Here is a 366,965-nt window from a genome sequence, read left to right as displayed (position 1 = left end):
CTTCACCGTTCGACTTGCATGTGTTAAGCACGCCGCCAGCGTTCGTCCTGAGCCAGGATCAAACTCTCCGTGAATGCATCCGGGATATCCCGGTCCACCACGCAAGAGCGGCACCCGAAGAGGAATAATCCCCAGGCGCACAGCATCCTCGCTATGTGTGTTTTTCTTCAAAGGAACCTCATCACGCACCCACAAAAGGCACGCGACGGGGTATCAACATATCTGGCGTTGACTTTTGGCACGCTGTTGAGTTCTCAAGGAACGAAAGCTTCCTTCGAGACCGTTTCACCGGCCCCTCCGGGCTTTCCCTTCGTTGTGTCTCCGACTTTAGCAGAAGCTATTCGGTCGGAATTACCAACCCCGTTCCGAGCACGCACGTTTCCGCGGGTCTCGTCGAGGCGGTCGTGCCAACCTACTGGACTCCCCCGCACGGGGCAAATCGGGGGAGGGATCCGGACGGCTGTGCGGTGGGTACGCCTCGGGCGGAATCCCCACTTGGCATGACTTAGGCTGCTGTCGCGGCTCGCCGTCCCGTGACAGGCTGTGACGGCGTTGTGATCTCCGCATCTAGGAGGCTTCCCCCATGACGACCGTTTCGTCTCCCCTTGCCGGCCGGGTCATCGGGCTCGCGGCGGTGCCCGACCCCGTGTTCTCCGGAGCGATGGTGGGTCCCGGCACGGCGATCGACCCGGTGCGCGAGCCCGGTGAGGCGGTGTCTCCGGTCGACGGAGTGATCGTCTCCCTGCACCCGCACGCCTTTGTCGTCGTGGACGACGCCGGCCACGGTGTGCTGACCCATCTTGGCATCGACACTGTCCAGCTCAATGGCGAGGGCTTCGAACTGCTCGTATCGAAGGGCGACACCGTCGCCCGCGGTGACGCGGTCGTGCGCTGGGACCCCGCGGCTGTGGAGGCGGCGGGCAAGTCCCCGATCTGCCCGGTGGTCGCGCTGGAGGCCACCGCCGAGGCACTGTCCGGGCTGGTCGAGTCCGCCGACGTGGCAGCCGGCGACACCCTTTTCAGCTGGAAGTAGGGCGGGGACCGATGGAGACAACGCTGCAGGGTGTCGGTGTCAGCCACGGTGTGGCGATCGGCGAGGTACGCCACATGGGCACCGCGGTCCTCGAACCGCCGGCCAAGCAGATCGCGTCCGGGGACACCGCTCGCGAGCAGGGTCGGGCCCGGCAGGCGGTGGAGGCGGTGGCGGCCGACCTCAACGCCCGCGGGCATCTGGCCGGCGGTGAGGCGCAGGCCGTACTCGAAGCCCAGTCGCTGATGGCGCTCGATCCGGAGCTGATGGCCGACGTCGAGCGGCGGGTCGCGGTCGGGAGCACGGCGGAGCGTGCCGTCTACGACGCTTTCGCCTCCTACCGGGCGCTGCTCGCCGGCGCCGGGGACTACCTGGCCGGGCGGGTCGCGGACCTCGACGACGTACGGAACCGCATCGTGGCGCGGCTGCTGGGTGTGCCGATGCCGGGAGTGCCGGACAGCGACGAGCCGTACGTACTGATCGCGCGGGACCTGGCTCCGGCGGACACGGCGCTGCTCGACCCGGCGCTGGTGCTGGGCTTCGTCACCGAGGAGGGCGGGCCGACCAGCCACAGCGCGATCCTGGCGCGGGCGCTGGGTGTGCCCGCTGTGGTGGCGCTGCCGGGCGCGGGTGAGCTGTCCGAGGGCACGGTCATCGCGGTGGACGGCAGTACGGGCGAGGTCTTCGTCGAGCCGAACGCGGAGAAGCGGGCCGCGCTGACCGAGGCGGCCGCCGAGCGCAAGGCGGCGCTGGCGGCGTCGTCCGGTCCCGGTGCCACGTCGGACGGGCACAAGGTGCCGCTGCTGGCGAACGTCGGCGGTCCCGCGGACGTGCCGGCCGCGGTGGCGGCGGGCGCGGAGGGCGTGGGCCTCTTCCGCACCGAGTTCCTCTTTCTTGACGACTCCGCGAACGCTCCGTCGGAGGAGAAGCAGGTCGAGGCCTACCGGCAGGTGCTCGAGGCGTTTCCCGGCAGCCGGGTCGTGGTGCGGGTACTGGACGCGGGCGCGGACAAGCCGCTGGACTTCCTGACGCCGGCGGACGAGCCGAACCCGGCGCTGGGGGTGCGGGGGCTGCGCTCGCTGCTCGACCACCCGGAGGTGCTGAACACCCAGCTGCGGGCGCTGGCCACGGCCTCGGCCGGCCTGCCCGTCTACCTGGAGGTCATGGCGCCGATGGTGGCGGACCGCCAGGACGCGAAGGCCTTCGCCGACGCGTGCCGCGCGGCGGGTCTCGCGGCCAAGTTCGGCGCGATGGTGGAGATCCCGTCCGCTGCCCTGCGGGCCCGGTCGATCCTGCAGGAGGTGGAGTTCCTTTCGCTGGGCACCAACGACCTGGCGCAGTACACCTTCGCTGCCGACCGGCAGGTGGGCGCGGTGGCGCGGTTGCAGGACCCGTGGCAGCCCGCGCTGCTGGACCTGGTGGCGCAGGCCGCCGAGGCGGCCAGGGCCGAGGGGAAGAGCTGCGGTGTGTGCGGTGAGGCGGCGGCGGATCCGCTGCTCGCGTGCGTGCTGACGGGTCTGGGCGTCACCAGCCTTTCGATGGGTGCGGCGTCGATTCCTTATGTACGGGCGACGCTGGCGAAGTACACGCTGGCGCAGTGCGAGCGTGCGGCGGCGGCCGCACGGGCGACCGACAGCGCGGACGAGGCGCGGCGGGCCGTGCAGGGCGTGCTGTCCGGCGAGTAGCCGCCGCCCGGGTCGGGCCGCCTGCGGGTCAGGCCGCGCAGGTCATCGGGAAGGGCGCTTCACCTCGGGGTGGGGCGCCCTTCCGGGCTTTCCGGCCGCCCCGGCCGTCGGCGCCCGGACGTCCCCCGGTCCCGACGTCTGGGCGCCCGGCACCCCAGCACCCCCGGCACCCCGAACCCCGGCGCGTCATCCTCTGCCCGGCTCGTCGCCCGGCAGGGGCGGTGGCAGCGGGAGGCCCGCCCGGTAGCGCACTCCGCCTTCGGGTGGCACGGGGTCGCCGGTCTCGGGGTCGGTGCAGTAGGCGTTGAAGACCTCGGCCTCGGTGAGCGGGCGCGGGCCGTCCGGGTGCAGGGACCAGCCGTAGACCGTGTCACTCCCCGTGCTGTCGGTGGTGCGCAGGACCAGGCCGCCGGGGCGGGTGGCGACGCGGGCCGCGGCCATGACGGTGCACAGGACGAGGGCCTCGGTGTCGGAGACGTGCAGCTCCCCGTCGGGGTCGGCGGTGATGTGGGCGGCGGCGAGCAGCGGGTCCCCGTCGTCGCCGGGGAGGCTGCACACGAAGTGGTGTGCGCCGGGGCCCGCGGCCTCGACGATGCGCAGCAGGGTGTGCGAGGCCAGGTCGAAGGCGCAGTGGGCGAAGGGCTCCTCGCAGTCGGGGCACTGGCCGACGGCGGTGAGGATGTCGCCGGCGCGGTCCCAGACGGCGCGGCGGTCGGCCTCGCGGGCGAGTTGGACGCGTAGCAGTGCGAGGGGCTGGCGGGTGTAGGGGACGGCGGGTCCTGTGGTGCTGACCGCGGCCGTGTACTGGACGCGGGAGGCCGGGGTGTCCGGTGGCCGGCGGGTGTCGGCGCAGTGGTCGGCGTACCGGTCGGGGTCGAAGAGGGTGACGGCGACGCTGGTGCCCTGGGCGTACAGGGAGCGCAGCAGCCCGTCCAGGTGGTGCAGATACAGACCGTAGTCACGGAACGGGAAGCTCGGATAGTCGGTCATGGCGGCGAAGTCGTGGTCGTCGAGCAGCAGTCCGACGACGGTGGGTGCTTCACGGCGCAGGGCGCGGCGGTAAGCGGTGCGCCCGGGGGGACGGCGGTCGCTCTGACGTGCCGCTTTACCGCGTCCGGGGCGCTTGCGGGCGTGGTCGGCCCTGCGGGCGCCGGTGGGCTTCCCGGTGCTGCCGCGACGGCCGCTGCTGCTGTCGGTGCTGCTGGTGCGTGACATCTTTCCCCCTGAGCGCGAATCCGAGTGATCCCTACTGCTCACCGACTGTAATCGGAGCCACTGACAACGGGGCCTCCGCGACGGCCGGGGGGTGCCGGTCGAGGCGGCGCAGGACCAGGTGGCGCTGGAGCAGCGCGGCGCCGGCCAGCAGGATGCCGAGGCCGATCCAGCCGGCCGGTCCGGCCGCGATCACCACCGAAGTGAGCAGCAGCGGGCCGACGCATCGGGAGGTGGACTGCGCCAGGCCGTGCACACCGACGTAGTTGCCCTGGGCCTGTGCGGGGGCGAGGCAGACGGAGAGCTCCCAGGAGACGGCGGACTGGATCATCTCGACAACGGTGAAGGCGACGGCGGCGGCCACCACGGCCACCGTCGCGGCCCACCGGGCGTGCAGGACGGCCACGGCGGTGGCGGCGCAGGAGAGCACGAACCAGACGGCAACCTGGCGCAGCGAGTCGGCGGCGAGGCGCGCCGAACTGCCGTAGCGGGCGAGCCGGACCTGGAGGAGGACGACCAGCACGGTGTTGATGACGAAGATCGCGGCGGCCAGGCCGTGCGGCGCCGTGGTGCGGGTGACGATCCACAGCGGGAGGCCGACGGTGAGCGCGCAGCCGTAGAGGAACATCACCGAGTCGAGCGCGGCATAGCCGAGGTAGCCGGCGTCACGCCAGGGGTTGGCGGCGCTCGGCGGCTCGACGGGGCGGGTGCCTGCCGGGGACGCCGTGTGGGCGACGACTGTCCTGGTGGCGGAGGGCGGTTCGGCGCAGCGGGCGACCATCAGGGCGACGAGGACGAAGGACAGGCCGTCGCCGAGGAGCAGGACGCGGTAGACGGCGGTGGTGCCGACCGCCAGGGCGGCGGAGGCGGCGAGGCCGCCGATGGTGTAGCCGAGGTTGACGACGGTGCGCTGGACGGCCTGGTAGCGGGGGCGGTCCTTGCCCGCGACGCGGGCGGCGAAGAGCTTGGTGAGGACGGAGGCGGAGCGTTCGCCGAGGCTGCCGAGCGCGACCAGCGGCAGGAGTTGCCAGAAGCCGTGGGCGACCAGGAGCAGCAGGCCGGAGGCGGCGCGTATGACCTGGACGGCGAACAGCACGCGGGTGAGCGGCAGTCGGTCGGCGAGGCGCCCGGCGAGGGGGGCGCCCGCGATGCCCGCGACGCCGCCGAGGCCGAGCAGGAGTCCGGTCCTGCCGGTGTCCAGGCCCGCGACGACGACGAAGTAGAGCGCGGTGACCGAGAGCCACAGGCCGGAGCCGATCTTGTCGACCAGGTTGATCCAGAGCATCCGCCGCCCGTCGGGGCCGCCGGGTATCTCCGGAATCCTGAGTATCCGCTGTGCCCGTTCCCTCATCGGCGCCGCCTGCACGGCATCACGTCCTCGGATCGGCGGTGGCGTGCCGTCGGTCGCGCACTTGCCAACGCGTTTGTATTGATACATAATCATCTCTGTGCCGACACAATATGCGATCCACGGTGCGACGGCCAGGGAGATTTCCGCCTCGGCCGAACGCGCGGTCAGCGAGGGCAGGTTGCGGCCGGGCGAGGCACTGCCGCCGGTGCGCGGCCTGGCCGACGCTCTGGGGGTGAGCCCGGGGACGGTGGCGACGGCCTACAAGGAGCTGCGCCGCCGCGGCATCGTGGTGACCAGGGGGCGGGGCGGCACGGTGGTGGCGCCGGCGCCGGTGGTGACCTCGCGGCGGCCGCCGCGGGTGCCGGAGGGGCTGCGCGACCTGGCGGGTGGTCACCCGGACCCGGCCTTCCTGCCCGATCTGGTGCCGCCCGGCCGGCTGTCGCCCGGCGCGCGCTCGCACCGGGCGTCGCCGCGGCTGGCGGAGTTGGAGGAGCTGTCCCGCGCCTGGTTCGCGCGGGACGGGGTACCGCAGGAGCGGGTGACCTTCGCGCACGGGGCGCTCGACTGCATCTCGCGGCTGCTGTCGGTGGAGCTGCGGCCGGGGGACGCGGTGGCGGTGGAGGACCCCGGCTTCCACCATCTGCTGGACCTCATACCGGCGTTGGGGCTGCGTACGGTCGCGGTGCCGGTGGACGACGAGGGGCTGCGGCCCGAGGGGCTGAGGTCGGCGCTGCGGGCCGGGGCACGGGCGGTGGTGCTGTGTCCGCGGGCGCAGAACGCGTACGGCTCACGGATGTCGGCGCGGCGCAGGGACGATCTGCTCGCGGTGCTGGCCGAGGCGCCCGAGGTGCTGGTGGTGGAGGACGACCACAGCGCGGACACCGCGGGCGGGCCGCTGCACTCGCTGGTGACGGCCGGTGCGGACGGCCCGGCGCGCTGGGCGCATGTCCGCACCGTCTCCAAGCACCTGGGCACCGACCTGCGCTGGGCGGCCATGGCCTGCGACGCGACCACGCTGGCCCGCCACGACGGCCGGCTGCTGCTGACCTCGGGCTGGATCAGCCATGTGCTGCAGGAGACGGTGGTGCGGCTGATGACCGATCCGGCCACCGACGCGCTGGTGGCCGCCGCGGCGACCGCGTACCGCGAGCGGCGTGAGGCGCTGATCGGGGCGCTCGACGGCTACGGAATCGGGGCGCACGGAGCGAGCGGGCTGAATGTGTGGGTGCCGGTGCGGGACGAGTCCGCGGTGGTCAACGGGCTGCGCTCGCACGGCTGGTGGGTGGCGGGCGGTGCCCGTTTCCGGATCGCCGCGGGGCCCGGGGTGCGGATCACCACGGCGGATCTGGCGGCGCCGGACACCGCTCGGCTGGCCGGTGACTTCGCCGCCGTGCTGGCCGAGTCCCTGGACACGTACGGCGGTTGACGAGGCGTCGGGCCCGGCCAGGTACGCCCGCGGGTCCGGCGCCCGCACTCGCCGTACGCCGTCGCGAAGCTCCTCGCCGGCCGCTACGCGCGGCCCGCGGCGCGTTCCGCGCCCAGCCGCTCGTAGTGGCGCAGCACGTCGAGGTCGTCCACCGAGCCGGGGTTGACGGCCTTGTCCAGCTCGGTGCCCTGGAGCAGCCGCTTGACCGGGACCTCGATCCGCTTGCCGGTGAGGGTGTGCGGGACGCCGGGCACCGCGATGATCTCGTCGGGCACGTGGCGCGGCGACAGCTGGGCGCGGATCGCGTCGTTGATCCGGGCGCGCAGCGCGTCGGTCAGCTTCGCGCCCTCCGCGAGCTGGACGAACAGCGGCATCCAGTAGCCGCCGTCCGGCTCCTCGATGCCGATGACCAGTGACTCGCGGACCTCCGGGAGGCGCTCGACGACCTCGTAGATGTCGGCGGAACCCATCCGTACGCCCTGCCGGTTGAGCGTCGAGTCGGAGCGGCCGTGGATGACCACGGTGCCGCGCGCGGTGAGGGTGATCCAGTCGCCGTGCCGCCACACGCCGGGGAACGTCTCGAAGTAGCTCTCGCGGTAGCGGGCGTCGTCGGGATCGTTCCAGAAGCGCACCGGCATCGACGGCATCGGGTTGGTGACGACCAGCTCGCCGACCTCGTCCACCACCGGCCTGCCCTGGGCGTCCCACGCCTGCAGGTCGGTGCCCAGGCACGCCGCCTGCAGCTCGCCGACGTAGACCGGCAGCGTCGGCACCCCGCCGGCGAAGCAGCTGCACACGTCGGTGCCGCCGCTGACCGAGGCGATCCATAGGTCCTCGGCGATCTCGTCGTGCAGCCAGCGGAAGCCGTCGGGCGGCAGCGGTGAGCCGGTGGTGGCGACACAGCCGACCCGCGACAGGTCGAAGTCCCGCCCCGGGTGCACCCCGGCCTTGCGGCAGGCGATGACGTACGCGGCCGAGGTGCCGAAGACGGTGGTGCCGGTCTGCTCGGCGACCCGCCACTGCGCCTCGATCGCGGGGTAGCCGGGGCTGCCGTCGTAGAGGACCACGGTCGCGCCGACCAGCAGTCCGGACACCAGGAAATTCCACATCATCCAGCCGGTGGAGGTGTACCAGAAGAAGCGGTCGTCGGGGCCGAGGTCGAGGTGCAGTCCGGTCTGCTTGAGGTGTTCGAGCAGGATGCCGCCCTGGGACTGGACGATCGCCTTGGGCAGTCCGGTGGTGCCCGACGAGTACAGCACCCACAGCGGGTGGTCGAACGGCACCTGCTCGTAGACCGGTTGCGGGGCGTCGGCGACCAGGTCCCGCCATTCCAGGGCGCCTTCGGGCGCCGGGGTGCCCAGCAGCGGGATGTGCACGGTCGCGAGCAGGGACGGCAGGCCGGCCCGGGTCTCGGCGACGACGCGGGTCCTGTCGTGCTCCTTGCCGCCGTAGCGGTATCCGTCAACGGTGAACAGGACGACGGGTTCGACCTGCTGGAAGCGGTCCAGGACGCTGCGGGCGCCGAAGTCGGGGGCGCAGGAGGTCCACACGCCGCCCACCGCGGCGGTGGCGAGCAGCGCGACGACGGCCTGCGGGATGTTCGGCAGGTAGCCGCTGACCCGGTCGCCGGGGGTCACGCCGAGCCGGCGCAGCGCCGCGGCGAGCGAGGCGACCTGCCGGGACAGCTCCGCCCAGCTCAGGACGCCGGTCTCCATGCGCTCGTCGACGTACAGCACCGCGGGCAGGTCGGCGCGGCCGGCGTCCAGGGCGGGCCGCAGCGCGTGCTCGGCGTAGTTGACGGTCGCGCCGGGGAACCAGCGGGCGCCGGGCATCGAGGCGTCGGCGAGGACGGTCTCGGCGGGGGCGCCGAAGCGCACGTCGTACCACTCGGTGAGCGCCCGCCAGAAGGTGCCCGGCTCGCGCACCGACCAGGCGTGCAGCGCCGCGTAGCCGCCCTGCGGGTCGTCCGGCAGCACGGCGGGGGCGCCGTGCCGCTCGTTCGCCCACCGCTGGAAGCGGGTCACCGACGCCCGGGCGACGCGTTCGGGGCCCGGGGTCCACAGGGCTTCCGGCGCTCGGTCGGCTTCGGTCTTACGGGTCATGGGGCGGCTCCAGGACGGTCCACGGCACGGCTGGTCAGGACGATGCCATGTGATCGACCACCGCGCCAGGGCGGCCCCCCACAGGTGCGCGGCGCCGGATATGTGGACCGCGCGGCCGCACCCGAAGGTGAACACCGGCTGAACGGTCGGCGTGGCGTGCGTGGGCGGTGAGAAGCTGGGGGCCATGGATGCTCGGGACCTGCTGCGGTCGATACGGATGGCGGGTTCCGCCCAGGGACGGCGTTCTGCCAGGTCGGCGTGGCGCCGGCAGCGCACCGACGCCCGCGACCTGCCGCGGCGCGGAGCGGAGCGGGCGCGGGTGCCGGGGGCGGCGCTGGAGGCCGAGCCGATGCCGGGCGGCGGCTCCGTCCGCTTCGCCCGGTCGGAGCTGCGTGTGCGGGTCGGGGTCGGCGGCGCCGTCTTCTGCGGCTGGGACGGCGCGGAGCCCGAGCCGTCGTACGCGGTGGCGGGCACCCCGAGGCGGGGCTCGTCGCGGGAGCGGCCGGGCGGCGGCCTCCCGGAGGCCGACGAGCGGGCGGTGCTCGAACCCGACGTGGACGGCTGGCGGGTGGTCTCCGAGCGCGTGACGGTGCGGATCTCGCGGCACGGGGCGGTGGAGATCCGCACCCCCGGCGGCCGGCTGCTGCGCCGCGAGCTGCCGCCGCGCTGGTGGGACCCGGTCGGTGCACAGCAGGAGCGGGGCGTCGCCCGCTGGGTGCAGCGCTCGGAGACGCCGGCCGACGCCCGGGTCTACGGTCTGGGCGGCCGGGCTGCGGGACCGCGGCTCCCTGCGGGCACCTACCGGCTGTGGAACACCGACCCCGGCGGATCCTTCGAGCCCGGCGACGACCCGCTGTACATCACCATGCCGGTGCAGATGGTGGTCGCCGACGCGGGCTGCCACCTGGTCTTCCACGACAACACCTGGGACGGCCGGATCACCCTGCGCGACGGCGAGGAGGGCGCGGGCTCCGGCCATGACCGGCGGGGCGGCTGCGAGGTGCGGATGGACGGCGGCCCGCTGCGCTACTGGGTCGTCACCGGTACGCCGTCCCGGGTCCTGGCCGGCTGGACCGCGCTGACCGGGCGGCCCGCGGTGCCGCCGCGCTGGGCACTGGGCCCGCACCACTCGCGGTGGGGCTTCGGCAGCGCGCAGGAGGTCCGCCGGGTCGTCGCCGGCTACCGCGAGCACGGGCTGCCGCTGTCGGCGCTGCATCTGGACATCGACCACTTCGACGGCCACCGGATCTTCACCGCCGACCCGAGGCGCTTCCCCGACCTGCCGGGCCTGGCGCGGGAGTTGGCCGGGCAGGGGGTACGGCTGGTGTCGATCGTGGACCCCGCGGTGAAGGCCGAGCCGGGATACGGGGTCTACGAAGGGGGCCGGGCGGCGGGCGCGTTCGTGCGTGACGCGCGCGGCGGTGAGGTGCGGGGCGTGGTGTGGCCGGGCGATGCGGTCTTCCCCGACTTCACCGACCCCCGGGTGCGCCGGTGGTGGGGCGAGCTGTACGCCGAGCGGCTCGCGCAGGGCTTCGCCGGGGTGTGGCACGACATGAACGAGCCGGTGTCCTTCGCCGCGTTCGGCGACGCCAGCCTGCCGCGCTCGGCCCGGCACGCGCTGGACGGCCGCGGCGGCGACCACCGCGAGGCGCACAACGTCTACGGCCTGACGATGGCCCGCGCCGGATACGAGGGGCTGCGCGAACTGCGCCCCGAGCAGCGCCCGTTCCTCTTCTCCCGGTCGGGCTGGGCGGGCATGCAGCGATACGGCGGCACGTGGTCCGGCGATGTGGCGACCGGCTGGGCGGGCCTGCGGGCGTCGCTGGCGCTGGTGCTGGGACTCGGCCTGTGCGGGGTGCCGTACTCGGGTCCCGACGTGGGCGGTTTCACCGGGTCGCCGTCGCCCGAGCTGTATCTGCGCTGGTTCCAACTGGGCGCCTACCTGCCGTTCTTCCGCACGCACTCGGCGATCGACGCGGGGCGCCGGGAGCCGTGGGAGTTCGGCCCCCAGGTGCTCGGCCACGCCAGGGCTGCGCTGGCCGGGCGGGCCAGGCTGCTGCCGTATCTGGACACCCTCGCGCATGTCGCGCACCGCACCGGGGCGCCGTACGTACGTCCCCTGTGGTGGAATTCGCCCGGCGACCGGGCGCTGCGCGAGTGCGGTGACGCCTTCCTGCTGGGGGATTCGCTGCTGGTGGCACCGGTGATGGAGCCGGGGGCCACGACCAGGGCGGTACGGCTGCCGCGCGGGCTGTGGTACGACACCGCGACCGGCGAGCCGCACCGCGGGCGCGCCCAGGTGCTGCTCGACGCACCGCTCGGCCGGATACCAGTGCTGGCCAGGGCGGGCGCCGTGCTGCCCGTCGCGGGCGCGGACGGCGGCACGGAGCTGGAGGTGTGGGCGCCGCGGCAGGGGCGTACGGGCGGCGGTGTGGTCTTCAGCGGCGACCCCGAGGGATGGGGCAGGCCGCGGATGGAGCGCTTCGTGTCGCGGTGGGAGGACGGCGCGGTGGTCGTCGAGCGGGACGGCGGTGCGGTGCCCGCCTACACCGTACGGGTGCGCGGCGCCGGGTCGTAGCCGCCGGCGAACCAGCGGCCGGCCGCCTGGGTGTGCAGGGGGAAGCCCAACTCCTCGGGCGCGTAGACCACCTGGTGGCCCTCGGTCTCGTCGGTGGGGACCGAGGGCGGCAGGTCGCCCGCGTCGCGCCGCGGCAGCAGCCCGAACAGCAGCAGGTAGCCGGCCTCGTCGGTGAGGGCGTCGGCGAGCACGACGTCGGAGGCGTCCGCGATGATGCCGGTCTCCTCGGACAGCTCGCGGGTGACGGCGTGCTCCCAGCTCTCCCCGTGGTCGATGAAGCCGCCGGGCAGCGCGAGTTGCCCGCGGCTGGGCTGGATCGCGCGGCGGATGACGACCAGGCCGTCGCCCCGCGGGCCGCGGACCGGCAGCAGGGCGACGGCGACCGGCAGCGGGTTGCGGTAGGCGACGGTGCCGCAGGCCGGGCAGCGGCGCGGCCAGCCGGCGTCGGCCGGGTAGCGCGCACCGCACGCGGAGCAGTGCGAATTGCGTGCGAAAGGCGTCGTCTGGGGCACTGGAGCGGCAGCGGACACGCCCGGACTGTATCCGATCATCTGTCGCGGCACGCCCGGGACCTGATAGTCCATGGGCATGCCGAAACTCAGCTCTCTACTGCGAGCACTCGTCCCCGCTGTCGCCACACTGGTCGCCGTCGCCACGGGCGGCCCGGTGCAGGCGCGCGCCGGGCATCCCGCGCACCCGGAGCCCAAGGCGCCCGCGCAGTTCGTCGCGCTGCGGGACGTGGACCCGACGATCGTCCAGGAGATCCGCTACTACACCCCGCACAACTTCACCGGCGCGCCCATCGACGGCTACCGCAAGCCGATGTGCATCCTGACCAGGGCCGCAGCCGAGGGGCTGCACCGCGCGCAGGTGCGGTTGCTGCGCAGCGGCTACACCCTCAAGGTCTACGACTGCTACCGGCCGCAGCGGGCCGTCGACAGCTTCGTCACCTGGGCGGAGGACCTGAACGACACGAAGATGAAGGCGGAGTTCTATCCGCAGGTCGACAAGACCCGGTTGTTCGAGGACGGTTACATCGCCGCGAAATCCGGCCACAGCCGCGGCAGCACCATGGACCTGACGATCGTCCCGCTGCCGGCCAGGCCCACCCGCCCCTACCGGCCCGGTGAACCGCTGACGCCGTGCTACGGGCCGAAGGACCAGCGCTTCCCCGACAACTCGCTGGACATGGGCACCGGTTACGACTGCTTCGACACCCTCGCCCACACCCTGGACCCGCGGATCCAGGGCGTGCAGCACGCCAACCGGATGCTGCTGGTGAACGCCATGCAGGCGCAGGGCTTCACCAACCTGCCCGAGGAGTGGTGGCACTACACGCTCGCCTCCGAGACCTTCCCCGACACGTATTTCGACTTCCCCATAGACCGCAGCTCCCTGACCCGCTGACGGGCGGCCCCCGAGGACTCCAGCATCACCGGCGCCCCGAGCAGTGACCCGATCGCCTCGCTCCACAGGCGCGGGTCGCTGCTCGGGGTGTCCCACAGGGCGGGCGCCGCGCGCAGCATCCGCCCGGTCAGCTCCGCCTGCCGCGCCAGGTCGCCGGGCGGCCCGGGCGGCAGCCGCTCGACCAGGGCGCCGTCGATGCCGTAGCCGCGGCAGATCCGCAGGCCCCGGCAGCGGCGGGGCGCGTCCAGGTGGGTGACGGCCAGCGCGTCCACTCCCCCGCAGGTCTCGACGGCGTAGGTGTGCGCGACCGCGTCGAAGTGGCCGACGCGGAAGGCGCCCTGCCAGCGGCCGTGGCCGTTGTGCGGTTCGGGCAGCAGCGCGGCCAGCTCGGGGTCCTCGGTCACCAGCGGCCCCGGACCGTGCCGGGTGGTGTACGTCCGCACCACGCCGAGCCGCAGCCCTTCGCCCGCCGCTCCCGCCTCGGCCAGCAGCGTCTCGGCGTGCGCGAAAGTGGTGGTCGACCAGGTGGTGAACGGGTGGAAGCCGTGCCATTCGTCGAGCAGGACCCCCTGGGCGCCCTCGAAGACCAGCGGCCCGCGCGCGGCCAGTTCGGCCAGGCGGGTCCCGCCGGTGAGCCGTACGGCCCGGGCGAAGGCCACGTACGCCTCGGCGCACGCCTCCAGCGGCGGGGCGGCCAGCGGGCCCAGCTCGTCGGTGAGCCGGTCCCGCAGCAGCCGCAGCCGGCGCAGCAGGCGGGGGCGTGAGACGCAGTCCCCGGCGGTCGGCGCCTCACCGGGGTGGGCCAGCGCGTAGCGGGCGGTCTCCCCCACCCCCATCCCGCACGAGCCGTGCCGGGCCTCGCCCCTGGCCTGCTCGCGCAGCCGGTTGGCCGCCGCGTGGTAGGGCGTGGTCAGCGGCGCCTCCCGGTCGACGGCGATCAGGGCGTACGGGTCCGGTACGCCCAGGGCGCGCAGGTGGTCGGCCTCGGCGGCGAGCGCGAGAGGGTCCACCGCGGTGAAGCGGGACAGCAGGGTCGGCACCCCGCGCAGGGTGCCGGAGCCGAACTGGGCGAAGGTGTGGTGGCGGCCGTCGGACGTGACGACGTTGTGGGCGGCCTGCGCGCCGCCGTTGAAGCGGACGACGGCGGCGACACCGCCGGACCGGCAGAGCCGGTCGACGGTGGCGCCCTTGCCCGCGTCGCCGAAACCGAGGTCGACGACGACGGTGTGCCGACGCCCGCCCCGGGCCGCGGTGCCGCCCATCACCGGCCCGACAGCGCCCGGGCCACGGTGTCCACCGCCGTGGAGCCGACGTCGGCCAGGTCGGCGAGGCCGGCGGCCAGGTCGATGGCCTCCTCGCCGAGGCCCACCGTCAGGGCGATGGTCTCGCAGACCGCGTCGAGGTCGTCCAGCTCGATCACGTTCTGGCCCAGCAGCCGGCGCCACAGGGTGAGCACTTCGGAGTTGCCGGCGTAGGAGGCGCCGGCCGGGAGGATGTAGTGGACGTGGTATCTGCGCTTGAGCTCGGCGAGGATGTCCTGGACGGGGATGTCGTGCCGGATCGTCTCACCGAGGACGTCGCGCACCTCGCGGGCCTTGACCTTGCCGTAGGGCATCTCGTCGCCGATGAGGAAGAGGTAGCCGCGCCGGCCGCGCTTCTCGTGGCAGTCCAGTGCCGTGTGCCGGGCCATGGCGTAGAGCGCGAGTTCGTACGACTCGGTCATCTGGCCGCCGCCCCCGCCCTCCAGCAGGATGTTGCCGAGGTCGTCGTCCATCCGGTTGTCGGACTCGAACTGGCCGAGCTGGAGCGGGACCCGGTCGCAGGTCGCGTCGCCGACCGCGCCGAAGAGGATCTGCGGATCGCGCACGTAGCCCTTGCGCAGCAGCAGGCCGAACAGCTCGGGCAGTTTGGTCTGCAGGGTGCGCGGGACGCCGCCCATGGAGCCGGTGACGTCGAAGAGGACCGCGATGGCCAGGGATTCGGGGTGCTCGTCGGAGTCGCGGCTCTCCCGCAGGGCCAGGCCGTGCGGGTCGAGCGTCTGGTGGGCGCGCCAGGTGTGCCGGGGCGCGGAGTGCCTGACGTGGTCGTTGTAGGCGAAGGCGTCGGTGCCCGAGGCGGCGCGGTAGCGCGCGGCGGCGTCGTAGACATTGGTGGACCAGCTTCCGCTGCCCATGGTCGTCCCCCTCGTGATGGTGTGGTGTGCGGCGGTTCTTCGGCGGTCAGGCCGGTGGCGCGGGGACCCGCGCGGGCCGGTGTGCGGCGGTCCTCCGGCGGTCAGGCCGGTGGCGCGGGGACCCGCGCGGGCCGCGGTCGGGCAGGGTCCGGGTGCGTCATCGCACTCCGGCCTCGCGGTCGGGGCGCAGCAGCGCCGGGTGCAGCAGCCGGGCGTCGCCGGCCCGGTAGAGGCGGGCGCGCGGCCCGCCGCGGCTGCCGGGCCGGGATTCCGTCTCCCCGGTGGACTCCACGAAGCCGGGCACGGACAGCACCTTGCGGTGGAAATTGCCGGCGTGCAGCTCCGCGCCCCACACGGTCTCGTAGACCTCGCGCAGCTCGGTGATGGTGAAGGTCTCGCCGAGGAAGGCGGTGGCCAGCGGGGTGTACTCGATCTTCGCCCTGGCCCGCTCCAGGCCGTCGGCGAGGATGAGGCCGTGGTCGAAGGCGAGCCTGCCCGCGCTGTCGGTTCCGGGCCGGCGGCCGGTACCACCCCCGTAGGTTCCGGTCCGCCGACCCTGCTCGAAGGGACGCGGACGTACATGGTCCGGTTGCCCCGGTGGCGATATTGCTTCGACCGGCAGCCAGCCGGCGCCCGCCGCGTCGCCGCCCGCCTGCGCGTCGGGCAGCCCGGGGGCGAAGGCCAGATAGGCCACCGAGACGACGTGCATCCGCGGGTCGCGCCGCGGGCCGCCGTAGGAGCCGAGCTGTTCGAGGTGCACCCGGTCCAGCGCGGCGGCGTCCAGGCCGGTCTCCTCGGCCAGTTCGCGGGCCGCCGCCTCGTCGAGCGATTCGCGGCCGGCCCGCACGAAGCCGCCGGGCAGCGCCCAGCGGCCGGCGAAGGGCGGCCCGCCGCGCTCCACGGCGAGCACGTGCAGCCGGCCCGCGCGCAGCGTCAGCGCCACCACGTCCACGGTGACCGCGATCGGGTCGAAGGCGCGCGGGTCGTATCCGGCCAGGAAGTCCCGCTCCGCCTGCCCGCCGTCCGGCTCCGCCATGGCCACCACTCCTCCCGCCGCCGCGTCATTCTCATATTGAGTATTTCTCGGTACGAGAAGAACCTACCACGGGGGTCCGGCAGCGTCCACGGCACGACAGGAACATCCGGCGGCGTACGACGACTTGACGCTCAGTCACCGCCAGGCAACACTTCCGGCAGCGCGACGCCGGTCGGCGGGAGGGGATTGCGCACTCCGGTCGTCCGCGCGCGCCCATTCCCCTACGGTCGTCACCGACCGGGCAAGGGAGCGTGAACATGAGCCAGACCGTCCCGACCCATGTGGCCGCGATCGACCAGGGCACCACCTCCACCCGCTGCCTGATCTTCGACGCCGCGGGCCAGGTCGTCGCCTCCGACCGGCGAGAGCACCGGCAGATCCTGCCCAGGCCCGGCTGGATCGAGCACGACGCCACCGAGATCTGGGCGAAGGTCCAGGCCGTGGCGTCGGGCGCGCTGGCCAGGGCCGGGCTGCGCCCCGACCAGTTGACGGCACTCGGCATCGCCAACCAGCGCGAGACGGTGGTGCTCTGGGACCGCTCCACCGGCCGCCCGGTGCACAACGCCGTGGTCTGGCAGGACACCCGGACCGCCGCGCTGTGCACGGAACTGGGCGGCACCTACGGGCAGGACCGCTTCCGCGACACCACCGGGCTGCCGCTGGCCCCCTACTTCTCCGGGCCGAAGATCGCCTGGCTGCTCGACCATGTGCCGGGGCTGCGGCACCGGGCCGAACACGGCGAGATCGCCTTCGGCACCATCGACTCCTGGCTGATCTGGAACCTCACCGGCGGCACCGCGGGCGGCGTCCACGTCACCGACGTCAGCAACGCCTCACGCACCCTGCTGATGGACCTGCACACCCTGGACTGGGACCCGGCGATCCTGGCCGCGATGGACATCCCCGAGGCCGTCCTGCCGCGCATCCGCCCCTCCGCCGAGGTCTACGGCCTCGCCACCGGGCGGCTCGCGGGCGTGCCGGTGGCCGCCGCCCTCGGCGACCAGCAGGCCGCGCTGTTCGGGCAGACCTGCTTCGACCTCGGCGAGGCCAAGAACACCTACGGCCCCGGCAGCTTCCTGCTGCTCAACACCGGCGGCCGGCCGGTGCCCTCCGCCAGCGGCCTGCTCACCACGGTCGCCCACCAACTGGGCGGCGAGCGGCCGGTGTACTGCCTGGAGGGCTCCATCGCGATCACCGGGGCCCTGGTGGAGTGGCTGCGCGACCGGCTCGGCGTGATCCGCACCATCGAGGAGATCGAGCCGCTGGCCGCCAGCGTCCCCGACAACGGCGGCGCCTACTTCGTCCCCGCCTTCTCCGGCCTCTTCGCCCCCTACTGGCGGTCCGACGCCCGCGGCGTGGTCACCGGCCTGACCGCGTACGTCACCAAGGCGCACCTGGCCAGGGCGGTCCTCGAAGCGACCAGTTGGCAGACCCGCGAGGTCGTCGACGCCATGCAGCGCGACTCGGGGGTGCGGATCGGGGCGCTGCGGGTGGACGGCGGCATGACCGTCAACAGTCTGCTGATGCAGCACCAGGCCGACGTGCTGGGTGTGCCGGTGATCCGGCCGGTGGTCGCCGAGACCACCAGCCTCGGCGCCGCCTACGCGGCCGGGCTGGCCACCGGGGTGTGGGACGGTCCCGACGCGCTGCGGGCGCACTGGCGGGAGGACACCCGCTGGAAGCCGGGCATGCCCGAGGCGGTACGCACCCGCGAATACCGGCGCTGGAAGAAGGCCGTGGAGCGCAGTCTCGACTGGCTGGACGACGAGCCGCCGGTGCCCACCGGCCGCCGCGGTTGAAAGCGCCGGTGAGCCGCGCGGCGCGGCGGGCGGGACGTCAGGACGCCTCAGGTGGCGGCCGGCGCGCGGCGGCCCGCCGCCACCGCCGCCGCGTGCTCGACCACCGCGATCAGCACCTGCTTGGCCGACTCGCGCTCCCGCGCGTCGCACAGCACCACCGGCACCCCCGGGTCGAGGTCGAGCGCCTCGGTGACCACGTCCGGGGCGTGCAGCTGGGCGCCGTCGAAGCAGTTCACCGCGACCGCGAAGGGGATGCCGCGCCGCTCGAAGTAGTCCACCGCGGCGAAGCAGTCCTCCAGCCGCCGGGTGTCGGCCAGCACGACCGCACCCAGCGCGCCCTGCGCCAGCTCGTCCCACAGGAACCAGAACCGGTCCTGCCCGGGTGTCCCGAACAGGTAGAGTACCAGGTCCTCGCGCAGCGTGATCCGGCCGAAGTCCATCGCGACGGTGGTGGTGCGCTTGCCTTCCACGCCCGCGAGGTCGTCGACCGGCCGGCCCGCCTCGCTCAGCGCCTCCTCGGTCCGCAGCGGCCTGATCTCGCTGACCGTGCCGACCAGGGTCGTCTTGCCGACCCCGAAGCCGCCGGCGACCAGCAGCTTGAGCGCGACCGGCTCCGCGGCGGACGGCTGACGACGGCGGTCGGCGTGGGCGATGGCCATGGTGTCTTCTACTTCCCTGCAGAGGTGCGGACTTGGGGTGGTCGCACGGGGTACCGGCAGCCTAGTGGTCGCTACAGCGCCCGCAGACCGTTGATGACCTCGCGCAGAATGCTCTCGTCAGGCAGTTCGGCCGGCGGCACCGGCTGGTGGACCAGGACGTGCCCGGCCTCCAGCAGGTCGCCGATGAGCACCCGGACGACGCCGACGGGCAGATCGAGGTCGGCGGCGAGTTCCGCCACCGACACCGACTGCACCCGGCAGTGCTCGACGATGTCGAGATGCTCAGGTGACAGGGTGCGGTCCTCGTCGACGCCCGCGTCGGCGTCCTCGTCCCGTGCCATCACCAGGGCGATCAAGTCGAGCTTCGCCTCGGCCGCGTGGCTCGTACGCCCACGTGTCATCGCGTAGGGCCGTACCACCGGCCCTGCCGCGTCGTCGTACCAGCGGTCCGATTCAGACGTCATAACACCCTGTCACCCCATGTCCGCTTGGCGGCCCTCAGCCGCTCAGTGCCGTGCCACCGCTGTGCCGAGGGGCGGCGGCCAGATGGACCCCCACCCGCTTGACCAGCAGGGCCATCTCGTATGCCACCTGGCCGACGTCGGAGTCCGCGTCGGCCAGCACCGCGAGGCAGCTGCCGTCGCCGGCCGCCGTGACGAACAGGAAGGCCTCGTCCAACTCCACGATGGTCTGCCGGACCTGGCCGGCGTCGAAGTGCCTGCCGACGCCCTTCGCCAGGCTGTGGAAGCCGGAGGCGACCGCCGCCAGATGCTCCGAGTCCTCTCGCGTCAGGCCGTCCGATGCGCCGGTGGCCAGGCCGTCCCCGGACAGCACCAGAGCCTTGCGAATACTGGCGACCCGGGTGACCAGGTCGTCCAGGAGCCAGCTCAGCTCACGTGTCGGGCTCGATGCTGCAGTCATCGACCGTTCCCCTCAGGTGTCGTTCTCGGTGCTGTCGTCGATGGGTCGTCGCCAGGTGCCGCCGCGCCGTCCGGCTCGGCCTCCGCCGCCTGGCGGCCGCGCTGCCAGCCGCGCTGGATCGCGGACATCCGGTCGCGTACCTCGTCGGCGGACCGCTCCCGGCCGCCGTCACGCTCCTTGTCTGCGGAGCCGGACCGTGCCGCCGCCGCGTCGGCCCGCAACTGCGGCGCCAGGCTGGCCTGCCTGACCCGCCGCGGCAGCACGACGCCGCCGCTGTCCGCGCCGTCCGCGGCCGGCTCCGGGGCCGTGCCCGGCGTCTCCTGCCGCTCCTGCCGCGGGCGGGGCAACGACGGTACGGCCGTCACCGCCCGCGGCACCTGCTGCGTCGCCGTGCGGGGCCTGCGGCGGGGCAGCGGCAGCGGTTCCGCGGGCGCCTGCTCGTCTGCCCCGGGGGGGCCGGCCGGCTCCTGCGGGCCGTCGAGCCCCCGGGCGAAGGCCGCGGTCAGCGGCTCCTCCTGGTGCGGGGCGTGCTCCTTGTGCCGCTCACCGCCGATGTCGTCCACGCCTTCGAGACCCCACTGGCGGAACGTGTGCTCGGTGTCGCCCGCCGCGTCGAGGCCGAGCGGCTGCGCGGCCCCGGGCAGCCGGGTGCCGGCGGTGTCGTCGCCGGTGTCGCTGAGCAGCGTCTCGGGGATCATGACGACCGCGGTGGTGCCGCCGTACGCCGACTGCCGCAGCGAGACCCGTACGTTGTGCCGCCGGGCGAGCCGGCTGACCACGAACAGGCCGAGCCGGTCGGTGTCCGACAGCTCGAACTCGGGTGTCTCGGCGAGCCGCAGGTTCGCTTCCAGCAGCGCGTCGGGCGTCAGGCCGAGGCCGCGGTCGTCGATCTCCAGCACGAACCCGTTGGCGACCGGCTCGCCGTGCAGCTTCACGGTGGTGTGCGGCGGCGAGAAGACCGCGGCGTTCTCGATGAGTTCGGCGAGCAGGTGGGTGAGGTCGGCGACCGCGGCGCCGGCGACCGCCAGCCGCGGCAGCCGGCGTACCTCGATCCGCTCGTAGTCCTCGACCTCGGCGATCGCGGCCCGGACCACGTCCATCAGCTGCACGGGCTTGCGCCACTGCCGGGAGGGGGCCGCGCCGGAGAGGATGACCAGGCCCTCGGCGTGCCGGCGCATACGGGTGGTCATGTGGTCGAGCCGGAAGAGGTCGGCCAGCTCCTCGCTGTCCTCGGCGCGGCGCTCCATCGCGTCCAGCAGGGTCAGCTGGCGGTGCAGCAGCACCTGGCTGCGTCGGGCGAGGTTGACGAAGACCTCGGAGACGCCCTTGCGCAGGTCGTTCTGCCGGACGGTGGCCTCCACGACGGCCCGCTGGAGGGTGTTGAGCGCCTTGCCGACGTGGCCGATCTCGTCATCGGCGTACTCCAGCCGCGGCACCTCGGTCTCGACGTCGATCTGCTCGCCGGCCGCCAGCCGCCGCATGACCCGCGGCAGCCGGGTGCCGGAGACCTCCTGGGCCTCCCGGCGCAGGCCGGTCAGGTCCCTGATCAGGCCGCGGCCGACGCGTACCGAGACGAACAGCGAGGAGACCACCGCGATCAGGCCGATGCCGATGACCAGGGCCGCCTTGACGATGTCGGCCGTCCCGACCGGCTGCTTGTCCACCAGCCGGTTGTCGGTGGCGGCGTCGAGCCGGCCCAGGTCGTCCATCGCGGTCGCGGCGAGCCCTGGCCAGGACAGGTGGGCCGCCACGATCGGCGCGTCGGAGACGCCGCCGGCGATCACCGCGTCCTCGGCGGAGCGCAGCGACTTGCCGTTGCCGTCCTTCCAGTACGTGTCGTAGGGCGCGCGCTCCTCGTCGGACAGCTGCCACAGGCTGTTGTCGTAGTAGTTGCGCTGCTCGGCCACCGCGAAGGTGAAGGACCGCAGTTCGCCGTCGCTGATGTGCCCGGTGCTGATCGCGGCGGCCATCAGCGCGTCCTCGCGGCTGACCTCGTCGCGGGCGCGGTCGAGCTGGACGGCCGAGTGGTGCTCGTCGTCCAGCGCGAGGTCGTTGTGCGGGTTGAGCGAGTCGAAGAGCTGGAAGGCCGGCTCCGTCATCGCGTTGTACGCCTCGTAGACGTCGTTGCGGCCGATCCGGCCGTCGTCGGCGCGCTGGCGGAGCGTGGTGAGTCCCTCGACGGTGGTCAGGAACGTGTCGAGCCGGGTGCGTGCCTGGGCCGCCAGGGTGCCGCGTATGCCCGAGGTGGCGATACGGGTGCGCATCTTGGCGATCGAGGCGTCGGTGACCTGCTGCTGCTTGGTGTAGCCGATCCTGGCCTGCGAGTCCCGGGTGTTGGCCACGTAGATCATGGCTGCCCTGCGCTCCTGCTGGAGGCTCTGGACCGCGTCCTCGCCCGGGTAGCCGACATTGTCGAGCACCCGCTGGACGTTGGGCCGGTGCAGCAGCGGACGGCTGGTCACGATGGCGCCGAAGGCCCAGATGAAGGTCAGTGACACCAGAGGGATCAGCAGCAGCGCCACGATCTTCCGGCGGATCGTCGTACCGCGAAAGCTCATGGCCTCCCCAACGTCTCCCCCGCGAGGGGGCGTCTGTCTCGTTTAAACGGCGTGAGCCTACTACCGCCTCAGCGGTAACTCGAAAGTATGTCGGGGGGTTGGGCAGGTCTGCGGCGAAACGTACCCCGGAATGCACCTGGAGGATTCGGGGCAGCCACTCTTCATGGACTTAGAACAGCGGACCGTGTGGGTGGAAGAAACCGGCACACCGCGGCTGGCCGATCCGGTTCGGGCCGCCGCGGTGCGGGCGGGCCTGATAGCCGCGGGCGCGCTGCTGCAGGGCGTCACCGACGCCGTGCTCGCCCTCGGGCACTCGTGGCTGTCCGCGCCGCTGCTGCTGACCACGGTGCTCACCTCGGTCATCGCCACCTGGGCGGTGCTCGACGTGTGGGTGACCCGCCAGGTGTGGAATCAGCGCAACGGGGTGGTGTCCAGCCCGAGCAGCGCCGCCAGGGCCCTGCGCCGGGAGCGGCGCAGGGCGCGGCGGGCGGCCCACGGGGCCCGGTCGCAGCCGGCGAGGCGGCACCAACCGCGGCACATGGGGGTGTGAGGGGTCAGCGGGCGGCGGGTCGGGGCTGCGGTAGGGGCTCCGACCCGGGTCCCGGCCCCGGTGAGGCGTCCGGTCCGGTGTCCGGCGCGGCTTCCGGTCCGGCTTCCTGGGGCACTTCTGGCAGCGCTTCCGGGGCCGCTTCCGGCGGGCGGCGGAACATCCTGGTGGCGGTGATCTCGCCGTGCACCTGCTCGCCCTGCGGGTCCGGCACCGGGAGGCCGGGCCTGAGGTGCTCCTCAACGCTGATGTATTTCAGGCCGGCCCGCAGGTCCGCGTCATTGCGCAGCCTGACCACGAGCGGGAATTCGGCCAGCGCGGTCGTGTCGAAAAGCCCCGTGGTGTAGATGAGCTGCACCCCGAGCGCGTCCGCCACCGCCCGTTGCAGCTCCAGCAGATACGTGGCATTCGCACGCCCGATCGGATTGTCGAGGAAGAGCGTGCCCGCGTGCCGCTGGCGGTCCCTGCCGCGGTCGTTGCTCCGCAGCGCGGCCATCGTGCAGTAGAGCGCGATGGCGGCGGTGAGCAGCTGGCCGCCGGAGAAGACGTCGCCCATCTGCCCGACGGGGACGCGCTCGGCACGCAGCACGGCGTCGGGCTTGAGGATCTCCACCGCGATCCCGCGCGGCTGGAGAGCCGCGCCGACCCCGCGCAGCAGCAGCGACATCCCGTCGCGCCGCAGGTCGGAATTCTTTCGCAGCGCCGACCTGGTGGCCTCGTCGATGACCTCGCCGAGGCGCTCGGTCAGCACCGCCTGGTCGGGGTCCTCGAAGCGGATCCGGAGGAATTCCTGCCCTGACCACTCGCCGAGGCCCTCGGGCAGCCGGGACAGCCGCTGGGCCGAGCGCAGGGTGGCGAGCGCGGACTCCACCAGGCCGCGCAGCCGGTCCACGATGATGTCCCGGTTGCGCTCCAGCTGGCCCAGCTCGTCGGTCAGCACCCGGAGCCGGGGCGCGAAGGCGCTGGCCCAGGCCGCCGCGTGCTCGGGCAGCGCGGCGCCGGGCAGCTCCCTGATCTGCTGCCTGGCCGGGGTCCTGACCTGCTCGAAGCGGACCGCGTTGGCATGCCTGACCAGCACGTCTGCGGACTCGCGCAGCTGCGTCTCGGCGGCCGACAGGTCGGCGGCGCAGCCGCGCAGGCCGCGCCGGGCCTCGGCTGCGGCCTGCCGGGCCGCCTCCTGGCTGCCCGGATACGGCTGCGGCTCCTCCTCGTCGGGGTGCTGCGGCGGCCCGCCGTCCCGCAGCAGGTCGCGCAGCAGCGCGGCGGTCTCGTCGAAACCGCCCGCCGCGTCCTCGGCGGCCCGGTGTGCGGCGACCAGGTCGGCGTGGGCGGCGGTGGCCTGCTCCAGTGCCTCGCTGCGGGCGGCGACCTCGGTGGTGGCCGCGCGAAGCAGCTCCTGCGCGTGGTCGGCGTCGCGCGGCTGCAAGGCCTCGGGCAGCTCGGTGTGGTGCGGTGCGCCGCCGGGCGGCGCGAGGCGCTCCGCTTCGCCGCGCAGCCGGCCCAGCTGCTCGCTGGCGGCGGACGCGCGGGACTCCAGGGTCTGTACGAGTGCTTCCGCGCGGCCCGCCGCGGCCTGCCGGGACGGGCCGTCGGCGCCGTCGGGCCCTTCGAGCAGCTGGGCGGCGCGAGCGCGCACCTTGTTGGTGAGCCGGTCCAGCTCGACCAGCGCGGCATTCTCGGTGCTTTCCGCCCGCGCCTGCTCGGCCCGCAGGTCGGCGCCGACGCCGACCTTCTCGTAGACCTCGGAGGCCGCCCGGTAGGCCTCGCGCAGCGCGGGCAGCGAGGTGGCGGTGTCGCCTTCCGCGGCGGCCGCCGCCGTGCCGTCGTCGGGGGCGCCGGCGATCTCGGCCCGCTCCGCGCGCAGCACCCGGGCGGTGCGGCGGGCGTCGTCCGAGGCGCGCTGGGCGGCCCTGCGGTCCTCGTCGGCGGCGCGGGCCTGCGCCAGGCAGGCCTCCGCGCGGGCCTCCGCCTCCGCGGCGTCCGTGGTCAGCTCGCGGGCCCTGCGCTGCCAGTTGGCCCGCTCCCGCAGCCGGTGGGCGAGCCCGGCCAGCGCGTCGGCGCTGCGGCGTGCCTGCTCGGCGGCGGCCCTGCGGGTGTCGCTGTCCTGCGCGGCCTCCGCGGCGACGGCCTCGGCCTCGGCGCGGGCGGCGCGCGCGGCGGCCAGCTCCGCGCGGGTGCGCTCGACGGTGTCCCGGGCGGCGGCGGCCTCCGCGGCCAGTTCCGCGAGACGCCCCTGCGGGCAGGCGGCACGCCAGGAGGCGAGCCGGGCCGCGAGCGTACGATCGTGGGCGAGGCGCGCCGCGAGCGCCCTGATCTCCTCCTCGCGCGCGGTCGCCCTGGCCCGCAGCGCCCGGCGCTCACCGTCCGCCGCGAATTCGTCGTGCATCGCCGGGTTCGGCGGTACGAGGAAGACGTCCGGCTCGGTGCCGGCCGCCGGGGGCGGGGCCAGCAGCGCGGCGGCGGTGCCGACCGCCACCGTGGAGCGCGGCAGCAGGGCCGCCTGCGCCAGCACCTCCCTGGCCCGCTGATACGTCCCCGGCTCGGTCACCACGACCCCGTCGACCAGCTCGGGCCTGGCAGCGAGCACCACGGCGTGGTCGGCCGGGTCCACGGCCTGCGCCAGATAACGCCACCCGGGCAGCGCCGGAATGCCGTGCTCGCCCAGATACTCGACGGTGGCCAGCACGTCGGGGCCGGGCGGCAGCAGGCCCCCGTCTCCGAGCGCCCCGAGAATCCGCGCGTCGTCCGCGGCGGCGGTCCGCAGGTCGAACAGCTGCCGCTCCGCGGCGGCCACCGCGCTGTCGAGCAACTCCCGCAGCGGCTCGGCGAATTCCTCCAGCCTGCCGGGACTGATCCCACCGTCCCGACCGGCACCGGAGCCGGTGCGTTCGCCGGACGGACCGGCCGTCCCACCCGCGCCGGCGGCCCGCGAGCCGGTAGCGCCGGACCCGGGCTGCTCGCCCGATGGGACGCCATGTGCGGCGTCCCCGCCGGACGGAACGGCCGTCCCGCCCGCGCCGCCGGCCCGCGAGCCCGCAGTGCGGGACCCGGGCGGAGCGTCGGTGGGGGCGCCCGTCTGGGCCGCCTGGGAGTCGCCGGCTTCGTGCGCGCCTCGGTCACCGGTGGCCGGGCGGGGGGTGGGGAGGCTGAGGAGGGCGGTGAGACGGGGATCGGTGGTCAGGGAGGTGGCGGACAGGGTCGCCGCGGACAGGGCGGATTCCGCGGTGGACAGGGCGTCGGCGGCGCGGGCCGCGGCCAGTTCGGCGCGGGATTCGGCCGCCGCGGCGTCCCGGGCGCGGGCGGCCGCGGCGCGGGCGGTGTCGGCGGCGGCGCGGGACAGCTCGGCGGCCGAAGCCTCCGCGTCGGCGGCGGCGAGGGCCGCGCGTGCGGGGTCGGCGTCGGGCGCGGAGTCGTCGAGCCAGCCGGACCGTACGGCCTCGGCGGTCTCCTGCTCGACCTCGGCGAGGCGCTGCGCGAGGTGCCCGGTCTCGCTGCGGGCGCGCTGCGCCTCGGTCGCGGCGGCGGTCGCGTCCCGGTGCGCGGTCTCCGAGCGCGCCTGGAGCTCCGCCGAGCGCTCCTCCTCCTCGTCGGCCTGCCGCTCGGCGCGGGCGGCGGCGCCGTGCAGCGCGCGTACCAGCTCGGCGGCGGCCGTGGTGCGGGCGGCGAGCGCGGGGGCGGCGTCCCGCTCGGCCTCGCGGATGGCCGCGCTGACCCGCCGCAGCCTGTCCCCCGCGGCCCGCTGCCGCAGGACGGTCTCGGCGGCCTGCCAGGCGGCGTGCAGGGTGCGTGCGTCGCCCAGCTCGCGGCGGACTGCCGCCGCGCCCTTGTCCGCCGCGGCCAGCGCCAGCGACGCGTGGCGGTACGCGATTTCCGCCGCGGTCAGCGCGCTGCCCGCGCGGGCCTGCTCGGCGTCGGTGACCGCGTGCGCGGCCCGCGCCATGTCCTGGGCGATCTCGCCGGTCCTGGCACGCTCCTGCTGGGCGCGGGCCGACAGCCGACGGGCCAGCGCGCGGGTGCGGCGCTCGGACTGGGCGTGCACGGCACGGGCCCGGTCGCGGGCCTCGGCGCCGTCGACGATGCGTTCCAGCAGGTCGAGCGAGCCCGCGGTGAAGTCGCGCTCCGCGGTCAGCTCCGCCCGGCGGCCGAGCTTTCCCGCGAAGCCGTGGACGAGGTCGGCGAGACCGTCGGTGTCACGGGTGTCGGTGACGGCGCGCAGCAGCAGGTCGGTGAAGTCGGAGTCCTTCTTGACCGCGAACAGGCCCGCGGCCTCGCCCTCGTCGGCGTTCATCTCCCGCTGGTAGCGGAACAGTTCGGGGTCGAGGCCCAGGCCGCCGAGGTGTTCGTTCCACCGGTCGTGGATCTCCTCCCACACCACGTCCAGGTGCGGATAGGCCTTGCCCGCCTCGGTGAGCGCGTCCCTGAAGCCCTTCATGGTGCGGCGCCTGCCGCGGGCCCCTGAGGCGCCCTCGACCGGCGGGCGTACCGCCGTGGACTCGGCGACCGGCAGCGAGTCCAGGCTCAGCCCGGGCCCCGGCCGGAAGGAATACCAGGCCTCGGCGAATCTGCGCGGGTCGGCCGACACCTGCCGGCCGCGCCACTCGCTGACCTTGCCGACCACGACCAGCTCGCCGGTGACAGTGTGCTGCCACTCCAGCGCCACATGCCCGCAGTCCTCGGCCAGCAGGAATTTGCGCAGCACACCGGAGCTGGCGCCGCCCAGCGTGTTGCGGTGCCCGGGCAGCATCACCGAGAAGATCAGCTTGAGCAGGACGGACTTCCCGCCGCCGTTCTCCAGGAAGAGCACTCCGGCGGGGGCCGGGCGGCGCGGCGGCCCGGCCGGCTCGTCCGCGAAGAAGTCGCCCTGTGCCGGGGCGGGTTGCGGCACCGGCTCGCCGACGCCCCGCAGGTCGAGCACCGTGTCGGCGTAACGCGCGCCGGCGGGCCCGATGGAGTAGAGGCGGAGTCGGGAAAGCTCGTACATGCGGCGGACTCTCGTGGCTGGGTGGGGCGGGTGGGCTCGGGCGGGGGCGGTTCAGGCGGAGGTGTGGAAGGGCAGGCCCGCGTCGGCGACCAGGTCCGCGCCGTCGTCGGAGGCGGCCGCGGGCAGCAGGCTCGCGGTGCCGTCGGTGACCGGCACGACGCCGAGGTCGAGCAGTTCGGCCATCGCCGCGCTGCCCGCCATGTCGCGCACCTGGAGCTGGTAGCGGGCGGTGGTGCGGTACGTGCCGCCGGACTCGTCGCCGGTGCGCTGGAGGAAGCCGGAGTCGACCAGGAAGGCGAGGGCCTTGCCGATGATCCCGGTGGTCGAGCCGGCCAGCCGGCGGGCGTCCTTGGTCGCGCCGGTGGCGGTGCGCCGGGTGTAGACCCGCCAGGCCGCCTCCAGTCCGGGCGCGTCGCTGGCCGGGTCGGTGTTCTCGCCCGTCTCGTCGGCTCGCTCCTCCAGCCGGCGGCACGCCTGGCGGACGAAGGCGTCGACCCCGTTGACGGTGATCCGGCCGATGTAGCCGTCGTCGGCGAGGTCCTCCGGGCGCGGGAAGGCCAGCGCGGCGGCTGCCAGATGCGCCAGCCCGTGCAGGAACCTGTCCCCGGCGTCGGAGGCGGCCCTGCGGGCGTAGTCACCCATGCGGACGGCGAAGACCGAGTCCTCGCCGGCGGCGACGGCCATGCCGGCCCGCGGCGAGACTTCCAGCACGACCAGGCCGAGCCCGGCGGCGACCGCGTCGGCGATCCGGGCGAAGCCGGGGTCCTCGCGGTGGCGTCTGACCAGCTCGGCATATTCCACGTCCCTGGCGGGCAGCAGCTTCGGCTGCAGGCCGAAGCCGACCAGGCGGGCGGCGTCGGCGACGTCGCCCGGGGTCAGGGCCGCGGCGCCGTCCCTGGGCGATTGCTGGGCGGCTTCCCCGGTCTCCGCGTCGTCGTCGCGGTGGTCGCTCACGTCGTTCTCTCTTTCGGGTCCGCGGGGCGGGCGGCGAGGCGGGCGGTGCCCAGGATCAGGTCGGCGCCGCCGAAGTCGGGGTCGTCCAGCTCGGTGCCGTCGTCCACGGCGAAGAGCACCTGCGGCTCGCCCTGGCGCACCGCGGTCCCGACCGGCGGCGAAGCGGCGTGCAGCGCCAAGAGGGCGACCAGATACGGCAGGTCGGGGTCCCTGCGGCGGGCCTCCGCGAGCAGCCCGGACAGCCGGCGGGGCGCGTCGTGCGGCAGGTCGAGCAGGTCGAGGGCGGACTCCAACTGCTCGTCGGAGAAGCGGCTGTCGTCGGGGGTGGCGACGAGGTCGGGCTCGGGCATCTCCGCGCCCAGGTGGTCCCTTTCGACCGGCGGGGTCAGCAGCAGGTCGATCAGGTCGGTGACGCGGACCGCGGCCGGGGTGCGCAGGCCGGTGCCGCGGGCGAAGAAGGCGTCGGTCACCCGCGAGGCCCGCTCCACCGGCAGCGGCAGCAACGGTGCGACGAGCTGGCCGTACAGGTCGAGGCCCGCGCGCGCGGGCGGCGCGGCGAAGGCCTGCCGGTCCTGCTCGGCGCGGAACAGCGGCCCGGCCTCCAGCAGCCGTGACTGCAGCTGGGTGTGCCGCCGGATGCAGTCCTTGACGATGTCGACCAGCTCGGCGGCCCGCCGCTTGTGCTCGGGCTCCTCGGCCTCGTCGCGCGCCTTGCGGATGTTGGTGAGGATCGCGTTCTCATGGCGGTAGCGGTCGGCGACGTGGTCGAGGGCTTCGGCGATCATGTCGGGGACCTGCCGCAGCCAGTCCACGGCCCGGACATTGCGCCGGGTCGCCTCCAGGGTGCGGCGCAGCGTCTCGGCGTACTGGACCGTGCGGTAGCGGGCCTGCTCGGCGGCCAGTTGGGCGTCGGCGAGCCTGCCGCGGCTGATCAGCACCTCCAGCTTGACCTCGGCGGCGATCTGGGCGCTGGTGACGTCGGTGTCGAGCGCGCCCACCAGCACGTTGACCGCCTCGTCGGTGGTGCGCAGGTAGACGCTGCCGCCGGGGCCCGGCACCTCCTCGATGAGCTTGAAGTCGTAGTCCCGCCGCACATAGGCGCCGTCCGCGCCGAACGTGCCGTAGACGGCGCGGAATCCGCGGTCGGCGCTGCCGACGTTGATCAGGTTCTCCAGCACCCAGCGGGCGACCCGCTCGTGCTCCGGATGGCCGCGGGCCGGGGCCTGGGCGGCGACCCGGGGCAGCAGCCTGGCCACTATCTGGTCGTGGTCGGCACCGGTGTCGAAGTCCATGTTGAGCGTGACCAGGTCGATCGCGGCGAGCGCGACCTCCGCCATCGCGTACACCGAATACTCGCCCGCGAGGTTGGCCTTGCGGGTGTCGAGGTCGTGCAGCGGCGCGGTGCAGGCGAGTGCCTTGAGCCGGCGGGCCAGGCCCTCGTCGGCGGCGGGGCCCGGGGCCGGCCGGGCGGCACCCGGCAGGGGATACGGGACTGTGGTGGTCACGCCCCACACATTAGGCGGTGCCACCGACAACGAACGAAACGGCACGGATCGGCACGGGGCGGGCACGCGTTGTCGGTGCGGGATGCCATGATCGGGGCACGGGAATCCTACGGCACCGGTGGACACGACGGGGGAACCATCATGGCGGACACGGGCGGAGGGGCGGCCGGGGCCGAAGTCGTCGAGGCCATCGAGACCATCGACCTCAACGCCGATCTCGGCGAGGGTTTCGGGCGCTGGCACCTCACCGACGACGACGCGCTGCTCTCCGTGGTCACCAGCGCCAATGTCGCCTGCGGCTTCCACGCCGGCGATCCCGCGACGATGCGGCGGGTGTGCGACCGGGCCGCCGCCCGCGGGGTGCGGATCGGGGCGCAGGTCTCCTACCGCGACCTGGCGGGCTTCGGGCGGCGGTCGATGGACGTGCCGCCGGTGGAGCTGGCCGCGGAAGTCGCTTATCAGATCGGTGCGTTGGAGGTCTTCGCGCGCGCGGCCGGCGCGTCGGTGGCCTATGTGAAGCCGCACGGCGCGCTGTACAACCGGGCGGTGCACGACGCGGAGCAGGCCGCCGCCGTCGTGGAGGGCGTCGTGCTGGCCGGCCGGCTGCCCGTACTGGGCCTGCCCGGCTCGCAGTTGCTGGCCGCCGCCACCAGTGCCGGGCTCCCCGCGGTGACCGAGGCCTTCGCCGACCGCGCCTACACCGCCCAGGGCACTCTGGTGCCGCGCCGCGAGCCCGGCGCCGTGGTGGAGGAGCCGGACGCGGTGGTGGAGCGGGCGGTGCGGATCGCCTCCGGCGGCGGGGTGACGTCGGCGGACGGGACGCCGGTGGGGATCGCGGCGCGCTCGCTGTGCGTCCACGGCGACACCCCGGGCGCCGCGCGACTCGCCGCCCGAGTGCGGCAGGCGCTGGAGGCGGCCGGGCTGCGGTTGGCGGCGTTCGCATGAAGTGCCGGGTGCTGGCGATGGGCCGCGGTGCCGTACTGGTCGAGACCGAGGACGGCGAGCGCGCGCAGGCGCTGCACGCCGAACTGCTGCGGCGGCGCGAGGCCGGGGAGTTTTCCGAGGTACGGGAGATCGTGCCGGCCGCGCGAAGCGTCCTGGTCGCCGGCCTCACCGACCCCCGCGCCTTCGCCGCCGCGGTGTCCGGCTGGGACGTGCCTCCGGTCGAGGCCGGCCGGGCCGAACTGCGCGAGGTGGCCGTACGGTTCGACGGCCCGGACGTCGCGGAGGTCGCCGCACTGTGGTCGGTACGCCCCGACGAGCTGCCCGGCATCGTCACGGCGACGCCCTTCCGCGTCGCCTTCTGCGGCTTCGCCCCGGGCTTCGCGTACCTGACCGGACTCCCCGCCGCCCGGCACGTCCCCCGCCGCCCGACCCCGCGCACGGTGGTCCCCGCCGGCTCCCTCGGCCTCGCAGGCCCCTACGCGGGCCTCTACCCGAGGTCGTCGCCCGGCGGCTGGCAGCTGATCGGCACGACGGACGCTCCGCTGTGGGAACCCGGCCGCGAGCCGGCCGCACTGCTCTCCCCCGGCACCGAGGTGCGCTTCGTCCTGGCGGACCGGTGAAGGGGGGTGCGGGCCCGGGGGGCCCGCAGGGCTCGGGGGGCTCCGAGGGCGAGTGGGCGTACGCGCCCGGGCGTGTGCTCGCTATGGAGGTGGCCGCCGCGTTGCCGGCGCCGGGCTTTCCGCCCGGGATCGCCGATCCGGCGGGGCGCGGACACGTGACGGGGGGTCAGGGGTGAGCGCGGCGGTGTTGCAGGTGGTGCGGGCCGGGGCGTTGACGACCGTGCAGGACATCGGCCGGGCCGGGTTCGCGCATCTCGGGGTGCCGCGGTCCGGGGCGTTGGACCTGCCGGCCCAGAGGTTGGCGAATCGGCTGGTCGGCAATGGCGAGCGGGCCGCAGGGCTGGAGACCACCGTGACGGGATGCGCGCTACGGGCGTCGCGGACGGTGCTGATCGCGGTCACCGGGGCGGGCTGCCCGGTACGGGTCGACGGCCGGCCCGCGGCCTGGGGTGCGCCCGTGGTCGTGCCGGCCGGCGCGGTGCTCGACGTCGGGGCGGCCACGGTCGGGTTGCGCAGTTACATCGCGGTGGCCGGCGGGCTCGCTGTCGACTCGGTGCTGGGCAGCCGGGCCACGGACCTGCTGTCCGGGCTCGGCCCGGCGCCGCTCGCCGACGGCGACGAGTTGCCCGTCGGGCGGGACCGGAACCGCGGCGCCGCGGCCGATGTCGTGCCGTACGGCTCGGCCGGTGCGGAGCTGGTGCTGCCGTTCCTGCCCGGTCCGCGGGACGACTGGTTCGCGCCGGGCTCCCTGCGCGCCCTGGTCACCGGGCACTACACCGTCTCCCCCGCCTCCAACCGCATCGGCCTGCGCGTCCAGGGCCCCGCGCTGAGCCGAGCCCCCGGGCGGGACGGCGAGCTGCCCAGCGAGGGCATGGTGCCGGGGGCCGTCCAAGTGCCGCCGGACGGCCGCCCTGTCGTCTTCCTCGCCGACCACCCCACCACCGGGGGGTATCCGGTGATCGGCGTCGTTCCCGAGGAGTCGCTGCCCTCCGCGGCCCAGTCCGCGCCCGGCACGAGGGTCCGCTTCGTGGCCCTGCGGGCCGGGCGGCCGGTGCTGTGAAGTAGCCCCGGCCGCGCGATTCTCCCGACGGTTCGTCGTGGCTGGGCGCGCAGTTCCCCGCGCCCCTGACGGGCTGCCCCCCGTTCCGCACACGACGGTTCGTCGTGGCTTGTCGCGCAGTTCCCCGCGCCCCTGACGGGCTGCCCCCCGTCCGCACGCGACGGACCGTTCTAGCCGGGGGCGGACGGCCGCGCGGGCGGCGGCGCCGTAGCGGGCCCGCAGCCGCGCGTCGGCGTGCAGCAGGCGGACGGCGGTCCGTACGGCGAGGTCGTCCCCGGGCGGGACGAGCAGGCCGGTCCTGCCGTGGCCGACCAGGTCGAGGGGGCCGCCGGCGGCCGGGGCGATCACCGGGACGCCGCTGGCCATGGCCTCCTGGACGGTCTGGCAGAAGGTCTCGAACGGGCCGGTGTGGCAGAAGACGTCGAGCGAGGCGTAGAAGCGGGCGAGGTCGTCCCCGGTCCTGCGGCCGAGGAAGACCGCGCGCGGCAGGGCCTGGCGCAGCCCGGCGGCGCTGGGGCCGTCGCCGACCACGACGACGCGCACACCGGGCAGTTCGCAGGTGCCGGCCAGCAGTTCGACGTGCTTCTCGGCGGCGAGCCGGCCGACGTAGCCGACGATCAGCTCGCCGCGCGGGGCGAGTTCGCGGCGCAGCGCCTCGTCGCGGTGAGCGGGGTGGAAGCGAACCGAGTCGACGCCGCGCGGCCACAGGTGGACCCGGGGCACGCCCTGGCCGGCGAGCGCGGCGGCCGCGGCGGTGGAGGGGGCCAGGGTGCGCGCGGCGGCGGTGTGGACGGCGCGGATCCGGCGCCAGGCGGCGGCCTCGCCGGCGTTCAGGTACGTCCTGGCGTAGCCGGCCAGGTCGGTCTGGTAGACGGCGACCGCCGGTATGCCCAGCCGGGTCGCGGCGGCGAGGCCGCGTACCCCGAGGACGAACGGACTGGCCAGGTGGACGAGGTCGGCGCGGTGCGCGGCGATGGCGGCGGCGGTGCGCCGGCCGGGCAGCGCGACGCGCACCTGCGGGTAGCCGGGCAGCGGCAGGGAGGGGACGCGGACGACCTGGCAGGGGTCGTCGGCGTCCTGGTCGTACGGGCCGGCGGGCGCGACGACCATCGGCTCGTGGCCGCGGCGGGCGAGGTGTTCGGCCGTGCGCAGGGCGCAGTGGGCCACTCCGTTGACGTCGGGTGGGAAGGACTCCGTGACGATGGCGACTCTCATACGGACGTTGTCGCCGCGCCGGACGTTGTCAGGGCCACGAGGATCTTTCCCGAAGGGGAACGCCCCATGAGCGTTGGGCCGCGCTCAGGCCACGGGCCTGGACGTCCGCGACGGCACGGGCTCTCCCGCCCCGGCGACCCCCGGCGCCGCGCCACCGGGGGGAGCCCGACGACGGGCTCCGGGATCAGCGGGAGGTGCCGCCGGAGCTGAGGCGGCCGCGGACGGCCGTCTGGACCTCCGCCTCCTCCGCGGGGTCGGCGGCCAGCCGGCGCAGTTGGGTCAGCACCCGGACGTCGCCGGAGGCGGCCCGGTGCGCGGCCAGTTCGCGGGTGGCCTCCTCGCAGTCCCACAGGCACTCGACGGCGAAGCCGGCCGCGAAGCCGGGGTCGGCGAGCGCAAGGGCGCGGGCGGCGGTGCCACGCAGCTGGGAGGAGGACGTCTCGCGGTAGAGGTGCCGCAGCAGGGGTGCGGCGCGGCAGGCGGCGAGCCGGCCGACGCCTTCGACGAGGGGGTCGAGCCCTTCGGCGTCTGCGCCGCCCGACTGGACGGTGCGGCGCAGTGCGGCGAGGACGAGGTCGGCGTCGGCGGGGCCGCCGTGGCGGGCGAGCATCCGGGCCGCGGCCGCGCCGAGCGGGTCGGTGCGCACCGCCCAGCAGCGGGCGCGGGCCATCGCGGCGTCGTCGTACATGCGCGCGAAGGACTCGACGGCGGCGCGCACCACGCGCTCGTCGACGGCCTCGGCGGCGGCCTCGATCAGGTCGAGGCACTTCGGGTCTCGGCGGTCGGCGAGGTGCCGCAGGGCGGCGGCGCGGGCGGCGGAGGGGCCGTGCAGGGCGGCGTCCAGCAGGGCCGGACGGTCCTCGGGGCCGGCGACGGCGGCCAGGCAGCGGGCGGCGGGCTGGTCCCTCTCTGCGCAGGGGTGGGCGTCGAGGCCCTGCTGCGCCCATTCCAGGACGGCGCCGACGCTCCAGCCGGGGGTGGGCCCCGCCGAGCGCATCTGGCGCTGCCAGCGGTCGAAGCTGACCTGTTCCGTGGCCTGCCTGACCCTCTCCGCGGTGGCGGGGTGCGAGGCGTCCTCGGCCCAGAGCTGCCAGGGGCGGGGTTCGTAGGCCTCGCGGACCGCCCGGGCGAGGGCGGCGTCGCCCTCGGGGGTGCGGGGGAAGCGGGCGACCACGGCGGGGCCCAGGGCGCGCAGCCCGGCCTCGCCGTCGCGTACGGCCAGTTCGTCCAGCGCCCATTCCCAGCAGCCGCCGGTGGCGGCGTAGCGGCGCAGCAGGTTGAGGGCGTCCCTGCGGCCGTATCCCGCCAGGTGGCCCAGTACGGACAGGGCCAGGCCGCAGCGGTGCTCGTCGGGGACGATCAGGTCGTCGGGGCGGAAAAGGTGCTGTTCGATCCCGTCGAGCGGGCCCTCCAGGTCGGAGTAGAGCCGCGCGTAGTAGAGGGAGCGCGACTCGACGCGCCAGTCGAGCCGCGGGTCGCGCAGCACGCAATGCTCCAGGGCGGCGAGCGCGTCGGCCCGCGGTGCCGCGAGGGCGTGCAGGGGACCGTCTCCGCGCCCCCGCTGGAGGAGGCCGAGAAGGGTGCCGCTGGGCGCTATGTCTGGGTCAAACATGAGGTCAGCATCCGGTGCGGGGGGTTGCATGGCAACGGGATTTCCGCTGCTGATGCCCGGCATCCTTACCGATCACCGGGCATTTCACACCTGGTGGCCGGGGCGGACCCCGTGGGGACGGGCGGCGGCAGCCTACCGACTCGGCGGCGCGCTGTCGCTTCGGGAGCGCCTCGCGGGCGGGGGCAGGGTGGCCCCCGGGTGACGTACGGGCGGCCGGGGGGCGGCGGTTGCGCGGCCGAAAACCCGCTGGGCTGTTGGCATATGCCGCAAGCACCACCAGTTCGGGTATCGCGGAAACCCTTACGACCCATCGCTCCCTGTGCAACAGTCGTTACCGGTCCCTTCCGTCCGCCACGGCCGTTGAGAGCCTGCCAGCAGACACGTTCGGAGTGCGTCATGCCGTCCCCTACGCACGCGGATCACGCCGCCGCGCAACCGCCGGACCCCGGTACGGTGGACGCGCTGATCTCCCAGGCACGCCAGCTCAGGACCCGGGTCGACGCGGTCCTGCGGGACAGCGACACCGCCGGAGACCCGCAGCTGCGCTGGCAGCGTGCGCTGTGCGACCTGGCCGTGCACCAGCTGGACGACCTGGGCACCCACCTCGGGCAGCTCAGGGACGGCCTGGACCCCGCCGACCTGCCGCCCGACGGGCTGCTGCTGCTCGATGTGCCGCTGCAGCCGTCCCGGCCGGACGCGGCCGCGGTGGGGGCACTGGGCCGGGCCGGCAGCGCGCAGTGGGACCTGCTCACCGACGGGGCGCTGTGGTCGGACGAGCTGTACCGCATCTTCGGCCGCTCCCCCGAGGACGGCCCGCTCACCCTGGACGAGCTGCCGTCCTGGCTGTTCGCCGAGGACCAGGCGGTGCTCACCGAGATGGTGACCGGCTGCCTGGTGGACGGCCGGCCGATCGACGGCGAGTTCCGTATCGTGCGCGCGGACGGCTCGGTGCGCACCGTGCACATGGTCGGCGAGCCGGTGCTCGGCGCCGACGGCGGCACCGAGTCGATGTGGGCGGTGCTGCGGGACGTCAGCGATCTGCGGCGCAGCCAGCGGACGTTGCGGGAGACCAGGGAGTCGCTGCAGCGGCAGCGGCAGATCGCGCAGACCGAGCGGCGTATGGCGGTCGAGCTGCAGGAGGCCGTGCTGCCGCCGTGGCGCGGCGCCCAGCGCTTCCCGCTGGACGGGGGGCCGACCACGATGGACCTGGCGGCGCACTATCTGCCGTCCGCGACCAGCGCCCTGATCGGCGGCGACTGGTACGACGCGATGCAGTTGCCGGACGGGGCCTCCTTACTCACCGTCGGCGATCTCACCGGACACGGTGTGGCCGCCACGTCCGGCATGGCGATGCTGCTGGGCGCCCTGCGCGGAATGGCCGTCGCCGGCCTCCAGCCGGGCCCGCTGATGGGCTGGCTCAACGAACTGCTCGACACCTCGCCGCAGCCCGCCCTCGGCAGCGCCCTGTGCTGCCGGTACGAACCGGCCACCCGCGTGCTGCACTGGTCGCAGGCGGGCCACCCCGCCCCGCTGCTGTTCCGCAACGGGACAGGGCGGTCCCTCGATCCGCCGGACGGCGTCCTGCTCGGCGCCACCTCGGGCGCGCAGTACACCCAGGCACGCGAGCAGCTGGCACCCGGTGACCTGCTGGTGCTGCACACCGACGGCCTGGCGCCGCGCCGCGTGCTCGTCGACACCTCGACGGGCACGGCGGAGGCCGCGGCGGGCGGGAACCGGCTGCTGGCCATGGCCCCGCTCTTCGCCGCCGCCAGGACCGCGCAGGACTGCGTACGGCTGGTGGCGGAGGAGTTCGGCACGCCGGACCGCGAGGACGACGCCTGCGTGCTGATCGCCAGGATCCTCTGACCACTGCTGTCCGGCCCGTTCGGCGGCGGGACGGCGGCATGTCGTACGGCGGCGGCCGGATACCGGGGTGCGGGCCTGCCGGGGTCTGCCTCAGACGTCGCGGTAGCGCGGGGCGCCTCCGCTCTTCTTCCGTCCGGGCAGGGTCGACTCGATCTCCTCGCGCAGGTCCTGGATCCGCGTGTAGTCCGAGTAGCGCCCGGTGAGGCGGTACATCTCGCGCAGCCGGTCCCAGGTGCGGTGCGAGGAGGTCTGGCCGATGGTCAGCAGCGCCATACGGGCGTAGCGGTCGGCCTGTTCCGGATCGTCGGCGATGAAGCAGGCCGAGGCCAGCGAGAGGTAGTCGAAGATCATCGACCGCTCGTGGCCCGAGGTGCGCAGCGAGATCGCCTGCTTGGCGTGCACCTGGGCCTGCGCGGCGGCCGACGGTTCGTGCTCGGCCAGCGTGCGGTAGGCGAGCGCCTGCATGCCGTGCAGGTCGGCCTCGTCGAAATTCTGCATCCAGCTCGGCGGGGGCACGTCGCCCTTGTCCGACACGAACAGTTCCTCGGCCTCGCCGAGGGTGCGCCGCATCGCCTGGCCGCGCCCCAGGGACGCCTGCGCCCACGCCTCGATGGTGTGCAGCATCGCACGGGTGCGGGGCAGGGTGCGGTCGCCGGAACCGGACGAGGCGAGCTGCATCAGGTCCAGCGCCTGCTCGGGCTTGCCGAGGTGCACCATCTGCCGGGCGGCCCGGGACAGCGCCTCGCCGGCGCGCGGGCGGTCGTCGCCCTCGCGGGCGGCGTGCGCGGCGATCAGGAAGTATTTCTGGGCGGTGGGTTCGAGCCCGATGTCGTGCGACATCCAGCCGGCCAGGACCGCCAGGTTGGCCGCCACCCCCCACAGCCGGCGCTGCAGGTGCACCGGGTGCCGGTAGGAGAGCATGCCGCCCACCTCGTTGAGCTGGCCGACGACGGCCTTGCGCTGGAGCCCGCCGCCGCGGGCGGCGTCCCAGGCGCGGAAGACCTCGACCGAGCGCTCCAGCGACTCGATCTCCTGGGAGCCGACCGGGACCGCCTCATAGCGGTCGTAGTCGGCCTGGTCGGCGTGCAGCGGATGGTCCAGCCTCGGTGCGTCGGCCGCCAGGGCCGGGTCGGTGTGCAGCCAGTCGTACATGGCGTTGCTGATGACGGTTCCTGAGGCGAGCGCGGCGCCCGCGCCCACCAGACCGCGTCGGTTGAGCATGAGGTCCATTCCCGTGAATTCGGTGAGGACCGCGGCTGTTCTTTCCGGCGGCCACGGGAGGCCGTCTCCGGTCTGTCTCTTTCCCGTCTGCCGGCGCCGGTCGAACCCGAGATCCTCGATGGTCACGACACGGCCGAGACGCTCGGTGAACAGCGCGGCCAACACTTTCGGCACGGGTTCGCGCGGCGACTCACCGGTGTCGATCCAGCGGCGCACGCGCGACGTGTCGGTCGCCAGCTGCGGGTGGCCCATGGCCGCCGCCTGCCGGTTGACCAGCCGCGCGAGTTCGCCCTTGGACCAGCCGGTGAGACCGAACAGGTCCGCGAGTCGGGTGTTGGCCTCATTGCCCACGTCAAGCCCCCAGGTTCCTCGGCGCTGTTGACACTATTCCCCCCGACAATCGCCCCGCGACTATTCGCCAGGGTTCGCCAGGGTCCGCCAGATGGTCTGCCAGGGGCCGCCGGGTGTCAGGTAGGAACGCGCCACCCCGCCCCGGAGCCGCATTCCCCAGGGTGCGGTACCGGGCCGGGGTCGGCGCTCCCGAACTCGTAGGCACGTGAAGGGATCTGCTTCTTCCCATGTATTCGGCATCGTCCTCCGTGTCCGCCCCGCCCCGCCCCGCCTACCCCGCCGTGGCGGAGCCGGCCGTCAGAACGCGCCCCGCAGCAGGACTGCGGCGCGGGACGCTCGGCGGCCCCCATCCGCTCAGCGGGAGAATCGACTTGACCGGCCCGCAGGGAGCCCAGCTGCGCACCGCGGTCGCAGCGGTACAGCGCATCTGCCCCGAGTTCACTCCCGTGCAGCTGCTGCGCCGCGGTGGCCGTACGGCCCTGCTGATCGGCACCTCGGGTCGCTCGCCGGCGGTGGCGAAGTGCCTGCTGGACCACTCGCCCGCCTGGGCGGATCGTTTCCGCCACGAGATAGCGGCCTACCGGACCTTCGTCCGGCACCGGCCGCCGGTGCGGGTGCCGCGGCTGATCGCCGCCGACCCGGACAGCTGCGTCCTGGTGATGGAGCGGATGCCCGGACGGGTCGTCTCGCCGCAGCGCCACCCTTCCCGGCCGCCGAGCCGGGGCGACGTGCGCGCCGCCCTGACGGCGTACGCGCGGATCAACATGTGGCGCCCGCCGCCCGGTTCCTTCGACGCGCCGATCGACTACCCGGCCAGGATCAGCCGTTACCACGAGCTGGGCCTGCTCACCGACCGGGACATGGGCGACCTGCAGAAGCTGCTGCACGGACTGGCCCACGCGCAGGGGCAGTTCTGCCACGGCGACGCGCTGCTGTCCAACGTGCTGCTCTCGCCGGCCGGCCCCTCGCTGGTCGACTGGGAGCACGCGGGCTGGTATCTGCCCGGCTACGACCTGGCGGTGCTGTGGTCGGTGCTGGGCGACGACGAGGCGGCACGCCGCCAGATCAGCCAGCAGGCGCAGGCGCCCGGTCCGGCGGCGCGGGACGCCTTCCTGGTCAACCTGATGCTGGTGCTGACCCGGGAGATCCGTACGTACGAGACGGCTGTGCAGCGCACCATGCGGTCCACCGCACCGGCGGCGCCCGGGGCCGCGGAGACCGGCGAGGAGCAGCGGCTGCTGCTGCGCAGGCTGCACGACGACTGCGGCCTGGCGCGCAGGGCCGTACGCGCCGCGGTCGGCACGCGGTGAAGGACGGCGGGCTGAGCGCGGGGGCTCAGCCGGGCCGGACCACCGCGGCGTCCCCGATCCGCGCGGCGTACCCCGACGCCGGCCTCAGCCGGCCTGGAACATCTCCGCGGGCAGCGGCTTGAGCAGCTGGTAGAGGTCGTCGGTGATCGGCCGGTCCCAGGTGGCGATGGTCACCTGCACACCGTCGCTGCGGTCGAACTGCGCGCAGGCGACCCGCGACTCCGAGATCTTGATCCGCCGGACGATCAGCAGTCCGTCGCCCTGCCACACCGGGGTGTCCTCGATCTCGGTGACCTCGGCGGGCTCGTCGTTGCCGAGCGCGGCGAGGAGCTGCGCCACCTCGAAGGGCACCTGGCCCTCACCCAGCTCCCGGGCGGGCGAGCCCTCCGGCAGGTTGCCGATGAGCATCGCGGGGCCCCGGCCGCCGAAGAGGTCGTAGCGCAGGTAGATCCCCTCGCACCGCCCGTCGGGCCCTGGCAACAGCCCGGCCCCGAGGTCGCCGGGCCAGTCCCCCGGGTCCATCGCGAGTACGTCGAAGTCCGGCCCGGTGGGCGTGGCTGCGCTGCGGCGGCGGAGGAAGGACATGCGGCCATGGTAAGGGGTGGCCTGCGTGGCGGGGACCCGCCGACCGGCGGGTGGACGCGGTTTTCAGGGGGCCGCGGCGTCCGGGGCGGCGGTCCGCGCCAGTTCGGTGCCGGCCTGTGCCGCGGTGCCGTCGGCGGCGCACCGCAGGGCGGTGTCCAGGCCGCGGCGGAGCTGGCCGGCGGCCTCCACGGGACGGCCGGACTCGCGCAGGGCGACGCCGTGGGCGACCAGCGCCCGGGCGAGCAGGTGGGCCGGCGGGGAGGCCGCGAGGTGGTCGACGGCCTCGGTGAGCAGCTTCAGCCGTTCGGGTCCCCCGCTGACCTCGGCCGCGACCAGCAGCGCGTGGCCGATCGCGGACCTGGCGCCGTACTGCCGCGCCCGGGTGAGGGCGTCGAGCGCGGTGTACCGGGCACGCTGCGGTGCGTCGTGCGACTCGGCGAGCGCGAGGTGCAACTGCCAGGGGCACCAGGCGGGGTTGCGCATGCCGCGGGCGTCGAGCCGGCGGCCGACCGCGGACAGCTCCGCGCAGGCCTCTTCGTGCAGGCCGCGGGCCAGCAGCAGCTCGCCGTGCACGGCCTGGGCGTCGGGGAAGGTGACGGCGGCCGGGAAGGGCTCGCGGAACGCGTGCTCGGCGGCCAGCTCGGTCGCTTCGGCGGTACGGCCGCGGGCCAGCAGCACCGCGATGAGGACGGCGACGGAATACCACTGCACGGGGGTGCCGCGCCCGACGCGCTCGGCGAGCCGCAGGCCGTCGCGGGCCAGCTCCTCGGCGTCGGCGAGCCGGCCCTGCCGGTAGCGGACGTAGCCGAGCAGCAGCAGCCCGAAGGACAGGTGGGCGCCGCGCCACCCCTGCCGTTCGAAGTCGGCGATCCCGGTGGCGAACAGCTCCTCGGCCCGCTCGGGCCGGTCGGCGTAGAGGTACGTCATCGCGACCAGCACCGGCACCTCGAAGCCCCAGGCCTCGTCGGCCCACGGCAGGCCGCCGTCCAGGGCGCGGCCGGCGTGCCGCAGCACGGTGGAGACGTGCTCGCCGCGCAGGGTGGCGTCCCAGGCGCGCAGCCCGATGATGTACCGCTCGGTGAGGTCGCGGCCGGTGAGCCGGTCGGCGAGCCGGGTCAGCCGCCGGGAGCGGCCCGGCGAGTCGGGTTCGTCGGCGCGGAAGGCGTCCCACATGAACTGCTCGGCCTGCATCCGCAGCCGGGTGCGGGCGCTGGTGGCGGTGCGGGCGGCCTCCGCGACGACCTCGGCGGCCTCGCCGAGCCGGTCGCTGTGCGCCAGAGACTGCGACAGCCGGAAGACGATGCCGTCGCGCAGCGCGGGGTCGCTGATCGGCTGCCGCAGCGCGGCCCGCAGGTGGTCCACGGTGACGGACGGTTCGAGGAGCTGGGAGGCGCAGCCCAGTTCGTAGAGCACCTCGGCGCGCTCCTCCTGCGGCGGGGGTTCGCGCAGCGCCCTGGCGAGGTGGCCGCGGGCCGCCTCAGGGGCGCCGGCCCGCAGCGTCTCGCGGGCGGCGGCGCGCAACTGGTGGACCACCCACGGGTCGCCCTCGGGGCGGGTCTCCAGCAGGTGCCGGGCGGCGGCGGACGGGCCGAGCCCGGCGTCCACGACGGACCAGGCGGCCTGGCCGTGCAGGGCGACCCGTACGGCGTCGGGTATCGCGTGGTAGACGGTGGTGGCGATCAGCGGGTGGGCGAACTCCAGGGTGCGGCTGCGGGTGAGGATCCGGGCCTCGCGGAGCCGGTCGGCGCAGTCGGCGGTCTCCTCGCTGCCGAGCCCGGCGACGGCCGCGGCCAGTTCCGGCGGGACCTCGGTGCCCAGGACCGCGGCGGCCCAGGCGAGCCTGACGGTGGAGGGCCCGAGCCGCTCCAGCCGGTTGACCAGGCCGCTGCCCTTGGTGGCGGCGGCGAGGTCGCGCAGCAGGTGGGTGCTCGAACCGTCGGGGGTGACGCCGCGGTCGCGCAGTTTCGCGGTCAGCTCGACGGCCTCGAAGGGATTGCCCGCGGTGACCGCCCAGCACTCGCGGCAGAAGGCGTCGTCGGCGTGCTCGCCGACCGCTTCGCGCACGAGGCGGCCGACGGCGGCCGGGGTGAGCGGTTCCAGGCCGATCGGGCGGTGGCCCGCCCTGCCGGGCAGGCCGCGGAAGGACTCGGCGCCGGCGGGGAGTTCGTCGGGCCGGTAGGCGACGACGATGAGCAGGGCCAGGTCCTCGGCGCGCGGGGCGAAGGCCGCCAGCCAGTTGAGCGACTGCGGGTCGGCCCAGTGGGCGTCGTCCAGGACCAGGACGGCCGGTGCGCGCTGCACGGCGAGGTGGGTGAGCACCCAGTCGAGCCCGTCGCGGATGCCCTGCGGGTCGGGGGCGGCGCCCTCGGCGGTGCACAGGCCGAGCGCCGGGCCGACGATGCCGTACCAACTGCCCAGCGTGGCCCTGATCTCGGTCTCGGCGGCGCCCGCGAGCTGGGGTTGCAGCAGTTGCCGCGCCACGTGGAAGGCGACCTGCTGCTCCTGGTCGCCGCCGCGTGCGGACAGGACCGTACAGCCGCGGCGGGCGGCGCGTGCGCGGACCTCGGTGAGCAGCGTGGTCTTGCCGAGCCCCGCGGCTCCGGCGAAGGCGAGCAGACCGCCGCGGCGGCGCGCACCGGGCTGTCCCGCGCCGTCCGGGAGCAGGCCGTCGAGCTCGCTCAGCGCCTCGTCGACGGCGACGAGTTCGGCCTCGCGTTCGAGCAGCGCGCGCAGGCTGCGCGTCTGGTGCTGCGACATGCGCACCCCCCTGGCGACCGGGCCGCGCGCCCGGCGCACACCGCGCCGCGCGGACATCTGCCCGATGGCCCCACAGCGTACGCCGTCGGCTGCGGTGTGTAAGCATGAACGGCCGTGCCGGTCGGCCACTGGCAGGGGACTCGGCCGGCACGGCGCTGTGGGCGGCGGCCCGTTGGGAGGCACCCTCGCGGCCGACCTCCGGGGAGCCTGCCACGCCGCCCGCCCGACCGGCCAGGTCCCGCGGGCCACGCGCCACACCTGTTCTCCCGTGCGCCCCGGATGCGCCCCCGTTACCACCCGTAGCACCCCCCGGCGGGACCGTGCTCGGGCCGTCCCGCACCTGCCGGTGACCGGGCGTCAGCCCCTTCCACCGCGGCCGGGGCCGGTGCGGTGCCTGGCGTCTGAGCGGGACCGTGCTCGGGCCGTCCCGCACCTGCCGGTGGCCCGGCGTCAGCCCGCCCCGCCGCTGCCGGGGCCGGTGCGGTGCCTTGCGTGGTGGCGGGCGACGCGGGCGCGGTTGCCGCAGGCGGGCTTGCACCACTCCTGGCGGGCGTGCTCCTTGACGAAGTAGCGAACGCAGCGCGGCGCCGGGCAGGCGCGGAGCAGGTCCAGGTCGGGGCTGGTGAGGAAGCCGATGGCGTGCCGGGCGAGCGCGGCGGCGAGCAGGTCGGCGGCGGCGGGCGTGCCGGCGACGGTACGGCTCGCGGTGGCGGGGCCGTCCTGCGGCCAGTCCAGGCGCGGGGTGACGGGGACCAGGGCCGCGGCGGCGTTGAGCCGGTCCAGGGCCTGCCGGGCGGATGGCAGCCGGCCGGCGTCGGCGGAACTGGGCGGCCCGGGCAGCACCGCGCGGGCGAAGAGGGAGCGGACCGCGGTGCGCACGTCGAGGGCCGCGGCGAGCGCCGCTGCGTCGGCGGTGAAGGTCGCGGCGGTGTACGGCCCTGCGGTCAGGTCGGCGCGCAGGCCGTCGGCGTGGGCGCGCACCCAGCCGGTCAGCGCCGCCGGGTCGGCGAGGTCGTCGGCGACCCCGCCGTGGCCGTCGTGCCGGATCGTGACGGCGAGATCCAGCGCGAGATGATCAGCGTGCATGAGCTAATGCTACGCTCGCCGAACACCATTAAGACGGAGGGGGTGCCTGTGTCCGATCTCCGCGAACTGCTGCGCGGACTCGACGTTTTCTCGGGCGATCTGCCGGACTTCGACACCGACACGCTGCCCGCGGACCCGCGGGAGCTGTTCACCGACTGGCTGCTCGCCGCCGTGCGCGCCGGCGTGCGCGAACCGCACGCCATGACCCTGTCCACGATCGGCACCGACGGCGATCCGTCGGCCCGGGTGCTGATCGTCAAGGACGTCTCACCCGACGGCTGGCACTTCGCCGCCGACGCCACCGGCCGCAAGGGGCGCGAGCTGGCCGGCCACCCGGCGGCGGCGCTCACCTTCTACTGGTCGCCGCAGGCCCGCCAGGTGCGGGTACGGGGCCGCGTCACCGCGGGCAGCGGCGACGCGAGCGCGGCGGACTTCCTGGCCCGCTCCCCCGGCGCCCGCGCCGAGACGCTGCTCGGCCTGCAGAGCACCCCGCTGCCCGACCTGGCCGGCAGGGACGCCGCCGTACGCGAGGCCGCCGCCCGTGTCGACCGCGAAGGCGGGCTGGTCGCACCCGGCTGGACGCTCTACACGCTGCGCCCGGACAGCGTCGAGTTCTGGCAGGGCGACCGCGACCGCCGGCACACCCGGGTCGCCTACACACGCACCGAGGACGGATGGAAGCGGGGACTGCTGTGGCCGTGACGGACCGGGCACCATCGGAGGAGGACCTCGACCTGCGCGCCGCGCTGGCGGAGGGTCATATCAGGCTGCGCGGGCTGCTCGCCGGGCTGACCGAGGACGCGGCCCGCGCGCCGAGCGCGCTGCCGGGCTGGACCCGCGGCCATCTGCTCAGCCATGTCGAGGGGGTCGCGCGAGCGCTCGCCCGGCAGGCGCGCTACGCGCTGCGCGGCCGGACGGTGGAGGTCTACGACGGCGGCAGGGCGGCCCGTGACGCGGCGATCGAGGCCGGACACGGCCGCGGCGCGGCGGAGTTGGCCGCGGCGGTCGGGGACGCGCTGGACGAGGCGGAGGCGTCCTGGGACGCCGTCGGACCCGGCGACTGGCGGCGGCCGGTGGCCTATCGCGACGGCACCGTGCGGACCGCGGGGCTGGCCTGGTGGCGGGAGCTGCAGATCCACACCGCGGACGCGCTGCTGGGCACGGGCCCCGACAGCTGGCCGCCGCACCTGTGTCTCCACCTGGTCGACTTCCTGGCCGTACGGGTGCCGGCCGGGACCGAGCTGCGGCTGGCCGCGGTGGACGCGGACCGCTCCTGGACGCTCGGCGAGGGCGAACCGGTCGCGGTCGAGGGCAGGCTCACCGACCTGGCGGCATGGCTGGCGGGACGTGCGCCGCAGCGGCCGTTGACCGGCGGTCCGCTGCCGGAGCTGGGCAACTGGCCGTAAGGCCGCGACCCGGGCCACCGCGAGCCGCCGGGCGTACGGCCGTGCCGTGTCGTACGCCCGACGGGCGGGCCGTCAGGCGACGGGCCGTCAGGTGAGGTCGAACTCGCCGTCGCGCGCGCCGAGAACGAAGGCACGCCATTCGGCCGGGGTGAAGATCAGCGCGGGGCCGTCGGGGTGCCGCCCGTCCCGCATCGCGATATAGCCCTCGACGAAGGCGATCTGCACATCCCCGCTGCCCTGGCTGCTGGACAGCCACTCCGCATCCGTCAGATCCAGTTGCGGCTTCTTCCCGCTGGCCAACGGCTGTCCTGTGGTGCTTTCCGCCACGTCCGCTCTCCTCCCGTGTCGTCCTTCCCGTCCAGCCTATCGGCCGTGGCGCACGCCGACACAAGATGACGGAAGCCGCCCGCCGCGGGGCGGGACGTGATCGCCGGGCGGTCGGCTCCGCGACTGCTTGCGAGCGGACCTGCACCCTTGTGAACACCCGGCGGCCGACCGGACCCTGCGGGTAGGGTCCGGTCATGACCGCACATGATCACGAACAGGGAGCCGGGTCCGACACGGGTCCGTACGCCGGGCGAGCGGCGGACGCGAGACCGGCCCGCGAGTCCCCGCTCGCCCCCGGCCTCGATCCGGCCCGCACCGCACTGGTGATGATCGACCTCATGGACCGCATCGTGGCCTTACCGCTGGCCCCCTTGCCAGGCCCCGACGTGCTCGCCGCCGCGCTGGGCCTGGCGGCGGCCTTCCGCGAGGCGGGCGCCCCGGTGGTGGCCGTCAGGGCGCAACGCCCCGGCGTGGCCGAGCAGCCGGCCGGCAGCGGCCTGGCGGAGGGGGTCGCGCAGGACGGCGACATCCTCGTCGTCAAGCAGACGGTCGGCGCCTTCCACGGCACCGACCTGGACGAGCGGCTGCGGGCGCGCGGCGTCGACACCCTGGTGATGGCCGGCGTCGCCACCAACCTGGGCGTGGAGTCCACCGCCCGGGCCGCCGCCGACCTCGGCTACCGGCTGGTCTTCGCCGAGGACGCCATGTCGGGTCTGACGGCGGCCGAGCACCGGGCCGCGGTGTCCCTGGACTTCCCGCGCTTCGGGACCGTGGTGACGGCGGCGGAAGTGGAATTCGCCGCCGCGTGAGGCCCTTGCCGACCACGACCCGCTGCTGATCGCGCGAAATACCGCGGTCAGCAGCGGGTCGTGGTCCGCAGCGGGAAGACCGCGCGCAGCCGGGCGCCCGGCGGCGGGCAGGGGACGACCTGGAGGGTGGCCCGGTGCGCGAGCGCGATGTCGCGGGCGATGGACAGGCCGAGCCCCGAGCCGCCGGTGTCGCGGGTGCGGGCGTGGTCGAGCCGGGTGAAGCGGTCGAAGACGGTGGCCCGGTCCTCGGGACGTATGCCCGGCCCGTCGTCGGTGACGTCCAGGCGGGCCTGCCCGGACCCCGCCTCGTGGGTGAGCGCCACGGTCACCGAGCCGGCCGCGTGGCGCACGGCGTTGTCGACCAGGTTCGCCACCAGCCGGCGCAGGTGGTCGGGCGAACCGTCGACCAGCAGGTCGGGGGTGAGCCGCAGGGCGACCCGGACGTCGGTGCGCGGGCGGGCGCGGGCCGCCTCCTCGGCGACGATCTGCGCCAGGTCGGTCTCCCGGGTGCGGATCGGCTCCCGGGCGTCCAGTCTGGCGAGCAGCAGCAGGTCGGCGGTGAGGGTCTGCAGCCGCTGCACGTCGTCCAGCGCACCCGCCGCGAGCCGCCGCTCGCCGGGGCGGGCGAGTTCGAGCCGGGTCCGCAGCACCGCCATCGGGCTGCGCAGCTCGTGCGCGGCGTCGGCGACGAACTGCCGGTGCGCGCCGACCGCGGTCTGCAACCGGTCGAGGGTGGCGTTGACGGTACGCGCCAGGGCGCCGATCTCGTCCCGGGACGCCGGTACGGGCACCCGTTCGTGCAGGTCGCGCGCGGTGATGTCGGCGACCTTCGCACGGATCGCGGAGACCGGGCGCAGCGCCCGGCCGACGGCGAGCCAGGTGAGCCAGGCGACCAGCGCGAGCAGCGCGGGGATGCCCGGGACCAGCACGGCGCTCAGGGTGCGCATGGCGGCGCGGGCCGGGGCCAGGGAGGCGGTGCCCACGACGGTGACGGTGCCCTTCCCCGTCTCGACGCGCCGGCTGATGACCACGATGCCGCCGGCCTCCTTGGGCGGACTCCCCGGCGGCGGGGGCGTCCCGTCGGGGGCCGACCCCGGCGGGAGGCCTTCCGCCGCGCCGCCGAGGTGCTTCGTACCGGGTGCCAGGCCGGTCGCCTGGATCACCGCGGCCTTGTACTCGGCGTCCCGCTCGGCCAGCGCGTTGGCCGAGTCCGTCAGGCTGGCGTGCAGCGCGGTGAAGAGCGCGACGGCGGCCACCGCGAGGGCGGCGGCCACGACGGCGGTCGCGGCGAGCGTGGTCCGCAGGCGTACACCCATCTCAGGCCTCCAGCCGGTATCCGGCGCCGCGCACGGTGCGCAGCGTCGTACGCCCGAAGGGCCTGTCGATCTTGCGGCGCAGGGCGCTGATGTAGACCTCGACCACGTTGGAGTCACCGTCGTAGGCGAAGTCCCAGGCCCTGGCGAGCAGTTCGGACTTGGGCACCACCTCGCCCGCGCGCCGGGCCAGGCAGTGCAGGATCGCGAACTCCTTGGGCGTCAGGGCGATCAGCACATCGCCCCTGCTGCACCGCAGCCCCGCCGGGTCGACCCGCAGGTCGCCCACCGACAGCACCGCGGGCCGCTCCCGCACCCCGCGCCTGACCAGCGCCCGCAGCCGGGCGAGCAGCACGACGTAGGAGAACGGCTTGGTCAGGTAGTCGTCGGCGCCGGTGTCCAGCGCCTCGGCCTCGTCGTACTCGCCGTCCATGGCGGTGAGCATCAGGATCGGCGTCCAGACGCCGGCCTCGCGCAGCCGGGCGCAGACCTGGTAGCCGTTCAGCTCCGGCAGCATCACGTCGAGCACCATCACGTCGTACGGCTGCTCGGTGGCCATCCACAGCCCCTCGCGCCCGTCATGGGCGAGGTCGACCGCGAAGCCCTCCCTGCACAGGCCGTCGCTGAGCAGTTCCGCGAGCCTGAGTTCGTCTTCCACCACGAGTATGCGCACGCAGTCAGGGTGCAGGGCCGTACCTAAGGCGAACATGAAGATCATCCGCCGGCTCCTCAGGTCCGCTTCAGGCGCCCGCGGCGAGGCTGCTCGGAGCCGGATCGACCGATCACGGCGAACCTCCCACAGGAGTGGCCAGACCATGAACAAGAAGAGGATCCTCGCGGGGATCGCGCTCACCGCCGGACTCGGCCTGACCGGTGTGGCGACCGCGCCGGTCAGCGGTGCCGCCACCGCGCCGTCGGCGTCCGGCCGTACGGCCCAGGCGCAGCCCGCCAAGGCGGCGCCCGGCCACAAGGCAGGAAAGCAGATCGTCTGCATCGTGCGGATCGAGGGGAAGGGCGGCACGAAGGGCGGCCTGCCGAAGCTGCCGCCGCTGCCCGGGAAGCCTGGCAAGCCCGGAGCACCGGGGAAGCCGGGCGCGGCCGGGAAGACCACGGTGAAGGTCGTGAACGGCAAGGTCTACGTCAACGGCAAGCTCGTCCCCAAGGGCACGGTGGGCACCCCGCCCAAGGGCGGCGAGTGCCCGCCGCTGCCTCCGCTGCCCCCCAAGGGCGGCAAGGGCGGCAAGCAGGTCGTCATCATCCGGCGTGACGGCGGCGGCACGACCACGAAGGGCGCCCCGGGTGCGGGCGCCGGCGAGGCGGGCCTGACGACGTCGGGCGCCTCGGCGTCCGCCGTGCTCGGCTGACGCCGAGCGGCCTGACGGAGCGGCCCGCGTGTGCACGGCACGGGGACGCGGGCCGCTCCGGGTGGATTTCTGTACCTACTAGTATGTACACTGCGGGCATGGAGACGTCGGAACGGTTGATCGAGAGTGCCCAGGCACTGCTCTGGGAGCGCGGCTACGTCGGCACCAGCCCCAAGGCCATCCAGGAGCGGGCGGGCGCGGGCCAGGGCAGCATGTACCACCACTTCCGCGGCAAGCCGGACCTCGCCGTCGCGGCGATGCGCCGCAGCGCCGGGCAACTGCGGGCGCAGGCCGAGGAGCAGATGGCGCGCGGCGGCACGGCGTTGGAGAAGGCCACCGCCTACCTGGTGCGCGAGCGCGACGCGCTGCGCGGCTGCCGGGTCGGCCGGATGGCGATGGACCCCGACGTCGTCGCCAGCGCGCAACTGCGCGAACCGGTACGGGAGACCTTCGACTGGCTGACCGGCCACCTCGCGGCGGTCCTCGCCGAGGGCGTGGCGAGCGGTGAGCTGCGCCCCGGCCTCGACCCGGACGACACCGCCACGATGATCGTCGCCGTCGTCCAGGGCGGCTACGTCCTGGCCCGCGCCGCCGGTTCGCAGGAGCCGTTCGACAGTGCCGTGCGCGGGGCGGTCGCGCTGCTCGCCGCCCAGGCCGCCTGACCGTCCTCCCGACGCCCCGGGCGTACGCCCGCACCTCACCGCAGGAGCAAGCACCCGTGCACGCGATGAACTACCGGATCACCCTGCCCGCCGACTACGACATGGAGATCATCCGCGAGCGGGTGGCTACGAAGGGCCACCTGCTCGACGACTTCCGCGGGCTCGGCCTCAAGGCCTACCTGACACGGGAGCGGGGCGTCGACGGCTCCCCGGTCAACCAATACGCGCCCTTCTACCTGTGGAACACCGCGGAAGGCATGAACAGCTTCCTGTGGGGACCCGGATTCCGCGCCCTGGCCGACGACTTCGGCCGGCCGGCCGTGGAGCACTGGACGGGCCTCGGCTTCGTCCGCGGCCCGTCCTTCACGGCCGCACCGCGGGCCGCGGGCCGCCGCTCGCAGCGGATCGCCCCGGGCGAGGACCTGGCCGAGGTGATCGCCCGCGCCCTGGAGGACCTGGCGGAGACCGCCACCCGGCCGGGACTGCACTGCGCCGCGCTGCTGGTCGACCCGCGGCACTGGGAGCTGCTGCGCTTCAGCCTGTGGCAGGACGCGGCGCCCGAGGAACCGGGCGAGGACCGGCACCAGGTGCTGCACCTGTCCGCGCCCGGCATCGACGACATCAGGACAGGACGGCAATGGTGATGCGGAAGGCCACGATCGACCGCGAGGCGGGCTACCGGCTGATGGGTGAACTCGCCGGCCCCGAGACCGTCGAAGGCACCCTCGCCGGGCTCGACGCCCTCGCCCCCGGCTTCCCCGACTGGATCGTGACCAGCCTCTTCGGCGGCACCTACCAGCGCGAGGGGCTGGCGCTGCGGGACCGGCAGATCGCCACCCTGGCCGCGCTCACCGCCCTCGGCGGCGTCGAGCCGCAGCTGGACGACCACGTGCGCAACAGCCTGCGCATCGGCGTCGACGCCAAGGAGATCATCGAGGTGATGGTGCATCTCGCGCCGTACGTCGGCGTGCCCAGGGCGCTCGCCGGGCTGCGGGTCGCGGCCGCGGTGCTCCGCGAACAGGAGCAGCCGGAGTGAACGCGATCCGTACGGTCCTCGGCGACATCGAGCCTGCCGCCCTCGGGGTGTGCGACGCCCACGACCACCTCTTCCTGCGCAGCCCCGCGCTGACCGGGCCGCAACTGGACGACCCGGCCGAGGCGCTGACCCGGCTCACCGCCTTCCGCGGGCTCGGCGGCCAGGCGCTGGCGCAGTGGACCCCGTTCGGGATGGGGCGGGGGGTGGCGGACCTCGTCGCGGCGTCACGTGCCACGGGGGTGCACGTGATCGCCGCGACGGGGCTCCACCAGGAGGTGCACTACGACCCCGGCACGCTGCGGCGGCTGCGCCGCGGCGACGCTCTGGCGGCCCTGTTCGTCACCGAGCTGACCGAGGGGACGATCGCGGGCACCGACCCGGGCGGTACGCCCGGGGCGGTGAGAGCCGGGATGATCAAGGTCGCCGGAATGTTCCACGCCCTGGACGACCACACCCGGTGGGTGATGACCGCGGCGGCACACGCGCATCACGCCACCGGGGCGCCCATCGGCATCCATCACGAGATGGGTACGGCGGCGGTCGACGTGCTCGCCCTGCTCCACGGCGAGCTGGGGGTGCCCGCGCGCAGCCTGCTGCTCGGCCACCTCAACCGGTTCCCCGATGCCGGGGTGCACCGGGAACTGGCCGCCGCCGGGGCCTACCTCGCCTTCGACGGCCCGAGCCGCGCCCACCACGCCACGGACCCGTGGCTGGTCGACAGCCTCGTCGCCCTCGCTGCCGCGGGCCACACCTCCCAGCTGCTGCTCGGCGCCGACACGACCTCCCCGGGCGCCGGCCCGGGCGCGCCCTACCTCCTCCACACTTTGCGCCCGCGGCTCACCCGGGAACTCGGTGATGCGGCGGTCGATGCGATCTTTCGCCGCAATCCCTCCTCGGCGCTGGGCGCGCCCTGGCCCGGGTGAGGGGGCGGCCCCTCGCGCCGGGCCCTGCGGGGTGCGCTCCCCCGCGGTGCGGGCGCGGTCCCTCGCGGCCCTGGGGGTGCCCCTTCCGGGTGCGTCGCCCCCTTCCCGGCGCCGTGGCTGGTCGCGCAGTTCCCCGCGCCCCTCGGGTGGCTGCCCCGTGCGGTGCGTTGCTTTCCTTCCCGCCTCTTCGGCGGGGCGCGCAGTTCCCCGCGCCCCTGGGGGGGTGCCCCTTGCCGAGACGTCGCTTCTCTCCCGACATCGTGCTGGTCGCGCAGTTCCCCGCGCCCCTACGGGCCTGCGTCCTCCTACGCCCAGAGGTGGCCCCTGGCTTGGGCCTTGCCCTTCTGCCCGCGGTAGGCACGCTTTTCTCGGGTGCGGGGAACTGCGCGCGCAACCACCACCGCGCCGCGGGCGAGCAACGCACCGGATGGGGCAGTCACCCCCGGGGGCGCGGGGAGGGGGCGTCGTCGTGGAGGAAGGCGCGGACTTCGGAGAGGTAGTCCGCAGGGCGCGTGTCGTGGATCATGTGGCCGGCGTCGATGGTGACGAGGCGGGCGGCCGGGATGCGGGCGGCGACTCGGGCCAGGTCGGATTGGCGGAGGTGGCTGGTGGGGCCGCCGGCGATGATCAGGGTCGGCGCGGTGATCTCCGCGAGGCCGTCCCAGTGCCGCGCGGCAGGCGCGTTGCGCTGGCGGGCCGCCTCGGCGACGGCCCGCCAGTCGTAGCGGACGGGGTCGGGTCCGGGGCCGGTGACGAGGGGGCGGGGCGGGTCGGCGGGGAAGGGCAGCGGGCCCTCTTCCAGGACGAGCCGGTCGACGGCGGCGGGCCGGTCCATCGCGACCAGCGAGGCGACGATGGTGCCGAGGGAGTGGGCGACGACCGTGACCCGGTCGGCCCCCAGCGCGTCGAGCAGTGCGAAGACGTCGTCCCGCATCGCCTCGAAGGCGTAGTCGCCGGGGTGGTCGCTGTCGCCGTGGCCGCGCAGGTCGGGGGCGATGGTGCGCCAGCCGTCCGCGGCGAGGGCGGCGGCGACCGCCGACCAGGAGCCGCGGTCCTCGCCGAGGGCGTGCAGGAGCAGCAGCAGCGGGCCGTCGGCCGGCCCTGCCAGCTCGCAGACCAGCCGCACCCCGTTGACCTTGTATTCCCGTACGTCGCTCATGCAGGTGACGGTAGTACGCAGGGGTCGGCGCGGTCCCGGCTGTTCGCGGTGGGCCCAATGGGCGGCGCGCTCACAGGCGCTGCGGGCCGTTCCGCTGCGCCGCCACCCGGTCGTAGAGGATCTGCGCCTCGGCGGTGCGGCCCAGTTGCTCCAGGCACTGGGCCTCGTCGTTGCGGCTGGTGAGGGTGTCGGGGTGGGCGGGGCCCAGGACCTGCTCGCGGGCGTCGGCGACCTCGTGGTAGACGGTGAGCGCTCCGGGCCAGCGGCCGAGCCAGCCGAGGCCGACGGCGATCTCGCGTTTGCTGACCAGCGTGTCGGGGTGGACGGGGCCGAGGACCCGTTCCCGTACGGCGGCCACGTCGCGGGCTTCGGCGAGCGCCCGCTCCCAGTGGCCGAGCCGCCCGAGGTTGACGCCGAGGGCGTGCCTGGCGCGCAGCGTCTCGGCGTCGGTGGAGCCCGCGGTCCTGGTCCTGGCCTCGACCAGGGTCTCGTAGAGCGTCAGCGCTTCCGCGCTGCGGCCCAGACGGCCCAGGCAGATGCCGATCTCGTAGTCGACCGCGAGCGTGTCCGGGTGGTCGGCGCCCAGGACGCGGGTCCTGACCGCGGCCACGTCGCGGTAGACGTCGAGCGCCTCGGCCCAGCGGCGGGAGGTGCCGAGCATGTGGCCGACCTCGAAGCGGGTGACGAGGGTCTGCGGGTGGTCGGCGCCCAGGACGCGGGTGCGCGCGTCGGCGACCTCCACGGCCATGGCGAGCGCCTCCGGTGTGCGGCCGAGGCGGCCGAGGTTGAAGGCCAGGTTGTGCTTGCACTGGAGGGTGTCGGGGTGGTCGGGCCCGGTGGTGCGGACCCGGGCGGCCAGCACTTCGGCGTACTCCTGGTGGGCCTCCAGGAACCGGCCGAGCAGGCCGAGCGCGTAGGCGGCCTCGTGCCGGGCGGCCAGCGTGTCGGGGTGATCGGGGCCGAGCACCCGGGCGCGGGTCCCGCCGACGTAGGCGTACAGCTGCAGCGCCTCTTCGGTGCGGCCGAGGCCGGTGAGGCAGTATGCGGCCTCGTAGCGGCTGGCGAGGGTGTCGGGGTGCTCGGCGCCCTGGGCGTGGTCGCGGGCGGCGGCGACGGCGGTGTGCAGGTCGTAGGCCTGGCGCCAGTTGCCGACCCGGGCGAGGTCGATGCCCTCCGCGTGCCGGTCGGCCAGCTCGGTGAGCACGCCGGGGCGCGGCCTGGCCGGCAGGCCGCGGGTGGACCAGGCGCCGGTCAGCTCGTGGTGCGGCACGCTCGCGGTGTGCCGGGGGCGGGTGGAGACCGCGGCTGTGCCGGTGGTCAGCTCCCGCGCCCAGCCGGGCAGTTCGGCGGCCGGGGCGGTCGTACGGGGGTGCGGCTCGGCGCCGCTGCTCGTGCCGGCCCGCAGCGCTTTGAGCCGGCCGCCGACGTCGGCGGCGTCCTGCGGGCGGTCGTCGGGGGACTTGGCGAGCAGGTCGAGGATGAGCCGCTCCAGGTCGACCGGCAGTTCGGGGCGGCGGGTGCGCGGCGGCTCCGGCACGTTGTCGCGGTGGCCGACCAGGATCGCCCACGTGTCGCCGAGGTCGAACGGCGGCGCCCCGGTGGCCAGTTCGTAGAGCACGCAGCCCAGCGAGTACAGGTCGCTGCGGTGGTCGACCTCGCCGGAGGCGCCGATCTGCTCGGGCGACATGTAGTGCGGGGTGCCCATGGCCACGCCGGTGCCGGTCAGCCGGGAGGTGAAGCCGATGTCGTGGCCGAGCCTGGCGATGCCGAAGTCGCAGATCTTCACCCCGCCGTCGCTGAGCCTGATGATGTTGGCCGGTTTCAGGTCCCTGTGCACGACGCCCTGCGTGTGGGTGTAGGCGAGGGCGGAGGCGACCTGCTCGGCGATGTCGATGATGTCGGGGACGGGCAGCGGGTGCCGGCGGGCGTCGTCCAGGACCTGGAGCAGATTGCGGCCGTCGAGCAGCTCCATCACCAGGTAGAGCACGCCGTCGTGCTCGCCGAAGTCGTGGACGACGGTGATGCCGCGGTGCTGGAGCGCGGCGGCGACCCTGGCCTCGCGCCGGAAGCGCTCCTGCAGGATGCGGGTGAATCCGGCGTCCCTGGCCTGTCCGGCGGGCTTGAGGCACTTCACCGCGACCCTGCGGCCCAGCGACTCGTCCAGGGCGCGCCACACCTCGCCCATGCCGCCGCGCCCGATCAGCTCGTGCAGCCGGTAGCGGCCCTGGATGAGGGTGCTGTGCTCCTCCGCCCCGCCCTGCCCGTGGTGGTTCCCGTGATGTCCCGCCGCCATCGCGCGCCGCCCCCGTGGTCCTCGGTGCTTCCCCGCTCCCAGTATGGCCGCGCGAGGCGGCGCACGGCACCTCGCATCAGGGCATAACGCCTCAGGGCGCGCCTGCGGCCTCCTCGCGCAGCCGCCGCGCCGAGGGGCGGCTGCCGGGGCCGAGCCGGCCGACGGCTCCGAGGATGTGCCCGGGCGGCAGCTGCCGGCGCAACCGGGCGGGCACGGCGCGCAGCAGCCGTCCCGCCGCCCGCAGCCGCCGGTCGGCCGCGGCCTGCGAGGGCGCGGGCCATCCGTACAGCTCGTGCGCCCACGGTTCCAGTGCGGCCCTGGCGGTGCCTGCCACCGCCCGCCACACCGCGAGGCGGGCCGGCAGCAGGGGCCAGGGCACCGGCGGCGCCTTGAGGAAGCTCGCGACCTCGGCGGACTCCGGGGTGGCGGCCAGCTGCGGCCGTACGGCCTCGAAGTAGCGGGCCAGCCCCGCGGTGTCGGCGGGGACGCCGGCGGGGTCGAGGCCGACCAGCCGGGCCGCCTCGCGCTGCTCGTCCACGTAGGCGTCGGCCTGCGCGTCGGTCAGCGGGTGGCCGGATCTGCGGGCGACCTGGAGGTAGGAGTCGATCTCGGCGCAGTGCACCCATAGCAGCAGGCCGGGTTCGTCGACGCCGTAGCGCTCCCCGGTGTCGGGGTCGGTGGCGTCCAGCCTGCGGTGGATGCCCCGGATGCGGGCGCCGGCCCTCTCGGCAGCGGGGGTGGTGCCGTAGGTGATCCCGCCGACGAACGAGGCGGTCCGCAGCAGGCGTCCCCAGGCGTCCTGCCGGACGTCGGAATTCTGCGCGACCCCGCGCACCGCGCGCGGGTGCAGCGCCTGCAGATACAGCGCCCTGATGCCCGCCACCGACATGACCGGGTCCGCGTGCAGCTGCCAGGTCACCGAGTCGGGCCCGAACAGCCCCGGGTCGGTTTCGCCCATCGCGGCCTCCTTCACCGCCCACGGTAACGGCGCCGGCGCACGCGCGGGACGGGTCCGCGCTACTGCGCCCGGCCGCCACGTGGTGCCCGCCGGGCGCCGGAAACGTAGGCTGGAGACCACCATGGTCGTGCGGACGGAGTAGCCGATGAAGATGCTGATCAACGTCGCCGAGAACGTGGTCGCCGATGCGCTGCGCGGATTCGCCGCCGCGCATCCCGAGCTGACCGTCGACGTCGAGCGCCGGGTGATCGTGCGGCGCGGCGCCCCCTACGAGGGCAAGGTCGGACTGGTCTCCGGCGGCGGGTCGGGGCATGAGCCCCTGCACGGCGGATTCGTCGGCAAGGGCATGCTGGACGCGGCCTGTCCCGGTGAGGTCTTCACCTCGCCGGTGCCGGACCAGATGGTACGGGCGGCGGCCGCGGTGGACAGCGGCGCCGGGGTCCTGTTCATCGTGAAGAACTACACCGGTGACGTGCTGAACTTCCAGATGGCTGCCGAGCTGGCCGAGGACGAGGGCGTGCAGGTCGTCAGCGTCCTGGTGGACGACGACGTGGCCGTCACCGACAGCCTCTACACTGCGGGCCGGCGGGGCACGGGCGCGACGCTCTTCATCGAGAAGATCGCCGGCGCCGCCGCCGAGGAGGGTGCCCCGCTCGACCGGGTGGCGGCACTGGCCCGGCAGGTCAACGCGGCGTCCCGCACCTTCGGCGTGGCGCTCAGCGCGTGCAGCACCCCGGCCAAGGGCGGACCGACCTTCGACCTGCCGGAGGGCGAACTGGAGTTGGGCGTCGGCATCCACGGCGAGCCCGGCCGGGAGCGGCGGGCCATGATGACCTCGGGCGAGATCGCCGACGTCACCGTCGAGGCGGTCGTCTCCGACCTCAACCCGGACGGCCCGGTCCTCGTGCTGGTCAACGGGATGGGCGCGACCCCGCTGCTGGAGCTGTACGGCTTCAACGCCGAGGTGCAGCGCGCGCTCGCCGAGCGGCGTGTCCCGGTGGCCCGCACCCTGGTCGGCAACTATGTGACCTCGCTGGACATGGCGGGAGCGTCGGTGACGATCTGCCAGGTCGACGAGGAGCTGCTGCGGCTGTGGGACGCACCGGTCTCGACCCCCGGCCTGCGCTGGGGCTGCTGATCCCGGTCCCCCGCCGGCCGCCCACCGGGCCGGCGGACCACCGGCACGTAATCCGTACCACCGGCGTATCCCGTACCACCGGCGAAAGGACCGCGCGACCGCGATGAACGCAACCCCCGATCCCGAGGCTCCGGTCGACGCGGCCTTTGTGCGCCGCTGGCTCGACGCGGCCGCTGCCGCGATGGACCGCGAGTCGGCCCGGCTGACCGAGCTGGACTCCCCCATCGGCGACGCCGACCACGGTACGAACATGCGGCGCGGCTTCCTGGCCGCGCGCACGGCGGTCGAGCAGGACCCGCCGGAGACTCCCGGCGGCGTGCTGGTGCTGGTCGGACGCACGCTGATCAGTACGGTCGGCGGCGCGTCGGGGCCCCTGTACGGCACGCTGCTGCGGCGGGCGGGCAAGGAGCTCGGCGAGGAGCAGGCGGTCTCGGCGGCCCGGCTGCGGGACGCGCTGCGCGCCGGCGTCGACGGTGTGGCGGCGCTGGGCGGCGCCGGGCCGGAGGACAAGACCATGCTGGACGCGCTGCTGCCGGCACTGGACGCGCTGACCGGCGCCCTGGACGCGGGCGGCGGGGCGGCGGACGCCCTCGCCGCGGCGTCCGCCGCGGCCGACGAGGGCGCGAAGGCGACCACCCCGCTGCGGGCCCGCAAGGGCCGGGCCAGCTACCTGGGTGAGCGCAGTGTCGGCCACCAGGACCCGGGGGCCACCTCGTCGGCGCTGCTGATCACCGCGCTGGCCGAGACCGCGCGGGGGGACGTATGAGCGCCCCGCTGGTGGGTGTGGTGCTGGTCTCGCACAGTGCCCAGGTGGCCAGCGCCGTCGCGGACCTCGCCGTGGGCCTGACCGGGGGCGGCGGCGACGTGCCGGTCGCCCCGGCGGGGGGTGGTCCGGACGGCGGGCTCGGCACCAGCTCCGACCTGATCGCCGCCGCGGCCCGCTCGGTGGACCGCGGGGCGGGCGTGGCGGTGCTCGCCGACCTGGGCAGTGCCGTCCTGACCGTCAAGGCGCTGCTCGCCGACGACGAACTGCCCTCGGGTGCGCGGCTGGTGGACGCGCCGTTCCTTGAGGGGGCCGTCGCCGCGGTGGTCACCGCCTCGACCGGCGCCGACCTGGACGCGGTCGCCGCGGCGGCGGCGGAGGCGTACACCTACCGCAAGACCTGACCGCCGGCCCCCTCCGCGCGAGGTCGCGCGGAGGGGGCCGGCGGGCGTGGCCGGTCAGCGCCCGTAGACCAGCAGGGCGCGGACCATGCGGCAGGTGGTGTCGGACGGCTCGTGGACGCCGATCCGCTCCGCGGTGTCGCGGATCCGGCGGTTGCCGGCCTGACCCGGCTCGTAGATTCCGGCGTCGAGCAGGGCTATCACCAGGCGCATGGTCTTCAGGCGGCGGTTGTGCGCGACATACCAGCCGCGCGGGCGGCCGGCGGGCAGTGGCTTCCTGGGGAGTGGGGACTTCGGGGCGGACAGTACGGCAACAGCCATCGGCATCCTCCTGCGACGTCGGGCCGACCCTGACGAACACTGTCCATTTTACTGCCAGGCACTGACAAAGTCCGCTGGCCAGACGGTATTTGGCGAATTCGTGTGCGAGCCGGCCCGCGGTCGGCCTGGCGGCCTACACGGCGGTGCCGGCTGCCGTGATCTCCTCGTCGCTCAGCGGCAGTCCGTGCGGGTTCGCCGGCGCGCCCTTGAACTTCACGACGAACAGGCAGCTCACCACGCCCAGCGCGAGCACCCCGACGGAGACCAGCAGCGTCGGCCCCATGGCGTCGATGAAGCCGTGGCCGAACACGGCGCCTGCCGCGTCCTGGACGCGGTGCGCGACATCGGGCGGCGTGTTCCTCGGCACCCGCGGCCCCGCGTCCGGCGCCGCGACGTCGAGGTGCTTGCGCGCCCCGTCGAAGCTCTGCACGAACGACCGGCGGTACGCGGCCGGTACGTCGCCGGCCCGCTGCGCCGCCTGGTCCTTCAGCGCGGAGGCGAAGCGCCCCTGGAGGACCGCGCCCACCACGGCGCCGGCCAGGACGGAACCGACCTGCCGCAGCGCGTTGTTGACGCCGGAGGCGGCACCGGTGAGCTTGGGCGGCACATTGCGCATGACCTCGGTGGCCATCGGCGAGAAGGTGCAGCCTGTGCCGAGGCCCATGATGAACAGCGGGGCGACGACACCCGTCCAGCTCCTGCCGACGTCCGCGACCGCCATGATCCAGGCCAGGCCGCCGCCGAAGAGCGTCAGACCGGTCATCAGGATGTACTTGGCGCCCACCTTGTCGGCGAGCACCGCCGCCGGTCCTGCCGTCACGAACGTGCCGACGGACAGCGGGAGCAGCACCAGGCCCGCCTTGAGCGCGCTGTAGCCCAGCACCGACTGGAGGTAGACGGTGATCGGCAGGAAGAGCCCGACGATGCCGAACGAGATGGCGATGCCGACGAAGTTCATGAGGGTGAAGTTGCGGTCCCTGAACAGCGAGAAGGGCACCAGCGGCTCGTTGTCCTGCTGGCCGCGCTGGTAGAGCAGGAAGATCCCGCCCACCACCGCCGAAGCCGCGACGGCGCCCCAGATCCAGCCGTTCCAGTCGTATTTCTCGCCCTCGATCAGGCCGAACGACAGCAGGAACAACGCGACCGAGGACAGGACCACCCCCGGCACGTCGAAACGGTGCCTGACGGTCCGTACGGGCGCGGGGAAGAGGATGACCGCGCCGATGACGCAGATCACGCCGAGCGGGATGTTGACGAAGAAGATCCACCGCCAGTCCAGCTTGGTGACCAGCAGCCCGCCGACCGTGGGCCCGGCGGCGCCTGACACACCGGCGACGATGCCCCACACGCCGAGCGCGACACCGCGCTTCTCGGTCGGGAAGACGTCCACCACGAGCGACAGGGTCTGCGGCAGCAGCATCGCGGCGCCCACGCCCTGGACCGCCCGGAAGGTGATCAGCTCGCTCGGGTTCTGCGAGAGGCCGCACGCCAGGCTGGCCAGGGTGAACAGAGCGACACCGTAGATGAACAGGTTCTTCTTGCCGTTCAGGTCGCCGAGCCGCCCCGAGGTGATCAGCAGGACGGCGAGCGCCAGCGTGTAGGCGTTGGTGATCCACAGGATCTGGTCGAGTGAGGCGTCCAGGTGGCCGACCATGTCGGGGATGGCGATGTTGACGATGGTCAGGTCGAGCAGTGTCATGAAGAACCCGATGGACAGCACCGTCAGGATCGCCCACGGGTTGCCCCGCAACTTGTTCACAGTCTCCTCCTCGCCGTGCGCGGCACAGTCGCTCACGGCCTCGTGGTCGTACGAGGCAGAGGTGTGCGGCGCGGCGCGATGTGACATCGCGCTCGTACGGTGAGGTGTGGATCACACGGGCCGGCGGGGCCGGCGGACCGGCCCCGCCGCGGCTCAGGGTGCCTGGTAGCCGCGGGCGGCGATCCCGGGGACCTGGGCGGGGGCGAACCAGGTCGGATCGCCACGCAGTGCCAGCTCGATCCGGCCGCGGGCGATCGGGCCGAGGGGCGGCAGCTCGTCCAGGGCGAACCAGCCCACCTCGAGCGACTCGTCGTCGTTGACCCGCGCCTCGCCGCCGACCGCGCGGCAGCGCAGCACGATGTCCATGTACTGCGCCCGGTCGCCGTTGGGGTAGACCACGGGCTCGGTGGTGAAGACGCTCAGCACCCGCTCCACGACCGCCGCGACGCCGGTCTCCTCCTCGATCTCCCGCACGGCCGCCTCGGCGGGCTGCTCGCCGGGGTCGGGGATACCGCTGATCAGTGCCCACTTCCCGGTGTCGGCCCGGCGGTTGAGCAGGACCCGGCCGCGCTCGTCGAACACCACCATCACCACGCCCGGCAGGAACAGCAGCGTCTCGCCCGCCTTGGCGCGGATGTCCAGGATGAATTGCGGAATCGCCATGGCCCGAGCCTACGAGACGCCCGGTGAACGCCTCATTCGCACCAGGTTTCCCAACGAAGACATCGGTGCCACACAAGTGTCCACAGCGGATCCGTCAGCCGTTACGGTGGCCCGACAGGCAGCGCCCACGCGGGGAACGCGGGCGTGACGGCACGCCGTCGCGTCCGTGCGGCGTCAGGGGGTACGGGGGCATGGACACGACGGCCGGCGGGACGCCGGGCGCCACTCGGGCGGGCCGCGGCGACGGCTCGCCCCAGGGCCGGACGGCCGGGGAGCGGGGCGGCGGGTTCCTGGACGCGGCCGGCATCGTGGTGCTCGTCTGCTGCGCCGTCTGGACGCTGATAGCGGCCGCCGGCCGGCCCGCCCGCCCCGAGGGCACGCTGCTCGCGCTGCTCGCCGTCACCGCGGGTTACGCGCTCGGCCGCATCCTGGGGGCCCTGCTGCCGGTCCTGGCGCCGGCCGCCGCCGCGGGCGCCGTCCTGGCCCTGGTGCTCGTACCGCCGACCCGGCTGTCCGCGCATCCGGACGCGCCGCCGCTGGGCTACCCGAACGCCGACGCGGCCCTCCTCGTCCTGGCCGTCGGCGCCGCCTGCTGCGCCGCCTGGGCCGCCCGGGGCGCCGCCCGGCGGATCGCGCTGCGCTCCGTGGGCGCGGGCGCCGCCGCGGCCGCCCTCGCGCTCGGTTCCGCTGCCGGCTTCGCGGCGGGCGTCGCGATCGTCCTGTGCTCCCTGGCCGCGGCCCGCGTGCGGCGCCGCCTGCCGGGCCTGGCCGCCCTCGCCCTGGCAGCGGCACTCGCGGTCGGCGGCAGCGCCGCGGTGGCCACCGACGCGCTGCCGTCCGGCCTGTCGGAATCCCTCACCGGCCAGCTCACCCAGCCCCGTGTCGAGCTGTGGCACCAGGCGGTCGACCTCGCGGAGAAGCATCCGCTGCGCGGTGTCGGCCCCGAACGCTTCGCCGACGAGGCCCCGCCCGCGGCCCCGTCCGGCCTCGCCCCGGCAGCGGAGTCCCCCCAGTCCGCGCCGCTCCAGCTCGCCGCGGAGCAGGGCATCCCCGGTGTCGCCCTGCTGGCCCTCGCGTTCGGCTGGCTCCTCACCGCCCTGTGGCGCTCCCCGCGCCCCACACCGGTGGTGCTCACCGCCGCCGCCACCCTCACCGGCCTGGCGATTCTCGCCACCGTCGACCACATCCTGAGCTACGCCGTCGTCACCGCCGGCGCCGGCTTCCTGTCCGGCGTGGCGACAGCGCACCCTTTCCCACCCGACCCCTTCCCCCCGGCCGACTGAGCCGGAAGGGGGAGGGGCGCCGCCGTACGTTCGAGCGAACTTTTTCGGGGCGGAACCGCGCTCCCGGCCAGCGCGAGGGGGGCCAGCTCCCTCAGGGGCCGGCCAGCGTCCTGGCCCGCAGCCGCAACCACGCGCGGATGGCCAGCACGGCCCCCTCGGGATCGTCCACCGTCACGGTGAAGCGATGCCCGGCGCCGAGGTCGATGATGATGCCGGGGCCGCGCCGTACGACGACGGCGGTGCCCTTCTCCGGGCGCCAGCGGTAGCCCCAGCCGCCCCAGCTGCGCGGGCTGATCAGCGGCACCAGGCTGGCGCCGATGACGTCCGCGAGCGGGATCCGCCGGCGCGGCAGCCCGATGTGGCCGCAGCGCACCTCGACGCACTCCCGGTCGATCTGGACCTTGACGTGGGTGAAGGCGACCGTGCCGAAGAGGATCAGCAGCCCCACCGCGAGGCAGCCCACCACCGACATCACCAGCGGCGCGAGATCGGTGGTCGCGGGCTGGTCGACTGCCAGCTCGATGCCCAGCGCGAGGCATGCGGCGCCCGCCGTGGCGAGAACCCACTGCATGCGGTTGCTGGCGCGGCCCGTCCACACCTGGGGCGTGACGGACTCCGGTCGGGGAGCGTACGTCATGGTCGAAGCGTACTCATACGGCACGCAATGGGCAGCCCTGCGGCGTCACGCCGTGGCGGGTGTCACGGCCAGCGCCGCACCCTCGGCGTACGCCGTCGCGACGTCGGGCAGGCCGGCGCCGCGCCCGTTGAGCAGCACCTCGAGACCGCCGAAGACACCGCCGGCCGGCGTCCGCGCCGCCTGGCCGATCCTGCGCAGCGCCTGCGCGGCGACGGCGTCGGCGGAACCGAACATCTCCGCACCCGGCACGGCCGCCGCGATGCGGTCAGTGACGAGCTCGTAGTGCGTGCAGCCGAGCACGACCGCGCGTACGCCCACCGGGGTCAACGCCGCCGCCGCCTCGATCGCGGCGGCGACCGCCGCGGTGTCGCCGGCCTGCACGGCGTCGGCGAGCCCGGGGCACGGCACCTCGGTGACCTCGGCGGCGCCGCCGAACTCGGCGATCAGCGCGCGCTGGTAGGCGCTGCCCGTGGTGGCGGGCGTCGCCCAGATGGCGACGCCGCCGCCGCCCGCCGCGGCGGGCTTGATCGCGGGCACCGTGCCGACGACCGGCAGGGCCGGCTCCAGCGCGGCCCGCACCGCCGTCAGCGCATGCACGGACGCGGTGTTGCAGGCGACGATCAAGGCGTCAGGGCCGCGTTCGGCGGCGGCCAGCGCGCACCGCAGCGCGCGGTCGCTGACGTCCTGCGCGGTCCGCGGCCCCCAGGGCATGCCCTCCGGGTCGCACGACAGCACCAGATCGGCGTCCGGCCGCATCCGGCGTACGGCCGCGGCGGCGGCCAGCAGTCCGATTCCGGAGTCCACGAGTGCGATCTTCACCCCCTCACCCTAAGCGGCGCGCCGACCGCGCCGCCGCCCGGCACCCGGCGTGCGGCAGACTGCCGCGGGTGACGGTGACGACAGTGATCGCAGGGCTGTCCCTGCTGGTGTGGGTGTGGCTGCTGCTGGGACAGGGCTTCTTCTGGCGTACGGACGTGCGGCTGCCGCCGCGGGTCGCCGAGCCCTCCGCATGGCCGGCGGTCGCCGTCGTGGTACCCGCGCGGGACGAGGCCGCGGTGCTGGACCTGAGCCTGGCCTCGCTGCTGGCGCAGGACTATCCCGGCCGGGCCGAGGTCTTCCTGGTCGACGACGGCAGCACCGACGGCACCGGGGACGTCGCCCGCGAACTGGCGCGGGCGCACGGGGGGCTGCCGCTGACCGTCTCCTCCCCCGGCGAGCCGCCGACCGGCTGGACGGGCAAGCTGTGGGCGGTACGCCACGGTGTCGCGCTCGCGCGCGAGCGCACCGGGGCGGAATACCTGCTGCTCACCGACGCCGACATCGCGCACCGGCCGGACAGCCTGCGCGCCCTGGTCACCGCGGCGGTCGGCGCGGACCTCGACATGGTGTCGCAGATGGCCAGGCTGCGGGTCGAGACCGGGTGGGAGCGGCTGATCGTCCCGGCCTTCGTCTACTTCTTCGCGCAGCTCTACCCCTTCCGCTGGATCAACCGCCCGCGCTCCCGCACGGCGGCGGCGGCCGGCGGCTGCGTCCTGATCCGCGCCGGCGCCGTCGACGCGGCCGGGGTGCCGGACAGCATCCGCCAGTCCGTCATCGACGACGTCGCCCTCGCGGGGGCGGTACGGCGCTCGGGTGGCCGGATCTGGCTCGGGCTCGCCGACCGCGTCGACAGCATCCGCCCCTACCCGCACCTCGGCGAGCTGTGGCGGATGGTCTCGCGCAGCGCCTACGCCCAACTCCGCCACAGCCCGGCGCTGCTGGCCGGCACAGTGGTCGGCCTCGTCCTGATCTACCTCGTCCCGCCGGCCGCCGCCATCGGCGGCGCCGCAGCCGGGGCGTGGTCCGTGTGCGCCCTCGGCGCCGCCGCTTGGGCCGTCATGACGGCGACGTATCTCCCCATGCTGCGCTACTACGGCCAGCGGTGGTGGCTCGCGCCGACCCTCCCCTACACCGCCGCGCTGTACCTCCTGATGACCGTCGACTCCGCCGTCCAGCACTACCGCGGCCGCGGCGCCGCCTGGAAGGGCCGCACCTACTCCCGCCCCGACCCGACCTGAACACGACCCGGCCTGAACACGACCCCGGCCTGACCGCGCCCCTCGTGAGCCGATAAGCGCGGGTCACAGCGCGGCCGGGGTCCACACCAGACCCCAGCCGTAGGCGTAGTCGACCGTGCGCTGGGGGCTGACACCGCGCCGGACGGCGAGGTGGCGGGCCTCGCGGCGGACGCGCAGGGCGTCCCCCTCCGGGGTGAGGAGGAGCAGGGCGCAGACGGTGGAGGCCGGGTCGCCGGGGTCGAGGGGGAAGTCCTGCGGGGGCCCGTGGTCGGGCCGTACCGTGACCGTGCCGCGGACGTCGGCGAAGCTGCGCCCTGCGCCGCGCAGGGCGAGGAAGACCAGGACGCGCCGGAAGCGCGCGGCCTGGTCGAGGTTGACGGTGAGGCGGTCGCCGTCGAGCCGTACGTACGGCGGCAGCCGCAGCGCGCCGGCGGCGCCGCCGAGCGGCTGGACGACGCCCTTGCGCCCGTCGGCCAGTTCGAAGAGCGCGCACAGGTCGATGCGGGCCCCGCCGCCCCCTTCCGCGCAGAAGGCGATCCGCAGCAGTCCCGGGCCGGCGCACGTACCGGCGGGCGGCAGCACCACGGGCGTGGGCCGGGCCGGGCGCGGGGTGGCGGGCATGAGGGGTGCGGTGAGGGCGGCCGCGCGCAGCCGCCACCTCTCGCCCGCCGCGTCGCGGTAGCACTCGCCGACCACCAGCATCCGGCCGCCGGTGACACCGCCGCAGTCGAGCCGTACCGGCTGCGCGCCCTCGACCAGTGCGCGCAGCCGCAGTCCGGGGATGCGGCCGAGCGGTCCGCCCTCGGCGCGTATCACCACCAGCACGGTGGTGACGGCTGATTCGAGTGACGCCAGGTCCAGGACGAGGGTGTCCAGGACGTCGCCGTCGGCGGCCGTCGCGCGGGTGTGGGTGACCGCGCCCGACTCGTGCCCGGGCACGTCCGCGTCGACCAGGTCGCCGGCGCCGCGCGGTGCGCCGCCGACGAGCAGAAGCGCGCACAGATCGGCCCGCGGTATGCCCGGACCGGTGCCCCGTCCGAACTCCAATCGGACTTCGGCGATCGGCAACCGGACACTTTCCCCCCTGCGCAGCAGCATCCCGCCCCCTCCGCCGGTGCGTCACGGCTCCCCGGTAATCCCTCAGACGCACGTCTTTTACCTGATCACACCATGCCGAGCTGACCGGTTTCCGGGGATTCGCTCATATTGGGGACTTGGTGTCACTCGTCGCCCGTCAAACAACCCTCTAATCGGTCTCCCCAACGACCACATCGTGGGCTTAACTTATGGCCCATGACCACCCCCCGCGGTTCGTACGGTGGCGGCTACGGCGGCTACTACCCCTCGTCATCGTCGTCCTTCCCGGACACCCCGATCTACGACAGCCTCGTGGCGGAGCGCGGCACCCCGCAGATCGCACCGATCCGTGTACCGTCGCCCTACTCCGGCTACGACACGGGTCTGGCCAACGGCTACGGCGGCGGCAGCAACCTGCCGGCCCTGCCCGCGCTTCCCGCGCTGCCGTCGGGACCGTCCTCTCCGTCGTACCAGCAGCCGCAGCCCGCGGCGCCCGGCGGCTACCAGAGCGGCGGCTACCAGCAGCCGCCCGCGCAGTACATCCCGCAGCAGGCCCCGCCGCGCGGCGGCTACGGCAACGGCGGCTACCAGAACACCAACGGGAACGGCTACCCGGCGATGCCGCCGCAGCCCTCCCCCAGCGGTTACGAGGCGGCCCGCCCGGTGCCTCCGCGTCCCGTACCGCCGCGGCAGGTGCCCGGCGGGCACCCCGAGGAGCAGTACCAGCGGCGCAACCTCGGCCAGGGCGGCGGAGGCTACTACCAGGGCTGATCCCGCTCACGGCGGCTGGCAGGATGGTGGGGTGACCACGCCACGGCTCAGCGCGCTGAACATCTACCCGGTCAAGTCGCTGCGCGCTGTCGGCACGCAGGAGGCGGTCGTGGAGCCGTGGGGGCTCGCGGAGGACCGCCGCTGGATGCTGGTCGACGCCGGCACCGACTCCGCTGTGACGCAACGGGAGCAACCACGTCTGACGCTGCTCGCCGCACTGCCCGTGGGGGGTGGCGGCCTGCGGCTGACCGCGCCCGGGCAGCCGCCGCTCACCGTCGTGCCGCCCGCCTCCGGGCCGCTGCGCACGGTGCGGCTCTTCGCCGGGAAGGTGGACGTGCTGCCGGCGGGCGACGAGGCCGACGCGTGGTTCTCCGGCTACCTCGGCACGCCGGTTCGGCTGGTGCATCTTGACGACCCGGGAGTACGGCGGCCGATCGACCCGCGGTACGCGCTGCCCGGCGAGACGGTCAGCCTTGCCGACGGCTATCCGCTGCTCGTCACCACGACCGCCTCGCTCGACGCCCTCAACGCGCTGATCGCCGCGGGCGACCGGGCGCAGGAGGGGCCGCTGCCGATGAGCCGCTTCCGGCCCAACGTGGTGGTCGACGGCACCGACCCGTGGGCCGAGGACGGCTGGCGGCGGGTGCGGATCGGCCAGGTCACCTTCCGGGTGCCCAAGCCCTGCGGGCGCTGCGTGGTCACCACCACCGACCAGGACAGCGGCGCCCGCGGCAAGGAGCCGCTGCGCACCCTGGCCCGGCACCGCAGGATCGGCTCGGCGCTGGTCTTCGGCCAGAATCTGGTACCCGAGCAATCCGGAACCCTGCGCGTCGGCGATCCGTTGACCACACTGGAGTGATGCGTCGACGCGTTCTGCCCGCGACCCGAGACGGGACGCGATCGCACGCATGAGTCGCGCCGTTTGCGGTAGTTGAACGGGTAAAGGGGGTGGTCCGCCCATGGCTCGTCGCAAGAGGCTCACCAAGCGCGGGTGGCGGTGGCGGCGCAATCCGCTGCGCCGGCGCTCCGATGTCGTCGAGGCGTGGCTGGGAGTCGTCACCATGCTGCTGCTCTGCGCCGTGCCGCTGCTGGGCTGGTGGGCGGGGCAGTCTGTCGACCGCACCCTCCTGCGGGTGGCGCGCACGCAGCGGGCCGAGCGGACCCTGGTGCCCGCCGCGGTGGTCGAGTCCCCCGCGGCGCCCGGCGCCACCGCCGCCCCGGGTGCGGAGAGGGCGGCCGCCGCCGTGGCCGCGGCAGGCAGCGACACCGACCCGCGGCACGGGGACATGCTGCGCTGGATCGCCCCCGACCGCTCGGTGCACACCGCCAAGGTGCCGGTAGGCCTCGAGGTCTGGCACGACAACAGGCTGCTGCTGTGGACCGACAGGACGGGCGTGCTCGTACCGCCGCCGCTGGACGACGCGACCGCCTCCACGCACGCGGTGCTCGCGGGTCTGGCCACCGGCTCGGCGGCCGCCGGGACCCTGGTGATGGTCAGGCAGCTCCTGGTGTGGCGGCTGATGCGGCGCAGGATGGACTCCTGGGAGCGCGAATGGGCCAGGGTCGGCCAGGACTGGGGCCGGGCAGGCGCGGGCGGCTGAGCCGTGGCGCGGGGCGCCCGGGCAGGTGGCGGCGTCCACCTGACGGGCTGTCGTCAACGACGGGCCTCCGCGCGCGCTACGGTTGATCCCCCGGTCGGCTGACGTAAGAGGTGGGGGCAGACAGCCCGATGGCACACGGCGTGGTGCAGGTCACCAACCCGAGCAGTTCGCGGTGGCGCCGCCGCACAGGCGAGTACGCCACCGTGGGGGCCGCCCTGGAGGCGGCCGCCGACGGCGACGTGCTGTCGGTGTCCCCGGGCACCTACCGGGAGAATCTGGTGATCGAGCACGCGGTCACCCTGCGCTGCGCGGAAGGCCCCGGCACGGTCCGCATCGCCCCGGCGTCGGGCGTGGCGGTGACGGTACGGGCGGCGGCCGGCGTGCACGACCTGCTGGTCGAGGGCCAGGACAGCACGGCCGCCGCACTGCTGGTGGAGGCCTGCGCCCCCGAGCTGACGGGCCTGCGGATCAGCACCCGTTCCGCGGTCGGCCTGGAAGTGCGCGACGGCGCCCGCCCCACGGTGCGGCGCTGCACGGTCGACAACCCGGCGGGGCTCGGCATCAGCGTGCTGGACGAGGCGGCTGGGCTGTTCGAGGACTGCGAGGTGGTGTCGGCGGGCCAGAGCGGCGTCGCGGTACGCGGCGGCGGCAGCCCCCGGCTGGAGCGCTGCCGGATCCACCACGCCACGGGCTCGGGCCTGTCGGTCACCGGCGAGCACAGCTCGATCGAGGCCCTGGGCTGCGAGGTCTACGAGATCCAGGGCACCGGGCTGCACCTGTCGCAGCGGGCGTCCGGGCATCTGACCGACTGCCAGCTGCACCGCACCACCGGCGACGGCGTCTCGCTGGACACCGACGCGGTGCTGGCGATGTCCGACTGCGACATCCACGACATCCCGGAGAATGCCGTCGACCTGCGGGCCCGCTCGGTGCTGACGCTGACCCGCTGCGCGGTCCGCCGCTTCGGCCGCAACGGCCTGTCGGTGTGGGACCCGGGGACCAGGGCCGACGCCAACCAGTGCGAGATCCACGACAGCACCGGCGACTATCCGGCGGTGTGGGTCAGCGACGGCGCGGTGGCCATACTGGACGCCTGCCGGGTGCACGACGTGCCGGACGCGCTGTTCGTGCTGGACCGCGGCTCCCGCGCGGACGTCGTGGACAGCGACTTCACGCAGATCCGCAACACCGCGGTCTCGGTGAGCGACGGCGCCAACGTCCAGCTGGACGACTGCCGGATCAAGGAGGCCGCGACCGGCGCCTGGTTCCGCGACCACGGCAGCGGCGGCACCTTCGCGCAGGTCACCATCGACGACACCGCGACCGGGGTGATCGTCACCAAGGGCGCCGACCCCGCACTCGACCGCTGCACGGTCACCAACGCGACCGAGTCCGGCATCTACGTGTCGGCCGAGGGCCGCGGCACCTTCACCGGGTGCCGGGTGACCGGCAGCAAGGGCTACGGCTTCCACATCATCGACGGCTGCCGGTCCACGCTGACCCGGTGCCGTACCGAGCGCTGCGCGCGCGGAGGTTACGAGTTCGCCGAGCCGGGCCCGCTCACCGAGGACTGCACCAGCGACCGCAGCGCCGCTCCCGAGCCGGTCCCGGTCCCGGCGCCCGCGACGCCCGACCGGCAGCCCGCCGCCCAGTCGTACGGCCTGCTCGGCGGGGTGCCGCAGCAGCGGCCCGCGCAGGCCGAGGCGGAAGCGGCCGTGCCGGCGGCCCGGGAGAGCGACGAGGTGCTGGGCGAGCTGGACGCGCTGGTCGGCCTGGAGAGCGTCAAGCGGGAGGTGCGCACCCTGATCGACATGATCGCGGTGGGCCGCCGCCGCCAGCAGGCCGGGCTCAAGGCGCCCTCCCCGCGCCGCCACCTGGTCTTCACCGGCTCCCCGGGCACCGGCAAGACGACCGTGGCCCGCCTCTACGGCGAGATCCTGGCCTCGCTCGACGTGCTGGAGCGCGGCCACCTGGTGGAGGTGGCCAGGGTCGACCTCGTCGGCGAGTACATCGGCTCGACGGCGATCCGTACCCAGGAGGCCTTCGAACGGGCTCGCGGCGGGGTGCTCTTCATCGACGAGGCCTACGCGCTGGCACCGGAGGACGCCGGGCGGGACTTCGGCAGGGAGGCCATCGACACCCTGGTGAAGCTGATGGAGGACCACCGGGACGCGGTCGTGGTGATCGTGGCCGGCTACACGGCGGAGATGGAGCACTTCCTGGCCTCCAACCCCGGAGTGGCGTCCCGCTTCTCGCGGACCATCACCTTCGGCGACTACACCTCGGAGGAGCTGCTGAGCATCGTGGAGTCGCAGGCCACCGAGCACGAGTACCGCCTCGGCGAGGACACGGGGGACGCGCTGCTGAAGTATTTCGCGGCGCTCCCCAAAGGTCCGGCCTTCGGCAACGGCAGGGCGGCGCGGCAGACCTTCGAGGCGATGGTGGAGCGGCACGCCATGCGGCTGGCCCATGTCGCGGAGCCGACCCACGACGAGCTGCAGCTGCTCTACCCGGAGGACCTGCCCGAACTGCCCTGAGCCGGCGGCGCCTCGCGCCGCCCGCCCGGTCCCCCGGTGTGCCGCAGGTCGCGGCGGGGCGCTGCTCGCGGCGGCGAGGGCGCTCCGACCTGTGGACCGGCATACACCGGAGGGCGCGGTGCGTGGAAGGATGACCGCAGCGCGCCGGCAGACGGCATCGCACACAACGAGACGGACGATACGAGGTCACGGGTGAGCGACAACCAGAACCTCCTCGCGGAGCAGCGCCGGGCACTGATCCTGGACGAGGTACGCCGACGCGGCGGAGTACGCGTCAACGAACTGACCCGCAGGCTCAACGTGTCCGACATGACGGTGCGCCGCGACCTCGACGCACTCGCCCGGCAGGGCGTGGTCGAGAAGGTGCACGGCGGCGCCGTGCCGGTGGTCGAGGCGAGCAGCCACGAGCCGGGCTTCGAGGCGAAGTCGGGGCTCGAACTGGGCGCGAAGGAGGCCATCGCGACGGCGGCGGCCACGCTGGTCCCGCCGGGCAGCGCGATCGCCCTGGCGGGCGGCACGACCGCCTACGCGCTGGCGCACCACCTGCTGGACGTACCCGATTTGACGGTGGTCACCAACTCGGTGCGCGTCGCGGACGTCTTCCAGTCGGGCCAGCGGCGGCCCGGCGCGAACCACGCGGAGGCGACGGCCACCGTGGTGATCACCGGCGGCGTGCGTACGCCCTCCGAGACGCTGGTCGGCCCGGTGGCCGACCGGGCCATCCAGTCACTGCACTTCGACCTGCTCTTCCTCGGCGTGCACGGCATCTCGGTGGAGGCCGGCCTGTCCACGCCGAACCTGGCGGAGGCGGAGACCAACCGGCACTTCGTGCGCTCAGCGCGCCGGGTGGTCGTGATCGCGGACCACACCAAGTGGGGCACGGTGGGCCTGAGTTCCTTCGCCGCCCTGGAGGACGTGGACACCCTGGTGACCGACGCGGGCATCCCCGAGGTGCTCCGCGCGGAGATCTCGGAGCACCTGTCGGACCTGATCGTGGCAGGCGAGCCCACAGAGGGGTGACGCGCGAGTTCCCGTAGTGGTCGGCCGAGGCACGAGGCCGCCCGCGCAGGGAACGAGAAGGAAGACCGACCCACCAGCGCCGAGGGGTGACGCGCGAGTTCCCGGAGTGGTCGGCCGAGGCACGGCGGGGGCTGACGCGCCCGCCGCAGGCGGTCAGCCGCCGATCCAGGACCAGGCGCGGCCCGGGGCCAGGACGAGCAGCACCACCGCGACCACCAGCACGATGCCGGCCAGCGCCCGCAGTCTGCGGATCGAGGGGGACACCGGCGGCCTGGGCGGCCGGTTGTCCGGCCGCCAGGCGGCGGCGGCCTGGGAGGGGGTGTGCGGCGGCTGCGGGCGGCGGCGCGGCCAGCGGCGCGGCTCCGCCTCGGCGGCCCGCTCGTCCTCCTCGCGCAGCCGGCGGGCGACGATGCGGGCCCGGGCGGAGGGCTCCTTGGGGGCGCTGGACCGTATCGCGCGCTCCGAGTCGTTGGCGAACTGCTCCCATACGTCGTCGGGCAGCGACGGCTCCTCGGCCGCGGGTGGTTGCTCGGTGGTCACTGTCTACGCTCTCGTCTCGTCCAGGCAAGGCCGGGGCGGGCGAGCTGCTCGCGGTCCCCCAACCGGCGAATCGATACTCCCGCCACTTTTACCCGCACGGCACCGGAAGTGACAAGTACGGTCCGGGGTGGTGGCCGAGCCGTGACGGTGAGTGGCCGACATCAGCGGTATTCCGCGAGCCGCGGCCGCACCCCGAGCAGCACCAGCACGGCCGCCAGGCCGAGCGCCCCCGCGGGCGCCCCGGGCCAGCCGCCGAGCGCGTCGTCCGCGTCGTCGGCCTGCGCCGAGAAGTCGGCCAGCTGCTGCCCCGCGAGGCGGTCCAGGGTGGTGGAGAAGTCCCAGAAGTCGAAGGCCACGTCGCCGCGGCCGACCTCGGTGAGCACCGCGGCCCCCTGCTCGATGTCGCCCGACCGCTTCAGCGACCGCAGCCGGACGTCGTCGGCGCGGAAGTGGCCGTAGCGGGCCAGCACGTCCAGGTAGGCGGGGCGCTCGGCGTCGGTGGCGTAGCCGTCGGGCGACAGCAGGCCGTCGAGCGCCTTGGCGAGGTCGTCGAACTGCTGCTGGTCGGCGGCGCCGAAAGCCGATGCGTGGACGAACCAGCGGCTCTCGCTCGCCGCGGCCTGTGCGGCGACCGCGTGGGCCTCGGCGAGCCTGGTCCAGGGCCTGAGCCCCTGCTCGCCCGCGGCGGTCACCGCGTCGGCGGTGGCGGTGAGCGCGAGGCCGCCGGCGAGGGTGACGGCCAGGGCGGCGGCGCTCGCGGCCACCAGGGCGGGGTTGAACCGCCGGCGGTAGTCGCGCGCCATCTCCCACTGCCACCACAGCAGCACCGCGACCGCGGCCAGGCCCAGCGCGGCGATCACCAGGCTCCAGCGGACGGCCGCGTCGTGGGCGGCGGCCCGCTGCTCGTCGGCCTGCTTCTGGTAGGCCTCGGACAGGCGGCCGGCGGCGGGCAGCAGCTGGTCGTGCATGACGTTGCCGGCCTGCACGTTCAGGGACACCGCGCGAATGGGCGGATGTCCGGCGGCCGGGTCGGGGTCCTGCTCGGCGACGTAGGCCGCGCGGCCGCTGAGGTCGTCGTAGCGGCCGAGGCCGTCGAGCAGGCCGGTGACCGCCCCGTGCCGGGACCGGTCCGCGCCGAGCTGCTGGAGCAGTCCGCTGACCTGGGCGCGGCGCTCCTGGGCGGTGAGCAGGGCGTTGAGCTGGTTGCCGACGAGGGTGTCGTGGTCGGCGGCCGCGTGGCCGGGCGCGAGGGTGTCGGCGCGCTCCGCGTCGAGGTCGGCGAGTGCGAAGCGCAGCTGGGCGGAGACCGCGGCGCGGTGGGTGACGGTGGTGCGCAGCCGCGCGGTGTCGTGGCGCACGGCGACCGCGCCGATCACGGCGACCGCGCACAGCGCGCCGAGCATCACCAGGGCGGCGACGGTACGGACGCCGAGCCGGCGCGGTCCGCCGCTCAGCAGCCGCGGCCCGCGGCGCGGCCGGTAGGCCTCCGGCACCGGGGCGGTGGCGGGCTCCGCCGTCGCCGCGACCTCCCGCTGCGGTGGTGCCGTCTGAGACGTCGTCATATGCCGAAGCTAGGCGCGGGTCCCGAAAGCCCGGTGTCCTCAGGACGGCTGCCGGGTGTCCTGGCCGTCACAGGACTGCTGCGAAAGCCCGGCACCGGGGCGGGACCTCGGGCCGGACGTGGTCCGACGCCGTAGGTCAGGGTCCTTCCTGCGGCGGCTCCGGCGGGGGCTCGGTCCGCCACAGGGGGTGCTCCTCGCGCGCCCACCAGCGCGACACGTATCCGGTGCGCAGCCCGCGCCGCGCCTCGGGGTCCTGGGTGGCGAACCACACGTGCCCGGCGATGGCCGCGGCGAAGGCGAGCGCGAGCCAGTCGTGCACGAAGGTCGATCCGGTGCGCCACATCAGCGGCGACAGGCGCGGGAACCACATCAGGATGCCGGTGCCCGCCATGATCAGCAGCGCACCGGCGGCGAAGGCGGCGTAGAGCTTCTGGCCCGCGTTGAACTTCCCCGCCAGGCTCGGCTCCCGCCGGCGGCGGCGCAGGGCGACCCGCAGCCAGCGCCAGTCGTGCGGGAAGAAGCGGCCGAGCCGGCCGAGGTCGCGGCGCACGGCGCGGGAGGCCAGGCCCAGCAGCACCGGCACGGGGACGGCGATGCCGGAGTATTCGTGCAGGGTGACCACCGTCCTGCGGCGGCCGACGAGCTCGGCGAGCGGCGGGAAGTAGAGGCACGCGCCGGTGAGGACGCAGATGCCCATCAGCCAGTTCACCGAGCGGTGCACCCAGGTCTCGGCACGGGTGAAGCGGCGCAGTCCGGTTCGCAGCCGGGAGTCAGGTGGTGGGGTCATCGCTCCGGCCGTTCGATTTGCCGACCCAGCCGTCGACGTCGTAGCCGTAGTGCTCCCAGTAGCCGGGCTGCACGTCCTTGGTCACGGTGATGCCCGACAGCCATTTCGCGGACTTGTAGAAGTACATGGGCGCCACGTAGAGCCGGACGGGTCCGCCGTGGGCGGCGGTGACCGGCTTGTCGTTCATGGTGAGCGCGACCAGGATGTCGGCGCCGCGGGCCTGGTCGAGGGTCAGGCTCTCGGTGTAGACGCCGTCGAAGCAGTTGAAGCGGATCGCGGTGCCGCCGGGGCGCACCCCGGCCGCGTCCAGCAGGGTGGACAGCCGCACCCCGGAGAAGGCGGTCTTGGGCACCCGCCAGCCGGTGACGCACTGCACGTCGTGCACCACCCGGGTCTGCGGCAGGGCGCGCAGGTCGGCGAGCCGGTAGCCGGCCGGCCGGTCGACCAGGCCGCCGACGGTCAGCCGGTAGTCGCTCTCGCCGCGGTGCGGGATGGAGTTGGACACCGAGTAGAAGCGGAATCCGCCGCCGCCCGGCAGAAGCCCGACCACCCCGGTGGGATCCTTGGCGCTGACCGAGGCCAGGACGGAGTCCAGCTTGTCCTGGACGGCGCCGCCCACTCCCACGCCGACCGCGCCGAGCCCGAGCATGCCCAGCACGACCCGCCGCCCGACCGGTGTGCCGCGGCCCTCCTCGGAGGGCCCCGGTTCCGGGGTCGGGGCTTCTTCCGGTGCCCTCACCGGCGGCATGCGCTCGTCCATGACTCGATTCGAGCACGCCGGCCGCCATCTGACCAGGGCCGGTCCGACGCCGTCAGGATTCCGTCATATCTGCGCCGTCCCGCGCGCTCTCCCTTACGGTCGCGAGCAGGCCGGCGAGCGCGTCGTTGAAGGCGGCGGGGCGCTCCAGGTTGGGCAGGTGCCCGGCGCCCTCGATGACGGCCAGCCGCGAGCCGGGGATGCGGTCGTGGAGGAAGACGGCGTCCGCGACGGGGGTGAAGACGTCGTCGCTGCCGACGACGACCAGGGTGGGCACCGCGACGGTCGGCAGCGTCGCGGTGTAGTCGGGGCGTTCGGCCCGGCCGCGCAGGGCGGCCGCGGCGCCCTCGGGCGGTGCGGCGAGCATCATGCCCAGCACGTGCGCGGCGACCTCCGGCCGGTCCGCGACGGTCGCGGGCGAGACCATGGAGTCGAGCACCTCGTGGGCGTAGCCGGACATGCCGTCCCGCAGCAACCGGTCGGCCCGGTCGTTGCGTTCCTTCCTGCCCTGCTCGGTCTCGCCCTGCGCGAAGGTGTCGGCGAGCACCAGCCCGGCGACCCGGTCGGGGAAGAGCCGGTGGAATTCCAGCACGATCTGACCGCCCATCGACAGGCCGCACAGCACAGCCCGCCGCACCCCGAGGTGGTCGAGCAGTCCCGCCAGATCGGCGGCGAAGGTGCTCAGCGGGGTCAGTCCCGGGACGACCTGGGTGCCGCCGTAGCCGCGCAGGTCGGGGGTGACCACCCGGTGGCCGGGCGCCGCGCCCTGCTGCGGGCGCCACATGGTGCGGTCGAAGGGGTGCCCGTGCACGAGCAGCAGTACGCTCCCGGCGCTGTCGGAGCCACCGCCGGTGTCGTCGTAGGTCATGGTGATGCCGTTGATCAGAACGCTGTTCACCTGCGGATTTCCCCTCGTCAGCCCGTTGCTCCGATGCTAGGCGCGGGGCATTTGCGAGGGCAATGATGTGATTTGATCTCGGTGCAATGACGTGGTCCGCGGGGACCTGGCGGCGGGGGTGCGGAGATGGCGCGGGACTTCCGGCGGGCGGCCGACGCGGTGGCGGCCCAGATCGCCGCGGGGCGGCTGCGGCCCGGGGACCGGCTGCCGACGCAGCGGGCTTTCGCGCGGCGGCACGGGATCGCCGACTCGACGGCGAGCCGGGTCTACGCCGAACTGGCCCGCCGCGGCCTGGTCACCGGCGAGGTGGGCCGCGGCACGTTCGTGCGGGCGGCCGCGCCCGCGGCGGACCCGGCACTCGCGGAGCCGACGGCGGCGCGGGTGGACCTGGAGCTGAACTACCCGGTCGCCGCGGGGCAGTCGGAGCTGCTGGGCGCCGGACTGGCCCGGCTGGCCAGGCCCGACGTGCTGGCCGCCGCGCTGCGCCCGTCCGGAGCGGCGGGCACCGCGGCCGCGCGGGAGGCGGTCGCCGGGCTGCTCACCTCCGCCGGATGGGCGCCGGACCCGGACGGCGTGCTCTTCGCGGGCAACGGCAGGCAGGCCATCGCGTCAGCCCTGGCCGCGCTGGTCAGACCCGGTGGGCGGCTGGGCGTGGAAGCGCTGACCTATCCCGTGGTGAAGGCGGTCGCGGCCCGGCTCGGCATCACGCCGGTGCCGCTGGAGTGCGACGGGGAGGGGCTGCTGCCCGGCGCGCTGCTCGCCGCGCACCGGGCGGCGCCGCTGGGCGGGGTCTACGTCCAGCCGACGCTGCACAATCCGCTGGGCGTCACGATGCCGGACCCGCGCCGGGCCGAACTGGCCGCGGCCCTGCGGGAGACGGGGCTGACGGCGGTGGAGGACGCGGTGTGGTCCTTCCTGCGCGAGGACGCGCCGCCGCCGCTCGCCGCGTACGCCCCGGAGCGGGTGATCCTGGTCGACAGCACCTCCAAGCGGCTCGCGCCGGGCCTGACGGTGGGCTTCGCCGTCACCCCGCCCGCGCTGACCGCGGCGGTGACGGCCGCGCTGCGCTCCGGCGGCTGGGCGGGCGCCGGCTACGCCCTTGCGGCGGTGACCGGTTGGCTGACCGACGGCACCGCCACGGCGATCGCCGCGGCCAAACGGGCCGACGCGCGCCACCGGCAGCGGATCGCGGCGGAAGCCCTGGCCGGCCTCACGACGACGTCCGGACCGGGTTCGTACTTCCGCTGGTGGGAGCTGCCCGCCCCGTGGCGCGCCGACACCTTCGTGGCAGCCGCCGCCCGGCTCGGCATCGCGGTCACCCCGGCGGCGTCCTTCGTGGTGGGGCCGCACCGCACGCCGTCCGCCGTGCGCCTGGGGCTCGCCTCTCCCCCTCCGGCGGTGCTGGGCCGGACGCTGACCACGCTGGCGGACCTCGCGCGGACCGGCCCCGACGGTGTCGCTCCGGAGTGAGGACGCCGCCGGTCGGCGGTGCGGCCAGCTGGCGGTGGCATTTCCGGTTCGGCCCGTCCCGCACACGGAATCGGCTGGTCAGGGCCGCCGTGCACGACGAGTTGCGGGATTCCTCACATCGGGTGACGCTGATATCGCATCACGGAGTGCTGTAGCAGTCACTCTACGCAGTTTCGCTCAGGTGTTCCCATCGGAGCGGCGAAAGGGCGGTTCCCCGCATGTGCGGGGCCCGTCCCAGCCGCGGAGGGAGTCGCAGCCGTGATCATGCAAGCCGACGAAACAGACAGGACCGACCCGACCCACCGAACCGAACACGAGTGCACGCTCGAACTCGAAGCGCACCCGTACCGGATCCAGCAGATCCGCCGCATCGTTTCCGCGCAGCTGCGCTACTGGCGGCTCGATCCGCTGGTCGAACCCGCGTCGAGCGCCACCAGCGAGCTGCTGGCGAACGTGCACCGACATGCCAAGCCCGACAAGAAGTGCGGTGTACGGCTGACCCTCGCCGACGACCGTCTCACCGTGGCCGTCACCGACCACGACCCGCGGCTGCCGCAGCTGCGGCCGGTGGAGCCGATGGCCACCACCGGGCGCGGTCTGACGATGGTCGAGGCGATGAGCGACAGCTGGGGCACCGACCTGCTGCCGGAAGACGCGGGCAAGGTCGTGTGGTTCGTCCTGCGCACCCCGCTCTCGGTGCCGACGCTGGTACCGCTGCGGACCACGGTGCCGTTCGAACGCGCGCTGCCCGAGCCCGAGCCGCTCCCCGAGCCGGTCGCCATGGCCGCCGCGGCCTGACCGCAGCACTCGGCGACAGTACGCGGGCCGGCCGCCGTCTCCCCCGCGGGAGGCGGCGCCCGGCCGTACGGACGCGGTGGAGGCGCCCTCCGCCGCGTCAACTCGCCTTCGGTACGGCGCTCCTGCGGCCCGTCAGCTCGCCCAGGGCGCGGCGCCCTTGCCGCCGCCGGGGCCGCGCGGGTCACGGGCGAAGTGCTCCTCGAGCACCGACATGCGCCGCCAGTATTCCTCCTCGTCGATCTCCCCCGCGGCGAACCGCCGTCCGAGCACCGCCATCGGGCTGTGCTCGCCGGACGCCGCCGGCCTGGTCCGCTGCCACGGTCCGCCGCGGCCGCGCCACACCGTGCGGCGCAGCACGGTGACCAGGGCGGCCACCGCGAAGAACCAGACCAGCGGGAGGAAGAGGATCCACGGGCCGGGCCCGCCGTCGTGCCAAGCCAGGGTGTTCATCGTCCGTCATCTCCTCGGTCGCGCCGGGTTCTCCCGACACCACCGAGCCTGCCTCCCGTGCCCGCCGAAATCGTCGTACGGCCGGCGGCAGCGGCGCTGCTCCCCGGGAAGTACGCCGAGAGCCGTCGCGCGGGGGGCGGCGTACCGCGCAAGATGACCTGCCGCGAGGGGCGCCGTCAGCCCCCCAGCGCCGCCAGCGGGTCGTCGAGCACCGGCTGCCAGGCCAACTCGGCGGCGCCGACCAGGCTGTTGTGGTCCAGTGCGCAGGCCACCACCGGCACGCTGCCGCTGCGTCCCCACAGACTGTGGTCGGCCACCACCGCGCGCAGCGCCTCGGGGGCGGCGTCCAGCAGGTGCCGGTGCAGGCCGCCGAGCAGGATGCGGTCGGGGTTGAGGACGTTGACCATGCCGGCCAGGCCGCGGCCCAGCCGGTCGATCAGGATGTGCGCCGCGGCCTTGACGGCCGGGTCGGCATACTCCGTACGGAGCAGGTCGCGGCTCTGTTCGAGCAGCGAGACCTCGGGGCCCGGGAGGCGGCCCGCCGCTTCGAGGAAGGCCAGCGGGTCCGCCTCGACGTCGAGGCAGCCCCGGCTCCCGCAGTGGCAGGGGCGCCCGTCGGGCTGCACGGTGAGGTGGCCCACTTCCAGGGCGAGCCCGGAACTGCCGGTGTGCAGACGGCCGTCGAGCACCAGCGCGCCGCCGACGCCGCGGTGGCCCGAGGCGACGACCAGCAGGTGCTGCGCTCCGCGGCCCGCGCCGTGCCGGTGCTCGGCGAGCGCGGCCACGTTGACGTCGTTGCCGACGAAGGACGCGACGGGCTCGCCGTCGGGGCCGAGGATGCCCACCCGGGCGATCTGGCTGGTGAAGACGTCGCGCACCGGGGCGCCCGCGGGCCAGGCCAGGTGCAGCGGGTTGAGCGCGGTGCCCTCGGGCTCTGCGACCGCGGACGGCACCGCGAGGCCCGCCCCGACGCACACCCGCCCCGACCCGCGCAGCAGGTCGGCGCCGGCCTCGACGACCGCCGCCAGCACGTGCGCGGGGTCGGCCGGCACCGTCATGCTGCCGGGCGCGGTGGCCACGATCTCCCCGCCGAGCCCGACGAGCGCGGCCCGGAAGCCGTCCGCGTGCACCTGCGCGGCCAGGACGACCGGGCCCTCGGGCGCGACGTCCAGCCGGTGCGAGGGCCGGCCCTGCGCACCGGAGGGGCCGCTCGGCCGGGTGTCCACCCGGATCAGGCCCAGCGCCTCCAGCTCCGCGGCGACCGCACCCGCGGTCGCGCGCGTCACGCCCAGTTCGGCGGTGAGAAGCGCGCGGGTCGCCGCGCGGCCGGTGTGCACCAGGGAGAGCGCGGGCCCGAGTGCACCGCGGCCCCGCTCAAGCCTTGTCCGAATCTGTGTCACCCCCCTATTCTGACTTTGTGCCGACGCTAAACAAAATAGGGACGGCCCTGAGCCGATCCCATCACACTCCCGCCATCGACCCCGTCCTGCGCCGCCTGCGCATCGCCCTGACCGTCTTCTTCGCCGTCGACGGCTTCCTCTTCGCCGGCTGGGTGGTGCGCATCCCGGCCATCAAGGCCCAGGTCGGCGCCTCCGCCGGCCAGCTGGGCCTGGCGCTGCTCGGCGTGTCCGCAGGCGCGGTGCTGACGATGGTGCTCACCGGGCGGCTCTGCCGCCGCTTCGGCAGCGACCGGGTCACCCTGGCCACTGCCGTCGTGCTGTCGCTCAGCATCGCCCTGCCGCCCCGAACCCACTCGGCACTCGGACTCGGCCTGGTCCTGCTGGTGTTCGGCGTATCGTACGGCGGTCTGAACGTCGCCATGAACAGCGTCGCCGTCGAACTGGTCGCGGCCATGCGCCGCCCGGTCATGTCCAGCTTCCACGCCGCGTACAGCCTCGGCGGGCTGATCGGCGCAGGCCTGGGCGGACTGCTCGCGCCGCACCTCCCGCCCGCCACCCATCTGCTGCTGCTCACCCCGGTCGGCCTGCTCACCGTCGCCCTGGCCGGACGCGTACTGCTGGCCCACCCGATCGAGCTACCGCGGGAGGACGTGGTGCGGGCGAAGCCCGCCGCGGAGCCTGCTCCCGGCGGGACCTTGCCCGTTGCGTCCTCCGCCGGCCGGTCCACTCCCGGTGGGCTCTCCGCCGGCCGGTCCACTCCCGATGGGGCCTTGTCCGGCGGGTCCTCCGCCGCGGACGGGGTGCGGCGCACCGGCGTGCTGGTCCTGCTCTTCGGGCTGATCGCGGCCTGCTCGGCCTACGGAGAGGGAGCGCTCGCCGAATGGGGGCCGCTGCACATCCAGCAGGACCTGCACGGCGGCCCGGGCATCGCGGCGGCCGGATACGCGGCGGTGGCGGCGGCCATGACGCTGGGCCGCCTGTCGGGCACCGCGCTGCTCGAACGGCTCGGCCAGACCCGGGTGCTGGTGCTCGGCGGCCTCACCGCGGCCTGCGGCATGCTGCTCGGCGCCCTGGCCCCGGTGGTCCCGCTGGTGGTGCTCGGCTTCGCGCTCACCGGTCTCGGCCTGGCCAACCTCTTCCCGACCGCGATCGCCAGGGCCGGGGCCCTCACCGGTCCCAGCGGCGTGGCCGCCGCGTCCACCTTCGGCTACGGCGGGATGCTGCTCGGGCCGCCCTCGATCGGCTTCCTGACCGACGCGGTGGGCCTGCCGACCGCGCTGACCACGGTGTCGGCGCTGGGCGCGGCGGCCGCCGCCATCGCGTACGCCGTACGCAACACCGGCCGCAGGGCCTGAGGCACCGCGGACACAGCGGGCACCGGGGGCACCGCCACGGGACTTGACGCACATCACAGGCGCCGGAATCGCCGGACAGAGGGATGCTGGTGACGGCCGCGGCGGACCGCCCCCGCTTCCGGCCCGAGGAGGAGCGATGCGCGTACCGGCCCGGCTGATCGATGCCACCCGCCCGGCGCACAGGGAGCGGGCGTCCCGCATCTACCTGGTCGTGGTCGGCGTCGCCCTGGTGCTGCTGCTCCTGGACACCGCCCTGGTCTCGCACCGGCACGCCTCGCCCACCGGTTTCCTGCTGCTGGCGGTCACGCTGCCGTGGACGCCGCTGCTGTGGTCGCTCGCCGCGTCGGCCGGCGGGCTCGACGTCGAGACGACGTCCTTCGGCTGGTCCGGCTGGGCTCTCGCGGTGCTCGCCGCACTGGTCGGCGCTGCGGTCAACGCCGTCCTGCTCGGTTACGCGGCCAGGCTGGCCCGCCGCCGCAGGGCGGCGTCGGGCGACGCGACGCGGCACACCTGAGGCGTACGCGTCACCGTCGTGGGTGGTTCATGAGGGAGTGCCGGCGGTTCGCGAGGGAGCGGGTCACACCTGGGCGGGCTTGGCGAGCATCCGCTCCAGGACGGCGCGGTGGCCGGGGCGGGCCCGCTCGTAGCGCTGCCGGCCGTCGTCGGTGATCGCCACGTAGACACCGCGGCGGTCCTCGCTGCAGATGCCGCGGTCGACGAGGCCTTCCTTCTCCAGCCTGGCGACCAGCCGGGACAGCGCGCTCTGGCTCAGGTGCACCCGGTCGGCCAGTTCCTGCACGCGGAAGGTGCAGCTGCCGTCCTCGGGGTCGCCCGCGAGGACGTCGAGCACCTCGAAGTCGCTCGCGCCGAGCCCGTACTGATGCAGCTCACGGTCGAGTTCGCACGCGGTCCGCGCGTGGATGGCGAGGATCTCCCGCCACTCGCGCTCCAGCGCCCGCTCACCCTTGTCCACGGTCATGTTCGCAGGGTAGCAGAAAACGGACCCCGATGCACGGACATTAAATGCGTTTGCATCTGATGCGCATGCATGTAATCTACCGACCATGACCTCTCCGTCAATCACCGTCCCCCGGTCCGAAGAGCGCTGGAGTGCCCTGCAATGGGGCACACTCTTCGTCCTGTGCGGCGCGCTCTTCCTCGACGCACTCGACGTCTCGATGGTCGGCGTGGCGCTCCCCTCGATCGGTGACGACCTCCACCTGTCCACCAACTCCCTGCAGTGGGTCGTCAGCGGCTACATCCTCGGCTACGGCGGCCTGCTGCTGCTCGGCGGCCGCGCGGCGGACCTGCTCGGCAGGCGCCGCGTCTTCCTCGTCGCACTCGGCATCTTCGCCGTCGCCTCGCTGCTCGGCGGCCTGGTCGACTCCGGCTCGCTGCTGATCGCCACCCGCTTCATCAAGGGCCTGAGTGCCGCCTTCACCGCACCGGCCGGCCTGTCGATCATCACCACCACCTTCGCCGAGGGCCCGGTGCGCAACCGCGCCCTGACCATCTACTCCAGCTGCGGCGCCACCGGCTTCTCGATGGGCCTGGTGCTCTCCGGCTTCCTGACCGAGGCGGGCTGGCGCTGGACGATGCTGCTGCCCGCGCCCGTCGCGCTGATCGCGCTGATCGCCGGCCTGAAACTGATCCCCAGGACCCCGCGCGAGAGCACCGAGGGCAGAGGCTACGACCTGCCCGGCGCCGTCACCGGCACCGCGTCCATGCTGCTGCTGGTGTTCACGGTCGTCTCGGCCTCCAGCGCCGGCTGGGCCTCGGCCCGTACGCTCGGCTCCTTCGCCGGAGTCGCGGCGCTGCTCGCGGCCTTCGTCGTCATCGAGAGCCGCTCGTCCCACCCGCTGATCCGGCTGGCCGTGCTCCGCTCCTCCAGCCAGGTCCGCGCCAACATCGGCGGCGCCACCTTCTTCGGCTCGTACATCGGCTTCCAGTTCCTGGTCACGCAGTATCTGCAGAACGTGCTCGGCTACAGCGCCATGCAGACCGCGCTCGCCTTCCTGCCCGCGGGGTCGCTGGTCGCCATCCTGTCCACCCGGATGGGGCCCATCGTCGACCGGTTCGGCACCCCGCGGGTGATCGCGGCCGGCTTCGTGTCGCTGGTCACCGGCTACGCGCTCTTCCTGCGCATCGACCTGCACCCGAGCTACGCCGCCGTCATCCTGCCGTCGATGCTGCTGCTCGGCGCGGCCTTCGCGCTGGCCTTCCCCTCGCTCAACATCCAGGCCACGAACGGCGTCAAGAACGAGGAGCAGGGCATGGTCTCCGGCCTGCTCAACACCTCCTTCCAGGTCGGCGGTGCGATCTTCCTCGCGGTCGTCACGGCGGTCGTCACCGCCAACACCGGCGGGCACGGCGGCGGCAAGCAGGCCGTGCTCGACAGCTACCGACCCGCGCTGTGGGCCGTCACCGGCATCGGCGTGGCGGGCCTGCTGCTCACCCTGTCGGGGCTGCGCAGGCAGCGGCCCTCGTACGGCATCCTCGTCGCGTCCTCGGCCGTGGACGAGGCGCGACGGGTCGACGGCGGGGCGGTGGCTGCGCCGGTCGCGACGTCCGCGTCCGCGTCGTCGTCCTCGTCCGTCTCGGAGGCCGCCCCTGCCGGGAGGGCCGCCTCCGGGTCCGGTCCCGCGTCCGGAGGTACGGGGACGGGGCGCGAGTGATCCGCGGGTGTGCCCGTGCATCCCGCCCGGGTACACCTTCCACTTCCGGCCCGGCTCCGCACGTTCCTGGTGCGGAGCCGGGCCGGCCCGCGTCGCGGTCGGGCCGCCGTGACCCGGGGTCAGCCGAGCCAGCCGGGGCGTACGAGACCGGACTCGTAGGCCAATACGACCAGTTGGGCCCGGTCGCGGGCCCCGAGCTTGACCATCGCCCGGCTGACGTGCGTCTTCGCGGTGAGCGGGCTGACCACCAGGCGGCGGGCGATCTCCTCGTTGGACAGGCCGAGGCCGACCAGCGCCATCACCTCGCGTTCGCGGTCGGTGAGCTGGTCGAGGAGGGTCACCGCGGCCGGCTCCTTGGAGCGGGCCGCGAATTCCGCGATCAGCCGGCGGGTGACGCCGGGCGAGAGCAGCGCGTCGCCGCCCACGACCGCACGGACCGCTCGCAGCAGCTCGGCCGGCTCCGTGTCCTTGACCAGGAAGCCGGAGGCGCCGGCGCGGATCGCCTCGAAGACGTACTCGTCCAGCTCGAAGGTGGTCAGCACGACCACCTTCACCGCTTCGAGCGCGGCGTCCCCGGTGATGTGCCGGGTGGCGGCGAGCCCGTCCATCACCGGCATGCGGATGTCCATCAGCACCGCGTCCGGCCGCACCTCCCGGACGGTCCGCAGCGCCTGCTGCCCGTCGGCCGCCTCCCCGACGACCTCGATGTCGCTCTGCGCGTCGAGCAACGCCCGGAAACCGGCCCGCACCAGCGCCTGGTCGTCGGCCAGCACGACCCGAATCATGGACGACGCTCCTCGCCGGCGGCCCGTCCTGCCGCACGGCCGGTGGTGCCGGGAGCCGGGCGGCTGCCCGGGACGGGGTCGCGGTGCGGGCGGTCGCGGCGGGCGGGGTCGCGGTGTGCGGGGTCGGCGGCTCGGGCGTGGGCGGCCGGGTCGGCCGGGCCCGCGGGTCGGGCCGGGGCGGGCGGTCCGAGGGGTCCGGCCGGGGCGGCCGCCGCGGCGGCGTCTGACCGGTGGGGCCGCTCGGAGGCGGCCTGCGGTCGGTCCGTGCCGGCCGGCGAGTCAGCTCCCGATGCCGGTACGGCCGGTGTCGAGCCCGCCCGCGGGTCAGTGCCGTGCGCGGGTCCGGCAGGTGCGGAGTCACCGCCAGAGGCCGGCCCAGCGGGTGCGGAGCCCGTCCGCGAGTCAGTACCCGGCACGGGTCCGGCAGGTGCCGAGCCGGGGGACGGCGACGCCGGCGTCGTCGGGGGCTCGGGGGCGGTGAGGGGCAGTCGGGCCAGGACGCGGAAGCCTCCGTCGGGGCGGATCCCGGTCTCGACCGTGCCGCCCAGCGCGGCAGCGCGTTCGCGCATGCCGACCAGGCCGTTGCCGCCGCCCTCGCCGCCGGCCGCCGCCGGCCCCTGGTCGTCCACCCGCACCTGCACGGAGCCGGGTTCGTAGCCGAGACGGATCCGTGCGGTGCGGGATCCGGAGTGGCGCACGATATTGGTCAGCGCCTCCTGGATGATGCGGAAGGCCGCCAGGTCGGCGCCCGCGGGAAGCGGCACCGCATCGCCCTCGACGGTCACCTCGGCGTGCAGCCCCGCGGCCGTGGCCTGCTCCAGCAGTTCGGGGAGCCGGTCGAGGCCGGGCGCGGGGGCGCGCGGCGCCTCGCCGGGCGCCCGCAGCGTACTGAGCACCTGCCGCACCTCCCCCAGCGCCTCCTTGCTCGCCGCCTTGATCGTGGTGAGCGCGGTGCGGGCCTGCTCAGGGCGCTCGTCCATCAGCGCGAGGGCGACGCCGGCCTGCACGTTGATCAACGAGATGCTGTGCGCCAGCACATCGTGCAGCTCCCGGGCGATCCGCATCCGCTCCTCGTCGACCTGGCGCTGCTCCGCCGCGGCCCGCTCCCGCCGCTCCTTGGCGATCTGGTCGCGCCGCACCCGGAAGAGCTCCGCCCCGGCCAGCACCGCGAGCAGCCAGGCCGCCGCCCCGGACAGCTCCTGCCAGGACGTGCGGCCGTCGCCGGACGGCGGCAGCCGGCGGTAGAGCCACTCGCCGACCAGCGCGTGGCCGGCGAAGGCGGCGCCGGCCACGATGAGCACGGCCCTGCGGTGCCCGGCGGCGACCGCGCCGAAGAAGGCCACCACCAGGCTGGCGAAGACCGGCCCGTAGGGATATCCGAGGACGGTGTAGAGCAGCGTCACCACGGCGGTGCCCGCGGCCACCGCGACGGGCATGCGGCGACGCAGCAGCAGAAGCGCGGGGCCCGCGAGCAGCAGCAGGTAGCCGACCCAGTCCAGGTCGACGCGTACGGTCTGGTGCCGCCCCGCCACGCTGGAGCCGACCACCTGGACGAAGGCCAGCACCACCGCGGGCACCCACAGCGAGAACCCGCCGCGATGGCCCCGGCCTGCGGAAAGGCGCCCGCGCCGCGGCGGCCCCGGCTGCGCCTCGTAGCTCATGCGTCCTCGTACGTCATGCGTCCACGCTAGACCGCGCCCCGCGGCCCCCGCGTCCGCCGCCGGGGGGCACCGCGGCTACTTCTCCCGGAGTATGCCGTCGGCGCCGGATGCGCCCTCCGAGTCGCCCGCGGCTGTCGCACCGTCCTGGGCGGCGCCGTCGGTCCGCAGCCCCACCTGCGCGGCCAGCGCGACCGCGGCCTGCTCGAAGAACTCGCCCCGGGCCTCCACGACCTGGTTGAACTGGCCGAAGAGCTCGAAGCTCACGATCCCGAAGACCTGGGCCCAGGCGGCGACGAGCGCGGCGATCACCCGGATCGGCAGCTCGGGCGCCAGCTCGGCGGCCAGCCGGCCGGCGTCCGCGCGCACCGGACCGGCCAGCGGGCGGCCGGCCGGCTCGCCGAGCAGGCCGGCGGTGTGGGCGTCGCGGACCACCGACACCAGCGCGAGAGGGACCCGGGACGCGGGCACGACGGTGTCCTGGGGCGCCGCGTAACCCGGCACGGGCGAGCCGTAGATCAGGGCGTATTCGTAAGGATGGGCGATCGCCCAGTCGCGGACCGCTCGGCACACCGCGACCCACCGGTCGACCGGTTCCGCGGCCGGCCGGCTGCCGTCGACCGCGGCCAGCGCCTCCTCGACGGCGGCGCCGACCGCGTCGTACGCATCGATGATGAGGGCGGTGAGCAGGTCGTCGCGACTGGGGTAGTAGCGGTAGAGAGCGGAGGACGCCATGCCCAGCTCGCGGGCGACCGCCCGCAGCGACAGCCCGGCGGAGCCCTGCGCCGCCAGCTGCCGCGCCGCTTCCTCCTTGATGGCTGCGGTGATCTCCACCCTGGCCCGTTCTCTTGCTCCTCTGATCGCACTCATGGAATCCAGTGTGCCATCCCCGAGAGCGATGACCAAGAACGAGAGCCCTGAAAAAATTGGAGAGCGGTGCTCTTGCTTTCGAGCGACCGGCTCAGGCACACTGTTCTCAAGCGAGAGCACCGCTCACAAAACAGGGAGACGCCATCATGTCCGAGCAGACCCAGCAGCAGCCCCAGCAGGCTCAGCACGTCAAGAAGCCCGGCTGGCTCACCGTCAACGTCATGAACCGGGCAGTCGCCTTCCTGACCCGCCGCGGCTTCAGCGTCTGGGGTTCGCGGGTGCTCGCGGTCCGCGGCCGCAAGAGCGGGGAGTGGCGGACCACTCCGGTCAACGTGCTCACGCTGGACGGCGAGCGCTATCTGGTGGCCCCGCGCGGCCATGTCCAGTGGACGTACAACATGCGGGCGGCCGGCGGCGGCGAGCTGCACCTCGGCAAGAAGGTCGAGGAGTTCACCGCGGTCGAGATCGCGGACGACGACAAGAGCCCGATATTGCGCGGGTACCTCAAGCGCTGGAAGGCCGAGGTGGGCGTCTTCTTCGCCGGCGTGGGCCCGGATTCCAGCGACGAGGAGCTGCGGGCGATAGCGCCCAAGCACCCGGTCTTCCGGATACGGCGGGCCGACGAGGCCGAGGGCGCGACCGGGAGCGCGGGCAGGTGACGTCGCCCGAGGCGCCGGACCGTGCGCGCGGCCCCCGGCTGCCGCCGCGGTCCGGCGATCAGGCCCGGTTGTTCACGCTGTCCAGCGCCCGGCGGGCCATCGGGTGGGTGCGGACGAGTTCGGCGAGCGAGCGCTTGCCGCGGGTGATGCCGGCGAAGGCCCGCCAGGCCGGCGGGAAAGTGGTGAGCGCCGCGTGCAGCAGCCCGGGGCGCCGCTCGAAGAGGGTGAGCATCCGGCGGCCGACGCCCATCTCGACGCCGAGGCCGGCCTTGACGGCGAAGGCGTAGTTGAGCGCCTGCCGGCGGGCGTCCACTGCGTCGTGCGACTCGGCGATGCGCACCGCCCACTCCCCCGCGAGCCGGCCGGAGCGCAGCGCGTAGGAGATGCCCTCCCGGGTCCAGGGTTCGAGCAGGCCCGCCGCGTCACCGCACACCAGCACCCGGCCGCGGGACAGCGGCGAGTCGTCGGCGCGGCAGCGGGTGAGGTGCCCGCTGGACACGCTGGGCTCGAAGCCGGCCAGGCCGAGGCGGGCGATGAAGTCGTCCAGGTAGCGCTTGGTGGCACCACCATCGCCGCGGGCGGAGATGACGCCCACGGTGAGGGAGTCGCCCTTGGGGAAGACCCAGCCGTAACTGCCGGGCAGCGGGCCCCAGTCGATGAGCACCCGGCCGCTCCAGTCCTCGGCCACGGCGGTCGGCACCGGGATCTCCGCTTCCAGGCCGAGGTCCACCTGGTCGAGCTTGACCCCGACATGGGCTCCTATCCGGCTGGCGCTGCCGTCGGCGCCGACCACGGCGCGGGCGTAGACGATCTCCTCGTCGCGCTTTCCGGCTGCCGCGCCGCTGGCGTTCAGTATCACCGCGACCGTGCGCCGGTCGGGCACACCGGGGCCGTGCTGCTCGACCCGGGAGACGGTCACACCGGTGCGCACCTCGGCACCGGCCTCGCGGGCCGCGTCGACCAGGGCCGCGTCGAACTCGGGGCGGTTGATCAGCCCGAAGAGCATCTGCCGGGAGCGCTTGGTCCTGGACAGCCGGCCGTTGAGGCTGAAGGTGACCGCGTGCACCCGGTCGCGCAACGGCAGTTCGAAACCGGGCGGCAGCGCGTCCCGCGACGGGCCGATGATGCCGCCGCCGCAGGTCTTGTACCTGGGAAGTTCGGCCTTTTCCAGGAGCAGGACCCGGCGGCCGGTGACAGCTGCCGCATGGGCCGCCGACGCTCCCGCGGGACCCGCGCCGATCACCACGACGTCCCAGACCGTGGGAGTCTCGCCGTCTCCCGCACCGCTGTCCTGCGCCGCCTGCTCACCGCTCACGTCTGATTCCGCTCCGCTCGGCCCGTCCGGCTGTCGTCGCCCCTGCTCAGGGCATCCTATTGCGCCCGTCGGGGTCGGCTCGCTGTGGCACCATCGGCAGCGACCCGTTGTGCGCACCAACGACCACAGCAGTCCCCCGATTCCTGCGAGGAGCAGCCCATGCCGTCCGTCCCGCTGTCCGAGACCGTGGCCTCACTCATGCCCCGTGCACGCACCGAGCTGGCAGAGCTGGTCTCGTACGCGTCGGTCGCCGACGAGCGGCAGTTCCCGCGCAGCGAGAGCGAGAAGGCGGCGGGCTGGGTGGCGGACGCCCTGCGCGGCGAGGGCTTCCAGGACGTGGCCCTGCTCGACACACCGGACGGCACCCAATCGGTCTACGGTCTGCTGCCGGGGCCGGTGGGCGCGCCGACGGTGCTGCTGTACGCGCACTACGACGTGCAGCCGCCGTTGGACGAGTCGGCGTGGCTGTCGCCGCCGTTCGAGCTGACCGAGCGCGACGGGCGGTGGTACGGCCGGGGCGCCGCGGACTGCAAGGGCGGGGTCCTGATGCACCTGACGGCGCTGCGGGCGCTGAAGGAGCACGGCGGGGTGCCGGTGACCGTCAAGGTGATCGTGGAGGGTTCCGAGGAACAGGGCACCGGCGGGCTCGAGCGCTATGCCGAGGCGCACCCGGATCTGCTCACCGCCGACGCGATCGTGATCGGCGACGCGGGGAATTTCCGGGTGGGCCTGCCGACCGTGACCTCGACGCTGCGCGGGATGGTGCAACTGGTGGTGCGGGTCGCCACGCTTGAGGGCAATCTGCACTCGGGCCAGTTCGGCGGGGCCGCGCCCGACGCGCTGGCGGCGCTGATCAGGATGCTCGACTCGTTGCGGGACGCCTCGGGGGCGACCACCGTCGACGGCCTCGACGGCTCGGGCACCTGGACGGGACTGGACTATCCGGAGGAGGACTTCCGCCGGGACGCCAAGGTGCTCGACGGGGTGGAGCTGATCGGCACCGGCAGCGTCGCCGACCGTATCTGGGCCCGCCCCTCGGTGACGGTGCTGGGCATCGACGCTCCGCCGGTCATCGGCGCCACGCCGTCGGTGCACGCCACGGCCGGGGCCCTGGTGAGCGTCAGGGTGCCGCCCGGTGTGACGGCGGAGCAGGCCGCGGAGGCCCTGACGGCCCATCTGCGGTCGGCGGCGCCCTGGGGTGCCCGGGTCGAGGTGACCCAGCGCGGCAGCGGCCAGCCCTTCCACGCCGACACCTCGAGCCCCGCCTACTCCGCGATGGCCGAGGCGATGCGGGAGGCGTACGGGCAGGAGTTGGCGATCGCCGGCCAGGGCGGGTCGATCCCGCTGTGCAACACGCTGGGGACGCTGTATCCCGAGGCGGAGATCCTGCTGATCGGGCTGAGCGAGCCGGAGGCGCAGATCCATGCGGTCAACGAGAGCGTGTCGCCGGAGGAGTTGGAGCGGCTCTCGCTGGCTGAGGCGGTCTTCCTGCAGCGGTACGCGGCGTCCAAGGCGCCCGTGTCGGCCGGCTGAGCCGCCGCCGGGCCGCGGGTGCCGCGATCCCGCCCCGCGGCCTGCGGGGCGGGTCCGGCGGCGGGTCATTCGGCGGGGTGGCCGGCTTCCAGGTTGAGGGGACGGCCCTGTTCGCGGGCGCGCAGTGCCCAGCGCAGCCGGTCGAGCCGGACCGATGGCAGCAGGTCGGCGGCCTCTTCCTCGGTGACGAAGCGCCAGCCGCGCAGTTCGGTGGGCGGCAGGAGCAGCCGGTCGATGTCGGCGGTCGGCACCCGGCCGCCGTCGAAGAGCAGCCGCAGTCCGCCGTGGCCCGGCGGGTGCGGCGGTTCCCAGTCGACCACCAGCAGTTCGAGGCCGCCGGTCAGTTCGATACCCAGTTCCTCGGCGACCTCGCGGTGCCCGGCCTGTGCCGGTGACTCGCCGCGCTCGACGACGCCGCCGGGGAATTCCCAGCCGGGTTTGTAGGTGGGGTCGACCAGCAGGACGCGGTCGGCGTCGTCGAAGAGCAGCACCCCGGCGGCCACCGTCTCGGCGCGCGGCTCCGGTGTCTGTACGATGCCGCAGGCCCCGGCGCCCTGGCTGACGGCTTCGGTGAGCCGCAGCGCCGTCTCCCGCGGTGTCAGCCCGGCCGTAGGCAGCACGTGGGCGTCCAGCGTCAGCCAGGGCAGCGCGTCGAGGTAGTCGGGGACGCGCTCCAGCGCCCAGCGGCGGGCGGCGTCACCGACCGGTGAGTGGTCGGGGTGTTCGGTCCAGTCGGCGATACGGGCTCGCAGGATCGTTTCTCCCGGGTCGAGCAGCAGATGCCGGACCTCGATCCCACGGGAGGCGAACCCGCCGAATATCTCGTCGCGGTGCTCCTGCCGCAGCAGCGTCATCGGGACCACGAGGACCCCGCCGACCTCGGCCAGCAGCGCGGCGGCGCTCTCGATCACCAGCCGCCGCCAGATGGGGAGTTCCTGGTAGTCGGTGACCTCCTGGAGCCGCTTCTCCGGCAGCAGTTGCCGCAGGCAGCTCCCCAGCACGCCGGGGTCGTACAGGGTGCTTTCCGGTACGAGGTCGAGCAGCTCCCGTGCGGCAGTGCTCTTGCCCGCGCCGAACGCCCCGTTCACCCAGATGATCACGGTGCCCCCTTCTCCGTAGACCCCTACGAATTGCCCGGATCCTCGCCCCCGGCAAACGCGCCGGCCCCGGCGGCGCCGCGCACCGGCCGCAGCAGGCGGGACGGGGTGACGAGCGCGGCGGCGACCGGGTCGGCGCGGCGCAGGGGGTCCGGGCCGGCCACGGAGCGCGTCTCGACGTCGGCGGGAGCCACCTGCGGCACCCCGCAGGCCGGGCAGCCGCCGGTCATGTCGAGCCGGCTCCCGCAGTCGGCGTGGTGGAAGGTCCTGGTCGGCTCGCCCTCCGAGGCGTACCGGCCGCCCCAGCGCATCAGCGCGTGCAGCGGCGGCCACAGGTCGAGTCCGGCGTCGGTGAGGACGTAGTCGTAGCGCGGCGGCGACTGCTGGTAGGCCTCCTTGCGCAGCACCCCCGCCGCGGTGAGAGAGGCCAGTCGCGCGGTGAGCACGGCCCGCGGGATGTCCAGGTGGACGAGGAAGTCATTGAACCTGCGCACGCCGTAGAAGGCGTCCCGCACGATCAGCAGGCTCCACCGCTCCCCAACCACCTCCAAGGCGCGGGCGAGCGTGCAGTCCTGCTGCGCGTAATCCGTGCCGAGTGCCATAGGGCTCAGCCTATCGGCAGGTTTATTGAACAGACTTAGCTCGGCTTCGGCCAACGAGGTGAGCCCGACGAACCGGACTCACCGCCCCCGGCTACGTCCCGGCCGTACGCAGCGGGACGGGTTCGGGCGCCGGCTGCACCGCCCGTTCCGCCGGTTCCGCCCGCTCCGCCGGTTCCGCCGGTTCCGCCCGTTCCGCCCCCGGGCGTCGCACTGACCGCCTCCGTCGTGGCCGCCACCCACGGCCGCTTCCCTGCCGCCGCGCCCGCACGCCGGCCGCGGCGGCGCGGCAATAGGTCCACGCGGTGCATTTGAGGACGCGCGGCTGAGCGGACCGGCAGGAACGGCGCAGATGCCGCAGCAGGACGCAGGCCTCGGCCGATCCGCCGCACCACATGGTCCTCCGCCCGTACGACCGACGGGCCGTTCCCCGTCCCCGCGCTCGCCGGCGGCCTCGCACCCCTGAGAGGCAGCCGTCCCGCCGACGACGGTGGCCGCGCGCACGCGGCCGGAGCGATGGGCGGCGCAGTTCCCCGCGCCGTACACGGTCAGCCGGCCACGAAACCCGAGAGCCCGAGGCCCTGCGCCGCCGCGGCGGCCGCGCCCACCAGGCCCGCGTCCGTGCCGAGTTTGGCCGGGACGACCTCCACGCCCGCCGCGAAGGAGAGGGTCGCGTAGCGGGACAGGTGGTCGCGCAGCGGGTCGAAGAGCACCGGGCCCGCGCCCGCGACGCCGCCGCCGATCACGGCGACGTTGATCTCGACAAGCGTGGCGGTCGCGGCGATGCCGGCGGCGAGTGCCTGGGCGGCGCGGTCGAAGGACGCCACCGCGAGCGGGTCGCCGCCCCGCGCGGACTCGGCGACGGCTGCCGCGGTGGGTTCGGTGCCGGCCGGCGGCAGCCAGCCGGACTCCAGCGCGCGGCGGGCGATGTTGGGGCCGCTGGCGATGCGTTCGACGCAGCCGCGCGAGCCGCACGGGCACAGGTCGCCGTCGAGGTCGACGCTGATGTGGCCGATGTGCCCGGCATTGCCGGTGGGGCCGGGCAGCAGGGCGCCGCCGAGCACCAGCCCGCCGCCGACCCCGGTCGAGACCACCATGCACAGCGCGTTGTCGTAGCCGCGGGCGGCGCCCTGCCAGTGCTCGGCCGCGGTCATCGCGACACCGTCGCCGGTGAGCACCACCGGCAGGCCGCCGGCCGCCTCGCCGACCCGCGGGACCAGCGGGAAGTCGCGCCAGCCGGGCACGTTGACCGGGCTGACGGTGCCGTGCAGGGCGTCCACGGGGCCGGCGCTGCCGATGCCCACGGCGACCACCGCGGACCACTGCGGGGCGGCGCGCAGCTCCGCGACGGCCTCGGCGACGGCCCGCATCACCGTCTCGCCGTCCCCGCCGGGGGGTGTCGGCCGCAGGGACCGCACCACGGGGCGGCCCTCGGTGTCGATGAGCGCCCCGGCGATCTTCGTTCCGCCGATGTCCAGTGCGGCCACGAGTGGACCGGTCGCGCCGTGGGGGTGCATCGTTCGGGGGTCTCCTTCGTCGTTGTGTCGCGCGGGTTCCGCGACGGCGGCCCCAGAGGTAGTCTCGCCTGATCGTGACAACGTTGTCCATCTCTTGCCGCAGGGAATACTACGACCGTGACCCATACTCCTGGACGTGTCCCCCGGCCCACCATGAAGGATGTCGCCGCCAGGGCGGGCGTCGGCCTCAAGACGGTGTCCCGGGTGGTGAACGAGGAACCGGGCGTGACGCCCGACACCGTGGCGCGCGTCCAGTCGGCCATCGACGCGCTCGGATTCCGGCGCAACGACAGCGCGCGGCTGCTGCGCACCCGCAGGACCGCGAGCGTCGGGCTGGTGCTCGAGGACCTCGCCGACCCGTTCTACGGCGCCCTCAGCCGCGCCGTGGAGGACGTGGCCCGCGCGCACGGCGCGCTGCTCTTCACCGGTTCGAGCGCCGAGAACCCGCGCCGCGAGCAGGAGCTGGTACTGGCATTCTGCGCCCGCCGGGTCGACGGGCTGGTCGTGGTGCCCGCCGGCGACGACCACCGCTACCTCACCCCGGAGATCGACGCGGGTGTCGCGACGGTGTTCGTGGACCGGCCCGCCGGCCGGATCGACGCGGACGTCGTGCTCACCGACAACGCGGGCGGCACCCGCACCGGTGTGGCGCACCTGATCGCGCACGGCCACCGCAGGATCGGCTTCATCGGCGACCAGCCCGGCATCCACACCGCCACGGAGCGGCTGCGCGGCTACCGCGAGGCGATGGCCGACGCGGGGCTGCCGGTGCGCCCTGAGTGGTACGCGATGGGCCCCACCACGCCGGAGCGGGTCAGGGCGGCGCTGGCCACCATGCTCGCCGGGCCCGAACCGGTCACCGCCCTCTTCGCGGGGAACAACCGGGTCACGGTCACGGCCGTACGCGTCCTGTCCGGCCGCCCGCGGCCGGTCGCGCTCGTCGGCTTCGACGACTTCGAACTGGCCGACCTGCTCGACCCGCCGGTCACCGTCGTGGCACAGGACGCCCCGGGGCTCGGCCGCAGCGCCGCGCAGCTGCTCTTCCGCCGGCTGGACGGCGCCACCTCGGAGGAGGCCAGCCGCATCGAGCTGCCGGCGCGGCTGATCCCGCGCGGCTCGGGCGAGATCCCGCCGGCCTCCTGACGACGGAGGGCGACCTCTCAGCGGCCGGCCAGCGCGTCCAGTTCGGCGCGGGTCAGTCCGGTGCGTTCCGCTACCTCCGCCGGGTCCACGGCTCCGCAGTCCAGGCCCCTGAGCAGATATCCGCTCAGGGCACGGGCCGTGGCCGGCTCGTCGAGCACCGCGCCCGCCGTCCTGGCCACGTAGCCGGCCAGCCGGGCGGACGCGGTGTCCAGGCCCTCCCGGCAGAAGGCGTAGACGGCCGCGTAACGGGTCGGGAGCTGCGCCGGGTGCATGTCCCAGCCCTGGTAGTAGGCACGCGCCAGCGAGCGGCGTACGAGTCCGTAGTGCAGGCGCCAGGCGTCGTGCACGGCCTGCGCCGGGCCGACCGGCAGCACATTGGTGGAGCCGTCGCAGAGCCGTACCCCGGTGCCCGCGGCGGCGACCTGCATCACGGCCTTGGCGTGGTCGGCGGCCGGGTGGTCGGGGGCCTGGTGGGCCGCGCTGACCCCGCAGGCGGCGCTGTAGTCGAAGGTGCCGTAGTGCAGGGAGGTGGCGCGGCCCGCCGCCGCGTCGATGAGCCGGGGCACGGTGGCGGCGCCGTCGGGGCCGAGGATCGCCTGGGTGGTCTCGATCTGGATCTCGAACCCGATGCGGCCGTCGGGCAGTCCCGCGGCCTGTTCGAACTGCCCGCACAGCGCGGCCATGGCGGCCACCTGGGCGGGGAAGGTCACCTTCGGCAGGGTGAGCGCCAGCCCGTCCGGCAGCCCGCCGCCGTCGAGCAGCGCGGTCAGGAAGAGGTCGAGGGTGCGGATGCCGCGGTCGCGGACGGCCGCCTCCATGCACTTCATGCGGATGCCGATCCAGGGCGGCGCGCCGCCCTCCGCGGTCAGCGCGGTGACGGTGTGCGCGGCGGCCACCGCGGCGGCGTCCTCCTCGGCGTCGGGCCTGGCGCCATAGCCGTCCTCGAAGTCGATCCGCAGGTCCTCCACCGGTTCGCGCCGCAACTTGTCCCGCACCCGGTCGTGGACCTCGGCGGCGAGCGCGCCGGGCAGGCCGAGTACGGAGGCGAGCGCCGCGGCGTCCGGGGCGTGCTCGTCGAGCGCGGCGAGTGCCCGGTCGCCCCACTCCCGTGCCGTCCCGGCGGTGAAGGCGTCGGCGGGCACGTAGACGGTGTGCACCGGCTGCCGGGTGCCGGGGTCGCCGGGGTAGCGGCGGGCCAGTTCGGCGTCCGTGGCGGCCAGTGACGCGCCGATTCCGGCGACGTAGGCGTCCGCAAGTGTCGTTCCGGCCGGCTGCGGCATGGGCCACCCTCCCGAATTTCAACAAATCGTTGAAGGGACGCTAGCCCGGGGCCTTCCGCCGGGTCAACACCCTCAAGGGGCGCACGGCGCGGCCCCCGTACGCGGTGCGTACGGGGGCCGGCCGATGGTGGTGCGGGGCGCAGATCAGCCCTTGCGGGCCTTGATCTCCTCGGTGAGCTGGGGGACGACCTGGAAGAGGTCGCCGACCACGCCGTAGTCGACCAGGTCGAAGATCGGCGCTTCGGCGTCCTTGTTGACCGCCACGATGGTCTTGGAGGTCTGCATGCCGGCCCGGTGCTGGATGGCCCCGGAGATGCCGTTGGCGATGTAGAGCTGCGGCGAGACCGACTTGCCGGTCTGGCCGACCTGGTTCGTGTGCGGGTACCAGCCGGCGTCCACCGCGGCGCGGGAGGCGCCGACAGCCGCGCCGAGGGAGTCGGCGAGCTCCTCGATGACCGAGAAGTTCTCGGCGCCGTTGACGCCGCGGCCGCCGGAGACCACGATCGCGGCCTCGGTCAGCTCGGGGCGGCCGGTCGACTGGCGCGGGGTGCGCGAGACGACCTTGGTGCCGGTGGCCAGCTCGCCGAAGGTGACCGCGAGCGGCTCGACCGTGCCGGCCGCCGCGGCCGGCTCCACCGGCGCCGAGTTCGGCTTGACGGTGATCACCGGCACGCCGTGGCTGACCCGGGACTTGGTGGTGAAGGCGGCCGCGAAGACGGACTGGGTCGCGACGGGGCCGTCGTCGCCGGCCACCAGGTCGGTGGCGTCGGTGATGATGCCGGAGCCGAGCCGCAGCGCGAGGCGGGCCGCGACCTCCTTGCCCTCGGCGGAGGACGCCACCAGGACGGCGACGGGCGAGGTGGCGGCGGCCGCGGCCTGCAGCGCGTCCACCTTGGGCACCACCAGGTAGTCGGTGAATTCGGGCGCGTCGGCGGTGAGCACCCTGACAGCGCCGTGCTCGGCCAGGACCGGGGCGGCCGTCTCGGCGCCCGGGCCGAGGTGGACGGCGACCGGGTCGCCGATCCGGCGGGCCAGGGTGAGCAGTTCGAGGGTCGGCTTGCGGACGGCACCGTCCACGTGGTCGACGAGGACGAGGACTTCAGCCATGGGAATCGTTCTCCTGCGGAAAGTGAGGGGCGGGGGCGGGCCTGCGGCGGCTGCCCGGCCCGGGCGCGCGGCGCCGGTCCGGGCCGTTCATCAGATGAACTTCTGCTCCGCGAGGTAGGCGGCGAGCTGCTTGCCGCCCTCGCCCTCGTCCTTGACGATCGTGCCCGCGGTACGCGGCGGGCGGGCGGTGGCGTCCTGCACGGCGGTCCACGCGCCGCCGAGGCCCACCTCGGCGGCGTCGATGCCGAGGTCGGACAGGTCGAGGGACTCCACCGGCTTCTTCTTGGCGGCCATGATGCCCTTGAAGGACGGGTAGCGCGCCTCGCCCGACTGGTCGGTGACCGACACCAGCGCGGGCAGCGACGCCTCGAGCTGCTCGCTGGCCGCGTCGCCGTCGCGGCGTCCGGTCACCTTGCCGTCGGCCACCGCGACCTCGGACAGCAGGGTGACCTGCGGGATGCCGAGCCGCTCCGCGAGCAGCGCGGGCACCACGCCGGCCGTGCCGTCAGTCGAGGCCATGCCGGTGACGACCAGGTCGTAGCCGGCGTGCTCCACGGCCTTGGCGAGCACCAGCGACGTACCGATGACGTCGGTGCCGTGCAGCGCGTCGTCCTCGACATGGATCGCCTTGTGCGCGCCCATGGACAGCGCCTTGCGCAGCGCGTCCTTGGCGTCCTCGGGACCGACCGTCAGCACGGTGATCTCCGCGTCGCCGGAGGCCTCGGCGATCTGCAGCGCCTGCTCGACGGCGTATTCGTCCAGCTCCGACAGCAGGCCGTCGACCGCGTCGCGGTCGGTGGTCAGGTCATCGGCGAAGTGACGGTCGCCGGTGGCGTCGGGCACGTACTTCACAGCGACTACGATCCTCAAGCTCACGCCTGCTCTCCTACTGCTTCGTCCTGCACGTCTTCGTCAACTGCCCCGGCAGCGCCCTGGCAAGTGCCCCGGAATTGGCAGCATAGGCGCCTGCGGTCGCGGCTCCCCGCCGGAACGCAGCACGCGTCGCGACGAGTACCCCGGTGGATATATTACTCGTCAGTACATCGATCGCGGCGCCGCTTGGCAAGCTTCCTCCACTGTGACCTGCCCTACGCCGCCGGGCCTGCGCACGCCCGTGCCGTCAGAGCGCGGCGCCCAGCGCGGCGATCACGTCGGCGCGGCGGGGCGCGCCCGAGGCTCGGCGAACCACCGAGCCGTCCGCGTCGAGCACCAGCACGGTGGGCGTTTTGGCTATACGCAGCCGCCGGACGAGGCCGAGCCGCGCCTCGGCGTCGATCTCCACATGGCGCACCCCCTCGACCATGCCGGTGACCTCGGCGAGCACCCGGCGGGTGGCGCGGCAGGGTGCGCAGAAGGCGCTGGAGAACTGCACCAGGGTGGCCCGCTCCCCCAGCGGCCCGCCGAGGTCGGCCGCGGTCAGCCGCTCGCCGTCGTCGGCGCTCATCCGGACCTCCCGATTCCGACTCCGGTGAAACACGTCAGCTTATCCGACGGGGCGGCCCCCGGGGCGTACGCTCGACTGGGCCGGGCGGCCGGCCCACGACGCGGAGCAGGAGCGCGGGTGACATCGCCGTGACGTGAGAAGAATCTCCCCGTGGCGGGACCGCCCGGGGTGACAGCGGACCCGCTGCCAGGGCACCATCGCTCAGCGGCCGGACAACCTACGGGCGCGTAACTTCCGCCGGGAGCGCCGCCCCGGAGAGAGCAGGTGCCCTGACATGGCCGAACTCGTCTACCCGCCGGTGATCGGTTTCGCCCGCACCATGTTCAAGATGCAGGGCCTGCGGTTCGACATCCGGGGCACCGAGAACGTCCCGCGCGAGGGCGGCGCCCTCCTGGTGAGCAATCACATCGGCTACCTCGACTTCGTCTTCTGCGGCCTGACGACCCTGCCGCACAAGCGGCTGGTGCGCTTCATGGCCAAGGAGTCGGTTTTCCGGCACAAGGTGTCGGGACCGCTGATGCGCGCGATGAAGCACATCCCGGTGGACCGCTCCGAGGGCATGCACGCCTACGCGCACGCGCTGGAGGCACTGCGCAGGGGCGAGATCATCGGCGTCTTCCCCGAGGCGACCATCTCGCAGTCCTTCACCCTCAAGTCGTTCAAGTCCGGCGCCGCCCGGCTGGCGATGGAGGCGGGGGTGCCGCTGCTGCCGATGGCGCTGTGGGGCACCCAGCGGCTGTGGACCAAGGGCCGGCCGCGCAGCCTGGGCAGGACCCGCTTCCCGATCTCGCTGCGGATCGGCGAGCCGATGCTGCCGCACGCCGACGAGAAGGCCGGCGCCCTGACCCGGCGGCTGCGGCTGCGCGTGCAGGAACTGCTCGACGACGCGCAGCGTACGTACCCGGGCCGCCCGTCCGGTCCCGACGACCGGTGGTGGCTGCCCTCGCACCTGGGCGGCACCGCCCCGACGCCCGAGGCGGCGGCGGAGCGGGACCGCGAGCAGCAGAAGGCCGGCTAGCGCGCTTCCGGCAGTGCGGTGGGCAGGACGATCCCGGTAGTGCTCCGCGCGGCCCGCAGGCAGGCCACCACGGGCGGTGGCGGGGCCGCGTACACCAGCGGGTAGTCGCGCTCGCCCAGTTCGGGGCGCACCGGGAAGGCCAGCCGCTCGGTCGTCAGGCCGAACCGGGCATCCACGCCCGGCTTGTTTCCCCTGGCGTCCAGCCGGCTCCAGCGCGAGGCCCCCGGCAGCAGCAGGGCTGTCAGGCCGTGCAGCACGGGGTCGGAGCCGTCGTCCTGCGTCAGCCGCTGGTAGCAGAGCCCGGCGGGGATGCCGCGTGCCCGCAGCAGCGCGGCCAGGGCGTGGGACTTGGCGTAGCAGATGCCGTTGCGCTGCTCCAGCACGTCGGACGCCCGCCAGCTGATCCGCGGATCCCCCGAGTCGAAGGAGTGCGGGATCGCGTCCCGGACGTATTCGAAGGCCATCTCCGCATATTCATGCGGATTTGCGGTACCTTCCGCCAGCAGCGCCGCGGTCTCGCGCACCAGCGGGTCATGGTGGTCGATGACGTCGTCGGCTGCGAGGTATGCGGAGAGGTCGGGGTTCTCCGGGATCGGTTCCATGGAACGACCCTAGAGAGCCACCGACCTGTTGATCAATCGAATTACCATACTCCGCATATATATTCAGAAAGCCCTGTACGCGGCGCCCACCCGGGCGTCAGGAGCCGGACGCCATCTCCTCGGCGATCGCCGCGGCGAAGCCGTCCACGTCGTCCTCGGTCGTGTCGAAGGCGCACATCCAGCGGACCTCGCCGGTCGACTCGTCCCAGAAGTAGAAGCGGTAGCGCTTCTGCAGCCGCTCGCTGACCTCGCGCGGCAGCAACGCGAAGACCGCGTTGGACTGCACGGGCCGCAGCACCCGCACACCCTCGATGCCGCGCACCGCCGCGTCGAGCCTGCGGGCCATCGCGTTGGCGTGCTCCGCGCTGCGCAGCCACAGGTCGCCGGCCAGCAGCGCCTCGAACTGCACGGAGACGAAGCGCATCTTCGACGCCAGCTGCATCGACAGCTTGCGCAGATACGGCAGCGCGCGGACCCGCTCCGGGCTGAGCACGACCACGCACTCGCCGAGCAACAGGCCGTTCTTGGTGCCGCCGAAGGACAGGATGTCGACGCCGGCGTCGGTGGTGAAGCGGGCCAGGGGCACCCCGAGACTCGCCGCCGCGTTGGCCAGCCGGGCGCCGTCCAGGTGCACGGCCATGCCCAGCTGGTGGGCGTGGTCGCAGACGGCCCTGATCTCCTCGGGCGTGTAGCAGGTGCCCAGCTCGGTGGTCTGGGTGATCGAGACGACCTGCGGCTGCGCCCGGTGCTCGTCGGTGAAGCCGTACGCCTGCCGGTCGATCAGCTCGGGGGTGAGCTTGCCGTCGGCGGTCGGCACGGTGAGCAGCTTCAGGCCGCCGACCCGCTCGGGCGCCCCGCACTCGTCCACGTTGATGTGCGCGGACTCCGCGCAGATCACCGCGCCCCAGCGCTCGGTCACGGCCTGCAGCGCCGTCACGTTGGCACCGGTGCCGTTGAAGACCGGGAAGACCTCGGCTGTGGGGCCGAAGTGCCGCCGGAAGACCTCCTGCAGATGGGCGGTGTAGGCGTCGTCGCCGTAAGCGACCTGGTGGCCGCCGTTGGCCAGCGCCAGGGCGGCCAGCACCTCGGGGTGGACCCCGGCGTAGTTGTCGCTGGCGAAGCCGCGCGAGGCGGGGTCGTGGCGCCTCACGGCGTCGGTCGGGGAGACGGCCGCGTCCGCGGGGCCGGCGGCGCCCGCCCGGTCGGTCGGCTCGGTCATGGTTGGGGCGTCAGCCACTGGCGGGTCCCGTTCACATCGTCGGCGGTGCGGTCCCACACGCCGGCGATCGCGTCGGCGAGATCGCGCACATCGGTGAAACCGGTGAATTTGGACTGCGGGCGCTGGGCCCGCAGTCCATCGTGCACCAGCGCCTTGATCACCAGGACGGTGGCCGCCGCGGTGGGTCCCGCGGCGCCGCTGAGCTTGTCGAAGGAGTCGCCGAGCGCGAGCGTCCAGGCCTCGGCGGCGGCCTTCGCCGCGGCATAGGCCGCGTTCCCCGCGGTGGGGCGGCTCGCGGCGGACGCGCTGACCAGCACGAAGCGGCCGCCGGCGCTGCGCATCAGGCCGTCGTGGAAGGCGAGCGAGGTGTGCTGCACCGTCTGGATCAGCAGCTTGTGCAGCACGTCCCAGTCGGCGAGCTCGGTCTCGGGGAAGGAGGCGGAGCCGCGCCAGCCGCCGACCAGGTGCACCAGGCCGTCGACCCGGCCGTGGTCCTTCTCGATCCGGCCCGCCCAGTCCTGGGTGGCCTCCAGATCGAGCAGGTCGACGATCTCGCCGGTGATGTCCGCGCCGCCGGCGTCGTAGCGCGCCGCGTCGACCGCCTCGGCCAGGCGCTCGGGGTCGGCGTCCGCGGCGATCACATGGCCGCCCTCACGGGCCAGCCGCTGCAGTACCGCCCGGCCGGCCGGTCCGCCGGCTCCCGCCACCGCGATCACCGCTCCGTCCAGACCGCCGGAATACGTGTCGGTCGTCATGTCCGCCTCCTCGGCCGCACCGGTCACGCGGCGCTCCGTACCGGGCGTTCGCCCGTGATCCCCTTGGTGGAGGCGATCACCTCACGGAGCTTCTTGGCAAGGGCCTCGTAGAACATGCTGAGCGGAAACTCGTCCGGCAGCACGTCGTCGACGAGCTTGCGCGGGGGCAGCGTCAGGTCGAGGGCGTCCGGCCCCTTGGCCCAGACCGAGCCGGGATGCGGCGACAGATAGCTTGCCACCAGGTCGTAGGCGGCGAACCAGTGCACAAGCTTGGGGCGGTCGATACCGTCCCGGTAGAGCGTCTCGATCTCGGCGCAGAGCTGGTTGGTGACCTGCGGTGCGCGCTCCCAGTCGATGTGCAGGGTGTTGTCCGTCCAGCGTACGGCGTCGTGCTTGTGCAGGTACGAGAACAGCAGCTGGCCGCCCAGTCCGTCGTAGTTGCGGACCCGCTCGCCGGTGACCGGGAAGCGGAAGAGCCGGTCGAAGAGGATCGCGTACTGCACGCCGAGCCCCATGGGGTGGCCCTCGGCCTGGAGCTTGACGGCCTCGCGGAAGGTGGTGAGGTCGCAGCGCAGCTCCTCCAGGCCGTACATCCAGAACGGGGCCCGCTGCTTGATCATGAACGGGTCGAACGGCAGGTCGCCGTGGCTGTGGGTGCGGTCGTGGATCATGTCCCAGAGCACGTACGTCTGCTGGGCCAGGTCCTGGTCGGCGACCAGCCGCGCGGCCTCCGGCGGCAGTTCCAGGCCGAGGGTGTCCACGGCGGCGGCGGTCACCGCGCGGAAGCGGGCGGCCTCGCGGTCGCAGAAGATCGCGCCCCAGCTCCAGCGCTCCGGGGGTTTGCGCACGGCGACGGTCTCCGGGAAGAGCACCGCGGAGTTGGTGTCGTAGCCCGGCGTGAAGTCCTCGAAGGTGATCGGTACGAACTGCGGGTTGTCGTACCTGGTGCGCTCCAGCTCGGCGAGCCAGTCCGGCCACGTCACGCGCAGGGCGACGGCTTCCAGATTCCGGTCCGGATTGCCGTTCTGCGTGTACATCGGGAAGACGACGACATGGCGGCGGCCGTCACGTCGGTCGGCGGACGGCTGGAAGGCCAGCAGCGAGTCGAGGAAGTCGGGCACGCCGAAGCCGTCGTCGGCCCAGCGGCGCAGGTCGGCGGCCAGGGCCTGGTGATAGGCGGCGTCGTGCGGCAGCAGCTCGGTCAGCTGCCCGACCGCGTCCGCCACCCGGGCCACCACGCGCTCGGCGTCCTCACGGGAGGGCGCGCCCTCGGCGTCGAAGTCGATCGAGCCGTCCTTGAGCTGCCAGGGCCTGACGGCCTCGACGGCCTGCTTGAGCGCCGCCCACGCGGGGTGACCGACCACATCCTCACCGGATATCCGGTCGGCGCGGGCCGCCGCTGCCGAAAGAACTTCACCCATGACCGCTCCTCTACTGAAAAATCTTCCGTAGCCACACCGTATCTATGAGGTTGTTCCCGCTTCAAGACCGGCCGAAGCGGATCGTCCCGTCGAATAGCCCTTCCGCTGCCGTTCTTGCGGCCGTCGCCCGATATGAGGCATGGGAATCAGCGGCGCGTGCGGCGCGCCGACTCGTCACGGCGCGTTCGGCCCCGTGTCGCCCGGGCCGCTTAGGGTGCCGGTATGAGCTTCCTCACCGTCGGCCACCGCGGCGTCATGGGCGTCGAGCCGGAGAACACCCTGCGGTCCTTCCGCCGTGCCGAGCAGGCCGGCCTCGATCAGATCGAGCTGGACCTGCACCTGAGCAAGGACGGCGCGCTGGTGGTGATGCACGACGCCGCGGTGGACCGCACCACGGACGGCAGCGGGCTGATCCGCGATCTCACACTGGCCGAGATCCGCACCCTGGACGCCGGTCTGGGCGAGCGGGTGCCGGTCTTCGGGGAGGTGCTCGACGCGGTGGACCGGCCGATCCAGGCCGAGATCAAGGACGCCGCGGCGGCCCGCGTGCTGGCCGGGGCGCTGCGCGAGCACGGCGTGACCGACCGGGTCAGCGTGCTGTCCTTCCACGACGACGCGCTGGCCGAGATCCACGCGCTGCTGCCCGACGTCCGCACGGTGTTGGTGGCCAGTGACCTCGGCCCGGAGATCGTGCCCCGCGCCCAGGCGGTCGGCGCGCGGCTGGTCAGCCTGGACCTCACCCGGCTCAGCCTGGACGTGGTCCGCCGCTGCCAGGCCGCGGGGATCGCGGTCATGGCCTGGACGGTGAACACCGCGCAGGACTGGGCGCTGGCCCGGGCACTGCGGCTGGACGGCGCCGCGACCGACCTGCCCGCGGAGCCCGCGGCATAGCGGCGTCCCGCCCGTGGCGTCCTGGACGAGCGGAGGGCGTCAGCCGAGCTTCTTGGTCAGCAGCTCGAACTCCAGGTCGTCGCGGGTCGGCTGCCCGAAGCGCTCGTCGCCGTAGGGGAAGGCACTGGTCTGCCCGGTCCTGGTGTAGCCGCGCCGCTCGTACCAGGCGATGAGGTCCTGCCGCACCGAGATCACCGTCATGTGCATCTCGGCGACGCCCCACTCGTCGCGCGCGAAGCGCTCCGCCTCCGCCATGACGGCCTTGCCGAGCCCGGCGCCCTGGAGCGTGGGGCGTACCGCGAACATCCCGAAGTACGCGTGGTCGCCGCGGTGCTCCAGCTGGCAGCAGCCCACCAGCCGGCCGCCGCTCTCGACCACGACCAGCCGGCTGTCGGCCCGCTCGATGACGGCGAGGACGCCCTCGGGGTCGGTGCGCTGCCCCTGAAGGATGTCCGCCTCCGTCGTCCACCCGGCGCGGCTCGCCTCGCCGCGGTAGGCGGACTCGATCAGCTCGACGAGCGCGGGGACGTCGTGTGCGGTGGCGGGTCGGAAGCCTGGGCCGGCGGCGGTGTCCATGGCCGACAGGCTAACCGAGCCGGTTCGGCCGCCGCGGGGGGTGTCCGGCCGCGCCCGCGGCGCCGCAGCGGGCGCCGGTACGCGCCCGGGGCCGTCCGGCGCGCGCGGCGGACGCACGCTCCCCCTTCCACCTCAGTGCGCTCGCGTGTGCGCCGCCGCGATTGGGCAGATTGTCCGCGGACCGCCGGTCGCACCGGGGCGGTCCGCCAGCCCGAGGGGGGAGGGGCGATGCACGGACCGCCGCTGGTGGCCTGGCTGCTCGTGGCGCTCAGCGCCGCCGCGGCGGTCTCGTGCGTGCTGCGCAAGGAGGCGCGCAGCGAGGCGCTGCTCGGCGTGGGGATGGCGGTGATGGCCGTACCGCTGTCCGTCTTCGAACCGCCTCGCTGGAGTACGGCGACGCTCGCGCTCGTCTTCGCCGCCGTCGCCGTGCACGCCCTGCGCCCGTCCGGGCACCGGGCGTCCCACCGGATGCACCACTCGCTGTGCGCCGGTGCGATGGTCTACATGTCGGCCGCGATGGCGGGAGCCGGCCCCGCCCACGCCGGCCATGCCGCGCACGCCACCGCGGGCACCCCGCTGCTGACCGGCCTGCTGCTGGCGTATTTCGCCGGGTACGTGCTCCGCGCCGGCAGCCGGCTGGCCATGCCCGACGGCCCGCACGGGCCGCATCTGGCCGTTCCGGTGGCGCCCGGCGGTGCGATACGGCTGCGGCACGCCCCCGAGGTGGCGGCGGCGTGCCGGGTGGCGATGGCCCTGGCGATGTTCGCGATGCTGCTGGCCCTGTGACGAGAGCGCTTTCACCGCCCCGCAGCCCTTGCGGCGCCTGCGGTCGGGTGGTTTCTGTGAGTGATGCGTCACATCAGGTGCCGGCTGCCCCCGCCGCCCACCGCGCGCTCCTAGGGTGATCGGCATGACGGTCCCGTTCGTGCTGCTGATCCTGGGCGCACTGGCGGCGGCGACGGCGCCGCGTCTGCTCTCCCGTGCCGACTGGCCGGACCGCGAACCGGTGCTGGCCCTGTGGGTCTGGCAGTGCGTGGTCGCCGCCGTGCTGCTGTGCTGCCTCTCGGCGCTGGCCCTTACCGCCTCGGCCGCCTGGGCGGCGGTGCGCTGGCACGTCTTCGCCTTCGCACCGCACGGCGTGGTCGACGCGTACGGCCTGTCCGGATACGGCCGCGGCGCGGGCACGTTGGCGGCGATGCTCGCGCTGGGCGGGCTGTGGACGGCGGCGATGCTCACCCGCGAGGTCCGCATCGCGCGCGGCAGGCGCCGGCAGCGCCGTGCCGAGCTGCGGCTGCGCTCACCGCGGCTGCCCGGTGAGGAGGTGCCCGCGGGCGAGCGCCTGGTCGTACTGGAGGACCCGAGGTCCGACGCCTGGTGGCTGTCGGGGGCGGAGCCGCAGCTGGTGATCACCACCGCGGCGCTCGGCCGGCTCAAGGGACGCCAGCTCGACGCGGTGCTCGCGCACGAGCAGGGGCACATGCGGGCCAGGCACGATGTGCTGCTGCACTGCGCGGGGGCGCTCGCCGGCGGTTTCCCGCAGGTGCCGATCTTCGCCGCCTTTCGCGACCAGGTGCACCACCTGGTCGAGTTGGCCGCCGACGACACCGCCTCGCGCCGCTTCGGTCGGCTCACCACGGCCCTGGCGCTGGTGGAGCTGAACGAGGAGCGCGGCGTCTTCGGCCCGGCTCCCGTACCGCTCGCCGCGCTGCCCGGCCGGGTGCACCGGCTGCTCGACCCGGCGCCCCGGCTGCCGCTGGGCCGCCGGGTGCGGATGAGCGCCTGCGCGCTGCTGGTGCCCGCGGTGCCGCTGCTGATCGCGTTCGGCCCGGGGCTCGGCGCCCTGAGCCGGTGACCGATCGGGCCGGCAGGGGTCGGGCGCCGGGCGCGCCGGCACCCGGCTCGCACATCGCCGGCGGCGGGCCGGCGACCCGACCTGGACAGGCGAGGCGATGAAGGCCAAAGGCTGCATGTTCGACTTCTCCGGCACCGTCTTCCGCATCGAGCCCTGCGCGGACTGGCTGCTCGGGGCACTGGACGCGGTGGGCGTCAAGGCGCCCGAGGACGAGATCGCGCACTGGGCCGCGCGCCTGGAGCGGTCGGGCGCCCAGCCCGGCGGGGCGCCGCCCGCCGATTGGCGACCGGACTCGGCCGAGGACTGGGCGCGGCGCGACCTCAACGCCGCGCTGCACCGGCGGGCGTACACAGCGCAGTCCAGGTCCAGCGGACTGCCGTGGGACATCCACGACGTGCTCTACGACCGGCACATGACCCCGGCGGCCTGGCGGCCGTACCCGGACGCCGCCGAGGTGCTGGCCGCGCTGCGGGAGCGGGGCGTGCCGGTGGCGGTGGTCAGCAACATCGGCTGGGACCCCCGGCCGGTCTTCGCCGCGCACGGCCTCGCGGACCTGGTCGACGCCTTCGTGCTGAGTTACGAGGTCGGCCGGCAGAAACCCGATCCGGCGATCTTCCACACGGCCTGCGCGCAATTGGGGCTGACGCCGCGGGAGACCCTGATGGTGGGGGACGACCGGAGAGCCGACGGCGGCGCGGCGGCGCTGGGCTGCCCGGTCTTCTTCGTGGACCACCTCCCGGCGGACCGCAGACCCGACGCGCTGCGCGGGGTGCTCGACCTGCTGGGCTGACCGGCCCTGGATGCGGCGGACGCCGGTCCCGGCGATCCCCCGCGTCGCCGGGACCGGCGCCCGTCCCCGTACCCCGCACGGACGCTGGCCCGGCGGGATGCGCTGAGTATATTGGCCCGGAGCCAGTCAACGCAGGAGTAAAGCATGTCCCCTCGGAGCGCTTCGGTCAATGAAGCGATGCGCAGGCGTTCCCGGGAACGGCTGCTGCAGGCCACCGTCGAACTCATCGAGGAGCGCGGTTACGAGGCCACCACGCTGGCCGACATCACGCAGCGCGCCGGTTCGGCCAGGGGCCTGGTGTCGTACTACTTCTCCGGCAAGCGGGCGCTGCTGCAGTCCGCCGTGCACCGCCTGATGGCGGCCGAGCTGGCCGCGGCACTGGAGCGCGAGCCCCGCACCGACGACGGGGAGGAACTGCTGGCCCGGGCCATCGACGCGATGCTCGGCGTCAGCGCGGGGCACACCACGCTGATGCGCACGCACATGGCCTCGATCCTCCAGGAGGAGGGCTTCATCCAGTGCCCCGAGCAGCAGCGGCTCGCGCAGCTGCTGCGCCACACGATGACCTGCTGGGGCGCGGCCGACCCGGAAGAGGAATACCGGCTGCTGCGGGCGCTGCTGATGGGCGCGTCGGTGGCCATGCTGCTGCCGGGGGCGCCGATGCCGATCCACCCGCTGCGGGCCGAACTGTTCCAGCGCTACGGGCTCCCCTGGGAGTCGGGGGCGCCGCCGGCGGGCGCCGAGGACTACGACCCGGTGGCCGTGCCCCGTCGCTCCCCGGTGGGCGGCATGCCGCCGGCGACGCGGGCCTGACCCGGGCGACGCCTCCGCCGGCGAGAGGTCACAGCCGCGGCAGCGACCCGAGGTCGACTCCCCCGCGCCTGGCCGCCCCGGGCCCGGCTACGGCAGGCGCCAGTCGACCGGCTGGGCGCCCTGGCGGATCAGCAGGTCGTTGGTGCGGCTGAAGGGGCGGGAGCCGAAGAAGCCGCGGTCCGCGGACATCGGTGAGGGGTGCGCCGACTCGATCGCCGGAAAGCCGTCGAGGAAAGGCCGCAGATTGCGGGCGTCGCGCCCCCACAGCACCGACACCAGCGGCTTGCCCCGGCCGGCGAGCGCGCGGATCGCCTGCTCGGTGACCTCCTCCCAGCCCTTGCCGCGGTGCGCGGCGGGCTTGCGCGGGGCGGTGGTCAGCGCCCGGTTCAGCAGCAGCACGCCCTGCCGGGTCCACGGGGTGAGGTCGCCGTTGGACGGCCGCGGCAGGTCCAGGTCGGTGGCCAGCTCGCGGAAGATGTTCTCCAGGCTGCCGGGCAGCTGGCGCACCTCGGCTGCCACCGAGAAGCTGAGCCCGACGGCCATGCCGGGCGTCGGATACGGGTCCTGCCCGACGATCAGCACCCGTACCTCGTCGAAGGGCTGCTGGAACGCGCGCAGCACGTTCGGGCCCGCCGGCAGATAGGTGCGGCCGGCCGCGATCTCCGCGCGCAGGAAGTCGCCCATCGCCGCGATCCGCCCGGCCACCGGGCGCAGCGCCTGCGCCCATCCCGGCTCGACAAGTTCGCTCAACTCTCGTGCTGCCACGGCCGATCACTCTACTGGCCCACCGCGTGCGCCCACGACCGCGAGCGGCCGCCCGCGGACCGGTCGCGCGGCCGGTGGAAGGGAGCCTCCCCCGGCTGGTGCTTGACGGTACCCTGCCCGGGTGACAACGCATTCGAATACCCCGGCGGGCTGGTACGCGGACCCGCAAGGCACTCCGAACCTGCTCCGCTACTGGGACGGCTCCCAGTGGACCGAGCACACCAACCCCGGTCAGGTGCCCCAGCAGCAGAGCGGGGGCAGCGCCTGGGAGCTGAACGTCAGCCGCACCCCCGACCCGGCGAAGGTGCAGCAGCAGGTGCAGCAGCAGGCGGGCGTGGCACCGAACGCGTACGGCGGCGGCACGCTGTTCACCGAGCCGGTGCTGGTGGTCAACCAGAAGGCCAAGCTCATCGAGCTGGTCAACGAGTACACCGTCTTCGACCAGCAGGGACGGACCCTCGGGTCGGTCGTCGAGGTCGGGCAGAGCACCGCGAAGAAGGTGCTGCGCTTCGTCTCCAGCGTCGACCAGTTCCTGACCCACAAGCTGGAGGTCAGGGACGCCCAGGGGCAGCCGCACCTGGTGCTGACCCGGCCGGCGAAGTTCATCAAGTCCAAGGTGCTCGTGCACCGGGCGAACGGTGAGCCGCTGGGCGAGATCGTCCAGCAGAACGCCTTCGGCAAGATCAAGTTCGGCTTCATGTACAACGGCCAGCAGATCGGCGCGATCAAGGCGGAGAACTGGCGGGCCTGGAATTTCGCCATCGTCGACCACACCGACACCGAGATCGCCCGGATCACCAAGACCTGGGAGGGCCTGGCCAAGACGATGTTCACCACCGCGGACAACTACGTGCTGCAGATCCACCGGCAGCTCGCGGACCCGCTGCTGAGCATGGTCGTCGCCTCCGCCCTGACCGTGGACACCGCCCTCAAGCAGGACTCCCGCGGGCTCGGCTGATCCGTGCCGGGCACAACGCACTGGGTGCTGGGCGTCGACTCCGGCGGTTCGGGGGTGCGGGTGGCGATCGCCCGGGCCGACGGGTCGGGCGGTCCTGGCGCGGTCGCCGACGACCGTCCGGTGGCGACCGGTGAGCGCGGCATCGACGCGGCGAGCCTGCTGGAGCGGGTGCTGCCGCGGGTGGCGGGACTGCTGCGCGAGGTGCCGGCCGGCTCGCTGACCGCGGCCTGCGTCGGCGCGGCCGGCATGGCGACGCTCGGCGACGACCTGCGCGCGGTGCTGCCCGCGGCGCTGGAGGAGGCCTTCGGCGTACGGGCGCTGGCGCTGGCCGGCGACGCCGTCACCGCCTACGCGGGCGCGCTCGGGATGCGTCCCGGCGTCGTGGTCGCGGCCGGCACCGGCCTGATCGCGCTGGGCACCTCGGGTGACGCCTGGCGGCGTGCCGACGGCTGGGGCCATCTGCTGGGCGACGCCGGCGGTGGCGCGTGGATCGGCCGGGCCGGCCTTGACGCGGCCATGCGCGCGTACGACGGCAGGGCGGGCGGCTCTGCCGCGCTGCTGGCCTGCGCGCAGGAACGCTTCGGCCCGGCGGGCTCGATGCCCGGCGCGGTCTACCCGCGCACCGACCGGCCCGCGGTGCTGGCGTCCTTCGCCCCCGACGTGGCGCGGTGCGCCGCGCAGGATCCGGTGGCTTCCGAGATCCTGCGGCAGGCGGCCCAGCACATCCTGGAGTCGGCCGCGGCCGCCCGGCCGGCACGCTCCGGCGAGACCGAGGTGGGCCTGGCCGGCGGCCTCTTCCGGATGGGCGAGCCGCTGCTCGGGCCGCTGCGCGACCAGGCGGAGTGGCTGCTGCCCGACGCGGTCCTGGTGCCCGCGGCCGGCAACCCGCTGGACGGCGCCCTGCTGATCGCGCGGGCGCTGCACCGCGACGGGCTGACGCTGCCCCAGGACGGCGCCCTGCTCCACGTCGCACGGCGATAGCCGCTGCTCAGAGCGTACGATGATGGGCGGGTGACCGAACGTCACCGGGGAAACGGACACTTCTGGACAGGTCTGGCCTGTCTCGTACCCGGCTGAGCGTGACGGCGCCGCAAGGCGTTAGCATGCGTCGCCATGAGCACTACCACAGGCGGCCCCGCCTCCGGCCTTCCCGTTCGCATGCCGCGCCCGCGCCAGACCGGACGCCACCGCCGACCGGAGGCGCTGTCCGCCCCCGAGGGCGCCCCGGTGCTGGTCCTCGCCGTCCCCGGCAATCCTTCCGCCGCCGTGTTGAGCCTGGCGGAGGAGGTTGTCAGCATCGCCCGCTCCGAGCTGTCCGGGCTCGACCCGCGGATCGGATTCGTGGACGGCGACGGTGACCAGGACAGCGAATTCCCGTCGCTGCGCAGCGTGCTCGACCAGGTCGCGGGCGAGCGTGCCGGCGAGGACACCGCGGCGGTCGTGGTGCCGCTGCTGGCAGGGCCGGAGGCGTCGGTGCTCCGCCGGATCCGGCAGGCCGTCGCCGACAGCAAGGCGCAGGTGGAGCTGACCGAGGTGCTCGGCCCGCACCCGCTGCTCGCCGAGGCGCTGCACGTCAGGCTCTCCGAGGCAGGCCTGGCCCGCGCCGACCGGGCGCGGCTGTTCACGGTGGCGACCGCCGCCGACGGCATCATCCTGGCCACGGTCGGCGGCGAAGAGGCCGCGCAGGCGGCGGGCGTGACCGGGCTGCTGCTGGCCGCCAGGCTCGCGGTGCCGGTGCTGGCCGCGGCGCTGGACGAGGACGGCGCCATCGCGCAGGCCGCCGAGCAGCTGCGGTCCTCCGGGTCCGGCACGCTGGCGCTCGCGCCGTGCCTGATCGGCCCGGAGATCGCCCCCCAGCTGCTGCACACCGCCGCCGCAGAGGCGGGCTGCTCGGGCGCCGACGCCCTGGGCCCCTACCCGGCGGTCGGCAAGCTGGTGGTCACGCAGTACGCGGCCGCGCTGGGCCTTGCGATGCAGCAGCACGGCGCGCCGATCCACTGACGGGCGAGCGGGCGTACGGTACGACGACGCGGCGGCGGGCCGCCCCTCCTTCGAGGGGCGGCCCGCCGCCGCGTTGCCGTAGGGGTGCGGCCCCCGGCTGTCAGACGAAGAGCACGCAGGACGCTGCGGGCACGTCGAGCGAGCCGGCCTGCTTGGGGATGCCCGTGGCCGGGTCGACGTCGAACCAGGTGACGTTGCCGGAGCGCTCGTTGGCGGCGTAGAGCCGGGTGCCGGACGGGTCGAGGGTCAGGTGCCGCGGCCAGTCGCCGCCGCAGCTGACCGTGTCCAGCAGTTCCAGGCTCTCGCCGATGTCGTCCAGGGCGAGCACCGCGATGCTGTTGTGCCCGCGGTTGGCCGCCCACGCGAACCGGCCGTCGTGCGAGACGACCAGCTCGGAGGGGTAGTTCTCGCCTTCGGCGCCCGCGGGCAGCACGCGGGTCTCGGCGACCGGGCGCAGGCTGCCGCGCTCGGCGTCCCAGGTGCAGACGGTGGCCACGGAGTCCAGTTCGTTGATCACGTAGGCGTGGCCGCCCGCGGGGTGGAAGGTCAGATGGCGCGGGCCGATGCCGGAGCGCAGGCCGAGTTCCCGTTCGATCTCCAGCTCGCCGGTGGCGTCGTCGAGTTCGCAGACCCGCACCGAGTCGGTGCCCAGGTCCACGCTGACCGCCCAGCGGCCGGTGGGGTCGGTCAGCACGGCGTGGGCGTGCGGGCCCCGCTGGCGCTCCGGGTTCGGCCCGTCGCCCTCGTGCTCCAGCAGCGAGCGCATCCCGCCGAGGCTGCCGTCGGCCTGGATCGCCAGCACGCTGACGCTGCCGGGCTCGGCGTAGTTGGCGGTCAGCAGGTGGCCGCGGTGGACGGTGAGGTGGGTGGGCGACCCGCCGTGCACGGAGACGGGGGCGCCGAGCAGTTCGGGGGCCGCGGGGTCGGCGAGCGAGAAGGCCGCCGCCGCGCCCTCGGGTTCGGTCTCGCTGACGGTGTAGAGCGTCCTGCCGTCGGGGGACGCCGCGAGGAACGACGGGTTGGGCACGACGGCGGTGTCCCCGAGAGCCGTCAGCGCACCCGTGTCCGGGTCGACGGTGGCCGTGGTGAGGCCGCGCCCACCCGCCGAAGTGAACGACCCGATGTAAACGTGCCCGGCCACTGCCGTACCTCTTCCGCCTGATGTCTGTACGGCGGCTGAGAGTAGTACCTGGCGCCGGGCGCGTCGCCCCCGGGGCCTCCCGCGGGCCGCCAGTGGCCCGCCGATGCGGCGGTCCGCCGGGGCCGTTGGGCGCTGCGGGCGGGCGCTTGCTGCGGTGATGGCTCAAAGTAGCCGGTCCCGCCCAGGCCATCAGTACGGTGATCATGACATCGCGACGATGGTGAGGAGACCGCGGGCCCATGCCCTTCGACGCCCTGGACGCCCGCATACTGCGGCTGCTCCTCGACCGGCCGCGTACCAGCGTCCGCGAGTACGCCCGCATCCTCGGCGTCGCCCGCGGGACCCTGCAGGCCCGTCTCGAACGGCTGGAACGCGACGGGGTGATCGTGATGGCGGGCCCCAGGGTCTCCCCCGCCGCACTGGGGCATCCGGTGCTGGCCTTCGTACGCATCGAGGTCGCCAGGGGTCACCTGGACGACGTGGCCGACGCGCTCGCCGGGGTACCCGAGATCGTCGAGGCCTTCTCCATCACCGGCAGCGGCGGTGACCTGCTGACCCGGGTCGTCGCCCGGGACAACGCGCATCTGGAGGGGGTCATCCAGCGGCTGGGCCGGCTTCCCGGTGTGGTGCGCACCCGCACCGAGATAGCGCTGAGCGAGCGCGTACCGCACCGGGTCCTGCCGCTGGTCGAGTCGCTGACCCCGGATCAGGGGCCCGAGCCGGACTCCGCCCCCGAGCCCGATCCCGATCCTCCGGAGGGTGCTCAGCGCGACGCCAGATAGTCCTTCGCGGCCTGCGGCGCCTTGGCGTACGACCCGGCGTCGAAGGGCGGCTGCGGGTCGTACTCGATGGCCAGTTGCAGGGCCTGGGCCGCGACGGGTCCGGCGATCAGCTCGGCCAGCCGCAGCGCCATGTCGATCCCGGACGACACCCCGGCGGCGGTGATGATCCTGCGCTGCTCCACGACGCGCTGCTCGGTGTACGTGGCGCCGTAGGACTCCAGGAGGTCGGTGGCGCTCCAGTGACTGGTCGCCCTGAGGCCTTCCAGCAGCCCCGCCGCGCCCAGCAGCAGCGAGCCGGTGCAGACCGACGTGGTCCAGGCGGTGGTGGCGTCGATCCGCCGGATCCAGTCGAGAAGCGCCTCGTTGCCGAGGTTCGCGCGGGCACCGGGGCCGCCGGGGACGACCAGGACGTCGGCCTCGGTGACGTCGGCGAAGGCCGCGGTCGCGGTCAGCGTCAGCAGGCCGGCCCCGTCGGTGACGGGTCCCGGCTCGGCGGCGGCGAAGACGACATCGGCGGCCGGCAGCATCCGCAGGACCTCGTAGGGGCCGACGGCGTCGAGCGCGGTGAGGCCCTCGAAGATCGGGAAGACGATGCGCATGGGTGGCCTTTCTGGCCGGGGACTCCCGGCCGGGAAATCAGGATGCTCGGCTCAGCGCACGGCGGAGTGCGGGGCGAAACGCCTGCGGTATTCCCCGGGCGTGACCTGCACGGTGCGTTTGAAGCTGCGCTGGAGGGTCTCGGGGTTGCGGTAGCCGCAGGCGCGGGCCACGGCGTCCACGGTGGTGCCGGTCGACTCCAGCAGCCGGCGGGCGGCCTCCACCCGGGCGCTGTCGACGTACGCCGCCGGGGTACGGCCGGTCTCGGCGCGGAAGACCCGGGTGAAGTGGCGCTCGCTCATACCGGCCCTGGCCGCGAGCGCCGGCACCCCGAGGTCGTCGGCCAGGTGGTCGGCGACCCAGTCGATGACGTCGCGCAGCGACTGCCGCTCGGGGCGCTGGGCGGCCAGCTGGGCGCTGAACTGCGCCTGGCCGCCGGGGCGCTGGACGAACATCACCAGTTGCCTGGCGACGGCCCTGGACACCTCGGGGCCGTGGTCCGCCTCGACCATTGCCAGGGCGAGGTCCATTCCCGCGGTGACGCCCGCCGACGTCCACAGGTCGCCGTCGCGGACGAAGATCGGGTCGGACTCGACCGTGACGCCGGGATGGCGCGCGGCGAGCCGCTCGCACATCGACCAGTGGGTGACCGCCCGCCGCCCGTCGAGCAGCCCGGCCGCGCCGAGCAGGAAGGCGCCACTGCACACCGAAGCGGTGCGGCGGGCCAGCCGGGAGGTGCGGGCGAACCAGTCCACGAAGGCCGCGTCCTGGCACGCCTGGTGGACGCCTCCGCCGCCGACGGCGACCAGGGTGTCCACCGGTCCGGTGGCCTCCCCTGTCGTCAGTGTCGGCGAGACCGCGAGGCCACCGCTGCTGACGACGGGACCGGGGGCCGCGGCCACCGTGTCCACGACCACCCGCGTCCCCTCCCCCGGACCCGCCGTCAGCCGCCCGGCCTGCACGAAGACCTCGTTCGGACCGGCGAGATCGAGCAGCTGGAAGCCGGGGAAGACGGCGAAGACGACACGGCGGGTGGTCATGCCCTCATCGTCGGCCGCGGGTCGCGATGGCGGCAAGGACGTCCTTGTGACGATTTCGGCCATCGCCGCCGATCACCTCGGGCCCGGCGAGCGGCTCAGGACGCGCGGACGGCCGCGGTGCTCGACCGTACGACCAGGGTCGGCTCGACCGAGACCGGTGCGGGCGGCGCCGCCGGCCGCGCCACCTGGCGCAGCAGGTGCGCGACCGCGAGGGCGCCCATCTCGGCGAAGGGCTGCGCCACGGTGGTCAGCGGCGGCGAGCAGTACGCGGCGAGCGCGATGTCGTCCACGCCTACCACGGAGACGTCCTCGGGCACCCGGCGGCCCAGGTCGTGCAGCGCGCGGATCACCCCGAAGGCCATCTCGTCGCTGGCCACGAAGACCGCGGTCACCTCCGGGATCCGGCCCAGGATCAGCCCGGCCCGGTGCCCGGAGGCGGGCGACCAGTCGCCGGCCAGTGCGGGCGGCACGTCGGCGCCCGCGGCCTCCAGGACGTCCCGCCACCCCTGGGCACGGCTTGCGGCGTCCAGCCACTCGCCGGGGCCCGCTACATGCCACACCGTCCGGTGGCCCAGCTCCAGCAGATGGGTGGTGGCCAGCCTCGCCGCGGCCGACTGGTCGACGGCGACGACCTCGGTGTCCGGGGTGCGGGAGCCGTCCACCGCGACGGTGGGCACGGCGGCGGTCAGCTGCTCGATCCGCCGGCTGACCCGGATCAGCGGCACGGCCAGCACGACGCCCTCGACTCGCTGGTCGGCGAGCCGCAGCAAAGCGTCCTCGACCGCGGCGGGGTCGAGCGAGGCGGTGGCGGCGGTGCTGACCGCGTAACCGGCGGCGCGGGCGGCGCGTTCGACCCCGACGGTCAGCGCGGTGCGGGAGAAGAAGCCGGTCTGCAGGGTGACCACGCCGAGGGTGCGGCTGCGGCCCGACGAGAGCATCCCGGCCGCGGTGTTCTTGCGGTACCCCAACTGCTCGACGGCGGCGAGCACTTTCGCCCGGGTCGTCTCCTGCACGTTCGGGTGGCCGCCCAGCGCCCTGGAGACGGTCTGCGCGGACACCCCCGCGACCCGTGCCACATCGGCCATTGCCGGCGCTCTGCCGCCGTCCCCCGTGCCCTGCCGCATCCCGCGCTCCTTCCGGCCGACTGCGGCCCCGCTCGATGATAGCGATCCCACGCGCATCCAGTGTCCAGGGCTTCTACCTGGATCTCTGCACGAAGCCCGCTCTTGGCATCGATAACGTCCTGTGCCAGAGTGCCGCCGACGCCATGTGCGCGGGCGCGGGCGAGCGGAGGTCATCGACGTGGAGCCGTCAACGGACGGGAAGGTCGCGGTGTCCTTCCACGGCGTCGCCAAGGACATGGAACCGCCCGCGCACGAGCCCGACCCGCGGCACATTGCCGCGCCTTCCGCGCCGGCCCTGCTGTCGTACCCCCACGGCCGGCTGCTGCGTGACGGCACCCCGCACCGCGTTCTCGCCGGGTCCCTGCACTACTTCCGGGTCCACCCGGCGCAATGGGCCGACCGGCTGGAGCGCCTGGCCGCCATGGGCCTGAACACCGTGGACGCGTACATCGCGTGGAATGTCCACGAGCAGCGCCGCGGCAGGCTCCGCTTCGACGGTGGCCGGGACCTCGGGCGCTTCTTCGACCTCGCCCAGGACACCGGCCTCGACGTGATCGTCCGGCCGGGCCCGTACATCTGCGCCGAATGGGACAACGGCGGGCTGCCCGCCTGGCTGACCGGGATGCCGGGGATGCGGCCGCGGTCCTCGTACCCGCCGTATCTCGACGAGGTGGCGCGCTGGTTCGACACGCTGGTGCCGCAGATCGCGGCGGCGCAGGCGGCGTACGGCGGGCCGGTGGTCGCGGTGCAGGTGGAGAACGAGTACGGCAGCTACGGCGACGACCGCGCCCACCTGGAGTGGCTGCGCGACGCGCTGACCGGGCGGGGCGTCGGCGAGCTGCTCTTCACCGCCGACGGGCCCACCGCGCTGATGCAGGACGGCGGCAGCCTGCCCGGCACGCTAGCGGCGGCGACCTTCGGCTCCGACCCGGCCGCCGCCGCGGCGCTGCTGCGGTCGCGGCGGGCCGGTGAACCCTTCCTGTGCGCGGAGTTCTGGAACGGCTGGTTCGACCACTGGGGCGAACGGCACCACGTCCGGTCGGTGGACAGCGCGGCGGGCACCCTCGCCGGCATCCTGGACGCCGGCGGCTCGGTGAGCCTCTACATGGCGCACGGCGGCACCAACGCCGGTCTCGGCTCCGGCGCCAACCACGACGGGGCGCGGCTCCAGCCGACCGTGACCAGCTACGACTCCGACGCCCCGATCGCGGAGAACGGCGCCCTGCGACCGAAATTCCACCGCTTCCGAGACCTGCTGCTCGCCGCGACCGGCGCGGTTCCCCGCCCGCTGCCGCCCGATCCGCCGCTGCTGGCGCCCCGGACGCTGCGGCCGGTCCCTGGCGCGGGCCTGCTCGCGGGGCTGGCCGCGCTCGCCCCTGCCGTCGTCTCACCGCACCCGCCGAGCTTCGAGGAGCTGGGCCAGCCGTCGGGCCTGCTGCTCTACCGGGCCCGGCCGCTGGTGCCCGAGGGCAGCCACGAGTTGACGGTGCACGGGCTGCACGACCGTGCCCAGGTCTTCGCCGACGGTACGCCGCTGGGCGTGCTCGACCAGGAGACCGGCACCCTGCCGCTGACCGGGACCGGGCGGCGGGTAGCGCTCGACCTGCTGGTGGAGAACCAGGGCAGGATCAACTACGGCCCGCTGCTCGGCCAGGGCAAGGGCATCCTGGGCGGAGTGCGTATCGGTCCGCGCCTGGTGCACAGCTGGTCGGTGCACGGGCTGCCGCTCGACGAGTGGACGCGGGAGGACGTGCACCGCGCCCCGACCGTCGCGCTGCCCGCGGGCGGCAGCGGGTTCGCGACCGCCGACCTGGACCTCGACACGCCCGCCGACACCTTCCTGGCCCTACCGGGCTTCGGCAAGGGCTTCGTATGGGTCAACGGGAAGCTGCTGGGCCGCCACTGGGAGATCGGCCCGCAGATCACCCTCTACGTGCCGGCGCCGCTGCTGACCGCGGGCCGCAACACGATCACCGTGCTGGAGCTCGAACGCTTCGGCGACCGCATCGAGCTGCGCGACCGCCCCGAGCTGGGACCGCCGGAGGAATACGTCGAGACCTTCGGCTGAGCCGCGCCGCGCTCAGCCCTCGTCGGTCTTCCTGGCCCTGCTCGGCTGGACCCGCTTCGGTTCGCCCGCCGCCTTCGGGTGCTCCGGCGGGTACGGCAGGTCGCCGAGGCCGTGCTCGCGCTCGTCGCGGTCGGCCAGTTCGAGAGCCGCGTCGAGCCGGAAGGCGTGGTCGTCCATGTCGGCGTGCAGGTCGCCGAACTCGGCGAACCGGCCGGGCATGGTGACCAGGTCGAAGTCGGCAGGCGCCACCTCGGTCACCTCCTCCCAGCGCAGCGGGGCCGAGACCGGCGCGTGCGGGAAGGGGCGTACGGAGTAGGCGCTGGCGATCGTACGGTCGCGCGCCGTCTGGTTGTAGTCCACGAAGATCTTCTCGCCGCGCTCCTCCTTCCACCAGGCCGTGGTGATCCGCTCGGGTGCCCGGCGCTCCAGCTCGCGGGCCACCGCGATGGCCGAGCGGCGCACCTGGGGGAAGGTCCACTCGGGCGCGATCGGCACGAATACGTGCAGGCCCCGGCCGCCGGAGGTCTTCGGCCAGCCGGTCAGGCCCAGCCCGTCCAGGACGTCGCGCAACTCCAGCGCGGCGCGCACCGCGTCGGAGAAGTCGGTGCCGGGCTGCGGGTCGAGGTCGATCCGCAACTCGTCGGGGTGCTCGGTGTCGCCGCGCCGGACCGGCCAGGGGTGGAAGGTGAAGGTGCCGAGATTCGCCGCCCACAGCACGGCCGCGGTCTCCGTCGGGCAGATCTCGTCGGCGTGGCGGCCGCTGGGGAAGGCGATGCGGCCGGTCGGGATCCAGTCGGGCAGGTTCTTCGGCGCGCGCTTCTGGAAGAACGAGTCGCCCTCCACCCCGCTGATGTAGCGCTCCAGCGTGGTGGGCCGGTCCCTGAGCGCCCGCAGGATCCCGTCGCCGACGCTCAGGTAGTAGCGCACCAGGTCGGCCTTGGTCAGTCCGCGTTGCGGGAAGTAGACCTTGTCGGGATGCGAGACCCGCACGGTCCGTTCGCCGACGGTCAGCTCCAGCGTCTCTGCCATGCCCCCACGCTAGAGCGGACGGTCGGCCCGCGCGCCTTGTACGGCACGGACGCGCACAATCGGAGCATGGACCTGCCGGTGATGCCCCCCTTGCAGCCGATGCTGGCCAAGGCCGCCAAGGCCATCCCGGCGGGCATGCAGTACGAGGCCAAGTGGGACGGCTTCCGCGCGATCGTCTTCCGCGACGGCGACGAGATCGAGCTGGGCAGCCGCTCCACCAAGCCCCTCACCCGCTACTTCCCCGAGGTGGTCGAGGCGCTCCGGACCCGTATCCCGCCGCGCTGCGTGCTCGACGGTGAGATCGTCATCGCGCGCGAGGGGCGGCTGGACTTCGACGCGCTGCTGGAGCGGATCCACCCGGCGGACTCGCGGGTACGCCATCTGGCGGAGGTGACGCCCGCGAGTTTCGTCGGCTTCGACCTGCTCGCGCTCGGCGACAGGTCGCTGATGGCGGAGCCGCAGCAGGACCGCAGGGCGGCGCTGGTGTCGGCGCTGGGCGACGCCGCGGCGCCGGTCCACCTCGCGCCCGCCACGCACGACATCGCACTCGCCGCGGACTGGTTCGACCGCTTCGAAGGCGCGGGCCTCGACGGGGTCGTCGCCAAGCCCCCGGGCCTGGCGTACCGGCCGGGCGAACGCGTCCTGGTCAAGGTCAAGCACGAGCGCACCGCCGACTGCGTCGTCGCGGGCCTGCGCCCGCACAAGAGCGGGCCGGTGGTCGGCTCCCTGCTGCTCGGCCTGTACGACGGCGACGGCCGCCTCCAGCACGTCGGCGTCTGCGCCTCCTTCCCGATGCGGCGGCGCGCCGAGCTGATGGAGGAACTGGCCCCGCTGCGGATGGAGTCGGTGGCCGGCCACCCCTGGCAGGAGTGGGCCAGCGAGGATGCCCAGGCCGCCGACCGGCTGCCGGGCGGCCCCAGCCGGTGGACCGGCAAGAAGGACCTGTCCTGGGTACCGCTGCGCCCCGAACGGGTCGTCGAGGTCGCCTACGACCACATGCAGGGCGACCGCTTCCGGCACACAGCGCAATTCCGCCGCTGGCGGCCGGACCGCGAGCCCGAGCAGTGCACATACGCGCAACTGGAGGAGCCGGTCGGATACGACCTGGCGGACTTCCTTTCCGCGGAGGCGGAGCGCTGAGGGCCGGCCCGTCGGCCCCGGCGGGCGTGCGACGGCAACGGCGGCGCCCCGCGGCGCTGTCGGGCCCGTCCGACCGGCGGGTGGACGGCCCTGCGCCCCGGCGACGCGCCGCTCCCGACGCCGTACGCCGATCCACCGCGGACGGCGGGACGGCCCTCAGCCGAGGAAGGTGAGCCGCACCTGGCGGCGCGGGTTGTCCCGGTTGGTGTCCACCAGCACCACCGACTGCCAGGTGCCCAGTTCCAGCCGGCCGCCGACCACGGGCAGCGTGGCGTGCGGCGGCACGAGCGCCGGCAGCACATGGTCGCGGCCGTGCCCGGGGCTCCCGTGCCGGTGCTGCCACCGGTCGTCGGCGGGCAGCAACTCCCGCAGCGCGCTCAGCAGATCGTCGTCGCTGCCCGCGCCCGTCTCGATGACGGCGATTCCAGCAGTGGCATGCGGCACGAACACGTTCAGCAGCCCGTCGCCGCCGCTCGCCTCCTCCCGGAGGAAGTCGGCGCAAGCGGCGGTGAGGTCGTGGACACGCTCCACCGAGCCGGTGGAGACGTCGATCACGCGCGAGCGGTAGCGGTCGGCCATGCCGCCATTCTCCTCCCGGGCGCACCAGGAGGGTGCCACGTCCCGCGGCGTGGCGCTGCCGCGCCACCGTCGCCTGTCGCCTGTCGCCTGGCGGCCTGGGTCCCCCTCGACCGCGGTCGGCCCCTGGCAGGGGGCATGCGCTTCTGCCGCGGAGGGCGGGGCCTTTCGGGAGCGCGGAACCGCGCGACCCCGCCACCCGTCCAGCGCAGTGGGCCCTTGGGGGAATCGACCGCGGACGAGGGCGCCGCCCGGAAGTGTGATCGGCCGACGGGCGGTCGGAGTCATTGCCGCGAGCGGCAATTGGTCTGTACCATTCAGCGGGCCTGGACGCCGTCCCGTCCTTGCCGCAAGCCCGGAGGGGGTGAAGGTGTTGCGCCGGCTCACCGCGCTCGTCGACTCCTGCCTGCTGCCCACGGTGCGCGGCCGGCACGGCCGGCTCCCCGAGTGGATTCTGCGGGGGCTGGACAACGGCACCCCGGGCGTCGCCGTGGACACGCAGGGTCCGGCGGCGCGGGCGACGGCCGACGCGCTGCGGGCGGCACTTCCCGACGCGCTCACCGGGCATCCGGGCCCGGCCCGGCAGGGTGCCGGCGGCGACGCCGCGGCCGCCGGACTCGTCGCGGCGGGCGCGAACCTCCACCTGGCCGTCCGCCCGGGACTTCGCGCCGACGAGACCCGGGTCTTCGTCACCGACCTCCAGACGCACGGCGTGGCCGCCGCGCTCGGCCCCTTCACCGCCGCGGGCAGCCTGCGGCCGTTCGCCGAGGGCGCCGCCGCGGGCGTACGGGCGATCACCGCGGGGCGGACCCCGGTGCCGGACGACGGGCAGCTGCCCGCGATGCTCAGCGCCCGGGCGGTGACCGGGGTGTTGCGCGGCGAGCTGGGATACGGCGGGGTGGTGCTGAGCGACACGCTCGACGCACCGACGATCGTCGACGGCTGGGGTGTACCCGGCGCCGCGGTGCTGGCGTGGATCGCCGGCGTCGACCTGGTACGGCTCGGCCCGTCAAGCGGCGCGGGGGTGCGGGACGCGATCCACGCCGCCGCGGCCAGGGCGGTGGCCGACGGCGACCTGCCCCAGTCGCGGCTGGAGGAGGCCGCGGAGCGCGTCGCGCGGCTGCGACGCTGGGCCTCGGAGCCGCGGATGCCGCGGATGCCGGCCGCGGAGCCCGCGCCGGCCGCGGGCACGGGCGCGGGCTGACGGCACCTGCCAAGGGCGGGTGCTGCGACGCCGGCGCGGGCTGACGGCACCTGCCGAGGGCCGGGCGGGAAGCATTCCCCTGGTCCCGCAGTTGGCACAGTCATGAACGACGCGGTGCGCGAGGTCGGGGTGGCGGTCGTCGGCGCAGGCCAGGCCGGCCTGTCCGCGGGGTATTTCCTGCGCCGCTCGGGCTTCGCCCCGGACACCGGCTTCGTCGTGTTCGACCACTCCCCGGGGCCCGGCGGCGCCTGGCAGTACCGCTGGCCGTCGCTGACGTACGGCAAGGCGCACCGGGTGCACGAACTGCCCGGCATGCCGTTGGGCGACGCGGACCCCGACCGGCCGTCGGCGGAGGTGGTGGGCGACTACTTCGCCCGCTACGAGCGGGAGTTCGACCTCCGGGTGCGGCGCCCGGTCGACGTCGCGGCGGTACGCGAGGGGGATGGCGGGCGACTGCGGATCGAGACCGGCGCCGGGACCTGGTCGGCTCGGGCGCTGATCAACGCGACGGGCACCTGGGACCGGCCCTTTATGCCCTACTACCCGGGCCAGGAGACCTTCCTCGGCCGCCAGTTGCACACCGCGGGCTACCGGGGCGCGGCGGACTTCGCCGGCCTGCACGTGATCGTGGTCGGCGGCGGCACCTCGGCGGTGCAGTTGCTGATGGAGCTGGCCGAGGTGGCGCGCACCACCTGGGTGACCCGGCGCCCGCCGGTCTTCCGCAGCGAGCCCTTCACCGAGGACTGGGGGCGCGAGGCGGTCGCGATGGTCGAGCGGCGGGTACGCCAGGGGCTCCCGCCGCAGAGCGTGGTGAGCGTGACCGGCCTTGCGGCGACCGGCGCTGTCCGGCAGGCCGTGGACCGCGGCATATTGCGGCGGCAGGAGATGTTCGACCGGATCACCCCGCACGGCGTCGCCTGGAGCGACGGCCGCTCCTTGGACGCCGACGTCATCTTGTGGGCGACGGGATTCCGCGCCGCGCTCGACCACCTCGCCCCGCTGCGGCTGCGCGAGCCCGGCGGCGGCATCGCGGTGGAGGGCACCCGGGTGGTCAAGGACCCGCGGGTCCACCTGGTCGGCTACGGGCCGTCAGCGAGCACCATCGGCGCCAACCGCGCCGGCCGTACCGCCGTGCGGGACATACGCACCCTGCTGGCGGAGCAGGACCAGGCCACCGAAGCCGCACCGGCTCGCCCGCTCGAAGGCGTGCGCTGAGCCCACCGCGTGGCCTCTGCCGCGCTCATGCGAATAAACATCGGATGTCTTCTTCCTTGCGGAAGGGGATTGCGGCACTATGGGCGCATGCGTGATCGAGATCAGCCCGGCCTGCACCGGGGCGGCGCGGAGGACCCATGCGTGTAGCGCTTTTCGTGACCTGTGTGAATGATGTGTTGTATCCCGATACCGGGCGGGCGGTGGTCACGCTGCTGGAACGGCTCGGCGTGGACGTCGACTTCCCCACCGGCCAGTCCTGCTGCGGCCAGCCGCAGTACAACACCGGCTACCGGCACCAGACCGAGCCACTGGTCCACCGCTACGCCACCGTCTTCACCGACTACGACTACATCGTGACCCCGTCAGGGTCGTGTGCGGCCATGGTCCGCGACAACTACCCCAAAATCGCCCAGCGGGCCACCGCCGAAGGCCGCGAGAGCGGGCTGAGCCGGGCCGCAGCGGCTGCGGTGCCGAAGACCTACGAACTCACCGAGTTCCTGGTCGACGTTCTGGGAGTGACCGATGTCGGCGCGTACTTCCCCCACACCGTGACCTACCACCCCTCCTGCCACGGCCTGCGCACGCTCGGCCTGGGAGACCGCCCCCACCGGCTCCTCCAAGCCGTCCGCGGCATCACCCTGCGCGAACTCCCCGCCGCCGACGAATGCTGCGGCTTCGGCGGCACCTTCGCCATCAAAAACCCCGACGTGTCCACCGCCATGGGCCACGACAAAATCACCCACGCCCTCACCACCGGCGCCGACATCCTCTGCGGCGCCGACAACTCCTGCCTCATGCACCTGCACGGCCTCATCACCCGCCAACACACCCCCCTGCACACCGTGCACCTCGCCGAAATCCTCGCCTCCACCAAAGAACACCCCTACACCCCGGCAACCAAAGCAGGAAACCTCCGATGAGCCGCACACACCTCGGCCTGCCGACCTTCCCCCAAGCAGCACGCCTGTCGACCCGCGACGAGCAACTCCGCGCGAACCTGCGCCACGCCACCAGCACCATCCGCACCAAACGCGCCACCGCCACCAGCGAACTGTCCGACTGGCCCCAGCTGCGGGCCGCGGGCGCGGCCATCAAAGACCACACCCTGCACCACCTCGACCACTACCTCGAACAACTCGAAACCGCCGTCACCACCGCAGGCGGCACCGTCCACTGGGCCATCGACGCCGACGACGCCAACCGCATCATCACCGACCTCATCCACGCCACCGGCGAAAGTGAAGTCGTCAAAGTCAAATCCATGGCCACCCAGGAGACCGGCCTCAACGAAGCCCTCACACAGGCCGGTATCACCGCCTACGAGACCGACCTGGCCGAACTCATCGTCCAACTCGACAACGACCGGCCCTCCCACATCCTCGTCCCCGCCATCCACAAAAACCGCACCCAGATCCGCGACATCTTCCACACCCGCATGGGGGCGTGGGGCCGCCCGGCACCCGATGACCTCACCGACACCCCCGCCGACCTCGCCGAAGCCGCCCGCCTGCACCTACGCGAGAAATTCCTCCGCACCAAAGTCGCCATCTCCGGCGCGAACTTCATGATCGCCGAAACCGGCACCATGGTCGTCCTGGAATCCGAAGGCAACGGACGCATGTGCCTGACCCTCCCCGACACCCTCATCACCCTGGTCGGCATCGAGAAGACCATCCCCACCTGGCGCGACCTGGAAGTCTTCCTCCAAACCCTCCCCCGCTCCTCCACCGCAGAACGCATGAACCCCTACACCACCACCTGGACCGGCACCACCCTCGGCGACGGACCCCAAACCTTCCACCTCGTCCTACTCGACAACGGCCGCACCGACACCCTCGCCGACACCACCGGACGCCAAGCCCTCCGCTGCATCCGCTGCTCCGCCTGCCTCAACGTCTGCCCCGTCTACGAACGCGCCGGCGGCCACGCCTACGGCACCCCCTACCCCGGCCCCATCGGCGCCATCCTCACCCCCCAACTCCACGGCACCACCACACCACTGAACGCCTCACTCCCCTACGCGTCCACCCTCTGCGGCGCCTGCTACGACGTCTGCCCCGTCGCCATCAACATCCCCGAGGTCCTCGTCCACCTCCGCGAACGCATCACCCAAGGCGGACCCACCACCACCAACGGCACCAAAACCACCATCAAACCCGCCAAGCGACACACCACAGAACGCACCACCATGCGCACCGCCGCCTGGACGCTGAACCACCCCGCCGCATGGACCGCAACCCAGCGCCTCACCACCCGCACCAGGGCACTCCACCCGCGGCGCCTACCCGGCAAGACCGCCCGCGCCTGGACCGCCACCCGGGACCTGCCCCCCGTCCCCGCCCGCACCTTCCGCGACTGGTGGCAACACCGCGACGCCGATGCGAAGGACACCCCGCAGTGACCACCACCAGCCGGGACGAGATCCTGCGCCGCGTCCGCCAGGCCCTCGGCGACCAGCCCGGCACCACACCCGACCCCACCACCATCCCCCGCACCTACCAGACCACCCACGCCACCCGCACCCCCGAGCAACGCACCCACCTACTCGCGGACAACCTCACCGACTACCGCGCCCACGTCCACCACACCGACACAACCGCCCTACCCACCACCATCGCCCGCCTGCTGACCGACCACGGCACCCGCAGCGCCGTCATCCCACCGGGCGTCCCAACCGACTGGCTCAGCGCCACAACCGGTATCCACATCCACCACGACCACGGTGAGCTGACCGCCCACCAACTCGACACCATCGACACCGTCATCACCGGCTGCGCCCTGGCCATCGCAGAAACCGGCACGATCGTCCTGGACACCTCACCCGACCAAGGACGCCGCATCCTCACCCTCGTCCCCGACCACCACATCTGCATCATCAACACCCCCACACAGGTGGTCGACTCACTCCCCCAAGCACTCCCCCACCTCGACCCCACACACCCCCTCACCTGGATCTCCGGCCCCTCCGCCACCAGCGACATCGAACTCGACCGCGTCGAAGGCGTCCACGGCCCCCGCACCCTCGACGTCATCCTCATCCACGACAACCGCGACTGACCCGACCCGCACCGGTCAGGGCGCGCTGACGGCCATCTGCGTGTCGCGCCGGACCAGCGCGGCATAGCGGCCGCCCGCCGCGAGGAGTTCGTCGTGGGTGCCGCTTTCGACGATCCGCCCGGCGTCGAGGACCACGATCCGGTCGGCGTCGCGGATGGTGGACAGCCGGTGGGCGATGGTGATGGTGGTGCGGCCGGCCGACAGGGTGTCGATGGCGTCCTGGACGGCCTGCTCCGTCCTGGTGTCCAGGGCGCTGGTGGCCTCGTCGAGGATCAGCACCGGCGGATTGCGCAGGATCGTGCGGGCGATGGCCAGACGCTGCTTCTCGCCGCCGGAGAAGCGGTAGCCGCGCTCACCGACGAGGGTGTCGTAGCCGTCGGGCAGGCCGGTGATGTGGTCATGGATCTGCGCGGCGCGGGCGGCGGCGTGGATCTCCTCGTCGGTCGCGTCCGGCTTGGCGAAGCGCAGGTTCTCCGCGACCGAGGCGTGGAAGAGGTAGGTCTCCTGGGAGACCACGCCGACCGCGGCGGCCAGCGTGTCGAAGGTCAGGTCGCGGACGTCGATGCCGTCGATCGTGACGCGGCCCGCGGTGACGTCGTAGAGCCGCGGCACCAGATAGCTCAGGGTGCTCTTGCCGGAACCGGTCGCGCCGACGACGGCCAGGCTGCCACCCGCGGGCACGGCCACGTCGATGGCGGTCAGCGTCGGAGAGCCGGACTCGGGGTCGTAGGCGAAGTCCACGCCCTCGAAGGCGACGTCGCCGCGCACGGTCCCCAGGTTCCGCGCGCCGGGGCGCTCAGTGATGTCGAGCGGCAGGTCGAGGTATTCGAAGATGCGCTGGAAGAGTGCCAGGGACGTCTGCACCTGCACGCCGGTGGCCAGCAGCGAGACGGTGGGCCGGAAGAGGCCCTGCTGGAGCGAGACGAAGGCGACCAGGGTGCCGATGGAGATCGCGGAGCCGCCGTGCCCGGTGGTCAGTCCGGCCGCCCAGTACAGCAGCGCGGGCATCGCGGACATCACGATGCCGATGATGGCCATCCGCCAGCGGCCCTGCATGTTGGAGCGCACTTCCAGGTCCACCAGGCGCTCGGACTCGGCGGAGAAGTCACGGGTGAGCGAGTCGGCGCGGCCCATGGTGCGGCCGAGCAGGATGCCGCTGACCGACAGCGACTCGGTGACGATCGCGGACATCGAGGCCATCTGCTTCTGCCGCTCGGTGGCGATCTTCTTGCGTTCGCGCCCGACCCGGCGGGCGATCCAGACGAACAGCGGGAGCAGCAGGAGGGAGACGACGGTCAGCCGCCAGTCCAGTGCGGCCATAGCCACGACCGAGGCGATCACAGCGGTGGCGTTGGAGACCAGCGAGGTCGCGGTGGAGGTGACGGTGGCCTGCATGCCGCCGATGTCGTTGGCGATCCTGGACTGCACCTCGCCGGTGCGGGTGCGGGTGAAGAAGGCCAGCGACATGCGCTGCAGCCGCTCGTAGACGGCGGTCCGCAGGTCGTGCATGACGCGCTGGCCGACGGTGGTGGAGATCAGGGTCTGCAGGACGCCGAAGACGCCGGTGGCGACCGCGGTGCCGATCATGCCGAGCACCAGCAGGCTCAGCAGGCCGGTGCGGCCCTGCGGGATCGCGGTGTCCAGGATCGCCCGCAGCAGGAACGGCGAGGCGACGGAGACCAGCGAGGACAGGGCGACCAGGCCACCCACGACGGCCAGCCGGCCGCGGTAGGGGCGGAAGAGCCGCGTGATGCGGCGGACGTCGGTGGGCGCGGCGGGTTTCCTGCTCGGCGGCGTCCACCGGGACGCGAGATCGTTTTCGGGGCGCAAAGGACTCCTCGGGACGTGACAGCGGTGTGGGGCGATGGAACTGGCGGGGTAGTGCCTGCGGGACTCTCGACAGAGAGTGTAGGTCATTGTTACCTACGCTCACAATGAACTAAGTCCTGCTACGCTGTATTCCATGGACACCCGCACCACCGAGGCCGCGCCCCCGGTCACCGTGCCAGCTCCCGCGCAGGCACCCGCGGACGAGGTCACCGGGCGACTCGCCGACCAGCTGCTGCGGCTGAGCCGCCGGCTGCACCGGGCCCAGCGCCGGTTGCTCGAACCGCTGGGCATCACGCCCGCGCAGGCCCGGCTGCTGCGGACGCTCGCGCACTGCGAGGAACCGCCGCGGATGGCCGATCTCGCCCAGCGCCTCGACGTGGTGCCGCGGGCGGTGACGACGCTGGTGGACGCGCTGGAGGAGCAGCACCTGCTGCGCCGGGTGCCCGATCCGCACAACCGCCGGGTGATCAGGATCGAGCTGCTCGACGGCGGCCGCCGCGCGCTGGCCGACCTGCGGCACGCCAGGCGTACGGCGGCCGCCGAGATCCTCGCGCCGCTGGACGACGCGAGCCGTGCGGCACTGACCGGGCTGCTCGCCGCGCTCGATCGGGACGAGACGGCGGAGCCGCGGCACTGCTGAGGCAGGGCCGCGGCTCCTCGTGGGCGAGCCCTTACTTGCCGAGGTCGACAGGGCCGCCCTGGACACCCACGCCCGGCCCTATCGGCGCGGTGCAGGCGCTGCACCGCTTGGCCGCCGCCGGGATCGCGGTCAGGCACTCCGGGCACTCGCGCATCGGAGCGCTCGCGGCCTTCGGGAAGAACTTCTCCTGCATCCGGTTCATCGGCAGCACGACCAGGAAGTAGATCACCGCCGCGACGATCACGAAGCTGATCGTCGCGTCGATGAAGGTGCCGTACGGGAAGGTGACGCCCGAGGCGTGGAAGGTCCTGGCGCTGAAGTCACCGGTGGCACCGCTGACCAGGCCGACGACCGGGGTCAGGAACGCCTTGACGAAGCCGTTGACCAGGGCGGTGAAGGCGGCGCCGATGACGATGCCGACCGCCAGGTCTACGACGTTGCCGCGGAGCAGGAAGGTGCGGAAGCCCTTCATGGATGGGGGTCCCCTCTGTGGTCAAGATCGGTGGAAGACCACAGTGTGCCGGGTCCTGCCGCAGAGGGGTGAATCGGCTGTGCGCGGGCCGCGGTCGCGGTCAGTTGCGCCAGGTGTCGTTCAGCACGACCTTCCCGCCGGCCGGCACGGTGGCCGTCCGGTTGGCGCCGGATTCCCACGTCACGTTCCCACTGCCGTCCTTCCGGATGTACTTGTACTGGAAGGCCGTGCCCGCGGCCATCGTGACGTCCAGCTTCCACACCGGGTAGCTCGCCGAGGACAGCAGCAGGGCGCTGCCGGTGTTCCAGTTGCCCAGGGTGGAGTTGTCGCCGACGACGTAGATGTTCTGGCCCGGGACGGTGGTGGCGTTCACCGCGAAGGACGCTCCGGCCGCGGGGTTGGGCGTGCCGCCGCCGGTCGTGCCACCGGTGGTGCCGCCGGTCGTACCGCACGGCCCCCCGGTGTAGAGGGCGACGGCGTCGTTGGCGCCGATGGTGGCGGCGAACCTGCCGTCTGAGCCCACGGAATAGGTGGTGCCGGCGTGCTGGACGTCGCAGTAGGTGCCGGCGGGCAGCGAGGTGGTGAAGGTCTGGGTGAGCGCGCCGCCCTCGTGGTTGATCGCGACGAAGCCCTTGCTGCCGCGGCCGAAGGCGATGGCGTTGTTGCCGTTGTCCCACCAGTTGGTCACCGCGGTGCCGGCGACGGCGTTGCGGAAGCCGACCATGCCGGAGATCTGCGGCCACGCGTGCTGGCACTTCCAGCCGTCGCTGTAGCAGGCGTTGACGGAGCCGCCGTTCGGCGGGCCCGCGTCGTTGTTGGAGAACTCGTAGCCGGAGAAGACGTTCGGTGAGCCGTAGGGCCAGGCCAGCACGTAGACGTTGGCCAGGGTGTAGGTGGCGTTGTTCTTGTAGCTGAGCGTCGAGCCGTTGCGCTCGGTGTCCCAGTTGTCGACGAAGGTGCGGGCCTTGTCGCTCGCGAGGTAGCCGGCGCCCCAGGACGCGCCCCAGGTCTTCAGCGACGCCAGCTGCTGCCCGGTGAAGATCCGCTTGAGGTCGAAGGCGCCCTGGAAGGCGTCCACGTCGCCGGTGTTGACGTACTCGCCGGGCTGCACGGCCTCGCCGGCGCCGTAGATCGCCTCCTGGGCCCAGTAGATGTTCGGGTTGCTGAGCTTGGACTTGATCGCCGCGAGGTCGGTCTCGGCCATGTGCTTGGCGGCGTCGACGCGGAAGCCGTCCACGCCGAGCGAGATCAGGTGGTTCAGGTAGCCGGCGATGGTGCTGCGCACGTAGTCGCTGCCGGTGTCGAGGTCGGCGAGCCCGACCAGCTCGCAGTTCTGGACGTTGGAGCGGTCCTGGTAGTTGGAGATGCTCGTCCGGCAGGTGTGGAAGTCCTGGTCCTGGTAGTAGCCGGGGTAGTTGTACTTGCTGTAGTTCGTCCCCGCGGTGCCGGTGCCGGAGCCCGCCGACATGTGGTTGATCACCGCGTCGGCGACGACCTTCACGCCGGCGGCGTGGCAGGTGTTCACCATGCTCGCGAAAGACGACTCGTTGCCGAGGCGGTTGTTCAGCTTGTAACTGACGGGCTGGTAGGAGGTCCACCACTGGTCGCCCTGGATGTTCTCGGTGGCGGGCGAGACCTCGACATAGCCGTAGCCGGCCGGGCCGAGCTGGTCGGTGCAGGCCTTGGCGACCGAGTCGTAGCGCCACTGGAAGAGCGTCGCGGTGACGTCCTTGGCTCCCGGTGGCGTCGCGTGTGCCTGCTGGACGGAGACGGCGAACAGTCCGGCCGCCGCGACGACGGCGGCCAGCGAACCGTTCAGGGCGCGGGATCTCATGGGCGGCTCCTTCGATGAGCGGGCACAGCGGTGCCCTGCGAAGGCAGCCACGCGCCTGGCCGCCGGGTGGGGGGAGTTACCGGAACACCGGTCCCTCGGGTTCCGCCCAGGAGCTTCCCGCCGTCAGTGCGTACACGTCAAGGATGTTGACGGAAGAACTTTCGTCGCCTTACTGCAAGTTGTTGCCGTCCTGTCAGCCGGCAGGAAAACCTGTTGACCCCGCGCGGGCGACTTCGCGAAAGTTGCACGGTTCAGGACGGCACTTCGCGCGCTTTCTCCCGATCCGCCCCGCCGGTCCGTCCGCCCTCCCGGTCCACCGCTCCGAGCCCAGGACACCATGACGTCCCTACGCGACCTTCCGCTGTCCGACCCCGGCGTGCCCGACGCCCGATCCGGCTTCCGCCTGCTGCTGTGGCTGGAGGTACGACAGTGGCGCGGACAGGTGCTCGCCACCGCCTGGGGCACCCTGCACATGGCCGCCGTCGCGTCCTTCCCCGCCGCCGTGGGCCTCGCCGTCCAGGCGGTGGTGGACCGGTCGGGCGTGCGGCTGGGCCTGGCCGGCGGGCTGATGCTGCTCCTCGGGCTGCTCACCGCGCTCGGCGACACGATGCTGCACCGCACCGCCGTGACCAACTGGATCAGTGCCGCTGCCCGCGTCCAGCAACTGCTGGCGGGCAAGACCGTCGAGCTGGGCGCGGTGCTGACCCGGCGGGTGGCGGCCGGCGAGGTGGTGGCGGTCAGCACCGGCGACGTCGAGAAGATCGGCTGGTTCGTCGAGGCACTGGCCCGCTTCGCCTCCGCCCTGCTCGCCACGGTCGGGGTGGCCGTCGCCCTGGTGGTCTACCAGCCCGCGCTCGGCGTGATCGTGGCCGCGTCCGTGCCGGTGCTGGCGCTCGCGGTGCTGCCGCTGCTGCCCGCGGCGACCCGGCGGGCCGACCTCCAGCGGGAGAAGGCGGGCAAGGCCACCGAACTGGCCTCCGACACGGTCGCCGGGCTGCGGGTGCTGCGCGGCATCGGCGGCGAGGAACTCTTCCTCGAGCGCTACCGCCGCGCCTCCCAGCAGGTGCGGACCGCCGCGGTGCACAGCGCCCGCATGTGGGCGCTGATCAGCGCGGTGCAGGTGCTGCTGCCAGGACTGCTGCTGGTGGCCGTCGCCTGGTACGGCGCCCGGCTCGCGCTGGACGGACGGATCTCGGTGGGCGAACTGGTCACGGTCTACGGCTCGGTGGCCTTCCTGATGATGCCGCTGCGCAATTTCGAGGAGATCGCCATGGCGTGGTCCTTCTCCCGCCCGTCGGCGAAGCGCGCGGCCCGGGTGCTGGCGCTGCGGCGCGGACACGACGGCGTGGCCTCCTCCGCGACGCCAGGCGCCGCCGCGCCGCCCGAGCTGACCGGGGAGCTGCACGACCCGCTGACCGGGCTGCGCGCCGCGCCCGGGGAGCTGACCGCGGTGGTGTGCGGAGACCCGGACGCCGCGGGGCGACTGGCCGACCGGCTGGGCGGCCACAGCCCGTCGGGGGTCGGCGCTGACCCCTCGGCGACGCTCGGCGGCCACCGGCTCGACGCGCTGCCGCTGGCCGCGGTCAGGGCCGCGGTGCTGGTCCAGGACAAGGACCCGGTGCTGCTGTCCGGCACGCTGGCCGAACTGCTCGCGGTGCCCTCCTCGGGCCGCGTCACCCCCGAGGCGGCGCTGACCGCGGCCCAGTGCGGCGACGTGCTGGACGCGCTGGCCCAGTCGCTGGTCGAACCGGGCGACGGTGCGGGAGCGGCGGATCCGATGCGCGCCAGGATCACCGAGCGCGGGCGCTCGCTGTCCGGCGGGCAGCGGCAGCGCCTCGCTCTGGCCCGCTCCCTGGTCGCCGACCCCGAGGTGCTGGTGCTGGACGAGCCGACGTCGGCGGTCGACGCCCACACCGAGGCCAGGATCGCCCGCGCGCTCGGCACGCTCAGGACCGGCCGCACCACCGTCGTCCTCACGTCGAGCCCGCTGGTGCTCGACCGCGCCGACCGGGTGGTCTTCGTCGACGACGGCACCGCCGTTGCCGCCGGCGGCCACCACGACCTGCTGCGCACCGACCCGCGCTACCGCGCCGTCGTCACCCGGGAGGCCGACCCCGGCACCGACCCGCTCCCCGCGCCCGCCGGCGCCCCGCGCACCACCGCCACGATGGAGGAGTCCGCATGATCGGCGTGAGACCCCCGGACCACGATCCTGCCGCGCCGCAGCAGAGCACCACCCTGCCGGTGGGCTCGCCGGGGACCGTACGCGGCTACGTCCGCGAGCTGGCCCGAAGGCACCGCGGTGCCTTCGCCCTGCTGGTGGGCGTGAACACGGTCGCCGTGCTGGCGTCGATGGTGGGCCCGTATCTGCTCGGCGGGCTGGTGCAGGACCTGTCGGAGGGCAGGCGGGACGTCCACCTGGGCCGGGCGGTGGCCTTCTTCCTGGTGGCGCTCGCGGTGCAGGCGTATTTCGTCCGGCTGGTCCGGCTGCGCGGGGCGGTGCTCGGCGAGCTGATGCTGGCCGACCTGCGGGAGGACTTCCTGGTACGGGCGGTCTCGCTGCCGCCCGGTGTCCTGGAGCGGGCCGGAACGGGCGATCTGCTCTCCCGGATCACCACCGACATCGACCGGCTGGCCAACGCGATGCGCGAGGCCGTACCGGAACTGGCCATCGCCGTGGTCTGGGCCGGGCTGCTGCTGGGCGCGCTCGCCGTGACCTCGCCGCCGCTCGCGCTGTCGGTGCTGATCGCCCTGCCGCTGCTGCTGGTGGGCGTCCGCTGGTATTTCCACCGGGCCCCGCAGGCCTACCGCTCCGAGGCCGCCGGATACGCCGCCGTCGCCGCCGTGCTCGCCGAATCCGTCGACGCGGGACGCACCATCGAGGCGCACGGCCTGGGCGAGCGCCGGGAGGAACTGTCGCGGCAGCGGATCGGCCAGTGGGTGGCGTGGGAGCGCTACACGATGTGGCTGCGCACCGTCCTCTTCCCGGTGATCAACGCCACCCACACGCTGATCCTGACCTCGGTACTGATGATCGGCGGCGCCTTCGCCCTGAACGGATGGGTGACGGCCGGCGAGCTGACCACCGGTGCGCTCTACGCGCAGATGCTGGTGGACCCGGTCAACCTCATCCTGCGCTGGTACGACGAACTGCAGGTCGCCCAGGTCTCGCTGGCCCGGCTGGTCGGTGTGCGCGAGGTCGAGGAGTCGGCCGGGGACGACCGGATCTCCCCGCAGGGCCGCGAGGTCGCCGCCGACCAGGTGCGCTTCGGCTACCGCAGGGGCGGCGACGTCCTGCACGGCATCACCCTCCAGGTGCCGCCCGGCACCCGGCTGGCGCTGGTCGGTCCCTCCGGCGCGGGCAAGTCCACCCTCGGCCGGCTGCTCGCGGGGATCTACGCTCCGCGGACCGGCGAGGTCACCCTGGGCGGCGCGGAGCTGGCCAGGATGCCCGCCGAGCGGGTGCGCGAGCATGTCGCCCTGGTCAACCAGGAGCACCACGTCTTCGTCGGCACGCTCCGCGACAACCTGCAGCTCGCCCGGGCGTCCGCGGTGGACGCCGAGCTGTGGGAGGCGCTGGGTGCGGTGGACGCCGACGGCTGGGCGCGGGCGCTGTCCGACGGCCTGGACACCGAGGTCGGCTCGGGAGGCGCCGTCCTCACCCCCGCCCAGGCTCAGCAGCTCGCGCTGGCCCGACTGGTGCTCGCCGACCCGCACACGCTGGTCCTCGACGAGGCCACCTCGCTGCTGGACCCGCGGGCGGCCCGCCACCTGGAGCGGTCGCTGTCCCGGGTCCTCGACGGCCGCACGGTCGTCGCCATCGCGCACCGGCTGCACACCGCGCACGACGCGGACGTGATCGCCGTGGTCGAGGACGGCCGGATCAGTGAACTGGGCAGCCACCACCAGCTGGTCGCCGCGGACGGCGCCTACGCGGCTCTGTGGCGGTCCTGGCACGGCTGACCGCGCCCCCCGCCTCCCGCCCGGCGCGCGGGTCCGGCGGGCGGGAGGTCAGCCGATGACGCCCAGCGCGCCCAGGGCGCAGCCGCCGCCGACGAGGAAGAAGACCGGGGTGAGGACCTTGATCTCCACCCAGCTGCCGGCCCGGAAGCGCATGAAGCGCGGCGGGCCGACCGGATACCAGCGGCGCCGGCCGATCGGGATCGGCCACAGCACCGGGCAGCCGGACACGGTCAGCGCGTCGCCGATGCAGTGCACTAGGGAGCCCAGCACGATTGGCAGGCCGATCCACAGGTAGTGCTGCCCGGGCTGGGTGAACAGCCAGTCCTTGCCGTTGCCCGGGTCGTCCAGTACGTCGGCGAGCATCCAGGCGCTGGTCGCCCCGAGCAGCCAGACCAGCACGTCGCTCGACATCCTGGCCTGCCGCCACAGCAGGCCCTCCACGGCGAGCACCATGTGGATGAAGAGGATGACCAGCACCGCCCAGCGGCCGCCGTAGACCGCGGCCGCCGAGAAGCCGGCGCCCACCAGCACCGCCCACAGCCAGGTGTGGGTGAGGGTGCGGTGCCCGCCGGCCCTGCGCGGGTCGCCCGGCTTGCGGGTCGCCTTGTACGTGGCGTGCGCCAGCCTGTCCACGACCCTGCACAGCGCCCGGGACAGCGGGCCGAAGGCACGGGAGATCGTCGCCGCCTGGTGGTCCAGGTCGGGGGCCAGCGCCGCACCCGCGCAGATCAGCGCGCCCACCAGGACCGTCGGCCAGGGCATCGGGTGGCCGAGGCCCGCCGCGACGGCCCCGACGCCCAGCCAGGCCGCCGCTCCGGACAGTGAGTGCGCAGGTCCCATCATGGTGCTGCTCCGTCCCCCTGAAGTGCCGCCCGCGGGCGGAGTTGACGCGTGGTCGACGGCACACCCTATCGCCGATGATCACGACCGCGGCCTCCGGTTCCGCCTGTGACGCTTGGGACAGGCAAGATGGTGGGGTGACCCTTATCGATCAGCTGCCGTCCGATGCCGACCCCGATGCCCTCTTCGAAGCGTTCTCGACGTGGGCCGAGGGGCAGGGCATCTCGCTCTACCCGGCCCAGGAGGAGGCGCTGATCGAGGTGGTCTCGGGTGCGAACGTGATCCTTTCCACCCCGACCGGATCCGGAAAGAGCCTGGTCGCGGCGGGTGCTCACTTCGCGGCGCTGGCCCGCGACGAGGTCACCTTCTACACCGCGCCGATCAAGGCGCTGGTCTCGGAGAAGTTCTTCGACCTGTGCAAGCTCTTCGGCACCGAGAACGTCGGCATGCTGACCGGTGATGCCTCGGTGAATCCCGACGCGCCGGTCATCTGCTGCACCGCCGAGGTGCTGGCCTCGATCGCACTGCGGGACGGCAGGTCGGCGGACGTCGGCCAGGTGGTCATGGACGAATTCCACTTCTACGCCGAGCCGGACCGCGGATGGGCCTGGCAGATCCCCCTGCTGGAGCTGCCGCAGGCGCAGTTCCTGCTGATGTCGGCGACGCTCGGTGACGTGTCCCGCTTCGAGGAGGACATGACCCGCCGCACCGGGCGGCCCACCACCGTGGTGCGGTCGGCGAACCGTCCGGTGCCGCTGAGCTACGAATACCGCGGCACCCCGCTGACCGAGACGCTGACCGAACTGCTGGAGACCCGTCAGTCGCCGGTCTACATCGTGCACTTCACCCAGGCCGCGGCCGTCGAGCGGGCGCAGGCGCTGATGAGCATCAACATGTGCACCCGGGCCGAGAAGGACGCGATCGCCGACCTGATCGGCAACTTCCGCTTCACCACCGCCTTCGGCCGCAATCTGTCCCGCTACGTCCGGCACGGCATCGGGGTGCACCACGCGGGGATGCTGCCGAAATACCGCCGGCTGGTGGAGAAGCTGGCGCAGGCGGGGCTGCTCAAGGTGATCTGCGGTACGGACACGCTCGGCGTCGGCGTCAACGTGCCGATCCGCACGGTGCTCTTCACCGCGCTCACCAAATACGACGGGCAGCGGGTGCGGGTGCTGCGCGCCCGGGAATTCCACCAGATCGCCGGCCGCGCCGGACGGGCCGGCTTCGACACCGCGGGCTTCGTCGAGGCGCAGGCGCCCGAATACGTCATCGAGAACGAGAAGGCGCTCGCGAAGGCCGGCGACGACCCGAAGAAGCGCCGCAAGGTGGTGCGCAAGAAGGCGCCCGAGGGCTTCGTCGGCTGGTCGCAGGCGACCTTCGAGAAGCTGATCGCCTCCGACCCCGAACCGCTGACGTCCCGCTTCCGGGTCACCCACGCGATGCTGCTGTCGGTGATCGCCCGCCCGGGCAACGCCTTCGACGCGATGCGCAGGCTGCTGGAGGACAACCACGAGGACCGCCGCGCACAGCTGCGGCACATCCGCCGGGCCATCGCCATCTACCGCTCGCTGCTGGCCGGCGGTGTGGTGGAGCGGCTCGACGAGCCGGACGCGGAGGGCAGGATCGTCCGGCTGACCGTCGACCTGCAGCAGGACTTCGCGCTGAACCAGCCGCTGTCGACCTTCGCGCTGGCCTCCTTCGAACTGCTCGACCCCGACTCCCCCTCCTACGCGCTGGACATGGTGTCGGTCGTGGAGTCGACGCTGGACGACCCGCGGCAGATCCTGGCCGCCCAGCAGAACAAGGCCAGGGGCGACGCGGTGGCCGCGATGAAGGCCGACGGCGTCGAGTACGAGGAGCGCATGGAGCGCCTGCAGGACGTGTCCTACCCCAAGCCGATGGAAGAGATCCTGCTGCATGCCTACGGCGTGTACCGCAAGAGCCACCCGTGGGTCGGTGATCATCCGCTCTCCCCCAAATCCGTGGTGCGCGACATGTACGAGCGCGCGATGACGTTCTCCGAATTCACCTCGTACTACGAGCTGGCCAGGACCGAGGGCATCGTGCTGCGCTATCTCGCCGGCGCCTACAAGGCGCTGGAGCACACCGTGCCCGACGACCTCAAGTCCGAGGACTTCCAGGATCTGACCGCCTGGCTCGGGGAGCTGGTCCGGCAGGTCGACTCCAGCCTGCTGGACGAGTGGGAGCAGCTGGCCAACCCCGAGGTGGAAACCGCGGAAGAGGCCGCCGAGCGCGCCGACCAGGTCAAGCCGGTCACCGCGAATGCCCGCGCCTTCCGGGTGCTGGTCCGCAACGCGCTCTTCCGCCGGGTGGAGCTGGCGGCGCTGGAGAAATACCACCAGCTCGGCGAACTGGACGCGGAGTCCGGCTGGGACGCCGACACGTGGGCGGAGTCGATGGACGCCTACTGGGACGAATACGACGACCTGGGCACCGGCCCCGACGCCCGCGGCCCGAAGCTGCTGCAGATCGAGGAACAACCGGAGCACGGGTTGTGGCGCGTGCGCCAGACCTTCGCCGACCCGGCCGGCGACCACGGCTGGGGCATCTCAGCCGAGGTGGACCTGGCGGCCTCCGACGAAGAGGGCCGCGCGGTGATCAGGCTCACCGGTGTCGGCGAGCTGTGACGGCTCGGACGGCGCCGTAGGGCAGCACCAGGGCGGCCCGGCCGGGCGCACGGCCACCTGGGGCGCTCACCCGTCGGTGACCTGCCTGCGGCCCCGCAGCAACCGGCGCAGACTGCGCCGCGGCCGATCCTCGACCGGCCAGGGCGCCGGTGCCGGCAGTGGCGCTCGCACCGGCACCACCGCACCGGCCACCGGTGCCGGTGGCGCGTCGGGCACGGCGGGCGCCTCGGACACGGCGGGCAGCTCGGCGCGGACCGCGCCGGGCGGCCGTAGCTCGGGCTGGGACAGGGACTGGTGCCGCGGCACCGGGTCGCGGTCGCGGGCCCGGCCCAGGGCGTCGGCGAGCGCGACCAGGCCGAGGGCGATCTCGTCCGGGTGGTCCGCGGTGGTGAGCCGCCCGATCAGCGCTGCGTCCGCCAGCGGCCCGGGGCGGCCCGGCGGCAGCGCCGGATGGATCCTCTGCAGCCGTGCGCGCTCGTACGGATCGGGGACCGCGGACAAGGTCATCTCGGGCCCGAGGAGTGCCGCCCACACCGCGGCTTCCTCCCAGGGGCCCGGCGCGTCCCTGACCAGCTGGGCGACCCGGCGTGACCGCCAGCCGCGCGGCCGCTGGTCCTCGCCGTCGTCGGCCGACTCGCGCACCGCCGCGGGGAGCCGGCCGGACAGCAGCGCGGGGCTGGCCGCCGCGAAGTCCCGCAGCTCGCTGGCGAGATAGAGCCAGACCAGCGCGCGGTAGCGGTTGACATACCAGCGCACCGGGCGGACGCAGCCGGCTCTGGTCAGCCGGAGCAGCCGGTCGCGGCTGATCCCCAGCAGCTCGGCGCCGTCCGTGGTGTTGACCAGCTGGATCCTCGCGAGCAGGGCCCGCGCCCCGCCCTCGGCCTCCCGGACCCTGGCGATCTCCTGCGCGGGCACCCGCAGCCGGCCCGTGCCGCCGCCGACCGTGGCGATCTCACCGAGCACCAGCGCCAGCTCGAAGTCCGGGTAGCCCAGGCTCAGTTCCTCGCATGCCCGGTCGAGGGTGAGGGTCGGCGGCCCGCCCGGGTCCTGACCGCGCGCCACCACCCTGCCCGCCCGGCCGGTATCGCCCGCCGCACCCGCCCTGCGCGTACCGCTGGCCCTGCCCGTACCGCCCGCGGCCGTCGCCTTGCCGGTCGTGCGCACCTTCGTCGTCATCACTGTCGTCACTCCCCGTCTTGCTCAACTACTGACAGTGACGACTCTAGCGCGCGCGGCGAACACCCGTTCCCAGCCCTGTGGATAACTCGCTTCCCCGCAGCTCAGCCCGCCTGCCCGGCCGGCGGCCGCAGCCGTCATCGGGTCAGTACGGCGAGCCCGGTCCGCGGGCGGCGACGCCCAGATGCTCGCCCACCCGGTGCACCAGCAGCGTCATCTCGTAGGCGACCCGGCCGACATCGGCCTCCATGCCGCTGAGGACCGACAGGCAACTGCCGTCGCCCGCCGCGGTCACGAAAAGATAGCCCTCGTCGAACTCGACCATCGTCTGCCGGACCCCGCCCGTTCCGAACTGCCGGCCCGCGCCTTTGGCGAGGCTGTGGAAGCCCGACGAGACGGCGGCCAGATGCTCGGCGGCCGGCCGGTCGAGGCCGCCGCTGGCGCCGGTGACCAGACCGTCGTTGGACAGGACGAGTGCGTGCTGGACGTGCGGCACGCGCTGTGTCAGATCGTCGAGCAGCCACGCGAGCCTGTTGCTCACCGTCATCGCCCTGCCTCCCGTCTCCCCCTGCCCTAGAGCCTGTCGCGCCGGGCCCGCTTCGGCAACCCCGCCTCGGCGCGCCGCACCCGCCGAAGTGCCGGGCGCCGCCCGGGAACGGCGGAATTCAGCCGCCGCGCGGCGCGTACATGATGACACCCACCCCGACCAGGCAGATCACCGCTCCCGCGATGTCGAAGCGGTCCGGACGGTAACCGTCGGCTACCACGCCCCAGATGAGGGAGCCCGCCACGAAGACACCGCCGTACGCGGCCAGGATGCGGCCGAAGTCGGCGTCCGGCTGGAGGGTCGCGACGAATCCGTAGAGGCCCAGGGCCACGATGCCCGCGCCCATCCACCCGATGCCGCGGTGCTCGCGCACCCCTTGCCAGATCAGCCACGCGCCGCCGATCTCCAGCAGGGCGGCGAGAACGAAGAGGGCCGCGGAACGCAGGGTGATCATGCCACCATGATGCATGGCCAGTATCGGAAGCGAACGGCAGCGGCTGCGCCTCTTCTTCGGCGAGCGCGCCGAGGGCTGGGAGACCCGCTATCCCGGCGACACGCCCGCCTACACGGCGGCGGTCGCGGCGCTGGAGACGCCGCCCGGCGGTAGGGCCCTGGACGCGGGCTGCGGCAGCGCGCGGGCACTGCCGCTGCTGCGAGCGGCGGTCGGCCCGGCGGGCGAGGTCGTGGGCGTCGACCTGACGCCGGAGATGCTGCGCGAGGCCGTCCGGCTCGGGAGGCAGGCGGACGGCGCGCTGATCGAGGCGGACAGCGCACAACTGCCGCTCCAGGACCGGGCCTTCGACGTCGTCTTCGCAGCGGGCCTGCTCCACCATCTGCCCGATCCGGCAGCCGGGCTGCGCGAACTGGCCAGGGTGACGCGACCGGGCGGCCGGCTCGCGCTCTTCCATCCGCTGGGGCGGGCCGCGCTCGCCGCCCGCCGCGGCCACCGGTTGCGTACCGACGATGTCAGGGCGCGGCCGCAGCTCGACCCGCTGCTGTCCGCGACGGGCTGGGAGCTGTCGCTGCTCGACGACTCCGAGGAGCGCTATCTCGCGGTCGCGGTCAGGCAGCGGCACTGATCGCCGCCGCATAGGCCCGCGGGTTGTCGAACATGATGCAGTGCCCCGAGTCCGGCACCCCGACCACCCGGACGCCCGACGCGGTCAGGTCCGCCAGGTCGGCGATCTCGTCGCCGGCGTCGCCCACCAGGTAGGTGCGGGGGATGTCGAGGCCGGTCAGCATGGCGCGCATGGTCGGCTCCGTGCCGCGGAGCAGGCCGCACGCGCTGCGGTGCAGGGCCAGCGGGTCGGCGAGGCGCATGGTGGAGCGCCACAGCCAGCCGACCCGCTCCAAAGTGGCGGCGAAGCCGCCGCCGTGCACGAACTCCTCCTCGGACCAGCGGGCGATGCCGCTGCTGCCGGCACCTGGGACGGGCCCGGGGTCGAGGTTGGCCTCCGCCAGCACGAGCCTGGAGACCAGGTCGGGCCTGCGGTAGGCCAGCACGATCGCCACCGAGCCGCCCATGCTGTGCCCGACCACCTCGGCGCCCCGCACCCCGGCGGCGTCCAGGACCGCCGCGAGCGCGGCCGCGTGGTCCTCCAGGGAGTAGCCGAAGCCGGCGGGGCGGTCGCTGATGCCGAAGCCGGGCAGGTCGACGTAGAGCGTCCGCCGCCCGCCGAGTTCCGGATACGCGGACAGGTGGGCCGTATAGGGGCCCGTCGCCGCGCCCAGGCCGTGCACATGGACGCGGGCGGGGCCCGCCCCCTCCGCCTCGGTCCACCGGATGTACGCGCCGTCGGGGCCGAATTCCGTCTGCCGCATCACTGCCGCCTCTCTCGCCGGGTGCCGTTCCATGACGACAGCCGAACTATACATCGGTGTCGAGGTACTACGTCAACGGTGTACAGCGGAGGCGTGGCAGAATGGCGCCATGCTGGAACTCTCGATCCTGGGCTTCCTCCACGAGACGCCGCTGCACGGCTACGAGCTGCGCAAACGCGTCGCCGCGCTGACCGGGCACATCAAGCCGATCGCGGAGAGCACGCTCTACCCGGCGATCAAACGACTGGAGAAGTCGGGCTGGCTGCGGCGCGACCAGCAGCCCGGCGCGGTCGCCGCGCCGCGGCACGTACTGAGCCTGACGGACGGGGGCAGGGCGGAGCTGATGCGCCGGCTCGCCGAGCCCGAGCCCCTGGACATCAGCAACGAGAACCGCTGGTTCACCGTGCTCGCCTTCCTGCGGCACCTCGCCGATCCCGCCGCGCAGGCCGTGGTGCTGCGTCGCAGGCTCGCCTTCCTGGAGGAGCCGTCGAGCTTCTTCTACGCCGACGACCGCCCGGTGAGCGCGGAAGAGGTGGACGACCCCTTCCGGCAGGGCGTACTGGTCATCGCCCGCGCCACCAGCAGGGCCGAACTCGACTGGCTGCGGACCACCTTGGCGGCGCTCGACGCGGCCGCGTGAGCCGGGGCGAAAGGCCGGCGCCATAGCCGACGCGAAAGCGACGGCCAAGCCGGCGCCGCGGTTCCCCGGGCGCGGGCGCCCACCCCCTCGACGCGGACGTTACCCGCTGGTTAAGGTGCGCGGACCGGAATCGAGAGGGAGGGCGCCCCATGGCCGCGGCGGATCACACGGACGAAGACGACGAGCTGTTCGTGCTGACGGCCGCGATGCTCACGCCGGAGCGCTTCCCCGGGGTGCTCGGCGACGACTACCCCGCCGCGTGCGCGCACCTGGGCCTGACCCCGCTGACCGACGGCTACGGCCTGATGTTCGGTCAGGACGGCAGCGGCGCGCGCTGGACGGTCGCGACCACCGACGCCGCCATGGTCGCGTGCGCGCTCGCCGCCTGGGACTGCGGCCTCGAATACGAACTCGCCCCCGACGAGGACACGCTGGCCGCCTCGCTGCCGGGTTGGCCGCTGCCGGTCGCCGTCTCCGTGCCGGGCATCCCGGCGCCGCACGATCCCGTGGACGAGACGGCGGGACCCGCGCTCACGCCGCCCGACGTCTCGGTGTGGGGACCGCCGCAGCGGCGGCTGGGGGCCGACGAGATCGCCGCCCGGTGGTACGAGTGGCGCGACCAGCTGATGCCGACGGCCACGCAGGAAACGGACGCTGAAACGGAGTCCACGCCGGAAACGGAACCGGAAGCGGACTCCGCGGCGGCGCCGGTGGAGCAGGAGCAGCGGGAGGCGCCGGCACCCGGGCAGGACGCGGAGGAGGCCGAGGAGGCGGAGGCAGCGCCCCCGGACCCCGCGGAGGACGAAACGCCCGCGACCCCGGCGGCCGCGCCCGTAACACCCGCCGAAGCACCCGCGGCCTCCCACGAGGCGGCACCCCGCCCCTCGATCTCCCACGGCGGCATACGCCGCGCGCTGCAAGGCGCGGAGGAATACCTCCGCACTCCCCCGCCGCCCGGACGGGTGCGCACCACCGGCGGCTCGCTGCGGGCCGACGGGCCGGGCTGGAGCCTGGTCGCCAGGGCCGACGACGTCGCCTTCGTCCTGCTCGACGAGGCGCCCGGCGAAGTGCTGCCCGTCGGCCGCGGCCCCGCGCTCCCTCCGCTGCTCGAAGCCCTCGGCAAGCTGGCGTCCGCGCCGTCCTGACCGGGCGGCCCGGCCCGGGGCGTACGCGCCCGGGTCGTAAGCGCCCAGGTCGTAAGCGCCAAGGTCAGTCCGCCGCGATGTCCGCCGCCACCGCGTCGGCCGCCTTGCGCGCCGCGACCAGCACCGGGTCCCACACCGGTGAGAAGGGCGGGGCGTAGCCGAGGTCCAGGCCCACCACCTGTTCCACGGTCATGCCCGCGGTCAGTGCGACCGCTCCGACGTCGACGCGCTTGGCCGCGCCCTCGCCGCCGACCATCTGCAGGCCGAGCAGCCGCCCTGTGCGGCGTTCCGCGAGCATCTTGACCGTCATCGGGGCGGCGTCGGGGTAGTAGCCCGCGCGGCTGGTGGACTCGATGACCGCGGTCACGTACCGCAGCCCGGCGGCACGGGCCTGGGACTCCTTGAGGCCGGTGCGGGCGATCTCGACGTCGCAGACCTTGCTGACGGCGGTGCCGACCACGCCGGGGAAGGTGGCGTAGCCGCCGCCGATGTTGGTGCCGATGGTCTTGCCGTGCTTGTTGGCGTGGGTGCCGAGCGCGATGTGCTGGAGGGCGCCGGAGACCAGGTTGAGCACTTCGACGCAGTCGCCTCCCGCCCAGATCCGCTCGGTGCCGCGCACTCGCATGGACAGGTCGGTGAGCAGGCCGCCGTGTGCGCCGAGCGGCAGTCCCGCCTCGGCTGCGAGGTCGGTCTGCGGACGTACGCCGAGGCCGAGGACCACCAGGTCGGCGGGATGTTCCGCGGCGTCGGTGGCGACGGCGCGGACCCGGCCGTCCTCGCCGGTGAGCACCGCGCGGGCCGGGGCGCCGGAGACCACGCGCACCCCGAGACCTTCGAGCGCGTCGCGCACCAGTCGCCCCATATCCGGGTCGAGGGTCGTCATCGGCTGCTCGTTGCGGTCGATCAGCGTCACGTCCAGACCGTGCCGCAGCATCGCCTCGGCCATCTCCACGCCGATGTAGCCGCCGCCCATCACCACGGCGCGGCGAACTTCCGCGCGGTCCAGGCCGCGGAGCACCGCCTCGCCGTCGTCCAGGGTCTGCACACCGTGGACGCCCGGCGCGTCGATGCCGGGCAGCGGCGGGCGTACGGGAACCGCGCCGGTCGCGATGACCAGGTGGTCGTAGCCGGTCCACTGCTCGCCGCCGTCGGCGTCCCTGCTGCGGACCCGGCCGCGCTCCGGGTCGATCCCGACGACCTCGGTGCCGAGCCGCAGGTCGATGTCGCGGGCGCGGTGCTCCGCCGCGGTCCTGGCGACCAGCGCGTCGGGGCCCGGCACGGCGCCGCCGATCCAGTACGGGATGCCGCAGGCGGAGTAGGAGGTGTGGTGCCCGCGTTCGAAGGCGACGATCTCCAGGTCGTCGGCCGCCCGGCGGCGCCGCGCCTGGGAGGCGGCCGACATGCCCGCCGCGTCGCCGCCGATGACCACCAGGCGCTCCGTCATATGCCGTGCCACTCCTCTGCGACCGGTGCGGATCGGATGCAGCAGCCGCACCCGCACAGCACCCTACGTGCGACGGAACACCGGACCCGTACACGCCTCTTTACGTCACTCACATGTCCCAGTAACCTCACGAAGGTTCTTGCAGTAACTTGCGCAAGATATTCGGCCGTTCGTTCCGTGGCGCGCGGAAGTGACGGCCTCCCCGACACCGGCCGCCCGCGCGGCCCCGTCCGAGGAGTCCGACGTGAGATACCTTTCGCGCCATCACCGCACCATCAGGCCAGGCCCGCTCGCGGCCGTCCTCGCCGTCGTCACCGGGCTGCTTGCCGCCCTGCTCCCCGCGCTGTCCACCGGCGCGGCCCCCGCGGCGGCCGCCACGAGCGGGAACACCGCCACCGTCTACTACTCCACCACGGCGTCCAACTGGTCGGCGTACAAGCTGCACTGGGCGCCGGACGGCGGCAGCTGGACCACCGTGCCGGGCGTCGCCATGGACGCCGCCTGCACCGGCTGGGTGAAGAAGACCGTCGACCTGGGCACGGCCACCGGGTGGCAGGCCACCTTCAACAACGGCCAGGGCACCTGGGACAACAACGGCGGCAAGAACTACTCCCTTGGAACCGGCACCATCACCGTCAAGGACGGCGCCATAGCGCACAGCGACCCGTGTGCGGGCGGCACCACCGACCCGCCCATCACCTCCGCGACGGTCTTCTACTCCACCGCCACGGTGGGCTGGACCAGCGTCAACCTGCATTACGCGCCCACCGGGAAGGCCTGGACGACCGTGCCGGGCGTCGGCATGGACGCGGCCTGCACCGGCTGGGTGAAGAAGACCGTGGACCTCCAGGGGGCGACCGGTCTCGCGGCCACCTTCAACAACGGGAACGGCACCTGGGACAACGACAACGGCGCCAACTACGCGCTGTCCTCGGGTGTCAGCACCGTCAAGGACACCAAGGTCACCTCCCATGCCGCCGACCCCTGCGCGGCGGTCGTCCCCGACACCACGCCGCCCACCGTGCCAAGCGCGGTGAAGGCCACCGCCACCGACACGGCCGTGGTGCTGACCTGGAACCCGTCGACCGACGACACGGCCGTGGCGGGCTACCAGGTGACCCGCAGCGGCGGAACCAAGGGCACCGTGGTGACCAGCGTGGGCTCCACGGTCTTCTCGGAGTCCGGCCTGGAGGCGGAGACCGCCTACACCTACACCGTCGTGGCCCTGGACGCGGCGGGCAACGCCTCCGCCGCCTCGGCCGCGGCGACCGCCACCACCGGGCACGCCCCGCCGCCGGCCACCCCCGGCCAGATGATCGGCACCGACCCGCGCAAGGACCCGATCTACTTCGTGCTGACCGCCCGCTTCTACGACGGCGACACCGGCAACGACCGCGGCGGCAACCAGAACGTGGCCTCCGGCAACGCGGCGAACAACGACCCGATGTTCCGCGGCGACTTCAAGGGGCTGGTGCAGAAGCTCGACTACGTCAAGGCGCTCGGCTTCTCCGCGATCTGGATCACCCCGGTCGTGCTGAACCGCAGCGACTACGACTACCACGGCTACCACGGCTGGGACTTCTACCGGGTCGACCCGCGCCTGGAGTCGGCGGGGGCGTCGTATCAGGACCTGATCAACGCGGCCCATGCCAAGGGGATCAAGATCTACCAGGACGTGGTCTACAACCACAGCTCGCGGTGGGGCGCCAAGGGCCTGTTCGTGCCCACGGTCTACGGTGTCAGGGACTCGCAGTGGTCCTGGTACTACGACGAGAAGGAGCCGGGCTTCGCCTACGACGGTCTGACGATCGACCCCAAGACCGGCAAGTCGTACTACAACGGCGACCTGTGGTCCACTGCGGAGCCGACGGGCAACACCTGCCTGAACTGGGGCAGGCCCACCGGTCAGAAGAGCCCGGAGGGCTACACGCTCTACAACTGCCAGTGGCCGAACCCGACCTCGGGGATGTTCCCCGCCTCGCTCTACCACCAGTGCTGGATCGGCAACTGGGAGGGCGAGGACTCGCGTTCGTGCTGGCTCGCCGACGACCTCGCCGACTTCAACACCGAGAGCCCGGTGGTGCAGAACTACCTGATCGGCGCGTACAACAAGTACATCGACATGGGAGTCGACGGTTTCCGCATCGACACCGCGGTACACATCCCCCGGGTCACCTGGAACCGCCGCTTCCTGCCGGCGATCCAGCAGCGGGTGCTGCAGGACTGGGGTCCGGACAAGGCGCAGAATTTCTTCGTCTTCGGCGAGGTCGGCGCCTTCGTCAACGACAAGTGGAACCGCGGGTCGGTCAACCACTCGGCGCAGTTCTACACGTGGAAGGAGCGCAAGGACTACAGCCCGGACGACGCGACCGCGGCGATCGAGCAGTACAACTACGAGGAGCAGCTGGGCACCGGCAACCAGCCGACGTCGGCCAACGCCTTTCTCGAAGGCAACGTCTACCACACCCCGGACCACAGCAAATTCTCCGGGATGAACGTCATCGACATGCGCATGCACATGAATTTCGGTGACGCGCACAATGCCTTCAACAACGGCAAGGACTCCGACGACTCGACCAACGACGCCACCTACAACGTCGTCTACGTCGACAGCCACGACTACGGCCCCAACAAGTCGTCGGTGCGCTACACCGGCGGGCAGGACGCCTGGGCCGAGAACATGGCGCTGATGTGGACCTTCCGCGGGATCCCGACGCTCTACTACGGCTCGGAGATCCAGTTCCAGGCCGGCAAGACCATCGACTGCGGGCCGAGCTGCCCGCTGGCGACCACCGGCCGCGCCTACTACGGCGACCATGTGGAGGGGACGGTCACCGCCTCGGACTTCGGAACCGTCGCCAGTGCGTCGGGTCCGGTGGCCACCACTCTTGCGCAGCCGCTGGTCAAACATCTCCAGCGGCTGAACCAGATCCGGCGGGCGATCCCCGCGCTGCAGATGGGGCAGTACAGCACCGACGGTGTCAGCGGCGGCGGGATGTCCTTCAAGCGCCGCTACACCGACACCGCGTCGGGCGTGGACAGCTTCGCCCTGGTGACGGTGACCGACGCCGCGAGCTTCAGCGGCATCCCCGACGGCCGCTACGTGGACGCCGTCAGCGGCGACGTCAGGACCGTCACCGGCGGCACCCTGTCCATCGCCGCGCCCGGCAAGGGCGACATGCGCGTCTACGTGCTCGACCTCGGCGGCCGCAACGCAGCACCGGGCAAGGTCGGCGCGGACGGCCCCTACCTCAAGTAGGCCGGCCCCCTCCAGCCGTGCCCGCCCGGTCCTCCCGTGCCGCGGAGGACCGGGCGGGCACGGCACGCCCGGAGGCGCCCGCGGTCACGCGCCGGCGTCGTCCTCGGCGGCGAGCCGGTCCCTGGCGTCCATCAGCGCGAAGCCGAGCAGGTTGAGCCCCTTCCAACGCGCCGGGTCGTCGGCGCGCTCGTCGTCGGCCGCCAGCCCGATGCCCCACACCCGGTCCAGCGGGCTGGCCTCGACCAGCACCCGGCCGCCGGTCGCCAGCAGGAAGCGCCGCAGGTCACGGTGCTGCTCGAATTTGTGCCTGCTGCCCTCCGCGACCAGGGCGAACCGCTCCCGGCACCAGACCGCGTCGTCGAAGCCGCGCACGGAACGGCCGACGTCCTTGGCCGCCTTGGGATGGGTGGCGGCCACAGCGCGCCGCTCGGCGTCCGCGTCACCGAACAGCCGTGCCTTGCCGGCCATCATCCAGTGCTCGGCGGTGGCATAGGTGACGCCGTCGACGGTGAAGGGCGCGGGCCACCACTGGCTGAGGCAGCCGGGTCCTATGCTGCCGTCACGCTGCGGCTGGTGGCCCCAGAAGTGGAGGTACTTCACCCGGGGGCCGGCGGCGGCGTACGCGATCAGCGCGTCGACCGAGCGCAGCGGGGTCGGGGGGCAGGGCATGGCGGGTCAGACCCTTTCCAGGGGGCGGTGCGGGGGCGGGGGGAATTCGGCGGTGACCGTGTCGCCGGGGTGGAGGGTGCCGGGGGCCAGCACGACGGCCATGACGCCGGCCTTGCGGACGACGGCGCCGGACTCGTCGTGGCCGACGACCTGCTTGAGCAGGCCGGTGCGGAAGCGGTCGATCTGGCGGCAGGGATTGCGCAGGCCGGTGACCTCCACGACCGCGTCGGGGCCGAGACGCAGCCGGGTGCCGGCGGGCAGGGCGAGCAGGTCGATGCCGCGGGTCGTGACGTTCTCCCCCAGGTCGCCGGGGGCCACCGCATAGCCCGCCTCGCGCAGCTCGTCGAACAGCTCGGCATGGATCAGGTGGACCTGGCGGAGGTTGGGCTGCGTGGGGTCCTGGGCGATGCGGGACAGGTGCTGGACGGTGGCCCCGAGATGGGCGTCGCCCTCCACGCCGAGGCCGGCGAGCAGCCGGATGGCGGGACGGTTGGCCTTGCTGAACCGGTGGTCCGTGTCGCTGCTGACCGCGGTGACGGTGGCGTGACTCATCGGATGGTCTTCCCCTCGATCGGATGCCCTGACCCGATGACTCACCCTATTGGGGGAATGACCAGGTCAGCGACCGATTTGCCGCCGGCTCACCCGGCGCAGCCTGCGGCGCTGCGAGGAGTCGAGGGCGAGATACCCGGCGACCGGGATACCGACGATGATCAGGAAGAACAGCCACAGCGGGATCCAGTGCAGCAGGATCAGCCCGAGCACCACACCGCCGATGGCGACCTTTGCACGACCCGACATTGTCCCCGCCTCCGTTCACGGCGCCCCGTGGCCGAACGCCACGCCCTCATCGCCTTACGCCTACCCACAACAACGCGGCCCAGGCCGTTCTGGTTCCCTGCCTCACCTGCCGCGGGTCAGGCCCGCCCGCCGCAGGGCGTCGGCCATCGCGCCGCCGGCCTGCTGCGGCGCGGAGCCGCCGCCGCGCCGGTCGCCCTGCGCCGGCCTGCCGCCCTGCCGCGGTGCCTTGCCGCGGCGCTCGCCGCCGCCTGCGCCGTTGCCACCGCCCTCTGCGCCGCCGGCGGCCGCCTTGGGTTCGTCGTCGAGCCGCAGCGTCAGCGAGATCCGCTTGCGCGGCAGGTCCACGTCGAGCACCTTGACCCGCACGATGTCGCCGGACTTCACCACGTCGCGCGGGTCCGACACGTAGCTGCGGGACAGCGCCGACACGTGCACCAGTCCGTCCTGGTGGACGCCGACGTCCACGAACGCGCCGAAGGCCGCCACATTGGTCACGACGCCTTCGAGCAGCATCCCCGGCCGCAGGTCCTTCATCTCCTCCACGCCCTCCTTGAAGGCCGCGGTCTTGAAGGCCGGACGCGGGTCGCGGCCCGGCTTCTCCAGCTCGGCGAGGATGTCGGTGACGGTCGGCAGGCCGAAGGAGTCGTCGACGAAGTCCTGCGGGCGCAGGCCGCGCAGCACGGTCCCGTTGCCGATCAGCTCGGCGATGCCGGTGCCCGCGGTCTTACCGATCCTGCGGACCACCGGATACGCCTCAGGGTGCACCGCGGAGGCGTCGAGCGGGTCGTCGCCTCCGAGGATGCGCAGGAAGCCCGCGCACTGCTCGTACGCCTTCGGGCCGAGCCTGGCGACGTCCTTGAGGTCCTTGCGGGTGCGGAAGGGGCCGTTGGCGTCGCGGTGGGTGACGATGTTGGCGGCGAGGCCCTCGGTGATGCCGGAGACCCGGCGCAGCAGCGGTACGGACGCGGTGTTCACGTCGACCCCGACGCCGTTGACGCAGTCCTCGACGACCGCGTCGAGGGAGCGGGACAGCTTCACCTCGGACAGGTCGTGCTGGTACTGCCCGACTCCGATGGACCGCGGGTCGATCTTGACCAGCTCGGCCAGCGGGTCCTGGAGGCGGCGGGCGATGGACACCGCGCCGCGCAGTGACACGTCGAGCTCGGGCAGTTCCGCGGAGGCGTAGGCGGAGGCGGAGTAGACCGAGGCGCCCGCCTCGGAGACCACGGCCTTGGTCAGGTCCAGCTCGGGGTGCGCCTTGATCAGCTCCGCGGCGAGCTTGTCGGTCTCGCGCGACGCGGTGCCGTTGCCGATCGCGATCAGGTCGACCCGGTGGGCCGCGGCGAGGCGGGCCAGGGTCGCCAGCGACTCGTCCCAGCGGTTGCGCGGCACATGGGGATAGATCGTGTCGGTGGCGACCACCTTGCCGGTCGCGTCGACCACGGCGACCTTGACGCCGGTGCGCAGGCCCGGGTCGAGGCCCATGGTGGCCCGGGTGCCGGCGGGGGCGGCCAGCAGCAGGTCCCGCAGGTTGGTGGCGAAGACCCGGACGGCCTCGTCCTCGGCCTCCTGGCGCAGCCGGACCCGCAGGTCGATGCCGAGCCTGACCAGGAAGCGGGTGCGCCAGGCCCAGCGGACGGTGTCGGCGAGCCACTTGTCGCCGGGGCGGCCGCGGTCGGCGACGCCGAAGCGCTGGGCGATGCGCCGCTCGAAGCTCGTCGGGCCCTCGCCGGGCTCCTCGGGCTCCAGGGTCAGGTCGAGGACCTCCTCCTTCTCGCCGCGCAGCATCGCCAGCACCCGGTGTGAGGGCAGCTTGGTGAAGGGCTCGGCGAAGTCGAAGTAGTCGGCGAACTTCGCGCCGGCCTCCTCCTTGCCCTCGCGCACCTTCGCCACCAGCCGGCCGCGGTTCCACATCCGGGTGCGCAGCTCGCCGACCAGGTCGGCGTCCTCGGAGAAGCGCTCGGTGAGGATGGACCGCGCGCCGTCCAGGGCGGCCGCCGCGTCCTCCACGCCGTTGTCCGCGGAGACGTACGCGGCCGCCGCGGTCTGCGGGTCGAGCCCGGGGTCGGCGAGCAGGGAGTCCGCGAGGGGTTCCAGGCCGGCCTCGCGGGCGATCTGCGCCTTGGTGCGCCGCTTGGGCTTGTACGGCAGGTAGATGTCCTCAAGGCGGGCCTTGGAATCCGCGGCCATGATCTGCGCCTTGAGCGCGTCGTCGAGCTTGCCCTGCGCCTCGATCGACTCCAGGACGGCGGCTCGCCGCTCGTCCAGCTCCCGTAGATAGCGCAGCCGCTCCTCCAGGTTGCGCAGCTGCTCGTCGTCCAGGGTGCCGGTGGCCTCCTTGCGGTAGCGCGCGATGAACGGCACGGTGGCCCCGCCGTCGAGCAGGTCGACGGCCGCCCGCACCTGACCTTCGCGTACGCCCAACTCCTCGGCGATCCTGCGTTCGACCGAAACGTTGCCGCTGATGATGCCGCTCCTCAGACCCGGGCCGAGACGCGTGACGCTCGGCGTTGCCAGCATCGTAGACGCCGCCGGGCGCCCGTATGCGGCAAGGCGGCCGCGGGTCGGCCGGCGGTCAGGCAAGCGCCTTCTCGAACCAGTGGTCGGCGTACGGGCTGTCGTTGTACCGCTCGATCTCGCGGTAGCCGTGCCGGGCGTAGAGCGCACGGGCCTCCACCAGGTCCGCACGGGTGTCCAGGCGCAGCCGCTCGGCGCCGAAGGTGTCGCGGGCGAAGCCCTCGGCGGCGGCGATCAGGCCGCCCGCCACGCCGCGCCTGCGGGCCTCGGGGCCGACGTACATCCGGGTCAGCTCCGCCATGTCGGCGGTCAGCACCCGCACGCCCAGGCAGCCCACCGCGGCGCCGCCGATCCTGGCGACGACGAAGATGCCGGTGGGCGGCACCAGGTCGTCGCTCGGCTCCCGCGTGATCACCTCGGAGACTTCCGCGTCATCGGCCGGCCGGCCGTGGTAACGGGTGATCAACTCGGCGTAATACCGGCGGATCAGCGTGACCGAGTCGGGGTGCGACACTGGTAGGGGCGCGGCCGTCCAGTCGGCCGTGCAGAGATCGTCCGTGGTCATGCGGTCCATCCTGGCAGCAGTCGGGTGGGGATATCCCCCGGTTTTCGGGGGGTCTGGCACCCCGGTGAGCCGGGTGATGGCGCCATGGTCCGCGACGGGCGGTGGTTCGTAGCGTCGCAGTACGGCCCGGCCGGGTCGTCATGCCGGACACCGCCCGTCAACCGAGGAGCGTCCATGCCGACCGTTCTGACCACCGTCGAACCTCCCGAGCGGGTCCCCGACGCCGGGTCCAGCGAATTCACCCCGCTGCTGCGCGCGGTGCGGGAGGCCGGGTTGCTGCGGCGCCGGCGGGGGCACTACGTGACGTCGATCGCGGTGAACCTGCTGGCGATGGCCGCGGTGTGGACCGCCGTGGCGCTGGTCGGCGGCACCGGGTCGTGGTGGGTGCTGGCGCTCGCGCTGCCGGCCGCGGTGCTGTCGGCGCGCAGCGGCTTCGTCGGGCATGACGCCGGGCACCAGCAGATAGCCGCGGGCCGCCGTACGAACCGGACCCTCGCGCTTTTCCACGGCAATCTGCTGCTGGGTATGGGCGCGGCCTGGTGGGCCGACAAGCACAACAGGCACCACGCGAATCCCAACCACGTGGGCAAGGACCCGGACGTGGAGGTGGGCGCGCTGGTGTGGACGCGGGCGCAGGCCGTCGAAAGGCAGGGCTTCGCCCGCTTCCTGACCCGGCATCAGGCGCGGCTGTTCTTCCCGATGCTGCTGCTCGAAGGGCTGGCGCTGAAGGTGGCCAGCTTCCAGGACCTGCGCCGGCTCGACCGCAGGGGGCGGCTGATCGAGGGCTCGCTGCTGGTGGCGCATCTGGCGGGTTACGCGGCGCTGCTGCTGACCGCGCTCCCGCTGCCGCAGGCCATCGCCTTCGCCGCCCTGCACCACGCGCTGTTCGGGCTGCACCTGGGCTGCGCCTTCGCCCCGAACCACAAGGGCATGGAGATGCCGGAGGAAGGTGCGCGCTGGGGGCATCTGCGGCGCCAGGTGCTGACCTCGCGCAATGTACGCGGCAACCCGGTGGTGGACTTTCTCCTCGGCGGGCTCAACTACCAGATAGAGCACCACCTCTTCCCGAGCCTGCCCCGCCCGCACCTGCGGCTCGCGCGCCCGCTGGTGCGCGCCCATTGCGCCCGCGTCGGCGTCCCGTACACCGAGACGGGGCTGTACGACTCCTATGCGCAGGCGCTCGGCCACATGCACGCGGTCGGCGCTCCGCTGCGCTGACCGCGAGGCCGGCCGCGACGGCGGGCGCGCAGCCGACCGGAAGGCGCACCGGGCTCACAGCCGGGCGGGTTCGGCGGTCCCGTACAGCCAGGTCGCGAAGAGCGGCTTCAGGTCGCGGGTGGTCAGCCCGGCGCAATAGGCGGTGAAGTCGGCGGTGGAGGCGTTGCCGTGGAAATGGGCGGCGGGCCAGCCGCGCAGCAGTTTCGCGAACGCAGCGTCCCCGAGGGCCTGGTGGAGCTGGTAGAGGACCAGGGCGCCTCGGTCGTAGACGGGCCGCGCGGAGACGTCGGCGGCCGTGGGCGGCGCGGCGGGCGGGAAGGCCCACGCCGCCGGGTCGGCGAAGGCGGCGGCCGCACTGCGGGAGACGGGAACGCCGTCCTCGCGCTCCTCCCAGAGCCATGTCGCGTAGGTCGCGAAGCCCTCGTTGAGCCACATGTCCTGCCAGCTGCTCGGGGTGACGGAGTCGCCGAACCACTGGTGCGACAGCTCGTGCACGAGCGTCGGCACGGCCACCGCGGGGCCGTCGCCGTCGCCGGGGAAGACCGGGCGGTTCTGGGTCTCCAGCGCGTAGCCGACCTGCCCGGACGGCAGGTGGTCCACGACGGCGCCGGCGGAGCCGAAGGGGTAGCTGCCGAAGAGGCCGCTCTCCCAGTCCACGATCTGCGGCAATCGGCGCAGCGCGGCCGCGGTCCGCGGGTCGTCGGAGCGCGGGTCCACCGCGGTGTACAGCGCCACCCCGCCCGGGGTGCGGGAGCGGGTGACGGTGTAGTGCCCGATGCCGACGGTGGCCAGATACGTGGCCATGGGCGCGGCACTGTGCCAGTGGAAGGCGGTGCGTCCCCCGGCGGTACGTGTGCCGGCGAGCTCGCCGTTGGACACCGCGGTCAGCCCGTCGGGTACCGACATGGTCAGGTCGAAGGCGGCCTTGTCCGACGGGTGGTCGTCGCCGGGGAACCAGGCCATCGACCCGACGGGTTCGCCGAGCGCCAGGGCGCCGTCGTCGGTACGGAACCAGCCCTCGTGCGAGCCGTCGGGGTCGGTGACAAGCCGGGGTACTCCCGCGTAGGCCACGGTGGTCTCGAAGCGGGCTCCCCGCCGCAATGTACGGGCGGGCCGGACGGTCAGCTCGGTGCCGGAGCGGGTGGCGCGGGCCGTGCGCCCGTCGACGCCGACGCGGCTGACGGTCAGGCCGGCGAGGTCGAGGTCGAAGCTGCTGAGGTCCCGGGTCGCGGTGGCGGTGATCAGCGCGGTGCCGGACAGCCGCCCGGAGCCGGGGTCGTAGGACAGGTCGAGCCCGTAGTGCGTGACGTCGTAGCCGCCGTTGCCCGCCGCGGGGAAGAGCCGGTCGCCCAGGCCGGGGGCGCCGGCGGACGGTGTGCCGCCGCCGGAGCAGGACAGCAGGCAGGCCAGCGCGGCGCCGGCGAGGCAGGCCGAGAGCGGCCGCCGGGCGGCGTGCGGGAGGGCGCGCGGGGCGGTTCTGCGCAGGGGCACGGGCGCCAGCGTACGAGGTGGGGAGGGACGCCCGCGGGTGGCGGGGGACTGTGGCGTCTTCCGTGGCCGGCCGGTGGCAGCGATGCGGCGGCGTCTTTCACAGCGCCGGTGGCACAGCGATACTGTTGCGGTGCCGCAGACCGCCCTGACCATCGACGAGCTGGCCGCCCGCGCCGGGGTGACCGTACGCACCGTCCGCTTCTACAGCGCCCGCGGCCTGCTGCCGCCGCCCGAGATCGGGCCGCGCCGGGTAGGGCGGTACGGCGGCCGGCATCTGGCCCGGCTGGCGCTGATCGAGGAGCTGCAGCAGCAGGGCCTGACGCTGGCGGCGATCGAGCGCTACCTGGCGCAGCTGCCCGAGTCGATCAGCGAGCACGACCTGGCGATCCACCGGGCGCTGGTGGCGTCCTGGCTGCCCGGGGGCAGCGCGCGGGTCGGCCGGGAGCAGCTGGAGCAGCGGGCGGGCCGCCCGCTCGGCGACGCCGACGTGGAGCGGCTCGCGGCGATGAACGTCCTTCAGCCGACCGCGGACCCTGATGTCTTCGTGGTCGACCCGGGCACCCTGCACCTGGGGATGCGGCTGCTCGACATGCCGATACCGCTGGAGGCGATCGTCGCGGCCAGGGAGGCGATGCAGCGGCACGCGCGGGCGGCCGCGTCGGCGATCAGCCGGATCTTCCGCGAGTCGGTGTGGGAGCCGGTGCGGGAGTCCGAACCGGACGCCGCGATGCGGTCGCTGTCGGCGCAGATGCAGCCGCTGGTGGTGCAGGCGCTGGTGACGACCTTCCAGCGGTCGCTGAACGAGCAGCTGTGGGCCTGGCCGGCGCCCGCCGCGGAGCAAGCCCTGACCCGACCGCGGGAGGCGGGCAGCGGCCCGTGTGGGCCCCTTCCCGGCGGGGCGCCGGGAAGGGGCCCAGGTGTCAGCCGGCGGCCCTGCGGTCGGTGAAGGTCTCGCCGCGTTCGGCCATGGCCACCAGCAGCGCCGGCGGGTTGAAGCGCTCGCCGTATGCCGCGGCCAGTTCCCGCGCCCTGGCGGTGAAGCCGGCGACGCCGCCCGGGTAGCCGTTGACGTACTGCAGGACGCCGCCGGTCCAGGCGGGGAAGCCGATGCCGAGCACCGAGCCGACGTTGGCGTCGGCGACCGAGGTGAGCACGCCCTCCTCCAGCAGCCGCACGCTGTCGAGCGACTCGGAGAAGAGCATCCGCTCCTTCAGGTCGGCGAAGGGGATCTCGACGTCCTTCTTGCCGAAGTGCTCGGCCAGCCCCGGCCACAGGCCGGTCCTGCGGCCGTCGGCGTAGTCGTAGAAGCCGGCGCCGCCGCTGCGGCCGGTGCGGCCGAACTCCTCGACCATCCGGTCGATGACCGCCTCGGCCGGGTGCGCGCTCCAGTCGCCGCCGGCCGCCTCGACCGCGGCGCGGGTCTCCCGGCTGATCCGGACGAACAGCGTCAGGGTCAGCTCGTCGAGCAGCGACAGCACCTTGGCCGGGTAGCCGGCCTGTGCGGCCGCCTGCTCGACGGAGGCGGCCGGGACGCCCTCGGCGATCATCGCGACGCCCTCGTTGATGAAGTTGCTGATCACCCGGGAGGTGAAGAAGCCGCGCGAGTCGTTCACCACGATCGGTGTCTTGCGGATCTGCCGCACCAGGTCGAAGGCACGGGCCAGCGCCTCCTCGCCGGTCCGCTCGCCCTTGATGATCTCCACCAGCGGCATCCGGTCGACCGGTGAGAAGAAGTGCAGGCCGATGAAGTCCGCGGCGCGGCCGACGCCTTCCGCGAGCTCCGAGATGGGCAGCGTGGAGGTGTTGGAGCACAGCAGCGCGTCAGGCGCCACGATGTCCTCGATCTCCTGGAAGACCTTGTGCTTGAGCGCGGCGTCCTCGAAGACCGCCTCGATGACCGCGTCGCAGCCGGCCAGGTCCGCGGGCTCGGCGGTGGGGGTGATCCTGGCCAGCAGCGCCTCCCGCTTCTCGGCGGTCGTACGCCCCTTGGCGAGCGCCTTGTCCAGCAGCCTCGCGGAGTAGGCCTTGCCGCGCTCCGCGGCCTCCAGGGTGACGTCCTTGAGTACGACGTCGATGCCGGCCCTGGCGCAGGAGTAGGCGATGCCCGCGCCCATCATGCCGGCGCCGAGCACCGCCACCCGGGTGACCTGGCGGGCCGGTACGCCCGCTGGGCGGCCGGCGCCGGAGTTGACGGCCTGCATGTCGAAGAAGAAGGCCTGGATCATGTTCTTCGAGATCGGGCCGCAGGCAAGCTCGGTGAAGTAGCGCGCCTCGATCACCGAGGCGTTCTCGAAGTCCACCTGGGAACCCTCGACGGCGGCCGCCAGGATGTTGCGCGGCGCCGGGTAGGGGGCTCCCGCCAGCTGCTTGCTCAGGTTGGCGGGGAAGGCCGGAAGGTTGGCGGCGAAGGCGGGTGTCTTCGGGGTGCCGCCGGGGATCTTGTAGCCGGGGACGTCCCAGGGCTGCCGGGACTCGGGGTTGGCGTCGATGAAGGCGCGGGCGGCGGCGAGCATGGCGTCGCGGTCGGCGGCGACCTCGTGGATCAGGCCCGCGGCCAGGGCGCGCGGCGCCGAGTACTGGGTGCCCTGGAGCAGCACCTTGAGCAGGGCGTCGGCGATGCCGAGCAGCCGTACGGTCCTGACGACACCGCCGCCGCCGGGCAGCAGGCCGAGGGTGACCTCGGGCAGGCCGATCTTGGTGCCCGGCGTGTCGAGGGCGATCCGGTGGTGGCAGGCCAGCGCGATCTCGTAGCCGCCGCCCAGTGCCGCGCCGTTGATGGCGGCGACGACGGGCTTGCCGAGGGTCTCCAGGCGGCGCAGCAGGCGCTTGATGCGCAGGGTGCCGGCGAAGACCTGCTCGGCGTCCTCGGGGGTGGCGCGGATCAGGTCGCGGAGGTCGCCGCCGGCGAAGAAGGTCTTCTTCGCGGAGGTGACGACGACACCGCGGATGTCGTCGATGCCGGCTTCCAGCCGGTCGACCACGGCGTCGAGGGATTCGGTGAAGGCGGCGTTCATGGTGTTGGCCGACTGCGCGGGGTCGTCGAGGACGAGGGTGACGACGCCGTCCGCGTCCTGCTCCCAGCGGATGGTGGTGGGCTCGCTCATGTCGGGTTGGCTCCGTTTGCGGCGGGTCGGGGCGGGGGCAGGGCGGGTCAGACGCGTTCGACGACGGTGGCGACGCCCATGCCGCCGCCGACGCAGAGGGTGACGAGCCCGCGGCGCAGGTCGCGGCGCTCCAGCTCGTCGACGAGGGTGCCGAGCAGCATCGCGCCGGTGGCGCCGAGCGGGTGGCCCATGGCGATGGCGCCGCCGTTGACGTTGACCTTGTCCAGGCCGACGCCCATGTCCGCGGCGAAGCGCAGCACGACGGCGGCGAAGGCCTCGTTCATCTCGATGAGGTCGATGTCGTCGATGGTCAGTCCGGCCTTGGCGAGCGCCTTGCGGCTGGCGGGGGCCGGGCCGGTGAGCATGATGGTCGGCTCGGAGCCGGAGACGGCCGCGGAGACGATACGGGCGCGCGGGACCAGGCCGTAGCGCTCGCCGATCTCCCGGCTGCCGATCGCCACCAGGGCGGCGCCGTCCACGATGCCGGAGGAATTCCCCGCGTGGTGGACATGGTCGATCTTCTCGACCCAGTGGTATTTCTGCAGCGCGACCGCGTCGAAACCTCCGAGGTCGCCGATGTCGGCGAAGGACGGCTTGAGCGAGGCCAGCGACTCGGGGGTGGTGCCGGGGCGCAGGTGCTCGTCGTGGTCGAGCACCACGAGGCCGTTGCGGTCCCGTACCGGCACCACCGAGCGGGCGAAGCGGCCGTCCTTCCAGGCCTCGGCGGCGCGCTCCTGCGACAGGGCCGCGTAGCTGTCCACGTCGTGCCGGGAGTAGCCGCCGATGGTGGCGATGAGGTCGGCGCCGATGCCCTGCGGGGCGAACCCGGTCGCGAAGCTGGTCATCGGGTCCATGGCCCAGGCGCCGCCGTCGGTGCCCATCGCCACGCGGGACATCGACTCGACCCCGCCGGCCAGCACCAGGTCCTCCCAGCCGGAGCGCACCTTGGCCGCCGCCATGTTGACCGCTTCGAGGCCCGAGGCGCAGAAGCGGTTCGCCTGGACGCCGGCCACCGTGTCGGGCAGGCCGGCGGCGACCGCCGCGATACGGGCGATGTCGGAGCCCTGGTCGCCGATCGGGCTGACCACGCCGAGCACGATGTCGTCGATCGCGGCCGGGTCGAGGTTCGGGTAGCGGTCGCGCAGCTCGTGGATGAGGCCGACGACCAGGTCGATCGGCTTGGTGCCGTGCAGGGATCCGTTGGCCTTTCCGCGCCCTCGCGGGGTGCGGACGGCGTCGTAGACGTAGGCGTCGGTGCTCAACGTCATACCTTTCTGTGCGGGCTGGCGGCGGGGTCGGTCAGGGCGGGCGTGTCCCAGTCGCGGGCCACCTCCGCAGTGTGCGCGCCCGGCAGCGCGGGCGGGCGGCGCAGCGCGGCGGGTGTCGCGGAGAAGCGGGGCGCGGGGGCCGGCTGGGTGGTGCCGTACGCCTCGGTGAAGGTGCCGCGGGCGGCCAGGTGCGGGTGCAGCGGCGCCTCGGTCAGCGACAGTACGGGCGCCGCGCAGGCGTCGGTGCCGGTGAAGACCGCGGTCCACTCCTCCCGGGTACGGGTCAGGAAGCGGGCGGCGACGGCGGCGCGCAACTCCGGCCAGCGGGCCGGGTCGTCGCGCAGCGCGGCCTGGTCCGCGGTCAGGCCGAGCAGCTCGGCGAAGGTGTCGTAGAAGCGCTGCTCCAGGGCGCCGACGGCCATGTGGCCGCCGCCGGCGGTCGGGTAGACGCCGTAGAACGGGGCGCCGCCGTCGAGGAGGTTGCCGGCGCGGCGGTCCTGCCAGGTGCCGGCGGCGAGCATGCCGTGCAGCATCGTGCCCAGGTGGGCGGTGCCGTCCACGATGGCGGCGTCCACGACCTGGCCTCTGCCGTGCTCGCGGGCGTGGTGAAGTGCCGCGAGCAGGCCGGTGACCAGGTAGAGCGAGCCGCCCGCGTAGTCGCCGAGCAGGTTGGCGGGGGCTGCCGGGTCGCCGTCCGCCGGTCCCGCCAGGCCCAGCGCGCCGGTGATCGCGATGTAGCCGATGTCGTGCCCGGCCGTCGCGGCCAGCGGCCCTTCCTGGCCCCAGCCGGTCATCCGGCCGTAGACCAGCCGCGGGTTGCGGTCCAGGCACTCGCGCGGGCCGACGCCGAGGCGTTCCGCGACGCCGGGGCGGTAGCCCTCGATGAGCAGGTCGGCGCGCTCCACCAGGTCGAGCACGGTGGCGGGGCCGTGCGGCGACTTGAGGTCGACCAGCACGGACCGCTTGTTGCGGTTGGTGAGGTCGGTGGCCGGGTCGATGCCGAGCGCCGGGGCGCCCGGCCGGTCGACGCGTACGACGTCGGCGCCGAGGTCCGCGAGCAGCATCGCCGCGAAGGGTCCCGGACCGATCCCGGCCAGTTCGACCACCCGCACACCGGCCAGCGGGCCGGGTGCGGCCGGGGCCTGCGGCGGCCGGTTTGACACTGGTGATGTCACACCTGTGATGGTAGGAACGTGTTCCAGTTTCCGCAAGGCCCCGGCTGAGCAACCGCTTAGGTGTCGCCGCCCGCCGCCGTACATCGCCGCGCCCCGCGCCTGGTGCGGCGGTCCTGGCGTGGCGGTGTGCGCTCAGACGTGGCAGTGTCCGCCGGATCCGTCGCCGGTCTCCTTCGGCAGGTCCAGCGCCGGGTTGCGGTCGAAGAAGCCGGTCGGCCGCAGGCTGAAGCCGCAGACGTCCACCGGCATCACCGGCCAGTCCTCCAGGCGCGGCAGATGGGTCGGCCCGAAGGAGTGCCACACCGTCAGGTCGGTGTCCTCCAGCGCCTCGCCGGGCCGCGACCACGCGGTCACGCCCTCGCCGCCCGCGTGCTGGTTGGGGTAGTCGCCGTCCGGGTAGTGCCGCTCGGGCCGGTAGCGGGTCACCCACAGGTGCCTGGTGGCGTACGCGACCCGCTCGGCGACCGGCGAGCCCGGCTGCGCGAGCAGCAGCGGTCCGGTGTCCGGTACGAGGGTGTAGGCGACCGGGGCGCCCATCCGGTTGCGCACGCCCGGGTTGACGATCCGCCAGCGCCGGCTGACCGACGGGTCGGCCACCCGCCCGGCCTCGCCGCTGTCGGCGACCGGCGTGGCCTTGGCGGTGAAGGCGTTGCCGTTGGGGTTGCCGGGGCCGGTTGGCAGCCGGACCACGTCGACCTCCTCGACCGTGTTCCCCGGGCCGTCCACGGTCACGTCGAGGCGGGCGCAGAAGAGGTGCTGGTGGAAGGGCGCGAGCAGGCCGGGGGCGATCTCGGTGGCGTACGGCGACCCGGCGCCGGGCTGCCCGGCGGAGGTCTGCAGCAGGCCGGTGGCCTTGGCCTCGAAGGCGATCGTGCCGTCCTGGTGGAGATACCAGTAGAAGCCGTAGTCGTAGTTGCCGAGGGTGGCGATGTAGGAGATCACCAGGCGGCGCGCACGGCGGGAGTCCACCGCGAAGTCGTCGAAGATGTCGGTGTGCTTCCAGAGCAGGCCGATGTCCTCCTCGTGGATGCAGATCGCGTTGTGCAGCGTCTCGGGGCGGCCGAGGTCGTCGGCGAGGACCGCGTCGACGTAGGCGATCTCGCCGAGGCAGTCGCAGCCCAGCCGCAGGGCGTTGGCGTTCCTGCCGAGCAGGTACTCGCCGGCGTCCAGGTAGCAGACCCAGTTGCGCGCCGGGTCGGGCTCTGCGTACGGCACGGCCATCTCGGCGATCGAGGCGCGGTGCAGCACCGGCCGGTCGCGGTCGCCGTCGCGGTGGGTGATCTCGTGCAGCACCAGGCCTTCGCGGGCGTTGAAGTCCAGTCGCAGCCGCCAGTTCTGCCAGCGCAGCACCGGCCCATCCAGGGCGAAGGACGGCCCGTCCGGCTGGGTGATCTCCAGCGGGCGCAGGTCGGTGCGGGCGGCCCCTGTCGTCTCGGCGTCGTAGCGCCCGCATTCGGCGGGTACGGGTACGGCGCCGGTGTCGATCAGCCGCACCACCCGGCGGGCGGTCAGGTCGACCTCGGCGACGAGGCCGCCGACCGGGTGGGCGAACGGGTTGTCACTGGCGTTGCAGCGCAGGAAGGTCAGCGACCGCAGCATCCGCCGGCCGGTCTCCGAGGCGATGCCGAAGTTGCCCGCCGCCAGCGGGGCCGCGATGGCCAGCGAGAGGTCGGTGACGCCGCGTTCCGCCATCGCCTTGCGCCAGCCGGTGTCGGCCTTGACGATCTCGTCGCAGGTCTCGTACTCCTCGAACAGCAGCGGCGGCTGGCCGTCCGCCGCCGGGTCGAGGTCGCGGTAGGACAGCAGCACGCCCGCGGTGGTGTCGGTGACGTCCACCAGCGCCTCGGCCGCCCGGCCGGTGCCGGAGTCCAGCAGGGTGATCCGGATCCGGCGGGTCACGGCGTCGCCGGGGCGGTGCGCGAGCACCGCGTGCCGGTCGGGCTCGTCGGGCAGCACCAGCGGGAAGCGGGTGGCCTCGGTGACCTTGCCCTCGGCTTCGAGGGCCGCGCGGGCGGCGTCGATCTCGGCGGCGGTCAGCGGGTCCAGCGGGTGCGGGGCGGCGGCGGGTGCGGTCTCGGCGTCCGTTGAGCAGCAGGTCATGGCGTGTCCTGACGGCGAAATGGGCGGGTGGGGCTGGGGAAAGGCAGCGGCCCGCCGCGCCCGGGGCGGGCGGGGCGGGCCACTGCCTGCGAGCCGTGACCTGACGGTCAGGCGGACTCGGCCGCGGAGGCCGCCTTCTCCAGCTGGAAGGCCTCGTTGCCCTGGCCGATCCTGGCGTGCACCTCGGGCTTCCTGACGCGCAGCACCTGACCGCAGACCAGCCCGATGACGGCGGCCAGCGCGATGATGCCGGGCAGCGTCCAGCGCAGCCCGTAGCCGGGGTTGGCGCCCAGCAGTACCGAGAAGTCCTTCACCGAGTAGACGAAGATCGTCCCGAGCGCGAGCGCCGCGAGCCCGGAGGTGACCAGCCGCCACCCCTGGACGCGGGCGGCGCCGCGCTTGACGAAGAAGGCGATCACCGCCACCGCCGCGGTGCACATCAGCAGCACCACGCCGAGCGCGCCGACGTTGCCCGCCCAGGTGAACAGCCGCAGCACCGGCGCCGTCGGGTCGCCCACCGGCTTGTCGTCGGTGACGGCGAAGACGATGACGACCACCAGCGCGACGGCGGACTGCAGGAACGAGCCGATGGCCGGGGCGCCGCTGGTCTTCGAGGTGCGGCCGACCGCCGCGGGCAGCAGCCCGTCGCGGCCCATGGCGAAGGCGTAGCGGGCCACCACGTTGTGGAAGCTGAGCATGCAGGCGAAGATCCCGGTGATGAAGAAGACGTTGAGGACGTCGGTGAAGGCGGTGCCGAGCCGGTCCTGGCTGAGCGCGAAGATCAGGTTCGGGCCCTCCTTCTGCGCCCCGGCGATGACGCCCGAGGGGCCGGTGGCGACCGTGATCGCCCACGCGCTCAAGGCGAAGAAGACGGTGGCGAAGCCGACGGCCAGGAACATCACCTTGGACACCACCCGCTGCGGGTCGCTGGTCTCCTCGGCGTAGACCGGGGCCTGCTCGAAGCCGAGGAAGCCGGCGATGGTGAAGCACAGCGCGGTGCCCAGGCCCGCGCCGCTGAGGGTGCTGGGGTTGAAGGCGTGTACCGAGACGCCCTGCGTGCCCGGGTCGCCGAGGAAGCCGATGTCCAGGACGACGATCATCGTGGTCTCGATGAGCAGCAGCACACCGAGGGTCTTGGCGTTGAGGTCGATCTTCAGGGCGCCGAAGACCGCGGTGATCGCGACACCGCCGAGCGCCGGGATCCACCAGGCGACGTTGTGCTGCCAGTGCTGGGCGATCTGGCTGGAGATCTCGAAGCCGAAGAGGCCGTAGCTGCCGCACTGCATGAGGCTGTAGGCGAACAGCGCCACATAGGACGCGCCGGCGCCGACCGTGCCGCCGAGGCCGCGGGATATGTAGGCGTACAGGGCACCGGCATTGTGCACGTGCCGGCTCATCTCGGCGTAACCGAAGCTGAAGAGGATCAGCACGGCGCCCACGATGACGAACAACAACGGCACCCCGACGATGCCCATGGTGGCGAAGGTGGTCGGGATGACGCCCGCCACCACCAGCAGCGGGGCGGTGGCCGCGAGAACCGAGAGCAGCAGGGCCGGCGCGCCGATCCGATCCGCGCGCAGCGCGCGCTGCTCTCCCTTGAACGTGCTGATGCCGGTCGTACTGCCCGTCAGCATGGCTGTGTGGGTCCTTCCGTGGGGTGGTGCCTGAGGGAGCGGGGCCTACGAGGTACCGAAACCGAGCGCGGCGTTGCGCGCGGCACGGAACGACTTCTTGGGGTCGCGGTCGAAGTACGACCAGGGGACGCGGGTCGCGTCACGACCGATGCGGTTGAACAGTGCGGCGGCGGCCACCATGTCGCCCGCGTGGACGTGCACGAAGGCCAGGTGGTTGAGGTCCAGCAGCAGCCGCGGGTGGCTGCGGCCGTCCCAGTCCAGCCACCAGTCGAAGGCGCTGCGCAGGTTCGCCCTGGCCCGCGGGCTGGTCCAGTACGCCAGCCGTCCCGGGTCGGCGGGCAGCGCGCCCGCGGCGGCCAGCGCGTGGTAGCGCTCGACGAGGGCGACCAGCGGTAGCGCGCCCAGCGGTGAGCCCGGGCCGGCCTCGTCCGCGGCCCACTCGGCGAATTCGTACACCTCGTGGAAGGGGTCGTCGCCGTCGGTCTTCTGACGCTCGGCCAGGCAGCGGGTCATCAGGTAGTGCCCGTGGTGGTGGCCGCGGTGCCGGCCGCGGACCTGGTCGAAGGCGCGGACCTGCTCGTCGTCGCTGCCGGTGTGCCGGGCCAGGATGAGCAGGCCGAGCCACGGCGAGGGGTCGGCGGGCGTCATCCGGGCCGCGCGCAGGCAGGCGTCGCGGGCCGACTCGGGGCTCTGCCGGCCGGCCGCGGCACGGAAGACCGCGGCGGTGGCGTACAGAGCGGCGGCGTCGGCGCTCTCGGGCTCCGCGAGCCGCCACTCGTCGGCCCAGGTGGCGGCCGAGCGGCCCTCACCCAGGACGACCAGCCGGTGGCCGCGCAGGTCCCAGTCGTCTCCGGTACGCGCCAGCAGCGCGCGGACCTCCGTCCAACGGCCCTGTACCAGGGCAGCGCGAACGGCGACCAGCTCCTCGTCGCCGAGGGCGGTATCGAATGCCACGTCGTCCTTGCCACGCGAGAAGCGGAAGGGTGGCGGCGGTGGGGTCATCCGCGGGCAGCCCTCCACGGCGCGCGTTACGTCATGTGATCGCCAACAGCCAATCGGTTGGCGGCCGTCGGGGACAAGTCCGGACCTGTTGTCTCGCTGTAGTCCCGTAGGGTGGCGTCGGTTTGGAACGTGCAGACCGCGGATTTGCGTGATCCGCTGCGGGGACGATCGCCGGACTGGTATTCGAATAGGCGATTCCGCTACGAAGTGGCGCCGGCGTGGGCGGCGCGGCAGGGACCGGTGAATGGACGGCACAAACGTGGCACGCGAGGATTCCGCCGCGTCGACACATCCGCTGGCCTACGTACGGCGCAGACACGGCTGGAGCTACCAGGACGTGGCCCGGGTGATCGCCGAGCACGCGCGGGCGCTCGGCGTGCCGATGGCCGCCCGCCGGGAGAAGGTGTGGCGCTGGGAGCACTGGGGCGTCGTCCCCGAGGCCGACAGCCAGCGCGCGCTGGCCCGCGCGCTGGGCATACCGGCGCGCGAGGTCGACGCGCGCCCGTGGCCGCGCTGGCTGCCCGCGCACGGCGGCATGCCCGACGGGCTGCCGTGGACCACCCAGGGCAGCCTGACCGCGCTGGCGTCGGTCCTGGACGACGCGGCGGCCGACCCCCGCGGCTTCCCGATCGCCGACGGGCAGGGGCTGCTCGACGCGATCGCCGACTGGGACGCGGCCGGCGCGGAGGACGCCAGGCACCGCGGTGCGGCGGGCCGCGAGCGGGTCCCGGCGCAGGCCACCGCGGGGTCGTACAGCGTCGACGAGCCGGTGCTGGACTGGCTGGAGTCCGGTGTGACCGGTCTGCGGCAGCTGGACGACCGGCTCGGCGGCGCGGCCGTACGGCACCGGGTGGACGCCGACCTGCGGCTGGTCGGCGGCCTGCTGCGGCGCGAGGTGCCCGGGCCCGGCGGGCGGGGCGCGGAGCGGCGGCTGCTACGGGTCGCCGCGGATCTCGCGCAGCTCGGCGGCTGGGCCGCCACCGACTCCGGGCGCCACGGGGCCGCCCAGCGGCACTACCTGACGGCTCTGCGGCTCGCGCACAGCGCGGGCGACCGGCCGCTGGCGGTCGCGGTCTGGGGCGGCCTCGCGCTCCAGTCGGTGATCGCGGAGCGGCCGGGGGACGCGGTGGCCGCCGCGGAGGCGGCGGTACGGGCGGCGGGCGGCGCTCCGCCCCCGGTCCGCGCGCTCGCCGCCTCCCGGCTGGCCAGGGCGCACGCGGCGGCCGGCGCGGAGGGCGCCTGCCTGCGGGCCGCGGCGGAGGCGGAGCGGCAACTGGCGGCGGCGGGCGCGGACCCGGGACCGCCGTGGCTGTACTGGCTGGACGGCGCGGAACTGACGGCGCAGCACGGGCTCTGCCTGCTGGCGCTCGGCCGCGCGGCCGAGGCGGCACCGCTGCTCGACCGGGCGCTCGACGACCTGGAGCCGTCCTTCGTCCGCGACCGCAGCCTCTATTGCGCCCGCGCCGCCGAGGCCCATGCCCGCGCCGGGGACCGGGACCGCGCGCTGGCGCTGGGCCGGGAGGCCGCCCGGCTGTCCAGGCAGTGCGGTTCACCGCGGCTGGCGGCCGCGCTCGACGCGCTCAAGGCGTGTCTGGACCGGGACGGCTCGCGGGACAGGCCGGCCCTTACCTAACGATGACCGATTCCCCCGCTCGACCGGCTCCGTAACTTCGTGACCTGCAAGGAGACGGCGCAACCCGGCGCCGGCGACAGCAGGGAGACGACAGTCATGAGCGACATCCAGCAGCTGGTCGAGCAGTACATCGCGGTGTGGAACGAGACCGACCCGGCCGCCAGGCGGCGCGGGATCGACGCGGTCTTCGCGGCCGACGCCCGCTACACCGACCCGCTGGCCGACGTCACGGGACCTGACGCGCTCGACGCGGTCATCGCCGCGGTGCAGGCGCAGTTCACCGGCCTGGTCTTCACCCTCGGCCCGGTCGACGCGCACCACGGCATCGCCCGCTTCACCTGGGAGCTGGGGCCGGCCGGCGGCGAGTCGCTGGTCGTCGGCTTCGACGTGGTCACCACCGGCGACGACGGGCTCGTGCGGCGCGTCCTCGGATTCCTCGACAAGGTGCCGGCCGCCGCCTGACCGGCGGGCCGCCCCCAGCCCCCTCCGACCCTCGCGACAGGAGTTCCGCCATGGCCTCGGCCTCTTCCACGCTCTCCCCGTCCGCGCCACGGAGCGCAGCTCCGGACGCCGGGCGGTCCGCTCTCGGCCTGCTGGTCCTGCTGGCCGCCACCTTCATGACCTCGCTGGACCTCTTCATCGTCAACGTGGCGATACCCGCGGTGCAGAGCGATCTGCGGGCCGGTTCCGCGGCGATCCAGTGGGTGGTGGCCGGCTTCGGTCTGGCCGTGGCCACCGGCCTGGTCACCGCGGGCCGGCTGGGTGACGTCTTCGGCCGCCGCCGGGTGTTCGCGGTGGGGCTCGCGCTGTTCACGGCGACTTCGGCGGCCTGCGGTCTCGCGCCGTCCGCCGGGACACTGGTGGCGGCACGGGTGTTGCAGGGGCTGTCCGCGGCCCTGATGGGCCCCCAGGTGCTGGCGATCCTGCAGACCGGGTGGACGGGCCGGGCGCAGGCCCGCGCGTTCAGCATGTACGGGCTGACGATGGGTGTCGGAGCGGTCTTCGGGCAGCTGATCGGCGGCCTGTTGATCAAGGCGGACCTGCTGGGTCTGGGCTGGCGGGCATGCTTCCTGATCAACCTGCCGGTCGGGCTGGCCGCGCTGGCCGCGACCCCGCGGGCCCTGCGCGAGTCGCGGGCGCCGCGGCGGCCGCGGCTGGACAGCACGGGCGTGGCACTTTCCACCGCGGCGGTCGTCGCCCTGGTGCTGCCGCTGATCCAGGGCAGGTCGCTGGGCTGGCCGGTGTGGACGTGGCTGTGCCTGGCGGGCTCCGCGGTGCTCTTCGCGGTCTTCGTGGCGCACCAGCGGCGGCTGGGCGCGGCGGGCGGCGACCCGGTGCTCGACCTCGCGCTCTTCCGGCAGCGCGGTTTCCGCGCGGGGGCGCTGGCGCAGCTGGTCTTCTGGACCGGGCAGGGGTCCTTCTTCCTGATTCTCGCGCTGTATTTGCAGGCGGGACGCGGGCTGGACGCGCTGGCCTCGGGCGTGGTCTTCCTGGCGATCGGCGGCGGCTACCTGCTCACCTCGACCGCGGCGCACCGGATCGCCGAACGCCTGGGACGCCGTACGGTCCCGGCCGGCGCGCTGATCATGGCCGTGGGTCTGGGGGCGCTGTGGGCGGCCGTTCACGCGTCGGGCACCACCGGCGGCCTGGGGGAACTGGTGCCCGGGCTCTTCCTCGACGGCGTGGGAATGGGCATGGTGATCGCCCCGCTCACCCATGACGCGCTCGACACGGTCCCCGCTCCACTGGTGGGCGCGGCCTCCGGGGTGGTGGCGACGATCCAGCAGGTCAGCGGCGCGCTGGGGATCGCGCTGATCGGCATCGTCTTCTACGGCTCCGTGGGGGACGGGGCGACGGACCGCTACCCGCACGCCTTCGGGCTCGGCCTGGCCTTCCTGCTGGCCCTCGAACTGGTGCTGGCGGCGCTGACCGTCCGCCGGCCGAAGGCCGGGAGGTGACTGACACGCAAGCGTAAGGGGCGCCCATTACTGGATGGGCGCCCCTTACGTGTGCACAGTGCCGCGGCCCGGTCCGGGATTCCCCCCGGTCCCCCGGGACCTACGCGCCGAGGGGAGGCGCGCTGTCAGACGCGGGTGAGGCGGACAACGGGGATCTCGCGGTCGGTGCTCTTCTGGTAGTCGGCGTAGGGCGGCCAGATCTCGACCAGGTCCGCCCAGACCTCGCTCTTCTCCTCGGGTGTCAGCGGCTCGGCCCTGGCGGTGAACCGCTCACCGAGCACCCGCACGTGGACCTCGGGGTACGCGAGCAGGCCGCGGAACCACTGCGGGTGCTCGGGGGCGCCGCCCTTGGACGCCACGACCAGGAAGTCCTCGCCGTCCCGGCCGTAGATCAGCACCGTGCGGCGCCACTCCCCGGTCCGGTAGCCCTGGTAGTCGAGCAGCAGGCAGGGCGCGCCCTTCATGTCGGTGCCCTCGGTGCCGTTGGACTCCTCGTACCGCCTGGCCTGATCCGCCACCCACGACTCGCTGCTGCTCTTCACGTCGGCGGGGTCGTAGACAGTCATCCGTATGCCTCCTGGGGGGTGTTGTCGGCTACGCTCCCCCACTGTAGATCGCGCCCGGTCCCTGCTCAGCGACGGCGCCGCCGTCTGGTGGGGTACGACCAGCCGGAGCCGACTCCGGCGAAGTGCAGGGCCACGAAGAACAACCCGGCGATCATCAGGCTTATCGGCGTGAAGGCCGCGTCGGTGTCGGTGCTCGTGACGTTGATCAGATAAGCGATCGCGAAAATTACGGCGCCCACGGCTGCCAGCATGCGCATTCTCCTCGGCGAAGGCCGCCCGTGCGGGCGGCGGTCGGGCCGCGGACGCCGGTGGCGTCCGTCACCGACCTCCTGCCCGGCAACCGCCTTTCGACGCACGCCGGTTCGATTCCGCCGCCGCTACCGCGCCCCCCTCACCCGGCCATGCCGGGCGCGCCCCAGACCGGGAACCAGCGCGAGAGGTCGGCCTCCAGCCGCAGGTCGTCGGCGACCAGGGCCCTGACCTGGAGCTCCAGCGCGTGGTCGCGCTTCTCCCCGGGCAGCGGGGCGAAGGGGTAGAACGACCCGCGCTTGTAGAGGTAGACCAGGGCGACGCGGTGCCCCTGCGGGTCCTCGAAGCCGACCAGCGAGCACAGCAGCTGCGGTCCGAAACCGCCGGACTCCAACGCGGAATTGACGGCGTGCAGGTCGGTGACGAGGTCGGTGACCTCGCTGGGGTCGTGCCGTGACCGGAGCCAGGTGTAGCCGTAGCTGTCGCGGCTCGCCTCGACCGACAGCAGGCTGCGCAGGTCCTGCTGGATCTCGGCGAACGCGCCGCCCTCGACGGCGGCGAAGCACACCGAGCCCGACCCTGTCGGGCGCAGCTCGCTCGCGGCCTGGAGGGTGATGGCGGCCGAGGACAGGCCGAAGAGCTGGTCGAGGTCGGGCCGGACCGGTTTGCTGCGGCCGAGCAGCACATCGAGCAGGCCCATCAGCGGTGGTCCAGCTCGACGGTGATCGCGGCCAGCTGGGCCAGCCGCTGCTCGAGGCTGGGGTGGGTGGCGAGCAGCTTGGAGACGGTCGGGCTGGTGGTGAGTGCCGGGGCGAAGTAGAACGCGTTGAAGGGCTCGGCCGCGCGCAGGTCCTTGGTGGGGATCGCGGCCAGCTCGCCGCTGACCTTGGTGAGGGCGGAGGCCAGCGCGGAGGGGCGGCCGGTCAGCAGGGCGGCGCTGCGGTCGGCGGACAGCTCGCGGTAGCGCGACAGCATCCGGGTGAGCAGGAAGCTGATCGCGTAGACCACCGCGCTGACCAGCGGCACCAGGATGAACAGCGCGGCGGTGCCGGGGTCGCGGCTGCGCCGGAAGCCGCCCCACAGGCCGATCCTGGTGATGACGCCGGCCAGGATGCCGAGGAAGGAGGCGATCGTCATCACGGCGACGTCCTTGTGGGCGACGTGGGACAGCTCATGGGCGACGACGCCCTCCAGCTCCTCGGGCTCCAGCCGGCGCAGCAGCCCGGTGGTCACGCACACCACCGTGTTCTTGTGGTTGCGGCCGGTCGCGAACGCGTTGGGCACGTCGGACTGGGCGACGGCGACCTTCGGTTTGGGCAGGTCGGCGAGCGCGCAGATCCGGTCGACGACGCCGTGCAGCTCCGGCTGCTGCTCGGGGGTGACCTCGCGGGCGCCCATGCTGAAGGCGGCGATGCGGTCGCTGAACCAGAACTGGACGACGAAGAGCAGTCCCGCGATGATCAGGATCATCGGCCAGGCGCCGCGCAGCAGGGCGAGCAGCGCTCCGACGAAGACGACGTAGAGCAGTCCGATCAGGAACATCGTGACGACCATGCGGGTCGTCAGTCCCCGGTCCTGTGCGAAGCGGTTGCGTGGCATGGCCCCTCCCGAGCTGTGCGGGGGCGCGGGTCGCGGGCGGCGGCCCTGCGTGCTCCACTGGTCATGATGGTGTGTGCAACTCCAACTGTTGCACCGATCCAACGACCGGGACGACCCGTCCGGTTCCGCTCATCGGGTCACATCGAGCACCAGCTTGCCGGTTGTGCGCCTGGCGCGCAGGTCCTCGTGCGCCCGGGCCGCCTCCGACAGGCCGTAGACGCCGCCGACGCGCGGCCGCAGCCGGCCGTCCGCGGTCATCGCCAGCAGTTCCGCCATCGGCTCGCGGTACATCCCCGGGCGGCCCAGGCAGTGCATCAGCCAGAAGCCGACGACCGCCCGCGAGCGGCCCATCAGCTGCGCGGGCTGGACGGGGGTGGGGGCGGTCCTGGAGGCCATGCCGTACGCGACCAGCCGGCCGAAGGGGGCCAGGGCCGCGAGCGAGGCGTCGAAGACCGGGCCACCGGTCATCTCCAGCACGATGTCGACCTTGCGCCCGCCGTTTGCCGCGGTCAGCCGCTCGGTGAGCCCCTCGGGGTCGGAGTCGACCGCGACGTCGGCGCCCATCTCCAGCGCCAGGTCGCGCTTGTCCTGGGAGGACGCGGTCGCGATCACCCGGCCCGCGCCGAACTGCCGGGCGAGCTGGACGGCGAGCGAGCCGGTGCCGCCGGCGGCCGCGTGCACCACGACGCTCTCACCGGGCGCCAGCCGCGCCGACGTCCGCAGCAGATGCCAGGCGGTGAGGCCCTGGACGACCAGCGCGAGCGCCTGCCCGTCGGTGACCGTGTCGGGCAGCTCGTGGGCCAGGTACGTCTGGACGGCGGCCTTCTGGGCGTATCCCCCGTTGTCGGTGAGGGCGACGACCCGGCGGCCGTCGGCGGTGCGGCCGACCACCTCGGCGCCCGGCACCATGGGCAGCGCCGAGCGGGAGAGGTAGGAATTCTCCACGGTGTGCGTGTCGGCGTAGTTCACCCCCGCGGAGTCGACGTCCAGCAGCAGCTGTCCCTCGCCGGCGACCGGGTCGGGCAGTTCCGTCTCCCGCAGGACCTCGGGTCCGCCGAATTCGGTGATCTGGATCGCGCGCACGCCGGCTCCTCCGGGGGTGGGTCCGTGCCGGGTCCCCGGCAACGGTCTCACACTACCGACTGGTCGGTATGCAGACCAGCCGTGGCAATGTGCCGCGCCTTTCCGGCGCCGCGCTCGCCTTTCCACCCGACCTCTTCCACCCGGCGCCTGTTCCACCCGGCCCCTTCCACCCGTGCCGCCGGGCGCCGCGGTCAGACCGCGGGGACCGGGCGGGGCGGCGGCGGCCCCACATAGCGGGCGGACGGGCGGATGATCTTGCTGTCGGCGGCCTGCTCCAGGATGTTGGCGCTCCAGCCGACCACCCGGGCCGCCGCGAAGGTCGGCGTGAACATCTCCCGCGGCAATCCGCACAGCTCCATCACCACGCCGGCGTAGAACTCCACATTGATGTGCAGGTCCCGCCCCGGCTTCAGCTCGGCCAGCAGCGCCTCCGCGCGCGCCTCGACCTGCACGGCGAAGTCGACGAGGTCACCGCCGATACCCCGGGCTATCCCCTTGAGCAGCCGGGAGCGCGGGTCCTCGGTGCGGTAGACGGGGTGGCCGAAGCCCATGATCCGCTCGCCGGCCGCGATGTGCTCGCGCAGCCAGGGGTCGACGCGGTCCGGGGTGCCGATCTCGTCCAGCGTGTCCAGCGCGCGGCTCGGCGCCCCGCCGTGCAGCGGCCCGGACAGCGCGCCGATCGCCCCGACCAGGCAGGCCGCCAGGTCCGCGCCGGTCGAGGCGATGACCCGGGAGGTGAAGGTCGAGGCGTTGAAGCCGTGGTCGACGGTCGAGATCAGATACTGCTCGACGGCCCGCGCCCGGTCCGGGACCGGCTCCTCGCCGGTCAGCATGTACAGGTAGTTCGCCGCATACGGCAGGTCGTCGCGCGGCTCGATCGGCGCCAGGCCGCGGCCGAGCCGGTGCAGCGCTGTCAGCAGCGTCGGCACCACCGCGCAGGCGGCCAGCGCGTCGGCCTGCCGCTGTTCGGGATCAAGGTCGTACAGCGGCCGGAATCCGGCGGCGGCGCCGGTCAGCGACAGGGCCGTACGCAGCCCGGCCAGCGGCCCCGACCCGCCGGTGGCGCGGGCGACGGCGGGCAACGCGTCCCGTACGGCGGCGGGCAGACGGCGCAGTCCCGCGGTCTGCCGGGTGAAGCGGGAACGCTCCTCGGCCGTCGGCAGCGTGCCGTGGAACATCAGATGCCACACGTCCTCGAAGCCGCGGCTCGCCGCCAGCTCGACCGCCGAATACTCGCGGTAGTGGTAGAAGCCCTCGGCTCCACGGACATCGCCGAGCACGGTGTCGGTGACGACCACGCCCTTGAGGCCGCGCGGGACTTCGGGCGGCGCCGGCTGCGGCGGGGCGGACTGCGAGGGGGCGGGGGGTGCGGTGGTGGGCATCGGTTCTCCTCCTTGACTCCTTACTTGACTGTCCATGCTTGATCGGTAGCCTGTCAATGTTGATTAATCAACGTGAGCAAGAGTTGACCTGAGGTGGATACGGTGGCGCCCATGACGGACGGGGCAGCGGGCGGCGACGACGCCCGCATCAGCACGCGGGAGGCGGCGGCGCGGCTCGGCGTCAAGCCGGAGACGCTGTACGCCTACGTCAGCCGGGGGCTGCTCGACAGCCGGCGGGCCGCCGGCGGGCGGGGCAGCACCTTCGACCCGGCCGAGGTCGCGGCCCTGGCCGCCAGGGGACGGGCCGGAGCGGGCACCGCCGCCTCGGGCTCCCCCTCCGACGGCGAGGCCGAGGGATGGGGCCGCATCCGCACCGGCATCACCCTCATCGACGCGGCGACCGACAGCTACGCCTTCCGCGGCGTGGACGCGGTCGCCCTTGCGGAGGCCTACGCATACGAGGACGTCGCGCAGTGGCTGTGGACCGGGGAGCTGGAGGTCGGCGTCCGCTTCATCGCTCCTCCGCAGCCGCTGGCCGCCGCCCGGGCCGCGGCTGGCTCACTGCCCGCGGGCAGCGGGCCGATGGACCGGATGCGGGTCGCGGTGATCGCCGCCGGCGCGGCCGATCCGCTGCGCTTCGACCTCACCCGGGAGGCGGTGCTCGGCTGCGCCCGCGGGCTGATCCCGACGTTGGTCGACGCGCTGCCGCCGGCCGGCGGGGAGGATGCCCCCGGCGACGCGCCGATCGCCCGGCGGCTGTGGACACGGCTCACCGCACAGGAGCCGGACGCGGCGTCGCTGCGGGTCCTCGACGCCGCGCTCGTCCTGCTCATCGACCACGACCTGGCCACGTCGACCCTCGCCGTCCGTGTCGCGGCCTCCGGCCGCGCGCACCCCTACGCCGCGGTCTCGGCCGGGCTCGGGGCGCTCGACGGGCCGCTGCACGGGCAGGCCAGCGCGCTCGCCCACCGGATGCTCGCCGACGTCCTGGCCGGCGGCGCCGGTCCCGTCGTCGCGGCGCACCTGCGCGCCGGGCAGCGCGTGCCGGGGCTCGGGCACCGGCTCTACCACGGCGAGGACCCGCGGGCGCGGCTGCTCCTCACCCTCCTCGCCGACGTGCCCGCGGCGGCGGACGCGCTCGCCGCGGCACGCGACACGATCGCCACGGCGGCGCGGCACACACCGCTGCACGCCAACGTCGACCTCGCGCTCGCCGTCCTGTCGGTCGCCTCCGGGATGCCGGCGGAAGCCGGCGAGGCCGTCTTCGCCGTGGGCAGGACCGCGGGGTGGGTCGCGCACGCGCTGGAGGAGTACGGGGAGCGGGCGCTGCGGCTGCGGCCCAGGGGGGTCTATGCCGGGGTGGGGGCGCCCCAGCCGGTGCCGCTACCGCGGGGGTGAGGGGGCGCGGCTGCCGGCCGGGGGGTTGTGCGCGCAGTTCCCCGCGCCCCCGGGTGAGTGCCCCTTGCCGGGGCGTCGTCATCTTTCCCGCCGTCGGGGTTGCTCGCGCAGTTCCCCGCGCCCCTGGGGGGTGCCCCTTGCCGGGGCGATGCTTGCTTCCCGTCCGATGTGGTTGCTCGCGCACTTCCCCGCGCCCCTGGGGGTCCGGGGTCAGGGCAAGGTCACGCGGGGGATGCGGGTGGTCAGGGTGGACCATTCGGGGTCGGCCTGGCCGGGGACCATGCGGCCGGCGGAGCGCCATTGGTCGGCCAGGGCGGCGAAGACCGGCGCGTCGGCGCGGGTGTGGTGCAGAACCGTTCCAGCTGGAGCCGGGTTCCCGGCGGCTCGCGCGTTCCTCTGCATCGGTGCCATACGCGGACAACGAGTGCGCGGGGCCCCACGCCATGGAGGCGCGGGCGGCTCCACCCGGACGAGTGAAGGACGGAATTTCCCGGCACCGCCACCCGTTGGGGAGGGCATGAGCACTGTGGAGCTGACCAAGGAGAATTTCGACGAGGTCGTGTCCGCCAACGACTTCGTCCTCATCGACTTCTGGGCCGCCTGGTGCGGGCCGTGCCGGTCGTTCGCGCCGGTCTACGACAAGTCGTCAGAGAAGCACCAGGACCTGGTCTTCGCGAAGGTCGACACGGAGGCCCAGCCCGAGCTTGCGGCGGCCTTCCAGATCCAGTCGATCCCGACGCTGATGATCGTCAGGGACAAGGTGGCGATCTTCGCGCAGCCGGGCGCGCTGCCCGAGCCCGCGCTGGAGGACGTCATCGCGCAGGCCCGCGCGCTGGACATGGCGGAGGTACACAAGTCCGTCGAGGAAGCCCAGGCGAAGCAGGACTGACCCCTCGCCCCCGAGCCCGGCAGGCGCCACACGCCGCCGGGCTCTTCGGCGTTCCCAAGACGGCCGCCGGCGGCATTGTCAGTGGTCGGACCTACTCTCGGGGAGTGGACGCAGCCGTTGACGCAGGAGCCGGGCGGGTGGCCGTGGTGGCCGATCCGGTCGGGAGCGGCGGGCGGCTGTGCGGGCTCGGGGAGGACGGCGGGACGGTCGGCGGGACCGCGGTGGTGGCCGATCTCGCCCGGGCGGTGCGGGAGGTCGAGGCTGCGGCCGGCCCGCGCTGGGTGTGGGGCGGGACGGAGGAGGTCTATCAGGGGCTGCTGGACCGGGGCGGGGTCCGGGTCGGGCGGTGCCATGACGTGAAGCTGGTCGAGTCGCTGCTGCTCGGCCAGGAGGGCAGGCACGGCAGGCCGCGCTCGCTGGGGGCGGCCTGGGCGCGGCTGCACGGACTGCCCGAGCCGCCGGACGCGCCGGAGGCGGGCGGCGACGACCAGCCGGTGCTGTTCGCCGCCGACCGGCACCATCTGCCGCCGGACGCGGACCCGCTGGCGGCGCTGGTCGAGGTGCATGCCGCCCAGCAGCGGCGGATCGGGGCGGGCGACCGGCCGGACCGGATGCGGTTGCTGTGCGCGGCGGAGTCCGCCGGCGCACTGGCGGCGGTCGAGATGGGCAGGGACGGTCTGCCGTGGAGCGCGCGGGCGCACGACGAGCTGCTGACCGGGCTGCTCGGGCCGCGCCCGGCGGGCGGTGCCAGGCCGGCCAGGCTCGGCGAGCTGGCGCAGCGCATCCAGGACGCGCTGGGCCGCCCGGTCAATCCCGACTCCCCCGCTCAGTTGCTGCCGGCCTTCGCGCGGGTGGGGGTGCCGCTGGCATCGACCCGTTCGCACGAGCTGCGCAAGGTGGAGCACCCGGCAGCCGGGCTGCTGCTGCGGTACAAGGAGCTGTCGCGTATCCATGCCGCGCACGGCTGGGCATGGCGCGAGGCCTGGGTGCGTGACGGGCGCTTCCGGCCCGAGTACGTGGTCGGCGGTGTGGTGTCGGGGCGCTGGGCGACGCGGGGCGGCGGGGCGCTGCAGATTCCCCGCCCGCTGCGGGCGGCCGTGGTCGCCGACCCCGGCCATCTGCTGGTGGTCGCGGACGCCGGCCAGTTGGAGCCGCGGGTGCTTGCCGCGATGTCCGGCGACCAGGGTCTGGCGGGGGCGGCGGCCGGCGGCGACCTGTACGCGGCGGTCGCGCAGGACGCCTTCGGCGGGGACCGGCCGCGGGCCAAGATCGCCCTGCTCGCCGCGATGTACGGGCAGACCAGTGGTGAGGCGGGCCAGTTGCTCGCGGTGATGCGGCGGCGCTTCCCGGTGGCGCTCGCGCTGGTGGAGGCCGCGGCCCGTACCGGCGAGGCGGGCGGGATTGTACGCTCGCAGCTCGGCCGGACGTCCCCCGCGCCGTCCGCCGACCGTTTCGTGGACGAGGCGGCGGACCCGGCGGACGGGGCGTCGCCGGATCGCAGGGCGGCCCGGTCCTGGGGGCGCTTCACCCGGAATTTCGTGATCCAGGCGAGCGCGGCGGACTGGGCGCTGGCGATGCTGGCGGCGCTGCGCAGGGAGCTGGCGGCGATCGGGTCCGCCCCGCGGCTGGTGTTCTTCCAGCACGACGAGGTGGTCGTGCACACCCCGGCGGACCTCGCGCCCGCCGTGGAGTCCGCGGTCGCGGCGGCGGCCGACGAGGCCCGCCGCCTGGTCTTCGGCGCGACCCCGGTGCCCTTCCCCCTGGAGACCCACGCGGTGGAGCGCTACGCGGACGCGAAGTAGCCCGCCGGACGTCGGGCCGCGGTCAGCCGTCGGCCGCGGTCACTTGTCTGCCATGGTCACTTGTCTGCTGCGGTCATCTGTCCGCCGCCGCGTCGGAGTCGGCCACCGCCGCGGCCGAGTCCGCGTCGTCCACCAGCTTCTGCATGTGGGCGAGTTCGGAGGCGGCCGGCGTCGGCGAGGTGCTGCCCGGGCCGGCGGGACCGGCGGCGCCGCTGTGGCTGCCGCAGCCGGTGAGCAGCAGCGCGGCCAGCGCCGCGGCCGGCAGCAGGGCGAGGGCCTTCCCGCGCGCCCCGCTCATTTGCCGCTGCCCTTCTTGACCTTGGCCGGGAAGTGCTGGGTGCCGCACCAGGTGCGGACGGCGTCCAGGTCGGTGGAGCGCTTGCCGAGGCTGGCGACCAGCGACTGTCGGAAGGTCAGCCGGTCCTTGAGGAAGGTCGACACGGCCGTGTCGCCCTTGGCGTCGGCATTGGTGATGCGCTGCTGGAGCCGGGCGACGGAGCCGCGTTCGGTCACCGGGCCGTTCAGCCTGGCCAGGGCGCGGTCGATGCGCGCGTCGACGGCCGGCAGGCGCTTGCACAGCGCGCGGGCGCCGTCGCCGGTCGGCGCCTTGCCCGCCTCGGTGACGGCACCGGCTGCTGCGCGGTGCCGGTTCGCCGGAGGCTAGGAGCGGTCTTTGTGGAAATCTTGTGGGGTCGCGTCCGGGCCGGCGTCCGAGCCTGCGGGAGCCGCGGTGAGCCAGTCGCGCTGCCGTGGCAGGGCAGGGCCCTGCGCCATGTGCGGGATGTCGAGGACGAACCAGGCGCCGGGCGTGCCGTCGGGGCGGTCGGTGACGGTGACGGTGCCGCTGTGCAGGGCGGCCTGCTGGCCGACCAGAGCCAGGCCGAGGCCCGAACCCGGGCTGTCCTGGCGGCGTTGGAAGCGGGTGAAGACCGACGCCCGCGCCCCGGGCGGGACTCCGGGGCCGTGGTCGCCGACGGTGAGCCGCACGGCGGCGCCGTCCGCGGTGGGCGCCAGCGCCGCCTCGACCGGGCCGGAGCCGTGCACCACGGCGTTGCTGAGCAGGTTGTCGACGGCGGAGCGCAGGCCCTGCGGCCAGGCGCGTACGGCACAGGGTCCCGCGGTCCGCACGGTGATCCTGGCCGCGGGGTGGTCGCGGCGCAGGTCGCGTACCGCGGAGTCGAGCAGGTCGGCGAGGTCGACGGGCACGAAGGCGTCGGCCTCGACCAGGTCGCCCTGGGCGAGGGTGCGCAGCATCACCAGCAGGCCCAGCAGCCGTTCGTGGGCGGCCCGCAGGTCGGCGACGACCTCGGCGCGCTCGGCGCCCTCGGGCGCCGGGTCGCCGTCCAGCACGTCGAGGTCGATCCGCATGCTCATCAGCGGGGTGCGCAGCTCGTGCGAGGCGGCGGCGGAGAAGGAGCGCGCGGTGACCAGTGCTTCGGCGGTGCGGGCGGCCTGCTCGTCGTAGCGGGCCAGGACGGTCTGCAGGGTGCCCGCCAGGTCGTCGACCTCGGACACCCCGGTGCGGGCGTGGTCGAGCCGGGCCGCGCTGGTCCGCGGGTCGATGCCGGCGGCGCGGCGCTGGAGGGCGAGCAGCGGGCGGGCCAGGCGTACGGCGGCCAGCCAGGCGAGCAGGCCGGCGACCGGGGCGGTCAGCAGGGCCACGGTGACGACCCGGCGGCGTACCTGCGCGATCTGCCGCCGGCCCGCGCCGTCGGGGGAGAACAGCCACAGGGTGCCGCTCGCGGCGGGCCGGACCGCGGTGAGCGGCACGGCGAGCACGCGCCAGCCCTGAGCCCCGGCCGCCACGGTGACCGGGCGGGTGGCGTCCGGCGGCGAGGGCAGGGTGACCGGGGCGGCGGGCTGCGGGCCGCCGGTGACGGTGCCGTCCGCCCCGGTCACCCGGATGCCGACGTCGAGCGCGGCGGTGAACAGCCGGCGCTGCCTGGCCTGCTCGACGCTCGCCGGGCGGTCGTTGGCCATCGCCCGCAGCAGTCCGAGGGCTTCCGGGCGTACGGCGGTGGCGCGTTCGCGCAGGTGGGCGTCGCCGGCGGCGTGCACGTCCCGGCTGACGAGCCTGACCATGATCCAGCCGGAGCCGAGGACCAGCAGCGGGACCACGACCGCGACGGCCACGGCGATGCGGGTGGAGAGTCTCATGTGCCGCTCCCGCCGCCGTCGCCCTGGCGCAGGACGAAGCCGACGCCGCGGACGGTGTGCAGGATGCGGGGGCGACCGCCGGCCTCCAGCTTGCGCCGCAGATAGCTGACGAACGTGTCGACGGCGTCGGTGCGGACCTCGAAGTCGTAGCCCCAGACCCGGTCGAGCAGCTGGTCGCGGGTCAGCACGATGCCGGTGTTGCGGGCCAGCGTCTCCAGCAGCTCGAACTCCCGCCGGGTCAGGTCGAGCGGGTCGCCGTCCCTGGTGGCGGTCCTGGCCGCGGGGTCGAGGACCAGGCCGCAGGCGCGCACCTGGTCCTCGGGCCCGGGCGGGCGGCGGCGCAGCAGGGCGTTCAGCCGAAGCACCAGCTCTTCCAGTGCGAAGGGTTTGACGAGGTAGTCGTCGGCGCCGGCCTGGAGTCCGGCGACCCGGTCGGCCACCTCGTCGAGTGCGGAGAGCACCAGGACCGGCAGGTCGTCGCCGGCGGCGCGCAGGGTGCGGCAGACCTCGATGCCGTCGATGCCGGGCATGGAGATGTCGAGCACCAGCACGTCGGGGGCGCCGGGGCCGCGGAGCTGTTCCAGGGCGGCGGCGCCGCCGTCCGCCTCGCCGACGGTGAAGCCGCACAGCCGCAGGGCGCGGCCGAGCGAGCGGCGGATGGCGGCGTCGTCGTCCACCACCAGGACCCGCCCGCGCAGGTCACCGCCGCCGGTTTCCGGGGTTCCCGTGCTGACCCTCATGTCCGCCCTGCCTCCGCTCCCCGGCCGCCGTCGCATGGTGCATCGCGGGAACCATGCCTACACGGCCGGGGAGCGGAGTGCTGTCACCGGGGTCTCATCCGCCGTACTGCGCGAAGGTGCGGGTGAAGTCCCAGGCCTGCTGCGAGACACCCGAGCAGGTGTCGTCGTTGGGGTAGCCGCCGGGGCAGGGCCGGTCCCGGTTGGCGGACCAGAAGGTCAGCCGGGCCAGGTGGTGGCTCTGCGCGTAGGCCAGGATGGTGCGGAAGTCGGCCACGGTGACGGTCTCGTTGTTGTCGGTGATGCCGTTCATCGAGGAGATGCCGCTGTGCCGGTAGGCCTGGTCGTCGGTGTAGCCGTAGGCGCTCTTGAGGGCGTTCTTCAGGCCGTCGGCGGCCCTGGTGGTCAGGGTGCCCATGTTCTGGCCCGCGCCGCCGAAGTCGAACGGCATGATCGTCCAGCTGTCGACGGTCAGCCCGGAGGCGGCCGCCTTGTTGATCAGCCCGGTGTCCGGGCCGCTCTGCCCGGTGCCGATGGTGACGTAGACCGCGATGCCGGGGTTGTTGGCCTTGACGGTCTTGAGCGCGTCGACGGTGCGCTGCTGGACGGTGCCGTTGCTGTAGGCGTCGGCCTCGATGTCGATGTCGATGGCCTTGAGCCCGTAGGCGCTGATGACCTTCTGGTAGGCCCCGGCCAGCGCGCTCGCGCTGGTGCAGGACTGCTCCAGCTTGTTGCCGCTGTAGCCGCCGAAGGACGGGACCACGTCGCCGCCCGCCGCCCTGATCTTGGTGATGGTGGCCTGGTCGACGCCGCCGGTCAGCGCGCGGCCGCCGTCCCACTGCGGGTTGCAGGTGCCGTTGCTGAGCACGAAGGCCAGGGTGAACCACTTCACCCCTGTGGCGTTCATGATCGTGGTCGGGTCGGGCGGGTTGCCCCAGCCGTTGTAGAGGTACGGCGCCACGGCCTGCACGCCGTTGGCGGGCGGCGGGCTGGTCGGTGGGGTACCGGTACCGGTGGGCAACGTCCAGGTCTGGTTGGCGGAGCCGGCGCAGTCCCAGATCTGCAGCCGGGTGCCGTTGGCGGAGCTGGGGCCGGTGGCGTCCAGGCAGCGGCCGGAGCCGGAGTTGACCAGTGTGCCGCCGCCGGCGGTCCACTTCTGGGCGCTGGTGCCGTTGCAGTCGTAGAGCTGGATCTTCGTGCCGTTGGCGGTGCCGGCGGCGGTGACGTCCATGCATTTGCCGAGCGCCCTGAGCGTGCCGTCGGAGGCGACCGTCCAGGACTGCGCGGTGCTGCCGTTGCAGTCGTAGAGCTGGACGGCCGCGCCGTTGGCGCTGCTGGCGCCCGCGACGTCGACGCACTTGCCGCCGTAGCCGGTGACGGCGCCCGCGGGGTCGGCGCCGGCGGCCTGCGTGACACCGAAGGTGCCCAGGGTGCCGGCGGCCAGCGCGGTGGCGAGGATGACGGCGTGCTGCCTTCTCATCAGCCGGTCACCGTCCACTTCTGGTTGGCGGTTCCTGCGCAGGTCCAGATCTGCAGCCGGGTGCCGTTGGCCGAGCTGCTGCCCGTCGCGTCGAGGCACTTGTTCGCCGCGGGGTTGACGATGTCGTGGGCGGCCGAGACCGTCCACTTCTGGGCGTTGCTGCCGTTGCAGTCGTAGAGCTGGACCTTGGTGCCGTCGGCGGTGCCTGCCGCGGTCACGTCCAGGCACTTGCCGAGCGCCCTGATCGTCCCGTCGGAGCCGACCGTCCAGGACTGCGCCGAGGTGCCGTTGCAGTCGTAGAGCTGGACCGCGGCGCCGTTGGCGGTGCTGGCGCCCGCGACGTCGACGCACTTGCCGCCGATGCCGGTGATGGGGTGTCCGCCGGTGCCGCCGCCCGAGGTGTCGGAGGTCGTGACGTGGACGTAGTCGACCACGAGCTGCTGCGGGAAGGTGGTGCTGCCGTCCGGGTCACCGGGCCAGTAGCCGCCGACCGCCAGGTTCATGATCAGGTAGAAGGGGTGGTCGTACACCCAGCGGTTGCCGTTGAGGTCGGCGGGGGTGCGGGTCTCGTAGACGTTGCCGTCGACGGACCACTTGATCGAGTTCGGCGCCCAGTCGACGGCGAAGGTGTGGAAGGCGTCGGAGAAGCTCTGCCCGTTCGGCAGGGTGTAGCCGGCGCCGATGCCGTTGGCACCGGAGTAGCCGGGGCCGTGGATGGTGCCGTGCACGCTGCCGGGCTCGAAGCCGACGTTCTCCATGATGTCGATCTCGCCGTCGGTCGGCCAGTTGCCGCCGCCGAGCATCCAGAAGGCCGGCCACATGCCCTGCCCGCGGGGGAGCTTCATGCGGGTCTCGAAGTGGCCGTAGGCCTGGCTGAATTTCTGCGGGGTGGACAGCCGGGCCGAGGTGTACTGGCAGGTGCCGTACCAGCACTGGTAGTTGGCCGGGTTCTCCTTGCGGGCGGTGATGACCAGGTCGCCCTGCCCGTCGAGCGCGGCGTTGTGGGTGCCGCTGGTGTAGTACTCGCGCTCGTGGTTGTTGACGTTGTCACCGGTTTCGTAGCCCCATTTGGAGCTGTCGACCGCGCTGCCCGCGGCGCCGTTGAAGTCGTCGGTGAAGGTGGCGGTGGCGGCCGCGGGGGCCACGTCGGGCGCGGCGGCGGCCCGGTGCGGGGACGCGGTCTGCTGCAGCAGCCCGCCGAGCAGCAGGGCGGCGGCGGCCAGCAGCGGGAGGGGGCGTATCCGTCTGATCCGTCGGGTGGGGGGTGATGCCGACATGCCGGGCTCCTCGGTAGGGGCGGCGGAAACACGGGACCGGAGCACACAGGGAGGTCATGCTCCTGACAGGCGGCGAGCCGAATCGCACCCCCGGCGAGTCGTGTGCACCGGGGGGCTACTTCGCTCACGTCTTAGTTCAGGACGTGATTTAAATGGCGGGGAGAAGTGCCGTCAATACTTCCGGCAAAGGTCTGTACCAAGAACTTTCCTCGGGCCGCTCAGAGTTCGCGGCGTCGCACCAGCATCGCCAGCACCAGGACGCCGGGCATCAGCGGCAGCCAGGTCGTGACCAGCCGGTAGCCGAGGACCGCCGAGGTGGCCGCGACCGCGGAGGCGCCCGCGGTGATCAGGGCCAGGCCCAGTGCCGCGTCGAGCGAGCCGAGCCCGGCCGGCGTCGGCAGCCAGCCGGCCGCGGTGCTGGCGAACAGGTACGCCACCACCACGCCACTCACCGGCACCGGGGCGTGCACCGCGCGGGCCACCGAGACCAGCACGGCCGCGTGCATGGCCGGGAAGGCGAGCGAGCCGCCCCACAGCGCCGCCACCCGGGCGCGGTTGCCGTGCAGCACCCGGACGTCGTGCGCGACCGAGCCGAGGAAGTCCCGCAGCCGGTCGCGCAGCCGGCGGGCGCACCGGATCAGCACGACGCCGCCCGCCACGATCGCCGCCGCCACACCGGCGATCACCAGGGGATGCCTGGGGAGCCCGGGTCCGCCGCCGATGACCCGGTGCAGGTGCAGGGCGCCGGGAAAGAGCCCGAGCACCGCGAGCAGCAGCGCGATCCGGCCGATCGCCGCGGCGCCGGCGCGTACCGCGAGCGCCGCCACGGAACGCGTCGGGGTCAGTCCCCTGCGCACCAGGAACCGCAGGTTGACGGCATTGCCGCCGACGCCCGCGGGCAGGATGTGGTTGGCCGCGGAGGCGGCGAACTGCGCGGCGAGCAGCAGCCCGGAGGGCAGCCGTTCGATCACCGCGCCCTGCAGGGCGGTGGCCGAGAAGACCCAGGTCATGAAGGCGGCCAGGCAGGCCACGGCGATCCACTCGCCGTCCGCGGACCCCAGCTGGCCGGCACTGGTGTTGATCATCGCCCACTTGCTGGTCACCAGGGCCGCCACGGCGACCACCGGCAGTACCACCGCCATCGACCGCGCAGAAGTGCGCTGCCAGCCGGCACCCTCGTTGCGGGCGATGGACACGGGGACTCCTCGTCGCGTGGGGCACGGCGGGCGGACGCTCCAGCCCAGGTTAGGCGGCCGCGGCCACCTCGTCCCCATCGCACACGGCCACCTGGGTCAACGTCTGACAAACAGCTGTCGACGACTCGGTAGGCGGCCGATCCGGACATTCCGCCTCCTGGCACGCCGGACCGCCGGCCCGCGCTGGCTGCGCGGGACCGGCGGCCGTCTTCCTCTTCCTTTCGGCGAGGCCGGGCGCGGTGAGAGGTCCGCGGACCGGCCGTTCAGGGGGTCAGCGGATCACGCGGCCGGCGCGGTCCACTGCTGGTTGGCGGCGCCGCTGCAGTCCCATATCTGCAGCCGGGTGCCGTTGGCGGAACTGGGCCCCGTCGCGTCCAGGCATCTGCCGGACTGCGGGTTGACCAGCGTGTTGTTGGCGCCTCTGGTCCAGACCTGCGAGGCGGTGCCGTTGCAGTCGTACAGCTGCACCTTGGTGCCGTTGGCGGTGCCGGCGGACGCGACGTCCATGCACTTGCCGAGCGCCTGGAAGGTGGTGCCCGAGGCGGTCCAGGACTGGGCGGTGGTGCCGTTGCAGTCGTACAGCTGCACGGCGGAGCCGTTGGTGGACGAGGCGCCGGCGACGTCGACGCACTTGCCGCCGTAGCCGGTGATGGTGCCGGTGTGGCCGCCGGTGCTCCCGCCGGACCCCGGGGTGCCGGCCCAGGTGAAGGTGGCGGAGGCGCCGCCGGGCAGCGAGTAGGAGAAGTTCTCGTTGCCCCAGTTGACCCGCAGGGTCTGCGCGGACGACGACTCGTTGTAGGCGATGAGCGCCTTGGAGCCGTCGGGGTTGCGCCAGGCGACGTTGCGGACGGTGGCGTTGTCGGAGGAGGCGATCCGGGTGGCACCGGGCTTCACGAACTTGGTGAGCTGGCCCATCGTGTAGTACTCGATCGTGTAGTCCACCTGCCCGCTGCGGCTGTCGCCGTTGTGCACGGTGATCAGTCCGGTGCAGGTGCCGCAGCCGCCGTTGTGCGGCCCCATGTTCTGGTCGACCGCCAGGCTCCATTTGACCCAGCTCTGGCCCCAGTTGCGGGTGTAGTCGATCAGGTTCTCCATGTCCTCCTTCTGCTGGTTGGCGATCCAGGTGCCACCGGAGTGCTCGGTGTCGAAGGCGGGCAGGTTCGGGTACTGGTTGTGGATCGTGGTCTGCTCACCGACGCTGCCGCCGTAGCCGTGCCAGGCGATCCCGCCGAAGTTGGGGTCGTTGCGCACGGCGGCGTCGGTGACGGTGGGGGCCGCGTAGCTGTCGTACGTGTCCCAGTTCCAGTCCAGCGCCAGGACCTTGGTGGACAGCCCGGCCGCGTGCAGGGCGGGCAGCAGGTTGGTCTTGGTGAAATACGCCAGGCCCGAGCCGTCCCACTGCGCCGACGGGTAGCCGCTGCAGCAGGTGGGCTCGTTCTGCACGGTGACGTAGTCCACCGGGACGCCCTGCGCCTGGTAGGCCTGCAGGTACTTGACGAAGTACTGCGCGTAGGCGGCGTAGTACTGCGACTGCAGCCAGCCCTGGCTGTAGGCGCCGTTGTCCTTCATCCACGGCGGCGGGGTCCAGGGCGTGCCCATGACCTTGACGTTCGGGTTGAGCTGCCGGGCCTGCTTGGTGAGCGGGACGACGTCGGCCAGGTCGTGGGCGATGGAGAAGTGCGCCAGCGACGGGTCCGTCTGGCCCGCGGGCATGTCGTCGTACGTGTAGTTGCCGCGCGCCAGGTCGGAGGCGCCCATGGGGTTGCGCAGGAAGCCCAGGCCGATCCCGTTGACCGGGTCGAACAGCTTCTGCATGACCGTGTTGCGGGTCGACGCCGACAGGGCGCCGCTGCTGTTCATCAGCCAGGCCGCGGTGTCGGTGAACGACGCGCCGCCGCCGGTGAACTGCTGGTAGGTGGTGCCTTCGTCCACCGTCACGTTCTGCCCCGACCCGCCGGTGCCGGACGCGAAGGACAGCGGGGCCTGCTGTTCCAGGCCCTTGACGACGTTGCGGCCGCCGGAGTCGTTGGTGGTGGTGAGGTAGACCTGCACGCCCTCGCCCGCGGCGTGCGCGGTCGCGGGTACGGCGAGCATGGGGGTGATCGCCGCGGCTGCGGCGGTGAGCGTCCCGACGATGACGCGTCGCAGTCGGGATCCGGAGGATCTGCCCGTGTGGGGCCGGGTTGCTGCGCTCATGGGTCGTTGCCTTTCTCGGCACGGCGCGATGGCATGGGCCTGACATGGTCAGGCATGCGGTGAGGGGGTCCGCACGCTTGTTTCACACCTTGTTTCACGACTTATATCGCGACGTGATTTAACTAGGGCGCATCACGGCCGTCAAGGGATCGAACGGCGTGCGCTGCGGTGAAACACCATGTAACGCAAGGCGGTTGACCGCTTCAGCGGATGCCGCGGCCCGGCGTACGGGCATACCTGAGGGCCCGCGCACGACAGGTGCGGGGACGCTGGTGGAGCGGGTCGGTCAGGCCAGGCAGGGCGCGGTGCTGCCGCGGGGCACGAGGGCCGGCGGCGGGAGCAGGATGTCGGGGACGGGGGTTCCGTCGATCAGCGAGAGCAGCGCGGTGGCGGCCCGCTCCCCGTACTCCATGACCCGCCGGCTCACCGCGGTCAGCGCGGGGTGCACCAGCCGGCACAGCTCGCTGTCGTCCCAGGCGACGAGCGACAGTTCGGCGGGGACCGCCACGCCCATCTCCTGGGTGACGCTCAGCGCGGCCACCGCCATCACGTCGTTGTCGTAGACGATCGCGGTGGGCCGCAGCGACCCGGACAGCAGCCGCCGGGTGGCCCGCGCGCCGTCCTCGCCCGAGTAGTCGGTGTAGACGCACGGCACGCCGTCGATGCCCAGTTCCGCCGTGGCCGCGTCGAAGGCCTCGCCGCGCTCCCTGGTGTGCACGAAGTGCGCGGGGCCCGCGACCCGGGCGATCCTGCGGTGCCCCATCGCGGCCAGGTACGCCAGCGTCTCGCGCACCGCGGCGCCGTCGTTGATCCACACCGACGGCACGCCGGAGGTGACGGCCGCGTGGCCGATCACGACCGCGGGCAGGCCCAGTTCGGCGACCAGGCCGAGCCGGTGGTCCTGCTCGCGCAGGTCGACCAGCAGCACGCCGTCGACCCGGCGCTCGCCCCACCACCGCCGGTAGGCGAGCTCCTCGGCCCTGGCGTCGTCGGTGACCTGGAGCAGCAGCGCGGTACCGGTCGGGGCGAGGCCCGCCTCGACGCCGGAGATCAGCTGCATGAAGAACGGCTCGATGCCCAGCACCCACGCCGGCCGGTCCACCACCAGCCCGATGGCGCCGCTGCGCCCGTCGGACAGCGCGCGGGCCGCGCTGCTGGGGTGCCAGCCCATCCGCGCGGCGATCTCCAGGATCCTGGCCCTGGTCTGCTCGGAGACGCCCGCCTTGCCGTTCAGCGCGTAGGACACGGCACCCTTGGACACGCCGGCGGCCTCGGCGATGTCGGCGATGGTGGGACGCTTCTTGGGGCTCATGTCGGCCTCGATACGGCAGGGCGGCCCGCGGGCCGTGAACGGCGGGTGGGGCGTGGGGGGATGGGCTGGCTTGTGTCGGTGCCGGGCGGGTCCGCCCCCGGTGGCGCGGGTGATCGGCCCGCACACCTTAACAACGCGGAACGCGCCCCGGCACGGCCCGCCGGCCGCCGGTCCGACCGCTCGCCCTCAACCGGTTGAGCGGGAGGGCCGGTCCCAGGAAGCTCCGTGGAGGGACCGGCCCTGACCGCTCACGCCCGGGTGGCCGAGATCTCCAGCCGCACGTAGTCCGCGACCGGCTCGGCGAGGCGGCCGGCCACCGCCTTGACGAACGGCTCGCGGTCGGCGTCCGCCATCGCGTCCAGGTGGGCGCCCAGGATCACGGTGGCCAGATACGCCTCGAACTGCTCGCCCGGCTCGAACCTGGCCGGGTCGGGCCGCAGCGCCACCTCGACGTCGGTGAAGCCGGCCGCTGCCAGGCGCCGCCGGGTGTCCTCCTCGCCGGCGAAGTCCCACATGTCCGGGGCGCCGCCGCGGACGTCGGCGACGGCCGCGTTGACCGCGGCGATGTTGCCGCGGCCGCCGCACTCGGTGACCAGGCGGGCACCGGGGCGCATCCGGGCGGCCAGCGCGCGGAAGAGCGCGGCGTGGTCCTCGATCCAGTGGAAGGCGGCGACGCTGAAGACCGCGTCGACCTCGCCCTCGAAGGGCAGCGGTTCGGTCAGGTCGGCGTGCACGACCTCGACCCGGTCCAGCCGGCCGGCCAGCCGCTCCCGTAGTTGGTCCAGCATGCGGACCGAACCGTCCACCGCGACCACCCTGCCGTCCGGCAGCAGGTCGAGCAGGCCCTCGGTGTCGCGGCCGGTGCCGCAACCCGCGTCGAGCACCCGCTCGTCGCCCTTGAGCGGCAGTCTGGCCAGCGTGCGCCGTCCCCAGCCGAGGTGCGGCAGCGGCAGGGCGTCGTAGGTCTTCGCGTCCCATTCCCGAGGCATGGCGTGGTGTTCCCGTCGTCGTTGGGGGTTCGGGGATCACGCTACGCCTCGGCGTCCGCATGATGACACCGCCGTCTCACGATGTGGGCTACACGGTGGTCGACCAGGCGGGTTTGCGGTCCTTGTCGACCAGCGCGGCGCGCACGCCCTCGTGGAAGTCGGCGGTGCGTGCGGTGCGGCACGCCGACTCCAGCTCCCGCGCCAGGCACTGCTCCAGCGTCGAGTCCGCGCCGGCCCGCAGCAGGTCGAAGGTCATCGCCAGGCTCGCCGGCGAGGCCGCGTCCAGCAGGGCCAGCGTGTCGCCTGCCCAGTCCCGCGCCCGCGTCTCGGCCGCCAGCCTGGCCCGCACCTGCGCGAGGTCGGGGGCGGAGAAGCAGCGGGCGATCTCTTCCACGTGGGCAGGGGGCGGCGGGCTCTGCGTCCTCGCGGCGAAGTGCCGCAGCACGGCGTCGGGCCCGTCGCCGGCCGCCGCCAGCGCGGCCTCCAGAGCCGGCAGGTCGGCCGCCGTGACGTAGTGGGTGGCGAGCCCGCAGGCCACGGCGTCCTGCCCGCCGACCCGCGCCCCGGTCAGCCCCAGATACCAGCCGAAGGCGCCCGGCAGGCGGGGAAGGAACCAGCTCGCGCCGATGTCGGGGAAGAAGCCGATGCCCGTCTCCGGCATGGCGAGCACGGCGCGCTCGGTCACCACCCGCGCGGAGCCGTGCACGGAGATGCCCAGGCCGCCGCCCATCGCGTAGCCGTCGATCACGGCGGTGTACGGCTTGGGATAGCGGGCGATCAGCGCGTTGAGCCCGTATTCGGCGGAGAAGTACGTACGGACCGCGGTGTCGTCGCCGGCCAGGCCGGCGGCCCGTACGGCCAGGATGTCGCCGCCCGCGCAGAACGCCTTGGGCGAGGTGCTGCGGACGACCACGGACCGTACGGCGGGGTCGTCCCGCCACGCCGTGAGGGCAGCGGTCATGCGGCGGACCATCGTGAGGTCCAGGGCGTTCAGCGCGGCGGGGCGCGCCAGCGCCAGGACCGCGGTGCCGCTGTCGTCGACCCGGGTCTGCACGGAGTCCGCGGGTTCGGCCCGGTCCGGCTTGCGCATGCTGGCTCCCCTGCGTCGAACGGCCTGCCCTTCGCAGGCTGCCGCTCCATGAAAACACCCGGCCCTTGCAGGCCTTTCCTGAGGCCGCCGGATCTGCCGGCCGCACCCCGGCGCGCGGGGCGGGGCGGGGGCGCACCCGGGAATTGATAAGGTGCGGGCGGGTCGTGACTGGCGCGCTGGGATGGGGTCAACCATCGGGGAGCGGCTCGGCGGGAGATGAGAGCCGTGCGCCTGGGCCGTCCGTTGACGACAACCGGAGGACCGCCATGGCAGCAGACGCGTACAGCACGGAGTCGATCGCCTTCCGCAGTGCCCTTGAGGTGATCCGCGGGGTCGAGCCGCGGGTGGCCGACGCCATCGGCGCGGAGCTGGCCGACCAGCGCGAGATGCTCAAGCTGATCGCCAGCGAGAACTACGCCTCCCCCGCCGTGCTGCTGGCGATGGGCAACTGGTTCAGCGACAAGTACGCCGAGGGCACGGTCGGCCGCCGCTTCTACGCCGGCTGCCGCAATGTCGACACCGTCGAGGCCCTGGCCGCCGAGCACGCCCGCAACGTCTTCGGCGCGGCGCACGCGTATGTGCAGCCGCACTCCGGGATCGACGCGAACCTGGTGGCTTTCTGGGCGGTGCTCTCGCAGCGGGTGGAGACACCGGGGCTCGCCAGGGCCGGGGTGCGGCAGGTCAACGACCTGTCGGAGCAGGACTGGGCGCAACTGCGGGCGGAGTTCGGCAACCAGCGGATGCTGGGCATGTCGCTGGACGCCGGCGGCCACCTCACACACGGCTTCCGGCCGAACATCTCGGGGAAGATGTTCGACCAGCGCAGCTACGGCACCGACCCGGTGACCGGTCTGCTGGACTACGAGGCGCTGCGGGCGACGGCCCGCGAGTTCCGCCCGCTGATCATCGTGGCGGGCTACTCCGCCTACCCCCGGCTGGTGAACTTCCGCATCATGCGGGAGATCGCCGACGAGGTGGGCGCGACCTTGATGGTCGACATGGCCCACTTCGCGGGCCTGGTCGCCGGCAAGGTGCTGACCGGCGACTTCGACCCGGTGCCGCACGCGAACGTCGTCACCACCACCACCCACAAGTCGCTGCGCGGGCCGCGCGGCGGCATGGTGCTGTGCGACGACTCGCTGGCCGAGCACGTCGACCGCGGCTGCCCGATGGTGCTCGGCGGCCCCCTGCCGCATGTGATGGCGGCGAAGGCGGTGGCGCTGGCCGAGGCGTCCAGGCCGGAGTTCGGGGCGTACGCGCAGCGGATCGTGGACAACGCGCGGGCGCTGGCCAAGGGGCTGCTCACCCGGGGCGCGAAGCTGGTCACCGGCGGCACGGACAACCATCTGGTGCTGATCGACGTGTCCGGCTACGGCCTGACGGGCCGGCAGGCCGAGGCGGCGCTGCTGGACGCGGGCATCGTCACCAACCGCAACTCGGTGCCGCAGGACCCGAACGGCGCCTGGTACACCTCGGGCATCAGGATCGGCACTCCCGCGCTGACCACCCGCGGCCTCGGCGTCCAGGAGATGGACGAGATCGCCGGGCTCATCGACACGGTGCTGTCGGGCACGACGGCCGCGGCGGCGCCCAAGGGCGGGCTGTCCAAGGCGCACCACGTGCTGGACGCGGCGGTCGCCGACCAGGTCGCCAAGCGGGCCTGCGACCTGCTGGCCGGCTTCCCGCTCTACCCGGGCATCGACCTGAGCTGACCCGCGTACCGCACATGGCGAAGGCCCGGCCGGTTCGGCCGGGCCTTCGCCATGTGCCCTACGCGTCAGGTGAAAGACGCGTAGGTGAAGGCCGCGTCAGGTGAAGGACCAGAGCACGCCGTGGCCCGCGATCACCACCCCGACCTGGATCGCGAGGGCCGCGACACCGAGGGCGAGGCCGAGGAAGGCGCGGGCGCGGCGGCGGGTGCCGCGGGCCAGGGCGGTGAGGGCCAGCACGATCGCGGCCGGGCCGAGCACCAGGTTGAGGACCAGCAGGCCGGGCAGGCCGAGCAGGAAGGAGGCGACGGCCATGCCGTCGGCGTCACGGGTGGGAGCGGCCGGCGTGCCGGTCGCGGCCGGGTGGGCTGCGGTGTTCACGGTGTCCTCTCCAGGAAGCCGGGGGAAGTGCGCGGTTCGGGGTTCCGCCGCGTTCGCGGCGCGGCGTCGGGTCAGCCGCGGTGCCGGCCGACGGCCTCGCGTATCGCGAAGGCGAGCAGCCAGACCGCGATGGCGGCGGACGCGACGGTGAACGCGGTAAGCGAGATGTGGGCGCTGGTGCCCATGATCACGCCGAAGCAGAGCAGGAGGACGACGAGGCTCATGCCGACTGCACCTCCGAGGTGTGGGAATTTGGGATAACACTTGTTCACTGAGTCCGATTCTACAGTGGCGGATTCGGGAGAACGGTTGTTTACTGAATGACATGAGTCACACACCGGGCATCCGGCAGGCCCAGAAGGAGCAGACCCGGCAGGCACTGCTGGACGCCGGGCTGCGGCTTCTCGACCGGCAGAGCCTGAGCAGCCTGGGTCTGCGCGAGGTGACCCGGGCGGTCGGAGTGACGCCGGCCGCCTTCTACCGGCACTTCCCCGACATGGCGGCGCTGGGCGTGGCCCTGGTCAGCGAGGCGCTGGGCAGCCTGCACGCGGTGATCAGGAACGCGATGACCGCCGGCGGCCAGGACTCCGACGAGCTGATCGACCGCACGGTGGCCATAACCGCGGGCTACGTGGACGAGCACCGCGCGCACGTCCGCTTCATCGCGCGCGAGCGTTACGGCGGGGTGCGGCCGGTACGCCAGGCGATCGCCGCCGAACTGGGGCGCTTCACCGACGAGGTGGCGGCCGGGCTCGCGTCACAACCGGTGTCGGCGGGGTGGAACGCGGCGGACCTGCGGGTGCTGGCCGGGCTGTACGTCGACCACATGGTGCTGACGGCCGCGGCCATCATGGAGGCGCCGCAGGACGATCGGGCGGCGCGGGAGGAGATCACCCGCGCGGCCCGGCTGCAGATGCAGATCATCAGCGTGGGGCGGAGGCACTGGGACGAGAGGCCGGCGTGATCACGCCCAGCGCTGCCGGCGGCGGGGCGCGCGCTCTCGCCGGCGCGAACGGTGAACCGCTCGCGCCGGCGCCCTCCCCCTGATGTCGCCGCGCTCCCCCGCGCGAGCGAACCCGGCGCCCTTGGGCACCATTGCCCCGATGGTGGACCAGGCAGTTCGTCCACGGGAGGACAGAACGCGCCAGACAGCGGACGGAACGCGCCAGCCCGGGCGTAGGCTTCGGGAGCGCTCCCGACGCGGCGCGCACCGGGCTGTCCCCTGGTCGCCCCCACCCGCACAGACCGCCGCAGACAGCAGACTTGCCGAGGTGACTGGCATGCCGCACTCCGAGCCTCCGCCGCCGGCCGCCGCCGAGCCGGCCGCGACCGCCGCGCTGACCGACTGCGTCGTGGTGCCCAGATTCATCGCCAGAGCCGCCGCGCGTGACGGCGCGGAGGCCGACGCGCTGGTGAGGGCCGCGGGCCTGCCGACCGCGCTGCGCGCCCCGGACACCGCGCGGATGCCGTCGGCCGGCACCTTCCGGCTGTGGCGCGAGGTGCTGACCCGCACCGGGCGGGCCGACGCGGGCCTGCTGACCGCCATGCGCTACCGGCACGGGCACTTCGACCTGGTCGACTATCTGATCAGCACCGCGCCGACCCTGGGGGAGGGCCTCGCGCTCGGCGCCAGGCACGTGCACCTGGTGAGCAGCAGTTCCCGGCTCACCACCGACGTGTCGGGCGACGAGGTCACGGTCACCTACGACATCCTGCGCCCGGACCACGAGATGCGCGGCGTGGTGGCCGAGTTCGTCCTCGCGGTACTCACCGGGCAGCTGCGGCACGGCACCGGGAAAGCGCTCTCGCCGATCCGGGTGTCCTTCGCCCACCGGGCACCGCGGCGGACCACCGCGCACGCCGACTGCTTCGGCAGCGCCAGGGTCGACTTCGGCGCCCCCGCCGATACGCTCACCCTGCACCGCAGGGACCTGGCGCTGCCGATGGTCACCGCGGACCCGGCGCTCGCCGCGATCATCAAGCGGTCCGCCGCGGCCTTCCCGCCCCCACCGCTGGGGCCGGCCGACCCGCTGCCGGGCCTGCGGACCGCGATCCTCGCGCAACTGGCCGACGGCCGACCGTCGTTGAGCAGCACCGCCCGCAGTCTCGCGGTCAGCCCGCGCACCTTGCAGCGGCGGCTCGCCGAGTCCGGCACCACCTGGCGGGCCGAACTCGACTCCGTACGCAGGGAACGCTCGGCCGGCCTGCGCCGCTCCGGCACCGACTCCGCCCAACGCGCCGCCGCACGGCTCGGCTTCGCCGAGACCCGGTCGCTGCGGCGGGCGATGAACCGGTGGGACGCCCGCGACACCGGCCGGGCGGCGGCGCCGGCCCCCCGACCGGAACAGGAGCCGTGAGCGCATGACCGGCGGCCACGACGACCGGCGGGAGCCCGGGGAGCACGCCGAGGGCGGCGACCCGGTGTGCTGGCTCGACCGGGTCTGCGTCACGTGCGGTGCGATGCGCGAGGACATGAGGGCCGACCGCTGCGCCCGCTGCGACGCCCCCTTCCCCGGCGCCGAACACCCGGGCGGTACGCGGCAGCCGCCCGCCGGCTGATCCCGCTCGACCCCCGAGTCCCCTTCTCCCGTACCGCAGGAGCGACCAGCACATGTCCGAGCACGTCGCCGTCTTCAGCGCGACCGCCGGCTACCGGCACGACTCGATCGGCGCCGGCGCCGCCGCGCTCGCCGAACTCGCCGCACCCGAGGGCCTGTCGGTACGGCACACCGAGGATCCCCGGGAGCTGACCCGCCTGCTGGCGTCGGACTGCGCCGCGGTGGTCTTCCTCTCCCCCACCGGCGAGGTGCTCGACGACGGCGCCCGGCACGCGCTGCGGGCGTACGTCACCGGGGGCGGCGGCTTCCTCGGGGTGCACGCCGCGACCTGCGCCGAATACGACTGGGATTGGTACGGCGAGCTGACCGGGGCGCGGTTCACCGGGCATCCCGCCGTGCAGACCGCCGCGGTGACGGTGGAGGACCCGGGCCATCCCGCGACCTCGCACCTGCCGCGCGCCTGGGAATGGACCGACGAGTGGTACGACTTCGCCGCCAGTCCGCGCGGCGCCGGTGTGCGGGTACTGGCGTCGGTGGACGAACGGCGGTATGAAGGCGGCACGATGGGCGCCGACCATCCGCTGGCCTGGTGCCGGCAGGTCGGTGCGGGCCGGTCGTTCTCCACCGCGCTCGGCCACACGGAAGAGGCCTACGCCGACCCGCGCTTCCTCGCGCATCTGCGGGGGGCGCTGCTGTGGTCGGCCGGGCGCGCGCAGGGCTGATCCGGTCGCCGGGGGGCGCGAAAACCGGCCGCACGCCCGGAAATGTCGGCGTTCGCGGGCGCAATCGGCGACGACGCTACTACCCTGAGTCGCCGGGCGGGGTTGGGTACGGCGAAGGCCGGGAGGACCGTATGGACGTGAGCGGCGCGGACACGGCAGAACCCGAGCGGTCGGGCGGTGCGCCGGCCGACCAGTTGGCCCGGCTGCTCGAAAGGGCGGACAACGGGGCCGCGGCGGCACGTCGACTGGACGCCGTCCGCTTCGCTTTGATGCACTACTGCGGCCTCCAGTCGTGCCGCCACACCAAGGGCCCGCCGCGGCGGATGAACCGGCGGACCTTCCGGCACAGCTTCCTGCTGCCGGACGGCAGCGTGCGGGTGCTGTGGGAGCTGGAGCACGACACCGGCCCTGACGCGCTGACCCACCGCTCGGTCTTCACCGAGCAGGAGGGGCTGACGCTCGCCGAGTGGGAGGTCGACACGGCCTTCGGCGGGTCCACGGGCCCGCAGGAGATGCCCTACGACGCGCGGACCGGCGCCCCGCGGCTGGACCGCGCCACCGAGGACGTGGACGCCCTGCTCGCACCGGGCCCGGAGAACGCTCTCCGGCGGGCCTACACCGAGGGCGACTCGGCCGAGCACGCCAGGCGGCTGCTGCGCAGGGCGGCCAACACCGGCGCCGGCGCGCCGGGCAGCGACGTCGGTATCCGGCTGCGCGCGGCCATCGCGCACGACATCAGCATCGTCACCCGTGGAACGGCGCTGGTCGCCGGCCGCCACGTGTCCTGGTCACTGTACGAGCACGCGTTCCTGCTGCTGGACGGCAGCGAGGTGAGCCTGTGGGAGATCGACCACACCCGCACGCCGAGCGGCGACCCGGTGTGCGAGGTCTACGCCTCGCAGGACGCCGCGATGGACACCGCGATCCGGCGGATCGAGGCGGGCTGAGCGCTGCGCGGCGGCCGCTGGCCGGGGCCGGACGGCAGCGGGTCGGCTCACCGGCGGGTCAGTTCACCGGCACGCCGGCGCCGGGGCGCCCCGCCCTCTCGACGGCCGCGGCGAGCGCCGCGGCGCTGATCAGCTCCTCGTGGGTGCCGGGGCTGCCGCAGGCATAGGCGCCCGAGACCGATCCGGCCAGCACGCACGCCTCCAACGTGGCACCGGAGAAGCGGCTGTGCAGGAAGGCGGTGAGGAAGGCGTCCCCGGCGCCGTTGCTGTCCACCACCGGGCGTTCCGGCGCGACGGCGGGGAAGTGCCGCGGCCCGCTGTCGCCGCGCTCCATGACGTGGCAGCCCGCGGCGCCGTCCGTCGCCACCACCAGGACCGCCCTGCCGTGCTCCAGGATCTGCCGCATGACCGCGGGAATGCGCTCCCCGACGGTGGCGGCGCTGAGAAAGACCAGGTCGGCGCCGTAGGCCCAGGGGTGTGCCGAGGCGTCCTCGCCGTCCCAGGCGTGCAGGTCGGTGGAGACGGTACGGCCGAGCCGCACCGCGTCGGCGAAGACGGCTTCCGCGTGCGGCGAGCGGGAGACGTGCACATGCCGGGCGGCTCCGAGATACGGCAGGTAGAAGTCGCGGGGCAGTGCGAGGTCGTGCGGGTGGCGGCCGTCGAAGAAGGAGAAGCGCCGCCCCTCGCGGTCCACCAGGTTGACGCTGCGCGGGGTGCCGGCCGGCGCCGGCAGATGGCTGAAGTCGAGGCCGGCGGCCGCGTAGCGGTCCAGGATCATCCGGCCCTGCGGGTCGTCGCCGAGGAAGTCGACGAACTTCGTGGACAGGCCCAGCGCGTGGAAGCCCAGGGCCACGCCGTTGCCGGTGTGCGCCACGTAGTCCCTGATCGGCGGGACGGCGAGGAAGTCGCCACCGGGGACGGCCAGTTCGTCCACCAGGACGATGGTGTCCACGCCGGTGCCGCCGACCACCAGCACGTCGTAGTCAGGGCCGGCCGGTGCGGTGCTGGTCATCCGTGCTCCCCGCCGCCGTCCAACGCGCCTCGTCGCGCTGCAACTTGCTGCAAGATATTGCCGAACCGCCCGGGTCCGCAAGAGATCATGGCCGGCGGCGGTTGTTCCGGTCGCCGTCCCGCCGCTCGCCGTGGACGCGCTGCCAGTCGCTCTCCCGCTCCCACTCCCGGGCGCGCTCGTGCTCCTCGTGGTCGGTGAGCACGATCAGCGAGAGCCGCGACAGCGGCGGTACGGGTCCACTGCGGCCCGCCCGGCGCCAGGCGATGGTCACGGTCAGCCGGATCATCTTCCTGGCCGCGTACAGCAGCAGTGCGGCCAGCGGCAGTTCGGCGACCACGGCGGTCACGACGGCGCCGGTCAGATCGTCGCTGTTCCAGTCGAGCACGATGTCGAACCACGCGTCGCAGCACAGCAGCGTGGCCGTGGCCACCGCCCACGGGATGAAGATCTGCAACCGGCGCCAGGCGCACAGCGCGGTGATGCCGAGCGCGACGATCAGCGCGCCGTCGAAGCCGACCCAGGCGTAGCGCCAGTTCGCGACCGTGCGGTGGGTCGGCAGGCTGACCGACAGGTAGGCGATCCACGGGATCAGGAACAGGAAGCTTCCGGTGATGACGGCGAGGAACATCGCCCGCATGTGGCGCACGTGCGGGTCGTTCGGCGACGGGACCTCTGGCTGCATGCGGCCCACTCTGCCCGATGGGCCCCGGGAACCAAGGTCATTTCGCCGCCGCGCCGGACGTGGCCGCCAGCAGGGCGTTGCAGTAGGCGGCGACCCGGCGGCTCCCGCCGGCCTCCCGCTGCAACCGGGCCGTCAACTTGGCCGCGGGCGGGCGGCCGTCGCGTACGGCCGCCGCGTACACCCGGCACAGCGCCTTGACCGCGTGCGGCGGCACGGCGACCCGGGTGTGCGGGGGCGGCGGCGCTCCGGTGGCGGGCGTCCGGGACACGGGCGCCTGGGGTGCCGTGCCGCCCGGCACGGTCAGGGGGCTGCCGGAAGGGGCGCCCGTGGCAGGCGCCGGGGCGGCCGTACGGGCCGCGGGCGCGCGCGGCGGGCCGCCGTGGGCGACGTGCCCGCGGGCCGGCAGGACGCCGGCGCCCGCCGCGACCGCGACGCCGCACAGCGCGAAGACCGCGACCAGCCCGCCGGCCAGCGCCCGCGCGGACCGCAGGGACCGGCGGCGCCGCCGGCCGCCCTGGGCCGGCCTGGCCGCACCTGCCGACCGGACGGTCGCGGCGGCCCGGAAGGCGGAGACCGCGGCCTGCTCCCGCGCGGGATCGACGGCACTTCCGCGTGCCGCGGCGGTCAGCACCACCAGGAGAGCGCTCCACCGCGGATCCCCCGCCTCCCCGCCGGCCACCCGGTCCACCAGTCGCTCGACCTCCGCCGCCCCCGGCTCGCTCCCGCCCCGCACCTCACGCCTCCCCGTCGCCACCGCAGCCCGACCCCCCGCCGCCCGGCGGGTCGCTCGCGCCCGCCGGCTCCTGCTCGCCGGGCCCGCCCACCGCTTCCCGCCCGTCTCCCCCACCGCCCGCGTCCACCGCGCCCGGCACGCCGAGCACACCTGGCCCGTCCATCGCGTCACCCGCGCCCGGCGCGCCCTCCGCGGCAGAGCCGCGCGGCGGGGCGAGTTGCTCCGCGAGGCGGCGCAGGCCGCGGTGGGCGGCGGTGCGGACGGCGCCGGGGCGTTTGCCGAGGACCTCGGCCGCGGCCGGGCTGCTCAGGCCGACGACCACGCGGAGCAGGACGGCTTCCGCCTGGTCGGGGGGCAGGGCGGCGATCATCGCCAGGGCGCGGGCGGTGGACAGGTTCTCCAGGGCGACCCCCGCGGTGTCGGGTGCGGCCGCGGGTTCGCCCGCGACCGTGTCGAGGGCGGTGGTACGCGGGCGGGAGCCGAGACGGCGCAGGTGGTCCAGCGCGCGGTGCCTGGCGATGGTCGCCGTCCAGGCGCGGAAGGCGGCGCCGTCGCCGTGGAAGGCGGCCAGGTCGCGGACGATGTCGTGCCAGGCGTCGGCGGCCACGTCGTCCGCGTCGTCGCCGACCAGACCGCGTACGTATCCCAGCAGCATCGGCTGGACCGCGCGGTAGACGACACCGAAGGCGGCCTCGTCGCCGTCGCGGGCTCGCGTCACGGCGCGGCCGAGCGCCCCGTCGTCCGCCCGGGCACGCCGCCGCCCACCGGCACCGACCACCGTTCCCTCTTCGTACGTCGCGGCACCGCGCATCGTGCCCATGTCCCCGGGGCGGTGGTCCCCGCGGGGTGGCCGTCCCGACAGGTACAGCGCCGGGGCCGCGACAGGTGTCACACCGCGCCCCGGCAGGGCGCGGTGCCGGGAGCCGGGCGGTACGCGCGTGGCGCCATGCCGCCGGCCCCCCTCGCTCGATGGCGGACCGCGCGCCGCCCTCGGGCGCACGGTCCTGCTTCTCACAGCGCTCAGGACGCCGAAAACGTCACACCGGCCCCATCCGCACCCCGCGTGCAAGGGCTGCGGCGCGGGTGCGGACGGGGCCGGGGACAGGACCGGGGCCGGGAAGGGCACGGTGCTCAGTGCGGGAACAGCGAGGGACTGGCGTTGTGGACGAGTTCGAGGGCCTGCTGCGGGAACCACTTGCCCGCCGCCGGGTCCTGGTAGCCGCGCTCGGGGTCGGCGGGGCCCGCCGTGCCGCGGGTGCACTGGCCGTCGGACTCGCCGGGGATCTTCACCCAGAGCCTGGCGTCCTGGAGCGGGTCGCCGGTGTTCAGGGTCGGGCGGGCGCCGAGGCCGCGTCCGGGCGGGTTGCACCAGTCCTGGGCGTCGCTGTAGACGCCGGCAGGCGGGGTCCAGGGGCCCTGGCCGTTGCGGCTGGTGTCGGCGATGAAGTGCTTCATCGCCGAGGGCGCGGTGCGGACGTTGGCGTCCAGCCATGTCTGGGCGTCGTTGACCGGCCAGTACTGGTTGGGGCAGGCGGTCGCGGCGCCGCCGTCCGAGACGTAGGCGAGGCAGGACGACAGCAGCTTGCCGTACCAGGCGATCTCGCTGTCGGAGCGGTAGTTGGAGATGTTGAGGTAGAAGCCGGTGGCGTCGGCGACACCGCCGGCGATCAGCCGCGGCACGATGTCGTTGATGCTGTGCCAGCCGCTGTGGCCCGCGTCGAGGTAGACCTTGGTGCCGGCGAGCGGCTCCAGGGCGTCGACGGCGTAGTGGATCTGGGCGTAGCGCTGGGCGGTCATGGTGCCCTGGGCGTCGTCCATGCCGCAGTCGGAGGGCACCAGGGCCAGCGAGTCGGGCTCCAGGACGACGTCGGCGGGCCGGTTGCCGATGCCGGCCTTCACCGCGTCGATCCAGGCCTGGTACTCGGCGCTGTCGGCGGCGCCGCCGGCGGAGTACTGGGCGCAGTCGCGGCCGGGGATGTTGTAGAGCGCGAGCACCGGCAGGGCGTGCCGGCGGGCGGCGTCGGAGACGGTCTTGTCGACGGCCTTGCGGGTGTCGGCGGGGCTGGTGCCGCCGTCGAACCAGACGGCCTGCGGGGTCAGGGTCATGGCCAGCAGGCCGGCGGCGTCCTTGAGCTGCCGGTGCTTGAGGAGGTCCAGGATCTGCGCGTTCGCGTCCGGGTTGGCCGGCGGGGTGAACAGCGCCGTGGGGGCGGCTGCTTGGTGGCCGGGCGCCGTGGCGTGCGCCGGCACGGCGGCCGTGACGGCGGCAAGTGCGGCGGTGGCCGCGGCGACGGTGAGCGTACGGGTACGTGCGCGGACGCGTGCGGTCATGCGGGTGGGCTCCTTGGGAAGCGGACACGAGTGCCGTTCTGGGAGCACTCCCCGAGTGGGGGGTGGGAGCGCTCCCACGTTCACAAGGAATTAACTCCTCAGCACTGACTGCAGTCAATCCCCTGTGCGGGCTTCAAGAAATGAAGACTCTTCAAGCCCGCACAGGGTCGGGGCCGGACACAGGCGCGAGTCGCGGTCCCCTACTTGAGGGCCCCCGTCACCAGGTCGATCCGCCAGAAGCGCTGGAGCGACAGGAACAGCGCGATCACCGGGAGGACGGAGAGCAGGGTCCCGGTGATCACCAGCGAGTAGAGCGAGGCCTCGGCGGCGCCGTGCCGCAGCATGCTGTAAAGCCCCACCGTGAGCGGGAACTTGTCGTCGGAGGTGAGCATCACGTACGGCAGCAGGAAGTTGTTCCAGATCGCGATGAACTGGAGCAGGAACACGGTCACGAGTCCAGGCCCCATCAGTCGCAGGCCCACCGAGACGAACAGCCGCCCCTCCCCCGCCCCGTCGATCCGCCCGGCTTCGAGCAGCGAGTCGGGGACGGCGGACTGGGCGTAGATCTTGCACAGGTAGATGCCGTAGGGGTTGAACAGCTGCGGCAGCAGCACCCCGACCAGGCTGTCCGTCAGACCGGCCTTGGACAGCAGCAGGTACTGCGGCACGGCGAGCACGATCTGCGGCAGCAGCACCCCGGCGAGGATGGTGTTGAACAGCGCGCTCCTGCCGCGGAACTCGTACTTCGCCAGCGCGTAGCCGGTCGCGGCCGACACGAACGACGCGAGCAGCCCGCCTGCGGCGGCGTAGAAGAAGCTGTTGAGCATCCAGTGCCAGAAGATGCCGCCCTGGTAGGCGGACAGGTCGCGGATGTTGTGCACGATGCCGAGGTCGAGGGACGGCGTGTAGGTGTCGGTGGAGAAGAGCTTGGTGCGGGACTTGGTCGCCGCGACGAGGATCCACAGCGTGGGCACGACGCAGTAGAGCGCGCCGAGCACCAGGGCGGTGGTGGGGAGGACCGCGATCCGCCGCGGGCGGCGGGCCGCCGGCACCGGGGCGCTGCGGTCGCGGGGCGGGGCCGAGGTCCCGGCCATGGCGGTCATGCGGCCTCCTGCTGGACCCGGGACTGGATGATGCGGGCGGTGGCGAAGGACACCGCGAGGGCAGCCGCGGTCAGCACCACGGAGGTGGCGGCGGCCGAGTAGATGTCGGAGTTGCCGAAGGCGTCGTCGTAGATCTTCATCAGCGGCACCCAGGTGGACGACACCGCGTTGGACAGCGGTTTGAGGGTGTTGGGCTCGTTGAAGACCTGGAGTGCGGCGAGCACCGTGAACAGCGTGCACATCACGACGGCGGGCATCACCATCGGCACCTTGACGCGCAGCACGATCTGCCGCTCCGAGGCGCCGTCGAGGCGGGCGGACTCGGAGAGTTCGGCGGGCAGGGCGCGCAGCGCGGTGTAGATGACGATCATGTTGAAGCCGACCGCTCCCCACACCGCGACGTTGCCGACCGAGAAGTAGACGGCGACCTGGCCGAAGAAGTCCACCCGGTCGCCGCCGATGGGGCTGGTGGCGGGCAGGTAGAGGAACCCCCACATCAGCGAGGCGATCACGCCGGGGACCGCGTACGGCAGGAAGATCGTCAGCCGGGTGATCCGCTTGAGCCGGGTGCGCTCCAGATCGAGCAGCACCGCGAAGAGCAGGGCGAAGAAGACCGTGGCGGGCACGGTGACGGCGCCCAGCGCCAGCATCCGCAGCACTCCCGACCAGAGGTCGGAATCGCCCAGCACGTCACGGTAGTTGGCAAGGCCGGCGAAGACGGTGTGGGTGCCGCCGCCGAGCAGGCCGCCGTTGACCTTGCGGCGCTGGAAGCTGAGCAGCAGCGCGTAGCCGCCGGGGGCCACCACGAAGGCGGCGAAGAGCAGTACGGCGGGCAGGACCAGCAGGTACGGGAATCCGCCGGTCCTGCGCGCGGGCGTCGTGGTGCGTGCCATCAGCCGACCGTGAATCCGAGCTTCTTCATGTCCGCGACGGTCGCGTTCTGCATGCTGTCCAGCGCGCCGCTGAAGGAGCCGCCGGACTGCAGGGCCTTGCTGAAACCGTCGGTGTAGCCGGTGAAGGTGACGGTCACGTCGGGGCCCCACATCGGGAAGCTGCGGGCGGCGGGGGCGACCTTCTTCACCTCTGCGTAGAAGTCGGGCTGGTTGGGGAAGAAGGCGGGCGCGGCCTGGAGCACCGGCAGTGAACGGCCCGAGGTGGCGGCCGGGTAGACGTTGATCTGCTTGACCTGCTCGGTCACCGCGGCGTCGTCGGTGTTCAGCCAGGACGCGAACTCGGCTGCCTCCGCCGGGTGCTCGGAGTCAGTGGTGACGGTGGTCGCCGAGCCGCCCCAGATGCCGGTGGCCGGGTCGCCCGCGGTCCAGGCCGGCAGTGGCGCCACCGCCCACTTGCCCTTCGTGCCGGGCGCGATGCCGCCGAGCTGGGCGGGCGCCCAGGCGCCGGAGATCCAGCTGAGGAGCGTGCCGTCGTTCATCTGCTTGTTCCACTGCGGGGAGAAGGACGGGTTCTTGGCGATGCTGCCGCCGTCGACCAGGCCCTGCCAGTATCCGGCCACCTTCTTGGTGGGCGCGTCGGCGATGTCGACCTTCCAGGAGTCGCCGGTGGTGGACCACCAGTCGGCGCCCGCCTGCTGGGCCAGACCGGTGAACCAGCCGGGGTCGGCCGCGTCGAAGTTGGTCAGGTACGACCTCGGGGCCCTGCTGCGCACGGACTTGGCCTCGGCGGCGAATTCGTCCCAGGTCTTCGGCACGCTCAGGCCGTACTTGGCGAACAGGTCGGTGCGGTAGAAGAGCATCAGCGGGGCGACGTCCTGCGGGACGCCGTAGACCTTGCCCTGGAAGACGGTGCTCTTCAAGGTGGCGTCGTCGTACCTGGTGACGGTGTCCTTGGTGTAGTCGGTGATGTCGGCGACGACGCCCTTGGACACCAGCGCGGGCAGCGACTGGTATTCGACCTTGGCGATGTCGGGGCCGTTCTTCGCTTCGTGGGCGGTGATCATCTTCGCCACCAGCTGGTCGCCGCCGGCCGGGTTGGAGAGCTTGACCTGGATGTCGGGGTGGCTGCTGTTCCAGGTGGCCACCACCTTGTCGATGTTCGGGTCCCAGTCCCAGAAGGTCAGCGTGACCTTGCCCTTGCTCTTCGCGGTGCCGGACGCGTCGGACTTCTTGCCGGAACTCCCGCCCCCGCAGGCCGCGGTCGCGACCAGCAGCCCGGCTGCCAGCAGCGCGACTGCGGCGGCGCCGCGCCGTCTTCTCGGTATCACGCTCATGGGGTCGTCCTCAGCTCTCGTGTGTGGCGGTCGTGGCGGGCGCGGTGGCCCAGTCGGGGAAGTCCAGCGGGGTGCGCTGCAGGCCGATCCACTGGCGCCGGGTGAAGCCCGGCATCTGGTTCTCGGCACCGTGCCTGGCGTGCGCGTCGTTGACGTGCACCTCGCCGGCCCGCAGCTGCTCCGCGACGGACAGGCCGCGGATCAGGTCCCGGGTGAAGACCGAACTCATCAGCATGGGCAGGCCGTTGGTCAGGGCGACGGCCTCGGCCTCGGTGTCCACGACGGTGACGGGGATGACGGGCCCGAATATCTCCTCGCGGAAGGCGGGCATCGCCTCGGTCACGTCGGCGAGCACCGTGGGCCGGTAGAAGAGCCCGTCGTAGGTGCCGCCGGTCACCAGCCGGGCGCCCATCGCCAGCGAGGGTTCCACGATGGCGCGGTGCACCCGGTCGAGCTGGGCCGCGCTGATCAGCGGTCCGAGCGCCGTTCCCGGGTCGAAGGGGTCGCCGACGGCGAGGGCCGCCGCCCGGCGGGTCAGGGCGTCGAGGTAGTCGTCGGCGACCGCGCGCTGCACGATGTGCCGGCTGGCGCTGATGCAGGTCTGGCCCTGGAATTCCAGCGAGGCGATCATGGCGCAGTTCGCGGCCGCTTCGATGTCGGCGTCGTCGAGCACCACGAAGGCGTTGCTGCCGCCGAGTTCGAGGCGGATGTCCCGCAACTCCCCCGCCGCGGCGCGGTCGATGGCCAGGCCGACCTCGCGCGACCCGGTGAAGTCCAGCATGTCCAGGCCCTGGTGGCGGGCCAGCGGCCAGCCGGCGTCGGGGCCGTCGCCGGTGACGACGTTGAACACGCCGGGCGGCAGGCCCGCGTGGTCGGCGGCGGCGGCGAGCACCTGGCCGCCGATCACCGGGGTCAGCTCGGCGGGTTTGAGGACCACGGTGTTGCCGAAGGCCAGGCCCGGCGCGAGGGCCCGCATCGCCAGGTTCATCGGGTAGTTCCACGGGGTGATCAGGCCCAGCACCCCCAGCGGCACCGCCCGGGACAGCGAGAGCTTGCCCGCCTTGTACGGCGGCAGGATGTCGCCCCCGCTCTCGCCGACCTGGACCGCGGACAGCGCGAGCTGCCGGATGCTGGTGCCGACCTCGTCCTCCGCCTTGGCCCGCACGCCGCCGGTCTCGCGCATGCTCTGCTCGACCAACTCGCCGTAGTGCGCCTCCAGATAGCCGCAGAAGGCGCGCAGATACCCGGCCCGCTCGGGCGCGGAGAGCGCTGCCCAGCCGGGCTGCGCGGCCCGGGCCGCGGCCACCGCCCGGTCGATGTCGACGGCCGAGCCGAGCGCGTAACTGCCGATCGGCCTGCCGGTCGCCTTCTCCTCGACGACCCCGGTACGTCCGGAGGCGGCGGGCACGAAGGCTCCGTCGATGTACAGCCGGCCGTCGCCGGGTTGGGAGGGCATACGGGCTCCAGGGTGCGGGAGGGTGGCGAACGGTCGCCGCTTTTTCCAGGACTTAAACTAAGTAGCAGCCAATGGGGGGTCAACGGTCGTGACGAACAAATTTCACCGAGATTGCCGAACGCCGGGACGGCGAGGGCGATAGGAGGGGCCGGGGCGAGGGCGGGCGCTGGGGCTGGCCCGAGGGCCGGCGCCGGGGCGGGCGCGGGCACGGGCACGGGCACAGGCACGGGTACTCAGCACCGGGACGGGTGCGCGGACCGGCGCCGGGGCGGGCGCGGGCACTCAGCCGCCGGGGCGGGCGCGTACGCCGCCGCGGCCGGTCAGCTCAGCGGGCCACCGGCGGTGAGCAGTTCGTGCACCGGGAGGGTGGCCGCTCCCAGCGCGACCTGCTCGGGGCCGAGCCGGCCCAGTTCGAGCACGGTGTGCCGCCGCAGGTAGTCCAGGGTGTGCCGGCGGGTGGCGTCGCGAACCGCGGGCAGCATCGCCGGGCCCATGGCGGCACTGACCCAGCCGGACAGGATCACCCGGTCGGGGCCGAGCAGATTGATCAGGTTCGCGATCCCGATGCCGAGGTATTCGGCGGTGGCGCGAACGGTGTCGGCCGCCGGGCCCGGCCGGCCCGCGTCGGCGACCAGCGCGGCCAGCCGCGCCTCGGTGTCGGCGCCGCCGCCCGCCCCGCGCCCGGCCGAGGGCACTTCCGGCAGGCCGGCCAGCCGCCCGTAGCGCTCCAGGATCGCATCCGCGCCGACGTAGGCCTCCAGGCAGCCGTGCGAGCCGCAGCGGCACAGTGCTCCGCCGGCCTCCACGACGGTGTGGCCCCACTCGCTGGTGGTGCTGGTCACCCCGCCCGGCGAGCCGGTGGCGACCGCGGCGCCGACGCCGACCGCGAGCAGGCCGACGATGGCCCGCTGGGCGCCGCGCCCCGCGCCGCGCCACATCTCAGCCTGGCCGAGGGTGCGGGCGCAGTTGTCCAGGTGCAGGGGCGCCGGCACGTGCGGGCGCAGCAGCATGTCGAAGGGGACGTCGGACCAGCCCAGGGTCGGCGCGTGCACCACCCCGTCGGGCAGGACGGCGCCGGGCACCCCGACGCCGACACCGAGCAGCGCGGCCGGGTCGGCGCCGGCCTTCGCGGTGACCTCCTCGATACCGGCCCGCACCAGCTCGGCGAGCACCGCCGGTTCCGGCCGGCCCTCGTCCATCGGGTAGGTCGCGGTGGCGACGGTGTCCAGGGTCCAGTCGAAGAGGCCGACCTGGACATGGGTCTCGCCGATGTCGACCCCGACCACCTGGGCGTATCCGGGGCGCACCTCCAGCAGCGTACGGGGCCGGCCGCCGTCGGAGTCCAGGAGTCCCGCCTCGGCGACCAGGCCGTCGGCCACCAGGCCGGTGACGACGTTGCTCACCGTGGCGGAGCTGAGCCCGGTGGCCTTCATCAGGTCGAACCGGCTGGCGGCGCCGTGCAGGTAGAGCCTGGTCAGCACGGAGGTGCGGTTGTGCCGACGAAGGTCCCTCGTCGTCCGGCCCACCTCGCGCGTCACCGGGCTCCCCCTCATCGTCTCGGTCCCCGCGGTCCGCGTGGCCCGCCGGCCCGGGCGCGGGACCCGGCCGGGCGGAGCCGGGCTGCCGTTCGACTGCACGGCCCCCCCTGGAATCGCGACGCCATGGCACATAGTGCCAGATCGCGGCCTCCCCGCCGCCCTTCGGGGAGCGCTCTCCCGGAATTGCGCCGCCCGGCCGGATCGCGGGCCCCTGCCTGCCGACGCCGCTGGCCGGCCCTTCGGGGGCGCCGACAGGTCCCCACCGTCCCGCCCGCCACCCGGTCACCAGCTCCTGCGGCGGCTTGGGGCTTGCGCGGTCCCGTCGCGGCCTCGTCGCGCGCGACCGGTGACCGGCTCGGAGGGTGACCGCGCGCTGGACGGGCGCCCCCCGTGTCAGGGTCGGGGGGCGCCCGGATCTGGGGTTACAGGGGGTGGGAAAGGGGGTGGTAGGCGCAGGAGGGCCCGGCGTGAAGGGTATAGGGGGCGGGGCGGGGGATCCAGGCGGCGTGCCGGGGCGACCAGCGCTGGAAGGCGCGCGGGTCGATCCTGACCTCGGCGACCGCCGTGGCGCCGGGGGCGGCCTGGACGGCGGCGTAGCCGGCCAGGCGCGGGCTGCCGTCGTCGTGGTCGTCGGGGCCGGTGGTCAGATACACCTGCACGACCTCGCGGCCCGCCCGCGCGCCGGTGTTGCGTACCGTCACCAGGGCCAGGGTGCCGTCGTCGTCGGCCCGCAGCGACTCGTACGCCCACGTCGTGTAGCCCAGGCCGTGTCCGAACCAGTACGCGGGCGCCGCGCCCGCCCGGCGCCAGGCGCGGTGGCCGAGGTAGGGGCCTTCCGCGTAGTGCAGCACCCCGGCGTCGGGGGCGGTGGCGGGCAGCGGGGCGCCGGCGGCGCCGGCGGCCCAGGTGGTGGGGAGCCGGCCGCCCGGCTCCGCGCGGCCGAACAGCACGTCGGCCAGGCCGTGTCCGGCCTCCTGGCCGGGGAACCAGCACAGCAGCACCGCGGGAGCGCTCTCCCGCCAGGGCAGCTCGACCGGGCCGCCGGAGTTGACGATCACGACGGTGCGCGGGTTCACCGCGGCCACCGCGGCGACCAGTTCGTCCTGGCGGCCTGGCAGCGCCAGCGAGGGCCGGTCGAAACCCTCGCTCTCGATCTCGTCGGTGGTGCCGACCACCACGACCGCGGCGTCGGCGCCGCGCGCGCATGCCACGGCCTCGGCGAGCGCCTGGTCCTCGTCGGGACGTGGCGGGTCGGCGGCCAGCGCCACGGCGAGGCCCTGGTCCGGCGCCAGTTGCCGGGTGGCGACCAGGTGCAGCGGCTCGCCGGGGACGACCTTGCGGGTCGCGGTACGGAAGGAGGGGGCGACGTGCACATAGGTCGGGTCGTCCGATTCGGCGGCCACATGGGTGTCGATGAGCGGCTCGCCGTCCGCGTGCAGAGTGACCGCGCCGAGGCCCACCACCGCGAAGCGCCACTCGCCCGGGGTCGCGGGGGTGACCAGGGCGCTGACCTCGACGGTGGCGGCGGTACGGGCAAGTTCCGGTGCGTCGCCGGGCTCAAGAATGCGTCCGCTGAGCCGGTGCTCGGCGCAGACTTCCGTGCCGTCGGCGGCGAGGTAGCGGACCAGCACGCCGGGCTCGCCGGTGCGCGGGTCGCGGGAGTTGCCGGGGTGCAGGGGGGTCGGGCGGGTGGCGAGGCTGACACCTTCGGCGTAGACGACCTCGGTTCCGGTACCGGAGAGCGCTTCCCCGATGCCTTCGAGCGGCGACACGACCGCCTCGGGGAAGACCCCGGCGCTGCCGCCGCCCTGCACCCGCGCGGCGGCCGCGTTCGGCCCGATCACCGCGAGCCGCCTGACCGGCGGGTTCGCCCCGCCCGGGCCCCCGCCGGCCACCGCACCGCCGGCGCCCGGCGCCGCCCCGCCCATGTCCGCGCCGGGCAGCCCCCCGGTCGTACCGCCCGGCGCGGGGTTCGTCGACGCGCCGGTGGGGGCCGGCGCGGGGGTCAGCGGGAGCAGGCCGCCCTCGTTGCGCAGCAGGACGCAGCCGGCCGCCACCGCGCGCCGCAGCAGCCGGCGGGCGGCTTCCGGCGTGGGGGCGGGGGCCGACCGGGGCGGCAGGACGCCGTCCAGCGCGCCGACCCGGGCGGCCAGCCGCAGGATGCGCCGCACCTTGTCGTCGATCGCCTCCTGCGGCACCCGGCCCTCGCGCACCGCCGCCAGCAGCGGCTCGCCCCACAGCGGGTGGGGCCCCGGCATCGCGAGGTCCTGCGGCGCCAGCGCGGCGCCCTCGGTGCTGCGGACCGCGCCCCAGTCGGAGACCACGACGCCGTCGAAGCCCCAGGAGCCCTTCAACGGCTCGGCCAGCAGCGGGCTTTCCGACATGGTGATGCCGTTGACCCGGTTGTAGGCGGACATCACCACCCACACCCCGGCCCGCACCGCGGCCTCGAAGGGCGCCAGGTAGACCTCGTGCAGGGTGCGTTCGTCGACCCGGGCGTCGAGCGTGAGGCGGTCGGTCTCGGAGTCGTTGGCGACGTAGTGCTTGGCGGTGGCGGCGACCCCGCCGGCCTGGACGCCGCGGATGTAGGCGGCCGCGGTGCGCCCGACGAGCAGCGGGTCCTCCGCGTAGCACTCGAAGTGCCGTCCCGCGGCGGGGGTGCGGTGCAGATTGAGCGTCGGGGCCAGCAGGATGTGGATCTGCTTGCGGCGGGCCTCCGCGGCGAGCAGCACGCCGAGCCCGGTGACGAGGTCGTCGTCCCAGGCGGCGGCCAGCGCGGTCGCGGAGGGCAGCACGAGGGCGGTGTCGCGCTCGTCCCACTTCTCGCCGCGTACGCCGGCCGGGCCGTCCGACACGCCCATCGCCCGCAGCCCGACCGCGGGTTCGGGCCGGGTACGGAAGGTGCTCCCGCCCGACAGCAGCCGTATCCTGGCCGGCAGGTCGAGCCGGGCGACGAGGGCGTCGAGCTCCGCCTCGGTGACCGAGGGCGCGGCGGCGGGCTGCGGGGCGGACACGGACCCGGGGGTGATCATGGTCATCCCTTCATGGCCTCCTGCGTGGCGCCGCCCGCGGCGTGACGGCCCATCGGCAGGGGGGCCGCGGTGAGCGGCAGGCTGGAGACGAGCGTCGCGGAAGGACGGGGACAACAACTGGGAGAGCGCTCTCCCGACACCGCGTAGACTCGCCTGCCGCCGGTCCCCGTGTCAAGGCCCGCCCGCGCCGGACCGCCGGGAGAGCGGCCGTACGGACGGGGCATTCCGGCACATCACGGCCAACTGGCCCGGCAGGCGAAGACCGTTCGCGTCCGATCCCTTGACACCCCGGAAACCCAGCGGCAACCATCGGGGCCACTGAGAGAGCGCTCTCCCGGAGTCACGCACCCTCCTCCCACCTGCTCACACCGCACCCCGGGGCCGCTCTCCGCTCTCCCCATCCCACCCCCCACCGCTGGAGTCCGCCATGAGAGCGTCACCCCCGGCACGCCTGCGACCAGGAGCCCTTCCTCCCCCGCTGCGTGTCGCCTTCCTGCTGCTGCTGGCGGTCGGCCTCGCGCTGTACGCGCTGGCCGTCCCCACCACCCCCGCGCACGCCGCAGACACCCTGCTCTCCCAGGGCAAGCCCGCGACCGCCTCCTCCACCGAGGGCGCCGGTTACCCGGCCGCCGGCGCCGTCGACGGCGACGCCACCACCCGCTGGGCCAGCGCCTGGGCCGACCCGCAGTGGCTGCAGGTCGACCTCGGCGCCGCCTCCACCGTCAGCAAAGTGGTGCTGAACTGGGAGAACCACGCGTCGGCGTACCAGATCCAGGTCTCCGACGACGCCTCGCACTGGACGCCGGTCTACTCGACCACGACCGGCGCCACGGGCACCGAGACGCTGACCGTCAGCGGCTCCGGCCGCTACGTGCGGATGTACGGCACCGCCCGCAGCAACGGCTACGGCTACTCGCTGTGGGAATTCCAGGTCTACGGCACCACGGGCACCGGCGGCACCACGGGCGGCACCACCGGTGGGGACACCGGCGGCGCCAACGGCGGCAGCACCGGCACCCCGCCGCCCGGCGACTGGACCACGGTGTGGAGCGACGACTTCAACGGCGCCGCCGGCACCTCGCCCAACGCGGGCAACTGGATCACCGACACCGGCACCGCCTACCCCGGCGGCCCCGCCAACTGGGGCACCGGCGAGGTCGAGACGGCCACCAACTCCCCCGCCAACGTCGGCCTGGACGGCAGCGGCCACCTCAACCTGACGGCGCTGAAGTCGGGTACGGCGTGGACGTCGGGCCGGATCGAGACCAAGCGCGCCGACTTCACCGCGCCGGCCGGCGGCCGGCTGCAGATCTCCGCGACCCTCAAGCAGCCCTCGGTTGCCAAGGCGCTGGGCTACTGGCCGTCCTTCCGGGCGATGGGCGCCGACTACCGCGGCAACCTCGCCTCCTGGCCGGCCGTCGGCGAGAGCGACATCATGGAGGACGTCAACGGGCGCAACCAGCTGTCGGCGACCCTGCACTGCGGGACCGCACCGGGCGGCAACTGCTCCGAGTACAACGGCCTGACCAGCGGTCTGGCGAGCTGCACCAGCTGCCAGAGCGGCTACCACACCTACTCGGAGATCATCGACCGCACCACCTCCGACGAGCAGATCCGCTGGTATCTCGACGGCAACCAGGTGTGGCAGGTCAACGAGTCGCAGGTCGGGGTGTCCACCTGGAACGCGGCGGTGCACCACGGGGTCTACGTCGACTTCAGCCTGCGCATCGGCGGTTCGTACCCGAACGCGGTCTGCGGCTGCACCTCGCCGGCCGCCGACACGACCTCCGGCGGTGTGCTGAGCCTCGACAACGTGACGGTCTCGCAGACCACCGGCAGCGCCCCCGCCCCGCTGACCGACCCGCCGGTGCCGACCGCGCCGAGCAACGTGCACGTCACCGGCGGCCAGGGCAACTGGCAGCTGACGGTGGACGGGAAGCCCTACCAGGTCAAGGGCGTGACGTGGGGCCCGGCCAACACCACGGCCGACTCGCACATGCGGGACCTGAAGTCGATGGGCGTCAACACGCTGCGCACCTGGGGCACCGACGCGGGCAGCAAGCCGCTGCTGGACGCGGCGGCCGCCTACGGGCTCAAGGTCGTCAACGGCTTCTGGCTCAACCAGGGGGCCGACTACGTCAACGACACGACCTACAAGACCAACACCCTCAACGACATCAAGAACTGGGTGACCACCTACAAGAACCATCCCGGCGTGCTGATGTGGGACGTCGGCAACGAGGTCATCCTGACCACGCAGGACCACTACACCGGTGCGGCGGTCGAGCAGCAGCGCATCGCGTACGCGAAGTACGTGGAGCAGGTGGTGCAGGCGATCCACGCGATCGACCCGAACCACCCGGTGACCTCGACCGACGCGTGGACCGGCGCGTGGGCGTACTACAAGCAGTACACGCCGTCGCTGGACCTCTACGCGGTCAACTCCTACGGCGCGGTCTGCAATGTGAAGCAGGACTGGATCAACGGCGGTTACAGCAAGCCGTACATCGTGACCGAGACCGGTGAGGCCGGCGAGTGGGAGGTGCCGAACGACGCCAACGGGGTGCCGACGGAGCCGACCGACGTGCAGAAGCGGGACGCGTACGTCTCCGCGTGGAATTGCATCGTCGGGCACACCGGCGTCGGGCTCGGGGCGACGATCTTCCACTACGGCGACGAGAACGACTTCGGCGGTGTGTGGTTCAACGTCCGCCCCAGCGGCTGGAAGCGGCTGGCGTACTACTCGGTGGCCAAGGACTACGGCGGCACGCCGCAGGCCAACACCCCGCCGGTGATCAGCTCGCTGACGGTCGCCAACAGTGGGTCGGTGCCGGCCGGCGGGCAGTTCGCGGTGTCGGCGACGGCGAGCGACCCGAACGGGGACGCGCTGCGGTATCAGCTGATGTACTCGTCGAAGTACGTGGACAACGGCACCGGGCTGCACCAGGTGGACTTCACGCAGACCGGGAACGGGCAGTTCACGGTGACCGCGCCGAAGACGCTCGGGGTGTGGAAGGTCTACGTCTACGTCTACGACGGGCACGGCAACGTCGGGATCGAGACCAAGTCCTTCCGGGTGGTCCCGCCGCCGGTGAGCGGCACCAACGTGGCGCTCGGCAAGCCGACCACGGCCTCGACCTACCAGACCGACCCGACCGGCGGCTGCCCGTGCACACCGGGCATGGCGACGGACGGCAACATGAGCACCCGGTGGGCGAGCGACTGGAGCGACCCGCAGTGGATCCAGGTCGACCTGGGCGCGACCACCGCGGTCAAGCACGTCCAGTTGGCGTGGGAGTCGGCCTACGGCAAGGCGTACCAGGTGCAGTTGTCGAACGACGGCAGCAACTGGACGAGCGCCTACTCCACGACGACCGGGACCGGCGGGGTCGACACGCTCGACGTCAGCGGCTCCGGGCGCTACGTGCGCGTGACGATCGGGACGCGCGGGACGACGTACGGCGATTCGCTGTACGAGTTCGGGGTCTACGCGTGAGCGGCCGAGCGTGTGACCGGCCAGGCGTGTGACCGGCCGGCCGTGAGCGGGCGACCGTGAGCGGCAGGACCGGATGAGACCGGGGCGGGGCGCGGCAGGCCTGTGGGGGGCTGCCGTACCCCGCCCCATTCGGGCTGTGGCCTGCGCCGGAACCCGGAGAGCGCTCTCCGCACCATGGTATAACTGCACGCATGACGAGCAGCCGTCCGGCGGGGCCACGCCAGCCCACTCTGGAAGACGTCGCCCGGTCCGCCGGGGTGTCGCGGGCGACGGTCTCGCGGGTGGTCAACGGGACGCGGAATGTGGACCCGGAGATCCAGCGGATCGTCCAGGAGGCGGTGGCGGCCACCGGTTACGTGCCCAACCGGGCGGCCAGGACCCTGGTGACCCGGCGCACCGACTCGGTGGCCCTGGTCTTCTCGGTGCCGGCCCACCGCACAGCCGAGGACCCCTTCCTCGGGCAGGTCTTCAGCGACCCGTTCTTCGGGCGGGTGGTCGGTGGTCTGCTGACGGTGCTGCGGCCGCGCGGGGTGCACCCGGTGCTGATGCTCGCCGACTCCGAGGACGCGCGGCACACCCTCGTCGCCAATCTGCGCCAGGAGCACATCGACGGGGTCGCTCTGGTGTCGATAGCGCCGGGCGACTCGCTGCCGTTCCTGCTGACCGAGGCGGGGCTGCCGACTGTGCTGTTCGCGCGGCCGTCGATGCCGATCCCCATCAGCTACGTGGACGTGGCGCAGCAGGCGGGCGCCAAGCTGGCCGCCGAGCGGCTGCTGGCCCGCGGGTGCCGGCGGATCACCACGATCGCCGGCCCCTTCGACTCGCCGGCCGGGCAGGACCGCCTCGCGGGTTTCCGGGAGGCGATGGCCGAGCACGGGCACGCGTACGTGCCCAGCGTGGAGGGCAGTTTCACGCAGGTCGGCGGTGAGCGGGCGATGCGGGAGCTGCTCCAGCGCTTTCCCGACACCGACGGGGTCTTCGTCGCCAACGACCTGATGGCGCAGGGCGCGCTGCTGGTGCTGCGGGACGCGGGGCGCCGGGTGCCCGACGACGTGGCGGTGATCGGTTTCGACGACAGCAGCGCGGCGCTGGCCTCGCGGCCGCTGCTGACCACCATCAGGCAGCCGGTGGAGGACATGGCGGCGGAGATGGCGAAGCTGCTGATGGCGCTGATCGACGATCCGTCGCAGGAGACCCGGTCGGTGATCTTCAAGACGACGCTGGTTCTGCGCGATTCCGCCTGAGCCGGGGTCGCGGCGGGCCGCGACGGAGGCGGTTGCGCGGACGGCGGGTGCGAAAGCGACGCGTATGCGGCCGGGCACGGGCGAAAAGCAGCGCGTACGCGGCCGGGCAGCAGCGAAAAGCAGCGCGTACGCGGCCAGGCGGGTGCGAAAAGCGGCGGGAGCGATGACTTCCGCCGCCCGGACCGGTCTGTGCTTGCGACGGCCGGCGGTCGGCCGGGGCAGGGAGTTCCGCCATGGAGATGGGCACGCCGCGCGTCCTGCTGGAGGGCATCGCCTTCGGCGAGTCGCCGCGCTGGTACGGCGACCGGTTGTGGTTCGCCGACTGGGGCGCCGGCGAGGTGGTCGCGGTCGGTGCGGACGGCGCGCACGAGGTGGTGCTGCGCCCGGACTTCCCGACCTTTCCGATGTGCGTCACGTGGCTGCCGGACGGCGGCGGCCTGCTGGTGGTGTCGTCGAGCCAGGACCGGGTGCTGCGCCGGGCGGCGGACGGTTCGCTGGTGCCGTACGCGGATCTGAGCGCGGTGGCGCACGGCTGGAACGAGATCGTGGCGGACGGCCGCGGCCATGTCTACGTCAACGGCGGCGGCTTCGACCTGATGGCCGGCGAGGAGTTCAGGCCCGGGGTGATCGCGCTGGCCACCCCGGACGGCGCGGCGCGGCAGGTCGCGGACGGCATCGCCTTCCCCAACGGCATGCTGGTCACGTCCGACGACTCGACGCTCATCGTCGCCGAGTCGTACGCGAACCGGCTCACCGCCTTCGACATCGGCCCGGACGGCGCCCTGTCGCACCGCAGGGTGTGGGCGGACCTGGGCGACGGCTGCCCGGACGGCATCTGCCTCGACGCGCAGGGCGCGGTCTGGTACGCCGATGTGCCCAACCAGCGGTGCGTACGGGTGCGGGAGGGCGGCGAGGTCCTCGCGGCCGTCGAGCTGGACCGCGGCTGCTTCGCGTGCGCGCTGGGCGGCCCGGACGGCAGGACGCTCTTCCTGGTCGCGACGAAGTGGGCCGGCGTGGAGAACGCGCGGGGCGGCCCGCGTACGGGACAGCTGCTCACGGTGACGGCACCGGCGCCCGGCGTGGGGCGGCCCTGAGCCCTGCCCCCCTGGGGTACGCCCGCACTCGCGGGGCCAGCCCGGGGCCGGTCAGGCCGCCGGGCCGCCGTTGCCGTGCGCCGGGACGACGATGGCGGTCACCAGCAGGCCGTCGCGGACGATCCAGCGGCCGGTGAAGACCTCGGGCCCGATGCCCTCGGCGAGCAGCGGCCCCGGCACCAGCACCCGCGCGGTGTAGCCGCCGCGGTCGGGCGTGTCGCGCTCGCCTCCCGCTACGGCGTCCGGCGTGTCCGGGTCGGCGGTGAAGAGCAGCTCCGCCTCATGGAAGCCGAGCATGCGGTGGTGGTAGGGATACCAGGCCTTGTAGACGGTCTCCTTGGCGCTGAAGAACAGCCGGTCCCAGTGGATCCGGGGATCGCTCTCCGCGAGGGCGGCGAGCGCGGCCCGCTCGGCGTCGGTGGCGACGATGGAGTCCAGGACGCCCGCGGGGAGCCGGTCGTGGGGTTCGGCGTCGATGCCGAGGGCGAGGATGTCCGTGCTGCGGGCGACGGCTGCCGCGCGGTAGCCGTCGCAGTGGGTGATGCTGCCGACGACGCCGTCCGGCCAGTGCGGTGCGCCGCGGTGCGCGTCGCGCAGGATCGGCCCCGCCGGGACGCCGAGCCGGGCGAGGGCCTCGCGGGCGCAGGCGCGGCCGGCCGCGTATTCGCGCCGCCGTTTGGCGACGGCGCGGGCGACGACAGGCTCCTCCTCGGGATACAGCGGCGCCTCGTCGAGTTCGCCGCCGTAGGCGGCGCGGGAGAAGGCGCCCGGCGGCAGCAGGTGCTCGATCACCGGCGCGCCGCCTGCTGCCGGCCGGCCAGGATGCGCCGGGGTCCGGCGGGGCCGGTGGGGCGGCGGCCCCATTCGCGGGGGTAGCCGAGCGAGACCTCGGTGAAGCGGACGCCGTCGCGCCAGATGACGCGGGGGATGTGCAGGTGGCCGTAGACGACCTCGGTGGCGCGGAAGCGGGTGTGCCACTGCTCGGTCAGCTCGGTGCCGCACCACAGGGCGAAGGACGGGTAGTGCAGAACGGCGGTGGGCTCGCGGTGCAGCGGCCAGTGGTTGGCGAGCACCGTGGGCAGGGCGGGGTCGAGCGCTTCGAGGCGGCGCGCGGTCTCGGCGACCCTGGCGCGGCACCAGTCGTCGCGGCCCGGCAGCGGGTCGGGGTGCAGGAACATCTCGTCGGTGCACACGACGCCCGCCTCGCGTGCCTGGGCGAGCGCCTCCTCCTTGGTGCGGGCGCCGGGGGTGCCGTCGCGCCAGGTGTAGTCGTACAGCAGGAACATCGGGACGACGGCGACCGGCCCGTCGGGGCCCTCCCACAGCGGGTACGGGTCCTCGGGGGTGATCACGCCGAGCCGGCGGGCCTCCTGGACCAGGTAGCGGTAGCGGTGCTCGCCGCGGAGCTGGACCGGGTCGTCGGGCGGTGTCCACAGCTCGTGGTTGCCCGGCAGCCAGATGACGGTGGAGAAGTGCTTCTTGAGGGTGCTCAGCGCCCAGGTGATGTCGGTGGAGCGCTCGGCGACGTCCCCGGCGACCAGCAGCCAGTCGTCGTCGTGCTCGGGCCTGAGTCCTTCGACGATCAGCCGGTTGGCCTGGTATCCGACGTGCAGGTCGCTGATCGCTAGCAGATGCGCCCCGTCAGCGCCGGTCATGGCGACTCCGCCCTCGTCGTGTCGGCAACAGCACGCCGTCGATTCTCCCAGACGGCCGCCCGGCGGCCAACCCCCTACCGATCTTCAGGGGTTGGGCGGCCGGGCCGGTTCAACCGCCCGCGCCGGGGCGGGCCGAGCCGTGCAGCCGGAGCCTTTCCAGCTCGCGCCGGTCCCGCTTGGTGGGGCGCCCCGCACCCCGGTCGCGCAGGCCGAGCGCGAGGACGTCCTCGCGGGGCGGCGGGGGCGGGCTGTTGTCCACGAAGCAGTCGGCGGCGACGGCGGCGCCGACCCTCTTGTTCAGCACCTTGGACACCACGACGATCCGCTCGCGCCCGGCGTGGTGCAGCCGCACCTCGTCGCCGGGCCTGACCGCCTGGGCGGGCTTGACCCGCTCCCCGTTGACCCGGACGTGGCCCGCGCGGCACGCGGCGGCGGCCAGCGACCGGGTCTTGGTGAGCCGTACGCACCAGATCCAGCTGTCGACCCGTACGCTCCCGCCGGGCCCGTCCTGTGCAGCAGCTGCCATACCTGCGAGCCTAACGCGGCGGGCGCCGCCGGGGCACGGTGGTTTCGCCCCCTGCCCCGCGGAGGGGTCAGCAGTGCCTTCTCCAGCAGATGAACCCCGGTCACGTACGTACACGCCAGCGCAGCGGGCCGGGGCATGCCGACCACGGATGTCGGACACCTCGCCGGGGGCCTCAGCGGGCGTAGACCGCGACGAAGTCCCGGGTGGCCTGGGCGTAGTAGCGGTCCGGGGGGTCCTCGAAGTCGAGGATGTTGGTGGGGGTCGGATCGGCGGGGGTGCGGGTGCCGTCGTAGGACATGAAGGAGGGCCAGGCCCTGTTCATGTCCAGCGGCATGGCGCGCACCGCCCCGGCCCGCTGCATCAGCTCCGCCAGCGTCCGCGCGGACAGCGCCTGGCCGACGACCATCACGACGTCGCCCTGCGCGGTGACGCCGACGCCGGAGCGCGGCACGAACATCCGGCTCTGGTCGCTGACGCCCCACTTGGAGTCGTTCCCGATGTCGGGCACGACCTGGCCGCCGTCGACCATCAGCTCCAGGCACTGGCGGACGCCCGTGACGTCGGGGGTCATCCGGACGTCGCGGCCCCAGACGCCGATACGGAAGGAGCCGTCACGGGAGAAGACCTCCGAGGCGGCGCCGTCGCGCAGTTCGCCGGCGGTGCGGCCGTCGAGGTAGAACCCGCCGCGGGAGCCGCCGTCGGTGATGCGGAAACCGCCGTTCCAGGTGGCGACCAGGCCGGTGCGCCGCCCCTTGGGGATGGTCGGCGGCACGTCGAAGGTGCCGCCGGGCTCGCGGAAGCCCGGGTGGAGCTGGAAGCGGGCGTATTTGCCGCTGATCCAGGCGACCGCGGCCTCGTAGGAGGTGTGGGCGCCGTCGGGGCGTACGTAGGTCCCCTGGACGATCGGCTGGTCGTGGGCGGCGGCCAGCGTGCGGTAGACGCCCTCGCCGGGGAGTGCGGGGGTGACCAGCGGCCGCATCGGGGCGTGCAGCGGGACCAGGGGCTGGGCGGGGACGTGCGCGGGGGTGGGGACGGCGCCCTGGGTGGCCCTCATCCGGGCCAGCGCGTCGGCAGGCAGGGTGCCGCCGACCTTCGGCGGGTCCATCGAATACTGCAGGTCCTCCAGCTTGTCGACGGCGAAGCCCAGTTCGTGGTCGCGGGCCCATTCGGCCAGGCGGGCCGTGGTGCTGTCCTTGCCCGGGTAGGTGAGCGCCCGGCCGACGGACCAGCCGAGGGTGCCGACGCAGACGACGCAGACCCCGGTGACCGAGCGGGTGACCAGCTTGCGGCGGCGGAGCTGCCCGGGGGTGAGGTCGCGCCGGTGCTTCCACGGCAGCAGCCGGCGGAGGCGGGTCCTGCCGGGCGGGGCGCCGTCGGGGCCCGCGGCGCGGTCGTCCGGCCGCGGGTCGGTGGTCTGCTGGCTCATCCCGGTCCTTCCGCCGCCCGGATATTTCCGGTGCTCTGCCTGTCCGGCCGGCGGGCGTGCCAATCGCCCGGGGCCCGGGAAGCACCCGCACGCCGCAGCGACGCCACCCCGGCGGGGGTACGTACTGCGCCGGGAGCAGGCGTACGGCCTCCCGCGCGACGACGCGGCCGCGGGCCGGCCCGCCCTAGCGTGGGCGCGTCCGACCCGGGTGCGGGCCCGGGTGACGAGGAGTCGGGAGCCGGCCATGTCCGCCACCACCACCACCGCTGCGGCGGCCGTCGCAGGAGCCGTCCGCGGGGCGCGGCCCGTCGAGCGGCTCGCCTGCGCTGTCGGGGCCGCGCTGGTCGGGTCGGGGCTTTTCCACCTGGGCGTCTTCTTCGTGGACGGCGGTCCGTGGGACGGCCCGGTGTCCTGGCGCAAGCCCTTCACCTTCGGGGTGTCGTTCGGCCTGACGCTGGTCGCGGTCGCCTGGGTGACGTCGTACGTGCGGATACCCGCGCGGACCCGGGAGGTGCTGCTGGCGCTGTTCAGCGCGGACTGCGTGCTGGAGGTCGGCGGGATCACCGTGCAGGCGTGGCGTGGGGTGCCCTCGCACTTCGACATGGAGACGCCCGCGGACACGGCGGTGGCGATGGCGCTCGCGGTGGGGGGCGCCCTGCTGGTGGGGGTGCTCGGCACCTTCGCGGTGGCCGCCTTCCGCGAGGCGCCGGCCGGGCCGGCGGGGATGCCGCTCGCGCTGCGGGCCGGGTTCGCGCTGCTGGTGGTCGGGCTGCTGTCGGGGGCGGCGATGATCGCCCGCGGGGTCGCGGACACCAGGACCGGCCACCAGCAGGCGGCGTATCACTCGACGGGGATGCTCAAACCGCTGCACGGGGTGACGCTGCACGCGGTGCTGGTGCTGCCCGCGCTGGCCTGGGCGGTCTCGCACACGGGGTGGCCGGCGGCCCGGCAGCGGCGGGCGGTGCTCGCGGGGGTGTGGCTGTACGCGGCCGCCGCGGTGGGCGCGCTCTGCTGGAGTGCGGTGACGGCGTAAGGTGCCCCCCGGACGACAGGGGGAGGGCCGGTGGCGGTGCACACGGTGGGCGCGGAGGCGGTGGACGGCCTGCTCGCGCGGGCCGGGACGGCGGCGGAGCGGGTCGCCTCGCGGACGGCGATGACCGGCGGCTCGTACAACGCGCTGTACGAGGTCGGCCTCACCGACGGCACCCGGCTGGTCCTGAAGGTCCCGCCGCCCGCGGGCAGCCCGCGGTTGCGGTACGAGGCGGAACTGCTGTGCGGGGAGGCGCTGTTCTACGAGTCCGCCGCCACGGTGGGGGTGCCGGCGCCGCGGGTGGTGCACGCCGAGTGGTCCGAGGACGCGGGAGCGGCGCCCTTCCTGCTGATGTCGCACACGCCCGGGGTGTCGTGGCAGGAGGCCGGCGGGTCGATGGCGGGCGGTGAACGCGACCGGCTGCGGGAGGAGCTGGGCGGCCTGGTGGCCCGGCTGCACACGGTGCGCGGGCCGGGCTTCGGCTATCCGGCGCAGCGCGTGGCGCCGCTCGCCGAGCGCTGGGCGCCGGCCTTCGAGGCGATGACCGACGCCGTGCTGGCGGACGCCGCGGCCTTCGGGTCCTGGCTGCCGCTGCCGGCAGGCGCGATACGGTCCGCGCTGGCGGGCGGGGCGGCGGCGCTCGCGGAGGTGGCCGAGCCGGCGCTCGTGCACTTCGACCTGTGGCCCGGCAACATCCTGCTGGACGGTGCGCCGGGGGCGCGGGCGGTCAGCGGGCTGATCGACGGCGAGCGGATGTTCTGGGGCGACCCGCTGGCGGACTTCGCGTCGCTGTCGCTGCTGAGCGCTCCGCTGGAGGACGATCCGGCCTTCCTGGCCGGCTACGGGGCGGCGGGCGGGCGTACGGCCTTCGATGACGCGGCGCGGGTGCGCCTGGCGCTCTACCGCTGCTACCTGTATCTGATCATGCTGGTCGAGGTCGTGCCGCGCGGCACGCGGGGCGAGCACCTGGCCTGGGTGCGGGACTTCACCGCCCCGCGGCTGACCGCGGCGCTCGACACGGTGGCCGGGGGCGGCTGACCGCCCCTCCCGCCCGTGACGGACGCCCGGACCGCCGCCGGCGGCGGTCCGGGCGTCCGTTACGGCAGGGTCGCGACGAGTGCCGCGTAGGACAGCCCGGAACCGTAGCCGAGCAGCAGGGCGGTGCCGCCGGTGGCGGCCCGGCCGGAGGCGAGCAGCGACTCCATCGCCAGCGGGATGGAGGCGCCCGAGGTGTTGCCGGTGGTGACGATGTCCTTGGCGACCGCGACCCGGGCCGGCAGGCCCATGGAGCGGGTCATGGAGTCGATGATCCGCTCGTTCGCCTGGTGCGGGATGAAGGCGTCGAGGTCGTCGGCGGCGATGCCGGCCGCGTCGAGCGCCTGGACGGCGACCTTGGACATCTCGTAGACCGCCCAGCGGAAGACCCGCTGCCCGTCCTGCCGCAAGGCGGGGAAGGGCTGGTCCGGGGCGTCCCGCAGCGCGTCCCACGGCGCGCTCTGCTCGATGGCGTCGGCCTGGGAGCCGTCGGCGCCCCAGACGACCGGGCCGATGCCCGGGGTGTCCGACGGTCCGACGACGACCGCGCCGGCGCCGTCGCCGAAGATGAACGCGGTGGAGCGGTCGGTCAGGTCGAGGATGTCGGACATCCGCTCGACGCCGACGACCAGCACATGGCCGCCGCGGGCCCTGACCGCGTCGGAGGCCAGCGCGACGCCGTGCACGAAGCCGGCGCAGCCGGCCGAGATGTCGAAGCCGGCCGCCCCGGTGGCGCCGACGCGGTAGCCGATCTCGGTGGCGACGGCGGGAGTCTGCTTGAGATGCGTGAAGGTCGCGGCGATCACGCAGGTGATGGCGTCGGGGGTGATCCCGGCCGCCGCGATCGCCTTGCTCGCGGCCTGTTCCGCCATGACGCCCAGGGTCTCGTCGGGCCCGGCCCAGCGGCGGGTGACGATGCCGGTTCTCGACCGGATCCACTCGTCGGTGGAGTCGATGTGCCGGCACACCTCCGCGTTGTCGACGACCCGGCGGGGGCGGTACGCGCCGACCCCGAGGATCCGGGTGTGCCGCGCGCCTGCGGACACGGCGATCTCAGCTTTCATGGGAGCCTTTCAGGCCATCGGCCGGGACGGGACCGGACCACGGTACCTGGGCGTGATCTCCATGGTCCGCAGCGGCCGCCGCCGGTGCGGGGACCGGCGTCCGACCCGGCTGTCATTGTATGGCGCGGGTTTGTTCCGCCGGTGAACGAGCCGTCACCGGGCCGGTCGCGCCGCGGGCGCCCGCCGGGACGGCCGGTTCGGGTCTGTGCCCGCGTCCCGGGCGTCCCGGCCGTTGCCAACACCCTCCTCGGGGCCCCACTTTGGTGCCGTCATGTTCGGGCCCCGGGCGGCCCCCCACGCCCGGCGTACGGAAAGGACCCGATGTGCTCCGCAGACTCTCCGTCCTCCTGACGGCCGCCGCCGCGCTCGCCACCGCCGCCGCGGTGACGGCCGGCGGCCCCGCCGCGGCGGCTCCCCCCACGTCCGGCACGCCCTGCGCCGCCGCCTCCTCCGTCATCAGGGTGGACGGCTTCGCCTTCAGTCCGCCGTCGGTGCCCGCCGGCGGCTCCTCGGCGGCCACCCTCACCGCCACCAACTGCACCGTTAGGTCCCAGACGGTCAACGAGACGTGGTCGGGCCGCTTCCTGTCCGACACCTCGACCGGCTACCCGACCGGCTGCCCGGTCTACGACCCGCTGCCGCGGACGGTCACCTTCGCCCCGCGCGCGCAGGTGGTGACGACGACGACCTACCTGACCTTCGCCGGCTGCACGGCCGACCGGCTGCGGGTGTCGGTCTCCGTGAGCCAGGGCGGGGTCGTGCTGGCGAGCAGGACGGCCGACCTGCTCATCCAGCGACCGGCTACCGTCGGGTGACCGCGCGGCGAGTCCGGCGGGCCGCGGCACGGGCGTGTCCGCGGCCCTGAGGCGCCCGCCGAACCGAGCGGCCGCCGTACGCCCTTCACGGGGCGTACGGCGGCCGCTGTGCGTGGTGTTACCCGATGCCAACCGAAGCGAACATGTTTCAACATCCACTGGACATCACGGTCCGGCAACGCATCAGGATCAGGGCGTTGACGGCCCCCTGCATGTGGCGTAGAACTACCCTGCAGTTGCGATGGCGTTTCATCTTGGTGACTTCTGTTGGAAACGGCTCGGCGCTAGACACCCGCCTGAGTCTCCGCTCCGTCAGCATCTCGCCTTCAGCTCTCCCACAAGTCCCCTATAAGCGCCCACACACACATGGAGGCACCATGTCGGACGTCGAGACGTCGGGAATCGGCACGGGCAGCGGCCCGTCCCCGTCGCGGAGGAATCTGCTCAGGGGCGTGGCCGGTGCCGCGGGGCTCGCGGCAGTCTCCGGCGGCCTGCTGACGGCGTGCAGCAGCTCCGACTCGTCGGACAAGAAGTCCGGCGGCTCGGGCGGCACCGCTTCGGTGGCCGGCAGCACCGTCACCTTCGGGTCGAACTACTCCGACCCGGCCGCCAAGACCGCGTTCGCCGCGCTCACCACCGCGGCCACCACGTCGTCCAAGGTGAAGGTCACCGTCAACACGGTCGACCACAACACTTTCCAGGACAACATCACCAGCTACCTGCAGGGCACCCCGGACGACCTGTTCACCTGGTTCGCCGGCTACCGCATGCAGTACTTCGCCGCGCAGGGACTGGCCCAGCCGCTCGACGACGTCTGGGAGAAGATCGGCGGCAACTTCGGGCCCGCGGCCAAGCAGCTGTCCACCGGTCTGGACGGCCACCAGTACCTGGTGCCCCTCTACAACTACCCGTGGGTGGTCTTCTACAACAAGAGCGAGTTCGCCAAGCGCCACTACACCGTGCCCACCACGTGGGACGAGTACGTGACGCTGGCCAAGAAGATGAAGACCGACGGCCTGATCCCGATCGCCTTCGCGGACAAGGACGGCTGGCCCGCGCTGGGGACCTTCGACATCCTCAACATGCGGATCAACGGCTACGACTACCACATGAAGCTGATGAGCCACAAGATCCCGTGGACGGACGCGGGCGTCGCCACGGTCTTCCAGCACTGGGCCGAGCTGCTGCCGTACACGCAGTCCGGCGCCAACGGCCGGATCTGGCAGGACGCCGCCAAGACGCTGGAGGCCAAGCAGGCCGGCATGATGTTCCAGGGCACCAACCAGGTGGCCGCGCAGTACGTCACCGACAAGGCGAACCTGGACGACCTGGACTTCTTCACCTTCCCGACGGTGAACCCCAAGTGGGGCCAGGACTACATGGACGCGCCCACCGACGGGTTCATGCTGAGCAAGAAGGCCAAGAACACCGACGCGGCCAAGGCGATCCTGGAGTACATCGGCACCGGCCCGGCCGAGGCGGAGTACCTCAAGACCGACCAGTGGGACGTCGGCCTGGCCAACGGCCTGCAGGTGCCGACGTACAACGCGATCCAGAAGAAGTCGGTCGCCGAGATCGGCAAGTGCAAGGCCGTCGCGCAGTTCATGGACCGCGACGCCGACCCGGCCATGGCCAAGGCCATGATCTCGATCATCCAGAAGTTCATCGACGACCCCAGCACCGGCAACATCGCCTCCCTGCAGAAGAGCGCGGAGCAGCAGGCGAAGGCGATCTATACCTCATGAGTTCGACGTCCCACGCGGACACCGCGGCAGCGGCGCAGGACGGGGCTCCGGCCCCGGCCTCGCGCCGCCGCCGCGGCGTGCGCAGGCTCAGCCTCCGCGACCGCATCGTGGTCGGCGTGCTGCTGGGCATACCGCTGCTGCTGGATCTGGCCTTCGTGTGGTTCCCGGCGATCGGGACCGCGCTGCTGTCGTTCACCAAGTGGAACGGCGTCGGCAGCCTGCACACCCAGACCTGCAAGCCCAACGTCCCCTCGATCCTGAACAACGGCTGCTGGTACGGGGTCCAGAACTACCACCAGGCCGCCACGATCTACCCCGAGTTCTGGCCGGCGGTCCGCCACAACCTCATCTGGCTGGCCGTCTTCGTGGTGATCGCCACCCCGCTGGGCATGCTCTTCGCGGTGCTGATCGACCGCGGCATCCGGGGCAGCCGGATGTACCAGAGCATCCTCTTCCTGCCGGTCATGCTGTCGCTGGCGCTGGTCGGCATCATCTGGGAGTTCATGTACTCGCAGAACTACGGGCTGATCAACACCGTCATCGGGCACACCAGTGACAGCAACGCCATCGACTGGCTCGGCAATCCGCACCTGAACCTGTGGTCGGTGCTGGTCGAGGCGACCTGGCGGCAGTCCGGCTACGTGATGGTGCTGTACCTGGCCGGCCTGAAGGCCGTCGACCCGACGCTGCGCGAGGCGGCGACGGTGGACGGCGCCAACGCCTGGCAGACCTTCTGGCGGGTGATCTTCCCGGTGATGAAGCCGATCAACATCGTCGTCATGGTGGTCACCGTCATCGAGTCGCTGCGCGCCTTCGACCTGGTCTACATCACCAACAAGGGCATCAACGGCCTGGAACTGCTGTCGGTGCTGGTCACCTCGAACATCGTCGGGGAGACCCAGCGGGTCGGCTTCGGCTCCGCGCTGGGCGTGGTACTGCTGGTCATCTCGCTGGTGCCGATCTCGGTGTTCCTCTACCAGACGTTCCGCCGGGAGGAAGCGTCATGACGACCGAAGCCCTCACCAGGCCGGGGACGGCAGTGCCGTCCGCGCCCGGCCGCAGGAGGACCCGGCCGTGGGGTCAGGTGGCCTCCCAGGCCTTCCTCATCGTCGCGTCCGTGCTGTGGCTGCTGCCGATCGCGTTCGCGCTGTACGTGGCGGTCCGGCCGTACAGCGACACCCGCAAGTACGGCTACGTCTCGCTGCCGCACCATCTGACGCTGAAGAACTTCAGCGACGCCTGGACGCAGTCCGACATGCTGCACTTCTTCTGGAACTCGGTGCTCATCACCGTACCCGCGGTGATCATCGTGCTGGCGCTCGCCTCGGGTGTGGCCTTCGTGCTGACCCGGGTGAACGTCAAGTTCAACGTCGCGCTGCTGATCCTGTTCACGGCCGGGAACCTGCTGCCCCAGCAGGTCATCATCACCCCGCTCTACCGGCTGTACCTGAAGATCACGCTGCCGCACTTCCTCAGCGACAGCGGCCTGATGTACAACTCGATCTTCGGCCTGATCGCCATCAACGTGGCCTTCCAGCTGGGCTTCTGCGTCTTCGTGCTGAGCAACTACATGAAGTCGGTGCCCGAGGAGATGTACGAGGCCGCGCTCGTCGACGGGGCGTCGCTGTGGACCCGCTTCTGGCGGCTGACCATCCCGCTGTGCCGCCCGGCACTGGCGGCCCTGGCCACGCTGCTGACCACCTGGATCTACAACGACTTCTTCTGGGCGATCACCCTGATGTCGTCGGGCGACAAGCGGCCGGTGACCTCGGCGCTGGCCAACCTCCAGGGGCAGTTCGTCAGCAACCAGAACCTCATCGCGGCGGCCGCGATGATCGCGGCGGTGCCGACCCTGGTGGTCTACATCCTGCTGCAGAAGCAGTTCATCGCCGGCCTGTCGCTGGGCGCCAGCAAGGGCTGACGGCGCGGGCGGAGGCACGGGACGGGGCCGGCGGCGCGAAGGCGCCCCCGGCCCCGCCGCGCGCGCTCCGGCGGGGCCGGTGCCTTCCGGCCGGGGGCGCGCGAGGGGCATTGACAGCCGTGGGGCGCGCTTCCATAGTGTGGGAGCGCTCCCACCCCCTGTTCGGGAGCAGAAATCCCCCCACATGCCCTGGAGGTCCCCGTGCGCGCATCCTCGCGGCGGTTAGTCGTCAGACCATGGCTGTGGCCGGTGGCGGCGGTGGCACTGCTGCTGCCGGCCCTGGTCGCCCTGCCCGCCGCCCACGGCGCCGCCACCGGCTGCTCGATGACGTACACCGTCAACCAGTGGACCGGCGGCTTCACCGCACAGATCAAGATCACCAACCTCGGCCCGGCGATCACCGGGTGGAAGGCGACCTGGAGCTACCAGGGCGACCAGCACATCACCTCGGGCTGGAACGCCACCGTCACCCAGAGCGGTACCGCCGTCACGGCGACCGACGCCGGCTACAACGCCTCGATCCCGACCAACGGCTCCGCCGACTTCGGGGTGCAGGGCACCTGGAGCTCGGCCGACCCGTCGCCGACCGTGATCACCCTCAACGGCCTCGGCTGCACCGCGAACGGGTCGCCCCCGACCGACCCGCCGACCACTCCCCCGACGACGCCCCCCACCACCCCGCCGACCACGCCACCGACCACTCCCCCGACGACACCGCCCACCACCCCGCCGACCTCGGCTCCGCCGGCCGGCTGCTCCGGCGCCGTGATCTGCGCGGACTTCGAGGACCAGAGCGGCACCGCCCCGTCGGGACAGTGGACGACGGCGGCACCTGACTGCTCCGGCACCGGCACGGCCACCGTCGACACCTCCGTCGCGCACAGCGGCACCCGGTCGATCCGGGTGAACGGCCACGCCGGCTACTGCAACCACGTCTTCGTCGCCGACACCCAGGACCTGTCCGCGGTCGGCCCGGTGATGTACGTACGCATGTGGGTGCGGCACACCACCGCGCTGCCGGCCGCCCATGTCGCCTTCGTGTCGATGCCGGACTCCTCGCAGGCCGGCCGGGCGCTGCGGATCGGCGGCCAGAACGGCGCCCTGCAGTGGAACCGCGAGAGCGACGACGCGACGCTGCCCGCCCAGAGCCCGGCGGGCGTCGCGCTGAGCGCCCCGCTGCCGACCGGCAGCTGGCAGTGCCTGCGGTTCGCCATCGGCACCACCTCGCCGAACCTGCAGACCTGGCTGAACGGCCAGGACGTGCCGGGCCTGCGGGTGGACGGCGTGCCGACGGCCGACATCGACCAGCAGTGGCTGTCCCGCACCACCCCGCCGCGGCCGACCGCGCTGCGGCTGGGCTGGGAGAGCTACGGCACCGGTGACGACACGCTGTGGTTCGACGACGTGGCGGTCGGCACCGCGCCGATCGGCTGCTGAGGCCGTACCGCTCGCGCGTCGCACGTGTGGGCGGCCGGTCCGCCGTCGGTGGCGGACCGGCCGCCCGCTTCACCCTCCGGGGCGTGGTGGCGGTGGTGCGGCGGGGCCTCAGGACCCTTCCGGCAGCCGTTCGCGGATCGCGTCCATCACCGTGGAGTCGGTGAGCGTGGTGACGTCGCCGAGTTCGCGGTTCTCCGCGATGTCCCGCAGCAGCCTGCGCATGATCTTGCCCGAGCGGGTCTTGGGCAGTTCGGCGACGACCAGGATCTGCCGCGGCCGGGCGATCGGCCCGATCTCCTTGGCCACATGGGCCCGCAGCTCCTGCGCCGGGTCCTCGTCGGCGCCCTTGCCGGCCGCGTCGCCGCGCAGGATCACGAAGGCGACGATGCCCTGGCCGGTGGTCGCGTCGGCCGCGCCGACGACCGCGGCCTCGGCGACCAGCGGGTGGGACACCAGCGCGGACTCCACCTCGGTGGTGGAGATCCGGTGCCCGGACACGTTCATCACGTCGTCGACCCGGCCCAGCAGCCATATGTCGCCGTCGTCGTCCTTCTTGGCGCCGTCACCGGCGAAGTAGCGCCCGGGGAAGCGCGACCAGTACGTGTCCAGGTAGCGCTGCTCGTCGCCCCAGATGGTGCGCAGCATCGCCGGCCAGGGCCGGGTCAGCACGAGGTACCCGCCAGAGCCGTTGGGCACCGGCTCGCCCGCGTCGTCCACCACCTCGGCCTGGATGCCGGGCAGCGGGCGCAGCGCGGAGCCCGGCTTGCAGGTGCTCACCCCGGGCAGCGGGCTGATCATCTGGGCGCCGGTCTCGGTCTGCCACCAGGTGTCGACGATCGGGGTGCGGTCGCCGCCGATGACCCTGCGGTACCACATCCACGCCTCGGGGTTGATGGGCTCCCCCACCGAGCCGAGCAGCCGCAGCGACGTGAGGTCGTAGCGGCCGGGGACCGCGTCGCCCCACTTCATGAAGGTGCGGATCGCGGTGGGGGCGCAGTAGAGGATCGTGACGCCGTACTTGCGCACGATCTCCCACCAGCGGCCCTGGTGCGGGGTGTCGGGAGTGCCCTCGTAGAGGACGGAGGTCACGCCGTTGGCGAGCGGGCCGTAGACGATGTAGGAGTGGCCGGTGACCCAGCCGATGTCGGCGGCCGTCCAGTAGACGTCGGTCTCCGGCTTGACGTCGAAGACGGCGTAGTGCGACCAGGCGACCTGGGTGAGGTAGCCGCCGGTGGTGTGCAGGATGCCCTTGGGGCGGGCGGTGGTTCCCGAGGTGTACATGATGTAGAGCGGGTGCTCGCTGTCGAAGGCCTCGGGGGTGTGCTCGGCCGACTGGGCGGCGACCAGGTCGTGCCACCACGCGTCGCGCCCCTCGGTCCAGCCGACGTCCTGCCCGGTGCGGCGGACCACCAGCACGCTGCGGACGTCGGGGCACTGCTCCAGGGCCTCGTCCACGGCGGGCTTGAGCGCGGAGGCCGCGCCCTTGCGGTAGCCGCCGTCGGCGGTGATGACGACCCGGGCGTCGCAGTCCAGGATCCGGCCGCGCAGCGCCTCGGCGGAGAAGCCGCCGAAGACCACGGTGTGCGGGGCGCCGATACGGGCGCAGGCCAGCATCGCCACCACGGTCTCGGGGATCATCGGCAGGTAGATCGCGACCCGGTCGCCGGCCTGGACACCCAGGGCCAGCAGCGCGTTGGCGGCCCTGGAGACCTCGTCCTTGAGCTCGGTGTACGTCAGCGTGCGGGTGTCGCCCGGCTCGCCCTCCCAGTGGAAGGCGACCCGGTCGCCGCGGCCCGCTCGCACGTGGCGGTCGACGCAGTTGTCGGCCACGTTGAGCCGGCCGCCGACGAACCAGCGGGCGAAGGGCGGCCGGCTCCAGTCCAGCACCTGCGTCCACGGCTCGGCCCAGTCCAGCCGGGCGGCCTGGGCCGCCCAGAAGGCCTCGCTGTCCGCGGCGGCCTCGTCGTAGGCCGCCGCGGTGACGTTCGCCTGCTCGGCCAGGTCGGCCGGCGGGGGGAAGCGCCGTTCCTCCCTGAGCAGGTTGGACAGGGTCGCGTCCGTCATGAGTGGGCGCTCTCGACCGGGCCGGACGCGGCCACGCCGCCCGAGCGCGGTCCGGCGAAGACCGGTACGACAGCGCGCTTCCAGGTGCTGTTGGTGACCACCGCGAAGGAGGCGTACCAGGCGAGGAGCGCGGTGAGCAGGCCGAGCCAGCCGCCGACCTTGGTGGCGCCGGTCGACTGGGCGAACTCGGCGACGGTCAGCACGATGAAGGTCGCCGCCAGGGCGACGAAGACCGCGAGCAGGGCGCCGTTGGTGCGCAGCGCGGCGATCGCCATGTAGACCGTGAAGATGGCCCAGATCAGCAGGAACAGCCCGGTCGCCTGGTGGGCGGTGGCGGCGGGCAGGTCGGCGGCCACGAACTTCACGTACGCGGCGTACGACAGCCAGAAGGCGCCGTAGGACCCGAAGGCGGTCGCCCCGAAGGTGTTGCCCTTCCTGAACTCCCACATGCCGGCGAGCAGTTGGACCAGGCCGCCGTAGAACAGCGCGAGCGGCAGCACCACCGGCAGCAGGTCGGCGTCGATGAGGTGGGCGTTGAAGGAGCTCAGGACGAAGGTGGTGGCGGCGAAGCCGGCCAGGCCGAGCGGGCCGGGGTCGGCGATGGCGGGCTCGGGCGCGGAAGTGGTCATCTGCGGTTTCCCTCCTCGTTGAGGAACGGCAGGGCGGTGGGGGGACCGTCCCGGTCGCGCCTCACGCTAGGACCGGCCGCCACCCGCGACGAGGCGCCCGTCACCGTCCGTCGCCGAGCGGTGCGGTCGGCACGGCGGACGGTACGTCAGCTGCGCCCAGCGGTCGGCGGCCGGACCGGCGGCAGCGCGGAGCCGCCGGAGCCGACCTCCTCGGGCAGGTGCATCCGCAGCATCACCCGGTCCACCGCGGCCGGCGACAGCCGGTGCCTGGTCAGTAGCGACACGGTGATCATCACGGTGAAGGCGACCGGCACCGTCCAGGCCGCGGGCTGCGCCAGCAGGGCCGCGCTCCAGCCGTGCCCCGCCCCCCGGACGCTGGTCAGCACCACCGCGACCGCGGCCAGGCCGCCGCCGGCCACCAGGCCGAGCAGCGCGCCCAGGTCGGTCAGGCCGCGCCACCAGATGCCGAGCACCAGCAGCGGGCAGAACGAGGAGGCGGCGACCGCGAAGGCCAGGCCGATGGCGTCGGCCACCGGCAGCCCGTGGGTCGCGGTGGCCATCACCAGTGGCGGTATGCCGGCGGCCAGCGACGCCCAGCGGAAGCCGCGGGTCGAGCCGCGCAGCAGGTCCTGCGAGACCACACCGGCCACGGACACCGTCAGGCCCGACGCGGTGGACACGAACGCGGCGAAGGCACCGGCGGTGGCGAGCGCGGCGAGCAGCCGGCCGCCCTCGCCGGCCTGGGTGAGCTGCGGCAGGACCAGGACGGCGGTGTCCGTCTGCCCGGTGAGCAGCAGCTGCGGCGCCAGCACCCGGCCCAGCGCCCCGTAGACGGTGGGCAGCAGGTAGAAGCCGCTGAGCAGCACGAGCACCAGCAAGGTCGTACGGCGGGCGGCCCGCCCGTCGGGGTTGGTGTAGAAGCGCACCAGGACGTGCGGCAGCCCCATGGTGCCGAGCAGCGTGGCGAGCAGGATCGAGTAGAGGGCGTAGAGCGGGTGGGACCTGCCGCCCGCCCCGGACAGCGGGTCCGCCCAGCGGGCGCCGGACGCGGGCGCCAGGCCGTGCCGGTGCGGGACGGCGGCCCCGGGCGGGAAGGTCAGGGCGGTGCCGGCCGTCGCGGTGTGCCCGCCGTCGCCGAGGCGGACCGCGCCCGCCGTGTACGGCGTCCCGTCGAGCCGGCCGGTGACCCTCACGGTGACGGGCTGCGTCACGTCGAAGCGGACCGGGTCCTGGAGGGTGACGACCGTGGTGCGGTCGAAGCGGGGGATATCGGGGCCGGTCAGCGCTGGCGCCCCGGCCGAGCGCCAGGCCATCACCAGGAAGAGCGCGGGCACCGCGATGGCGGTGAGTTTCAGCCAGAACTGGAAGCCCTGCACGAGGGTGACGCTGCGCATGCCGCCGGCCGCGGCGACGCCGACCACGACGGCCGCGACCACCACCGCGCCGGCCCAGCGCGGGGCGCCGGTCACCGTCTGGAGGGTCAGGCCGGCGCCCTGGAGCTGCGGGACCAGGTAGAGCCAGGCGATCACGGCGACCAGGACGCCGGCCACCCGGCGGACCGCGAGCGACCCGAGGCGCTCCTCGGCGAAGTCCGGCAGCGTGTAGGCGCCGGAGCGCCGGAGCGGGGCGGCGACCAGCAGGAGCAGGACCAGGTAGCCGGCGGTGTAGCCGACCGGGTAGGCCAGCATGTCCACGCCGTAGGCCATCACCAGGCCCGCGACGCCGAGGAAGGAGGCTGCCGACAGGTACTCGCCGCCGATCGCGGAGGCGTTGAGCAGCGGCGAGATCTCGCGGGAGGCGACGTAGAAGTCGGAGGTGCCGCGGGACAGCCGCAGCCCGTAGACACCGAAGGCGAGGGTGGCGACCAGCACCACGGCCAGCGCCGCCAGGCCGTGGCCGGGGTTCACCGGGCGGCGCGCGGGGGCGCGGCGGGTGGCGCGTCGGGGCCGCCGAGCAGGTCGGTGAAGTCGCGCTCGACGCGTTCGGCGTGCCGGACGTGGAAATAGGCGGCGCCCACCAGCAGCGGGTAGGCGACCACGCCGAGCAGCAGCCAGGGCAGCCGTATCCCGGCGACCTCGGCGGTGCGCAGGCCGGGCAGCGCGGCGAGGGCGACGGGCAGCCCGCCGAGCACCGCGGCGAGTACGGCCAGCACGCCGAGCGAGAGCCGCAGCTGGTTGCGGACCAGGGACCGTACGTAGAGCTGGCCGAGCTGCGGCTGCGCGTGCAGGTCGGCGGCGCCGGCGCGGGCGGAGTAGCCGCCGGTGCGGTGGCGGCGCGGCGCGGAGACGGCGACCCGGCGGGGCGCCGGCGATTCCGGCGCGGCCGGCGGCTGCGCGGGCGGCCGGGGGGCGGGTCCCGGCGGCGGCTTCTGCCCGGGCAGGGGCTTGTGCCGGGGCGGCTCACCCGGCTCCGGCCCCGGTTCCGGTTCCGGCCCCGGTTCCGGCCGGCCTCTGCGGGGACGGCGCGGCCCGCTCAGGCCGGTCATGACGGTTCGGGGCCCTGCGCGGGCGCCCAGCGGACCAGGACGTCGCGCAGCTGCCTGGTGTGGCGGCGGCTCACCGGCAGCTCACTGCCCGCGACCCTGACCGTCCAGTGCCCGGCGTCCGAGCGCAGCTCCTCCACGTGCCGCAGCGCGACCAGGAAGCTGCGGTGGATGCGCAGGAAGCCGTACGGCTCCCAGCGTTCCGCCAGCACCGCGAGCGGCACCCGCACCAGCGGCGCGTGGCCCGCGGTGTGCAGGCGGACGTAGTCGCCCTGGGCCTCGACGTAGGCCACGTCGTCGCGGGACACGAAGCGGGTGATGCCGCCGAGGTCGACGGGGATCCGCTCGGGGACGGGGTCGGCGGCCGCCGCCTGTCCCGGTCCCGCCCCGCCGTCGAGCAGCGCGGCGACCCGGCGCACGGCCTCGGCCAGGCGTTCGCCGCCGACCGGTTTGAGCAGGTAGTCGCAGGCTTTCAGGGCGAAGGCGTCGACGGCGAAGTCCTCGTAGGCGGTGACGAAGACGACGGCCGGCGGGTGGGCGAAGCGGCTGAGCACCCGGACCAGGTCGAGCCCGTCGAGCCCGGGCATCCTGATGTCGAGGAAGACCGCGTCGATCGGCTCGGCCTCCAGCAGCCGCAGCGCCGCGTCGCTGCTGTCGGCGGCCAGCACCCGGCCGACGCGGTGGTCGCCGCGGAGCAGGTAGCTGAGGTCGTCCAGTGCGGGCGGCTCGTCGTCCACGGCCAGGATCCGCAGCGGTCTCATGAAGCGCGCACTCCGTTCCGGTACTTCGGCACCCGGACGCTGATCTTCGTCCCGGCGCCCGGCGCGGTCTCCACGACCAGGCCGTACTCGTCGCCGAAGACCGCCCGCAGCCGCTCGTCGACATTGCCCAGGCCCAGCGAGTCGCCTTCCGCTTCCCCGGCGAGCTGCAACCGGACCTGCTCCGGGTCCATGCCCACCCCGTCGTCCTCCACACTGATCCGGCACTCGGCGCCGGCGTCCTCGGCCCTGATGGTGATCAGGCCGGGAGCGGCCTTGGGGCCCAGGCCATGGCGTACCGCGTTCTCCACGATCGGCTGGAGGCACAGGAAGGGCACCGCGACCGGCAGGACCTCCGGCGCGATCAGCAGGTCGACCCGCAACCGGGCGCCGAAGCGGGCGCGTTCCAGCCGCAAGTATCGGTCCACCGATCGCAACTCTTCGGCGAGGGTACTGAACTCGCCGTGCTTGCGCAGGCTGTAGCGGGTCAGCTCGGCGAATTCCAGCAGGAGCTCGCGGGCCTGGGCCGGGTCGGTGCGGACGAAGGAGGCGATGGCGGTGAGCGAGTTGTAGACGAAATGCGGGGATATCTGGGCGCGCAGGGCGCGCAGTTCGGCCTCCATCATCCGGGTGCGGGACCGGTCCAGCTCCGCGAGTTCCAGCTGCGCTATCACCCAGTGCGCGACCTCGCCCGCGGCCCGCACCAGGCCGGCGGACATCTGCCGGGCGTAGACGGTCAGGGCGCCGACGACCAGCCCGTCGACGACCAGCGGCACCACGACCGCCGCGCGGACCGGGCACTCCAGGTCGCCGCAGTCGATGGTGTCGGCGGGCACCAGCCAGGGGCGCCCGGCGTCGATGGCGTCCCCGGTGTGGGCGACGGCCTGCGCGGTGTGGTGCCGGCCGACGCCGTCCCAGGCCAGCAGCTCGCCGTCGCCGACGACGGCCAGTGCGGGGGCGGCCAGCAGGGCCCGCAGGTGGCGGGCGGCCTTGCGGGCCGAGTCGGGGCCCAGCCCGTCGCGCAGCAGCGGGGCGGCGAGCGACGCCTCGTGCAGCGCCGCGAAGGCCGCCCGCTCCACGGGGGTGCCGAAGCCGCGTCGCCCGCGGACCAGCCAGAAGAGGGCGGCCGCGGCGCCGGCGATCACCAGCGTCACGGACACCACGGTGATCACCGACCTCATGGTCGGATTATGGCCCGGCTGCCGGGAAGTGGCACGGTTCGTGCACGGGTTGTCCGCCCGGCCTCCCGGCCGGGCGGACGACCCCTCGTGCGATCAGGCCCTGAGTCAGGGGTAGTTGACGACGTTGCTGGGAGTGGTGTTGGACGCGGTGACGGCTCCGGTGTCGTTGATGACGTGGGTGATGGTGCCCACGCCGCCGAGCGAGACGGTCAGCGCGTCATGGAACTTCACGCCCGAGGTGTTGGGCACCTCGAACGCGTGGTAGCTGTTCACCGCCGGATTGACGTTGAAGTAGCAGTAGCTGCCCAGCCCCCACGCCTCGTGCGTGGTGACGTTCGCGCCGACCTTGTAGGCGGCGTAGCCGTTCACCGACGACGAGCTCTTCCAGGACGCCTGATCCGGCGGGTCGTACGGCATCTCGTTCTGGAAGAAGATGGTCTTGCCGCCCTGGCCGTTCCAGACCACCTCGTACTTCTGGTAGTGCTCGACGAACAGGCCGGTGGCCAGCACGTTGTTGCCGTTGACGGTCAGGCCGTTGTCGGCGGTGTTGGAGGTCCAGCCCACGCCGCTGCCGTGGTCGGCGCGCCAGGCCCAGATGTGGTCGATGATCGTGTTGCTGCTGTTCACGATCAGGCTGTTGGTGGCCTTGCCCGCGACCTGGCCGCCGATCCGGAAGAACACGTCCTGGATGGTGGTCGGGTTGCTCGCGTGGCTCGCGGAGGAACCGGAAGGCCCGACGGTGAGCAGGGCAGCTGAGTTGGTGGTGCCCGCGTCGAACAGCAGGCCCTTGAGGCGTACGCCGTCCACGTCGGCGACCTGCATGGCGTTGACCCCGTTGTCCGGGACCAGCGTCGGGTAGCCGATGCCGAGGATCGTGGTGTTGGCCCGGGTCACGTTGAGCGTCTGGTTCAGGTGGTAGACACCCGGGGTGACGAAGAGGTTGCAGCCGGAGGCCAGCGCGCTGTTGATGGTCGCGGCGGTGTCTCCGGCCTTGACCACGTAGAACTGGCTCATCGGCAGCGAGGTGCCGGGAGTGCTGCCGCTCGCCCAGCTCGGGCCGGAGGCGTTGGTCCGCAACGACGGCAGGAACACCCGGTACTTGCCCGCGCTGTCGACGTACAGATACGGCACGTCACGGGAGACCGGGGTGGTGGCCAGGGTGGTCTCGGGCGGGTTCGGGAAGGTGTTGGCCGGGGCGCCGTTGACGCCGGAGAAGACCATGTTCCACACGCCGCCGGCCCAGCTGCCGAGGTTGCTGTCACGGGTGTACCACTGCTGCTGGGAGACCGACGCGGCCTGACCGCTGACCTTGGTGTCGGCGATGTAGCCGCCACTGGCGTAGCCGTAGCTGGCCGGGTAGAGCTGGAGGCTGCCGTGGACATCGATCCGCCGGAAGGGCGCGGCCTGCGCCACGGCCCAACGGTCACTGCCGCCGCCGGGGTTGATGGCCAGGTTCTCCGCGGAACGCCAGAAGTTCTGCGTCGCGTTGCCCGCGTCGGAGGCGTTGAAGGCGTCCACGGTGATGTTGCCGTTGAAGGTGACGTCGTCCGGGTTCTGGCCCAGGCCGGCCACCGAGGTGTAGAAGCCGACGTTGTCGTTCACGTTGTACGTGCCGGGCTTGAAGAGCTGCGCCACCCGGTTGTTGCTGAACTGGGCGGTGTTGGTGTCCTTCTGCTGGTTGAACTGCGCGTCGAGCTGCCCCTGGATGGTGGCGGCCGACATCGACGGGTCGTAGATGTGGACGTTCGGCCCGAAGTCGGGGGTGTCCGACTGCGTCGGGCAGTTCCCCGGCGGCGGGGTGGTGGAACCGCCGGTGCTGCCGGTGCTCGTGCCCGTACTGGTCCCGGTGCTGGTGCCGGTACTCGTTCCGGTGGAGGTGCCGGTGGAGGTGCCCGTGCTCGTCCCGGTGCTGGTGCTGCCGCCGCTGCCCTGGGTGTACGTGAACTGCGGGGTGTCGTACTGCGGGCCGTTCTTGGTGTAGGTGAACGAGTACGTCAGCACCGTTCCGGCCGAGATCGGCGAGACGGTGTACGTCCAGCTGCTGCCGGACGCCGCCATCTGGACGTTCAACTGCCCGCCGCTGCCCACCTGGTAGTGGACGATCACGTAACTCGCGGGCGTGGTCGGGGTGAAGGTCAGCTTCGCCTGGGTGCTGCTCGGTTCGCTGACGCTCTGGGTGTAGTCGGCGGCGGCCGACGCGCTGCCGATGCCGCCGATCAGGCCCAGCATGCCGGCGAGGGCCAGGATGAAGGCGGCGAGCAGGGCGACGGGCCGCCGGCGGATGTGCGACCGGTGCCCGGACCGGCCTGGGGGGAAGGGCTTGCGCATGAGTGGAGTCCTTTCCCTGGGTTCACTCCGTGAACTCCAGGACAGCGCGGATGTGGGGGTGGAATCGCGCTCAGCACTGCACATACCAGGCCACGGCGGGGCCATGACCCTTGATTCAGCCGATTGAAAACGCTCTCAATCTGCGGATGGGGGATACCCCGGATCCGTAAGGCAGTGTCAAGGGGCCATGGCGAGCCGTCAAGAAGATGAGCGGGATTCACGCGCTGAACGCGTGAATCCCGCTCTGGGTCCCCGGTGCGAAACCGGGCCGGCCGCTGTCGGGCCGGCCCGGTCCCGGCTTACTTGATGCCGTTCTCCTTGCAGGCGGTGGCGTAGTCCGCGGTGCAGATCTGGCCCGCGGTGTACGTCCCGTCGGCGAGGACGGTGTCCTTGACGTTGGCCTTGGTCACCGAGACCGCGGCGAGCAGCTTGGAGGGCACGATGTTGAGCGAACCGCTCTTCTTGGTGGTGTCGGCGACGGACTTGAAGTCCTTGCCCTGCAGCAGATCCACCGCGATCTCCGCGGTGGCCTCGGCCTCGGGCTTGGCCGCCTTGTAGACCGTGGAGCTCTGGACGCCGGCCAGGATCCGCTGGATCGCGGTGAGGTCGGCGTCCTGACCGGTCAGCGGCACGCTGATGTTGTTCGCCTTGAGGGCGGTCGCGATACCGCCGGCCATCGTGTCGTTGGCCGAGTAGACGCCCTTGATGTTGGCCTTGCCGACCGAGGTGATCGCCGCCTGCACCTTCTGGTTGGCGACTGTGTCCTTCCACAGGCCGGACTGCTCGTAGGCGACGGTGACCTTGCCGTCCAGGATCTTGTGCGCACCGGCCTTGAACTCGGCCGCGTTGGGGTCGGCGTCGTCGCCGTTGATCATGACGATCTTGCTCTGCGGGGTGGCGGCCGATCCCATGGCGTCGAGCAGGGCCTGGCCCTGCAGCTCGCCGACCTTCTCGTTGTCGTAGGAGACGTACGCGGAGACCGGGCCCTGGGCCAGGCGGTCGTAGGCGACGACCTTGATGCCCTTGTCGACGGCGGCCTGGACGGAGGACTTGATGCCGACCGCGTCCTGCGCGTCCAGGATCAGCACCTTGACGCCCTTGGCGATCATGCTGCTGACCTGCTGGGCCTGCTTGGCGGCGTCACCGGCGGCGTTGTCGTACTGCACCTTGCAGTCCGAGCACAGCTCCTGGACCTTCTTGGTGATCAGCGGCCTGTCGAACCTCTCGTACCGAGCCGTCACGGTGTCGGGCAGCAGGAGACCGATGGTCTTGCCCTTGTCGTCCGAACTACCCGACTTGTCGCCGGCCTTGCCACACGCGGCCATGGTCAGCGCAAGAGTGATCACTGCGCTTCCCACGACAAGACGGCGCGATATCGCGTTCATTGCGGCGGTGCCTCCCCTGAGAGGGCCGCCACGACGCGACCCAAGTGCGGGTGAGTCAACTCGTCTGCCTGCCCGCGCGTCAAGAAGTAAATCATCGGAGCGATCACTCCGTGAGACGCCGCCACCCCGGCGCGGTGACGAACCGGCCGGGGTGACGAGGGCGTTGCGGCGGTATTGCCGCGTGCGTTCGATCAGGCGAGCGAGGCGATGGCCTGGTTGAACGTCGCCGAGGGGCGCATCACGGCGGCCGCCTTGGCGGGGTCCGGCTGGTAGTAACCGCCGATGTCGACCGGCTCGCCCTGGACAGCGATCAATTCGGTAACGATGGCGTCCTGCTGCTCGGTGAGGGTCTTGGCGAGCCCGTCGAAGGCCGCCGCGAGCGCCGCGTCCTCGGTCTGCGACGCCAGCTCCTGCGCCCAGTACAGCGCGAGGTAGAAGTGGCTGCCGCGGTTGTCGATGCCGCCGAGGCGGCGGCTGGGCGAGCGGTCCTCGTTGAGGAAGGTCCCGGTGGCGCGGTCCAGGGTGTCGGCGAGGATCTGCGCACGCGCGTTGCCGGTGGAGGTGGCCAGGTGCTCGAAGCTGGCCGCCAGCGCGAAGAACTCGCCGAGGCTGTCCCAGCGCAGGTAGTTCTCCTTGACCAGCTGCTGCACGTGCTTGGGCGCCGAGCCGCCCGCGCCGGTCTCGAACAGGCCGCCGCCGTTGATCAGCGGGACCACCGAGAGCATCTTGGCGCTGGTGCCCAGCTCCAGGATCGGGAAGAGGTCGGTCAGGTAGTCGCGCAGCACGTTGCCGGTGACCGAGATGGTGTCCTCGCTGCGGCGGATCCGCTCCAGCGAGAAGGCGGTCGCGGCCTGCGGCGTCATGATCTCGATCTGCAGCCCGTCGGTGTCGTGCTCGGGCAGGTACTGGGCGACCTTGGCGATCAGGTTGGCGTCGTGCGCGCGGCTCTCGTCGAGCCAGAAGACCGCCGGGCTGCCGGTGGCGCGGGCGCGGGTGACGGCGAGCTTGACCCAGTCGCGGATCGGGACGTCCTTGGTCTGGCACATCCGGAAGACGTCGCCGGCGCTGACGACCTGCTCGAGCACCGCCTCGCCGTCGGCGCCGACCACCCGGACGGTGCCGGTGACCGGGATCTCGAAGGTCTTGTCGTGGCTGCCGTACTCCTCGGCGGCCTGCGCCATCAGGCCGACGTTGGGCACCGAGCCCATGGTGGCCGGGTCGAAGGCGCCGTTCGCGCGGCAGTCGTCGATGACGACCTGGTAGACGCCGGAGTAGCTGCTGTCCGGGATCACCGCGAGGGTGTCGGCCTCCTGGCCGTCGGGGCCCCACATGTGGCCCGAGGTGCGGATCATCGCCGGCATCGAGGCGTCCACGATGACGTCGCTGGGCACGTGCAGGTTGGTGATGCCGCGGTCGGAGTCGACCATGGCCAGCGCCGGGCCCTCGGCCAGCTCAGCCTCGAAGGACGCGGCGATCGCGGCGCCGTCGGGCAGCGACTCGAGGCCCTTGAGGATGCCGCCGAGGCCGTCGTTCGGGGTGAGGCCGGCGGCGGCGAGCGCGGCGCCGTGCTCGGCGAAGGTCCTGGGGAAGAAGGCGCGGACGACGTGGCCGAAGATGATCGGGTCGGAGACCTTCATCATGGTGGCCTTGAGGTGCACCGAGAACAGCACGCCCTCCGCCTTGGCCCTGGCGACCTGGGCGGTGAGGAACTCGCGCAGCGCGGCGACCCGCATCACCGACGCGTCGACGACCTCGCCGGCCAGCACCGGCACCGACTCGCGCAGCACGGTGGTGGAGCCGTCGTCGCCCGCCAGCTCGATACGCAGGGTGCCGTCGGCGGCGATGACCGCGGACTTCTCGGTGCTCCTGAAGTCGTCGGCGTCCATGGTCGCCACGTTGGTCTTCGACTCAGGCGTCCAGGCGCCCATCCGGTGCGGGTGGGCCTTGGCGTAGTTCTTCACCGAGGCGGGGGCGCGGCGGTCGGAGTTGCCCTCGCGGAGCACCGGGTTGACGGCGCTGCCCTTGATGCTGTCGTAGCGGGCGCGGACGTCGCGGTCCTGGTCGGTCTTCGGGTCGTCCGGGTAGTCGGGCAGCGCGTAGCCCTGCTGCTGCAGTTCGGCCACGGCGGCCTTGAGCTGCGGGATCGACGCCGACACGTTCGGCAGCTTGATGATGTTCGCGCCCGGCGTGCCGGCCAGCCGGCCCAGCTCGGCCAGCGCGTCGTCGATCCGCTGCCCTTCCTCCAGGTACTCGGGGAAGTGGGCGATGATCCGGCCCGCCAGCGAGATGTCACGGCTCTCGACCGTGACGCCGGCGGTCGAGGCGTAGGCCTCGATCACCGGCAGGAACGAATACGTCGCCAGGGCCGGCGCCTCGTCGGTGTGCGTATAGATGATGGTCGAGTCAGCCACCGGTTACTCCGCTCCAGTTTCCAGCATTGCCAAACATTGCTTGATATCAAGATATCCCGTGCCCGCCGCGGGCTCGACTACCGGGGCACGCACTCCGGGGTCCGGCGGACGGCCTAACCCCGCGCGCCGTGGCAGGGGGGCCGTGTTTCGGTGGAGCAATCACGTACCTGAACGGTGCAGAAACACCGACAAGCCACAGCCGGCTCTGAGGGCCGGCGGGAAGCGGTAGCCATGGCGACACGTGTACGCGGCTCGGGGCTGATCGGGGAGATGGCGGCGGAATTCGCCGGCACCATGATCCTGATCCTGATCGGTGTCGGCGTGGTGGCCCAGGTGGTCGCCGGCGGCGCCCTGACGGATCCCAAAGGCGGTCTGGGCGGGCACGACTCCATCGCCTGGGCCTGGGGCCTGGGTGTGACGCTGGGTGTCTACGTGGCGGCCCGGCTCTCCGGCGCCCACCTCAATCCGGCGGTGACCCTGACCCTGGCGGCCTTCAGGGGCTTCCCCATGAAAAAGATCCTGCCCTACTGGGTCGCGCAGTTCCTCGGCGCCTTCGTCGCCGCGCTGATCGTGCGGTGGAACTACACCGAGATCCTGGGCCACGCCGACCCGGGGCACACCATCAAGACGCAGACCGTCTTCTCCACGCTGCCGGGCAACGGCTCGCTGACCGCGGGCATCCACGAGTGGGGCGCCTTCCGCGACCAGGTGATCGGCACCGCGATCCTGCTGATGCTGGTCCTGGCGGTCACCGACGTGCTCAACACCCCTCCGGGCGCCAACCTCGGCGCCTTCATCGTCGGCCTGATCGTGGTGGCGATCGGCATGGCCTACGGTGCCGACGCCGGCTACGCCATCAACCCGGCCCGTGACCTCGGGCCGCGCCTGGCCAGCTACATCACCGGGTACGGCACGGCCTGGCGGGACCAATGGGGGAATCTCTACTGGTGGGTGCCGATCGTGGGACCGCTGATCGGCGGTCTGGTCGGCGGCACGGTCTACAAGGTCTTCGTCGGGCGCTTCCTGCCCACCGCGGAGCCGGAGCCGGCCGGCCGGGTGCCGAGGTCCAAGCCGGAACCGGAGGTCTGACGCGGCGCGGCCGAGCTCTCCCGTACCACCAGGCTGGTGGACAGCTCGACCCGCAGCACGTCGGGGGTCCTGCCCTGGACGAGTTGGAGCAGCATGTCGGCAGCCGCGGCGCCCATCTCGGCGAGCGGCTGCCGCACTGTGGTCAGCGGCGGCGGCGACCAGCGGGCCTGCGGCAGGTCGTCGAAGCCGACGACGCTCAGGTCGTCGGGGACCCGCAGGCCGTACTGCCTGGCGGCCTCGTAGACACCCAGCGCCATCTGGTCACTGGAGGCGAAGACCGCGGTCGGCGGGTGCGGGCCGCCGAGCAGCCCGGAGCCCAGGGTGAAGCCGGACTCGTGCGAGAAGTCGCCGACCCGGACCAGGTCGTCGTCCACCTCGACGCCGGCCGACTCCAGGGCCGAGCGGTAGCCGTCCAGGCGGGCCCGGCTGCACAGCAGCGCGGGCGGCCCCGTGATCATGCCGATCCTGCGGTGTCCGAGCGAGAGCAGGTGCAGCACCGCGCTGCGGCCGCCGGCCCAGTTGGTGGCGCCGATGGTCGGGATGTCGAAGGTGGGCACCCCGGCCGGGTCGATGACCACCAGCGGCATGCCGAGCCGGCGCAGTTCCGCGTTCAGCTGCGGGGCGGGCTCGGAGGTGACCAGGATCGCGCCGTCGGAGTTGCGGGAGCGCACCCCGATCAGCCACTGCCGGGCGGAGGCCGCCTGGTGGTGCACGGCGGAGACCACCGCGCCGACGCCCGCGGCGTGCGCGACCTTCTCCACGCCGCGCAGGATCTCCACCGCCCACGGGCTGTCGAGGTCGTTGAACACCAGGTCGATGAGGTTGGCGCGGCTGGCGGTGCCGGCCGCCCTGCGCCGGTAGCCGTGTTCGGCCAGCAGGTCCTCGACCCGGCGGCGGGTCGCCGCCGCCACGTCGCTGCGCCCGTTGAGCACCCGGGAGACCGTGGGCAGCGACACCCCGGCCTCGCGGGCGATGTCGGCGATCGTGACCCGGCCCGCGCTGTCTGACGCCACCGGTGCCTCCTGTCGCAGTGGGCTCCCAGCATAGGCAGCGCCCCCGCGCCGTGGAGAAGGCGGCGCCCCTTTCCCGCCGCCCGGCGCCCGGCGGGTTGACGGGACCCGCCGGCGCTTCTAGTGTTCTCGAAAATTCCGAGCGCATTACGCAACTTTCGAATGCGATCATCCGCACCGGAGCCCGGACGCCCAGGGCTCCCGGCACCGGTGCGGTATCACCGGCGAGAGGGACGGCAGTGAGCGACGGCGAGGACAGGCAGCACGCACGGCGGGAACCCGCCGGCCGCGACGCCGGGCCGAAACGCAGGTCGGTCCCCGGCGCGGGCCGCGGCCTGGCGGCGCTGCCCACCGCCTTGGGCGGCGTCCTCGGGACGGCGGCGGCCCGGACCCGGGGCACCACCGGCGGGCCGCGGCCCGCCGACCCGGGCGCGTACACCGCCACCGACCCCCGCTCCCCCGCCGCGGCGGCGGTCTGCCGGTCTCAGGACAGCCGGTTGACGGCGGCCGCGAAGAGCGCGGGGCATCGGGCCGCCGCCGGCACGATGCGGCGGGCGGACCACGGGCGGCCGCGCAGCCACAGCAGCGAGGCGGTCAGCAGCCGGTAGTCCCGGGAGGCCTGCCGCCAGGCCCGGTCGTAGTCCTGCGGCCGGTCGGCCAGCACGCAGCGCACCAGTTGCTCGGCCGAGGCCAGCGCCACCGCGATGCCCTCGCCGGTCAGCGCGTCGACGTAGCCGGCCGCGTCGCCGACCAGCAGCACCCGGCCCGCCGCCCGGGTGCGGACCCGCTGCCGCAGCGGGCCCGCGCCGCGGGCGGGCGTCACCGCCTCGGCGGGCAGCCGCTCCAGCAGCCGGGGGAAGGCGGCCAGTTGGCGGGAGAAGGGCGCACGGTCGCAGGTCAGCACCGCCACGCCGACCAGCCGCGGTCCCAGCGGGGTGACGTACGCCTCGGCCCGGGCCGACCAGTGGACCTCGACGCAGTCCGACCAGGGAGGCATGGCGAAATGCCGGCGCAGCCCGTAGCGGGCCGGCCGCGGGTCGGGTCCGGCGCCGAGCCGCAGCCCGCGCCTGATCGGCGAGTGCAGGCCGTCGGCGGCGGCCAGATAGCGGGCGGTGATCCCCGCCGCGGTCACGCGGTCACCGTCCTGCCGGACCCCGTCGACCCGCAACGGCAGCACCGGGACGCCCAGTTCGGCGGCGGTCGCGGCGAGCGCCGCCTGCAGCTCGGTACGCCGCACGCCCCGCCCCGGTCCCGCCCGGAAGCGGGCCTCGGCCCGGTGCCGCTCGTCGACGTAGGCGATGCCGTGCAGCGGCCGGCCCGCGACGCTCACGCCGAGCGCGGCCAGCGACCGGACCGCGGAGGGCATCAGGCCCTCGCCGCACGCCTTGTCGACGGGCCCGGGGCGCGGCTCGGCGACCACCACGTCGAGCCCGGCCCGCGCGGCGTGGATCGCGGTGGCGAGCCCCGCGGGACCGCCGCCCGCGACCAGCAGGTCGATCACGCCGGCGCCAGGCCGAGCGCGGCGTTCTCGCAGCGCAGCCGCACCGCCAGCAGCGGCGCGTTGGCCAGGGTGAAGCACAGCGCGGTGATCCACGCCCCGTGCACCAGCGGCAGCGCGGCGCCCTCCACCGCCACCGCCAGGTAGTTGGGGTGCCGCATGAACCGGTAGGGCCCGCGGTCCACCAGCGGCAGGCCGGGCACCACGATCACCCGGGTGTTCCAGCGCGGCCCCAGCACGGCGACACACCACCAGCGCAGCACCTGTGCGGCCACCACGAGCGCCAGCATCGGCCAGGCCAGCGCGGCGACGAACGGCCGCCCGCCGTAGTGGACCTCGGCCAGGCAGCCGGCCAGCAGCCCGGTGTGCAGCAGCACCATCACCGGGTAGTGGCCGCCGCCGTGCTCGGTGCCGCCGCGGTCGTAGCTCCACTCGGCATTGCGGCGGGCGGTGTTCAGCTCGATCAGCCGCTCGAAGGCGACCAGCAGGACGAGCAGGGTGTAAGGGGGCATCGGGGGGCACCTACCAGCGCAGAAGGACGAGTTCGGAACAGAAGCCGGGGCCCATCGCCATCAGCAGCCCCGGGCTGCCCGGCAGCGGGCGGTCGCCGGCCAGCACGTCCCGCAGGATGTGCAGCACCGACGCGGACGAGAGGTTGCCGACCTCGGCGAGCGAGCGCCACGCCGGCTCCATCGCCCTGGCCGGCAGCGCGAGGGCCTCCCTGACCGCTTCGAGCACCTTCGGGCCGCCCGGGTGCACCACCCAGCCGGTCACGTCCTGCGGCTTGAGGTCGTGGTCGGCCAGGAAGTCCCGCACCTCGGGCCCGAGATGGCTCCTGACCAGGTCGGGCAGGTCGCTGCCGAGCACGATGCGGAAGCCGCTGTCGCCGACGGCCCAGCCCAGCAGGTGCTCGGTGTCCGGATACAGCCGGCTGCGGGTCGCCACCACCTCCGGCCCCGCGGCGGCCCGGTCGCGGCCGACCGCCACGACCGCGGCGGCTCCGTCTCCGAACAGCGAGCAGGCCACGACGTTGGCCGTCGAGGTGTCGTCGCGCTGCAGCGTCAGCGAGCACAGCTCCACCGACAGCAGGACGGCCACGGCCCGCGGGCGGGCCTCCAGGTAGTCGTGCAGCCGCGCCAGGCCCGCGGCCCCGGCCACGCATCCCAGGCCGAACACCGGGAGGCGCTTCACGTCGGGCCGCAGCCCGAGCCGTCCCGCGATCCTCGCCTCGATGGAAGGCGCGGCGATGCCGGTCACCGAGGTGGAGATCACGAGGTCCACCTCGTCGGGCCGGACCCCCGCGTCCCGCAGGGCGCCGCTGATCGCCTGCTCCCCCAGGTCCTGGGCGGCCTCGATGAAGCAGTCGTTGGCCTCGCCGAAGCCGCGCAGTGTCGCGTACCGCTCCAGGGGCAGCGCGAGCCGCCGCGAGCGCACGGCGGAAGCGGCGTGCACCCGCTCCAGCACCCCGCGCGCCGCCGGGGGCGCCGCTCCCAGCCCCGCGAGCGCTTCCGTGATCTCGTACTGGTCGTAGCGATACGGCGGGAGCACCGCATGCACGGCGCCGATTCGCGTCATTTGCGCATCATAGGTACGACCTGCCCCGATCCCCCCGGCTCGGCCCGGTGTGTCGTGCCGTCCCCCGCGCCCTGCCGGCGCCGTGGCGAACTCCGCACTCCCGCCGTGCCGGTGGCGGGAACCGCGCGGGCGACCACCCACACGGCGCAACCGCCGGAACGGCGGCCCGGGAGGAGCCCGGGTGGCACCTAGGGCCTGTCGTTTGGATCTCCGCGGCGTCGCGGCGCCCGGCACGCACATCTGCCGCGTTGTCGTCAGTCGACGACGGCTCCGCGTCGCCTCCTTCCTCCGCCTTGCAGCTGCACGCACCGAGCACCGCTCCTTCCTCCACGGAGATCCAAACGACAGGCCCTAGGGTGGGCGGGGTGGGCAGCGGCAGCGGGGTCTTGAGGGCGTGTCATCCCGAGCCGACGGTCGCGGTGACCGTGCTGGTGACGGCGCTGGCGGCGGCGTCAGGCCGCAGCGTCCAGGCGTGTGTCCTGATCGGCGCGGCCGTCCTGTGCGGCCAGTTGTCGGTGGGCTGGTGCAACGACGTCGTGGACGCCGCCCGCGACACCGCGGCGGGCCGCGCGGACAAACCGCTGGCGGCGGGCACGGCGGCGGAGCGCACGGTGGCCGCGGCAGCGGCCGCCGCACTGGCCTCGTGCGTCGTCCTCTCGCTGGCCGCGGGCCGCTGGGCCGGGGCGGCGCATCTGACCGGCGTGGCGGCTGCGTGGGCGTACAACCTCGGGCTGAAGCGCACGGCGGCCTCCTGGGTGCCGTACGCGCTGGCGTTCGGGCTGCTGCCGGCGTTCGTGACGCTGGGGCTGCCGGGACGGCCGTGGCCGCCCGCCTGGGCGATGGCCGCGGGCGGCCTGCTCGGCGTTGGCGCCCACTTCACCAATGTGCTGCCCGACATCGACGCGGATCTGGCCGCGGGCGTACGCGGCCTGCCGCAGCGGCTCGGCCGGCGGCGGAGCCGCGTGCTGGCACCGCTGCCGCTGCTCGCCGCGTCGGCGGTGCTGGTGCTGGGCCCGCCGGGGCCGGTCGGACGGGCCGGCTGGGCGGCGCTTGCGGTGACCTCGGGGCTGGCGGCCGCGACGACCGCCGCGACCTCGCGGGGCGCCCGCACGGCCGGCCGGCTGCCGTTCCTGGCGACGCTCGCCATGGCGGTGACGGCCGTGGGCCTGCTGGTCCTGCACGGCGGCTCGCTGGTGTCAGCCTAGGCGGCGCCTGCGGTGCCGGTCGGTCAGGTCGACCGCCATCAGGACGGTCGCGGCCGCGACCGTCACCAGCTGCGCCACGGCGACGACCTTCTTCTCGGTGTACCAGACCGGTTCGTACATGTTGGGCAGCGGTCCCAGCTTGCCCACGTCGATATAGCGGTAGATGACGAGCAGCGCGAAGCCGCCCGCGGCGACCAGCCAGGCGAAGGCGTCGCCGAGGAAGCGGCGCCACAGCAGGACGACCACCGCGGCCAGTGCGGCGAGCGCCGCCTCCGCGCGGAAGAGGTCGCCCTGGCTGAAGGTGGCCTTCACCGCGTCGTACTGCTGGGCGAGGTCGGCGTGCACGTAGGCGTCGACCGCGAGCCCCGCCGCGGCCAGCACCCGGGCGGCCCAGACCGCGATACGGATCTGCATCAGGCCTCCTCAGCCGACGGTCAGGGTGCCCTTCATGAACGTGTGGATCGAGCAGATGTACGGGTAGGCACCCGCCTTCGAGGGCGCGGTGAAGGTCATCGTCCCGCCCGGCGCGATGTCGCCGGTGTCGAACGCCTTGGCACCGGTCGCGGTCACCGTGTGGGTGGTGGAGTCGCTGTTGGTGACGGTCACCACGGCACCCGGCGCGACGGTGGAGGACGCGGGGTTGAAGGCGAAGTTCTTGATGTCGATCCGGTCGGCGCCGCCGCCCGCGGACGAGGAGGCGGGCGCCGACGCGCTCGCGGTCGAGCCCGACACGCCGGAGTCCGAACTGGAGCAACCGGTGAGCGCGAGCAGCACGCCCACCGCGCTCAGCACCCCGACACGCCGCCGCACAGCACCACCCGCCATGGCCACCTCACCAGTCGTGGCGCCCCGGCCGGCCGCCTCAGGGCCACCTTCCGCCGCGCGCACGCGCGCCGCCCGTCGCAGCGGCCGCACGGGGGACGTTTTCACGCCAACGGCTGCGCTTCGACGGGCGGCGCGGGGCAGGGTAGGGGGTGGCAGGCCTCAGAAGCTGTACGACTCCAGGACGTACGCGCATTCCGTGTAGATGTACCCGCTCCTGAACTGGTGCGTGTCGGCGATGGGCGTCGCCGAGTCGGTGTCGTCGATCGGCTTCTGCATGATGTACGACGTCCCGGTCGGCAGGTGCAGCGTCTTCTTCGCGTAGTGCTTGCCCGTGGCCTTGCACGCCAGGCTGTGCGCCAGCGACTCGCTGGAGTAGCGCGAGCAGGAGCTGCAGCCCTTGAGGGTGAAGCTGCCGGTGACCGGTCCGGTGTAGAGGATCTCGACGGCGTCGGGGCTGTCGTTGGTGAAGGTGATGCTGATGGAGCCGCCGGAGCCCATCGACGGGACCTTCTTGCCGGCCGCGGGCACCTTCGTGGCGATCTCCGCGGCGATCGCTATCTTGAGCGCGAGCGGGCGGTGCTTGTCGTGCGGGTACTTGCCGGTGAAGGACTTCATCGTGGTGAGCGCGTCGTCGAAGCTGCCGCTCCGGTACTGCGAGAGGCCGCAGTTGTACATACCGGTCTGCACGTAGCCGTCGACCCGCTGGGAGTCCGCTTTCAGGGCGTCGGTGACGCCCGCCTTGTCACCGGGCAGGGACGCGGCGTTGGAGCCGAGGGTGCGCAGCTTGTCGGTGGTGCCGCACGGGTCGCTGCCGCCCAGGCCCTTCGCGGTGGCGTCGATGTTCGCCTTGACCGCCGGCTCGACCTTGGCTGCCTGCGGCGACTGGGGGAAGGTGGTGAGCAGCTCGCCGAACTTGCCGCTGCCGGAGGCGGAGCCCGCCGCGGGCTGGGTCAGTTCGGTCACGCCGCACTCGTACAGCGAGGTCGCGAGGCGGTCGTCGGGCCAGCCGGTCAGCGTGCCGAGCGCCTTGCGGTCGACGTGGTCGGGGACCGTGCGCAGGTACTTCAGCGGCTCTATCGCGTCGCAGTACTTCTTCTGGTCGTAGGGCGCGCCGACGGCCGTGTAGAAGGCCTGCAGCCGGCCGGGCACCTGCTTGGCGGCCTTGGAGCCCGGGTGCCCGCTGCTGAGGTCCTGGTAGGAGCCTAGCGCCGAGCTGTAGTCGGGCTTCGCGCTCTCGAAGGGCTTCGCCTTCGCCGCCTGCACCAGCTGGTCGGCCTTGTCGAGCCGGTCGAGCAGCATCTGCTGGGTGGCGTCGTCCTTGGCACCGTCGTAGTAGACGACCGCGCCCGCGGGCACCGCGAGCATCACCAGGCCGAGCAGCAGCGCGAGCGGCGCCTGCGGCGGGAAGGACAGCCGGGTGCGCAGGCCGCGCACCGCGCCGTGCACGGCGGCCAGGCCCAGGAAGACCAGGTAGGCGACCAGCACCCCGCCGGACACGCCGTCGGCGTCGGCGGGCAGCGCGCTCGCCAGGAAGACGCCGGTGGCTATCAGGGCCACCGCGAAGCCGATCCAGCGGCGGGTCAGCAGATAGCCGATGCCCAGTCCGCTGAGGTTGAGCACGCCCACGGCGACCGCGCGCAGCGGGTCGGCCGGCTCGCGCGGGACCGGCGGCGCGGCGGGCATCGGCGGTGGACCGAACGGCGGAGGAGGCGGGTAACCGCCCGGCGGAGGCGGATAGCCGCCGCCCGAGGGAGGCGGCGGCGGACCGAAGCCGCCTCCCTCATGACCGCCGCTTCCGCCCTGCTGGCTCCAGCTCATGGAATCCCCCCGCGATGTCGTTCCCCACCCATGGACAAGCACGCGAAGCGGCCGTGCCGTCCGCGCGAAGGCCCATTTATATCTGATGCGCGCGGGAGCCCGCCGGTTGCGTCCGAACCCGCGCGGATACGGCCCCGCGGGGCCGTATCCGCGCGGGTTCGGACACGCTCCACGAGCGGCGCGCGGCCGCACCCTTACGCACCCGCAGGCACAGGGCGCACCCCGAGGCGCAGGGGCGCCCGCCTAAGAAGGCGCCGCCAGCATGTGGAGGCGGAGCGCCAGTTGGAGTTCGAGCGCGCGCTCGGGGGCGTTCCAGTCGGGGCCGAGGAGCGCCTGGATGCGGTCCAGCCGCTGGACCACCGTGTTGACGTGCAGGTGCAGCTCGTCCTTCGTGCGGGTCAGCGTGCCCCCGCACGCGAAGTACGCCCCGAGCGTGCGGACCAGTTCCGTACCGCGCTTGGCGTCGTACGCCAGCAGCGGCCCGAGCGTGGCGGTGACGAAGGACGCGACGTCGCGCTCGTTGCCGAGCAGCACCCCGAGGAAACCGAGTTCCGCGGCCCCGGCCCCGTCCCCGACGCGGCCGAGCGCGCACAGCGCGCGAAGGCAGCGCAGCGCCTCGGCGTGGGCGTCGGCGAGCGGCTGCGGTCCGGACGCGGGGCCGGCGGCGGCGACGGTGACGGGGGCGCCGACGAGCGCGGTGAGCTGCCCGGCCGCGGTGCGGGCGACGGCGCCGGGTGCGGCGCCGTCGTGCGGGAGGAGCAGCACCACCGTGCCGGAGCGCTCCGCGCTGATGCCGTCGCTGCCGAAGAGGTAGCGGCCCGCGGCGGCCGGCAGCCGGTCGTGGGAGCCGTCCGCGGCCTGGGCGACCAGCACCAGGCACGGCCGGCTGAGGTCGACGCCGAGCCGCCGGCCGCGGACGACCAGGCCGACCGGGTCGCGCTCGGGGGCGGTCAGCAGGTCGGTGATCAGCTCGCCGCGCACCCGGTTCTCGGTCTCGGCGACGGAGCGGCTGAGCAGCAGCAGGAGTGCGGTGACGACGCCGGCCCGCTCGAACAGCCGCCGGTCGGAGTCGTCGAGCCGGTCGCGGCCGTGCAGGACCATGCCGCCCAGCACTTCCTGGCCGGCGAGCACCGCACAGGTCCAGCGACCGGCGCGGTGCTCGGCGCGGGCGGTGGGCGCGGTGGCGGGTGCGGGCGGCGGGCCCGCGTCGAAGGGGGCGCCGCCGGGGCCGACCGCGGCCAGGGTGCGGCCTTCCGGGTCGTGGATGGTGATGGCGCCGTCGAGCAGTCCGGCGACGGCCGCGGCCACCTCTGGCAGGTCGCCGCCGCGCAGGACCAGGTCGGTGAGCCGGTCGTGGGCCTCCTCGGCGCGCTGCATCGCGGCCGCGTGCTCCTTGATGACCGCGCCGGCCTGCGCGAGGTCGGTGATGGCCTTGGCGGTGTCGATGGCGATGGCGGCGTGCGCGGCCAGCGAGCAGAGCAGCGCGACCTCGTCGGGCGAGAAGGGCCGAGGGGTGCGGTCGGCGGCGAAGAGCACGCCGATGACGTCGCCGCCCGCGGCGCCGCCGCGGGCGCCGAGCAGCAGCGGCACCCCGAGGATGCCGACCAGGCCCTCGTCCAGGACGCCCTCGTCGATGGAGCCGGTGTGCCGGAAGCGCTCGTCGGTGCGGTAGTCGGGGGTGGCGTAGGGGCGGGCGGTCTGGGCGACGAGTCCGCCGAGGCCGTCGCCGTAGCTGAGCCGCAGGTTCTGGAAGAGCGGGGAGACGGACCCGTCGGTGACCCGCATGTAGGTGTCGCCGGCCTCCTCGTCCCGCAGCGTCAGATACGCGGTGTCGGTGCCGAGCAGCATCCGTACCCGGCGGACGATCGACTGGAGCACCGCGTCGAGGTCGCGCAGCGCCGCGAGGTCGCCCGCGGTGTCGAAGAGCGCGGCCAGTTCGGTCTCGCGGCGGCGGTGCTGGCGCAGGGTGCCGCGGACCCGCAGGGCCGTCGCGGTGGCCTGCTCCATCTCCGCGAGGTCGGCGGTGCTCGCCCCGTGCGCCCGGGCCTGCGCGGCGAGCGCCCCGTAGGCCTCGGCCGGCGCGTCCTCGGCGATGAGTTCGAGCAGCCGGCGCAGCGGGCGGGCGATGGGGGCGGGGCTGTCTGCCATGGGGCGTCATCCAATCACCTGGCCGTGCGGCCTCCCAGACCTCGTACCGCACGAAGTACGGGCCGGTCGTCACGGATCACCGCACGTCCGGGCCCCGTCGGGGGTCAGTGCGCCGTCCAGCCGCCGTCCAGCGGCAGCGATGTGCCGGTGATGTAGCCGGTGTGCGGGGAGCACAGCCACAGCGCGGCGGCGGCGACCTCGACCGGTTCGATGAGCCGCTTGATCGCGGTGCGGTCCAGCATCACCTGGGCGATGACGTCGGCCTCGGGGATGCCGTGGGCGAGCGCCTGCGTGGCGATCTGGCCCTCGACCAGCCGGGTGCGGACGTAGCCGGGGCTGATGCAGTTGCTGGTGACGCCGAATTCGGCGCCTTCCAGGGCGACGGTCTTGCTGAGGCCTTCCAGGCCGTGCTTGGCGACGACGTAGGCGGACTTGTACGGGCTGGCGCGCAGGCCGTGCACGGAGGAGATGTTGACCACCCGGCCCCAGCCGCGGGCGTACATGTGCGGCAGGTTCCTGCGCAGGATGCGGAAGGGCGCCTCGACCATCACCCGCTGGATCAGCGTGAAGCGCTCCGGGGGGAATTCGTGGACGGGGGCGACGTGCTGGAGGCCGGCGTTGTTGACGACGATGTCGGCGTCGGCGGGCAGCGCGTCGACCGCGTCGGCCCGCGACAGGTCGGCGACCACGCAGATCCCACCGGTCTGCGCCGCCGTCTCCTTCGCGCCCGCCGCGTCCCGGTCCACGACGTAGACCGTCGCGCCGGCCGCGGCGAAGGCCACCGCGCAGGCCCGGCCGATCCCGGCGGCGGCCCCGGTGACCAGGGCGGTCCGGCCGGCGAGGAAGGGCCCGCCGACCGGTAGCGCGGCGGTGGCGTCGGCCGGTGGCGCGGCGGGGACCTGGTCCCGGCCGGGGCGCTGAGTGCTCTGCATGGCGGCCACGCTAGGAAGGTTGCGGCACAGCGCACACGTGTCCCGCGCCCATACTTCCCCCGCCGGGGGTGGCGGCCGCACCCATGTCGCGGCGGCCGGCCGGGCTGCACGGCGGCACCCCGGCGGCCGGCGGCGCACCGCCGGTCACGCGGCCGCGCCCCCGCAATGGCCGTGTCCGCCACTTCGGGCGCGCGGGCATGGCGGTCCGTCACGTGTCTGCCGCCGTGGCGCGGTCCTACCGTCCAACGCCAAACGGATCCCCCCTTTGGAGTGCGCCATGAACAGCTCTCCGCTCCCCCGCCCCCCGACGACCGCCCGCCCCCCGCGCCCCGTCCGCCGCCGGATCGCCACCGCCGTGACCGGTGTGCTCGCCCTGCTCGCCGCGTGCCTCGGCGCCGTCGCGGGCGCCGGACCCGCCGCCGCGGCGGGCCTGGCCCAGGTCACCTCGTTCGGCTCGAACCCGGGCAACCTGACGATGTACGAGTACGCGCCCGCCGGGCTGCCGGCCGGCGCGCCGGTGGTGGTCGCGCTGCACGGCTGCACCCAGTCCGCGAGCGACTACTTCGCCCACTCCGGCTGGCAGAAGTACGCCGATCTGTGGGGCTTCGCCCTGGTCCTGCCGCAGACCAGCTCGGCCAACAACTCGCAGTCCTGCTTCAGCTGGTTCGACCCGGCCAAGGACACCCGCGGCAAGGGAGAGGCGGCCTCGGTGGTCTCGATGGTCACGCACGCGGTGACGCAGTACGGCTCGGACGGCCGACGGGTCTACGTCACCGGGCTGTCCGCGGGTGGCGGCATGACCGCGGACCTGCTCGCCGACTACCCGGACGTCTTCGCCGGCGGCGCGGTCGACTCGGGCCTGCCCGCGCAGTGCGCGACCTCGCTGAGCGCGGCCTCCACCTGCCAGTACGGCAGCGTCAACCTGACGCCGGCCCAGCTCGGCGACAAGGTACGCGCCTCCGACCCCGGCTACCAGGGCCCCTGGCCGCGGGTGGCGATCTGGCAGGGCGCCTCGGACTACACCGTCTACCCGGTCAACGGCACCGAGCTGCGCGACCAGTGGACGAACGTGTGGGGCGTCGGGCAGACCGCGTCGTCCACCCAGGCGCTGCCGGGCGGCACGACGCTGAGCGTCTACAACGACCCCTCGGGCAAGCCCGCGGTGCAGCTCTACCAGATCGCCGGCATGGCCCACGGCCTCGCGGTGGACCCCGGCTCCGGCACCGAGCAGTGCGGCACGGCGGGTTCCTACTACCTGGACACCATCTGCTCCAGCTACTACACCGCCCGCTTCTGGGGCCTCGACGGCTCGACGCCGCCCGGCGGCGGTGGCGGTACGCTGCCGGCGCCCGGCGGGCTCAGCGTGTCCGGCACCACCGGCAGCACGGTCTCGCTGAGCTGGAGCGCGGTCTCCGGCGCGGCGTCCTACCGGGTCTACCGGGGCGGCACGCAGGTCGGCTCGCCCACCGCGACCTCCTACACCGACACCGGGCTGGCCGCGGGCACGGCGTACAGCTACACGGTGGCCGCCGTCGACTCCTCGGGCGCCGCGGGGACCGTGTCGGCCCCGGTCACGGTGACCACCACCGGGTCCGGCGGCGGCTCAGGACAGTGCTTCACCGACAGCAACTACAACCAGGTCGCGGCGGGCCGCGCCCACCAGAGCGGCGGCTACGCGTACGCGGACGGGTCCAACCAGAACATGGGGCTGTGGAACGTGTTCACCACCCACACCCTGAAGCAGACCGGCGCGGACTACTACGTGATCGCGGACGGCGGCTGCTGACCGCGGCCGCCCGGTCTCACGCCCTGCGGGCCAGCACGAGCCCGGCCCGCGGGCTGCCGTCCTCGCGGCGGCCGAATTCGCCGAGCGGGCGCAGGCCCACCTCGAAGCCGGCCGCCGCGAGGTCGTCCCGCACCGCCGAGTAGGGGAAGGTGCGGTAATACATCACGAAGGCCGGGCGCCACACCGCGTTGCGCAGCCGCATGGCGCCGTCGAAGCCGGCCATCGCCCAGTACCAGGGCGAGGTCACCGGCGGCGGCGCCCCGATCGGGAAGGCGAACAGGCCGCCCGGGCGCAGCGCCCGGTGGACCTGGGCGAACAGCCCGGGGCGTTCCGCGGGCAGGAAGTGCCCGAAGGCGCCGAAGCTCACCACCAGGTCGAAGGCCGCCGTGAAGGGCAGCGCGCGGGCGTCGGCCCGAACCCACTGCCGCCGCGGACCGCCGGCGGGGCCCGCCGCGGCGGCCGCCCCGGCCAGCATGCCCGCGCTGAAGTCGACGCCGGTCACCCGCTCGCGGCACAGCGGGGCCAGCGCCCGCAGGCCCGCGCCCGTACCGCAGCACAGGTCGAGTCCGGCGTCGAAGGGGCCGAGCGGTGCGAGGGCGGCGGCGGTCGCGTCGAGGAAGCGGTCGGGGGTGCGGAAGGGCGTGTGGTCGAAGGCCGGGGCGAGCAGGTCGTAGCCGTGGTCGACGGACGACAGCGCCTGGACGGCCAGTTCGCGCAGGGTGGGCCCCTCGGGTGAGAACACCCGGTCAGGATAGGCGGGTGTCGCCCGCGGGCCGTCAGGCCTCGTGCCTACGCCGCCGGGCGGCGTAGCTGCGCAGCGCCCGCAGGAAGTCGACCTCGCGGAAGGCCGGCCAGTGGGCGTCGCAGAAGTACAGCTCGCTGGCGGCGCTCTGCCAGAGCAGGAAGTTGGACATCCGCCGCTCGCCGCTGGTCCTGATCACCAGGTCGGGGTCGGGGCGGCCGGCCGTCCACAGGTGCCCGGCGATGTCCTCGGGGCCGACCACCTCGGCGAGTTCGGCCAGCGACTGGCCCGACTCGGCGCGTTGGGTGAGCAGTTCGCGCAGCGCCTCGACCACTTCCTGCCGGCCCCCGTAGCCGATGGCGAGGGTGACGTGGGCGCCGGTGGCGCGGTCCTCGGTGGCGGCCACGGCCTCCTTGAGGGCGCGCGCGGTGCGGTCGGGCAGGGAGTCGAGGCTGCCGGCGACGTGCAGCCGCCAGCGGGCCCCCGGCCGGGCGATCCCGGGGACGACGACCTGCTCGACCAGGCCCATCAGGAAGGCGACTTCGGCCTCGCCGCGGCGCGCGAGGTTCTCGGCGGAGCAGACGAAGACGGTGACATGGCGGATACCGAGCGCCTCGCACCAGCGCAGCAGGTCGTCCACGTGCTCGGCGCCCGCTCGGTGCCCCAGGCTCGGACCGGCCAGGCCGGCCTGCCGGGCCCAGCGCCGGTTGCCGTCCATGATCAGACCGACGTGCCGGGGCAGCGCACCGCCGCGCAGCCGGCGGCGCAGCCGGCGCGTGTAGAGGGCGTAGGCCGGAGAGGCGATCCGCATGGTGGTGTCCTTTCCCGTTCGCCGAGCGTAGGACACCACGGGCCGTCCGCCGGGCGGGACATGGGCGGGAAACGCGGGGAGTGCGGCGGCGGGTAAGCGCTCCCACAGCTTCCGGTTCCCGCACCCGCGGGCCGGGTGGAAAAGGCTCAGGTCACGGCCGGTGTGCGCGGAGCGCCCGGAAAATTCCCGGACCGGGTGTGCGCTTTCCCTCATCGTCAGGAAACGGAACCGTCATTCCTGATCCCTTATCCTGGCTTCCGGAATGATCGTTCCGTTTCATCCTTGCGAAGGAGTTCCATGGCGTCCGAGACCCGGCGCACGCACCACCAGGTCACGTTCGCGGTCCTCGCGGCGGGCGTGAGCGCTTACGCGCTGCTCCAGTCCCTGGTCACCCCGGTGCTGCCGACGATCCAGGCCGACCTGCACACCAACCAGAACACCGTCACCTGGGTGCTGACCGCGTACCTGCTGTCGGCCTCGATATTCACGCCGATCATGGGCCGGGTAGGCGACATGATCGGCAAGGAGCGCGTCTTCGTCGCGACGCTCGGCGCCCTGGCCGCCGGATCGCTGCTCGCGGCGCTGGCCACCAACGTGCAGACGATGATCGTCGCCCGTGCCATCCAGGGCATCGGCGGCGGTGTGCTGCCACTGGCCTTCGGCATCATCCGCGACGAATTCCCCCGCGAGAAGCTGAACGGCGCGGTCGGCCTGATCGCCTCGATCCTCGCGGTCGGCGGCGGTCTTGGCATCGTGCTCGCCGGCCCGATCGTCAACGCGCTGGACTACCACTGGCTGTTCTGGCTGCCGATGATCCTCACCCTGATCTCGGCCGTCGCCGCCCACTTCTTCGTCCCCGAGTCGCCGGTGCGCACGGCGGGCCGGATCAGCTGGGCACCGGCGGTGCTGCTGTCCGCGTGGCTGGTGGCACTGCTCGTGGCGCTCAGCCAGGCCCCGGTGTGGGGCTGGGGCTCCGGCAAGGTGCTCGGCCTGATAGCGGCGGCCGTCGTGCTCGCCGTGGTCTGGGTGCTGGTCGAACTGCGCGCGGCGACACCGCTGATCGACATGAAGATGATGGCCCGCCCCGCTGTGTGGACCAACAACCTGGTGGCGCTGCTGGTCGGCGTCGGGATGTACGCGGTCTTCGCCTTCCTGCCGGAATTCGTGCAGACCCCGAAGTCCACCGGCTACGGCTTCGGCGCCGGCATCACCCAGTCGGGGCTGATCCTGCTGCCGATGTCGGTGATGATGTTCCTGGTCGGGCTCGGTGCGAACAACCTGGCCAACCGCATCGGCGGCAAGAAGGTCGTGCTGATGGGCTCGCTGATCGGCGCCCTGTCGATGGCGCTGCTGGCCTTCGCGCACACCAGCACCTGGGAGCTGTACGTGGCCACCGCCGTCATGGGCGCCGGCTTCGGACTGACCTTCGCCGCGATGTCCAGCCTGATCGTCAGCGCGGTCCCGGCCGCGCAGACCGGTGTGGCCAGCGGCATGAACGCCAACATCCGCACCATCGGCGGCTCCATCGGCGCCGCCCTGATGGCCAGCGTCGTCACCGCCAGCCCGGCGGCCGACGGCCTGCCGCGGGAGGCCGGCTACACGGCGGGCTTCGCGATGCTGGGCGCCGCCATGGTGATCGCCGCCCTCGCGGCGACGCTCATCCCGGTCGGCCGGCGCACCAGCCGGGTCGACTTCGCCGACGAGCCGCAGCACCCGGAGATGGCGCTGGTGCCGGGAGGTACCGTCGTGGGTGACAAGCCGGAATGAGCTGCGGGGCGGCGGGGACCCGGCGGGAGTGAGCGAGCGACATGACTGGACACGCGCACCCGAAGACACCGGGCCCCGGCCGCGCACCGGACCAGGCCCCGCCCGCGGTCAAGCCGCTGCGGCGCGACGCCGTACGCAACCACCAGCTGGTGGTCGAGGCGGCCCGGGAGGTGCTCTCCGAGTTCGGCACCGACGCCAGCATGGAGCTGATCGCCTCCCGGGCCGGCGTCGGCGTCGGCACGGTCTACCGGCGCTTCCCCAACAAGGAGGCGCTGGTCGACGAGATCGCCGGCCTGATGCTGCGCGAACTCACCGAGGTGGCACGCCGGTCCCTCGCCCTGCCGGACGGCACCGGCCTGGAGCGGTTCCTCCGGGTCCTCGGCAATTCCCTTGCCGAGCACCGTGGTTACGCCGACAAGCTGGTCGGCCACTCCAAGGCCTCCTGCGTCGAGGTCCTGCGCGACCGCATCGCCGAACTCCTGCTCCAGGCCCAGGAGTCGGCCCGTATCGCGCCCGGCGTCGAACTGGGCGACATCATGGCCCTGATCTGGGGCCTGCGCGGCATCGTGGAGACCAGCGGAGCAGTCGTCCCCGACGCCTGGCGCCGCCAGCTCGACATCCAGCTGGCCGGCCTGCGCGCCGCGACCGTCCCCGCGGACAGCCCGCCGGCGGTGACCCGCGCCCAGCTCCGGCAGATCGGCACGGGCGCGGCGGGCACGGCCGGCACGGCCGCGGAGTCGTGACACCGGCTTCCGGTACGGCAGGCGGCGCAGGTGGTGACCCGCGGCGATGCACACGAATCCCGATATTCACTACAAGTGGTCTAGACCCCAGGCGACTCGGCACGGCATAGTAGAGGTCAAGATCAACGGCTGGCCGACAGCCGGACGTTCCGCGGTGCCCGGGGCGCCGCGGTGATCCCTACGACCCCCGTCTGCGGTGTCGCGCGCCGAACACCCGGCGCGCGGCCGCGGCGGTCAGGGGGCCTTCCGGCATCGCACCGGCGCCACATGCCGGTGCGATGCCGCGGCATCTCGGCCCGCGGCGCGGCATTGCCCGCCGCCCCGCAACCGGGGAGCGCGGCCCGCGGTCCGTGGCCCGTGGCAAGCGCATCGGGGCGGACGAGGCCGGCGGCGGACGTGCCGCGGCCCCGACGCCGGCGTGGGGGCCGAGCGTCAGGGCCGGATGGGCTGGGTGCGCCGGTCACCGTTCCCGGTTTCCGGGCCCCTCGTGCGCCGGGTCAGCCCTGGCGGGCCTTGGAGCGCGGGTCCTTGCGGTTGATCACGTAGACCTTGCCGCGACGGCGCACGATCTGGGCGCCCGGGCGATTCTTCAACGACCGCAGGGAATTGCGTACTTTCATGGGGGCGCCTTTCTCTTCGCGTGCTCGTCATACTCGTCGTGCAGGGACCACAACGGCGGCGCCCCCCTTTTCATTCCGCACGGCGCCGCCCGTACGGAGGTGACGTATGAGCGACGAATCCCAGCTCCCGCCGAGCGACGAATCCCGGCCCCCGCCGAGCGAGGAGCCGGACTTCTCCCCCGGTTTCTCCAGCCCCGACTTCTCAGGGCCCGACTTCTCCAGCCCGGATTTCTCCGGCCCCGACTCCGCGATCCCCGACTACACCCCGCCCGACTACGTCGTCCCGCCCTTCGAGGGCCCCGACTACGAGGCCGAGGACGCCGATGACCCCGTCCCTGACAAGGCCGGCTTCTCCGCCCCGGGCTACTCGAGCCCGGACTTCACGTCGCCGGGGGCGATGGGTGAATGAGCCCCGTCCAGCCACCGGGGGCGAAGGGGGAATGAGGCCCCGCGTGACCGCGAGGGCGGAATGAGCCCCCGCCCGGCCGGCGCCGCGCGCCACCAGGCCGCCCCGGACCGCCCCGGACCGCCCCGGACCGCCCCGGACCGCCCCGGACCGCCCCGGACCGCCCCGGACAGAAAACGGTTCGCGTCCGGGCGGGGTGCGGTGTTGACTGCCGCAGATGAACTGGCAGCCTCACCCCCGCGGAGCGAACGGCTCGACGCCGGTAGCCGGCGATGTGACCGTGCGCCCGATCAGCGGGGCTGAAGAGGTGGGGCTGTTCTCGCGGCTGCCCTACACGCTCAACGGCGAGCTCGCGGACGACCTCGCGGAGGGCCGGCGGCGGCCCGGGTGGATGTGGGTCGCGCTGCGCGGCGGGCGGGTGCTCGCCAGGGTCGGGTGGTGGAGCCGCGGCGACGACACGCCGAGCCACCTCGACGTCTTCGATCTGGACGGCGACGTTCCCGACCGGCTGGAGGTCGCCGAGCACCTGATGCGTACCGCGATGGCGGCGGTCGTGCCGGCCGGGGCCGTACCGCCGGAGTACATCCGCTTCGTACCGCCCGGGTGGCGGGAGGACGCGCAGGTCAGGCAGGGCGTCGAGGAGCGGATGGCGGTGCTCGGGCGGACCGGGGCGCGGCTCTTCGTGGAGCGACTGCGGCTGGAGTGGCGGCCGGGAACGCCGATACCCGCCGCCTCCGGGCGGGTCGCCTTCCGGCCGGTGCGGGACGCCGAGGAGATCGTCGCCCTGATGACCACGGTGCTGGAGGGCACGCTCGACGCCCACAGCCTCGCCGACCTCACGACGATGAGCCCGCGCGAGACCGCGGCCGCGCACTACGGCGACGAGCTGGACCGCTACCGCAGCCCGCGCCACTGGTGGCGGGTCGCCACCCTCCCGGACGGCGAGGCCGTCGGCTTCGTCGTCCCGGCCCGCAACGACTACCACCCGATCATCGCCTACATCGGCGTCCTGCCCGCCCACCGCGGCCGCGGCCACATCGACGACCTGCTGGCCGAGGGCACCCGGGTGCTCGCCGCCCACGACGCCCCGCGGGTCCGCGCGTCCACCGACCTGGGCAACACCCCGATGGCCCGCGCCTTCGCCCGCGCCGGCTACGTCGACTTCGAGCGCACCCTCACGATGACCTGGTCCTGACCGGCGCCTGGTCCAGTGCGCCGGCGGCGGCGCGGACCACGGCGGCGGCGAGGACGGCCAGCGGGGGCGAGTCGAGCTTCCACTGCTGCCAGTAGAGCGGTACGTCCATGGGCCGGTCCGCGGCGAGGTCGGCCAGGGCGCCGGCGGCGCGGTAGGGGGCGGCCTGCGCGTCGGGGACCATGCCCCAGCCGAGGCCGGCGGCGACAGCGGCCGCGAAGGACTCCGACGCGGGGACGTAGTGCCGGGGCTGTCCCGAGGTGGGGCGGCCGGGAGCGAGACGGCGCAGGAAGCCGTCCTGGATGTCGTCCTTGCGGTCGAAGACGACCATCGGCGCGGCGGGCAGTACGTCGGCGAGCGCGCCGTGCGCGAGGTGGCGGGCGGCGAAGGCGGGGGTCGCGTAGGCGCGGTAGGTCATCCGGCCGAGCGGGCGCACCGAGCAGCCCTGCACGGGCTCGGGCGACGAGGTGACCGCGGCCATCACCCGGCCCTGGCGCAGCAGCAGGGCGGTGTGGTCCTGGTCGTCGCGGTGCAGGTCGAAGCAGACGTCGAGGACGCCGGCGGCCTCGGCGAGGGCGGGCAGGAGCCAGGTGGCGAGCGAGTCCGCGTTGACCGCGATCGACAGCGTCGTGGGCCCGGCACCGGTCATGCCGATCTCGGCCGCCGCGTCCTGTTCGAGCCGGGCCAGCTGCCGCCCGAAGCGCACGACGACCTCGCCGGAGGCGGTCGGCCGCACCGGCTTGGACCGCAGCAGCAGGACCCGCCCGGTGCGCTGCTCCAGCGCCTTGATCCGCTGGCTGACCGCGGACGGCGTCACATGGAGGCGGGCGGCGGCGGCCTCGAAGGTGCCCTCGTCCACCGCGGCGAGCAGCGTACGCACCTGGTCGAGCGGCAAGCCGGCTGTTGTCATCACAATCGCTCATCTTAGGTAAGAAACATGAGCTGGACTGAAGGCCCGGGCACTTCATAGCCTCGGCCCGTGAACACCGCCCTCCTCGCGGCCCTCGCCGGCCTCGGCACCGGCCTGTCGCTGATCGTGGCGATCGGCGCCCAGAACGCCTTCGTCCTGCGCCAGGGCATCCGCCGCGAGCACGTCGCCGCGGTGGTCGCGATCTGCGCCCTGTCGGACGCCGTGCTGATCTCGGTGGGCGTCAGCGGCGTCGGCTCGGTGCTCAGGGCGTGGCCGTCGGCGGTCACCGTGACCGGCTGGATCGGCGGCGCCTTCCTGGTGTCGTACGGCCTGCTGGCCGCCCGCCGGGCACTGCGTCCGCAGCGGCTTGAGGCGGCGGGCGCCGCGGGCGGCTCGCTGCGGGCCGCGGTGCTCACCTGCCTCGCGATGACCTGGCTCAACCCCCACGTCTACCTCGACACCGTCCTGCTGCTGGGCTCGGTCGCCAACGGCTACGGCGGCTCGCGCTGGCCCTTCGGCGCCGGGGCGGCGGCCGGCAGCGTGCTGTGGTTCAGCGGCCTGGGCTTCGGCGCCAGGCTGCTGGAGCGGCCCTTCTCCCGGCCGGGCTCGTGGCGGGCGCTGGACGTGGTGATCGCCGGCACGATGATCACCCTGGGAGTGCTGATGGCGGCGCGCACCTGAGCGGCGGCCCCGCGCGGGAGGCGGTCCCGTCCGACCGCGCCCTGACCGCCCCGCCGCCGTAGCCCAAGCGCGTCAGGGCAGCCGGGCGCTCCACACCCGGCCCTGGGCGATCGGCCGGAAACCGATGACAGCCGCGTCGTCGCGGCGCTCCGCGGCGGCCGCCAGCAGCCTCTCGCACAGCGCGGCCAGCGGCAGCCCGCGGACGCGGGCCTGCTCGGCGTGCGCGGCCAGCGCCGACATGCCCTCGGTCAGGTCGGTGCCCGGCACCTCGATCAGGCCGTCGGTGTAGAGCAGCAGCGTGTCGCCGGGGCGCAGCTCGTGGTGCCAGGTGGTGCGGGGCATCCAGGGGGCCACGCACAGCGGCAGGTCGGGGCCGTCACCCTCCAGGAAGCGCGGCGTCCCCGACGCCGGGAGCAGCAGCGGCGGCGGGTGGCCCGCGTTGGACCAGGCCGCGTGCCAGTCGCCGTCCGGGCGCCGCTCCAACCGGACGTGCACGGCGGTGACCAGCGGCGCGATGGCGAGTCCTTCGGCCACCGTGTCCAGCCGGGCCAGGCTCTCGGCCGGGGTGTTCCCGTGCGACCGGTCGTAGGCGATGACCCGCAGCATGCTGCGCAGCTGGCTCATCGAGGTGGCCGCCTCCAGGTCGTGGCCGGCGATGTCGCCGATGGTGAGGGTGACCGAGCCGTCGGGCAGCAGCAGCGAGTCGTACCAGTCGCCGCCGACCTCCGCGGTCCTGCTGGCCGGCTGGTAGTTCGCCGCCAGCTCGGCGCCCGGCACGTCGGGGGTGGGGGTGAGCAGGGCGCGTTGCAGGGTCAGCGCGGTGTGCCGGGTGCGCTGCAACTCCATCGCCTGCCGCAGCGGGTCGCGCACCTCGTGCAGCACCTCGCCGAGCATCTGCAGGTCGGCGGGGCCGGGCGGCGGGCTGTCCGCGCAGCCGGCGGCCACCGCGAAGGCGAGGACCGCCGAGTCGATCACGATCGGCACCATGGTGATGCTGGTGGCGCGGGCGTCGCGGAGCCAGCCCATGGACAGCTCGGGCACGATTCCGTCGGGCGCCTCGCCCGGCGGGAAGGTGAACAGCCGCGGCCGACGGCTGTCGACGACCTCCCGGACGATCGGGCCGAACTGCCGCGGCTGGTTGCTCAGCGGCGGCAGCGCGGGCAGTCCCTCACGGGCGGTGGAGGCGATGCGGACGGCGGTCAGGGTGCCGTCGGAGCCGGACAGGGCGGCCGGGGGGAGCAGGAAGACCGCGCACGCGTCGGTCAGGTCGGGCACCACCGCCTCCGTCACGGCGGCGAAGGCCTGCGGTACGTCGTTCGCCGAGATCACGGTGGCGACCTTGGCCATCAGCCGCTCGCGCAGCCGGTTGCGCCACTGGTCCTCGACGTCGGCGGTGGTGCCGATCCACTCGACGGCGGCGCCGCCGCGCACGATGGGCACCGCGCGGGACTGCACGCGGCGGTAGACGCCGGACGCGGTCCGCATCCGGAAGGTGCACACGAACATCGACGGGCTGCCCTCGGCCGCCTCCCGCCAGGACCTCACCAGCGGGCCGCGGTCGTGCGGGTGGACCGCGGCCAGCCAGTCCTGGTCGATCATCGGACGCCAGGGGATGCCGGTGAACTTCTCGAAGCCGCCGACCAGTTCCTCGATCTCGCCGCTGGGCTGCATCAGCCAGACGATCTGGTTCACCGCGGACATCAGCGCCTCGTAGCGCTGGAGCGCCTGGTGCCGCTCCTCGGACAGCTGCCCGGCGTGCTCGGCCGCCTCCACCTGGGCGGTGGTGTCGATGGCCACCGTGAGGACACCGGCGCCGTACCGGGAGACCACCGGCGAGCAGCTGTAGACGAAGTGCCGGACGCCGGAGACGCCGGGGGTGCTGCCGTCGGTGCTGCGCGGGGAGGTGACCTGGCGGGCGGTGCGGTCGCCGTAGACCTCGTCGAGCATGCTGACGAAGGGGGCGGCCAGGGGCTCACCGAAGGCCGCGCGCGCCGGGACGCCGAGCGGGCGGGGGCCGAACAGGGCGCGGAAGGCTTCGTTGTAGTAGACCAGCACATGGTCGCCGCCCGCGGTGATCACGATCGGCACGATGGCGCTGTCGAACACTTCGGGTTCGAGCTCGGGCGCACCCGTCTCGTGGCCGCTACGCCTCATCCTCCGATCATCGCGCGCGGCGGGGCGCGGGGCACGGCGAACCGGCACCGGAGCGGGACCTACCGACGACCCGCGGGGCACGGGCGGCGCTCCGGAAGCACCGGGAGAGCCCTCTCCAGCAGGCCTGGACCGGGTCGCGCCCGCCGCGAGGCGGGTCTTACGCGGAAGCGCGGACGACCAGCCGGGTGGGGGTGATGATCGAGGACACGGCGGGCACCCCGTCCGGGTCGGACGCCGGCTCCAAGGCGTGCAGCAGCAGCTGGGCCATCAGCCGGCCCATCTCCTCGATGTCCTGCCTGATGGTGGTCAGCGGCGGATCGGTCCACTCCGCGACCGACACCATGTCGTCGAAGCCGACCACGGCCACGTCGTCGGGCACCCGCCGGCCGCGGGCCCGCAGCACCCGCAGCGCCCCCGAGGCCATCACGTCGGAGGCGGCGAAGACCCCGTCGAGGTCAGGAGAGCGCTCCAGCAGCCTCTCCATCGCCCGCGCTCCGCCCTCGGGGGTGAAGTCGCCCTCGGCGATCAGCCCCGGGGCGATGTCGGGCAGCACGTCGCGGAAGCCGTCGAGCCGGTCGATCGAGGCGGGCTGGTCCAGCGGCCCCGCGATGTGCGCGATCCGCCGGCGGCCGAGCGCCAGCAGCCGGCGTACGGCGTCGCGCGCGCCGCCGCGGTTGTCGCAGTCGACGTAGAGGGTGCGGCGGCGGGTGTCGGGGTCCGGCCAGGTGGGGCGGCCGCCGATGACGGTGGGCACGCCCGCGTTGCGGGCGATCACCGGCAGCGAGTCGTCGGCGTGCAGCGAGAAGATCAGCGCGCCGTCCACGTGCCCGCCGGTCAGGTAGCGGCCGACCCGCTCGTGGTCGGCGGCGCCCCCGGTGAGCAGCAGCACCAGCTGGTTGTCGTGCGCGGCGAGCTCCCGGCTGATGCCGCGCACCTGCTGCGCGAAGAAGGGGTCGGTGAAGAACCGGGACTCGGGTTCCGCGACGACCACGGCGATGGCGCCGTTGCGCCGGGTGACCAGGGTGCGGGCGGCCTGGTTGGGGATGTAGCCCAGCTCGTCGACGGCCGCGCGCACCCGCTCGGCGAGCGGGCCGCGCACCCCCGCTCCGCCGTTGACCACCCGCGACACGGTGGCTCGCGACACCCCGGCCCTGGCTGCGACGGCTTCGAGAGTGGGTCGGTGGGCGGCGGGCCGTGCGGGCAACGGGATGTCTCCTTCGCGCGGCGGACGCGGGACGTTGACGCGGGACAGGACGTGACGCGGGACGTGACGCGGGACGGGCACGGGCACATACGGAGGCGCGGACCGGCGCGGACGGTGGGCCGACGGCCGGGCAGGGCCACAGCGTATCGGGTCGGCGCCGAGCATGAGAGCGCTCTCTGAAAGGATCCGGCAGGACTGCCGCGCATGCCGCCGCTACCGTGGGTGAGGGGAAGAGCAGCAGGGACAGCAGCCAAGGAGAGCAAGGGAAGACATCCATGACCCACATCCCCAGTCTCACGCTCAACAACGGCACCTCGATCCCGCAACTGGGCTTCGGGGTGTACCAGATCGAGCCGCAGGACACCCGGGAGGCGGTGCGCACCGCACTGGAGACCGGATACCGCCATATCGACACCGCGGAGATGTACGGCAACGAGAAGGAGGTCGGCCAGGCCGTCAGGGACTCGGGGCTGCCGCGCGGCGAGGTCTTCGTCACCAGCAAGCTCAACAACGGCCACCACGCCTACGGTGACGCGCTCGCCGCGTTCGACCGCAGCATGGAGGACCTGGACCTGGAGTATCTGGACCTCTTCCTGATCCACTGGCCGCTGCCCGCGGTCGGGGACTACGTCGAGACCTGGCAGGCGCTGGAGGAGATCTACCGCTCGGGCCGGGCCAAGGCGATCGGGGTGTCCAACTTCCAGCCGTCGCATCTGGAGCGGCTGCTGCGGGAGACCGGCACGGTCCCGGCGGTCAACCAGATCGAGATCCACCCGTACCTGACGCAGGACGACGTCCGCGCGTTCGGCACCGACCACGGCATCGCGACCGAGGCGTGGTCGCCCATCGCGCAGGGCAAGGTGCTCGACGACCCGGTGATCACGGAGATCGCCGGGCGGCTGGAGCGCACGCCCGCCCAGGTCACGCTGCGCTGGCATATCCAGCGCGGGGACATCGTCTTCCCCAAGTCGGTGACGCCGGCCCGGGTCGAGGAGAATTTCCGGCTCTTCGACTTCGAGCTGACCCCGGCCGACATGGCGGCGATCACCGCACTGGACCGCGGCGAGCGCCTCGGCCCCGACCCGGACACCTTCAACTGGATTCCCAGCTGAGCCGGCCGGCCGTCCGCGCGCCCGTGCGCCGGTGCGTGCGCCTCGCGCACGCCGGCGCGCAGTGCGCCCCCTGATGCGCCCCCGCGTCCCGGTGCGGTGCCGCACCGGGACCCCGGCCTCAGCCGCCCGCGGTGCGCATCGCACCCGAGCCGCGGACCACGAAGCGGGTGAGCAGCACCACCGACCGGGGCGCCGAGCGGTCGCCGGCGATCCGGGAGAAGAGCAGGTTGGCCGCGGTGCCGCCGAGCGCGACCGGGTCCTGGCTGACCACGGTCAGCGGCGGGGTCAGCCGCTCGCCGAGCGGCAGGTCGTCGAAGCCGACCAGGGCGAGCGGCGCCGGGTGGTCGAGGCCGTCGAGCACACCCAGGGTGATCAGGTCGTTGCTGGTGAACAGCGCGGTCGGCGGGTCGGGCAGCGTACGCAGCACGGCCAGCGCGTCGCGGGCCTGCGGGTGGGAGCGCAACTCGTGCCGTACGAGCGCGGGGTCCTCGGGGATGCCGTGGGCGGCGAGCGCGTCGAGGTAGCCGGCGTAGCGCTCGGCCTGGGTCCAGATGTCGAAGCGGTCGCCGAGGTAGGCGATGCGGGTGTGGCCGTGGCCGAGCAGGTGGGTGACGGCCCGTCCGGCGGCGGCCCGGTTGTCGACGGTGACGGTGTCGACGGCCAGGCCCCTGGCCGGACGGTCGACGCAGACCACCTGGGTGCCGCCGGCCATGGGGCGTTTGAGGAAGCCGTGGCCGCCGATGGTGGGGACGATGATCAGGCCGTCCACCTGGCGGGCGGTGAAGGCGGCGATGACCTCGCGTTCGCGCTGCGGTTCGTCGTTGGTGCTGCCGACCAGCACCACATGGCCGCGGCGGTGGGCCTCGTCCTCCACCGAACGGGCCATCAGGGCGTAGAAGGGGTTGGCCAGGTCGTCGACGACCAGGCCGATGGTGGAGGTGCCGAGGTTCTTCTGGCGCAGGCTGCGGGCGTTGTCGTTGCGCTGGTAGCCGAGTTTGCGCACCGCCTGGCCGACCCGGGCGGCGGTCTCGGGGGCGACGCCCGCTTCGCCCGACACGACCCGGGAGACCGTCATCGGACTGACCCCGGCTGCGCGGGCCACGTCCTTCATCGTCGGGCGTTTCACGAGCCTCCTCGTCGCTGTGCCGGCCGGCCGGGCCGGTGACCGGCGGACCACCGGTCACCGGCGGCCGGCCGGCTCGTGCGTCGATGATGGCAGGCGGGCCCCTGGCAGGTGAATTCCGGGCTCCCCCTGATCAGCAGGCGGCTTGGTAGAAGAACTTCTTGACCTCGGGCCGGTCCATGTTGGCCTTGGTGATGGCCACCATGTCGGTGCCGATGTGCGCGGTGACCTTCTTCTTGTCGATCGCGGCGAGCGCCTGGTCGACACCCTGCCGGCCGATGGCGCCGGGGTCCTGGGCGACCAGGACGTCGAGGGTGCCGTTGGTGAGCGCGGTGATCTCGTCGGGTTCGGCGTCGAAGGCGGCGACCTTGACCTTGCCCTGCTTGCCCGCGGCCTGCAGCCCGGTGGAGATGCCCTGCGCGGTGTTGGTGTTGCCGGCGAAGACCCCGCCGAGGTCGGGGTGTGCGGCCAGGGTGGACTGGATCTGCGAGGCGGCGGTGGCGGGCAGGTCGTTGTCGTAGAGCACCGGGAGCAGGGTGATGCCCGGGTGGTTGTCCCGCATCTCCTCGGTGAAGCCCTTGATACGGGCGTCGGTGGTGGACACGCCCGGCTTGACGCTGATGACGATCGCCGATCCCTTGTCGCCCATCAGCTGCGCGAGGGACTTCGCGGCGGTCCTGCCGCCGGCCTCGTTGTCCGACGATATCCGGGACACGCCGATGGAGGTGTCGGTGACCTCGGTGTCGACCAGTACGACCTTGGTGCCGGCGCTTTGGATCTGCTGGAGCGAGGGGGTCAGGGCCGCGGTGTCGACCGGGGAGATCAGCAGCCCGCCGGGGTGGGTGGCGGCGACCGAGTCGATGATCGGGCGCTGCACGGCGACGTCCCACTGGGCGGAGCCGTTGACGGTCAGGTGGACGCCGCGCTTCTTGGCCTCCTGCTGGGCCGCGCAGGTCATGGTGATGTAGAAGGGGTCGCTCTTGACGCCGGTGATCAGGTCGAGGGACGTCGATCCCGAGCCGCCGGAGCCGCCGCCGCAGCCGGCGGTGGTCGCGGCGGTCAGGGCGAGGACGGCGCAGAGTCCGGCGAAGGCCATCGGTCTGCGGGTGGTACGCGTGCTGGTCGGGCGCATGGCGGAGCCTTTCCGTGGAGGGCGTGGTGCGGGCGCGGGCGACGGGCCGGCGGGTCAGCCGTGGTCCCTGCCGCGCCTGCGGAGCTGGTCGAGGTAGACGGCGGCGACCAGGACGACGCCGATGGCGACGTCCTGCCAGTACTGCTGGACGCCCATGATGATCAGGCCGGTGCTCAGCACGGCGGGGATGAAGACGCCGATGACCGTGCCGAGTACGGATCCGCGGCCGCCGAAGAGGCTGGCGCCGCCCAGCACGACGGCGGTGATGACCTTGAGGTTGTCGGTGGAGTGGCCGGCGATGGAGGTGGTGCCGAAGTAGGCCAGCCACATGACGCTGCCCAGTCCGGACAGCAGGCCCACCAGGGCGTAGACCTTGATCAGGTGGGCGTCGACGTCGACGCCGACCCGGCGGGCGGCCTCGGGGTTGGAGCCGATGGCGTAGGTGTGGCGGCCGAAGCGGGTGAAGGCCAAAATCAGGCCGAAGACGAGGGTGGCGCCGAAGGCGATGACGACCAGCCAGGGGATCTGGCCGAAGAGCTTGCCGAAGCCGATGGTGCGCTGGAGCCTGCCGGACACGGCGCCGGCCGGGTCCTGGCCGCCGGTGATGATCTGGGCGGCGCCGAGTGCGGCGCCGAAGCCGCCGAGGGTGACGATCAGCGGGGGGACCTTGGCCTTGGCGACCAGCCAGCCCTGGAGGGCGCCCCACACCAGGCCGGTGGCCAGGGCGATGAGGGTGCTGACCGCGATGGTGCCCCAGCCGGACTTCGCTCCGCCGTGGTGGATGGTGTACTCGGCGGACAGGACGGCGGACAGCACCAGTACGGAGCCGACGGACAGGTCGATGCCGGCGACGATGATCACGTAGGTCATGCCGACGCCGAGCACCAGGTAGATGGCCGCGTTGGTGGCGATCTGCGTGATGTCGTAGCGGGTCAGGAAGGTGCTGGGCCGGGCGGCGGTGAAGAAGGCGACGAGCAGGGCCAGGACGCCGAAGGTCCAGGCCTCGTTGGCCGCGGCCAGCCGCCGCAGCCAGGACGGTACGGGGGGCCGGCGGGCGGGCTGCCGCCGTTCCTCGACGGGGGCGGGGGCCTGGGCGGTCATGCGGCGCCGTCCTTTCGTGGGGCGTCGGCGTCCGGTGCTCCTGCGGTCCCGTCGCCCTCGATCGCGCCGCCGGCCTCCTCGGCGTCCAGGGCGCCGGTCATCGCGCCGACCAGTTCCTCGACGGTGGTGTCCGCGGCGGTGAAGCGGGCCACCCGGCGGCCGAGCCGCAGCACCTCCACCCGGTCGGCGACGGACAGCACTTCCGGCATGTTGTGGCTGATCAGGACGACGCAGATGCCGCGGTCCCGTACGCGTCTGACGGTGTCGAGCACCCGGCCGCGCTGGAGCACCCCGAGGGCGGCGGTGGGCTCGTCCATGAAGATGATCCGGTTGGCGAAGGCCACCGCCCGGGCCACCGCGACGGACTGGCGCTGACCGCCGGACAGGGTGGCGACGGGGGCGCCGACGTCCTGGAGGTCGACGCCCAGTTCGGCGAAGGCGGTGACGGCGGAGCGGCGCATGGCGGCGTGGTCCAGGACGCCGAGGCGGCCGAGCAGGCCGCCGCGGTAGAGCTCGCGGCCCAGGTGCAGGTTGGCGGCGGCGTCGAGGTCGGGGGCCAGCGCGAGGTCCTGGTAGACGGTCTCGATGCCGTGGCGCCTGGCGTCGAGCGGTCCTGACAGCTCGACCGGGCTGCCGTCGACGAGGATCTGGCCGGCGTCGGGCCGGATGGTGCCTGAGAGGGTTTTGACGAGACTGCTCTTGCCGGCGCCGTTGTCGCCGATCAGGGCGACGACCTCGCCCGGGTAGGCGGTGAAGTCGGCGTCCTGGAGCGCCCTGACGTGACCGAACCGCTTGGTCAGGCGTCGGGCTTCCAGGAGTGGTTGTGCCATCGGCTGTCTCCCAGCGTCGTGGTAACGCGGTTCCTTGGTAACGTTCGCAAGCGTTCCGGGATTGTGCTGGGCTCCTGACGGCATGTCAATACGCCGCGTGGCGGGTCACCGCATCCACCACGGGACACCGCACGGATGGGAAACCTGACTGCCGCACGCACCCTTGACATCAGATCAGGTACACATCAAGATGCTGATTTGCTTGGTAACGTTCACATCCGTACGAGCATCCCCCCCGTGCCCCGAGGCCGCTCGCCGTGCGTCATCCCACGGCCTGCCGCCTCCGCGAGAAGGTGGTCCTCCGTGCTCCCTCCCGTGCTCCGCAGCAGAACCGCGGGCGCCGTCAGCGCCCTCTTACTGGCCGCCCTCGGCATCGGCGGCCTCACCTCGGCCCCCGCCCACGCCGCCAACGCCAACCTCACGCAGTACGTCGACACCTTCGTCGGGTCCGACGACAGCAACGCCCCCAACCCGGTCGGCGGCGGCGCCGGCGGCAGCACCTACCCGGGGGCCGTGGCGCCCTTCGGCGGCGTGCAGTTCAGCCCCGACACGCCGACCGCCTCGCCGTCCGGCTACCGCTACTCCGACACCTCGATCGAGGACTTCAGCCTCACCCACTTCGACGGTGCCGGCTGCCCCAACAACGAGGACCTGCCGCTGATGCCGATCACCGGCGCGGTCGGCACCTCCCCCGGCAGCAACTGGACCGGCTACGCGTCGGGCTACACCAAGTCCAACGAGTCGGCCGCGCCCGGCTACTACAAGAACCGCCTGGACAAGTACGGCACCGGCGTGGAGCTGACGGCCACCACCCGCACCGGCATGGCCCGGCTGACCTACCCCTCGACCACCAGCGCCGGCCTGCTGATCAACACCGGCCGCAGCGCGACCGGCAACCGCAGCGGGTCGGTGAAGGTCAGCGGGTCCGAGGTGACCGGCAGCGTCACCGCCGGCGGCTTCTGCGGCTCGTCGAAGACCTACCAGATCTACTTCGACATCCGCTTCGACCGCGCCCCGTCCGGCTTCGGCACCTGGAACGGCGGTACGGTCTCGGCCGGCTCCAGCAGCACCTCGGGCACCAACACCGGTGCCTACGTCACCTTCGACACCACCGGCAACCAGACCGTGCAGACCAAGGTCGGCCTGAGCTACGTCAGCGTGGCGGGCGCGCAGGCCAACCTGACCGCGGAGAACAACGGCTGGGACTTCAGCGCGACCCGCACCGCGGCCGACACGTCGTGGAACGCGATGCTGAACCGCGCCCAGGTCACCGGAGGTGCCACGGCGGACCTGAAGAAGTTCTACACGGCGCTCTACCACGTCTTCCAGAGCCCCAACATCTCCAGCGACGTCAACGGCGACTACCGCGGCTTCGACGGAGCGGTGCACAACTCGGCCCGGCCGGTCTACCAGAACTACTCGGGCTGGGACATCTACCGCTCGTGGGCGGCGCTGGTCGCGCTCATCGCGCCGACCGAGGCCGCCGACATCGCCAAGTCCATGGTCCTCGACGGCCAGCAGGGCGGCCTGCTGCCCAAGTGGTCGCAGCAGACCAACGAGGACTTCGTGATGACCGGCGACCCGGGACCGATCATCGTCAGCAGCATGTACGCCTTCGGGGTGCGGGACTTCGACACCGCCGCGGCGCTGTCGCTGATGGAGAAGGCCTCCAACGGCGGCACGGCGCAGGGCTCGCCGATCCGCGGCAACCAGAGCACATACACCAGCCAGCACTACCTGTCCGCGCCCTCGGACTCACTCGAATACAGCGCGTCGGACTTCGCGGTGGCGCAGTTCGCCAAGGCGCTCGGCAACACCGCGAGCTACTCCACGCACATGACGCGCGCCCAGTGGTGGCGCAACACCTTCAGCACCGAGTCCGGCTACGTGCAGCCGCGCAACTCCGACGGCAGCTGGTCGTGGCCGCTGGACCCGGCGAGCCCGAGCAACTTCACCGAGGGCAACGCGGCGCAGTACACCTGGATGGTGCCCTACGACTTCGCCGACCTGATCAACGACATGGGCGGCCCCGCGACCGCGGCCCAGCGGCTCGACCACCACTTCACGCAGGTCAACGCCGGGCAGAGCCTGCCCTATTACTACATCGGCAACGAACCGGAGCACGGCGTGCCGTGGGCGTACAACTTCGCCCGCGACCCCGCGGGCACGGCGGACGCGGTGCGCAAGGTGATGACCGAGTCGTTCACCACCGGCGCGGGCGGCCTGCCCGGCAACGACGACCTCGGGGCGACCTCGGCGTGGTATGTGTGGGCGGCGCTGGGGATGTACCCGGCGACCCCCGGCGCGGACACGCTGGCCGTCAACGGCCCGCAGTTCCCCTCGGTGCTGCTGCAGCGCCCCGGCGGCAACATCACCGTCAACTCCTCCGGCAGCGGCGGCTACGTCCAGGGCCTGAAGGTCGACGGCACCGCCACCAGCCACAACTACCTGCGCTACCCGGACATCGCCGGCGGCGGCACGCTCGACTACACCATGGGCGGCACCCCCAGCAGCAGCTGGGGCACCGGCGCCGGGGACGTACCGCCGTCCTTCCAGGACGGGGCCACCCCGGTGCCGACCGCGCCGAGCCTGGGCACCAACCTGGCCCGGGGCAAGGCGGTCACCACCTCCACGCCGTGCGCGGCGGCGGAGTCCGGGGACAAGGCGGTCGACAACTCGCTGCAGAACAACAGCAAGTGGTGCTCGAAGGCGGCAAGTCCGACGCTGACGGTCGACCTCGGCTCGACGCAGACCGTGGGGTCCTTCGTGGTCAAGCACGCGGGCCTCGGCGGCGAGAACACCAGCTGGAACACCTCGGCCTTCCAGATCCTGACCAGCACCGACAACAGCACCTGGTCACTGGCGGCCAACGTCACCGGCTCGCGCTCCAGCCGCACCTACCACTCCATCGCGACACGGCAGGCGCGCTACGTCCGGCTGGCGATCTCGGCGCCCAGCAACACCGGCGGCGACACCGCGGCCCGCATCTACGAACTGGAGGTCTACGGGCAGTCGGGCGGCGCGGCCCCGCACGCCATCACCGGTCTGGCCGGCAAGTGCGTGGACATCGCCAACTCCGGCACCGCCAACGGCACCCACGTGCAGCTCTACGACTGCAACGGCAGCGACGCGCAGTCCTGGACCGTGGGAGCCGACGGCACCGTGCAGGCACTCGGCAAGTGCCTGGACGACGCCGGCTCCGGCACCGCCGACGGGACGCTGGTGCAGCTGTGGGACTGCAACAGCAGCAGCGCCCAGAAGTGGACCGTCAGCGGCAAGCAGCTGATCAACGCCGCGGCGAACAAATGCCTCGACGTGCCGGGGTCGAACACCGCCAACGGCACCCAGCTGGACGTGTGGACCTGCAGCGGCGGCACCAACCAGCAGTGGTCGGTGAGCTGACGGCCCGAGCCGTCACCCCACCAACTGGGCCTTGCCCAGGGCGATGACCCCGGCCGCGGACACCGTGTACAGCTCGCGGTCGCGGTCGGGGTTCACGCCTATGGTGGCGCCCGGCGGCACATCCACGTTCTTGTCCAGCACCGCGCCGCGGACGATCGCGCCGCGCCCGACCCGTACGTTGTCGTGCAGCACCGAGCCCTGGACGACCGCGCCCGCGTCGATCACCACGCCGGGCGACAGCACCGAGCGGGTGACCTGGCCGCGGATCACGCAGCCGGGGCTGACCACCGACTCCCCCACGATGCCGCCCGCCGCGATCTTGGCGGGCGGCAGCTGGCCGGGGTGGGTGTAGATCGGCCAGCGCCTGTTGTAGAGGCTGAAGGCGGGCTGGTCGGAGATCAGGTCCATGTGCGCGTCGTAGTAGGCGTCCAGGGTGCCCACGTCCCGCCAGTAGCCGTGGTCGCGGGCCGTCTCGCCCGGCACGTGGTTGGTGTCGAAGTCGTAGACCTGCGCGACGCCGGCGGCGGTGAGCCGGGGCAGGATGCTGCCGCCCATGTCGTGCACGGACTGCTGGTCCTCGGCGTCCTCGTGCAGGGCGTCGATCAGCGTCTTGGTGGTGAACAGGTAGTTCCCCATCGAGGCGAAGACGTGCCCGGGGTCGCCGGGCAGCGCGGGCGGGTCCGCGGGCTTCTCCAGGAAGCGCTCCACCGAGATGCCGTCGGCGGCCGGCGAGATCACCCCGAAGCCCGAGGCGTCGGCCCGCGGCACCTTGATGCCCGCGACGGTCACCCCGGCACCGTGCTCGACGTGCTGGGCGAGCATCTGGCGCGGGTCCATCCGGTAGACGTGGTCGGCGCCGAAGACCGCGACGTAGTCGGGCTGCTCGTCGTGCACCAGGTTCAGCGACTGGAGGATCGCGTCGGCGCTGCCCAGATACCAGCGCGGGCCGAGCCGCTGCTGCGCCGGGACCGGCGTGACGTAGTTGCCCAGCAGGCTGGACATCCGCCAGGTGGTGGTCACATGGCGGTCGAGTGAGTGCGATTTGTACTGCGTGAGCACGCAGATCCGCATCATGCCGCCGTTGACCAGGTTGGACAGCACGAAGTCCACCAGGCGGTACGTGCCGCCGAAGGTCACCGCCGGTTTCGCCCGGTCGGCGGTCAGCGGCATCAGCCGCTTTCCCGCGCCGCCGGCCAGCACTATGCCTAGCACCGAAGGTGCACCGCGCATCGACGTCCCCCTTGGGTTCGTGTACCGCCCTGCCGTCTGCCGCCCTGCTGTGCCGCACCGCGCCGGGCTGTGCCGTGCGGTGCTTGCCACCGGTTCCGCGATGTGCCGCGAACCGGTCTGTGTGTGTCGGTCCTGCGTGTCGGTCGTGCGAGTCGGTCTCCTCCACCGGTACTCCTACCCGGCGGCGAGCACCTTCTCGTAAAGGGCGACCGTACGGCGGGCGACGGTGTCCCAGCCGAATTCCCTCTCCGCGCGCTCCCGGCCCGCGGCGCCGAGGGCGGCGGCCTGGTCGGGGTCGCGGACGAGCCGGTTGAGCGCGGCGGCCAGTCCCGCCTCGAAGTCCGCGGGGCGCTGCTCGTCGTAGGGCACCAGCAGTCCGGTGGTGCCGTCGTCGACGACCTCGGGGATGCCGCCGACCGCGGAGGCGACCACGGCGGTGCCGCAGGCCATCGCCTCCAGGTTGACGATGCCCAGCGGCTCGTAGACCGAGGGGCAGGCGAAGGCGGTGGCGTGGGTGAGGAGTTGGACGACCGCGGGGCGCGGCAGCATCGCGGGGATCCAGTGGACGCCGTCGCGCACCGCGTTCAGCTCGTCGAACAGCGCGCGGAACTCCCGGTCCAGCGCGGGGGTGTCGGGCGCGCCCGCGCACAGCACCAGCTGCGCGGCGGGGTCGAGGTCCCTGGCCGCCCGCAGCAGGTGCGGTACGCCCTTCTGCCGGGTGATACGGCCGACGAAGACCACATAGGGGCGGTCAGGGTCGACGCCTATCCTGCGCAGCACGTCGGTGCGCTCGTCGGGGCGGTAGGTGGCGGTGTCGATGCCGTTGCGGATGACGTGGACACGCTCGGGAGTGAGCTCCGGGTAGCAGGACAGGATGTCGCGGCGCATCCCGTCGGAGACCGCGACGACCGCGTCCGCCGACTCCATCGCGGTCCGCTCGGCCCAGCTGGACAGCGCGTAGCCGCCGCCGAGCTGCTCGGCCTTCCAGGGCCGCAGCGGTTCGAGGGAGTGCGCGGTCAGCACGTGCGGGACGCCGTGCAGCAGCTTGCCGATGTGCCCGGCCAGGTTGGCGTACCAGGTGTGGGAGTGCACCAGGTCGCGGCCCTGGACGGCGGCGGCCATGGCCAGGTCGACGGAGAAGGTGCGCAGCGCGTCGTTGGCGCCGTCGAGCGAGGCCGGCGCCCGGTGCCTGACGACGCCGCCCTCCGCGGCGGCGTCACCCCAGCAGTGCACCTCCACGTCGACCAGCGCGCGCAATTCCCGCGCCAGGAACTCCACATGGACCCCGGCTCCGCCGTAGACATCCGGCGGATACTCCCGGGTCAGCAGCCCGACCTTCACCAGCACCCTCTCCCGCCCTCGACCGTCCGTGCCTGTTGCCTTCCCCGATCGGCGGCCGCCTACCGCGCGGGACCGGTCGGAACCAGCGCGACCACCGGGATGACCCGGTCGGTCTTCTCCTGGTAGTCGGCGAACCCAGGGTAGAGGGCGGCCTGTTCCGCGTACTTGCGGTCCCGCTCCTCACCGGTGAGAACCTCGGCGCGGACCGGGACCGTCCGGTCGCCGACCTCGATCTCGGCGTCGGGGTTGGCGACCAGGTTGTGGAACCAGGCGGGGTTGTCGGGGGCGCCGCCCTTGGAGGCGAAGACCAGATAGCGCTCGCCGTCGCGCAGGTACATCATCGGCTTGACGAACTTCCGCCCGGTGCGGGCTCCCGTGTTGTGCAGCAGAAGCAGCGGGGCGCCCTCGAAATTTCCGCCGACCTTCCCGTGGCTGGCGCGGAATTCGGCCACGATCTGGGCGTTGTAGTCCCCGGGCTCGCTCATTGAACTCTCCTTTACGTCCCCGACGGCTGATGTGGTGTCAGCCTATCGAAGCGACTGCTGGGACCGGCAGGGCTCACCTGCGGCGACCGCCGGTCGCTCACGGCGACCGGCGGACGAAGCACAGGACGGCCCGGGCGGCGGCAATACCGCGGATCCGGCCCTTTTCGCCCCCCGGCGGATTGACGCTTTATGGACGGCTGCGAGGGCCGGAGCCCGGGCACACGTAGGAGAGACAGAACGTGATGACCAACACCCCACCGACCGCACCCGTCCCGCTGCGCGCCGGGACGCGGTTGTCGTTGGCACTGGCGCGGGAAGAGATGATGCAGGAGTACCACCGGTGGGAGACCGACCCGGCGACCGTCGTCGGCTTCGGCGCCCGCTGGCCGGTGTCCTGGGAGGTCTTCCGCGCGCGCTTCCGCACCGGCCACACGTCGGCTCACTCCCAGCTCTTCGAGGTGATCACCGCACCGGGCGGGACCCCGGTGGGAAGCACCGCCCTCAGCGTCGACCAGTCCGTCAACAGTGCCGAGTTCACCCTCGTGATCGCCCCGGAGCAGCGCGGCCGGGGCTACGCGGCAGAAGCCACCGCACTGACCCTCGAGTGGGCGTTCACGATCGCCTCGCTCAGTTCGGTGTGGCTGGAGGTACCCGCGCCCCACACTCCCGCGATCAACGCCTATCTCAAGGCCGGCTTCCGGGCCGCCGGACGGTTGCGCAGCGCCGCCCTGTGGCACGGCAGGCGGGTCGACAAGCTGCTGTTCGACTGCGTGCCCGACGACCTCGGCGGAAACAGCGGTGATTCGCGTTGTCTCGGACATAAGAAGTGGCTCGCAGAGAAGAAGTGAAGCACGGGCAAGAAGTGACTCGCAGAGAAGAGGTGACCACCATGTCCTGCCCCGACGTGAACTGCCGCAAGGGCGGCTGCACGACCGATCCGGGCCGAGGCCGGCCGACCGGCAGCGGCGACTCCAAGCACTGACCGGCGGCTATCCCCCCATTCTTCGCGAATCCGCATTATCCGGACGGCCGGGCTGCTCCCCGTACCGCATCGCACGGGACCCGCCCGGCCGCCTCCGTGCCCTCCCTCGCCACTCAACCGGTTAAGCGGGGGCTTCTGTGCAGGCTCGACAGGACGTACGGTGTCACCGATCGACCACGACCCTGCCGCGAAGGACTCCGTATGGCCCTCTTCGACCTGCCGCTCGACCAGCTTCGCGACCGTCGCAGCAGCTCGGCGGAGCCCGCGGACTTCGACCAGTTCTGGACCGACACCCTCGGCCAGGCGCGGCAGTACGCCCTCGACGCGCGCTTCGAGCGGGTGCCGACCGGGCTGACCACGCTGGACACCTACGACGTGACCTTCGCGGGCTTCGGCGGCCACCCGGTCAAGGGCTGGTTCACGGTGCCCGCCGGCACCGCGGAGCCGTTGCCGGTCGTCGTGGAGTTCGTCGGCTACGGCGGCGGCCGCGGTCTGCCGCACACCCATCTGCTGTGGGCGTCGGCGGGCTACGCGCACTTCCTGATGGACACCCGCGGCCAGGGCGCCGGCTGGTCGGCCGGCCACACCGAGGACCCGGTCGGCAGTAGCCCGGCCTCCCCCGGCTTCCTGACCCGCGGCATAGAGGACCCCTACGACTTCTACTACCGCCGGGTCTTCACCGACGCCGTCCGAGCGGTCGAGGCGGCCCGCTCGCACCCGCTGGCCGACGCCTCGCGCACGGTGGCGGCGGGGATAAGCCAGGGCGGCGGCATCACGCTGGCGGTCGGCGGACTGGTGCCCGACCTGGCGGCGATCGCCCCCGACGTCCCCTTCCTGTGCGACTTCCCCCGGGCCGTCACCCTCACCGACACGCTCCCCTACCGCGAGGTCGGCACGTACCTGTCGGTGCACCGCGACCGCAGGGCACGGGTGCTGGACACCCTGGCGTACTTCGACGGCGTGCACTTCGCCGCCCGCGGCCGGGCGCCCGCGCTCTTCTCCACCGCGCTGGAGGACGAGACCTGCCCGCCTTCCACCGTCTTCGCGGCCTTCAACGCCTACGCCGGCGAGGACAAGCAGATCGAGGTCTACGACTTCAACGGCCACGAGGGCGGCGGTCCCTACCAGCAGGCGGCCCAGCTGCGGTGGCTGCCGGGCGCGTTGGCCGGAAACAAAAAAGAGGAATAGCCCGGTGGAACCGGGGAAGGCGGGACGTCACCAGTCGTACGAGTGCGAGGCGATGACGTGAGCGCAATGGTTGAGCAGTCGATAGGCACGGACAGGTCGGCTACCGCGACCCTTGAGCCGTCACAGGCCGCCCGGTGGCCGAGCGGGCCGGAGGCCGCCACCGGCGGGCTGCCGTTGATCGACGACGCGACGACCGTGGCGCCGCAGGACGCGCGGATGCTCTCGAAGCTGTTCTTCGACCGCCTCCAGGAGCTGGAGGAGGGCACCGCGGCCTACAGTTACGCGCGCAACACGCTGATCGAGATGAACCTGTCGCTGGTGCACTTCGCCGCCGGCCGCTACCGCAACCGGCCCGCCACCGACCACGAGGAGATCGTGCAGGTCGGCACCATCGGCCTGATCAAGGCGATCGACCGCTTCGACCTCTCCCGTGAGACGGAGTTCACCACCTTCGCGGTGCCGTACATCGTCGGGGAGATGAAGCGCTTCTTCCGCGACACCACCTGGGCGGTGCATGTGCCGCGGCGGCTCCAGGAGCTGCGGGTGGAGCTGAGCAAGGCCAAGGAGGCGCTGTCGCTCGACCTGGACCGCGACCCGACGGTGGCCGAACTGGCCGCGCACCTGGGCCTGACGGAGCAGGAGGTCATCGAGGGTCTGGTGGCCGCCAACGGCTACACGGCGGGGTCCATCGACACCCCCTACAGCGACTCCGACAGCGCGACCGACGGCGAGGGCCGCACGCTGGGTGAGACGTTCGGCGAGTGCGACCCGGCGATGGACCTCTTCGAGGACTTCCACACCCTGGCCCCGCTGATCGAGAAGCTGCCGGAGCGCGACCGGCTGCTGCTGCGCCTGCGGTTCGGCGACGAGCTGACCCAGGCGCAGATCGGTGAGCAGCTGGGCTGCTCGCAGATGCACGTCTCCCGGCTGCTGAGCCGGATCGTCGCCCGGCTCCGCAAGGGCCTCCTGGTGCAGGACTGACGCCGCCGGCACCGCCCCGCGACCCCCCGGCCCGAGCGGGCCGGGGGGTCGCGGGCGTCCGGGGTCAGGACGGTGTGACGTCCGCCCGGTCCAGGGCGATGTTGGTGCCGCCGCTGGCGCCGTTGCGCTGCCCGGTGTTGGTGATGGTCACGGTGTGCGTGCCGACCGCCAGCCGCGGGCTGGTCCACACCACGCCCGAGGCGTTGCGGCTCGGGGCGTAGTTGTCGACGGTGACCGGTGAACCGCCGTCGACGGACAGCGACATGATGCCCTGGTCGGCGTCGCGCACCGCGTGCAGGGCGACCTGGGTGCCGCGGAAGGTGAAGGTCGCGACCGCGCCGCCGGTGTACGACCAGTTGGCGGTCTGCTGGTACATGTCGCTGACGCCGTTGGTGACGCCCCAGTTCGCCCCGTAGCCGAAGTGGTCGAGGTCCGAGGTGCTGGTGTCGGTGCCGTCCACCACCACGGTCGGGTCGACGGGGCCGGTGCTGCCGTTGCCCGGGGTGAGGGTGACTGTGTAGGCGTCGGAGCCGCTGGTACGGGTCACCGGCAGGTGCAGGGTGGCGCCGTCGGTCGCCACATCCGCGTCGAAGACGGTGACGGGCGCGGACAGCGGGCTCTGGTCGGGGATGCGCTGGACGGTGGCGTGCACGGCCCCGCTGTGGAGCAGCCAGGACGCCGCGGACAGGTTCCGTACGGTCACGGTGGTGGTGCCGCCCTGCCCGGAGTTGTTGCCGAGCAGCGCCAGCACCTGGTGGGCGGAGGAGTCGGCGGCCGCGGCGACGGCCACCCCGCCGCCGCCGGTGGTGGCCAGCAGCCGGCCGCTGAGCCGGGCGTACGCCTGGTAGACCCACCACTGCCCGGTGGGCTGCCCGCCGGCCAGCAGCGAGTCCAGGGTGCCGGCGCCGCAGCAGTCGGACCAGATCGCGTGCGCGGCCGCGGTGACGCCGGACGCGGACAGCCGGTCGAGGAACCAGGCGGTGTAGGCGGAGTTCTGCTGCTGCGAGAAGAGGTACTCGTTGATGGTCAGCGGCAGCGGGGCGATGCCGTGCGCGGACTCCAGGGCCCTGGCGTCGGCCGCGTCGGTGGCCGGGTCGTCGCCGAAGTGCCAGTTGAGCACGTTCGGCAGGGTGTTGTCCGCCTTGGTCTGCCCGAGCCAGGAGTCCAGCCAGCCGTGGTTGTAGCCGCTGTAGGAGGGGCCGACGATCTGCGCGGCCGGGACCAGGCGGCGGATCTCGCGTACCGCGGTGTCCCACATCCGGTAGTACTGCGGGCTGTTGACGCCGCGCTGCCAGAATCCGGTGCCGTCCGGCTCATTCCAGATGTCGTACGCCACCGGTATGCCGGAGGCCTGCACGTCCGCCACCACGCGGTCGACGAAGGCGGCCCAGTTGGAGCAGTCGCCGTTGTCGCAGGGGTAGACGGTGCTGGCCGGCTGGGTGGTGTCGGCGCCCCACACGTCGGAGACCAGCAGGTGGTAGGTGGCGCGGTAGGGAGCCGCGGTGACCCGGCGGGCCTGGGAGAGAGCCGAGTTGATCCGTACCCGGTAGCCCGCTCCCGCGGTGTAGCCGTCGCCGAGCCAGCCGCCGCCGGCGATCCTGGCCCCGCCGCCGCGGAAGAGGGCGGGCTTGAGCGGCTGGAGCAGGTTGTCGGCCGGCGCGGAGCCGTCCTGGCTGAGGCCGTACAGGAAGCCGGAGCCGACGGCGGTGGGGGCCGCGCCCTGGGCTGCCAGGTCGACGGTCACCTCGGAGTCGGCGGCTGCCGCCGGCGCCGGGTCGAGGGTGGCCGCCGCCAGTACGGCGGCGCCGAGCGCCGCCAGGACCGGCAGCGTCCAGGGGCGCCACCCGGGGCGGGCGGCGGACTTCCGTGCGGGGTTGCGTTTCATCGTTTCTCCCTGAGGGGGGTGAAGGGATCGGCGTGGTCGCGGAGGAAGAGCGGGACGGTGTCCAGCGGGGCGGCGGCGGTCACCCACTGGCCGCCCGGGTGGAAGGTGCCGGTGGCCGGGTCGCGCCACCGCGCGCCGGCCGGCAGGTAGACCCGGCGCTCGGTGGCGCCGGGCCGCAGCACCGGGGCCACCAGCAGGTCGCGGCCGCACAGGAACTGGTCGTCGATGTCCCAGCCCGCCCGGTCGGCGGGGAATTCCAGCAGCAGCGGGCGGATCAGCGGCAGCCCGTCGGTGCGGCCGGCCGCCAGCTGCTCGTGCAGATACGGCCGCAGGCGGGTGCGCAGGTCCAGGGCGGCGGTCATGGCGGCCTGCGCCCGCTCGCCGTAGGACCAGATCTCGTTGGGGCCGCCGCCGACCCCGATCGGGCCGTGGAAGACCCGCGGTTCGCGGTGGCCGTGCAGCCGCAGCAGCGGGCAGAAGGCGGCGAACTGGAACCAGCGGACCATCAGTTCGCGGTAGTGCTCGTCGTCCGGGTCGCCGCCGTGGAACCCGCCGATGTCGGTGGTCCACCACGGGATGCCGCTCATCGCGACGTTGAGGCCGGCGCGTACGGAGTCGGCGAGCGCCTCGAAGGTCGCGGGGATGTCGCCCGACCACAGCGCGGCGCCGTAGCGCTGCGATCCGGCCCACGCGGACCTCACCAGGGACAGCACCTCGGTCTCGCCCTGCGCGGTGAGGTGCTCGTGGATGCCGCGGGCGTGCTCGCGCGGGTAGAGGTTGGCGACCTCGGAGCCGCTGCCCGCCGCGTAGTCCAGGTTGTGCGGGTGCCCGGGGCGCATCTCGGGCTCGCAGGCGTCCAGCCAGAAGGCACGGATGCCGAGCTTGTAGTAGTTCTCCTGCAGCCGGTCCCACAGCGCGGCCCTGGCCGCCGGGTCGGTCGCGTCGTAGAAGGCGACGCCGATGCCCTCGGGTGCCTCCTCGGTGTCGGGCCAGTCGGCGTGCACGGTCGCCCCGCTGTAGGTGGCCACCAGCTGCCCGGCGTCCCGCAGCCCCGCGTAGCCCTCGGACAGCGGGCTCACTGACGGCCACACCGAGACCGCCGGCTCCACGCCGAGCGAGCGCAGTTCGTCGACCATGCCGCGCGGGTCCGGCCAGTCACGGCGGTCGAAGTCCCAGTCGCCCAGGTTGCGCCAGTGCAGGTAGTCGATGACGATCACCGACAGCGGCAGCCCGCGGCGGGCGTACTCGCGTGCCACGTCCAGGACTTCGGCCTGGTTGCGGTAGCGCAGCTTGCTCTGCCACAGGCCCGAAGCCCACTGCGGGAAGGCCGGGGCGTGGCCGGTGGCGTCGGCGTAGTGTCCGAGGATGTCGGCGGGGGTGCGGCCCGCGGTGAGCCAGTAGTCCAGCTGCCTGGCCCGGTCGGCGACCCAGCGGGTGCCGTTCGCGGCGAATTCCACCCGGCCGACGGCGGGGCTGTTCCACAGGAAGCCGTAGCCGCGGCTGGAGACCGCGAAGGGGATGGACACCTCGCCGTTGCGCTGCTGGAGTTCGAGCACCGTGCCCTTCTGGTCGAACCGGCCGTGGCCGTGCTGCCCCAGGCCGTGGATGCGCTCGCCGTCGTAGGCGGCGAAGCGCTGCTCGATACGGTGCAGGCCGCCGCCGGCCGATTCGAAGTGCCGGGCGCCGGGCCACCAGAAGTGCGGCGGCTCCTCGCGCAGCAGCTCCTCGCCGGTGTCGGCGCGGGTCGCGGTGAGCAGCCCGCCGGCGGCGCCGACGGTGATCCGCAGCAGCCCGTTGGTCACCACCGCGTGCGTGTCGTGGACCTCGACGGCGGCGTCCGCGGCAGTCGCGGGCTCGGGGTCGAGGGCGCCGGGCAGCCCGTCGGCGACCCGGTGGACGCCGGCCCGCACCCGGGCGCTGTCGGGACCCCACGGCTGGACCTCCAGCACGTGGTGGCCGTGTCGCCACCGCAGGAGGTTCGGGAGCTGGGTGAACGCGGACGGCAAGGTCTTTCTCCTCGGTTCGTGGTACGGACGGGGCGGCGCAGGGACTCGGGCGGCCGGGGGCGGTCAGTCCTTGACCGCGCCGCTGGTGACGCCGGCGGCGACGTAGCGCTGCGCGACGACGAGCAGGACGGCCGCGGGCAGCGACGCGATGATCCCGGTGGCCATCACGCTGTTCCAGTCGCTCAGGTGCGCCCCGATGAAGCGGTAGATGCCGACGGTCACCGGCGCCCGGTCGTCCCGGGTGGTCAGGGTGACCGCGAAGAGGAAGTCGGCCCAGGCGAAGAGGAAGGAGAACAGGCTCGCGGTGACCACGGCGTTCCTGCTGACCGGCAGGATCACCGACAGCAGGGTGCGCAGTTTCGACGCCCCGTCCAACAGCGCGGCCTCGCTCAGCTCGGCCGGCACGCCGCGCATCGAGGCCTGCAGGATCAGCACCGCGAAGGGCACGCACAGAGTCGAGTCGGCGAGGACCAGTGCCAGGGGCGAGTCGAGCAGCCCCAGCCGGTTGGCCGCGGTGTAGAAGGAGTTGGCCATCACCACGCCGGGGATCATCTGCGCGACGAGGAAGGCGAAGGTCAGCAGCCGGCCGCCGGGCGCCCGCAGTTGGGCCAGCCCGTAGGCGGCGGGCACCGCGATCAGCAGCACCAGCACGACGGTGCCGGCCGACACGCCGAGGCTGATCAGCAGGTGGCTGCCCTGGGTGGACAGCGCCCGGCGGTAGCCCTGCAGGGTGCCGTGCACCGGGAACCAGGTCGGCGCATGCCTGACCAGCTCGGTGGACGGCAGCAGCGAGGCGTTCAGCATCCAGTAGAGCGGGAAGAGCATCACCGCGAGGATCAGCAGCGCGACAGCCGTGTACGCGCCGCCGGTTGCCCGTCCCGTCCCGGCGGCCCGGCCCGCGGCCCGCCGGTGCGTCGTGGCGCTCACCGGCCGGCCTGCCGCTGCTCGCGGGTGGCCCGCAGATAGACCACGGCGAAGACCACCGCGACACCGATGAGCAGGTTGCCCACCGCCGCACCGCGGCCGAACTCCAGTTGCTGGAAGGACAGGTTGTACGCGAAGGTGGTCAGCGTCTGGGAGGAGCCCGCGGGACCGCCCTGGGTGAGGATCATGATCACGTCGAAGACCTTGACGGTGTAGATCAGGCCGAGGGTGAGCACCACGGCGGTGACCGGCCGCAGCAGCGGCAGGGTGATGTGCCGGAAGCGCTGCCAGCCGCCCGCGCCGTCCAGCGACGCGGCCTCGTACAGCTCCCCCGGGATGGACTGCAGGCCCCCGTAGAGGATCACCATGTTGAACGGGATGCCGACCCAGATGTTCACCAGCGTCACCGCGGTCAGCGAGTCGTGGGTGCTGGCCAGCCAGGGCACCGGATGGGCGATGAGGTGCACGTTCAGCAGGACGTGGTTGAGCACGCCGGAGTCGGTGTCGAGGATCCACCGCCAGGCGGTGCCCGACACCACCAGCGGCAGCAGCCAGGGCACCAGCAGCAGCGAGCGCAGCGGGCCGCCCAGCGGGAACCTGCGGCTGAAGAACACCGCGAGCGCCAGGCCGATCGCGAACTGGAAGGCCAGCGAACCGGCGGTGAACAGCACGGTGTTGAGCACCGTCTCGCCGAAGTGGCCGTCGTGGAGGACCTTGCTGTAGTTGTCCCAGCCGACGTAGGGCGCCACACCGGTGTAGAAGGACGAGACGGTGTAGTCCTGGAAGCCCATCCTGATGCTGCTGGCCAGGGGGTAGAGGTAGAAGCCGGCGACGTAGAGCCACGCGGGGGCGACGAAGGCGACGGCCGCCCAGCGGACTCGCGCCGGTCCGCGGCTGCGCCCGCCGGGCGGGGCGGGGGCCGCGGTTGTCGCGGCCTGCCTGCCCTGAACGGTGATGGACATGGTGCGCTTCCCGTCTGGTACGTGATCGGGGTCGGGTCCGCGGTCAGTTCTTCGCCGCGCTCTGGGCCTGGGACAGCGCCGACCCGGGGCTGGTGCCACCGGCCAGCACCGCCTGGATCGCGTCCGCGAGGGCCTGGCTGACCTTGGGGTAGGCGGTGCCCAGCTCGGTGGTCCTGGCCTTCGCGGTGCCGACCTCCTGCACGAAGGCGGCCAGCTGCGGGTCAGCCGAGGCGAGTTGGGCGGCGGCCCGCTGGTTGCTGGGGATGTAGCCGGCGTCCTTGGACCACTTGGCGCTCTCGTCCTGGCTGAGCAGGCACTTCACCACCGCGACGGCCTTGGCCTCGCGGGCCGGCTTGCTGTGGCCGACCGTCCAGACCTCGCCGCCCAGCGGAGTGACCGGCTTGGCGTCGGGGCTGGGAACCGGGATCGGGACGACGCCGAAGTGCAGCTTCTTGTCCGCGTTCAGGGTGGGCAGCTGCCAGGGGCCGTTGACCATCATCGCGGCGTTGCCCGCCATGAACTGGTCGTTGACGTCGGCCTGCGTCCAGGTCACCACGGACTTCGACGCGGAACCCGAGCCGACCAGGTCCTTCCACAAGGTGAGCGCCTTCACCGCCTGCGGGGAGTCCAGCTCCTTCAGATTGCCGCGCGCGGTCCAGAAGAACGGCTCGAACTGGAAGGTGCCCTCCTCGGTGCCGACCGCACTGAAGGCCACGCCGTAGCGCGGTCCCTGGGTGAGCTTCTTGGCGTCGGCGGCCAACTCCGCCCAGGTGGTGGGCGGTTCGAGGCCGGCCCGGGTGAAGAAGTCGGTGTTGTAGTAGAGCGCCAGGCCGTTGACGCCGGGGGCTATGCCGTACGTCTGCCCCTGGTACTGCCCGGCCTGCGCGATGGAGGGGTAGAGCCCCTCGGTGCTCAGTCCGGCCTTCGACAGCGACACCAGGCCACCGGTCGCGGCGACCTGCTGCAGGTCGGGGTTGTCGATCAGGGCCAGGTCGGGCAGGGAGCGGGCGGAGGCCTGCTGGAGCAGCTTGGGCATGAACTGGGCGCGCGGCACCTGCTGGTGCTTGATCTTCACCCCGTTCCTGACCCCGCACTCGTCGAGGATCTGCGGCAGCTGGGTGTTCTGCGGCGCCGCGTCGTAGTAGTCGATCTCGGTGAGGGTGTCCGGCGCGCCACCGGAACCACCTGATCCCGAGCCGGTACCGCAGGCGGCCAGCGTGAGCGCGCCCGCTGCGGCGAGTGCGGCCAGCGCGCCGGGTCTTGCGGCCGGGCGGAACAGACGGGACGTACGAAGCAAGCGGCTCATGGTGACGTGCCTTTCACTGTGTGCGGTACTGAGCTGTGGTCAAGGGGCGCGGCACCAGCGGGTGCCGGGAGGCAGCGGGAAGCTGATGCCCTGCGGTGCAGGCGGCTTGACGTGGCATTCGAATTGATTCGACAGTGGCGACGGGTCGGTCCGGCTCGCGCCGTGGGCCGGACTTGTCCTCGCCCGTTCAGGTACGCCGCGGCCGGGGGCCGTCGGCGGCGGAGCCGCGCCGCGGTCCGGTGCTCGCCCGGATCTTCAGGGCGGGCGCCAGCAGCGTCTCGGCCGGCAGCTCCTCCCCCTCGATCCGCCGGGCGAGGCTGCGGACCGCGACCCTGGCCAGTTCCTCGGCGGGCAGCGACACCGAGGTCAGCGGCGGATCGCACCGCTCGGCCTCGTCGTCGGGACAGATCGCGATGAGCGAGATGTCGTCGGGCACCCGGTGGCCGAGCCCGGCGAGCCGGTCGCGCACCAGCGGCAGCACCCGTTCGTTGTAGACGATCAGCGCCGTCAGGTCGGGCTGCCTGGCCAGCAGGTCGTCCAGCGCCGCGACCACCCCGGCCGGTGTCGGGTCGCAGGCCGCCCACACGGTGCGCTGGCCACGCGACTCCAGCGCGGTCAGCACGGACTCCCTGGCGTGCACGGCGTAGGCGACGTCCCGGCCGAACGCCTCGGGCGGCTGGCCGAGATACCCGACCGAGGTGTGCCCCGACTCGTGCAGGTGCTCGGCGCACGCCCGGGCGGCCAGCGCGAAGTCGAAGTCCACCCGGGGCAACCCGTGCGGCCGGTCAGGGGTACCGACCAGCACCGCGGGGCATTTCAACTCGGTGAGCAGCGGGATACGCGGATCCCGCCGCTGCACCTCCATCAGCATCACCCCGTCGACCAGGGCGCTGGCGACGGCGTCCCTGATCGCGGCCTCACCGTCGTCGTCGGTGAGCATCAGCACCTTCAGGCCGCTGTCCTGGGCGGCGGTCAGGGCCGCCCAGACGTACGGCATCTGCACCTGGTTGTGCGGGCCGTGCACCATCGGCAGCGCCATGGCGATCACCCCGGTGCGGCGGGTACGGATCGACCGCGCGCCGGCGTGCGGCCGGAAGCCCAGGGCCGCGATGCTGCCCTCGACCCGCTTGATGGTCTCCGGCGAGATGGTGCGGTTGCCGCTGAGCACGTACGACACCGTGCTGCGCGACACGCCCGCGTGCCGCGCGACGTCCGCAATCGTCACCGTCATGACCGACCCCATCGTCGCCGTGGTGCTGCTGGAGCATCGAGCCGGCCGCCGTACCGGCCGAAGTGTCGAACTGATTCGACAAGCTCGAATGGCCGTGAAACTAACACGCGCGCAGGGCGCCCACAAGAGATCGCGCAGGGCGAACTCCGCGGGCGCCCACCGTGGTTCGTCAGACCTGGGCGCCTGCGGCAGCGGAGCCGGGCGTGGAGGCCTGGGACAGCGGGGTGGCGATGTCCTCCAGCGACCTGCCCTCGGCCTTGATCGCCAGGAAGGCCGCGACCAGACCGGCCGCGACCATCAGCGACGCGCCGATCACGAAGGCTGTCACGGTGTCGCCGACCACGCCCGACTTGGTCAGGTCGGCGAAGACCAGCGGGCCGCTGATGCCGCCGGCGGCGGTGCCGATCGCGTAGAAGAAGGCGATGGCCATCGCCCTGGTCTCCATCGGGAAGATCTCCGAGACGGTCAGATACGCGCTGCTCGCGCCGGCCGACGCGAAGAACAGCACCGCGCACCAGCACGCCGTCATCGTCGTGGCGTTCAGCGAACCGCGGTCGAACAGCCACGCGGTACCGAAGAGCAGCAGGCCGGACAGCACGTAGGTGGAGGAGATCATGATCCGCCGGCCGACGGTGTCGAAGAGCCTGCCGAGCAGCAGCGGGCCCACGAAGTTGCCGGCCGCGATCACCGCGAAGTAGTAGCCGGTCTTGCCGGTCGACACGCCGAAGAAGGTGGTCAGGATGTTGCCGAAGCCGAAGGTGATGGCGTTGTAGAGGAAGGCCTGGCCGATGAAGAGCGACAGGCTGAGCACCGCCCGCCTGGGGTAGCGGGTGAAGACGGTCCTGGCGATCAACCCGAAGCCGACACTGGCCCGCTGGTGGATGGTGATCTTCGTCTTGGGCTCGGGCAGCCGCTCGTGCTTCTCCTCCTCGATCTCCTTCTCGACCGTGCCGACCAGCTCTTTCGCCTCGTTGCCGTGGCCGTGGATGAACTGCCAGCGCGGGCTCTCCGGCACGTGGCGGCGGACCAGCATGATCACCAGGCCGAGCACCACGCCGAGGGCGAAGGTGAGGCGCCAGCCGACGTTGATGGGGAAGATGTTCGTGTTGAGCATCACGATCGACAGCAGCGAGCCGCCGATCGCGCCCAGCCAGTAGCTGCCGTTGATGATCAGGTCGACGCGGCCGCGGAAGCGGGACGGGATCAGCTCGTCGATGGCGGAGTTGATGGCCGCGTACTCACCGCCGATGCCGAAGCCGGTCAGGAAGCGGAAGGTGAAGAACCACCAGGGCTGGAAGGACAGCGCGGTCATCGCGGTGGCGCTCAGATACACCGCGAGGGTGATCATGAAGAGCTTCTTGCGGCCGTACCGGTCGGTCAGCCAGCCGAAGAACAGCGCACCCGAGCAGGCGCCCGCCACGTAGAGCGCGGCGGCCAGGCCGGTGATCTGGGCGGCCGACACCGACAGGCCGCTGCCGTCCTCCGCGATCCGGCCGGCGATGTTGCCGACGGTCGTCACTTCCAGGCCGTCGAGGATCCACACCGTCCCGAGTCCGATGACGATCATCCAGTGCCAGCGCGACCAGGGCAGTCGGTCGAGCCGTGCGGGCACATCCGTGGTGATGGTGTCACCGGCCGCCCCGTCGGGTCGGGCCGCGGATCCGTCCATCGAAGATCACCTCCGCGTCGAAGTCTCACATCGGCCGCCGTTGTTCGCGCGGCTGCCACGCCCGGTACGTCCGGCCGTGCACGATGGCGTCGGGCTCCCCCGGAGCCAGGTCCGGGAGGGGTCCCACCCCGGTGGGTACATCTGTCCCGCCCGCCCGTGGATACGCCCTGAAGGAGGTCGTCAGCCGTGCACCCCGTACTCCGCGAAGCCCGCGACACGCTCGTCCCGGACCCGGCGGGCCCGCACGGCCCGCTGCCGCCGCTGCTGCTGGCGCTGACCCTGGTCACCGGTCTGGTGGACGCCTTCAGCTACCTGGCCCTGGGCCGGGTCTTCGTGGCGAACATGACCGGCAATGTCGTCTTCCTCGGCTTCTCGCTGGCCGGGGCGAGCGGCTTCTCGGTGACCGCCTCCGTGGTGTCGCTGGCCGCCTTCGCCGTCGGCGCGCTGCTCGGCGGGCGGCTGGCCCACGCCATGCCCGGCCACCGCGGGCGGCTGCTGCTGGCGGTCACCGCGGCGCAGACCGCGCTGGTGGTGGCGGCCTGGGTGCTGGCGTCGGTCGCCGACCTGCCCGCGCGGGGCGGCTGGCGGGCGGCGCTGATCGTGCTGCTGGGGCTGGCGATGGGCGGGCAGAACGCGGTGGTGCGGCGGCTGGCCGTGCCCGAGCTGACCACCACCGTACTGACCATGACGATCACCGGGATGGCCTCCGACGGCCGCCTCGCGGGCGGGACCGGCGCCAAGGTGGGCAGCAGACTGCTGTCGGCGTCCGCGATGTTCGTCGGCGCGCTGGCCGGGGCCGCGCTGATCGGGCACGCCGGCCGCGAACTGCCGCTGCCGGTGGCCGCGGCGGTGCTGGCCTCGGTGTCGGCCGCGCTCCTCACGCAGCGCCACTCCACCCGCCGGTGGACGGCCTGAGGGCCGTCCCCTCGTCGCCGCACGCCGGTCCACCGCGGGCGGCGGGGAGCGCCCCTGGAAAAATTTCCGGCGGATCCCGCGCGAGGTGTACATCGCGGCGGTTCCCGATCGTCGTAGGGGTGACCGGGGGATCCCCCGGCGAGGAGACGGACGAGGAGATGTGCCATGAAGTACCTGCTGCTGATCTGCAGTGAGACCGCCGACGGCTTCCCGGGCGCCACGCCCGAGGAGATGGACGCCACGCCGTGGGTCGAGGAGATGACCCGCAGGGGCGTCCGGCTGGACGGCAACAGGACCCGGGCCGCCGAGGACGCCACGACCGTACGGGTCAGGAACGGCGCCCAACTGCTCACCGACGGGCCCTACGCCGAGACCAAGGAGCAGATGGCCGGCTTCGACATCATCGACTGCGCCGACCTGGACGAGGCCATCGAGATCGCGGCCAAGCACCCGGTGGCGAAATTCGGCATGGTCGAGGTGCGGCCGTTCTGGACGGAGTGACGCCGGCGTGCGCGACGACGCGGTGAAGGAGGCCGTCGCCACGGCCTGGTCCCAGGAGTGGGGCCGGGTCGTGGCGGCGGTGATCCGGCAGACCGGGAACTGGGACCTGGCCGAGGAGTGCGCGCAGGACGCGTTCGAGCGGGCGCTCGAACGCTGGCCGCGCGACGGTGTGCCGCGCCGCCCCGGCGCCTGGCTGACCACCACCGCCCGCAACCGGGCGCTCGACCGGCTGCGCCGGGCCGCCAACGAGAGCGTCAAACTGCGCGAGGCGGCCCGGCTCGCCCCCGAGCCGCCGCGCCCCGCGGCGCCGGACGAGCTGCCGCGGGACGAGGCGCTGCCCGACGACCGGCTGCGGCTGATCTTCACCTGCTGCCACCCGGCGCTCCCGCTGCCCGCGCAGGTCGCCCTGACGCTGCGCACCCTGACCGGGCTGAGCACCGCGGAGATCGCCCGCGCCTTCCTGGTGCCCGAGGGCACGATGGCGCAGCGGCTGACCCGCGCCAAGAACAAGATCAGATACGCCGGCATCCCCTTCCGGGTGCCGCCGCCCGACCTGCTGCCCGAGCGCACCGCGGCCGTGCTCGCCGTGCTCTACCTGCTCTTCAACGCCGGTTACGCGCCAGGGGCCGCGGGCCTCGACCAGCGCCGGGTCACCGCGGAGGCGATCCGCCTCGCCCGGCTGCTCGCGGCCCTGCTGCCGGACGAGCCGGAGGCGGCCGGGCTGCTGGCACTCATGCTGCTGCACGACGCGCGGTCCGCGGCCAGGACCGACGCGGCCGGCGACCTGGTGCCGCTGGACGCGCAGGACCGCTCCCGCTGGGACCGCCACCGCATCGCCGAGGGCACCGCCGTGCTGGAGGCCGCGCTCGCCGCCCGGCGGCCCGGGCCCTACCAGGTGCAGGCCGCGATCGCCGCCTGCCACGCGGAGGCGGCCGACGCGGCGGCCACGGACTGGCCGCAGATCGCGCTGCTCTACGGGGAGCTGGCCCGCATGTCCCCCGGCCCCGTCGTCGAGCTGAACCGGGCGGTGGCGGTGGCGATGTCGCAGGGCCCGCGCGCCGGCCTGGCCCTGGTCGACGCCATCGCCTCGGCCGGCGAGCTCGCCGCCTACCACCTCCTCCCTGCGACCCGTGCCGACCTGCTGCGCCGCCTCGACCGCCCGCAGGAGGCCGCCTCCGCCTACCGCGAGGCCCTCGCCCTGGCCCCCACGGAGGCCGAACGCCGCTACCTGGCGTCCCGCCTGGCCGAACTCGCCGCGCAGGGGTGACCGGTCGTCCCCGCCACGTCGCCCAGGACCCGACGGCACGTCAGGCGGCGGGATGCGCGGGCGTTCCGCCCGCCTGGCCGAACTCCCCCCGGGGGTGATCCGCCAGCCAGGTCGCGTCAGCCGGACCCGACGGCACATCAAGCCGCGGGCGGCGCAGGCGTTCCACCCGCCTGGCCGAACTCGCCCTCCCGAGGTGACCCGCCGACCCCGTCGCGTCGCCCAGGACCCGGACGGCACGTCAGGCCGCGGGCGGCAGCAGCGCTCCCCGGGCGGAGTCAGCGCAGGGTGGAGGCCAGGTGGTGCCAGGCCTCCGCGGAGGCGGAGGGGCGGAAGGTGGGGCGGTCGTCGGCGAGGAAGCCGTGCGGAGTCTCGGGGTAGACCACGATCTCGTGGGGGACGCCCGCGGCGGCGAGCCGGCGGGCGGTCAGCCGGGTCTGGTCGGGGGTCACGACGTGGTCGTCGGCACCGGCCAGGTACAGGACGCGGCAGCCCTGCTCGGCGATGCCGGGCGTGAGGTCGAGCAGCGGGTCGGGGCGGCTCAGCGCGGTGCCGGGGGTGTCGAGCCAGCCGGGGTAGACCACCGCGACGGCGTCCAGCGGCACCTGGCTCGCCGCGTAGAAGGCGATGTGGCCGCCGAGGCTGAAGCCGGCCATCCGCGGCCGCCCCGCGGTGTCCTCGCGCCGCTCCAGATGGGCGAGTGTGGCCCGCAGGTCGGCCGTGACCTCCTCCCGGGTGAGCCGGTCGAGCAGGGTGTAGGCCTCGGCGCGGCCCTGGTCGTCGGCGGTGCCGGAGAAGCCCGGCGCGGTGCGGTGGTAGAAGTCCGGTACGACGGCGAGCAGGCCGAGCCCGGCGAGCCGGTCGGCGGTCCTGCGGATGTACGGCGTCAGGCCGAACATCTCGAAGCCCACGATCACCGCGGGCCACGGCCCGTCGCCCGCCGGCCTGCTGACGTACGCGGTCATCGGTTCCGCCGCCCCGGCCACCGGGATGCCGACCGTACCGGTTGTCGCTTCCATGACGAGGACTCTCCTTGCGTGGGTCAGGTGACGCGACCGAGTCTGCGGCGGCCGCCGACACCGCGTCCAAGACCCGTTCTGTCCGCGGCGATACCCTCGGCGCATCGCCGCCGCACCCGCGGCGGCACCCGGGGGGCGGCCGTGGATCTGGACCTGCGCAAGCTGCGCTACTTCGTCGCCGTCGCCGAGCGCCTGCACTTCGGCCGGGCCGCCGAGGACCTGCTCATAGCCCAGCCGGCGCTGAGCCGGCAGATCCGCGCCCTGGAGAGGGAGCTGCGGGCCGAGCTGTTCGTGCGGGACAGCCACCGCGTGGCGCTGACCGCGGCCGGGCGCCAACTGCTGGACGACGCGGGCCCACTGCTGGCCGCCGCCGACGCGGCCCGCCGGCGGGCCGGGCGGGCCGCCGAGGAGCCCGGCCGGCTGGTGGTGGGCTTCCCTACGGGCGTCCGGGTCACCGAAGCGGTCCGCGCCTTCGGTGCCGAGCACCCCGGGGTGAGCGTCGAGGTGCGCCGGCTGGAGTGGGACGACCAGGCCGAGGCCGTACTCGACGGGCGGGTCGACGTGGCCTACGTACGGCTGCCGGTGATCGAGGCCGGGCTCGCGCTGACCCCGCTGTACGGCGAGCCGCGGATGGCCGCGCTGCCCGCCGGGCATCCGCTGGCCGCCCGCGAGCGCCTGACCGCGGCGGAACTGGCGGCGCAGACCGAGATCCTGCACCTGTGCGTCAATCCCGACGCGGCGGACCCGCGGGCTCCCTCCGCGGTCCGCACGGTCGAGGAGAAGCTGGAGTACGTGGCGGCGGGCCGCGGGGTGACCTGCCTGCCGCGGTCCGCCGCCCTGCTGCACAGCCGCCCCGACGTGGTCTACCGGCCGGTGGCCGACCTGCCGCAGGACCAGGTCGCGCTGGCCCGCCCGGCGCGGCGGCCCGCGCCGTCGGCCGCCGCCTTCATCGCGGCGGCGCTGCGCGCCGGGCCGCCCGCCGGGAGCTGAGCCGCCTGGCTCAGCAGGTCAGCAGCCCGGCGTTCTGCTTGGCCGTCAGGACCCGCCGCAGGCTGTCGGACACCGCGCCGCGCAGCGCGGCGTCCTGCGGCATCCGGCTGATCACCGCCGCGGTCATCGGCACGATGTCGCTCGGCTTGACGGTGAGCAGCACGTTGCCGCCCGCCTTGAAGAAGTCCACCGCCCGCTGGGCGGGCGTGTGGTCACTGACCGCCGCGGCCGCGCCGAGGTCGTCGGAGATGATCGCGCCCTTGAAGCCGAGCGAGCCGCGCAGCAGGTCGCGCATCACCTTGGAGGAGAAGGCCGCCTGGGTGTTGGGGTCGATCCGCGAGTAGATCGCGGAGGACACCATCACGAAGGGCGTGCCGGCCTTGACCGCGCTGCGGAACGGTTCGAGGAAGGGGTCGGTGCGCGTGGTGGTGGAGTCGGTGACGCCGGCGGTGAAGTCGGTGTTGCCGGTGACCCGGCCGAGACCGGGGAAGTGCTTGGCGCTGGTGATGACGCCGGCCTGGAGCATGCCGCGCACGAAGGCGGTGCTGTGGGTGGCCACCGTGGTGGGATTGGTGCCGTACTCGCGCTGCAGCTTGCCGATCGGCGCGTTGACGCCGACCAGGTTCGGCGGCACGGTGTCGGCGACCGGTGCGAGGTTCATCGTCACCCCGGCGGCCTTGAGCTGCTGTCCCCAGGTCTTCGCGTCCTTCTGCAGGGTGCTCGCCGACAGCTTGCCCTGCTGCACCGCCGTCGGGATGGCGCTGAAGCCGGGGCCGTTGAGCACCTGGACCTGGCCGCCCTCCTGGTCGGTGGAGACCAGCATCCTCACCGTGGCGCCCTTCACCGACGGCGCCAGCTTCCTGACCTGGTCGGTGACCTGCCTGACGGTCGCCACGCCCGCGGAGGTGTGGCCCATCAGGAAGACCGAGCCGACCCGGCCGCCGGTGATGGCGGCGGACTGGGCGCCGGTCATGTGCGAGGAGCCCACGGCGCTCATGAACAGCTGGCCGACCTGCTGCGCCCGGCTCATCCCGGCGGCCGCCTTGCTCACGCAGCTGGCGGGCTCGGTGGTGCCGGTCTTCGCGGGCGGCGGTACGGCCGTGGTGCGCGAGGCGGAGGGCGAGGCCGATGTGGTGGTGGCACTGGGCGTGCCCGAGGTGGTCATGGCGGAGGACTCGGGGGCGGACGCCGAGCTGGTGCCGGGGGAGGAGTTCGAGCTGTTGTCGCCGCACGCGGTGAGGCCGGCGGTGGCGGTGGCCAGCAGGCCCAGTACGAGTCCGGCGCCGCGGACCCCGCCGGCCGCGCCGGTGAGGAGGCGGCCGCGGGATCCGGCGCGTTGCGGCGCGCGATGCGGTCGCGGGTCGGCAAGGGAACGGGTCGGCTGGCGCACGGTGGACCTCACACCTCGTCGGTCGTCGGGAAGGGCCGGAAACGGCGGTTGCGTCTCACTTTCTTCCTGCCACCCGAGACACCAGTCATCTCATGTGAAGAAAAGAAACCCTCATGAGTGGATCAGGATGCCCCCTGACGGCCCTGTCGCGCATCTTCTGAGCGCCGCCCTTCTCGGATGCGACCAGGCCGTACGCACTGGCGTACGCACGGTGCTTGACGGTGCGGGAGAACCGGGGCGAGCATGTGGGAGCGCTCCCATGGGTGACCGGGCGGTCAGTGGCTCCCCGTCGGCCGACCGCGGCCCGCGGGCGCGCTCCCCCCACCACGACCATCGCCCTCCCAGGAGGACGCGTGCCCATCTTCGGAAAACCGCCCCTGCGCGCCATCCGCCGCGCCCGTGCCGCCGCGGTCACCGCCGTCGCCGCCCTGCTGCCGCTCGCGATGGCGGCCGCCGCGGGCGCTCCCGCGGCCCGCGCCGCCACCCCGGCGGCCGCCCCCGCCGCGGCCGGCGGCTACAACTACGCCGAGGCCCTCCAGGGCTCGATGCTCTTCTACGAGTCCCAGCGCTCCGGCAAGCTGCCCCCGGACAACCGCGTCGCCTGGCGCGGCGACTCCGACCTCACCGACGGCGCCGGCACCGGCGTCGATCTGACCGGCGGCTACCACGACGCCGGCGACGAGGTGAAGTTCGGCTTCCCGATGGCCTTCTCGATGACCATGCTCGGCTGGGGCGGCGTCGACGAGGCCGCCGGCTACACCAAGAGCGGGCAGAACACCTACCTGCTGCGCAACCTCCGGTGGGGCGACGACTGGCTGCTCAAGGCCCACCCGTCGGCCAACGTCCTGTACGGCCAGGTGGGTGACGGCAGCAGCGACCACTCCTTCTGGGGCCCGCCCGAGGTCAACCCGTCGCCGCGGCCCGCCTTCAAGATCGACGCCTCCTGCCCCGGCTCCGACCTCGCGGGCGAGTCCGCCGCGGCGCTCGCCTCCTCGTCCATGGTCTTCAAGGCGAGCGACCCGGCCTACGCCGCCATCCTGCTGACCAACGCCAAGCAGCTCTACACCTTCGCCGACACCTACCGCGGCACCTACGACAAGTGCATCACCGCCGCCCAGGGCTACTACAACTCCTGGAGCGGCTACTGGGACGAGCTGGTGTGGGGCGCCCTGTGGCTCTACCGCGCCACCGGCGACAGCACGTACCTGGCGAAGGCGGAGACGTACTACGCCCAGCTGCCCAAGATGAACCAGACGACCACGCCCGAGTACAACTGGACGCTGGCCTGGGACGACAAGTCCTACGGCGACTACGTGCTGCTCGCCGAACTCACCGGCAAGCAGGTCTACGTCGACGACGCCGAGCGCTGGCTCGACTGGTGGACCACCGGCGTGAACGGCCAGAAGGTGACCTACTCCCCCGGCGGCGAGGCCTTCCTCGACACCTGGGGCTCGCTGCGCTACTCCTCCAACACCGCGTACGCCGCCCTGCAGTTCTCCGACTGGCTGACCGCGCACGGCAAGGACGCGGCCAAGGCGCAGACCTACCGCGACTTCGGAGTACGGCAGATCGACTACGTCCTCGGCGACAACCCGGCCAAGGAGAGCTACGAGATCGGCTTCACCAACTCCGGGAAGAACACCAAGTGGCCGCAGAACCCGCACAGCAGGGCCGCGCACGGCTCCTGGTCGCAGTCGATGACCGAACCGGCCGCGACCCGGCACCTCGACTACGGCCTGCTGGTCGGCGGCCCCGGCTCCGCGGACGACGGCTTCTCCGACGAGCGGTCCAACTACGGTGAGACCGAAGGGGCGCTGGACTACAACGCCGGCTTCTCCGGCGCGCTCGCCGCGCTGACCGACGACTACGGCGGCACGCCGCTGGCCAACTTCCCGCCGAAGGAGACCCCCGACGGCCCCGAGGAATTCCTGCAGGCCTCGGTCAACGCGGCGGGCACGAACTTCTACGAGATCAAGGCGCAGGTGGTCAACAAGTCCGGCTGGCCGGCCCGCCACCTCACGCACGGCAGCTTCCGCTACTACTTCACCCTCGACGCCGGCACCAGCCCGTCGCAGGTCACGGTGACCTCGGCCTACAACCAGTGCCTGGCGCCGAGCGGTCCCACGCAGTTCTCCGGCAACGTCTACTACGTGACGATCAGTTGCGAGGGCCAGGACATCGCCCCCGCCGGGCAGTCCGCCTTCCACCGCGAGGTGCAGTTCCGGCTCGCCTTCCCCGGGCCGCACAACCCGGCCGGCGACTGGTCCTACCAGGGGGTCTCCACCGTGCCCGGCTCGACGCCGGTCACCGTCAACGACATGGTCCTCTACGACGGTTCGACCCCCGTGTGGGGCACCGCGCCCAGCGGCTCGGGCACCACCGACCCGCCCGCGACCCCGCCCGGCGCCCCCGGCACCCCCACGGCGTCCGCCGTCACCAGCACCTCGCTCACCCTGACCTGGCCCGCGGCCACCCCGGGCACCCTCCCGCTGGCCGGCTACCAGGTCTACGCCAACCGCGGCGCCGGGCCGGTACTGGTCGGCTCCCCGACGGGTACGAGCCTGGCCGTCACCGGGCTGACGGCGGCCACGGCCTACTCCTTCACCGTGAAGGCGGTCGACACCGCGGGCACCGCGTCGGCGGCGTCCCCCGCGCTGTCGGTGACCACCGCCTCGACCGGTACGCCGCCCCCCGGCGGCGGGGCCGCCTGCACCGCCGTCTACCGGGTGACGAACGCCTGGTCGGGCGGCTTCCAGGCGGACGTCCTGGTCACCAACACCGGTTCCGCCGCGCTCAGCGGCTGGACGCTGGCCTTCACCTTCGGAGGCGACCAGAAGATCGGCAGCGGCTGGAACGGCACCTTCGCCCAGTCCGGGCAGAAGGTCACGGTGACCAACCCGTCGTACGCCCCGTCCCTCCCGGCCGGCGGCACGGTGGACCCCGGCTTCACGGCCACGTATTCCGCCAGTAACGCGGCGCCGTCCGGCTTCTCGCTGAACGGGGTGGCCTGCACGTAGCGCTGCCCGCGCAGGGGGGTGCCCGTTCCGGCGGGCACCCCCTGTCCGACCGTGGAGGTCGCGCGCACGCAGCGGCACCGGGGCGCGGGAAAGCCCGCCTGAGGGTGCCCTCAGGTGGCCGGCGGGTGAACTGGCGCGGAATTGTGGTTTCCCGCCGATCGCCAAGCGCACGGTGCGGTCAGGTGGTGCTTAGCATGAGCGGCACCCCGATCCACTGCACCGAAACTGGAGGTCCGGTGTGTCCGCCGAACCTGACGGCATAGTGCCGCCGTTCCCGCCCCCGCCCTCCGGGACGCGCATGACCCGCAGGTGGCAGGCCACCGCCGCGGTGGTCGCCGTCGCCGCGGCGGTCACCGCCACGGTGCTGGTCGCCGGGTCGGGCGGCGGCGGAGAGCACGCAGCAGCGAAGGCGCAGGCACCCGCCGACGGGCTGCGGCACACCGCGATCGACGTCTCGACCGGTACGTGCGGGCAGGGCTGGAGCCGGCCGCGGAGCGGAACGCAGGTCTTCGATCTGCACAACACGTCGGGCGCGGCCGCCGAGGTCGACCTGACCGACCCGCGCACCGGCAAGGTCTACGGCGAGGTGGAGGGCCTGGCGCCCGGCACCACCCGGCCGATGACCGTGCGACTGGGCAGCGGCAGCTACGCGTTCAAGTGCCTGCAGAACGACGCGGACGCGGTGACCGGGCCGACCGTCGTGGTGGCCGGGAAGCAGCCGCAGGGGCCGGCCGCCGCGCCGGTCGACCAGCACGACCTGATCCCGCCGACGCTGGCCTACCAGAAGTGGGTGGGGCAGCGGATCGCCGAACTCGCCGCGGACACCGGCAGGCTGAAGGCCGACATCGACCGCGGCGACCTGGCCGCCGCCCGCCGGGACTGGCTGCCCGCGCACCTGGTCTACGAGCGGATGGGCGCGGCCTACGACACCTTCGGTGACGCCGACGCGGCCATCAACGGGATCGCGGCCCGTACGCCCGGCGCGGTCGACGACCCGCACTTCACCGGTTTCCACCGGATCGAGTACGGGCTGTGGCACGGCCGGTCGGCGGCCTCGCTGCGCGGCCCGGCCACCGCGCTGGACGGCGCGGTGCACGACCTGCTCGGCGGCTGGCCGGATCAGCGGATGGACCCGGCGGCGATGGGCCTGCGCGCCCACGAGATCGTCGAGGACACCGAGCAGTTCGAGCTGACCGCCCGCACCGACTACGGCAGCGGGACGAGTCTGGCCACCGCCCGCGCGAACCTGGACGGCACCCGGGCGATCCTCGACGAGTTGCGCCCCCTGCTGGAGCCCCGCGACGCCGGTATCGCGAAGCTCGACGCGGCGCTCGTCCGTACGCAGGCGACGCTGGACGCCCTGCGGCACGGCGGGGTGTGGACGTCGGTCGACAAGCTCACCCACGCCCAGCGCCAGCAGGTCAACGCCGACTTCGGCGATCTGCTCGAACAACTCGCCCCGGTGGCGGCGATCTTCGAAGTACGGAGGACGGCATGACCGACACCCGCGGCAGCGGCGACCTGCGCAGGCGCGGTTTCCTGCGCGGCGCGGCACTGGGCGTGGGGGCGGTGGGCGCGGTCGCCGGCGGTGCCACCGCCCTGGCCGGCTCCACCGCGTCGGCGGCCACGCCGTCGGCCGCTCCCGCCGGGCGCGGCGCGGGCTTCCACGGGTCGCACCAGGCCGGCATCGTGGAGAACGTCCAGCTGTCCACCGCCTTCCTGTCGTTCGACGTCACGGCGGCGGACCGGCGGGAGCTGACCGAACTGCTGCACACCGTCACCGACCGGGCGCGCTTCCTGACCGCGGGCGGCACGCCCGCCCCGCTGGGCATCACCGACTCGCCGTCGGACAGCGGCACGCTGGGCCCGCGACTGCCGGGCGACGGGCTGACGGTGACGGCGGGGGTGGGCGCGTCGCTCTTCGACCGGCGGTTCGGCCTCACCGACCGCAGGCCGCTGCGGCTCTCGCGGATGCCGGCCTTCGCCGACGACGACCTGGACGAGGCCTGGTGCCACGGCGATCTGAGCCTGCAGCTGAGCGCGCCGCACCCGGACACCGTGCTGCACGCGCTGCGCGACATCGCCCGCAACACGCGCGGCGGGATGCAGGCGCGCTGGCGGATGGACGGCTTCAGCAGCCCGCCGCGGCCCAGCGGCACCCCGCGCAACCACCTGGGCTTCAAGGACGGCACGGCCAATCCTGACGTCACCGACCCGGCGGTCGCCGACGAGGTGGTGTGGGTCGGCGCCGGGGCCGAACCGGCCTGGACGGCGGGCGGTTCGTACCAGGTGGTGCGGCTGATCCGGATGCTGGTGGAGTTCTGGGACCGCGTCTCCCTGACCGAGCAGGAGCGGATGTTCGGCCGCAGCAGGGACACCGGCGCGCCGCTCGACGGCTCGCGCGAGTTCGACGTGCCGAAGTTCGCCGAGGACCCGACCGGCGACATCATCCCGCTGGACAGCCACATCCGGCTGGCCAACCCGCGGACCGCGAAGACCGACGACTCCCGCCTGCTGCGCCGGGCCTACAACTACGACCGCGGCATGGACGGCAACGGCAACCTCGACATGGGGCTGATCTTCGTCTGCTACCAGCAGGACCTGGAGCGGCAGTTCGCCGCGGTGCAGCGGCGACTCGCGGGTGAACCCCTGGTGGACTACGTCTCACCTTTCGGTGGCGGGTACTTCTACGCTCTGCCTGGGGTGCGCGACCGCGCCGACTGGCTGGGGCGGACCCTGCTCGCCTGAGGCGGCGCCCGACGGGGGCAAAGAGGGGGTCAAGACTTGCCCTGGATTTACTGACCCGCTGTTCACCCCCGCGCCACCACCGGGCCTTTGTCATGTCGCAGACCGCCCGGACGATCGCGTTCGACAACGCGCACGAATCCACAGCGGCACGCGTAAAACGCCACTTAGCGGAGGCTGAGAAAGCATGAGCACCACAGGCGGTACGAGCAGGGCAGGAAGGGCGGGCTCGCGCAGGCGCGCGGCGCGCTTGGGTGCGTTCGCCGGAGCAGCGGCACTCGTACTGGCGGGCGGCACGGCCCCTGCCTACGCCGACTCGAACAACCACGGCGGCGGCAAGACCGCCACGCCGATCAAGCACCTGGTGGTCATCTTCGACGAGAACATCTCGTTCGACCACTACTTCGGCAGCTACCCGGTCGCGGCCAACACCGACGGCACGAAGTTCACCGCGGCCAAGAACACGCCGAAGAACATCGACACCCTCAGCCACGCGGGCCTGCTCAAGAAGAACCCGAACCAGTACGCACCCAAGCGGCTCGGCCCGAGCCAGGCCGTGACCTGCGACCAGAACCACAACTACGGCGCCGAGCAGTACGCCGCCAACGGCGGCAAGGCCGACCAGTACGTGCAGAACACCGAGACCAGCACCTGCTCCGGCGGCCTGTTCGGCGAGCCCGGCCTGGTGATGGACTACTACGACGGCAACACCGTCACGGGGCTGTGGAACTACGCCCAGCACTACTCGCTCGGCGACAACTCGTACAGCACCACGTACGGCCCCTCCACCCCCGGCGCGCTCAACCTGGTCTCCGGCCAGACGCACGGGGTGATCTCGGTCGACCCCAAGTCCGGCACCGAGAACCCCACGCAGACCGCGACGCCGGACAAGTACACGGTGCTCTCGCCGGACGCCAAGGGTGTCGGCACGGTCATCAACGACCCCGACCCGGCCTTCGACGACTGCTCGGACGCCAGCCACACCGGCAGCAACGCGCTGGCCGTGATGCAGGGCAAGAACGTCGGCGACCTGCTCAACAAGCAGGGCGTGACATGGGGCTGGTTCCAGGGCGGCTTCCGTCCCTCCACCGCGTGGGACGGCAAGGCGGGTGACTATGCCAACTGCCAGGCGAGCACCCACACCAACGTCGGCGGCGCCGCCTCGGTGGACTACAGCCCGCACCACTCGCCGTTCCAGTACTACAAGTCGACGTCGAACCCGCACCACCTGGCGCCGGAGAACACCGCCGAGATCGGCCACGACGGCCAGGCGAACCACAACTACGACCTGACGGACTTCGACTCGGCGCTCAAGGCGGGCAACCTGCCGGCCGTCAGCTTCCTGAAGGCGGCGGAGTTCCAGGACGGCCACGGCGCGTACTCGGACCCGATCGACGAGCAGAACTTCCTGATCAAGGAGATCAACCAGCTCCAGCAGTCGCCGGAGTGGAAGGACACGGCGGTCGTCATCTCCTACGACGACTCCGACGGCTGGTACGACCACGCGTACGCCACGCCGCAGAACGGCTCGAAGGACGCCACGGTCGGCTCCAACGGCAAGGCCGTCGACAGCCCGGCCTGCCAGGCGGGTCCGGCGTCGGCCGGCGGCTACGCCGACCGCTGCGGCCCGGGTACGCGGCAGCCGCTGCTGGTCGTCTCGCCCTACAGCAAGGTCAACTCCGTCGACCACACCCGCACCGAGCAGACCTCGATCACCAAGTTCATCGAGGACAACTGGAGCACCGGCCGCATCGGTGACGCGGCCTTCGACAGCCGCGCCAACTCGCTGAACGGCGCCTTCGACTTCAAGCACCCGAACAACAAGCAGGTGCTGCTGAACACCGACGGCTCCGTGAAGTCGGTCAAGCCGATCGACACCCACGGCAACGGCGGCTCCACCGGCGGCCACGGCGGTGGCAACGGGAACGGCGGTTCCACCGGCGGCCACGGCTCCACGTCCGGCGGCGCCGGCAACGACGCCTCCACCCAGACCCTGGCCGAGACCGGCGGCTCCTCGCCGGTCCTGCCGCTGGGCATCACGGCCGGCGTCCTGCTGGTCGGCGGCGGCGCGCTCGCCTACGCGCGCAGGAACCGCCGCCAGGCCGGCGCCACCGCCGCCTGACACCCCGTAGCACCAGCACGCCCGCGACTCGCGCACGGCTGAACCGGCACCCTGACGCCGGTTCCCCGAGGCCGCCCCGGCACCCGCCGGGGCGGCCTTCGCGCGACCGTACCGGGAAACCGGGCGTGTCGCGCGGGCCGCGTCGCAGCAGGCCGGTGGGAATCGCCGGGTTTAGGGTCGATGCATGGAAACCGCCGGATATCTCCCCGCACTGCGCCGCGAGACCGACGCCTTCCGCGGCGCGCTGCTCGGCGACCTGGCCGCGCGGGTCGAGCACTGCGGCAGCTGGACACTCTACGACCTCGCGTCGCATCTGGGCGCCGGCCACCGGCGGGCCGCCACGGCGATCACGGGCCGCCATCCGGGGCACCGCTCCCCCGCTGCGCCGCGGGACCGCGCGGCGCTGCTGCGCTGGTTCGACCGGCGGACGGCGGACCTGCTCGCCGCGCTCGACGCCGATCCGGCCGCGCCCGCCTGGACCTTCCACCCGCCGCACACGGTGGGCTTCTGGCAGCGGCGGCGCTGCCTGGAGACCCTGGTGCACCGCTGGGACGCCCAGCACGCGCTGGGAGCCGTCCCCGACCCCATGGACCCGGAGCTGGCCGCCGACGGGATCGCCGAGGTCCTCGACACCTTCGCGCCCCGGCAGATCGCGGTCGGCAGGGCGGCCGCGCCGGCCTGCGCGGTGCTGTTCGAGGCGACCGACACCGGCAGTTCCTGGACGTACGGTCCCGGTACGCCGGCCGCCGGGGTCACCGGGACGGCCGCGGAACTGCTGCTGACGCTCTGGGGCCGGCGGTCGGCCGACGGCGCCGGCCTGGTGTGGAAGGGCGACCGCGAGGCTGCCTCCTCGGTGCTGGCAGGACCGCTGGTCGCCTGACGCCCCCCAGCAGAAGAGGACCCGTCCCTTCCGCGTTCACGAACTGAAGGCGCGTCACGGCCCCTTCGGCCACCGCCCCTTGCCCGACCGAGGTGCGGCAAGGGTGACGGTCGGGCCGGATTCCGAACACCCAGAGCGATACGCGCTGGTCACCGCCCCAAGTTCAAGCCCTGTCGCAAGTTACGGGCTATATGCCGGACTTGAGGAGGCTTCACCTTTTCGCCGCCCCGGCTTTGTGCACAACTCTTGACATGGATGAAACACAGGGAGAAACATCACCGTGTGTGCCGGGAGAGCGCTCTCATTTCTACCGGGTTTCCGCCGGGAGAGCGCTCCCCTGGATGTGAACGGCACCTGTTTTCCACGTCCGGCCGCGGGACGGCCGGACGCGCACCCCACTGCTCCCCCACCCGTGGAACCAGGAGAGTTGCCCATGCTCGCTCCCCCCACCGGTACGACCGCACTGAGAACCTCGGTGTTGTCGAACCGGCGCAAGACGGCCGCGGCGGTCATCACTGCGCTGATCGCCTCGCTGCTGCTCTTCGTGCCCATGCGCTCCGCGCATGCCGCCGACACCCTGCTGTCGCAGGGCAAGACTGCCACCGCCTCATCGACCGAGAACGCCGGCACCCCGGCGTCCGCGGCGGTGGACGGCAACACCGGCACCCGCTGGTCCAGCGCGGCGACCGACCCGCAGTGGCTGCAGGTCGACCTCGGCGCCACGGACACGATCTCGTCCGTCACCCTCAACTGGGAGTCCGCGTACGGCAAGGCCTTCAAGATCCAGACGTCCGCGGACGGCACCAACTGGACCGACGTCTACTCCACCACGACCGGCACCGGCGGCGTGCAGACGCTCGCCGTAAACGGTTCCGGGCGTTATGTCCGGATGTACGGGACGGCCCGCGCGACCGGCTACGGCTACTCGCTGTGGGAGTTCCAGGTCTTCGGCTCCACGGGCAGCACCACCCCGCCGGCCGGGGGCACCCTGCTCTCGCAGGGCAAGACCGCCACCGCCTCATCGACCGAGAACGCCGGCACCCCGGCGTCCGCGGCCGTCGACGGCAACACCGGCACCCGCTGGTCCAGCGCGGCGGCCGACCCGCAGTGGCTGCAGGTCGACCTCGGCGCCACGGACACCATCAGCTCGGTGACGCTGAACTGGGAGTCCGCGTACGGCAAGGCCTTCAAGATCCAGACGTCGGCTGACGGCACCAACTGGACCGACGTCTACTCCACCACCACCGGCACCGGCGGCGTGCAGACGCTCGCCGTCACCGGCTCCGGCCGCTACGTCCGGCTGTACGGGACCACCCGCGCGACCGGCTACGGCTACTCGCTGTGGGAGTTCCAGGTCTTCGGCACCGCCGGTGGCGGCGGCGGCACGACCACCCCGCCGCCCACCGACCCCGGTGGCCCGATCCAGGGCGGCGGCGACCTCGGCCCCAACGTCAAGGTCTTCGACCCCTCGACGCCGAACATCCAGGGCCAGCTGGACACGATCTTCCAGCAGCAGGAGAGCAACCAGTTCGGCGACGCCCGCTACCAGGTGTTCTTCAAGCCGGGCACCTACAACGGGCTCAACGACCAGGTCGGCTTCTACACCTCGGTCTCGGGCCTGGGCAAGAACCCCGACGACGTCCAGATCAACGGTGACATCACCGTGGACGCGGGCTGGTTCAACGGCAACGCCACCCAGAACTTCTGGCGTTCGGCCGAGAACCTGGCCATCAAGCCGGTCAGCGGCACCGACCGCTGGGCCGTCGCGCAGGCGGCGCCCTTCCGCCGTATCCACGTCGAGGGCGGCCTGAACCTGGCACCCGCCAGCTACGGCTGGGCCTCCGGCGGCTACATCGCCGACAGCAAGATCGACGGCACGGTGGGCCCGTACTCGCAGCAGCAGTGGTACACCCGCGACAGCTCCATCCAGGGCTGGACCAACGGCGTGTGGAACATGGTGTTCTCGGGTGTCCAGGGCGCTCCGGCGCAGGGCTTCCCGAACCCGGTCTACACGACGCTGAACACCACCCCGGAGTCGCGCGAGAAGCCGTACATGTACCTGGACGGCAGCGGCAACTACGCGGTGTTCGTGCCGAACCTGCGCACCAACGCCAGTGGCGTGTCGTGGCCGAACACCCCGGGGACGTCCATCCCGCTGAGCCAGTTCTACGTGGCGAAGCCGGGCGTGTCCGCGGCGACCATCAACGCGGCGCTGGCCCAGGGCCTCAACCTGGTCTTCACGCCGGGCATCTACCACGTGGACCAGCCGATCAACGTGACCCGCGCCAACACCGTGGTGCTCGGGCTCGGTTACGCCACGATCGTCCCGGACAACGGGGTCGACGCGGTGAAGGTCTCGGACGTCGACGGCGTCCGGCTGGCCGGCTTCCTGATCGACGCGGGTGCGGGCAACTCGCCGCAGCTGCTCCAGGTGGGCGCGCAGGGTTCGACCGCGAGCCACGCGGCCAACCCGACCACCGTCCAGGACGTCTTCGTCCGGGTCGGCGGCGCCCGTCCGGCGCAGGCGCAGACCGCGTTCGAGATCAACAGCAACGACGTGATCATCGACCACACCTGGATCTGGCGGGCCGACCACGGCAGCGCCCCGACGGGCTGGACGGTCAACCCGGCCGACATCGGCCTGAAGGTCAACGGCAACAACGTGCTGGCCACCGGTCTGTTCGTGGAGCACTTCAAGAAGTACGACGTGGAGTGGCACGGCCAGAACGGCAGGACGATCTTCTTCCAGAACGAGAAGGCGTACGACGCCCCCAACCAGGCTGCGGTTCAGAACGGCAGCGTCCGGGGCTTCGCCGCGTACAAGGTGGACGACAACGTCACCACGCACGAGGGCTGGGGCCTTGGCAGCTACTGCAACTACACCGCGGACCCGACGATCATCCAGGACCACGGGTTCGAGGCGCCGACCACGGCGGGGGTCAAATTCCACGACCTCCTGGTGGTCTCGCTCGGCGGGATGGGCCAATACGCCCATGTCATCAACAACACCGGCCCGGGAACGTCCGGCACCGGCACGACGCCCTCGACGGTGACGTCGTACCCGTAAACGGCTGGCCGGGAGACTGACGGCCGATCCGACACGGTGATCCGGAGGGCCGCCGCCCTGTCCCAGGGCGGCGGCCCTCCTCCGTCGCGCGTCCCCGTCACACCGCCGGTTTGCGGGCCTCGACCAGCATCCGGGTGGAGCGGGTGACGAACGGGCCCTCGGCCGTGATGCGCTCGTGCAGCTCGCGCAGCCGGTCCCGGTAGCGGTCGACGGTGAAGTCGGGCACCATCCAGATCACCTTGCGCAGGAAGTAGACGACCGCGCCGATGTCGTGGAATTCCATCCGCAGCGTCTCGGGGTGCAGCTGGACCAGTTCCAGCCCGGCCGACCGCACGCCGTCCCTGGCCCGGTCCGGGTGGCGCGGGCCGCCGCGCGCGCCGGGCTGCGGGCCGAGGAAGAACTCGACCAGCTCGACACCGCTGGCCGGGCCGACCTGCTGGGAGAAGTACGTGCCGCCGGGCCGCAGCACCCGGGCGATCTCGTGCCACCACACGGTGACCGGGTGCCGGCTGACGACCAGGTCGAAGGCCGCGTCGGCGAAGGGCAGCGGCGGCTCGTCGGTGTCGGCGACCACGACGGCCCCGAGCGGGTGCAGCAGCGCGGTGGCCTTGGCCAGATTCGGCGGCCAGGACTCGGTCGCGGCCATCAGCGGCGGCAGCCGCGGCACCCCGGCGAGCACCTCGCCGCCACCGGTCTGGATGTCCAGCGCGGCCGTGGCACGCGCCAGCCGCTCCCCCATCAGCCGCTGATACCCCCAGGAGGGGCGCTGCTCGGTGGCCCGCCCGTCGAGCCAGGAGAAGTCCCAGCCCTCCACGGGCGCCGAGTCCGCCTCGGCCACCAGGTCGTCGAATGCATGCGTCATGATCACATCATCGCCGCGAGCCCGCGCCCGGAGCCAGTTCATTTCACCGCCGGCGCCGCGGGGCCGACCCGGCCGGGCTCAGCTCGCGGTGCACACCGGCGTGGGGCTGCCCCCGACCGGTCATTCCCGGGCGGGAATTGTCCGGTTCGGCCGGGCGCGGCACAGTCGGGGTCGCGACGACACACGACGGCTTCTCAGCGAGGTGGTTCCGATGGCCGACATCGATCTCGACACGTTCGCCGGCCGCTATATCGCGGTGTGGAATTCCGCGTCCGCGGCAACGTCCAGCGGCTGCACGACCTGGTCAGGTTCAGTTGGAGTGTGGGCCCCGCTCTCCGGCGCCGAGCCCCAGGGCGGCGGCCTCCAGGTCCTGCTCCTCGGCCCGGACGGGCGGATCGCGACGGATTACCAGTTCATCGGACTGTGAGGTGCCGCTGCGGCAGGCCGCCTGGTGAGCCCGCCAGGGCCGTGCGCTCTGAGGCAGGCCTCGCGGCGCCGACCCAACAGGGATGGGCGGCGCCGCGAGGGCGGGGCTCAGGCCGGGAAGGACCGTGCCAGGCGGGCGTTTTCGATAGGGGACAGCTCGCGGTCGATCGCCGGGACCAGGTCGCGCCGCTCGTGGCCGACGTACTGGTCGATGGCGGCCAACGTGCCGCTCACCGTCAGGCCGTAGGTGGTTTCCGGCAGCTCGCCGGCTATCAGGTAGGACAGCATCTGGAGCAGTCGTTCGCCCTCGGCGCGGTCCTCCTGCACGGCCTCGACCGCCCCGGGGTGGCGCTCCAGCGCCCGCCGGGCGGTGACCTCGGTGGCCTCGTTGTGCTTGGCGAACGCGTCGGCCAGCAGCCGCAGCTCGGCGCGGTTCGGGATCGTACGGCGCCGCAGCCGCTCCAGCAGCTCGTGCACGCTCTCGCCCGACGCCACCACCCGGGCCGCCAGGCCCTCGTGGTGGACGCGGGCCTCCTCGACGGCCTCCTCGTCCGCGCGGGCGCGGGCGTCGAAGAACTCCGCCTCGTTGCGGACGTTCGCCGGCCCGCTGATGCGTTCGTGACCGGCGGGAACACCGGCCGTGTCCTGGGGCCTCATCAGTTCGCTCATGCCACCGACTCCTCGCCTTCGCTGCGTCGCCTCCGCACGCACGGCCCGGGGGCTCACCACCGGGCCGCCGATCCCGCGGTCACTCCTCGTCGTCCTCCACCGGCCACTCCGCGTCCTCCACGACATGGACGGCCGCCTCCTCCGCCGACGCCGCGCCGCCGTCGATGCCGACGTCCTCGCCGACCATGCCGTCCCGGCGCTCGTGCACCCCCTCGTCGGGGGCGACCAGCCGGCCGGAGCGCATCTCGCCCGCCTCCGGGTCGACCAGCTCGCCGTCGGTGTCGCTCGCATCGCCCAGGCCGTCGTCCAGATCGGGCTGGACGTCGGGGCGCTCGCGCGGCAACCGCTCGTCAAGGCTCTCGCCCGACCGCTGCTCGGCCGCCGTCGTACCGATCTCGTCCACCGCGAGGGGCCGGTCGGGAGGGGAATACCCCTCGTCGAACACCTGCGGGAACCCACGGTCCTCCAGGGTGTCCTCAACCTCCAGCGGCCCGGCGTCCTCCAGGATCTCGCTGTCCTTGTCCGGCTGGTACACGTCGTCACCCATGGTGCCGTCGATCCGCTCGGTCATAGTGCCGCACCTGCTTCACCCGGCGGCCGGAGGGGCGCCCCGGCCACCGCCCGCGGGACGATGACTGGGCGCGCTGAGAGGGATGCGGTTCGCACGGATCACCACGTCCTTCCTGCTCGGGGTGCTACGCCTGCGCCGCCGCGCCGGCTCGTCCACCCGCCTGCCCGCCCGTCAGCGGCGGAAACCGGCCGGGAACACCGCCCGGCGGATACCCGGGAGGGCCCCCCTCCATCATGCGCGCCCACCCGCGTCCCGCGCCTGCGGACACCTCCCGTGCGCCCGACACGGGCGGAACCGGCCCGCCACCCGGTGGCCCGCGGCGGGGCTCAGGCCACGCCGCGGGGGCGGAACTGCACGCTGATCCGGCCGCCGACCGCCGACCGGGTCTTGGGTATCGCGTGGTCCCAGGTGCGCTGGCAACTACCGCCCATCACGATCAGGTCGCCGTGGCCCAGCGGCACCCTGGTGGCCGGGGCGCCGCCGCCGCGCGGGCGCAGCAGCAGCGGCCGGGGCTCGCCGAGCGAGAGGATCGCGACCATCGTGTCGTGCGTGGCACCGCGTCCGAATCGGTCGCCGTGCCAGGCGACGCTGTCCCGGCCGTCGCGGTAGAAGCACAGGCCCGCGCTGACGAAGGGCTCGCCCAGCTCGGCCGCATAGTGCCCGCTCAGCCGGTCGCGGGCCTCGGTGAGCACCGGGTCGGGCAACTCCTCGCCCGCGCCGTAGTGCGCGAGCAGGCGCGGCACCGCCACCACGTTGTCATACATGGCGCGGCGCTCCTCGCGCCACGGCACCCGGTCGGCCAGCTCGGCGAAGAGGTCGTCGGCACCGCTCAGCCAGCCGGGCAGCACGTCGATCCACGCGCCGTGCCCGAGCGCGGTGCGCCGCGCCCGGTCCAGGCTGCCGAGAGCCGGTGCGCCGGTGGCGAAGAGTGACGTCTGCTGGTGGGTCATGCCTCCACCATAACCAGATTCGCACACCATTTCGATTACCTATTCGAGTGAACCCGCGCACTTCGCCCCGGGCCGTCGCACGATGGAGACATGCTCTTCGCCGAGGTCGCCCGGGTCTCGCGGGAGGTCGCCGGCACAGCGTCCCGGTCCCGCAAGACCGAACTGCTCGCCGACTTCTTCCGTGACGTCGGGCCGCAGGACGCCCCCATCGCCATCGCCTACCTCGCCGGCCGGCTCCCGCAGGGCCGGCTCGGCGTCGGCTGGGCCGCGCTCCGGGACCGCGCGGCGCCCGCGCCCGTCGAGTCGCTGACCGTCGCCGAGGTGGACGCGGCGCTCACCGCGGTCGCCGCCGTATCCGGCCAGGGCGCGCAGGCCGGGCGGCGCGGCCTGCTCCAGGACCTGCTCGGCGCGGCCACCGCCACCGAGCAGGAGTATCTGATCGGCCTGATCACCGGCGAGGTCAGGCAGGGCGCGCTCGACGCCGCCGCGGCGGAGGGCCTGGCGGCGGCCACCGGGGCGTCGCCCGCCGACGTGCGGCGGGCGGTCATGCTGGCCGGCGCGCTCGAACCGGTCGCGCAGGCGCTGCTCGCCCGCGGGCCCGTCGCGCTCGCCGGCTTCCGGCTCGCCGTGGGCCGGCCGCTGCTGCCGATGCTCGCGGCCTCCGCCAAGTCCCTGCCGGAAGCCGTCTCCAAGGCCGGCGGGCTCTGCGCGGTCGAGGAGAAGCTCGACGGTATCCGCGTCCAGGCCCACCGCGACGGCGACGACGTACGGCTGTTCACCCGCACGCTCGACGACGTCACCGACCGCCTGCCGGAGATCGTCGCGACCGTACGCGGCCTGCTCGGCCGGCGGTTCGTCCTCGACGGGGAGGTGCTGGCCTTCGGCGCCGACGGGCGGCCGCGGCCCTTCCAGGAGACCGCCGGCCGCGTCGGCTCCCGGGTCGACGTCGCGGCGGCCGCCCGCGCCATGCCGGTGCGCGCGGTCTTCTTCGACGTGCTCTACGCGGACGACCGCGACCTGCTCGACCTGCCGTACGCCGAGCGCCACGCGGCGCTCGACGCGCTCGTCCCCGAGCAGGCCCGGGTACGGCGGGCCGTCGTCGCCGACCCCGCGGACCCCGCGGCGCTGCGTGCCGCCGAGGACTTCATGGCGGCCACGCTGGAGCGCGGGCACGAGGGGGTCGTCGTCAAGGCCGACGACGGTCCTTACGCGGCCGGGCGCCGCGGGGCCTCCTGGGTCAAGGTCAAGCCCGTCCACACGCTGGACCTCGTGGTCCTCGCCGCGGAGTGGGGGCACGGGCGGCGCACCGGCAAGCTGTCCAACCTGCACCTGGGGGCGCGGGGCGAGGACGGGTCCCTGGTCATGCTCGGCAAGACCTTCAAGGGCCTCACCGACGCGGTGCTCTCCTGGCAGACGGAACGCCTCCTCGACCTCGCGGTGCACGACGACGGCCACGTCGTGACCGTCCGCCCCGAACTCGTCGTCGAGATCGCCTACGACGGGATCCAGACCTCGCCCCGCTACCCGGCCGGGCTCACCCTCCGCTTCGCCCGCGTCGTCCGCTACCGCCCGGACAAGGGGCCGGCCGAGGCCGACACGGTCGCCGCGGTGCGTGCGGCGCACGCGCCACCGTCCTGAATATCGGCTCCGCCGGAGCGGGGGGGCCGGCTGCTGCTTGCGGTGACGCCGCCTTCTTCCCACCGTCGTAGCTGGTCGCGCAGTTCCCCGCGCCCCTGGGTGAGTGCCCCTTCCGGTGCGTTGCCTGCCTGCCGCCGCGTCGCGGCTGGGCGCGCAGTTCCCCGCGCCCCCGGGGGTGTCCCTCGGGGGCGTGAGGGGCTGGGTGCGGAGGGGTCAGCGGTTGGTCAGGCGGAAGGTCACTTCCTGTTCCTGGTCGCCGGAGGCGGTGCCGAGGACGGTGACGTCGAAGGATTTGGCGAGGGTTTCGCGGAGGCGGTCGACCGCGTGGTAGCCGCCCTGGGCGGTGAGGGTGACGGGGTCGTCCAGCCGGGCGGGGGTGCCCGGCTCGGCGAGGGTGCGGGACACGTCGAAGGTGGCGGTCCAGACGGCGGGGCCGCCGCCGGACGCCTCGCCCGGCGCGTCCTCGGCGGCGCGGTCGCCCGCGAAGCTGCTGTGGAGCGCGTCGAGCACGGTCCTGGCGTCCTCCTTGGCGCAGCTGTCGAGGGTGACGGTGACCTGGGCCGAGGGTTCTGCGGGCTGCTGGGGTGCCGTACTCAAGGGGGGTTCCTTCCGTCGCGCGGGTTGCCGCTGTCCCGCTCAGCGGATTTCCGTTCACGCGCGGACGAAACACCCGCTGCTGCGAATGGCGCAGCGATCGTCCGCGACAATCGGAGCATGTCCGCCGCACGCAAGCCCGCCCCCTGCCCCTGCGGCCTGGCCACCGCGTACGCCGACTGCTGCGGTGCGCTGCACGCGGGTCGTACCGCCGCCGCGACGGCCGAGCAGCTGATGCGGTCGCGCTACAGCGCCTTCGCCGTCGGCGACGCCGGCTATCTGCTGCGCAGCTGGCACTCCTCGACCAGGCCGCCGGAGCTGGCCCTGGACCGGGAGGTGCGCTGGACCGGCCTGGAGATCCTCGGCGGTACGGGCGGCAGCGCCTTCCACTCGGAGGGGACGGTGGAATTCCGGGCGCACTACCGCAGCGGCCGTGCGGCGGGCGAGCAGCACGAGGACAGCCGCTTCGTGCGGGAGGGCGGCGCGTGGGTCTACGTCGGCGAGGCCGGGCGCCCGGGGCGGTGACCGCGGGGGGGAGACGGACCTGGACCCGGCGGTAAGGGCCGCGGCGGCTCAGGCGACCGGGCGCCGGGAGTCGTAGGAGAGGAAGCCGCGCTGGAACAGCGCGATCAGCGTGACCGCGGCGATGCACGCGAGGCCGCCGCCGACGACGGCGGTGGCCGGGGTGAAGAGGTCGGCGGTGCTGCCGGCGAGGAAGTCGCCGAGCCGCGGGCCGCCGACGACCACGACGAGGAAGACGCCCTGGAGGCGGCCGCGCATGTCGTCGGGGGCGGCGGACTGGAGCATGGTGTTGCGGAAGACCATGCTGACGGTGTCGGCGCACCCGGCGAGGGCGAGGAAGCACAGGCCGAGCCAGAGGTTGCGGGTCACGCCGAAGACGGCGACCGCGGCGCCCCAGGAGGCCACCGCGGCCAGCACGGCGAAGCCCTGGCGGCGGACCCGGCCGTACCAGCCGGAGAAGACGCTGCCGAGCAGGGCGCCCACCGCGGGCGCGGCGGCCAGCAGGCCCACCGTCCGGGTGTCGCCGCCGAACCACAGGCCGGCGACCGCCGGGAAGAGGACGCGTGGCTGGGCCAGCACCATGGCCGCGAGGTCGGAGACGAAGGTGGTGCGCAGGTTGGGCCGGGCGGCGAGGTAGCGCAGGCCCTCGACGACCGAGGGGCGGCGGCGGACGGCTCCGTCACCGTCGCCGGGCAGCATCGCGGGCAGCCGCCACATCGCGTAGAGGGAGGCGGTGAAGGCGGCGGCGTCGATCAGGTAGGCGGCCTGGTAGCCCCACAGGCCGACGAAGACACCGCCGAGCATGGGTCCGGCCATCTGGCCGACGCCGCCGGCCAGCGAGGCGAGCGCGTTGGCCGCGGGCAGCTGCTCGGGGGGCAGCAGCCTGGGGATCATGGAGGAGCGGGCCGGGGAGTTCATGGCGAAGCAGACCGCCTGGAGGGCGACGATCGCGTAGAACACCGCGACCGACCGCACGTGGAGTACGGCCACGGCGGCGAGCACCGCGGACAGGACCGTCAGGCCGGTGGAGGTCACCAGGCCGAGCCTGCGGCGGTCCACGGCGTCGGCGACGGCGCCGCCGTAGAGCCCGAAGACGACCAGCGGCACCAGCGAGCACAGGCCGACAAGGCCGACGTAGAAGCTGGAGCCGGTGATCGCGTAGACCTGGAGCGCGACGGCCATCGCCGTCATCTGCTGGCCGATGTAGGACACGGTGTTGCCGAACCACAGCCGGCGGAAGTCGGCGTGGTCGCGCAGCGGGCCGATGTCCGCGAGCAGCCGGTTCTTGCGCCCGGAAGGCACCGGGACGGGTATCGCAGACCCGGATGGCCCAGTCCGGTTTTTACGGTACTTCTCGCTCTTGAGCACGGGAGACGGTAGCAACCGTGCCCAGTGCTGCGGCGGCCGGGTCGGCCCCCGGCCGGCTGTACGGGCGGCGCCCCGGAGCTGAACAGAAGGCAAAACCGGCTGGTGGCGGCGGGGTGGACAGGAATAAGCTGTGCGGGACGAGCAGGTCCCGGGGGATGTACCGGCCCCCTGGACCCGTCCCGGAGCGAGTCGCCACCTCGGCCACGATTCCGGCTACCGCAAGGCGCCACCGCGTCCGCACCGCCCGAATTCTGGAATCCAGCCGGGCGTCCGACGCAGGGCCAAGGCCGCGTAGGGCGCATCCGGTCGACGCGACGCTAAGGAGTGCGCGGTGTCACGAGATCAGCTCAAGCGCAAAGAGACAGCGGCGGAGCACAGCGGCGAGTCCGCGGCGCTCATGGACGACGAGGGTCCCCTGGACACCTGGTCCCGGTGCGCCCCGATCCGGCTCGCGGGGTATGAGGACGATCTGAGCGAGACGCACATCCTGCGCAGTATCGACTAGGCGGTAGTGGTCACAGCCGCTGTCGACTTGTCGGCTCATCGCTCCATCGGCGAAAAGCGCCAGGCTTTCGCGGGCCGGGCGGGGGACATCCATCCGGGTGCCCCCGCCCGGCCCGCTGCCGTGCGGCGGCAGTTGGGCGCCGCGGCGGGCGGGCGGGCCGAATGAGACCTGCGCGACATCGCGGGTCCATCGCGCATGCGCGCCTCGGGGAGCGGGCATACGGGGGGCGACTTCACCGATCACCGAGGAGTACGACGATGCTGATGGCCCACCCGACGGTCCTGCGGAACCTGGTGGAGCGCTACGAGGCGCTTTCCGGCACCGAGAGCACGGACCCGCGCGTCGCGCAGCAACTGCGGGACACCGCCTACACGTTGTGCGTGACGACCGGCACCAGGGAGATCACCGCGGCGCTGGCGGCGGCCCGGTCCCGTCTCGACGGCGAGGATGCGGCGGCCGCCTGACGGATCGCCATGTCTTCCCCGCACTGCCCGATATGAATATCGGGCTGTAAGAATCGGGTGGCGAAAATAAACCCGTTGGGATGAAATCATCCGCCGGCATGACCTGATTTCCCCTCTGCGACGTTGTCACGGTGCGGGCATACGGCCCGTGTTGATGTCCGGAAGGCAGGAATCGTATGAACAGGCTCACCCGAAAGGGACTTGTCTCCGCGATGGTCGCCGGCGGGGTACTGGCCTCCGCGGGATATGCACAGGCCGATGCGGCCGCCGAAGGGGATGCCGCGGGTTCGCCGGGAGTCCTGTCGGGCAATTCGGTGCAGGTCCCCGTGCATGTGCCGGTGAATGTGTGTGGAAATACGATCAGTGTGGTCGGCCTGCTGAACGCGGTGTCGGGCAATGTGTGTGCGAACGCGTCGTCGGGGTCGTCGGCGGCCTCGCACGCGGCGCCCGGCAGGAATGGTTCGGCCCGCCCCGCCCGCCGCGCGGGCTCCGCGGCCGACGAGCCGGCGGCCTCGGGTACGGCGGGCAGCCGCTCGGGCGGCGGTGCGCTCGCCGCGGGCGACACGCGTGACTCGGGTGGTGTGCTGGCGGGCAACGGGCTGCGGCTGCCGCTCGACCTGCCGCTGAACGTGTCGGGCAACGGGGTGAGCGTGATCGGTGTCGGCAATCCGTCCAGCGGCAACACGGCGGTGAACGGCGAGACCCCGCCGCCCCCGCCGGCGCACACCCCGATCCCCGCGCCGCCCGGGCCCGAGCAGGTCTCGCCCGCCGAGGCGACGCCCGAAGCCCCGGCGCTGGCCCACACCGGGGCCGACGGCGTGGGCACGGCGGCCGCGGGCAGCCTGGCGATGCTGCTCGGCGGCACGGTGCTCTACCGCCGGGCCAGGGCGGCGGGCCGCCGCTGACCGGGGGCCCGGCCGCGGGCGGGTAGCCGGGCGGCGCTTGGGCGCCGGCCGCGCCACCCCCCGGTCGGACTCCGCCGCATACTGCCGCGGGCCCGCTCCCGCCCCCTATGGTCGGCGGTGGACGTCGGCGAAGGAGGGCTCAGCCATGGCACAGGAAGTCCGCGGGGTGGTCGCACCCGGCAAGGGCGAGCGGGTGCGGATCGAGACGGTGACGGTGCCTGATCCCGGCCCCGGCGAGGCGGTGGTGCGGGTCCAGGCGTGCGGGGTCTGCCACACCGATCTGCACTACCGGCAGGGCGGTATCGGCGACGACTTCCCGTATCTGCTCGGGCACGAGGCCGCGGGCCTGGTCGAGGAGGTCGGGGAGGGCGTCACCGACGTGGCGCCCGGCGACTTCGTGATCCTCAACTGGCGTGCGGTGTGCGGCCGGTGCCGGGCATGTCGGCGCGGGCGGCCCTGGTACTGCTTCGACACCCACAATGCCCGGCAGAAGATGACCACGGCCGCGGGCACCGCCCTGTCCCCCGCCCTGGGCATCGGCGCCTTCGCCGAGAAGACCCTGGTGGCGGCCGGGCAGTGCACCAAGGTCGACCCTTCGGTGTCGCCGTCGGTGGCCGGGCTGCTCGGCTGCGGGGTGATGGCCGGTATCGGGGCCGCGGTCAACACCGGCGCGGTCGGCCGCGGCGACTCGGTCGCGGTGATCGGCTGCGGAGGGGTGGGCAATGCGGCGGTCGCCGGGGCGCGGCTGGCCGGTGCCGCCCGGATCATCGCGGTGGACCTGGACGACCGCAAGCTCGCCGCCGCCTCGGCGCTGGGCGCCACCCACACCGTCAACTCCCGGGTCCAGGACCCCGTCGAGGCGATCCGCGAGCTGACCGGCGGGCACGGCGCCGACGTGGTGATCGAGGCGGTCGGCCGCCCGGAGACGTACGAGCAGGCCTTCTACGCCCGGGATCTGGCCGGCACCGTCGTCCTGGTCGGGGTGCCCACCCCGGAGATGCGGCTGGAGCTCCCGCTGCTCGACGTCTTCGGCCGCGGCGGCGCGCTCAAGTCGTCCTGGTACGGCGACTGCCTGCCGTCGCGCGACTTCCCGATGCTGATCGACCTGCACCTGCAGGGGCGCCTGGACCTGGGGGCGTTCGTCAGCGAGACCATCGCGCTGGACGAGATCGAGGACGCCTTCACGCGGATGCAGGCCGGTGACGTCCTGCGGTCCGTCGTGGTGATGTAGGGCCCGCGGCGGCGGGGAAGGGCCCGGGCGCGGCAGGCCGCCCGGGCCCTAGGGTGGATGCGCGCGCATCGAACGGGCGGCGCCTCAGCGTCGAGGTGCCGATCGGGTGCGCCCGCAAGGCATCGTGAAGACGTGATTCGAGGAGCCTGCAATGGCGTTGCCGCAAGGCACGCTCAGCCACCGCTACCGTGGCGAGCACCCCGTACGAACCCTCCTCTACCTCTTCCACCCCGACCGGCGGCGGGTCGCCGTGGCCGTCGCCGCCTTCTTCGGCAAGCACACGCCGGTGTGGCTGCTGCCGCTGATCACCGCCAACGTCGTCGACGTGGTCGTCCAGCACCGCCCGATATCCGTCCTGTGGTGGAATTCCGCGGTGCTGCTGGTGATCCTGGTGCTCAACCTGCCGCTGCACCTGACGTACGTCCGCTGCATGCAGGGCTCCATCCGCCGTACGGGCACCCGGTTGCGGACCGCGCTGTGCCACCGGATGCAGCAGCTGTCCATCGGCTACCACTCCCGGGTCAGCGCCGGTGTGCTGCAGGCCAAGGTGATCAGGGACGTCGAGGCGATCGAGACCGCCGCCCAGCAGACCGCGGACAACGGACTCGCCGCGATCGCCACGCTGACCGGCGGCCTGGTCGTGATCGGCGTCCAGGCGCCCGCCTTCCTGCCGGTCTACCTGGTCGTGGTGCCCGCGTCCGCCGTCCTGGTGGTCAGGCTGCGGCGGCGCCTGCGGGACCGCAACGAGTCCTTCCGCCAGCAGGTCGAGCAGCTGTCGTCGCGGGTCAACGAGATGACCGCGCTGATCCCCATCACCCGCGCCCACGGCCTGGAGAACACCGCGCTGCACCGGGTGGACCGCACGCTGGGCGAGGTGCTGCACGCCGGTCTGCGACTGGACCGGCTCAACGGCTGGTTCGGCTCGATCGCCTGGATCCTGCTCAACGCGATCGGCGTGGCGTGCCTGGCGGGCTCGGCGCTGGTGGCGTACTACGGCTGGCTGAGCGTCACGCCCGGCACCGTGGTGATGCTCAGCGCGTACTTCTCCAGCCTCACCGGCTCGGTCACCACGCTGCTGACCCTGACGCCGCAGATCGGCAAGGGGCTGGAGTCGGTCCGCTCGATCGGCGAGGTGCTGCAGGCGCCGGACCTGGAGCAGAACGACGGCAAGGCGCCGGTGTCCGGGGTGGTCGGGCGGTTCGAGTTCCGCGGTGTCGGCCACACCTATCCCGAAGCGGACCGGCCCTCGGTCGCCGGCTTCGACCTGGACGTGCGGCCCGGCGAGACGATCGCGCTGGTCGGCGGCTCGGGCGCCGGCAAGTCCACCGTGCTCAACCTGGTGATCGGCTTCCTGCGGCCGACCGAGGGCAGCATCCTGCTCGACGGTGTCGACATGGAGACACTGGACCTGCGCGACTACCGCAGCTGGCTGTCGGTGGTGCCGCAGGAGTCGATCCTGTTCGAGGGCAGCATCGGTGAGAACGTCACCTACGGCATGGACGACGTCCCCGAGGAGCGGGTGCGGGCGGCGCTGCGGGACGCCAACGCGCTGGAGTTCATCGACCGGCTGCCGCACGGCCTTGACACGGTCGTCGGCGAGCGCGGCGCCCGGCTGTCCGGCGGGCAGAAGCAGCGCCTCGCCATCGCCAGGGCGCTGATCCGCGACCCCCGGGTGCTGATCCTGGACGAGGCCACCTCGGCGCTGGACTCGCGCTCCGAGGCCCTGGTGCAGCAGGCGCTCACCCGGCTGGTGCGCGGCCGCACGGTCTTCGTGGTGGCGCACCGGCTGTCGACCATCAGGAACGCCGACCGGATCGTGGTGCTGGACGAGGGCCGGATCGCGGAGATCGGCTCCCACGAGGAACTGCTGCGCGGCGGCGGTGCCTACGCCGGCCTGCAGGCCGCCCAGCTGGCCTGAGCCGGGCCGCGCCGGGGGCCCCGGCCCCGCGGGGCCCCCGGTCGCGGCGCGCGGGCTCAGCCGCCGAGTGCGGCGCCGACGATCCGCTGCGCCTCCTGCTGCACCTCGGCGAGGTGGTCGGCGCCGTGGAAGGACTCGGCGTAGATCTTGTAGACGTCCTCGGTGCCCGAAGGGCGGGCGGCGAACCAGGCGTTCTCGGTGCACACCTTGATTCCCCCCAGCGCCGCGCCGTTGCCGGGCGCCTCGGTGAGCACCGCGGTGACCGGCTCGCCCGCCAGCTCCCTGGCCGGGACCTGGTCGGCCGACAGCTTCGCCAGTACGGCCTTCTGCCGGCGGTCGGCGGGCGCGTCGATCCTGGCGTAGGCGGGCGAGCCGAACCGCCCCGTCAGGTCGGCGTAGTGCTCGGACGGCGTGCGCCCGGTGACCGCGGTGATCTCGGCGGCGAGCAGCGCCAGCAGGATGCCGTCCTTGTCGGTGGTCCAGGCACTGCCGTCGCGCCGCAGGAAGGACGCGCCGGCCGACTCCTCGCCGCCGAAGGCCAGGGTGCCGCCGCGCAGCCCGTCGACGAACCACTTGAAGCCGACCGGCACTTCGGTGAGCGGCCGGCCGAGGTCGGCGACGACCTTGTCGATCATCGAGGACGACACCAGGGTCTTGCCGATGGCCAGCTCGGGGCCCCACTGCTCGCGGTGCCCGGAGAGGTAGGAGATGGCCACCGCGAGGTAGTGGTTGGGGTTCATCAGCCCGCCGTCCGGGGTGACGATGCCGTGCCGGTCGGCGTCGGCGTCGTTGCCGGTGGCGATGGCGTACTCGTCCTTGCGGGCGATCAGCGAGGCCATCGCGTACGGCGACGAGCAGTCCATCCGGATCTTGCCGTCCCAGTCCAGCGTCATGAACCGCCAGGTGGGGTCGGCCTGCGGGTTGACCACCGTCAGGTCCAGGCCGTGCCTTTCGGCGATCCGGCCCCAGTAGTCGACGGAGGCGCCGCCCAGCGGGTCGGCGCCGATCGTGACGCCGGCCCGCCGCACCGCCACCAGGTCGAGCACGGACGGCAGGTCGTCCACGTAGCGGCCGAGGAAGTCGTAGCGTGAGGTGGTGGGTGCGGCCAGCGCCCGCGCATAGGCGATGCGGTGGACGCCCTTGAGGCCGTCGGTGATCAGCTGGTTGGCCCGGTCCTGGATCCAGGTGGTCGCGTCGGAGGCGGCGGGGCCGCCGCTCGGCGGGTTGTACTTGAAGCCGCCGTCGCCCGGCGGGTTGTGCGACGGGGTGACGACGACGCCGTCCGCCAGGTTGGCGGTGCGGCCGTTGTTGAAGGTCAAGATGGCGTGCGAGACCGCGGGGGTCGGCGTCCAGCCGTCCTGCTCGTCGAGCAGCACCGTCACATCGTTGGCGGCGAAGACCTCCAGCGCGGTGACCCTGGCGGGTTCCGACAGCGCGTGGGTGTCGGCGCCGAGGAAGAGCGGGCCGGTGGTGCCCTGCTCGCTGCGGTAGTCGCAGATCGCCTGGCTGGTCGCGGCGATGTGGTCCTCGTTGAAGGCGGTGTCGAGCGACGAACCGCGGTGCCCCGACGTCCCGAACGCCACCCGCTGCCCGGGATCCGCCGGGTCGGGGTGCAGCGCGTAGTACGCCGTGATCAGGCGGGGTACGTCCACCAGGTCCTCCGGCCGGGCCGGTGTCCCGGCACGCTGGTGCGGCATCCACGTCTCCTTAGCTACGGCTTGCGTCGGGCCTGACCATTGTTATCCGCCGCCCGCCCGCACCGCAGCACCGCCCCTCCCGCGCGAGCCGCGACGGCGCCGCGGCCTGCCGGCGGCCGGGAGACCATAGGGTGGCCGTATGACACCGGAGCAGCCCGCCGCGGGCGTACCGCTGGCATCCGCGACCGGCCGCTGGGTGCTGGCGTGCTCGGTGCTCGGGTCCGGGATGGCGCTGCTCGACGGCACCATCGTCAACATCGCGCTCCCGCGCATCGGCGAGGATCTGGGCGCCACCCTCGCCGACCTCCAGTGGACCGTGAACGGCTACCTGCTGACGCTGGCGGGGCTGATCCTGCTCGGCGGCGGCCTCGGCGACCGCTACGGGCGCCGCAAGGTCTTCGTCATCGGCGTGGTGTGGTTCGCGCTGGCCTCCGCGGCGTGCGGGGCCGCGCCGGACAGCGGGGTACTGATCGCCGCCCGCGCCCTGCAGGGGGTGGGCGGCGCGCTGCTGACGCCGGGTTCGCTGGCGCTGGTGCAGTCGTCCTTCCGGCCCGAGGACCGGGCCAAGGCGGTCGGCGCCTGGTCGGGGCTCGGCGGGGTGGCCGGCGCGGTCGGGCCCTTCCTGGGCGGCTACCTGGTGGACGGCCCGGGCTGGCGGTGGATCTTCCTGGTCAACCTGCCGCTGGCCGCGGTGGTGGTGGCGATCGCGGTCCGCCACGTGCCCGAGAGCCGCGACCGTACGGCGTCCGGCAGTTTCGACGTGCGGGGCGCCGCGCTGGCCGCGCTGTGCCTGGCCGGCGTCACCTACGCGCTGATCACCGCGGGCGGCCACCCGTCGTGGCCGTCGATCGTGGTGCCCGCGGCGGCGGGTGTGGCGTGCGGGGTCGCCTTCGTGCGGACCGAGCGCGGCCGCGAGCACCCGATGCTGCCGCTGTCGGTCTTCTCCTCCCGCCTGTTCACCTCGATGAACGTGGTGACGCTGTGTCTGTACGCGGCGATCGGCGGGGTGTTCTTCGTGCTGCCCGTGCAGCTGCAGATCGCCGCCGGCTACAGCGCGCTGCGGGCCGGGCTGGCGACGCTGCCGGTGACCGTGCTGATGCTGCTGCTGTCGGCGCCGGCCGGCGCGCTGGCCCAGCGGATCGGACCGCGGCTGCCGCTGACGGTGGGTCCGCTGGTGACCGCGGCCGGCCTGCTGCTGCTCACCCGGCTCGGCCCCGGCTCGTCGTCGTACGTGGCCGACGTGCTGCCCGCGGTGGTGGTGCAGGGCCTGGGGATGAGCATGTTCGTGGCGCCGCTGACGGCCACCGTGCTGGCGTCGGTGCAGGTCGACCACGCCGGCGTCGCCAGCGGTGTGAACAACGCGGCGGCCCGGGTGGCGCAACTGCTGATCGTGGCCGCGCTGCCGCTGCTGGTGGGCCTGTCGGACCAGGCGTACCGCTCGCCGCACAGGGTGGACTCGGCCTTCGGCTCGTCGATGTACCTCTGCGCGGGCCTGTGCGGGCTGGCGGCGCTGCTGGCCTTCGCGCTGGTGCCGACCGGGGCGTTGCAGGAGGTGGGGGCGCCTGCCGCGCCCCAGCCGGAGTGCCGGGCGCACTGCGGCCTGTCCGCCCCGCCGCTGGAGCCGGGCCCGGGCGGCGCGACCCGGCGGTGACGGCCGGTCAGCTCCCGTCTTCCTCGGGTGGGGGCGCGGGCTGCGGCTCGGTCAGCAGCTCCTCCAGTACGGGCAGCGCCGCCAGCAGCGTGTCGAGCCGGCCGGGGTCGAGCCGGGCCATCCTGCGGGCGAGCAGCTCGGAGCGCTCGCGGCGGATGCGGCCGAGCAGGTCGGCGCCCTCGGCGGTGGTGCTGACCAGCCAGGAGCGGCCGTCGGAGGGGTCGGGCTGCTTGGCGACCAGGCCTGCGGCGATCAGCGGCGCCATCGTACGGGTCAGCGAGGGGGCGGCGACCTGCTCCTGGGCGGCCAGCTCACCGATCCGCAAGGGGCCGTGCTCCAGGGTCCTGGCCAGCGCGGACAGCTGGGCGTAGGTGAGGTTGAGGTCGTCGCCCGAGGCCTGCGCGAGCTGCCGGTAGAGCCGGGCGATGACCAGCCGCAGCCGGGAGACGGCAGCGGAGGAGGGCGCCCCGCGCCCGTCGGTGTCGGTCATGGCGGGGGCGCCTCCTGGGTCGTACCGCGGTCAGCTGTCCGTGCTGGTGCGGCGACTGCGGATCAGCGACGCGCCTGCTGCGACCAAGGACATCACGATCGCCAGTGCGAACACCACGACCAGGCCGTCGTGGAAGGGACCCGAGATCAGGTGTGGGAAGAACTCCCGGCCGGTCAGGGTGTGCGCGTTGGCCGCGGGGAGCTTGCCGAGCAGGTCGGGGCCGAGCAGTTGCTGGATGGGGTTGTAGCCGAGGAAGGCCGCGAAGAGGGTGCCGACCGGGGGCAGGTTCGCCACCGCGTGGGCGTTGGCCGCGGGGACGCCCTGGCCCGTCAGGCCGGTGCTGAGGGTGTTCGGCAGCGAGCGGGCGAGGCCGGCGACCATCAGCGAGAAGAACACGCCGATGGACAGCACCATGCCGGCGTTCTGGAACGTGGCGCGCATGCCGGAGGCGGCGCCGCGGGACTCCGCGGGCACGCTGGCCATGATGATCGAGGTGTTGGGAGCGGCGAACAGGCCGCCGCCCAGGCCGTTGAGGAATACCACCAGCGCGAAGACCCAGTAGCTGAAGTCGGTGGGGATCAGCAGCAGCCCGGCGAAGGAGCCGGCCATCACCACGAAGCCGGAGGCGGCGAACAGCCGGGCGCCGTAGCGGTCGGACAGCGCGCCCGCGACGGGCCCGGCGGCCAGGAAGCCGACGGTGAGCGGCAGCAGGTAGATGCCGGCCCACAGCGGGGTGTCGGCGTAGTTGTAGCCGTGCAGCGGCAGCCAGATGCCCTGCAGCCAGATGATCAGCATGAACTGCAGGCCGCCGCGGGCGATGGAGCCCAGCAGGGTGGCCGCGTTGCCGCCGGCGAAGGCCGCGTTGCGGAACAGCTTGAGCGGGAACATCGGCTCCGCGACCGCGTTCTCGATCAGGCAGAAGGCCACCAGCATCGCGACGCCGCCGATGAGCCCGGCGAGCACCCAGGGGTTGGTCCAGCCCATGGTGTGGCCGCCGTAGGGCTGGATGCCGTAGGTGATGCCGGCCAGCAGCGCGGTCAGGCCGACCGCGAAGGAGATGTTGCCCCACCAGTCCATCTTCGCCGGGCGGCGCATCCCGGTCTCGTGCAGCGAGCGGTAGGCCCACACGGTGCCGATCAGGCCGATCGGCACGTTGACCCAGAAGATGGAGCGCCAGTTCCACTCGGCGAGCAGGCCGCCGAGGACCAGGCCGATGAAGGAGCCGGCGATACCGGCCACCATGTTCACGCCGAGGGCCATGCCGCGCTGGCGGGCCGGGAAGGCGTCGGTGATGATCGCCGCCGAGTTGGCCATCAGCATGGATCCGCCGACCGCCTGGGCGACCCGCCAGCCGATCAGCCAGAGCGCTCCGCCGCCGCCGTGCATCGGGTCGACGGAGAGGATCACCGAGGTGACGGTGAAGATCAGGAAGCCGGCGTTGTAGATCTTGACCCGGCCCAGGATGTCGCCGAGCCGGCCGAGGGTGACCACCAGGACCGCGGTGACCAGCATGTAGCCCATCAGCATCCACAGCAGATAGCTGACGTTCCCGGGCTGGAGCGGATCGAGCCTGATGCCGTTGAAGATCGCGGGCAGCGAGATCAGCACGATCGAGGAGTTGATCGTGGCGATGAGCATGCCGAGGGTGGTGTTGGACAGTGCCACCCACTTGTAGTGCGGATGGTCGGCCGCGATACGCGGTGGCCGCCGCTGTATTCGCTTGGTCGCGTCTTCGGTCGCCATCAGGCCCTTCACACCCCGCCCGGGTCAGTTACTTAACTTAGGTTAAGTAATTCTAGCATCGGGCTGCTCCGGCTGCTGCTGCGCCCGCTCGGCTCAGTCGCGGCGGCGCAGCAGGATGCCGCGCAGGAAGGCGGCCTGGCCGGCGTGCTGGAGGTCGTCGGAGATCACGCTGACCAGCCGCACCCCGAGGGTGACCGGCGGGTTCCACCGGCGGTCCACCACCGTGTCGAGGTCGGCGTCGGTGAGCGTGCGCAGGTAGCGGAGCGTCTGCTCGTGCACCGCGTCGTAGTAGCCGGTGAGCAGTTCCGCGGAGCCGACCCTGACCTCGGCGACCTGGTCGGGGCTGTGGCCGTAGCCGATGTCGGCGGCGTCGAAGGGCAGGCCGAAGCGCTGCTCCCAGCCGTCCTCGGTCCAGGTCTGCGGGCGGCCGGCGACGGCGGCGACATGGTCGTCGTGGACCCGGGTGAGGTGCCAGACCAGCCAGCCGACGGAGTTCGCCGCCGGGTCGAGGCGGTCGGCCAACTCGTCGGCGGTCAGACCCTCGACGGCGTCGTGGACGACCTCCTTGATCCTGCCGAAGGCGTCGGCCAGCAGTTCAGCGGTGTTCATCGGGGCTCCTCGCGAGGACGGGCGGCGCCGCCGCGGCGGTCCCGCGGCGGCCTGATGATCCGATACTCGCCGATCACCGCCGCGGGAGCGCGCGATTTGCACCGGCCCCGGGCGGGTCGCGTGACCCGCCCGGGGCCGGACACCCGCGGGGTGGCGTTCCGTCAGGCCGTCGGGCGCCGGTCCGGTCCGGCCCCGCGGCGCCGCCGTCCGGTCAGGACGGCAGCGTCCACTGCTGGTTGGTTCCGCCCGCGCAGGTCCAGATCTGCAGCCGGGTGCCGTTGGCCGAGCTGGGGCCGGTGGCGTCCAGGCACTTGCCCGACTGCGGGTTCATCAGCGTGTTGCCGGTGCCCTTCTGCCAGACCTGGGAGCCGGTGCCGTTGCAGTCGTAGATCTGCACGACGGTGCCGTTGGCGGTGCCGGCCGCCGCGACGTCCATGCACTTGCCGAGCGCCTGCAGGGTGCCGCCGGCGCCGACGGTCCAGTTCTGCGCGGTGGTGCCGTTGCAGTCGTAGAGCTGGACGGCGGTGCCGTTCGCGGTGCCGGCCGACGCGATGTCCACGCACTTGTTGGCGTAGCCGGAGTGGATCGGCCCGCCGCCGCCGGTCGGCGGCGGGATGGTGGCGCCGCCGGTGATGGCGTTGAAGATGCTGGAGAACTGCCAGGCGGACTGCGAGGTGCCGCTGCAGCCGCTCTGGGCGGAGCCGCCGTTGGTGGCGCAGGCCTTGTCGCGGCCGAGCGCCCAGAAGGACAGCTCCTGGATGCCGTTGGACTTGGCGAAGTTCTCCACGTCCTGGGCGTCGGAGGTGGAGAAGACCTCGCTGGAGGTGTCGTTGACGCCGATCATCGGGGTGTTGCCCTCCATCGCCCACAGCTGGGCGGAGGACTTGGTGGTCCAGATCTGGCCGAGCTGGGTGTGCAGGGCCTGCGCCGCGCTGATGGCGGCGTTGCCCATGTCCATCGCGGACCCGTAGTCCATCGTCATGATGTTGACGAGGTTGACGGTCAGGTTGTGGCTCTTGGCGTTGTTCAGCAGGCTCAGGGAGTTGGACTCCAGGCCGGTGGGGTTGACCGGCAGGGTGTACTGCACGTCCAGGCGCTTGCCCTGGGCGGCGTACTGCTGCTGGAGGTCGGCGAGCGCGGTGTTGCGGCGGTCGTTGGCGGCGGTGTTGCTGAGCGCGCTGCCCTCGATGTCGAAGTCGACCCTGGTCAGGTTGAGCCCGTCGATGACCCGCTTGTACTGCGCCTCCAGCGTGGAGACCGACGTACAGGCCAGGGCCTCCTCGGTGCCCGAGGCGCCGCCGAAGGACGCGATGACGTCGCCGCCGCCGGACCGCAGGCTGTTGATGGCCGAGGTCCAGCTCGCATCGGTGATGGAGGTGTCGCCGTTGAAGGTGGCGTTGCAGCCGCCGCCGTCGATGACGAAGGCGAGGGTGAAGTACTTGATGCCGGTGGCGTTCTTGGCGTTGGTCAGCGCCGACGGCGAATTCCACACCTCGGCGTAGGGCGCGGCGTATTGCGCGGGGAAGCCGGGGCCCGGGTTCGCCGCGGCGTGTGCGGGGGCGCCGGTGGCGAGCAGGAGGCCGGCGGCCAGGGTGGGCACTGCGGTGAGGGCGCCGAGCGTCTTCAGCGCGATGCGCGGTCTTTGCATGGGGGGAGGCCTTCCGATAGCGGACAGCCCGGTCCGTTGATTCAGATGAATGAACGGTGGACGCCGACCTGAATGTCGGCGCATCGGTGACCGTAGGACTAGACCAATGCGCCGTCAAGCCCCCACGTACATCACCTGAATACAATCCCGGCGGCCTCACGGCCCGTCACCGGCGCAGCGCGGTGCCCGCGTTCAGGTGTCGAACGCGGGCACCGCCTCTGGCCTGCGGCCCTAGCTGGCGTTGATGGTGAAGGTGGTCGTGGTGTTCTGGATGTCCACCGCGTTGTCACTCTCGTGCAGCCCGTTGATCGTCACGGAGCCGACCGCCGGGCCCTGCCCGGGCTCCGGCTGCGGGTTGGCCCACAGTCCGAATCCCGACTTGGCGTCGAAGGCGTCGCCGCTCTTGTGGGCGCCGGTCACCGACAGGTTGGTGAAGACCGTGTCGCTGATCGGGTTGAGCGAGGTGCTGCCGTTCCACTTGGTCTGGAACATCACACCGGAGTACGTCGGGTCGGTGATGTCGATGTTGTTCAGCCGCAGCCCCTGCAGCTTGAACTCCGCCGAGAAGATCCACAGCGCGGGGAAGGCCTGCTGTCCCCAGAAGTGACCGCCGTCCCTGGCCAGCGAGATGTTGGAGAAGGTGGTCTGCGGTGTGGACTCGAAGCCGAGCGCCGGGATGCCGCCGAACTGCAGCGACCCGATGGTGATGCCCGGGTAGGTGAGGCTGTCGGCGATGTAGAGGTTGCTGAAGGTGTTGCCGCCGCCGCCGTAGACCGCGAGGCCCGCCGCCCGCCAGACGTTCTTCACCGTCAGGTTCTGGAAGGTGTTGTTGACCTCCTGCTCGTTGGTGTGGTCGGTCGCCGGGAAGAGCGCGAAGCTGTCGTCGCCGGTGGACCTGGCCTCGATGTTGCTGACCGTGTTGCCGCTCGACCCGTTGGTCAGGTTGACGCCGTCGGCGAAGGTGTCCCTGATCCGCAGGTTGCTGATGGTCGAGTTGTCGACGTTGGTGCCCCAGACACCGACGATGGTGTGCTCGATCCACACGTTGTCGATGGTCATACCGGTCACGCCGGTCAGATCCCAGGGCTTGCCGGGGCCGTCGATGCGGCTGGTGTAGTTGCCGAAGAAGCCGAAGCCGCTGAACTTCGTGCCGCTGGCGGAGGCCAGGAAGCCGGCGTCGGTGTTCTCCTGCCCGGTGGGCGTGAAGAAGCGGGTGAACCAGGGGCCGGCGCCGAGCACGTTGATGGCGCGGCCGTACACGTTGAACTTGCTGGAGGTCTGGTAGTCGCCGGCGGGCAGGTAGACGCCGAGCTTGGTGGTGTCCTGCCGTGCGGTGTCCAGCGCGTTCTGCACGTCCTGCTGGGTGAAGCCGGCCGGCACGACGTACTTCGTCGGGTCCGGGTTGGCGATCGCGGTCGCCTGCTCCAGGTCGATCGAGTCGATGTTGTAGTAGGCCGCGGAGTTCGCCGCGTCCTTCTGCAGCCGGATCTTGTGGCCGGCCGGGACGGTGGTCCCGAGCAGCACGTTGGCCTCGTCGTAGATGTGCCGCGGGGCGCCGGAGCCGGGCGAATTGCCGGGGCTGGCCTCGTCGCCGTACAGCCACTCGTACTTCGAGGTCAGGCTGATGGTCTTCAGGAAGGTGCCGTCGACGTAGATGTCCAGCGTCGTCGAGTCGGTGCCGTCCGGGATGTTGAAGCGGGTTACCAGCGTGTTGGTGCTGTTCAGCGTGGTGATCTCGACCGAGGCGCCGTTGCTCGCCAGGTGCACGGCCTTGCGGCCGGACGCCTCGCCCGCGGGGTCGCCGATGGTGCGGTTCGGCCCGAGCACCGTCGCGCCGCCGGCCAGCACACCGGACTCGGCCTCGTAGCTGTCGTAGGGCATGTTGGCACCGCGGCCCACGAACAGCGACTGCGTGCTGGTGTTGTTGGCCTGCTTGACCGACAGCTCGTTGGCGTCGGCGGCGATCACGGTCTTGACCGTGTACTTGCCGTTGACGGCCGTCCAGCTGCCCAGGCTGACCGGGCTGGTGGTGGCCCCGGCCGCGATCGCGCCGCTGTAGGAGCCGGTGAGCGTCTTGACGACGCTGCCGGTGGTCGCGTCAGCGACGGTCAGGGTGACGTTGTGCGCGCCGGAGGCGGCCGCGACGGTGCCCTGGTTCTTGATGGCGACCGAGAAGGCGACGTTGTTGCCCGCCGACGGGTTGCCCGGCGACCAGGCCACCGGGGAGGCGACCAGGTCGGAGGTGTCGACCGGCTTGACCACCAGGGCGGTCGGGTTGGTGTAGGAGTTGTTGGTCTCGTTCTGCTCGACGACCGTGTTGGCCTCGTCCACCTTGGCGGTCAGCTGGTAGCTGGCCGCGTCCTTGGCCCCGATGTTGGCCGTCACGACGCTGCTCGCGCCGGCCGCCAGGGCGCCGACGTTCGCGGTGCCGACCTTGACGGTGCCGAGGTAGAAGTTGACGTTGCTGGCCGGCGAGGCGTTGGTGCCGGCGTTCTTCACCGTCGCGCTGAGCGTGATCGGGTCGGTCTCCACCGGGGCGGCGGGCGACGCGGTCAGCCCGGTCACGGTGAGGTCCGGGTTCGGGCCGGGGACGCCGATGACCTGGAATTCTGCGGCCTGGCCGCCGCCGGCGCCGGAGTTGCTGCTGAAGACCAGCCGGGCGTCGGCGATCCGCGAGGTGACCGGGATGGTCACCGAGTTGCCGGAGGCCGGGTCGAAGGAGTAGCTCTTGGGCGCGACCAGCTGGGTGAAGCCCGTGGCGCTCTGCTCGCGTCCCTGGACCTCGATGGTCTGGGTGCGCGGGCCCCACGCGCTGCTGGGGTTGAGCTTGACCACGACCGAGCTGGTGTCGACGTTGGAGCCCAGCGAGACGGTCAGCGAGCTGGTGCCGGCGCCCTCCCAGTAGGTGGTCAGGTCGTCGTCGTCGGCGTTGGCCGCGACGAAGTTCTGCACGGTGGAGGTGGCGGTGATCGGCTTGCCGACCGCCTGGTTGGTGCCGCCGGGGGGCGGGGTGGTGCCGTTGCGGGTCACCGTGTTGCTGTTGCCCGACTCGTTGCCGGCCGCGTCGATCGCGCGCACGAAGTAGGCGACCGTGGCGGAGTCCGGCTGGCTGTCGGTGTAGGTCAGCGTGCTGCCGCCGGTGGTGGCGACCTTGCTGCCGTTCGCGAAGACCTCGTAGCCGGTGACGGCCGTGTTGTCGCTTGAGGCGCTCCAGGTCAGTTTGACCTGGCCGGAGGCGGGCTGGGTGTAGGCGAGGCTGCCGGGCGCGGTGGGCGCCTGGGTGTCGCCGGAGGTGCCGGTACGGGTGACGGTGTTGCTGTTCGCGGACTGGTTGCCCGCCGCGTCCTTGGCCCGTACGTAGTACGACACCGTCGCGGTGTCGGGCTGGCTGTCGGTGTAGGTCAGCACGTTGCCGGCGACCGAGGTGCGCAGCTGGCCGTTGGCGTAGACGTCGTAGCCCGTGACGCCGGTGTTGTCGGTCGCGGCGCTCCAGGTCAGCTTGATCTGGCCGGAGGCGGGCTGGGTGTACGCCAGGTTCGCCGGCGCCGAGGGGGCGGTGACGTCACCGGTGGCCGGGCCGTACACCTCGAACTCGGATATCTGGCCGGCCGGCCAGCCGGTGTTGCCGGTGATGTTCAGCCGGACGTACCGGGTGGTGGCGCTGTTGAAGGTGATCGTCACCGTGTTGCCGGTGGCCGGGTTGAAGGCGTAACCCGTGGACGCGACCAGGTCGTTGAAGGTCGTGCCGTCGGTGCTGCCCTGGACGGCGAGCGTCTGGGTACGGGTCGCCCACGCGGTGGCGGGCGGCAGCTTCAGCACCACCTGGTTGACCGGCACCGCGGAGCCCAGGTCGACCCTGAGCCACTGCGGGAAGGCGTTGTTGGCGCTCTCCCAGTAGGAGTTGGCGTTGCCGTCGACCGCGTTGCCCGAGCCGTAGACGTCGGCGTGGCTGGACTCGGCGGTGGGCTTGCCCGCGGCGAGGTTGACGGTGGCGGCCGCGGCGGCCTGTGCGGTCATCTCGGAGAGCTGCGCGGTCTTGCCCGCGGTGTTCCCCGTCACGTCGGCACGCAGGTAGCGGGCCTTGGTGGCCGGGAAGCTGATCGTGACCGTGTTGTCCTTGGCCGGCGTGAAGGTATACGCCTTCGAGCCGACCACCGTGGAGAACAGCGTGCCGTCGTCGCTCGCCTGGAGCGACAGGGTCTCGGTGCGCGCGCTCCAGGAAGCCGGCACCTTGAGCTGCACCTTGTCGATCAGGGTGCTGCTGCCCAGGTTGACCTGCGCCCACTGGGGCAGGGCTTTGCCCGAACTCTCCCAGTAGGAGTTTCGGTCGCCGTCGTTGAGCCGGTCGGCGGTGTTCCCGCCGCTGGTGCTGCTGGCCGAGGCCGCCTTGCCCGCGGCAAGGTCCGGCACTCCCGCGGCCATGGCGGGCAGGGCGGAACCGCCCAGCAGCAGCAGGCTGGTGGCGACCACCCCCGCCATCAGCCGTGGGATCGAGCGCTTCGTTCTCATAACGTCCCTCTGTGTCGTGTGGGGAAGATCAGGGGAAGGGCGAGACGGGCTATTCGAAACGTGCGAGATCAGCATGTGAAGTTGCGCTCATCCCATGCAGATCCATCGTGGTTCTGCTCATTATTTGCGTGCGTGTTGGCAGAGTGTTACAGACGCGCTACGGCGGCGTCTACGCCTCGGAAGGCAACGATTCATGTGCGGGCAAAGGAAGTCGGCGCACCGGCCTACTTGAAGACGTCGCGGACCGCGGCGGACGAACGCCGGTAGAGCCCGATGTCGCCGAGCCGGCGCTTGACCAGGGCGAGCCGCGGGTAACGCTCCGTCGCCTCCCGGCCGGCCCTGTCCAGTTCCTCCACCAGCCGCTCGGAGCGCTTCTCCAGCCCCAGCTCGTCCAGGATGCGGTCCACCTCCGCCAGCAGGGCGCCGTGCAACTGCCACTGCCTGGGGTGCTCCTGGACGTTCCGCAGCAGCATGTCGGCGATGCGGTCCCGGCTCTCGGCGCTGTCGGCAAGCGCTTTCGTGAGCCGTTCCTCCGCGGTCTCCGCATTGGCCGAAACCTGACTGGTGATCAGCACCGCGAAGCTCTCGATGGCGTAGGCGATGTGGTCGAACAACTGCTCAAGCTGATCCGACACCTCGTCGGGGAAGAGAGGTTCGTCGGTGCGGTGCTTGGCGAGGTCGGTGAGCGTGCGGGACAGCACCCGCATCACCACCGCGCAGATCTCCAGGGTGTCGAGACCGGTCCGCAGCACGATCCGGGAGAGCGCTCCCTCGCGCACCCGGGGGTTCCACCGCAGGCTGTCCTCCGCCTGCCGCAGCGAGGCGTCCACCTCGGCGATGGCGTGGTCGACCCGGCGCGCCTCGTGCAGCCGGGCGGCGGCGCGCGAGACCGGGAGGTGCCCGGCGACCTCGCCGCCGATCTCCCGGAAGAGCCGGCCCATCCGGCGGGCCATCGACTCGATCGAGTCGCCCGCCGGCTGCACCCACACCGGCGGCGCGAGCAGGTTGAACAGCAGCCCGACACCGGCCCCGATGAGGGTCTCCCAGATCCGGTCCCAGGCGGTGTTGGCCACCCGGGTCACCCCGAGGACCAGCATCGCACTGATCGCCACCTCGATCTCGAACTCTCCAGCCCGCACGAACCGGCCAATGAGCAGCGAGGTCAGGATGATCAGGCCCAGGCTCCACCAGCTCAGGCCCACCAGCGCGCTGAAGCCGATGGCGATCAGCACGCCGGCGACCACCGCGTTGACCCGGCTGATGCCGGTGGTGAGCGTCGAGTACAGCGTCACCTGGACCACCAGCAGCGCGGTGAGCGGCGCCGTCAGGGGGGCCGGGTTCGGCAGCAGCCACACGGCGACGACATAGGAGATAACGGACGCGGCGGTGGACCTCAGCACCTGGGCGGAAGCGGGCTCCGCCGACCACCGCACGAGCTTGACCATGGGTTCTGGAACGTCGGGCATCCCATGACCTTTCCCGCTCCGGGCGATCTCACTGGCCCGGCACAGCCTAGGCACGAGGGAGGGGATCAGGGCCGTACGGCGCGTCGCGGCGCGGCGGGTTCACACCCCCGGCGCCACGGGCCCGGGCGGGGCGGACGGCGTGTCAAGTCCTTGCACTCAGCGAATTGCCGCATAACTCGCCTATTCGGGCAAGGGGTTCACTGATCGTTCGGAGGTCGACGGCAAGCCGGGACACCGCGAAACAGTAGAACCAATCTCGTTCACTTTCTTGACGTCTCAGCAACAGCGCCGTAATCATCGCAGCAACCAGAGAGCGCTCTCACCCGCACCCAGGAGACGCCGTGACCGGCAACCCCCCACAGCTGTCCAGACGCATACCCCGCTCGTTGATCTTCGCTTTCGTCGCGGCCGTGCTCGCGGCGTTCGCGCTCGCGGTCACCCAGAGCCAGGCCAAGGCCGCGGGCACCCTGCTCTCGCAGGGCAAGACCGCCACCGCCTCCTCCACGGAGAACGCCGGCACTCCCGCCTCGGCCGCCGTCGACGGCAACACCGGCACCCGCTGGTCGTCGGCGGCCGCCGACCCGCAGTGGCTGCAGGTCGACCTCGGCGCCACCGACACCGTCAGCTCGGTGACGCTGAACTGGGAGACCGCCTACGCCAAGGCCTACCAGATCCAGACCTCGGCCAACGGCACGACATGGACCACCGTCTACTCCACCACCACCTCGGCCGGTGGCAACGAGACACTTTCCGTAAACGGTTCCGGGCGCTATGTCCGGATCAACACGACCCAGCGCGCCACCCAGTACGGCGTCTCCCTCTGGGAGTTCCAGGTCTACGGCACCGCCGGCACCGGCAACTCGGCCTGCGGCACCACCAACGCGGCGCTGAACAAGACCGCCACCGCCTCCTCCACCGAGAACGCCGGCACCCCGGCCTCCTCCGCCGTGGACGGCAACAACGGCACCCGCTGGTCCTCGGCGGCCGCCGACCCGCAGTGGCTCCAGGTCGACCTCGGCTCGTCGCAGAACATCTGCGGCGTCCAGCTCGCCTGGGAGAACGCCTACGCCAAGGCCTACCAGATCCAGGTCTCGGCCGACGGCACCAACTGGACCACCGCGTACTCCACCACCACCGGACCCGGCGCCACCGAGCTGATCACGCTCACCGGCACCGGCCGCTACGTGCGGATGTACGGCACCCAGCGCGCCACCCAGTACGGCTACTCGCTGTGGGAGATCCAGGTCTTCACCGGCGGCAGCGGCACCAACGGCGGCGGCACCAACGGCGGTACGACGGGCGGCACCACCACGCCGCCCGGCAACGCGACCCTGCTGTCGTACAACAAGCCGGCCACCGCCTCGACGTACCAGGACGCCAACAGCTGCACCGGCTGCACCCCGGCCAAGGCCTTCGACGAGGACCCGGCGACCCGCTGGGCGACCAGTGACAGCAACGGCTGGGTGGACCCGGGCTGGATCGCGGTGGACCTCGGCGCGACCGCGCACGTCACCAAGGTCGTCCTGCAGTGGGACCCGGCCTACGCGACCGCCTACCAGATCCAGACCTCGGCCGACGGCACCAACTGGACGAGCATCTACTCCACCACCACGGGCAAGGGCTTCAAGGAGACCCTGACCGTGGACGGCAACGGCCGCTACGTGCGGATGTACGGCACCCAGCGCGCCACCCAGTACGGCTACTCGCTGTGGACCTTCGACGTCTACGGCACCGGCGGCAACCCCACCCCGCCGCCCGCCCTGCCGCCGAACCCGGGCAACCCCGAACACCTGGTGTGGAGCGACGAGTTCAACGGCGCCTCCGGCACCAAGCCGGACACCTCCAAGTGGACCCAGGACGTCGGCGGCGGCCAGAACGGCGAGCTGGAGTACTACACCAACGGCGACAACACCACCATGGACGGCAACGGCAACCTGGTCATCGAGGCCAGGAAGGAGAACGTCCAGGGCCACCAGTACACCTCGGGCCGGATCAACACCTCGGACCACTTCAACTTCACCTACGGCCACGCCGAGGCGCGGATCAAGGTGTCCGGCACGCAGGGCCTGTGGCCGGCGTTCTGGATGCTGGGGTCGAACTTCAAGACCGGCACGCCGTGGCCGAACTCCGGTGAGATCGACATCATGGAGCATGTCGGCAAGGTCGCGGACTCGGTCTACTCCACGCTGCACGCCCCTGCGTACAACGGTGGCAACGGCTACGGCTCCCCCTACACCGTGGCGGGCTCGGACTTCGCGAACGACTTCCACACCTACGCCGTGGACTGGGACTCCAGCCACATGACCTTCTCGGTCGACGGCCACGCCTTCTTCACCGCCGACAAGGCGACGGTGGAGTCCACCCGGGGCCCGTGGGTGTACGACCACCCGTTCTACATCATCCTCAACAACGCGGTGGGCGGCGACTGGCCCGGCGCACCGGACGCCACCTCGGTCTTCCCGCAGCGCATGCTGGTCGACTACGTGCGCGTCTCGCAGTAGCCCCACTCCCGGATGCCCGGGTCCCACGCAGCACGGGACCCGGGCATCCGGCCTTCCCCCCACACCAGCCCGGCGGCCCTGGGCCGCCGGTGAGAGAGGCGACCCCCCATGCTGCAAGCCTCGTTCGGCGCTCCCCCACCCCTTCGGCGACGGCGGCCGACCGCCGCCCAGACCCGGCTCGCCGCCCTCGTCGGCTTCGTCCTCGTCGTCGCGCTGGCCCTGGTGGCCACCCCCAGGGCCGCCCGCGCGGCCGGCCCGGTGCTGCTCTCCCAGGGCAAGCCGGCCATCGCGTCCTCCACCGAGAACGCCGGCACGCCCGCCTCCGCCGCGGTCGACGGCAACGACGCCACCCGCTGGTCCTCGGCGGCCGCCGACCCGCAGTGGCTCCAGGTCGACCTCGGCTCCTCGCAGCCCGTCACCCAGGTCGTCCTGCACTGGGAGGCTGCCTACGCCAAGTCCTTCCAGATCCAGGTCTCCGACAACGCCACCACCTGGACGGGCGTCTACTCCACCACCACGGCGACCGGCGGAAACCAGACGCTGAACGTCTCGGGCACCGGCCGCTACGTGCGCGTCTACGGGACCGCCCGCGCCACCCAGTACGGCTACTCGCTGTGGGAATTCCAGGTCTTCGGCGGCTCGGGCGGCACCACCACCGGCGGCACCACCGGCGGCACCACCGGCGGTGGCGGCACGCCGGGCACCTGCGGCAACTCCGGTGCGGCGACCGGCCGTCCGGCCACCGCGTCGTCCACCCAGGACGCGGGCACCTTCCCGGCGTCCGCGGCCTTCGACGGCAACAACGGCACCCGCTGGTCGTCGGCGGCCGCCGACCCGCAGTGGGTGCAGGTGGACCTCGGCTCCTCGCAGGACATCTGCGGGGTGACGCTGAACTGGGAGGCCGCCTACGGCACCGCCTACCAGATCCAGACCAGCGACAACGGCAGCACCTGGGCGACCGCGTACTCGACCGCGGCGGGCACCGGCGGCACCGAGACCCGCAACTTCACCGCGCACGCCCGCTATCTGCGGGTGTACGGCACCCAGCGCGCGACCCAGTGGGGCTACTCGCTGTGGGAGGTGCAGGTGCTCTCCCCCGGTGGCGGCCAGACCGAGCCGCCGGGCGGCGGTACCGGCGGTGACGGCGGCAACGGCGTCTGCCCGTGGGTGGGTTCGACCGCTCCGGTCGCCGACCGGGTGGCGCAGGTGCTGTCGCACATGACGCAGGCGCAGAAGCTCACCATGCTGCACGGCAACGGCGCCGCCCAGCCGTACATCGGCAACACCGACGCGATCCCGCCGCTGTGCATTCCGGCCATGGGCTTCCACGACGGTCCCAGCGGCGTCGGCGACGGCTTCGGCGGCGTCACGCAGCTGCCCGCCGCGGTGTCGTCCGCGGCGACCTGGGACACCGGCCTGCAGAAGCAGTACGGCACGGTCGCCGGCGCCGAGTTCGCCGGCAAGGGCGCGGATGTGGCGCTCGGCCCGACGATGAACATCGTGCGCGACCCGCGCTGGGGACGGGCGTTCGAGACGTACAGCGAGGACCCGTACCTGAGCGCCCAGATGGCCACCGCGAACATCCAGGGCATCCAGAGCCAGGGCGTGATGGCGCAGGCCAAGCACGTGGCGGTCTACAACCAGGAGACCAACCGCAACGGTCCCGCCGACAACGCGATCGTCGACCAGCGCACCCTGCACGAGATCTACCTGCCGGCCTTCCAGGCGGCGGTCAGCAAGGGCGCCTCGGCGTCGGTGATGTGCGCCTACTCCACCGTCAACGGGGTCTACGCGTGCCAGAATGCGGACCTGCTCAAGAAGGGCCTGTACCAGGAGGCCGGCTTCAACGGGTTCGTCACCAGCGACTGGGGCGGCGCGCACTCCACGGTGGACGCCGCCAACAACGGCATGACCGTCGAGATGCCGGGCGGCTACTTCTACGCCGACTTCCTGTCCCAGGCGCTCGCAAGCGGCCAGGTCAGCCAGGCGACGCTGGACACCATGGTCACCCGGGTGCTGACCCAGATGTTCAGCTTCGGCATCTTCGAGAAGCACAAGACCGGCAACCGCGACTCGGTGGTGACCAGCGCCGCCCACCAGGCCACCGCGCGGCAGGTCGCGGAGCAGGGCTCGGTGCTGCTGAAGAACAGCGGGGTGCTGCCGCTGTCGGGCGCGGCCGCCACCTCGATCGCGGTGATCGGCCCGGACGGCGGCGCCGGGGTCCGCAGCGTCGGCGGCGGCAGCGCCACCGCGACCAGTTCGGGTACGAAGGCGCCGATCGACGCCATCAAGGCCCGGGCGGGCGCGGGCGCCACGGTGACGTACAACGACGGCACCGACGTCAACGCGGCGGTGAACGCGGCCCGTTCGGCGAGCGTGGCCGTCGTCTGCGTCGGCTACGGCGAGAACGAGGGCACCGACCTGGGTGGCATCGACCTGTCCAGCGCGCAGAACCAGCTGGTCCAGCAGGTGGCGGCGGCCAACCCGAACACCGTCGTGGTGCTCAACACCGGCTCCGCGGTGACCATGCCGTGGCTCGGGCAGGTCAAGGGCGTCATCGAGGAGTGGTACGCGGGCCAGGAGGTCGGCACCTCCCTTGCCGCGCTGCTGTTCGGCGACGTCAACCCGTCGGGCAAGCTGCCGGTGACCTTCCCCGCCTCGCTGAACGACGTGCCCGCGCACACCGCGGCGCAGTGGCCGGGCAGCGGCAACGTGCAGTACAGCGAGGGCCTCAAGGTCGGCTACCGCTGGTACGACGCGCAGAACATCGCGCCGCTCTTCCCGTTCGGGTTCGGCCTGTCGTACACCACCTTCTCCTTCTCCGGTCTGCAGGTGGGCGCCCTGGACGGCAGCGGCAACGCGACGGTGAGCGCGACCGTCACCAACACCGGCACCCGGGCCGGCGCCGAGATCGCCCAGCTCTACGTCGGCGACCCGGCGTCCACGGGCGAACCCGCCAAGCAGCTCAAGGGCTTCCAGCGGGTGGACCTGCAGCCGGGCGCGAGTGCGAAGGTGACCTTCACGGTCAGCGCGCACGACCTGGCGTACTGGAACACCACGACGTCGGCCTGGACGACGCCGGCGGGCGCCTACCAGATCATGGTCGGCGACTCGTCGCGGAACCTTCCGCTGACCGGCACGCTCACCGTGGCCACCGCGATGAAAGCCGCGACGGTCGGCGCGTCGGCCACCGGCGCGTCGAGGGTCACCGTGGTCAACCCGCAGGGCATGAGCAGCCCGGCGGACACCTCGGTGCGGCTCGTGGTCGCGGTGAAGGCGACCGGCGGCGCCACCCCGGTCTTCAGCGCGACCGGGCTGCCGGCCGGGCTGGCCATCAGCCGGGACGGGGTGATCTCCGGTACGCCCGGCAGGGCAGGCACCAGCACGGTGAGCGTGACCGCCACGGACGGGAAGGGCGCGGCCGACACCGCGACCTTCGTCTGGACGGTCACCTGACGGTGCCGGGCTGAGGCCCGACGGGTCCCGGCCCCATCAATTCTGCCTCCCCACGGGTGAAGACGACTCCCCGTGGGGAGGCAGATGTACATGACAATGCGAGCGGGTTCAGCGGCCGTACCAGACGGTGGTGATGTTGCAGAACTCGCGGATGCCGTGCTGGGACAGCTCGCGGCCGTAGCCCGAGCGCTTGACGCCGCCGAAGGGCAGCGCCGGGTGCGAGGCGGTCATGCCGTTGAAGAACACCCCGCCCGCCTCCAGATCCCGCACGAACCGCCGCTGCTCGTCCTCGTCCGTGGTCCACACGTTGGAACTCAGCCCGAACGTCGAGTCGTTGGCCAGGGCGACCGCCGCGTCCAGGTCCGGTACGCGGTAGAGGGTGGCGACCGGGCCGAAGGCCTCCTCGCGGTGGATGCGCATCGCCGGGGTGACCCCGGTGAGCACGGTCGGCTCGTAGTACCAGCCCGGCGGCAGCGCCTTGGGCCGGCGGGCGCCGCACAACGCCTCAGCCCCCTGGGACAGCGCGTCCTCGACCAGCTCCTCCAGATCGGCCCTGCCCTGCTCGGTGGCCAGCGGGCCGACGTCGGTGGACGGTGTCGTCGGGTCGCCGACCCGCAGGGCGCTCATCGCGCGGGTGAAGCGCTCGGCGAAGGCGTCGTGGATGTCGGCGTGCACGATGAAGCGCTTGGCGGCGATACAGGACTGGCCGTTGTTCTGCACCCGGGCGGTCACCGCGACCTGCACCGCGCGGTCCAGGTCCGCGGCGGCCGAGGGCATCACCACGAAGGGGTCGCTGCCGCCCAGTTCGAGCACCGTCTTCTTCACCTCGTCGCCCGCCACCGAGGCCACCGCCCGGCCGGCGCCCTCGCTGCCGGTGAGGGTCGCCGCGGCCACCCGCGGGTCGCGCAGGATCTGCTCGATCGCGCCCGAGCCGACCAGCAGGGTCTGGAAGCAGCCCTCGGGGAAGCCGGCGCGATGGAACAGCTCGCCGAGGTAGAGCGCGGTCTGCGGGACGTTGGAGGCGTGCTTGAGCAGCCCGACGTTGCCCGCCATCAGCGCGGGCGCGGCGAACCTGACCACCTGCCAGAGCGGGAAGTTCCACGGCATCACCGCGAGCACCACGCCCACCGGCCGGTAGCGGACGTACGCCCGCACCGCGCCGCTGTCCTCGACGTCGGCGGGATCCGGGTGCTCGTCGGCGAGCAGGCCCTCGGCGCGGTCGGCGTACCAGCGCATCGACTTGGCGCACTTGGCGGCCTCCGCGCGGGCCGCGGCCAGCGTCTTGCCCATCTCCAGGGTCATGATGTGGGCGATGTCGTCCCGCTCCTTGTCGAGCAGGTCGGCGGCGGCCTTCATCAGCCGCGCCCGGGTCCCGAAGTCGGACTCCCGCCAACTGCGCGACGCGCTGTACGCAGCGGCGATCCGCTGCTCGACACCGTCCGCGTCGAGCGCGTCGAAGGTACGGACCGTCTCCCCGGTGGCGGGGTTCACGGTGGCGATCGGCATGCTGCTCCTCCTCGTGCCGCGGGCCGGCCGGGCGGGCGCGCGGGCCGGGCGCCCACGAGGCGCGGGTACCCGCGCCGGCCGTGTCCATGCGGCTGCGCCGCCATCCTGCCCTGCGCCGCCGCGCCGGGCGGCGGCGCGGCGCCCGCGCACCGGCGCACGGCACCCGCCCGGCTCAACCCGGCATCCGGACACGCCGCCGTCCGGGTGAATCCGCGCCCGGCGGCGCGCTGCCGGGAACCAGCTGACCTGCAGCGTTCATCCATTGGTAACGCCAGCCACATCAGCCACGGGTTCTACGCGCGCAGAATCGTTTACCGCACCCCACCCACCGCCCCCACATGGAGGTTGACGGATGCATGGTCCCCGTACGTCCCGTAGCAGGATCGCGCTCGGCGCGACCGCGGCACTAGGCGTGATCGCCCTGGCCGCGGCCGGCGTCGCCACCGGCAGCGCACAGGCCGCGCCGTCCGGTTCCGCCGCACCCGCCGCGACCGGCACGCACCGCGTGCTGTTCGACAACACCAAGGCGGAGACGGCCGGCAACGCCGACTGGATCATCAGCACCAGCCAGCCCGACCCGCTCGGCCAGGACTCCACGCCCAACGCGGAGACCGACTGGACCGGCGCGCTGTCCTCGTGGGGCGTCGCCCTGCAGAAGGCCGGCGGCTACAGCCTCAACACCCTTCCGTCCGGGCGGACCATCACCTACGGCAACAGCTCCAACGCCCAGGACCTGAGCAATTTCGACGCCTTCGTGCTGACCGAGCCCAACGTCAAGCTCAGCGCCGCGGAGAAGACCGCGGTGATGACCTTCGTGAAGAACGGCGGCGGGCTGTTCCTGATCTCCGACCACAACAACAGCGACCGCAACAACGACGGTTGCGACTCGCCGTGCGTGATCAACGACCTGCTGACCAGCAACGGCGTGGACAACACCGACCCGTTCGGCTTCTCCGTCGACCTGCTCGACATCAGCACCGACAACCCGCGGGCGATCAGCAGCGCCTCCGACCCGGTGCTGCACGGCCCGTTCGGTACGGTCACCGGCAGCATCCTGCGTGACGGCACCACCTTCACCCTCAAACCGGCCGACAACCCCAACGTCAAGGGCCTGCTGTACCACACCGGTTCGTCCGGCAACAGCGGCGCCTTCTTCGCCACCAGCACCTTCGGCAGCGGCCGGGTGGCCATCTGGGGCGACAGTTCGCCGGCGGACGACGGCACCGGCCAGTCGGGCAACACGCTCTTCGACGGCTGGAACGACCCGGCCGGCACCGACGCGGCACTCGCGCTCAACGCCACCGCCTGGCTCGCCGGTTCCGGCAGCACCACACCGCCCACCACCCCGCCGACCACATCCACCGGGGGCACCACCGGCGGTGGCGGCGGCTGCACCGCCCGCCAGCTGCTCGCCAACCCCGGCTTCGAGTCGGGCGCTTCCTCCTGGTCGGAGAGCAGCGGCGTGATCAGCAACGACAGCGGCGAGGCCGCGCACAGCGGCTCGTACAAGGCCTGGCTCGACGGCTACGGCACCGCGACCACCGACACGCTCTCCCAGCCGGTCGCCATCCCCTCCGGCTGCGCGGCCCAGTTGAGCTTCTGGCTGCACGTCGACACCGCGGAGACCGGCAGCACGGTGTACGACACCCTCAAGGCCCAGGTGCTGAACTCCTCGGGCACGGTGCTGAGCACGCTGGCGACGTACAGCAACGCCAACGCGGCGTCCGGCTTCACGCAGCGCTCGTTCGACCTGAGCGCCTATGCCGGGCAGACCGTCACGGTGAAATTCACCGGGACCGAGGGCTCCAAGCTGCAGACGTCCTTCGTCATCGACGACACGGCGGTCAACGTCAGCTGACCGGGGGCCTCCCGCCGGCCGGCCGACCGGCCGCCGGCGGGAGGCCGCAGGCCGGGGCCCGTCAGCCCAGCAGGCTGCGCTGGGCCGCGGGGCCGAACTCGCACCAGACGGCCTTGCCGTCGCCCCGCGGCTCGACGCCCCAATGGGTGGACAGCGCGTCGATCATCAGCAGCCCGCGCCCCGAGGTGGCGGCCTCGCCCGGGGAGCGGCGGCTCGGCCAGACGCTGGAGCGGTCCTGCACCGTCAGCCGGACCCGGCGGACCGGCTCGGGCAGCACCTCCAGGGTCATCACCGCACCGCCCTCGGTGTGCAGCAGCACGTTGACCAGCAGCTCGCCCGCGGCGACCTCCACGTCGTCGGCCAGCCCGGGCAGCTCCCACGCCTCCAGCGCCTGGCGCAGCGCGAGGCGGGCGTCGGCCAGGCCCTCAGGGTCGGCCTGGTGGACGTAGGAGTGCATGCGGGGTGCCCGCGGGGTGCCGGGATCGGGGTCGCGGCGCAGGATCAGCAGGGCCACGTCGTCCTGCGAGCCCCAGCGCTCCCAGAGGTTGTCCGCGAGGTGGTCGGCCAGCGCCTCGTGGTCGTCGGGGCCGTCGCGTACCGCCTCGGCCAGCGCCTCCATGCCGATGGTGATGTCCAGGCCGCGCTCCTCGACCAGCCCGTCGGTACAGAACACCAGGGTCTCGCCGGGCACCAGGTCGAGCCGGGTCTCGGGGAATTCCTGCAGGTTCAAGCTGGTGGCCAGGCCCAGCGGCAGACCGCCGCGCACGTTGGGCCAGCCGGTGCGGCCGTCGGTGTGCCGCACCAGCGGACCGAGGTGGCCGGCCCGGGCCGTGCGCACCGAGCCGCCGACGAGGTCAAGCTCCGCGTAGGCGCAGGTCGCGAAGCGCTCGGTGTCCAGCTCGGCGAGGAAGCGGGACGCCCTGGCCAGTACGGTCGACGGCGGGTGGCCCTCGGCGGCGTAGGCACGAAGCGCGATCCGCAGCTGGCCCATGACGGCCGCGGCGTGCGTGTCGTGCCCCTGGACGTCCCCGACGACCAGGCCCACCCGGTTCTGCGGAAGCGTCACCACGTCGTACCAGTCGCCGCCGACCTCCCGGCCGCTGGACGCCGCGTGGTAGCGGACCGCGACACCGGCGCCGGCGACCCGCGGTATGTCCCTGGGCAGCATCGCGGCCTGCAGGCCGGTGGCGACCTCCCGCTCCCGGTCGAAGAGGATCGCCCTCTGCAGTGACTGCGCCACGATGGCGGCGAGCGCCGCGCACAGCTCGCGGTGCGCGGGGGTCAGGACGTCCCCGGAGCGGTAGAAGAGCGCGAGGCCGCCGATGGAGCGCGCCTGGGCGACCAGCGGCAGGAAGGCGGCGGCGTGCACGTCCGGCATGGCCGCGACGTAGGTGCGCAGCGCCGGGAACCGCTCCACCAGCCCCGCGAGGGAGGTGGCGAAACTCGGCTGCTGGGTCACCACGGCCTCACCCAGCGGCAGCGATCCGTCCAGGCGGCGCGGCGGCAGCTCGCCCACGCCCCTGATCACGCTGCCGCTGGCCCCGACGAACCGCAGGTTGCCGCCCTCGATCAGCCCGAGCACCAGAGCGTCGGCGCCGAAGCGGTCCAGGCCGCCCGCGCCGGTCAGCACGGCGGCCACGTCCTCGACGGTCACCGCGCGGGACAGTGCCTCGATGGTCTGCCGGACGACCAGGGCGATGGCCTGCGGCTCGCGCGGCGGCGGCCCCGGCTGCATGTCGGGCGCCTGGGTCAGCTCGTCGGTGGCGTCCCTGACAATGCCGACGATGCGGTACGCGTTGCCCCGGGGGTCGCGCAGGATGGTGCCCTGCGTGTGGGTCCACTGCTTGGTGCCGTCCCTGCGGGTGATCCGGAAGTAGCCGCCGTAGCCGCGGTCGCCCGCTTGCAGCGCCCTCCTGAGCGCGTAGTCCAGCCGGGCGCCCTCCTCCGGCGAGATCCGCAGCACCAGCGACTCGGGGCGCGAGTCGTACTCCTCGGGGTCGAGGTCGAACACCTGGAGCCCGGCCGCGTCCAGCTCGAAGGTCTGGTCGTCGAGATGCCAGTCGAAGCTGCCCATGCCGTTCAGGGACAGCCGCTCCCCGGGGCCGATCTCCGCCTCGGGAGGCCGTCCCCGCTCCGGGACCGGGCCGACCCTGGGGTCGTAACCACGGCGGGCCGGCCGCTTGGGCACTGTCATGCACTCGCTCCGGGGGGTCGGACCTGCGGTCAACGGGCCGCTTCCGCGAGGCGGACCATCGGGACACCTTCGGCATGATGCACAGGCATGAGGACCATTATGCTCCGCTTTGCCCGATTATCCGCGTCCTCCGCGTCACCACGTCGTCCCTACCGCCCGCATCCGCATCACCCGCACGGGTCGGTGCGCGGCCGGTTCAGTGCGCGGCGGGTCGGCGACGGCGTACGGCGACCAGGCCGGTCGCGGCGACCAGGGCGCCGACGGCGACCACCTTGACCGAGCCCGGGCCGGTCACACCCCCGCCGAGCCCGGTGTGCACGGCGCCGGGCACGAGCCCGCCGCGCTCCTCGACGGCCAGCCGTACGGTGCCCTGCCCGGCGTCGCAGCCGAAGGTGACGTCGTAGCGCGCGCCGGGCCGGGCGTAGCGCCCGACGATGACGGCGGCACTCTGCCCGGTCCCGCCCGCCGGACCGAGGGCCACGGTGCCGAACAGGCCGGGGGCGGAGGCGGTGGCGGGGCCCGGGCAGCCGGTCGCCCGCAGGGTGACGGTGTCGCCGGGGGCGGCGGTGGCCGGGGCGGCGGTGAAGCCGGGGCCGCCGGACGCGGCCGCGGTGGCCGGGGCCGCCGGGGCCGCCGTGAGGGCGGCCAGGGCGAGGACGGCTGCGGATATGAGCCGAGCGCGCATACGGCACTCCCGTGCCGGGGGCGGTCCCGTGACCGCTCCAACGGCGCGGCCGGCACTTGCGGACATCCAACGGCGCCGCCGCCCGGCCCGCCCGCCGAAATCGCCCCGGGCGGGGCCGGCGGCAGGGTCGACTGCCTTACGGGCGGGCCGTGTTGGCCACGGCGGTACGCCCCCGGCCGGTGGGCCCGTTCGGGTGGCCCGCTCAGCCGGCTTCCGGCGCGCGGGTCGGCGCCAGCACGGCGAAGGCCACCGGACCCGTGACCGCGGCGGGCGGGAGCGCAGTTGCGGTGCCGGGCCGGGTTCACCCCCACGGGAGCGCGCGCGGGGCGCATGAGGGGGCGTGCGCCGCATGGGCACGCGAGGGTGGGGTACGCGAGGGGGCGAAAGACAAGCGATCTCTACGGAGTGTGCGATGACCAGTCCGTATCCTGACCCATTCCCGCCGGTGCCGCCGCCGGACGAGCCGGTGCCGGGGCCCCCGGTCCCGTCGCCCGAGCCCCATCCGGTCCCCGGCCCGGCGCCGGATCCCGTGCCGACCCCGCCTTCGCCGGTACCTCCCTCCCCCGAACCCACACCGGCACCCGCCCCGCCCCCGATCGACTCCGTGCGGCCCTGACCCAGGGGTGCCCCCCCGCGGGGTGGCTGGGCGGGCCGTTCTCCCCGGAGAACGGCCCGCCCAGCCACCCCGTTTTCGTATGCGCTTCCGATTCTTCCCCGATCGGAGTACAAATCGAAAATATGCCCGGACGTTCATCATTAAGGTTGATAATCAGCGCGCACCGCGGGCTTGACACCTGCCATCACCGCAGGTCGGAGCCCCACCTCTTCGGACGCCCCCAGGTGTAGGGGGCACCCTTCCTGATCACCTCCGCAAAATGGTCACAAGTCCTCCGCGAAGTGCTCCACCATGGTCCCCGGAAATACGGCCGGAAAAGGGCCGTTGTGCGTGGGAGTACGCCGATCTGGAATCGGGCTCCCGGGGGAGGAAATTCATGGGCAGAGCATTGCGCGCCGCATCCGTCGCTTCGGCGGCGGCACTGGTGGCACTGGCGGTCGCGCCGACAGCGGGGCACGCCGCGGTGCCGCCGCGGATCGATCTCAGGGTGCTGGTGGTGGACGACGGGGGTCCGGCGACCGCCGCCCTCACCTCCGAGCTGGACGGCGCGGGCACTCCGTACACCACGGTGGACCTCACCGCCGCGGGCCGGCCGGTGATCACCGCGGGCTTCCTGAGCGACACCGTGTCCGGGCGGCCGCGTGCGAAATTCCAGGCGGTGGTGCTGCCGAACGACAACCCCTTCGGTGCGGGCTCCGCGGAGATGACGGCGCTGGCGGCGTACGAGACGGCGTTCGGCATCAGGCAGGTGGACGCGTACACCTACGCGCAGCCCGCTGTCGGACTGGACTACGCGCAGAACGGCGGCTACATCGGCCGGCTGGACGGTATGCAGGGGCAGGTGACCGACCAGGGCGCGGCGGGTGACTTCGGATACCTCGGGGGGGCGGTGCCCTTCGAGGACAACGATCCCTACCAGTCGGAGAGTTACGGCTACCTGGCCACACCGCTGGCCACCCAGGCGGCCGGGGCGACCTTCACACCGCTGGTCGACGCCCCGATCCCGGGCAGCGCGCAGCGCGGTGTGCTGGTCGGGCAGTACGCACACGACGGGCGCACCGAGCTGGTGATCCCCTTCGTCTACAACCAGTACCAGCAGCAGTTCCGGCTGCTGGCCCGCGGCATCGTGGAGTGGATGACCCAGGGCATCCACCTGGGCGCCGACCGGAACTACTTCGAGGTGCAGGTCGACGATGTCTTCCTGGCCGACGACCGGTGGAACGCCGCCCTCAACTGCACACCGGGCGACGTGGACTGCCCGATCGGCACCGGCGAGGACTCCGACCCGATCCGGATGACGCCGGCGGACGCCGCCTATGCCGCACAGTGGTCGGCCGCGCACGGCTTCACCTTCGACTTCGTCTTCAACGGCGGCGGCAGCGAGGACTGGAAGTCCGACCACGCGACGACGTCCGACCCGTTGGTGACCCAGCTGATGGCGGACAAGAACAGCTACCGCTGGGTCAACCACACCTACCTGCACCCCTTCCTGGGCTGCGTGCAGGACGTCAGCGTCGTGCCGTGGCGCTGCCAGACCACTGCGAGCGGCGCCCCGCAGTGGGTGAGCAGGGCCGACATCACCGCCGCGGTCAAGGACAACCGCAGCTGGGCCTCGTCCCACGGGCTGACCCTGGACAACCAGGAGTTGGTGACCGGCGAGCACTCCGGCCTCAAGGTGCTGCCGCAGCAGCCCGCCGACAACCCCAACCTCGCGACCGCGCTGAGCGGGCTCGGCGTGACGGCCCTGGCGAGCGACAACTCCCGCGAGCCCGACCAGCGCCAGGTAGGCCCGGCGCTGACCGTGCCGCGCTTCCCGATGAACGTCTTCTACAACGCCGGCACGGCCCAGGAGGAGACCGACGAGTACAACTGGATCTACACCAACCTGGCGCAGGGCGGCAGCGGCGCCTGCGCGACCTCGGGCAACTCCACCTGCCTGATCGCCCCGTTGGACCCGGCGACCGGCTACGCGTCGTACATCGTGCCGCTGGAGGCGAGGATCGACCTCGGCCACGTCCTCGGCAACAACCCGCGCCCGCACTTCATGCACCAGTCGAACCTGGCCGAGGACAGGATCGCCTACCCGGTGCTGGAACGGGTGCTCGCCGGCTACGCGGGCCTCTTCGCGGCGAACACGCCCGCGGTGAGCCTGCGGACCGCGGACATCGCCACGGAGCTGCAGCGCAGAGCCGCCTGGAGCGCGGCCTGGAAGGGCGGCAAGGTCACCGCCTACCGCATCGGGGACACGGTCACCGTCAGCGCGCCGAGCGGTGTCCAGGTCGACGCCACCGCACCGGCCGGCACCCGGCAGGCGCAACTGCTCGGCACGACGGCCTTCGGCGGCGCGTACGCCGGCCGGCTGTCCGGCTGGGCCCAACCAGGCCTGCTCCAGGGGTCGGTCACGTTGACGCTGCCGGCCGCCGCGGTCCCCGCGGCGCCCGCGGCCGCCGCGCACACCCTGGCCGAACCCGCCGCCCCGGTCGGCCGGCTGCCGGTGCCCAAGGGCGTCGCCGACGCCGTGCCCGCGGGGCCCGCCGACAGCGCGCGGCAGTAACCCGCGGTACCGGCGCACGCGTGCGGGCGGGGCGGGTTCCGGTCCCGCCCGCGCCTCCGGACGTACGAGCCCTCGCCCGTCACCACCTTCGCCGTACCGGCCTGTCCAGGGGGGACACCACTTCATGCACGCAGTCTTCGGCGATCCGCCGTCGCGCATCGCGCAGGTGACGCTGCTGACCGAGGGGACGTATCCGCACGCCCCGGGCGGGGTCAGCGTGTGGTGCGACCAGCTCGTCCGCGCCCTGCCCGACGTCGACTTCCGGGTGACGGCCCTCACCGCGACCGGACTCGAACAGCCGGTATGGGAACTGCCGCCGCAGGTGCGGGCGTTGGAAGCCGTTCCGATGTGGGGCGGCACGCCGGACGGCCGGAAGCCGCGCGGCCGGGACCGGCGGGCCTTCCTCGGCGCCTGGGAGCGGCTGCTGACCGCGCTGCTGGCCGAAGGGAGCGGCGCCGACGAGCTGTTCGGCCCCGCGCTGTACGAACTCGCCGGCTGGGCGGACGCCGGGGTGCTGCCGGCCGGGCTGCGGTCGGAAGCGGCGGTACGCACCCTGGTCGGGCTGTGGCGGCGGCCGGGTACGGACGTGGCGGCGGCACGTCCCACCCAGCACGACGCGCTGACCGGCACGGACCTGCTGGAGCACGCCCTGCGCCCGCTCGCCGCCACGGCGCCGACCGGGGTGGCGCACGCGGTCAGCGGCGGCCTCGCCACCCTGCCCGGGCTGCTCGCGCACCACCGCGAGGAAGTGCCGCTGCTGCTCACCGAGCACGGCGTCTACCAGCGCGAGCGCTACCTCGGCAGCCGCACCGGCCCCCACCGCTGGCCGGTCAAGTCCCTGATACTGCACTTCTTCCGACTGCTGGCCCGCGAGGGCTACCGGCACAGCGCGCTGATCACCCCGGGCAACCGCTACAACCGCCGCTGGGAGGAGCACGGCGGCGCCGACGCCGACCGTATCCGTACCGTCTACAACGGGGTCGACCCCGGCGCCTTCCCGCCCGCGGGCCCTGAGCCCGAGGTGCCGACTCTGTCCTGGGCCGGGCGGATCGACCCGATCAAGGACCTGGAGACCCTCATCCGCGCGTTCGCACTGGTCCGCGAGGAGATACCGGCGGCGCGGCTGCGCATCTTCGGCGGCACGCCGCGCGGCGGCGAGGAATACCGGGCGCGGTGCGAGGCGCTGGCCGCGACCGTGGGCGCGGCCGACGCCGTCCGCTTCGAGGGCCGCGTCGACGACATCCGCACCGCCTACGCGGCCGGCCAGGTGGTGATGCTCTCCAGCATCAGCGAAGGCTTCCCCTTCACCCTGATCGAGGCGATGTCCTGCGGCCGCTGCACCGTCTCGACGGACGTCGGCGGCGTCCGCGAGGCCGTCGGCGACACGGGTCTCGTCGTCCCCCCGCGCGACCCGGCCGCCATGGCCGCGGCCACTGTCGCGCTCCTGCGCGACCCGGCCCGCCGCGCCTCCCTCGGCGAGGCGGCCCGGCTCCGGGTGATCGACCAGTTCACCCTGCGCCAGACCATCGACGCCTTCCGCACCATCTACACCGACCTGTCCCCGTCCGAACCCCGCACCGCCCAGCAGTACGGCGGCGTGACATGGACGTCCCGCGTCTGGCGCCCCACACCGACGGAGGGCACGGCATGACCATCCCCGCGATACCGACTCGGTCGGACGCCACCACCGGGCCGCGGACGGCCTCCTCCCGAGGCGACGGCTTCAACGGGCCTTGCCCGCAGGCCGAAGCGGGATTCGGGGGCGGGGCGGCTGCCTGCGCCGGGCCAGGGCGCGCCGCCAGGCCGGGGACGGCCGGCCACCGAGCTGGCGGCACCAAGGGGTTACGCCCGCACGCCGGTTCGCGCTTCGAGGGCGGGACGGCGTCACGCGCCCGGTCGGGCGACATCGGCGGGCCCCAGGCGATCTCCCTTCGAGGGAGCGCCCCCAACGGGGCACGCCCGCAGGCCGATGCGCGCCCGCGTGGTCCGCGCAATGCGACCGGGGCGGCGGCGCGCGCCCCGCGGGCAGGTGCCGAGGGGGCCTGGTCAGCGGCTGCTTCCCAGGCGGGGGAAGGGCGACCGCTCAGGCGTGGTCGGCGAAGTAAGGGCAGTGTGCAAGGTCCGGTTGGTGCCGGGGGTGGGGCATGAGTGGGCCGCTGCCTTTGGTCGAGGCGCCGTACGGGGTGGGGGATGGGGCGGCGGGGTCCGTCGTGCGGCTGCCGCAGGCGCGGGGGGTGGCGGCGTCAGGGGCCGTCGACCCGGTCGTGGAGCTGGCGGAGCGGCTGGCCGGGCCGTGCGCCGGTGCCGCGCACGCGGACGAGATCGCGGCGCTGCTGGAGTCGGAGGGCCTGACCGACGAGCAGATCACCGAACGCTACGGTCACCGCGACCTGTTCACGCTCGCCGAGGCGCTCTTCGCGCTGGTGCCGCGCGCCTATCCCGAGCCGGAGCCGGGCACCGACCCGTGGCAGACGGACGCCGGGCGCTGCGTCCTGCGCGGCCTGACCTTCGCCTTGCCGGGCGTCGCCTACGTCGTCGGCGGGCGCTGGGCGGACGGGCCCGGCGGGCCGTTCGGGCTGACCGCGGCGGTCGCGGGTTGGGCGGCGGCGGCCCTGTGCAGCTGGAGCTGGAACCAGGGGCTCGCGCACCGGGCCGGCCTGCTGCTGCTCGCGCAGCGCCCGCGGGCCGCCGCGCGCTGCCTGCTCACCGGCGGCGCCGCGGGCACCGTGCTGGCGACGGCCGCGGCCGTCGCCGTCACGGGCCTCGCCCGCCCGTCGGCCCCCGCCTTCGCCTTCGGCCAGGCCCTCTACATGGCGGCGGCCACCGTCCTGCTGGTCCTCAGCCGCGAGCGCTCCCTGCTCTACGTCCTGGTCCCGCTGACCGTCTCGGCCGCCTGCGGCGCGGGCGGCCTCCCCTCCCCCGCGGTCGCCGCGCTGCTCACGGCGACGGTCGCCGCCGCCACGGCGGCGGCGGTCATCACGGCCCTGCGCCCGGCCGGCACTGGCCGCACCCCGATCCGCCGCGCCTTGGCCGACCGGCTGCGCACCCGCCGCGCACCGACCGATGCCAGCCCGCCCGGCGCGCGCTCGCTCGCGACCCGACGGCGAAGGCGCGGCGACGCGCCCCGTACAGCCCGGCGCACCCCGCGGGAGGGCGCTACCCCCGCCGCAAGCGAGACTGCCGCGGTCACCACGCCCCTCCACCCGGCCGGCACCAACCGCACCTTGGCCGACCGGCTACTACGCGGCCGCCGCGCGCCGGCCGGTGACGGCCCGCCCCGCAAGGCGACCCGGCTGCGAAGGCGCGGCGGCCCGCCCAGCGCCGCCCCGCACGGCGCGCCCACGCGAGTACCCCTGCGGCGGTCCGTGCCGTTGGCCGTCGGGGGGCTCGCCGCCGGGGGGATGGTGCTCGCCGCCGCGTTGGCCGGGGAGTTCGTCGCGGCGCTCACCGTGAGCATGGGGGTGGCCGAGTGGCTGCTCTTCCGGCTGCGGAGCCGGAGTCTGGTGGCCTTGCGGCGGACCGGGGTCGCCGACCGGCTGCTGCGGCGGTCGTGGCCGGTGCTGGCGCGGTGCCTGGGGGCCTACGCGGCCGCGCTGGCGGCGCTGGCAGGCGTCGAGTCGGCGGCCTTGCCGGGGGCGGCGGCGTGGGACGCCCCGCATCTGGGGGTGCTGCTCGCGCTGGGCTGCATGTTGTGGCTCGCGCTGCTGCTCCAGTCGTGCGGGCGGCCCTGGACGGCGGCCGCCGTGCTCTGCGCGGCGACGGGCACCGCCGTGCCGCTGCTGGCGGCGCACACCGGCTCGCCCGGCACCGTCATCGGTCTCGCCGGCGCGGGCGCGGCCGCCGTCCTGCTCGCCGCGGCGACCACCGTCACGGCCCGGGTGACCACCCACCGCTGAACCGCACCCACGTCAACCCACCTTTCCCCACGAGGAGATCATCCGTGTCCACCGCAACTGCCGTCGCCGTCACCGGCGCCGAGGGCTTCATCGGCTCGCACCTGGTCGAGGCGCTGGTCGCCTCGGGCCGCCGGGTGCGCGCGATGGTGCAGTACAACTCCTTCTCGTCGCACGGCTGGCTGGAGCTGCTGCCGTCGGAGGTGATGGACTGCGTGGACGTCGTCCTGGGCGACGTCCGCGACTCCGGTTCCGTGCGCGACCTGGTCGCGGACTGCGACACCGTCTACCACCTGGCCGCGCTGATCGCGATCCCGTACTCGTACCGCGCACCGCGCAGCTACGTCGACACCAATGTCAGCGGCACCCTCAACGTCCTCGAGGCGGTGCGTGAGTCGGGCATCCCGCGCATGGTGCACACCTCGACCAGCGAGACGTACGGCACCGCGCGGACCGTACCGATCACCGAGGACCACCCGATCGTGACGCAGTCGCCGTACGCGGCGTCCAAGGCCGGCGGGGACCGGCTCGCGGACAGCTACCACGCCAGTTTCGGCACCCCCGTGGTGACGCTGCGGCCGTTCAACACCTTCGGGCCGCGGCAGTCGATGCGGGCGGTGATCCCGACGGTGATCGGGCAGGTCGCCGCGGGCGAGCGGAAGGTCACGCTGGGCGACCTGCGACCCACCAGGGACTTCACCTACGTCAAGGACACCGCGGCCGCCTTCCTCGCGGTGGGGACCGCACCGGCCGAGCGGGTGGTGGGTCGGACCTTCAACGCGGGCACGGGCGGCGAGATCTCGGTCGGCGACCTGGTGCGGCTGATCGGCACCCTGATGGACGCCGATCTCGCGGTCCTGGAGGACCCGCAGCGGCTGCGCCCGGCCGGCTCCGAGGTGATGCGGCTGGTGTGCGACGCGGCCCGGCTGCGCGAGGCGACCGGCTGGGCGCCGGCGCACGGGCTGGAGGACGGCCTCGCCCGCACCATCGACTTCTTCCGCGACCCCGCGCACCTGGCCCGCTACAAGACCGCCTCGTACAACGTCTGATGCCCTGTCACTGCGATCTCAGGACCTGATATCACCATGAACGCACCGCTTCTGGGGGAACCCGCCATGCACGCTGTCATCCTCGCGGGCGGCAAGGGCGTACGGCTGCGGCCGTACACCACCGCACTGCCCAAACCGCTGGTGCCGATCGGCGACAGCCACGCGATCCTGGAGATCGTGCTCAGACAGCTGGCCTCGGCCGGTTTCCGCCGCTGCACGATCGCCATCGGGCACCTGGGGAACATCATCCGCGCCTATGTGGGCGACGGTTCGCAGTGGGGGCTCGACGTCGACTACGCGACCGAGGACAACCCGCTGGGCACGATGGGCCCGTTGCTGACCATGCGTGATCAACTGCCCGAGCACTTCCTCGTGATGAACGGTGACGTGCTCACCGACCTGGACTTCGGCGAACTGCTGCGCGGGCACCGCGGATCCGGCTCGCCGCTGACGATCGCCACCTACCGGCGCACCGTCAGCATCGACTTCGGAGTGCTCACCACGGACGAGGGGCAGGTGGTGGGCTTCACCGAGAAGCCGAGCATGGACTACCGGGTCTCCATGGGCGTCTACGGGGTCTCCCGCAGCACGCTGTCCGACTACACCCCGGGCCTGCCGCTGGGCTTCGACGAGGTGGTGCTCGACCTGCTGGCCGCCAACCGCCCGCCCCGCGCGCACGACTTCGGCGGCTACTGGCTGGACATCGGCCGGCCCGACGACTACGACCGGGCCAACGCCGAGTTCAGCAGCCTGCGCGGGTCGCTGCTCAAGGGGGCGTGAGCGGCGCATGAGCAGGATTCTGGTGCTGGGCGGCCCGGGCTTCCTCGGCGGCCCGGTGACCGCGCGGCTCGGCGAGACGCCGGGGGCGACCGTGCTGCACGGCGGGCGGCCGGCCTCCGGCCGGCGGCGGGCGCCCGACCTGCCCGTCGACCTCGGCACGGTGCCGGTGGACGTGCTGGCGGGCGGACTCGCGGGGCTCGGACCCGACGTGGTCGTCAACTGCGCCGGGCTCACGGCCGGTCCGGCGAGCGCGCTGGCGGCGGTCAACGCGCGGGGGGCCGCGGCGCTGTGCGAGGCGATGGCGGCGGCGGTGCCCGCGGCCCGGCTGGTGCACTTGGGTTCGGCGGCCGAGTACGGCCCGGGGGTGCCCGGGACGGCGCTCAGCGAGTCGGCCGCGGCCCGGCCCACCGGCGTCTACGGCGCCACGAAGCTGGCGGGCACCTTCGCGGTGGCCTCTTCCGGGCTCGACGCGGTGGTGCTGCGGGTCTTCAACCCGGTCGGTGCAGGCGCCCCCGGGTCCGGTCTTCCGGGGCGGCTGGCCGCGGCCTTCCGCGGCGCGGCGCCGGACGGGGCGGTCACCACCGGCGACCTGGGCGCGTACCGTGACTTCGTGGACGTGAAAGACGTGGCGGAAGCGGTGGCCCGGGCCGCGACCGCCGCCGGGCCGCTCCCGCCGGTGCTCAACGTCGGCTCGGGACAGGCCACCGCGGTACGCGACCTGGCCGCGGAACTGGCCGGGCTGTGCGGCTTCACCGGCCGGATCGAGGAGTCGGGCGCGGGGTCGGAGCGCTCGGCGGCGGTCTCCTGGGTCCGGGCGGACATCTCCCTGGCCGCGGCCGCGCTGGGCTGGCGGCCGATCCGCACCCTGCACGACGCGCTGGCGGCGCTGTGCCGTGCCCCCGCATCGCCCGCCGGCGCCCCGGCGTGACGGCCGCACCGGCGGGCGTGCCGCCGCGCCCCCGGGGGCCGTACGCGACCGATCCCCTACCGCGGCCGGTGGCGGCGACGGGCGCGCCCGCCCGGTCGCTGCTGGTGCCGCTGTACGTGCATCCCGCCGTCGACCCGGGGGCGTGGCGGGCGCTGGAGCGGGCGGCGGAGCGGCTCTACGGAGTGGTCGTCAACGTCGCCGACGGGCCGGGGCGCGGCGGTCCCGACGCCATGATCGCCGGGGCGGCGGGACGGCTGCGGGCCGCAGGGGTACGGCTGTTCGGCTACGTGGACACCGACTACGCGACCCGGCCCGCCCAGGAGGTCGAGCGCGATGTGCGGTGGCACCGGGAGTGGTACGGGGTGTGCGGGGTGTTCCTCGACCGGGCCGCGGCGGGACGCGACCGGCTGCCGTACTACCGGCGGGTGGTGTCGGCCGCCCGGCGCGGCGGCGCGCGGACCGCGGTGCTGAACCCGGGGGTTCATCCGGACCCGGGTTACGCGGCGGTGGGCGACCTGCTGGTGACGTACGAGGGCAACTGGACGGACTACGCCGCGGCGACCGTCCCCGGCTGGACGGCCGCCCATCCCCCGGACCGCTTCTGCCACCTGGTCTACGGCGTGCCCGGCACCGCGGCCGCGCGGGCGGTGGCGCGTACGGCCGCGGGTCGGGGCGCGGCGGTCCACTGCGCGGTGCCTGGCGGCCCGCCGAACCCCTGGCAGCACGTCCCGGCGGGCGCCGCGTGACCGGCCGCGCGGTCCGGGCCACCGGTGGCGCCATCGGCACCGGCACCGCCACCGGCACTGGCCTGGCGATTCGCGCCGCCCGCCGGCTCGGGTCCGTCGTCGCGGGCATGCTGCTGCTCGCGGCGGCCGGCTGTTCCGCCTCCGGCGGCCACGACGACGGCCGGCCGGCGGCGGGCCGCCCCGCGGCACCGTCCGCACCGGCGTCCGCGCCCCCGACGCGGCCCGCGGCGCCGCCTGCGTCCGCGCCCGGGTCGAAACGGGTGACGCGGCGCTGGCAGCCGCGGCCGGGGGTCGCCTGGCAGTGGCAGCTCAGCGGCACCGTCGACACGTCCGTCGACGTACCCGTCTACGACATCGACGGGTTCGAGAACGACGCCTCCGTCGTCGCGCGGCTGCACGGCGACGGACGGCGGGTGATCTGCTACGTCAACGCGGGTGCGTGGGAGTCCTTCCGGGCGGACGCGAAGGCCTTCCCGGCCGCCCTGCTGGGCCGCGGAGACGGCTGGGACGGCGAGCGCTGGCTGGACATCCGCGCGCTGGACCGGCTGCGGCCGCTGATGGCGGCCCGGTTCGACATGTGCCGCGCCAAGGGCTTCGACGCGGTCGAACCCGATCTGCTGGAGGGCTACGCCAACACCACCGGCTTCCCGCTGACGGCCGCCGACCAGGTGGCGTACAACCGCATGATCGCCGGGCTCGCCCACGCGCGCGGGCTCGCCGTCGGGCTCAAGAACGACCTCGGCCAGGTGCGCGAGCTGCTGCCGGACTTCGACTTCTCGGTCGACGAGCAGTGCGCGCAGTACGACGAGTGCGGGAAGCTGTCGCCCTTCGTGGCGGCGGGCAAGCCGGTCTTCCACGTCGAGTACGAGCTGAAGCCCGCCCAGTTCTGCCCCGAGGTGCGGAGGTTGGGCTTCAGCTCGATGCGCAAGCACCTGGTGCTCGACGCCTGGCGCGAGGCCTGCTGACCGCTCCTCAGATCAGCCGCCACAGGTGGTCGGCCGTGCCGTTGTCGGTCCACTGGGTGACCTGGGCGCCGTCGGCCTGCGACATGCCGGAGACGGCGAGCACCTTGCCCGAGCGGACGTTGACGATCTTCGACCAGCCGTCACCGTTGTCGGTGATGCGCCACAGGTGGTCGGGGGTGCCGTTGTCCTGGTACTGCTGGACGTGGGCGCCGTCGTCGGTGCTCTGGTCGTGGACGGCGAGCACCTTGCCGCTGTTGCGGTTGGCGATGCGCACGGTGCCGTCGCCGTTGTCGAGCAGGGTCCACACGTGGTCGGCGGTGCCGTTGTCGGCGTACTGCGTGACCTCGGCGGTGTCGGCCAGCGACATGCCGGAGACGGCGAGCACCTTGCCGCTGTTGCGGTTCTGGATGCGGTGCCAGCTCACCGTGGACGCGGCGGGCCGCAGCAGCAGGGCGAACATCCCGCCGACCACGGGCCGGTCCTGGAAGCCGCGTTGGGCGCCGCTGGCGACGACGTACCAGTCGCTGAACGGGACGCGCTGCGGCGAGGTGTTCGCGAAGTCATAGACGCCGTTGACGAGCCGGTCGCGGATCGGGCCGTGGTCGGCGAGCCAGGCGGCGGTCCACAGCTCCCAGTCGCCCTTGGTGTAGTCGTTGCGCGGGTCGAGCACGACGCCGTAGGCGCCGGCCTGCGCGGAGTACCAGCCGGCCTCGCGGGCGGCGGTGCCGGTGGGGACCAGGTCGAGGCCGAGCAGGCGGTCGGGGAAGCCGTTGTACTTCAGGCTCCAGGTGCCGTCCTGGTCGTAGGCGAGCTTGAGGTGGGCGCCGGAGGAGTCCTCGGCCAGTGACGTCCAGCGGCTGACGTAGCTGCGGGCCAGGGTGCGGTAGTGGGCGGCGTCGGCGGTGTTGCCGTTCGCGGCGGCGACGACGCTCATGGCGCCGATGCCGACGATGCCCTTGAGCGCGAGGTTGGCGCTGTGCGCGATGAAGCCGGTGAAGTCGTCGGTCTGGTTCTGGAAGCCGGGGTCGAGGGCGTTGGCGGCGAGGTATTCGGCCCACCGGCGCAGCGTCGGGTAGTGCGCGGCGGCGAAGGCGGCGGCCTCGGTCGCGGGCAGCCGCTGGAGGAGGGCGGCGGCCATGATGAGCATGTTCGCGGACTCCTCGACCGGCATGTCCTCCTCGTTGCCGTCGTTGTGGCCGGTCGCGTTCGGGTAGCCGGAGCCGAGGTCGTGCTCGGCGAACTCCTTGGGCCAGCCGCCGTGTTCGGGGTAGTCCAGCAGCGGTTCGAGCAGCAGCCGCAGATAGCCGGGCGAGAGGTAGAGGTAGGCGGGGAAGGCCGGGTAGGTGACGTCGACGGTCGACATGTTGCCGTCGGAGGAGATCTCCTTCAGGAAGGCCCAGGGCGAGCCGCCCCGGTCGACCAGTTCGGTGCCCGCCACGGCCTGGCGCAGCGCGAGGGCGCAGACGGCGGCGTAGTGGTCGCCGGTGGCGCCGCCGCCCGCCGCGGCGGCCGCGTCGCCGCGGATGCGCTGGTCGAGCGCGGTGGCCGCGGCCAGCGCGGCGGCGTGGTCGGCGTCGAACCAGCCGACCATGTCGGTCCAGGACTCCCAGTAGTGCGTCCACCAGGGCTGGAGCTGGGCGCCGAGGTAAGTGACCGCGGGGGTGCGGACGTGCCCGAGGGTGACGGTGAACTCGGGGGAGGCGGTGCCCGGGTTGACGGTGCCGAAGTCGCGGTTGAGGCCGAGTACCGGCCAGCGGTCGCTGATGGCGCGGGGTTTGGCGCTGTCGACCGAGCCGTCGAGCCGCCCGCCGCCCGCGGAGGCGGCCCGGACGACGGTGTCCTGGCCGATCTGCGCGGTGAGCCCGGCGCCGCTGGGCGCGGCCAGCACCAGCCGGCCCCAGGACGCCTGGTCGCCGTGCTCCTGGAGCACGCCGGGGGTGGCGGGCTGCGCGCTGAGCACGGTCATCCGGCCTGCCTGCTGGAGGTCCCAGGTGATGGGCGTGGCATTGTCGCCGTGCACCCACTCCCCCGACACGTCGATGTGGACGTCGACGGCGTGGGCGCGGCCGTCGGCGCTCGCGGCCTGCACGGTGACGTAGCTGAGCGGCACCGACTGGCGTTGCAGATTGCCGAGGTCGACCGGGGAGAAGAAGGTGACGGTCAGGGTGACGCCGCCGCCGGTGAGGGTGTAGACGGAGCGGGTCGCGGTCAGTTGCAGTGACACCTGCTGCATGGCGGTCAGCGCGGGTCCCGCGGGCAGGGCGGGGGCGCCGGCGAAGACGTAGGCGGCGCCGTCGATCCTGGCCAGGCCGCACAGCGCGGTGACATGGCCGTTCCAGAAGGTGGGCCAGGTGCCGGCCAGGTTGTCGGCGGGCAGCCAGGTCGACAGGTACATCGAGCGGACGGCGAGCGGCACGGCGGGCGGACGCAGCGGGCCGAAGGTGCTCGCGGCCGGGGCGAGGCCGGGGGCGGCGGCCTGTGCGCGGGCCGGGGCGGCGGTGAGGGTGAAGAAGCCGCCGGTGGCGGCGGCCGCGGTCAGCGCGCCGCTCCACTTGAGCAGGTCGCGGCGCCCGGTTTGGGGCGTGCGGGAGTCGTCGGAAGTCACGGGGATCCGTCCTCGGGAAGGGGTGGGGGGCGCGAGGGGCGGGGCGGGATCGCCAGGGGCGGGCGCGGGGAGCCGCGGAGCCCGGCCGGTCAGAGGAACTGCCACAGGTGGTCGGCGGTGCCGTTGTCGTCGTACTGCACGACATGCGCGCTGTTCGC

The 366,965-nt window shown here is 73.4% G+C and carries 305 protein-coding genes, 1 rRNA gene, 3 pseudogenes and 1 riboswitch; of the genes and pseudogenes, 131 read left to right on the top strand and 178 right to left on the bottom strand.

Annotated features, from left to right (window positions below; genetic code table 11):
* Positions 1-74: ribosomal RNA gene (locus tag BUE44_RS09730) — 16S ribosomal RNA — on the bottom strand; the annotation flags it as partial.
* 509 nt (positions 75-583) lie between these two features.
* Between BUE44_RS09730 and BUE44_RS09720 the strand changes: the two genes are divergently transcribed.
* Together BUE44_RS09720 and ptsP are read left to right on the top strand one after the other, a co-directional pair.
* On the top strand, positions 584-1,033 hold the full coding sequence (locus tag BUE44_RS09720) for a PTS sugar transporter subunit IIA (RefSeq protein WP_073496149.1): 450 nt from the start codon (positions 584-586) through the stop codon (positions 1,031-1,033).
* An 11-nt stretch (positions 1,034-1,044) separates the two neighbouring features.
* Positions 1,045-2,715, top strand: coding sequence for a phosphoenolpyruvate--protein phosphotransferase (gene ptsP / locus BUE44_RS09715; RefSeq protein WP_073496147.1), 1,671 nt, complete (start codon positions 1,045-1,047; stop codon positions 2,713-2,715).
* Positions 2,716-2,901: 186 nt separating this feature from the next.
* On the opposite strand, the gene BUE44_RS09710 is transcribed toward ptsP, so the two are convergent.
* Positions 2,902-3,930: a hypothetical protein gene (locus tag BUE44_RS09710; protein WP_073496145.1), complete on the bottom strand. Its 1,029-nt coding sequence runs from the start codon at positions 3,928-3,930 to the stop codon at positions 2,902-2,904.
* Positions 3,931-3,961: 31 nt separating this feature from the next.
* The gene (locus tag BUE44_RS09705) at positions 3,962-5,278 is read right to left on the bottom strand and encodes an MFS transporter (RefSeq protein ID WP_235001987.1); all 1,317 of its coding nucleotides are present in this window, start codon (positions 5,276-5,278) and stop codon (positions 3,962-3,964) included.
* A gap of 97 nt (positions 5,279-5,375) precedes the next feature.
* On the opposite strand from BUE44_RS09705, the gene BUE44_RS09700 reads away from it, so the two are divergent.
* Positions 5,376-6,704, top strand: a complete 1,329-nt coding sequence (locus tag BUE44_RS09700; protein WP_073496141.1) for an aminotransferase class I/II-fold pyridoxal phosphate-dependent enzyme — start codon at positions 5,376-5,378, stop codon at positions 6,702-6,704.
* A gap of 83 nt (positions 6,705-6,787) precedes the next feature.
* On the opposite strand, the gene BUE44_RS09695 is transcribed toward BUE44_RS09700, so the two are convergent.
* Entirely contained in the window at positions 6,788-8,806 is a 2,019-nt protein-coding gene (locus tag BUE44_RS09695; protein ID WP_073496139.1) for an acetoacetate--CoA ligase, read from the bottom strand.
* Between the two features lie 184 nt (positions 8,807-8,990).
* Here BUE44_RS09695 and BUE44_RS09690 point away from each other — a divergent pair, with 184 nt between their 5' ends.
* The gene (locus tag BUE44_RS09690; protein WP_073496248.1) at positions 8,991-11,384 is read left to right on the top strand and encodes a glycoside hydrolase family 31 protein; all 2,394 of its coding nucleotides are present in this window, start codon (positions 8,991-8,993) and stop codon (positions 11,382-11,384) included.
* Here BUE44_RS09690 and BUE44_RS09685 read toward each other — a convergent pair.
* Positions 11,351-11,935: an NUDIX domain-containing protein gene (locus BUE44_RS09685; RefSeq protein ID WP_073496246.1), complete on the bottom strand. Its 585-nt coding sequence runs from the start codon at positions 11,933-11,935 to the stop codon at positions 11,351-11,353. The genes BUE44_RS09690 and BUE44_RS09685 overlap by 34 nt on opposite strands.
* Positions 11,936-11,972: 37 nt before the next feature.
* Here BUE44_RS09685 and BUE44_RS09680 point away from each other — a divergent pair, with 37 nt between their 5' ends.
* Positions 11,973-12,791 (top strand): M15 family metallopeptidase, encoded by an 819-nt coding sequence (locus tag BUE44_RS09680; protein ID WP_073496244.1) that lies wholly within the window; start codon positions 11,973-11,975, stop codon positions 12,789-12,791.
* Here the strand turns inward: BUE44_RS09680 and BUE44_RS09675 are convergent.
* From BUE44_RS09675 to BUE44_RS09665, 3 genes are all read right to left on the bottom strand, one after another.
* Positions 12,716-14,053 carry an adenylosuccinate synthetase gene (locus BUE44_RS09675; RefSeq protein ID WP_073496137.1) on the bottom strand — a complete coding sequence of 446 codons (1,338 nt, stop codon included), beginning with the start codon at positions 14,051-14,053 and terminating at the stop codon, positions 12,716-12,718. The genes BUE44_RS09680 and BUE44_RS09675 overlap by 76 nt on opposite strands.
* Positions 14,053-14,964 carry a hypothetical protein gene (locus BUE44_RS09670; protein ID WP_073496135.1) on the bottom strand — a complete coding sequence of 304 codons (912 nt, stop codon included), beginning with the start codon at positions 14,962-14,964 and terminating at the stop codon, positions 14,053-14,055. The genes BUE44_RS09675 and BUE44_RS09670 overlap by 1 nt, the downstream gene beginning before the upstream one ends.
* A 157-nt stretch (positions 14,965-15,121) precedes the next feature.
* The gene (locus BUE44_RS09665) at positions 15,122-16,000 is read right to left on the bottom strand and encodes an NUDIX hydrolase (RefSeq protein ID WP_073496133.1); all 879 of its coding nucleotides are present in this window, start codon (positions 15,998-16,000) and stop codon (positions 15,122-15,124) included.
* 257 nt (positions 16,001-16,257) lie between these two features.
* On the opposite strand from BUE44_RS09665, the gene glpK reads away from it, so the two are divergent.
* Positions 16,258-17,799: a glycerol kinase GlpK gene (gene glpK, locus BUE44_RS09660; RefSeq protein WP_073496131.1), complete on the top strand. Its 1,542-nt coding sequence runs from the start codon at positions 16,258-16,260 to the stop codon at positions 17,797-17,799.
* Positions 17,800-17,846: 47 nt separating this feature from the next.
* Here the strand turns inward: glpK and BUE44_RS09655 are convergent, their stop codons facing one another.
* From BUE44_RS09655 to BUE44_RS09640, 4 genes are all read right to left on the bottom strand, one after another.
* Entirely contained in the window at positions 17,847-18,458 is a 612-nt protein-coding gene (locus BUE44_RS09655; protein ID WP_073496129.1) for a GTP-binding protein, read from the bottom strand.
* A 71-nt stretch (positions 18,459-18,529) separates the two neighbouring features.
* Positions 18,530-18,922 carry a DUF742 domain-containing protein gene (locus BUE44_RS09650; protein WP_073496127.1) on the bottom strand — a complete coding sequence of 131 codons (393 nt, stop codon included), beginning with the start codon at positions 18,920-18,922 and terminating at the stop codon, positions 18,530-18,532.
* A 34-nt stretch (positions 18,923-18,956) separates the two neighbouring features.
* A complete protein-coding gene (locus BUE44_RS09645) occupies positions 18,957-19,379 on the bottom strand; it encodes a roadblock/LC7 domain-containing protein (RefSeq protein ID WP_073496124.1) in 423 nt (140 codons plus the stop codon).
* The gene (locus BUE44_RS09640) at positions 19,376-21,937 is read right to left on the bottom strand and encodes a nitrate- and nitrite sensing domain-containing protein (RefSeq protein ID WP_073496122.1); all 2,562 of its coding nucleotides are present in this window, start codon (positions 21,935-21,937) and stop codon (positions 19,376-19,378) included. Before BUE44_RS09640 ends, BUE44_RS09645 begins: the two co-directional genes overlap by 4 nt.
* Before the next feature lie 163 nt (positions 21,938-22,100).
* On the opposite strand from BUE44_RS09640, the gene BUE44_RS09635 reads away from it, so the two are divergent.
* Entirely contained in the window at positions 22,101-22,487 is a 387-nt protein-coding gene (locus BUE44_RS09635) for a hypothetical protein (RefSeq protein ID WP_235001985.1), read from the top strand.
* 4 nt (positions 22,488-22,491) lie between these two features.
* On the opposite strand, the gene BUE44_RS09630 is transcribed toward BUE44_RS09635, so the two are convergent.
* The 3 genes from BUE44_RS09630 to BUE44_RS09620 all read right to left on the bottom strand — a co-directional run bounded on the left by BUE44_RS09630 (position 22,492) and on the right by BUE44_RS09620 (position 29,924).
* A complete protein-coding gene (locus tag BUE44_RS09630) occupies positions 22,492-27,465 on the bottom strand; it encodes a hypothetical protein (protein ID WP_079189617.1) in 4,974 nt (1,657 codons plus the stop codon).
* Between the two features lie 51 nt (positions 27,466-27,516).
* Positions 27,517-28,344 (bottom strand): hypothetical protein, encoded by an 828-nt coding sequence (locus tag BUE44_RS09625; RefSeq protein ID WP_073496241.1) that lies wholly within the window; start codon positions 28,342-28,344, stop codon positions 27,517-27,519.
* 71 nt (positions 28,345-28,415) lie between these two features.
* On the bottom strand, positions 28,416-29,924 hold the full coding sequence (locus BUE44_RS09620; RefSeq protein ID WP_200804377.1) for a hypothetical protein: 1,509 nt from the start codon (positions 29,922-29,924) through the stop codon (positions 28,416-28,418).
* Between the two features lie 141 nt (positions 29,925-30,065).
* Between BUE44_RS09620 and BUE44_RS09615 the strand changes: the two genes are divergently transcribed.
* From BUE44_RS09615 to BUE44_RS09600, 3 genes are all read left to right on the top strand, one after another.
* Complete coding sequence (locus BUE44_RS09615; protein WP_073496116.1) at positions 30,066-30,869, top strand: LamB/YcsF family protein; 804 nt, start codon at positions 30,066-30,068, stop codon at positions 30,867-30,869.
* The gene (locus BUE44_RS09610; RefSeq protein WP_073496114.1) at positions 30,866-31,489 is read left to right on the top strand and encodes a 5-oxoprolinase subunit B family protein; all 624 of its coding nucleotides are present in this window, start codon (positions 30,866-30,868) and stop codon (positions 31,487-31,489) included. The genes BUE44_RS09615 and BUE44_RS09610 overlap by 4 nt, the downstream gene beginning before the upstream one ends.
* 172 nt (positions 31,490-31,661) lie before the next feature.
* On the top strand, positions 31,662-32,549 hold the full coding sequence (locus tag BUE44_RS09600; protein ID WP_073496111.1) for a 5-oxoprolinase subunit C family protein: 888 nt from the start codon (positions 31,662-31,664) through the stop codon (positions 32,547-32,549).
* Between the two features lie 174 nt (positions 32,550-32,723).
* On the opposite strand, the pseudogene BUE44_RS09595 reads toward BUE44_RS09600, so the two are convergent.
* Together BUE44_RS09595 and BUE44_RS09590 are read right to left on the bottom strand one after the other, a co-directional pair.
* A pseudogene (locus BUE44_RS09595) lies at positions 32,724-33,764 on the bottom strand (glycosyltransferase family 4 protein); the annotation flags it as partial.
* 184 nt (positions 33,765-33,948) lie between these two features.
* Positions 33,949-35,376 carry a hypothetical protein gene (locus tag BUE44_RS09590; RefSeq protein WP_073496109.1) on the bottom strand — a complete coding sequence of 476 codons (1,428 nt, stop codon included), beginning with the start codon at positions 35,374-35,376 and terminating at the stop codon, positions 33,949-33,951.
* Between the two features lie 396 nt (positions 35,377-35,772).
* Between BUE44_RS09590 and BUE44_RS09585 the strand changes: the two genes are divergently transcribed.
* Positions 35,773-37,242, top strand: coding sequence for a PP2C family protein-serine/threonine phosphatase (locus BUE44_RS09585; protein WP_073496108.1), 1,470 nt, complete (start codon positions 35,773-35,775; stop codon positions 37,240-37,242).
* Between the two features lie 90 nt (positions 37,243-37,332).
* Here BUE44_RS09585 and BUE44_RS09580 read toward each other — a convergent pair whose 3' ends face one another.
* Positions 37,333-38,814, bottom strand: coding sequence for a DNA-binding protein NsdB (locus BUE44_RS09580; RefSeq protein ID WP_073496106.1), 1,482 nt, complete (start codon positions 38,812-38,814; stop codon positions 37,333-37,335).
* Between the two features lie 227 nt (positions 38,815-39,041).
* On the opposite strand from BUE44_RS09580, the gene BUE44_RS09575 reads away from it, so the two are divergent.
* On the top strand, positions 39,042-40,124 hold the full coding sequence (locus BUE44_RS09575; protein WP_073496104.1) for an aminoglycoside phosphotransferase family protein: 1,083 nt from the start codon (positions 39,042-39,044) through the stop codon (positions 40,122-40,124).
* An 84-nt stretch (positions 40,125-40,208) separates the two neighbouring features.
* Here the strand turns inward: BUE44_RS09575 and BUE44_RS09570 are convergent, their stop codons facing one another.
* The 3 genes from BUE44_RS09570 to BUE44_RS09560 all read right to left on the bottom strand — a co-directional run bounded on the left by BUE44_RS09570 (position 40,209) and on the right by BUE44_RS09560 (position 44,552).
* Complete coding sequence (locus tag BUE44_RS09570) at positions 40,209-40,709, bottom strand: hypothetical protein (RefSeq protein ID WP_073496102.1); 501 nt, start codon at positions 40,707-40,709, stop codon at positions 40,209-40,211.
* Between the two features lie 63 nt (positions 40,710-40,772).
* Positions 40,773-43,466, bottom strand: a complete 2,694-nt coding sequence (locus BUE44_RS09565; protein WP_079189616.1) for an ATP-binding protein — start codon at positions 43,464-43,466, stop codon at positions 40,773-40,775.
* A 450-nt stretch (positions 43,467-43,916) separates the two neighbouring features.
* Positions 43,917-44,552 (bottom strand): CGNR zinc finger domain-containing protein, encoded by a 636-nt coding sequence (locus BUE44_RS09560; protein WP_073496100.1) that lies wholly within the window; start codon positions 44,550-44,552, stop codon positions 43,917-43,919.
* A 48-nt stretch (positions 44,553-44,600) separates the two neighbouring features.
* On the opposite strand from BUE44_RS09560, the gene BUE44_RS09555 reads away from it, so the two are divergent.
* Positions 44,601-45,254 (top strand): pyridoxine/pyridoxamine 5'-phosphate oxidase, encoded by a 654-nt coding sequence (locus BUE44_RS09555; protein ID WP_235001984.1) that lies wholly within the window; start codon positions 44,601-44,603, stop codon positions 45,252-45,254.
* The gene (locus BUE44_RS09550) at positions 45,245-45,958 is read left to right on the top strand and encodes a maleylpyruvate isomerase family mycothiol-dependent enzyme (RefSeq protein ID WP_235001983.1); all 714 of its coding nucleotides are present in this window, start codon (positions 45,245-45,247) and stop codon (positions 45,956-45,958) included. The genes BUE44_RS09555 and BUE44_RS09550 overlap by 10 nt, the downstream gene beginning before the upstream one ends.
* 87 nt (positions 45,959-46,045) lie before the next feature.
* On the opposite strand, the gene BUE44_RS09545 is transcribed toward BUE44_RS09550, so the two are convergent.
* Entirely contained in the window at positions 46,046-46,285 is a 240-nt protein-coding gene (locus tag BUE44_RS09545; protein ID WP_073496095.1) for a DUF397 domain-containing protein, read from the bottom strand.
* A gap of 326 nt (positions 46,286-46,611) precedes the next feature.
* On the opposite strand from BUE44_RS09545, the gene BUE44_RS09540 reads away from it, so the two are divergent.
* Positions 46,612-47,094 carry an isochorismatase family protein gene (locus BUE44_RS09540; protein ID WP_073496239.1) on the top strand — a complete coding sequence of 161 codons (483 nt, stop codon included), beginning with the start codon at positions 46,612-46,614 and terminating at the stop codon, positions 47,092-47,094.
* Between the two features lie 47 nt (positions 47,095-47,141).
* Here the strand turns inward: BUE44_RS09540 and BUE44_RS09535 are convergent, their stop codons facing one another.
* Together BUE44_RS09535 and BUE44_RS09530 are read right to left on the bottom strand one after the other, a co-directional pair.
* Positions 47,142-48,410, bottom strand: a complete 1,269-nt coding sequence (locus BUE44_RS09535; RefSeq protein WP_073496093.1) for a sensor histidine kinase — start codon at positions 48,408-48,410, stop codon at positions 47,142-47,144.
* Position 48,411: 1 nt separating this feature from the next.
* Entirely contained in the window at positions 48,412-49,080 is a 669-nt protein-coding gene (locus tag BUE44_RS09530; RefSeq protein WP_073496237.1) for a response regulator transcription factor, read from the bottom strand.
* A gap of 142 nt (positions 49,081-49,222) precedes the next feature.
* Between BUE44_RS09530 and BUE44_RS09525 the strand changes: the two genes are divergently transcribed.
* The 5 genes from BUE44_RS09525 (at position 49,223) to BUE44_RS09505 (ending at position 52,392) form a co-directional block, all read left to right on the top strand.
* Positions 49,223-49,771, top strand: coding sequence for a hypothetical protein (locus BUE44_RS09525; protein WP_073496091.1), 549 nt, complete (start codon positions 49,223-49,225; stop codon positions 49,769-49,771).
* A gap of 98 nt (positions 49,772-49,869) precedes the next feature.
* Positions 49,870-50,433, top strand: coding sequence for a TetR/AcrR family transcriptional regulator (locus BUE44_RS09520; RefSeq protein WP_073496090.1), 564 nt, complete (start codon positions 49,870-49,872; stop codon positions 50,431-50,433).
* 56 nt (positions 50,434-50,489) lie between these two features.
* Positions 50,490-51,077: a DUF4865 family protein gene (locus BUE44_RS09515; protein ID WP_073496088.1), complete on the top strand. Its 588-nt coding sequence runs from the start codon at positions 50,490-50,492 to the stop codon at positions 51,075-51,077.
* Positions 51,071-51,469 (top strand): carboxymuconolactone decarboxylase family protein, encoded by a 399-nt coding sequence (locus tag BUE44_RS09510; protein WP_073496086.1) that lies wholly within the window; start codon positions 51,071-51,073, stop codon positions 51,467-51,469. The genes BUE44_RS09515 and BUE44_RS09510 overlap by 7 nt, the downstream gene beginning before the upstream one ends.
* On the top strand, positions 51,466-52,392 hold the full coding sequence (locus BUE44_RS09505) for a phosphotriesterase family protein (protein ID WP_073496083.1): 927 nt from the start codon (positions 51,466-51,468) through the stop codon (positions 52,390-52,392). The genes BUE44_RS09510 and BUE44_RS09505 overlap by 4 nt, the downstream gene beginning before the upstream one ends.
* Positions 52,393-52,828: 436 nt before the next feature.
* Here the strand turns inward: BUE44_RS09505 and BUE44_RS09500 are convergent, their stop codons facing one another.
* The 3 genes from BUE44_RS09500 to BUE44_RS09490 form a co-directional block, all read right to left on the bottom strand.
* A complete protein-coding gene (locus BUE44_RS09500) occupies positions 52,829-53,551 on the bottom strand; it encodes an alpha/beta fold hydrolase (RefSeq protein ID WP_073496081.1) in 723 nt (240 codons plus the stop codon).
* A 70-nt stretch (positions 53,552-53,621) separates the two neighbouring features.
* Positions 53,622-55,844: a serine/threonine-protein kinase gene (locus tag BUE44_RS09495; protein ID WP_073496079.1), complete on the bottom strand. Its 2,223-nt coding sequence runs from the start codon at positions 55,842-55,844 to the stop codon at positions 53,622-53,624.
* Between the two features lie 91 nt (positions 55,845-55,935).
* Entirely contained in the window at positions 55,936-56,802 is an 867-nt protein-coding gene (locus BUE44_RS09490) for an oxygenase MpaB family protein (RefSeq protein ID WP_073496077.1), read from the bottom strand.
* A 145-nt stretch (positions 56,803-56,947) separates the two neighbouring features.
* Here BUE44_RS09490 and dhaK point away from each other — a divergent pair, with 145 nt between their 5' ends.
* The 3 genes from dhaK to BUE44_RS09475 all read left to right on the top strand — a co-directional run bounded on the left by dhaK (position 56,948) and on the right by BUE44_RS09475 (position 59,107).
* Positions 56,948-57,940, top strand: coding sequence for a dihydroxyacetone kinase subunit DhaK (dhaK, locus tag BUE44_RS09485; RefSeq protein ID WP_073496074.1), 993 nt, complete (start codon positions 56,948-56,950; stop codon positions 57,938-57,940).
* A 103-nt stretch (positions 57,941-58,043) separates the two neighbouring features.
* Positions 58,044-58,706 carry a dihydroxyacetone kinase subunit DhaL gene (gene dhaL, locus BUE44_RS09480; protein ID WP_073496072.1) on the top strand — a complete coding sequence of 221 codons (663 nt, stop codon included), beginning with the start codon at positions 58,044-58,046 and terminating at the stop codon, positions 58,704-58,706.
* Positions 58,703-59,107 (top strand): PTS-dependent dihydroxyacetone kinase phosphotransferase subunit DhaM, encoded by a 405-nt coding sequence (locus BUE44_RS09475; protein ID WP_073496070.1) that lies wholly within the window; start codon positions 58,703-58,705, stop codon positions 59,105-59,107. The genes dhaL and BUE44_RS09475 overlap by 4 nt, the downstream gene beginning before the upstream one ends.
* Positions 59,108-59,161: 54 nt before the next feature.
* Here BUE44_RS09475 and BUE44_RS09470 read toward each other — a convergent pair whose 3' ends face one another.
* The 3 genes from BUE44_RS09470 to BUE44_RS09460 all read right to left on the bottom strand — a co-directional run bounded on the left by BUE44_RS09470 (position 59,162) and on the right by BUE44_RS09460 (position 61,847).
* Entirely contained in the window at positions 59,162-59,425 is a 264-nt protein-coding gene (locus BUE44_RS09470) for a hypothetical protein (RefSeq protein ID WP_073496068.1), read from the bottom strand.
* Positions 59,426-59,558: 133 nt separating this feature from the next.
* Positions 59,559-61,184 (bottom strand): MFS transporter, encoded by a 1,626-nt coding sequence (locus BUE44_RS09465; protein WP_073496065.1) that lies wholly within the window; start codon positions 61,182-61,184, stop codon positions 59,559-59,561.
* A gap of 153 nt (positions 61,185-61,337) precedes the next feature.
* Entirely contained in the window at positions 61,338-61,847 is a 510-nt protein-coding gene (locus tag BUE44_RS09460) for an NUDIX hydrolase (RefSeq protein WP_073496063.1), read from the bottom strand.
* Positions 61,848-62,038: 191 nt separating this feature from the next.
* Here BUE44_RS09460 and BUE44_RS09455 point away from each other — a divergent pair, with 191 nt between their 5' ends.
* A complete protein-coding gene (locus tag BUE44_RS09455) occupies positions 62,039-63,130 on the top strand; it encodes an O-antigen ligase family protein (protein WP_107415660.1) in 1,092 nt (363 codons plus the stop codon).
* Positions 63,131-63,221: 91 nt separating this feature from the next.
* On the opposite strand, the gene BUE44_RS09450 is transcribed toward BUE44_RS09455, so the two are convergent.
* Positions 63,222-63,767, bottom strand: a complete 546-nt coding sequence (locus BUE44_RS09450; RefSeq protein WP_073496060.1) for a hypothetical protein — start codon at positions 63,765-63,767, stop codon at positions 63,222-63,224.
* Between the two features lie 45 nt (positions 63,768-63,812).
* Positions 63,813-64,586 (bottom strand): glutamate racemase, encoded by a 774-nt coding sequence (locus BUE44_RS09445; protein ID WP_073496058.1) that lies wholly within the window; start codon positions 64,584-64,586, stop codon positions 63,813-63,815.
* A 68-nt stretch (positions 64,587-64,654) separates the two neighbouring features.
* Between BUE44_RS09445 and BUE44_RS09440 the strand changes: the two genes are divergently transcribed.
* A complete protein-coding gene (locus tag BUE44_RS09440; RefSeq protein ID WP_073496056.1) occupies positions 64,655-65,824 on the top strand; it encodes a glycosyltransferase in 1,170 nt (389 codons plus the stop codon).
* Positions 65,825-65,887: 63 nt separating this feature from the next.
* On the opposite strand, the gene BUE44_RS09435 is transcribed toward BUE44_RS09440, so the two are convergent.
* Positions 65,888-66,892 carry a Tellurium resistance gene (locus tag BUE44_RS09435; protein ID WP_107415659.1) on the bottom strand — a complete coding sequence of 335 codons (1,005 nt, stop codon included), beginning with the start codon at positions 66,890-66,892 and terminating at the stop codon, positions 65,888-65,890.
* A 225-nt stretch (positions 66,893-67,117) separates the two neighbouring features.
* Here BUE44_RS09435 and BUE44_RS09430 point away from each other — a divergent pair, with 225 nt between their 5' ends.
* The 5 genes from BUE44_RS09430 to BUE44_RS09410 all read left to right on the top strand — a co-directional run bounded on the left by BUE44_RS09430 (position 67,118) and on the right by BUE44_RS09410 (position 72,830).
* On the top strand, positions 67,118-67,672 hold the full coding sequence (locus BUE44_RS09430; RefSeq protein WP_073496050.1) for a DUF6643 family protein: 555 nt from the start codon (positions 67,118-67,120) through the stop codon (positions 67,670-67,672).
* A gap of 31 nt (positions 67,673-67,703) precedes the next feature.
* Complete coding sequence (locus BUE44_RS09425) at positions 67,704-68,531, top strand: MOSC domain-containing protein (RefSeq protein WP_073496048.1); 828 nt, start codon at positions 67,704-67,706, stop codon at positions 68,529-68,531.
* A 100-nt stretch (positions 68,532-68,631) separates the two neighbouring features.
* Positions 68,632-69,273, top strand: coding sequence for an Rv1733c family protein (locus tag BUE44_RS09420; protein WP_073496045.1), 642 nt, complete (start codon positions 68,632-68,634; stop codon positions 69,271-69,273).
* A 128-nt stretch (positions 69,274-69,401) separates the two neighbouring features.
* Complete coding sequence (locus BUE44_RS09415) at positions 69,402-71,810, top strand: right-handed parallel beta-helix repeat-containing protein (protein ID WP_073496043.1); 2,409 nt, start codon at positions 69,402-69,404, stop codon at positions 71,808-71,810.
* A 192-nt stretch (positions 71,811-72,002) separates the two neighbouring features.
* Complete coding sequence (locus BUE44_RS09410) at positions 72,003-72,830, top strand: DeoR/GlpR family DNA-binding transcription regulator (RefSeq protein WP_073496041.1); 828 nt, start codon at positions 72,003-72,005, stop codon at positions 72,828-72,830.
* 153 nt (positions 72,831-72,983) lie between these two features.
* On the opposite strand, the gene BUE44_RS09405 is transcribed toward BUE44_RS09410, so the two are convergent.
* From BUE44_RS09405 to BUE44_RS09385, 5 genes are all read right to left on the bottom strand, one after another.
* A complete protein-coding gene (locus tag BUE44_RS09405) occupies positions 72,984-73,370 on the bottom strand; it encodes a hypothetical protein (RefSeq protein WP_073496038.1) in 387 nt (128 codons plus the stop codon).
* Between the two features lie 161 nt (positions 73,371-73,531).
* Positions 73,532-74,932: a hypothetical protein gene (locus tag BUE44_RS09400; protein WP_073496036.1), complete on the bottom strand. Its 1,401-nt coding sequence runs from the start codon at positions 74,930-74,932 to the stop codon at positions 73,532-73,534.
* 136 nt (positions 74,933-75,068) lie between these two features.
* Positions 75,069-75,719, bottom strand: a complete 651-nt coding sequence (locus tag BUE44_RS09395) for a cytochrome b/b6 domain-containing protein (protein ID WP_073496034.1) — start codon at positions 75,717-75,719, stop codon at positions 75,069-75,071.
* On the bottom strand, positions 75,703-76,479 hold the full coding sequence (locus BUE44_RS09390; RefSeq protein ID WP_073496032.1) for a molybdopterin-dependent oxidoreductase: 777 nt from the start codon (positions 76,477-76,479) through the stop codon (positions 75,703-75,705). Before BUE44_RS09390 ends, BUE44_RS09395 begins: the two co-directional genes overlap by 17 nt.
* Before the next feature lie 52 nt (positions 76,480-76,531).
* Complete coding sequence (locus BUE44_RS09385; RefSeq protein WP_073496234.1) at positions 76,532-77,344, bottom strand: alpha/beta fold hydrolase; 813 nt, start codon at positions 77,342-77,344, stop codon at positions 76,532-76,534.
* 156 nt (positions 77,345-77,500) lie between these two features.
* On the opposite strand from BUE44_RS09385, the gene BUE44_RS09380 reads away from it, so the two are divergent.
* Positions 77,501-78,844, top strand: coding sequence for an aminotransferase-like domain-containing protein (locus tag BUE44_RS09380; RefSeq protein ID WP_073496030.1), 1,344 nt, complete (start codon positions 77,501-77,503; stop codon positions 78,842-78,844).
* 264 nt (positions 78,845-79,108) lie between these two features.
* Complete coding sequence (locus tag BUE44_RS09375; protein WP_079189626.1) at positions 79,109-79,642, top strand: ATP-binding protein; 534 nt, start codon at positions 79,109-79,111, stop codon at positions 79,640-79,642.
* 132 nt (positions 79,643-79,774) lie between these two features.
* On the opposite strand, the gene BUE44_RS09370 is transcribed toward BUE44_RS09375, so the two are convergent.
* Together BUE44_RS09370 and BUE44_RS09365 are read right to left on the bottom strand one after the other, a co-directional pair.
* Complete coding sequence (locus tag BUE44_RS09370; protein WP_073496026.1) at positions 79,775-80,092, bottom strand: SHOCT domain-containing protein; 318 nt, start codon at positions 80,090-80,092, stop codon at positions 79,775-79,777.
* 176 nt (positions 80,093-80,268) lie between these two features.
* Positions 80,269-81,492: an ROK family protein gene (locus tag BUE44_RS09365; RefSeq protein WP_073496024.1), complete on the bottom strand. Its 1,224-nt coding sequence runs from the start codon at positions 81,490-81,492 to the stop codon at positions 80,269-80,271.
* Positions 81,493-81,509: 17 nt separating this feature from the next.
* On the opposite strand from BUE44_RS09365, the gene BUE44_RS09360 reads away from it, so the two are divergent.
* Positions 81,510-82,847 (top strand): MFS transporter, encoded by a 1,338-nt coding sequence (locus tag BUE44_RS09360; RefSeq protein ID WP_200804376.1) that lies wholly within the window; start codon positions 81,510-81,512, stop codon positions 82,845-82,847.
* Between the two features lie 136 nt (positions 82,848-82,983).
* Positions 82,984-83,361, top strand: a complete 378-nt coding sequence (locus tag BUE44_RS09355; protein WP_073496021.1) for an SCO4225 family membrane protein — start codon at positions 82,984-82,986, stop codon at positions 83,359-83,361.
* 63 nt (positions 83,362-83,424) lie between these two features.
* Here BUE44_RS09355 and BUE44_RS09350 read toward each other — a convergent pair whose 3' ends face one another.
* The gene (locus BUE44_RS09350) at positions 83,425-83,826 is read right to left on the bottom strand and encodes a MarR family winged helix-turn-helix transcriptional regulator (RefSeq protein WP_073496019.1); all 402 of its coding nucleotides are present in this window, start codon (positions 83,824-83,826) and stop codon (positions 83,425-83,427) included.
* A gap of 85 nt (positions 83,827-83,911) precedes the next feature.
* On the opposite strand from BUE44_RS09350, the gene BUE44_RS09345 reads away from it, so the two are divergent.
* A complete protein-coding gene (locus tag BUE44_RS09345) occupies positions 83,912-85,522 on the top strand; it encodes an MFS transporter (RefSeq protein ID WP_079189613.1) in 1,611 nt (536 codons plus the stop codon).
* Positions 85,523-85,641: 119 nt separating this feature from the next.
* Here BUE44_RS09345 and BUE44_RS09340 read toward each other — a convergent pair whose 3' ends face one another.
* From BUE44_RS09340 to BUE44_RS09330, 3 genes and pseudogenes are all read right to left on the bottom strand, one after another.
* Positions 85,642-86,307: a response regulator transcription factor gene (locus BUE44_RS09340; RefSeq protein WP_073496017.1), complete on the bottom strand. Its 666-nt coding sequence runs from the start codon at positions 86,305-86,307 to the stop codon at positions 85,642-85,644.
* Between the two features lie 467 nt (positions 86,308-86,774).
* Positions 86,775-87,968 (bottom strand): annotated as a pseudogene (locus BUE44_RS09335) (sensor histidine kinase); the annotation flags it as partial.
* Between the two features lie 75 nt (positions 87,969-88,043).
* Positions 88,044-88,835, bottom strand: a complete 792-nt coding sequence (locus BUE44_RS09330) for a TetR/AcrR family transcriptional regulator (RefSeq protein ID WP_079189612.1) — start codon at positions 88,833-88,835, stop codon at positions 88,044-88,046.
* 146 nt (positions 88,836-88,981) lie between these two features.
* On the opposite strand from BUE44_RS09330, the gene BUE44_RS09325 reads away from it, so the two are divergent.
* A complete protein-coding gene (locus BUE44_RS09325) occupies positions 88,982-89,494 on the top strand; it encodes a nitroreductase family deazaflavin-dependent oxidoreductase (protein WP_073496015.1) in 513 nt (170 codons plus the stop codon).
* A gap of 58 nt (positions 89,495-89,552) precedes the next feature.
* On the opposite strand, the gene BUE44_RS09320 is transcribed toward BUE44_RS09325, so the two are convergent.
* The gene (locus tag BUE44_RS09320) at positions 89,553-90,809 is read right to left on the bottom strand and encodes a geranylgeranyl reductase family protein (RefSeq protein ID WP_073496013.1); all 1,257 of its coding nucleotides are present in this window, start codon (positions 90,807-90,809) and stop codon (positions 89,553-89,555) included.
* 159 nt (positions 90,810-90,968) lie between these two features.
* Between BUE44_RS09320 and BUE44_RS09315 the strand changes: the two genes are divergently transcribed.
* On the top strand, positions 90,969-92,342 hold the full coding sequence (locus BUE44_RS09315; protein WP_073496011.1) for a dipeptidase: 1,374 nt from the start codon (positions 90,969-90,971) through the stop codon (positions 92,340-92,342).
* Positions 92,343-92,407: 65 nt separating this feature from the next.
* Here the strand turns inward: BUE44_RS09315 and BUE44_RS09310 are convergent, their stop codons facing one another.
* From BUE44_RS09310 to BUE44_RS09300, 3 genes are all read right to left on the bottom strand, one after another.
* The gene (locus tag BUE44_RS09310) at positions 92,408-93,442 is read right to left on the bottom strand and encodes an NUDIX hydrolase (RefSeq protein WP_073496008.1); all 1,035 of its coding nucleotides are present in this window, start codon (positions 93,440-93,442) and stop codon (positions 92,408-92,410) included.
* A gap of 23 nt (positions 93,443-93,465) precedes the next feature.
* Positions 93,466-94,041, bottom strand: coding sequence for a winged helix-turn-helix transcriptional regulator (locus BUE44_RS09305; protein WP_073496006.1), 576 nt, complete (start codon positions 94,039-94,041; stop codon positions 93,466-93,468).
* Between the two features lie 545 nt (positions 94,042-94,586).
* The gene (locus BUE44_RS09300) at positions 94,587-95,555 is read right to left on the bottom strand and encodes an ROK family protein (RefSeq protein ID WP_073496003.1); all 969 of its coding nucleotides are present in this window, start codon (positions 95,553-95,555) and stop codon (positions 94,587-94,589) included.
* A gap of 153 nt (positions 95,556-95,708) precedes the next feature.
* Here BUE44_RS09300 and BUE44_RS09295 point away from each other — a divergent pair, with 153 nt between their 5' ends.
* Positions 95,709-96,698 carry a LacI family DNA-binding transcriptional regulator gene (locus BUE44_RS09295; protein WP_073496001.1) on the top strand — a complete coding sequence of 330 codons (990 nt, stop codon included), beginning with the start codon at positions 95,709-95,711 and terminating at the stop codon, positions 96,696-96,698.
* A 17-nt stretch (positions 96,699-96,715) separates the two neighbouring features.
* Here the strand turns inward: BUE44_RS09295 and BUE44_RS09290 are convergent, their stop codons facing one another.
* The 4 genes from BUE44_RS09290 to BUE44_RS09275 form a co-directional block, all read right to left on the bottom strand.
* A complete protein-coding gene (locus tag BUE44_RS09290) occupies positions 96,716-97,978 on the bottom strand; it encodes a DUF6986 family protein (RefSeq protein ID WP_073495998.1) in 1,263 nt (420 codons plus the stop codon).
* 144 nt (positions 97,979-98,122) lie between these two features.
* On the bottom strand, positions 98,123-99,085 hold the full coding sequence (locus tag BUE44_RS09285; protein ID WP_073495996.1) for an electron transfer flavoprotein subunit alpha/FixB family protein: 963 nt from the start codon (positions 99,083-99,085) through the stop codon (positions 98,123-98,125).
* A 90-nt stretch (positions 99,086-99,175) separates the two neighbouring features.
* Positions 99,176-99,961, bottom strand: coding sequence for an electron transfer flavoprotein subunit beta/FixA family protein (locus BUE44_RS09280; RefSeq protein WP_073495994.1), 786 nt, complete (start codon positions 99,959-99,961; stop codon positions 99,176-99,178).
* Positions 99,962-100,205: 244 nt separating this feature from the next.
* Entirely contained in the window at positions 100,206-100,529 is a 324-nt protein-coding gene (locus BUE44_RS09275) for a TlpA family protein disulfide reductase (RefSeq protein WP_079189611.1), read from the bottom strand.
* Between the two features lie 274 nt (positions 100,530-100,803).
* Between BUE44_RS09275 and BUE44_RS09270 the strand changes: the two genes are divergently transcribed.
* Positions 100,804-101,547 carry a lysophospholipid acyltransferase family protein gene (locus tag BUE44_RS09270; RefSeq protein WP_073495990.1) on the top strand — a complete coding sequence of 248 codons (744 nt, stop codon included), beginning with the start codon at positions 100,804-100,806 and terminating at the stop codon, positions 101,545-101,547.
* Here the strand turns inward: BUE44_RS09270 and BUE44_RS09265 are convergent.
* The 4 genes from BUE44_RS09265 to BUE44_RS09250 all read right to left on the bottom strand — a co-directional run bounded on the left by BUE44_RS09265 (position 101,544) and on the right by BUE44_RS09250 (position 105,544).
* On the bottom strand, positions 101,544-102,149 hold the full coding sequence (locus BUE44_RS09265; protein WP_073495988.1) for a transglutaminase-like domain-containing protein: 606 nt from the start codon (positions 102,147-102,149) through the stop codon (positions 101,544-101,546). The two genes, BUE44_RS09270 and BUE44_RS09265, sit on opposite strands and share 4 nt — an antisense overlap.
* A gap of 97 nt (positions 102,150-102,246) precedes the next feature.
* Positions 102,247-103,368, bottom strand: coding sequence for a threonine aldolase family protein (locus BUE44_RS09260; RefSeq protein WP_073495986.1), 1,122 nt, complete (start codon positions 103,366-103,368; stop codon positions 102,247-102,249).
* Positions 103,365-104,123, bottom strand: coding sequence for an SDR family oxidoreductase (locus tag BUE44_RS09255; protein ID WP_073496229.1), 759 nt, complete (start codon positions 104,121-104,123; stop codon positions 103,365-103,367). Before BUE44_RS09255 ends, BUE44_RS09260 begins: the two co-directional genes overlap by 4 nt.
* Positions 104,124-104,146: 23 nt before the next feature.
* Positions 104,147-105,544 (bottom strand): DUF6421 family protein, encoded by a 1,398-nt coding sequence (locus BUE44_RS09250; RefSeq protein WP_073495984.1) that lies wholly within the window; start codon positions 105,542-105,544, stop codon positions 104,147-104,149.
* A 222-nt stretch (positions 105,545-105,766) separates the two neighbouring features.
* Here BUE44_RS09250 and BUE44_RS09245 point away from each other — a divergent pair, with 222 nt between their 5' ends.
* On the top strand, positions 105,767-106,435 hold the full coding sequence (locus BUE44_RS09245) for a glycerophosphodiester phosphodiesterase (protein ID WP_073495982.1): 669 nt from the start codon (positions 105,767-105,769) through the stop codon (positions 106,433-106,435).
* Between the two features lie 39 nt (positions 106,436-106,474).
* Here BUE44_RS09245 and BUE44_RS09240 read toward each other — a convergent pair whose 3' ends face one another.
* Complete coding sequence (locus tag BUE44_RS09240) at positions 106,475-107,011, bottom strand: GNAT family N-acetyltransferase (RefSeq protein WP_073495980.1); 537 nt, start codon at positions 107,009-107,011, stop codon at positions 106,475-106,477.
* A gap of 228 nt (positions 107,012-107,239) precedes the next feature.
* Here BUE44_RS09240 and BUE44_RS09235 point away from each other — a divergent pair, with 228 nt between their 5' ends.
* The 4 genes from BUE44_RS09235 to BUE44_RS09220 all read left to right on the top strand — a co-directional run bounded on the left by BUE44_RS09235 (position 107,240) and on the right by BUE44_RS09220 (position 110,466).
* Positions 107,240-107,797, top strand: coding sequence for a DUF5134 domain-containing protein (locus BUE44_RS09235; protein ID WP_073495975.1), 558 nt, complete (start codon positions 107,240-107,242; stop codon positions 107,795-107,797).
* Positions 107,798-107,921: 124 nt separating this feature from the next.
* On the top strand, positions 107,922-108,863 hold the full coding sequence (locus tag BUE44_RS09230) for a M56 family metallopeptidase (RefSeq protein WP_073495973.1): 942 nt from the start codon (positions 107,922-107,924) through the stop codon (positions 108,861-108,863).
* 97 nt (positions 108,864-108,960) lie between these two features.
* Entirely contained in the window at positions 108,961-109,653 is a 693-nt protein-coding gene (locus tag BUE44_RS09225; protein WP_073495971.1) for an HAD family hydrolase, read from the top strand.
* Positions 109,654-109,797: 144 nt separating this feature from the next.
* A complete protein-coding gene (locus BUE44_RS09220) occupies positions 109,798-110,466 on the top strand; it encodes a TetR/AcrR family transcriptional regulator (RefSeq protein ID WP_073495968.1) in 669 nt (222 codons plus the stop codon).
* An 87-nt stretch (positions 110,467-110,553) separates the two neighbouring features.
* On the opposite strand, the gene BUE44_RS09215 is transcribed toward BUE44_RS09220, so the two are convergent.
* The gene (locus tag BUE44_RS09215; RefSeq protein WP_073495966.1) at positions 110,554-111,231 is read right to left on the bottom strand and encodes a uracil-DNA glycosylase; all 678 of its coding nucleotides are present in this window, start codon (positions 111,229-111,231) and stop codon (positions 110,554-110,556) included.
* A gap of 121 nt (positions 111,232-111,352) precedes the next feature.
* On the opposite strand from BUE44_RS09215, the gene BUE44_RS09210 reads away from it, so the two are divergent.
* The 3 genes from BUE44_RS09210 (at position 111,353) to BUE44_RS09200 (ending at position 114,190) form a co-directional block, all read left to right on the top strand.
* Entirely contained in the window at positions 111,353-112,189 is an 837-nt protein-coding gene (locus BUE44_RS09210) for a phospholipid scramblase-related protein (RefSeq protein WP_073495964.1), read from the top strand.
* Between the two features lie 24 nt (positions 112,190-112,213).
* The gene (locus BUE44_RS09205) at positions 112,214-113,170 is read left to right on the top strand and encodes an N-acetylglucosamine kinase (RefSeq protein WP_322939796.1); all 957 of its coding nucleotides are present in this window, start codon (positions 112,214-112,216) and stop codon (positions 113,168-113,170) included.
* 132 nt (positions 113,171-113,302) lie between these two features.
* Complete coding sequence (locus tag BUE44_RS09200) at positions 113,303-114,190, top strand: sirohydrochlorin chelatase (RefSeq protein ID WP_073495960.1); 888 nt, start codon at positions 113,303-113,305, stop codon at positions 114,188-114,190.
* Between the two features lie 100 nt (positions 114,191-114,290).
* On the opposite strand, the gene BUE44_RS09195 is transcribed toward BUE44_RS09200, so the two are convergent.
* Positions 114,291-115,331: a lactonase family protein gene (locus BUE44_RS09195; protein WP_073495958.1), complete on the bottom strand. Its 1,041-nt coding sequence runs from the start codon at positions 115,329-115,331 to the stop codon at positions 114,291-114,293.
* Positions 115,332-115,570: 239 nt separating this feature from the next.
* On the opposite strand from BUE44_RS09195, the gene BUE44_RS09190 reads away from it, so the two are divergent.
* Positions 115,571-116,113, top strand: a complete 543-nt coding sequence (locus BUE44_RS09190; protein ID WP_079189610.1) for an Lrp/AsnC family transcriptional regulator — start codon at positions 115,571-115,573, stop codon at positions 116,111-116,113.
* Here BUE44_RS09190 and BUE44_RS09185 read toward each other — a convergent pair.
* The 3 genes from BUE44_RS09185 to BUE44_RS09175 all read right to left on the bottom strand — a co-directional run bounded on the left by BUE44_RS09185 (position 116,095) and on the right by BUE44_RS09175 (position 118,874).
* Positions 116,095-116,712, bottom strand: a complete 618-nt coding sequence (locus BUE44_RS09185) for a DJ-1/PfpI family protein (RefSeq protein WP_073495956.1) — start codon at positions 116,710-116,712, stop codon at positions 116,095-116,097. The two genes, BUE44_RS09190 and BUE44_RS09185, sit on opposite strands and share 19 nt — an antisense overlap.
* Before the next feature lie 51 nt (positions 116,713-116,763).
* On the bottom strand, positions 116,764-117,750 hold the full coding sequence (locus BUE44_RS09180; protein ID WP_073495954.1) for a GlxA family transcriptional regulator: 987 nt from the start codon (positions 117,748-117,750) through the stop codon (positions 116,764-116,766).
* Between the two features lie 95 nt (positions 117,751-117,845).
* Positions 117,846-118,874, bottom strand: a complete 1,029-nt coding sequence (locus BUE44_RS09175) for a LacI family DNA-binding transcriptional regulator (protein WP_073495952.1) — start codon at positions 118,872-118,874, stop codon at positions 117,846-117,848.
* A gap of 235 nt (positions 118,875-119,109) precedes the next feature.
* Between BUE44_RS09175 and BUE44_RS09170 the strand changes: the two genes are divergently transcribed.
* On the top strand, positions 119,110-120,942 hold the full coding sequence (locus BUE44_RS09170; RefSeq protein WP_073496226.1) for a glycoside hydrolase family 35 protein: 1,833 nt from the start codon (positions 119,110-119,112) through the stop codon (positions 120,940-120,942).
* A 12-nt stretch (positions 120,943-120,954) separates the two neighbouring features.
* Here the strand turns inward: BUE44_RS09170 and ligD are convergent, their stop codons facing one another.
* Positions 120,955-121,971: a non-homologous end-joining DNA ligase gene (gene ligD / locus BUE44_RS09165; RefSeq protein WP_073495948.1), complete on the bottom strand. Its 1,017-nt coding sequence runs from the start codon at positions 121,969-121,971 to the stop codon at positions 120,955-120,957.
* Positions 121,972-122,037: 66 nt separating this feature from the next.
* On the opposite strand from ligD, the gene BUE44_RS09160 reads away from it, so the two are divergent.
* Positions 122,038-123,111 carry an ATP-dependent DNA ligase gene (locus tag BUE44_RS09160; RefSeq protein ID WP_073495946.1) on the top strand — a complete coding sequence of 358 codons (1,074 nt, stop codon included), beginning with the start codon at positions 122,038-122,040 and terminating at the stop codon, positions 123,109-123,111.
* Positions 123,112-123,267: 156 nt separating this feature from the next.
* Here the strand turns inward: BUE44_RS09160 and BUE44_RS09155 are convergent, their stop codons facing one another.
* A complete protein-coding gene (locus BUE44_RS09155; RefSeq protein ID WP_073495944.1) occupies positions 123,268-123,690 on the bottom strand; it encodes a YjbQ family protein in 423 nt (140 codons plus the stop codon).
* Positions 123,691-124,057: 367 nt separating this feature from the next.
* Here BUE44_RS09155 and BUE44_RS09150 point away from each other — a divergent pair, with 367 nt between their 5' ends.
* From BUE44_RS09150 to BUE44_RS09130, 5 genes are all read left to right on the top strand, one after another.
* Positions 124,058-124,891 (top strand): glycoside hydrolase family 3 N-terminal domain-containing protein, encoded by an 834-nt coding sequence (locus BUE44_RS09150; protein ID WP_159450238.1) that lies wholly within the window; start codon positions 124,058-124,060, stop codon positions 124,889-124,891.
* A 102-nt stretch (positions 124,892-124,993) separates the two neighbouring features.
* Complete coding sequence (locus BUE44_RS09145) at positions 124,994-126,106, top strand: NAD(P)-binding domain-containing protein (protein WP_073495939.1); 1,113 nt, start codon at positions 124,994-124,996, stop codon at positions 126,104-126,106.
* 137 nt (positions 126,107-126,243) lie between these two features.
* Complete coding sequence (locus tag BUE44_RS09140) at positions 126,244-127,026, top strand: (Fe-S)-binding protein (protein WP_073495936.1); 783 nt, start codon at positions 126,244-126,246, stop codon at positions 127,024-127,026.
* Positions 127,023-128,507 carry a lactate utilization protein B gene (locus BUE44_RS09135; RefSeq protein ID WP_073495934.1) on the top strand — a complete coding sequence of 495 codons (1,485 nt, stop codon included), beginning with the start codon at positions 127,023-127,025 and terminating at the stop codon, positions 128,505-128,507. The genes BUE44_RS09140 and BUE44_RS09135 overlap by 4 nt, the downstream gene beginning before the upstream one ends.
* Positions 128,504-129,163 (top strand): LutC/YkgG family protein, encoded by a 660-nt coding sequence (locus BUE44_RS09130; RefSeq protein WP_073495932.1) that lies wholly within the window; start codon positions 128,504-128,506, stop codon positions 129,161-129,163. Before BUE44_RS09135 ends, BUE44_RS09130 begins: the two co-directional genes overlap by 4 nt.
* Positions 129,164-129,178: 15 nt before the next feature.
* On the opposite strand, the gene BUE44_RS09125 is transcribed toward BUE44_RS09130, so the two are convergent.
* The gene (locus BUE44_RS09125; protein ID WP_073495930.1) at positions 129,179-130,993 is read right to left on the bottom strand and encodes an ABC transporter ATP-binding protein; all 1,815 of its coding nucleotides are present in this window, start codon (positions 130,991-130,993) and stop codon (positions 129,179-129,181) included.
* A gap of 133 nt (positions 130,994-131,126) precedes the next feature.
* On the opposite strand from BUE44_RS09125, the gene BUE44_RS09120 reads away from it, so the two are divergent.
* Positions 131,127-131,633: a MarR family transcriptional regulator gene (locus BUE44_RS09120; protein ID WP_079189607.1), complete on the top strand. Its 507-nt coding sequence runs from the start codon at positions 131,127-131,129 to the stop codon at positions 131,631-131,633.
* 31 nt (positions 131,634-131,664) lie between these two features.
* Here BUE44_RS09120 and mscL read toward each other — a convergent pair whose 3' ends face one another.
* Together mscL and BUE44_RS09110 are read right to left on the bottom strand one after the other, a co-directional pair.
* Positions 131,665-132,105: a large conductance mechanosensitive channel protein MscL gene (gene mscL / locus BUE44_RS09115; protein WP_073495928.1), complete on the bottom strand. Its 441-nt coding sequence runs from the start codon at positions 132,103-132,105 to the stop codon at positions 131,665-131,667.
* Between the two features lie 100 nt (positions 132,106-132,205).
* Entirely contained in the window at positions 132,206-133,939 is a 1,734-nt protein-coding gene (locus BUE44_RS09110; protein ID WP_073495925.1) for a carbohydrate-binding module family 20 domain-containing protein, read from the bottom strand.
* A gap of 337 nt (positions 133,940-134,276) precedes the next feature.
* On the opposite strand from BUE44_RS09110, the gene BUE44_RS09105 reads away from it, so the two are divergent.
* Complete coding sequence (locus BUE44_RS09105; RefSeq protein WP_073495923.1) at positions 134,277-136,124, top strand: ABC transporter transmembrane domain-containing protein; 1,848 nt, start codon at positions 134,277-134,279, stop codon at positions 136,122-136,124.
* A complete protein-coding gene (locus tag BUE44_RS09100) occupies positions 136,121-137,902 on the top strand; it encodes an ABC transporter ATP-binding protein (protein ID WP_073495920.1) in 1,782 nt (593 codons plus the stop codon). The genes BUE44_RS09105 and BUE44_RS09100 overlap by 4 nt, the downstream gene beginning before the upstream one ends.
* 48 nt (positions 137,903-137,950) lie before the next feature.
* Here the strand turns inward: BUE44_RS09100 and BUE44_RS09095 are convergent, their stop codons facing one another.
* Complete coding sequence (locus BUE44_RS09095; RefSeq protein WP_073495918.1) at positions 137,951-138,745, bottom strand: metal-dependent hydrolase; 795 nt, start codon at positions 138,743-138,745, stop codon at positions 137,951-137,953.
* Between the two features lie 134 nt (positions 138,746-138,879).
* On the opposite strand from BUE44_RS09095, the gene BUE44_RS09090 reads away from it, so the two are divergent.
* Positions 138,880-141,393 carry a DEAD/DEAH box helicase gene (locus tag BUE44_RS09090; RefSeq protein WP_073495916.1) on the top strand — a complete coding sequence of 838 codons (2,514 nt, stop codon included), beginning with the start codon at positions 138,880-138,882 and terminating at the stop codon, positions 141,391-141,393.
* Positions 141,394-141,459: 66 nt separating this feature from the next.
* Here the strand turns inward: BUE44_RS09090 and BUE44_RS09085 are convergent, their stop codons facing one another.
* From BUE44_RS09085 to BUE44_RS09075, 3 genes are all read right to left on the bottom strand, one after another.
* The gene (locus BUE44_RS09085; RefSeq protein WP_079189606.1) at positions 141,460-142,569 is read right to left on the bottom strand and encodes a DUF6397 family protein; all 1,110 of its coding nucleotides are present in this window, start codon (positions 142,567-142,569) and stop codon (positions 141,460-141,462) included.
* A 145-nt stretch (positions 142,570-142,714) separates the two neighbouring features.
* On the bottom strand, positions 142,715-143,116 hold the full coding sequence (locus tag BUE44_RS09080; protein WP_073495912.1) for a roadblock/LC7 domain-containing protein: 402 nt from the start codon (positions 143,114-143,116) through the stop codon (positions 142,715-142,717).
* Between the two features lie 118 nt (positions 143,117-143,234).
* Positions 143,235-143,570: a YnfA family protein gene (locus BUE44_RS09075; RefSeq protein WP_073495910.1), complete on the bottom strand. Its 336-nt coding sequence runs from the start codon at positions 143,568-143,570 to the stop codon at positions 143,235-143,237.
* Positions 143,571-143,583: 13 nt separating this feature from the next.
* Between BUE44_RS09075 and BUE44_RS09070 the strand changes: the two genes are divergently transcribed.
* Positions 143,584-144,195: a class I SAM-dependent methyltransferase gene (locus tag BUE44_RS09070; RefSeq protein ID WP_073495908.1), complete on the top strand. Its 612-nt coding sequence runs from the start codon at positions 143,584-143,586 to the stop codon at positions 144,193-144,195.
* Here BUE44_RS09070 and BUE44_RS09065 read toward each other — a convergent pair.
* A complete protein-coding gene (locus BUE44_RS09065; protein WP_073495906.1) occupies positions 144,179-144,937 on the bottom strand; it encodes an alpha/beta fold hydrolase in 759 nt (252 codons plus the stop codon). The two genes, BUE44_RS09070 and BUE44_RS09065, sit on opposite strands and share 17 nt — an antisense overlap.
* A 109-nt stretch (positions 144,938-145,046) precedes the next feature.
* On the opposite strand from BUE44_RS09065, the gene BUE44_RS09060 reads away from it, so the two are divergent.
* A complete protein-coding gene (locus BUE44_RS09060; RefSeq protein ID WP_073495903.1) occupies positions 145,047-145,577 on the top strand; it encodes a PadR family transcriptional regulator in 531 nt (176 codons plus the stop codon).
* A gap of 149 nt (positions 145,578-145,726) precedes the next feature.
* On the top strand, positions 145,727-146,722 hold the full coding sequence (locus BUE44_RS09055) for a hypothetical protein (protein ID WP_073495901.1): 996 nt from the start codon (positions 145,727-145,729) through the stop codon (positions 146,720-146,722).
* A 64-nt stretch (positions 146,723-146,786) separates the two neighbouring features.
* On the opposite strand, the gene BUE44_RS09050 is transcribed toward BUE44_RS09055, so the two are convergent.
* On the bottom strand, positions 146,787-148,166 hold the full coding sequence (locus tag BUE44_RS09050; RefSeq protein WP_073495899.1) for an FAD-dependent oxidoreductase: 1,380 nt from the start codon (positions 148,164-148,166) through the stop codon (positions 146,787-146,789).
* A gap of 244 nt (positions 148,167-148,410) precedes the next feature.
* Between BUE44_RS09050 and BUE44_RS09045 the strand changes: the two genes are divergently transcribed.
* The gene (locus tag BUE44_RS09045; RefSeq protein WP_073496219.1) at positions 148,411-151,425 is read left to right on the top strand and encodes a carbohydrate binding domain-containing protein; all 3,015 of its coding nucleotides are present in this window, start codon (positions 148,411-148,413) and stop codon (positions 151,423-151,425) included.
* A gap of 84 nt (positions 151,426-151,509) precedes the next feature.
* Here the strand turns inward: BUE44_RS09045 and BUE44_RS09040 are convergent, their stop codons facing one another.
* From BUE44_RS09040 to BUE44_RS09020, 5 genes are all read right to left on the bottom strand, one after another.
* Entirely contained in the window at positions 151,510-152,094 is a 585-nt protein-coding gene (locus BUE44_RS09040) for an NADAR family protein (RefSeq protein WP_073495898.1), read from the bottom strand.
* A gap of 6 nt (positions 152,095-152,100) precedes the next feature.
* Positions 152,101-152,646 (bottom strand): MOSC domain-containing protein, encoded by a 546-nt coding sequence (locus tag BUE44_RS09035; RefSeq protein ID WP_073495896.1) that lies wholly within the window; start codon positions 152,644-152,646, stop codon positions 152,101-152,103.
* A gap of 66 nt (positions 152,647-152,712) precedes the next feature.
* Positions 152,713-152,895, bottom strand: coding sequence for a hypothetical protein (locus BUE44_RS09030; RefSeq protein ID WP_073495893.1), 183 nt, complete (start codon positions 152,893-152,895; stop codon positions 152,713-152,715).
* Between the two features lie 102 nt (positions 152,896-152,997).
* A complete protein-coding gene (locus tag BUE44_RS09025) occupies positions 152,998-155,415 on the bottom strand; it encodes a Tex family protein (protein ID WP_079189605.1) in 2,418 nt (805 codons plus the stop codon).
* 55 nt (positions 155,416-155,470) lie between these two features.
* A complete protein-coding gene (locus tag BUE44_RS09020) occupies positions 155,471-155,977 on the bottom strand; it encodes a GNAT family N-acetyltransferase (RefSeq protein WP_073495891.1) in 507 nt (168 codons plus the stop codon).
* A gap of 174 nt (positions 155,978-156,151) precedes the next feature.
* Here BUE44_RS09020 and BUE44_RS09015 point away from each other — a divergent pair, with 174 nt between their 5' ends.
* Entirely contained in the window at positions 156,152-157,195 is a 1,044-nt protein-coding gene (locus BUE44_RS09015; RefSeq protein ID WP_073495888.1) for a fatty acid desaturase family protein, read from the top strand.
* Between the two features lie 54 nt (positions 157,196-157,249).
* On the opposite strand, the gene BUE44_RS09010 is transcribed toward BUE44_RS09015, so the two are convergent.
* Positions 157,250-158,686, bottom strand: a complete 1,437-nt coding sequence (locus BUE44_RS09010) for a M1 family metallopeptidase (RefSeq protein WP_235001982.1) — start codon at positions 158,684-158,686, stop codon at positions 157,250-157,252.
* Between the two features lie 82 nt (positions 158,687-158,768).
* Here BUE44_RS09010 and BUE44_RS09005 point away from each other — a divergent pair, with 82 nt between their 5' ends.
* Positions 158,769-159,632 (top strand): MerR family transcriptional regulator, encoded by an 864-nt coding sequence (locus BUE44_RS09005; RefSeq protein WP_079189625.1) that lies wholly within the window; start codon positions 158,769-158,771, stop codon positions 159,630-159,632.
* Here the strand turns inward: BUE44_RS09005 and BUE44_RS09000 are convergent.
* The 6 genes from BUE44_RS09000 to BUE44_RS08975 form a co-directional block, all read right to left on the bottom strand.
* On the bottom strand, positions 159,607-161,790 hold the full coding sequence (locus BUE44_RS09000) for a 3-hydroxyacyl-CoA dehydrogenase NAD-binding domain-containing protein (RefSeq protein ID WP_073495884.1): 2,184 nt from the start codon (positions 161,788-161,790) through the stop codon (positions 159,607-159,609). The genes BUE44_RS09005 and BUE44_RS09000 overlap by 26 nt on opposite strands.
* A gap of 47 nt (positions 161,791-161,837) precedes the next feature.
* A complete protein-coding gene (locus tag BUE44_RS08995) occupies positions 161,838-163,052 on the bottom strand; it encodes an acetyl-CoA C-acetyltransferase (protein ID WP_073495882.1) in 1,215 nt (404 codons plus the stop codon).
* A 2-nt stretch (positions 163,053-163,054) separates the two neighbouring features.
* Complete coding sequence (locus BUE44_RS08990; RefSeq protein WP_235001989.1) at positions 163,055-164,170, bottom strand: CaiB/BaiF CoA transferase family protein; 1,116 nt, start codon at positions 164,168-164,170, stop codon at positions 163,055-163,057.
* A 195-nt stretch (positions 164,171-164,365) separates the two neighbouring features.
* Positions 164,366-166,333 carry a primary-amine oxidase gene (locus tag BUE44_RS08985; RefSeq protein ID WP_073495877.1) on the bottom strand — a complete coding sequence of 656 codons (1,968 nt, stop codon included), beginning with the start codon at positions 166,331-166,333 and terminating at the stop codon, positions 164,366-164,368.
* Between the two features lie 107 nt (positions 166,334-166,440).
* Positions 166,441-167,967, bottom strand: coding sequence for an APC family permease (locus BUE44_RS08980; protein WP_073495875.1), 1,527 nt, complete (start codon positions 167,965-167,967; stop codon positions 166,441-166,443).
* A 45-nt stretch (positions 167,968-168,012) separates the two neighbouring features.
* Complete coding sequence (locus BUE44_RS08975) at positions 168,013-168,969, bottom strand: hypothetical protein (protein ID WP_073495873.1); 957 nt, start codon at positions 168,967-168,969, stop codon at positions 168,013-168,015.
* A 244-nt stretch (positions 168,970-169,213) separates the two neighbouring features.
* Here BUE44_RS08975 and BUE44_RS08970 point away from each other — a divergent pair, with 244 nt between their 5' ends.
* The 3 genes from BUE44_RS08970 to BUE44_RS08960 all read left to right on the top strand — a co-directional run bounded on the left by BUE44_RS08970 (position 169,214) and on the right by BUE44_RS08960 (position 172,560).
* Entirely contained in the window at positions 169,214-170,602 is a 1,389-nt protein-coding gene (locus BUE44_RS08970; RefSeq protein ID WP_235001981.1) for a hypothetical protein, read from the top strand.
* Positions 170,603-170,698: 96 nt separating this feature from the next.
* Entirely contained in the window at positions 170,699-171,064 is a 366-nt protein-coding gene (locus BUE44_RS08965; protein WP_073496210.1) for a nuclear transport factor 2 family protein, read from the top strand.
* Positions 171,065-171,114: 50 nt separating this feature from the next.
* Positions 171,115-172,560: an MFS transporter gene (locus tag BUE44_RS08960; protein ID WP_073495871.1), complete on the top strand. Its 1,446-nt coding sequence runs from the start codon at positions 171,115-171,117 to the stop codon at positions 172,558-172,560.
* A gap of 125 nt (positions 172,561-172,685) precedes the next feature.
* On the opposite strand, the gene BUE44_RS08955 is transcribed toward BUE44_RS08960, so the two are convergent.
* The 6 genes from BUE44_RS08955 to BUE44_RS08930 form a co-directional block, all read right to left on the bottom strand.
* On the bottom strand, positions 172,686-173,126 hold the full coding sequence (locus tag BUE44_RS08955; RefSeq protein ID WP_073495868.1) for a nitroreductase family deazaflavin-dependent oxidoreductase: 441 nt from the start codon (positions 173,124-173,126) through the stop codon (positions 172,686-172,688).
* 65 nt (positions 173,127-173,191) lie between these two features.
* The gene (locus BUE44_RS08950; protein ID WP_073495866.1) at positions 173,192-173,377 is read right to left on the bottom strand and encodes a hypothetical protein; all 186 of its coding nucleotides are present in this window, start codon (positions 173,375-173,377) and stop codon (positions 173,192-173,194) included.
* A 140-nt stretch (positions 173,378-173,517) separates the two neighbouring features.
* Positions 173,518-174,075, bottom strand: a complete 558-nt coding sequence (gene pspAB, locus BUE44_RS08945; protein ID WP_073495864.1) for a PspA-associated protein PspAB — start codon at positions 174,073-174,075, stop codon at positions 173,518-173,520.
* Complete coding sequence (htpX, locus tag BUE44_RS08940; RefSeq protein ID WP_073495861.1) at positions 174,075-174,974, bottom strand: zinc metalloprotease HtpX; 900 nt, start codon at positions 174,972-174,974, stop codon at positions 174,075-174,077. Before htpX ends, pspAB begins: the two co-directional genes overlap by 1 nt.
* A 129-nt stretch (positions 174,975-175,103) precedes the next feature.
* Positions 175,104-176,057 (bottom strand): quinone oxidoreductase family protein, encoded by a 954-nt coding sequence (locus BUE44_RS08935; protein WP_073495858.1) that lies wholly within the window; start codon positions 176,055-176,057, stop codon positions 175,104-175,106.
* Between the two features lie 191 nt (positions 176,058-176,248).
* Positions 176,249-177,439: a citrate synthase/methylcitrate synthase gene (locus tag BUE44_RS08930; protein ID WP_073495856.1), complete on the bottom strand. Its 1,191-nt coding sequence runs from the start codon at positions 177,437-177,439 to the stop codon at positions 176,249-176,251.
* Positions 177,440-177,550: 111 nt separating this feature from the next.
* Between BUE44_RS08930 and BUE44_RS08925 the strand changes: the two genes are divergently transcribed.
* Positions 177,551-178,837 (top strand): citrate/2-methylcitrate synthase, encoded by a 1,287-nt coding sequence (locus BUE44_RS08925; protein WP_073495854.1) that lies wholly within the window; start codon positions 177,551-177,553, stop codon positions 178,835-178,837.
* A 210-nt stretch (positions 178,838-179,047) separates the two neighbouring features.
* Here BUE44_RS08925 and BUE44_RS37400 read toward each other — a convergent pair whose 3' ends face one another.
* Positions 179,048-179,248 carry a hypothetical protein gene (locus BUE44_RS37400; protein WP_079189602.1) on the bottom strand — a complete coding sequence of 67 codons (201 nt, stop codon included), beginning with the start codon at positions 179,246-179,248 and terminating at the stop codon, positions 179,048-179,050.
* 106 nt (positions 179,249-179,354) lie between these two features.
* Between BUE44_RS37400 and trxA the strand changes: the two genes are divergently transcribed.
* The gene (gene trxA, locus BUE44_RS08920) at positions 179,355-179,726 is read left to right on the top strand and encodes a thioredoxin (protein ID WP_073496208.1); all 372 of its coding nucleotides are present in this window, start codon (positions 179,355-179,357) and stop codon (positions 179,724-179,726) included.
* A 104-nt stretch (positions 179,727-179,830) separates the two neighbouring features.
* Positions 179,831-181,528 (top strand): bifunctional 3'-5' exonuclease/DNA polymerase, encoded by a 1,698-nt coding sequence (locus BUE44_RS08915; RefSeq protein WP_200804375.1) that lies wholly within the window; start codon positions 179,831-179,833, stop codon positions 181,526-181,528.
* Positions 181,529-181,601: 73 nt separating this feature from the next.
* On the opposite strand, the gene BUE44_RS08910 is transcribed toward BUE44_RS08915, so the two are convergent.
* The 11 genes from BUE44_RS08910 to BUE44_RS08860 all read right to left on the bottom strand — a co-directional run bounded on the left by BUE44_RS08910 (position 181,602) and on the right by BUE44_RS08860 (position 193,962).
* Positions 181,602-181,826, bottom strand: a complete 225-nt coding sequence (locus BUE44_RS08910; protein WP_073495852.1) for a hypothetical protein — start codon at positions 181,824-181,826, stop codon at positions 181,602-181,604.
* Complete coding sequence (locus BUE44_RS36365) at positions 181,823-182,041, bottom strand: hypothetical protein (RefSeq protein WP_107415657.1); 219 nt, start codon at positions 182,039-182,041, stop codon at positions 181,823-181,825. The genes BUE44_RS08910 and BUE44_RS36365 overlap by 4 nt, the downstream gene beginning before the upstream one ends.
* A gap of 147 nt (positions 182,042-182,188) precedes the next feature.
* A complete protein-coding gene (locus BUE44_RS08900; protein WP_073495850.1) occupies positions 182,189-183,685 on the bottom strand; it encodes a sensor histidine kinase in 1,497 nt (498 codons plus the stop codon).
* Positions 183,682-184,425, bottom strand: a complete 744-nt coding sequence (locus tag BUE44_RS08895; protein ID WP_073495848.1) for a response regulator transcription factor — start codon at positions 184,423-184,425, stop codon at positions 183,682-183,684. The genes BUE44_RS08900 and BUE44_RS08895 overlap by 4 nt, the downstream gene beginning before the upstream one ends.
* A 94-nt stretch (positions 184,426-184,519) precedes the next feature.
* The gene (locus tag BUE44_RS08890; RefSeq protein ID WP_073496203.1) at positions 184,520-185,902 is read right to left on the bottom strand and encodes a chitinase; all 1,383 of its coding nucleotides are present in this window, start codon (positions 185,900-185,902) and stop codon (positions 184,520-184,522) included.
* Positions 185,902-187,179, bottom strand: coding sequence for a glycoside hydrolase family 16 protein (locus BUE44_RS08885; protein ID WP_073495846.1), 1,278 nt, complete (start codon positions 187,177-187,179; stop codon positions 185,902-185,904). Before BUE44_RS08885 ends, BUE44_RS08890 begins: the two co-directional genes overlap by 1 nt.
* 218 nt (positions 187,180-187,397) lie before the next feature.
* A complete protein-coding gene (locus tag BUE44_RS08880) occupies positions 187,398-188,375 on the bottom strand; it encodes a lysylphosphatidylglycerol synthase transmembrane domain-containing protein (RefSeq protein ID WP_073495845.1) in 978 nt (325 codons plus the stop codon).
* A gap of 279 nt (positions 188,376-188,654) precedes the next feature.
* A complete protein-coding gene (locus BUE44_RS08875) occupies positions 188,655-190,571 on the bottom strand; it encodes a ricin-type beta-trefoil lectin domain protein (RefSeq protein ID WP_079189599.1) in 1,917 nt (638 codons plus the stop codon).
* A gap of 286 nt (positions 190,572-190,857) precedes the next feature.
* A complete protein-coding gene (locus tag BUE44_RS08870; protein ID WP_073495841.1) occupies positions 190,858-191,883 on the bottom strand; it encodes a LacI family DNA-binding transcriptional regulator in 1,026 nt (341 codons plus the stop codon).
* A 248-nt stretch (positions 191,884-192,131) separates the two neighbouring features.
* On the bottom strand, positions 192,132-192,872 hold the full coding sequence (locus tag BUE44_RS08865; protein WP_073495839.1) for a class I SAM-dependent methyltransferase: 741 nt from the start codon (positions 192,870-192,872) through the stop codon (positions 192,132-192,134).
* A gap of 88 nt (positions 192,873-192,960) precedes the next feature.
* On the bottom strand, positions 192,961-193,962 hold the full coding sequence (locus tag BUE44_RS08860) for an enoyl-CoA hydratase/isomerase family protein (protein WP_079189598.1): 1,002 nt from the start codon (positions 193,960-193,962) through the stop codon (positions 192,961-192,963).
* 154 nt (positions 193,963-194,116) lie between these two features.
* Positions 194,117-194,206, top strand: a riboswitch (ZMP/ZTP riboswitch).
* A gap of 22 nt (positions 194,207-194,228) precedes the next feature.
* On the opposite strand from BUE44_RS08860, the gene BUE44_RS08855 reads away from it, so the two are divergent.
* Entirely contained in the window at positions 194,229-195,674 is a 1,446-nt protein-coding gene (locus tag BUE44_RS08855; RefSeq protein ID WP_073495837.1) for a glycine hydroxymethyltransferase, read from the top strand.
* Between the two features lie 96 nt (positions 195,675-195,770).
* Here BUE44_RS08855 and BUE44_RS08850 read toward each other — a convergent pair whose 3' ends face one another.
* Both BUE44_RS08850 and BUE44_RS37820 read right to left on the bottom strand, forming a co-directional pair.
* Positions 195,771-196,052, bottom strand: coding sequence for a DUF4190 domain-containing protein (locus BUE44_RS08850; protein WP_407640013.1), 282 nt, complete (start codon positions 196,050-196,052; stop codon positions 195,771-195,773).
* A gap of 71 nt (positions 196,053-196,123) precedes the next feature.
* On the bottom strand, positions 196,124-196,276 hold the full coding sequence (locus BUE44_RS37820) for a hypothetical protein (protein ID WP_200804374.1): 153 nt from the start codon (positions 196,274-196,276) through the stop codon (positions 196,124-196,126).
* Between the two features lie 101 nt (positions 196,277-196,377).
* Here BUE44_RS37820 and BUE44_RS08845 point away from each other — a divergent pair, with 101 nt between their 5' ends.
* From BUE44_RS08845 to BUE44_RS08825, 5 genes are all read left to right on the top strand, one after another.
* A complete protein-coding gene (locus BUE44_RS08845) occupies positions 196,378-197,016 on the top strand; it encodes a TetR family transcriptional regulator (protein WP_073495835.1) in 639 nt (212 codons plus the stop codon).
* A gap of 316 nt (positions 197,017-197,332) precedes the next feature.
* Complete coding sequence (locus BUE44_RS08840; RefSeq protein WP_073495833.1) at positions 197,333-198,409, top strand: AraC family transcriptional regulator; 1,077 nt, start codon at positions 197,333-197,335, stop codon at positions 198,407-198,409.
* A 4-nt stretch (positions 198,410-198,413) separates the two neighbouring features.
* Positions 198,414-198,611, top strand: coding sequence for a hypothetical protein (locus tag BUE44_RS08835; RefSeq protein WP_073495828.1), 198 nt, complete (start codon positions 198,414-198,416; stop codon positions 198,609-198,611).
* Between the two features lie 52 nt (positions 198,612-198,663).
* Entirely contained in the window at positions 198,664-199,332 is a 669-nt protein-coding gene (locus tag BUE44_RS08830) for a ThuA domain-containing protein (RefSeq protein ID WP_073495826.1), read from the top strand.
* 131 nt (positions 199,333-199,463) lie between these two features.
* Positions 199,464-200,279, top strand: coding sequence for a DUF6227 family protein (locus tag BUE44_RS08825; RefSeq protein WP_073495824.1), 816 nt, complete (start codon positions 199,464-199,466; stop codon positions 200,277-200,279).
* A gap of 58 nt (positions 200,280-200,337) precedes the next feature.
* Here BUE44_RS08825 and BUE44_RS08820 read toward each other — a convergent pair whose 3' ends face one another.
* The 11 genes from BUE44_RS08820 to BUE44_RS08770 all read right to left on the bottom strand — a co-directional run bounded on the left by BUE44_RS08820 (position 200,338) and on the right by BUE44_RS08770 (position 214,399).
* The gene (locus BUE44_RS08820; protein WP_073495822.1) at positions 200,338-201,291 is read right to left on the bottom strand and encodes a carbohydrate kinase family protein; all 954 of its coding nucleotides are present in this window, start codon (positions 201,289-201,291) and stop codon (positions 200,338-200,340) included.
* Between the two features lie 85 nt (positions 201,292-201,376).
* Positions 201,377-201,973: a hypothetical protein gene (locus BUE44_RS08815; RefSeq protein ID WP_143172490.1), complete on the bottom strand. Its 597-nt coding sequence runs from the start codon at positions 201,971-201,973 to the stop codon at positions 201,377-201,379.
* Between the two features lie 37 nt (positions 201,974-202,010).
* Complete coding sequence (locus BUE44_RS08810; protein ID WP_073495818.1) at positions 202,011-202,706, bottom strand: hypothetical protein; 696 nt, start codon at positions 202,704-202,706, stop codon at positions 202,011-202,013.
* Between the two features lies 1 nt (position 202,707).
* On the bottom strand, positions 202,708-203,598 hold the full coding sequence (locus BUE44_RS08805; RefSeq protein ID WP_407640012.1) for an RNA polymerase sigma factor: 891 nt from the start codon (positions 203,596-203,598) through the stop codon (positions 202,708-202,710).
* 239 nt (positions 203,599-203,837) lie between these two features.
* Positions 203,838-205,037, bottom strand: coding sequence for a glycoside hydrolase family 6 protein (locus tag BUE44_RS08800; RefSeq protein ID WP_073495813.1), 1,200 nt, complete (start codon positions 205,035-205,037; stop codon positions 203,838-203,840).
* A 200-nt stretch (positions 205,038-205,237) separates the two neighbouring features.
* On the bottom strand, positions 205,238-206,140 hold the full coding sequence (locus BUE44_RS08795; RefSeq protein WP_073495810.1) for a carbohydrate ABC transporter permease: 903 nt from the start codon (positions 206,138-206,140) through the stop codon (positions 205,238-205,240).
* Complete coding sequence (locus tag BUE44_RS08790) at positions 206,137-207,033, bottom strand: carbohydrate ABC transporter permease (protein WP_073495808.1); 897 nt, start codon at positions 207,031-207,033, stop codon at positions 206,137-206,139. The genes BUE44_RS08795 and BUE44_RS08790 overlap by 4 nt, the downstream gene beginning before the upstream one ends.
* Positions 207,033-208,367: an ABC transporter substrate-binding protein gene (locus BUE44_RS08785; protein ID WP_073495806.1), complete on the bottom strand. Its 1,335-nt coding sequence runs from the start codon at positions 208,365-208,367 to the stop codon at positions 207,033-207,035. The genes BUE44_RS08790 and BUE44_RS08785 overlap by 1 nt, the downstream gene beginning before the upstream one ends.
* A 10-nt stretch (positions 208,368-208,377) precedes the next feature.
* A complete protein-coding gene (locus BUE44_RS08780) occupies positions 208,378-209,823 on the bottom strand; it encodes an aldehyde dehydrogenase family protein (RefSeq protein ID WP_073495803.1) in 1,446 nt (481 codons plus the stop codon).
* A 320-nt stretch (positions 209,824-210,143) separates the two neighbouring features.
* The gene (locus BUE44_RS08775) at positions 210,144-211,361 is read right to left on the bottom strand and encodes an ROK family transcriptional regulator (RefSeq protein ID WP_079189596.1); all 1,218 of its coding nucleotides are present in this window, start codon (positions 211,359-211,361) and stop codon (positions 210,144-210,146) included.
* 422 nt (positions 211,362-211,783) lie between these two features.
* Positions 211,784-214,399, bottom strand: coding sequence for a glycoside hydrolase family 3 C-terminal domain-containing protein (locus tag BUE44_RS08770; protein WP_073495798.1), 2,616 nt, complete (start codon positions 214,397-214,399; stop codon positions 211,784-211,786).
* Between the two features lie 421 nt (positions 214,400-214,820).
* On the opposite strand from BUE44_RS08770, the pseudogene BUE44_RS39975 reads away from it, so the two are divergent.
* The 4 genes and pseudogenes from BUE44_RS39975 to BUE44_RS08755 form a co-directional block, all read left to right on the top strand.
* Positions 214,821-215,306, top strand: a pseudogene (locus BUE44_RS39975) (discoidin domain-containing protein); the annotation flags it as partial.
* Positions 215,307-216,206: 900 nt separating this feature from the next.
* Complete coding sequence (locus tag BUE44_RS39970) at positions 216,207-217,889, top strand: galactose-binding domain-containing protein (protein WP_456049210.1); 1,683 nt, start codon at positions 216,207-216,209, stop codon at positions 217,887-217,889.
* Positions 217,890-218,080: 191 nt separating this feature from the next.
* Complete coding sequence (locus BUE44_RS08760; RefSeq protein ID WP_073495796.1) at positions 218,081-219,133, top strand: LacI family DNA-binding transcriptional regulator; 1,053 nt, start codon at positions 218,081-218,083, stop codon at positions 219,131-219,133.
* 233 nt (positions 219,134-219,366) lie between these two features.
* Positions 219,367-220,227, top strand: a complete 861-nt coding sequence (locus BUE44_RS08755) for an SMP-30/gluconolactonase/LRE family protein (protein WP_235001980.1) — start codon at positions 219,367-219,369, stop codon at positions 220,225-220,227.
* A 51-nt stretch (positions 220,228-220,278) separates the two neighbouring features.
* On the opposite strand, the gene BUE44_RS39240 is transcribed toward BUE44_RS08755, so the two are convergent.
* The 4 genes from BUE44_RS39240 to BUE44_RS08735 all read right to left on the bottom strand — a co-directional run bounded on the left by BUE44_RS39240 (position 220,279) and on the right by BUE44_RS08735 (position 223,834).
* Positions 220,279-221,019, bottom strand: a complete 741-nt coding sequence (locus BUE44_RS39240) for a 4'-phosphopantetheinyl transferase family protein (protein ID WP_073496193.1) — start codon at positions 221,017-221,019, stop codon at positions 220,279-220,281.
* On the bottom strand, positions 221,016-221,882 hold the full coding sequence (locus tag BUE44_RS08745; protein WP_073495794.1) for a metallophosphoesterase family protein: 867 nt from the start codon (positions 221,880-221,882) through the stop codon (positions 221,016-221,018). Before BUE44_RS08745 ends, BUE44_RS39240 begins: the two co-directional genes overlap by 4 nt.
* Before the next feature lie 109 nt (positions 221,883-221,991).
* Entirely contained in the window at positions 221,992-222,522 is a 531-nt protein-coding gene (locus tag BUE44_RS08740) for an RNA-binding S4 domain-containing protein (RefSeq protein WP_235001979.1), read from the bottom strand.
* A 58-nt stretch (positions 222,523-222,580) separates the two neighbouring features.
* Complete coding sequence (locus tag BUE44_RS08735; RefSeq protein ID WP_073495789.1) at positions 222,581-223,834, bottom strand: phosphodiester glycosidase family protein; 1,254 nt, start codon at positions 223,832-223,834, stop codon at positions 222,581-222,583.
* 244 nt (positions 223,835-224,078) lie between these two features.
* Here BUE44_RS08735 and BUE44_RS08730 point away from each other — a divergent pair, with 244 nt between their 5' ends.
* Entirely contained in the window at positions 224,079-224,867 is a 789-nt protein-coding gene (locus tag BUE44_RS08730) for a hypothetical protein (RefSeq protein ID WP_073495786.1), read from the top strand.
* A 30-nt stretch (positions 224,868-224,897) separates the two neighbouring features.
* Positions 224,898-225,902, top strand: coding sequence for a phosphotransferase family protein (locus BUE44_RS08725; protein ID WP_073495784.1), 1,005 nt, complete (start codon positions 224,898-224,900; stop codon positions 225,900-225,902).
* A 59-nt stretch (positions 225,903-225,961) separates the two neighbouring features.
* Here BUE44_RS08725 and BUE44_RS08720 read toward each other — a convergent pair whose 3' ends face one another.
* Positions 225,962-226,963, bottom strand: coding sequence for a beta-ketoacyl-ACP synthase III (locus BUE44_RS08720; protein ID WP_073495782.1), 1,002 nt, complete (start codon positions 226,961-226,963; stop codon positions 225,962-225,964).
* A gap of 323 nt (positions 226,964-227,286) precedes the next feature.
* On the opposite strand from BUE44_RS08720, the gene BUE44_RS08715 reads away from it, so the two are divergent.
* The 5 genes from BUE44_RS08715 (at position 227,287) to BUE44_RS08695 (ending at position 232,881) form a co-directional block, all read left to right on the top strand.
* Entirely contained in the window at positions 227,287-227,778 is a 492-nt protein-coding gene (locus tag BUE44_RS08715; protein ID WP_073495780.1) for a hypothetical protein, read from the top strand.
* Between the two features lie 440 nt (positions 227,779-228,218).
* The gene (locus BUE44_RS08710) at positions 228,219-229,523 is read left to right on the top strand and encodes an ABC transporter substrate-binding protein (RefSeq protein WP_073496191.1); all 1,305 of its coding nucleotides are present in this window, start codon (positions 228,219-228,221) and stop codon (positions 229,521-229,523) included.
* A complete protein-coding gene (locus BUE44_RS08705; RefSeq protein WP_073495778.1) occupies positions 229,520-230,530 on the top strand; it encodes a carbohydrate ABC transporter permease in 1,011 nt (336 codons plus the stop codon). The genes BUE44_RS08710 and BUE44_RS08705 overlap by 4 nt, the downstream gene beginning before the upstream one ends.
* Complete coding sequence (locus tag BUE44_RS08700) at positions 230,527-231,444, top strand: carbohydrate ABC transporter permease (RefSeq protein WP_073495776.1); 918 nt, start codon at positions 230,527-230,529, stop codon at positions 231,442-231,444. Before BUE44_RS08705 ends, BUE44_RS08700 begins: the two co-directional genes overlap by 4 nt.
* A gap of 201 nt (positions 231,445-231,645) precedes the next feature.
* On the top strand, positions 231,646-232,881 hold the full coding sequence (locus BUE44_RS08695; RefSeq protein ID WP_073495774.1) for a cellulose-binding domain-containing protein: 1,236 nt from the start codon (positions 231,646-231,648) through the stop codon (positions 232,879-232,881).
* A gap of 108 nt (positions 232,882-232,989) precedes the next feature.
* On the opposite strand, the gene acs is transcribed toward BUE44_RS08695, so the two are convergent.
* The 9 genes from acs to BUE44_RS08650 form a co-directional block, all read right to left on the bottom strand.
* On the bottom strand, positions 232,990-234,945 hold the full coding sequence (gene acs / locus BUE44_RS08690) for an acetate--CoA ligase (RefSeq protein ID WP_073495772.1): 1,956 nt from the start codon (positions 234,943-234,945) through the stop codon (positions 232,990-232,992).
* Entirely contained in the window at positions 234,942-235,574 is a 633-nt protein-coding gene (locus BUE44_RS08685; RefSeq protein ID WP_073495770.1) for an acetate uptake transporter, read from the bottom strand. The genes acs and BUE44_RS08685 overlap by 4 nt, the downstream gene beginning before the upstream one ends.
* Before the next feature lie 146 nt (positions 235,575-235,720).
* On the bottom strand, positions 235,721-237,481 hold the full coding sequence (locus BUE44_RS08680) for a sodium/solute symporter (protein WP_073495768.1): 1,761 nt from the start codon (positions 237,479-237,481) through the stop codon (positions 235,721-235,723).
* Positions 237,478-238,059: a hypothetical protein gene (locus BUE44_RS39235; protein ID WP_200804373.1), complete on the bottom strand. Its 582-nt coding sequence runs from the start codon at positions 238,057-238,059 to the stop codon at positions 237,478-237,480. The genes BUE44_RS08680 and BUE44_RS39235 overlap by 4 nt, the downstream gene beginning before the upstream one ends.
* Positions 238,056-238,817, bottom strand: coding sequence for a LytR/AlgR family response regulator transcription factor (locus BUE44_RS08670; RefSeq protein WP_073495766.1), 762 nt, complete (start codon positions 238,815-238,817; stop codon positions 238,056-238,058). The genes BUE44_RS39235 and BUE44_RS08670 overlap by 4 nt, the downstream gene beginning before the upstream one ends.
* A complete protein-coding gene (locus BUE44_RS08665) occupies positions 238,814-239,995 on the bottom strand; it encodes a sensor histidine kinase (protein WP_079189592.1) in 1,182 nt (393 codons plus the stop codon). Before BUE44_RS08665 ends, BUE44_RS08670 begins: the two co-directional genes overlap by 4 nt.
* A 105-nt stretch (positions 239,996-240,100) precedes the next feature.
* Positions 240,101-242,323, bottom strand: coding sequence for a hypothetical protein (locus tag BUE44_RS08660; RefSeq protein WP_073495764.1), 2,223 nt, complete (start codon positions 242,321-242,323; stop codon positions 240,101-240,103).
* Between the two features lie 299 nt (positions 242,324-242,622).
* A complete protein-coding gene (locus BUE44_RS08655; protein ID WP_073495762.1) occupies positions 242,623-243,708 on the bottom strand; it encodes a sugar ABC transporter substrate-binding protein in 1,086 nt (361 codons plus the stop codon).
* Positions 243,709-243,899: 191 nt separating this feature from the next.
* The gene (locus tag BUE44_RS08650; protein ID WP_073495760.1) at positions 243,900-246,119 is read right to left on the bottom strand and encodes an NADP-dependent isocitrate dehydrogenase; all 2,220 of its coding nucleotides are present in this window, start codon (positions 246,117-246,119) and stop codon (positions 243,900-243,902) included.
* Positions 246,120-246,350: 231 nt separating this feature from the next.
* Here BUE44_RS08650 and BUE44_RS08645 point away from each other — a divergent pair, with 231 nt between their 5' ends.
* The gene (locus BUE44_RS08645; RefSeq protein ID WP_073495758.1) at positions 246,351-247,208 is read left to right on the top strand and encodes an MIP/aquaporin family protein; all 858 of its coding nucleotides are present in this window, start codon (positions 246,351-246,353) and stop codon (positions 247,206-247,208) included.
* Here BUE44_RS08645 and BUE44_RS08640 read toward each other — a convergent pair.
* The 4 genes from BUE44_RS08640 to BUE44_RS08625 form a co-directional block, all read right to left on the bottom strand.
* Positions 247,118-248,221 carry a LacI family DNA-binding transcriptional regulator gene (locus BUE44_RS08640; protein ID WP_073495754.1) on the bottom strand — a complete coding sequence of 368 codons (1,104 nt, stop codon included), beginning with the start codon at positions 248,219-248,221 and terminating at the stop codon, positions 247,118-247,120. The genes BUE44_RS08645 and BUE44_RS08640 overlap by 91 nt on opposite strands.
* 481 nt (positions 248,222-248,702) lie before the next feature.
* The gene (locus tag BUE44_RS08635; protein WP_073495752.1) at positions 248,703-249,719 is read right to left on the bottom strand and encodes an NAD(P)/FAD-dependent oxidoreductase; all 1,017 of its coding nucleotides are present in this window, start codon (positions 249,717-249,719) and stop codon (positions 248,703-248,705) included.
* Entirely contained in the window at positions 249,716-250,228 is a 513-nt protein-coding gene (locus BUE44_RS08630; RefSeq protein ID WP_073495750.1) for an isoprenylcysteine carboxyl methyltransferase family protein, read from the bottom strand. The genes BUE44_RS08635 and BUE44_RS08630 overlap by 4 nt, the downstream gene beginning before the upstream one ends.
* 10 nt (positions 250,229-250,238) lie before the next feature.
* Entirely contained in the window at positions 250,239-251,291 is a 1,053-nt protein-coding gene (locus BUE44_RS08625) for a type III polyketide synthase (protein ID WP_073495748.1), read from the bottom strand.
* Between the two features lie 365 nt (positions 251,292-251,656).
* Here BUE44_RS08625 and BUE44_RS08620 point away from each other — a divergent pair, with 365 nt between their 5' ends.
* Positions 251,657-252,496, top strand: coding sequence for a UbiA family prenyltransferase (locus tag BUE44_RS08620; RefSeq protein WP_235001978.1), 840 nt, complete (start codon positions 251,657-251,659; stop codon positions 252,494-252,496).
* Here the strand turns inward: BUE44_RS08620 and BUE44_RS08615 are convergent.
* The 5 genes from BUE44_RS08615 to BUE44_RS08595 all read right to left on the bottom strand — a co-directional run bounded on the left by BUE44_RS08615 (position 252,488) and on the right by BUE44_RS08595 (position 258,219).
* On the bottom strand, positions 252,488-252,910 hold the full coding sequence (locus tag BUE44_RS08615; RefSeq protein ID WP_073495746.1) for a hypothetical protein: 423 nt from the start codon (positions 252,908-252,910) through the stop codon (positions 252,488-252,490). The genes BUE44_RS08620 and BUE44_RS08615 overlap by 9 nt on opposite strands.
* A gap of 9 nt (positions 252,911-252,919) precedes the next feature.
* Positions 252,920-253,321, bottom strand: a complete 402-nt coding sequence (locus tag BUE44_RS08610; RefSeq protein WP_073495744.1) for a cupredoxin domain-containing protein — start codon at positions 253,319-253,321, stop codon at positions 252,920-252,922.
* A gap of 159 nt (positions 253,322-253,480) precedes the next feature.
* Complete coding sequence (locus tag BUE44_RS08605) at positions 253,481-255,004, bottom strand: YybS family protein (RefSeq protein ID WP_073495741.1); 1,524 nt, start codon at positions 255,002-255,004, stop codon at positions 253,481-253,483.
* A 378-nt stretch (positions 255,005-255,382) separates the two neighbouring features.
* Entirely contained in the window at positions 255,383-257,287 is a 1,905-nt protein-coding gene (locus BUE44_RS08600; protein WP_073495738.1) for a helix-turn-helix domain-containing protein, read from the bottom strand.
* Between the two features lie 104 nt (positions 257,288-257,391).
* Positions 257,392-258,219: a 3-hydroxybutyrate dehydrogenase gene (locus BUE44_RS08595; protein WP_073496183.1), complete on the bottom strand. Its 828-nt coding sequence runs from the start codon at positions 258,217-258,219 to the stop codon at positions 257,392-257,394.
* A gap of 277 nt (positions 258,220-258,496) precedes the next feature.
* Between BUE44_RS08595 and BUE44_RS08590 the strand changes: the two genes are divergently transcribed.
* Positions 258,497-260,005 carry an extracellular catalytic domain type 1 short-chain-length polyhydroxyalkanoate depolymerase gene (locus BUE44_RS08590; protein WP_079189591.1) on the top strand — a complete coding sequence of 503 codons (1,509 nt, stop codon included), beginning with the start codon at positions 258,497-258,499 and terminating at the stop codon, positions 260,003-260,005.
* 16 nt (positions 260,006-260,021) lie between these two features.
* Here the strand turns inward: BUE44_RS08590 and BUE44_RS08585 are convergent, their stop codons facing one another.
* The gene (locus tag BUE44_RS08585) at positions 260,022-260,747 is read right to left on the bottom strand and encodes a class I SAM-dependent methyltransferase (protein ID WP_073495735.1); all 726 of its coding nucleotides are present in this window, start codon (positions 260,745-260,747) and stop codon (positions 260,022-260,024) included.
* 34 nt (positions 260,748-260,781) lie between these two features.
* Positions 260,782-261,558 carry a polyprenyl diphosphate synthase gene (gene uppS / locus BUE44_RS08580; RefSeq protein WP_073495732.1) on the bottom strand — a complete coding sequence of 259 codons (777 nt, stop codon included), beginning with the start codon at positions 261,556-261,558 and terminating at the stop codon, positions 260,782-260,784.
* A 297-nt stretch (positions 261,559-261,855) separates the two neighbouring features.
* Between uppS and BUE44_RS08575 the strand changes: the two genes are divergently transcribed.
* Both BUE44_RS08575 and BUE44_RS08570 read left to right on the top strand, forming a co-directional pair.
* Positions 261,856-263,325: an MFS transporter gene (locus tag BUE44_RS08575; protein ID WP_073495729.1), complete on the top strand. Its 1,470-nt coding sequence runs from the start codon at positions 261,856-261,858 to the stop codon at positions 263,323-263,325.
* A gap of 41 nt (positions 263,326-263,366) precedes the next feature.
* Positions 263,367-264,068: a TetR/AcrR family transcriptional regulator gene (locus tag BUE44_RS08570; RefSeq protein ID WP_073495726.1), complete on the top strand. Its 702-nt coding sequence runs from the start codon at positions 263,367-263,369 to the stop codon at positions 264,066-264,068.
* A gap of 497 nt (positions 264,069-264,565) precedes the next feature.
* On the opposite strand, the gene ykgO is transcribed toward BUE44_RS08570, so the two are convergent.
* Positions 264,566-264,688, bottom strand: a complete 123-nt coding sequence (ykgO, locus tag BUE44_RS08565; RefSeq protein WP_033172643.1) for a type B 50S ribosomal protein L36 — start codon at positions 264,686-264,688, stop codon at positions 264,566-264,568.
* A 106-nt stretch (positions 264,689-264,794) separates the two neighbouring features.
* On the opposite strand from ykgO, the gene BUE44_RS08560 reads away from it, so the two are divergent.
* Positions 264,795-265,097 carry a hypothetical protein gene (locus BUE44_RS08560; protein WP_073495723.1) on the top strand — a complete coding sequence of 101 codons (303 nt, stop codon included), beginning with the start codon at positions 264,795-264,797 and terminating at the stop codon, positions 265,095-265,097.
* 214 nt (positions 265,098-265,311) lie between these two features.
* Positions 265,312-266,289, top strand: coding sequence for a GNAT family N-acetyltransferase (locus BUE44_RS08555; protein WP_073495720.1), 978 nt, complete (start codon positions 265,312-265,314; stop codon positions 266,287-266,289).
* Here the strand turns inward: BUE44_RS08555 and BUE44_RS08550 are convergent.
* Positions 266,270-267,196: a LysR family transcriptional regulator ArgP gene (locus BUE44_RS08550; RefSeq protein WP_073495717.1), complete on the bottom strand. Its 927-nt coding sequence runs from the start codon at positions 267,194-267,196 to the stop codon at positions 266,270-266,272. The genes BUE44_RS08555 and BUE44_RS08550 overlap by 20 nt on opposite strands.
* Positions 267,197-267,265: 69 nt before the next feature.
* On the opposite strand from BUE44_RS08550, the gene BUE44_RS08545 reads away from it, so the two are divergent.
* Positions 267,266-267,877 (top strand): LysE/ArgO family amino acid transporter, encoded by a 612-nt coding sequence (locus tag BUE44_RS08545; RefSeq protein ID WP_073495714.1) that lies wholly within the window; start codon positions 267,266-267,268, stop codon positions 267,875-267,877.
* A gap of 72 nt (positions 267,878-267,949) precedes the next feature.
* Here the strand turns inward: BUE44_RS08545 and BUE44_RS08540 are convergent, their stop codons facing one another.
* A complete protein-coding gene (locus BUE44_RS08540) occupies positions 267,950-270,031 on the bottom strand; it encodes a SpoIIE family protein phosphatase (RefSeq protein WP_079189590.1) in 2,082 nt (693 codons plus the stop codon).
* Between the two features lie 157 nt (positions 270,032-270,188).
* Positions 270,189-271,235, bottom strand: coding sequence for a LacI family DNA-binding transcriptional regulator (locus tag BUE44_RS08535; protein WP_073495711.1), 1,047 nt, complete (start codon positions 271,233-271,235; stop codon positions 270,189-270,191).
* Positions 271,236-271,510: 275 nt separating this feature from the next.
* On the opposite strand from BUE44_RS08535, the gene BUE44_RS08530 reads away from it, so the two are divergent.
* A complete protein-coding gene (locus BUE44_RS08530; RefSeq protein ID WP_073495708.1) occupies positions 271,511-272,347 on the top strand; it encodes an aldo/keto reductase in 837 nt (278 codons plus the stop codon).
* A gap of 118 nt (positions 272,348-272,465) precedes the next feature.
* Here the strand turns inward: BUE44_RS08530 and BUE44_RS08525 are convergent, their stop codons facing one another.
* The 4 genes from BUE44_RS08525 to BUE44_RS08510 all read right to left on the bottom strand — a co-directional run bounded on the left by BUE44_RS08525 (position 272,466) and on the right by BUE44_RS08510 (position 276,533).
* Positions 272,466-273,473 carry a LacI family DNA-binding transcriptional regulator gene (locus BUE44_RS08525; protein ID WP_235001977.1) on the bottom strand — a complete coding sequence of 336 codons (1,008 nt, stop codon included), beginning with the start codon at positions 273,471-273,473 and terminating at the stop codon, positions 272,466-272,468.
* A 130-nt stretch (positions 273,474-273,603) separates the two neighbouring features.
* Positions 273,604-274,602, bottom strand: a complete 999-nt coding sequence (locus BUE44_RS08520; RefSeq protein WP_073495702.1) for an ABC transporter substrate-binding protein — start codon at positions 274,600-274,602, stop codon at positions 273,604-273,606.
* Between the two features lie 54 nt (positions 274,603-274,656).
* Entirely contained in the window at positions 274,657-275,703 is a 1,047-nt protein-coding gene (locus BUE44_RS08515; protein ID WP_073495699.1) for an ABC transporter permease, read from the bottom strand.
* The gene (locus BUE44_RS08510) at positions 275,700-276,533 is read right to left on the bottom strand and encodes an ATP-binding cassette domain-containing protein (RefSeq protein WP_079189588.1); all 834 of its coding nucleotides are present in this window, start codon (positions 276,531-276,533) and stop codon (positions 275,700-275,702) included. Before BUE44_RS08510 ends, BUE44_RS08515 begins: the two co-directional genes overlap by 4 nt.
* A 303-nt stretch (positions 276,534-276,836) precedes the next feature.
* Between BUE44_RS08510 and BUE44_RS08505 the strand changes: the two genes are divergently transcribed.
* Positions 276,837-279,935, top strand: coding sequence for a GH92 family glycosyl hydrolase (locus BUE44_RS08505; protein ID WP_200804372.1), 3,099 nt, complete (start codon positions 276,837-276,839; stop codon positions 279,933-279,935).
* A 12-nt stretch (positions 279,936-279,947) separates the two neighbouring features.
* Here the strand turns inward: BUE44_RS08505 and glgC are convergent, their stop codons facing one another.
* The 3 genes from glgC to BUE44_RS08485 all read right to left on the bottom strand — a co-directional run bounded on the left by glgC (position 279,948) and on the right by BUE44_RS08485 (position 282,991).
* Positions 279,948-281,165: a glucose-1-phosphate adenylyltransferase gene (gene glgC, locus BUE44_RS08495; protein WP_073495696.1), complete on the bottom strand. Its 1,218-nt coding sequence runs from the start codon at positions 281,163-281,165 to the stop codon at positions 279,948-279,950.
* Between the two features lie 174 nt (positions 281,166-281,339).
* Positions 281,340-282,506 carry a glycogen synthase gene (gene glgA / locus BUE44_RS08490; protein WP_073496175.1) on the bottom strand — a complete coding sequence of 389 codons (1,167 nt, stop codon included), beginning with the start codon at positions 282,504-282,506 and terminating at the stop codon, positions 281,340-281,342.
* A 59-nt stretch (positions 282,507-282,565) separates the two neighbouring features.
* Entirely contained in the window at positions 282,566-282,991 is a 426-nt protein-coding gene (locus tag BUE44_RS08485) for a nitroreductase family deazaflavin-dependent oxidoreductase (protein ID WP_073495693.1), read from the bottom strand.
* A 242-nt stretch (positions 282,992-283,233) separates the two neighbouring features.
* On the opposite strand from BUE44_RS08485, the gene BUE44_RS08480 reads away from it, so the two are divergent.
* From BUE44_RS08480 to BUE44_RS08470, 3 genes are all read left to right on the top strand, one after another.
* The gene (locus tag BUE44_RS08480; RefSeq protein WP_073495690.1) at positions 283,234-283,839 is read left to right on the top strand and encodes a GNAT family N-acetyltransferase; all 606 of its coding nucleotides are present in this window, start codon (positions 283,234-283,236) and stop codon (positions 283,837-283,839) included.
* Positions 283,840-284,174: 335 nt separating this feature from the next.
* Positions 284,175-285,161, top strand: a complete 987-nt coding sequence (locus BUE44_RS08475) for an acetylxylan esterase (RefSeq protein ID WP_073495688.1) — start codon at positions 284,175-284,177, stop codon at positions 285,159-285,161.
* Positions 285,162-285,227: 66 nt separating this feature from the next.
* Positions 285,228-286,142 (top strand): SigB/SigF/SigG family RNA polymerase sigma factor, encoded by a 915-nt coding sequence (locus BUE44_RS08470; protein WP_073495685.1) that lies wholly within the window; start codon positions 285,228-285,230, stop codon positions 286,140-286,142.
* Between the two features lie 64 nt (positions 286,143-286,206).
* Here the strand turns inward: BUE44_RS08470 and BUE44_RS08465 are convergent, their stop codons facing one another.
* The 7 genes from BUE44_RS08465 to BUE44_RS08435 all read right to left on the bottom strand — a co-directional run bounded on the left by BUE44_RS08465 (position 286,207) and on the right by BUE44_RS08435 (position 296,125).
* Positions 286,207-288,027 (bottom strand): hypothetical protein, encoded by a 1,821-nt coding sequence (locus BUE44_RS08465; RefSeq protein WP_073495681.1) that lies wholly within the window; start codon positions 288,025-288,027, stop codon positions 286,207-286,209.
* Positions 288,024-290,033: a glycoside hydrolase family 31 protein gene (locus tag BUE44_RS08460; RefSeq protein WP_073495678.1), complete on the bottom strand. Its 2,010-nt coding sequence runs from the start codon at positions 290,031-290,033 to the stop codon at positions 288,024-288,026. Before BUE44_RS08460 ends, BUE44_RS08465 begins: the two co-directional genes overlap by 4 nt.
* 63 nt (positions 290,034-290,096) lie before the next feature.
* Positions 290,097-290,858 carry a carbohydrate ABC transporter permease gene (locus BUE44_RS08455; protein ID WP_073496173.1) on the bottom strand — a complete coding sequence of 254 codons (762 nt, stop codon included), beginning with the start codon at positions 290,856-290,858 and terminating at the stop codon, positions 290,097-290,099.
* A 98-nt stretch (positions 290,859-290,956) separates the two neighbouring features.
* Positions 290,957-291,919 (bottom strand): carbohydrate ABC transporter permease, encoded by a 963-nt coding sequence (locus BUE44_RS08450; RefSeq protein WP_073495675.1) that lies wholly within the window; start codon positions 291,917-291,919, stop codon positions 290,957-290,959.
* A 43-nt stretch (positions 291,920-291,962) separates the two neighbouring features.
* Positions 291,963-293,225 (bottom strand): sugar ABC transporter substrate-binding protein, encoded by a 1,263-nt coding sequence (locus BUE44_RS08445; protein WP_200804371.1) that lies wholly within the window; start codon positions 293,223-293,225, stop codon positions 291,963-291,965.
* A 187-nt stretch (positions 293,226-293,412) separates the two neighbouring features.
* A complete protein-coding gene (locus BUE44_RS08440; RefSeq protein ID WP_235001975.1) occupies positions 293,413-294,456 on the bottom strand; it encodes a LacI family DNA-binding transcriptional regulator in 1,044 nt (347 codons plus the stop codon).
* 169 nt (positions 294,457-294,625) lie between these two features.
* On the bottom strand, positions 294,626-296,125 hold the full coding sequence (locus BUE44_RS08435) for an MFS transporter (protein ID WP_073495668.1): 1,500 nt from the start codon (positions 296,123-296,125) through the stop codon (positions 294,626-294,628).
* A gap of 186 nt (positions 296,126-296,311) precedes the next feature.
* Here BUE44_RS08435 and BUE44_RS08430 point away from each other — a divergent pair, with 186 nt between their 5' ends.
* The 3 genes from BUE44_RS08430 (at position 296,312) to BUE44_RS08420 (ending at position 298,808) form a co-directional block, all read left to right on the top strand.
* Complete coding sequence (locus BUE44_RS08430; RefSeq protein ID WP_073495665.1) at positions 296,312-297,040, top strand: YoaK family protein; 729 nt, start codon at positions 296,312-296,314, stop codon at positions 297,038-297,040.
* A gap of 165 nt (positions 297,041-297,205) precedes the next feature.
* A complete protein-coding gene (locus BUE44_RS08425; protein ID WP_073495662.1) occupies positions 297,206-297,541 on the top strand; it encodes a YciI family protein in 336 nt (111 codons plus the stop codon).
* Positions 297,542-297,548: 7 nt separating this feature from the next.
* The gene (locus BUE44_RS08420) at positions 297,549-298,808 is read left to right on the top strand and encodes an RNA polymerase sigma factor (protein ID WP_073495659.1); all 1,260 of its coding nucleotides are present in this window, start codon (positions 297,549-297,551) and stop codon (positions 298,806-298,808) included.
* A gap of 275 nt (positions 298,809-299,083) precedes the next feature.
* Here BUE44_RS08420 and BUE44_RS08415 read toward each other — a convergent pair whose 3' ends face one another.
* Positions 299,084-299,824: a dienelactone hydrolase family protein gene (locus BUE44_RS08415; protein ID WP_073495656.1), complete on the bottom strand. Its 741-nt coding sequence runs from the start codon at positions 299,822-299,824 to the stop codon at positions 299,084-299,086.
* A 141-nt stretch (positions 299,825-299,965) separates the two neighbouring features.
* Here BUE44_RS08415 and BUE44_RS08410 point away from each other — a divergent pair, with 141 nt between their 5' ends.
* Entirely contained in the window at positions 299,966-300,814 is an 849-nt protein-coding gene (locus BUE44_RS08410) for a LysR family transcriptional regulator (protein ID WP_073495653.1), read from the top strand.
* Between the two features lie 10 nt (positions 300,815-300,824).
* Here the strand turns inward: BUE44_RS08410 and BUE44_RS08405 are convergent, their stop codons facing one another.
* A complete protein-coding gene (locus tag BUE44_RS08405; protein ID WP_235001974.1) occupies positions 300,825-302,204 on the bottom strand; it encodes a glycoside hydrolase family 3 N-terminal domain-containing protein in 1,380 nt (459 codons plus the stop codon).
* Between the two features lie 353 nt (positions 302,205-302,557).
* Here BUE44_RS08405 and BUE44_RS08400 point away from each other — a divergent pair, with 353 nt between their 5' ends.
* The 6 genes from BUE44_RS08400 (at position 302,558) to BUE44_RS08375 (ending at position 314,035) form a co-directional block, all read left to right on the top strand.
* Positions 302,558-305,221, top strand: coding sequence for a glycoside hydrolase family 9 protein (locus BUE44_RS08400; RefSeq protein WP_073495650.1), 2,664 nt, complete (start codon positions 302,558-302,560; stop codon positions 305,219-305,221).
* 298 nt (positions 305,222-305,519) lie between these two features.
* A complete protein-coding gene (locus BUE44_RS08395; protein WP_079189585.1) occupies positions 305,520-306,719 on the top strand; it encodes an EfeM/EfeO family lipoprotein in 1,200 nt (399 codons plus the stop codon).
* On the top strand, positions 306,716-307,969 hold the full coding sequence (gene efeB / locus BUE44_RS08390; RefSeq protein ID WP_073495644.1) for an iron uptake transporter deferrochelatase/peroxidase subunit: 1,254 nt from the start codon (positions 306,716-306,718) through the stop codon (positions 307,967-307,969). The genes BUE44_RS08395 and efeB overlap by 4 nt, the downstream gene beginning before the upstream one ends.
* Positions 307,970-308,153: 184 nt before the next feature.
* Positions 308,154-310,088: an alkaline phosphatase family protein gene (locus tag BUE44_RS08385; RefSeq protein WP_073495641.1), complete on the top strand. Its 1,935-nt coding sequence runs from the start codon at positions 308,154-308,156 to the stop codon at positions 310,086-310,088.
* A 184-nt stretch (positions 310,089-310,272) separates the two neighbouring features.
* On the top strand, positions 310,273-310,968 hold the full coding sequence (locus BUE44_RS08380; RefSeq protein ID WP_073495638.1) for a maleylpyruvate isomerase family mycothiol-dependent enzyme: 696 nt from the start codon (positions 310,273-310,275) through the stop codon (positions 310,966-310,968).
* Positions 310,969-311,401: 433 nt separating this feature from the next.
* A complete protein-coding gene (locus BUE44_RS08375) occupies positions 311,402-314,035 on the top strand; it encodes a discoidin domain-containing protein (protein WP_407640011.1) in 2,634 nt (877 codons plus the stop codon).
* 97 nt (positions 314,036-314,132) lie between these two features.
* On the opposite strand, the gene BUE44_RS08370 is transcribed toward BUE44_RS08375, so the two are convergent.
* Positions 314,133-314,897 carry a class I SAM-dependent methyltransferase gene (locus BUE44_RS08370; RefSeq protein WP_073496165.1) on the bottom strand — a complete coding sequence of 255 codons (765 nt, stop codon included), beginning with the start codon at positions 314,895-314,897 and terminating at the stop codon, positions 314,133-314,135.
* 211 nt (positions 314,898-315,108) lie between these two features.
* On the opposite strand from BUE44_RS08370, the gene BUE44_RS08365 reads away from it, so the two are divergent.
* Positions 315,109-315,324 (top strand): hypothetical protein, encoded by a 216-nt coding sequence (locus tag BUE44_RS08365; protein WP_073495635.1) that lies wholly within the window; start codon positions 315,109-315,111, stop codon positions 315,322-315,324.
* 107 nt (positions 315,325-315,431) lie between these two features.
* Here the strand turns inward: BUE44_RS08365 and BUE44_RS08360 are convergent, their stop codons facing one another.
* From BUE44_RS08360 to BUE44_RS08350, 3 genes are all read right to left on the bottom strand, one after another.
* Positions 315,432-315,992: a hypothetical protein gene (locus BUE44_RS08360; RefSeq protein ID WP_073495632.1), complete on the bottom strand. Its 561-nt coding sequence runs from the start codon at positions 315,990-315,992 to the stop codon at positions 315,432-315,434.
* A 79-nt stretch (positions 315,993-316,071) separates the two neighbouring features.
* Positions 316,072-316,563, bottom strand: coding sequence for a DUF5709 domain-containing protein (locus tag BUE44_RS08355; RefSeq protein ID WP_073495627.1), 492 nt, complete (start codon positions 316,561-316,563; stop codon positions 316,072-316,074).
* A gap of 326 nt (positions 316,564-316,889) precedes the next feature.
* Positions 316,890-317,513: an alpha-ketoglutarate-dependent dioxygenase AlkB gene (locus tag BUE44_RS08350; RefSeq protein ID WP_073495624.1), complete on the bottom strand. Its 624-nt coding sequence runs from the start codon at positions 317,511-317,513 to the stop codon at positions 316,890-316,892.
* A gap of 90 nt (positions 317,514-317,603) precedes the next feature.
* On the opposite strand from BUE44_RS08350, the gene BUE44_RS08345 reads away from it, so the two are divergent.
* Complete coding sequence (locus BUE44_RS08345; RefSeq protein ID WP_073495621.1) at positions 317,604-319,151, top strand: ATP-dependent DNA ligase; 1,548 nt, start codon at positions 317,604-317,606, stop codon at positions 319,149-319,151.
* Positions 319,152-319,364: 213 nt separating this feature from the next.
* Here BUE44_RS08345 and BUE44_RS08340 read toward each other — a convergent pair whose 3' ends face one another.
* The gene (locus BUE44_RS08340; RefSeq protein WP_073495617.1) at positions 319,365-319,748 is read right to left on the bottom strand and encodes a hypothetical protein; all 384 of its coding nucleotides are present in this window, start codon (positions 319,746-319,748) and stop codon (positions 319,365-319,367) included.
* A 117-nt stretch (positions 319,749-319,865) separates the two neighbouring features.
* Here BUE44_RS08340 and BUE44_RS08335 point away from each other — a divergent pair, with 117 nt between their 5' ends.
* Positions 319,866-320,270: a YchJ family protein gene (locus BUE44_RS08335; protein ID WP_073495614.1), complete on the top strand. Its 405-nt coding sequence runs from the start codon at positions 319,866-319,868 to the stop codon at positions 320,268-320,270.
* Between the two features lie 48 nt (positions 320,271-320,318).
* Here BUE44_RS08335 and BUE44_RS08330 read toward each other — a convergent pair whose 3' ends face one another.
* The gene (locus BUE44_RS08330; RefSeq protein WP_322939730.1) at positions 320,319-321,569 is read right to left on the bottom strand and encodes an MFS transporter; all 1,251 of its coding nucleotides are present in this window, start codon (positions 321,567-321,569) and stop codon (positions 320,319-320,321) included.
* A gap of 397 nt (positions 321,570-321,966) precedes the next feature.
* Here BUE44_RS08330 and BUE44_RS37815 point away from each other — a divergent pair, with 397 nt between their 5' ends.
* From BUE44_RS37815 to BUE44_RS08310, 5 genes are all read left to right on the top strand, one after another.
* Complete coding sequence (locus tag BUE44_RS37815; protein WP_200804370.1) at positions 321,967-322,140, top strand: hypothetical protein; 174 nt, start codon at positions 321,967-321,969, stop codon at positions 322,138-322,140.
* 257 nt (positions 322,141-322,397) lie between these two features.
* Positions 322,398-322,604 carry a DUF5133 domain-containing protein gene (locus BUE44_RS08325; RefSeq protein WP_073495611.1) on the top strand — a complete coding sequence of 69 codons (207 nt, stop codon included), beginning with the start codon at positions 322,398-322,400 and terminating at the stop codon, positions 322,602-322,604.
* 176 nt (positions 322,605-322,780) lie between these two features.
* Positions 322,781-323,509 (top strand): chaplin, encoded by a 729-nt coding sequence (locus tag BUE44_RS08320; protein ID WP_073495609.1) that lies wholly within the window; start codon positions 322,781-322,783, stop codon positions 323,507-323,509.
* Between the two features lie 145 nt (positions 323,510-323,654).
* Entirely contained in the window at positions 323,655-324,740 is a 1,086-nt protein-coding gene (locus tag BUE44_RS08315; protein WP_073495606.1) for an S-(hydroxymethyl)mycothiol dehydrogenase, read from the top strand.
* A 151-nt stretch (positions 324,741-324,891) separates the two neighbouring features.
* On the top strand, positions 324,892-326,658 hold the full coding sequence (locus tag BUE44_RS08310) for an ABC transporter ATP-binding protein (RefSeq protein ID WP_073495603.1): 1,767 nt from the start codon (positions 324,892-324,894) through the stop codon (positions 326,656-326,658).
* Positions 326,659-326,714: 56 nt separating this feature from the next.
* On the opposite strand, the gene pgm is transcribed toward BUE44_RS08310, so the two are convergent.
* Positions 326,715-328,355, bottom strand: a complete 1,641-nt coding sequence (gene pgm, locus BUE44_RS08305; RefSeq protein WP_073495600.1) for a phosphoglucomutase (alpha-D-glucose-1,6-bisphosphate-dependent) — start codon at positions 328,353-328,355, stop codon at positions 326,715-326,717.
* Between the two features lie 139 nt (positions 328,356-328,494).
* Here pgm and BUE44_RS08300 point away from each other — a divergent pair, with 139 nt between their 5' ends.
* A complete protein-coding gene (locus tag BUE44_RS08300; protein ID WP_073495598.1) occupies positions 328,495-330,006 on the top strand; it encodes an MFS transporter in 1,512 nt (503 codons plus the stop codon).
* 7 nt (positions 330,007-330,013) lie between these two features.
* Here BUE44_RS08300 and BUE44_RS08295 read toward each other — a convergent pair whose 3' ends face one another.
* The 6 genes from BUE44_RS08295 to BUE44_RS08270 form a co-directional block, all read right to left on the bottom strand.
* On the bottom strand, positions 330,014-330,496 hold the full coding sequence (locus tag BUE44_RS08295; protein ID WP_073495595.1) for a MarR family winged helix-turn-helix transcriptional regulator: 483 nt from the start codon (positions 330,494-330,496) through the stop codon (positions 330,014-330,016).
* A gap of 30 nt (positions 330,497-330,526) precedes the next feature.
* The gene (locus tag BUE44_RS08290; protein WP_079189619.1) at positions 330,527-332,239 is read right to left on the bottom strand and encodes an MFS transporter; all 1,713 of its coding nucleotides are present in this window, start codon (positions 332,237-332,239) and stop codon (positions 330,527-330,529) included.
* A 93-nt stretch (positions 332,240-332,332) separates the two neighbouring features.
* The gene (locus BUE44_RS08285) at positions 332,333-332,848 is read right to left on the bottom strand and encodes a mycothiol transferase (protein ID WP_073495592.1); all 516 of its coding nucleotides are present in this window, start codon (positions 332,846-332,848) and stop codon (positions 332,333-332,335) included.
* Between the two features lie 211 nt (positions 332,849-333,059).
* Positions 333,060-334,496 carry a chitinase gene (locus BUE44_RS08280; protein WP_073495590.1) on the bottom strand — a complete coding sequence of 479 codons (1,437 nt, stop codon included), beginning with the start codon at positions 334,494-334,496 and terminating at the stop codon, positions 333,060-333,062.
* A 231-nt stretch (positions 334,497-334,727) separates the two neighbouring features.
* Positions 334,728-339,005, bottom strand: a complete 4,278-nt coding sequence (locus BUE44_RS08275; RefSeq protein ID WP_107415653.1) for a discoidin domain-containing protein — start codon at positions 339,003-339,005, stop codon at positions 334,728-334,730.
* 224 nt (positions 339,006-339,229) lie between these two features.
* Positions 339,230-340,471 (bottom strand): FUSC family protein, encoded by a 1,242-nt coding sequence (locus BUE44_RS08270; protein WP_073495587.1) that lies wholly within the window; start codon positions 340,469-340,471, stop codon positions 339,230-339,232.
* Positions 340,472-340,881: 410 nt separating this feature from the next.
* Here BUE44_RS08270 and BUE44_RS08265 point away from each other — a divergent pair, with 410 nt between their 5' ends.
* Together BUE44_RS08265 and BUE44_RS08260 are read left to right on the top strand one after the other, a co-directional pair.
* Entirely contained in the window at positions 340,882-342,972 is a 2,091-nt protein-coding gene (locus BUE44_RS08265; protein WP_073496159.1) for a discoidin domain-containing protein, read from the top strand.
* Positions 342,973-343,080: 108 nt separating this feature from the next.
* On the top strand, positions 343,081-346,428 hold the full coding sequence (locus BUE44_RS08260) for a glycoside hydrolase family 3 C-terminal domain-containing protein (protein ID WP_079189583.1): 3,348 nt from the start codon (positions 343,081-343,083) through the stop codon (positions 346,426-346,428).
* 108 nt (positions 346,429-346,536) lie between these two features.
* Here BUE44_RS08260 and BUE44_RS08255 read toward each other — a convergent pair whose 3' ends face one another.
* The gene (locus tag BUE44_RS08255) at positions 346,537-347,934 is read right to left on the bottom strand and encodes an NADP-dependent succinic semialdehyde dehydrogenase (protein ID WP_073495584.1); all 1,398 of its coding nucleotides are present in this window, start codon (positions 347,932-347,934) and stop codon (positions 346,537-346,539) included.
* A gap of 352 nt (positions 347,935-348,286) precedes the next feature.
* Here BUE44_RS08255 and BUE44_RS08250 point away from each other — a divergent pair, with 352 nt between their 5' ends.
* The gene (locus BUE44_RS08250; protein ID WP_073495581.1) at positions 348,287-349,792 is read left to right on the top strand and encodes a M6 family metallopeptidase; all 1,506 of its coding nucleotides are present in this window, start codon (positions 348,287-348,289) and stop codon (positions 349,790-349,792) included.
* 61 nt (positions 349,793-349,853) lie between these two features.
* On the opposite strand, the gene BUE44_RS08245 is transcribed toward BUE44_RS08250, so the two are convergent.
* Together BUE44_RS08245 and BUE44_RS08240 are read right to left on the bottom strand one after the other, a co-directional pair.
* Positions 349,854-351,986, bottom strand: coding sequence for a SpoIIE family protein phosphatase (locus BUE44_RS08245; RefSeq protein ID WP_079189582.1), 2,133 nt, complete (start codon positions 351,984-351,986; stop codon positions 349,854-349,856).
* Positions 351,987-352,182: 196 nt separating this feature from the next.
* Positions 352,183-352,671 carry a hypothetical protein gene (locus tag BUE44_RS08240; RefSeq protein WP_073495578.1) on the bottom strand — a complete coding sequence of 163 codons (489 nt, stop codon included), beginning with the start codon at positions 352,669-352,671 and terminating at the stop codon, positions 352,183-352,185.
* Positions 352,672-353,663: 992 nt separating this feature from the next.
* On the opposite strand from BUE44_RS08240, the gene BUE44_RS08230 reads away from it, so the two are divergent.
* The 8 genes from BUE44_RS08230 (at position 353,664) to BUE44_RS08195 (ending at position 364,202) form a co-directional block, all read left to right on the top strand.
* Positions 353,664-355,841, top strand: coding sequence for a hypothetical protein (locus tag BUE44_RS08230; RefSeq protein WP_073495571.1), 2,178 nt, complete (start codon positions 353,664-353,666; stop codon positions 355,839-355,841).
* 124 nt (positions 355,842-355,965) lie between these two features.
* A complete protein-coding gene (gene pelF, locus BUE44_RS08225; RefSeq protein WP_079189581.1) occupies positions 355,966-357,492 on the top strand; it encodes a GT4 family glycosyltransferase PelF in 1,527 nt (508 codons plus the stop codon).
* Between the two features lie 493 nt (positions 357,493-357,985).
* Positions 357,986-359,737 (top strand): hypothetical protein, encoded by a 1,752-nt coding sequence (locus BUE44_RS08220; protein WP_143172489.1) that lies wholly within the window; start codon positions 357,986-357,988, stop codon positions 359,735-359,737.
* 44 nt (positions 359,738-359,781) lie between these two features.
* Positions 359,782-360,783 carry an SDR family NAD(P)-dependent oxidoreductase gene (locus BUE44_RS08215; RefSeq protein WP_073495565.1) on the top strand — a complete coding sequence of 334 codons (1,002 nt, stop codon included), beginning with the start codon at positions 359,782-359,784 and terminating at the stop codon, positions 360,781-360,783.
* Between the two features lie 66 nt (positions 360,784-360,849).
* Positions 360,850-361,563 (top strand): nucleotidyltransferase family protein, encoded by a 714-nt coding sequence (locus BUE44_RS08210; protein ID WP_073496156.1) that lies wholly within the window; start codon positions 360,850-360,852, stop codon positions 361,561-361,563.
* Positions 361,564-361,570: 7 nt separating this feature from the next.
* A complete protein-coding gene (locus BUE44_RS08205) occupies positions 361,571-362,491 on the top strand; it encodes an NAD-dependent epimerase/dehydratase family protein (RefSeq protein WP_073495562.1) in 921 nt (306 codons plus the stop codon).
* Between the two features lie 68 nt (positions 362,492-362,559).
* Positions 362,560-363,237, top strand: a complete 678-nt coding sequence (locus BUE44_RS08200) for a spherulation-specific family 4 protein (RefSeq protein WP_073496155.1) — start codon at positions 362,560-362,562, stop codon at positions 363,235-363,237.
* Between the two features lie 107 nt (positions 363,238-363,344).
* Positions 363,345-364,202, top strand: coding sequence for an endo alpha-1,4 polygalactosaminidase (locus BUE44_RS08195; protein WP_073496154.1), 858 nt, complete (start codon positions 363,345-363,347; stop codon positions 364,200-364,202).
* Positions 364,203-364,209: 7 nt separating this feature from the next.
* Here BUE44_RS08195 and BUE44_RS08190 read toward each other — a convergent pair whose 3' ends face one another.
* On the bottom strand, positions 364,210-366,807 hold the full coding sequence (locus BUE44_RS08190; RefSeq protein WP_073495559.1) for a glutaminase domain-containing protein: 2,598 nt from the start codon (positions 366,805-366,807) through the stop codon (positions 364,210-364,212).
* Positions 366,808-366,965 lie beyond the last annotated feature (158 nt).

It is taken from the genome of Actinacidiphila paucisporea, assembly GCF_900142575.1.
Taxonomy (GTDB): Bacteria; Actinomycetota; Actinomycetes; order Streptomycetales; family Streptomycetaceae; genus Actinacidiphila; species Actinacidiphila paucisporea.
This window is presented reverse-complemented; position numbering and strand designations above follow the sequence as displayed.

Coding starts and splice junctions, on each gene's coding strand:
- BUE44_RS09720 (WP_073496149.1), top strand. CDS start 584: ATGACGACCGTTTCGTCTCCCCTTGCCGGCCGGGTCATCGGGCTCGCG.
- ptsP (WP_073496147.1), top strand. CDS start 1,045: ATGGAGACAACGCTGCAGGGTGTCGGTGTCAGCCACGGTGTGGCGATC.
- BUE44_RS09710 (WP_073496145.1), bottom strand. CDS start 3,930: ATGTCACGCACCAGCAGCACCGACAGCAGCAGCGGCCGTCGCGGCAGC.
- BUE44_RS09705 (WP_235001987.1), bottom strand. CDS start 5,278: ATGAGGGAACGGGCACAGCGGATACTCAGGATTCCGGAGATACCCGGC.
- BUE44_RS09695 (WP_073496139.1), bottom strand. CDS start 8,806: ATGACCCGTAAGACCGAAGCCGACCGAGCGCCGGAAGCCCTGTGGACC.
- BUE44_RS09690 (WP_073496248.1), top strand. CDS start 8,991: ATGGATGCTCGGGACCTGCTGCGGTCGATACGGATGGCGGGTTCCGCC.
- BUE44_RS09685 (WP_073496246.1), bottom strand. CDS start 11,935: ATGATCGGATACAGTCCGGGCGTGTCCGCTGCCGCTCCAGTGCCCCAG.
- BUE44_RS09680 (WP_073496244.1), top strand. CDS start 11,973: ATGCCGAAACTCAGCTCTCTACTGCGAGCACTCGTCCCCGCTGTCGCC.
- BUE44_RS09675 (WP_073496137.1), bottom strand. CDS start 14,053: ATGGGCGGCACCGCGGCCCGGGGCGGGCGTCGGCACACCGTCGTCGTC.
- BUE44_RS09670 (WP_073496135.1), bottom strand. CDS start 14,964: ATGGGCAGCGGAAGCTGGTCCACCAATGTCTACGACGCCGCCGCGCGC.
- BUE44_RS09665 (WP_073496133.1), bottom strand. CDS start 16,000: ATGGCGGAGCCGGACGGCGGGCAGGCGGAGCGGGACTTCCTGGCCGGA.
- glpK (WP_073496131.1), top strand. CDS start 16,258: ATGAGCCAGACCGTCCCGACCCATGTGGCCGCGATCGACCAGGGCACC.
- BUE44_RS09655 (WP_073496129.1), bottom strand. CDS start 18,458: ATGGCCATCGCCCACGCCGACCGCCGTCGTCAGCCGTCCGCCGCGGAG.
- BUE44_RS09650 (WP_073496127.1), bottom strand. CDS start 18,922: ATGACGTCTGAATCGGACCGCTGGTACGACGACGCGGCAGGGCCGGTG.
- BUE44_RS09645 (WP_073496124.1), bottom strand. CDS start 19,379: ATGACTGCAGCATCGAGCCCGACACGTGAGCTGAGCTGGCTCCTGGAC.
- BUE44_RS09640 (WP_073496122.1), bottom strand. CDS start 21,937: ATGAGCTTTCGCGGTACGACGATCCGCCGGAAGATCGTGGCGCTGCTG.
- BUE44_RS09635 (WP_235001985.1), top strand. CDS start 22,101: ATGGACTTAGAACAGCGGACCGTGTGGGTGGAAGAAACCGGCACACCG.
- BUE44_RS09630 (WP_079189617.1), bottom strand. CDS start 27,465: ATGTACGAGCTTTCCCGACTCCGCCTCTACTCCATCGGGCCCGCCGGC.
- BUE44_RS09615 (WP_073496116.1), top strand. CDS start 30,066: ATGGCGGACACGGGCGGAGGGGCGGCCGGGGCCGAAGTCGTCGAGGCC.
- BUE44_RS09610 (WP_073496114.1), top strand. CDS start 30,866: ATGAAGTGCCGGGTGCTGGCGATGGGCCGCGGTGCCGTACTGGTCGAG.
- BUE44_RS09590 (WP_073496109.1), bottom strand. CDS start 35,376: ATGTTTGACCCAGACATAGCGCCCAGCGGCACCCTTCTCGGCCTCCTC.
- BUE44_RS09585 (WP_073496108.1), top strand. CDS start 35,773: ATGCCGTCCCCTACGCACGCGGATCACGCCGCCGCGCAACCGCCGGAC.
- BUE44_RS09575 (WP_073496104.1), top strand. CDS start 39,042: ATGTATTCGGCATCGTCCTCCGTGTCCGCCCCGCCCCGCCCCGCCTAC.
- BUE44_RS09570 (WP_073496102.1), bottom strand. CDS start 40,709: ATGTCCTTCCTCCGCCGCCGCAGCGCAGCCACGCCCACCGGGCCGGAC.
- BUE44_RS09565 (WP_079189616.1), bottom strand. CDS start 43,466: ATGTCGCAGCACCAGACGCGCAGCCTGCGCGCGCTGCTCGAACGCGAG.
- BUE44_RS09560 (WP_073496100.1), bottom strand. CDS start 44,552: ATGCACGCTGATCATCTCGCGCTGGATCTCGCCGTCACGATCCGGCAC.
- BUE44_RS09540 (WP_073496239.1), top strand. CDS start 46,612: ATGATCGACCTCATGGACCGCATCGTGGCCTTACCGCTGGCCCCCTTG.
- BUE44_RS09535 (WP_073496093.1), bottom strand. CDS start 48,410: ATGGGTGTACGCCTGCGGACCACGCTCGCCGCGACCGCCGTCGTGGCC.
- BUE44_RS09525 (WP_073496091.1), top strand. CDS start 49,223: ATGAACAAGAAGAGGATCCTCGCGGGGATCGCGCTCACCGCCGGACTC.
- BUE44_RS09520 (WP_073496090.1), top strand. CDS start 49,870: ATGGAGACGTCGGAACGGTTGATCGAGAGTGCCCAGGCACTGCTCTGG.
- BUE44_RS09510 (WP_073496086.1), top strand. CDS start 51,071: ATGGTGATGCGGAAGGCCACGATCGACCGCGAGGCGGGCTACCGGCTG.
- BUE44_RS09500 (WP_073496081.1), bottom strand. CDS start 53,551: ATGAGCGACGTACGGGAATACAAGGTCAACGGGGTGCGGCTGGTCTGC.
- BUE44_RS09495 (WP_073496079.1), bottom strand. CDS start 55,844: ATGGCGGCGGGACATCACGGGAACCACCACGGGCAGGGCGGGGCGGAG.
- BUE44_RS09490 (WP_073496077.1), bottom strand. CDS start 56,802: ATGGGCGAAACCGACCCGGGGCTGTTCGGGCCCGACTCGGTGACCTGG.
- dhaK (WP_073496074.1), top strand. CDS start 56,948: ATGAAGATGCTGATCAACGTCGCCGAGAACGTGGTCGCCGATGCGCTG.
- dhaL (WP_073496072.1), top strand. CDS start 58,044: ATGAACGCAACCCCCGATCCCGAGGCTCCGGTCGACGCGGCCTTTGTG.
- BUE44_RS09475 (WP_073496070.1), top strand. CDS start 58,703: ATGAGCGCCCCGCTGGTGGGTGTGGTGCTGGTCTCGCACAGTGCCCAG.
- BUE44_RS09470 (WP_073496068.1), bottom strand. CDS start 59,425: ATGGCTGTTGCCGTACTGTCCGCCCCGAAGTCCCCACTCCCCAGGAAG.
- BUE44_RS09460 (WP_073496063.1), bottom strand. CDS start 61,847: ATGGCGATTCCGCAATTCATCCTGGACATCCGCGCCAAGGCGGGCGAG.
- BUE44_RS09455 (WP_107415660.1), top strand. CDS start 62,039: ATGGACACGACGGCCGGCGGGACGCCGGGCGCCACTCGGGCGGGCCGC.
- BUE44_RS09450 (WP_073496060.1), bottom strand. CDS start 63,767: ATGACGTACGCTCCCCGACCGGAGTCCGTCACGCCCCAGGTGTGGACG.
- BUE44_RS09430 (WP_073496050.1), top strand. CDS start 67,118: ATGACCACCCCCCGCGGTTCGTACGGTGGCGGCTACGGCGGCTACTAC.
- BUE44_RS09420 (WP_073496045.1), top strand. CDS start 68,632: ATGGCTCGTCGCAAGAGGCTCACCAAGCGCGGGTGGCGGTGGCGGCGC.
- BUE44_RS09415 (WP_073496043.1), top strand. CDS start 69,402: ATGGCACACGGCGTGGTGCAGGTCACCAACCCGAGCAGTTCGCGGTGG.
- BUE44_RS09400 (WP_073496036.1), bottom strand. CDS start 74,932: ATGACGACGTCTCAGACGGCACCACCGCAGCGGGAGGTCGCGGCGACG.
- BUE44_RS09395 (WP_073496034.1), bottom strand. CDS start 75,719: ATGACCCCACCACCTGACTCCCGGCTGCGAACCGGACTGCGCCGCTTC.
- BUE44_RS09390 (WP_073496032.1), bottom strand. CDS start 76,479: ATGGACGAGCGCATGCCGCCGGTGAGGGCACCGGAAGAAGCCCCGACC.
- BUE44_RS09385 (WP_073496234.1), bottom strand. CDS start 77,344: ATGACCTACGACGACACCGGCGGTGGCTCCGACAGCGCCGGGAGCGTA.
- BUE44_RS09380 (WP_073496030.1), top strand. CDS start 77,501: ATGGCGCGGGACTTCCGGCGGGCGGCCGACGCGGTGGCGGCCCAGATC.
- BUE44_RS09375 (WP_079189626.1), top strand. CDS start 79,109: ATGCAAGCCGACGAAACAGACAGGACCGACCCGACCCACCGAACCGAA.
- BUE44_RS09370 (WP_073496026.1), bottom strand. CDS start 80,092: ATGAACACCCTGGCTTGGCACGACGGCGGGCCCGGCCCGTGGATCCTC.
- BUE44_RS09355 (WP_073496021.1), top strand. CDS start 82,984: ATGCGCGTACCGGCCCGGCTGATCGATGCCACCCGCCCGGCGCACAGG.
- BUE44_RS09350 (WP_073496019.1), bottom strand. CDS start 83,826: ATGACCGTGGACAAGGGTGAGCGGGCGCTGGAGCGCGAGTGGCGGGAG.
- BUE44_RS09345 (WP_079189613.1), top strand. CDS start 83,912: ATGACCTCTCCGTCAATCACCGTCCCCCGGTCCGAAGAGCGCTGGAGT.
- BUE44_RS09340 (WP_073496017.1), bottom strand. CDS start 86,307: ATGATTCGGGTCGTGCTGGCCGACGACCAGGCGCTGGTGCGGGCCGGT.
- BUE44_RS09330 (WP_079189612.1), bottom strand. CDS start 88,835: ATGAGTGCGATCAGAGGAGCAAGAGAACGGGCCAGGGTGGAGATCACC.
- BUE44_RS09325 (WP_073496015.1), top strand. CDS start 88,982: ATGTCCGAGCAGACCCAGCAGCAGCCCCAGCAGGCTCAGCACGTCAAG.
- BUE44_RS09315 (WP_073496011.1), top strand. CDS start 90,969: ATGCCGTCCGTCCCGCTGTCCGAGACCGTGGCCTCACTCATGCCCCGT.
- BUE44_RS09305 (WP_073496006.1), bottom strand. CDS start 94,041: ATGGCACTCGGCACGGATTACGCGCAGCAGGACTGCACGCTCGCCCGC.
- BUE44_RS09300 (WP_073496003.1), bottom strand. CDS start 95,555: ATGCACCCCCACGGCGCGACCGGTCCACTCGTGGCCGCACTGGACATC.
- BUE44_RS09295 (WP_073496001.1), top strand. CDS start 95,709: ATGAAGGATGTCGCCGCCAGGGCGGGCGTCGGCCTCAAGACGGTGTCC.
- BUE44_RS09290 (WP_073495998.1), bottom strand. CDS start 97,978: ATGCCGCAGCCGGCCGGAACGACACTTGCGGACGCCTACGTCGCCGGA.
- BUE44_RS09285 (WP_073495996.1), bottom strand. CDS start 99,085: ATGGCTGAAGTCCTCGTCCTCGTCGACCACGTGGACGGTGCCGTCCGC.
- BUE44_RS09275 (WP_079189611.1), bottom strand. CDS start 100,529: ATGAGCGCCGACGACGGCGAGCGGCTGACCGCGGCCGACCTCGGCGGG.
- BUE44_RS09270 (WP_073495990.1), top strand. CDS start 100,804: ATGGCCGAACTCGTCTACCCGCCGGTGATCGGTTTCGCCCGCACCATG.
- BUE44_RS09265 (WP_073495988.1), bottom strand. CDS start 102,149: ATGGAACCGATCCCGGAGAACCCCGACCTCTCCGCATACCTCGCAGCC.
- BUE44_RS09260 (WP_073495986.1), bottom strand. CDS start 103,368: ATGACCGAGCCGACCGACCGGGCGGGCGCCGCCGGCCCCGCGGACGCG.
- BUE44_RS09255 (WP_073496229.1), bottom strand. CDS start 104,123: ATGACGACCGACACGTATTCCGGCGGTCTGGACGGAGCGGTGATCGCG.
- BUE44_RS09250 (WP_073495984.1), bottom strand. CDS start 105,544: ATGGGTGAAGTTCTTTCGGCAGCGGCGGCCCGCGCCGACCGGATATCC.
- BUE44_RS09245 (WP_073495982.1), top strand. CDS start 105,767: ATGAGCTTCCTCACCGTCGGCCACCGCGGCGTCATGGGCGTCGAGCCG.
- BUE44_RS09240 (WP_073495980.1), bottom strand. CDS start 107,011: ATGGACACCGCCGCCGGCCCAGGCTTCCGACCCGCCACCGCACACGAC.
- BUE44_RS09235 (WP_073495975.1), top strand. CDS start 107,240: ATGCACGGACCGCCGCTGGTGGCCTGGCTGCTCGTGGCGCTCAGCGCC.
- BUE44_RS09230 (WP_073495973.1), top strand. CDS start 107,922: ATGACGGTCCCGTTCGTGCTGCTGATCCTGGGCGCACTGGCGGCGGCG.
- BUE44_RS09225 (WP_073495971.1), top strand. CDS start 108,961: ATGAAGGCCAAAGGCTGCATGTTCGACTTCTCCGGCACCGTCTTCCGC.
- BUE44_RS09220 (WP_073495968.1), top strand. CDS start 109,798: ATGTCCCCTCGGAGCGCTTCGGTCAATGAAGCGATGCGCAGGCGTTCC.
- BUE44_RS09200 (WP_073495960.1), top strand. CDS start 113,303: ATGAGCACTACCACAGGCGGCCCCGCCTCCGGCCTTCCCGTTCGCATG.
- BUE44_RS09190 (WP_079189610.1), top strand. CDS start 115,571: ATGCCCTTCGACGCCCTGGACGCCCGCATACTGCGGCTGCTCCTCGAC.
- BUE44_RS09185 (WP_073495956.1), bottom strand. CDS start 116,712: ATGCGCATCGTCTTCCCGATCTTCGAGGGCCTCACCGCGCTCGACGCC.
- BUE44_RS09180 (WP_073495954.1), bottom strand. CDS start 117,750: ATGACCACCCGCCGTGTCGTCTTCGCCGTCTTCCCCGGCTTCCAGCTG.
- BUE44_RS09175 (WP_073495952.1), bottom strand. CDS start 118,874: ATGCGGCAGGGCACGGGGGACGGCGGCAGAGCGCCGGCAATGGCCGAT.
- BUE44_RS09170 (WP_073496226.1), top strand. CDS start 119,110: ATGGAACCGCCCGCGCACGAGCCCGACCCGCGGCACATTGCCGCGCCT.
- ligD (WP_073495948.1), bottom strand. CDS start 121,971: ATGGCAGAGACGCTGGAGCTGACCGTCGGCGAACGGACCGTGCGGGTC.
- BUE44_RS09160 (WP_073495946.1), top strand. CDS start 122,038: ATGGACCTGCCGGTGATGCCCCCCTTGCAGCCGATGCTGGCCAAGGCC.
- BUE44_RS09155 (WP_073495944.1), bottom strand. CDS start 123,690: ATGGCCGACCGCTACCGCTCGCGCGTGATCGACGTCTCCACCGGCTCG.
- BUE44_RS09145 (WP_073495939.1), top strand. CDS start 124,994: ATGAACGACGCGGTGCGCGAGGTCGGGGTGGCGGTCGTCGGCGCAGGC.
- BUE44_RS09140 (WP_073495936.1), top strand. CDS start 126,244: ATGCGTGTAGCGCTTTTCGTGACCTGTGTGAATGATGTGTTGTATCCC.
- BUE44_RS09135 (WP_073495934.1), top strand. CDS start 127,023: ATGAGCCGCACACACCTCGGCCTGCCGACCTTCCCCCAAGCAGCACGC.
- BUE44_RS09120 (WP_079189607.1), top strand. CDS start 131,127: ATGGACACCCGCACCACCGAGGCCGCGCCCCCGGTCACCGTGCCAGCT.
- mscL (WP_073495928.1), bottom strand. CDS start 132,105: ATGAAGGGCTTCCGCACCTTCCTGCTCCGCGGCAACGTCGTAGACCTG.
- BUE44_RS09110 (WP_073495925.1), bottom strand. CDS start 133,939: ATGAGATCCCGCGCCCTGAACGGTTCGCTGGCCGCCGTCGTCGCGGCG.
- BUE44_RS09105 (WP_073495923.1), top strand. CDS start 134,277: ATGACGTCCCTACGCGACCTTCCGCTGTCCGACCCCGGCGTGCCCGAC.
- BUE44_RS09100 (WP_073495920.1), top strand. CDS start 136,121: ATGATCGGCGTGAGACCCCCGGACCACGATCCTGCCGCGCCGCAGCAG.
- BUE44_RS09095 (WP_073495918.1), bottom strand. CDS start 138,745: ATGATGGGACCTGCGCACTCACTGTCCGGAGCGGCGGCCTGGCTGGGC.
- BUE44_RS09085 (WP_079189606.1), bottom strand. CDS start 142,569: ATGACGACGAAGGTGCGCACGACCGGCAAGGCGACGGCCGCGGGCGGT.
- BUE44_RS09080 (WP_073495912.1), bottom strand. CDS start 143,116: ATGACGGTGAGCAACAGGCTCGCGTGGCTGCTCGACGATCTGACACAG.
- BUE44_RS09075 (WP_073495910.1), bottom strand. CDS start 143,570: ATGATCACCCTGCGTTCCGCGGCCCTCTTCGTTCTCGCCGCCCTGCTG.
- BUE44_RS09070 (WP_073495908.1), top strand. CDS start 143,584: ATGGCCAGTATCGGAAGCGAACGGCAGCGGCTGCGCCTCTTCTTCGGC.
- BUE44_RS09065 (WP_073495906.1), bottom strand. CDS start 144,937: ATGCGGCAGACGGAATTCGGCCCCGACGGCGCGTACATCCGGTGGACC.
- BUE44_RS09060 (WP_073495903.1), top strand. CDS start 145,047: ATGCTGGAACTCTCGATCCTGGGCTTCCTCCACGAGACGCCGCTGCAC.
- BUE44_RS09055 (WP_073495901.1), top strand. CDS start 145,727: ATGGCCGCGGCGGATCACACGGACGAAGACGACGAGCTGTTCGTGCTG.
- BUE44_RS09050 (WP_073495899.1), bottom strand. CDS start 148,166: ATGACGGAGCGCCTGGTGGTCATCGGCGGCGACGCGGCGGGCATGTCG.
- BUE44_RS09040 (WP_073495898.1), bottom strand. CDS start 152,094: ATGCCCTGCCCCCCGACCCCGCTGCGCTCGGTCGACGCGCTGATCGCG.
- BUE44_RS09035 (WP_073495896.1), bottom strand. CDS start 152,646: ATGAGTCACGCCACCGTCACCGCGGTCAGCAGCGACACGGACCACCGG.
- BUE44_RS09030 (WP_073495893.1), bottom strand. CDS start 152,895: ATGTCGGGTCGTGCAAAGGTCGCCATCGGCGGTGTGGTGCTCGGGCTG.
- BUE44_RS09025 (WP_079189605.1), bottom strand. CDS start 155,415: ATGCTGGCAACGCCGAGCGTCACGCGTCTCGGCCCGGGTCTGAGGAGC.
- BUE44_RS09020 (WP_073495891.1), bottom strand. CDS start 155,977: ATGACCACGGACGATCTCTGCACGGCCGACTGGACGGCCGCGCCCCTA.
- BUE44_RS09015 (WP_073495888.1), top strand. CDS start 156,152: ATGCCGACCGTTCTGACCACCGTCGAACCTCCCGAGCGGGTCCCCGAC.
- BUE44_RS09005 (WP_079189625.1), top strand. CDS start 158,769: ATGCGGCGGCGTCTTTCACAGCGCCGGTGGCACAGCGATACTGTTGCG.
- BUE44_RS09000 (WP_073495884.1), bottom strand. CDS start 161,790: ATGAGCGAGCCCACCACCATCCGCTGGGAGCAGGACGCGGACGGCGTC.
- BUE44_RS08985 (WP_073495877.1), bottom strand. CDS start 166,333: ATGACCTGCTGCTCAACGGACGCCGAGACCGCACCCGCCGCCGCCCCG.
- BUE44_RS08980 (WP_073495875.1), bottom strand. CDS start 167,967: ATGCTGACGGGCAGTACGACCGGCATCAGCACGTTCAAGGGAGAGCAG.
- BUE44_RS08975 (WP_073495873.1), bottom strand. CDS start 168,969: ATGACCCCACCGCCGCCACCCTTCCGCTTCTCGCGTGGCAAGGACGAC.
- BUE44_RS08970 (WP_235001981.1), top strand. CDS start 169,214: ATGGACGGCACAAACGTGGCACGCGAGGATTCCGCCGCGTCGACACAT.
- BUE44_RS08965 (WP_073496210.1), top strand. CDS start 170,699: ATGAGCGACATCCAGCAGCTGGTCGAGCAGTACATCGCGGTGTGGAAC.
- BUE44_RS08960 (WP_073495871.1), top strand. CDS start 171,115: ATGGCCTCGGCCTCTTCCACGCTCTCCCCGTCCGCGCCACGGAGCGCA.
- BUE44_RS08955 (WP_073495868.1), bottom strand. CDS start 173,126: ATGACTGTCTACGACCCCGCCGACGTGAAGAGCAGCAGCGAGTCGTGG.
- BUE44_RS08950 (WP_073495866.1), bottom strand. CDS start 173,377: ATGCTGGCAGCCGTGGGCGCCGTAATTTTCGCGATCGCTTATCTGATC.
- pspAB (WP_073495864.1), bottom strand. CDS start 174,075: ATGGGCCTGCTCGATGTGCTGCTCGGCCGCAGCAAACCGGTCCGGCCC.
- htpX (WP_073495861.1), bottom strand. CDS start 174,974: ATGCCACGCAACCGCTTCGCACAGGACCGGGGACTGACGACCCGCATG.
- BUE44_RS08930 (WP_073495856.1), bottom strand. CDS start 177,439: ATGCCCACCACCGCACCCCCCGCCCCCTCGCAGTCCGCCCCGCCGCAG.
- BUE44_RS08925 (WP_073495854.1), top strand. CDS start 177,551: ATGACGGACGGGGCAGCGGGCGGCGACGACGCCCGCATCAGCACGCGG.
- BUE44_RS37400 (WP_079189602.1), bottom strand. CDS start 179,248: ATGGCACCGATGCAGAGGAACGCGCGAGCCGCCGGGAACCCGGCTCCA.
- trxA (WP_073496208.1), top strand. CDS start 179,355: ATGAGCACTGTGGAGCTGACCAAGGAGAATTTCGACGAGGTCGTGTCC.
- BUE44_RS08910 (WP_073495852.1), bottom strand. CDS start 181,826: ATGAGCGGGGCGCGCGGGAAGGCCCTCGCCCTGCTGCCGGCCGCGGCG.
- BUE44_RS08900 (WP_073495850.1), bottom strand. CDS start 183,685: ATGAGACTCTCCACCCGCATCGCCGTGGCCGTCGCGGTCGTGGTCCCG.
- BUE44_RS08895 (WP_073495848.1), bottom strand. CDS start 184,425: ATGAGGGTCAGCACGGGAACCCCGGAAACCGGCGGCGGTGACCTGCGC.
- BUE44_RS08890 (WP_073496203.1), bottom strand. CDS start 185,902: ATGAGAAGGCAGCACGCCGTCATCCTCGCCACCGCGCTGGCCGCCGGC.
- BUE44_RS08885 (WP_073495846.1), bottom strand. CDS start 187,179: ATGTCGGCATCACCCCCCACCCGACGGATCAGACGGATACGCCCCCTC.
- BUE44_RS08875 (WP_079189599.1), bottom strand. CDS start 190,571: ATGAGCGCAGCAACCCGGCCCCACACGGGCAGATCCTCCGGATCCCGA.
- BUE44_RS08870 (WP_073495841.1), bottom strand. CDS start 191,883: ATGAGCCCCAAGAAGCGTCCCACCATCGCCGACATCGCCGAGGCCGCC.
- BUE44_RS08865 (WP_073495839.1), bottom strand. CDS start 192,872: ATGCCTCGGGAATGGGACGCGAAGACCTACGACGCCCTGCCGCTGCCG.
- BUE44_RS08860 (WP_079189598.1), bottom strand. CDS start 193,962: ATGCGCAAGCCGGACCGGGCCGAACCCGCGGACTCCGTGCAGACCCGG.
- BUE44_RS08855 (WP_073495837.1), top strand. CDS start 194,229: ATGGCAGCAGACGCGTACAGCACGGAGTCGATCGCCTTCCGCAGTGCC.
- BUE44_RS37820 (WP_200804374.1), bottom strand. CDS start 196,276: ATGAGCCTCGTCGTCCTCCTGCTCTGCTTCGGCGTGATCATGGGCACC.
- BUE44_RS08845 (WP_073495835.1), top strand. CDS start 196,378: ATGAGTCACACACCGGGCATCCGGCAGGCCCAGAAGGAGCAGACCCGG.
- BUE44_RS08840 (WP_073495833.1), top strand. CDS start 197,333: ATGCCGCACTCCGAGCCTCCGCCGCCGGCCGCCGCCGAGCCGGCCGCG.
- BUE44_RS08835 (WP_073495828.1), top strand. CDS start 198,414: ATGACCGGCGGCCACGACGACCGGCGGGAGCCCGGGGAGCACGCCGAG.
- BUE44_RS08830 (WP_073495826.1), top strand. CDS start 198,664: ATGTCCGAGCACGTCGCCGTCTTCAGCGCGACCGCCGGCTACCGGCAC.
- BUE44_RS08825 (WP_073495824.1), top strand. CDS start 199,464: ATGGACGTGAGCGGCGCGGACACGGCAGAACCCGAGCGGTCGGGCGGT.
- BUE44_RS08820 (WP_073495822.1), bottom strand. CDS start 201,291: ATGACCAGCACCGCACCGGCCGGCCCTGACTACGACGTGCTGGTGGTC.
- BUE44_RS08815 (WP_143172490.1), bottom strand. CDS start 201,973: ATGCAGCCAGAGGTCCCGTCGCCGAACGACCCGCACGTGCGCCACATG.
- BUE44_RS08800 (WP_073495813.1), bottom strand. CDS start 205,037: ATGACCGCACGCGTCCGCGCACGTACCCGTACGCTCACCGTCGCCGCG.
- BUE44_RS08795 (WP_073495810.1), bottom strand. CDS start 206,140: ATGACCGCCATGGCCGGGACCTCGGCCCCGCCCCGCGACCGCAGCGCC.
- BUE44_RS08790 (WP_073495808.1), bottom strand. CDS start 207,033: ATGGCACGCACCACGACGCCCGCGCGCAGGACCGGCGGATTCCCGTAC.
- BUE44_RS08785 (WP_073495806.1), bottom strand. CDS start 208,367: ATGAGCGTGATACCGAGAAGACGGCGCGGCGCCGCCGCAGTCGCGCTG.
- BUE44_RS08780 (WP_073495803.1), bottom strand. CDS start 209,823: ATGCCCTCCCAACCCGGCGACGGCCGGCTGTACATCGACGGAGCCTTC.
- BUE44_RS08770 (WP_073495798.1), bottom strand. CDS start 214,399: ATGACCATGATCACCCCCGGGTCCGTGTCCGCCCCGCAGCCCGCCGCC.
- BUE44_RS08760 (WP_073495796.1), top strand. CDS start 218,081: ATGACGAGCAGCCGTCCGGCGGGGCCACGCCAGCCCACTCTGGAAGAC.
- BUE44_RS08755 (WP_235001980.1), top strand. CDS start 219,367: ATGGAGATGGGCACGCCGCGCGTCCTGCTGGAGGGCATCGCCTTCGGC.
- BUE44_RS08745 (WP_073495794.1), bottom strand. CDS start 221,882: ATGACCGGCGCTGACGGGGCGCATCTGCTAGCGATCAGCGACCTGCAC.
- BUE44_RS08735 (WP_073495789.1), bottom strand. CDS start 223,834: ATGAGCCAGCAGACCACCGACCCGCGGCCGGACGACCGCGCCGCGGGC.
- BUE44_RS08730 (WP_073495786.1), top strand. CDS start 224,079: ATGTCCGCCACCACCACCACCGCTGCGGCGGCCGTCGCAGGAGCCGTC.
- BUE44_RS08720 (WP_073495782.1), bottom strand. CDS start 226,963: ATGAAAGCTGAGATCGCCGTGTCCGCAGGCGCGCGGCACACCCGGATC.
- BUE44_RS08705 (WP_073495778.1), top strand. CDS start 229,520: ATGAGTTCGACGTCCCACGCGGACACCGCGGCAGCGGCGCAGGACGGG.
- BUE44_RS08700 (WP_073495776.1), top strand. CDS start 230,527: ATGACGACCGAAGCCCTCACCAGGCCGGGGACGGCAGTGCCGTCCGCG.
- acs (WP_073495772.1), bottom strand. CDS start 234,945: ATGACGGACGCGACCCTGTCCAACCTGCTCAGGGAGGAACGGCGCTTC.
- BUE44_RS08685 (WP_073495770.1), bottom strand. CDS start 235,574: ATGACCACTTCCGCGCCCGAGCCCGCCATCGCCGACCCCGGCCCGCTC.
- BUE44_RS39235 (WP_200804373.1), bottom strand. CDS start 238,059: ATGACCGGCCTGAGCGGGCCGCGCCGTCCCCGCAGAGGCCGGCCGGAA.
- BUE44_RS08670 (WP_073495766.1), bottom strand. CDS start 238,817: ATGAGACCGCTGCGGATCCTGGCCGTGGACGACGAGCCGCCCGCACTG.
- BUE44_RS08665 (WP_079189592.1), bottom strand. CDS start 239,995: ATGAGGTCGGTGATCACCGTGGTGTCCGTGACGCTGGTGATCGCCGGC.
- BUE44_RS08660 (WP_073495764.1), bottom strand. CDS start 242,323: ATGCGCAAGCCCTTCCCCCCAGGCCGGTCCGGGCACCGGTCGCACATC.
- BUE44_RS08655 (WP_073495762.1), bottom strand. CDS start 243,708: ATGAACGCGATATCGCGCCGTCTTGTCGTGGGAAGCGCAGTGATCACT.
- BUE44_RS08645 (WP_073495758.1), top strand. CDS start 246,351: ATGGCGACACGTGTACGCGGCTCGGGGCTGATCGGGGAGATGGCGGCG.
- BUE44_RS08630 (WP_073495750.1), bottom strand. CDS start 250,228: ATGCCCCCTTACACCCTGCTCGTCCTGCTGGTCGCCTTCGAGCGGCTG.
- BUE44_RS08625 (WP_073495748.1), bottom strand. CDS start 251,291: ATGACGCGAATCGGCGCCGTGCATGCGGTGCTCCCGCCGTATCGCTAC.
- BUE44_RS08615 (WP_073495746.1), bottom strand. CDS start 252,910: ATGCAGATCCGTATCGCGGTCTGGGCCGCCCGGGTGCTGGCCGCGGCG.
- BUE44_RS08610 (WP_073495744.1), bottom strand. CDS start 253,321: ATGGCGGGTGGTGCTGTGCGGCGGCGTGTCGGGGTGCTGAGCGCGGTG.
- BUE44_RS08605 (WP_073495741.1), bottom strand. CDS start 255,004: ATGCCCGCCGCGCCGCCGGTCCCGCGCGAGCCGGCCGACCCGCTGCGC.
- BUE44_RS08600 (WP_073495738.1), bottom strand. CDS start 257,287: ATGGCAGACAGCCCCGCCCCCATCGCCCGCCCGCTGCGCCGGCTGCTC.
- BUE44_RS08595 (WP_073496183.1), bottom strand. CDS start 258,219: ATGCAGAGCACTCAGCGCCCCGGCCGGGACCAGGTCCCCGCCGCGCCA.
- BUE44_RS08590 (WP_079189591.1), top strand. CDS start 258,497: ATGAACAGCTCTCCGCTCCCCCGCCCCCCGACGACCGCCCGCCCCCCG.
- uppS (WP_073495732.1), bottom strand. CDS start 261,558: ATGCGGATCGCCTCTCCGGCCTACGCCCTCTACACGCGCCGGCTGCGC.
- BUE44_RS08575 (WP_073495729.1), top strand. CDS start 261,856: ATGGCGTCCGAGACCCGGCGCACGCACCACCAGGTCACGTTCGCGGTC.
- BUE44_RS08570 (WP_073495726.1), top strand. CDS start 263,367: ATGACTGGACACGCGCACCCGAAGACACCGGGCCCCGGCCGCGCACCG.
- ykgO (WP_033172643.1), bottom strand. CDS start 264,688: ATGAAAGTACGCAATTCCCTGCGGTCGTTGAAGAATCGCCCGGGCGCC.
- BUE44_RS08560 (WP_073495723.1), top strand. CDS start 264,795: ATGAGCGACGAATCCCAGCTCCCGCCGAGCGACGAATCCCGGCCCCCG.
- BUE44_RS08555 (WP_073495720.1), top strand. CDS start 265,312: ATGAACTGGCAGCCTCACCCCCGCGGAGCGAACGGCTCGACGCCGGTA.
- BUE44_RS08550 (WP_073495717.1), bottom strand. CDS start 267,196: ATGACAACAGCCGGCTTGCCGCTCGACCAGGTGCGTACGCTGCTCGCC.
- BUE44_RS08540 (WP_079189590.1), bottom strand. CDS start 270,031: ATGAGGCGTAGCGGCCACGAGACGGGTGCGCCCGAGCTCGAACCCGAA.
- BUE44_RS08530 (WP_073495708.1), top strand. CDS start 271,511: ATGACCCACATCCCCAGTCTCACGCTCAACAACGGCACCTCGATCCCG.
- BUE44_RS08520 (WP_073495702.1), bottom strand. CDS start 274,602: ATGCGCCCGACCAGCACGCGTACCACCCGCAGACCGATGGCCTTCGCC.
- BUE44_RS08515 (WP_073495699.1), bottom strand. CDS start 275,703: ATGACCGCCCAGGCCCCCGCCCCCGTCGAGGAACGGCGGCAGCCCGCC.
- BUE44_RS08510 (WP_079189588.1), bottom strand. CDS start 276,533: ATGGCACAACCACTCCTGGAAGCCCGACGCCTGACCAAGCGGTTCGGT.
- glgC (WP_073495696.1), bottom strand. CDS start 281,165: ATGCGCGGTGCACCTTCGGTGCTAGGCATAGTGCTGGCCGGCGGCGCG.
- BUE44_RS08485 (WP_073495693.1), bottom strand. CDS start 282,991: ATGAGCGAGCCCGGGGACTACAACGCCCAGATCGTGGCCGAATTCCGC.
- BUE44_RS08480 (WP_073495690.1), top strand. CDS start 283,234: ATGACCAACACCCCACCGACCGCACCCGTCCCGCTGCGCGCCGGGACG.
- BUE44_RS08475 (WP_073495688.1), top strand. CDS start 284,175: ATGGCCCTCTTCGACCTGCCGCTCGACCAGCTTCGCGACCGTCGCAGC.
- BUE44_RS08470 (WP_073495685.1), top strand. CDS start 285,228: ATGGTTGAGCAGTCGATAGGCACGGACAGGTCGGCTACCGCGACCCTT.
- BUE44_RS08465 (WP_073495681.1), bottom strand. CDS start 288,027: ATGAAACGCAACCCCGCACGGAAGTCCGCCGCCCGCCCCGGGTGGCGC.
- BUE44_RS08455 (WP_073496173.1), bottom strand. CDS start 290,858: ATGCTCTTCCCGCTCTACTGGATGCTGAACGCCTCGCTGCTGCCGTCC.
- BUE44_RS08450 (WP_073495675.1), bottom strand. CDS start 291,919: ATGTCCATCACCGTTCAGGGCAGGCAGGCCGCGACAACCGCGGCCCCC.
- BUE44_RS08445 (WP_200804371.1), bottom strand. CDS start 293,225: ATGAGCCGCTTGCTTCGTACGTCCCGTCTGTTCCGCCCGGCCGCAAGA.
- BUE44_RS08440 (WP_235001975.1), bottom strand. CDS start 294,456: ATGACGGTGACGATTGCGGACGTCGCGCGGCACGCGGGCGTGTCGCGC.
- BUE44_RS08435 (WP_073495668.1), bottom strand. CDS start 296,125: ATGGACGGATCCGCGGCCCGACCCGACGGGGCGGCCGGTGACACCATC.
- BUE44_RS08425 (WP_073495662.1), top strand. CDS start 297,206: ATGAAGTACCTGCTGCTGATCTGCAGTGAGACCGCCGACGGCTTCCCG.
- BUE44_RS08415 (WP_073495656.1), bottom strand. CDS start 299,824: ATGGAAGCGACAACCGGTACGGTCGGCATCCCGGTGGCCGGGGCGGCG.
- BUE44_RS08395 (WP_079189585.1), top strand. CDS start 305,520: ATGACCCGCAGGTGGCAGGCCACCGCCGCGGTGGTCGCCGTCGCCGCG.
- efeB (WP_073495644.1), top strand. CDS start 306,716: ATGACCGACACCCGCGGCAGCGGCGACCTGCGCAGGCGCGGTTTCCTG.
- BUE44_RS08385 (WP_073495641.1), top strand. CDS start 308,154: ATGAGCACCACAGGCGGTACGAGCAGGGCAGGAAGGGCGGGCTCGCGC.
- BUE44_RS08380 (WP_073495638.1), top strand. CDS start 310,273: ATGGAAACCGCCGGATATCTCCCCGCACTGCGCCGCGAGACCGACGCC.
- BUE44_RS08375 (WP_407640011.1), top strand. CDS start 311,402: ATGCTCGCTCCCCCCACCGGTACGACCGCACTGAGAACCTCGGTGTTG.
- BUE44_RS08370 (WP_073496165.1), bottom strand. CDS start 314,897: ATGACGCATGCATTCGACGACCTGGTGGCCGAGGCGGACTCGGCGCCC.
- BUE44_RS08365 (WP_073495635.1), top strand. CDS start 315,109: ATGGCCGACATCGATCTCGACACGTTCGCCGGCCGCTATATCGCGGTG.
- BUE44_RS08360 (WP_073495632.1), bottom strand. CDS start 315,992: ATGAGCGAACTGATGAGGCCCCAGGACACGGCCGGTGTTCCCGCCGGT.
- BUE44_RS08355 (WP_073495627.1), bottom strand. CDS start 316,563: ATGACCGAGCGGATCGACGGCACCATGGGTGACGACGTGTACCAGCCG.
- BUE44_RS08350 (WP_073495624.1), bottom strand. CDS start 317,513: ATGACCCACCAGCAGACGTCACTCTTCGCCACCGGCGCACCGGCTCTC.
- BUE44_RS08345 (WP_073495621.1), top strand. CDS start 317,604: ATGCTCTTCGCCGAGGTCGCCCGGGTCTCGCGGGAGGTCGCCGGCACA.
- BUE44_RS08335 (WP_073495614.1), top strand. CDS start 319,866: ATGTCCGCCGCACGCAAGCCCGCCCCCTGCCCCTGCGGCCTGGCCACC.
- BUE44_RS08325 (WP_073495611.1), top strand. CDS start 322,398: ATGCTGATGGCCCACCCGACGGTCCTGCGGAACCTGGTGGAGCGCTAC.
- BUE44_RS08320 (WP_073495609.1), top strand. CDS start 322,781: ATGAACAGGCTCACCCGAAAGGGACTTGTCTCCGCGATGGTCGCCGGC.
- BUE44_RS08315 (WP_073495606.1), top strand. CDS start 323,655: ATGGCACAGGAAGTCCGCGGGGTGGTCGCACCCGGCAAGGGCGAGCGG.
- BUE44_RS08310 (WP_073495603.1), top strand. CDS start 324,892: ATGGCGTTGCCGCAAGGCACGCTCAGCCACCGCTACCGTGGCGAGCAC.
- pgm (WP_073495600.1), bottom strand. CDS start 328,355: ATGCCGCACCAGCGTGCCGGGACACCGGCCCGGCCGGAGGACCTGGTG.
- BUE44_RS08300 (WP_073495598.1), top strand. CDS start 328,495: ATGACACCGGAGCAGCCCGCCGCGGGCGTACCGCTGGCATCCGCGACC.
- BUE44_RS08295 (WP_073495595.1), bottom strand. CDS start 330,496: ATGACCGACACCGACGGGCGCGGGGCGCCCTCCTCCGCTGCCGTCTCC.
- BUE44_RS08290 (WP_079189619.1), bottom strand. CDS start 332,239: ATGGCGACCGAAGACGCGACCAAGCGAATACAGCGGCGGCCACCGCGT.
- BUE44_RS08285 (WP_073495592.1), bottom strand. CDS start 332,848: ATGAACACCGCTGAACTGCTGGCCGACGCCTTCGGCAGGATCAAGGAG.
- BUE44_RS08280 (WP_073495590.1), bottom strand. CDS start 334,496: ATGCAAAGACCGCGCATCGCGCTGAAGACGCTCGGCGCCCTCACCGCA.
- BUE44_RS08275 (WP_107415653.1), bottom strand. CDS start 339,005: ATGAGAACGAAGCGCTCGATCCCACGGCTGATGGCGGGGGTGGTCGCC.
- BUE44_RS08270 (WP_073495587.1), bottom strand. CDS start 340,471: ATGCCCGACGTTCCAGAACCCATGGTCAAGCTCGTGCGGTGGTCGGCG.
- BUE44_RS08260 (WP_079189583.1), top strand. CDS start 343,081: ATGCTGCAAGCCTCGTTCGGCGCTCCCCCACCCCTTCGGCGACGGCGG.
- BUE44_RS08255 (WP_073495584.1), bottom strand. CDS start 347,934: ATGCCGATCGCCACCGTGAACCCCGCCACCGGGGAGACGGTCCGTACC.
- BUE44_RS08250 (WP_073495581.1), top strand. CDS start 348,287: ATGCATGGTCCCCGTACGTCCCGTAGCAGGATCGCGCTCGGCGCGACC.
- BUE44_RS08245 (WP_079189582.1), bottom strand. CDS start 351,986: ATGACAGTGCCCAAGCGGCCGGCCCGCCGTGGTTACGACCCCAGGGTC.
- BUE44_RS08240 (WP_073495578.1), bottom strand. CDS start 352,671: ATGCGCGCTCGGCTCATATCCGCAGCCGTCCTCGCCCTGGCCGCCCTC.
- BUE44_RS08230 (WP_073495571.1), top strand. CDS start 353,664: ATGGGCAGAGCATTGCGCGCCGCATCCGTCGCTTCGGCGGCGGCACTG.
- pelF (WP_079189581.1), top strand. CDS start 355,966: ATGCACGCAGTCTTCGGCGATCCGCCGTCGCGCATCGCGCAGGTGACG.
- BUE44_RS08220 (WP_143172489.1), top strand. CDS start 357,986: ATGAGTGGGCCGCTGCCTTTGGTCGAGGCGCCGTACGGGGTGGGGGAT.
- BUE44_RS08210 (WP_073496156.1), top strand. CDS start 360,850: ATGCACGCTGTCATCCTCGCGGGCGGCAAGGGCGTACGGCTGCGGCCG.
- BUE44_RS08205 (WP_073495562.1), top strand. CDS start 361,571: ATGAGCAGGATTCTGGTGCTGGGCGGCCCGGGCTTCCTCGGCGGCCCG.
- BUE44_RS08195 (WP_073496154.1), top strand. CDS start 363,345: ATGCTGCTGCTCGCGGCGGCCGGCTGTTCCGCCTCCGGCGGCCACGAC.